Source organism: Billgrantia tianxiuensis, assembly GCF_009834345.1.
In the GTDB taxonomy this organism is placed as follows: domain Bacteria; phylum Pseudomonadota; class Gammaproteobacteria; order Pseudomonadales; family Halomonadaceae; genus Halomonas; species Halomonas tianxiuensis.
This window is the reverse complement of the sequence record NZ_CP035042.1, coordinates 168,598-622,402: the sequence shown is the minus strand read 5'-3', so window position 1 is coordinate 622,402 and position 453,805 is coordinate 168,598. Positions and strand designations below refer to the sequence as shown.

The 453,805-nt window shown below is 64.4% G+C and carries 400 protein-coding genes, 3 tRNA genes, 3 rRNA genes, 31 pseudogenes, 1 CRISPR repeat array and 1 riboswitch (2 of these 439 running past the window's edge); of the genes and pseudogenes, 174 read left to right on the top strand and 263 right to left on the bottom strand.

The annotated features are described in order from the left end of the window. The 3 genes from EKK97_RS02865 to slmA all read left to right on the top strand — a co-directional run. Positions 1-444 carry the 3' portion of a phosphomannomutase/phosphoglucomutase gene (locus EKK97_RS02865; RefSeq protein WP_159548844.1) on the top strand. 954 nt of this gene lie to the left of the window's left edge, so the window shows 444 of its 1,398 coding nt (coding positions 955-1,398); the start codon falls outside the window, past its left edge; it ends in the stop codon at positions 442-444. 31 nt (positions 445-475) lie between these two features. Next, a complete protein-coding gene (argB, locus tag EKK97_RS02860) occupies positions 476-1,396 on the top strand; it encodes an acetylglutamate kinase (RefSeq protein WP_159548841.1) in 921 nt (306 codons plus the stop codon). 72 nt (positions 1,397-1,468) lie between these two features. Next, positions 1,469-2,083 (top strand): nucleoid occlusion factor SlmA, encoded by a 615-nt coding sequence (gene slmA / locus EKK97_RS02855; protein ID WP_159548838.1) that lies wholly within the window; start codon positions 1,469-1,471, stop codon positions 2,081-2,083. 65 nt (positions 2,084-2,148) lie between these two features. On the opposite strand, the gene rpoH is transcribed toward slmA, so the two are convergent. The 4 genes and pseudogenes from rpoH to ftsY form a co-directional block, all read right to left on the bottom strand. Then, positions 2,149-3,015, bottom strand: coding sequence for an RNA polymerase sigma factor RpoH (gene rpoH / locus EKK97_RS02850; protein ID WP_159548835.1), 867 nt, complete (start codon positions 3,013-3,015; stop codon positions 2,149-2,151). Positions 3,016-3,156: 141 nt separating this feature from the next. Continuing rightward, positions 3,157-4,130: pseudogene (gene ftsX / locus EKK97_RS02845) on the bottom strand (permease-like cell division protein FtsX). Continuing rightward, the gene (gene ftsE / locus EKK97_RS02840) at positions 4,127-4,795 is read right to left on the bottom strand and encodes a cell division ATP-binding protein FtsE (RefSeq protein WP_159548832.1); all 669 of its coding nucleotides are present in this window, start codon (positions 4,793-4,795) and stop codon (positions 4,127-4,129) included. Before ftsE ends, ftsX begins: the two are co-directional and overlap by 4 nt. After that, complete coding sequence (gene ftsY, locus EKK97_RS02835) at positions 4,792-6,132, bottom strand: signal recognition particle-docking protein FtsY (protein WP_159548829.1); 1,341 nt, start codon at positions 6,130-6,132, stop codon at positions 4,792-4,794. Before ftsY ends, ftsE begins: the two co-directional genes overlap by 4 nt. 90 nt (positions 6,133-6,222) lie before the next feature. Here ftsY and rsmD point away from each other — a divergent pair, with 90 nt between their 5' ends. Beyond that, entirely contained in the window at positions 6,223-6,855 is a 633-nt protein-coding gene (gene rsmD, locus EKK97_RS02830; RefSeq protein WP_159548826.1) for a 16S rRNA (guanine(966)-N(2))-methyltransferase RsmD, read from the top strand. A 116-nt stretch (positions 6,856-6,971) separates the two neighbouring features. After that, positions 6,972-7,163 (top strand): cell division protein ZapB, encoded by a 192-nt coding sequence (zapB, locus tag EKK97_RS02825; RefSeq protein WP_159548823.1) that lies wholly within the window; start codon positions 6,972-6,974, stop codon positions 7,161-7,163. 99 nt (positions 7,164-7,262) lie between these two features. Here the strand turns inward: zapB and rimI are convergent, their stop codons facing one another. The 8 genes and pseudogenes from rimI to EKK97_RS02785 form a co-directional block, all read right to left on the bottom strand. Beyond that, a complete protein-coding gene (rimI, locus tag EKK97_RS02820) occupies positions 7,263-7,724 on the bottom strand; it encodes a ribosomal protein S18-alanine N-acetyltransferase (RefSeq protein ID WP_159548820.1) in 462 nt (153 codons plus the stop codon). Beyond that, positions 7,717-8,313 carry a hypothetical protein gene (locus EKK97_RS02815; RefSeq protein ID WP_159548817.1) on the bottom strand — a complete coding sequence of 199 codons (597 nt, stop codon included), beginning with the start codon at positions 8,311-8,313 and terminating at the stop codon, positions 7,717-7,719. Before EKK97_RS02815 ends, rimI begins: the two co-directional genes overlap by 8 nt. A gap of 208 nt (positions 8,314-8,521) precedes the next feature. After that, the gene (locus tag EKK97_RS02810) at positions 8,522-8,830 is read right to left on the bottom strand and encodes a BolA family protein (protein ID WP_159548814.1); all 309 of its coding nucleotides are present in this window, start codon (positions 8,828-8,830) and stop codon (positions 8,522-8,524) included. Between the two features lie 27 nt (positions 8,831-8,857). Then, positions 8,858-10,288, bottom strand: a complete 1,431-nt coding sequence (locus EKK97_RS02805) for an MFS transporter (protein WP_159548811.1) — start codon at positions 10,286-10,288, stop codon at positions 8,858-8,860. Positions 10,289-10,366: 78 nt separating this feature from the next. Beyond that, a complete protein-coding gene (locus EKK97_RS02800; RefSeq protein WP_010630199.1) occupies positions 10,367-10,753 on the bottom strand; it encodes a hypothetical protein in 387 nt (128 codons plus the stop codon). A 115-nt stretch (positions 10,754-10,868) separates the two neighbouring features. After that, on the bottom strand, positions 10,869-12,419 hold the full coding sequence (gene lysS, locus EKK97_RS02795) for a lysine--tRNA ligase (RefSeq protein WP_159548808.1): 1,551 nt from the start codon (positions 12,417-12,419) through the stop codon (positions 10,869-10,871). A gap of 84 nt (positions 12,420-12,503) precedes the next feature. Continuing rightward, positions 12,504-13,601 (bottom strand): annotated as a pseudogene (gene prfB / locus EKK97_RS02790) (peptide chain release factor 2). A gap of 231 nt (positions 13,602-13,832) precedes the next feature. After that, a pseudogene (locus EKK97_RS02785) lies at positions 13,833-15,205 on the bottom strand (OmpP1/FadL family transporter). Between the two features lie 335 nt (positions 15,206-15,540). Here EKK97_RS02785 and EKK97_RS02780 point away from each other — a divergent pair. Beyond that, positions 15,541-15,960 (top strand): VOC family protein, encoded by a 420-nt coding sequence (locus EKK97_RS02780; RefSeq protein ID WP_159548805.1) that lies wholly within the window; start codon positions 15,541-15,543, stop codon positions 15,958-15,960. Here EKK97_RS02780 and EKK97_RS02775 read toward each other — a convergent pair. From EKK97_RS02775 to ffh, 11 genes and pseudogenes are all read right to left on the bottom strand, one after another. Next, positions 15,957-16,574: a YitT family protein gene (locus EKK97_RS02775; RefSeq protein WP_159548802.1), complete on the bottom strand. Its 618-nt coding sequence runs from the start codon at positions 16,572-16,574 to the stop codon at positions 15,957-15,959. The two genes, EKK97_RS02780 and EKK97_RS02775, sit on opposite strands and share 4 nt — an antisense overlap. Before the next feature lie 81 nt (positions 16,575-16,655). Further along, positions 16,656-18,476 carry a single-stranded-DNA-specific exonuclease RecJ gene (locus EKK97_RS02770; RefSeq protein WP_159548799.1) on the bottom strand — a complete coding sequence of 607 codons (1,821 nt, stop codon included), beginning with the start codon at positions 18,474-18,476 and terminating at the stop codon, positions 16,656-16,658. Between the two features lie 252 nt (positions 18,477-18,728). Next, on the bottom strand, positions 18,729-20,117 hold the full coding sequence (gene thrC, locus EKK97_RS02765; RefSeq protein WP_159548797.1) for a threonine synthase: 1,389 nt from the start codon (positions 20,115-20,117) through the stop codon (positions 18,729-18,731). Between the two features lie 3 nt (positions 20,118-20,120). Beyond that, complete coding sequence (locus EKK97_RS02760; RefSeq protein WP_159548794.1) at positions 20,121-21,437, bottom strand: homoserine dehydrogenase; 1,317 nt, start codon at positions 21,435-21,437, stop codon at positions 20,121-20,123. A 121-nt stretch (positions 21,438-21,558) separates the two neighbouring features. Then, the gene (locus EKK97_RS02755; RefSeq protein WP_159548791.1) at positions 21,559-22,314 is read right to left on the bottom strand and encodes a DsbC family protein; all 756 of its coding nucleotides are present in this window, start codon (positions 22,312-22,314) and stop codon (positions 21,559-21,561) included. A 3-nt stretch (positions 22,315-22,317) separates the two neighbouring features. Continuing rightward, a complete protein-coding gene (gene xerD / locus EKK97_RS02750) occupies positions 22,318-23,220 on the bottom strand; it encodes a site-specific tyrosine recombinase XerD (RefSeq protein ID WP_422673153.1) in 903 nt (300 codons plus the stop codon). Positions 23,221-23,386: 166 nt separating this feature from the next. After that, positions 23,387-23,743, bottom strand: coding sequence for a 50S ribosomal protein L19 (rplS, locus tag EKK97_RS02745; RefSeq protein WP_111412830.1), 357 nt, complete (start codon positions 23,741-23,743; stop codon positions 23,387-23,389). A 145-nt stretch (positions 23,744-23,888) separates the two neighbouring features. After that, a pseudogene (gene trmD, locus EKK97_RS02740) lies at positions 23,889-24,676 on the bottom strand (tRNA (guanosine(37)-N1)-methyltransferase TrmD). Between the two features lie 38 nt (positions 24,677-24,714). Further along, positions 24,715-25,271 (bottom strand): annotated as a pseudogene (rimM, locus tag EKK97_RS02735) (ribosome maturation factor RimM). 22 nt (positions 25,272-25,293) lie between these two features. Further along, positions 25,294-25,542 carry a 30S ribosomal protein S16 gene (gene rpsP / locus EKK97_RS02730; RefSeq protein ID WP_010630215.1) on the bottom strand — a complete coding sequence of 83 codons (249 nt, stop codon included), beginning with the start codon at positions 25,540-25,542 and terminating at the stop codon, positions 25,294-25,296. A gap of 290 nt (positions 25,543-25,832) precedes the next feature. Then, a pseudogene (gene ffh, locus EKK97_RS02725) lies at positions 25,833-27,286 on the bottom strand (signal recognition particle protein). 268 nt (positions 27,287-27,554) lie between these two features. Here ffh and EKK97_RS02720 point away from each other — a divergent pair. Then, positions 27,555-28,355, top strand: coding sequence for a cytochrome C assembly family protein (locus EKK97_RS02720; RefSeq protein WP_159548788.1), 801 nt, complete (start codon positions 27,555-27,557; stop codon positions 28,353-28,355). 75 nt (positions 28,356-28,430) lie between these two features. Then, a complete protein-coding gene (locus EKK97_RS02715; protein ID WP_159548785.1) occupies positions 28,431-29,717 on the top strand; it encodes an HlyC/CorC family transporter in 1,287 nt (428 codons plus the stop codon). Here the strand turns inward: EKK97_RS02715 and EKK97_RS02710 are convergent, their stop codons facing one another. After that, on the bottom strand, positions 29,718-30,377 hold the full coding sequence (locus EKK97_RS02710; protein ID WP_234286551.1) for a 1-acyl-sn-glycerol-3-phosphate acyltransferase: 660 nt from the start codon (positions 30,375-30,377) through the stop codon (positions 29,718-29,720). It abuts the gene before it with no gap. A 53-nt stretch (positions 30,378-30,430) separates the two neighbouring features. Further along, complete coding sequence (locus EKK97_RS02705) at positions 30,431-31,048, bottom strand: TetR/AcrR family transcriptional regulator (RefSeq protein ID WP_159548779.1); 618 nt, start codon at positions 31,046-31,048, stop codon at positions 30,431-30,433. 160 nt (positions 31,049-31,208) lie between these two features. On the opposite strand from EKK97_RS02705, the gene EKK97_RS02700 reads away from it, so the two are divergent. From EKK97_RS02700 to EKK97_RS26030, 3 genes are read left to right on the top strand one after another with little or no spacing between them, the layout of a single operon-like run. Next, on the top strand, positions 31,209-31,892 hold the full coding sequence (locus tag EKK97_RS02700; RefSeq protein ID WP_159548776.1) for an SOS response-associated peptidase: 684 nt from the start codon (positions 31,209-31,211) through the stop codon (positions 31,890-31,892). Further along, a complete protein-coding gene (locus EKK97_RS26035; RefSeq protein WP_422673148.1) occupies positions 31,892-33,280 on the top strand; it encodes an insulinase family protein in 1,389 nt (462 codons plus the stop codon). Before EKK97_RS02700 ends, EKK97_RS26035 begins: the two co-directional genes overlap by 1 nt. Then, entirely contained in the window at positions 33,256-34,773 is a 1,518-nt protein-coding gene (locus EKK97_RS26030; protein ID WP_422673147.1) for an insulinase family protein, read from the top strand. Before EKK97_RS26035 ends, EKK97_RS26030 begins: the two co-directional genes overlap by 25 nt. A 102-nt stretch (positions 34,774-34,875) precedes the next feature. Here the strand turns inward: EKK97_RS26030 and sbcB are convergent, their stop codons facing one another. The 4 genes and pseudogenes from sbcB to minC all read right to left on the bottom strand — a co-directional run bounded on the left by sbcB (position 34,876) and on the right by minC (position 38,324). Further along, positions 34,876-36,366 carry an exodeoxyribonuclease I gene (sbcB, locus tag EKK97_RS02690; protein ID WP_159548773.1) on the bottom strand — a complete coding sequence of 497 codons (1,491 nt, stop codon included), beginning with the start codon at positions 36,364-36,366 and terminating at the stop codon, positions 34,876-34,878. A gap of 99 nt (positions 36,367-36,465) precedes the next feature. Then, entirely contained in the window at positions 36,466-36,717 is a 252-nt protein-coding gene (minE, locus tag EKK97_RS02685) for a cell division topological specificity factor MinE (RefSeq protein WP_159548771.1), read from the bottom strand. Further along, complete coding sequence (gene minD / locus EKK97_RS02680) at positions 36,714-37,532, bottom strand: septum site-determining protein MinD (RefSeq protein ID WP_159548768.1); 819 nt, start codon at positions 37,530-37,532, stop codon at positions 36,714-36,716. Before minD ends, minE begins: the two co-directional genes overlap by 4 nt. A gap of 55 nt (positions 37,533-37,587) precedes the next feature. Then, positions 37,588-38,324, bottom strand: a pseudogene (gene minC / locus EKK97_RS02675) (septum site-determining protein MinC). 256 nt (positions 38,325-38,580) lie between these two features. Here minC and EKK97_RS02670 point away from each other — a divergent pair. Beyond that, complete coding sequence (locus tag EKK97_RS02670; RefSeq protein WP_159548762.1) at positions 38,581-41,364, top strand: DUF349 domain-containing protein; 2,784 nt, start codon at positions 38,581-38,583, stop codon at positions 41,362-41,364. A gap of 59 nt (positions 41,365-41,423) precedes the next feature. Here the strand turns inward: EKK97_RS02670 and phbB are convergent, their stop codons facing one another. Further along, positions 41,424-42,170 (bottom strand): acetoacetyl-CoA reductase, encoded by a 747-nt coding sequence (gene phbB / locus EKK97_RS02665; RefSeq protein ID WP_159548759.1) that lies wholly within the window; start codon positions 42,168-42,170, stop codon positions 41,424-41,426. Between the two features lie 197 nt (positions 42,171-42,367). Here phbB and EKK97_RS02660 point away from each other — a divergent pair. Beyond that, positions 42,368-42,444, top strand: a tRNA-Met gene (locus EKK97_RS02660). A 70-nt stretch (positions 42,445-42,514) separates the two neighbouring features. On the opposite strand, the gene EKK97_RS02655 is transcribed toward EKK97_RS02660, so the two are convergent. The 6 genes from EKK97_RS02655 to EKK97_RS02630 all read right to left on the bottom strand — a co-directional run bounded on the left by EKK97_RS02655 (position 42,515) and on the right by EKK97_RS02630 (position 47,303). Continuing rightward, on the bottom strand, positions 42,515-43,135 hold the full coding sequence (locus tag EKK97_RS02655) for an SGNH hydrolase domain-containing protein (RefSeq protein ID WP_236551360.1): 621 nt from the start codon (positions 43,133-43,135) through the stop codon (positions 42,515-42,517). Beyond that, on the bottom strand, positions 43,063-43,503 hold the full coding sequence (locus EKK97_RS02650; protein ID WP_159548753.1) for a hypothetical protein: 441 nt from the start codon (positions 43,501-43,503) through the stop codon (positions 43,063-43,065). The genes EKK97_RS02655 and EKK97_RS02650 overlap by 73 nt, the downstream gene beginning before the upstream one ends. Further along, entirely contained in the window at positions 43,500-44,501 is a 1,002-nt protein-coding gene (locus tag EKK97_RS02645; RefSeq protein ID WP_159548750.1) for an acyltransferase family protein, read from the bottom strand. The genes EKK97_RS02650 and EKK97_RS02645 overlap by 4 nt, the downstream gene beginning before the upstream one ends. Before the next feature lie 192 nt (positions 44,502-44,693). Continuing rightward, positions 44,694-45,551, bottom strand: coding sequence for a PP2C family serine/threonine-protein phosphatase (locus tag EKK97_RS02640; protein ID WP_159548747.1), 858 nt, complete (start codon positions 45,549-45,551; stop codon positions 44,694-44,696). Continuing rightward, positions 45,541-46,500, bottom strand: coding sequence for a kinase (locus EKK97_RS02635; RefSeq protein ID WP_236551359.1), 960 nt, complete (start codon positions 46,498-46,500; stop codon positions 45,541-45,543). Before EKK97_RS02635 ends, EKK97_RS02640 begins: the two co-directional genes overlap by 11 nt. 134 nt (positions 46,501-46,634) lie before the next feature. Continuing rightward, the gene (locus EKK97_RS02630; RefSeq protein ID WP_159548741.1) at positions 46,635-47,303 is read right to left on the bottom strand and encodes a vWA domain-containing protein; all 669 of its coding nucleotides are present in this window, start codon (positions 47,301-47,303) and stop codon (positions 46,635-46,637) included. A gap of 196 nt (positions 47,304-47,499) precedes the next feature. Here EKK97_RS02630 and EKK97_RS02625 point away from each other — a divergent pair, with 196 nt between their 5' ends. Then, complete coding sequence (locus tag EKK97_RS02625; RefSeq protein ID WP_159548738.1) at positions 47,500-48,432, top strand: tetratricopeptide repeat protein; 933 nt, start codon at positions 47,500-47,502, stop codon at positions 48,430-48,432. 54 nt (positions 48,433-48,486) lie between these two features. On the opposite strand, the pseudogene EKK97_RS02620 reads toward EKK97_RS02625, so the two are convergent. Further along, positions 48,487-49,664: pseudogene (locus tag EKK97_RS02620) on the bottom strand (MalY/PatB family protein). A gap of 36 nt (positions 49,665-49,700) precedes the next feature. Between EKK97_RS02620 and EKK97_RS02615 the strand changes: the two are divergent. The 8 genes from EKK97_RS02615 to EKK97_RS02580 all read left to right on the top strand — a co-directional run bounded on the left by EKK97_RS02615 (position 49,701) and on the right by EKK97_RS02580 (position 54,455). Next, positions 49,701-50,135, top strand: coding sequence for a hypothetical protein (locus tag EKK97_RS02615; RefSeq protein ID WP_159555660.1), 435 nt, complete (start codon positions 49,701-49,703; stop codon positions 50,133-50,135). Between the two features lie 30 nt (positions 50,136-50,165). Then, complete coding sequence (locus EKK97_RS02610) at positions 50,166-50,981, top strand: hypothetical protein (protein WP_159548735.1); 816 nt, start codon at positions 50,166-50,168, stop codon at positions 50,979-50,981. Between the two features lie 78 nt (positions 50,982-51,059). Next, complete coding sequence (locus EKK97_RS02605; protein WP_234286546.1) at positions 51,060-51,473, top strand: acyl-CoA thioesterase; 414 nt, start codon at positions 51,060-51,062, stop codon at positions 51,471-51,473. Continuing rightward, positions 51,470-51,940: a Cys-tRNA(Pro) deacylase gene (ybaK, locus tag EKK97_RS02600; protein ID WP_159548729.1), complete on the top strand. Its 471-nt coding sequence runs from the start codon at positions 51,470-51,472 to the stop codon at positions 51,938-51,940. Before EKK97_RS02605 ends, ybaK begins: the two co-directional genes overlap by 4 nt. A gap of 87 nt (positions 51,941-52,027) precedes the next feature. Continuing rightward, positions 52,028-52,357: a hypothetical protein gene (locus tag EKK97_RS02595; protein WP_159548726.1), complete on the top strand. Its 330-nt coding sequence runs from the start codon at positions 52,028-52,030 to the stop codon at positions 52,355-52,357. Then, the gene (locus tag EKK97_RS02590; RefSeq protein ID WP_159548724.1) at positions 52,329-52,850 is read left to right on the top strand and encodes a DUF501 domain-containing protein; all 522 of its coding nucleotides are present in this window, start codon (positions 52,329-52,331) and stop codon (positions 52,848-52,850) included. Before EKK97_RS02595 ends, EKK97_RS02590 begins: the two co-directional genes overlap by 29 nt. Positions 52,851-52,916: 66 nt before the next feature. Then, positions 52,917-53,474, top strand: coding sequence for an LOG family protein (locus EKK97_RS02585; RefSeq protein ID WP_159548721.1), 558 nt, complete (start codon positions 52,917-52,919; stop codon positions 53,472-53,474). A gap of 9 nt (positions 53,475-53,483) precedes the next feature. After that, entirely contained in the window at positions 53,484-54,455 is a 972-nt protein-coding gene (locus tag EKK97_RS02580) for an NAD(P)H-quinone oxidoreductase (protein ID WP_159548718.1), read from the top strand. Between the two features lie 9 nt (positions 54,456-54,464). Here the strand turns inward: EKK97_RS02580 and EKK97_RS02575 are convergent, their stop codons facing one another. Both EKK97_RS02575 and EKK97_RS02570 read right to left on the bottom strand, forming a co-directional pair. Continuing rightward, the gene (locus EKK97_RS02575) at positions 54,465-54,959 is read right to left on the bottom strand and encodes a hypothetical protein (RefSeq protein ID WP_159548715.1); all 495 of its coding nucleotides are present in this window, start codon (positions 54,957-54,959) and stop codon (positions 54,465-54,467) included. Positions 54,960-55,014: 55 nt separating this feature from the next. Next, positions 55,015-55,533: a tetratricopeptide repeat protein gene (locus EKK97_RS02570; RefSeq protein WP_159548712.1), complete on the bottom strand. Its 519-nt coding sequence runs from the start codon at positions 55,531-55,533 to the stop codon at positions 55,015-55,017. A gap of 241 nt (positions 55,534-55,774) precedes the next feature. On the opposite strand from EKK97_RS02570, the pseudogene EKK97_RS02565 reads away from it, so the two are divergent. Further along, a pseudogene (locus EKK97_RS02565) lies at positions 55,775-56,805 on the top strand (NADP(H)-dependent aldo-keto reductase). A 123-nt stretch (positions 56,806-56,928) separates the two neighbouring features. Further along, entirely contained in the window at positions 56,929-57,708 is a 780-nt protein-coding gene (yaaA, locus tag EKK97_RS02560; RefSeq protein ID WP_159548709.1) for a peroxide stress protein YaaA, read from the top strand. Between the two features lie 5 nt (positions 57,709-57,713). On the opposite strand, the gene EKK97_RS02555 is transcribed toward yaaA, so the two are convergent. Further along, a complete protein-coding gene (locus EKK97_RS02555) occupies positions 57,714-58,289 on the bottom strand; it encodes an isochorismatase family protein (RefSeq protein WP_159548706.1) in 576 nt (191 codons plus the stop codon). Between the two features lie 100 nt (positions 58,290-58,389). On the opposite strand from EKK97_RS02555, the gene EKK97_RS02550 reads away from it, so the two are divergent. Together EKK97_RS02550 and EKK97_RS02545 are read left to right on the top strand one after the other, a co-directional pair. Beyond that, positions 58,390-59,211 (top strand): Tim44 domain-containing protein, encoded by an 822-nt coding sequence (locus EKK97_RS02550; RefSeq protein WP_159548703.1) that lies wholly within the window; start codon positions 58,390-58,392, stop codon positions 59,209-59,211. A 385-nt stretch (positions 59,212-59,596) separates the two neighbouring features. Further along, positions 59,597-61,300, top strand: a complete 1,704-nt coding sequence (locus tag EKK97_RS02545; RefSeq protein ID WP_159548700.1) for a methyl-accepting chemotaxis protein — start codon at positions 59,597-59,599, stop codon at positions 61,298-61,300. A 49-nt stretch (positions 61,301-61,349) separates the two neighbouring features. Here EKK97_RS02545 and EKK97_RS02540 read toward each other — a convergent pair whose 3' ends face one another. Both EKK97_RS02540 and EKK97_RS02535 read right to left on the bottom strand, forming a co-directional pair. Next, positions 61,350-61,577, bottom strand: coding sequence for a hypothetical protein (locus EKK97_RS02540; protein WP_159548697.1), 228 nt, complete (start codon positions 61,575-61,577; stop codon positions 61,350-61,352). A 138-nt stretch (positions 61,578-61,715) separates the two neighbouring features. Next, positions 61,716-62,882 carry a mandelate racemase/muconate lactonizing enzyme family protein gene (locus EKK97_RS02535; RefSeq protein ID WP_159548694.1) on the bottom strand — a complete coding sequence of 389 codons (1,167 nt, stop codon included), beginning with the start codon at positions 62,880-62,882 and terminating at the stop codon, positions 61,716-61,718. 101 nt (positions 62,883-62,983) lie between these two features. On the opposite strand from EKK97_RS02535, the gene EKK97_RS02530 reads away from it, so the two are divergent. After that, positions 62,984-63,892, top strand: coding sequence for a LysR family transcriptional regulator (locus EKK97_RS02530; RefSeq protein ID WP_159548692.1), 909 nt, complete (start codon positions 62,984-62,986; stop codon positions 63,890-63,892). A gap of 181 nt (positions 63,893-64,073) precedes the next feature. Here EKK97_RS02530 and rrf read toward each other — a convergent pair. From rrf to EKK97_RS02485, 9 genes are all read right to left on the bottom strand, one after another. After that, a 5S ribosomal RNA gene (gene rrf, locus EKK97_RS02525) occupies positions 64,074-64,189 on the bottom strand. Positions 64,190-64,270: 81 nt separating this feature from the next. After that, a 23S ribosomal RNA gene (locus EKK97_RS02520) occupies positions 64,271-67,157 on the bottom strand. Between the two features lie 201 nt (positions 67,158-67,358). After that, positions 67,359-67,434: transfer RNA gene (locus tag EKK97_RS02515), tRNA-Ala, on the bottom strand. Positions 67,435-67,544: 110 nt separating this feature from the next. Further along, positions 67,545-67,621, bottom strand: a tRNA-Ile gene (locus tag EKK97_RS02510). A gap of 209 nt (positions 67,622-67,830) precedes the next feature. Next, a 16S ribosomal RNA gene (locus tag EKK97_RS02505) occupies positions 67,831-69,370 on the bottom strand. The 16S, 23S and 5S rRNA genes sit together here with 2 tRNA genes alongside, the layout of an rRNA operon. 661 nt (positions 69,371-70,031) lie before the next feature. Further along, complete coding sequence (locus EKK97_RS02500) at positions 70,032-72,914, bottom strand: FAD-binding and (Fe-S)-binding domain-containing protein (RefSeq protein ID WP_159548690.1); 2,883 nt, start codon at positions 72,912-72,914, stop codon at positions 70,032-70,034. After that, positions 72,911-73,579, bottom strand: coding sequence for a LutC/YkgG family protein (locus tag EKK97_RS02495; RefSeq protein ID WP_159548688.1), 669 nt, complete (start codon positions 73,577-73,579; stop codon positions 72,911-72,913). Before EKK97_RS02495 ends, EKK97_RS02500 begins: the two co-directional genes overlap by 4 nt. Further along, positions 73,576-75,030 (bottom strand): LutB/LldF family L-lactate oxidation iron-sulfur protein, encoded by a 1,455-nt coding sequence (locus tag EKK97_RS02490; RefSeq protein WP_159548686.1) that lies wholly within the window; start codon positions 75,028-75,030, stop codon positions 73,576-73,578. The genes EKK97_RS02495 and EKK97_RS02490 overlap by 4 nt, the downstream gene beginning before the upstream one ends. Next, positions 75,027-75,782: a (Fe-S)-binding protein gene (locus EKK97_RS02485; protein ID WP_159548684.1), complete on the bottom strand. Its 756-nt coding sequence runs from the start codon at positions 75,780-75,782 to the stop codon at positions 75,027-75,029. The genes EKK97_RS02490 and EKK97_RS02485 overlap by 4 nt, the downstream gene beginning before the upstream one ends. 309 nt (positions 75,783-76,091) lie before the next feature. Between EKK97_RS02485 and EKK97_RS02480 the strand changes: the two are divergent. The 3 genes and pseudogenes from EKK97_RS02480 to EKK97_RS02470 all read left to right on the top strand — a co-directional run bounded on the left by EKK97_RS02480 (position 76,092) and on the right by EKK97_RS02470 (position 80,167). After that, a pseudogene (locus tag EKK97_RS02480) lies at positions 76,092-76,864 on the top strand (GntR family transcriptional regulator). A 12-nt stretch (positions 76,865-76,876) separates the two neighbouring features. Beyond that, positions 76,877-78,793, top strand: a complete 1,917-nt coding sequence (locus EKK97_RS02475; RefSeq protein ID WP_234287193.1) for a sensor histidine kinase — start codon at positions 76,877-76,879, stop codon at positions 78,791-78,793. Beyond that, positions 78,786-80,167, top strand: a pseudogene (locus tag EKK97_RS02470) (sigma-54-dependent transcriptional regulator). The gene EKK97_RS02475 and the pseudogene EKK97_RS02470 overlap by 8 nt, the downstream one beginning before the upstream one ends. On the opposite strand, the gene EKK97_RS02465 reads toward EKK97_RS02470, so the two are convergent. The 3 genes from EKK97_RS02465 to EKK97_RS02455 all read right to left on the bottom strand — a co-directional run bounded on the left by EKK97_RS02465 (position 80,143) and on the right by EKK97_RS02455 (position 82,854). Next, positions 80,143-80,814 carry a metal-dependent hydrolase gene (locus tag EKK97_RS02465; RefSeq protein ID WP_159548680.1) on the bottom strand — a complete coding sequence of 224 codons (672 nt, stop codon included), beginning with the start codon at positions 80,812-80,814 and terminating at the stop codon, positions 80,143-80,145. The pseudogene EKK97_RS02470 and the gene EKK97_RS02465 overlap by 25 nt on opposite strands. Before the next feature lie 108 nt (positions 80,815-80,922). Continuing rightward, on the bottom strand, positions 80,923-81,486 hold the full coding sequence (locus EKK97_RS02460; protein WP_159548678.1) for a gamma carbonic anhydrase family protein: 564 nt from the start codon (positions 81,484-81,486) through the stop codon (positions 80,923-80,925). A 27-nt stretch (positions 81,487-81,513) separates the two neighbouring features. Beyond that, complete coding sequence (locus tag EKK97_RS02455; RefSeq protein ID WP_159548676.1) at positions 81,514-82,854, bottom strand: sodium-dependent transporter; 1,341 nt, start codon at positions 82,852-82,854, stop codon at positions 81,514-81,516. Positions 82,855-82,997: 143 nt separating this feature from the next. Here EKK97_RS02455 and prlC point away from each other — a divergent pair. From prlC to EKK97_RS02430, 5 genes and pseudogenes are all read left to right on the top strand, one after another. Further along, positions 82,998-85,048: pseudogene (gene prlC / locus EKK97_RS02450) on the top strand (oligopeptidase A). 77 nt (positions 85,049-85,125) lie between these two features. Beyond that, entirely contained in the window at positions 85,126-85,371 is a 246-nt protein-coding gene (locus EKK97_RS02445) for a YheV family putative zinc ribbon protein (RefSeq protein ID WP_159548673.1), read from the top strand. Positions 85,372-85,373: 2 nt separating this feature from the next. Beyond that, the gene (locus tag EKK97_RS02440; protein WP_159548670.1) at positions 85,374-87,098 is read left to right on the top strand and encodes a Na/Pi cotransporter family protein; all 1,725 of its coding nucleotides are present in this window, start codon (positions 85,374-85,376) and stop codon (positions 87,096-87,098) included. A 250-nt stretch (positions 87,099-87,348) separates the two neighbouring features. After that, positions 87,349-88,334: pseudogene (locus EKK97_RS02435) on the top strand (TAXI family TRAP transporter solute-binding subunit). Positions 88,335-88,420: 86 nt separating this feature from the next. Then, on the top strand, positions 88,421-90,616 hold the full coding sequence (locus tag EKK97_RS02430) for a TRAP transporter permease (RefSeq protein WP_159548667.1): 2,196 nt from the start codon (positions 88,421-88,423) through the stop codon (positions 90,614-90,616). A 95-nt stretch (positions 90,617-90,711) separates the two neighbouring features. Here EKK97_RS02430 and sodC read toward each other — a convergent pair whose 3' ends face one another. Beyond that, on the bottom strand, positions 90,712-91,248 hold the full coding sequence (sodC, locus tag EKK97_RS02425; protein ID WP_159548664.1) for a superoxide dismutase family protein: 537 nt from the start codon (positions 91,246-91,248) through the stop codon (positions 90,712-90,714). Between the two features lie 78 nt (positions 91,249-91,326). Beyond that, on the bottom strand, positions 91,327-92,163 hold the full coding sequence (metF, locus tag EKK97_RS02420; protein WP_159548661.1) for a methylenetetrahydrofolate reductase [NAD(P)H]: 837 nt from the start codon (positions 92,161-92,163) through the stop codon (positions 91,327-91,329). A gap of 361 nt (positions 92,164-92,524) precedes the next feature. Here metF and EKK97_RS02415 point away from each other — a divergent pair, with 361 nt between their 5' ends. The 5 genes from EKK97_RS02415 to EKK97_RS02395 all read left to right on the top strand — a co-directional run bounded on the left by EKK97_RS02415 (position 92,525) and on the right by EKK97_RS02395 (position 95,098). Next, a complete protein-coding gene (locus EKK97_RS02415; protein WP_159548658.1) occupies positions 92,525-92,836 on the top strand; it encodes a hypothetical protein in 312 nt (103 codons plus the stop codon). A gap of 23 nt (positions 92,837-92,859) precedes the next feature. Further along, positions 92,860-93,189 (top strand): hypothetical protein, encoded by a 330-nt coding sequence (locus EKK97_RS02410; protein WP_159548655.1) that lies wholly within the window; start codon positions 92,860-92,862, stop codon positions 93,187-93,189. A gap of 87 nt (positions 93,190-93,276) precedes the next feature. After that, entirely contained in the window at positions 93,277-94,206 is a 930-nt protein-coding gene (locus EKK97_RS02405) for an AEC family transporter (protein ID WP_159548652.1), read from the top strand. 67 nt (positions 94,207-94,273) lie between these two features. Continuing rightward, a complete protein-coding gene (locus EKK97_RS02400; protein ID WP_159548649.1) occupies positions 94,274-94,624 on the top strand; it encodes a DUF6152 family protein in 351 nt (116 codons plus the stop codon). 9 nt (positions 94,625-94,633) lie between these two features. Beyond that, on the top strand, positions 94,634-95,098 hold the full coding sequence (locus EKK97_RS02395) for a hypothetical protein (protein WP_159548646.1): 465 nt from the start codon (positions 94,634-94,636) through the stop codon (positions 95,096-95,098). A 21-nt stretch (positions 95,099-95,119) separates the two neighbouring features. On the opposite strand, the gene EKK97_RS02390 is transcribed toward EKK97_RS02395, so the two are convergent. The 3 genes from EKK97_RS02390 to metK all read right to left on the bottom strand — a co-directional run bounded on the left by EKK97_RS02390 (position 95,120) and on the right by metK (position 98,439). Next, positions 95,120-95,452, bottom strand: coding sequence for a four-helix bundle copper-binding protein (locus EKK97_RS02390; RefSeq protein ID WP_159548643.1), 333 nt, complete (start codon positions 95,450-95,452; stop codon positions 95,120-95,122). 199 nt (positions 95,453-95,651) lie between these two features. Continuing rightward, a complete protein-coding gene (ahcY, locus tag EKK97_RS02385; RefSeq protein ID WP_159548640.1) occupies positions 95,652-97,061 on the bottom strand; it encodes an adenosylhomocysteinase in 1,410 nt (469 codons plus the stop codon). A 157-nt stretch (positions 97,062-97,218) separates the two neighbouring features. After that, positions 97,219-98,439 (bottom strand): methionine adenosyltransferase, encoded by a 1,221-nt coding sequence (gene metK / locus EKK97_RS02380; RefSeq protein ID WP_159548637.1) that lies wholly within the window; start codon positions 98,437-98,439, stop codon positions 97,219-97,221. A 337-nt stretch (positions 98,440-98,776) separates the two neighbouring features. On the opposite strand from metK, the gene tkt reads away from it, so the two are divergent. Then, on the top strand, positions 98,777-100,768 hold the full coding sequence (gene tkt / locus EKK97_RS02375; RefSeq protein WP_159548633.1) for a transketolase: 1,992 nt from the start codon (positions 98,777-98,779) through the stop codon (positions 100,766-100,768). A gap of 84 nt (positions 100,769-100,852) precedes the next feature. Here the strand turns inward: tkt and EKK97_RS02370 are convergent. The 3 genes and pseudogenes from EKK97_RS02370 to EKK97_RS02360 form a co-directional block, all read right to left on the bottom strand. After that, positions 100,853-101,904, bottom strand: a pseudogene (locus EKK97_RS02370) (class I fructose-bisphosphate aldolase). A gap of 180 nt (positions 101,905-102,084) precedes the next feature. Beyond that, a complete protein-coding gene (locus EKK97_RS02365; protein ID WP_159548630.1) occupies positions 102,085-102,474 on the bottom strand; it encodes an Hsp20/alpha crystallin family protein in 390 nt (129 codons plus the stop codon). A 50-nt stretch (positions 102,475-102,524) separates the two neighbouring features. Continuing rightward, on the bottom strand, positions 102,525-102,986 hold the full coding sequence (locus EKK97_RS02360; RefSeq protein WP_159548627.1) for an Hsp20/alpha crystallin family protein: 462 nt from the start codon (positions 102,984-102,986) through the stop codon (positions 102,525-102,527). Positions 102,987-103,230: 244 nt separating this feature from the next. Between EKK97_RS02360 and EKK97_RS02355 the strand changes: the two genes are divergently transcribed. The 10 genes from EKK97_RS02355 to EKK97_RS02310 all read left to right on the top strand — a co-directional run bounded on the left by EKK97_RS02355 (position 103,231) and on the right by EKK97_RS02310 (position 113,175). Next, positions 103,231-104,271 carry a type I glyceraldehyde-3-phosphate dehydrogenase gene (locus EKK97_RS02355; protein WP_159548624.1) on the top strand — a complete coding sequence of 347 codons (1,041 nt, stop codon included), beginning with the start codon at positions 103,231-103,233 and terminating at the stop codon, positions 104,269-104,271. 39 nt (positions 104,272-104,310) lie between these two features. Continuing rightward, a complete protein-coding gene (locus tag EKK97_RS02350; protein ID WP_159548621.1) occupies positions 104,311-105,477 on the top strand; it encodes a phosphoglycerate kinase in 1,167 nt (388 codons plus the stop codon). 77 nt (positions 105,478-105,554) lie between these two features. Next, positions 105,555-106,619: a class II fructose-bisphosphate aldolase gene (gene fba, locus EKK97_RS02345; protein WP_159548618.1), complete on the top strand. Its 1,065-nt coding sequence runs from the start codon at positions 105,555-105,557 to the stop codon at positions 106,617-106,619. Between the two features lie 167 nt (positions 106,620-106,786). Further along, entirely contained in the window at positions 106,787-107,836 is a 1,050-nt protein-coding gene (locus tag EKK97_RS02340) for a LacI family DNA-binding transcriptional regulator (RefSeq protein ID WP_159548615.1), read from the top strand. 22 nt (positions 107,837-107,858) lie between these two features. Continuing rightward, a complete protein-coding gene (locus EKK97_RS02335; protein WP_159548612.1) occupies positions 107,859-108,842 on the top strand; it encodes a sugar kinase in 984 nt (327 codons plus the stop codon). A 44-nt stretch (positions 108,843-108,886) separates the two neighbouring features. Beyond that, positions 108,887-109,879 (top strand): 2-hydroxyacid dehydrogenase, encoded by a 993-nt coding sequence (locus EKK97_RS02330; protein WP_159548609.1) that lies wholly within the window; start codon positions 108,887-108,889, stop codon positions 109,877-109,879. Positions 109,880-109,918: 39 nt separating this feature from the next. After that, on the top strand, positions 109,919-110,617 hold the full coding sequence (locus tag EKK97_RS02325; RefSeq protein WP_159548606.1) for an HAD family hydrolase: 699 nt from the start codon (positions 109,919-109,921) through the stop codon (positions 110,615-110,617). Positions 110,618-110,695: 78 nt separating this feature from the next. After that, positions 110,696-111,049: a hypothetical protein gene (locus EKK97_RS02320; RefSeq protein WP_234287188.1), complete on the top strand. Its 354-nt coding sequence runs from the start codon at positions 110,696-110,698 to the stop codon at positions 111,047-111,049. Between the two features lie 61 nt (positions 111,050-111,110). Continuing rightward, entirely contained in the window at positions 111,111-111,680 is a 570-nt protein-coding gene (locus EKK97_RS02315; protein WP_159548603.1) for a COG4315 family predicted lipoprotein, read from the top strand. 106 nt (positions 111,681-111,786) lie between these two features. Then, a complete protein-coding gene (locus tag EKK97_RS02310) occupies positions 111,787-113,175 on the top strand; it encodes an SLC13 family permease (RefSeq protein ID WP_159548600.1) in 1,389 nt (462 codons plus the stop codon). 75 nt (positions 113,176-113,250) lie between these two features. Here the strand turns inward: EKK97_RS02310 and EKK97_RS02305 are convergent, their stop codons facing one another. Both EKK97_RS02305 and EKK97_RS02300 read right to left on the bottom strand, forming a co-directional pair. Continuing rightward, positions 113,251-113,574, bottom strand: coding sequence for a hypothetical protein (locus EKK97_RS02305; RefSeq protein WP_159548597.1), 324 nt, complete (start codon positions 113,572-113,574; stop codon positions 113,251-113,253). A 374-nt stretch (positions 113,575-113,948) separates the two neighbouring features. Further along, on the bottom strand, positions 113,949-114,404 hold the full coding sequence (locus EKK97_RS02300) for a hypothetical protein (RefSeq protein ID WP_159548594.1): 456 nt from the start codon (positions 114,402-114,404) through the stop codon (positions 113,949-113,951). A 473-nt stretch (positions 114,405-114,877) separates the two neighbouring features. Here EKK97_RS02300 and EKK97_RS02295 point away from each other — a divergent pair, with 473 nt between their 5' ends. From EKK97_RS02295 to EKK97_RS02285, 3 genes are all read left to right on the top strand, one after another. After that, positions 114,878-115,576 (top strand): HAD family hydrolase, encoded by a 699-nt coding sequence (locus tag EKK97_RS02295; RefSeq protein ID WP_159548591.1) that lies wholly within the window; start codon positions 114,878-114,880, stop codon positions 115,574-115,576. A gap of 107 nt (positions 115,577-115,683) precedes the next feature. Beyond that, entirely contained in the window at positions 115,684-116,061 is a 378-nt protein-coding gene (locus EKK97_RS02290) for a translation initiation factor Sui1 (protein WP_159548588.1), read from the top strand. A gap of 24 nt (positions 116,062-116,085) precedes the next feature. After that, positions 116,086-116,484, top strand: a complete 399-nt coding sequence (locus tag EKK97_RS02285) for a YbaY family lipoprotein (RefSeq protein ID WP_159548585.1) — start codon at positions 116,086-116,088, stop codon at positions 116,482-116,484. On the opposite strand, the gene EKK97_RS02280 is transcribed toward EKK97_RS02285, so the two are convergent. Next, complete coding sequence (locus tag EKK97_RS02280; RefSeq protein WP_159548582.1) at positions 116,456-117,325, bottom strand: NAD-dependent protein deacetylase; 870 nt, start codon at positions 117,323-117,325, stop codon at positions 116,456-116,458. The genes EKK97_RS02285 and EKK97_RS02280 overlap by 29 nt on opposite strands. A 111-nt stretch (positions 117,326-117,436) precedes the next feature. On the opposite strand from EKK97_RS02280, the gene EKK97_RS02275 reads away from it, so the two are divergent. Together EKK97_RS02275 and EKK97_RS02270 are read left to right on the top strand one after the other, a co-directional pair. Further along, positions 117,437-118,351, top strand: a complete 915-nt coding sequence (locus EKK97_RS02275; protein ID WP_159548579.1) for a nuclease-related domain-containing protein — start codon at positions 117,437-117,439, stop codon at positions 118,349-118,351. Positions 118,352-118,493: 142 nt separating this feature from the next. Further along, positions 118,494-119,351 carry an ATP-grasp domain-containing protein gene (locus EKK97_RS02270; RefSeq protein WP_236551358.1) on the top strand — a complete coding sequence of 286 codons (858 nt, stop codon included), beginning with the start codon at positions 118,494-118,496 and terminating at the stop codon, positions 119,349-119,351. Here EKK97_RS02270 and EKK97_RS02265 read toward each other — a convergent pair. Beyond that, complete coding sequence (locus EKK97_RS02265; RefSeq protein WP_159548576.1) at positions 119,300-120,637, bottom strand: deoxyguanosinetriphosphate triphosphohydrolase; 1,338 nt, start codon at positions 120,635-120,637, stop codon at positions 119,300-119,302. The genes EKK97_RS02270 and EKK97_RS02265 overlap by 52 nt on opposite strands. Before the next feature lie 228 nt (positions 120,638-120,865). Here EKK97_RS02265 and EKK97_RS02260 point away from each other — a divergent pair, with 228 nt between their 5' ends. Then, complete coding sequence (locus tag EKK97_RS02260) at positions 120,866-121,045, top strand: hypothetical protein (RefSeq protein ID WP_159548573.1); 180 nt, start codon at positions 120,866-120,868, stop codon at positions 121,043-121,045. 102 nt (positions 121,046-121,147) lie between these two features. Here EKK97_RS02260 and EKK97_RS02255 read toward each other — a convergent pair whose 3' ends face one another. The 19 genes from EKK97_RS02255 to EKK97_RS02165 form a co-directional block, all read right to left on the bottom strand. Then, on the bottom strand, positions 121,148-121,747 hold the full coding sequence (locus EKK97_RS02255; RefSeq protein WP_159548570.1) for a hypothetical protein: 600 nt from the start codon (positions 121,745-121,747) through the stop codon (positions 121,148-121,150). 35 nt (positions 121,748-121,782) lie between these two features. Further along, complete coding sequence (locus EKK97_RS02250) at positions 121,783-122,952, bottom strand: zinc-dependent alcohol dehydrogenase (RefSeq protein WP_159548567.1); 1,170 nt, start codon at positions 122,950-122,952, stop codon at positions 121,783-121,785. Positions 122,953-123,098: 146 nt separating this feature from the next. Then, a complete protein-coding gene (gene phnP / locus EKK97_RS02245; protein ID WP_159548564.1) occupies positions 123,099-123,878 on the bottom strand; it encodes a phosphonate metabolism protein PhnP in 780 nt (259 codons plus the stop codon). Continuing rightward, positions 123,875-124,435: a phosphonate metabolism protein/1,5-bisphosphokinase (PRPP-forming) PhnN gene (gene phnN, locus EKK97_RS02240; protein WP_159548561.1), complete on the bottom strand. Its 561-nt coding sequence runs from the start codon at positions 124,433-124,435 to the stop codon at positions 123,875-123,877. Before phnN ends, phnP begins: the two co-directional genes overlap by 4 nt. Beyond that, positions 124,435-125,577 (bottom strand): alpha-D-ribose 1-methylphosphonate 5-triphosphate diphosphatase, encoded by a 1,143-nt coding sequence (locus EKK97_RS02235; RefSeq protein WP_159548558.1) that lies wholly within the window; start codon positions 125,575-125,577, stop codon positions 124,435-124,437. Before EKK97_RS02235 ends, phnN begins: the two co-directional genes overlap by 1 nt. Next, positions 125,570-126,319: a phosphonate C-P lyase system protein PhnL gene (gene phnL / locus EKK97_RS02230; protein WP_159548555.1), complete on the bottom strand. Its 750-nt coding sequence runs from the start codon at positions 126,317-126,319 to the stop codon at positions 125,570-125,572. The genes EKK97_RS02235 and phnL overlap by 8 nt, the downstream gene beginning before the upstream one ends. A gap of 14 nt (positions 126,320-126,333) precedes the next feature. Beyond that, on the bottom strand, positions 126,334-127,185 hold the full coding sequence (phnK, locus tag EKK97_RS02225; RefSeq protein WP_159548552.1) for a phosphonate C-P lyase system protein PhnK: 852 nt from the start codon (positions 127,183-127,185) through the stop codon (positions 126,334-126,336). Beyond that, positions 127,182-128,015, bottom strand: coding sequence for an alpha-D-ribose 1-methylphosphonate 5-phosphate C-P-lyase PhnJ (locus tag EKK97_RS02220; protein ID WP_159548549.1), 834 nt, complete (start codon positions 128,013-128,015; stop codon positions 127,182-127,184). The genes phnK and EKK97_RS02220 overlap by 4 nt, the downstream gene beginning before the upstream one ends. Next, positions 128,012-129,169 carry a carbon-phosphorus lyase complex subunit gene (locus EKK97_RS02215; protein ID WP_159548546.1) on the bottom strand — a complete coding sequence of 386 codons (1,158 nt, stop codon included), beginning with the start codon at positions 129,167-129,169 and terminating at the stop codon, positions 128,012-128,014. Before EKK97_RS02215 ends, EKK97_RS02220 begins: the two co-directional genes overlap by 4 nt. Further along, positions 129,169-129,765: a phosphonate C-P lyase system protein PhnH gene (gene phnH / locus EKK97_RS02210; RefSeq protein ID WP_159548543.1), complete on the bottom strand. Its 597-nt coding sequence runs from the start codon at positions 129,763-129,765 to the stop codon at positions 129,169-129,171. The genes EKK97_RS02215 and phnH overlap by 1 nt, the downstream gene beginning before the upstream one ends. A 2-nt stretch (positions 129,766-129,767) precedes the next feature. After that, positions 129,768-130,238 carry a phosphonate C-P lyase system protein PhnG gene (gene phnG / locus EKK97_RS02205; protein WP_234287186.1) on the bottom strand — a complete coding sequence of 157 codons (471 nt, stop codon included), beginning with the start codon at positions 130,236-130,238 and terminating at the stop codon, positions 129,768-129,770. Further along, positions 130,235-130,987, bottom strand: a complete 753-nt coding sequence (gene phnF / locus EKK97_RS02200) for a phosphonate metabolism transcriptional regulator PhnF (protein WP_159548540.1) — start codon at positions 130,985-130,987, stop codon at positions 130,235-130,237. Before phnF ends, phnG begins: the two co-directional genes overlap by 4 nt. 65 nt (positions 130,988-131,052) lie before the next feature. Continuing rightward, positions 131,053-131,844 (bottom strand): phosphonate ABC transporter, permease protein PhnE, encoded by a 792-nt coding sequence (gene phnE / locus EKK97_RS02195; protein WP_159548537.1) that lies wholly within the window; start codon positions 131,842-131,844, stop codon positions 131,053-131,055. 68 nt (positions 131,845-131,912) lie between these two features. After that, positions 131,913-132,953, bottom strand: coding sequence for a phosphonate ABC transporter substrate-binding protein (gene phnD, locus EKK97_RS02190; RefSeq protein ID WP_159548534.1), 1,041 nt, complete (start codon positions 132,951-132,953; stop codon positions 131,913-131,915). 32 nt (positions 132,954-132,985) lie between these two features. Then, complete coding sequence (gene phnC, locus EKK97_RS02185) at positions 132,986-133,813, bottom strand: phosphonate ABC transporter ATP-binding protein (protein ID WP_159548531.1); 828 nt, start codon at positions 133,811-133,813, stop codon at positions 132,986-132,988. 218 nt (positions 133,814-134,031) lie between these two features. Beyond that, positions 134,032-135,441: a nitrogen regulation protein NR(I) gene (gene glnG, locus EKK97_RS02180; protein WP_159548528.1), complete on the bottom strand. Its 1,410-nt coding sequence runs from the start codon at positions 135,439-135,441 to the stop codon at positions 134,032-134,034. Further along, entirely contained in the window at positions 135,434-136,480 is a 1,047-nt protein-coding gene (gene glnL / locus EKK97_RS02175) for a nitrogen regulation protein NR(II) (RefSeq protein ID WP_159548525.1), read from the bottom strand. Before glnL ends, glnG begins: the two co-directional genes overlap by 8 nt. Before the next feature lie 436 nt (positions 136,481-136,916). After that, positions 136,917-138,323 carry a glutamate--ammonia ligase gene (gene glnA, locus EKK97_RS02170; protein WP_159548522.1) on the bottom strand — a complete coding sequence of 469 codons (1,407 nt, stop codon included), beginning with the start codon at positions 138,321-138,323 and terminating at the stop codon, positions 136,917-136,919. A 350-nt stretch (positions 138,324-138,673) separates the two neighbouring features. After that, positions 138,674-139,213 carry a glycosyltransferase family protein gene (locus EKK97_RS02165; protein ID WP_159548519.1) on the bottom strand — a complete coding sequence of 180 codons (540 nt, stop codon included), beginning with the start codon at positions 139,211-139,213 and terminating at the stop codon, positions 138,674-138,676. 340 nt (positions 139,214-139,553) lie between these two features. Between EKK97_RS02165 and typA the strand changes: the two genes are divergently transcribed. The 9 genes from typA (at position 139,554) to EKK97_RS02120 (ending at position 150,100) form a co-directional block, all read left to right on the top strand. Then, positions 139,554-141,401 carry a translational GTPase TypA gene (typA, locus tag EKK97_RS02160; RefSeq protein ID WP_159548516.1) on the top strand — a complete coding sequence of 616 codons (1,848 nt, stop codon included), beginning with the start codon at positions 139,554-139,556 and terminating at the stop codon, positions 141,399-141,401. 131 nt (positions 141,402-141,532) lie between these two features. Beyond that, positions 141,533-142,558 (top strand): MerR family transcriptional regulator, encoded by a 1,026-nt coding sequence (locus EKK97_RS02155; protein ID WP_159548513.1) that lies wholly within the window; start codon positions 141,533-141,535, stop codon positions 142,556-142,558. Positions 142,559-142,698: 140 nt separating this feature from the next. Then, on the top strand, positions 142,699-143,970 hold the full coding sequence (locus EKK97_RS02150) for a glutamate carboxypeptidase (RefSeq protein ID WP_159548510.1): 1,272 nt from the start codon (positions 142,699-142,701) through the stop codon (positions 143,968-143,970). A gap of 127 nt (positions 143,971-144,097) precedes the next feature. Beyond that, on the top strand, positions 144,098-144,424 hold the full coding sequence (locus EKK97_RS02145; protein ID WP_159548507.1) for a hypothetical protein: 327 nt from the start codon (positions 144,098-144,100) through the stop codon (positions 144,422-144,424). A 181-nt stretch (positions 144,425-144,605) separates the two neighbouring features. Then, positions 144,606-146,051, top strand: coding sequence for a sodium-dependent transporter (locus EKK97_RS02140; protein ID WP_159548504.1), 1,446 nt, complete (start codon positions 144,606-144,608; stop codon positions 146,049-146,051). A gap of 109 nt (positions 146,052-146,160) precedes the next feature. Next, the gene (locus EKK97_RS02135; protein ID WP_159548501.1) at positions 146,161-146,931 is read left to right on the top strand and encodes an ABC transporter ATP-binding protein; all 771 of its coding nucleotides are present in this window, start codon (positions 146,161-146,163) and stop codon (positions 146,929-146,931) included. A gap of 115 nt (positions 146,932-147,046) precedes the next feature. After that, positions 147,047-147,751 carry an ABC transporter ATP-binding protein gene (locus EKK97_RS02130; RefSeq protein ID WP_159548498.1) on the top strand — a complete coding sequence of 235 codons (705 nt, stop codon included), beginning with the start codon at positions 147,047-147,049 and terminating at the stop codon, positions 147,749-147,751. A 28-nt stretch (positions 147,752-147,779) separates the two neighbouring features. Next, entirely contained in the window at positions 147,780-148,787 is a 1,008-nt protein-coding gene (locus EKK97_RS02125) for a branched-chain amino acid ABC transporter permease (RefSeq protein WP_159548495.1), read from the top strand. Continuing rightward, a complete protein-coding gene (locus tag EKK97_RS02120; protein WP_159548492.1) occupies positions 148,787-150,100 on the top strand; it encodes a branched-chain amino acid ABC transporter permease in 1,314 nt (437 codons plus the stop codon). Before EKK97_RS02125 ends, EKK97_RS02120 begins: the two co-directional genes overlap by 1 nt. A 111-nt stretch (positions 150,101-150,211) precedes the next feature. Here the strand turns inward: EKK97_RS02120 and EKK97_RS02115 are convergent, their stop codons facing one another. After that, a complete protein-coding gene (locus EKK97_RS02115) occupies positions 150,212-151,417 on the bottom strand; it encodes an ABC transporter substrate-binding protein (protein ID WP_159548489.1) in 1,206 nt (401 codons plus the stop codon). 252 nt (positions 151,418-151,669) lie between these two features. On the opposite strand from EKK97_RS02115, the gene EKK97_RS02110 reads away from it, so the two are divergent. The 3 genes and pseudogenes from EKK97_RS02110 to EKK97_RS25285 all read left to right on the top strand — a co-directional run bounded on the left by EKK97_RS02110 (position 151,670) and on the right by EKK97_RS25285 (position 153,509). Beyond that, positions 151,670-152,428, top strand: coding sequence for a dienelactone hydrolase family protein (locus EKK97_RS02110; protein WP_159548486.1), 759 nt, complete (start codon positions 151,670-151,672; stop codon positions 152,426-152,428). Then, positions 152,425-153,036, top strand: a pseudogene (locus EKK97_RS25290) (C45 family autoproteolytic acyltransferase/hydolase); the annotation flags it as partial. The gene EKK97_RS02110 and the pseudogene EKK97_RS25290, both read left to right, overlap by 4 nt. A 77-nt stretch (positions 153,037-153,113) precedes the next feature. Continuing rightward, positions 153,114-153,509 (top strand): carcinine hydrolase/isopenicillin-N N-acyltransferase family protein, encoded by a 396-nt coding sequence (locus tag EKK97_RS25285; protein ID WP_277987333.1) that lies wholly within the window; start codon positions 153,114-153,116, stop codon positions 153,507-153,509. Here the strand turns inward: EKK97_RS25285 and EKK97_RS02100 are convergent. Beyond that, positions 153,496-153,765: a hypothetical protein gene (locus EKK97_RS02100; RefSeq protein ID WP_159548483.1), complete on the bottom strand. Its 270-nt coding sequence runs from the start codon at positions 153,763-153,765 to the stop codon at positions 153,496-153,498. The two genes, EKK97_RS25285 and EKK97_RS02100, sit on opposite strands and share 14 nt — an antisense overlap. Before the next feature lie 188 nt (positions 153,766-153,953). Here EKK97_RS02100 and EKK97_RS02095 point away from each other — a divergent pair, with 188 nt between their 5' ends. Together EKK97_RS02095 and EKK97_RS02090 are read left to right on the top strand one after the other, a co-directional pair. Beyond that, on the top strand, positions 153,954-154,328 hold the full coding sequence (locus tag EKK97_RS02095) for a DUF6746 family protein (protein ID WP_159548480.1): 375 nt from the start codon (positions 153,954-153,956) through the stop codon (positions 154,326-154,328). 218 nt (positions 154,329-154,546) lie between these two features. Then, positions 154,547-157,795, top strand: a complete 3,249-nt coding sequence (locus EKK97_RS02090; protein WP_159548477.1) for an FAD-binding and (Fe-S)-binding domain-containing protein — start codon at positions 154,547-154,549, stop codon at positions 157,793-157,795. A gap of 1 nt (position 157,796) precedes the next feature. Here the strand turns inward: EKK97_RS02090 and EKK97_RS02085 are convergent, their stop codons facing one another. Beyond that, positions 157,797-158,771: a GlxA family transcriptional regulator gene (locus EKK97_RS02085; protein ID WP_234286928.1), complete on the bottom strand. Its 975-nt coding sequence runs from the start codon at positions 158,769-158,771 to the stop codon at positions 157,797-157,799. A 106-nt stretch (positions 158,772-158,877) separates the two neighbouring features. Between EKK97_RS02085 and EKK97_RS02080 the strand changes: the two genes are divergently transcribed. From EKK97_RS02080 to EKK97_RS24215, 3 genes are read left to right on the top strand one after another with little or no spacing between them, the layout of a single operon-like run. Beyond that, complete coding sequence (locus tag EKK97_RS02080; RefSeq protein ID WP_159548474.1) at positions 158,878-159,768, top strand: alpha/beta hydrolase; 891 nt, start codon at positions 158,878-158,880, stop codon at positions 159,766-159,768. Positions 159,769-159,797: 29 nt separating this feature from the next. Further along, entirely contained in the window at positions 159,798-160,559 is a 762-nt protein-coding gene (locus EKK97_RS24220; protein ID WP_340162915.1) for an amidohydrolase family protein, read from the top strand. Next, a complete protein-coding gene (locus tag EKK97_RS24215) occupies positions 160,472-160,669 on the top strand; it encodes an amidohydrolase family protein (protein WP_340162914.1) in 198 nt (65 codons plus the stop codon). The genes EKK97_RS24220 and EKK97_RS24215 overlap by 88 nt, the downstream gene beginning before the upstream one ends. Before the next feature lie 85 nt (positions 160,670-160,754). On the opposite strand, the gene EKK97_RS25280 is transcribed toward EKK97_RS24215, so the two are convergent. The 8 genes from EKK97_RS25280 to EKK97_RS02040 all read right to left on the bottom strand — a co-directional run bounded on the left by EKK97_RS25280 (position 160,755) and on the right by EKK97_RS02040 (position 167,461). Beyond that, positions 160,755-161,156 carry a nitrilase-related carbon-nitrogen hydrolase gene (locus tag EKK97_RS25280; protein ID WP_277987332.1) on the bottom strand — a complete coding sequence of 134 codons (402 nt, stop codon included), beginning with the start codon at positions 161,154-161,156 and terminating at the stop codon, positions 160,755-160,757. Between the two features lie 38 nt (positions 161,157-161,194). Next, complete coding sequence (locus EKK97_RS25275; RefSeq protein WP_277987331.1) at positions 161,195-161,599, bottom strand: nitrilase-related carbon-nitrogen hydrolase; 405 nt, start codon at positions 161,597-161,599, stop codon at positions 161,195-161,197. A gap of 31 nt (positions 161,600-161,630) precedes the next feature. Beyond that, positions 161,631-162,956: an MmgE/PrpD family protein gene (locus tag EKK97_RS02065; RefSeq protein ID WP_159548471.1), complete on the bottom strand. Its 1,326-nt coding sequence runs from the start codon at positions 162,954-162,956 to the stop codon at positions 161,631-161,633. 73 nt (positions 162,957-163,029) lie between these two features. Beyond that, entirely contained in the window at positions 163,030-163,914 is an 885-nt protein-coding gene (locus EKK97_RS02060; RefSeq protein ID WP_159548468.1) for a glycine betaine ABC transporter substrate-binding protein, read from the bottom strand. A gap of 36 nt (positions 163,915-163,950) precedes the next feature. After that, the gene (locus EKK97_RS02055) at positions 163,951-164,694 is read right to left on the bottom strand and encodes an ABC transporter permease (RefSeq protein WP_159548465.1); all 744 of its coding nucleotides are present in this window, start codon (positions 164,692-164,694) and stop codon (positions 163,951-163,953) included. A gap of 4 nt (positions 164,695-164,698) precedes the next feature. Next, positions 164,699-165,859 carry an ABC transporter ATP-binding protein gene (locus EKK97_RS02050; RefSeq protein ID WP_159548462.1) on the bottom strand — a complete coding sequence of 387 codons (1,161 nt, stop codon included), beginning with the start codon at positions 165,857-165,859 and terminating at the stop codon, positions 164,699-164,701. A gap of 46 nt (positions 165,860-165,905) precedes the next feature. Next, on the bottom strand, positions 165,906-166,571 hold the full coding sequence (locus EKK97_RS02045) for an ABC transporter permease (RefSeq protein WP_159548459.1): 666 nt from the start codon (positions 166,569-166,571) through the stop codon (positions 165,906-165,908). 299 nt (positions 166,572-166,870) lie between these two features. After that, the gene (locus EKK97_RS02040; RefSeq protein WP_159548456.1) at positions 166,871-167,461 is read right to left on the bottom strand and encodes a DUF4202 domain-containing protein; all 591 of its coding nucleotides are present in this window, start codon (positions 167,459-167,461) and stop codon (positions 166,871-166,873) included. Between the two features lie 232 nt (positions 167,462-167,693). Between EKK97_RS02040 and EKK97_RS02035 the strand changes: the two are divergent. Next, positions 167,694-168,629: pseudogene (locus EKK97_RS02035) on the top strand (aldo/keto reductase); the annotation flags it as partial. Between the two features lie 10 nt (positions 168,630-168,639). Then, positions 168,640-175,207: a CRISPR direct-repeat array (repeat unit 28 nt; unit sequence TTTCTGAGCTGCGTGTGCGGCAGCTCAC). 129 nt (positions 175,208-175,336) lie between these two features. Here EKK97_RS02035 and cas6f read toward each other — a convergent pair. The 7 genes from cas6f to EKK97_RS02000 all read right to left on the bottom strand — a co-directional run bounded on the left by cas6f (position 175,337) and on the right by EKK97_RS02000 (position 184,353). Beyond that, positions 175,337-175,906: a type I-F CRISPR-associated endoribonuclease Cas6/Csy4 gene (gene cas6f / locus EKK97_RS02030; protein ID WP_159548453.1), complete on the bottom strand. Its 570-nt coding sequence runs from the start codon at positions 175,904-175,906 to the stop codon at positions 175,337-175,339. Between the two features lie 3 nt (positions 175,907-175,909). Continuing rightward, positions 175,910-176,944 carry a type I-F CRISPR-associated protein Csy3 gene (csy3, locus tag EKK97_RS02025; protein ID WP_159548450.1) on the bottom strand — a complete coding sequence of 345 codons (1,035 nt, stop codon included), beginning with the start codon at positions 176,942-176,944 and terminating at the stop codon, positions 175,910-175,912. Between the two features lie 15 nt (positions 176,945-176,959). Further along, positions 176,960-177,937 (bottom strand): type I-F CRISPR-associated protein Csy2, encoded by a 978-nt coding sequence (gene csy2, locus EKK97_RS02020; RefSeq protein WP_159548447.1) that lies wholly within the window; start codon positions 177,935-177,937, stop codon positions 176,960-176,962. After that, positions 177,934-179,283: a type I-F CRISPR-associated protein Csy1 gene (csy1, locus tag EKK97_RS02015; RefSeq protein WP_159548444.1), complete on the bottom strand. Its 1,350-nt coding sequence runs from the start codon at positions 179,281-179,283 to the stop codon at positions 177,934-177,936. Before csy1 ends, csy2 begins: the two co-directional genes overlap by 4 nt. 29 nt (positions 179,284-179,312) lie before the next feature. Continuing rightward, on the bottom strand, positions 179,313-182,654 hold the full coding sequence (cas3f, locus tag EKK97_RS02010; RefSeq protein ID WP_159548441.1) for a type I-F CRISPR-associated helicase Cas3f: 3,342 nt from the start codon (positions 182,652-182,654) through the stop codon (positions 179,313-179,315). After that, positions 182,651-183,625 carry a type I-F CRISPR-associated endonuclease Cas1f gene (cas1f, locus tag EKK97_RS02005; RefSeq protein ID WP_159548438.1) on the bottom strand — a complete coding sequence of 325 codons (975 nt, stop codon included), beginning with the start codon at positions 183,623-183,625 and terminating at the stop codon, positions 182,651-182,653. Before cas1f ends, cas3f begins: the two co-directional genes overlap by 4 nt. A 131-nt stretch (positions 183,626-183,756) precedes the next feature. Beyond that, positions 183,757-184,353, bottom strand: coding sequence for a malonic semialdehyde reductase (locus tag EKK97_RS02000; protein WP_159548435.1), 597 nt, complete (start codon positions 184,351-184,353; stop codon positions 183,757-183,759). 119 nt (positions 184,354-184,472) lie between these two features. Here EKK97_RS02000 and EKK97_RS01995 point away from each other — a divergent pair, with 119 nt between their 5' ends. From EKK97_RS01995 to EKK97_RS01935, 15 genes and pseudogenes are all read left to right on the top strand, one after another. After that, a complete protein-coding gene (locus EKK97_RS01995; protein WP_159548432.1) occupies positions 184,473-185,138 on the top strand; it encodes a hypothetical protein in 666 nt (221 codons plus the stop codon). A gap of 139 nt (positions 185,139-185,277) precedes the next feature. Continuing rightward, entirely contained in the window at positions 185,278-186,177 is a 900-nt protein-coding gene (locus EKK97_RS01990) for a metal ABC transporter permease (RefSeq protein WP_159548429.1), read from the top strand. 140 nt (positions 186,178-186,317) lie between these two features. Continuing rightward, entirely contained in the window at positions 186,318-186,467 is a 150-nt protein-coding gene (locus EKK97_RS23560; RefSeq protein WP_201296996.1) for a hypothetical protein, read from the top strand. Beyond that, positions 186,467-187,201, top strand: a complete 735-nt coding sequence (locus tag EKK97_RS01985) for a metal ABC transporter ATP-binding protein (RefSeq protein WP_159548426.1) — start codon at positions 186,467-186,469, stop codon at positions 187,199-187,201. The genes EKK97_RS23560 and EKK97_RS01985 overlap by 1 nt, the downstream gene beginning before the upstream one ends. Continuing rightward, positions 187,198-188,088 (top strand): metal ABC transporter permease, encoded by an 891-nt coding sequence (locus EKK97_RS01980; protein WP_159548423.1) that lies wholly within the window; start codon positions 187,198-187,200, stop codon positions 188,086-188,088. Before EKK97_RS01985 ends, EKK97_RS01980 begins: the two co-directional genes overlap by 4 nt. Before the next feature lie 37 nt (positions 188,089-188,125). Then, entirely contained in the window at positions 188,126-189,232 is a 1,107-nt protein-coding gene (locus EKK97_RS01975; protein WP_159548420.1) for a metal ABC transporter solute-binding protein, Zn/Mn family, read from the top strand. 175 nt (positions 189,233-189,407) lie between these two features. Next, positions 189,408-190,085, top strand: a pseudogene (locus EKK97_RS25270) (SMP-30/gluconolactonase/LRE family protein); the annotation flags it as partial. 110 nt (positions 190,086-190,195) lie between these two features. Beyond that, a complete protein-coding gene (locus EKK97_RS25265; protein WP_277987330.1) occupies positions 190,196-190,519 on the top strand; it encodes an SMP-30/gluconolactonase/LRE family protein in 324 nt (107 codons plus the stop codon). 505 nt (positions 190,520-191,024) lie between these two features. Further along, the gene (locus EKK97_RS01965; RefSeq protein ID WP_159548417.1) at positions 191,025-192,248 is read left to right on the top strand and encodes an ABC transporter substrate-binding protein; all 1,224 of its coding nucleotides are present in this window, start codon (positions 191,025-191,027) and stop codon (positions 192,246-192,248) included. 14 nt (positions 192,249-192,262) lie between these two features. Then, a complete protein-coding gene (locus tag EKK97_RS01960; RefSeq protein WP_159548414.1) occupies positions 192,263-193,798 on the top strand; it encodes a fatty acyl-CoA synthetase in 1,536 nt (511 codons plus the stop codon). Positions 193,799-193,802: 4 nt separating this feature from the next. Next, entirely contained in the window at positions 193,803-194,960 is a 1,158-nt protein-coding gene (locus EKK97_RS01955) for an acyl-CoA dehydrogenase family protein (RefSeq protein ID WP_159548411.1), read from the top strand. Positions 194,961-194,991: 31 nt separating this feature from the next. Then, entirely contained in the window at positions 194,992-196,182 is a 1,191-nt protein-coding gene (gene bktB / locus EKK97_RS01950) for a beta-ketothiolase BktB (RefSeq protein WP_159548408.1), read from the top strand. 48 nt (positions 196,183-196,230) lie between these two features. Next, on the top strand, positions 196,231-197,883 hold the full coding sequence (locus EKK97_RS01945; protein ID WP_159548405.1) for a fatty acid--CoA ligase: 1,653 nt from the start codon (positions 196,231-196,233) through the stop codon (positions 197,881-197,883). Between the two features lie 177 nt (positions 197,884-198,060). Beyond that, positions 198,061-199,794, top strand: coding sequence for an AMP-binding protein (locus EKK97_RS01940; RefSeq protein WP_159548402.1), 1,734 nt, complete (start codon positions 198,061-198,063; stop codon positions 199,792-199,794). 68 nt (positions 199,795-199,862) lie between these two features. Beyond that, entirely contained in the window at positions 199,863-200,759 is an 897-nt protein-coding gene (locus tag EKK97_RS01935; RefSeq protein WP_159548399.1) for a bile acid:sodium symporter family protein, read from the top strand. Positions 200,760-200,769: 10 nt separating this feature from the next. Here EKK97_RS01935 and EKK97_RS01930 read toward each other — a convergent pair whose 3' ends face one another. Continuing rightward, positions 200,770-201,786: an AraC family transcriptional regulator gene (locus EKK97_RS01930; protein WP_159548396.1), complete on the bottom strand. Its 1,017-nt coding sequence runs from the start codon at positions 201,784-201,786 to the stop codon at positions 200,770-200,772. Positions 201,787-201,909: 123 nt separating this feature from the next. On the opposite strand from EKK97_RS01930, the gene EKK97_RS01925 reads away from it, so the two are divergent. From EKK97_RS01925 to EKK97_RS01900, 6 genes are all read left to right on the top strand, one after another. Next, positions 201,910-202,608, top strand: coding sequence for an ABC transporter ATP-binding protein (locus EKK97_RS01925; protein ID WP_159548393.1), 699 nt, complete (start codon positions 201,910-201,912; stop codon positions 202,606-202,608). Then, positions 202,608-205,106, top strand: a complete 2,499-nt coding sequence (locus tag EKK97_RS01920) for an ABC transporter permease (RefSeq protein ID WP_159548390.1) — start codon at positions 202,608-202,610, stop codon at positions 205,104-205,106. Before EKK97_RS01925 ends, EKK97_RS01920 begins: the two co-directional genes overlap by 1 nt. Next, positions 205,103-206,263 (top strand): lipocalin-like domain-containing protein, encoded by a 1,161-nt coding sequence (locus EKK97_RS01915; RefSeq protein ID WP_159548387.1) that lies wholly within the window; start codon positions 205,103-205,105, stop codon positions 206,261-206,263. The genes EKK97_RS01920 and EKK97_RS01915 overlap by 4 nt, the downstream gene beginning before the upstream one ends. Positions 206,264-206,281: 18 nt before the next feature. Next, positions 206,282-207,196 (top strand): LysR family transcriptional regulator, encoded by a 915-nt coding sequence (locus tag EKK97_RS01910; protein ID WP_159548384.1) that lies wholly within the window; start codon positions 206,282-206,284, stop codon positions 207,194-207,196. Positions 207,197-207,278: 82 nt separating this feature from the next. After that, positions 207,279-207,722 carry a DoxX family protein gene (locus tag EKK97_RS01905; protein WP_159548381.1) on the top strand — a complete coding sequence of 148 codons (444 nt, stop codon included), beginning with the start codon at positions 207,279-207,281 and terminating at the stop codon, positions 207,720-207,722. Positions 207,723-207,801: 79 nt separating this feature from the next. Beyond that, positions 207,802-208,539 (top strand): DODA-type extradiol aromatic ring-opening family dioxygenase, encoded by a 738-nt coding sequence (locus EKK97_RS01900; RefSeq protein WP_159548379.1) that lies wholly within the window; start codon positions 207,802-207,804, stop codon positions 208,537-208,539. Positions 208,540-208,557: 18 nt separating this feature from the next. Here EKK97_RS01900 and gloA read toward each other — a convergent pair whose 3' ends face one another. Beyond that, complete coding sequence (gene gloA, locus EKK97_RS01895; protein ID WP_159548376.1) at positions 208,558-209,091, bottom strand: lactoylglutathione lyase; 534 nt, start codon at positions 209,089-209,091, stop codon at positions 208,558-208,560. A gap of 135 nt (positions 209,092-209,226) precedes the next feature. Here gloA and EKK97_RS01890 point away from each other — a divergent pair, with 135 nt between their 5' ends. Next, complete coding sequence (locus EKK97_RS01890) at positions 209,227-209,751, top strand: C40 family peptidase (protein WP_159548373.1); 525 nt, start codon at positions 209,227-209,229, stop codon at positions 209,749-209,751. Positions 209,752-209,806: 55 nt separating this feature from the next. Continuing rightward, positions 209,807-210,421 carry a thiamine phosphate synthase gene (thiE, locus tag EKK97_RS01885; protein WP_159548370.1) on the top strand — a complete coding sequence of 205 codons (615 nt, stop codon included), beginning with the start codon at positions 209,807-209,809 and terminating at the stop codon, positions 210,419-210,421. Positions 210,422-210,456: 35 nt separating this feature from the next. Here the strand turns inward: thiE and mntR are convergent, their stop codons facing one another. Then, positions 210,457-210,939 carry a manganese-binding transcriptional regulator MntR gene (mntR, locus tag EKK97_RS01880; RefSeq protein WP_159548367.1) on the bottom strand — a complete coding sequence of 161 codons (483 nt, stop codon included), beginning with the start codon at positions 210,937-210,939 and terminating at the stop codon, positions 210,457-210,459. A gap of 164 nt (positions 210,940-211,103) precedes the next feature. Here mntR and EKK97_RS01875 point away from each other — a divergent pair, with 164 nt between their 5' ends. Genes EKK97_RS01875 through EKK97_RS01865 form a run of 3 tightly spaced genes read left to right on the top strand, consistent with a single transcriptional unit; the run spans position 211,104 to position 213,724 of the window. Next, entirely contained in the window at positions 211,104-212,018 is a 915-nt protein-coding gene (locus EKK97_RS01875; RefSeq protein WP_159548365.1) for a metal ABC transporter solute-binding protein, Zn/Mn family, read from the top strand. Then, positions 212,011-212,799, top strand: a complete 789-nt coding sequence (locus EKK97_RS01870; protein WP_159548363.1) for a metal ABC transporter ATP-binding protein — start codon at positions 212,011-212,013, stop codon at positions 212,797-212,799. Before EKK97_RS01875 ends, EKK97_RS01870 begins: the two co-directional genes overlap by 8 nt. 16 nt (positions 212,800-212,815) lie before the next feature. Further along, a complete protein-coding gene (locus EKK97_RS01865) occupies positions 212,816-213,724 on the top strand; it encodes a metal ABC transporter permease (RefSeq protein ID WP_159555656.1) in 909 nt (302 codons plus the stop codon). Positions 213,725-213,887: 163 nt separating this feature from the next. Here EKK97_RS01865 and EKK97_RS01860 read toward each other — a convergent pair. After that, a pseudogene (locus EKK97_RS01860) lies at positions 213,888-214,762 on the bottom strand (DMT family transporter). A gap of 180 nt (positions 214,763-214,942) precedes the next feature. Here EKK97_RS01860 and EKK97_RS01855 point away from each other — a divergent pair. Beyond that, positions 214,943-215,902: an AraC family transcriptional regulator gene (locus EKK97_RS01855; protein WP_159548361.1), complete on the top strand. Its 960-nt coding sequence runs from the start codon at positions 214,943-214,945 to the stop codon at positions 215,900-215,902. Between the two features lie 79 nt (positions 215,903-215,981). On the opposite strand, the gene EKK97_RS01850 is transcribed toward EKK97_RS01855, so the two are convergent. After that, complete coding sequence (locus EKK97_RS01850) at positions 215,982-218,249, bottom strand: xanthine dehydrogenase family protein molybdopterin-binding subunit (RefSeq protein WP_236551356.1); 2,268 nt, start codon at positions 218,247-218,249, stop codon at positions 215,982-215,984. A gap of 11 nt (positions 218,250-218,260) precedes the next feature. Continuing rightward, complete coding sequence (locus EKK97_RS01845; RefSeq protein WP_159548360.1) at positions 218,261-218,719, bottom strand: (2Fe-2S)-binding protein; 459 nt, start codon at positions 218,717-218,719, stop codon at positions 218,261-218,263. Positions 218,720-219,019: 300 nt separating this feature from the next. On the opposite strand from EKK97_RS01845, the gene EKK97_RS01840 reads away from it, so the two are divergent. The 6 genes and pseudogenes from EKK97_RS01840 to EKK97_RS24205 all read left to right on the top strand — a co-directional run bounded on the left by EKK97_RS01840 (position 219,020) and on the right by EKK97_RS24205 (position 224,505). Then, positions 219,020-219,694, top strand: a complete 675-nt coding sequence (locus tag EKK97_RS01840) for a DUF1826 domain-containing protein (RefSeq protein ID WP_159548359.1) — start codon at positions 219,020-219,022, stop codon at positions 219,692-219,694. A 45-nt stretch (positions 219,695-219,739) separates the two neighbouring features. Further along, positions 219,740-221,266, top strand: a complete 1,527-nt coding sequence (locus EKK97_RS01835; RefSeq protein ID WP_159548358.1) for an ABC transporter substrate-binding protein — start codon at positions 219,740-219,742, stop codon at positions 221,264-221,266. Next, positions 221,263-222,246: an ABC transporter permease gene (locus EKK97_RS01830; RefSeq protein WP_159548357.1), complete on the top strand. Its 984-nt coding sequence runs from the start codon at positions 221,263-221,265 to the stop codon at positions 222,244-222,246. Before EKK97_RS01835 ends, EKK97_RS01830 begins: the two co-directional genes overlap by 4 nt. Continuing rightward, positions 222,243-223,070: an ABC transporter permease gene (locus tag EKK97_RS01825; RefSeq protein ID WP_159548356.1), complete on the top strand. Its 828-nt coding sequence runs from the start codon at positions 222,243-222,245 to the stop codon at positions 223,068-223,070. Before EKK97_RS01830 ends, EKK97_RS01825 begins: the two co-directional genes overlap by 4 nt. Beyond that, a pseudogene (locus EKK97_RS24210) lies at positions 223,067-223,492 on the top strand (ATP-binding cassette domain-containing protein); the annotation flags it as partial. The gene EKK97_RS01825 and the pseudogene EKK97_RS24210, both read left to right, overlap by 4 nt. A gap of 125 nt (positions 223,493-223,617) precedes the next feature. Beyond that, on the top strand, positions 223,618-224,505 hold the full coding sequence (locus EKK97_RS24205) for an ATP-binding cassette domain-containing protein (RefSeq protein ID WP_236551355.1): 888 nt from the start codon (positions 223,618-223,620) through the stop codon (positions 224,503-224,505). An 85-nt stretch (positions 224,506-224,590) separates the two neighbouring features. Here the strand turns inward: EKK97_RS24205 and EKK97_RS01815 are convergent, their stop codons facing one another. The 3 genes from EKK97_RS01815 to dksA form a co-directional block, all read right to left on the bottom strand. Beyond that, entirely contained in the window at positions 224,591-225,895 is a 1,305-nt protein-coding gene (locus tag EKK97_RS01815; protein ID WP_201296994.1) for a D-alanyl-D-alanine carboxypeptidase, read from the bottom strand. A 175-nt stretch (positions 225,896-226,070) separates the two neighbouring features. Continuing rightward, the gene (gene zigA / locus EKK97_RS01810; RefSeq protein WP_159548353.1) at positions 226,071-227,306 is read right to left on the bottom strand and encodes a zinc metallochaperone GTPase ZigA; all 1,236 of its coding nucleotides are present in this window, start codon (positions 227,304-227,306) and stop codon (positions 226,071-226,073) included. Continuing rightward, positions 227,306-227,734, bottom strand: coding sequence for an RNA polymerase-binding protein DksA (gene dksA / locus EKK97_RS01805; RefSeq protein ID WP_159548351.1), 429 nt, complete (start codon positions 227,732-227,734; stop codon positions 227,306-227,308). The genes zigA and dksA overlap by 1 nt, the downstream gene beginning before the upstream one ends. Positions 227,735-228,023: 289 nt before the next feature. Here dksA and EKK97_RS01800 point away from each other — a divergent pair, with 289 nt between their 5' ends. Continuing rightward, positions 228,024-228,542 (top strand): Hcp family type VI secretion system effector, encoded by a 519-nt coding sequence (locus tag EKK97_RS01800; RefSeq protein ID WP_159548349.1) that lies wholly within the window; start codon positions 228,024-228,026, stop codon positions 228,540-228,542. A 107-nt stretch (positions 228,543-228,649) separates the two neighbouring features. On the opposite strand, the gene EKK97_RS01795 is transcribed toward EKK97_RS01800, so the two are convergent. From EKK97_RS01795 to EKK97_RS01780, 4 genes are all read right to left on the bottom strand, one after another. Further along, positions 228,650-229,453 (bottom strand): ABC transporter ATP-binding protein, encoded by an 804-nt coding sequence (locus tag EKK97_RS01795; protein WP_159548347.1) that lies wholly within the window; start codon positions 229,451-229,453, stop codon positions 228,650-228,652. Beyond that, positions 229,450-230,586 (bottom strand): FecCD family ABC transporter permease, encoded by a 1,137-nt coding sequence (locus tag EKK97_RS01790; protein WP_159548344.1) that lies wholly within the window; start codon positions 230,584-230,586, stop codon positions 229,450-229,452. The genes EKK97_RS01795 and EKK97_RS01790 overlap by 4 nt, the downstream gene beginning before the upstream one ends. Before the next feature lie 30 nt (positions 230,587-230,616). Continuing rightward, positions 230,617-231,573, bottom strand: a complete 957-nt coding sequence (locus EKK97_RS01785; protein ID WP_159555655.1) for a FecCD family ABC transporter permease — start codon at positions 231,571-231,573, stop codon at positions 230,617-230,619. Between the two features lie 65 nt (positions 231,574-231,638). After that, on the bottom strand, positions 231,639-232,580 hold the full coding sequence (locus EKK97_RS01780; protein WP_201296993.1) for an ABC transporter substrate-binding protein: 942 nt from the start codon (positions 232,578-232,580) through the stop codon (positions 231,639-231,641). Positions 232,581-232,777: 197 nt separating this feature from the next. On the opposite strand from EKK97_RS01780, the gene EKK97_RS01775 reads away from it, so the two are divergent. Together EKK97_RS01775 and EKK97_RS01770 are read left to right on the top strand one after the other, a co-directional pair. Further along, the gene (locus EKK97_RS01775; protein ID WP_159548341.1) at positions 232,778-233,743 is read left to right on the top strand and encodes a LysR family transcriptional regulator; all 966 of its coding nucleotides are present in this window, start codon (positions 232,778-232,780) and stop codon (positions 233,741-233,743) included. Positions 233,744-233,838: 95 nt separating this feature from the next. Then, entirely contained in the window at positions 233,839-236,031 is a 2,193-nt protein-coding gene (locus tag EKK97_RS01770) for a TonB-dependent receptor domain-containing protein (protein WP_159548338.1), read from the top strand. Positions 236,032-236,102: 71 nt separating this feature from the next. On the opposite strand, the gene EKK97_RS01765 is transcribed toward EKK97_RS01770, so the two are convergent. The 7 genes from EKK97_RS01765 to EKK97_RS01735 all read right to left on the bottom strand — a co-directional run bounded on the left by EKK97_RS01765 (position 236,103) and on the right by EKK97_RS01735 (position 243,056). Further along, a complete protein-coding gene (locus tag EKK97_RS01765; RefSeq protein ID WP_159548335.1) occupies positions 236,103-236,531 on the bottom strand; it encodes a hypothetical protein in 429 nt (142 codons plus the stop codon). A 37-nt stretch (positions 236,532-236,568) separates the two neighbouring features. Further along, positions 236,569-237,330, bottom strand: a complete 762-nt coding sequence (locus tag EKK97_RS01760) for a sulfite exporter TauE/SafE family protein (RefSeq protein WP_159548332.1) — start codon at positions 237,328-237,330, stop codon at positions 236,569-236,571. A gap of 13 nt (positions 237,331-237,343) precedes the next feature. Continuing rightward, complete coding sequence (locus tag EKK97_RS01755; protein ID WP_159548329.1) at positions 237,344-238,390, bottom strand: ABC transporter ATP-binding protein; 1,047 nt, start codon at positions 238,388-238,390, stop codon at positions 237,344-237,346. Further along, positions 238,380-239,486 (bottom strand): ABC transporter ATP-binding protein, encoded by a 1,107-nt coding sequence (locus EKK97_RS01750; RefSeq protein ID WP_234286948.1) that lies wholly within the window; start codon positions 239,484-239,486, stop codon positions 238,380-238,382. Before EKK97_RS01750 ends, EKK97_RS01755 begins: the two co-directional genes overlap by 11 nt. After that, a complete protein-coding gene (locus EKK97_RS01745; RefSeq protein WP_159548326.1) occupies positions 239,461-240,429 on the bottom strand; it encodes an ABC transporter permease in 969 nt (322 codons plus the stop codon). Before EKK97_RS01745 ends, EKK97_RS01750 begins: the two co-directional genes overlap by 26 nt. Further along, complete coding sequence (locus EKK97_RS01740) at positions 240,426-241,406, bottom strand: ABC transporter permease (protein ID WP_159548323.1); 981 nt, start codon at positions 241,404-241,406, stop codon at positions 240,426-240,428. Before EKK97_RS01740 ends, EKK97_RS01745 begins: the two co-directional genes overlap by 4 nt. Positions 241,407-241,472: 66 nt before the next feature. Beyond that, positions 241,473-243,056 carry an ABC transporter substrate-binding protein gene (locus EKK97_RS01735; RefSeq protein WP_159548320.1) on the bottom strand — a complete coding sequence of 528 codons (1,584 nt, stop codon included), beginning with the start codon at positions 243,054-243,056 and terminating at the stop codon, positions 241,473-241,475. Positions 243,057-243,278: 222 nt separating this feature from the next. On the opposite strand from EKK97_RS01735, the gene EKK97_RS01730 reads away from it, so the two are divergent. Further along, entirely contained in the window at positions 243,279-243,740 is a 462-nt protein-coding gene (locus tag EKK97_RS01730; RefSeq protein ID WP_159548317.1) for a thioesterase family protein, read from the top strand. Positions 243,741-243,747: 7 nt separating this feature from the next. On the opposite strand, the gene EKK97_RS01725 is transcribed toward EKK97_RS01730, so the two are convergent. Genes EKK97_RS01725 through EKK97_RS01715 form a run of 3 tightly spaced genes read right to left on the bottom strand, consistent with a single transcriptional unit; the run spans position 243,748 to position 246,334 of the window. Continuing rightward, complete coding sequence (locus tag EKK97_RS01725) at positions 243,748-244,686, bottom strand: electron transfer flavoprotein subunit alpha/FixB family protein (protein ID WP_159548314.1); 939 nt, start codon at positions 244,684-244,686, stop codon at positions 243,748-243,750. Between the two features lie 41 nt (positions 244,687-244,727). Beyond that, positions 244,728-245,489, bottom strand: coding sequence for an electron transfer flavoprotein subunit beta/FixA family protein (locus EKK97_RS01720; RefSeq protein ID WP_159548311.1), 762 nt, complete (start codon positions 245,487-245,489; stop codon positions 244,728-244,730). 50 nt (positions 245,490-245,539) lie between these two features. Continuing rightward, the gene (locus EKK97_RS01715; protein ID WP_159548308.1) at positions 245,540-246,334 is read right to left on the bottom strand and encodes a pyrroline-5-carboxylate reductase family protein; all 795 of its coding nucleotides are present in this window, start codon (positions 246,332-246,334) and stop codon (positions 245,540-245,542) included. 176 nt (positions 246,335-246,510) lie between these two features. On the opposite strand from EKK97_RS01715, the gene EKK97_RS01710 reads away from it, so the two are divergent. From EKK97_RS01710 to EKK97_RS25255, 3 genes are all read left to right on the top strand, one after another. Further along, complete coding sequence (locus EKK97_RS01710; RefSeq protein WP_159548305.1) at positions 246,511-248,562, top strand: NADH:flavin oxidoreductase; 2,052 nt, start codon at positions 246,511-246,513, stop codon at positions 248,560-248,562. A 147-nt stretch (positions 248,563-248,709) separates the two neighbouring features. Beyond that, entirely contained in the window at positions 248,710-249,243 is a 534-nt protein-coding gene (locus tag EKK97_RS25260) for a proline racemase family protein (protein ID WP_201296992.1), read from the top strand. Between the two features lie 14 nt (positions 249,244-249,257). Then, entirely contained in the window at positions 249,258-249,710 is a 453-nt protein-coding gene (locus tag EKK97_RS25255; protein WP_201296991.1) for a proline racemase family protein, read from the top strand. Positions 249,711-249,742: 32 nt separating this feature from the next. On the opposite strand, the gene EKK97_RS24195 is transcribed toward EKK97_RS25255, so the two are convergent. The 9 genes and pseudogenes from EKK97_RS24195 to dapA form a co-directional block, all read right to left on the bottom strand. Continuing rightward, positions 249,743-250,237, bottom strand: coding sequence for an Ldh family oxidoreductase (locus EKK97_RS24195; RefSeq protein ID WP_236551354.1), 495 nt, complete (start codon positions 250,235-250,237; stop codon positions 249,743-249,745). Then, a complete protein-coding gene (locus EKK97_RS24190) occupies positions 250,168-250,737 on the bottom strand; it encodes an Ldh family oxidoreductase (RefSeq protein ID WP_236551353.1) in 570 nt (189 codons plus the stop codon). Before EKK97_RS24190 ends, EKK97_RS24195 begins: the two co-directional genes overlap by 70 nt. A gap of 182 nt (positions 250,738-250,919) precedes the next feature. Then, complete coding sequence (locus tag EKK97_RS01695; protein WP_159548302.1) at positions 250,920-252,218, bottom strand: TRAP transporter large permease; 1,299 nt, start codon at positions 252,216-252,218, stop codon at positions 250,920-250,922. Between the two features lie 60 nt (positions 252,219-252,278). After that, positions 252,279-252,785, bottom strand: coding sequence for a TRAP transporter small permease (locus EKK97_RS01690; RefSeq protein WP_159548299.1), 507 nt, complete (start codon positions 252,783-252,785; stop codon positions 252,279-252,281). Positions 252,786-252,865: 80 nt separating this feature from the next. Then, complete coding sequence (dctP, locus tag EKK97_RS01685) at positions 252,866-253,894, bottom strand: TRAP transporter substrate-binding protein DctP (RefSeq protein ID WP_234286956.1); 1,029 nt, start codon at positions 253,892-253,894, stop codon at positions 252,866-252,868. A gap of 241 nt (positions 253,895-254,135) precedes the next feature. Next, a complete protein-coding gene (locus tag EKK97_RS01680; RefSeq protein ID WP_159548297.1) occupies positions 254,136-255,641 on the bottom strand; it encodes an aldehyde dehydrogenase in 1,506 nt (501 codons plus the stop codon). Positions 255,642-255,665: 24 nt separating this feature from the next. Beyond that, on the bottom strand, positions 255,666-256,097 hold the full coding sequence (locus tag EKK97_RS24185; protein WP_236551352.1) for an FAD-dependent oxidoreductase: 432 nt from the start codon (positions 256,095-256,097) through the stop codon (positions 255,666-255,668). Between the two features lie 94 nt (positions 256,098-256,191). Then, on the bottom strand, positions 256,192-256,992 hold the full coding sequence (locus EKK97_RS24180; protein WP_236551351.1) for an NAD(P)/FAD-dependent oxidoreductase: 801 nt from the start codon (positions 256,990-256,992) through the stop codon (positions 256,192-256,194). Between the two features lie 24 nt (positions 256,993-257,016). Continuing rightward, positions 257,017-257,906 (bottom strand): annotated as a pseudogene (dapA, locus tag EKK97_RS01670) (4-hydroxy-tetrahydrodipicolinate synthase). 169 nt (positions 257,907-258,075) lie between these two features. Between dapA and EKK97_RS01665 the strand changes: the two are divergent. Together EKK97_RS01665 and EKK97_RS01660 are read left to right on the top strand one after the other, a co-directional pair. Then, positions 258,076-259,074 (top strand): LysR substrate-binding domain-containing protein, encoded by a 999-nt coding sequence (locus EKK97_RS01665; RefSeq protein ID WP_159548295.1) that lies wholly within the window; start codon positions 258,076-258,078, stop codon positions 259,072-259,074. 195 nt (positions 259,075-259,269) lie between these two features. Next, positions 259,270-259,935: a TetR/AcrR family transcriptional regulator gene (locus EKK97_RS01660; RefSeq protein ID WP_159548293.1), complete on the top strand. Its 666-nt coding sequence runs from the start codon at positions 259,270-259,272 to the stop codon at positions 259,933-259,935. Here the strand turns inward: EKK97_RS01660 and EKK97_RS01655 are convergent. From EKK97_RS01655 to EKK97_RS25250, 25 genes are all read right to left on the bottom strand, one after another. Beyond that, positions 259,929-260,873: an electron transfer flavoprotein subunit alpha/FixB family protein gene (locus EKK97_RS01655; protein WP_159548291.1), complete on the bottom strand. Its 945-nt coding sequence runs from the start codon at positions 260,871-260,873 to the stop codon at positions 259,929-259,931. The two genes, EKK97_RS01660 and EKK97_RS01655, sit on opposite strands and share 7 nt — an antisense overlap. A gap of 42 nt (positions 260,874-260,915) precedes the next feature. Beyond that, positions 260,916-261,677, bottom strand: coding sequence for an electron transfer flavoprotein subunit beta/FixA family protein (locus EKK97_RS01650; RefSeq protein WP_159548289.1), 762 nt, complete (start codon positions 261,675-261,677; stop codon positions 260,916-260,918). 41 nt (positions 261,678-261,718) lie between these two features. Continuing rightward, complete coding sequence (locus EKK97_RS01645; protein WP_159548287.1) at positions 261,719-262,495, bottom strand: ferredoxin--NADP reductase; 777 nt, start codon at positions 262,493-262,495, stop codon at positions 261,719-261,721. Between the two features lie 41 nt (positions 262,496-262,536). Beyond that, the gene (locus EKK97_RS01640) at positions 262,537-263,547 is read right to left on the bottom strand and encodes a YeiH family protein (protein WP_159548285.1); all 1,011 of its coding nucleotides are present in this window, start codon (positions 263,545-263,547) and stop codon (positions 262,537-262,539) included. Then, positions 263,547-263,879, bottom strand: a complete 333-nt coding sequence (locus tag EKK97_RS01635; RefSeq protein WP_159548283.1) for a DUF971 domain-containing protein — start codon at positions 263,877-263,879, stop codon at positions 263,547-263,549. Before EKK97_RS01635 ends, EKK97_RS01640 begins: the two co-directional genes overlap by 1 nt. Positions 263,880-263,895: 16 nt before the next feature. Beyond that, entirely contained in the window at positions 263,896-264,078 is a 183-nt protein-coding gene (locus tag EKK97_RS01630; RefSeq protein WP_159548281.1) for a hypothetical protein, read from the bottom strand. Between the two features lie 3 nt (positions 264,079-264,081). Beyond that, positions 264,082-264,405 (bottom strand): ferredoxin FdxA, encoded by a 324-nt coding sequence (gene fdxA / locus EKK97_RS01625; protein ID WP_159548271.1) that lies wholly within the window; start codon positions 264,403-264,405, stop codon positions 264,082-264,084. A 99-nt stretch (positions 264,406-264,504) separates the two neighbouring features. Further along, positions 264,505-265,464: a HEAT repeat domain-containing protein gene (locus EKK97_RS01620; RefSeq protein WP_159548269.1), complete on the bottom strand. Its 960-nt coding sequence runs from the start codon at positions 265,462-265,464 to the stop codon at positions 264,505-264,507. Between the two features lie 3 nt (positions 265,465-265,467). Next, positions 265,468-265,701, bottom strand: coding sequence for a 4Fe-4S dicluster domain-containing protein (locus EKK97_RS01615; protein ID WP_086509551.1), 234 nt, complete (start codon positions 265,699-265,701; stop codon positions 265,468-265,470). A 55-nt stretch (positions 265,702-265,756) separates the two neighbouring features. After that, the gene (locus tag EKK97_RS01610; protein WP_086509552.1) at positions 265,757-267,493 is read right to left on the bottom strand and encodes a fumarate reductase/succinate dehydrogenase flavoprotein subunit; all 1,737 of its coding nucleotides are present in this window, start codon (positions 267,491-267,493) and stop codon (positions 265,757-265,759) included. Next, positions 267,490-268,248, bottom strand: coding sequence for a GntR family transcriptional regulator (locus tag EKK97_RS01605; RefSeq protein ID WP_086509553.1), 759 nt, complete (start codon positions 268,246-268,248; stop codon positions 267,490-267,492). The genes EKK97_RS01610 and EKK97_RS01605 overlap by 4 nt, the downstream gene beginning before the upstream one ends. Before the next feature lie 65 nt (positions 268,249-268,313). Beyond that, complete coding sequence (locus tag EKK97_RS01600) at positions 268,314-269,180, bottom strand: ABC transporter ATP-binding protein (RefSeq protein ID WP_201296990.1); 867 nt, start codon at positions 269,178-269,180, stop codon at positions 268,314-268,316. Next, a complete protein-coding gene (locus EKK97_RS01595; protein WP_236551350.1) occupies positions 269,177-269,827 on the bottom strand; it encodes an ABC transporter permease in 651 nt (216 codons plus the stop codon). The genes EKK97_RS01600 and EKK97_RS01595 overlap by 4 nt, the downstream gene beginning before the upstream one ends. 720 nt (positions 269,828-270,547) lie before the next feature. Continuing rightward, positions 270,548-271,927 carry an ABC transporter substrate-binding protein gene (locus EKK97_RS01590; protein WP_234286965.1) on the bottom strand — a complete coding sequence of 460 codons (1,380 nt, stop codon included), beginning with the start codon at positions 271,925-271,927 and terminating at the stop codon, positions 270,548-270,550. A 267-nt stretch (positions 271,928-272,194) separates the two neighbouring features. Next, positions 272,195-273,160: a prolyl oligopeptidase family serine peptidase gene (locus EKK97_RS24175; protein WP_236551349.1), complete on the bottom strand. Its 966-nt coding sequence runs from the start codon at positions 273,158-273,160 to the stop codon at positions 272,195-272,197. Further along, positions 273,133-274,257, bottom strand: coding sequence for a prolyl oligopeptidase family protein (locus EKK97_RS24170; RefSeq protein ID WP_236551348.1), 1,125 nt, complete (start codon positions 274,255-274,257; stop codon positions 273,133-273,135). Before EKK97_RS24170 ends, EKK97_RS24175 begins: the two co-directional genes overlap by 28 nt. A 119-nt stretch (positions 274,258-274,376) precedes the next feature. Continuing rightward, entirely contained in the window at positions 274,377-275,243 is an 867-nt protein-coding gene (purU, locus tag EKK97_RS01580) for a formyltetrahydrofolate deformylase (protein ID WP_159548267.1), read from the bottom strand. 85 nt (positions 275,244-275,328) lie between these two features. After that, complete coding sequence (locus tag EKK97_RS01575) at positions 275,329-275,964, bottom strand: sarcosine oxidase subunit gamma (protein ID WP_159548265.1); 636 nt, start codon at positions 275,962-275,964, stop codon at positions 275,329-275,331. Then, a complete protein-coding gene (locus tag EKK97_RS01570) occupies positions 275,957-279,007 on the bottom strand; it encodes a sarcosine oxidase subunit alpha family protein (RefSeq protein WP_159548263.1) in 3,051 nt (1,016 codons plus the stop codon). The genes EKK97_RS01575 and EKK97_RS01570 overlap by 8 nt, the downstream gene beginning before the upstream one ends. Next, entirely contained in the window at positions 279,004-279,396 is a 393-nt protein-coding gene (locus EKK97_RS01565) for a sarcosine oxidase subunit delta (RefSeq protein WP_159548261.1), read from the bottom strand. The genes EKK97_RS01570 and EKK97_RS01565 overlap by 4 nt, the downstream gene beginning before the upstream one ends. Positions 279,397-279,408: 12 nt before the next feature. Further along, complete coding sequence (locus tag EKK97_RS01560) at positions 279,409-280,659, bottom strand: sarcosine oxidase subunit beta family protein (RefSeq protein WP_159548259.1); 1,251 nt, start codon at positions 280,657-280,659, stop codon at positions 279,409-279,411. Between the two features lie 50 nt (positions 280,660-280,709). Next, positions 280,710-282,011 carry a serine hydroxymethyltransferase gene (glyA, locus tag EKK97_RS01555; protein WP_159548257.1) on the bottom strand — a complete coding sequence of 434 codons (1,302 nt, stop codon included), beginning with the start codon at positions 282,009-282,011 and terminating at the stop codon, positions 280,710-280,712. Between the two features lie 294 nt (positions 282,012-282,305). Further along, positions 282,306-283,343 carry a GlxA family transcriptional regulator gene (locus EKK97_RS01550; protein ID WP_159548255.1) on the bottom strand — a complete coding sequence of 346 codons (1,038 nt, stop codon included), beginning with the start codon at positions 283,341-283,343 and terminating at the stop codon, positions 282,306-282,308. Positions 283,344-283,494: 151 nt separating this feature from the next. Then, on the bottom strand, positions 283,495-284,553 hold the full coding sequence (locus EKK97_RS01545; RefSeq protein WP_201296989.1) for a sodium:solute symporter family transporter: 1,059 nt from the start codon (positions 284,551-284,553) through the stop codon (positions 283,495-283,497). Continuing rightward, complete coding sequence (locus EKK97_RS25250; protein ID WP_201296988.1) at positions 284,511-284,801, bottom strand: sodium:solute symporter family transporter; 291 nt, start codon at positions 284,799-284,801, stop codon at positions 284,511-284,513. The genes EKK97_RS01545 and EKK97_RS25250 overlap by 43 nt, the downstream gene beginning before the upstream one ends. A 411-nt stretch (positions 284,802-285,212) precedes the next feature. On the opposite strand from EKK97_RS25250, the gene EKK97_RS01540 reads away from it, so the two are divergent. After that, positions 285,213-286,076 carry a LysR family transcriptional regulator gene (locus EKK97_RS01540; RefSeq protein ID WP_159548253.1) on the top strand — a complete coding sequence of 288 codons (864 nt, stop codon included), beginning with the start codon at positions 285,213-285,215 and terminating at the stop codon, positions 286,074-286,076. 39 nt (positions 286,077-286,115) lie between these two features. Here EKK97_RS01540 and EKK97_RS01535 read toward each other — a convergent pair whose 3' ends face one another. From EKK97_RS01535 to EKK97_RS01470, 15 genes and pseudogenes are all read right to left on the bottom strand, one after another. Further along, positions 286,116-286,874, bottom strand: a complete 759-nt coding sequence (locus EKK97_RS01535; protein WP_159548251.1) for a creatininase — start codon at positions 286,872-286,874, stop codon at positions 286,116-286,118. Next, positions 286,874-288,402: pseudogene (locus EKK97_RS01530) on the bottom strand (BCCT family transporter). The gene EKK97_RS01535 and the pseudogene EKK97_RS01530 overlap by 1 nt, the downstream one beginning before the upstream one ends. Positions 288,403-288,530: 128 nt before the next feature. After that, positions 288,531-289,739, bottom strand: coding sequence for a M24 family metallopeptidase (locus EKK97_RS01525; protein ID WP_159548249.1), 1,209 nt, complete (start codon positions 289,737-289,739; stop codon positions 288,531-288,533). A 21-nt stretch (positions 289,740-289,760) separates the two neighbouring features. Beyond that, positions 289,761-290,072 (bottom strand): hypothetical protein, encoded by a 312-nt coding sequence (locus tag EKK97_RS01520; protein WP_159548247.1) that lies wholly within the window; start codon positions 290,070-290,072, stop codon positions 289,761-289,763. 123 nt (positions 290,073-290,195) lie between these two features. Beyond that, complete coding sequence (gene moaA / locus EKK97_RS01515; RefSeq protein ID WP_236551347.1) at positions 290,196-291,287, bottom strand: GTP 3',8-cyclase MoaA; 1,092 nt, start codon at positions 291,285-291,287, stop codon at positions 290,196-290,198. Further along, positions 291,284-291,691, bottom strand: a complete 408-nt coding sequence (locus EKK97_RS01510) for a putative zinc-binding protein (RefSeq protein WP_159548245.1) — start codon at positions 291,689-291,691, stop codon at positions 291,284-291,286. Before EKK97_RS01510 ends, moaA begins: the two co-directional genes overlap by 4 nt. Positions 291,692-291,734: 43 nt before the next feature. Continuing rightward, positions 291,735-292,478 carry a Crp/Fnr family transcriptional regulator gene (locus EKK97_RS01505; RefSeq protein ID WP_159548243.1) on the bottom strand — a complete coding sequence of 248 codons (744 nt, stop codon included), beginning with the start codon at positions 292,476-292,478 and terminating at the stop codon, positions 291,735-291,737. After that, complete coding sequence (locus EKK97_RS25595; RefSeq protein WP_340162960.1) at positions 292,438-292,743, bottom strand: MoeA family protein; 306 nt, start codon at positions 292,741-292,743, stop codon at positions 292,438-292,440. The genes EKK97_RS01505 and EKK97_RS25595 overlap by 41 nt, the downstream gene beginning before the upstream one ends. Before the next feature lie 24 nt (positions 292,744-292,767). After that, positions 292,768-293,678 (bottom strand): annotated as a pseudogene (locus EKK97_RS25590) (molybdopterin molybdotransferase MoeA); the annotation flags it as partial. Continuing rightward, positions 293,675-294,259 (bottom strand): molybdenum cofactor biosynthesis protein B, encoded by a 585-nt coding sequence (moaB, locus tag EKK97_RS01495; RefSeq protein ID WP_159548241.1) that lies wholly within the window; start codon positions 294,257-294,259, stop codon positions 293,675-293,677. The gene moaB and the pseudogene EKK97_RS25590, both read right to left, overlap by 4 nt. Before the next feature lie 9 nt (positions 294,260-294,268). After that, the gene (locus EKK97_RS01490) at positions 294,269-295,090 is read right to left on the bottom strand and encodes a peptidylprolyl isomerase (RefSeq protein ID WP_159548239.1); all 822 of its coding nucleotides are present in this window, start codon (positions 295,088-295,090) and stop codon (positions 294,269-294,271) included. 323 nt (positions 295,091-295,413) lie between these two features. Continuing rightward, positions 295,414-296,091 (bottom strand): respiratory nitrate reductase subunit gamma, encoded by a 678-nt coding sequence (gene narI, locus EKK97_RS01485; RefSeq protein ID WP_159555649.1) that lies wholly within the window; start codon positions 296,089-296,091, stop codon positions 295,414-295,416. A 24-nt stretch (positions 296,092-296,115) separates the two neighbouring features. Beyond that, complete coding sequence (gene narJ / locus EKK97_RS01480) at positions 296,116-296,904, bottom strand: nitrate reductase molybdenum cofactor assembly chaperone (RefSeq protein ID WP_159548237.1); 789 nt, start codon at positions 296,902-296,904, stop codon at positions 296,116-296,118. After that, a complete protein-coding gene (gene narH, locus EKK97_RS01475) occupies positions 296,897-298,468 on the bottom strand; it encodes a nitrate reductase subunit beta (protein WP_159548235.1) in 1,572 nt (523 codons plus the stop codon). Before narH ends, narJ begins: the two co-directional genes overlap by 8 nt. Next, entirely contained in the window at positions 298,465-302,229 is a 3,765-nt protein-coding gene (locus tag EKK97_RS01470) for a nitrate reductase subunit alpha (protein WP_159548233.1), read from the bottom strand. Before EKK97_RS01470 ends, narH begins: the two co-directional genes overlap by 4 nt. Before the next feature lie 311 nt (positions 302,230-302,540). Between EKK97_RS01470 and EKK97_RS01465 the strand changes: the two are divergent. The 5 genes and pseudogenes from EKK97_RS01465 to EKK97_RS01445 all read left to right on the top strand — a co-directional run bounded on the left by EKK97_RS01465 (position 302,541) and on the right by EKK97_RS01445 (position 307,193). Continuing rightward, positions 302,541-303,460, top strand: a pseudogene (locus tag EKK97_RS01465) (beta-keto acid cleavage family enzyme). Beyond that, positions 303,457-304,412: pseudogene (locus tag EKK97_RS01460) on the top strand (L-carnitine dehydrogenase). The pseudogenes EKK97_RS01465 and EKK97_RS01460 overlap by 4 nt, the downstream one beginning before the upstream one ends. Further along, a complete protein-coding gene (locus EKK97_RS01455) occupies positions 304,412-304,867 on the top strand; it encodes a thioesterase family protein (RefSeq protein WP_159548231.1) in 456 nt (151 codons plus the stop codon). The pseudogene EKK97_RS01460 and the gene EKK97_RS01455 overlap by 1 nt, the downstream one beginning before the upstream one ends. A 4-nt stretch (positions 304,868-304,871) precedes the next feature. After that, positions 304,872-305,699, top strand: a complete 828-nt coding sequence (locus EKK97_RS01450) for an alpha/beta hydrolase (protein ID WP_159548229.1) — start codon at positions 304,872-304,874, stop codon at positions 305,697-305,699. A gap of 108 nt (positions 305,700-305,807) precedes the next feature. Then, entirely contained in the window at positions 305,808-307,193 is a 1,386-nt protein-coding gene (locus EKK97_RS01445) for a BCCT family transporter (RefSeq protein ID WP_159548227.1), read from the top strand. Positions 307,194-307,278: 85 nt separating this feature from the next. Here the strand turns inward: EKK97_RS01445 and EKK97_RS01440 are convergent. Together EKK97_RS01440 and EKK97_RS01435 are read right to left on the bottom strand one after the other, a co-directional pair. Next, positions 307,279-308,234: pseudogene (locus EKK97_RS01440) on the bottom strand (GlxA family transcriptional regulator); the annotation flags it as partial. 128 nt (positions 308,235-308,362) lie between these two features. After that, on the bottom strand, positions 308,363-309,670 hold the full coding sequence (locus EKK97_RS01435) for an MFS transporter (RefSeq protein WP_159548225.1): 1,308 nt from the start codon (positions 309,668-309,670) through the stop codon (positions 308,363-308,365). Between the two features lie 199 nt (positions 309,671-309,869). Here EKK97_RS01435 and EKK97_RS01430 point away from each other — a divergent pair, with 199 nt between their 5' ends. Both EKK97_RS01430 and narL read left to right on the top strand, forming a co-directional pair. After that, positions 309,870-311,762 (top strand): histidine kinase, encoded by a 1,893-nt coding sequence (locus EKK97_RS01430; RefSeq protein ID WP_159548223.1) that lies wholly within the window; start codon positions 309,870-309,872, stop codon positions 311,760-311,762. Positions 311,763-311,767: 5 nt separating this feature from the next. Further along, positions 311,768-312,430, top strand: coding sequence for a two-component system response regulator NarL (narL, locus tag EKK97_RS01425; RefSeq protein ID WP_159548221.1), 663 nt, complete (start codon positions 311,768-311,770; stop codon positions 312,428-312,430). 58 nt (positions 312,431-312,488) lie between these two features. On the opposite strand, the gene EKK97_RS01420 is transcribed toward narL, so the two are convergent. Continuing rightward, positions 312,489-313,424, bottom strand: a complete 936-nt coding sequence (locus tag EKK97_RS01420; RefSeq protein ID WP_159548219.1) for a glutathione S-transferase family protein — start codon at positions 313,422-313,424, stop codon at positions 312,489-312,491. Beyond that, positions 313,417-314,034, bottom strand: coding sequence for an NAD(P)H:quinone oxidoreductase (wrbA, locus tag EKK97_RS01415; protein ID WP_159548217.1), 618 nt, complete (start codon positions 314,032-314,034; stop codon positions 313,417-313,419). Before wrbA ends, EKK97_RS01420 begins: the two co-directional genes overlap by 8 nt. 111 nt (positions 314,035-314,145) lie before the next feature. On the opposite strand from wrbA, the gene EKK97_RS01410 reads away from it, so the two are divergent. The 4 genes from EKK97_RS01410 to EKK97_RS01395 all read left to right on the top strand — a co-directional run bounded on the left by EKK97_RS01410 (position 314,146) and on the right by EKK97_RS01395 (position 319,162). Then, entirely contained in the window at positions 314,146-315,075 is a 930-nt protein-coding gene (locus EKK97_RS01410) for a LysR family transcriptional regulator (RefSeq protein ID WP_159548215.1), read from the top strand. A 367-nt stretch (positions 315,076-315,442) separates the two neighbouring features. After that, complete coding sequence (locus tag EKK97_RS01405; protein ID WP_159548213.1) at positions 315,443-317,074, top strand: MFS transporter; 1,632 nt, start codon at positions 315,443-315,445, stop codon at positions 317,072-317,074. Between the two features lie 69 nt (positions 317,075-317,143). Further along, complete coding sequence (locus EKK97_RS01400; protein WP_159548211.1) at positions 317,144-317,602, top strand: universal stress protein; 459 nt, start codon at positions 317,144-317,146, stop codon at positions 317,600-317,602. Between the two features lie 54 nt (positions 317,603-317,656). After that, positions 317,657-319,162 (top strand): MFS transporter, encoded by a 1,506-nt coding sequence (locus tag EKK97_RS01395; protein WP_159548209.1) that lies wholly within the window; start codon positions 317,657-317,659, stop codon positions 319,160-319,162. 107 nt (positions 319,163-319,269) lie between these two features. Here EKK97_RS01395 and EKK97_RS01390 read toward each other — a convergent pair whose 3' ends face one another. The 10 genes and pseudogenes from EKK97_RS01390 to EKK97_RS01350 all read right to left on the bottom strand — a co-directional run bounded on the left by EKK97_RS01390 (position 319,270) and on the right by EKK97_RS01350 (position 336,254). Further along, on the bottom strand, positions 319,270-319,953 hold the full coding sequence (locus EKK97_RS01390) for a hypothetical protein (protein ID WP_159548207.1): 684 nt from the start codon (positions 319,951-319,953) through the stop codon (positions 319,270-319,272). Between the two features lie 355 nt (positions 319,954-320,308). Then, positions 320,309-320,518 carry a hypothetical protein gene (locus EKK97_RS01385; RefSeq protein WP_159548205.1) on the bottom strand — a complete coding sequence of 70 codons (210 nt, stop codon included), beginning with the start codon at positions 320,516-320,518 and terminating at the stop codon, positions 320,309-320,311. A 425-nt stretch (positions 320,519-320,943) separates the two neighbouring features. Next, positions 320,944-323,268 carry a DUF637 domain-containing protein gene (locus tag EKK97_RS01380; RefSeq protein WP_159548203.1) on the bottom strand — a complete coding sequence of 775 codons (2,325 nt, stop codon included), beginning with the start codon at positions 323,266-323,268 and terminating at the stop codon, positions 320,944-320,946. Further along, entirely contained in the window at positions 323,208-323,411 is a 204-nt protein-coding gene (locus EKK97_RS01375; RefSeq protein WP_159548201.1) for a hypothetical protein, read from the bottom strand. Before EKK97_RS01375 ends, EKK97_RS01380 begins: the two co-directional genes overlap by 61 nt. Positions 323,412-323,668: 257 nt before the next feature. Continuing rightward, the gene (locus EKK97_RS01370; RefSeq protein ID WP_159548199.1) at positions 323,669-323,941 is read right to left on the bottom strand and encodes a hypothetical protein; all 273 of its coding nucleotides are present in this window, start codon (positions 323,939-323,941) and stop codon (positions 323,669-323,671) included. Positions 323,942-323,951: 10 nt separating this feature from the next. Beyond that, the gene (locus EKK97_RS01365; protein ID WP_159548197.1) at positions 323,952-326,789 is read right to left on the bottom strand and encodes a DUF637 domain-containing protein; all 2,838 of its coding nucleotides are present in this window, start codon (positions 326,787-326,789) and stop codon (positions 323,952-323,954) included. Continuing rightward, positions 326,789-328,231: a beta strand repeat-containing protein gene (locus tag EKK97_RS01360; RefSeq protein ID WP_236551345.1), complete on the bottom strand. Its 1,443-nt coding sequence runs from the start codon at positions 328,229-328,231 to the stop codon at positions 326,789-326,791. Before EKK97_RS01360 ends, EKK97_RS01365 begins: the two co-directional genes overlap by 1 nt. Positions 328,232-328,549: 318 nt before the next feature. Further along, positions 328,550-328,717, bottom strand: a pseudogene (locus tag EKK97_RS26025) (hypothetical protein); the annotation flags it as partial. Between the two features lie 128 nt (positions 328,718-328,845). Then, positions 328,846-334,398: a two-partner secretion domain-containing protein gene (locus tag EKK97_RS01355; protein ID WP_159548193.1), complete on the bottom strand. Its 5,553-nt coding sequence runs from the start codon at positions 334,396-334,398 to the stop codon at positions 328,846-328,848. An 89-nt stretch (positions 334,399-334,487) separates the two neighbouring features. Continuing rightward, positions 334,488-336,254, bottom strand: a complete 1,767-nt coding sequence (locus EKK97_RS01350) for a ShlB/FhaC/HecB family hemolysin secretion/activation protein (protein WP_159548191.1) — start codon at positions 336,252-336,254, stop codon at positions 334,488-334,490. A gap of 222 nt (positions 336,255-336,476) precedes the next feature. Between EKK97_RS01350 and fnr the strand changes: the two genes are divergently transcribed. Further along, positions 336,477-337,247, top strand: a complete 771-nt coding sequence (gene fnr, locus EKK97_RS01345; protein WP_159548189.1) for a fumarate/nitrate reduction transcriptional regulator Fnr — start codon at positions 336,477-336,479, stop codon at positions 337,245-337,247. A 206-nt stretch (positions 337,248-337,453) separates the two neighbouring features. Here fnr and EKK97_RS01340 read toward each other — a convergent pair whose 3' ends face one another. Beyond that, positions 337,454-337,957 (bottom strand): Hsp20/alpha crystallin family protein, encoded by a 504-nt coding sequence (locus tag EKK97_RS01340; RefSeq protein WP_159548187.1) that lies wholly within the window; start codon positions 337,955-337,957, stop codon positions 337,454-337,456. Positions 337,958-338,306: 349 nt separating this feature from the next. On the opposite strand from EKK97_RS01340, the gene EKK97_RS01335 reads away from it, so the two are divergent. The 4 genes from EKK97_RS01335 to EKK97_RS01320 are packed head-to-tail and all read left to right on the top strand — an operon-like array spanning position 338,307 to position 340,206. Next, positions 338,307-338,741: a DUF4870 family protein gene (locus tag EKK97_RS01335; protein WP_159548185.1), complete on the top strand. Its 435-nt coding sequence runs from the start codon at positions 338,307-338,309 to the stop codon at positions 338,739-338,741. A 15-nt stretch (positions 338,742-338,756) separates the two neighbouring features. Further along, entirely contained in the window at positions 338,757-339,314 is a 558-nt protein-coding gene (locus EKK97_RS01330; protein ID WP_159548183.1) for a hypothetical protein, read from the top strand. Further along, positions 339,315-339,905, top strand: coding sequence for a cytochrome c oxidase subunit 3 (locus EKK97_RS01325; protein ID WP_159548181.1), 591 nt, complete (start codon positions 339,315-339,317; stop codon positions 339,903-339,905). Positions 339,906-339,909: 4 nt separating this feature from the next. Continuing rightward, entirely contained in the window at positions 339,910-340,206 is a 297-nt protein-coding gene (locus EKK97_RS01320; RefSeq protein ID WP_159548179.1) for a cytochrome C oxidase subunit IV family protein, read from the top strand. A gap of 79 nt (positions 340,207-340,285) precedes the next feature. Here the strand turns inward: EKK97_RS01320 and EKK97_RS01315 are convergent, their stop codons facing one another. The 16 genes and pseudogenes from EKK97_RS01315 to EKK97_RS01245 form a co-directional block, all read right to left on the bottom strand. Continuing rightward, positions 340,286-340,492, bottom strand: coding sequence for a hypothetical protein (locus tag EKK97_RS01315; protein WP_159548177.1), 207 nt, complete (start codon positions 340,490-340,492; stop codon positions 340,286-340,288). A 9-nt stretch (positions 340,493-340,501) separates the two neighbouring features. After that, positions 340,502-342,439, bottom strand: coding sequence for a nitric oxide reductase activation protein NorD (locus EKK97_RS01310; protein ID WP_159548175.1), 1,938 nt, complete (start codon positions 342,437-342,439; stop codon positions 340,502-340,504). Positions 342,440-342,473: 34 nt separating this feature from the next. Next, positions 342,474-343,295 (bottom strand): CbbQ/NirQ/NorQ/GpvN family protein, encoded by an 822-nt coding sequence (locus EKK97_RS01305; protein WP_159548173.1) that lies wholly within the window; start codon positions 343,293-343,295, stop codon positions 342,474-342,476. Between the two features lie 59 nt (positions 343,296-343,354). Further along, positions 343,355-344,710 carry a cbb3-type cytochrome c oxidase subunit I gene (locus tag EKK97_RS01300; protein WP_159548171.1) on the bottom strand — a complete coding sequence of 452 codons (1,356 nt, stop codon included), beginning with the start codon at positions 344,708-344,710 and terminating at the stop codon, positions 343,355-343,357. Positions 344,711-344,740: 30 nt separating this feature from the next. Next, positions 344,741-345,187: a c-type cytochrome gene (locus EKK97_RS01295; protein WP_159548169.1), complete on the bottom strand. Its 447-nt coding sequence runs from the start codon at positions 345,185-345,187 to the stop codon at positions 344,741-344,743. A gap of 233 nt (positions 345,188-345,420) precedes the next feature. Then, on the bottom strand, positions 345,421-345,744 hold the full coding sequence (locus EKK97_RS01290) for a carboxymuconolactone decarboxylase family protein (protein ID WP_159548168.1): 324 nt from the start codon (positions 345,742-345,744) through the stop codon (positions 345,421-345,423). A gap of 76 nt (positions 345,745-345,820) precedes the next feature. Continuing rightward, on the bottom strand, positions 345,821-346,213 hold the full coding sequence (locus EKK97_RS01285; RefSeq protein ID WP_201296987.1) for a SirB2 family protein: 393 nt from the start codon (positions 346,211-346,213) through the stop codon (positions 345,821-345,823). 25 nt (positions 346,214-346,238) lie between these two features. Next, the gene (locus tag EKK97_RS01280) at positions 346,239-347,441 is read right to left on the bottom strand and encodes an NnrS family protein (RefSeq protein ID WP_159548166.1); all 1,203 of its coding nucleotides are present in this window, start codon (positions 347,439-347,441) and stop codon (positions 346,239-346,241) included. Between the two features lie 246 nt (positions 347,442-347,687). After that, on the bottom strand, positions 347,688-349,217 hold the full coding sequence (locus tag EKK97_RS01275) for a nitrite reductase (RefSeq protein ID WP_159548164.1): 1,530 nt from the start codon (positions 349,215-349,217) through the stop codon (positions 347,688-347,690). Then, positions 349,214-350,074 (bottom strand): uroporphyrinogen-III C-methyltransferase, encoded by an 861-nt coding sequence (gene cobA, locus EKK97_RS01270; RefSeq protein ID WP_159548162.1) that lies wholly within the window; start codon positions 350,072-350,074, stop codon positions 349,214-349,216. Before cobA ends, EKK97_RS01275 begins: the two co-directional genes overlap by 4 nt. Before the next feature lie 64 nt (positions 350,075-350,138). After that, entirely contained in the window at positions 350,139-351,353 is a 1,215-nt protein-coding gene (gene nirJ, locus EKK97_RS01265; protein WP_159548160.1) for a heme d1 biosynthesis radical SAM protein NirJ, read from the bottom strand. A gap of 28 nt (positions 351,354-351,381) precedes the next feature. Beyond that, positions 351,382-351,759 (bottom strand): siroheme decarboxylase subunit beta, encoded by a 378-nt coding sequence (gene ahbB / locus EKK97_RS23535; RefSeq protein WP_479688635.1) that lies wholly within the window; start codon positions 351,757-351,759, stop codon positions 351,382-351,384. Continuing rightward, the gene (locus EKK97_RS23530; RefSeq protein WP_201296985.1) at positions 351,726-351,929 is read right to left on the bottom strand and encodes a hypothetical protein; all 204 of its coding nucleotides are present in this window, start codon (positions 351,927-351,929) and stop codon (positions 351,726-351,728) included. Before EKK97_RS23530 ends, ahbB (EKK97_RS23535) begins: the two co-directional genes overlap by 34 nt. A 63-nt stretch (positions 351,930-351,992) precedes the next feature. Continuing rightward, positions 351,993-352,385, bottom strand: coding sequence for an Lrp/AsnC family transcriptional regulator (locus EKK97_RS01255; protein WP_236551344.1), 393 nt, complete (start codon positions 352,383-352,385; stop codon positions 351,993-351,995). 85 nt (positions 352,386-352,470) lie between these two features. Beyond that, a pseudogene (ahbB, locus tag EKK97_RS26020) lies at positions 352,471-352,866 on the bottom strand (siroheme decarboxylase subunit beta); the annotation flags it as partial. 32 nt (positions 352,867-352,898) lie between these two features. Next, positions 352,899-353,372, bottom strand: a complete 474-nt coding sequence (locus EKK97_RS01245) for an AsnC family transcriptional regulator (protein ID WP_159548158.1) — start codon at positions 353,370-353,372, stop codon at positions 352,899-352,901. A gap of 226 nt (positions 353,373-353,598) precedes the next feature. Between EKK97_RS01245 and EKK97_RS01240 the strand changes: the two genes are divergently transcribed. Together EKK97_RS01240 and EKK97_RS01235 are read left to right on the top strand one after the other, a co-directional pair. Further along, a complete protein-coding gene (locus EKK97_RS01240) occupies positions 353,599-353,940 on the top strand; it encodes a c-type cytochrome (protein ID WP_159548156.1) in 342 nt (113 codons plus the stop codon). A 16-nt stretch (positions 353,941-353,956) separates the two neighbouring features. Then, entirely contained in the window at positions 353,957-355,189 is a 1,233-nt protein-coding gene (locus tag EKK97_RS01235; RefSeq protein ID WP_159548154.1) for a cytochrome D1 domain-containing protein, read from the top strand. Positions 355,190-355,229: 40 nt separating this feature from the next. Here the strand turns inward: EKK97_RS01235 and EKK97_RS01230 are convergent, their stop codons facing one another. Both EKK97_RS01230 and EKK97_RS01225 read right to left on the bottom strand, forming a co-directional pair. Next, positions 355,230-356,387, bottom strand: coding sequence for a cytochrome P450 (locus EKK97_RS01230; protein ID WP_159548152.1), 1,158 nt, complete (start codon positions 356,385-356,387; stop codon positions 355,230-355,232). 93 nt (positions 356,388-356,480) lie between these two features. Beyond that, positions 356,481-356,918, bottom strand: coding sequence for a MarR family winged helix-turn-helix transcriptional regulator (locus EKK97_RS01225; protein ID WP_159548150.1), 438 nt, complete (start codon positions 356,916-356,918; stop codon positions 356,481-356,483). Positions 356,919-357,015: 97 nt separating this feature from the next. Here EKK97_RS01225 and EKK97_RS01220 point away from each other — a divergent pair, with 97 nt between their 5' ends. Both EKK97_RS01220 and EKK97_RS01215 read left to right on the top strand, forming a co-directional pair. After that, complete coding sequence (locus tag EKK97_RS01220; protein WP_159548148.1) at positions 357,016-357,579, top strand: Yip1 family protein; 564 nt, start codon at positions 357,016-357,018, stop codon at positions 357,577-357,579. 69 nt (positions 357,580-357,648) lie between these two features. Beyond that, positions 357,649-358,212 (top strand): YIP1 family protein, encoded by a 564-nt coding sequence (locus EKK97_RS01215; protein WP_159548146.1) that lies wholly within the window; start codon positions 357,649-357,651, stop codon positions 358,210-358,212. Between the two features lie 111 nt (positions 358,213-358,323). Here the strand turns inward: EKK97_RS01215 and EKK97_RS01210 are convergent, their stop codons facing one another. Genes EKK97_RS01210 through EKK97_RS01200 form a run of 3 tightly spaced genes read right to left on the bottom strand, consistent with a single transcriptional unit; the run spans position 358,324 to position 359,798 of the window. Next, positions 358,324-358,782, bottom strand: a complete 459-nt coding sequence (locus EKK97_RS01210; RefSeq protein WP_159548144.1) for a 2-hydroxyacyl-CoA dehydratase — start codon at positions 358,780-358,782, stop codon at positions 358,324-358,326. A gap of 42 nt (positions 358,783-358,824) precedes the next feature. After that, positions 358,825-359,532, bottom strand: coding sequence for a succinate dehydrogenase iron-sulfur subunit (locus EKK97_RS01205; RefSeq protein WP_159548142.1), 708 nt, complete (start codon positions 359,530-359,532; stop codon positions 358,825-358,827). A 32-nt stretch (positions 359,533-359,564) separates the two neighbouring features. After that, entirely contained in the window at positions 359,565-359,798 is a 234-nt protein-coding gene (locus tag EKK97_RS01200; RefSeq protein ID WP_159548140.1) for a transmembrane sensor/regulator PpyR, read from the bottom strand. Positions 359,799-360,131: 333 nt separating this feature from the next. Here EKK97_RS01200 and EKK97_RS26015 point away from each other — a divergent pair, with 333 nt between their 5' ends. Beyond that, positions 360,132-360,350 (top strand): PLP-dependent transferase, encoded by a 219-nt coding sequence (locus EKK97_RS26015; RefSeq protein ID WP_197449236.1) that lies wholly within the window; start codon positions 360,132-360,134, stop codon positions 360,348-360,350. Here EKK97_RS26015 and bmt read toward each other — a convergent pair. The 5 genes and pseudogenes from bmt to purU (EKK97_RS01170) form a co-directional block, all read right to left on the bottom strand. Continuing rightward, complete coding sequence (gene bmt / locus EKK97_RS01190) at positions 360,340-361,365, bottom strand: betaine--homocysteine S-methyltransferase (RefSeq protein WP_159548138.1); 1,026 nt, start codon at positions 361,363-361,365, stop codon at positions 360,340-360,342. The genes EKK97_RS26015 and bmt overlap by 11 nt on opposite strands. 210 nt (positions 361,366-361,575) lie before the next feature. Beyond that, complete coding sequence (locus tag EKK97_RS01185; protein WP_159548136.1) at positions 361,576-363,249, bottom strand: BCCT family transporter; 1,674 nt, start codon at positions 363,247-363,249, stop codon at positions 361,576-361,578. Between the two features lie 120 nt (positions 363,250-363,369). Then, a pseudogene (locus EKK97_RS01180) lies at positions 363,370-364,928 on the bottom strand (trimethylamine methyltransferase family protein). 148 nt (positions 364,929-365,076) lie between these two features. Continuing rightward, positions 365,077-365,997 (bottom strand): bifunctional methylenetetrahydrofolate dehydrogenase/methenyltetrahydrofolate cyclohydrolase FolD, encoded by a 921-nt coding sequence (gene folD, locus EKK97_RS01175; protein WP_159548134.1) that lies wholly within the window; start codon positions 365,995-365,997, stop codon positions 365,077-365,079. 23 nt (positions 365,998-366,020) lie between these two features. Then, positions 366,021-366,983, bottom strand: coding sequence for a formyltetrahydrofolate deformylase (gene purU / locus EKK97_RS01170; protein ID WP_340162913.1), 963 nt, complete (start codon positions 366,981-366,983; stop codon positions 366,021-366,023). A 240-nt stretch (positions 366,984-367,223) separates the two neighbouring features. Here purU (EKK97_RS01170) and EKK97_RS01165 point away from each other — a divergent pair, with 240 nt between their 5' ends. The 8 genes from EKK97_RS01165 (at position 367,224) to EKK97_RS01130 (ending at position 375,732) form a co-directional block, all read left to right on the top strand. Continuing rightward, complete coding sequence (locus EKK97_RS01165) at positions 367,224-367,925, top strand: corrinoid protein (RefSeq protein WP_159548132.1); 702 nt, start codon at positions 367,224-367,226, stop codon at positions 367,923-367,925. 19 nt (positions 367,926-367,944) lie between these two features. Beyond that, positions 367,945-368,556 (top strand): DUF1638 domain-containing protein, encoded by a 612-nt coding sequence (locus EKK97_RS01160; RefSeq protein WP_159548130.1) that lies wholly within the window; start codon positions 367,945-367,947, stop codon positions 368,554-368,556. Beyond that, positions 368,553-368,858, top strand: a complete 306-nt coding sequence (locus EKK97_RS01155; protein WP_159548128.1) for a virulence factor — start codon at positions 368,553-368,555, stop codon at positions 368,856-368,858. The genes EKK97_RS01160 and EKK97_RS01155 overlap by 4 nt, the downstream gene beginning before the upstream one ends. Positions 368,859-368,936: 78 nt before the next feature. Beyond that, positions 368,937-369,419 (top strand): methylenetetrahydrofolate reductase C-terminal domain-containing protein, encoded by a 483-nt coding sequence (locus EKK97_RS01150; protein ID WP_159548126.1) that lies wholly within the window; start codon positions 368,937-368,939, stop codon positions 369,417-369,419. Beyond that, positions 369,416-370,480, top strand: a complete 1,065-nt coding sequence (locus EKK97_RS01145) for a methylenetetrahydrofolate reductase (protein ID WP_159548124.1) — start codon at positions 369,416-369,418, stop codon at positions 370,478-370,480. The genes EKK97_RS01150 and EKK97_RS01145 overlap by 4 nt, the downstream gene beginning before the upstream one ends. A gap of 108 nt (positions 370,481-370,588) precedes the next feature. Beyond that, positions 370,589-371,503, top strand: a complete 915-nt coding sequence (locus EKK97_RS01140; RefSeq protein WP_159548122.1) for a dihydropteroate synthase — start codon at positions 370,589-370,591, stop codon at positions 371,501-371,503. A gap of 215 nt (positions 371,504-371,718) precedes the next feature. Next, a complete protein-coding gene (locus EKK97_RS01135) occupies positions 371,719-373,626 on the top strand; it encodes an ASKHA domain-containing protein (protein ID WP_236551343.1) in 1,908 nt (635 codons plus the stop codon). 93 nt (positions 373,627-373,719) lie between these two features. Continuing rightward, positions 373,720-375,732, top strand: coding sequence for a hydantoinase/oxoprolinase N-terminal domain-containing protein (locus tag EKK97_RS01130; protein ID WP_159548120.1), 2,013 nt, complete (start codon positions 373,720-373,722; stop codon positions 375,730-375,732). Between the two features lie 37 nt (positions 375,733-375,769). Here EKK97_RS01130 and EKK97_RS01125 read toward each other — a convergent pair whose 3' ends face one another. The 5 genes and pseudogenes from EKK97_RS01125 to EKK97_RS01105 all read right to left on the bottom strand — a co-directional run bounded on the left by EKK97_RS01125 (position 375,770) and on the right by EKK97_RS01105 (position 381,231). Further along, positions 375,770-376,459, bottom strand: coding sequence for a hypothetical protein (locus EKK97_RS01125; protein ID WP_159548118.1), 690 nt, complete (start codon positions 376,457-376,459; stop codon positions 375,770-375,772). 258 nt (positions 376,460-376,717) lie between these two features. Next, positions 376,718-377,485 carry an ABC transporter ATP-binding protein gene (locus tag EKK97_RS01120; RefSeq protein WP_159548116.1) on the bottom strand — a complete coding sequence of 256 codons (768 nt, stop codon included), beginning with the start codon at positions 377,483-377,485 and terminating at the stop codon, positions 376,718-376,720. After that, entirely contained in the window at positions 377,485-378,408 is a 924-nt protein-coding gene (locus tag EKK97_RS01115; protein WP_159555646.1) for a FecCD family ABC transporter permease, read from the bottom strand. The genes EKK97_RS01120 and EKK97_RS01115 overlap by 1 nt, the downstream gene beginning before the upstream one ends. Before the next feature lie 67 nt (positions 378,409-378,475). Continuing rightward, a complete protein-coding gene (locus EKK97_RS01110; protein ID WP_234286998.1) occupies positions 378,476-379,339 on the bottom strand; it encodes a cobalamin-binding protein in 864 nt (287 codons plus the stop codon). Positions 379,340-379,385: 46 nt separating this feature from the next. Next, positions 379,386-381,231 (bottom strand): annotated as a pseudogene (locus tag EKK97_RS01105) (TonB-dependent receptor domain-containing protein). A gap of 154 nt (positions 381,232-381,385) precedes the next feature. Further along, a riboswitch (cobalamin riboswitch) is annotated at positions 381,386-381,601 on the bottom strand. 525 nt (positions 381,602-382,126) lie between these two features. On the opposite strand from EKK97_RS01105, the gene hmpA reads away from it, so the two are divergent. Beyond that, positions 382,127-383,299, top strand: a complete 1,173-nt coding sequence (hmpA, locus tag EKK97_RS01100) for an NO-inducible flavohemoprotein (RefSeq protein ID WP_159548114.1) — start codon at positions 382,127-382,129, stop codon at positions 383,297-383,299. 199 nt (positions 383,300-383,498) lie between these two features. Here the strand turns inward: hmpA and EKK97_RS01095 are convergent, their stop codons facing one another. From EKK97_RS01095 to EKK97_RS01080, 6 genes are all read right to left on the bottom strand, one after another. Beyond that, positions 383,499-383,849: a hexameric tyrosine-coordinated heme protein gene (locus EKK97_RS01095; RefSeq protein ID WP_201296984.1), complete on the bottom strand. Its 351-nt coding sequence runs from the start codon at positions 383,847-383,849 to the stop codon at positions 383,499-383,501. 111 nt (positions 383,850-383,960) lie between these two features. Further along, on the bottom strand, positions 383,961-384,896 hold the full coding sequence (locus EKK97_RS23525) for an efflux RND transporter permease subunit (RefSeq protein WP_236551439.1): 936 nt from the start codon (positions 384,894-384,896) through the stop codon (positions 383,961-383,963). After that, positions 384,815-385,510: a hypothetical protein gene (locus EKK97_RS24155; protein WP_236551342.1), complete on the bottom strand. Its 696-nt coding sequence runs from the start codon at positions 385,508-385,510 to the stop codon at positions 384,815-384,817. The genes EKK97_RS23525 and EKK97_RS24155 overlap by 82 nt, the downstream gene beginning before the upstream one ends. Beyond that, a complete protein-coding gene (locus EKK97_RS23520; RefSeq protein ID WP_201296982.1) occupies positions 385,504-387,087 on the bottom strand; it encodes an efflux RND transporter permease subunit in 1,584 nt (527 codons plus the stop codon). Before EKK97_RS23520 ends, EKK97_RS24155 begins: the two co-directional genes overlap by 7 nt. 118 nt (positions 387,088-387,205) lie before the next feature. Next, a complete protein-coding gene (locus EKK97_RS01085) occupies positions 387,206-388,423 on the bottom strand; it encodes an efflux RND transporter periplasmic adaptor subunit (protein WP_201296981.1) in 1,218 nt (405 codons plus the stop codon). Continuing rightward, positions 388,420-389,037: a TetR/AcrR family transcriptional regulator gene (locus tag EKK97_RS01080; protein WP_159548112.1), complete on the bottom strand. Its 618-nt coding sequence runs from the start codon at positions 389,035-389,037 to the stop codon at positions 388,420-388,422. The genes EKK97_RS01085 and EKK97_RS01080 overlap by 4 nt, the downstream gene beginning before the upstream one ends. 153 nt (positions 389,038-389,190) lie before the next feature. On the opposite strand from EKK97_RS01080, the gene ubiU reads away from it, so the two are divergent. From ubiU to EKK97_RS01040, 9 genes are all read left to right on the top strand, one after another. Further along, complete coding sequence (ubiU, locus tag EKK97_RS01075; RefSeq protein WP_159548110.1) at positions 389,191-390,186, top strand: ubiquinone anaerobic biosynthesis protein UbiU; 996 nt, start codon at positions 389,191-389,193, stop codon at positions 390,184-390,186. Between the two features lie 8 nt (positions 390,187-390,194). After that, positions 390,195-391,109: a U32 family peptidase gene (locus EKK97_RS01070; RefSeq protein WP_159548108.1), complete on the top strand. Its 915-nt coding sequence runs from the start codon at positions 390,195-390,197 to the stop codon at positions 391,107-391,109. 25 nt (positions 391,110-391,134) lie between these two features. Further along, positions 391,135-391,386 carry a hypothetical protein gene (locus EKK97_RS24150; RefSeq protein ID WP_236551341.1) on the top strand — a complete coding sequence of 84 codons (252 nt, stop codon included), beginning with the start codon at positions 391,135-391,137 and terminating at the stop codon, positions 391,384-391,386. Further along, positions 391,332-391,880: a radical SAM protein gene (locus EKK97_RS01065; RefSeq protein ID WP_236551340.1), complete on the top strand. Its 549-nt coding sequence runs from the start codon at positions 391,332-391,334 to the stop codon at positions 391,878-391,880. The genes EKK97_RS24150 and EKK97_RS01065 overlap by 55 nt, the downstream gene beginning before the upstream one ends. A 30-nt stretch (positions 391,881-391,910) precedes the next feature. Beyond that, on the top strand, positions 391,911-393,044 hold the full coding sequence (locus tag EKK97_RS01060) for an AraC family transcriptional regulator (RefSeq protein WP_236551339.1): 1,134 nt from the start codon (positions 391,911-391,913) through the stop codon (positions 393,042-393,044). Between the two features lie 201 nt (positions 393,045-393,245). Next, positions 393,246-393,845, top strand: a complete 600-nt coding sequence (locus EKK97_RS01055; RefSeq protein WP_159548104.1) for a DUF6448 family protein — start codon at positions 393,246-393,248, stop codon at positions 393,843-393,845. Between the two features lie 257 nt (positions 393,846-394,102). Continuing rightward, complete coding sequence (locus EKK97_RS01050) at positions 394,103-395,833, top strand: ribonucleoside triphosphate reductase (protein ID WP_159548102.1); 1,731 nt, start codon at positions 394,103-394,105, stop codon at positions 395,831-395,833. 46 nt (positions 395,834-395,879) lie between these two features. Beyond that, positions 395,880-396,044: an anaerobic ribonucleoside-triphosphate reductase gene (nrdD, locus tag EKK97_RS01045; RefSeq protein WP_159548100.1), complete on the top strand. Its 165-nt coding sequence runs from the start codon at positions 395,880-395,882 to the stop codon at positions 396,042-396,044. A 58-nt stretch (positions 396,045-396,102) separates the two neighbouring features. After that, positions 396,103-396,852 carry an anaerobic ribonucleoside-triphosphate reductase activating protein gene (locus EKK97_RS01040; RefSeq protein ID WP_159548098.1) on the top strand — a complete coding sequence of 250 codons (750 nt, stop codon included), beginning with the start codon at positions 396,103-396,105 and terminating at the stop codon, positions 396,850-396,852. Here the strand turns inward: EKK97_RS01040 and cdd are convergent. From cdd to EKK97_RS00940, 19 genes and pseudogenes are all read right to left on the bottom strand, one after another. After that, on the bottom strand, positions 396,842-397,252 hold the full coding sequence (gene cdd / locus EKK97_RS01035; RefSeq protein ID WP_159548096.1) for a cytidine deaminase: 411 nt from the start codon (positions 397,250-397,252) through the stop codon (positions 396,842-396,844). The genes EKK97_RS01040 and cdd overlap by 11 nt on opposite strands. Next, a complete protein-coding gene (deoD, locus tag EKK97_RS01030; protein ID WP_159548094.1) occupies positions 397,249-397,977 on the bottom strand; it encodes a purine-nucleoside phosphorylase in 729 nt (242 codons plus the stop codon). Before deoD ends, cdd begins: the two co-directional genes overlap by 4 nt. 10 nt (positions 397,978-397,987) lie before the next feature. Further along, entirely contained in the window at positions 397,988-399,223 is a 1,236-nt protein-coding gene (locus EKK97_RS01025) for a phosphopentomutase (RefSeq protein ID WP_159548092.1), read from the bottom strand. Next, positions 399,220-400,580: pseudogene (gene deoA / locus EKK97_RS01020) on the bottom strand (thymidine phosphorylase). Before deoA ends, EKK97_RS01025 begins: the two are co-directional and overlap by 4 nt. Then, positions 400,580-401,353 (bottom strand): deoxyribose-phosphate aldolase, encoded by a 774-nt coding sequence (gene deoC, locus EKK97_RS01015; protein ID WP_159548090.1) that lies wholly within the window; start codon positions 401,351-401,353, stop codon positions 400,580-400,582. The pseudogene deoA and the gene deoC overlap by 1 nt, the downstream one beginning before the upstream one ends. A 39-nt stretch (positions 401,354-401,392) precedes the next feature. Then, positions 401,393-402,664 (bottom strand): NupC/NupG family nucleoside CNT transporter, encoded by a 1,272-nt coding sequence (locus EKK97_RS01010; RefSeq protein WP_159548088.1) that lies wholly within the window; start codon positions 402,662-402,664, stop codon positions 401,393-401,395. Positions 402,665-402,942: 278 nt separating this feature from the next. Then, positions 402,943-403,404 (bottom strand): adenylyltransferase/cytidyltransferase family protein, encoded by a 462-nt coding sequence (locus tag EKK97_RS01005; RefSeq protein ID WP_159548086.1) that lies wholly within the window; start codon positions 403,402-403,404, stop codon positions 402,943-402,945. Between the two features lie 42 nt (positions 403,405-403,446). After that, entirely contained in the window at positions 403,447-404,355 is a 909-nt protein-coding gene (locus EKK97_RS01000) for a glycosyltransferase family A protein (RefSeq protein ID WP_159548084.1), read from the bottom strand. A 1-nt stretch (position 404,356) separates the two neighbouring features. Continuing rightward, positions 404,357-405,253, bottom strand: a complete 897-nt coding sequence (locus tag EKK97_RS00995) for a hypothetical protein (protein ID WP_159548082.1) — start codon at positions 405,251-405,253, stop codon at positions 404,357-404,359. Positions 405,254-405,387: 134 nt separating this feature from the next. Next, on the bottom strand, positions 405,388-406,089 hold the full coding sequence (locus EKK97_RS00990; protein ID WP_159548080.1) for a hypothetical protein: 702 nt from the start codon (positions 406,087-406,089) through the stop codon (positions 405,388-405,390). Between the two features lie 201 nt (positions 406,090-406,290). Further along, entirely contained in the window at positions 406,291-408,108 is a 1,818-nt protein-coding gene (locus tag EKK97_RS00985) for a hypothetical protein (RefSeq protein WP_159548079.1), read from the bottom strand. Then, positions 408,059-409,027: a ParB N-terminal domain-containing protein gene (locus EKK97_RS00980; RefSeq protein ID WP_159548077.1), complete on the bottom strand. Its 969-nt coding sequence runs from the start codon at positions 409,025-409,027 to the stop codon at positions 408,059-408,061. The genes EKK97_RS00985 and EKK97_RS00980 overlap by 50 nt, the downstream gene beginning before the upstream one ends. 1 nt (position 409,028) lies before the next feature. Further along, positions 409,029-410,978, bottom strand: a complete 1,950-nt coding sequence (locus EKK97_RS00975) for a polysaccharide biosynthesis protein (RefSeq protein ID WP_159548076.1) — start codon at positions 410,976-410,978, stop codon at positions 409,029-409,031. Between the two features lie 30 nt (positions 410,979-411,008). After that, positions 411,009-412,072: pseudogene (locus tag EKK97_RS00970) on the bottom strand (phytase). 29 nt (positions 412,073-412,101) lie between these two features. Then, positions 412,102-413,256, bottom strand: a complete 1,155-nt coding sequence (locus tag EKK97_RS00960) for a hypothetical protein (protein ID WP_159548070.1) — start codon at positions 413,254-413,256, stop codon at positions 412,102-412,104. 20 nt (positions 413,257-413,276) lie between these two features. Further along, positions 413,277-415,079, bottom strand: a complete 1,803-nt coding sequence (locus EKK97_RS00955) for an ABC transporter ATP-binding protein (RefSeq protein WP_159548068.1) — start codon at positions 415,077-415,079, stop codon at positions 413,277-413,279. Between the two features lie 6 nt (positions 415,080-415,085). After that, a complete protein-coding gene (locus EKK97_RS00950) occupies positions 415,086-417,341 on the bottom strand; it encodes a polysaccharide biosynthesis tyrosine autokinase (protein WP_159548066.1) in 2,256 nt (751 codons plus the stop codon). Positions 417,342-417,383: 42 nt separating this feature from the next. Continuing rightward, on the bottom strand, positions 417,384-418,460 hold the full coding sequence (locus EKK97_RS00945; RefSeq protein WP_201297084.1) for a polysaccharide export protein: 1,077 nt from the start codon (positions 418,458-418,460) through the stop codon (positions 417,384-417,386). A 504-nt stretch (positions 418,461-418,964) separates the two neighbouring features. Continuing rightward, complete coding sequence (locus EKK97_RS00940) at positions 418,965-419,402, bottom strand: low molecular weight protein-tyrosine-phosphatase (protein ID WP_159548064.1); 438 nt, start codon at positions 419,400-419,402, stop codon at positions 418,965-418,967. A 330-nt stretch (positions 419,403-419,732) separates the two neighbouring features. On the opposite strand from EKK97_RS00940, the gene EKK97_RS00935 reads away from it, so the two are divergent. Then, on the top strand, positions 419,733-420,488 hold the full coding sequence (locus EKK97_RS00935) for a DeoR/GlpR family DNA-binding transcription regulator (protein ID WP_159548062.1): 756 nt from the start codon (positions 419,733-419,735) through the stop codon (positions 420,486-420,488). An 80-nt stretch (positions 420,489-420,568) separates the two neighbouring features. Here EKK97_RS00935 and EKK97_RS00930 read toward each other — a convergent pair whose 3' ends face one another. From EKK97_RS00930 to norR, 4 genes are all read right to left on the bottom strand, one after another. Continuing rightward, positions 420,569-421,324, bottom strand: coding sequence for a ribonucleoside-diphosphate reductase (locus tag EKK97_RS00930; protein ID WP_159548060.1), 756 nt, complete (start codon positions 421,322-421,324; stop codon positions 420,569-420,571). Between the two features lie 189 nt (positions 421,325-421,513). After that, on the bottom strand, positions 421,514-423,625 hold the full coding sequence (locus tag EKK97_RS00925; protein WP_159548058.1) for an adenosylcobalamin-dependent ribonucleoside-diphosphate reductase: 2,112 nt from the start codon (positions 423,623-423,625) through the stop codon (positions 421,514-421,516). A 37-nt stretch (positions 423,626-423,662) separates the two neighbouring features. Next, positions 423,663-424,145, bottom strand: a complete 483-nt coding sequence (gene ubiT, locus EKK97_RS00920) for a ubiquinone anaerobic biosynthesis accessory factor UbiT (RefSeq protein ID WP_159548056.1) — start codon at positions 424,143-424,145, stop codon at positions 423,663-423,665. Positions 424,146-424,361: 216 nt separating this feature from the next. Next, entirely contained in the window at positions 424,362-425,918 is a 1,557-nt protein-coding gene (gene norR, locus EKK97_RS00915; protein WP_159548054.1) for a nitric oxide reductase transcriptional regulator NorR, read from the bottom strand. 148 nt (positions 425,919-426,066) lie between these two features. Here norR and ytfE point away from each other — a divergent pair, with 148 nt between their 5' ends. Further along, the gene (gene ytfE / locus EKK97_RS00910; RefSeq protein WP_159548052.1) at positions 426,067-426,723 is read left to right on the top strand and encodes an iron-sulfur cluster repair protein YtfE; all 657 of its coding nucleotides are present in this window, start codon (positions 426,067-426,069) and stop codon (positions 426,721-426,723) included. Between the two features lie 64 nt (positions 426,724-426,787). Then, positions 426,788-427,903 carry a methyl-accepting chemotaxis protein gene (locus EKK97_RS25245; RefSeq protein WP_159548050.1) on the top strand — a complete coding sequence of 372 codons (1,116 nt, stop codon included), beginning with the start codon at positions 426,788-426,790 and terminating at the stop codon, positions 427,901-427,903. Between the two features lie 115 nt (positions 427,904-428,018). On the opposite strand, the gene hemN is transcribed toward EKK97_RS25245, so the two are convergent. Both hemN and EKK97_RS00895 read right to left on the bottom strand, forming a co-directional pair. Further along, positions 428,019-429,404, bottom strand: coding sequence for an oxygen-independent coproporphyrinogen III oxidase (hemN, locus tag EKK97_RS00900; RefSeq protein WP_159548048.1), 1,386 nt, complete (start codon positions 429,402-429,404; stop codon positions 428,019-428,021). Between the two features lie 100 nt (positions 429,405-429,504). Continuing rightward, positions 429,505-430,716 (bottom strand): NnrS family protein, encoded by a 1,212-nt coding sequence (locus EKK97_RS00895; protein ID WP_159548046.1) that lies wholly within the window; start codon positions 430,714-430,716, stop codon positions 429,505-429,507. A 76-nt stretch (positions 430,717-430,792) separates the two neighbouring features. On the opposite strand from EKK97_RS00895, the gene EKK97_RS00890 reads away from it, so the two are divergent. From EKK97_RS00890 to EKK97_RS00840, 11 genes are all read left to right on the top strand, one after another. Then, positions 430,793-431,215 carry a YbaN family protein gene (locus tag EKK97_RS00890; RefSeq protein WP_159548044.1) on the top strand — a complete coding sequence of 141 codons (423 nt, stop codon included), beginning with the start codon at positions 430,793-430,795 and terminating at the stop codon, positions 431,213-431,215. Between the two features lie 42 nt (positions 431,216-431,257). Next, positions 431,258-431,704, top strand: a complete 447-nt coding sequence (locus EKK97_RS00885) for an Rrf2 family transcriptional regulator (protein ID WP_159548042.1) — start codon at positions 431,258-431,260, stop codon at positions 431,702-431,704. Between the two features lie 104 nt (positions 431,705-431,808). Further along, positions 431,809-432,120 (top strand): c-type cytochrome, encoded by a 312-nt coding sequence (locus EKK97_RS00880; protein ID WP_159548040.1) that lies wholly within the window; start codon positions 431,809-431,811, stop codon positions 432,118-432,120. A 301-nt stretch (positions 432,121-432,421) separates the two neighbouring features. Continuing rightward, the gene (nosR, locus tag EKK97_RS00875) at positions 432,422-434,563 is read left to right on the top strand and encodes a transcriptional regulator NosR (protein ID WP_159548038.1); all 2,142 of its coding nucleotides are present in this window, start codon (positions 432,422-432,424) and stop codon (positions 434,561-434,563) included. 3 nt (positions 434,564-434,566) lie between these two features. Then, a complete protein-coding gene (gene nosZ, locus EKK97_RS00870; protein WP_159548036.1) occupies positions 434,567-436,462 on the top strand; it encodes a TAT-dependent nitrous-oxide reductase in 1,896 nt (631 codons plus the stop codon). 54 nt (positions 436,463-436,516) lie between these two features. Next, a complete protein-coding gene (locus tag EKK97_RS00865) occupies positions 436,517-437,857 on the top strand; it encodes a nitrous oxide reductase family maturation protein NosD (RefSeq protein ID WP_159548034.1) in 1,341 nt (446 codons plus the stop codon). Then, positions 437,854-438,798: an ABC transporter ATP-binding protein gene (locus EKK97_RS00860; RefSeq protein WP_159548032.1), complete on the top strand. Its 945-nt coding sequence runs from the start codon at positions 437,854-437,856 to the stop codon at positions 438,796-438,798. The genes EKK97_RS00865 and EKK97_RS00860 overlap by 4 nt, the downstream gene beginning before the upstream one ends. Next, complete coding sequence (locus tag EKK97_RS00855) at positions 438,795-439,619, top strand: ABC transporter permease (protein ID WP_159548030.1); 825 nt, start codon at positions 438,795-438,797, stop codon at positions 439,617-439,619. Before EKK97_RS00860 ends, EKK97_RS00855 begins: the two co-directional genes overlap by 4 nt. Positions 439,620-439,641: 22 nt before the next feature. Next, on the top strand, positions 439,642-440,238 hold the full coding sequence (locus EKK97_RS00850) for a nitrous oxide reductase accessory protein NosL (protein WP_159548028.1): 597 nt from the start codon (positions 439,642-439,644) through the stop codon (positions 440,236-440,238). Positions 440,239-440,335: 97 nt separating this feature from the next. Further along, complete coding sequence (locus EKK97_RS00845) at positions 440,336-440,905, top strand: hypothetical protein (RefSeq protein ID WP_159548026.1); 570 nt, start codon at positions 440,336-440,338, stop codon at positions 440,903-440,905. Next, positions 440,905-441,267 (top strand): DUF6164 family protein, encoded by a 363-nt coding sequence (locus tag EKK97_RS00840; protein WP_159548024.1) that lies wholly within the window; start codon positions 440,905-440,907, stop codon positions 441,265-441,267. Before EKK97_RS00845 ends, EKK97_RS00840 begins: the two co-directional genes overlap by 1 nt. Positions 441,268-441,283: 16 nt before the next feature. Here EKK97_RS00840 and EKK97_RS00835 read toward each other — a convergent pair whose 3' ends face one another. From EKK97_RS00835 to EKK97_RS00800, 9 genes are all read right to left on the bottom strand, one after another. Next, entirely contained in the window at positions 441,284-441,841 is a 558-nt protein-coding gene (locus tag EKK97_RS00835) for a hypothetical protein (protein WP_159548022.1), read from the bottom strand. A gap of 18 nt (positions 441,842-441,859) precedes the next feature. Continuing rightward, positions 441,860-443,536 (bottom strand): NapC/NirT family cytochrome c, encoded by a 1,677-nt coding sequence (locus EKK97_RS00830; RefSeq protein ID WP_234287012.1) that lies wholly within the window; start codon positions 443,534-443,536, stop codon positions 441,860-441,862. A 166-nt stretch (positions 443,537-443,702) separates the two neighbouring features. After that, positions 443,703-445,298, bottom strand: coding sequence for a nitrite reductase (locus EKK97_RS00825; RefSeq protein ID WP_234287013.1), 1,596 nt, complete (start codon positions 445,296-445,298; stop codon positions 443,703-443,705). Between the two features lie 294 nt (positions 445,299-445,592). Continuing rightward, on the bottom strand, positions 445,593-446,357 hold the full coding sequence (locus EKK97_RS00820; protein ID WP_159548018.1) for a Crp/Fnr family transcriptional regulator: 765 nt from the start codon (positions 446,355-446,357) through the stop codon (positions 445,593-445,595). Then, entirely contained in the window at positions 446,354-447,271 is a 918-nt protein-coding gene (ccmI, locus tag EKK97_RS00815) for a c-type cytochrome biogenesis protein CcmI (protein WP_159548016.1), read from the bottom strand. Before ccmI ends, EKK97_RS00820 begins: the two co-directional genes overlap by 4 nt. Beyond that, the gene (locus EKK97_RS00810) at positions 447,268-447,768 is read right to left on the bottom strand and encodes a cytochrome c-type biogenesis protein (RefSeq protein ID WP_234287015.1); all 501 of its coding nucleotides are present in this window, start codon (positions 447,766-447,768) and stop codon (positions 447,268-447,270) included. The genes ccmI and EKK97_RS00810 overlap by 4 nt, the downstream gene beginning before the upstream one ends. Continuing rightward, a complete protein-coding gene (locus EKK97_RS23515) occupies positions 447,765-447,905 on the bottom strand; it encodes a hypothetical protein (protein ID WP_201296980.1) in 141 nt (46 codons plus the stop codon). Before EKK97_RS23515 ends, EKK97_RS00810 begins: the two co-directional genes overlap by 4 nt. After that, the gene (locus tag EKK97_RS00805) at positions 447,902-448,342 is read right to left on the bottom strand and encodes a DsbE family thiol:disulfide interchange protein (protein ID WP_201296979.1); all 441 of its coding nucleotides are present in this window, start codon (positions 448,340-448,342) and stop codon (positions 447,902-447,904) included. Before EKK97_RS00805 ends, EKK97_RS23515 begins: the two co-directional genes overlap by 4 nt. Further along, complete coding sequence (locus EKK97_RS00800; protein WP_159548014.1) at positions 448,342-450,339, bottom strand: heme lyase CcmF/NrfE family subunit; 1,998 nt, start codon at positions 450,337-450,339, stop codon at positions 448,342-448,344. The genes EKK97_RS00805 and EKK97_RS00800 overlap by 1 nt, the downstream gene beginning before the upstream one ends. Positions 450,340-450,787: 448 nt before the next feature. Here EKK97_RS00800 and EKK97_RS00795 point away from each other — a divergent pair, with 448 nt between their 5' ends. Continuing rightward, a complete protein-coding gene (locus EKK97_RS00795) occupies positions 450,788-451,309 on the top strand; it encodes a peptidylprolyl isomerase (RefSeq protein ID WP_276574609.1) in 522 nt (173 codons plus the stop codon). A 73-nt stretch (positions 451,310-451,382) separates the two neighbouring features. Here EKK97_RS00795 and EKK97_RS00790 read toward each other — a convergent pair whose 3' ends face one another. Together EKK97_RS00790 and hemE are read right to left on the bottom strand one after the other, a co-directional pair. Continuing rightward, positions 451,383-451,772 carry a VanZ family protein gene (locus EKK97_RS00790; RefSeq protein ID WP_159548012.1) on the bottom strand — a complete coding sequence of 130 codons (390 nt, stop codon included), beginning with the start codon at positions 451,770-451,772 and terminating at the stop codon, positions 451,383-451,385. Continuing rightward, on the bottom strand, positions 451,765-452,847 hold the full coding sequence (gene hemE, locus EKK97_RS00785; RefSeq protein WP_159548010.1) for a uroporphyrinogen decarboxylase: 1,083 nt from the start codon (positions 452,845-452,847) through the stop codon (positions 451,765-451,767). The genes EKK97_RS00790 and hemE overlap by 8 nt, the downstream gene beginning before the upstream one ends. A 168-nt stretch (positions 452,848-453,015) precedes the next feature. Here hemE and ribA point away from each other — a divergent pair, with 168 nt between their 5' ends. Together ribA and trhA are read left to right on the top strand one after the other, a co-directional pair. Beyond that, on the top strand, positions 453,016-453,651 hold the full coding sequence (gene ribA / locus EKK97_RS00780; RefSeq protein ID WP_159548008.1) for a GTP cyclohydrolase II: 636 nt from the start codon (positions 453,016-453,018) through the stop codon (positions 453,649-453,651). A gap of 38 nt (positions 453,652-453,689) precedes the next feature. Continuing rightward, positions 453,690-453,805: the 5' portion of a PAQR family membrane homeostasis protein TrhA gene (gene trhA, locus EKK97_RS00775; RefSeq protein ID WP_159548006.1), read on the top strand. The gene runs 559 nt beyond the window's last position; the window shows 116 of its 675 coding nt (coding positions 1-116); its start codon is at positions 453,690-453,692; the stop codon falls past the right edge of the window.

Sequence of the window (453,805 nt, the reverse complement as noted above, 5' to 3'; positions counted from 1 at the left end):
ACCGGGGCTCAGCTCGCCGGTGAGATGAGCGGACATATCTTCTTCCAAGAGCGCTGGTATGGCTTCGACGACGGCATCTACGGCGCCGCCCGACTGCTGGAGATCCTCTCCAAGCAGGAAGACGATGCCGATACCTTCTTCGCCCGCTACCCGCAGGACCTCGGCACGCCCGAAATCAACGTGCACGTGACCGATGAGAACAAGTTCGAGCTGGTCGACAAGCTGGCCCGCGAGGGCGATTTCGGCGACGAAGGCGTCAAGACCACCCTCGACGGCATTCGCGTCGACTATCCCGATGGCTGGGGCCTGTGCCGCGCCTCCAACACCACGCCCGTGCTGGTGTTGCGCTTCGAAGGCAAGAGCGACGCCGCCCTCGAGCGTATTCGCAACCGTTTCGCCGACGCCCTCAAGCAGGTCGATCCGGCGCTGACGCTGCCCAGCTGACGGCAGCGTTTCGTATCCCTGAGGAAGGACCATGACCGAAACGACTCGTGACCCGCGGCTGGTGGTGGAAGTGCTTTCCGAGGCACTTCCCTACATCCAGCGCTTCTCCGGCAAGACCGTCGTCGTCAAGTACGGCGGCAATGCCATGACCGAAGATGCCTTGATCGACTCCTTCGCCCGCGACATGGTGCTGATGAAAGAGGTCGGCATCAATCCCGTGGTGGTACATGGCGGCGGCCCGCAGATCGGTGAATTGCTGGCCAAGCTCAAGATCGAGTCGCGCTTCGTCAACGGCATGCGGGTCACCGATTCCGAGACCATGGACGTGGTGGAGATGGTGCTCGGCGGACTGGTCAACAAGGAGATCGTCAACCTGATCAATCAGTGCGGCGGCAAGGCGATCGGCCTCACCGGCAAGGACGGCGCCCAGATCCGCGCGCGTCAGCTCAAGGTCGAACACCAGACCCCGGAAATGACCGCTCCCGAGATCATCGACATCGGCCACGTAGGCGAGGTCGAGCATGTCTCCACCGAGCTGATCGAGATGCTCGCCGAGCGCGACTTCATTCCAGTGATCGCACCGATCGGCGTCGACGCCAAGGGCCACAGCTACAACATCAATGCCGACCTGGTGGCCGGCAAGGTGGCCGAGGCACTGGGTGCCGAGAAGCTGATGCTGCTGACCAACGTGGCCGGCCTGATGAACGCGGAGGGCGAGGTGCTTACCGGTCTCACCACGGCTCAGGTGGATACCCTGATCGCCGACGGCACCATTCATGGTGGTATGCTACCGAAGATCCGCTGCGCGCTCGACGCCGTGAAGGGAGGCGTGCGCAGCGCGCATATCATCGACGGCCGCGTGCCCCACGCCACGCTGCTGGAAATTTTCACCAACGCGGGGGTCGGTACCCTGATCACCGATGCCGACCGACAAGGGAACGACAACGCTTGAGGCAACTTCCGCCCAGCGCCTGGCGGTGGGCGGTGCCTCCGGCCATTCAATAACCAGAAGACAAACTCCGACATGACGCAGGCTATACAGAATTCCAGCCGGCGCGAGCAGATCCTGCAGGCGCTCGCCCTGATGCTGGAAGAAGACAGCGGCAAGCGCATCACCATCGCGGCGCTGGCGCGCCAGGTAGGCGTCTCAGAAGCCGCGCTCTACCGACACTTCCCGAGCAAGGCGCGCATGTTCGAGGGGCTGATTTCGTTTATCGAAGAGACCCTGTTCGAGCGCATCTCGCGCATTCTCGACGAGGTCCACGAGGCCGTACCGCGTTGCGGGCAGATCCTCACCCTGCTGCTGGCCTTCGCCGAGAAGAACCCCGGTCTCTCGCGCCTGCTCGAAGGCGACGTGCTGACCGGCGAGACCGCCCGGCTGCGGCTGCGTATCCATCAGCTCTTCGAGCGCCTGGAGACCCAGCTCAAGCAGGTGCTGCGCGAGGCGGAGCTGCGCGAGCGCCGCCGCACAGTGATGCAGGTATCGGCCACGGCCAACCTGCTGATCGCCGTGGCCGAAGGGCGCATCTCGCAGTACGTGCGCAGCGACTTCCAGCGTCGTCCCACCGAGCACTGGGACGACCAGTGGGCGCTGCTCTCGGCACGGCTGATGCGCGAGCCGATCACCCAGATCGCCTGACCCTCCGACATGCAAAAGCCCCGGCCAGGCCGGGGCTTCATCGTTGACGCTACGCTGCCGGCCGGTCAGGCGGCCAGGGTGTCGCCCAACTGCTGGCGGATTTTCTTCATGGCGTTCTTCTCGAGTTGGCGAATGCGCTCGGCGGAGACGCCATAGACATCAGCCAGCTCATGCAGGGTGGCTTTGTCATCGACCAGCCAGCGGCGCTGCAGGATGTCGCGGGAGCGCTCATCCAACGACTCAAGAGCCATCTTCAAGCGACGGCTGGCGTCGTCTTCCCAATCGCTGTCCTCGAGCTGGACCGCGGGGTCTGCGCCAGCATCGTCCAGGTAGTGCACCGGCGCCTGGTAGGCCGCATCCTCGTCCTCACTCGGCGAGACGTCGAAACCAGCGTCGTGTGCCGCCAGGCGCCCCTCCATCTCGCGCACGACCTCGGGCTTGACGTCGAGGTCGCGGGCGATGGCGTCGACCTCGTCGTTATTCAGCCAGGCCAGGCGCTTCTTGGCGCTGCGCAGGTTGAAGAACAGCTTGCGCTGGGCCTTGGTGGTGGCGATCTTGACGATACGCCAGTTGCGCAACACGAATTCGTGTATCTCGGCCTTGATCCAGTGCACGGCAAAGGAGACCAGGCGCACCCCCTGGTTGGGGTCGAAGCGCTTGACGGCCTTCATCAGGCCCACGTTGCCTTCCTGGATCAGGTCGGCCTGCGGCAGGCCGTAGCCGGAATAGCTTCGCGCGATATGGACCACGAAGCGCAGATGCGACAACACCAGACGACGCGCCGCCTCCAGGTCGCCCTCTTCGTGAAGGCGGAAGGCGAGTTCGCGCTCTTCCTCGGCGGTGAGCATGGGAATGCCGTTGACCGCCTGGATGTACCCGTTGAGGTCATGCCCTGGAGAGAGATGACCCACCGGCAGAAGACTGGTGCTCATTGCAGGTTGTCTCCTTGAAAACCTAATATACGGTTCAATCGCCCGTTTAGACGGGCGAAAGTCGATAATGTTCCCTATTCCTGCCGACAGCGTGGCAGATGCTGAGCGCAGTCGCTAGCGCGGCACTTTTCCTGCGGTCTTTTACCGCGGCCGAACCTCCGCGAGGTGGCGGCTCACAGCAATCCAGGCGCCCAGCCAGCCCAATAGTGTACTGCACAATAGTAGCGTTGCCGAGCCCTCCGGCCCCAGGCGGGGCAGGCTGAAGGTGGCGCCGTAGCTGGCCGCCAGCGCGCTGACCGGCAGCGACAACCACTGGTTGCCGAGCCCCAGCAGCCCCAGGCGAGCAGGCCGCCGCCGAGGCCGTACCAGGCACCGCTATAGAGGAACGGACGACGTACGAAAGCATGAGTGGCACCGATCAGCATTACCACTTCGATCTCCTGGCGGCGGCTCTCCACCGACAGACGTATGGTGTTGCCCACCACCAGCAGTACGCCCGAACCGAACAGTACGCCAAGTGCCAGAGCCAGGCGACTGCCCAGCTCGGCCAGGTGCCGCAGCCGCTCGAGCCAGGCCAGGTCGAGGCGCACTTCGTCGACACCGCTCAGCGCCTCGAGCTCGCCAGCGAGCCGGCGCACGCCCTCCGGCGCCGGATCGGTCGGCACTACCACGATGCTGGCCGGCAGCGGATTGTCCTCGAGCCGGCCCAGGGCATCGGCCAGGCCCAATGCCTGCTGGAACTCGGCCATGCCTTCGGCGGCACTGATGAGCCGGGTACGCGCCACGCCATCGTGGGCCGACACCGCCTCGTCGATGCGCCCGGCCTGGGCCTCGTCGACATGATGCTCTAGATAGACAGTGAGCGTGGCACTCTCCTCGAGTTCGGCATCGAGCAGACGCGCACTGTCCAACGCCAACCACAGCGCTGCTGGCAGCACCAGGGCGATGGCGATGGCGAGCATGGTGAGCAGGCTGCCGATGGGGGCTCGCAGCAGCCGCCGTGCGCTGTCCAGGCACATGGCGCGATGGTGACGCAGCCAGCCGCGAAAACGGCTCGAGGAGCGCGTGCGCTGGCTGCGGGCGCCGCGTGGCGGTGCGGCGGGCTGGCGGCTCATGCGGCCTCCTCGTCGGCCACCAACCGCCCCTCGCGCAAGCGCAGTACACGATGCCTGAGGCGGGCGATCAGGGCCAGGTCGTGGCTGGCGATCATCACCGTGGTGCCGATGCGATTGAAGTCCTCGAATAGCGCCATGATGTCGGCGGAGAGCTGTGGGTCGAGATTGCCGGTGGGCTCGTCGGCCAGCAGCAGCGAAGGTTTGTTGACCACCGCCCGGGCGATGCCCACGCGCTGCTGCTCGCCACCGGATAGCTCGATGGGCAACGCCTTCTCACGGTGCAACAGGCCCACCTTGTCGAGCGCCGCCCGCACCCGGCGGGCAGCCTCGCGCGGGTCGACCCCGCGGATCTCCAGCGGCAGCGCCACGTTATGGTAGATGGAGCGATCGAGCAGCAGTTGGTGGTCCTGGAAGACCACACCGATCTGACGCCGGTAGAACGGTACCTGACTGGCGTGCAGGCGACCGATGTCGTGGCCGGCGACCAGTACCCGGCCACGGGTGGGCCGCTCCAGCAACATGATCAGGCGCAGCAGCGAACTCTTGCCGGCCCCCGAGTGGCCGGTGAGAAAGACCATCTCGCCGCGGTGCACGCGGAAGTCGATGTTGGCGAGCGCCTCGAAGCGCCCGCCGTAACGTTTCCCCACATGCTCGAAGAGGATCATGGTGAGGCGGCGGCTCCCTCGTCACCTTGGTCGAAGAGCGCATCGACGAAGTCCCTGGCCTCGAAGGGGCGCAGGTCATCGAGCCCCTCGCCCACACCGATGAAACGGATCGGCGTACCGAGCTGCTTGGCCAAGGCGAAGATAATGCCACCCTTGGCGGTACCGTCGAGCTTGGTCAGGGTGATACCGGTGACCGGCACCGCTTCGTTGAAGGTATTGGCCTGGGAGAGTGCGTTCTGGCCAGTGCCTGCGTCGAGTACCAGCATTACCTCGTGAGGGGCGCTGTCGTCGAGCTTGCCCATCACCCGGTGCACCTTCTTGAGCTCCTCCATGAGATGCCCCTTATTGTGCAACCGTCCGGCGGTGTCGGCGATCAGCACGTCGATCTTGCGCGCCTTGGCCGCCGCCACGGCGTCGTAGATCACCGAGGCGCTGTCGGCTCCGGTGTGCTGGGCGATCACCGGCACCTTGTTGCGCTCACCCCACACCTTGAGCTGCTCCACCGCCGCGGCACGGAAGGTGTCGCCGGCAGCCAGCATCACGCTACGGCCTTCGCGCTGGAAGCGTTGGGTCAACTTGCCAATGGTGGTGGTCTTGCCCACGCCATTGACGCCGACCACCAGGATCACGAAGGGTCCCTCTCCTTTGGCCGGCAGTGCCAGCGGCTTGGCCACGGCGTCCAGCATCGTGGCGAGTTCGTCCTGTAGGGCTCGGTAGAGCGCCTGGGGGTCCTTGAGCTCCTTGCGCGAGACGCGCTCGGTCAAGCGGTCGATGATCTCGGTGGTGGCCTCGATGCCCACGTCGGCCATCAACAGCTGGGTCTCGAGATCCTCGATCAGCTCGTCATCGATCTGCTTCTTGCCCAGGAACAGCCCGGCGACACCCTCGGTGAGGTTGGCTCGGGTCTTGCCCAGACCGGAGCGGATGCGCGCAAACCAGCCCTTCTTCTCGGCGGCCGGTTTCTCTTGCAACGGCGCGTGGGCGGGCTCCGGCTCGGGTTCGGGTTCAGGCTGAGATTCAGGCTCGGAGGCCAGCGCCTCCTCACGCAGCACCTCGTTCTCCTCTTCCCGGCCAACCTCATCGACCGCTTCGGTCCGGTCACGCACCTCATCCGCCGCCGGACCGGCCATGGCGGCCTCCTCGGGGCGCGGGGCATCGACGACGTCCGGCTCGGCGGGCGCCACCTCCCGCTCCGCCTCGGCAGTCGTTTCACTCATCGGCGCACCTTCGTGGGACGCCTCTTCCTCACGCTCCGCATCAGGCTGAGTCGGCTGCCGCTCCTGCTGTTCTTCCTGCTGGGATTCCTGCTGCTTCTTGCGCTTGAAAAAACCGAACATGGGGGAATTCAGCCTCACGGGTGAATGATCGCTACATCCTAACACCGCGCACCATGACTGTGGACACGGCTCCGGGTACAATTCCGCCGCATGACACGTCGCCGCTCGTTCCCTCGTTCACGCTCCCGCCCAGCCGCTCGCCCGTCCAAGGGCAGCGGCCGCCTGCGCATCATCGGCGGCGAATACCGTCGGCGCCTGCTACCGGTACTCGACAGCCCGGGCCTGCGCCCCACGCCTGACCGGGTGCGCGAGACCCTGTTCAATTGGCTGGCGACCGCCACGCCGGGGGCACGGGTACTTGACCTATTCGCCGGCACCGGCGCACTGGGTCTCGAAGCGCTTTCCCGCGGCGCGGCCTCGGCGCTATTCATCGAGCGCGACGCCCAGGTCGCTCGGGCGCTCGCGGACAACCTCCACACCTTGGACGCCACAGAGCGGGGACGGGTACAGGCCGGTGATGCTCTCGCCTTCCTTGCCGCCGGGCCGAGTGACAGTACCGTCTTCAGCCTCGTCTTCCTCGACCCGCCTTTCCGCCAGGACCTGGCGGCGCCCTGCTGTGAGCGGCTGGAACAGGGGTGGCTCACTCCCGAGGCCTGGGTTTACCTGGAAACCGAAACGGCGCTCGACGTGCGTGTGCCAGCCAACTGGTCATTGCATCGCGAAGTGCGCGCCGGCGACAGCACCGGGCGCCTCTATCGGCGCCTCGCTCAGCCCGATGAATAAGCGGGCGTCGCCGTTCGGCTACGCTTGCCGAGCCTTGGCCCTCGGCGTTACGCTGCGCAACGGAATCAGCGCGGGCAGGCGCCCGCCCCGGCAGGATGTCATTTCAGGAGAACACGATGAGCACCGAACTCTTCAACCGGCTCGAACAGAAAGTGGCCAGTGCCGTCGAGGCCCTGGAACTGCTGAAGCTGGAAGCCGAGGAGCTGCGCGAGGAAAACAGCCGCCTGAAGCAGGAGCGCGAGGAGTGGGAGCGCCGTCTGACGGCTCTGTTGGGCAAGTTCGACGAGGTGGAAACCGAGCGAGCCTGAACCCAGCGCTTTCCAGTCATAGAGCGAAGCGCTGCACAAATTGACGAGGCACCGCGTAGCGCAGCGATTCGCTCACGCAGGTATTTGTTGCAGTGTTTCCTAGGGTCGGCGCGACATCAAAACGGCATCCTCCCTGTTCGCGTCGGCCATGTCTTCCAGAGGCGGATAATATCCGCGCCGTCGCCCATCTTCACTGAAGCCTGCCCGACGATAGAGCGCGATGGCCGGCGCGTTGCCCGCCCTCACCTCGAGCAGCAGCCGCTCGCTGCCCCACCGTCGACACTGCTCGATCGTCGCCTCCAGCAGCGCGGCGGCCAGGCCACGGCGTCGCATGGCAGGCTCCACCAGCATGGCTTGCAGCTCCGCCTCGAAGGGCAGCCTGGCCACCACGGCATGCCCGACGAGCCGATCCGCCAGCACCGCCCCCAGCACGCAGCCGTCGGCATCGTTCAAAGCGGCCTCGAGCTGGCGACGTGACCAAGGGCGCGGCTGACAGTTCTCCAGCGCCACCAGGCGCTCCAGGTCGACGATCGTCAAGCGGCGGATGGCGAGTTCAGTCATCGGTCCCGTTGCCTGACTGGGACCAGGCCCGCCGCCACTCCTGCAAGACAGGCCATAGTTCACGCTTGGCCGTGGCACTCTGCGTCAACTCGGCAAGCGATGGCCCCTGCCATCCGGGCAGGTCAAGCAGTTCGAATGCGCCCTGCTGCGAACCGAGCAGCCGATCCAGGGTTTCGTCGCGACCGAACACCAGGATTCGTTCGAGCGCCCAGCCGCGCCGCTGCGTGCCTTCGATAAAGGCCTGCAGGCCTTCGCGCGCTTCTTCCAGCGGTGCCTCGACCGGCAGGTTTTCCATCGGCGGCCAGCGAAAGGTCTCGAATACAGGCAACTGCCCAATGTCGATCGCCACCGCTTGCAGCAGGTTGGCCAGCAGTTGCCCCTGGCTGGCATCCAGCGCGCCCTCCTGCGGCACGACCACCATCCAGCGGCCCGCCAGGCATGCCACCTGCAGGGTAAAGCGCAACGGCTCCTGGGCCGGCCGGGCTTCCTTGGTGGTAGCGTCGTGCCCCGCGTCCTCGGCTTCGTCCACCGGCGCAATCCCCAGCAGCTGTCGGGCACGCTTGGGAACCGCCGTCCGCTCGGGCTCCACCGGGGCGGTGTCTGAACGGGCCTGGGAGATGCGGCTTCCGCCTCGTCGAGCAGGGCGTGCAAGCGCTCGGCGGGGGGCTTGACCGCGGGCCGCTCGGGCAGCTCCCACTCACAGGCCTCGCTCGGCCGCGCGCGGGGCAACTGGTAACGCGCCACCCAGGCCGTCAGTCCCATCGCCTCCAGATATTGCAGGCGCTGCGGTTCGGTGGTCACGTGCCGGCGCCACGACAGTTGGGCGAGTCGGGACGGGCCTCGCCGCGAGCGGCCCACTCCTGCGGTGTGTAGAGATGCAAGGCCAGGGCGTGCACCGGCCCAGCGAGCTCATCGGCCAACAGTGCATAGAGACGCTGGTGGCGCTTCACCGGCATCAACCCCTGGAAGTGCTCGGACACCACCGTGACCTTGAAATGGGTTTCGGAATTGGCCGGCACGGCATGCCGATGGCTCTCGTTCTCCACCGCCACATGGGTGGGCTCGAGGGCCTGCAGCTTCTCTTCGATAACGGCCTGAACGCTCATGAGGGCTCCTCGATCATGGATGTCAGGTCATTGTACTCTCTTGCTCGGTGACTGCACCTGGGGCGGCTGCTCAGCGCTATCGGCCTGAACGGCTCCAACCAGCGGCATCCGCGCCAGGCTGGCCACGAGCGCCAGCAGGCAGGTCAGGCAGCCGATCCACAGCGTGGCCTGTACCGGAGCGCTGGCCGCCATGAAGGCACCGACCAGCGCCACCCCTAGAGATTGGCCCACAGTGCGCGTGGTGCTGAGCACGCCCGAGGCGCTGGTGCTGAGCTCGCGCGGCGCGCTGGTCATCATCTCGCGGTTGTTGGGCGGCTGGAACAGCCCGAAGCCGATGCCGCACAGCGCGGTGCGCCACAAGCTGTCCAGCACGCCGGCATCCTGCGGCAACAGTGCCAGCGAGGCCAGTCCCAGCATCAGCAACACCAGCCCCAGGCTTGCCATCACGCTGGGATTCACCCGATCGGCCAGCCGGCCGGCCAGCGGCCCGACCAGCATGATGGCGAGCGGCCAGGGCGTGAACAGCCAGGCGGTATGCAGCGGCGAGAAGCCCATCTCCTGCTGATAGAGGAACGACAGCGCGACGAAGGCCAACCCCTGGCCGACGAAGGCGAGCCCCGAGGCGGATACCGCCAGGCGGAAGCGGGCCACCTGAAACAGCCGCGGCGGCAGCAGCGGGTGACTCGCCCGGCGCTGGCGACGCAGGAACAGCCCGCCCGCCACCACGCTCAGCGTCAGCCAGGCCAGTGCCTGCCACAGCGGTGCACCGTGGCCCAGGGTATCCATGGCCAGGAAGAAACTGCCCAGCATGACCACCGACCCCAGCGCACCGCGGCCGTCGAAGCCGCCACGCCGCCCTTTCTCGCGCGGCAGCGCACGCCAGGCCAGCCACAGCGAAACAAGCCCCAGAGGCAAATGCAGGGCGAACAGCCAGGGCCAGCTGACGGCCGATAGCACCAGCCCGCCCAGCGCCGGGCCGGCGGCGTAGCCACCCGCCACCACCAGGGCGGAGAGCCCCAGTGCACTGCCCAACAGCCGGGTGGGAAAGATCGAGCGGTAGAGCGACGGGCCGATGGAGAGCGTGGCGGCCGCACCGAGCCCCTGCATCGCACGAAAAACCAGCAGCCATTCCAGGCTGCGAGACAGTGCAGCGCCCAACGAAGCCACCACGAACAGCGCCAGGCCCGCCACGTATAGGCGTCGGCGGCTGATCATCTCGCTGAACGAAGCGCACACCAGCAGGAAGGCGGCGCAGACGATCTGGTAGAGGTTGGTGACCCAAACCGTCCTCGCGGCGGACACCTCCAGGTCACGCGCGATGGAAGGCAGCGCGATATTGACCATGGTGACGTCCACCACGGCCATCAGGGTGCCGAGGATCAGCGCCAGCACCGCCAGGCGTCGCTCGGGGCCCGGCAGGCCGTCGTCGCCGGGCCGGGTCGAAAAGAGTCGGCTCATGCGGTTTCCATCACTGCGGAGTTGCTAACGAGAAAACCGGCCGCAGCCGGTTTTCATGTGATGCTTTCGACAAGGCGGTTAGTCCTGGTCGGTTTCCAGCAATAGTGAATCGTCGACCTCGGAGATCTCCAGCGCCGTCTCGTCGTCCAGGTCGATGGCCAGGTAGCTGTGCTCGACCTGCAGGAAGCGCTGGAACAGCGCCCAGTCGAGAGCCTCGGGCCACTGCCGCTCGTCCTCCTCCCAGGCGCGCAGCTCGGTCTCGAGGATCTCGAGGTAGCGCTCGCGCACGAAGGCTTCCAGCGCCTCCGGGGTGTCCATCTCGGGAATCAGATAGACCGTGCTTTCACGTTCGACGTCCTCCAGGGTGAGGTCGTCCTCCCCCATGGTGGGTTCCAGCGCATTGATCCAGTCCACGAAGTGCCGGGTCGGCCTGACGCTCAGGGCGGAGCGGTTGAGCAGTTTCATCGCGGTCTCCTCGACGTCGAAACGGTGATCATTATGGGCGCTAGCGACGCCGCTTACCAATACTTCCGCCGGGTCGACACCGAGAGGCCCGGGGCTTTACCGGGGGGCAGCCCCTTCAGTCCACCTCAGGACGCATGGCCGGGAACAGCAGCACGTCCCGGATCGAGGCGCTGTCGGTGAACAGCATGACCAGGCGGTCGATGCCGATGCCCTCACCGGCGGTGGGCGGCAAGCCGTACTCCAGCGCGCGCACGTAGTCGGCATCGTAGTACATCGCCTCGAGGTCACCGGCCTCCTTCTCCGCCGCCTGGGCGCGGAAACGCTCGGCCTGGTCCTCGGCATCGTTGAGCTCCGAGAAGCCGTTGGCAATCTCGCGCCCGCCGACGAAGAACTCGAAGCGCTCGGTGACGAACGGGTCGCTGTCCTTGCGCCGCGCCAGCGGGCTCACCTCGGTGGGGTAGTCGGTGATGAAGGTCGGGTCCTTCAGGCGGTGCTCGACGGTCTTCTCGAAGATCTCGATCTGGATCTTGCCCAGGCCCCAGCCATCCTTGACGTCGATGTCCAGGCGCTCGGCGATCTGCCGCGCGGCGGCCTCGTCGGCCAGCGCCTCGGCGTGAATGTCCGGGTTGAACTCGAGGATCGAGTCGAACACGCTGATGCGCTTGAGCGGCTTGCCGAAGTCGTACTCGTAGGTCTCGAGCACTTCGCCCTCGGCGCTGCGCACGGTGTTGACCACCGTGGTGGTACCCAGCACCTTGAGCGCGACGGTGCGCAGCATCTCCTCGGTGAGGTCCATCAGGTCATGGTGGTTGGCATGGGCCTGGTAGAACTCGACCATGGTGAACTCAGGGTTGTGGCGCGTCGAGAGGCCCTCGTTACGGAAGTTGCGGTTGATCTCGAAGACCTTCTCGAAGCCGCCCACCACCAGGCGCTTGAGGTAGAGCTCGGGAGCGATGCGCAGGTACATGTCGATGTCCAGCGCATTGTGGTGGGTGATGAAGGGCCGCGCGGTGGCGCCCCCGGGGATCGGCTGCAGCATGGGGGTCTCGACTTCCATGAAGCCGCGCTCCTCGAAGAAGCGGCGCATGGCGCTGATCACCCCGGCGCGGGTCTCGAATACCCGGCGCGAATCGGGGTTCATGATCAGGTCGACGTAGCGCTGGCGATAGCGTGCCTCCATGTCGGTCAGGCCATGGAACTTGTCCGGCAGCGGGCGCAGGCTCTTGGTCAGCAGCCTCGCCTCTTCCATCATCACGTAGAGGTCACCCTTGCCCGACTTGTGCACCGGGCCGCGGGCCGCGACGATGTCGCCGATGTCCCAGCTCTTGATATCCTCCAGCACCTCTTCCGCCAGCCCCTTCTTGTCGACGTAGAGCTGGATCGTGCCGGAGGGGTCCTGGATCACCAGGAACGGGCCGCGCTTGCGCATGATGCGCCCGGCCACTGCCGCAGGACGATTCAGCGACTCCAGCTCGTCCTTCTCCTTCTCACCCAGCTCGGCCACGAGGTCGGCCGCCAGGCTGTCGCGGCGAAAATCGTTGGGGAAGGCGCTGCCGCCGGTGGCATCGGCGCGCTGGCGGCGCGCCGCCAGCTTGGCCCGACGCTCGGCAATCAAGCGGTTCTCGTCGGTCTGGAGCGTATCCGGGGAAGAGCTCTGGTTGGCCATGTCGTTACCTGTTAAGAATTCGCTACGGGCGGCGAGCCACGAGCGCAAGCGGATTGGCTACCGCTCGCGGCTCGTGGCCCAAGGCTACAAACCTTGCTTCAAGCTGGCTTCGATGAAGGCGTCCAGATCGCCATCCAGCACCCGGTCGCAGTTGCTGGTCTGCACGCCGGTTCGCAGGTCCTTGATGCGCTGGTCGTCGAGCACGTAGGAGCGGATCTGGCTACCCCAGCCGATATCGGCCTTGGAGTCTTCCGCCTCCTGCTTGGCGGCATTGCGCTTCTCCATCTCGTGCTCCCACAGCTTCGCCTTGAGCTGCTTCATGGCGAAGTCACGGTTGGCGTGCTGGCTGCGCTGGCTCTGGCAGGCCACCACGATGCCGGTGGGCTCGTGGGTGATACGCACCGCAGAATCGGTGGTGTTGACGTGCTGACCGCCCGCGCCGCTGGAGCGGTAGGTGTCGACGCGCAGATCCGCCGGGTTGATCTCGACCTCGAAGCTGTCGTCGATCTCCGGCGACAGGAACACCGAGGCGAATGACGTGTGGCGACGGCCGCCGGAGTCGAACGGGCTCTTGCGCACCAGGCGGTGCACGCCGGTCTCGGTACGCAGCCAGCCGAAGGCGTGGTCGCCCTGCACGTGAATCGTGGCCGACTTGATACCCGCCACCTCACCGGCAGAAAGCTCGGTGATCTCGGTCTTGAAGCCGTGGTGCTCGCACCAGCGCAGATACATGCGCAGCAGCATGTTGGCCCAGTCCTGAGCCTCGGTGCCGCCGGAACCGGCCTGGATGTCGAGATAGGCGTTGTTGGCGTCCATCTCGCCCGAGAACATGCGCCGGAACTCGAGCTTCGCCAGGCTCTCCTGGAGCCCATCGAGCTCCTTCTTCACCTCGGCGACAGTGTCTTCGTCCTCTTCCATCTCGGCCAGCTCGAGCAGGTCGCGGCTGTCCGCCAGACCCTGGTCGAGTTCGTCGATGGTCTCGACGATGGCCTCGAGGGAGGCACGTTCCTTACCCAGCTTCTGGGCGTACTCGGGATCGTTCCACACGCCCGGATCTTCCAGCTCGCGGAGACTTCCTCTAGCCGATCCTTGCGTTCGGCATAGTCAAAGATACCCCCTCAGGACGTCTGTCCGTTCGGACAGGTCCTTGATGAGGTTGTGAATGGGGTTGGTTTCCAGCATGGGCTCGCTCGCCTGATTCGCATAGAGGACGGCTGCCGGGGCAGGCCATGGACCCGCCCCGGCAGCGCGGAAAAGGCAACTATTGTAGCCAACTCGGCGATGGGACGCATCCTTGCCGACGAGGGGCGCCTATCTCGAGATGCCTGCCCAGGCGGGGCGGAAAAGCACAAAGCCCGGCATATGCCGGGCTTGGAACGAACGCTTGATCTGTACCAAACGTATGATTGCCGATCAGAAGCGATAGGTCAGCTGGGCACCGAAGCCATGGGCCTCGTTCTTGTAGTCGGCGCTATAAGACGAAGTCACTTGTGAAACAACCCCTGGCTGCAATTCACGGGTGTCCGTCTTGGTCTGATCAACGTGAGTACCGCGCTCAGTCAGGTAGGAATAGGCAACGTCAAGCGTCAGGTTTTCCATAGGCGTCCAACCTGCACCAATCGAGAAAATACGGCGATCATCCGACGGAATCCGCACGCTACGGGTGGCGTCGTTGGTCGGCGTGTTATCGATGGTTACGCCCGCACGCAAGGCAAGCTGAGGATTAAGCTGGTATTCCCCCCCACAGCAAACGCCCAAGCATTGGAATAGTTCTGTTGCTCAAGAGTGATCGGATCCTCGGAGGTCTCGCCCTCGACCAAGATACGCTCAAAGCGGCTCCAGCGCGTCCAAGAAGCACCCGCCATCAGCTTGAGGTTGTCGCTCATCTGCTGGGTGACGGAGAAGTTGACTGTCTCAGGAGTTGTCAGGTCGAGGCTAGCATTGTCCTCTCTGACCACTGTTCCTTCAGGTACGCCTAGTGAAGCGTCCGTGGCGGTCGCCCGGAAATCGCCAGTCAGCGTATAACTCACTTTGGAACGATAAGTCAGTCCTAACGTAGTTTCTGGCACCGGCTGAAAAATCACACCCAGGTTATAGCCCCAGTTATCGTCATCACCTTCGACCCGAGCATCCAGTTCTGTGATATTGGCTCCCCCCATGCCATCCGGGAGGGCAACGGGAACTTGACGCTGGAGTTCACCATTGACGCGATTGTAGGTAATACCTGCACCAACAGCCCATTGGTCGTTGAACCTATAGGAAACAGTGGGCTGGGCGCTTATCACCCGAACCTCAGTGTAATTGCCCTGATTTCGCCCCTCGAATCCACCTTCGTAATCGGTCTTGGAGCCGAACGGCGCATAGACCCCGAAGCCAAAGGCGAGACGCTCATTGACCGGCTGAGCATAAAATGCAAAAGGAATCAGGGTACCAGGCACCATATCGCCGTCATTGGTACCGTCAACTGATTCCGAAGTCGCACCAATGGGCACTCCACCCATCGTTACTACCCCGGTACGCTCGGACTCAACGTTGCGAATCCGGCTATTGACGTTCAAATAGGTGCCGCCCGCGGTCAGCTGCGCCCGATCGAGGAACGACATACCCGCCGGGTTGCCGAATACGATGGTGGCGTCGTTGACGTTGGAGCTCCGCCCGGCGTGGCCATAGCCCTGGCCACTGACGCTCTGCTCGTTGATCTGGTAACCGCCGGCGTTGGCCTGACTGGCGAAGGCGGCAGCGGCAATGGCCACAGCCCAGGTGATCCTGTTGAACTTGTTCTGCATGTTTCGACGTCCTCTTCCAGATACGAGCTGGCGCTGGTTGTTGTCCCGCCCTCGGCGGAGCGGTGCTCTACGAAGCCAGTTTTCGCCAAACATCCGTTCGGATCAAGGGCAAACGTTCGTTTTAATGCAAGAAAGTCTCATTCTTTAGTCTTATTCAGGCGTAAGCCGTTGAACTTTTTCCTGGGCAACTCAACACACGCGTCACTGCAGACAGACTTACCTGGCCCGACGGTAGTTTGCTGCATGAGGCTTTCCTTTCCGGCACCTTTGCCAGGCCGCCGGAAGACGACTAGTACCTGCTAAGCTGAATACATATGGCAGATGGAGAGACAGCCATGCCCAGGCTCAACGGCGTTCTCGAGACCGCGCTCTACGTTGACGACATGGATCGGGCGCGGGTCTTCTTCGAAGGCGTGATGGGGCTCGAGCCCTTCAATGCCGACCACCGCTTCACCGCCTACGATGCCGGCGCCAACACGGTGCTGTTGTTGTTCCGCCAGGGCGAGACGCTGGAAACCGTAGTGCTGCCCAACGACATGGGTACCATCCCGCCCCACGACGGTAAGGGGCGGGTACACCTCGCCTTCGCCATCGACGCGCGCGAGCTGGCCGCCTGGGAGCGACAACTCAGCGATCACGGCGTGGTCATCGAAGGGCGCACCCACTGGCCCCGCGGCGGTGAAAGCCTCTACTTCCGCGACCCCGACGGACACCTGATCGAGCTGGCCACGCCGGGTGTCTGGCCCAACTACTAGGAAACCCCCATATAGCGGCCGGGCTTGTGATTCAAGGCAATGATCAGATTGAGCGCCACGGCGCCGAGTACCGAGAGCCCCACCCGTTCCGGAGGCAGCACGAGAAAGGCGGCGAGCATGATCAGCCCGTCGATGCCGAGCTGCACGTAGCCGGCACGCAGGCCATAGCGACCCTGCAGATAGAGTGCGAGGATATTGATGCCGCCGAGACTGGTGCGGTGACGAAACAGCACCAGCATACCGATGCCGATCAGGCTGCCACCCATCAGCGAGGCATAGAGCGGGTTCAATGTATCGAAGGCGATCCATTTGCCGGTCAGCTCGGAGAACAACGACACCAGGGCGATGGCGACGAAGGTACGCAGGGTGAACGACCAGCCCATGCGCTTCACGGCCAGGTAGTAGAACGGCAGGTTGATCAGGAAGAACCACACCCCGAAGCGCCAGCCGCTGGCGTATTGCAACAGGAAAGCCATGCCGGCGGTACTGCCGGTGAGCAGTAGCGCCTGGGTATAGAAGGTGACGCCTAGGGCGACGAACAGCGTGCCCACCAGCATCGCCATCACATCCTCGTAGGGGCGATGAGGATCGGTGGGAAGATCTTGTGGATCCATTCACGATTCCTTGGGATGGCGGGACTAGTCCCGAACGGCCCGGATTCTAGCGGGTCGAGCCAGGGAAATCATTGATCTCGCTTAGGTTGCGCGGTGCTTCGCTGCCAGCGGCTCGGCATATTCGATCATGAGCTGCAGCGACTCCTGCCCCCGCCAGCGGTTGCGACTGAGCCGATAGGCGCAGCGCAGCGTGTCACCCAAGCTAAAGGCCGGCAGCTCTCCCGGCGTCAGTGCACGAAACCAGATCGCCTTGAGGCTCGCCGCACCGGCCGACAGTGTCATCGACAGATGAGTGCCGTCAGCCCCCACCGAACGCAGCGATTCCACCAGGAACTCCCCTTCAAACAGCGGCGCATCGAATTCCCTCCCGTAGGGGCCCAGCGCCTCCAGCTCGAGCAGCGTGGCCAGTTGGAACTGCCCGGGAGCCAGCGTCCCGTCGGTGAACACATGGGGAAACAGCTCGAGACCGCCCAACTGCTCCTTCACCGCCTGCAGGAAAGCGGAGCGGAAAGCCTTGAGCCGCTCCATCGGCACACCGACCCCGGCCGCACCGCGATGCCCGCCAAAGCGCGGTAGTGCCTCGGGCGCCAGCTCATGGACGCGCTGCAGGGCGTCGCGCAGGTGCAGCGCTTCGATGGAGCGCCCCGAGCCGGTGAGCATGTTGGGCGCCGCGGCCGGTGTCAGCACCAGCGCGGGACGTCCGAAGGCCTGCACCAGGCGCGAGGCGACGATGCCCTGCACGCCGGGATGGCCGCTTTCGAGATAGACCACCAAGGCAGGCAGGTCGGCCTCGAGCTGGGGCAAGGCCAGGGCGCGCGCCTCTTCGACCATTTCCGCCTCGATCGCCTTGCGTGACTGATTGTCCTCGTCCAGCGTCTGCAAATGGCGTATCGCGGTGGCGTCGTCCCCCGCCAGCATGAAGTGCAATGCCGCGTAGGGGTCGTCGAGGCGAGAACGGGCATTGATGCGCGGCCCCATCTGGAAGGCTAGCGTCTCGGCGGAGAACGGTACGCTGTCCTCGCCCAGGCGCGCCGCCATGGCGCGCCAGCAGGCGGCCTCCATGCGGTTGATCAGTGCCAGACCATGGCTGACCACGGCGCGATTGGCTGGGCTAGCACCCAGCGACACACAGTCGGCCACGGTGCCCAGCGCCACGTAGGAGAGCCAGGCGGAGAGCTTGGGTGTCGCCTCGGGCAGCACACCCCACTCGATCAACACGCTGCGCGTGAGCGACATGACCAGCCAGGCGACCATGCAACCGGCGATGGTACGGTCAGGATACTGGCAGTCGCTGCGTGTCGGGTTCACCACGGCATGGGCCGAGGGTGGAGGTCCCTCGATAGGCAACGCGTGGTGGTCGCTCACTACCACGTCGATGCCTTCCGCCTTGAGCCGGGCGATGCGCGGCTCGTCGGAGCTGCCGCAGTCGGCGGTGATCACCAGTGTCGGCCGCGGCGAGAGCCCGAGCGTGCGCTCCACCAGCGGCAGGCTGATGCCGTAGCCGTCGTGGATGCGATGGCCGATCAGGCTGTGCAGGCGCGATTCCGGCACGCCGAAGAGTTCCACCAGGGTGCGCCGGATCACCACATGGGAGGTGATGCCGTCGACGTCGTAGTCGGTGAGAATGCCGATATGCTCGCCCTCGGCCACGGCGGTGGCGATGCGTTCGGCGGCACGGCGGCCGTCGGCCAGGCGCTCCGGGTGCTCCAGGTAGCGCAGGCTGGGCTGGGTCAGCGGGGCCAGCTCGCCTTCGTAGTTGGCCAAGCGACCGGCCAGCACGCGGGCCTGCAGCTCGCTCAGCCCCTCGGCGCGGGCTCGGGCATAGAGTGCCTCGTTGCGTGGGCGCGGCAGCAGCCGCGGCTTGAGTCGTGCGTGCAGGTCGGGCGGCGCGATCACGTCCAAGCGTGGCTCCTCTGGTTCGCATCCGATGGTACACGGCGATGGAAACGGCGTGCCGAGCGAAGGGCGCCGGGGACAGGCCGAAGAGGGGGTCTTTTGCCATGGATGGCAAAAGTAGCGCCCAGGGAAGGGTTCACAGCGCCCCCTCGTAGGCCTGTCGCCGGATCAGCCCTGAGCGGGCATTTGGCGCCAGCGGCATCGAGACTTCCCGAGGCCTTTCCCCGGCGCCCTCGCTACAGGCTCCGGCATTCAGCTTTAGCGACGATTTTCGGCCACGAATGTCTGCACCTTCGCCAGCTCCGCCGGCAGCACGGTGTAGCGCTCCTCACGTTCGAGCAGGTCGTCCATGTGCGGCGGCAGCGGCACGCCGGGGAAGCCCGCCTTGACCACCGCCTCGGCGAACTTGGCCGGGTGGGCCGTGGCCAGGGTGATCATCGGCGTCTCGGCGTCGGCCCGGGCGCGCTCGGCGGCGCGGTAGCCGGTGGCGGTGTGCGGGTCGAGTACTTCCTTGGTGCGATGGTGCGCCTCGCGAATCACCTCGAGGATGGTGGCATCGTCGACGCTATGGCTGGCAAACAGCTCGCGCAACCGGGCCAGGGGGGCGTCCGCCAGCGCCGTGGGCTCGGCCTGGAAACGCTCGAGCAGCGCGGCCACGGCGGCACCGTCACGCTCATAAGCCTCGAACAGCAGGCGCTCGAAGTTGGACGACACCACGATGTCCATGGAGGGTGCCAGGGTCGCCTTGAGCTCCTGCTTGGAGAAGTCGTTGGCGGCGATGGTCCGGTGCAGGATGTCGTTGGCATTGGTGGCGATGATGAACTGCTTGACCGGCAGCCCCATGCGATAGGCCATGTAGCCGGCGAAGACGTTACCGAAGTTGGCCGAAGGCACGCAGAAGCTGACCTGACGGTGCGACGCCCCCAGCGCCACGCCGGCGGCCACGTAGTAGACGATCTGGGCCATGATGCGCGCCCAGTTGATCGAGTTCACCGCCACCAGGCGGGTACCGTCGAGGAAGCCCTGGTCGGCGAAGCTGGCCTTGACCATCGCCTGTGCGTCGTCGAAGTTGCCTTCGATGGCGATGTTGAAGACGTTGTCGGCCAGCACCGAGGTCATCTGGCGACGCTGCACCTCGGAGACCCGGTTATGTGGGTGGAGGATGAAGATGTCGAGGTTGTCACAGTGGCGACAGCCTTCGATCGCCGCCGAGCCGGTGTCGCCCGAGGTCGCTCCCATGATCACCGCGCGCTCGCCGCGCTTGGCCAGGAAGTGGTCGAGGATACGCCCGAGCAGTTGTAGCGCGACATCCTTGAACGCCAGCGTGGGGCCGTGGAAAAGCTCCAGCAGGAAGTGGTTGGCGTCGAGCTGGTTGAGCGGCACCACGGCGTCGTGGCTGAAGGTGGCGTAGGCCTCGCGCACGATACCGCGGAAGGTCTCGTCGCCGATCTCGCCGTTGACGTAGGGCTTCATTACGCGGAAGGCGATCTCGGCGTAGGAGAGCCCGGCCATGCCGGCGAGCTCTTCACGGGAGAGCTGCGGGATGGTCTCCGGCACGTAGAGTCCGCCGTCGCTGGCCATGCCGGTCAGCACGACTTCTTCGAAAGAAAGCGTAGGCGCCTGCCCACGAGTACTGATATAGCGCATGATTTATTCCTGCTCGTCCAGCGACTCAACGCGAATGCGTGTTACCGGTCCGGCGATGTCGGCCATCGACTCGATCTGGCGGATCGCCTCGTTCATCTGCTTTTCGCGGCAGCTGTGGGTCAGCAGGATGATCGGCACCAGCTCACCTTCGGTCGCCTCCTTCTGCACCAGCGCCTCGATGGAGATGCCCTGCTCGGAAAGAATGGTCGCAACTCGCGCCAGCACACCAGGACGATCCACCGCCAACAGCCTCAGGTAATAAGCCGTGACGATGTCCTCCATGGGCAGGATCGGCAGGCCGCCGTCGTCCTCGCCGATGCCGCTGAAGGCCAGGTAAGGCACGCGGTAGTGGTGGTCGGTAGCGATGTCGCGGGCGACGTCGAGCAGGTCGGCCACCACCGCCGAGGCGGTGGGCTCCGAGCCGGCACCGGCGCCGTAGTAGAGCGTCGGCCCCACGGCGTCGCCCATGATGGCGATGGCGTTCTTGACGCCGTGCACATTGGCCAGCAGTCGCTCCTTGGGGATCAGGGTCGGATGCACGCGCAGCTCGAGCCCCGCATCGGTGCGCTTGGAGATGCCCAGATGCTTGATGGTGTAACCCAAGTTGTCGGCCTGCTCGACGTCCTCGGCGGTGACCCGGGAGATGCCCTCGGTGTAGGCCTTCTCGAACTGCAGCGGCACACCGTAGGCGATGGAGGCCAGGATGGTCAGCTTGTGGGCGGCATCGATGCCTTCGACGTCGAAAGTGGGATCGGCTTCGGCGTAGCCCAGCGCCTGGGCTTCGGCGAGCACGTCCTCGAAGGCGCGGCCTTCGCTGCGCATGTGGGTGAGGATGTAGTTGCCGGTGCCATTGATGATGCCGGCCACCCATTCGATGCGGTTGGCGCCAAGGCCCTCGCGCAGCGACTTGATCACCGGGATGCCACCGGCCACGGCGGCTTCGAAAGCCACGATCACGCCCTGTTCGTGGGCCGCCTGGAAGATCTCGTTGCCGTGCACGGCAATCAGTGCCTTGTTGGCGGTGACCACATGCTTGCCGTTGGCAATGGCGGTGAGCACCAGCTCGCGGGCCAGGTCATAGCCACCGACCAGCTCGACCAGAACGTCGACATCGGGATTGCGGGCCACCTCGAACACGTCGTTGGTGGTCTTGATACCGGTGAGGTCGCACTCCGGGTTGGGGCTGCGCAGCGCCACCTGCTCGATCACGATAGGGCGGCCGGCCCGCCGCGCAATTTCATCGGCATTGCGCGTCAGTACGTTGAAGGTACCGCCGCCGACGGTACCCAGACCACAGATTCCCACTCTCACCGGTTTCAATGTCCTGCTCCCCTGATGATGTCAATGTCCAGCGTTCTGATTGCGGCCGGCAGTACTTGAGCTGCCGCCGCTTGTGACTCTGCCTGTTACTCGTCCGTTGCTTGGCTAGCGGCTTGGCCGGTTACTCTGCCAGGCCGAGCATGTCGGCCAGGCGTTCGGCGGGCACGTAGCCCGGCACCAGTCGACCATCGGGCAGTACGATGGCCGGCGTCCCTTGTACGCCCACGGCCATGCCCAGATGATACTGATCCTCGACCGGATTGTCGCAGTCGCTGCCGCCCGACAGCGTCTCCTGCCGCTTGCCTGCGTTCATTGCCTCGCTGCGGTTGTCGGCGCACCAGATCTGCTCGAGGATACGCGCCCCTTGGGAGTTCATGCCGGCCCGGGGAAACGCCAGATAGTGTACCTCGATCCCTCTCTCGTTGAGCGCCGATACCTCCTCGTGGAATTGGCGGCAGTAAGGACAGGTGGTATCGGTGAACACGACGATTTCGGCCCGGCTGTCACCAGTGCCACGGAAGACCACGCGCTCACTCTCCGGCACCTGGGCAAGCTGTTCGGCACGCTCGACGTTACGCGCCTGCTCGGTCAAGTTGGTTAGCCCACCGCTGCCATTCTCGTAGAGATCGCCCACTAGGAAGTATTTTCCTTCGGCGTCACTGTAAAAAGCTTCGCCGGTTTCCAGGCGCACCTGGAAGAAGTCAGGCAGCGGTGTCTCGTGAACGCTGGCCACGGGCATCGGCTGGCCGTTCACCTTCAGGCGCTCAGCCAGCCGCTCGGCCGCGTCGGCCTGGGCGACATTGGGCAGCAACAGCGCTGCGACAGGAAGGGTCAGCGCAAACAGAGTGCTGGCGATACGATCGGATAACGCAGTCATGTGTCAGCCTCGAGGATGATGTTCGGCATGCAGGGCTTCGAGTCGCGCCTGCGCAACATGGGTATAGATCTGGGTGGTCGACAGGTCGCTGTGACCGAGCAGCAACTGTACGACACGCAGGTTGGCCCCATGATTCAAAAGATGTGTGGCGAAAGCATGCCGCAACGTATGCGGTGACAACGGTCGGGTGATACCAGCCGTACGTGCGTGCGCCTTGATCCGGTGCCAAAAAGTCTGACGGGTCATGGTATTGTCGCCACGCCCGGGAAACAGGGCCGGCCGCGTCGCATCGCTCATCAGCGCCCCACGGGCACTGCGCATGTAGCGTGTCAGCCAGTGTACGGCCTCCTCCCCCAACGGGACCAGCCGATCCTTGTCGCCCTTGCCGCGCACCCGCACCACACCCTGACGCAGGTTGACGGCATCCACGCTGAGCCCCACCAGCTCCGATACCCGCAGGCCGCAGCCATACAGCACCTCGAGCATGGCACGATCACGCAGGCCGAGATCGGTGGCCAGGTCCGGCGCCGCCAGCAGGCGCTCCACCTCGTCCTCTTCCAGGGTATCCGGCAGGTTGGGGCGTACCCGTGGTAAACGCACCTCGGCCAGCGGATCGCGCTCGATGCGCCCCTCGGCCAGCGCCCAGCGGTAGAAGCCGCGCAGGCTGGAGAGCAGCCGGGCGTTGCTGCGCAGTTGATAACCAGCCCGGCGTCGTTCATCGAGCCAGGCCGGCAGCAGCGCCTCATCCGGCGTGAGCAGATCGCCGCCTGCCTCCACCAGTCGGGCCGCCCAGGCCTCCAGGTCACGCCGATAGGCCGAGAGCGTGTGCTCGCTCGCCCCACGCTCGAGCCACAGGGCATCGAGGAAGGACTCGATCAGGACCAAGGATCGGGCGTCAGGGAGCATGCCCTACTCTCCATACGCAGAGCCGGCACCCATGCACGGGCCTGAGCCCCATGCGCAGGCACGGCCTGAAACGACGAAGCCCCGCCCCGCGTGAGCGGTGGCGGGGCTTGCGGCACAACGAAACCACGAGCGGGCCGGACTCGGACACGACCCGCGCACGCTTTCGTTACGACAGCTTTTCCTTGATACGAGCCGACTTACCACTGCGCTCGCGCAGGTAGTACAGCTTGGCCTGGCGCACGTCGCCGCGACGCTTGACTTCGATGGAGTCAACCAGCGGGCTGTAGGTCTGGAAGGTACGCTCGACGCCAACGCCGTGGGAAATCTTGCGCACGGTGAAAGCGGAGTTCAGACCGCGGTTACGCTTGCCGATCACCACGCCTTCGAAAGCCTGGAGACGCTCGCGGTTGCCTTCCTTGACCTTGACCTGCACAACGACGGTGTCGCCCGGGGCGAATTCCGGCACCTGCTTGCTCATCTGCTCGGCTTCGAGCGCCTGGATCACCTTGTTCTTGCTGCTCATGACAATGTCTCCTCGTATTCGGCACCGCCGCTCCTCACAAGGTCAACGGCGGCGCGTGATCCCGGCGCCCGAGTCTGGCTCGAGAGCGCGGGAGATGATGGGTGACGCAGGTCCGCAGCATGGGGAGCCCCAAAGGGGCATAGCCTCAGCGTCTCGCGTCCTGCACCTCCGCCCTGTCACCTGACAGGGCGTATTCTTCGATGAACTCCTCGAGCAGCTTCTGCTGCTCGGCGCTCAACATCCTGCCTTCCAGCAGGTCGGGGCGCCTCAGCCAAGTCCGCCCCAGCGACTGCTTGAGCCGCCAACGTCGGATCTCGCCGTGATGGCCGCTGAGCAGTACCTCCGGCACCCGCCGCCCGTCGATCTCTTCGGGGCGCGTATAGTGCGGGCAGTCCAGCAGCCCTCGTTGAAGGAGTCCTCGACCGCGGAGTCCTGATGCCCCAGCACGCCGGGAACCAGTCTTGCCGCGGCGTCGATCAGTACCATGGCCGGCAGCTCACCGCCGCTGAGCACATAGTCGCCGATCGACCACTCTTCATCGATGTCGCTCTCCACGATACGCTCATCGATGCCTTCGTAGCGCCCGGCCACCACCACTATTGGGGGACCGGAAGCCAGTTCGCGCACGCCCTGCTGATCGAGCCTGCGCCCCTGGGGCGACAGGTAGATGACCCTGGGCTGCTGGCCGGTAGCCTCGCTTGCCCGCTCGCGAGCGGCGTGGATGGCGGCGCGCAGTGTGTCGACCTTCATCAGCATGCCGGGGCCGCCACCATAGGGCCGGTCGTCCACGGTGCGATGCCTGTCGGTGGCGTAATCGCGCGGGTTCCAGAACTCCAGCGCAATTCGCCCCTGGCTGACCGCCCTCCCGGTGACGCCGTGCCGGGCGATGGCCTCGAACATCTCGGGAAACAGCGACACGACGCCGACCCACATGTCCGGTGCTGCGCTCGCCCCGGCCTCTGTCTCGAGGCTCAAAAGTCCGGGTCCCAGTCGACGGTCATGGTGCCGCCCGCCAGATCCACCTCGACGATCACCTCGTCGGCAGGAAAGGCAGCAGACGCTCACGATCATCGATAGCCGGCGGCTCCCCCTGCGGGTCGCCCTTGACCACTAGCACGTCGTTGGCGCCGGTTTCGAACAGATAAGCGACACGCCCCAGCACCGTGCCCTCGCGAGTCACGACCGTGAGCCCTTCGAGCTGGTGCCAGTAATATTCGTCGCCTTCGAGCTGGGGCAGCTCCGTCTTGGGCAGCAGGATCTCGGCACCGGCCACGCGCTCGGCGGCCTCGCGCGAATCGACGCCTTCCAGCAGGGCCACCAGGCCCTTGCCGTGACGCCGCCCCTGCAGCAGACGATGGCGACTCAGGATGCCACCTTGGCGCAGCACCCACTCGGAATACTCGAGGATGCCGTCCATCGGGCCGGTATGGGAGTAAACCTTGAGCCAGCCCTTGACACCGTAGGGGCTGGTCAACTTGCCCAGCACCACATGGTCGTCGCGTTCGCTGCGTGCGGCCTGCTCGCTCATGACGTCACCGAACTGCACAGGCTCAGGCCTGCTTGCGGGCTTCCTTGACCAGCTCGGCCACGCGGTCGGACATCTGTGCACCCTGGTCCTGCCAGTGAGCAACGCGGTCCAGATCGACGCGCAGACGCTCTTCCTGACCGCGAGCGATCGGGTTGAAGAAGCCCAGACGCTCGATGAAACGGCCGTCGCGGGAGTTGCGTGAATCGGTCACGGTCAGGTGGTAGAAGGGACGCTTCTTGGCGCCACCACGTGCCAGACGAATGGTAACCATGGCGTTGACTATCCTTCGGTTGAGGTTACGTTTAATACCGATGCGCCGGACCCGGCGAACGGCCGGGGTTCTCGGCATCTGCCAGGAAAGCGGGTCCATGGACCCGCTTTCGCGTCATTCGGTCACTTTCTTTACAAGCGTGCAGCCGGGCAGAGCCACGGTCCTGCCATGAAGACGCAGCATTCTACGGAAATCAGCCCCGCTTTGAAACCCTTTTCTCGAGCCTCGCCAACACAGCTCCTCTCCTACGCAACGCAGCGCGCCCTCTCCTCTGCGCAGCCATTCCATGGTTATCGCCAGGGGAAGCCGCCAGGGCCGCCCATGCCACCCATCCCACCGGGACCGCCCGGACCGCCCGGACCGCCCGGACCGCCCGGACCGCCCGGACCGCCCGGACCGCCGCCGCCCATCATACCGGACATGCCGCGCATCATCTTCTGCATGCCACCCTTCTTGCCCGCCTTCTTCATCATCTTCTGCATCTGCTTGTGCTGCTTGAGCAGACGGTTGAGGTCGGGCACCTGCAGGCCGGCACCGGCGGCGATGCGGCGCTTGCGCGAACCGTTGATGATCTCGGGCTTACGTCGCTCCTGGGGCGTCATCGAGTTGATCAGCGCCTCGAGCTTGCCCAGTTCCTTCTCCGGCCCCGGCCCCTGGGCCAGCTCGGCCATCTGACCCATGCCCGGCAGCTTGCCGAGCAGGCCGCCCATGCCGCCCATCTTCTTGAGCTGCTGGAGCTGGTCGCGGAAATCCTCGAGATCGAAGCCCTCGCCCTTCTTGACCTTCTTGGCCAGCTGCTCGGCCTTCTTCTTGTCGACGGTGCGCTCGGCCTCCTCGATCAGCGACAACACGTCGCCCATGCCGAGGATGCGCGAGGCCACCCGGTCCGGGTGGAAAGGTTCCAGGGCGTCGACTTTCTCGCCCACCCCCATGAACTTGATCGGCTTGCCGGTGATGTGACGCACCGACAGCGCGGCACCGCCGCGGGCGTCGCCGTCGGCCTTGGTCAGGATCACCCCGGTCAGCGGCAGCGCCTCGTGGAACGCCTTGGCCGTATTAGCGGCGTCCTGGCCGGTCATGGCATCGACCACGAACAGGGTTTCCTGCGGCTGGCAGGCCCGGTGCAGCTCGGCGATCTCGGCCATCATGGCCTCATCGATGGCCAGGCGACCGGCGGTATCGACGAGTACCACGTCGTGGAACTGGATCTTGGCGTGCCTGATCGCCGCCTCGGCGATGGCCACCGGCTTCTGGTCGCTTTGCGAGGGAAGAAGTCGACGCCCACTTCACCGGCCAGCGTCTCGAGCTGGTCGATGGCCGCCGGACGATAGATATCGGCGGAAACCACCAGCACTTTCTTCTTCTCACGCTCCTTCAAGTAACGCGCCAACTTGGCCACGGAGGTGGTCTTGCCCGCGCCCTGCAGGCCGGCCATCAGCACTACCGCGGGCGAGCCCTTGAGCGAGAGGCCCTCGTTGGCCTCGCCCATGGTCGCCTCGAGTTCCTGCTGGACGATCTTGACGAACTGCTGGCCGGGCGAGAGGCTCTTCGATACCTCCTGCCCCACGGCGCGCTCGCGCACCCGCTCGATGAAGTCCTTGACCACCGGCAGGGCGACGTCGGCCTCGAGCAGCGCGCGGCGCACTTCGCGCAGCGTGTCCTTGATGTTGTCCTCGGTCAGGCGCGCCTGGCCCTTGATGGACTTGAGCGTCTGGGAGAGCCGCTCGCTGAGGTTCTGGAACATAAGCCACTCCGGCTGACAGGCTGTCGGGTTACCGCATCGAGCAAGGCCGCGACGAAGCGCCACACTCATCGCGAGGCGAGGAAACAGCCTGGATAAAGCGGTTGAAGGATCTGGGCGCCATTATACGCCCTGTGGCGAGCAGTCTCCATGCATGCGACCGCCGCCACGGCTGTGCGGCGCAGCGAGGATTGGGTATAGTGGCCTCGGCAGACTCTATCCACCCGAGATGCACTGGCGCCGGCCACGGCGCAGGGACGGACGACAACAGATGCAGGCGCTTCCTCTAGCCATCATGGCCTTTATCCTCTACCTGGGCGCTGCCTCATGGCAGGGGCTCACGCTGCTTCGCCGCGTGCCGCAGCGTCCCGCCCTGGTCCGCGTGCTAGGCCTGATGGGGTTGCTGTTCCATCTTCCCGTCGCCATCAAGCTGATCGACCAGAGCCCCGGCCTGATGCCCGGTCTCTCGACCAGCGCCGTGGTGCTGACCGCCGTCATGGTAATCCTGCTGCTCGTCGTCAGCCTGGCCAAGCCGGTACTGAGCGTGGCCGTGGCGCTTTTTCCCGTGTCGGGCCTCGCCCTGCTGCTGGCAGTAGGCCTGCCGAGCCCAGAGCGCACCGGCGGCATGACGCCGGGCATCGCCCTGCACGCCATGAGTTCGGCGCTGGCCTTCGGCGTCTTGTTCATCGCCGCCTGCCAGGCGGTGCTGCTCGGCCTGCAGAACCAGGCCCTGCGCCACCACCATACCCGCGGCATGGTACAGGTGCTGCCGCCGCTGACCACCATGGAGCGGGTACTGTTCGAGCTGATCTGGGCCGGCATGGCGCTACTTACCCTGTCGGTCGTCAGCGGCTTCATCTTCGTCGAGAGCATGTTCGCCCAGCATCTGGCCCACAAGACCATTCTGTCACTGGCCGCCTGGGTAATCTTCGCCATCCTGCTGATTAGCCATCACAGGCTGGGCTGGCGCGGCATGCGCGCCGTGCGCTGGACGCTGGGCGGCTGCGCCGTGCTGCTACTGGCTTATTTCGGCAGCAAGTTCGTACTCGAGATCATTCTCAACCGTACCTGAACCAGAAGTCGCCTTGACACTGCCGAACCGAATACCTACAAACGGGGCTGACATGCCAGCGAGGATCCAACGACCTTGAGCGACGACTTCCCTTTGGGATTGCTGTTCGGCCTGCTTTTTCTGCTCATCTGCCTTTCTGCATTCTTCTCGAGCTCCGAGACCGGCATGATGTCGATCAACCGCTACCGGCTGAACCACGAGGCCAGCAGCGGCGATAGCCGGGCTCGCCGGGTCCTGCGGCTGCTGGCACGCCCGGATCGCCTGATCGGCGTGATTCTGATCGGCAACAACCTGGTCAACAACCTGGCGGCCGCCATCGCCACCGTGCTCGCCATCCATTTCTTCGGCGAAGTCACCGGCCCCGCGGTCGCCCCGCTGATCCTGACCATCGTGATCCTCATCTTCGCCGAGGTCAGCCCCAAGACCTACGCGGCGATCAAGCCCGAGCGCATCGCCTACCCCTCATCACTGGTGCTGGAGCCGCTGCTCAAGCTGCTCTATCCGCTGGTGTGGCTGGTCAACGCGCTCTCCAACGGCCTGCTCCGACTGATCGGAATCAAGAGCATCGAAGGCGGCGCGGACAGCCTGACGCGCGACGAACTGCGCACCGTAGTGCATGAGGCAGGCACGCTGATCCCCCATCGTCACCAGGCCATGCTGCTGTCGATCCTCGATCTGGAGAACGTCACGGTCAACGACATCATGGTGCCGCGCCACGAGGTGGTAGGAATCGACCTCGATGACGAGCTAGATGCCATCCTGACCCAGATCCGCACCAGCCAGCACACCCGCCTGCCGGTGTTCAAGGGCGACATCAACAACATCATCGGCATGCTGCATCTGCGCAATGCGGCACGCTTCCTGTCGCGCGACGAAGTCACTAAGGCCTCCATCGTGCAGGAGGCGCGTGAGCCCTACTTCATCCCCGAATCGACACCGCTGCACACCCAACTGCTCAACTTCCAGAAGCAGAAGCGGCGCATCGGCATCGTGGTGGACGAGTATGGCGACGTAGAGGGGCTGGTCACACTGGAGGACATCCTCGAGGAGATCGTCGGTGAATTCACCACCGACGTGGCGGGTCAGGACCAGGAGATTCATCGCCAGGATGACGGCAGCCATGTGATCGACGGCACCGCCAACATCCGCGACATCAATCGGGCACTGGGCTGGAAACTTCCCACCGACGGCCCCAAGACCCTCAACGGCTTGATCCTGGAGCATCTGGAAGCCTTCCCCGACGGCCCCGCGTGTTTGCAGATCGGCAACGTTCGCATGGAAATTCTCGAAGTCCGCGACAACCTGATCACCTCAGCCCGCTGCTGGCAGGCCGGTCGAGCCGGGCGCCAGCGTCAGGCGTGATCAGCGTGGCGCCGCAATGTCGTGCCGACAGGCCCAGCCGTCGGCTTCGGCCTTGAGCGCCCTCACCCGCATCTCGAGGCGATCGCGCCGCGCCAGCCTTGGAGGAATCGGCTCGCCGAAGTAGAGAGCGACCCGGGCGCGGAAGCGACGCGGCCGCTTGGTCAGGGCTCGCCCTCCTCGGTGCGAGGTCCACGACCCCCACAGCCCGGCCAGGCCGGCAGGGATCACCGGTACCGGATCCCGTGCCAGGATCGTCTCGAGCCCACGGCGAAAGGTATGCACCTCGCCATCCGGGGTCAGTCTTCCTTCGGGAAAAAGCATCACCACCTCACCGCTGCGCAGTGCTCGGCTGACCTCCTCCAGGGCACGCCGTACGCTGCCGGGGTCGCGCCTGTCGGACTCCACGGGGATCGCACCCACCAGGCGAAACAGCCAGTTGAGCCAAGGCGACTCGTAGATCGGCCGGTCCATCAGAAAGCGCAGCGGGCGCGGACTGGCGCCCCCCATGACCAGGGCATCCATGAAGCTGACATGATTGCACACCACCACTGCAGGCCCCTTGGCCGGAATATGGTGACGACCGCGCAGCCGCAGCCGATAGCAGCAGTGCACCAGCAGAAAGATGAGAAAACGAATCAACGGGCGCGGCTTTCGAGCCACGCGCCAACTCCCCGCCAGGAAAAGGGAGCCGAGCAATCCGTAGAGAACTAACGTCACGCGATATCGGGCCTGTGCCTGAGGCCGGCAAGAATGGTGGAAAGCAGTTGTTCGAGCAGCTCGGGCACTTCGAGTTGCTGACCCTGCCAATAACCTAGACGCTCGTTGAGCCCCAGTTGCACCAGACCGTGCACGCTGCCCCACAGGGTGCGGCCGAGACGTCTGGCCTCGAGGTCGCCAAGCGCCGGCTGGTACTCCTTGAGACTCGTCTCGACGCGCAGGAACAGTGCCTCGATCATGTCCGACTGGCGCTGATCGAGCTCACCCTCCTGGGCCAGCGGGTAATCGAACAGCAGCTGCCAGCGGAACGGCTCGCGCTGGGCAAACTGCCAATAGGCCAGCGCCAGGGCGCGAAGCTGACGCTCGGGCAAGGTGCCTTCGGTCAATGGCTCGATGACCATGCGCAAGCGTGCCAAGGTCTCGATATTCACATGCTGGAGCAGATTGCCGAAACTGCCATAGAGCTTGAGCAGCGTACTCGGCGCACAGCCTACCTCGCGCGCCAATGAACGCAGCGAGAGCGCATGGACGGGGTTGCCCTGAAGCCAGTCATCGCATGCGGCCATGACTTGGGCATGGAGCGCTTCGGGCGCATGCTGTCGGGGACGAGCCATCGGGATCCTCGCAGGAGGTTGCACATCTCGGGGCGGCGATGCTTCGCCCGGTAGCTTAGAATAGCGCACATCGAACACTGTTTTCGACCACTGTGCGTCAACCCTTTTCAGTTTTCTTCGACTTGGCTACCCTGACGCCACTTCGCCACCCGGAGACTTCATGGCCGGCCGCCTGTACATTCCTTCACTCGATATGGCTCGACTGTTGCCCGAGCTGCGTCATGAGGCCCCTCTGCTGACCGCAACCAACCTTGCCCCCAGGCGCCCGGTTTCGCATGTCAAGCTGGAGGCGGGCGCGGCCTGCTTGACCCGTGTGTTCTGGGGACTGACACCTTCCTGGCTGAAGGTGCTCGACCATGCGCCTCACTGCGCCAGGGCCGAATCCCTCGATGCCCGCCCAATGTTTCGCGACGCCTTCAACGGTCGCCGCAGTCTGGTACCGGTTGGAGGCGTCTATGTGTGGAAGTCGCAACCGCGCTTCAAGCAACCATTTTTAGTGACTCGTGTCGATCGCGGCCCCATGCTGCTGGCGGGGATCTGGTGTCGCTACCACACCGACCTAACTGAGTACGCCGACTCGATGGCGCTGGTCACGGTGCCGACCAACGGTTTCCTGGCCCCGCTCAGCGACAGGCTGCCGGCGCTGATCGACGCCGCCGATGCCATGCGCTGGCTCGACCCGGAAACTCCCCATGAGACCGCCCAGGCACTGCTGCATCCCGCCCCACGGGAACTGTTGGGCGCCTTTCCGGTATCAAGAAGGGTGAACGACCCCGCCAATCAGGATCCCGCCTGCGCCCACCCTACGGGCCCCATGTTGCGCTGGAACGAACAGGAGAAATGATGTCCAAGCCCCGCCTGCCCTTGCACTGTCTGCCCGGTCGGCACCCGCTGCCCTGGCTGGCGAGCCTGCTGCTCGGCTTCCTGTTGCCGGCTCTCGCCCTGGCACAGCTGCCGAATGATGCCGACAGCTCCACCGAAGAGGCGGTCGAGGAAGTCGTGCACCCGCGCGTCAGCCCACACGACAGCCGCGATTATCGTGTGCTGCGGCTCGACAATGGCCTCACTGCGCTACTGGTCAGCGACCCCGAAGCCGACCAGGCAGCAGCCTCGATGAACGTCGGCGTGGGCAGCGCCCAGGACCCCGAGGATCTGGCCGGGCTGGCACATTTCCTTGAGCACATGCTGTTCCTCGGTACCGAGCCGTTCCCCGAGGCCAACGCCTACCAGGGCTATCTGCGCCGCCACGGCGGTAGCCATAACGCCTTCACTGCGCCTCAGGACACCAACTATTTCTTCGATGTGGAGCCCGAGGCACTGCCGGGCGCCCTGGATCGCTTCAGCCAGTTTTTCCTCTCCCCGCTGTTCAACCCCGATCAGCTGGAAAGCGAGCGCAACATCGTGCACTCGGAATACATGGCACGGATACGCGACGACGGCCGGCGCGAGAACGACGTGCTCAATCAGGTGCTCAATCCCGACAACCCCACCACCGGCTTCTCGGTGGGCAGTCGCGAGACGCTGGCAGACCGCCCCGTGAACGAGCCCTCGCTGCGCGAGCGCGTGATCGAGTTCTACGAACGCTACTACGACGCCAACGTGATGCACCTGTCCCTGGTAGCACCGCAATCGCTGGACGAGTTGGAGGAGATGGTGACCGAACGCTTCGCCGGTATCGCCGACCGCGGCCTGGAGCGCCCCGTCATCGAGCAACCGCTGGTGCTGGAAGACAGTCTGCCGCGCTATGTGGAGCTGCAATCGATGCGCGACAGCCGCCAGGTGAGTTTCATGTTTCCGGTGCCCGACCCCATCCAACACTATCGACACAAGCCCGCCGACCTGCTTGCCCACCTGCTGGGACACGAGGGCGAAGGCAGCCTGTTCGCGGTACTGCGCGAGGCCGGGCTTGCCGACGGACTCGCCGCCGGCGTGGGACGCGGCGATGAGCGACATGCACTGTTCACGATCAGCGTCAGCCTGACGCCGGCCGGCGCCGAGCGTATCGACGAGATAGAGGCCACGCTGTTCGACGCCATCGAGCAGATTCGCGAGCAGGGCCTGGAGGCGTGGCGCTACGAGGAGCAAGCTCGACTTGCCGAGCAGGAGTTCCGCTTCCAGCAGCACGGCTCGACGCTGCAGAGCGCCATGCGCCTGGCCATGAACCTGGCCCGCTTCCCGATGGAGGACGTGCAATACGCCCCTATCGCATGGATGGCTTCGAACCCGAGCTGACCGAAATCTATCTTGATGCGCTACGCCCCGAGATGCTGCTACGCGTCTACAGCGGCCCCGAGGTGGAAGGCGAACGCACCTCGCCCTGGTTCGACACTCCCTGGCGCGAAACCTCGCCTCCGGCTAGCGACACCCAGCCACTGGCGGGGCTTGCCCTGCCGGCTCCCAACCCCTTCATCGCCGAGGACGTAGCCCTGCTCGAGGAGCAGCACGAGCGCCCATCGCAGTTGCTGGAAGCGCCCGGCTTCGAGCTGTGGCACATGGCGGATGCCAGCTTCAACACACCCAAGGTAGAGTGGCGCTTCAGCCTTCAGAACCCCGACGCCAGCAGCGATCCGCGCCATGCCGTGCTGGCCAACCTGTTGGCCGGATGGCTCGAAGACAGCCTCAACGAGGAATTCTATGCGGCCCGCCTGGCCGGGCACGATGCCGAGGCCTATGCCCACGCCCGCGGCATCACGCTGGCCTTCTCGGGCTGGCGAGACCGCCAGGACCGGGTCATGCGACGTACTCTCGAGCAGCTTCTCGAGGGCGACATCGATGAAGCGAGCTTCGAGCGCGTACGCTATCGGCTGCAACGCGAATGGCGCAACGCCCCTCAGGCGGCGCTGTTCCGCCAGGGGCACCGCACCCTGGCCGAAGCCCTGATGCGCCCCCATTGGTCAACTCAGAGCCTGCTGGACGCCAGTCGCGAGCTGACGGTGGTTGATTTGCGTGATTTCCGCGAACGCTTCCTCGGCGAACTACGCCTGCAGGCACTGGCAGTCGGCAACCTCGATGCCGAGCTGGCCCGGCGCGAAGGCAGGCTCGTAGCAGAGATGCTCGCTCCCACGTTGTCGCGTGAGGCCATTCCCGATCTGACCCCGCTGCGCGCCGACGACGAGCTGCCCACCCTGCACCCCTTGACCACCCGCGAGGAGTCGCTGGTGTTGCGCTACCTGCAGGGCAACGACCGATCGCTCGAGACCCAGGCACGCCTCGCGGTGCTGGGACAGGTGATCGACACGCCCTTCTATCAGCGCCTGCGCACCGAGGAGCAGTTGGGTTACGTGGTCAGCGCCGGCTACTCTCCCCTGCTCGACGCGCCGGGCCTGAGCCTGCTGGTGCAGTCGCCCGATGCCACCAGCGGCGAGATCCAGGCGCACATCGACGCCTTCCTGGCTGACTTCGGCCAACGCCTGGCAGCGATGGACGATGCCGACCTGGCCCCCTACCGCCAAGCCGTGCACGACAGCCTGCTGCAGCGGGACACCAGTCTCTCGGGACTCACCAACCGGCTGTGGCGTGCGCTGTCATTCGGCGATACCGGGTTCGACCGCCGCGAGCGCCTGGCCCAGCGTGTGCTGGCGGTAACCGCCGACGACCTGCGCCAGACCTGGCCGGGGCTGCTCGAGACGGCCATCGCCACGGTAGCCTACGATCCTGGCGACGAGCCCAGCGACGTCACCGCCCTGGCCCGACACCTGGAGCCGTTGCCCGAAGCCGACGACTAGGCTGCGGCGAGCCACTCAAGCACAGCGCCCGGCCAATGACCGGGCGCTGTCACGTCAGTCCGGAAGCGGAAGCGCTGCAGGTATAACCGGGCGATGCCTTCCTCAGCCGAAGGCCTGGGCCGGCATCATCGCTTCCACATGCATGACGAGCTCCTCGAGGATCAGACGGTCGCGGTCGCTCAAGGCGACCTGATTGAGCCGCTCGATCTCGCGGGCAAAATCCTTCAACGTGAAACCGGCCACGGCCGCATCGTTCATGCGCTCCCAGCGGTAGGCTTCCCAGCGCGCCTGCTCCTCGCTGCTCAGCGTGTCGGGGTAGCTGCGTGCCCGGTAGCGGAACAGCATCTCCTCCAGGCGAGGATCTTGGAAAGCAAACCTGGCATCCACCAGGTCCCACGGTGCCGCCTCGCGCACTCGCAGCATCTGCTGGCGGTCGGCCGGCGAGAAGAAGCCGCCGCTGTAGAGCATCAGGTCAGGATCGTGCGGACCGTCGGGCGGCGCTTGGGCGAACACCTCGCTCACCTTTCGCGCCACCTCGGGACTGGTCGCGAGACGCTTCCAATTGGCGCGACACGCCGCCAGGTCAAGCCCCAGGCGCTCGACGATCTCACCATATTCGCCCTTGCGCGGTCCTTCCACGTCCTTGAGCGCAGCGGCCGGCAGCACCACCGGGCTGCGATTGACGTGGATGACCTTGAGCGGAATGCGCGTCTCGCCTTCGGCCAGGTCGTCGCTGCTGACGAAGACACGCTGGCGAATCTGCTCGGCGTCCAGCTCGAGTAGGGCACCGGGGTCCACGGAAAGATCGTAGACGATCACCCCGTTGGGGTTGGTGGGATGCTCGGCCAGCGGCATCACCAGTGCGCTGCAGGCCCGGCTAGCCGGGTATCGGCGCGACACGTGGAGCACCGGCTTGCGCCCCGGGATATCGAGGTACTTGGCCACCTCACGCTTGTTGCGCAGTTGCAACAGGTGGTCGAAGAGACGCGCATTGCGCTGCCTGAGCAGCCGCGCCAGCGCGATGGTGGCGCGCACGTCGGCCACCGCGTCGTGGGCACCCTCATGGGCGATACCATTGGCGGCAGTCAGGTCCTCGAGGCGAAAGCTGGGCGAACCGTCCTCGCGCTTCGGCCATTCGATGCCGGCGGGACGCAGGGCGTGAAAGGCGCGCACCGCATCGATCAGGTCCCAGCGCGAATTGCCGTTCTGCCACTCTCGCGAATAGGGATCGAGAAGATTGCGGTAGAACAGGCAACGGCTCACTTCGTCGTCGAAGCGCAGCGAGTTGTAGCCCAGCGCGCAGGTCCCGGGCTCGCTCATGAGAGCGTGGATGCGCCCGGCGAACTCGGCCTCGGGCAGCCCACGGCGGCGCGCCTGCTGCGGCGTGATCCCGGTGATCAGGCACGCCTGGGGATGCGGCAGGTAGTCGTCCGCCGGCTTGCAGAAGAGTTCGACCGGCTCGCCGATCTCGTTGAAGTCGCTGTCGGTGCGAATCGCGGCGAACTGCGAGGGCCGATCACGACGGGGATCGGCGCCGAAGGTTTCATAGTCGTGCCACAGGAAAGTCATCGGGGCGGCATCTGGCTTCGCCATGGGCACGGTATCTCCTGGCTGCGTCGCGAAAAGGCACAGACTAACACAGCCTCGCGGATGGCTCAGCCGAGGAAGCGCCGCAAGCGATCGTGCCTATTTCTAGGTGCGCGGCAGGGTCACGTTCAGCTCCAGCACCGAGCAGTTGTCCTCGCTGTCCAGGCTGATGTTAATGGCATCGTCATCCACCTGGACGTAGCGCCGGATCACCTCCAGCAGCTCCTTCTCCAGCATCGGCATGTAGTCGGGCTGGCCACGCTGGCTCCGCTGGTGCGCCACGATGATCTGTAGCCGCTCCTTGGCCACCGAGGCGGACTTCTTGCGTTCACGCTTCAGGAATTCCAGCAACTTCACCGGCGACCTCCTCCGAACATACGGCTCAGCAGGCTCTTTTTCTGGAGTTCGTGGAAGCGCAGCGGCACTTCCTCTCCGAGCAGACGCGAAACGGTATCCATGTAGGCCTGCCCCGCATCGCTATCGTCGTCATGGGTCACGGGCACGCCCTGGTTGGAAGCACGCAGCACCGCTTCGGATTCGGGAATGAGACCGATCAGATCGATGGCCAGTATCTCGCGAATATCCTCGAGGTTGAGCATATCGCCGTGATCGACACGCGACGCATTGTAGCGGGTGATCAGCAGATGCTCCTTGACAGGGTCCTCGCCACGCTCGGCACGTCGCGTCTTCGAGGCAAGCAGCCCCAGGATGCGATCAGAGTCGCGAACGGAGGAGACCTCGGGATTGGTCACCACGATCGCCTCGTCGGCGTAGTACATGGCCAACTGCGCGCCACGCTCGATGCCGGCGGGCGAGTCGCAGAGGATGTAATCAAAATCCTTGCCCAGTGTGTCGAGGATCTTCTCGACGCCCTCGGACGTGAGGGCATCCTTGTCACGGGTCTGCGAGGCCGGCAGGATGTGCAGGTTGTCGACCCGCTTGTCGCGAATCAACGCCTGGTTGAGACCGGCCTCGCCCTGGATCACATTGACTAGGTCGTACACCACGCGGCGCTCGCAGCCCATGATCAGATCCAGGTTGCGCAGCCCCACGTCAAAGTCGATGACTACGGTCTTGTTGCCTCGCAGCGCCAGCCCGGTGGCGATGGCCGCTGCACTGGTCGTCTTGCCGACCCCACCCTTGCCTGAGGTCACTACGATGATCTTGGCCAAGTTGCACGTTCCTTTGGATAGACGAAAAAAGACGAAGTAGAGTGTAAACGGTTGTCTAGTCCAGGGTGGTAATCCCCAGCTGGGCATCGCGCAGGGCGACCTGGACCGAGGAGCCCAACAGATGCGGATCGATGTCCTCGAGACGCTTGTAATTGCCCGCTACCGAGAGCAGCTCAGCGCGCAGTTCGCGGCAGAAGATGCCGGCGTCGGTATCGCCATGGATCCCGGCCAGAGCACGCCCGCGCAGCGCGCCATATACGTGGATGCTACCCGCCGCCAGTACCTCCGCCCCGGCATTGACCGCCCCGATGACCACCAGGTCGCCGTCGGGAGCGCTCACTTGCTGTCCTGAGCGTACCGTGCCCCGATAGATGCGTCCGCCACTCGCCGCCGAGGCTGCCGCCTCAGGTGTGCTGGCCGCTGGCACCTCAACGGGCGGAACCTCTTCGAGCGAGCGGGTACGCGCCCCGTCGGTGGGCGGAAACCAGCCCAGGCCCAACGCCCAAGCCGACTGCTTCACTGGATCGGCGCCACCGCGCACCGCCACCGGCAGCAGCTTATGGGTGCGACATACGGCACAGATCCGCTCCAGGGCCAGATGAGGCTCGTCGAGCTTCTCGACGCTGAGAACCACGGGGGTATGCTGAAAGAAGGCGGGAGATTGGCTAAGCTTGCCCGAGAGCTGTTCACGGATCTGCTCCGGATCGGCGCTCGCCAATTCCATGACCGTCATGGGCAGCATGCCCCCTTGAAGGTGAATGCCATGTCTGCCCTGTCCACTTTGAGGCTCATTGCCGGACTCCACTCGGGTGTTGTCGGGTCGTGGGACTAAAGCTAAGCGACTCCCATCCCCCTGCAACTGATGATACGGCCAGCCAAGCCTCGGCTGCCATTGTCGCCACTCGCCTACACGCTCCTGTTCCGACAGGCTTTTCCACAATCGCAGCGCGTGCTTAGATAACATACCTTAGACGAAAGACGCCGACTCGACACAACAATGCGACTTGCGCAGCAGCGCTGATTTGCGCCTCTTACTTCAGGATGTCTCATGCTCGGATTCCTCCGCCGCTTTCTTGCCCCGCGCTGGCAGCACCCCGATGCCCAGGTTCGACGCCTGGCCGCCAGCCGGCTTGACCCCGCGCACCCCGAACAGCGCCAAGCCCTGGAAGCACTGTGCCTCGATTCGGATGTCGGCGTTCGCCAGGCAGCTCTGGAGCGAATCGATGCAGTCGAGATGTTGCTCACGTTGCACGGTCGTCACCCCGAGCAGGTCGAGGTTCTCCAGCGTCTGGTCGTCCTGCTCTCCGGCCAGAGCGGCGGCCTAGACCTGGCCCAACGCCTGCGCACCGTCGAGGGGCTCGACGATAGAGAGCTGTTGACCCGCGTGGCACTGGAGGGCGACAACCAGCAGCTGCGCCTGGCAGCCGTAGCGCGCCTGAAAGAGGAAGAAGACCTCATCGCGCAAGCCTGCGACAACGGCATCGCCGCCGTGCGACATGCCGCAGCGGTTCGGGTGACCAGCGAAGCCGGCCTGCAGCGTCTGGTCCAGCAGGCACGCCGCGACCGCCAGGTCATGCGCCAGGCGCGCGAGCGTCTGAGCCGTCTGCGCAACGACGCGGCCTCCCTGGCCGCGGCACGAGCACAGCGCGAAGAGCTGTTGGTAAAGCTGGAGACCCATGCCAGGGCCCCCTGGGAGCCGCTCTATGCCGGCCGATTCCGCCATTTGGTGCGTGAGTGGGACGCGCTCGCGGATCTGCCCGAGGAGGATCAGGAGCGCCGCTACCAGGATGCCTGCCTGCACTGCCGCAAGGCCATTTCCGACCATGAGGCTCGGGAACATGCCATTGCCGAGACGGACCGACGCCGCGAACAGGCAGCCGAAGCCCGTGAGGCGCTGCTCGTGGCATTGGAAGAGAGCCTCGCCAGCCTGCCTCGCGGCGACCGGCTGACCGGGCAGGACATTGCCAGTCTGCGTTCGCAGAAAGTGCTGTTGGCCAACCGCTGGCAGGCACTCTCCGATCTCCACGTGACCGACCAGGCGCTGCGCGAACGCTACGACGCCGTGCTGGCGGATTATGATCGTGTTCTGGACGCCTGGGAGCGCCTCGAGACGCATACCGACGAAATCAGGCAGGCGCTGAAGGAGAAGGAGCTCGGGCGATTGCAGGCCGCTGTCGCTGCCTGCCGCTGGCCCGACACGCTGCCACCGACGCCGCTCCTTGCCCGCGCCTGGCAAATCCAGGTAGGGCAAGGTCAGGCGCGGGAAGAAGACATCGAGGTCCGTCTCGAACGTTTCGCCGAGGATCTCGCCCAGTTGGAGACGTTGCTCGATCGCGGCGCCTTCAAGGGCGCCAGCCGGCTCCACCAGAGTCTCAAGCACCGGTCCGACTCACTACCGGCGGCCAGCCTGCGCCCCCATCAGGCCACACTCAAGCGCCTTGGCGCTCGGCTGGCGGAGCTACGCGACTGGCGCGGTTTCGTCGCCGGCCCCAAGCGCGAGCAGCTGTGCCAGGCCATCGAGGAACTCGCCAGCGATATCGGTATCACCGATACCGAGCTCGATCGGCGTCATCGCCAGTTCGTACGCGATTGGAAGGGGCTCGGCGACGCCGCCGCCAGCCGTGAACTCTCCGAACGCTTTCGCAGTGCCTCTGACCGCATCCATGAACGGCTGGCCCCTTGGCGCGAACGTCAAGCCAGCGAGCGCACCCGCAACCTCGAGGCACGTACCGCCCTCTGCGACCAGCTCGATGCACTGCTCGAAGCCCCCTCCAGCGAGGCCGATCCGGATGCGCTGCGACGGATTCGCGATCAGGCGCGCGAAGAGTGGCGTCACCACTCTCCGGTGCCACGCGACCAAGCCCAGGCCATCGGGCGACGCTTCGGGCGCATTCTCTCCGCCCTGCAGAGCCTCATCGACCAACGTGCCCAGGAAGTCGCCGACGCCAAGCGCCAGCTCATCGACGAGGCCCAGGCCCTGCTCGAAAAGGCGCTGCCTCCCGATGCGCGGGCAGAGCACGCCAAGACCCTGCAACAGCGCTGGCGCGAGCTGGGGCGCGCCCCGCGTGGAGAAGAGCAGACCCTGTGGCGCGAGTTCCGTGCTGTCTGCGACCAAATCTTCGCCATGCGCGAGGCTCAGCGCGATGACCGTGCCCAGCGGGCACGCCAGCGCCTCGAGGAGATGCAGGCTCTGATCGACCGACTGGACGCCTGGCAACCGGCTCACCACACCGACGCCCAGGTGCTGGAGCAGGCCATCGACCAGGCGGCAGCCCTCGAGCCACTGCCCTCGGGACGGCGCACGGAGGGCATGCGGCGTCGCTGGAGCGGCATCGTGCGTACCCGTCGCGAACGGCTGGCACGCTTGGCAGTAGTAGAGGAGGTGCAACGCTGGCAGGCTTGTCGTCCGCTGCTCGACTCTCACCTGGCGGCGGATGCCAGATGCCTCGAGGAGAACGCCTGCGAGGAAGTTACCCTCGACCGCGAACTCGACCTGCCCGAGGACATGCGCGGTGCCCATGAACAGCGCAACGCCGCGCGACAGAACCCGCCCGCGCCCGAGGAAGTCAGGGAGCGATTGGCCCGCCTGCGCGTGCACCTGTCGCTGCTTGCCATGGGCCGAGTCAGCCAGCACGATGAGCCCCTGCGGCTTGCCATCCAGGTCGAACGGCTCAACGAGGGCCTTGGCCGCGAGCTAAGTCGTGCCGAAGAGGTTCGCATCGTACTGCGCAACCTGCTGGCTACGGGACCGGTTTCACCCGAGCAGTGGCAACAGGAAGTCGGCGAGTTCGATGCGCTTCTCACGCGCCTGACCCGCCTGCCACCACCCTGATGTCGCCCCAAACGAGAAGCGGGAGGCATGCGCCTCCCGCCGATCAGGTGATGCGATGATCAACCCATGAACTGCCCGCCGTTGATATCGACATTGGCCCCGGTGATGAAGCCGGACTCCTTGTCGGCCAGGAATACCACCAGCCGAGCGATCTCTTCCGGCGTGCCATAGCGCTTGACCGGAATGGTCTCACGGATCGCCTCGCGCACGTTCTCGGGAATCTTCATGATCATGTCGGTGGCAATATAGCCAGGCGATACGGTATTGACGGTGATGCCCTTGGTAGCGGTCTCCTGGGCCAACGCCATGGTCAGGCCGTGCATGCCGGCCTTGGCGGCCGAATAGTTGACCTGACCGAACTGGCCCTTGCGTCCGTTGATCGAGGAGATGTTGATGATGCGCCCATACTTCTGCTCGAGCATGCTCTCGATGACGCTGCGGCAGGTGTTGAAAACCGTGTTGAGGTTGGTGTCGATGACTTCGTGCCACTGCTCGGGAGTCATCTTCTTCATCGTACCGTCGCGGGTGATCCCGGCACAGTTGACCAGTACGCCGATCGGCCCGTGAGCCGCTTCGATCTCCTTCACACCGGCTTCGCATGCCTGATAGTCGGTCAGGTCGATACCTGACAGGGAGATATTGTCGAATCCGTCGGCCTTCTGAGTCTCGAGCCAGGTTTTGGCCTTTTCCGGGTTATGGTAACCCGCTACTACATGGTAACCCGCAGCGGCGAGCGCACGACAGATCGCCGAGCCGATCCCTCCGGTTCCTCCGGTTACCCATGCAACGGATGCTGTTTGGGTCATAGTCCACCTCCCTGATCATGACACTTGTAGTTGCATTGCTCGACCTGGCACAGCAGGCCAGCCGTAACAGGATGCTGACTGAAGGGCTTGCCTTCAAGCTTCCCCTCCTGATTATGGACACAAGCGCAGCGCTTGCACGAGGATTGCTGCCCACCTTGACACAGCGCAGAAAAAGCGTAGAATGCTCAGCACGTTGATGCGGGGTGGAGCAGTCTGGTAGCTCGTCGGGCTCATAACCCGAAGGTCGTCGGTTCAAATCCGGCCCCCGCTACCAAATATGAAGGCCGAGGCCAGAAGCCTCGGTTTTTTGTTGCCGCTCGACACCGAACCGACGGCCGTCGGTTTTACAGGAGCCATTCGATATCGTTGCGCGCGTAGGGAGAAAGCTCCCTGGCGGCGCGAGTCGTGAGATGGTGCTCGTCCCGATACACCACGGTGTCTCCCAGCAGGGAATGGCATTTCCCGCCCGGACACAGCTGAGCATGGAAGTCGACGACTCTGACGCCCGGCTCCTCCTCGGCGATATCGTGCATGACGGAAAGTATGGCCTCCCTGCGTTTTTCCAGCCGCCGCTGGTAGGTGCTGCATGACGCCACGGTTCGCCTGGCCAGACAGTCCGTCATGGGTACGCTGAACACAGGCGTGGGCGCTACGACAACCACCCTCAGCCCATGCTCGAGCAGAAGATCGACGGTATTCCTGAGCCCCTTTTCCGCCAGCGACAGGTGGCTCTCGCTGCTCGCTCGTCCCAGCCAACTGGCACTCAACACGACCCCCGACAGCCCCCTCTGAGTCAACTCAGCGAGTTCATCGGTCAGAGCCTCCTTGAACAGCTCACAGTTCCGATCGTTCTCCCGGGGATGGCCCTGAGAATAACCGTGGGAATAGCCTATCAATGGCGGACAAGTACTGAAGGATCTCTGCAGGAAAGAAAACTGCAGGACTCCGGATAGCTCCTCCAGCATCGGGGAATAGTGGTCCGCGTGGGAGTCCCCCAGAGCAGCAGATCCGGCGCGCCCATATCGGAACGATTCACACAATTGGATGCATCCGGCAGCCCCTGGAAGGGGGTGCTCAAATGGCACTCTCCTCGAAGCTCAGGCACATCTTCCGCCGCCCGGTCCAGTTGTCGATAGAAGCCCGTGCTCTTCTGCTGGTTGGCATGGCTCATCAACCCGAACGCGGCGAGGGCGAGCAGGAGAGACGCCAATCCGCCCAGCTTGACGAGCTGCTTGTGGGATACGGATCGCCTCGTAAAGAAGCACGCGGCAGGGATTTCCACCAGGCGATAGGTTAGGAATGCGAGAAAGAACGAGAGAGATGCCAGCATCACGTCACGCTCCAGATCACCCTCACCCAGGTGATAGGCGCGGGACATGGCCAGTAAGGGCCAGTGCCAGAGATACCAGGGGTAGGATATCTTTCCACGAAGACGAAGGGCCGCGTGGCGAGCAACCGGGACAAGGGGTTCGAAGCTCGGCCGAACCCGGCCACGATCAATGCCACCGCCGAGAGAACGGGCAGCATTCCCATCCAGCCGGGATACGCGTGGGAGCCCTCGATGACGAACGTCGCTGCCAGCAGCAGCGCCGCTGCGAGCGCAGCCAGGGTAGACCGGGCGGCGTTCGAAGCCTGCGGAAGCAGCCCGCGCCCCAACACACACGCCAGCAGTGAGCCCGCCAACAACTGCCAGCCACGGGAGAGAACCGAGAAATAAGCCGCATTCGGATTGGCGCTGGAAAGCCACCACCCGTAGCAAAAAGAGGCACCGATTCCTAACGCGGCAAGTGTCGAAAAGACGATCCACGGCCGTTTTCCATGGCGCCTGGCGAATGACAGGCTCGCGATAAGGAGGATTGGCCAGATGGCGTAGAATTGCTCTTCCACCGACAGGGACCACATGTGCAGCAATGGCACCTGGTCGGTGGGGCCATCGAAATAGCCGCCTGTCGTCGCGATGAAATAATAGTTGGCGAAGAATGCGATGGAGGCGATAGCCGATTCAGACAGATTCTGCTGCTGTCCCACAGGGGTGAGGAGGAGGTAGCCAAGGACAAGGGAGGACAGGATCACGACGACCATGGCCGGCATCAGCCGCCGGACACGGCGACCGTAAAAGGCGAGCAGGCTTATGTCGCCGGTGCGCTCCAGCTCCCTTATCAGCAAACTCGTGATCAGGTAGCCGGAGATGACGAAGAAGACATCTACGCCGATGAACCCGAAGTCAAATCCTGGGATCTCGGCATGATAAGCGACCACCAGGATGACGGCTATCGCCCTCAGGCCATCGATGTCCGGCCTGTACTGCGGCTTCTGCATCGCTTCCTCCATCCTTGGGCACTTCCTGTGCAGCGGCAGTCGCATCGTCTGCCTACGCATCGCCGATGGAGAGCTATACCTGGCATCGCGGCGAGTCGACAGCTGCTGGAGCCTCTATGGCAAAGCATAGCCTACGGCGTGCACGACTCTTGCCAGTCCCCGCGTCCACGCTGGAGGTCGCGTCCCTTCATGGCCATCGACGCCTCACAGCGCTTCCAGTTCCCTGGCCAGCAGGGCGATGCTGCGGTCATCGCCGCTGGTGCCGTGGCAAAAACTCTCGCTATAGAAGCGTCGCACCAGGTCACGTTGGCGCAGCCGCCCGCGGCGCAGGTCGTCGAGCCAGTGGCTGATCTGCCCCGAGACTTGTGTACCATCGAACGAAACCAGCTTCTCGGCCGCTCCGTCGCTCATCAACGCAATACCGGTCAGGGTCGTCACCGGCTCACAGCCGTACTGGACCTGCTCGAAGGTCAGGCGCTCGTCGACGAAAACCGTCTGGTTGGCAAACTCTCCCTTGCCGCGCTCGCCCAGGGTCGAGAGGTGCGGCGCCAGCTCGGCTTCACCGCCCTCCTCGGGCTCGATGGGTACTGCCCGCTCCAGCACGAGCTCGCCATCGCCCACCTTGAGCCACAGCAGCCTTTCGCGCCCGACCAGCGCCAGCAGCAGCGTACAGCGCAGGTCGCGCACCGGCCTTTGCTGCTCGGCAGCCCGGTCAGCCAGGGTGCCACTGGCATGGCGCACCAACAGCTCAGCGAACTGGCGCGCAGCCTCGCGCCCTGGCTCCTCGCGACCATCGAGCAGCCAGGCCAACTGGGCGTCCAGCGTATCGGCCAGGCGCCGCATGGCGCTGACCAGCGTACGCGCCCCAAGCTCCGAGGCCGGCGAGCTGCCGGCGCCGTCGGCTACCACCAATACGGGGCGCGGCTCCGTCGCGACACCCGCAGCATCCTGGCAAGGCAGCGGAGGCTCGCTCTCCAGATGAGCCAACCCGGCCGTGGCAACGGCCAGGGCCGACCAGGCAGGCACCGCAACGCTCTCGATCCGGTCGGTTTCAACGGGCATACAGCACCTGCGAACGCTGGGGCCGGCCCGGCGTGGCAAGCTGCACCGCGTGCTCGCCGGCCGCCATCGCCTCGCGATATTCACTCAGCGCAACATGCCACTGGGACAGCGTGGCACGCTGGATGGGCGCATCGGCCCCAACCGTGAAAGTGGTCACGAACATGTCGCGAATGGTCTCGGGCAGCTCGCGCCAGAGTTCGTACCATACGCCCTGGGGCACATCGCGCTGGCCGCGGCCATAGGCGAAGTTGCCACGGCGAAGGTTGCGCACCGGGTCGTCACCGCCAACGATATCGTAGGGATGCCGCCCCAGCATCAGGCATTTGAACAGTACGATGGCCAGCGAAAAGGCTTCGCTTCGAGGCGTGCGTACGACATGGCGGAAGGAGACGCCTTGATGTTCCTTGGGCGTCATGTCAGGGCTGCCCACGGGGCAGGGATAGAAGGTGCCGCCAACCCTCAACTGATAGCTGTCGCAATCGATCAGCGTCACCTGGTCGGACGACGGCACGCAGAAGACGTTGTTGAGGTTGTAGTCGCCGATGCAGACCCCGGCATCGTGAAGTTGCTGGACGATCTCGACGAAGCGAATCAGGTAGCCGACGACACGGCGCCGGTCGAGACCGGGAAAATAACGTTGATAGAGCAGGGCATGAGCCAGGAAGCTCATCTTCACCCCACGCGCCCGGTACATGGCGAAGCCGATCCAGCGCTGTTGCTGGTCGAAGACCCGGATCAACGGCCAGCACACGTCGCGCGTCATGTGTGCGTCACGCAGACCGCGCATGGCTTCTACCTTGCGATGCAGCTCCTCGCCACGCTTGTCGAGCACCTCGGGGTAGTACCACTTGACGATCACATCGGGACGGTCGCGCAGCGCATAGATCTCTCCCTCGCCCCCGCGTTCCAGGCGCTTGCCGAGCTGGCGCTCCTTGCCCTGCGAATCCATGACTACTCGTCCGCGTGTCACCACTCGACCTCCTCCAATGCCGCTCCTCGCACCCATTATCATATCTCGTGCCGCAGGCACGGCTGGCATCGCGTACCGCATGCTTCCGGTTCCGTCCTGGTGACGTCGCCCGCTTAGATGCTGTCCCAGCTATCCGTCGGCGGCAACTTGACCTGATCGGTGGTCGACGAGGATGCCGAAACGCGGCTCATGCTGGCCGAGAGCCAGAGGAAGAATTCACGGAACTTCAGCCCGTCGAGACGCTTGGCCGGCCGGGTGGAAAAAGCACTCAGGGCATCGAGATCCGCCTCCTCGACGCCCACCGGCATCACCACCAGCTTGCGCTGCTGAGCCAGGGTTCGTGCCCTCACCGAAGCCGCCTGCCACTGGTCGGTCGGCACGCCATCACTGATCACCACGAGCCACGGCTGGTAGTAGGCGACCCCCGCCTTGCGATAAGCGGCGGTGCGCTCCTCGAGGCGATCCAGCGCCAGCTCCATGGCGCTGCCCAGCGGGGTCAGGCCAGAGGCGGTGAACTGGCGGCACTGGGATATGTTCATGGCCGTGGTGAAGGGCAGCTGTTCGGTCACCTTGCCGCCGGCGGTGATCACGCCCAGCTCGACCGAGCAGGCGGCCATGTCGTCCTCCTGAATGGCCGATATGAAAGCCTGCACGCCAGCGTTCAATTCACGGATCGGCTGCCCGAACATCGACGCGGAGGTATCCAGCACCAGCATGCAGGCGCATCTCGGTGAAGGGTTGTCGATAAGGTCGCTGTCGCGATTCAGTCGGTACGTTGCCATCCCACGGTCCTCATATCTGGACGCCCGGCCCCGTCGGGGCGAACGAACACGAGACTACCACAGCCCCCGCACGGTTGCCGCGCTCACCACCCCACTCCAGCCAACGCGACGTGCGACAAGCCCCTTGCCCCTTGAATCCCGCCACCTTTACCCGCATCTTTCGAACAAACTCATCCCTTTGCCCAAGGCCTTACCCATGTCCATCGTCGACCCTCGCAGTGGTGCCCCGCTGACGGCACCCCAGGAACCCTCCTCCCCTTCACGGGACACGGCACCCAGCGACGAGCAGCTCATCGTCGACGTCGATCACAACAACATCCAGCAGCTGCTGGAACTCTCCATGCAGGTGCCGGTGCTGCTCGACTGCTGGGCTCCTTGGTGCCAGCCATGCAAGGCACTGATGCCAATCTTGGAGAAGCTGACGCGCGAATATCGCGGCGCCTTCATCCTGGCCAAGCTCAACATCGAGGATAATCAGGAGATCGCCGCCCAGCTCGGCGTACGCTCGGTGCCAGACGTCAAGCTGATCAGCCAGGGCGGCCTGGTGGATCACTTCCAGGGGGCACTGCCGGAGAAGGAGGTTCGCGAATGGCTGGGGCGTTATTTCCCCGCTCCTGAGGATGCCCCGGCAAGCCCCGAGGAGCAGGCCGCCGAAGCCTTGGCCCAGGGTGACGCTGCTACGGCACGCGCCCTCTACGAGCAGCTCGTGCAGCAAAATCCCGATCATGCTCCCTATCAGGTGGAGCTGGCCCGGGCTCTGGTGGCGGAGAGCCGCAGCGAGGAGGCCCTGGCGCTGCTCGACAATCTGCCACCGGAGGAGCGCGATGCCGCCCCGGCACGCGGCGTGCGCGCCAGTATCGAATTCCGCGAGGAGGCGCCTGGCGACGACGAGCTGGCCGCGCTGGCCGGTCGCGACGACAGCGAGGCGCGTTACAAGCGCGCCCTGCGCCAAGTGGCCGACGGCGACTACGAGAGCGGACTGGAAGGGCTGCTCGAGGTCATGCGCCGTGATCGCGGCTATGGCGACGATGTGGCGCGCAAGACCTTGCTGCGGGTCTTCGACGCCCTGGGCGCCGACCATCCCCTGACCGTCACCTATCGTCGCCGGCTGTTCACCCTGCTCTATTGACCCGCCTTGCCGAGAGAAAGGCAGGTGGCCCGGCGGGCCACCTGCTGCTTCGGCTTACGTTCTCAGCACCGTATCCAGGCGCAGCAGGGCTTCGTCCAGCTGCGCTGCCGTGGTACCGAAGTTGAGCCGCACGAAGCCCGGCCAACCGAAATCTGCACCATCGGAGAGCGCTACTCCCGCTTCCTGCATCAGAATGCGCTGCGGCGAGCCCTGCCGACCTGCCAGCCCCTCGGCACGGCGCAGGTCGAGCCAGGCCAGATAGGTCGATTGCGGTACGCTCATGCTCGCGCCCGGCCACATGGCGGCGCGCTCGCTGAGCGTCTGGCGGTTACCGCGGAGCGTCTCGAGCAGGGCCTGGCGCCATGTATTGCATTGGCCATAGGCGACCTCGGCGGCCACCAATCCCAATACGTTGACGTCCGGCAGCAATCCTCGCATGGCGGCGGCGAAACGCTGACGCAGCGAGGCATCGGAAATCACCGCGCAGGCCGTGGTGAGACCGGCAAGATTGAAGGTCTTGGAGGGCGCCCACAGCGTGATGATACGTGCCGCCAGGGACGGAAAGGCAGCGGCCAGAGGTCGATGCACGGCGCCATCCTCCAGCAATAGGTCGCAGTGCAGTTCGTCGGACACCACCAGCAGGTCGTACCGTTCGATCAACGCCGCCAGCCCGGCCAGTTCCTCATGCCGCCAGACCCGGCCGGTGGGATTGTGGGGATGGCACCAGAGCAGCAGTCGCGTCTCGGGCGTTATCGCCGCCTCCAGCGCTTCCAGGTCGAGCCGCCACGGCTCACCGGGAGCCGCTGGCTCGCCCAGTGGAGCCAGCTGGGCCAGGCGCCCGGTACGCTCGGCCACCTTCAGGAACGGCGGGTAGATCGGTGTGCTGGTCAGCACCCCCTCGCCCGGCTCGGTCAGGGCCAGGCTGGCCAGGTGCAGGGCCGGCACCACGCCGGGCAGCCACAGCTGCCACTCCGGCTCGATCGGCCAGTCGTACTCCCGGGCACTCCACTCGCAGAGGGTGCGCTCGAGGCTGTCGGGCACCACGCCATAGCCGAAGACACCGTGATCGACCCGTGCCCGCAGCGCTTCAATCACCTGCGGGGGGAGCGAAAATCCATGTCGGCCACCCATAGCGGCAGGATGCTGGCATCATAGCGGTGCCACTTCTGCGACGGCCACTCGCCCCCGGCGGGGTGGCGACGCTCGACGGGCGTGGCAAAATCGAACTCCATGTTCTCTCCTCGGGAAACAGCTGTATGAGCAAAACCATGCCGCAAAGCGGCTTCTATGCCAAGGTTCGTCGGGGCATGCCGGCGCTGATCGGCCAGTGGCTCGAGCTCGGCCAGGGCGATCCCGACCGCCTCGCGCTGATCCTGGCCGAGACGGCCCGGGTGGCCCGCGTGGGCGAGCCCGATGCCACGCCCGATGGTGCCACCCTGGCGGAGTGGAGCCAGGACGAGGCGGGGGACCGTATTCCGCTGTGGGCGGCACGCACCGCCACCTTCCTGCTGGTCCAGATGCCGGCACGCCCGGTACCGAAGGATGATGACGAGGCCTGCGCCTGGGCTTATTGCTGGCTGCGCAACCGCGAGTTTGCCAATGTCGACGAGGCACGTGCCGCCCTGCCGGCTCACCTGCAGGACATGCTGACCCACGCGGTGGGCGCCGCCTGGGCCGATCGCCAGGGCCTGCGCCTCGTCTAGTTGCGCTGTTCTCACCTCAAGGAATAAGTCATGGATGTACCCCTGAGCTGGCAGCTGGCCAAGCTGCTGGTTTCGATCGGTATCGTGCTCGGTCTGTCGATCGTTGCCGAGCGCGTCAGTACCCGCGTGGCCGGCCTGCTTTCCGGCTACCCCCTGGGCACTGCCATCGCGCTGTTCTTCATCGGCCTGGAGATTTCACCCGGCTTCGCCGCCGAGAGCGCCGTGTTCAGCCTGGCTGGCTTCACCGCCACCATGGCGTTGGGCGGCGGCTACCTGCTGTGCGGTCGTCGCGACGGCCTTCGCGGTGTGCTGAGTGGCACCGCCGGCGGCCTCGCCGCCTGGTGGCTGACCAGTCTGGTGCTGACACGCTTCGATTTCGATCGCTTGAGCGGCACCCTGGTGACGCTGGTTGCCATCTTTGCCTTCACCTGGCTCTATCGGCACGTGCCGGAAACCCGGGTCAGGGTGCGTCATGACAGCTCACGCTGGAGACCGCTTGTGCTTCGCGCCGGGCTTGCCACCGCCATCGTCTTCCTGGTCACCGGCCTGGCTCACGTGCTGCCGGCTTCCTGGGCCGGGATGCTGGCAGCGTTTCCGATTTCGATGTATCCGCTATTGGTGATCCTGCACCTCACCCACGGCGCGGCACCGGCCGCCACGGTGATCAAGCATTATCCGGCCGGCCTGGGTGCGCTGCTCTGCTACGCCCTTTGCATCTCGCTCACCTATGCCACGCTGGGCCTGCTGTGGGGCACTCTGGCGGGATTCGCGGTCGCTACCCTGTGGCTGCTGGGCTGGATGCGGCTGCAGGCATGGCATGGCGAGAGGCAGTCCGCCGGCACTTGACCTAGCGTTTGCTCGGGGCAATGCTGTCCTACTGACACCGGCATGCCCCAAGACCGCAAACAGCAAAGGGACTCTCACATGTTCGTGCGCACCATCGAACCCGCCTTCTACGACACCGATGCCCTCGGCCACGTCAACAATACCCGGCTGCCCGCCTGGTTCGAGCTGGCACGCAACGATCTGTTTCGTCTGTTCACGCCGGACCTGGACCCACGCAAGTGGCGGCTAATCATGGCGCGCATGGAGATCGACTATCGTGCCGAGTTGCACTACGGCAGCGACATCGAAATCCGTACCTACGTTTCGCGGCTGGGTAACAGCTCCTTCACCGTGACCCAGGAGGCCTGGCAGAAAGGGGAGTTGACCAACCTTGGGCATACCGTGATGGTACACTTCGACCACGACCTGAAACGTGCCGTCCCTGTCTCGGGTAAGCTACGCACCGCACTCGAGGCCCACCTGCAGCCGCTCGAGGAGACAAGCGACGCATGACCCCGGCCGTCAAGGCGCTGGAGCGCGACGGCGCCGCCTTCGAACTGCTCAGCTACGAACACGACCCCCGCTCGCCAGCCTACGGCGAGGAGGCGGTACGCGCCTTGGGGCTCGCCCCCCAGAGCGTGTTCAAGACCCTGGTTGCCCGCCTCGGCGATGGCCGCCTGGCGGTGGGCATCGTGCCGGTCACCGGCCAGCTCGACCTCAAGGCGCTAGCCAAGGCAGCCGGTGCCCGGCGTGCGAGCATGGCCGAGGCGGCCGAGGCCGAACGCGCCACCGGCTACGTGCTGGGCGGCATCAGTCCGCTGGGCCAGAAGAAACGATTGCCCACTTTTCTCGATGCCAGCGTCGAGGGCCTCGAGCGGATACACGTCAGTGGCGGACGGCGCGGCCTCGAGATCGCCCTGGCCCCCGCCGACCTGATTCGCCTGTGCCAGGCTCGCCTGGCATGCCTGGCCCGAACCTGAATCTGCATGAGCCGATTCCGGCATCATGTGGTCAAAGCTCCATGACCCGCAGCAATACGGGCCATTCATCGCCGCCAGGAGTCCATCATGGCCATCCGCTACAACCTCTGGCTCGACCCCGATAACGTTGCCCAACACCGTGCCGTCGAGGCCGACCTGGAGCGCTATTTCATGGAGCGTTTTGCCGACTACCCCCATATCCGCTTGTTCGGGGCCGACCCCTACGATTATGATGCGCCGTTCAATCGCCTCTACGACGTGCTGATGGCGCGGGCCAACGAGTATTGCGAACGCCAGTGGCGCGGCTACGTGCCCACGCCCGAGCAGCTCAACCGGACCTTCTTTCGCGCCGTGGGCCGCTCCAACAAGTTCGTACGGGACCGCAACGATGGTGATCCAGACCGACCAGACGCCTGACGCCCGCCAGCTGACCATCATCGCCGAGCAGTTGGGGCGAGCCCCACGCGGCATCGAGGCGGTTGCCGCCACCGATGGCGAAGGCACTCCCCTGGTGCTGCGCATGGCCCCCATCGTCGATGGCAAGCCCTTTCCCACGCTCTATTGGCTCTGCTCCGAGCGACTCAAGATCGACATCTCCCGCATCGAAGCCAGCGGTGTGATCAAGCAGCTCGAGGCAAGGCTGAAGGACGATGCCGATTTTCTCGCCGCCTACCATGCCAGCCATCACGATTATGTCGAGACCCGCTGGCGCTACATGAGCGCAGCGCAGCGTAGCGAAGTCGAACGCCTCGGCTATGAGGCGGTGTTGCGCGAGCGCGGCATCGGCGGCATCGCCAACTGGGACCAGGTGCGCTGCCTGCATACCCAGTACGCCCACCATCTCTGCGGCTCCAATGTCATCGGCCAATGGCTCGACGCCGAATTCGCCGTGGCCGACGCGCTCCCCTAAGACCACAACCAGCCTTTCGAAGCCTCTCCCGGCCGGCTAGGATAAGGGCTTGCCAAGGAGATGCGCATGTCGAGATTCTGTGTTTACCTGGGCTCCCGCGACGGTCGGGATCCCGCCTTTCTGGAAGCAACCCGGGCCCTGGGACGTGAACTGGCCGCACGTGGCCACTGCCTGGTCTATGGCGGCGCCCGCATCGGCCTTATGGGCGCGTTGGCCAACGCCGTGCTGGAAGGCGGCGGTGACGTCATTGGGGTGATGCCCGATCATCTGGTGGAGCGGGAACAGGCGCACCAAGGGCTGCCCACGCTGATTCGCGTGAACAACATGCACGAGCGCAAGGCCAGCATGGCGGCTCACGCCGATGCATTCATCGCCTTGCCCGGTGGCATCGGTACCCTGGAAGAGCTATTCGAGGCCTGGACCTGGCAGTACCTGGGGCTGCACGACAAGCCCATCGGCGTACTCGATACCGCCGGCTTCTATTCCCCACTGCTGACTTTCCTCGACAGTACCGTGGAGCACGGCTTCCTCAACGCCCGTACCCGATCCTGCCTTATTGATGCCGAGGAGCCCGCCGCCCTGCTGGATGCCCTGGAAGCCCGCCTCGCCGAGACCGCAACCTAGGAGATCGCCATGCATGCCATTGCCGTCGATGAAGATCGCCTGCTCTGGCTCGAGCACCCCGGCGTGCCCGGCCCCGCCGCCGGAGAAGTGCGCATCAAGGTCGCCTGGGCCGGCGTCAACCGTGCCGACTTGATGCAGCGAGCCGGTCATTACCCGCCGCCGCCAGGAGTCAGCGATATTCTTGGCCTCGAGATCAGCGGCACGGTGGTCGAGGTCGGCCCCGGCGTCGACAGTCTGCGTCCTGGGGATCGGGTCTGCGCCCTGCTGGCGGGCGGCGGCTATGCCGAGGAAGTCGTGGTCGATGCACGGCAGGTGCTGCCACTGCCAGAGGGCTTTGGCCTGCGTGAGGCGGCAGCGCTGCCCGAGGTGTTCGCCACCGCCTGGCTCAATCTGTTCATGGAGGGCCAGTTGGCGGCCGGTGAACACGTTCTGCTGCATGCCGGTGCCAGCGGTGTCGGCACCGCGGCGATCCAGCTCTGCCGAGCCTTCGGTCACCCCTGCTTCGTCACCGCGGGTAGCGATGACAAGCTTGCCGCCTGCCGTGAGCTGGGTGCCGGCGGTGTGTTCAACCGTCATCAGGGCAGTTTCGTGGAAGCCGTGAAGCAATGGGGCGGCGCCGACCTGATCCTCGACCCCGTGGGCGGCGCTTATCTGGCGGACAATCAGCGTGTGCTCAATGCCGACGGACGCTTGGTGCTGATCGGACTCATGGGAGGGCGCCGCGCCGAGCTCGACCTGGGCCGTATGCTGATGAAACGCCAGCGGCTGATCGGCTCGACGCTGCGCGCCAAGCCACCAGCGGCCAAGGGAGCCATACTCGACGCGCTGCTGGCCCATGTCTGGCCGCGCCTGGCAAGCGGCGAGTTTCGGCCCTTGATCGATCGAACCTGGTCAATCGACGAGGCCGAAGCCGCCCACGCTCATGTGCAGCGGGACGCCAACATCGGCAAGGTACTGCTCGCGGTAAGCGGCGAGGGCTGAAGATGGCTATCAGCCGGCCTGCTCGAGCGTTCGCTGATAAGTGAGCTGCAGCAACCGTGCATCCTCACCGGCACGGTGCCGGCGTATCCCCAGCTCCTTGACCAGCGCTTCCCGGGTACGGTGCCACAGGGCCAGCTGATGCTCGCTGAGCAGAATACGCAGCGCTTCGAGGCGAAAGGCAGGCAGCATGCCAGCATGATGGAACAGCAACGACAGCCAGGTATTGTCATAGCCCCAGCTATCGCTGTAGGCCATGCCGATCTCGCTCAGCTCATCATTGAGCCAGCGAGCCACCTGGGCCACGGGCAGCCCTTCGCGCAGCAGCCGCGCCCGGGAGATACCATGCAGCAGCTCGGCCTTGGGGTCCCAATGGGTCCACTCATCCAGGGGTTGGATGAGAAAGGCACAGCAGCTTCCATCGGCCCGTGCCAGGCCGATCTCGATAGGGTAGCTACCGCGCCCGAATCCGGACGCCTCGATATCCAGCAATGTCGGAAGCGTCACGAATGGGCGTGTCCTCGAGAGTAGGGCCGGCTGGCGGAAGCCGTTAAGGGAAAGGTCAGTGTCGGGCCTGGACGTCGTCGCTGTCCAGCTCGTCACCTTCCAGGCCCGCATGGCGGTCGGCAAGAGCCTGCCAATGAGCGGCCTGGACGCTATCCACCGGCAACCCGAGCTCGCCCAGGCGGTAGGCCTTGGCCAGGCGTGCGGCAGCAAGCGGATGCCCGGCCTCGCCGGCACGGGCATACCAGGTCACGGCACGTTCCTCACGGCGAGGGTACTGGGCGCAGCCGTGCTCGAGAATCCTTCCGGCCTGGTATTGAGCCTTGAGGTTGCCGGCCTGCGCCGCCTCGAGAACGTAACGGGCGCCGCGCGCCTTGTCCTGGGGACTGATGCCACGGTGAAAGAGCACGTGCCCATAGAGCGAGAGCGCGCCAGGGTGACCGGCGTCGGCGCAACGCTCGAAGAGATGCATGGTCAAGCGCTGAGTTCGCGGCGAGCGCGGCAACCAGCGCGTATGGAACAGCTGTTCTGCAAGACGGTATTCGAGTCGGGTGAACAGTGATGATGCCTGCGTCATGTGCAAACAACCTTGCGTTCGTCTTGAAGCCGCATGACGGATCCACACCACCCTGTGGTCTGCGTCATGGCCAGTCTTGAGGCTACCACGGGACTCCGCCGGGGCCGCTGAGGGTCGCCAGCATACGCTCGCCTCGGCGGTGACTCAACCCCTATGATTTGCTGCCTTGGTAGGCCTCGGCTAGCATGGCGTTGGATGCGCAATAAGAACGCTACCGATCCCATCTTCTACAGGAGCGACGATGCAGACGCGACCGCTTGGTGACACGGGCATCGAAGTCAGCCGCCTGTGCCTGGGCACCATGACTTTCGGCGAGCAGAACAGCGAAGCCGAAGCACACGAGCAGCTCGACCGCGCCGTAGCCTTCGGCATCAACTTCATCGATGCGGCCGAAATGTATCCAGTACCTCCCGCGCCGAGACACAGGGACGTACCGAAGCCTATATCGGCAGTTGGCTCAAGCGGCGCGACAGTCGCGATGACGTCATCATCGCCACCAAGGTGACCGGCCCCGGCCTCGAGCATATCCGTGGTGGTCCACGCCTCGATCGTCAGCACATCCACCAGGCCATCGATGCCAGCCTTGCCCGGCTGCAAACCGATTATGTCGACCTCTACCAGTTGCACTGGCCCGAACGCTCGACCAACTATTTCGGCCGCCTGGGCTATGAGCACGACGAAGAGGAAGAAGCCATCCCGCTGGAAGAGACCCTGGGCGTACTCAAGGAACTGGTCGATGCCGGCAAGGTTCGCGCCATCGGCCTTTCCAACGAAACGCCATGGGGTGTGATGAAGGCCCTGCAATTGGCCGAACGACTCGACCTGCCGCGGGTGGCCTCGATCCAGAATCCTTACAATCTGCTCAACCGGTCTTTCGAAGTCGGCCTGGCCGAGATCGCTCATCGCGAGAACGTGGGCCTGTTGGCCTATTCGCCGCTCGGCTTCGGCGTACTGTCCGGCAAGTATCTGGCTGGTGCGCGCCCCGAAAACGCTCGCCTGACGCTGTTCGAGCGCTTCAAACGCTATACCTCACCGCTCGCCGAGCAGGCTACCCGCGCCTATGTCGATATCGCCCGGGAAAACGAACTGGATCCGGCCCAGATGGCGCTGGCCTTCGTCAATTCGCGCAGTTTCCTCACTAGCAACATAATTGGCGCCACCACGATGGAACAGCTCGAGAGCAACTTGGCCAGTGAGGCGCTCAAGCTCGAACAGAGCGTGCTCGACGCCATTGATGAGGTACACCGACAGATTCCGAACCCTTGCCCTTGAAGGTGCCTTCTTCGCCAACTCTCTCATGCTCCAGGGCTATCGTTGCGATAGCCCCGTGATCATCTCGTGGCTGATATACTCGGGCCATTCCCGATTCGCCACTTCCAGGTACAGGAGTGCCCCATGCTGAGCGTGATCTCGCCAGCGAAGACGCTGGATTTCGAGACCCCTGCCACGACGGCCATCCACTCGCAGCCGGACTTTCTCGACCATAGCCAGCGACTCGTTTCCATCCTCCGTGACTACTCGCCACAGCAGCTGAGTGAGCTGATGGGCATCAGCGACAAGCTAGCCGGGCTCAACGCCGCCCGTTTCGCCGAATGGCAGCCCCGCTTCACGCCCGAAAACGCCAAGCCGGCAGCCCAAGCCTTTCAGGGCGACGTTTACGTGGGCCTCGAGGCGAGCACTTTCAGCGACGACGACAACGAATTCGCCCAGCGACACCTGCGTATCCTCTCAGGATTGTATGGTCTGCTGCGCCCGCTCGATCTGATCCAGCCCTACCGCCTCGAGATGGGGACTCGGCTACCCAACCCTGCCGGCAAGGATCTTTACGCGTACTGGCAAGACATCCTGACCGGAGCGCTCAATGAAGCCATTGCCGCAAGCGGCTCGAAGGTGCTGGTCAACCTGGCCTCCAACGAGTATTTCAAGGCCGTCGATACCAAGCGGCTGGATGCCCGTGTGATCACACCAGTGTTCAAGGACGAGAAGAACGGCAAGTTCAAGATCATCAGCTTCTATGCCAAGAAAGCGCGCGGCCTCATGGCTGCCTGGATGATTCATCAGCGTCTGAATGCCCCTGAGGATCTCAAGGCGTTCGATGTGGCGGGTTATGCCTTCAACCCCGCCATGTCGGAAGGCGATACCCTGGTCTTCACTCGCCGCGAGGACCAGAGCTGAGCGGATCAGAAGAAACGTAGCGGACGCGCCGAACGTGGCTTGAGATAACGCCTGTGGACTTGGCGGAAAGGCTCCTCGTCACAGCGCTCGAGCCACTCGTAGGCCACCATGTCGGCACTCACCGGGGTCGCGCCCGCACGTATCATGCGCTCGCGGGCGAGCCTTGCCTCCTCCGCGCGCCGGCTGACCGTCGCCTCGCTGAGCCAATACACCTCGTAGCCCGCTTCCAGCAGCCCCAGGCCAGTCTGCAACACGCAAATATGCGCTTCGCTGCCGCACAACACGATCTGTCGCTTGCCGCTCGCCTCGAGCGCAGCGGCAAAATCCGGCTCGGCATGGGCATTGAAGTGCACCTTACGCCACAGTCGATGGCCGGGTAGCGCTTCCAGCAGCCGCGGCTCGCTGCCACCCAGGCCTTGGGGATACTGCTCCGTGACCCAGACCGGTACGCCCAGGGTGCCGGCGATTCCTCCCAGCCACGCCGCCTCAGCCACGGCCTGGTCACCACCATTGATGACCGGCAGCAGGCCGGCCTGAAGGTCCACGATCAGCAGCAGACTCTGTTTGCTTGTCACGCGCATGATTTCTTCCCATTTTTTGTCATCACGGCCTCAGCATACCCGTTAGAATGGGACTCCCAAATTCGACTTTACCTCCATTCCTTGCAGAGAGAACCCTTCGATGCGTCACTTCCTCGTCATGCTGATGGTCGCTGTGCTGGGCTTTGGCCTGGCCGTCGAACATGCCGAAGCCCGCCGCATGGGCGGCGGCGGTAATGTTGGCAGCTTCTCGCGCTCGGCCGACCGGCCAGCCGCAGCTCCCAGCCAGGCCACTCCGGCACGCCAGGCACAACCGAACCAGGCCACCGGCTCACGCATGCCCGGCATGCTGGGGGGCATGCTCGCCGGCGGGCTGCTGGCGGCGCTGTTCTTTGGTGGCGCCTTCGACGAACTTCGGCTGATGGACATCCTGCTGATCGCCGGCCTTGGTTTCTTGCTGTTCCGACTGTTGGCACGCCGCCGCACCGTCGCTGCCGCCGGCCCCCAGCAAACGGCCGAGCGCCAGTCGCCGATCGAGCCCCAGACCTTCCAGTCGATGCCTGGCGCTCCGATGGGCGGTGCCACCTTCGGCAGCCTACCGGCCTGGTTCGACCGCGAACGCTTTCTATCCGGCGCCAAGGAGCATTTCATGACCCTACAGCGCGCCTGGGACAATAACGATTTCACGGGTATCCAGGAGTACGTCACGCCCGAGCTCTACAACTTGCTGCGTGAAGAGCGCAGCAAGCAACCGGCCAACAATCGCACGGACATCGTTCGTTTGTTCGCAGAGCTCGGCGACGTACACGAGACCGGCGGCAGGGCCGAGGCCACGGTGATCTTTCACGGTATTCTCGATGAGAACGGTGAGCAGACCGAGTTCAACGAGACCTGGCACCTGGTCCGCGAGGTGCGCGATGGAGAACCCTGGTATTTACAGGGTATAGAGCAGAACGCTGGATAGGCCTTGACATGTTGCGAGGCAGGCCGGCGCACGCCGGCCTTTTTTATGTCTATTTTTTATAACGAGACTCATTCAAAATGATTTTTTCCAACCGGTATCATTCTTTTCATAGTTTCTTCTTATAGTAAGCTTCATGCTTTTGACGTAAGTCTATGTTAATTGCTAACTACTTTATTTTCCTTAATTAAACATTAAGTCAACTTAAACGAACAGCACTTCAACCTTTCCTACCGTGTGCCGATAGAACGTTTAGGCGCGTGGCCACAACCTCATAACTTCCTCCTGCGCTGCCCTTGTATGAACTAGGCATCGCAATGCCAAAGAACGTCACTCACCCACTCGCATACCGTGGTGACGCAATCCCCCACAGCAGGAGGTTTTCCTGATGAACCGCATTCTGCGCAATCTATCGGTCAAGGCCAGCCTGACGATCTCGCTGGCCTTGCTGACCCTATTCATTCTCGTCGTCGCTGGCATGGGCATCTTCATGAGCCAGAACGGTGAACGGGCACTGCGTCAGCTCGATGAGGTCAACGTGACCCAGCTGAACAGCATGTCGCTGACCCGCGCCCACCTTGGCGATATGCAGCTCTACCTGCAACGGGCGGCAGCCGCACTGGAAGATGGCGACAGTTCCCGCACGGCGGCTCAGTTGGAGGGATATGAGATAGCGCGGCAACGGGCGGAGCAGCGCTTCACCGATTACCTCGGCTCGCCCAAGGACGAGCTGGGCAGCACGTTCGAGACGACCCTCAAGACGGCCTATGCCACTCTTGTCGAGGGATTGGCTCAGCAGCAGCAGGCTCTCGCTCAGGGCAATGCTGCAACTTTTGAATCGCTGCTCCCGAGGGTCGAGGAGAGCAAGGATGCCTTCCGGGGCGAGAGTCAGCGCTTCTTCGACTTCGCCCATGAGCAAGGAGACGCCATCATCGACGATTACGAATCCCAAGTCGCTCTCATGGATATCCTGGAAATCATCGTTCTCGTACTCGCCACGCTGACCGTCATCCTGGTGCGCATGGCAATGGTCCGGATCGTCGTGCTGCCATTGCAGGAAGCTGTCCACCACTTCGAGCGCATCGCCAAGGGTGACCTGTCGCAGGCCATCGTCGACCGTGGTCGCAACGAGATCGGCCAGCTCTTCTCCGCCATGCAACACATGCAGGCCGGCCTTAGTCAGACTGTCTCCACCGTGCGCTCGAGCAGCGGCTCCATCCATGTGGGGGCGAAGGAGATCGCGTTGGGCAACTCCGATCTCTCATCACGTACCGAAGAGCAAGCCGCCTCGCTGCAGGAAACCGCCGCCAGCATGGACCAGCTCACCGCGACCGTAAGACAGAATGCCGACAATGCCCAACAGGCGAGCACCCTAGCCAATGAGGCGTCCAGTACTGCCGGTCGCGGCGGCGAAGCCGTGGAGGAAGTGATCCAGACCATGCATGGAATCTCCGACAGCTCCCGGCGTATCGTCGACATCATCGGTGTCATCGACTCTATCGCCTTCCAGACCAACATTCTGGCACTCAATGCTTCTGTCGAGGCGGCCCGTGCCGGCGAACAAGGACGCGGCTTCGCCGTCGTGGCAGGCGAAGTTCGCAGCCTTGCCAGCCGCAGCGCCGACGCTGCCAAGGAGATCAAGACATTGATCGAGGCATCATCCGATCAAGTGAAGAAAGGCTCGACCCTGGTCGAGAATGCAGGTGCCACCATGCGGGAGGTCGTCGAGTCGGTTCGTCGCGTGACCGACATCATGGACGAAATCTCCGCTGCCTCTCAGGAGCAGAGCAGCGGCATCGAACAGGTGAATCTGGCAGTCTCCCAGATGGATCAGGTCACCCAGCAGAATGCCGCCCTGGTGGAAGAAGCCTCGGCGGCTGCGGCTTCGCTGGAAGAGCAGGCCGCCCAGCTCGAGGCCGCCGTGGCGACATTCCGCCTGTCAGGCGACGCCGCAGGTACAAAGAATGTGATTGAAGCTCATGCCATTCAAAGACCTGCCGCGCCGCAGCCGCGCCCAGTACGTCAAGCGGCTGCTCCCGCGCCAAGGCCCCAGTTGGCCAGCAGCACTACATCGGACTGGGAAGAGTTTTAACGATCTCCCTCTAAATCGGCCCGGCCTGGCGCCGGGCCTCTCATTGATATCATGGCTCTTCGGCAGCATCCTCTTCTATCTCATCTCCTACCCCTTCCAGCCGCTCTCCCAAATCCTTCATGGCACGGTCGATGTTCCGTTCCACTTTCTCTCCTGAACTGGGATCATCACAGCCGGCAAGGCCACCCAGTGAGGCAACCATCAGCAAGGCGGACAGCATGGCTCTCATTGGCGCATCATCCTTGGCTATGTCGCAGCGGATATGGCCGCGACTCACCCTAGCGACTCCTGATAATCACCAACGTTCCCACGCTCTACGAGAAAAAACGCAAATACATCATGTAATTACCTCCGATCAACTGAGGTAAAGCGAGACATGGCGGATTGGCACCGAATGCCATGATTCAGCGGCAGGCTACGCCGACAGAACTGCCATTTCCCGATAGAGATCCGCCTTACCCTCGAAGCCGATTCCCGGCAGATCGGGCAGCGTCACGAAGCCGTTCTCGACCCTCACGCCATCGGGAAAGCCACCGTATGGCTGGAAGAGATCGGGGTAAGATTCGTTACCGCCCAGGCCCAAGCCGGCTGCGATATTCAAGGACATCTGGTGACCGCCATGCGGAATACAGCGGCTGGCCGACCAACCATGCTCCGTGAGCATGTCGAGTGTGCGGAGATACTCGACCAGGCCATAGCTCAATGCACAATCGAACTGGAGCCAGTCGCGATCGGGCCGCATCCCACCGTAGCGAATCAGGTTACGCGCGTCCTGCATCGAAAAGAGGTTTTCGCCGGTCGCCATGGGGTTCGTGTAGAAACTGCGCAATACGGACTGCAGTTCGAAATCCAGCGGATCGCCCGGCTCTTCGTACCAGAACAGGTCGTACTGCGACAGCGCCTTTGCATAGGCGATCGCGGTCTCCAGGTCGAAGCGACCGTTGGCGTCCACGCAGAGTTTCTGGCCGTCCTGCAGTACTTCCATGATGGCATCGATGCGACGCAGGTCCTCTTCCAGCGAAGCTCCTCCAATCTTCTTCTTGACCACCGTATAGCCACGATCGATATAGCTGCGCATCTCATCCTGCAGCTTCTTGTAGTCCTGGCCCGGATAGTAGTAACCACCAGCAGCGTACACGAAGACCTTGCGATTCGGCTTGCCGATTCCATAGCGTTCTGCCAATAACTGGAACAGCGGCTTGCCTTCGATCTTGGCAACTGTGTCCCAGATGGCCATGTCGATGGTTCCAATGGCTACCGAGCGCTCGCCATGGCCACCAGGCTTCTCATTGGTCAGCATGGTATCCCAGACCCTGTGCGGATCGAGGTTACTTCCGGTCTCGTCGACCAACGAGTCGGGCTCGGCCTCCAGCAAACGCGGAATGAAGCGTTCGCGCATGAGCGTACCTTGGCCATAGCGACCATTTGAGTTGAAGCCGTAACCCACGACGGGCTTGCCGTCACGCATCACATCGGTGATGACCGCCACCAGGCTCAAGGTCATTTTGCTGAAATCGATATACGCATTACGTATGGAAGAGCTGATGGGCACGGTCTTTTCGCGGATCTCGACGATCTTCATACTTGGCTCCAAACAGTGTCATGGAGTCGTTATGATCGATATCCTCGAGCCTTTCAGCCAATGTTCAATTTCTCTCGCCTCATGCACTGGACGAACCGGCCGTGAATTTCATCTGGCTTGAAGACTTCCTTGCCCTGGCCGATACGGGCAACTTTTCGCGGGCAGCAGAGCAGAGACACAGCTCGCAGCCTGCCTTCAGCCGCCGTATCCGCGCCTTGGAAGAGTGGATCGGGGTGGATCTGCTCGACAGAAGCACCCAGCCTGCCAGGCTGACAGAGACGGGAGAGTGGTTCCGCGGGGTAGCGCAGGAAATGCTGGCACGGGTTTCACGGATACCTGGCGATGCCAGGCGGGTGGCAGAAGCCAGCTCGGTGACACTGCGGCTGGCCTCCACCCACGCCTTGTCCTTCACATTCCTGCCACGCTGGCTACGCAGCCTGGAGTCGGGTACGGCACTCGGTCCATTGCAGCTGATGTCAGACGTTCTGCAACGCTGCGAAGGGCTCATGCAGCAAGGAAAAGTGCAGTTCGTCGTAAGCCATGCACACCCTCAAGCCCGAGGTATCCTAGACTCGGATACCTATCTTTCTGCCCGAGTTGGCAGTGACAGGCTGATTCCTGTATCCATTCCGGATGCCAAGGGCGGGCCACGCTTCTCTCTGCCTGTGGCGGCAGATAGCGAGGTGCCGATGCTTCGATACAGCGAGGAGTCGGGGCTTGAGCGCATCCTTCGTGCGGTGTTTAGCCACCTCCTGGAGACATCCGCCTTGCAGCCGGCCTTTACCGCACACCTCGCCTCGGTACTTCGCACCATGGCGCTTGATGGCCGTGGCCTCGCTTGGCTACCCCAATCCTTGGTGGAAGACGATCTGGACGAGAGCCTGCTGGTGGCGGCAGCAGGAGAGGAGTGGTGCATTCCTCTCACCATCAAGCTCTACAGAGAGCGCGAATTCGCGGGAAAGGCAGCAGAAGAGTTCTGGCGTTCCGTCGTCGAATCGTCGCCAACGTAACCGCGACAGTTAGCCATTTGCTTCGGTCACGCTGCCTTTAGGCATGAAAAAACCCCGACCAGTTGGCCGGGGTTGCTGAAAAGATGCCTGACGATGTCCAGGGCGGCTCCCCGCGACTCTCCATGGGAGGCCCCTAAACGGCGAAACCCAGCCTCTTGCGAAGCTGGGTTTCTGAAAAGATGCCTGACGATGACCTACTCTCGCATGGGGAGGCCCCACACTACCATCGGCGCTGAGCGGTTTCACTGCTGAGTTCGGCATGGGATCAGGTGGTTCCCACTCGCTATGGTCGTCAGGCGAAAACGGTTGGAATCATGCCGACGCTACGTCTCGTCGTATCCGTCAATTGCGCGCGATGCGCAGACCCCTTGGGGTTATATGGTCAAGCCTCACGGGCCATTAGTACCGGTTAGCTCAACGCCTTGCAGCGCTTCCACACCCGGCCTATCAACCAGCTGGTCTCGCTGGGCCCTTCAGGAGGCTCGAGGCCTCGGGGATGTCTCATCTTGAAGGGGGCTTCCCGCTTAGATGCCTTCAGCGGTTATCCCGTCCGCACGTAGCTACCCGGCAATGCCACTGGCGTGACAACCGGAACACCAGAGGTGCGTCCACTCCGGTCCTCTCGTACTAGGAGCAGCTCTTCTCAAACATCCAACGCCCACGGCAGATAGGGACCGAACTGTCTCACGACGTTCTAAACCCAGCTCGCGTACCACTTTAAATGGCGAACAGCCATACCCTTGGGACCGACTTCAGCCCCAGGATGTGATGAGCCGACATCGAGGTGCCAAACACCGCCGTCGATGTGAACTCTTGGGCGGTATCAGCCTGTTATCCCCGGAGTACCTTTTATCCGTTGAGCGATGGCCCTTCCATACAGAACCACCGGATCACTAGAACCTACTTTCGTACCTGCTCGACGTGTCTGTCTCGCAGTCAAGCACCCTTATGCTCTTGCACTCACTGCACGATTTCCGACCGTGCTGAGGGTACCTTCGTGCTCCTCCGTTACGCTTTGGGAGGAGACCGCCCCAGTCAAACTACCCACCACACACTGTCCTCGATCCGGATCACGGACCTGAGTTAGAACGCCAATGATGCCAGGCTGGTATTTCAAGATTGGCTCCGCCCGAACTGGCGTCCGGGGTTCCTAGCCTCCCAGCTATCCTACACAAGCAACATCAGCGTCCAGTGTGAAGCTATAGTAAAGGTTCACGGGGTCTTTCCGTCTAGCCGCGGGTACACAGCATCTTCACTGCGATTTCAATTTCACTGAGTCTCGGGTGGAGACAGCGTGGCCATCATTACGCCATTCGTGCAGGTCGGAACTTACCCGACAAGGAATTTCGCTACCTTAGGACCGTTATAGTTACGGCCGCCGTTTACCGGGGCTTCGATCAAGAGCTTCGCCCGAGGGCTAACACCATCACTTAACCTTCCGGCACCGGGCAGGCGTCACACCCTATACGTCCGCTTGCGCGTTTGCAGAGTGCTGTGTTTTTAATAAACAGTTGCAGCCACCTGGTATCTTCGACCGCCTCGTGCTCCAGCCGCGAGGGCCTTCACACTAACGCGGCGTGCCTTCTCCCGAAGTTACGGCACCATTTTGCCTAGTTCCTTCACCCGAGTTCTCTCAAGCGCCTGGGTATTCTCTACCTGACCACCTGTGTCGGTTTGGGGTACGGTCCCACTGTATCTGAAGCTTAGAGGCTTTTCCTGGAAGCGTGGCATCGATGACTTCGGCACCGTAGTGCCTTCGTCTCGCCTCTCGGCCTTGGGATCCCGGATTTGCCTAAGATCCCAGCCTACTGGCTTTCACCAGGACAACCAACGCCTGGCCCACCTAGCCTTCTTCGTCCCCCATCGCAATACAGTGAGGTACGGGAATATTGACCCGTTTCCCATCGACTACGCCTTTCGGCCTCGCCTTAGGGGCCGACTCACTCTGCTCCGATTAGCGTCGAACAGAAACCCTTGGTCTTCCGGCGGGGGAGTTTTTCACTCCCCTTGTCGTTACTCATGTCAGCATTCGCACTCGTGATACCTCCAGCAGACTTCTCAATCCACCTTCATCGGCGTACACGACGCTCCTCTACCGCTCGTCATTCGACGAACCCGTAGCTTCGGTACCTGGTTTAGCCCCGTTACATCTTCCGCGCAGGCCGACTCGACTAGTGAGCTATTACGCTTTCTTTAAAGGATGGCTGCTTCTAAGCCAACCTCCTAGCTGTCTGAGCCTTCCCACATCGTTTCCCACTTAACCAGGATTTCGGGACCTTAGCTGACGGTCTGGGTTGTTTCCCTTTTCACGACGGACGTTAGCACCCGCCGTGTGTCTCCCACGCTGCACTCACCGGTATTCGGAGTTTGCCTCGGGTTGGTAAGCCGGGATGGCCCCCTAGCCGAAACAGTGCTCTACCCCCGGCGGTGATACGTGAGGCGCTACCTAAATAGCTTTCGAGGAGAACCAGCTATCTCCGAGCTTGATTAGCCTTTCACTCCGATCCACAAGTCATCCAAACCTTTTTCAACAGGTCCTGGTTCGGTCCTCCAGTTGATGTTACTCAACCTTCAACCTGCTCATGGATAGATCGCCCGGTTTCGGGTCTATTCCCAGCGACTGGTCGCCCAGTTAAGACTCGGTTTCCCTACGCCTCCCCTATTCGGTTAAGCTCGCCACTGAAAATAAGTCGCTGACCCATTATACAAAAGGTACGCGGTCACCCCACGAAGGGGCTCCCACTGCTTGTACGCATACGGTTTCAGGATCTATTTCACTCCCCTCTCCGGGGTTCTTTTCGCCTTTCCCTCACGGTACTGGTTCACTATCGGTCAGCCAGGAGTATTTAGCCTTGGAGGATGGTCCCCCCATGTTCAGTCAAGGTTTCACGTGCCCCGACCTACTCGATTTCACATGCTCAGGTTTTCGGCTACGGGACTATCACCCCCTATGGTCGAGCTTCCCAGCTCGTTCGCCTAACCAGTCACATGCTTAAGGGCTACTCCCCGTTCGCTCGCCGCTACTGGGGAATCTCGGTTGATTTCTTTTCCTCGGGGTACTTAGATGTTTCAGTTCCCCCGGTTCGCCTCCCAACACCTATGGATTCAGTGTGGGATACCCTGCTTGTGCAGGGTGGGTTTCCCCATTCGGAAATGCCCGGGTCACAGGTCGTTTGCCACCTCACCGAGCCTTATCGCAGGCTACCACGTCCTTCATCGCCTCTGGCTGCCAAGGCATCCACCGTATGCGCTTAATCGCTTGACCATATAACCCGAAGGGGTCTGGTCTGCGATCACGTACGACAATTGCCGGATACGCTTGAGACGTATCTCTTGCGTTTTCTCCTTGCGGAGAAAACTTGTCAGCATGATTCACATTGTTAAAGAGCAGACTGTTCAGAGAACAGTGATAAGCACACCTTGCGCTTATCACTGGTCACGAAACATGAGACTGAGGGGAGAAGTTTGGTGGAGCCAAGCGGGATCGAACCGCTGACCTCCTGCGTGCAAGGCAGGCGCTCTCCCAGCTGAGCTATGGCCCCACTGATCATCGCGTTGCAACTGGCGATGAATTTCGTCGGAGACAAGGCGCTTTGGGCCGACGCATAGCTCGCTATGCGAGGTTCAAAGCAACGCCGTATCCGGCGAAATTTGGTGGGTCTGGGCAGATTTGAACTGCCGACCTCACCCTTATCAGGGGTGCGCTCTAACCAACTGAGCTACAGACCCGGCACTGTACGGTTGCAAGCTTGCTAGCCGTCGGCTGGCCGACCTCACCCTTCTTTCCACAAAGGTCAGGGGGTGCGCTCTAGCCAACTGAGCTACAGACCCGGCTTGCTACCGATGCATCGGCGATCGCTCGCCGACCCAAACAGTCTTTGCTCTGGCCGATCAGGTAATTCATTGTGAGCACTTGCCGCGAGGCGTGATTCGTCGTTTAAGGAGGTGATCCAGCCGCAGGTTCCCCTACGGCTACCTTGTTACGACTTCACCCCAGTCATGAACCACACCGTGGTGATCGCCCTCCCGAAGGTTAGGCTAACCACTTCTGGTGCAGTCCACTCCCATGGTGTGACGGGCGGTGTGTACAAGGCCCGGGAACGTATTCACCGTGACATTCTGATTCACGATTACTAGCGATTCCGACTTCACGGAGTCGAGTTGCAGACTCCGATCCGGACTGAGATCAGCTTTCTGGGATTGGCTCACTCTCGCAAGTTCGCAACCCTTTGTACTGACCATTGTAGCACGTGTGTAGCCCTACCCGTAAGGGCCATGATGACTTGACGTCGTCCCCACCTTCCTCCGGTTTGTCACCGGCAGTCTCCCTAGAGTTCCCGACCGAATCGCTGGCAAATAGGGACAAGGGTTGCGCTCGTTACGGGACTTAACCCAACATTTCACAACACGAGCTGACGACAGCCATGCAGCACCTGTCTCTGCGTTCCCGAAGGCACCCCTTCGTCTCCGAAGGGTTCGCAGGATGTCAAGGGTAGGTAAGGTTCTTCGCGTTGCATCGAATTAAACCACATGCTCCACCGCTTGTGCGGGCCCCCGTCAATTCATTTGAGTTTTAACCTTGCGGCCGTACTCCCCAGGCGGTCGACTTATCGCGTTAACTGCGCCACAAAGTCCGCGAAGGACCCAACGGCTAGTCGACATCGTTTACGGCGTGGACTACCAGGGTATCTAATCCTGTTTGCTACCCACGCTTTCGCACCTCAGCGTCAGTGTCAGTCCAGAAGGCCGCCTTCGCCACTGGTATTCCTCCCGATCTCTACGCATTTCACCGCTACACCGGGAATTCTACCTTCCTCTCCTGCACTCTAGCCTGACAGTTCCGGATGCCGTTCCCAGGTTGAGCCCGGGGCTTTCACAACCGGCTTATCAAGCCGCCTACGCGCGCTTTACGCCCAGTAATTCCGATTAACGCTCGCACCCTCCGTATTACCGCGGCTGCTGGCACGGAGTTAGCCGGTGCTTCTTCTGTGGGTGATGTCCCTCCTCCCGGGTATTAACCGGAAGGCTTTCTTCCCCACTGAAAGTGCTTTACAACCCGAGGGCCTTCTTCACACACGCGGCATGGCTGGATCAGGCTTGCGCCCATTGTCCAATATTCCCCACTGCTGCCTCCCGTAGGAGTTCGGGCCGTGTCTCAGTCCCGATGTGGCTGATCATCCTCTCAGACCAGCTACGGATCGTCGCCTTGGTGAGCCATTACCTCACCAACCAGCTAATCCGACATAGGCTCATCCGATAGCGCAAGGCCCGAAGGTCCCCTGCTTTCTCCCGTAGGACGTATGCGGTATTAGCCTGGGTTTCCCCAGGTTATCCCCCACTACCGGGCAGATTCCTATGCATTACTCACCCGTCCGCCGCTCGCCACCAGGGAGCAAGCTCCCCGTGCTGCCGCTCGACTTGCATGTGTTAGGCCTGCCGCCAGCGTTCAATCTGAGCCATGATCAAACTCTTCAGTTTAAGATCGTGCGGTTCTTGCTCGCCCCTTCCCGAAGAAACGGACGAAAGCGAACCAAACTCGGCTCAAGGTCAAAGCTTCTCAAAAGACCCGAAGGTCTCGACGAGTCGCTTGCCTTGAAATGGTGTGACTTCTCACCACCTCATCGACAAGCGCCCACATGAATTACCTGATCGATTGTTAAAGAGCGGCTCCGGGCTCTATGAAGAGTGGAGCGTCTCGCTTGCTGTCGCGGCCGTCGATCCGGTGACCGAGGGGCCTCGCCAGCGCCCTGCGAGGAAGGCGTATTCTACTGAAGCGCCGGAGTTTGTCAACTCTCTTCGAGGCCGTCACCGAGGTGACCCTGACCGCGAAGACCAGCCGGAGCCGGCGACCGCAAGCCCGTTGCCGGACTTGCTTTCGAGTGGGGCGCATTCTACCGAATCCGCCGTGGGCGTCAAGTGCGAATCTTGCGAAGCGAATCGAAAAATTCAAATCATGACAACCACTTACCACCCTATCCACCGCCTGCAACGTTGCCCGTCGCCGGCAGCGGATGCGTACTTTACGGTTTTCCCCCGAGCCCCGCAAGGGGCGGCGGTAAAAATATTTCAGGGACGCAACACAAGGGCTTATCCACAGCCGCTCGCAGGCGAGCGGCTGTGGATGACTCATGTAAAGGGTTCAGGCTGTCTCGCCCGCTTCCTTGCGCTTGCGGCTGGCACGGTCGAGCAGCGACAGGATCGAACGATACGGGATGCCGCCATGCAGTGACAGGCCGATTTCGCAGGTGCGCGAGTTGGAATACCCCGCATCGCATCCCCTTACCTGCTCGGCCAACCCCTTCAGAGCCGAGGCATTAAGCTCCGGCGTGATCAGCCCCTTGTCGCCGGCGAAGCCGCAGCAGGTGATCTCGGCCGGTACCACCACCTCGCGGGCGCAGGCCCTTGCCAGTGCCACCATGCGCTCGCCCAGGCCCATGTGCGTGCTCGAGCAGGTTACGTGCACGGCCACGCGCTCGTCGAGCGGAGTGATATCGAGCCGCGGCAGCAGGTGGTCGTGGGCAAAGGCCACCGGCTCCTGCACCGTTAACCGCTCGTCCAACCGCCCCTGCATATGCAGCACGCAGGGACTGGTGTCACTGAGGATCGGGTAACGGCCATTCTGGCTCGCCACCAGCAGCTCGCGATTGAGTTCGCGCGCCTTGTGCGTCGCCTCCTCGAACTGCCCCTTGGACTGGAAGGCCATTCCACAGCAGAGATGCCCCGGCATCTCGGGTACGATCACCTCGAAGCCGGCCTTCTCCAGCAGCGAAAGGGTGATCTCCATGATCGAGCGGTTCTCGCTGTCGCCATGCCCGGCGCCGAAGACGCGAGTGGCGCAGGAAGGGAAGTAGACCACCTTGTCATGCACGCCATTGGCCGCAGGTTTCCGTTTGAGCACGCGAATCGATGCTGCCTTGGGCAGGGTGGGAATCCACTGGGGCACCTTGCCGCCACTGACCTGGGTGATGGCCCCACTCACCTTGGAGAGTCCTTTTTCACCCAGCACGGCGCGCCCGGCGCCGGCCAGGTTGAGCATGCCCCGTGCCAGCCGAGTGGTACCGGAAAAGTGGCGCCCCACCCGGCGCGCCATGTCAGCATGCGGCGCCAGCCGCTCGCGGCGCATCTCACGGATCAGCTCGCCGGTATTGATACCCACCGGACACTGGGTAGCGCACAGGCCATCGACGGCGCAGGTCTCATCGCCGGCGTAGCGGTAGTCCCTGCGCAGCCGCTCGAGGCGTTCGGCCTCTTCGCCAGCGAGGCTTGCGCCCAGCGCCTCGAGCCTAGCCATTTCGCGAGCGGCGACGATGCGCTGCCGCGGCGTCAGGGTGAGATCCCGCGAAGGGCAGACGTGCTCGCAGAAGCCGCACTCGATGCACTTGTCGACGATGGGATCGGCCGCCGGCAGCGGCTTGAGATTTTCCAGGTGCAGGGTCGGGTTGCGACTGAGGATGACATCGGGGTTGAGCAGATTTTCCGGGTCGAACAGCGCCTTGATCCGCCACATCAGCGCGTAAGCTTCGGGGCCCCATTCAAGCTCCACGTAAGGGGCCATGTTGCGTCCGGTGCCGTGCTCAGCCTTGAGCGAACCGCCGTACTCGACGCCGACCAGCTGCGCCACCTCGTCCATCAACGCCTGGTAGCGCTCCACCTCGCCGGGCTTCTCGAAGCCTTGCGGGAAGACGAAGTGCAGGTTGCCCTCCAGGGCGTGGCCGAACAAGATCGCCTCCGGGTAGCCGTGACGATGGAAGGCCTCGGTCAGCGCCAGCACACCCTCGTCGAGGCGCTCGATGGGGAAGGCGACGTCCTCGATGATCACCGTGGTGCCGGTGTCGCGCACCGCCCCCACGGCGGGGAAGAGGCCCTTGCGGATCTTCCAGTAGAGTTCGTAGAGGCTCTTTTCTTGAGTGAAGGTGACCGGCTCCAGGGTGTGGATGCCCTCGAAGATGGCCTGTACCGCCTCGAGCCGCGCCTGAAGCTCCGCCTCGCCGTTGCCGCGCACGTCGATCAGCAGTGCCGCCGCCCCTTCGGGCAGGCGCTTGAGCCCCTCGGGCATGCCCGGCTTGTTCTCCACCGAGCGCAGCGCGGCGCGATCCATCAGCTCCACCGCCGAGACCGGCGCTGGCTTGAGCGCGATGGTGGCGCGGCAGGTGGTGGCCATGTCGGGCAGGAAGACCAGCGCGGCGGCCTTGTGCGGCTCGTCGATAACGGTGTCGTAGGTGATGGTGCTAATGAAGCCGAGGGTACCCTCGGAGCCGATCATCAGGTGCTTGAGGATCTCGATGCCGTCGTCGAAGTCGACCAGGCTGTTGAGCGCGTAGCCGGTGGTGTTCTTGAGCCGGTACTTGTGGCGGATCTTCTCCGCCAGCGCCGAGTTGGCCCGGGTCTCGGCGGAGAGACGCTCGAGTCCTTCGACGAGCTCGGCATGGCTGCGCCGGAACGCCGCGCAACTGGCCGGGTCGGCGGTGTCCAGGCGGGTGCCATCGGCCAGGATCACGCGCATGTCGCGCACCGTGCGGTAGCTGTTCTGCGCCGTGCCGCAGCACATGCCCGAGGCGTTGTTGGCGGCGATCCCGCCCACCATGCAGCTGTTGATGGAGGCCGGATCGGGGCCGATCTTGCGCCCGAAGGGGGCCAGCAGCTGGTTGGCCCGCGCGCCGATCACCCCGGGCTGCAGGCGAATGCCCCGGCCATTGTCGAGGATCTCGTGGCCGCGCCAGCCCTCGCGCAGCTGGATCAGCACCGAGTCGGTCACCGCCTGGCCCGAGAGCGAGGTGCCGGCGGCGCGGAAGGTGACCGGAAGGCCGCGCTGGCGGCAGCCGGCCAGCACCGCCATCAGCTCGTCCTCGTCGGCGGGGCGCACCACCAGCTTGGGAATGAGCCGGTAGAAGCTGGCGTCGGTGCCGTAGGTCAGGGTGCGCAGCGGGTCGTCGATCAGCCGCTCGGCGGGCATGATCGCGAGCAGCTCCTGTTTGAGCGCCTGCCAGGCATCGGCGGCAGGTGCCGTCGTCGCAGCGCTCATGGTCGCTCCTCGGCATGACGCAACAGCACCACCAGCTCGCGCGGCCCGTGCACGCCATAGGCCAGGGTCTGCTCGATGTCGGCGGTCTTGCTCGGCCCCGAGATCAGCAGCGCGTTGGTGGGCATGCCGCCGGCCCAGCCGTGGGCTTCGACCACGTCGAAGAAGGTGTCTTCGATGGTGTCGGCATCGAGTACGGCGATATGGATTGGCGGCACCAGGCTCAGCAGGCGCGGCTCATCGGGGGTCGGCCACAGCCACAGGCTGCCGGTCTCGGCGATGGCGCCGCGGGTGGAGGTCAGGCCGGCATCGGTGTCGTGGAACTGCTCGTGCCGCCAGGTCTCGATATCGCGGTCGGCATCGACCAGGGAGACGTCGCCTTCGGCCAGGGCGGCGCGCGCCTCGGCGGCCACGGGGTGCTCCCGCCCCAGGGCCAGGCGGCGAATGCCCTTGGCCTTGAGCAGCTCGGCAAGTGCCTTGGTCCAGTCATCGCGAGACGTGTGGATCACCTCGCCATGCACCGAGGTGATCCAGCGCTCGAAGCGCGCCAGCCGCTCCTGCTGGCTCCAGCCGCGCCCGCTGACCACGGCGAAATCGCTCTGCGGCGCCGTCAGCGGGCCGTCGGTACGCTCACGTAGGCGTTTGAGAATGTTGTCGCGGGCACTCATGAACGCTTCCCCCCATCCTCATCGGATTTGCCTGCCTGATGGCGTTTGACCATTGCATGCAGTGAAACCTTGGCCGGCTTGGGCGCAGTGCGGTATTCCGTCCATGGCCCCAGCTTCGAGGGCATCAGCGCCTGCAGCTTGCCGGCGATGGCCGTACTGCTGCGCCAGGCGCCGGGGTGCGTGGCCAGCCACTGGAACCCTTTCCACGCTGCCACTTCCTTCTTCGTCCGCTTGACGCCGGCACCGGGCACGTTGCCGCGCCCCTCGCCCACCGCCTCGCGACGCAGGCGCACCAGCAGGTCGGGAATCGGAATCTTGACCGGGCACACCTCGCCGCAGGCGCCGCACAGGCTCGAGGCGGTGGGCAGATCCTTGGTCGCCTCCAGGCCCATCATGTGAGGCATCAGGATGCTGCCGATGGGGCCGGGATAAGTAGTGCCATAAGTATGCCCACCGACACGGGTATAGACCGGACAGTGGTTCATGCAGGCGCCGCAGCGGATGCAGCGCAGGGTGTCGAGCAGCTCGTCGTCCTGATAGATGTTGGAGCGACCGCTGTCGACCAGCACCAGATGGACCTCATTCGGTCCATCGTGCTCGCCGGGCTTGCGCGGCGAGCTGATCATGTTGAAGTAGGTGGTGACGTGCTGGCCGGTGGCCGAACGGGTCAGCAGCGCATAGAGCGGCGGCACATCGCGCAGATGCTCGACCACCTTTTCGATGCCGGTCACAGCGATGTGCACCGGCGGTACGGCAGTGGTCATGCGGCCGTTGCCCTCGTTCTCCACCAGGCACAGGGTGCCAGTCTCGGCCACGGCGAAGTTGACCCCAGAGACACCCACGTCGGCGGCCATGAAGCGCTCGCGCAACTGAGCCCGCGCGGCTGCGGTCATATAGTCCACGTCACGGGTCCGCTCGGTACCGGTCCTGGTGTGCATGATGTCGGAGATCTCATCGGTATTGAGATGGATCGCCGGCATGATGATATGAGAGGGCGTCTGCTCGTTGAGCTGCACCAGGTATTCGCCGAGATCGGACTCCAGCGCCTCGATGCCCGCCGCTTCCAGATGGGCATTGAGGTGCATCTCCTCGGAGACCATCGACTTGCCCTTGATCACCGCCTTGGCGCCATGGCGCTCGCAGATTCCACGAATGATGCGGCACGCCTCGTCGCCGTTCTCGGCCCAGTGCACCTGAATCCCATTGGCCTGACAGTTGGCCTCGAGCCGCTCGAGCAGGTCAGGCAGCTTGGCCAGCGCGCGCAGGCGGATATTGGCACCGAGCTCGCGTAGCGTCTCGAGATCCCAATCGCTGAAGACGTCGCGGCGCTTGGCCATAAGGCCATCCATCGCCTTGCGAAAATTGGCACGTATCTGGGGATTGCCCAGGGCATCGTGAGCCTGGCGATGGAACTCGCGGGGCGTGAACGTCTGTACTTCGGAAGCGCTCATGAGGTCCTCCGCCACAGGTAGCTGGCGATGTGCTCGCCCTCGACCGCCTTGCCCTGATGTTCGAAACGACCGGCGATGTTCATCAGGCAGCCGCAATCGGAAGTCACGAAACGCATCGCCCCGGTGGCCTCGATGGCCTGGGTCTTGTCCTCGACCATGGCGGCGGAAACTTCAGGGTGGCGCACGGCAAAGGTGCCGCCGAAGCCGCAGCACTCGGCGGCGCGGGCCTGCTCCACCAGTTCGACCTGGCCCATGCGGGCGAGCAGCGCCGGACCGGTCTCGGCCAGGCCCATCTCGCGACGGGCACTGCAGGACGTGTGCATGGCCACTTTTTCCGGCTGCCCACGATCCTCGAGCCTGAGCTGGCAGACATGCAGCAGGAACTCGGTCAGCTCGTAGATCCGCCCCGCCACCTCGTTGGCGCGCGCCTCATGCTCGGTGCCGGCAAAGAGCTGAGGGTAATGGGTGCGCATCATGCCGCCACAGGAGCCTGAGGGCACGACGATCGGCCAGGGCTCGGGAAAGAGATCGAGCTGCGCCGCCGCCACCGCCCGCGCCTCGTCGTGATAGCCGGAGGTATAGGCTGGCTGACCACAGCAGGTCTGCGCCTGAGGGTAAACCACCTCGATCCCCTCGCGCTCCAACAGGCGGATGCCATCCATTCCCGCTTCAGGATAAAAGAGGTCGATCAGACAGGTGCCGAAGAAGTAGACCTTCTCCGGCTTGGGTGGGTACAGCTTGACTGGGGTCATGAGGCTCCCTCACTGTCGGCCCGTGGGCAGTCGCGGTCTCGTTTATTGTCGAAATCTTCTTGGTAAATTGGTAAAACCAATTTACCCAAAAATGTCGTTGAACCTTAGGGCTCCCTCCGAAGAGTGTCAAACACCGAGGCAGGTTTTGGCGCTTTTCCAGCATAGACTTTGGTCTATCTACCAGAATATGGCTGCAATATTGGGTGTGTTTCTTGTCGAGAAATCTTCGTTTCTCGATTGCACCAGGCCGCATTTCGGGCCAATATTGGTAAGACCAATTAAGCCGATTGCGTCTCAGGGAAGTTCTGCATGACCTACCAGAACGTACGCCAGCCCCGCCTGGCCGATGTCATCACCGAGCGCCTCGAGGCAATGATACTCGAGGGGAGCCTCAAACCCGGACAGCGCCTGCCACCGGAGAGAGAGCTGGCCGAGCGTTTCGGCGTTTCGCGTCCCTCGCTGCGCGAGGCGATACAAAAGCTGGCGACCCGCGGCCTGCTCACCAGCCGCCAGGGGGCGGCACCTTCGTGACCCGCGAACTCAACAGCGGCTACAGCGATCCGCTGCTGGACATGCTGGCCAGGCATCAGGAGTTCCACCTGGACCTGCTCGAATTCCGCGACGCCATGGAAGGGATCTCGGCCTACTATGCCGCCCTGCGTTCCACCCCGGCCGATCGCGCCATGCTGATCAAGCGCTTCGAGGAACTGGAAGCCTGCTTCGCCGGCCGCGATCCGGAACTGGAAGCCAAGGCGGACGCCGCCTTTCACCTGGCCATTGCCGAAGCAGCGCACAACGTCTTGCTCCTGCATACCATTCGCGGCATTTTTCATCTGCTCGAGAAGAGCATCGTCGATAACCTGGCACACCTGTTCGAGAAACCTCAGTCGCGTCCCATATTGATGAAACAGCACCGAGCCCTGCTGGATGCCATTCTCGAGGGCCGCGCCGAAGATGCCCGCGCGCGCGCTCATGAACACCTGGTGTTCGTCGAAGAGGGGCTACTGGAAATGGAACGCGCCGAAACTCGTGCCCAGCGCGCCCTGCGTCGCGCCCAGGCATTGCCGGAAATCCAGCTGTAAGGAATGCCCTCCGTGAAAGGCCCGCATCGCCCGCCTCGCCTGTCGCAGCCCCTGCGCTGGCTGCTACTGCTACTGTTGCCGCTGGGGCTGGTGGCGATCATGTGGCAGGCCGCGCAAGTGGCGCGAGAGCAGGCGCTGCAGACCCTGGTACGCGAGGCCGAAAATGAGCTGCGCCTTTCTGCCGCCGGCCTCGAGGGTCATCTGACACGCCATGACTACCTGCCGCAGTTGTTGGCCTCGCGCGAGATGGTTCAGCGCTTCCTGCTCAACCAGGGACAGCAGGACCCGATGCCGCTCAACCTGCTGCTCGATCAGTTCCGCGCCACGGCCGACGTTTCCGACGTCTATCTACTGGATGCCGACGCCAATACGCTGGCGGCCAGTAACTGGCACCGGCCCAATACTTTTATCGGTCAGAACTATGCTTTTCGCAGCTACTACCAGGACGCCATCGAAGGAGGGCGTGGCCGCTTCTATGGCCTGGGAGTACAGTCTCTGGAGCGCGGCTACTATTTTTCGGCCCCTGTGTGGCTCGACGACACGGCTCCCGATGCCCGCCCCAGCGGCGTCATGGTGATCAAGATTCTGCTGGACGCAGTCGAGGAGAGCTGGGCGGAGCAAGATGCCGTACTGCTGGTCACTGACAAGGACGACATCGTGTTCATGGCCAGTCATCCCGAGCTGCGCATGAGCGCACTGCACCCCCTCTCCGAAGAGGAGCGCCAGGCACTGCTGGCCACCCGCCGCTATGCCGACGAACCGCTTTCCCCATCGGGCATCGAAATCTACGAACAGCGCCCCGACGGCAGTCGCCTGGTCAGGTTCGACCAGGGTCCGCTGACCGAGGGTAATCACCTGGCGCTGACTCGCCATATGGACGCCTACGGCTGGGATATGCATATCCTCAAGCCACTCGGCTCTGTCTACCAGGCGCAATGGCTGGCCGCCGCGTTGGCCGGCGGCCTGTACAGCGTGGTCGTACTGGCTGGCGGCGTCGGCTGGCAGCGCCTGCGCCTGCGCCGGGAGCGGGAGCTATTCGCCGAACGCGAGCGCCAGACTCTCGCCAGCGCACGGGACGAGCTGGAGCGTAACGTCCAACTGCGCACCCGCGACCTACTGGAGACCAACCGCCTGCTCTCCGACGAGATCGAGGAGCGCCGCCGGGCCGAAGAAAACCTGCGCCAGACTCGCGACGAGCTGATCCAGGCGGCCAAGCTAGCCGTGCTCGGTCAACTGGCCGCGGGCATCAACCATGAACTCAACCAGCCATTGGCCGCGATTCGCGCTTATGCTGAGAACGCTCGCGCCTTCCTCGAGCGTCAGCGCATCGATGCCGTCGACGCCAACCTGGCCCAGGTAGTGGAACTGACCGAGCGCATGGCCGAGATCAGCGCCCAATTGCGCCAGTTTTCACGCAAGAGCGATAGTTCTTTGACAGCGGTATCGGTGCAGGCATGCTTCGACTACGCACTGCGGCTCTACCAGAATCGGCTTCGTGACGTAGAGGTCGAACGCTGTTGGGAGGAAGAAGTGTGGGTATATGCCGATCTGGTGCGGCTCGAACAGGTGTTGGTCAACCTGATCGGCAACGCACTGCAGGCAATGGCGGAAACCCAAGCGCCCAGACTCGTTCTACGTGTCGAGACCGAAGCGGGAGAAGTGCGGATCAGCGTTGCCGATACCGGCCCAGGCATTCCAGAAACGCATCTGTCGCGTATTTTCGAGCCCTTCTTCACGACCAAGTCGCCCGGCAGTGGGCTGGGGCTGGGGCTGTCGATCTCGGCACGCATCATCAATGATCTGGGAGGCAGCATCGAGGCAACCAACCTGGCTGGCGCTGGCGCCCGCTTCACCATTACCCTGCCCCAGGAAAAACGTCCTGACGGCTCCCAGCCTTCGCCAACCGAGGAGCAGCGCTCACATGCATGACCCGGCGGCCATCCCGGTACTGATCATCGATGACGAACCCCACCTGCGCATCACCGCCGGCCAGACCCTCGAACTGGCCGGCTACCAGCCTCAGCCCCACGCCAGTGCCGAGAGCGCCTTGGCAAGCCTCACGCCCGATTTTCCCGGCGTAGTCGTCAGCGATATCCGCATGCCCGGCATGGATGGCATGGCGCTGCTGCGCGAGGTACGCCTGCGCGACCCGGACCTGCCGGTGATCCTGATCACCGGCCACGGCGATATCTCCACCGCGGTGGAAGCCATGCGCGAGGGCGCCTGGGACTTCCTCGAGAAACCCTTTGCCGGCGAGCGCCTGGTGGAAATGGTCCGTCGCGGCGTCGACAAGCGCCGGTTGAGCCTGGAGAACCGCCAGCTCAAGGCCGAGCTGGAAGCACAGCAGGCTGCCCCCGGCCCGCGCCTGGTGGGCCGCACCCCGGCCATTCAGCGCCTGGCCTCGATGGTCCAGCGCATCGCCCAGGTGGAAACCGACGTGCTGCTGTTCGGCGAGACCGGTACCGGCAAGGACCTGGTGGCCCGTGCCATCCACGAGCGCAGCCCGCGCGGGGGCATCCCTTCGTCGCGATCAACTGCGGCGCGGTGCCCGAGAGCATCATCGAATCGGAGCTGTTCGGCCACGAAAAGGGCGCTTTCACCGGCGCCGTGGAACGGCGTATCGGCAAGTTCGAACACGCCAACGGCGGTACCGTGTTCCTCGACGAGATCGAATCGATGCCTTTGGCGCTGCAGGTCAAGCTACTACGCGTGCTGCAGGAGCGCTGCGTCGAACGGCTCGGCGCCAACGAGGCGGTGCCGCTTGATATCCGCGTGATCGCCGCCACCAAGATCGACCTGAAGCTCGCCGCGGAAGCCGGTGAGTTCCGCGAGGACCTCTACTACCGACTCAACGTCGTCACGCTACCGATCCCCGCCCTGCGCGAGCGGCGCGAGGACATCCCGCTGCTGTTCCAGCATTTCGCCGTGGTGGCTGCCAACCGTAGCGGACTGGAAGCCCCTCCCCTGGCCACCGGGGGCATTTCCACACTGATGGCGCATGATTGGCCCGGCAACGTACGCGAGCTGCGCAACCTGGCCGAACGCTACGTGCTGCTGGGCTCGGCCTTCGACTACCGCATCGATGTATTGCTGGAAGGGGTCGAGGCGGACAGCGCCGAGCTGGCCCTGCCGCAGCAGGTGGAACTTTTCGAGAAGAGCCTGATCAGCCAGTCGCTGGTCAGCCACCGTGGCCGGATCACGGAGGTGTGCGAGCACCTCGGCCTGCCGCGCAAGACACTCTACGACAAACTCAGGAAGTACGGCCTGAGGCCAGAGGACTATCGCCAGAAAATGGCGCCCTGAGCCAGCAGGCTCATGAGTGCGTGCCAGGGCGGCATCCACGGAAGCATCGCGGCAACCAGCAGCAGCATCAAAGCGGAGTTGAGCGGCTCGCGGTAGTCGAACAGCTTGAGCGCCGTGCCGAAGGAACGCTTGAGGCGCACGCCGGTGAGATCCACGCTGAAGAGTTCGTCGAGTAGCAGATGGATGCCATAACCCAGCAGCAGCGCCAGCCCCTGGGCCCAGGCCAGCCAAGCCGGCTGGCCAAGCCACTGGTAGCCGGCCACGCTGGTCGCCAACCCGCACAGCACGGCGGCCAGCAGTGAGTGCCAGATCCCGCGATGCACGGAGAAGCGCTTGAAGATCGGGCTCAGCACGAAGCGCACCCCAAGATAGAGGCCGCCGCAGACCATCAGTAGCGCCCCCGGCTCGAGTCGAGCATGCAGCAACAGCACCCCCACCACCACCGCCAGCACGGCCATGGTATTGAAAATCAGGCGCACCGCGTGGGAGTGATCGGCATCGATATCGGGCAGGATGCCGCCGAAGGCGGTCAGAGCTGCCAGCGGCAGCGCCTCTCCCGGCGTCCATAGATCCCCCTGCCATCCGACGAAGGCCAGGAGGGTGCCGCCACCCACGGCAGCACTGAGATGGGTGCGAAAATCGGCCATGCCGAGGCAAGCCCTCAAAAAACTGGATAAATATCCATATTATCGCTCACAACACCGATAATGAACAATGGTTTAGAGGGCCAATGGAAGGGGGATCGGAGCGAAACGTCACTCCGCCGACGCTGCGCCCTGTTCCGCCAGGTACTGGTCTTTCAATTTGACGTAGTTTCCAGCGGTATAGGGGAAAAAGGCGCGCTCCTTGTCCTTCAGTGGACGCAGCGCCTTGGCCGGATTGCCGGCATAGACGAAGCCGCTCTCGAGACGCTTGCCCGGAGTGACGACGGCCCCGGCGGCAATGATCACCTCATCCTCGACCACGGCACCATCCATGACGATGGCCCCCATGCCCACCAGGATACGGTTACCCAGCGTGCAGCCATGCAGGATCGCCTTGTGGCCGATGGTGACGTCATCGCCGATGGTCAGCGGAAAACCGTCGGGGTTGAAGTCGCTGGCGTGGGTGATGTGCAGCACGCTGCCATCCTGCACACTGGTGCGCGCACCGATGCGGATTCGATGCATGTCGCCACGGATCACCGCCATCGGCCATACCGAGCAGTCGTCGCCCAGCACCACCTCGCCGAGCACCACGCTGGCGGGGTCGACGTAGACTCGTGCCCCCAGAGCAGGGCGCGTGCCCTGCCAGCTACGAATGGGATCGTTCGAACTCATGAAGCCTCCAGGCCGGTCGTCTCAGGGTTACAGCAATCCTGCGGCCAGCACCAGGGCCGCCAGGGGAATCGAGACCCAGCGTACCACCGCTTGCCATAGACGGAAGCCCGGCTCGCCGACACCCATGGCCGCCTGGGCGACCTGGCGGGGCATGACCCAGGCGGCGAAGACGGCAATCAGCAGGCCGCCCACCGGCAGAAAGATTTCCGTGGGAATGGTGGTCACCAGGTCGAAGGCGTTCATGCCGAACAGCGGCCGCCACTCGGCAAGGGCGGAGAAGGACAGCACCGACAGCAGGCCCACCAGCCACACGGCGATGCCGACCACCGCGGCGGCCTTGCCGCGGCCGAGTCCCATGCCCTGGAGCGTGGCTACCATGGGTTCGGCCAGGTTGATCGAAGAGGTCCAGGTGGCCAGCAACAGCAGCAGGAAGAATACGCTGAGCCACAGCGCTCCCCAGGGCAGCTCGGCAAAGGCGATGGGTAGGGTGACGAACATCAGCCCCGGCCCTTCGCCGGGGTCCATGCCCTGGGAGAACACCACCGAGAAGATAGCGATCCCGGCCAGCAGCGCCACGCTGACGTCGAGTACCGCCACGGCACCGGCGGCACGCGGCAAGCTTTGCCGCTCGGGCATGTAGGCGCCATAGGCCATTAGCGCGCAGGCACCGACCGCCAGGGTGAAGAAGGCGTGCCCCATGGCATGCATGACGACCATGGGAGTGATCGCAGAAAAGTTGGGCCGGAACAGCCAGGTCAGTGCGGTACCGAAGCCATCGGTGGTCGCGGCGTAACCGGCGAGCAGGATCAGCAGCAGGTAGAGCAGTGGCATCAGCAAGTTGTTGAGCCGCTCCAGCCCCTTGGCCACGCCTGCCGCCACCACGGTCATGGTCATGAACAGGAACAGCGTGTGGTTGAAGGTCATTCGACGCGGATCGGCGAGGAAGCCCTCGAAGCCGGCAGCGACCTCAGCCGCACCGAGGCCGCTGAAGCCGCCATTGACTGCAGTGACAAGGAACTCGATGGACCAGCCCGAGACCACGGAGTAGAACGACAGGATGCAAAAGACGGTAAAGGCACCGAACAAGCCCAGCAGCCGCCAATGACGACTGGCTCCGGCCTGCCCGGCCAGGTATCCCAGGGACTGCATCGGTGAGCGACGACCGGCACGCCCGATCAGTATCTCCGCCATCATCACCGGCAGTCCGAGCAACAGCACGAAAGCGACGTAGAGCACCAGGAAAGCGGCGCCACCGTTCTCACCGGTGATGTAGGGAAAACGCCAGATATTGCCAAGCCCCACCGCGGCGCCGGTTACCGCCAGGATAAAGGCTCGCCGCGTGCTCCAGCGCTCCAGGGTTGCATTCATGCCCTAACCTCGACTTTAGTGGAGGCGCAAGCCTATCAGGCCGGCCCTCCGCGACCAATCCCCACGGCGGGATTGAAACCTGCCCATGTTGGCCGCATCTAACGCCTATTCGCTTCCCCGCCGACTGCAAACCCGAGGTGCGCATGCCCCACAACCCGCTGCTCGAGCCGCATGAACTGCCACCCTTCGCCGAGATCCGGCCGGAGCACGTGGTTCCCGCCATCGATGAACTGCTCGCCGACAATCGTGTGGGCGTCGAGGCACTGGTCGAACGAGCACAGCGAGAGGCACCCACCTGGAGAGTCTCGCCGCTCCGCTCGAAGCCCTCAACGACCGTCTCTCCCGCGCCTGGTCGCCGGTGTCGCACCTCAACGGCACCATGAATTCGCCCGCCCTGCGCGAAGCCTACCAGGCCTGCCTGGGCAAGCTCTCCGACTACAGCACCTGGCTGGGACAGCATGAGCCGTTGTTCCGTGCCTGGCAGGCGCTCAAGGAGGGGCCGGCCTGGGCCGAGCTGGACGAAGCCCAGCGGCGCAGCGTCGACAACACTCTGCGCGACTTTCGTCTTGCCGGCGTCGACCTGCCGGCCGAGAAGAAGCGCCGCTACGGCGAGATCAAGGCGCGCCTGTCGGAGCTCTCCAACACCTTCTCCAATCAGCTGCTCGACGCCACCCAGGCATGGCACAAGGACATCGACGATGCGGACAGGCTGGCCGGGCTGCCGGAAAGCGCGCTGGCGACGCTGGCCGCCAACGCCGAGGCAAAAGGTGTGAAGGGTTATCGCATCACCCTGGACTTCCCCAGCTTCTACCCCGTGCTGACCTTCGCCGAGGATCGCGAGCTGCGCCGCGAAGTCTATACCGCCTTCGTCACTCGCGCTTCGGACCAAGGCCCCAACGCCGGCGAATACGACAACGCACCGGTCATCGAGGAGACCCTGCGCCTGCGTCGCGAGCTGGCCGAGCTGCTCGGCTTCTCCAGCTATGCCGACCTGTCGCTTGCTACCAAGATGGCCGAATCCCCGCGCCAGGTCCTCGATTTCCTCGAGGACCTGGCACGCCGTGCGGTGCCCCAGGCACGCGAGGAGTTCGCAGAACTCGAAGCCTATGCCCGCGACAACCTCGACTTGCCCGAACTCGCCCCTTGGGACGTGGGCTATGCCAGCGAGAAACTGCGCGAGGCTCGCCACGCCATCTCACAGGAACAACTACGCCCCTATTTCCCCGCGCCGCGAGTGGTCGATGGCCTGTTCCGGGTAGTAGAGCGCCTGTATGGCGTCACTTTCGAGGAAGACGGTCAGGCCCCCCGCTACCATCCCGAAGTGCGCTACTTCCGCATTCTCGAGCATGGCGAGCCGATTGCCGGCTTCTACCTCGACCTCTACGCACGCGAAGGCAAGCGCGGCGGCGCCTGGATGGACGAGTGCCGGGTGCGCCGTTGCCGCGAGGATGGCGGACTGCAGCTACCGGTGGCCTACCTGACCTGTAACTTCACCCGTCCGGTCGGTGATCGCCCGGCGCTATTGACCCACGATGAGGTTACCACCCTGTTCCACGAGTTCGGCCATGGACTGCACCACATGCTGACCCGGCAGACCATTGCCGAGGTGTCCGGCATCAATGGTGTGGCCTGGGATGCCGTGGAGCTGCCCAGCCAGTTCATGGAGAACTACTGCTGGGAGCGCGAAGGGCTCGACCTGATTGCCGGTCATGTCGACAGCGGCGAGGCCTTGCCGGCCGAATTGCTCGAGCGTCTGCAGGCGGCCAAGAACTTCCAATCTGCCATGGGCCTGGTGCGCCAGTTGGAGTTCTCGCTGTTCGACTTACGCCTGCACCATGAACTGGCCGCCCCCACGGCGAGCGAGGTGCAGGCGCTGCTCGACGAGGTGCGCCTGGCCGTGTCCGTCGTACCGAAGGCCGACTTCAATCGCTTCCAGAACGGCTTCAGCCATATTTTTGCCGGCGGCTATGCCGCAGGCTACTACAGCTACAAGTGGGCTGAGGTGCTCTCCGCCGATGCCTGGAGCGCTTTCGAGGAAGCCGGTATCTTCGATCCCGAGACCGGCCGGCGCTTCCGCAGCGAGATTCTCGAGCAAGGTGGTGCCCGTGATGCCGCGGAGCTGTTCCGTGCCTTCCGCGGCCGCGAGCCCAGCGTCGAGCCGCTGTTGCGCCACAGCGGCATTCGCGCCGCCTGACAACACCGGTACGGCGCGCTATCGTAGCCACACCGCCGCCGGAGTTCTCTTCGGCAGCTATTCCTCATGGAGGCATCATGGCCGTTCAGAAACGCTTCATTGCCGGTGCCGTTTGCCCCCGCTGTGCCGAGATGGACCGCATCCGCGCCTGGGAGCAGAACGGCGTGCGCTATCGCGACTGCGTCAACTGCGACTTCTTCGAGCAGGCGCCGATCGAGGAGGAAGCGGCCACCGAGCTGGAGACACGCGTCAACCGCGAGCGCGAAGAGCAGCGTAAAAACACCATCCAGACCGTGAGAATCCTCGACCCCAGGAGCCGCTGAACGTGACGGGCACGGCCCCCGGTAGCATCGGCCAGCGCAGACGCCGCCAACTGGAGCTGTTCGGGCTTGTCGTCGTCGCGCTGCTGCTACTGTCACGCCCCGATCTGGCCACACTGGCCGCCGGGCTGGGCCTGTTCCTGTGGGGCATGTCCCACCTCGAAGAAGCCATCAAGCGCCTCTCGGGCGGAACGCTCGATCACTGGTTGAGCGCGGCCACGAGTCATCCGGGGCGTGCCATCGGCGTCGGCGCCCTGGCCACCGCCCTGGTCCAGTCCAGCTCGTTAATCACCCTGCTGGCAATGTCTTTCGTCAGCGCCGGCCTGATCACGCTGCCAGGTGCCATTGCGCTACTCTTCGGCGCCAACCTGGGCACCACCACCGGCGCCTGGCTGATCGCCTCGTTCGGCCTGCGTTTCGATCTGGCCCAGTACGCCATGCCATTGCTCGCTCTCGGCCTGCTCGGCCGCTACCGCTTGCGCGATGGCGCCCTGGCCGGCATCGCCGGACTGTTGCTTGGCATCGGCCTGCTGTTCCTCGGTATCGACTTCATGAAGCTGGGCTTCGAGGCCTGGCAGGATGGATTCCGCCTCGATGGCTGGATCGGCGACCAGCCCTGGCACTGGCCGCTGTTCGTGCTGGCCGGGGTCATCGCCACCGTGGTCATGCAATCGAGCCATGCCACGCTGCTGCTCACCCTGGCCGCCCTGGCCTCGGGCCAGTTGCCCTACCTCCCTGCCCTGGCCATTGCCATCGGCGCCAATGTCGGTACTACGGTCACCGCTGTGCTCGGCGCGCTCTCGGCCGGCGTGGCCGCCCGGCGCCTGGCTGGCGCCCATGTCATTTTCAATCTGGCTACCGCAGCGGTTGCCCTGGTCCTGCTGATGCCGCTGGCCTGGCTGGTCGATGTCCTTGCCGAACTGGCAGGGCTGGCCGAGACCGCCTGGCCACTCAAACTGGCGCTGTTCCACACCCTGTTCAACCTGCTCGGCATCGTTCTGCTGCTGCCCTGGATACCGCGCCTGGCCCGCTGGCTCGAGCACCGCTTTCCTGAACCGGCGCGACTGCTGCCGACACAGGCGCGCTACCTCGATCCGGCCGCGCTGCAACATGCCGACACCGCTGTCGCGGCCATGGAACAGGAGTGCCGACGTCTCAACCGGCGCGCCTATCACCTGCTATGTACGGCAATTCTGCTGCCCAGCGCCGAGGTGATCGGACACCCGCCCGGACGTGAAGCCGTGGAAAGGCAAATCGTCCCGGAGGCATGGCTACCGGTGAACGCTCGCTACCATGAGCGCATCAAGCCGCTGCTGACCGAGATCCTTGCCTTTCAGGCACGCATCGACGTGCCACTGACCGAGGCTCAGCAGGAACGGCTGGAAATCTTGCAGGCACGCACGCTGCGCATGGTGGAGGCCGTACGCTTCGGTGAGGTACTGCAACGCAGCTTGCTGCGACACTCCGCCCCCATGAGCCCCCTACGCGAAGCTCACGACGACCTGCGTCTGGCCGTCGCCACAGGCCTCAACCGGCTAGCCGAAGAGGAGCAGGGCCTGGCGATCGCCGCTCCCATCGAGGAAGTCCGCCGCCACTGGCAGCATGAACTGGCCGAGCGCCTGCGCGAACATCGCCTCGACCCGTGGCTTGCCTCATCGTTGATGAACGACCTGCATCAGGCCAGCCGGCTAATTGCCATATTGGCCGAACCAGGACTAACGTATTCTTGAGAGGTGTGCGTCTTTCCACACATAAGATTGAAGTAAAGTGCGGAAACTCAGACGCACCATCTCGCCCATGATTCGACCTTTGTCTAAGTAAAAATTCACAATAAATTGATTTCAATAACAAAACTGCATCACGGCACAACGGTTGCTAACTCAATAAGCTAGTCAACGTTATCAGCGCTGCGACAGGCCTTTCTGTTGCGGCGCGCCACTGGCGCTGACGCCATAACCACAATCGCAACGGAGAAACGCCATGCGCAACGTCACCAACCTCGCGCTCACCGGCAGCCTGGCCGCCGCCATGCTGGTCGCCGCTACCACCGCTCACGCCGACCGTGAGGGTTGGCCGTCGAACTTCACCGTCGGCACTGCCAGCCAGGGCGGCACCTACTTCGTATACGGCTCCGGCTGGGCCAACCTGATCGCCGACGAGCTGGGCGACATTTCCGGTGGTGGTGAGGTGACTGGCGGCCCGACTCAGAACCTGGCCCTGGTTCACAGTGGCGACATCGCCTTCGGTCTGACCACCATGGGTCCGGCTGCCGATGCCGTGAAGGGCGAAAGCCCGCTGGCCCCGGGTGTGCCGATGGACAACGTCTGTGCACTGTTCCCGATGTACGAGACCCCGTTCTCTATCGCGGCGCTGTCCAGCTCAGGAATCACCAGCATTTCCGAGATCCCCGACGGCGCCCGCATCGGCTTCGGTCCGGCGGCTTCTACTTCTGACACCTACTTCCCGGCCATCCTCGAGACCCTGGGCGTCAACTTCGAGCGTCGCAACGGCGGCTGGTCCGACCTCGGCGGCCAGCTTCAGGACGGCCTGCTCGACGTCATTGCCTTCGCTGCCGGCATCCCGATCCCGGCGGTCAGCCAGCTCGAGGTGCAGACCGACGTCAACATCATCGAATTCACCGAGGAAGAACAGGCCACCGTGCTCGAGGCCTTCCCCGTCTCCGAGTTCACGATTCCGGCCAGCACCTACACCACGCTGGAAGAGGACGCCCGTGCCGTCTCCATGTGGAACTTCGCCATCGCCCGTTGTGACCTGCCGGAAGACTTCGTCTACGAAGTGACCCGCATCACCATGGAAAACAACGACAAGATGCGCAACGTCCACCGCAGTGCGGAAACCACCATCCCGAGAATGTCGTGCATAACAATGTGCTGCCGTTCCACCCGGGTGCCGCTCGCTGGTACCAGGAAAACGGCTATGAAATCGATGAGTCGCTGATCAAGTAAGCACTCGATCCCACTTCCCCGTACCGGCCCTCCGGTACGGGGAACATCACGACCCCTGCAGCACCACACCCGAGGGTGATAACCCCATGAGCAATTCTCCCGATACCCATCCCGGGGCGTCCGAGGAGGCCATCGACAAGGCACCCGAGTCCATTGCCGAAGGCGTCGACGAGGAAGTCGTCGAATCCAACCGGCGACTCTTCAGCGGTTGGCAGTTTTTGCTGCTCGCCGCCATGGCCATCGCCTACTCCAGCTTCCATCTGATCACGCTCAATGCCATTCCGATGGAAACCTGGTCGTTTCGTATCGTGCATATCGCCGGCGCATTGATTCTCGGCTACTCCTTCTATGCAGGCTGCCGCTTTGCCGGTGAGGCCGGTACCCAGCGCTCACCCGCCTGGCTTGCCTGGGCCAGCTACGCGCTGTTGATTCCCGCTATCTATTCGCTGGTTCAGGTGTTCCTGATGAACCAGGCGATCAACGCCGGGGCCATGCGTATCGACCCGCAGGTCGAGACCTGGCATTACGGTTATCCGCTGCTTTTCGCCACCATCGGCGCCATCCTGCTCTCCTGGTGTTATCGCCAGGTACGCGAGAAACTCTCGCCGGCCGACCTGGTCCTGATGGTTTGCGCATTGGCCAGCGCCGGTTACCTGCTGGTGATGTTCAATACTCCGCTGCGCGCCGCGACCGGCACAGCCTTCGCTCCGATCGGCATCTCCTGGGCGGCCCTTTCCGGCTCGCTGCTGATCCTCGAGCTGACCCGCCGCGTAGCCGGCCTGGCACTGGTGGTCATCTCGGCCATCTTCCTGGCCTATGTGTGGGCTGGCCCTTATCTGCCGGGCTTCCTCGGCTATCCGGGGCTGTCGTTCAACCGTTTCTTCAGCCAGGTCTACACCGACACCGGCATTCTCGGCCCAACCACTGCGGTGTCCTCGACCTACATCATTCTGTTCATCATCTTCGCCGCCTTCCTGCAGGCCTCAAAGGTAGGTGACTACTTCGTCAACTTCGCCTTCGCCGCCGCAGGACGCGCCCGTGGCGGCCCGGCCAAGGTCTCGATCTTCGCTTCGGGCCTGATGGGCATGATCAACGGCACCAGCGCCGGCAACGTGGTCTCCACCGGTTCGCTGACCATTCCGCTGATGAAAAAGGTCGGCTATCCGGGCCGTAGCGCGGGTGCTATCGAGGCTGCCGCCTCTACCGGCGGCCAGATCATGCCGCCGATCATGGGAGCCGGCGCCTTCATCATGGCCGAGATCACCGGCATTCCCTACACGGAAATCGCTATTGCAGCGCTGATTCCGGCCATTCTCTATTTTGCCTCCGTCTATTTCATGGTGGACTTCGAGGCCGCCCGCAAGGGCATGCGTGGCATGCGCAAGGAGGAGATCCCTCAGTTCCGCCGCCTCGTCAAGCAAATCTACCTGTTCGCTCCTATCATCATTCTGGTCGCCGCGCTGTTCATGGGCTACTCGGTGATCCGCGCCGGCACCCTGGCCACCGCCTCGGCCGCCGTGGTGAGCTGGATCTCGCCCAACAAGATGGGGCCCGCCGCCATTCTCAAGGCGCTACAGCTGGCCGGCACCATGTCGATCCAGATCATCGCCGTGTGCGCCTGTGCCGGCCTTATCGTCGGCGTGATATCGCTGACCGGCGTCGGTGCGCGCTTCTCCTCGCTGCTGCTCGGCCTGGCCGGTTTCAGCCAGTTGCTCGCACTGTTCTTCGCCATGTGTATCAGCATTCTGCTGGGCATGGGCATGCCAACCACGGCCGCCTATGCGGTAGCGGCTTCGGTAGTGGCACCCGGCCTGATCAACATCGGCATCCAGCCGCTGGTAGCGCACTTCTTCGTGTTCTACTTCGCGGTGGTCTCGGCGATCACGCCGCCTGTGGCATTGGCTTCGTACGCCGCGGCAGGCATCTCGGGCGACAACGCCATGGCCACCTCGGTGACCTCGTTCAAGATCGGCCTGGCAGCATTCATCGTGCCCTTCATGTTCTTCTACAGCCCGGCCATGCTGATGGAAGGCACCTGGCTGCAAATCCTGCGCGTCGGCGTGACCGCCACGCTGGGTATCGTGCTGCTGGCTGCCACCGTTCAGGCATGGTTCTTCGGGCCAGTGAAGATCTGGATGCGACTGGTGATGCTGATCGGTGCCCTGTGCATGATCTACGGCGGGATCTATACCGATATCGCTGGGCTCGCCATCGGCGGGGCGCTATTCATGCTTCAGCGCGGCGCGCATGGCGGAGGCGCCAAGCCCATCGCCTCGAGCTGACACTACGACGCCATCAACACAGAGGCCCTGCCACCGGCAGGGCCTCTGCCTTTCTGGTCCGCCATTTTCATCAGGACCGGTTGTATCGGAACCGATCAGGACTCGATCACACCGCAGGCCATGCGGTCGCCGCCCCCTCCAAGTTCCGGCTCGTCGGAATAGGTGTCGCCACCCTCGTGGATCATCAGACTGCGATCCTGGAGGTCTTCGACACTCAGACGCGGCGCCAGCACCGGCAGCGTCGCCTCGCCATCCTCGTTGACGATCAGCACCGGCAGGTCGCCGAGGTGTCCGTCACCGTAGGGGCCTTGGTGAGTGCCGGTATCCTCCGGGTCATAGTGTCCTCCTGCCTCACCGGCGGCAGTCATCTCGCCGTCCTCGTTCTCGCCAGGCTCGCAGTTGGGGTTTTCGTGCACATGGAAGCCGTAGACACCGGGGGGCAACCCGCTCAGCTCGGGGGTAAGCAATAAACCGTGATCGGTGTCTTCGAGGGTGATGGTTCCGATGGAGTCCTCGACCCCATCGGTACTCACCAGATTCATCTCGACCTCATGGCCCTCCTGGGCCTGGGCCACCCCGGCGGCGAGCAGCAGGGAGGCTGCGGTGACTCCTGTCAGTTTTGCATGGCGCATCTAGCGTCCTCCTGTTCCTGGTTCCATGGACATGCAGAATCAGGCTAGACCGAGATGCAGAGTGGCGCCAAGGCAACGTCAGGCAAGGTTGTCGAGGATGCGCAGGCAGGGGCCGGCCTGGTTGAGGGTGTAGAAGTGCAGGCCCGGCGCTCCGCCATCCAGCAGGCGCTGGCACAGCCGCGACACCACCTCGGTGCCAAACTTGACGATAGCCTCGCTGTCGTCGCCATAGGCCTCGAGCTGCTTGCGGATCCAGCGTGGGATCTCAGCACCGCAGGCATCCGAGAAGCGAGCCAGCTTGGTGTAATTGGTGATCGGCATGATGCCGGGAACGATGGGCGCCTCGACGCCGAGTGCGCGAGCACGCTCGACGAAGTGGAAATAGGCATCGGCCGAGAAGAAGTACTGCGTAATGGCCAGATTGGCTCCAGCCTTCACCTTGCGTGCGAAATTCTCGAGATCGCGCTCGAAGCTGGGTGCCTGAGGATGGGACTCCGGATAGGCGGCTACCGCGATCTCGAAATGGTCGCCGGTTTCCTCGCGGATGAACTCCACCAGCTCATTGGCATAGCGCAGCTCGCCGATACCGCCCATACCCGAAGGCAGGTCGCCACGCAGGGCGACGAGGCTGTCGATGCCCTCTTCCCGATATTGAGCGAGAAGATCGCGCAACTGCGCCTTCTCGCTGCCGATGCAGGAGAGATGCGGCGCCGTGGTAATGCCCGCTTCGCGAATGCTTCTTACCGTAGCCAGGGTGCGTCCTTGGGTCGAGCCGCCGGCGCCATAGGTCACGGAGAAGAAGCGAGGATGCCGCTCAGCCAGGGCGTCGCGCACCCCGATCAGCTTCTCGCGCCCCGCATCGGTGCTGGGGGGGAAGAATTCGAAACTGATGCCCAGCGGGTACGACGTACTCATGAGAACCTCTCTACTGTGTCAGGCGCCAACGACACCATGCTGTCGCTGTGAAGTGGCAGCCTGCCAAAAGCCTGATCATTGGATAGAGGTATTCTGCCGCCCCGCCAGATCGCTGACCAATGAAAAGTTTCACGCTGCCACATGAATATCGGTCATAAAGAATCATCCCGATTAGAACGACCCGGCCTAACCGATGCGTTCGGCCGCGAATGAGCCGATGGCTGCAAAGCGTCAAACTTCGCTAACAAAAATTCGCCTCAGCCACGTTGACCCATGTCGAAGTGACGACGACGCTGACAAGTGTGTCGTCACTGCTCGGCAAGGAGCGATCGGGCAATTCAACCAGACGAGGAGGGTCGCCATGATGCAGGATCTCATTACCGGCACCGCCATCTTCGATGACGCGGGCAAGCAGGTCGGCAAAGTGGCCGATGCGAGTGACGCCGAGAAGGTCGGTATCATCACCGAGACGGGAAGCCGCTTCTGGGTGCCAAAGCAACTGCTCGCCTACCGCGACCAGCGTTGGATGCTGGAACCCGGCTATACCGAGATAACCCCCTCCGAGGCCGGGGCACAGCAGGAGGAACGCGAACTGGACGAGACGAATGCCGATACCTTTCCGGCCAGCGATCCTCCCTCCTTCACCATGGGCGACGAGGGCAAAGGTAGCTGATCAGCCGAGACGAGGAGAGTCACATGGATCGTTCACGCCACGATCGGAAGGATACACAAGCCAAGGATGAGCGCGAGACGCTGCGTGAAGGAGCACGCCGGCTGACCGAACGCGACACCCCTGACGAGCCAGCGGGACACAAGGGGGGACGAGACTCCCCCGCCCAGGATGACGTCTATCGCCCCGATGCCAATGTCGATGACCAGAAGCACAGCGCCAAGCGACCCGGCATCGACACCCGACGCGAAACGACACCGGTGGGAGGCGCCCAGGTGGCACGGGACAAGAGCGCGCACAAGGAGAATATCGACGACAAGGCCGAACAGGCCAGGTCGAATCGTCGTAACGGCTGATCCCCGCCTTCCGGGGTCGATGATCGACGCTGACAGCCGTGCCGACAACAGGCATCATATCGGCTTTCGGCGATGGATTGACGAGCGATGATCGACCCTGGTTCCTTGTTGGCTCCTCTTTGGACGCTGCTGGCCTTCGTCGGCCTGGGCTGGCTTGCCGCTCGTCGGCTAGCCATCGACCCTCGCCCAATTGCCACGCTACTGATCTACCTGATCGCCCCGGTCACCTTCTTCCGCGGCCTGCTGCTGGGCGGCCCCACTCCCTACTACCTGCTGCTGACCCTGGCGCTGTTCCTGCTGGCGAGCCTGGTCGCCATCGCCATCAACCCCCTGGCCAAACGCTTCCTGTCGCCACAGGAGGGCGCGGTGCTGGCATTCTCCTCCGGCACCGGCAACACCGGCTATTTCGGCCTGCCCATCGCCATGATCCTGCTGCCTCCGGAAGGCGTGACGCTGTACCTGTTCTGCCTGCTCGGCGTGACGCTCTACGAGTTCACGGTGGGCTTCTATCTCAGTGCGCGCGGGCAGTTCTCGGTGCGCCAGAGCCTGGTCAAGATCTTGCGGCTGCCCTTGATCTACGCCTTCCTGGCCGCGCTGCTGGTCAGTGGCCTCGGCATGATGCCACCCACTGCACTGATGGACAGCCTGGCGGTGTTTCCCGCCACTTACACCCTGCTGGGCATGATGATCATCGGCATGACCCTGGGCCGGGTCACGTTCCGCGAGATCGACCTGCGCTTCATGGTCGGCTGCGTGGCGGTGCGCTACGGCCTGTGGCCGCTGCTGGCACTGGCACTCGTGCTGCTGCTGCAGGCCATGCTGCCACTGCCCGCCGAGCTGGCCATGGCCCTGCTGCTGATCGGCGTGGTGCCGATGGCCGCCAACGTGGTGGTCGTGGCCATGGAACTCGGCATCAAGCCGGAGAAGGGCGCCCTGGCGGTGCTGGTCACCACCCTGGCCGCCCCGCTGCTGATACCGGCCTACCTGCCGCTGCTGATGCACCTGGCCGGGCTATAAGGATCGACCTTGCAGCCCATGCCGGCGGAGCTAGCCTGAAAGGAGACCGCATCAGGAGGAGCCGAACATGCGCCGCCAGGCAAAGTGGCTATTAGCCCTCGTCATACTGTTGTTCCTCGTACCGGCCCAGGCCCACCATGGCTGGGTGGGTGGCGAAACCATCGAGATAGAAGGCACCATCACTCAGGTACGACTGGGCAACCCTCACGGCGAGGTGCAACTCGACGTGGATGGCGAGACTTGGACCGTGGAAGTCGGCCAGCCTTGGCGCAACGAGCGAGCAGGGCTGGCGGAGGGTGATCTCGCCGAGGGCGTGGAGCTGCGGGTCTCCGGCGAACATGCCGGGGAACGGCTGCTGAAGGCCGAGCAGCTGTGGATCGGCGAGGAGCGCTATGTCCTCTACCCCGGCAGGATCTGACCGAGCATCGTGGACACCCTGCTGGCCTGGCTCGCGGACACTACTCTCGCCGAGTGGGTGCGGCTTTCGCGCTGGGGCTATGCGACGGTCAATGCCCTGCATGTGCTGGGAATTGCCCTGTTGATCGGCGCCATCGTCGCGCTCGACCTGCGCCTGCTGGGCTGGCGCAAACGCTTGCCATCACGGGAGCTGGGCCGGCTGCTGCAACCAGTGGCGGTGGTTGGGCTACTGCTGGCCATGACGACCGGGGGAATGCTGTTTCTCGCCGACCCCAGCGGCTACGCGGCCATGCCGCTGTTTCGCCTCAAGCTGGCATTGATCGCACTGGCCCTCGCCAATGCCCTGCTGCTCAACCTGGGGCCGGGGCTGGCAAACGCCACGCCCCGGCAGTTGCTCGTGGGCGGCATCCTGTCGCTGTTGCTGTGGCCGGCCGTGTTGCTGGCGGGCCGCTTCCTCGCTTTCGTCAACGACTGATACGTGCCGCGGCGGGTGCCCTTACTGTGTCGCCATGGCGGTGCACTCCTCGGCACAGCGATGGCACGCCTTGGCACACTCCTGACAATGCTCGGCCTCGTGCTTGGCACACTCATCGCCACAGGCTTTGCAGATGTCGGCGCATAGGCGACACAGCTGCTTGGCATATTCGCTGCCCTGGGCCATGAAGGAGGCCGCCAGCCGGCAGATCTGCGCACACTGCATATCGAGGCGGACACACTCCGCCATCATCTTGACGTCATCCTCCTGCAGGCATGAAGTAGCGCAGCGGTCGCAGTAAGCGGCACAGACATGGCAGGCTTCGATGCACGACTTGTAGTGACCAAAATCCATCTCGTTCACTCCTATGGTCGTTCGCTGGGACTCGAAGGCGCGCTGTCACAGCGGCGCTCCGAGTACCCAAAAGCTAGCCAAGGGTCCCCTTCCTCACAAGCGACGCTACATAACGTCACCTACCGCACGACGAACGCCGCCCACAGGGCGGCGTTCGAGAGGCTGGTCAACGGCGGCAATGACGCCGTACGCGGCCCTGTCAGTAGCGGTAGGCGTCCGGCTTGTAGGGGCCTTCGACCGGTACCCCGGTGTATTCCGCCTGTTGTTCGGTCATGCGCGTGAGCACCCCACCGAAGCCCTCGACCATGTAGCGCGCCACCTCTTCGTCGAGATGGCGCGGCAGCACGGTCACCGCCAGGCCGCCCTGCTTGTCGGCCGGCGGCAAGTCGGCGAATCGCTGCTGGTAGAGATGGATCTGCGCCAGCACCTGGTTGGCGAAGGAGCCATCCATGACCCGCGACGGGTGTCCAGTGGCATTGCCCAGGTTGACCAAGCGACCTTCGGAGAGCAGCAGCAGGTAATCGCTGCTGGCAGGGTCGTAGTGGCCCGGCGTGCTGTCGCGGTAGACCTTGTGCACCTGTGGCTTGACCTCCTCCCAGTGCCAGTGGCGACGCATGTAAGCGGTGTCGATCTCGTTGTCGAAGTGGCCGATGTTGCACACCACCGCACCGGGCTTGAGCGCCTCGAGCATGGCCGCGTCGCAGGCCTGGATGTTGCCGGTACAGGTCACCACCAGGTCGATGCGCGAGAGCAGCTCACGGTTGACGCTCTCCTGGCCGCGGTTGATGCCATTGGCATAGGGCGAGACCACTTCATAGCCATCCATGCACGCCTGCATGGCGCAGATCGGATCGATTTCGGCGATCTTGACGATCATGCCTTCCTGGCGCAGCGACGCCGCCGAGCCCTTGCCCACATCGCCGTAGCCCACCACCAGCGCCTGCTTGCCCGCCAGCAGGTGATCGAGACCACGCTTGATGGCGTCGTTGAGCGAGTGACGACAGCCGTACTTGTTGTCGTTCTTCGACTTGGTCACGGCATCGTTGACATTGATCGCCGGCACCTTGAGCGTCCGATCGCGCAGCATCTCCTGCAGGCGATGCACCCCGGTGGTGGTCTCCTCGGAAATGCCGTGGATGGCATCGAGCAGCTCGGGACGCTTGTCGTGCAGCAGCGCGGTGAGATCGCCGCCGTCGTCGAGCACCATGTTGGGCGTCCAGCCGTCGGGCCCCTCCACGGTCTGCTCGATGCACCACCAGAACTCCTCCTCGGTCTCGCCCTTCCAGGCGAACACCGGGATGCCGGCGGCGGCGATGGCAGCGGCGGCGTGATCCTGGGTCGAGAAGATGTTGCACGAGGACCAGCGCACCGAGGCGCCCAGATCGATCAGCGTCTCGATCAGCACCGCCGTCTGGATGGTCATGTGGATACAGCCGGCGATACGAGCGCCGGCCAGCGGCTGCTCGTCGCGATACTTGGCACGAATCTTCATCAGCGCCGGCATTTCGGTCTCGGCGATGCGGATCTCGCGCCGCCCCCAATCGGCCAGGCTGATATCGGCAACCTTGAAGTCCTGCGCGGTCGCGGCGGAAACGGCGGGCTGGTTCATGCGTCACCTCTCTCGAGCGAAAACGGTGACACCTACTATAGGCCTATGCGCCCCTCGCTTGCCAAGCCGATCTCATTCACGCAGCTTCTCAGGCGCCTGAAATGACAGCGCCCGATGCCATTGCTGGCATCGGGCGCTGTGGGCTCCAGCCCGAGAATTACAGGCCCGCGGCCTGACGCAGCGCCGCGGCGCGGTCGGTGCGCTCCCAGGGGAAAGCGGTGAAGGTCTCGGTGTGCTCCTGACCGTTGGTATCGGTCCAGTGATAACTGGCCTCGAAGGGGTCACGGCCGAAATGACCGTAGGCTGCCGTGAGCTGGTACATCGGGTGCAGCAGGTCGAGCATGCGGGTAATGGCGAAGGGGCGCAGGTCGAAGTGCTCGCGCACCAGTTCGATGATGCGCGTCTCGTCCACCTTGCCGGTACCGAAGGTGTTGATCGACACCGACGTCGGCTCGGCGACGCCGATGGCGTAGGAGACCTGGATTTCGCAGCGATCGGCAAGCCCCGCGGCAACGATGTTCTTGGCCACGTAGCGTCCGGCATAGGCCGCGCTGCGGTCGACCTTGGAGGGGTCCTTGCCGGAGAAGGCACCACCGCCGTGGCGCGCCATGCCGCCGTAGGTGTCGACGATGATCTTGCGCCCGGTGAGGCCGCAGTCGCCCACCGGACCGCCGATGACGAACTTGCCGGTGGGATTGATGTGGAACTTGGTCGACTCGGAAAGCCACTCGGCGGGGATCACCTCTTCGATGATCTCGCGCTTGACCATCCGCCGCAGCTCCTCCTGGTCGATCTCCGGCGCGTGCTGGGTAGACAGCACCACCGCCTCGACGCCGCAGGGCTGACCCGCCTCATCGTAGCGGAAGGTGATCTGGCTCTTGGCATCCGGACGCAGCCACGGCAGCAAGCCATGCTTGCGCAGCTCGGCCTGGCGCTCCACCAGGCGATGGGCGTAGTGGATCGGCGCCGGCATGAACGAGTCGGTCTCGTTGGTGGCGTAGCCGAACATCAGCCCCTGGTCGCCCGCGCCCTGGTCCTCCGGCTTGCTGCGATCCACGCCCTGAGCGATGTCCACGCTCTGCTTGCCGATCAGGTTGAGCACGCCGCAGGTCTCGCCGTCGAACCCCACCTCCGAGGAGGTGTAGCCGATGTCGATGATCACCTTGCGCACCAGCTCTTCCAGGTCGACCCAGGCCGAGGTGGTAATCTCGCCGGCGACAATGGCCACACCGGTCTTGACCAGCGTCTCGCAGGCCACCCGGGCGTGCTTGTCACGGGCAATGATGGCGTCCAGCACCGCATCGGAGATCTGGTCGGCAATCTTGTCCGGATGCCCTTCGGACACGGATTCGGAGGTGAACAGGGAGTATTCGCTCATGCGTGTCGACCCTTCTGTGTATCGGCAGGCGTTAGTATCTGCAAGCGCTAGTATCGGCAAGGCGCAGCGGCACCGTCGAACCGGAAATGACGGACCTCGAGCTGCGTACTCCCCAGCTTCCTGCCGGGCGGGCACACAGCACCATGGGGACCAGAGTTTACATGCTGCCACCCGGGAGGCACCCGTCATTTGATGCACGGCGGCAAGTCGGCGACAATAGGCGGCCGAATTCGACCGCGCCGTACCTTCCTGCGGCGCCCAGCCAGAACGCTACCGGCAGGCCAGGCAGGCCGCCGATGACTTGCCCCATTCTGCCGCAGGCGAGGAGCTAACCCAAATGCCGTCCCGTTTCGAACTGGCCAATGCCATTCGCGCCCTGTCCATGGATGCCGTACAGAAGGCCAAGTCCGGCCATCCCGGCGCCCCGATGGGCATGGCCGACATCGCCGAAGTGCTGTGGAACGACTACCTCAAGCACAACCCCAACGACCCGAAATGGCCCGACCGCGACCGCTTCGTGCTGTCAAACGGCCACGGCTCGATGCTGCTCTATTCCCTGCTGCACCTGACCGGCTACGAGCTGGAGCTCGAGCAACTGCGCAACTTCCGCCAGCTGCACTCCAAGACCGCCGGCCACCCTGAGTTCGGCTACGCGCCCGGCGTCGAAACCACTACCGGTCCGCTGGGGCAGGGCCTGGCCAACGCCGTGGGCATGGCCATCGCCGAGAAGACCCTAGCCGCGCAGTTCAACCGCCCGGGGCACACCATCGTCGATCACAACACGTATTGCTTTGTCGGCGATGGCTGCATGATGGAAGGCATCTCCCATGAGGTGTGCTCGCTGGCCGGCACCCTGGGGTTGGGCAAGCTCACGGTGTTCTACGACGACAACGGCATTTCCATCGACGGCGAGGTCGAGGGCTGGTTCACCGACGACACCGCCAAGCGCTTCGAGGCCTATGGCTGGCACGTGGTGCCCAACGTCGACGGCCACGACCCCGAGCAGATCAAGGCCGCCATCGAGCTGGCACGCAGCCACGAAGAGAAGCCGAGCCTGATCGTCTGCAAGACCATCATCGGCTTCGGTGCACCCAACAAGCAGGGCAAGGAGGAGTGTCACGGCGCTCCGCTGGGCGACGAGGAAGTGGCCGCCGCGCGCAAGCAGCTCGACTGGCCCCACGCGCCTTTCCACGTGCCCGAGCCCGTCTACCAGGGTTGGGATGCTCGCGAGCGCGGCAAGTCGCAGCAGGACGAGTGGCAGACGCGCTTCGATCGCTACCGCGACGAACACCCCGAGCTTGCCAAGGAATTCAGCCGCCGCACCCAGTGCAAGCTGCCGGCGGAGATCACCAGTGAGGCCTTCATCGAGAAGATGCAGCAGCAGGGCGAGACCATCGCCACGCGCAAGGCATCGCTGCTGTGCCTCAACGAACTCGGCCCGCAGCTGCCCGAGCTGCTCGGCGGCAGCGCCGACCTGGCGCCCTCCAACCTGACCTTCTGGAGCGGCGCCAAGCCGATCTCGCGGGAGAATCCGGGCGGCAACTACCTGCACTACGGCGTGCGCGAGTTCGGCATGGGCGCGATCATGAACGGCATCGTGCTGCATGGCGGTTTTATTCCCTACGGCGCCACTTTCCTGATCTTCATGGAGTACATGCGCAACTCGGTGCGCATGGCGGCGCTGATGGGCAAGCGCGCCATCTACGTCTTCACCCACGACTCAATCGGCCTGGGCGAGGATGGCCCCACCCACCAGCCGATCGAGCAGCTGACCAACCTGCGCAGCACGCCCAACCTGTGCACCTGGCGCCCCTGCGACGCGGTGGAGACCGCTGCCGCCTGGGACGCGGCAATCAAGCGCAACTCCGGCCCCACCGCGCTGGTGCTGTCGCGCCAGAACCTGCCGCACCAGGAGCGCAGCAAGCAGCAGCTGGCCGAGATCCAGCGCGGTGCTTACGTCCTGAAGGAGTGCCAGGGCACCCCCGAGCTGATCCTGATCGCCACCGGCTCCGAGGTGGCGCTGGCCATGGAAGCCGCGGCCGAACTGGAGAGCCAGGGGCGCGCGGTGCGCGTGGTCTCGATGCCCTCGGCCTACCGCTTCGACGGCCAGGACGCCGAGTATCGTGAAAAGGTACTGCCGCGCGCGGTCACCAAGCGCATCGCCATCGAAGCCGGCCATGCCGACTACTGGTACAAGTACGTGGGCCTCGACGGTCGCGTGATCGGCATGACCACCTACGGTGAATCGGCCCCGGCGGGCGACCTGTTCAAGCACTTCGGCTTCACCAAGGAGAACCTGCTCGCGCAGGCCCGGGAGCTGCTGGGCTGACAGGCTCTCCATGAGCCAAATGAAGAAAGGGCACGACCTGGCGGCCGTGCCCTTTTCCTTATTGGCTGGCTTGCCTGATGGTGTTCAGGCCACCGTCACGCTCTTATCCAGGTACACGTCCTGGATGGCATGGAGCAGCTCGACGCCCTCGGTCATGGGCTTCTGGAACGCCTTGCGCCCCGAGATCAGGCCCATGCCGCCGGCACGCTTGTTGATCACCGCGGTGCGCACCGCCTCGCCCATGTCCGAGTGGCCCTTGGAGCCGCCACCGGAGTTGATCAGCCCGGCGCGGCCCATGTAGCAGCAGGCCACCTGATAGCGGGCCAGATCGATGGGATGCTCCGAGGTCAGCTCGCTGTAGACCTTGGCGTGGGTGTGACCGAAGCCGATGTCCTGATAGCCGCCGTTGGTCTCGGGCAGCTTCTGCTTGACGATGTCGGCCTTGATGGTCGAGGCGAGATGGTTGGCCTGGCCGGTGAGATCGGCCGCCACGTGGTAATCCTTGCCCTCGTGCTTGAAGGCGGGATTGCGCAGGTAGGCCCACAGCACCGTGGCCATGCCCAGCTGATGGGCGCGTTCGAAGGCCTCGCTGATCTCCATGATCTGGCGGCGGCTCTCGGGCGAACCGAAGTAGATGGTCGCACCCACCGCCACGCAGCCCATATCGTGGGCCTGTTCCACCTCGGCGAACAGGGTCTGGTCGTATAGCGCCGGGTAGCTCAGCGTCTCGTTGTGGTTGAGCTTGAGCATCATCGGAATGCGGTGGGCATAGCGGCGCGCCACCGAGGAGAGCACGCCCAGGGTGGAGGCCACCCCGTTGCAACCGCCCTCGATGGCCAGCTCGACGATGTTGGCCGGGTCGAAGTAGCGCGGGTTGGGGGCAAAGGAGGCGCCAGCGGAGTGCTCGATGCCCTGGTCCACCGGCAGCAGGCTGAGGTAGCCGGTGCCGGCCAGGCGGCCATGGTCGAACAGCGCCTGCAGGCTGCGCATCACCGCCGGGCTGCGGTCGCTGTCGGCCACCACCCGGTCGACGAAATCCGGCCCCGGCAGGTGCAACTGTTCGCGGGAAAGCCACGGCAACGGTGATCGAGCAGGTATTCGGCGTCGTCACCCAGCAATTGGGGTATGTCAGTCATATCTTCCTCTCCATGGTGTCGTGAATCGCTATTCCCAGCGTAGTGAAAACCGTACCGAGCGTTGCCCTTGCTTGCAAACGGAAGCGCCCTTTCACAGGGAAAGGGCGCTTCGAGATGAGTACACGAAGCGACGAGCGAGATGAAGCGCAACGCAGCGATTCACTCGTGCAGTCATTCGTGCTATGCCGCTTTGATCTCGATCCGCCGGCTTCTATGCTTCTCCTTCTTCGGCAACCGCAGCTGGAGCACGCCGTTCTCCAGACGCGCCTCGATAGCGGCGGTGTCGATCTCGTGGCTGAGCGTGAAGCGCCGCGCATAGCGCTGGGCCTGAACCTCCGCGTAGGTCGCGGTGATGCCTTCGGGCATGTCGATGCGAATCTCACCCTCGATGCTCAGCAGGTTGCCATCGACCTCCACGTTCAGGCCATCGCGCGCGACACCGGGCATATCGGCAACCACGAACAGGGCATTGTCCTCCTCGTAGATATCCACGGGCGGCCGCATCGCCAAGCCACGCCGCTCGCGTCCCGGCACGCCGGCCTGCGTCTCATGACGAGTGACTTCGTTCATGCTCATCACCTCCCATGCACTGACTTGTCTCAATCATATGTCGATGCGACTCATGCCGCCTGGATCTCGATGCGACGCGGCTTGAGTTCCTCACGCTTGGGCAGATGGATCTCGAATACGCCGTTGCGGCAACGCGCCTCGGCGCGTTCGACGTCGATGCCATCGGGCAGGCCGATGGAGCGCACGAACTCGCCGTCGAAGCGCTCGCGACGGAAGCTGGGCCGCTTGTGATCGCTGTCGTCGTCGCGCGGCAGGGCGTCACGCCGTCCCCGCAGGGTCAGCACGTTGTCCTGCACACTGATCTCCAGATCCTCGTTGGACAGGCCGGCCGCGAGGACGTAGACACGAACGGCGTCATCGGTGCGCCCGACGTTGATCAACGGGAAGCTGCCGCGCGGCACCGAGCGGATGTCCGCTGCACCCTCCTCTGAAAAGAGCTCGTCGAGCCACTGGCGGAACCAGTCCGCCCCCGGCGAGACGCCGGTATCGAAACGCTTGAGATCTCCGAACATTTCGAACACCTCCTACGCTAATCAGGCTTTTGAATATTGCGGGTCAACCCGAACCGCGACACCGAGAGCATGAACCTGCCGGTGCCGTAATCCTTCTATAGGGATGCTGCGGTATTTTTCAAGACTCAAAAACGCTGGCCATCACGCTCTTTTGCAATACGGCCTTGCTCACGCCCCACGTGGGCAAATGCAGCGAAAATGCGCTAGAATCGCCGCTTTCCGCCGGCAGGAGAGCCCGCCCACCATGGCCCAGCGAATCGCCATCAACGGTTACGGTCGTATCGGCCAGTGCGTGTTGCGCGCACTGCTGGAGCGCCAGTCGAATCGCGCCGGCGAACCGGCACTGGAAGTGGTGGCAATCAATGAGCTCTCCGACCTCGACACCATCGCCTACCTGACCCGCTACGACACTACCCATGGTCGTTTCCCGGGCCACGTGGCCACCGCCGAAGGCCGTCTGATCGTCGATGGCCAACCCATCGAGATACTGACCGAGACGGAACCTAGCCACTTGCCCTGGGGTGAGCTCGGCATCGATCTGGTGCTGGAGTGCTCGGGCAGCTTCAAGGACCGCGCCACCGCCGAACGTCACCTGGATGCCGGCGCCGGCCGCCTGCTGTTCTCCCAGCCCGCCGAAAGCGACGTCGACGCCACCATCGTCTGCGGCATCAACGACGACGAGCTGCGCAGCGGACACCGTATCGTCTCGGCGGCATCGTGCACCACCAACTGTCTAGTGCCGGTGCTCACCGTGCTCGACGAGGCGCTGGGCATCGAACACGGTGTGACCACCACCATCCACTCGGCAATGAACGACCAGCCGGTGATCGATGCCTACCACCAGACCGACCTGCGCCTGACGCGCTCGGCGATGCACTCCATCGTGCCCGTCGACACCAGCCTGGCGCGCGGCATCAACCGCCTGATGCCGCACCTGGCCGGGCGCTTCGAGTGCCTGCACGTGCGGGTGCCGACGATCAACGTCTCGGCCATGGACATGGCGATCTGCGTACGCCGCGACACCTCGGTCGCCGAGGTCAACGCACTGCTGCGCGAGGCCTGTGAGGGCCCGCTGGCGGGCCTGCTCGGCTACACCGAGGAACCCATGGCCTCGGTCGACTTCAACCACGACCCCCGCTCGGGTATCGTTGACGCCACTCAGACCCGGGTGGCGGGAGAACGCCTGATCAAGCTGCTGTGCTGGTTCGACAACGAGTGGGGCTTCGCCAACCGCATGCTCGATGTCGCCCAGCGCCTGGCGGCCCTGCCCGCGGTCTCCCGCTGACGCCCGGCAACGCTTTCCCCCTAGAAAGGAAGACGCCTGATGAACGTGCTCAAGATGACCGACCTCGACCTGCGCGGCAAGCGTGTGCTGATCCGCGAGGACCTGAACGTACCCGTCAAGCACGGCAAGGTGAGCAGCGACGCCCGCCTGCGGGCCAGCCTGCCGACCATCCAGGCCGCCATGGAGGCCGGCGCCAAGGTGATGCTGATGAGCCACCTGGGGCGCCCGACCGAAGGCGAACCGGCCACGGAGTTCTCGCTGGCCCCGGTGGCCGAGCGCCTCGGCGAACTGCTCGGTCGCCCGGTGCGGCTGGTCGAGCAGTACCTCGACACCGCCCAGGACCTGGCCGACGGCGAGGTGGTGCTGCTCGAGAACGTGCGCTTCAACCAGGGCGAGAAGAAGGACGACGAAACCCTCGCCCAGCAGTACGCCGCGTTGTGCGACATCTACGTGATGGACGCCTTCGGCACCGCCCACCGCGCCCAGGCCTCGACCCACGGCGTGGCGCGCTTCGCTCCCCAGGCCTGCGCCGGTCCGCTGCTGGCCGCCGAACTCGACGCCCTGGAGAAGGCCCTGGCCACGCCCAAGCGGCCGATGGTCGCCATCGTCGGCGGCTCCAAGGTCTCGACCAAGCTCGAGGTGCTCAACGCTCTCTCCGACAAGTGCGACCAGCTCATCGTCGGTGGCGGCATCGCCAACACCTTCATCGCCGCAGCGGGCCACAACGTCGGCAAGTCGCTGTATGAGGCCGACCTAGTCGAGCAGGCCAAGGCGCTGATGGCCAAGGTGGCGATCCCGCTGCCCACCGACGTAGTGGTGGCCACCGAGTTCTCCGAGTCGGCCGAGGCCGTGGTCAAGCCGGTCGACCAGGTGAATGATGACGAAATGATCCTCGACATCGGCCCCGACACCGCCGGGCGGCTCGCCGGCCTGCTCAAGGACGCCGGCACCATCCTGTGGAACGGTCCGGTGGGCGTGTTCGAGATCGACCAGTTCGGCCACGGCACCGAGGCGCTGTCGCGCGCCATCGCCGAGAGCAACGGCTTCTCCATCGCCGGCGGCGGCGACACCCTGGCCGCCATCGACAAGTACGACATTGCGGAGCAGGTCTCCTACATCTCCACCGGCGGCGGCGCCTTCCTCGAGTACGTCGAGGGCAAGGTGCTGCCGGCCGTGAAGGCCCTGGAGGACGCCGCCGCACGCTGACCCGACCCGCTGCCGCCCGGCCAGGCCGGGCGGCGCCCTACTGCCCCCAGACAGATCGAAAGAGAACAGGTGAGTTCATGGCACTGATCAGCATGCGCCAGATGCTGGACCACGCCGCCGAGCGCGGCTACGGCATTCCGGCATTCAACGTCAACAACCTCGAGCAGATGCGCGCCATCATGGAAGCGGCCGACGCAACCGATTCACCGGTCATCGTCCAGGCCTCTGCCGGTGCGCGCAAGTACGCTGGCGCGCCCTTCCTTCGCCATCTCATCCTGGCCGCGGTGGAGGAGTTTCCCCACATTCCGGTGGTCATGCACCAGGATCACGGCACCTCGCCGGCAGTGTGCCAGCGCTCGATCCAGCTCGGCTTCTCCTCAGTAATGATGGACGGCTCGCTGGGCGAGGACGGCAAGACCCCGATGGACTACGACTACAACGTCGACGTCACCCGCCGCACCGTCGAGATGGCCCATGCCTGCGGCGTCTCGGTGGAGGGCGAACTGGGCTGCCTGGGCAGCCTGGAGACCGGCATGGCCGGTGAAGAGGACGGTATCGGCGCCGAAGGCGTGCTCTCCCACGACCAACTGCTGACCGATCCGGAAGAGGCCGCCGAATTCGTCAAGGCGACCCAGGTCGACGCCCTGGCCATCGCCATCGGCACCAGCCACGGCGCCTACAAGTTCACCAAGCCGCCCACCGGCGACACGCTGTCGATTCAGCGTATCAAGGAGATCCACGCGCGCATCCCCGACACCCACCTGGTAATGCACGGCTCCTCCTCGGTGCCCCAGGAGTGGCTCGCCGTCATCAACGAGTTCGGCGGCGAAATTCCCGAAACCTACGGCGTGCCGGTCGAGGAGATCGTCGAGGGCATCAAGCACGGCGTGCGCAAGGTCAACATCGATACCGACCTGCGCCTGGCCTCCACCGGTGCGGTGCGCCGCTTCCTGGCCAAGAACCCCAGCGAGTTCGACCCGCGCAAGTACCTCAAGGAAACCGTGACCGCGATGCGCGACGTCTGTATCGCCCGCTACGAGGCCTTCGGCACCGCCGGCAACGCTAGCCGCATCAAGCCGATCAGCCTCGAAGCAATGTACGAGCGCTACGCCCGCGGCGAGCTGGACCCCAAGGTGAAGTAAGCCTTGGAAGCAGGTTCCTTGGATGGATCAACGGGGCGGCCACTTGGTCGCCCCGTTGCATTACGGCCCGTCTCAGCCACTAGCCTCCTCCCCATCTAAAATGGCGGCACTTGCACGATGCATGGCTTCGCGCCTAGGATGGGAACGTTCCCATCAAGAGAAACACCATGCCTGCTCGACCTAGCCGGCACGCCACCATTCTCGAAGTGGCACGCGAGGCCGGCGCCTCCAAGACCAGTGTGTCGCGCTACTTCGGCGGCGAGCGTGAGCGGCTCTCTCCAGCACTGCGCCAGCGCATCGGCGAGGCCGCACGCCGGCTCGGCTATCGCCCCAACCAGATCGCCCGAGGTCTCAAGGGCGGCCGCTCGCGGCTGCTCGGCATGCTGGTGGCCGATATCCGCAACCCCTATTCGATTGCGGTGATGCATGGCGTCGAGCAGGCCTGCCGCGAGCATGGCTATTCGCTGCTGGTGGCCAATACCGACAACGACCCAGTGCAGGAGCGCACTCACCTGTCGTTGCTCGCCTCCTACCGGGTCGAGGGGCTGGTGATCAACGCCGCAGGCCGCCCCACCCGTGAGCTTCAGGCCATGGCCGAGCAGGGCCTGCCGCTGGTCCTGCTCGACCGCTGGCTGGAATCATTCGGGGCGGACGGGGTCGGGCTCGACAACGCACTCGCCATCGACATGGCGGTCGATCACCTGAGCGAGCAGGGCTATCGTCACCTGCTCTTTCTCAGCGAGCCGGTCGGGCTGGCCAGCCCTCGCCAGCAGCGCTGGCAGCGTTTCGAGCAGCGCCTGTCCGAAGAGCCGGTCCTCCACGGCGAACGTCATGACCCGACACTCGACGGCACCGCAGTGAGTGCGATCATCTCAGCGTTCCTTGCCCGAGCCGGCCGGCCCGCCGCAGTGCTGTGCGCCAACGGCAACGTGACCCTGGCCGCGACCCGCGCCCTGCAGGCACTGGGGATACGCCTGGGCGAGGTCGGCCTGCTGGGGATCGACGAACTCGACTGGTGCAGCCTCGTGCCGCCCGGCATCACCACCCTGGCCCAGCCCACCGAGGCCATTGGCCGTGTAGCCGTTCAGCAACTGCTGGCGCGGCTCGATGGCAGCGGGCCGACATCGCCGCCACGCCACGTCCTGTTCCCGCCGACACTGATCGAGCGCGGCTCGACCCGCTTCGCGGCTTGCGACATCGACAATGCCAACATCTGACCGACAACGACAGGAAGACGCCATGAAGGACGCGACACTGCCACCGGAAATCCTCGCCTTCGGCGAAGCCATGGCGCTATTCGTGGCCGAACATCCCGGCGCGATGGAGGAAGTGGAGTGCTTTCGCCGCGGCATCGCCGGAGCCGACACAAACGTCGCCATCGGCCTGGCCCGGCTCGGCTTCCGGGTCGGCTGGCTCAGCCGCGTCGGCAACGATGGCTTCGGCCGCTATATCCGCACGACGCTCGAGGCCGAGGGGCTCGACTGCCGCTATCTGACCACGGATCCCGACCACGCCACGGGCCTGGTGTTCAAGGAGCGCGCCGAGGGCGGCGCCGATCCTCGGGTGGAGTACTTCCGCCGTGGCAGTGCGGCCAGCCATCTGTCGCCTGAAGATGCCACTCAGGTAGACTTCGCCGCCGCCCGCCACCTGCACGCCACCGGCATCCCCCCGGCACTCTCCGACAGCTGCCGCGAGCTGACCCTGAACATGCTCGAGCGCGCCCGGGCGCAGGGCGTGAGCATGTCCTTCGACCCCAACCTGCGCCCCAGTCTATGGCCCAGCGAGACCGCAATGCGCGAAACGCTGAACGCGCTGGCGGCAAAAGCCAACTGGGTGCTGCCGGGCCTGGCCGAGGGTCGCCTGCTGACCGGGCTCGACACGCCCCGTGACATCGCCGCCTTCTATCTCGAGCGTGGTGCCAAGGCCGTGTTCCTCAAGCTCGGCCCCGAGGGGGCCTACTACCGCGGCATCCTGGAAGGCCACGAGACGGAAGCCACGGTAGCCGGCTTCCCGGTCGAGCGCGTGGTGGATACCGTGGGCGCCGGAGACGGCTTCGCCGTGGGCGTGATCAGCGCCCTGCTCGATGGCCTCTCGCCACAGGCCGCCGCCCGTCGCGGCAACCTGATCGGCGCCCAGGCCGTGCAGGTGCAGGGCGACATGGAGGGCCTGCCGAGCCGCACGCACCTGACCGAACTCGAGCGTCATCTGCCAGACTTGGCGTGACGGCCAGACCCAACGACGGCCCGACCCAATAACGGAGCGAGACAATGACAAAACGCATCGTCGCCTACAGCCGCCTCAAGCCGAAGCATCTCGATCAGCTCAGCCAACGTTTTCATGTCGACTATTTCGAAGCCCTGAAGGACACCGACGATCCTGACTTTCGCAAAGCGCTGAGCGAGGCCCATGGCATCGTCGGTTCGAGCCTGCTCATTACGCCCGAGCTGCTCGATGCAGCCCCACAGTTGGAAGCCATCGCCAGCATCTCGGTGGGCTACGACAACTACCCTGTCGAGGAACTGACCCAGCGAGGCATTCTGCTGTGCAACACCCCCGACGTGCTTACCGAGACCACTGCCGACACCGGCTTTCTGCTGATCATGGCCACGGCCAGGCGCGCTATCGAGCTGGCCGAATTCGTCAAGCGCGGCGATTGGCGCGAGAGCATCGGCGAGGCCCACTTCGGCAGCGATGTACACGGCAAGACACTGGGCATGATCGGCTTCGGCCGCATCGGTGCCGCTATTGCCCGCCGCGGCGCGCTAGGCTTCGGCATGCAGGTGCTCTATTCGAATGCCTCGCCCAAGCCCGAACTGGAGCGGGAGCTGGGAGCCACTCGCTGCGAGTTGGAAGAGCTGCTGGCACAGAGCGACTTCGTCTGCGTGAGCGTGCCGCTCTCGGCAGAGACGACCCACCTGATCGGCAGACGCGAGTTCGGCCTGATGAAGCCCTCGGCTATCTTCGTCAACATCGCCCGCGGCAAGGTAGTCGACGAGGCGGCACTGATCGGCGCGCTGGAGAACGGCGAGATCCGTGCTGCCGGGCTCGACGTGTTCGAGCAGGAACCGCTGTCGCCGGAATCGCCGCTGCCGCACATGACCAACGTAGTGGCCCTGCCCCATATCGGCTCGGCGACCCACGAGACCCGTGAGGCCATGACCCAGCGTGCGGTGGACAACATTACGCTCGCTCTCGAAGGCAAGCGGCCGATCAGTCTGGTCAACGAAGCGGCCTTCCTTCAGCGCACCACTGCACATTAGGCACAACGCCGCCTAACACTCTCACCGCGAGGAACCTCCATGCCCGCACCGCTCTGCCTGCTCTTCGACTCCGATGGTACCCTGGTCGACAGCGAAATCCTGCTCGCCGAGGTCATGGCCGAGGTTCTGCCCCGCCATGGCCTGCCCTTCACGGCCGCGCAGTACATGGAGGAGTTCCGTGGCGTTCGCTTCCTGACCATCGTGCTCGAGCTGGAGCATCGCCATCGTGCGCTGGGCGAAGCACAGCGCCAGGCCATGGAGGACGAGATGCGTGCGCTGATGGAAGCACGCATGCGCGAGCAACTGATGCCGATCGCCGGCATGGCCGACGCCTTGGCGGCACTGCACAGTCACCCTCGCGCGGTGGTCTCCAACGGCCCGGAACGCAAGATCCGCTGCGCCATGGAGTGCGTGGGTTTCAGCCATCACTTCAGTCACCTGTTCAGTGCCTACAGCCTGGGCGTCTGGAAGCCGGACCCTGCGCTTTACCTCAAGGCGGCCGACGCCATGGGCCACCCACCGGAGCGCTGCGTGGTAATCGACGACGCCGCCGTGGGTGTGGCCGCCGGCATGGCGGCCGGCATGCAGGTGATCCACCTCAACCGCTTCCCCGATCAGGAGGCGACGCCTGCCGGAGCCACGGCCATTCACCACGCCAGCGAGCTGCCAGCCGCCATCGAGCGCCTGTCACGGCAGACCCAGGCTGCGCCTTTCACGTTGCAGCGCAGCATTAAGTGACCTAAACATAAAGTGACCCAAACGTCGCATGACGTACTGATCGAATCAGGTTCCCGCCATCAATGACAAGGAGTCACGATGAAAACGCATTTCTCTGGCCTCGTGCCGCATACGCCAGTCGCCATGATGGACATATGGAAGCTGGGCATCATGGCATTCGAACTCTGGACGACCTCGTTGGCCACCATCACCATGCGGCATGGCCTGTGGCACACCCAATCGCCTACCAGCGCCCGAATGCTCAGGGAAAATCAGCGCATGGTCACCGAAAAGCTCGAGGCAGGCATGGAAACCGGCTTCGAGATGCAGAAGGCCATGCTCCAGATGGCCTTCGGCCAAGCCACGCCCTGGTGGATCACCAGCCGGCGCACCATGACGCCCTACCATCGCCGTAGCAGCGCCAACTCCCGGCGGTTGTCCCGCCGCCGCTGACTTGCACCCTTGCCGAGGCGCTACCTACAGTGAAAAGGCACCTTGCCAAGGAGAGGTCGAAATGAAGCCAAGCGCGCTCGCGTGCAGCCTGCTGGTAGCGGCCTTCACCGTCGCACCGGCACTCGCCGCGCCGGAAACCGCCGAGACCGAGAGCGACGACGCCTCCCAAGTGGAAGGCATGAGTCCCGAGGAGTCGGAGCAACAGCTGGAGCCCACCAACGAGCCCACCGACCAGGCTCGCGTCGAGACCCGGGAGGAGGCCTTCGGCCGCTACCTGACCAACCAGGATGGCAAGAGTCTCTACGTATTCATGCAGGACGAGCAGGGTAGCGAGCACAGCACCTGCGACGAAAGCTGCGCCATCGCCTGGCCGCCTTATACCACCGAGGAAAAACCGGCCGCCGGCGAGCAGGTCGATGGCGATCGCCTGGGCATGATCGAGCGAGAAGACGGCACCCTGCAGGTCACCTACGACGGCTGGCCGCTCTACTTCTTTGCCCGCGACGTCTATCCTGGCGACGCCCTGGGCCAGGGTCTCGATCACATGGGCGGCCCCTGGTACCTGATCTCACCCGAAGGAGAAATTATCGAAGACGCCCCGGCGGAACAGGCCGAGCCAGCAGAGTCCTGAGCCACCCGGGCAAGGGCCATGACGGAGCCATGGCGGACGTCCAGGCGGCTGACCACCATTACTTCGCCTGCTAAACTCTGCGATTCCGCTCACGCCCGGAGTCCGCATGCCTGCCGCCGCCAAGTCGCTGCCCACGCCTCGTCAGTGGATCTCTCTTGCCGCCACCATCGCGGTCACGCTGTTTCTGCTGCTGACGCCAGGCGCACCACTGCTGGTTCGGGCGGGGGCCGTCATCGGCCTGTGCATCGGCCTGTGGGCTACCGGCTGGCTGCCGCAATGGCTCACGGCGCTGGTGTTCTTCACGCTGTGCACGGTGGCAGGTGTGGCACCGGCCGATATCGTCTTCGCCGGCTTCGGCTCGGCGGCGACCTGGCTGGTCTTCTCGGGTCTAATCATCGGGGCGGCGATACAGTACACCGGGCTCGGCACCAGCCTGGCCCAGGGTGTCGGCCCGTGGCTGGAAGGTTCCTACCGTCGTGCGCTGATCGGGGTGATCCTGCTGGGCCTGGCAATGGCCTTCTTCATGCCCTCCGGCATGGGGCGCATCCTGCTGATGGTGCCGATCCTCACCACCCTGGCCGACCATTTGGGCTACGAGCCCGGCGAGCGGGGGCGTACCGGGCTGATTCTCGGCGGCATGATGGGCACCTTCCTGCCCACCTATGCCATTCTGCCGGCCAACGTGCCCAACAACGTGCTGATGGGGGCCGCCGAAGCAGTGCTGGGCACGCCGCCCAACTACAGCGATTACCTGCTGCTGCACTTTCCCGTGCTGGGGTTGCTCAAGACTCTGCTGCTTATCGCCGTCATGCTGTGGCTCTACCCGGCACATCCACCGCGCCAGACGACCACCACTCTGGACGCACCTTCCCGGCTCTCCCGGCCCGAGCTCGGCCTGGCTGGCCTGCTGTCGGTGGCGGTCCTGCTATGGATGAGCGACGCCTGGCACGGCATATCGCCGGCCTGGATAGGCATGCTGGTGGCGCTGGTGTGCCTGTTTCCGGGCAGTCGCCTGATGGGCCAGAACCCATTGCAGTCCATCAGCTTCGACTCGTTTCTCTATGTGGCCGGTATCGTCAGCCTCGGCGCCCTGGCCTTTCATAGCGGTCTGGGCGAGCGCGTGGCAGGTAGCCTGCTCAGCGTGCTGCCACTGCACGAGGCTGCAGACGCCGCGGCCTTCGGCATGCTTTCCGGGCTCGCCATGCTGCTTGGCACGTTGGTCACACTGCCCGGCATCCCTGCCATTCTCACACCCATGGCACCCGGGCTTGCCAACATCACCGGCTGGACCCCGGAAGCGGTCTACATGACCCAGGTGGTCGGGTTCTCCACGGTGCTGCTGCCTTACCAGGCGCCACCGTTGATCGTCGGGATTCTGGCCGCGCGGATCTCGCTGCGCGAGACGGCCAGGCTCTGTCTGGTCACGGCCCTGCTCAGCGTGCTGCTGCTATGGCCGCTGAACTACCTCTGGTGGGAATGGCTCGGCTGGCTGTGAGAGGACAATAGACAGAAAAAATCGCCCCCGGCTAGCCGGGGGCGATCGAGTGGGGAGGCTAGCAGGCCTTGGCCATTACCAATCCTGCTCGGCGTCACCTTCCTCTTCCCACTCTTCCTCTTCATTCTCTTCTTCCCACTCGTCGGTTTCCCACTCTTCCTCTTCGTTCTCCTCTTCCCACTCGTCGGTTTCCCACTCTTCCTCTTCGTTCTCATACTCGATGGTATCGAAGTCAGTACCGCCCTGAGCGTTGCCGTTGGTTTCCGGAGCGGTCTCTTCCGGGTAGGTTTCCTGATCCTCTTCCTCGTCATGGAAATCGGCCAGGGCCAGCGGGCTGGCAGTCAGGCCAAAAGTGATGCCGACGACACCGAGCTTCTTGAGGAATTCCTTGGACATCATGTTCGTACCTCCAATGAAGTGTGAACTTCTTGCTGGATGTATTTACCGAAATCGCAGGTCAGGATTCCGACATGATTGGTAGAGCGAAATGCAGGCCAACCCAGCACAATTCCTCAAAAAACTATATATAAAACATGCCTTTGGGATTACGTCAGGATTAAAAAGGTACCCTTAGGAAGCGCCCGGGAAGTGGTGAAAAATGTCACATGAGCACAATATGACCGTGCCGCTTGCCTGAGCCTAAGCAGCACTTGCCTATCAACGAGAACCGCCCCGGCAAGGCCGGGGGCGGGTCCGAGGCGGTTGATCATATCAACCTCAGATGACATCGCCATCTTCCCTGACAACGACTGCCCATCCTTGGGCGTCAGAATTTACCAATCCTGGTCGTCATCCTGATCCTCTTCCCACTCTTCCTCTTCGTTCTCTTCTTCCCACTCATCGTCGGCGTCGAAGCCGGTGTCGCCTTCAGCTTCAGCGCCAGCACCGGCGCCCACGTCAGCATCAGCACCTGCACCGGTACCCATGTCAGTCTCGGGGTCATTACCCAAGGCGCCATCTGCTTCCGCGCCTGCACCGGTACCCATATCCGTATCGGCATCAGTGCCTAAGCCGCTATCGCCCGTTTCGGCGCCAGCATCGATACCGGTGTCGGCTCCAGCACCAGCGCCTGCGCCTGCACCAGCGTCCTCACCCGGGACAGTCTCTTGAGGCACGGCACCCTGCTCATCCTCTTCATCATGGAAATCGGCAAGTGCCAGCGGGCTAGCGGTCAGGCCGAAAGTAATACCGACAACGCCGAGTTTCTTGAGAAATTCCTTGGACATCATGTTCGCACCTCCAGAGGAGTTGAACGTGAGTTTCCTTGTGAAGCCGAGGCTTCGCTCGTCATGCGGTGAACTAGCGGAGAGGTTGGCGCTATATGCTCACCGGCATGTCCTACTCCTCCTGAAGAGTGCAGGTGCCGGGCCAATACGGCCAAATTTTATTTAAAATTCCTATGAAATCAATAATTTGCTATAGCACTGCATCTACTGAAGAAGAGCCAATAACAATGCCTGGGCGTGGTGACATCTGGCACATGGGACGGTTCTAGGCAGAATCGTCGGCCTGAGCCAGGCAGATTTGCGCTCACGTTGCAGTAGGCGACGCAATGTTACCTGCGACTTGAACACCTCGCGCTTACGCGCAATACTTAGGAAACAGCGTTCGCAAAACCATGCGGGCCTAAACTTCACGGCCCGCATGCCGATACAAGAGGTAGGTACTACTCGACAGTCCTGGACTGCGAAGGAATCTAGGTATGATCCGCCCCCTATGCCTGCTCTTCGATTGTGATGGCACGCTGGTCGACAGCGAGCCCCTGCTGGCCGCCGAAATGGCAGTCAGCCTGACCCGGCTGGGGCTACCCTTCCAGGCCAGCGATTATGTCGGTGAATTCCGCGGCAGTCGCTTCCGCAACATCGTGGCAACGCTCGAGGAGCGCTACGGCAGCGTCGATCCACTGCATCTGGCCGAAACCGAAACCGAGATGCGCAGCAATCTGAATCGCCGACTCGAAACCGAGCTCTCGGCGATAACGGGCGCGCGCGAGGCGCTCCTGGCGCTGGTCGACTACCCATGCGGCGTGGTATCCAACGGTCCCGAGAACAAGATTCGCACCTCTCTCAAGGCCATCGGCTTCGCCGATTTCTTCGGCACACACCTCTATAGCGGCTACACCGCCAACTACTGGAAGCCCGACCCGCGCCTCTACCTGCATGCCGCCAGCATGATGGGCTTCGACGCCGAAGACTGCATTGCCATCGACGATGCCCTGGTAGGCGTCAAGGCCGCTCTGGATGCCGGCATGACGGTGGTGCACCTGAACCGCTACCCCGACGCCGAAGGAACCCCCGAAGGGGCAATCATGATCAGCAGCATGTACCAGTTGCCCACGGTGATAGAGAACCTGGCGCACGCCAGGGCCATGGACAATCGGCAGGTCGTCCACGCTCGCTGAACCCGCTTGTCCGAAAACTGGCCTAGTCCCTCCATATCGGCCCGATGGCCCGATGCGTTATCATTCGGCTTACCCTCGCCTGCCTCTGCGACGCCAGGAGCTTTACGATGGCCTCACTGCAAGACCAACTGCGCGGCCTGGTCTACTCCACCGAACACGGCGATATCTGCCCGGGTTGCCGCCAGCCACAAGACGACTGCCGCTGCGCCGAACTGGCCGAACAGGAGCGTATCGCAGCGCTCGACGGCATCGTGCGCATACGCCGTGAAACCAGTGGGCGCAAGGGCAAGGGAGTGACAACGGTCAGCGGCCTCCCCTTGTCCAAGGCAGAACTCAAGACGCTGGCCAAGTCGCTCAAGAAGCGCTGCGGCACGGGAGGCTCGGTCAGTGACGATGGCGTGATCGAAATCCAGGGGGATCACCGCGAACCGCTCAAGGCCGAACTCGAGCGCCAGGGTTACACCGTCAAGCTCGCGGGTGGTTGACTCGCGAAGGATCAGGGAGGAGACATGGCTTTTCGTCTGTCCGCTATAGACAGGATGCGCTTCACGATCGGTATGCTGGCTCTCCTGGCGCTAGCCGGGTGTGCCAGCGCTCCCGACTTCACCGAACTCACCGCTCAGGTCGAGCCCCCCGCGGGGCTGGAGCCTACCGCAGACGCCGAATTGCAGGTGCAGTTGCGGGATGCCGAAGGCACTCTGGCAGCAACCCATATCACACCGCGCGGCAGTGGCCCCTGGCCGGTCGTGCTGCGCTTCGACCGTCGCACTCTCGAGGCGGCCCGCTCGCCGCAGCTGGCGGCCGAGCTGCGCCAGGGCGGCAGCTTGACCCATGTCACGGCGGAGCCCGTCGCCGTACCGGGTAGCGGCGCGAGTCCCGTCAGCTTGCCGCTCGCCCCGCGCCCGTGAACCCAGCGGTCACGGCCGCCAGTACGGCTCCCACCGGCACCTCGAGCTTGAGCGCGTAGAGCGCATCGGCGCGGGTGCGCCCCAGGTTGAGACAGGCGATGGGCTTACCGGCGCCGGCGGCCTGGCGCGCGAAACGGTAGCCGGAATAGACCATCAGCGAAGAGCCCACCACCAACAGGGCATCGGCTTCGTCGACCATGGCCTGGGAGCGGACCACCCGCTGTCGCGGTACGCTGTCGCCGAAGAACACCACGTCGGGCTTCCAGATACCCTGGTCGCAGCGCCGACAGCCGGGCACTTTGAAAGCGGAGAAATCGGCCTCGATGGCGGCATCTCCATCCGGCCGCATGTCAGCCTCCATGCTCGACCAGTCGGGGTTGCATTCGGCCAGCTCCGCATGCAGATCGTGACGCATGCGCAGGGCACCGCAGCTCATGCAGCGCACCTGCTCGGCCCGGCCATGCAAGTCGATCACCCGCCGCGAGCCGGCTTTCTGGTGCAGGCCATCGACGTTCTGGGTAATGATGCCATGGACGATCCCCGCGTCCTCCAGCCGGGCCAATGCCCGATGGGCATCGCCCGGACGCGCGCGATGCAGGGCACGAAACCCCACCAGCGCCCGCGCCCAGTAGCGCTGTCTGGCGGCATGGCTGGTCATGAACTGCTGGTGCTGCATGGGCGGGGCACACTTCCAGGCCCCCGCGGCATCGCGGTAGTCGGGTATGCCGCTGTCGGTGCTGACCCCGGCACCGGTGAGCACGGCGAGGCGCGGATGGCGCTCAATGAAATCCCGCAGACGCTCAACCGCTTCTGTCACGGCGGGCTGTCGTGTATCGTTCATCGTCTATCCATCATGCTGCGGTGCATTCTCTGGCACGGGACGTGGCCCTTTGCGCCTCAGGTTGTCTAGAATGTAATGCTTATGTGACTCTCACCGGCAAGGACGATGCCCATGGCCTGGCTGGAATATCTGCTGCCCCTCATTTTCCTGTTCCCGCTTGGGGCCATGGCCGTCATCGTCATTGCCTTGCGTAACCTGCATGATGCCCGGGTACGCTCGCCATTCAATGCCCGCCCCCTGCGCGAACCGGGCCAGGCCCTGCGCAACCGACTCGACCGTGCCTTTGCCACGCTGTTTCTCAACGGCGCACTGGGGCCCATCGTCACCCTGGCCCCGCTGGTCTACGGCATGGGCCGCATGCTCTTCGCCAGCCGCCAGAACTGGATCGAGTGGGCACTCTATGGCGCGTTGAGCACGGTCCTGGTACTGGTCTATTGTTTCCTGCTGATTCGCGACTTCCAGCATATTCGGCGCATCAAGCTGGGGCTGGCCTGCGAGCTGGCCGTGGGCCAGGAGCTGGAGCGTCTGGTCAGCCCCGAGGCCCACCCCTATTACGTGTTACACGACGTTCCCACCGATAGCGACATCATCGATCATGTGGCCATTACCCCGCACGGCGTGTTCGTGGTTGAGACACGCGCCCGGACGCGGCCGTTCACCGCGGACGGGCGCGAAATCAACGTGGTGACCGTCGAGCCCGAACGCCTGCGCTTCCCCGGCTGGAGCGAGCACCGCCCGCTGATCAAGACGCTGCGCGCCTCGCACTGGCTCGCCGCCTGGCTCGAGCGACACTGCGGCCAGCCGGTGCCGGTGATGGGCGTGCTCGCACTGCCGGGCTGGGACATCACCTGTGCCGGAACGCCTGATGGGCTGATGGTCGTCAGCGGCGAGTCGCTTGCCGACAAGTTGCAAGCACGTCATCTGGGCACACTCGACGACGCCTTGCACGACAAGGTCATTGAGGCCCTGGTCGAGCGCGCTGCGGAACTGGACCGCAACCCGGCGCTCTACGAGCCCTCGATCTGACCTGTCTCACTGACGCCAAAGCCACGGCTGGCGGGGCTTTCAGCAGATCGCGAAAAATTTTTTCGGGGCTCTTGCGCCACCGCCCGAGCGGCCCAATAATCCGCGCTTTCCACCCTGCTTGTGCGACACGCTTCCCCACTCCATGAAACTGATTACCTTCGATGCCTTTCGCACCCTGGGTATTCCTGGCGTGCGTTATATCAAGCCCGAGCGCATGTACGATCATCTCGACGAGATCCGTGGCGCCGACTGGCTGCTGTTCCCCGAATACTGGCAGCTCAACACGCTGATCCACGGTCTCAAGGCGCGTATCTTTCCCAGCCTGGCGAGCTATCAGCTCGGCCATGACAAGGTGGAACAAACCCGGGCCTTCCAGGCGCTGTTTCCCGAGCACGTACCTCCCACCGAGATCCTCGGCGCCTCGCCCCGAGCCATCGAGCGGGTCGAGGAGCGCTTCGGCTATCCGTTCATCGCCAAGCGCATCAAGAGCAGCATGGGCGAGGGCGTGAACCTGATCGACTCGCGCCCGGCCCTCGAGGCCTACCTGGCCACCGAACCGGTGCTCTATGCGCAGCTGCAGCTGCCCATCGATCGCGATCTACGCATCGTGCTGGTCGGCGGCGAGCTGCTCGCGGCCTACTGGCGCATCACCCCGCCGGGCGGCTACCGCTCCAACGTCAGCCAGGGCGGCAGCATCGATCATCGCGACATTCCCCCGCGGCCGTCACCCTGGCCCGACAGCTGGCCGAGGCCTTCCACATCAACCATGCCGGCTTCGACATCGCCATGGTGGACGGCCACCCCCTGGTATTCGAATTCAACCGGTTGTTCGGCAACCAGGGCATCGCCGACAGCGGCAAACGCATCGGCGCCGCCATCCTGCGCTGCCTGGAACGCGACGGCAACCTCGGCCCCGACGACCAGCCGCCGTTCGCCATGGCGGGCTGATCAGTCGCCGCGCAGCCGCCCGCCCATCTCCTGGGCCAGATCGACGGCATAGTGATCGGTCATGCCACCGATGAAGTCGAGCATGCGCCGATAGCTGGCGTAGAGCGACCAGGAGGGGCGCGGCGTGTTCTCGCCGATCAGCGCCAGCACGCGCTGATGCTTGAACGTCGAATGGCCGGTGAAGTGCAGCTCATGGGCGGCGCCGATGAAGGCCTCGAGCAGGATGCCCAGGGTGGTATAGGCACCGATCTCGAGCTTGGCCTTGCGTTCGTTCTGGAAGATACGCTCACGGGCCAACTGCTTGGCTGCCGCCACGCCCCAGCCCAGATCCGGATGGCAGAGCTCGAGCAGGTCGCTGGTGAGCGTGCCATTGAGCAGCGCCGTCTCGTGCTCGACAAACACGGCGCCCACGTCGTTGACGGCTCGCTCCATGGCGGCACCGCGTAGCGCGGCGATACGCCGCCGCTGGGAGACGCCGTCGCGGGCCATGCGCGGATAGTCCGGCGGCGCATCGCCGGCGATCTGCAACAGCACGTCGGCGACCTCGTCGAAGCGCAGAATGCCCATTTCCAGGCCATCCTCGAGATCCAACAACGCGTAGCAGATGTCATCGGCGGCCTCCACCAGCCACGCCAACGGGTGCCGGCACCAACGCCCCTCCCCGCGCGGCAGCAGGCCCAGGCAGCGAGTCACATCCTCGAGCAGCGACTTTTCCGACTGGTAGCAGCCGAACTTGCCGGCGCTGCCGCCATGCTCCACCGTCCAGGGATACTTCAGCAGGGTGCCCAGGGTCGCCGCAGTCAGGCGCATGCCGCCGCGAAACTGGTTGTATTCGATCTGGGTGACGATGCGAAACCCCTGGGCATTACCCTCGTAGGTCAGCAGGTCGGCCCGCTCATGCTCGGTCAAGCCTTCGAGCAGGCCGCTGCCTTCCGCTTCGGCGCGCTTGAACCAGTCGCGAATGGCGTACTCGCCGGCGTGGCCGAAGGGCGGGTTGCCAATGTCGTGCCCCAGGCAGGCAGCCTGCACGATCACGCCGAGGTCAGCGGGTGTGATCCATTGCGGCAACCGCTCGCGCAGCAGTTCGCCCACGATCATGCCCAGGCTGCGCCCCACGCAGCCCACCTCCAGCGAGTGGGTCAGGCGCGTGTGGATATGGTCGTTGTCGGTCAAGGGGTGGACCTGGGTCTTGCGACCCAGCCGCCGGAACGAGCCGGAGAAGACGATACGGTCGTGATCCTTGTGGAACGGGCTGCGGCCGATTTCATCACGCCCGCTGGTGGGCTTTCCATGCAGCCGCGAAGGGTCGAGCAATTGCTGCCAATGCATCTGCGTCATGGGCTTCCTCCTGAAGCCTTCATTCTGGCACTGCCATGGGTGACATGACCATCATCGTCGTCGCCGTCTCGCTTGTGGCCTGCCACGGGACTTGCCTAACTTGTCAGGGCGTACTCCGCAAAGGGCTTTCTCTGCAAAGGGCTCTCTCCGCAAAGAGTCACTTCCCACAGAGAGGCCACGCAATCGAGGCCACACGATCGAGGCCACACGATCGGCAAGGAGGCAGATATGGCACGCAAACCCGATGCGACCCGGCCCGAGCAGCCGGGCGACGAAGCACCTCCCGGTACGCCCGGCACCGGCGAGAACGTATGCCCGAAGTGCAAGGGCGAGGGCCGAATCAGCGACGGCACCTGTCCCGAGTGCGGCGGCTCCGGCTACGTCATCGAAGGAATAGGCGGTGGCTGAATGTTCCGCCGCGCTGGCGCCCTTCACGGCAGAAGGCCGAACCTGCACGGTTCGGCCTTCTGCTTGTCGTTCGATATGTTTGGTTTCGATACGCCTCGCGGCTCAGTAGTCGTAATCGCTGCCCTTGGCGTAGCCGCTGGTATCGCGGCGATAGGATGCCGTTGACTGCAGCCGCGGCCCCGGCGAACGCGCCGGTGACGGCAGGGCAGCGGGACGTGAAGGCAGCCCACCACTGCGCGCCGCGGCTCCACGGGCACGCTCCACGCCCTGGGGGAAGCCGCTGCGTGTGCTGTAGTCGGGTGTACGCCCAGCCTGATAAGCGTGACGCCGGGTTTGATCCTGGGCGCAATATAGGCTCACTGCGGTACATGCCCCCACTCCGACCAAGGCCAGCTTGACGCTGCCCCGCCTGGGATGATCGCGATCGGCGAGCAAGGCCAGCAGGGCCGCCAGATCCAGGATATCGCCGGCACTACGCGCCCATAGTGCGGGTTTGGGATTGACCGTGAGCGCGCCAAAACCGGTCGCGACACCACGCGCTCCGCAGGTACGCACCAAGGCTTCGGCCCCTTCGACCCCGAGCGCACGGGTCACGCTGCGCGGCGCCAGCAGTTGATACAGCCCCAACCCGATGCCGAGCCAGCCGAGCCCCCGTGCCAGCCGGTCACTGGGCTTTAGTGAATGGCGACGATCGATGTTCATGCTCACCTCCTTGTCATTTGCCTGCTACCCGCCGATCAGGGCTTGAGCACCACCTTCACGCAGCCGTCCTGCTTGTCGCGGAAGGTGTTGTACATGTCCGGCCCCTGCTCGAGCCCGGCACTATGGGTGACCACGAAGGAGGGGTCGATCTGCCCCTCGTCGATCAGGCTAAGCAGCTCGTCGGTCCAGCGCTTGACGTGGGTCTGCCCGGTGCGCACGGTCAGGCCCTTGTTCATCAACGGCCCCATGGGCACCTTGTCGATCAGACCGCCATAGACGCCGGGAATCGACAGAATGCCCCCCGGGCGACAGACGTAGATCATCTCACGCAGCACGTGGGCGCGGTCGTTCTCCAGCATCATCGCCTGCTTGAAGCGGTCGTAGATCGAGTCGAGGGAGCGCGGCACGTGGGACTCCAGCCCCACCGCATCGATGCACTTCTCCGGCCCCTTGCCGTGGGTCAACTCCTGCAGGCGGGCGAGCACGCTCTCTTCATCGAAGTTGATCGTGATTGCCCCGCCGGCCTCGGCCATGGCCAAGCGCTCCGGCACGTTGTCGATCACCACGACCTGCTCTGCCCCCAGTAGTACGGCGCTACGCACGCAGAACTGGCCGACCGGGCCGGCGCCCCATACGGCCACGGTGTCGGTGGGCTCGATGTCGCATTGCACCGCGGCCTGCCAGCCGGTGGGGAAGATGTCGCCGAGGAACAGTACCTGCTCGTCGGTTAGGCTGTCGGGTACCTTGACGTGGGTGTTGTCGGCGAAGGGTACGCGCACGTATTCCGCCTGACCGCCGGCATAGCCGCCGGTGAGATGCGAGTAGCCGAACAAGCCGGCGCCGGCATGTCCGAAAACCTTGTCGGCCAGCGCCTTGTTACGGTTGGAGCGCTCGCAGAGGGAAAAATTGCCGCGCCGACACTGCTCGCAATCGCCGCAGGTGATGGTGAAGGGCACCACGACGCGGTCGCCAACCTTGAGGTCGCGGGTCTCGGCGCCGACTTCCATCACCTCGCCCATGAACTCGTGCCCCACCACGTCGCCCGACTCCATGGCCGGAATGAAGTGGTGAAAGAGATGAAGGTCGGAGCCGCAGATGGCGCAGCTGCTCACGTTGATGATGGCGTCACGGGGATCCTCGATGCGAGGGTCGGGAACCGTTTCGTAGCGAATGTCGTTCTTGCCGTGCCAACACAGCGCTTTCATTGACTCTCTCCCTGTCTGTCCGCGTAAGCGAATGTCCTGACCTCACCATAGTGCAGGCCCGGCAAGCAGCAGGTAAGGGAGTTTGGTTCCTCGGTTACGGCTCTTTGCCAAGCTCGGCTTGCCTGTCCAACAAGCCAAACTCAAACCTAGGCAGTCCATGCCTGGGCTGCGCAAAGATCGGCCTCGAGGCCATCCTGGGCTAGTGCCACATTGGGTGGCAATGCCAGGGTCACGCTCATTAGCTCGGCATCCACCTCATGTCCCAGGTGCGTCAGCCACGCCTGGCGCGGGGCCAGTCGCTCGAGGATCTCCAACGCCATGGGTACCGTGTTGTGGTTACGCGGCTCCGCATGGCTACCCGGATACGTGGCGTCGAGCACGACCACATCGGGCCGCCAGTCTCGCAGAAAGCGATCGGTCTCGACCGGCAGGCCGCAGGTATCGGTGAGATAGGCCAGACGCGTACCGCCGTCATCCAGGCAGAACCCCAGTGTCGGCTTGCTGTGGGTGAGCGGTACCGGAATCACCTCGCACCCGACCAGGCGCAGCGGCCGGAACGGCTTGAGCCCGGGCTGGAAATCCAACACGCCGGAATGCTTGAAGAGATCGGCACAGCCGTGGGCATCCTTGGGCCCGTAGACGGGGATCGGCTCGCCGGTACCCCAGCGCAGGTGAAAGAGCCCCTGGACATGGTCGGCATGGTAGTGAGTCAGCAAGATCGCCGCCGGACGCTCGCGCTCACAGCTTTCCGCCAGGTCCATGCGGCCGGCATCGAGCAGGTAGCGGTGGCCATCCACCCTCACCTCGGCGCAACAGGGCCCGCGTCGGTGGCAGCTCAACACCCGGGCGCGCTCGCACGCCGCGCAATCACAACCGAAGCGCGGCACCTGGGCACTGTCGCCTGTGCCGACGAAGCGCAGCCTCATGACATGCACTCCTCGGTCAGCCAGGCATCGAGCGCCGCCACGGTGGTCGCCAAGGCCCCGCTGTTGTCGAGCCGATGCACCCCGAGGCAGGCCTGGTCCAGACGACGATGGCGGGCCAGCCGCGCCTCGATCTCGGTGGAGTTCTCGCGACCGCGGGACATCAACCGCTCGTAGAGCACCTCGGGGCGCGCAGAGACTAGCACCGGGCGCAGTTGCCGGCTGAAACGCGCCTCGGCCCTTGCCAGCGCATGGCGGCTGCCGTTCACCAGCACCGTCATGCCCCGTTCGAGCCAGGCTTCCACCTCGATGCCCAAGGCATAATCCAGGCCATGTGCCTGCCAGTCGAGGCAGAACAGGCCCGCCTGGCGGCGCCAAGTGAATTCTTCTCGGCTGAGGCTCACGCAGTCCTCACTAGCCTCGCTCTTCCGGGTGATGTAGCGATGAGCCACCGGCCACTGCGGATGACGGCGCCGGGCAGCACGCAGCAGGCTGTCCTTGCCCACCCCACTGGCCCCCATCACGTAAACCAGTCGTCCCGCCTCGCCAAGGCCGGCCATCAGTGCACCTGCCGGCCAGCCGACCAGACTCGCTCGACCAGAGGGTGATCGTCGCACAGCCTGGCCCGGATCAGGTCCGCACGCGCTCCCGCGGCGAGCCGCCCACGGTCGGTCAGGCCCACGGCCTCGGCCGGTATCCGCGAAGCGGTGGCCACCGCACGGGGGAGTGAATAGCCGCCCTCCATTCGCGCGATGCGGAACACGGCATCGAGCAGCGCCGCGGGGTAATAGTCGGAAGAGAGCACGTCCAGCACGCCACGCGCTACCAGGTCGGCTGCGGCAATGTTGCCGGAGTGCGAACCGCCGCGCACCACGTTGGGCGCGCCCATCATGACGGCCATGCCGGCGCGGTGCGAGGCCTCGGCCGCCTCCAGGGTTGTCGGAAATTCGGCGACCCGGGTGCCGTATTCGCGGCTCTCGGCGACGTGCTCCAGGGTGGCGTCGTCATGGCTGGCCAGCGCCAGGCCGCGAGAATGGCACTCGGCAGCAATGGCGCGTCGATGCTGGGCGCTGTAGCGGGCACTGCTGGCACGCTGCTGGGTGACGAAGGTCTCCAGCTCGCTGTCGCTCAGCCCGTACTTGCCCTGGTAATAGGTGCTGTAAGCCTCGAAGGAAACGAACTGGCGCTGCCCGGGGGTATGGTCCATCAGCGACACCAGGCCCAGCCGCGGCAGATCGGCGAGTTCGCGGAAGCGCTCCAGCGTTTCGGCCTGGCTGACCTCACAGCGCAAGTGCAGACGGTGATCGACCCGCGCCAGCCCACCGTCGACGATATCGTCGATCGCCCGGCACATCTCGGCGAGCGCCTGGTGGCGCATGCTCTGCTTGTTGACGTCGCCGATGGCCACGGCATCGAATACCGTGGTGATGCCGCTCGCCGCCATCTGGGCGTCGTGGGCCAGCGCCGCCTGGCGCGCCGGCCAGGCCACCTTGGGGCGCGGCTGAAAATACTTCTCCATGTTGTCGGTATGCAGCTCGACCAGCCCCGGCAGCAGATAGTCGCCGTCGCAGTCGATCGCCGCCGGATGCCGGCTCGGGGCGATATCGAGCCCGGCGATGCGTCCGTCGCGTATCACCAGACTGCCCGTCACGACCTCGTCGTCGAGTACCAGCCGAGCGTTGCTGAGGATCTGTTCACGCATGGTCGTTCTCCTGGAGAAGCTGGCTGGCATCGATCCGCGCACGGCTCGGGTCGTCCATGTAGTTCTCGAGCGGCAGCAGGCGATCGGCCACGCGCTCGCGTACGTCCTCGTCGTGAAAGATGCCGAGCATGGCGGCACCGCGAGCCTTGGCCTCGCGAATCAGCTCGATCACCACCGCGCGGTTGGCGGCATCCAGTGAGGCCGTGGGTTCGTCGAGCAGCAGCAAGGGATGCTCGCCGATAAAGCCGCGGGCAATGTTGACGCGCTGCTGCTCGCCTCCGGAGAAAGTCCCGGGCGGCAGCGACCACAGCCGCTCGGGGAGGTTGAGCCGGGCCAGCAGCGTCTCGGCGCGATACCTGCTCTCGACGGCATCGGCTCCGCGTGCCAGCAGTGGCTCCATCACCACTTCGCAGGTCGAGACCCGCGGCACCACGCGCAGGAACTGGCTGACGTAGCCGATCACGTCGCGGCGCAGGGCGTGCCAGGCATGGGCCGGCAACTTGCCGAGCTCCATCGGGCCGTCACTGAAGTGCAGCCGAATACGTCCCTCCCCAGCCAGATAGTTGCCGTAGAGGATCTTCAGCAGCGTGCTCTTGCCGATGCCGCTGGGCCCAGCCAGCACCAGGCACTCGCCGCGCCGGAGATCGAGCGCGAGATCGCGCATGACCGTGAGCGCGAGCCCGCCCTGGCCGTGCAGCACGAAGCCCTTGCCCAGGCCTTCGACGGTGAGAATCGGGGTCATTGTCGTCTCCTCGGTCAGGGTGTCAGCACCGACGACACCAGCAACTGGGTGTAGGCGTGCTGCGGGTCGTCGAGTATCTGGTCGGTGAGTCCCGCCTCCACCACCCGACCACGGCGCATCACCAACAGGCGGTGGGCCAGCAGGCGGGCCACGGCGAGGTCGTGGGTCACCAGCACCATCGAGAGCCCTAGCTGGCGCACCAGGGTGCGCAGCATGTCGAGCAGGCGCGCCTGCACCGAGACGTCGAGCCCGCCGGTGGGCTCGTCCATGAACACCAGCCGCGGCCGGGTGACCAGGGTGCGGGCGATCTGCAGGCGCTGCTGCATGCCGCCGGAGAAGGTGCGCGGGGCGTCGTCGATGCGCGCGGGATCGAGTTCCACCTGGGTCATCCAGTCCTGCCCGGCGGCACGCAGCCGGCCATAGTGGCGCTGGCCCAGCGCCATCAGGCGCTCGCCGACGTTGGCCCCGGCCGAGACACCCATGCGCAGGCCGTCGCGCGGGTTCTGGTGAACCAGGCCCCACTCCAGACGCAGCAGCGCGCGGCGGCGCGCCTCCCCAATGGCGTAGAGGTCGGTCTCGAGGCTGTCTCCCGGGCGGTGATAGACCACCCGGCCGGCATCCGGCGCTTCCAGGCCGGCAAGCACGCGCAGCAGGGTCGACTTGCCGGAGCCGGACTCGCCGACGATGCCGAGCACCTCGCCCACATGTAGACGAAAGTCGACCGCCTCGCAGCCCTTGCCGGGTCCGTAGAGCCGCGTGACCTCCTGTACGTCAAGCAGGACGGGGCGAGCCAGGTCGGGGCGACGGAGCGCTGAACCAGGCTCTGCTTCAGGACATTGGGAACCAGGAAGATCGGGACGGCTCATGCGCTCTCCTCGCGGCGGCGTTCGCAGTAGTCGGTATCGGAGCAGACGAACATGCGTCCGCCGGCATCGTCGGTGATCACTTCGTCGAGGAAGCTCTCGGCGCTGTCGCACAGTGCGCAGCGCTCGTCCCAGCGCTGGATCTCGAAGGGGTGATCCTCGAAGTCGAGACTCTCGACCCGGGTATGCGGCGGTATGGCGTAGAGCCGCTTCTCCCGGCCGGCGCCGAACAGCAGCAGCGCGGGGCTCATGTCGAGCTTGGGATTGTCGAACTTGGGGATCGGCGAAGGATCCATGACGTAGCGGCCATCGACCTTGACCGGATAGGCGTAGGTGGTGGCGATATGCCCATGCCGGGCGATGTCCTCGTAGAGCTTCACGTGCATCACCCCATACTCCTCCAGGGCGTGCATCAGCCGGGTCTCCCGCTCGCTGGGCTCGATGAAGCGCAGCGGTTCGGGTATGGGCACCTGGAACACCAGGATCTGGCCCGGCTCGAGCGGCGTCTCGGGAATACGGTGGCGGGTCTGGATCACGCTCGCCGCCCGCGTCGCGGTTGTCGTCTCGACGCCGGCCACCCGCTTGAAGAAGGCGCGAATACTGACCGCATTGGTGGTGTCGTCGGCACCCTGGTCGATCACCTTGAGCACGTCGTCGGCGCCGAGAATGCTGGCGGTAAGCTGCATGCCACCGGTACCCCAGCCATACGGCATGGGCATCTCGCGGCCGCCGAAGGGCACCTGGTAGCCGGGAATGGCCACCGCCTTCAGCAGGGCGCGGCGGATCATGCGCTTGGTCTGCTCGTCGAGGTAGGCGAAGTTGTAGCCGTTCATACAGTGCTCCCGAGAGTCGCGGCGTCTGCTGTGCTTGCCTGAGGTTCGCCTTGGGACGGTCCGTCTTCGGTGGCCTCGGCGCGGTCAGGGGACTTCGCCTCGTATTCCCGTCGCAGGCGGCGCAGCAGTTCCAGCTCCGACTGGAAATCGACGTAGTGCGGCAGCTTGAGATGCGAGACGAAGCCCGAGGCCTCGACGCTGTCGGCGTGGGCCAATACGAACTCGGCCTGCTGGGCAGGGCCCTGGACCTCCTCGCCGAGCTCCTCGGCGCGCAGCGCGCGATCGACCAGCGCCATGGCCAGGGTCTTGCGCTCGCTATGACCGAAGGCCAACCCGTAGCCCCGGGTGAACTGCGGTGCGGCCTCCCGGGAGCCGCCGAACTGGTTGATCATCTGGCACTCGCTCAACGCGATCTCGCCGACGCACACCGCCTCGCCCCACTCCTCGACGAAAATCTCTACCTCCACCTGGCCCAGGCGGATCTCACCGGCAAAGGGGTGGTTGCGCCCATAGCCACGCTGGGTGGAGTAGCCCAGTGCCAGCAGGTAGCCCTCGTCGCCACGCGCCAGCATCTGCAGCCGCGTGGCGCGGTCGACCGGATAGTCGGGCGGCTCGCGGGTGATGTCGCCGGGCTCGGCACCGTCGTCGCGCTCGCGCTCGATCAGCCCTTCGGCATCGAGCAGTTCGAGGATCTGGGGGCAAGGCTCCAGGGGCTGCTCGCTACGCTCGGGTGCCGGCGTATCGCCCTCGGCGAGCAGCAGGAAATCGAGCAGGCGGTGGGTGTAGTCGTAGGTCGGCCCGAGCACCTGGCCGCCGGGAATGTCCTTGTAGGTGGCACTGATGCGCCGCTCGATGCGCATGCTGCCGGTGTCCAGCGGCTCGCTCACGGCCAGGCGCGGCAGCGTGGTGCGGTAGGCGCGCAGCAGGAAGACCGCCTCGATCATGTCGCCGCTGGCCTGCTTGATGGCAAGCGCGGCGAGCTCGGGATCGTAGAGCGAAGCCTCGGCCATGACACGGTCGACGGCCAGGCGCAGCTGGTCCTGGATCTGCCCGACCTCGAGTTCGGCCCGCTCGCGCTTGCCGCGGCGCCGGTCAGCCAGCAGGCGGTGGGCGTTGGCGATGGCGCGCTCGCCTCCTTTCACGGCTACGTACATCAGGCGATCTCCTCGATGCGGGTGGTACGTGGCAACGCGGCGAGCCGCTCGCCACAGGTGAGAATGGCGTCGAGCCCACAAGGGAAGGACTGGCGATTGGCGGCGAGCCGCAGCATCAGGGGCCGAGCGCGCTCTTCCACACGAAGCGTGCGTTGGGCCGGTATGCCCGGCCCGCTCAGCTGCCAGGTGCCGCTTCCGGTGTCGCCGCTATCGAGGAGCTCGAGGGCGACCAGCAGCGTGGTACTGCGATCGGGGTACTCGTCGCTACCCAGCGCGAAATCCGGCGCCTCGCACAGCGCTGCCGGCGTCACCAGCGCGAAATCCGCCGACACCGGCTCGTCGGTCAGGCGGCAGCCGGTATGGAAGGGCAGCGCCTCGCGCAGTGCCGGCGTATCCAGTGCGGGGGCGAGCCATACACGGACATCGAGATCGCACAGCGTCAGCAGCGTGCCCCACAGCGCAGAACCGATGGTTGCTTGCGGTGGCGCCGGAGCCGCCAGGGTGTGCAGGGTGCCGGGCTCGCTCATTGCCGCCAGCACTTGGCGGAACAGCCGCTGGCTGTCGTGGACAGGGTCGTTCAGGGTCGGCCAGGGCATGTTCACTCCCCTCTCACCAGGGTGAAGAAATCGACTCGGGTGGCCGCCGTGTCGCGTGCCGCCTCGCCACGACGCGCCTCGAGCGCATCTTCCAGCGGCGCAATCAGTTCACTGTCGATGTGCCGGGCCCAAGCCTCATGCTGGGCACAGGCGTCGATCAGTGCGATGAGTTCGGCATGGCGACGGTCGCGCCCGCGCACCCAACCGTGGCCGAGGGCGCCGGCAACAGGCGATGCCTCGTCGAGCACCACACTCGCCCGGGTCAGCGTCATTTCGCCAAGGTTGAAGGCACGGCCGGTACCGCCCATACGACCTCGCAGCATGGCCATGCCGGTCTCGGGGCCGCGTACGCAGCGATGGGCGATACGAATGCCGAGCGTGGTCCAGCGGGTCTCGATCTGCTGCCGTGGCGACAGCGCCAGCACCCGCTGGCGTCGCGCCTGCGACATGCGCCGGTCTTGCAGGGAAGTCATGAGGGCACCTCGTCGGTCGGGGCGAAGTCGATGTGGTAGGCGAGCCGGTCTGCCCGGGCGCGACTGATCGAGACCTCGACCAGCGTGCCGTCATGGTCGACGTTGTCACTCGCGAGCTGCAGCAGTGGTGCATTGAGAGGGCATTGCAAGCGGCGCGAGTCGTCGCGGGTGGCGCTGATGCCTTCGATACGCACGCGACGGCGGAAGAGCTGCAGGCCGTAGTGCTGGTCGAGCAAGGCGCGGGTGGAGCCGCCGCGGTAACGACGCTCCCAGCCCGGTACCCGCTCGGGGTCGAACCAATGGCGCAGCAGCATCAGCGGCGCACCGTCGACGCTGCGCAGGGTGTCGACGCACAACAGGGCTTCACCTGGGCCATAGCCGAAGCGCTGGGCAATGGCCTCGGGAGGCACCTGCAGTCCCTGCGCCAAGCATTCGGTCTGGGTGGCAATCCCCAGCGCGGCCAGGTTGTGGGTCACTTTGCTGGCGGCATTGACGGCGTAGTCGAGGCGGCGATCGACGATCTGGGTGCCGCGTCCCTGATGGCGGGTCACCATCCCCGCCGCCACCAGCTCGTCGAGCGCACGCCGCACTGTATGACGATTGACGCCAAAGCGCCGAGCCAAGGCCACTTCGGCGGGCAGCAGCTCTCCGGGGGCATAGTCGCTGCGAATCTCGCGAGCCAACGTATCGGCCAGCTTGCGATAGCGCGGGGCTTCGTCGAGCGGCTCCTTGGCCAGTTGTCTAGACATGTTTGCTCCGGCAAAAACGAATTTTCGAAGAGAAGAGGCCGCTGGCACGGCCGGTTTGCTCTCTCTTAGATGAAGCGCTTGCGTACCGCCTGCGAGGCCATGTCGAGCACGGTGACCGCAACGATGATCACCAGCATGATCGTGGCGGTCTCGGCGTACTGGAAACCGCGCATGGTTTCCCATAGCGCCACGCCGATCCCGCCCCCACCGACCATTCCCAGCACAGTGGCCGAACGGATATTCGACTCGAAGCGGTAGAGGCTCACCGAGATCCACAGCGGCAGCACCTGGGGAATCAGGCCAAAGACGATCTCCTCGATGCGCCCGGCACCGGTGACGCGGATACCCTCCATGGGGCCGGCCTCGCTGGCTTCGACGGCCTCGGAAAAGAGCTTGGCAAGCACACCGGTAGTGTGGACGAACAGCGCCAGGGTGCCGGCGAAGGGGCCGAGCCCCACGGCGACCACGAACAGCATGGCGAAAACCAGTTCGTTGATGGCGCGACAGGCATCCATCAGGCGGCGCATGGGCTGGTAAACCCACCAGGGCACCAGGTTCTCGGACGACAGCAGGCTGCACGGGATGGCCAGCACGATCGCCAGTAGCGTGCCCCAGATGGCGATCTGAATGGTCACCAGCATCTGGTCGATGTAACGCCCAAGGTTGCCGAATGCCGGCGGATAGAAATCGGCGGCGAGTTCGGCCATGTTGCCGGCGTTGCTGACCAGCGCGCCGGGATTCATCTCGGTGCCTTGCCAGGCCCAGGCCAGCACACCCAGGGCGATGGCCCAGCCGAGCAGGCTGATCCAACTGCGCTTGGCCGAGGCATCGGCGAGCGTCGGATTCGTTACGGTCATGGAGTGTTCTCCGGAGAGGGGCCGTTTCAGCCCCTCGGACTCGGTTGCCGTTTCGGGGCGAAGTTCGGTCACTGGGCCATGGCGGTGGTCAGGCCCGCTTCGCCCTGCTCGGCCCTGGCGGCTTCGCGCGCCTTGAGGCGCTCGTCCAGGTCATCCAGCCGGGCGTCCAGTTCGGCCAGTTGATGCTGCTTGTCGGCTTCATTGAGCGAATCGTCGGCGGCGAGCTGGGCGCGCTGCTTGAACAGTTCCAACTGACGAATGGGCAGCAGTTGGTCGTTGTCGGAGGCATCGAAGCGCGCCCACTGCAGAGGCTCGATCTTCTCGCGCTGCTCCTCGGTCTCGCCGTAGCTGAGGATGAAGTCGCGCAGTCGGGTCTTCATCGACTCAGGCAGGTTCTCGCGCCATACCAGCGGATCGGAGGGAATCAGCGGCGACTGCCAGATCACCTTGAGCTGTGCCGCCTTGTCGGGGTGCGCCAGCTCCAGGCGATCCATGCTCTCGGTATTGAAGGTGGCCACGTCGACCTGACGGTTGGCCACCGACAGCGCATTGGTCTCGTGGTTGGAGTTGAGAGTGCGCTTGAAGATGTCGGTGGCCTCGACGCCGTTCTGGGCAAAGACGTAGTAGCCCGGCACCAGGAAGCCCGAGGTGGAGTTGGGGTCGCCGTTGCCGAAGGTAAGCTGCGAGGCGTTGGCGAGAATGTCCTCGACGTTCTCGTAGGGGCTGTCCTGGTGCACGATCAGCAGGCTCCAGTAGCCAGGCTCGCCGTTCTCTGGCACGGTTTGGGCGAAGATCTCACCGCCGGCACGATCCACCGCCTCCATGGCCGACTTGTTGCCGTACCAGGCGAGGTCGATCTTGTCGAAGCGCATGGCCTGGATCACCGCGGCGTAATCGTTGGCGAAGAACGGCTCCACCTCGACGCCGAGGGTCTCGGCCATGTCGTCGAGGAACGGCCGCCACAGCGGCTCCTGGTTCTGGCTGGCCTCGGTGGAGATGATGCCGAAGCGCAAGGTGTCGATTTGCTCCTCGGCGACGGCGAGCTGGCTGCCCAGCAGGCCAAGGCCGGCGATCAGCGGCAGGGCGAGACGGCGATGTTTCGTGCTCATGGCGAAAACCTCTTGGTGGCGGTTGGCGATGATCAACTGGCGGCGCCCAGGGCGACGTTGGCAGCAATGGGAGCGGGAGGCTGGCGCGGCTCGTCGAAACCGGCGTTCTCGTAGAGCGCCTGGAGCCGTGCTTCGGTAAGGCCTTCGGTCGGGCCGTCGTAGTAGAGATGCCCCCTCTTCAGGGCGATGGCCCGCGAGCAGTAGCGGCGGGCATAGTCGACCTGATGCAGCGAGACGAGCACGGTACGGCCATCCTCGAGGTTGATGCGCTGGAGGATGTCCATGACCTCGCGTGCACTGCGCGGGTCGAGGGAGGCGATGGGTTCATCGGCGAAGATCACCTCGGCGTCCTGCATCAACACACGGGCGATCGCCACGCGCTGCATCTGTCCGCCGGAGAGGGTATTGGCGCGCTGTTCGGCCAGCTCAGCAAGGCCAACGCGGGCCAGTGCCTGGCGCGCCCGGATGCGCTCCTCCTCGCTGAAGCGTCCAAGCAATGCCCGCCAGCGCGGCATCGAGCCCAGCCGGCCGATCAGTACATTGGTCAGCACGCTGAGGCGGCCGACGAGATTGAACTGCTGGAAGATATAGCCGCAGCGGCAGCGCTGGGCACGCGAGCCCCGCAGCAGCCGGCCGTCACGCTGGACCTCGCGGTCCATGAGGTGAACACGACTGCCGCTGTGGCGATTGGCGGAGGTGAGCCCCACCAGATGGCGTAGCAACGTGGACTTGCCCGAGCCGGACGGCCCGATGAGGGCCACCATTTCGCCGGCTTCAATCTCGAAGCCGACCTCACTCAGTACGTGGATCTGGCCGAAGCTCTTGCTGAGTCGTTCGACAGCGATGCGGGTGATCGACATGATGCCCTCCTCTATGCGGATGGCATCAGTGTCACGGCGGGAGATGAAACGCAGTTGTCTAGACAATAACGATTGCGTGACATCGGCACGGCCGAAAATCACGCCACCGGCGGACCTTGCGGGCTGCTGCGACGACGCAACAATGCCTTAGCGCCATTCGTCATCGCAGGGTCATGCCAGTGTCATCGCGACGTCATGCTGCGCACCGGCAGCTCGGATCAATCCTCCGCCAGCGAGGGCAGCAGTGTCTTGAGCTTGCGCGTCAGCGTATTGCGCCCCCAGCCGAGCAGTTCGGCGGCCTCGCCCTTGCGCCCGCCGGTGTGCTTGAGCGCGGTCTCGATCAGGATGCGTTCGAAGTCGGGCACGGCCTCCTCCAGCAGGTGGGTGTGTCCGGCGGCCAGGGCGCGATCGGCCCAATCGCGGAAGGCGGCGCGCCAATCGCCGCTGGGCGCTTCGCCGCTCTCGCCGTGGCGCAATTCCGGCGGCAGGTCCTCGACCAGGATCTCGCGTCCCGAGGCCATCACCGTCAGCCAGCGGCAGGTATTCTCCAGCTGGCGCACGTTGCCCGGCCAGGGCAGGCGGGTGAGGTGCGCCTCGGCGTCCTTGGTCAGCACCTTGACGTCGGTGGCGAGTTCCTTGGCCGCCTCGGCCAGGAAGTGCCGCGCCAGCCGCGGAATGTCCTCGCGCCGCTCTGCCAGCTTGGGCAGGTGAACGCGGATCACGTTGAGACGGTGGAACAGGTCCTCGCGGAAGCGGCCGTCCTCCACCAGCCGCTCCAGGTTCTGGTGAGTGGCGGCAATGATGCGCACGTCCACCTTCACCGGCGTGTGGCCACCCACGCGGTAGAACTCGCCGTCGGCCAGCACCCGCAGCAGCCGGGTCTGGGTCTCGGCGGGCATGTCGCCGATCTCGTCGAGGAACAGGGTGCCACCGTTGGCCTGCTCGAAGCGTCCCTGGCGGCTGGCGGTGGCGCCGGTGAAGGCGCCCTTCTCGTGGCCGAACAGCTCGGACTCGATCAGGTCGCGGGGTATCGCCGCCATGTTGAGGGCAATGAACGGCTGGCCGGAACGCGGGCTGTGCTGGTGCAGGGCGCGGGCCACGCGCTCCTTACCGGTTCCCGACTCGCCATTGATCAGCACCGTGATGTGCGAGTGCGACAGCCGGCCGATGGCGCGAAACACCTCCTGCATGGCCGGCGCCTCGCCGATGATCTCGGCGCTGAGCCCTTCCGGCACGCTGACCGGCCGCTTGCGCTCGCGGGCGTGGGCCACGGCGCGGCGCACCAGGGCCAGCGCCTCGTCGACGTCGAAGGGTTTGGGCAGGTATTCGAAGGCGCCGCCCTGGTAGGACGCCACGGCACTGTCCAGGTCGGAGTGGGCAGTCATCACGATCACCGGCAGCTCGGGATGGACCTCGCGTATCCGTGACATCAGGTCCAGGCCGTCGATACCGGGCATGCGGATGTCGGTCACCAGCACATCGGGAGGGTCATCCAGCAGGCGGCTGAGCGCCACGTCGGCCCGGTCGATACACTCGACCTCGAGGTCGGGCTGGGCCAGGGCGCGCTCCAGCACCCAGCGAATGGCGCGGTCGTCGTCGACCACCGCGACACGTGCGACATCAGTCATGGCGCCTCTCCAAAGGAATAAGCAGACGAAATTCGGTGTGTCCGGGCCGGGACTCGCATTCGATCAGTCCCTGATGCTGATGCAGGATGCCCTGGGCGATGGACAACCCCAGCCCGCTGCCGTCGGCACGCCCCGAGACCATGGGATAGAACAGGGTCTCCTGCAGGCTCTCGGGGATGCCGGGGCCGTTGTCGATCAATGCCACCTCGCAGACCAGGCGGTGGCGCTCGGCGCCCAGGGTGAACTGACGCCGCGCCCGGGTGCGCAGCAGCAGGCTCGGTGCTTCGGTGCCGGCCTCGGTCATTGCTTCCACGGCGTTGCGCGCTACGTTGAGCACCGCCTGGATCATCTGGGCCTCGTCGCCGGGGAAGTCCGGCAGGCTGGGATCATAGTCACGCTCGATCGTCACGCTCGGCGTTTCCGCCATCAGCAGTGCGCGCACCCGCTCCAGGACCTTGTGAACGTTGAGCGGCTCGTGGCGCAGCAGCTTGTTCGGCCCCAGCATGCTGTCGACCAGGTCGCGCAGCCGGTCGACCTCCTCGACGATGATGCGGGTGAATTCCTTCAGGGTAGGGTCGTCGAGGTCGCGTTCGAGCAGTTGGGCAGCGCCACGAATCCCGCCCAGCGGGTTCTTGACCTCGTGGGCCAGGCCGCGAGACAGCACCTTGATCGCTTCCTGACGGTTGAGCAGGGCTTCCTCGCGGGAGATGCGCAGCAGACGGTCGCGCGGCTCCATTTCCACCAGCAGTTCGGACATCGACAGCGGCGTGACCGTGTAATCCACGGTGACCGCCGTACCGCCGAGCAGTGCCAGCCTGACCTCGCGCTGGGTAAAGGGATGCTGGTCGTCGCGCGCCTTGGCCAGCACGTCTCCCATGCCGTCGTCCTCGGTCAACAGCGCTGCCAGGCTGAGCCCCTGCACCCGGCCCAGGCTGACCGCCAGCAGAGCCTCGGCCGCCGGGTTCATCCAGCTCAACCGCAGCTCGTCATCCAGCAGCAGCACTGCCGTGGTGAGGTGTTCCATCAGGCGTCGATACATTTACGACCTTCCCTCGGTGAATGCAGGAGTGCATAGCGCGGCGCTTGCATCGTCATGGCGCATCGGCAGGAAGCGCTCGATTGCCGACACGATGCCCGGCAGCACCCAAGGCTTAACATTCCTAGCAAGAAGTGCGCCAACCCCTATTGGCGCGGCATGGCGCCGTTTCAGAGCGAAAAGCGCGACTCCATATGCACCATAATGGTGCATCGATGGCAAAACTGCCAGAACAGGAGGCATGGTTTGTCTGTCTTGGTGCATCCGGCTTGGTGCATCGGAGCACAGGAATGGCAAACCAAGGAGGATCGGGGTAACCAGCGTGGGGCAACGTAACTCGGCACGCCATCTGTAGAGCGAGACCGCCGAAACGAAAAAGGGCTCCGCGATGCGGAGCCCCTGATGGCAGACCGGCTGTCTAACTGCCGGACGCAGTTGCTTAGCAGCTGTAGTACATGTCGAACTCGATCGGGTGCGTGGTCATGCGAATACGCTCGACGTCTTCCATCTTCAGCTCGATGTAGGCATCGATCATGTCGTCGGTGAACACGCCGCCTTCGGTGAGGAAGGCACGATCCTTATCCAGGGCTTCCAGGGCCTGATCGAGGCTATGCGCCACGGTCGGCACCTTCTTGCCTTCTTCCGGCGGCAGGTCATAGAGGTTCTTGTCCATGGCGTCGCCGGGGTGGATCTTATTCTTGATGCCGTCGATACCGGCCATCAGCATGGCGGCGAAAGCCAGGTAGGGGTTGGCGGTCGGGTCCGGGAAGCGGGCCTCGATACGCTTGCCCTTGGGGCTCGCGGTGTACGGAATACGGATCGATGCAGAGCGGTTGCGCGCGCTGTAGGCGAGCATGACCGGCGCTTCGAAGCCCGGCACCAGGCGCTTGTAGGAGTTAGTGGAAGCGTTGGTGAAGGCGTTCAGGGCACGGGCGTGCTTGATGATACCGCCGATGTAGTACAGCGCCATTTCGGACAGACCAGCGTACTGGTCGCCGGCAAACTGGTTTTGACCATCCTTCCAGAACGACTGGTGCACGTGCATGCCGCTGCCGTTGTCGCCGACCAGCGGCTTGGGCATGAAGGTGGCGGTCTTGCCGTAGGCGTGAGCCACGTTGTGGATCACGTACTTCAGTTCCTGGACTTCGTCGGCCTTCTTCACCAGGGTGTTGAACTTCACGCCGATCTCGTTCTGGCCGGCGTTGGACACCTCGTGGTGATGCACCTCGACGCTCTGGCCGATGGCTTCCAGGGTGTTGCACATGGCGCCGCGAATGTCATGGAAGCTGTCGACCGGAGGCACCGGGAAGTAGCCACCCTTGACGCGCGGACGGTGGCCCAGGTTGCCGCCTTCGACCTGACGGTCGGTGGACCAGGCACCCTCTTCGGAGGTGATCTTGTACATGGCGCCTTCGATGTCGGCCTTCCAGTGAACCTCATCGAAGATGAAGAACTCGGGCTCCGGGCCGAAGAAAGCGGTGTCGCCCAGGCCGGTGGACTGCAGGTAGGCCTCGGCGCGCTTGGCGATGGAACGCGGATCGCGCTCATAGCCCTGCATGGTGGCCGGCTCGATGATGTCGCAGCGCAGCACCAGGGTGGCATCCTCGGTGAACGGGTCGAGGAAGGCGGTACCGTCTTCCGGACGCAGGATCATGTCGGATTCGTTGATGCCCTTCCAGCCGGAAATGGAGGAGCCATCGAACATCTGGCCGTTCTCGAAGAACTCCTCGTTCACGTCACGGGCCGGAATGGTGACGTGCTGTTCCTTGCCCCGCGTGTCGGTGAAGCGCAGGTCTACCCACTTCACATCGTGTTCTTCGATCAGGGCGAGAGTCTTGGCTGACATTTGTGTCCTCCGTTTGAGCTGTGGCTCGATTCGATTGGCTGAAGTCCACTGGTGCTGTTTCGTTGCAGCACCCGTTGTAGCACGCTGTGGGCCAGCTGCCCACGTTCGCCATGCACAAGCATGGCGAGCTGCCCATGGCAATGCAGGAGCTGTGCCAATCATGCACCACGCCTAAACGGAAATATGTTAACCATCTGTTTCGGAAGAAAAATAAATTGCACCGCGCTGTATCAGCCTGCACCAAGCCTGCCCGCCCTCTCCATTTAGGCGCCGCTGGGATCGGATTTGTGCACCATGGTGGCGCAAACAAATCGCTAATGCACCATAATCGCGCACCGACTGCGCTTTTCTCATGCAGTCTCGATCGATACCCGCGCCTGACAGGCCCGCAAGCGTTCGAGCAGATCGGGCAGCGCGTCGCTGCCCAACTGCGGGTCGAAACCGCCGATGCGCTCGAACCAGGCTCGCACCACCCAGAAGGTGTCCAATGGTGATGGACGCTGCAGCAGCCACCAGCGCCGCAGCCAACCATGGCGGCGCACCGGCAGCACGGCCGCATCCCACTGGCCGCTCGGCTCGACCTCGACCAACCGATGGCTGAGCCAGTTCACGGCACGGCGGTCTCCCAACCCGGGGAACAGCAATAGCTCTCCTCGGCTGGCACTTACGGCGGCATTGAGCCGACCTCCCAGAGGCGTGGAGCCGCACGAGAGCAGGACAGCCCGGTAGCGTTGCGCCAGGGCCGGTAAGCGGCGGTCTCCGGTATCGTCCACCAGCAACAGTTCATAGCTCCCCTGCCACCGCTTGGCTGCCTTTTCGAAAGCGATCAAGTTGCGTGGCAGTTTCGCGCCGGCACTGCGAGCATCGAGAATGACACTGGAAAGAGGCATGGCTCAGGGCTCCACCGAGAATGGGAGGGCCGCTCGCAACGCAGCTGCGTTACAGAGTGTGTAAATAAGTGTAGAAAAGTAGCGACAAAGTTCCCTTACTGAATTTCTTCCCACCGCGCTCTCCCAATCATGCCCGCCATGACGGAACGATGACATGGCTCGGACCGCCCCAGGCGGATGGGGAAGCGCCACGTCCCGGGCTGATGGTCTCCATATTGCGAGGTTGTGCTATTCCCCTCCCCCGCTTACCTGTACAATGCGCCTCCACTCCCTACCCCGCGCCTAGGGTACGTCCTTCCGATGTGTACATAGGTGCGCCCCTGTTGATGAGTCACACCCTATGAACACAGCTGTAACCCCCTCTCGCATCGAGAGTTTGCGCAATATTGCCATCATCGCTCACGTCGACCACGGCAAGACCACCCTGGTCGACAAGCTGCTGCAGCAGTCCGGCACCCTGGATCGCAAGGCCGAGGGGCAGGAGCGGATCATGGATTCCAATGACCAGGAAAAGGAGCGCGGCATCACCATCCTGGCCAAGAACACTGCGATTCGCTGGCAGGACGGCAATGGCCGCGACTTTCACATCAACATCGTCGACACTCCCGGACACGCCGACTTCGGCGGCGAGGTAGAGCGCGTGATGTCGATGGTCGACTCGGTGCTGCTGCTGGTCGACGCCGTCGACGGCCCCATGCCGCAAACCCGCTTCGTCACCCAGAAGGCCTTCGCCCAGGGCCTCAAGCCGATCGTGGTGGTCAACAAGATCGACCGCCCCGGTGCGCGCCCCGACTGGGTCATCGACCAGATCTTCGATCTGTTCGACAACCTCGGCGCCACCGACGAGCAGCTCGACTTCCCGATCGTCTACTGCTCGGCGCTCAACGGCATCGCCGGCATGGATCCGGAATCGCTGGCCGAGGACATGTCGCCCATGTTCCAGGCCATCGTCGACATCGTCGAACCGCCGGCGGTGGAACTCGACGGCCCGTTCCAGATGCAGATCTCGGCGCTGGACTACTCCAGCTACGTGGGCGTCATCGGCCTTGGCCGCATCAAGCGCGGCTCGGTCAAGCCCAACCAGCAGATCGTGGTGATCGGTACCGACGGCAAGACCCGCAAGGGCAAGGTCGGCCAGGTGATGACCCACATGGGCCTCGAGCGCGTGCAGACCGAACTCGCCACCGCCGGCGACATCGTCTGTATCACCGGTATCGATGAACTCTCCATCTCCGATACCCTGTGCGACCCGACCGCCGTCGAGGCGCTGCCGCCGCTGTCGGTGGACGAGCCCACCGTCTCCATGACTTTCCAGGTCAACGACTCGCCGTTCGCCGGCCGCGACGGCAAGTACGTTACCAGCCGCAACATCAAGGATCGCCTCGACCAGGAGCTGATCCACAACGTGGCGCTGCGTGTCGAACAGGGCGAGAGCCCGGAAAAGTTCAAGGTCTCCGGCCGCGGCGAGCTGCACCTCTCGGTGCTGATCGAGACTATGCGCCGCGAAGGCTTCGAGCTGGCGGTGGGCCGCCCCGAGGTGATCATCAAGGAGATCGACGGCGTCAAGCAGGAGCCGTACGAAGAGGTGATCATCGACTGCGAGGAGCAGCACCAGGGCGCCATCATGGAGGAGCTCGGCTACCGCAAGGGCGAGCTGACCAACATGAACCCCGACGGCAAGGGGCGCGTTCGCCTGGACTTCATCATCCCCGCGCGCGGGCTGATCGGCTTCCGCGGCCAGTTCCTGACCCTGACCTCGGGCACCGGCATCCTCACCAGCCGCTTCGACCACTACGGTGCGCTCAAGCCCGACGCCGCCATCGAGCGTCGCAACGGCGTGCTGGTGTCGATGGTCGACGGCAAGGCGCTGGCCTACGCGCTGTACGCCCTGCAGGAGCGCGGCAAGCTGATCATCGATCACGGCACCGAAGTCTACGAAGGCATGCTGGTGGGCATCCACAACCGTGCCAATGACCTGGTGGTGAACCCCACCAAGGGCAAGAAGCTCGACAACATGCGCGCCTCGGGCAACGACGAGAACATCGTGCTGACCCCGCCGGTGAAGTTCTCGCTCGAGCAGGCCATCGAGTTCCTCGACGACGACGAACTGGTGGAGATCACCCCCAACCACATCCGCCTGCGCAAGAAGTTTCTCAAGGAGCACGAGCGCAAGCGCGCCAAGAAGTAAGCCTCGCTCGCTTCTCAACGACACCCGCCACTCGGCGGGTGTCGTCGTTTTGCGGTAAAAAAACCTTCTTGACCCTCACGCAACGTGAGCCTCCAAGCTTCAGCCCACGCATGGACGAGAGGAGACGAAGCATGCTGTTACGAGTCGGTGAATTGGCCAAGCGCACGGGCCTGACCGTGCGAACGCTGCATCACTACGACGAAATCGGCCTGCTCGTGCCTTCCATGCGTTCCGACGCCGGCTATCGGCTCTATCGATGCCAGGACGTCGCTCGCCTGCACCACATCCAGGCGCTGCGCTCCCTGGGCATGTCGCTGGCCGATATCGGCACCTTGCTCGATCGTTCCTCGCCCTCCCTGGCCGTCGTGATCGAACGCCAGATACAGCTACTGGAACGCAAGATCGCCGACCAGACCCAGTTGCGAGACCGCCTCGTGGCGCTGCATCGCCAGTTCGAGAATGGCGACGAGCCGGAGATGGACGACTGGCTGAAGACACTGGAGATGATGACCATGTACGACCGCTACTTTACCCCGCAGGAGCTCGACCGCCTGCCGCTCTATCAAGCCGACGACGCGCGCCAGGCCGAATGGAGAGCCCTGATCGGCGAGGCCGAAGAACTGATCCGCCGGGACGTGCCCGCCGCCGATACAGCCGCCCAGGAGCTGGCTCAGCGCTGGATGGCGACGCTCGAGCGCGATACCGCCGGCGACCCGACGCTGCTCGACAAGCTCAACGCCATGTATGCCAACGAGCCGGAAGCGCAGGCTCAACTGGGTATTTCCAAACGGGTCTCGGAGTATGTGATCCAGGCGCTCGCCGAGCACAAGCTGGCCATCTATCGGCGCTATCTCTCGCCGGATGAGTTCGCCCACATGCGCCGGCACTATCCGCAGCGCATGCAAGAATGGCCCAGTCTGATGGCCAGGCTACGCCAACAACTCGAACGGAATGCATCGCCGGAAGACCCTGCCGTCCAGGCGCTGGCTCAGCAATGGCTCGACATGCTGCACAGCTTCGCCGGCAACGACCCGGCCACCCACGGAAAAATCCAGCAGGCCAACGAGCAAGAGCCTGAACTCCAAGCCAGCGTGTGGATGACCGAACCCATGAAAGAGTTCCTGGGCAAGGCCATCGCCCACCTGACGGAGCGTTGAGCCCTTCCTCCCGCCACCATCCCAGGGTGGTGGCGGGACAATGGAATGGCGTTCGTGGTCACCTGGCCTAGACTCTACCCAGCGCCTCGCATCTGCGTGGCCGAGCCACCGATAGCCAAGAACACCACAGGGACACTGCCATGAATGGACTCCCCCTCAAGCCGCTGTGCTGCGGCGCGGCCCTGGCCGTCATGTTCGCTGCCGCTTCCGTCAACGCCGAGCCTGTTGCCACCGAAGCCGACCAGGCGGTACTCGATGCCGCCGAGCGCCACGAGGAGCCGTTGCTCGAAACGCTCGAAACCCTGGTCAACATCGATTCCGGTACCACTTACGAGCCGGGGCTGGCCGAGGTCGAGGCGATCCTCGAAGAGCGCCTGCGCGAGCGGGGGGCCGAGGTCGAGACCCACCCCTCCGAAGAACTCGGCGGCAACACCCTGGTCGGCACCCTCCAGGGCAGCGGCGAGCGCGACATCATGCTGATGATCCACTACGACACCGTGTTCGGTGAAGGCACCGCGTCCGAGCGGCCGTATCGCGTCGAAGACGGCCGCGCCTTCGGCCCCGGCGTGGGCGATGCCAAGGGCGGCGTGGCACTCATCCTGCACAGCCTGGCAATTCTCGAGGAGCTGGAGTACGACGGCTATGGTACGTTGACGGTGGTGTTCAACCCCGACGAGGAGCGCGGCTCGCTGGGCTCCCGCGACCTCATCCAGCAGCTCGCCGCCGAGCAGGACGCGGTGCTGGTGTTCGAACCCACCCTGGGGGAAGACGGCATGGATGCGGTCACCACCGTGACCAAGGGCATCAACTACGCCTTTCTCGAAGTGACCGGCCGCGCCTCGCATGCCGGCAGCGCCCCGGAGGAGGGGCGCAACGCGGTGATGGAACTCTCCCATCAGTTGCTCCAGCTCAGCGAGCTTGGCGACCCCGACAAGGAAACCACCCTCAACTGGACGGTGGTCGAGGGCGGCGGCACCCGTAACATCATTCCCGAGCACGCCCGGGCCGAGGGCGACATGCGCTACTTCGAAGCCGACGAGTACGAGCGCGTGAGCGAGGAAGCCAACGAGATCATCGCCAGCCGCCTGATCGAGGATACCGACGTGGAGTTCCGCCTGGAGCGCGGTCGCCCGCCGCTGCCGGAGAATCCGCAAACCCAGGAGCTGGCCGAGACAGCCAAGGCCATCTATGCCGAACTGGGCCTGGAACTCGGCGCGGTGGAAATCGGCGGTGGCACCGATGCCGCCTACGCCTACCAGCCCGATGCCGAGCGCCCGGCCGTGCTCGAGTCACTCGGCCTGGTGGGAGGCCGCTACCACAGCAGCGACGAGTACGTCGAACTGCACAGCGTGGTGCCGCGCCTCTACCTGGCCACACGAATGATCATGGCACTGTCCGAAGAGACGCCCTGACTGCCCGAAGAGACGCCTTGAAGAGCGGCGTCGACCCGGCCCGCCTCGAGGCGGGCCTTTTCTTGCCATGCCCGTCAGCGGCTACGCTTCTCCCTAGGAGATCGAAATCGACCGTACAGGAGGCCGTATGCACAAGCACGTGGAATGGGACGACCCCGGCGCCGACAGCGTAATGCACCATTACGAACGCTCCCCCCAGGGCTACTCGGAACCGGGGCCTGGCGACATCCTCTCGGCCCGCTACCAGGGCGTAGTGGTGCGGATCAAGGTCGAGGCCTACGTCGACGGCACCAGCATCGGCAGCGTGGCGGCCTTGATCGAGCCGCACAGCGGCAAGCGGCGCCAGCTGTTCGGCAAGCTCGCCGTAGGCGACACGGTGCGCCTGCCGGACGCCAGCCGCGCCTTCGAACCGCGCCCGAGCGACATCTCGAAGGAGGACGAGGAGCCGCAATGACTTCCACGAACCCGTGCCCCGGTCATCTGTCGTTTCCAACGTAGACTTAACGTTCGTCTACTGGCCATGGCGCGGGTTCTGTCGCACAGTGTACGCGCTCATCGAACGCCCCTATCCGACCGGCGCTCGGTGGTGCCACACTCAGGCCCACAAGGCCGCAGGACGACGCTTCGGAAACATAATGAGCACGCACAACGTCTGGACACACAAGGGCACCTTCCTGCTCGCCGCGGTCGGCTCGGCAGTGGGGCTCGGCAACCTGTGGCGCTTTCCCTACCTGACCGGCGAGAACGGCGGCGGCGCCTTCATCCTGATCTACGCCCTGACTATCTTCGCCGTCGGCATTCCGATCCTGATCGCCGAGACCATGCTCGGCCGCGCCAGCCGCAGAAGCCCAATCATGGGCATGCGCTTCCTGACCCGCACTCATGACACCTCCCGCGCCTGGGAATCGATCGGCTGGCTGGGAGCCGCCGCGGCCTTCCTGATCCTGAGCTTCTATTCGGTGATCGCCGGCTGGGCGATTCATTACACCTGGCAGATGCTCACCGGCTCGCTGGTCGGCGCCGATGCCGCCACCATCGGCGCCGGCTTCGATGCACTGCTGGCCTCGCCGGGCCTGCTCACGCTCTACCACACACTATTCATCATCGCCTCGGGGCTGATCGTGGGCATGGGCATCCACAAGGGTATCGAGAGTGGCCTGCGCATCATGATGCCGGCACTGTTCGTGATCCTTCTGGTGGTACTCGCCTATGGCATCACCAATGGCGACTTCGGCGCCGCGGCAAGCTTCCTGTTCACCTTCAATGTCGGCGACCTAAGCCTCGAAGGGTGGCTGCAGGCCATGGGCCAGTCGTTCTTCACCCTGAGCCTCGGCATGGGGGCGATCATGGCCTACGGCGCCTACATGGCCAGCGAGGCCTCGCTGAGCCGTACCGCCTTCGCCGTCGCCTTCATCGATACCGCCGTCGCCATGGTGGCGGGGCTGGCGATCTTCTCGCTGGTATTCGGCGCCGGCCTCGACGCCGCCGCCGGGCCGGGACTGATGTTCGTCACCCTGCCGCTGGCCTTCGCCGAGATGCCCTTCGGCGGGCTGATCGGCGGGGTGTTCTTCATTCTCGTGCTGGGAGCGGCGATCAGCTCCTCGATCTCGTTGATCGAGCCGGTGGCCGCCTTTCTGGTGGAGCGCTTCGACCTCACCCGCCCCCAGGCAGTGTTCGTCATGGTGGTGGCCAGCTGGGCCCTGGGCCTGCTCACGGTGGTCAGCTTCAACCTGTGGGCCGAGGCGAGCCCCTTCCACACCTTGTTCGGCCGCAGCGCCTTCGATTTCATCGAGCTGCTGACCAACATCTTCATGCCGCTGGGCGGCATGCTCATCGCGCTGTTCGCCGGCTGGGCGCTGACCCACTCCGAGGTGATGAAGGAGATGCGCACCAGCGAGACCTGGTTCCGGACCTGGCGCTTCCTGGTACGCTTCGTGGCGCCCGCCGCGGTCGCCTTCGTGTTCCTGCGCACCATTCCGCAGGTAGAAGGCTATCTGGTGCCGGCCATCGGCGCCCTGATCATCGTCGGCGCCTTCGCCGCCGGCCGTACCTTCCTGGCCGAGAAGCGCCAGGACCGGTAACAAGAAAAACTGTCGCCGCCTGCGGGCGGCGGCTCGATATACGCCACCCGGCCTCGCACCAAGCGGAGAAGCCGGGCGCATAACAACGATATAAAGTGCAGGAACCAACATGCCATCCATCATCGACGTCAGGCACGTCTACAAGGCCTTCGGTGGTCTGAAGGTCATCAACGACTGCTCCATCCAGGTCGAAGAAGGCTCGATCACCGGGCTGATCGGCCCCAACGGGGCAGGCAAGTCCACCCTGTTCAACATTATCGCCGGCGCCCTGCCGCTCGACAGCGGCCAGGTCCTGCTCGATGGCGAGGACATCACCAATCGCCCCGCCAACGAGCTGTTCCACAAGGGCCTGTTGCGCACCTTCCAGATCGCCCACGAGTTCTCCCAAATGACCGCGCTGGAGAACCTGATGATGGTGCCGCCGCAGCAGGCCGGCGAGAGCCTGTTCGACGCCTGGCTCAAGCCGGGCCTGGTACGCCAGCAGGAGGCCGAGGTACGCCGGAAGGCGCTCGAGGTGATCGACTTCATCGGCCTGCACCACGTGCGCAACGAGCTGGCCGGCAACCTCTCCGGCGGCCAGAAGAAGCTGCTCGAACTCGGTCGCACCATGATGACCGATGCCCGCGTGGTGCTGCTCGACGAGATCGCCGCTGGGGTCAACCGCACCCTGCTGGGCGACCTGGTCGACAACATCGAACGGCTCAACCGCGAGATGGGCTACACCTTCCTGGTCATTGAGCACGACATGGACATGATCGCGCGCCTGTGCGACCCGGTGATCGTGCTGGCCCAGGGCAGCGTGATGGTGGAAGGCAGCATCGAGGAGATCCGTAACAATCCTCAGGTGATCGAGGCATACTTTGGCTCGAACGTAGCCTGAGGGGTTCGAACATAGCCTGAGGGGTTCGAACGTAGCCTGAGGGCTCCACCACCGCCTGAGTCCAGGCGCACAGACCCGACAAGAAGAACAGCAACGATAGCGCAGAGAATCCACGATGCCATTACTCGAAGCACGCGACGTGCACGGCGGCTACGGCGGCATGAACATCCTCAACGGGGTGAACATGTCGATCGAGGCCGACGAGGTCGGTGTGATCGTCGGCCCCAATGGCGCCGGCAAGTCCACCATGCTCAAGGCCATCTTCGGCCTACTCACCGTCAGCCAGGGCGAGATCCTGCTGCGCGGCGAGCCGATCCACAACCTGCCGCCCAACAAACTGGTACAGAAGGGCATGGGTTTCGTGCCCCAGGAGAAGAACGTCTTCCCCAGCCTCACGGTGAAAGAGAACCTGGAGATGGGCGCCTTCCTCAAGCCGGGCAACGTCAAGCGCATGCTCAAGCAGGTCTACGACTTCTTTCCTCCGCTCTACGACAAGCGCCACCAACCCGCCGGCGAACTCTCCGGTGGCCAGCGCCAGATGGTTGCCATGGGCCGCGCGCTGATGGCCGAGCCCGACGTGCTGCTGCTCGACGAACCCACTGCCGGCCTCTCGCCGCTCTACATGAACGAGATCTTCGAGCGGGTGAAGGAGATCAATGCCGCCGGCGTGGGCATCCTCATGGTCGAGCAGAATGCCAAGCAGGCCCTGGCCATCGCCGACAAGGGCTTCGTGCTGGCCGCTGGCAAGAACCGTTTCACCGATACCGGCGCCGCCTTGCTCGCCGACCCGGAAGTGGCCAAGAGCTTCCTCGGCGGTTGAGCCCCGAGCCCGTACTGGAGAGTGAGTCGTGAACGAACTGGTTTTCTTCTTCAACAACGTGATCGTCGCCGGCAGCGTGACCGGCTCGATCTACGCCATTGGCGCCATCGGCGTGACGCTGGTCTTCAGCATCATGCGCTTCGCCCACTTCGCCCATGCCGACATGATGACGTTCGGGGCCTTCATGGTGCTGCTGCTGACCATGGCATTTCCCGGCGTGGGCGCAGCGGTGGGCCTGCCCACCCCCATCGTCATGCTGCCGCTGGCCATGGTGCTTACCGCCCTGCTCGCGGTCGGCGTCGACAAGGCGTTCTACAAGCCGCTGCGCGCCCATGGCGTCAAGCCCATCGTCATGGTGATCGCCTCGCTGGGCGTGACCCTGATGCTGCAGGGGCTGATTCGCCTGTTCGCCGGCACCGGCGCCCAGAACCTGTACCTGGCCGGTGAGCGCAAGGAGATCTACCGCCTCGAGATGCCGTTCGAGCTGGCCACACGGCCGATCATCGTCACCGAGCCGCAGATCATCCTGTTCCTCCTGACCATCGTCTGCGTGGTCGGGCTGCACCTGTTCCTCAACCGCACCCGGCTGGGCAAGGCGATGCGCGCCATGTCCGACAATCCCGACCTGGCACGGGCTTCGGGCATCAATACCAACCACATCGTGGCGGTGACCTGGGTGATCGCCGGCGGCCTCGCCGCCATCGCGGGTACCCTGCTCTCGCTCGACGTGACCTTCAAGCCCGACCTGAGCTTCTTCCTGCTGCTGCCGATCTTCGCCGCAGCCATCGTCGGCGGGGTGGGCCACCCCTACGGGGCCATCGCCGGCGGCTTCGTGGTGGGCTTCGCCGAAACGCTGGCGGTGTTCAACTGGACGGTGCTGCTGCGTCCCATCGCACACCTATTCCCCGAATGGGTCGAGATCCCGCGCAACCTCGCCTTCGTCGGCACCGAATACAAGATCGTGGTGCCCTTCTTCATCCTGGTGGCGATCCTGGTGTGGCGCCCCACCGGCATCTTCAAGGGTAAGGTGATCTGATGAACGCTCAACGTACCGAACGCCGCGAAGACACCGTGGCCGCACCGTCACGCTTCCCGCTGCGGGAAGTCATCCTCTTCGGCGCCCTGCTGGTGGCGGTTCTTGGCGTCTATGCCATCATGGGAACCGCCTACAGCACGCGCATGCTGGTGGAAGCCTCCTGCTACGCCATCCTGGCCCTGGGGCTGACCATCCAATGGGGCTATGCCGGCCAGTTCAATGCCGGTGTGATGGGCTTCGTCGCGCTGGGCGCCTTTGCCACCATGTTCCTCAGCGTGCCGGTCAACGACGCCTTCTGGGGTACCGAACTGCCTGGTGAACTCGGCCGCGTGCTGCTCTACGGTGCCGCTGCGGCGATGCTGGTCTATGGCGCCACCAAGCTCGACCGTATCGGCGTACCGAAGAAGCTGCGCACGCTGATCGCCATCGTCCTCGCCGTGGTGCTCTACCTGGTGGTGATCAGCATGCTGCGCGGCGTCACCGGCGAGATACAGTCCCGAGCCGGCTTCATCGGTGGCCTGGGCCTGCCGGCCTGGAGCGGCTGGATCGTCGGCGGCGCGCTGGCCGGCGCCATCGGCTACTTCATCGGCCATATCTGCCTGGGGCTGCGCAGCGATTATCTGGCCATTGCCACCCTCGGCATCGCCGAGATCATCAAGGCCTTCCTCAAGAATTCCGACTGGCTGACCCGCGGCACCGCCACCGTCTCGCCGCTGCCCTGGCCCACGCCGGGCCCCAGCGAGCTGGGCTTCACCCTGGCCCGGGCATTGTACCTGTCGGTCACGGCGGCCATGATCGCGGTGATCTTCTTCCTGCTGCACCGCGCCTACCACGCCCCCTGGGGCCGCATGATCCGCGCCATCCGCGACAACGAAATCTCCGCTTCGGCGATGGGCAAGGACATCAACAAGCGCCGCCTGGAGATCTTCGTGCTGGGCTGCATCCTGATGGGCATCGGCGGCGGCGCGCTGGCTTCGTTCAACAGCATCTTCGACCCCAACGGCTTCCTGCCGCTGAACCACACCTTCCTGGTACTGGTGATGGTGATCCTGGGCGGGCCCGGCAACAACCTGGGCACCATCTTCGGCGCCGTAGCGGTCTATATCATCTGGCTGATGTCCGAGCCGTTGGCGCTGTTCGTGATGCATGGGGCCGCTGCCATCGGCGAGGGTTGGTTCGGCTGGGAACCGCCGGGCAACCTCGACAGCCGCGCGCTGCAGGCCCGGGTGTTCGTGATCGGCCTGCTCATTACCCTGGTGCTGCGCTTCGCTCCACAAGGACTGCTACCCGAAAAAGTCAAACACCACGGGTAGAGGGGGCTGATTTATTGCTGCGCTCTAAAATCTACGTTCAATAAGAAAGGCCCCGGCGGGCATTCCCGCCGGGGCCTTTGCTTTCACTTGCTGCTTCAGTTCAGACCTAGATTAGTCCTGGAGCAGGCCCTTGCCGACGAAGGCACCGCCTTCCACCGCCATTTCCAGCACCACGCCCGGCACGTCGCCGTTCTCGTCGAACTCATGGCTGCCGGAGGCACCCTCGTAGTTGATCTCCTCGCCCGCTGCGATCAGTTGCACTGCCTTCTCCCACTCGCCGGGCAGGATCACTTCACCGGGAGCGGAGGCGACGCTGCGCAGCGCCTGGGAAAGCCCCTCACGCTCGGCGCTACCGTTCTGCTCGATGGCCAGCGCCAGCAGGAAAGCGGCGTCATAGGCCTGGGCGGCGAATACCGCGCTGGGGTCGAAGCCCGCCTCCTGGGCCGCCTGGTTGAAGATCTCGGTACCCGGCAGTTCGGGGCTGCCCGGGCGAGTGGCGATCATGCCCTCGAGGGCATCCGCGCCCACCGCCTCGACCAGCGACGAGCCGACCATGCCGTCGGCACCGGCATACTGGGTGAATGCACCACCCTCATAGGCCTGGCGCAGGATGGTCTGGCCCGAGCCATCGGCATAGGCGAGCACCACCAGCGTCTCGGCACCGCTGGCGGAAAGCGAGCCCAGCTCGGAACGGTAGTCGGCGCGGCCGTCCTCATGGGCCAGGTTTACGGCTATCGTGCCACCGCCCGCCTCGAAGCCTGCGGTGAAGGCATCCGCCAGGCCACGGCCGTAGTCGTTGTTGACGTAGGTGACGGCCACTTCGTCGAAGCCTTTCTCGAGCATCAGCTTGGCCAGGATCTGGCCCTGGTAGGCATCCGAAGGCACGGTACGGAACACCAGATCGTTGTCGTCCAGCTCGGTCACCGCCGGCGCCGTGGAGGCCGGCGACACCATTACCACCCCACCGGGAACCGCCGCGCTGTTGGCCGCAGCCACGGTTGCCCCGGTACACAGCGCACCGACAATGGCGGTGACGTTCTCGGTGTTGACCATGCGGTCGGCCGCGTTGGAAGCCGCCGAGGCATCGCTACAGGTAGTGTCGGCATTCGGCATGACCAGCGTCTGGCCGCCGAGGATGCCGCCCTGCTCGTTGATCTGCGCCACCGCCAACCGCGCGCCATCGAAGATCGGAGGAGTCAGGCTCTCGATCGGACCGGTGAAGCCGCCGATGAAACCGATCTTGACCTCTGCCTGCGCCGCTCCGGCAAGCGCCACGCCGGATGCCGCGATTGCCATCGCCAATAGGCTCTTCTTCATTTGTTCTTCTCACTCTGGTTGAGGACGTCGATACGTCTGGTTACAGAAGGCACCCTCTAAATCTGGAAGGCTCCGCAGTAAAACACAAGCCCCCCATACCAACGTTTACCCCCCGACCCGCGTCGCCAACTCCTTATGAGCAATGGAAAACCCTGACAAGCACCGCCCCCGGCGTTCAACGCTGCCGGTCGCGCCTCGCCGACCTTTGCCTATACTGATGCCCGCATGCCACGAAACCGACAGGAGCCCGCCATGCGCTCTGCCTCTCTCCCCCTTGCGCTGTTGACCGCGCTCGGTCTCACCGCCCATGCCCACGCCTTCTCACCCGCCGGTAACGACATCGTCTACGAAGTCGGCGACGAAGCCTTCGAGGGCTACTTCAGCCCGGCCGGAGAAGAAGCGCGCGGCACGGTGCTGATCGTGCACGACTGGGACGGCGTGGATGACTACGAGCGCCAGCGCGCCGATATGCTGGCCGAGCAGGGCTTCGATGCCTTCGCTATCGACCTGTTCGGCCAGGGCAACCGCCCCGAAGCCATCGAGGCCCGCCAGGAGGCCACCCGGGCGCTCTACTCCAACCGCGAACGCATGCGTGAGCTGACCCTGGCCGGGCTGGCCGAGGCTCGCGAACAGGGCGCCGCCGACAGCGTGGTGATCATGGGCTATTGCTTCGGCGGCGCCGTGGCGCTGGAGATCGCCCGATCCGGCGAAGCCGATAACATAGCCGGCTACACCAGCTTCCACGGCGGCCTCGCCACGCCGGAGGGCCAGGAGTGGCCCGAAGAAGTGCCGCCGCTGCTGATCGCCCATGGCGGCGCCGACACCAGCGTGACCATGGAAGACGTCAGCGGCCTGGTGGAGGAACTCGAAGCCATCGAGGCAACCTACACGGTGGAGATCTACTCGGGCGCCCCGCACGGCTTCACGGAGTTCGACAGCGACCGCTATCAGGAGCGCGCCGACGAAAAATCCTGGGCCGCCTTCCTGGCCTTCCTCGAGGAGGTGCTATGACCCGGCCGTCGAGTCCCCTGGCCGTGACCGAACTGACGGGGAGTCATCATGAGGTCGGTGCGGAGCACGGCCGTATTCACCGGCACCTGATCGAGCGCAGCATCGCGGTCTACGGGCAACTGTTCCACGATTTCGTGGGCATTCGCTGGGAAGAGGCCCGTGACCGGGCCTGCCACTTCGAGGCCCAGATCGCGCAGGGCTTTCCCGAAATTCTCGAGGAGATGAACGGCATCGCCTGGGGTGCGGGGGTCGATTTCATCGATATCCTGACGTTGAACTGTCGCAGCGAGATCGCCCTGACCCAGGCCAACGGCGGCTGCTCGGCCTTCTCGTTGCAGCGCCACGGGCAACAGTGGCTGGCGCAGAACTGGGACTGGCGCCACGACCAGCTCGACAACGTGGTAGCCCTGCACATCCGGGGCGATGGCCGGCCCGAACTGGTGAGCGTCGGCGAAGCCGGCATGGTCGGCAAGATCGGCATGAATGCCCGCGGTATCGGCGTGTGCCTCAACGCCATTCGCTCGCAGACCTGCGGCGCCGGGCTGCCGATCCATATCGCCCTGCGCAAGATCCTCGAGAGCCCCGACTACGACAGTGCGCTCGCCGTGGCCACCCACGACCGGGTCTGTTCACCCGCGCACTTCCTGCTCGCCAGCGCTCAGGTCGGTAACGAGGGGGCCAGGCCGTGGGCCTCGAGGTCCAACCCGGTGAGCCCGGACGCATCGCACCGCGCGACGGTATCGTCACCCACACCAACCATTTCTATGCGGATAACACCCCCTGCCCGGTGCAGGACTTCCCACGCATCGACTCCCACCCACGCCTGTGTCGGCTCGATGCGCTGCTGCATGACGAGCTGGCCCCGGATGCGCGCCTCGATGAGGCCAGCCTGTTCGACATCCTCAGCGACCATCAGGGGGCGCCGCTGTCGATCTGCCGCCACTTCAACCCGGACCAGCCCGCCGAGGAGCGCATGGAGACCCTGTTCTCGGTGGTGATGAACCTGAGCGAACGACGCCTGACCCTGCGCCACGGCAAGCCCTGTGAAAGCGATGACAGCCTGAGCGTCACCTTGAGCTGAAACGCCCCAGCCCTTCGCCGTTCAGGCCGGACTCGGGCAGCTCGCCTTTCAGATAACGCTCCGAAGTGAGCAGGAACGAGCGCCGGAACAGGTCATGACGGGCCTCTTCCCGATACAGCTGAAGCAGCTCGAACTCCTCCTGAGAGAGAGTGGTGTCGTGGCGAGGATATTCCCGGGCCAGCCGCACCGACCCCGAAGTAGCATCGCAGATCTGCAGTGTAGGACGGGAACTGGCGGTGTTGGTGCGATACGTCATGGCGGCCTCCCTTGGCGCGTCAATGATAACAATTATCATTAACCGCTAAAAATCTAGTCCTCGCTCTGATCTCTGTCAATTCTCAAGAAGAAAAATCATTCTCATCGGGTGCAGCACTTGCCGCCGTGACGTGTGGCTGTTATACAGCCTAACGCTTATCATTCTCATTTGACGCGGAGACAAGCCCCATGAAGAAACTGCTGCTTCCCGCCCTGCTGTGCGGACTGATGATCGCTGCCACCACCCAGGCCAGCTCCCCCACCACCTCCCACTTCAAGGGCGAGCCCGCCGAGACCCTGAGCCAGGCCGTGGTCAACTTCTCCGAGTACAATCAGCGCCTGGCCGAGCTGCTCGCCCAGGACGAGCTGAGCCTCACCGACCTCGGCACCGTGCACGAGCTGACCTACACCCTGGAGAACGCACTGGAGAAGATTCAGGAAGAAGTCGCCACCATGGCCGAAACCTTGGAAGAAGTGCACCTGGGCTCTGAGACGGGAGACTTCGAACGCGTGCAGAGCAACGGCACCGCCTACCTGGAAGCCGCCCAGACGCTGGTGAACTGAGCGCCGCATGGCAACGCACCGGCTGGCATATCGGCCGGTGCAAGACAGACGCCACCTGGCGCTTCAGTCCGTGTCATCGGCCGATCGATTTCTCCATCTGACCAACACGCATCGAAACCCGACAAGATGTCGTCATCTTGTTCTGTAGTGACGACATCTTGTTCTCCTCCTCCACCTGCGCATGCTTCGATAGAGATCCCCCAAAGCATGTGCCTACCATGATCGTACGCCTGGACACCACCGAATCGAGTGCCACCGCCGCCCTCGGCGCTCACTACCTGCGTTTTCTCGAGGCGCTGAAAGACTCGGGCTTCGAGGGCGAGATTGCCCCGGACTATGCCGACCGCACGGTGCTGGCCACCGACAACTCGATCTACCAGCGCCTGCCCCAGGCGGCACTGTTCCCGCGCCACGCCGAGGATCTCGAACGCATCGCCCGGCTCGCCGCCGAGCCCAAGCATCGCCAGGTGGTGCTCACGCCCCGCGGCGGCGGCACCGGTACCAACGGCCAGTCGCTCACCGATGGCCTGGTGGTGGATGTCTCCCGCCATATGAACCGGATACTGGAGATCGACGTCGAGCAGCGCCGGGTGCGCGTGCAGGCCGGCGTGGTCAAGGATCAGCTCAACGCGGCATTGAAGCCTCATGGGCTGTTCTTCGCCCCTGACCTCTCCACCTCCAATCGCGCCACCATCGGCGGCATGATCTCCACCGATGCCAGCGGCCAGGGCAGCTGCGAGTATGGCAAGACCCGCAATCATGTAATCGAGCTCGACACCGTGCTACTTGGCGGCGAGCGGCTGCTCAGTCGCCCGGTGGACGACGCCGAGCTGGAGACGCTGTGTCACCACAGCGGCGTGATCGGCGACGCTTACCGTACCGCCCGCGAGATCATCGACACCCAGCGCGAGCTGATCGAGGCCAAGTTTCCGCCGCTCAACCGCTGCCTGACCGGCTACGATCTGGCGCATCTCAGGGACGCACAAGGACGTCTCGACCTCAACAGCCTGCTGTGTGGCTCCGAGGGTTCACTCGGGTTCCTCAACGAGGCCGTGCTCAACGTGCTGCCGATCCCCAAGCACTCGACCCTGGTCAACGTGCGCTATGCCGGCTTCATGGACGCCCTGCGCGACGCCAAGGCACTGATGGCTTCCGCCGCCAGACCCACCTCCATCGAGACGGTGGACGACAGGGTACTGCTGCTGGCCATGGAAGATTTCGTCTGGGACAGCGTGGCGGAGTTCTTCCCCAGCGAGGCGTCTGCCACCGCTGCCGTGGGCGATACCGCCACAGCCGAACGGCAGGCGGTGGCCATACGCGGCATCAACCTGATCGAGTTCAACGACGACGATCCCGAGCGGCTCGCCGAGCGGGTGGCTGCCTTCGGTCGTCATCTGGAAACGGATGAGAGCGTACCTCGCCTTGGCTACACCCTGGCCCAGGGGCGCGCCCAGATCCAGCAGGTCTACGGCATGCGCAAGCGCGCCGTGGGTCTGCTGGGCAATGCCAAGGTCGACGAGAAGGGCGAGAAGCGGCCGATCCCCTTCGTCGAGGACACCGCCGTACCGCCGGAGCAGCTGGCCGACTTCATCGCCGAATTCCGCGCCGCGCTGGACGCCCGCGGGCTCAGCTACGGCATGTTCGGCCATGTCGATGCCGGCGTGCTGCACGTGCGCCCCGCCATCGACATGAAGGATCCGGAACAGGAGCGGCTGATCCGCGAGGTTTCCGACGAAGTGGCCGAGCTGACCCACAAGTACGGCGGCCTGCTGTGGGGCGAGCATGGCAAGGGGGTGCGTTCCGAGTATGCCCCCAAGTTCTTCGGCGAACTCTACCCCAGCCTGCAGCGGGTCAAGGCCGCCTTCGATCCGCACAACCAGTTGAATCCGGGAAAAATCGCTACTCCCATCATCCTGCCCGAAGCCGCGGGGCTCTCTATCCCGCCCGAAGCCGCGGGTAAGGCGTCTACCGCCAGTGCCACACCTCAAGCGGAGGCGGTAAGACTGGTCGATCCGGGCCTGCTGACCATTGACGGCGTGCCCACCCGCGGCCAGCTCGACCGCCAGATCGACGAGCGCGCCTGGCAGGCCCACGCCGCCACGGTGTACTGCAACGGCAACGGCGCCTGCTACAACTACGACCCCGACGACGCCATGTGTCCCTCGTGGAAGGCGACACGCGATCGCATCCACTCGCCCAAGGGCCGCGCCAGCCTCGTCCGCGAGTGGCTGCGCCTGCAGGGCAATGCCGGGATAGATCTGGTGGAAGAGGCGCGCCGGCAACGCCACGAGGGAGCCTGGGGCTTTTTCAAGCGCCTGCCGGCTCGGGTGCGTAACACCTGGCGCCGCCGGGAAGAGGCCGACTTCTCCCATGAAGTCTACGACGCCATGGCGGGATGCCTGGCTTGCAAGTCCTGCGCCGGCCAGTGCCCGATCAAGGTCAACGTACCAGACTCGCGCTCGCAGTTCCTCGAGGTCTACCATGGCCGCTACCTGCGCCCGGTGCGGGACTACCTGATCGGCGGCATGGAGTTCTTCGTGCCCTATCTCGCCCACGCCGCGCCATTGTACAACGCCGCGCTGAAGCAACGCCTGGTGGACCGGCTGCTGTCGCAGCACATCGGCTTGGTCGACAGCCCACGCCTCTCTCGCGCACGGCTGACCAAGCAGCTGCGCACCTGGGGCGTCGCCGAGGCTACACCGACCTCATTGGGCCTGCTCAGCGAGGCGCAGAAAGCCAGGAGCGTGGTCATCGTGCAGGATGCCTTCACCAGCCACTTCGAGGCAGAACTGGTGATGGACATCGTCGAGCTGCTCTCGCGCCTGGACATCAAGGTGTTCGTCGCCCCCTACTCAGCCAACGGCAAGCCGCTGCACGTGCAGGGCTTCCTTGGCGCATTCGAGCGCACGGCAGCGAAACAGGCCCGACGGCTGCGCGCCCTGGCCGAGTTCGGCGTGCCGCTGGTGGGCATCGACCCGGCCATGACCCTCACCTACCGCCAGGAGTACGTGAAAGCACTGGGGCCCGATGCCGTGCCCGAGGTGCTGATGCTGCAGGAGTGGCTGGTGGCTCAGGGCAAGCGCCTGGTGCCGCCGGCCCTGGCCCGGGAGCTCGAGAAACTCGACGACCCGAGCTTCCGGCTGCTCTCCCACTGCACCGAGAAGACCAACGCCCCGGGTAGCCCCAAGGCGTGGCAGCAGGTATTCGCCGCCTTCGGCTTCGAGCTCGAACTCGTCGCCACCGGCTGCTGCGGGATGTCCGGTACCTACGGCCACGAGGCGCGCAACCTGGAAACCTCGAAGACCATCTACGCCCAGTCGTGGCAGCCAGTGGTCGAGGATGAGGCCAACCGGAGCCGCCTGCTGGCCACCGGCTACTCCTGCCGCAGCCAGGCCAAGCGGCTCTCCGGCCAGGCTCTGCCGCATCCGCTGCAGGGGCTGCTGGCTGAGATCAAGCAGCACGGTTGAGTCAAGTCTTGCGCCGCTCTTTGGGAGAGATACCGAAGAACTTGCGATAGCACTTGCTGAAATGGGAGGTAGAAGAAAAACCGGTTGCTGTGGCGATATCTATGATGGGCATCGACGTGTACCTCAGCAAGCGATCGCCGTGTTCCAATCGAAAATTCAGGTAGTAGTTTGCTGGCGTGATCCCGAAATGCTGCTTGAAGAGTCGCTGCATCTGACGGTGAGAGACATCCACCAGCATCGCGATGCTCTCACAACTCAAGGGGTCTTCAATGTGAGATTCCATGATTTTAATGGCAGCTATGAGCGTGGAGTTGTGAACCCCAAGTCTGGCTTCGTGGCTCATCCGCTGCTTCTCATGAGCCGAGCGAATGTTCGGATGGATACACTGTTCAGCAATCTGCTTGGCCAACTCACTACCGTGCTGCCTCTCGATCAAGGAAAGCATCATATCCAAGCCAGCGGTACCTCCTGAGCAGGTCATGATACCTTGATCGATCTCAAAGAGCTCATTGGAGACTATTATTTCCGGGTATTCCTCCTGAAGGCTGGCTTGATTTTCCCAATGAATGGTGCAGTGCTTTCGATCAAGCAAGCCCGCCTTAGCCAGTAGAAAACTGCCAGTCGAGGTTGAGCCTAGCAAGCGGCGACTTCGCCCAACCTTTCTCAACCAATGAAAAAGCCTCTCATCGGCGATCAGGTTGGTACCCAAACCAGCGACCAGAATGAGGGCATCGAGTTCTTGCCAGTCCTCCATCGCTAGAGTTGGCATGAACGGGAGACCATTACTAGCTTCCAAAGCTCGGTCGTCCAGGCTCATAAGATGCCAGCAATAAAGTGATTTCCCGCTCATGCGATTAGCAATACGCAGCGGCTCAATTACGGAGCTGAACGACAGCATGGCGAACTGCGGAAAAAGGAGAAAACCCACCATAAAGGGAGAGTCGTCGTCTCGGAAAGGCTGATTATGGCGTGTCACGATCCTACCCACACATGTCGCTTTTGAACCTTAAACTCTGATTGGACTGCCGCAAGATGTCAATACTGCTCGGACAAGCATTAGTTTCATAACAGGAGATGAAAAAATGAATTCCGAAAGTATTTCAATCATTAGCGATGGTCTCAGGCTGGACGGCTCTTTCTACTGGGAGGAGTCGTCTCTCAAGAAGGACACTCCCCTGGTGATTGTCTGCTCCGGCTTCACCGGCTTGAAGCGGATTCACCCGGAGCGCTTTGCGCGTTTTCTCACTAAGCAGGGCTTCATGACGTTTGGCTTCGACTATCGCGGATTCGGCGATAGTGAAGGAGAGCGTGGCAAGGTTCTGCTCGAAGAACAGGTGCGCGATATTGCCAATGTAGTGGCATTGGTCAGCAACCGCGCCAAGAATGAGGGGCGCAAGCTGGTGCTGGCCGGCTGGGGAATGGGCGGAGGGCTGGTGCTGGATGCCTATCAACATGCCGAGGAACTCATCGATGGCCTAATTTCCATGAATGGCTTCTTCGATGCGGTACGCGTTCAGAAAGCATTGCGAGGTGAACTCGGGTGGAAACAGTTCCGGGCCTTCATGAACGAGGAGCGTCGCTATCTGGCCCAGGGTGGCGAGCCGCGCAAGATCGATCCCTTTGATATCTATCCGCTGGATGAGATTTCCCGGGGGTACGTGGACGAGGTGCTGCGCAAGACGCCGGGCTATGGCCTGACCTCGGTTCTGGACTTTGCCGACTCGCTGATTGCCTTCTGTCCGGAGGCACACATCGACGAGCGTTATGCCAATACGCCGCTGCTGATCGCCCACGGTGCCGAGAACGACCTGCACCCAGTCAGCGAGGCGCGGTCGCTGTATGCCATCTATCCGGGTCCCAAGTCGCTCTACCTGCTCCCCGAAGGGGGCCATACCGAGTGGATGCTCGACGACGACCCCAAATTCCAGACCTTCGCTGGCCACGTCGCCGACTGGCTGCAGCGTGAATTCTGAGCCAAGCATGGCATGAGGAGAATGCGCCGATGATTCCCCTATGTGCAGCTGCCGATCCTGCTCCGCGTATGCCTGGCTTCACCGTCCCTTCGGGGGCGGTGGACTGTCACGCCCATGTGTTCGGCCCGGAGGGTCGCTACCCCTATCACCCCGAACGAACCTATACCCCACCCGACGCGAGTCTGGGGGACTATCTGACCCTGCACCGCACCCTGGGAATAGAGCGCGGCGTGCTGGTGCAGCCCAGCGTTTATGGCCTCGACAACAGGGCAACCCGTGATGCGCTACGGTCCCTGCGTCGGTGCGGGCTGGATTACCGGGGCGTGGCCGTCGTGGATGGCAGCGTCGAGGAAGGCGAGCTGAATGCGTTGCAGCAAGACGGCTTCTGCGGGGTTCGTCTCAACCTGCTGTTCAAGGGCGGCATCGACTGGCAGGACGTGGAAGCGCTGGCGGGGCGGCTGGCGGAGCGAGACTGGCACCTGCAGTTCCTGGTGGATGTCTCAACCTTCGAAGACCTGGGGACGCGGGTGCGGCGACTGCCGGTGCCCGTCGTCGTCGACCACATGGGGCACATGCCCTGTGCGAAGGGGGTGAACCATTCAGGCTTCTTGGCCTTGTGCCGGCTGCTGGAAACCGGCAATGCCTGGGTCAAGCTATCCGGTGCCTATCGCATCACCGATGGCCAATCCCCCCCTACGAAGATGTGCTGCCTTTCGCCAGGCAACTGCTTTCTGCCAATGAGGAGCGTTGCGTCTGGGGTTCGGACTGGCCACATCCCCATATTCCGGTAGCCATGCCCAATGATGGTGATCTTCTGAGCGAGCTGGCACGTTGGGCTCCTGATGAGCGCTTGCGCCAACGCATCCTGGTGGACAACCCTGAGTGCCTCTACTTCAGTTGAGCCAACACGACTCCTTCCTTTCGCACGACTCGACAGCGCCAGATGCTGCCGAGTCGTTACGTATTGGGCTGGGTCATGACGGGGGTCAGGAAAGCTGAGCGGCCAGCAGTTGCTGGATCAGGGGGGTGTCGGCATCGCGATGAGTTGGCAGCTCGAAACGTGCCTTGGCAATCTCGCACCGCGACAGCGACGCAGTGATCAGCGCCTCGGCGTCCTCTGCCGTGATGAGAGTCTCGCCACGCGGCCCGAGGATGCACGAGCCACCCCAAAAATGGCTTGTTCCCTCGGGGCCGAAGCGGTTGGCCATGATGACTGGAGTGCCGTAAGTCATGGCATAGAAGCGAACGTTGAGCAGCCAGTTACGCTCGTTGGAAAACTCCTCGCTGACGATGCCCGAAGCCGAGTTGATCGGCGCACACAGTACCGTCGGACGTGAGAGCAGAGCCGCATGCACCAGCGCCGGATTCCACAGGTCGGCACAGATCAACGACGTAGTGGTCCAGCCGGGGCAGACGTCCGCATAGGTCAGCCGCGCACCCTGACAGAACCATTTGCCCTCTTCGAGCCCCCATAAGTCGGCAGGTTTAACTTGCGGTGAACGGCCACGACGCGACCGTGCTGCAGCACGCCGAGGGCATTGTAATACTCCCCGGGGCCGGCCTCCTCCACGAAGCCCACGATGGTCTGCATCGCTTCGGCGGCCTCGGCCAGGGCGACAAGGCGTGGATCCTGAGCCGGCATGGCCACCTCCATCACCCGAGGGCCGAGCGCGTAGCCGGTCAGTGACAGTTCGGGGAAGACCAGCAGCTCGAGCTTCTGACGGCGAGCCTCGGCAATGTACTCCTTGTGGCGGGCAAGGTTGTGGTCCACGTCGCCCAGATCCGCATTGAACTGTACGGCGCCGACCAGCAGGGTGTCTTGATGGTGCATGGTGACCTCGAAAGAGTGGAGGACTCGAGCCTCAGGCAACGGTAGCGGGGTCAGGGGCGCGCAGGCAATGCAGCAGAGCCGCGGCGGGCAGTTGTTCGAGCCGCGATACCACCTCGAGCAACCGCCGGGCATCGGCACCGAGCACCGGTTCGGCCAGAGACAGGAACTTGGCGTGTAACTCCTTATCAGACAAGGGAGAATGCGGATCGCCTCGGGCTTCCCTCGGCTCACTCTCTACGACACGGCCGTCGGCCAGATGGACTCTGGCGATAGCCCAGCGCTCGCGCGGAAAGCGACGATTGAAAAGCTCGCTCTCCTGAATATCGACCCGAGCGGCCAGCGCCGTCAGCCTGGCATCGTCCAGGGCTGTCGTCACAGACTCGACATCTATACCGCCTGAAAGCAGGGCGCAGGCCACCGCCCAGGGTAGGCTGTACTGGGCCTCCTCCGTGGTGCGGGGGCGCACCGTATGCAGGCGCTTCGCCTCATGAAAGGTGACGATCTCGATGCGCCTGATCCGGGCCGGATCCCCTACCGCACCGCGCAGTGAGCGTACCGCCTCGACGGCGGGCTGGGCCCAGCGGCAAACAGGATAGGGCTTGAAATACTGTTCGTGGAGGTACCAGCGCGCTCCGAGATCTGCCCACAAATGGGCCACCTCCGGAGCGCTGACGCAGAGCGCCGGAGCGCCAGTGAAACCGTCCTGTGCCAGCAGGGCGGACGAAATCCCTGCCAGCGCTCCCCACCCCGATCCGTCCTTGAGCATGGTGGGCGAATCGATGCAGCGCATCATCTGGCTGCGCGGTCCATAGAATTCGGCGATACCCAGGGCGTGATGGAGTCGCGGCGCATCAAGGCGTAGCAGGCGTGATGCCACTGCGGAAACGCCCATAGCGTTCCAGGCGCCCGACGTATGGTAATCCGGGCTAGTGGCATGGAGCGCAATGCCTGCTCGGGTCGCCACCTCGTAACCCATTGCCAGCAGCCCCAGCCACTCGCGCCCGGAGAGCGTTTCGGCCTCGGGCAGGGCGAGCAATCCGGGAAGAAGCGCAACCCCAGCGTGGCCCTTGGTCAGGGCCTGACCATCATGGGCATCGAGGGCATCGATTAGCCAGGCACCATGCAGGGCGGCACCGCAGGGTGAGGCCCGCCCCTCGGAGAACAGGAGGGGGCGAGTGCCCGGATATTGGCTAAGAGTGAAGCGTCTCGCCTTGTTCGCCAGCGGCGTTCGGGTGGCGGCGGCGGCCACGCCGAGCAGATCGAGCAGGCAGCGCTTGGCCTGCGCCAGATGAGCATCAGCCAGCCGCCCTGGATCCTGGCCGATCAGCCAGGCCAGCAGTGCAGGAGCGGGGGTCATCTCACTGTCTCCCGGTTCGCCCTATGCGTATCGAAGACCGGGGCCATCCGGTGGAGGCCCCGGCCGGTGGAGGTCAGAGCAAGCCATGCTCCTCGAGAAAGGTTTTCGCCACTTCCTCGACTGACATGCGGCGCACGTCGACCTGAGCGTTAAGATCGGCCATGACATCATCGTCGAGCAGGGACGACAGGTCGTTCATCTGGTCTTCCAGCTCCGGGAAAGCCTCGAGGGTCTCCTGGCGTACCACCGGGGTCAGGGCATAGGCAGGAAAGAAGTTTTGGTCGTCTTCCAGCACCTTGAAGGCGAACGCGGGGATGCGACCATCGGTGGCAAAGACTAGGCCGACATCAACTTGTCCGTCACGCAGTGCCTGATAGACGAGACCGGAATCCATACGGTTCACATCGCGCCGGCCCACCTGGAAGCCATAAGCCTCTTGAAGTGGACGCCAGCCATCGTCTCGGGCATAGAACTCGGCATTGAGAGCAAAGCTCAGCGGCTCACCGTCATTGACGGCCCGGGCCAGATCGGAGAGAGAGTGAATGCCTCGCTCTTCGGCCACCCCAATGCGCATGGCCAAGGCGTAAGTATTGTTGGCAGCAGAGGGGTTCAACCATACGAGGCCCTTCTCTGCATCCAGCTCCTGCACGGTGGCGTAGGTCTCCTCCGGGCCAAGTCTCTCACTGATGCCGTTGAAGCTGATCAGCGAAGTGCCGGTGTACTCCCAGTAAAGGTCAATCTGACCGTTCTCCTGTGCCTGGCGCAGTACCGCCGAGCCCATGCCAGCCCGAGTATCCACTTGATAGCCAAGGCTTTCCAGGTACTGGCCGGTCATGCTGGCAATGATCTGCTGCTCGGTGAAGTTCTTGCCACCTACCACCAAATCGGAGGCGTGGGTGATGGAGAGAACGCCGGCCAGAGCCAGCCCGATGAGAGAGGGGGGAAATTTACTGCGCATGGTGGTGTTCCTTGAGTTGTTTGTTGTGGATGTCGCTCAAGCATGTGCTGCTGCACGAGCGGGGTTAACACCGCGAGGCACCACCAAAAAGGCGATGGCGGCAACTAGGGCATCGACGCAGATGGCCAGCAGCGCGGTGGGAATGGCACCGGCCAGCATCATGACGGGGTCATAGAGATCGATGCCGGTGAAGATCAGCTCCCCAAGGCCGCCAGCGCCGATCAGGAAGGCCAGAGGAACCGTCCCGACGTTGATAGCCAGCGCCGTGCGGATACCGGCGAAGATGACGTAGAGCGCATTGGGCAGCTCGACACGAAGCAGGCGCTGAGTAGGCGACATTCCGATGCCAGCCGCCGCCTCCTTGAGGGCCGGCGAGACTCCCTTGAGGCCGGCGTAGGTATTGCGCGTAATCGGCAGCAAGGTGGCGACGAACAAGCCGAAAATAGCGGGCACCACACCAATCCCCAGAAGGCTCATGGAGAGTGCCAGCACTGCCAGGGTCGGAATGGTAGTGCCAACATTGAGTATCTGCATCGCCGATTCAGCCCAGCGTGCCATGCTGGGACGCGACAGCAGCACGCCCAGTGGGATGGCGACTAAAATGGCCAGGCTGCCAGAGACAGCGGTCAGCCAAAGGTGCTCAGCCGCCAGGAACTGAATGTCAGGCAGATAGAACAGGACATCATCGATCAGGCCGCTGGCATGGCTCCATGCGCCGGTGAAGAAGATGGCCAGCAGGAGCAGAGCGCGCAGTGCCCCTTTCAGGGTCTGGATGGGCATCGGCTCACCCCTCCGTCAACAGGCTGGTCGGCTGTGAGGCATCCTGCTGAGAGCGAAAGCGGGCACCCAGGTGATGCGTCATGTCGCGCTGCGTGATCTGCCCGCAGAGCCTCCCCGCGTCATCGGTGCAAGGGAGCCAGGTCATATCGTTGGCCAGCATCAGCGATACTGCCTTGCGGAGGTCATCACCGACATGCACGGTGGCCGGTACTTGCTGCGCATGATCATGGCAGATGCCCCGGCTGGCTTGAGCCACCGAGCGGGGAATGATGCCAATGGGCTGGCGTTTTTCGTTGACCATGACGATGGCGTGCTGGTAGCCATAGTCATCGAGCCGCTTGAGTGCGGTCTCCAGGCTATCGCTGGGCGTCACGGTGGCAAATTCCCCACCGATCACTTCCTGAACCTTGACGAGATTCAGACGCTTCAACGCCCGATCCTCACCGAGGAAAGACTCCACGAAGGCATCCTTGGGCGCCGCCAGCAGCTCGTCCGGTGGGGCGTACTGGACCAAGTGGCCTTCACGAAAGATAGCGATGCGATCACCCATCTTGATCGCCTCGTCGATATCATGACTGACGAACATGATGGTCTTCTTGAGTTCCTGCTGCATTTTGAGGAACTCGTCCTGTATTACGGCCCGGTTGATCGGATCGATGGCGCCGAACGGCTCATCCATCAGCATAACCGGCGGGTCGGCCGCCAGTGCCCGAGCCACACCGATTCGCTGCTGCTGCCCTCCGGAAAGCTCGTTCGGGTAACGCCTCAGGAAGGCATCCGGCTCCAGTGCGATCATTGCCATCAGCTCCCGGGCGCGCTCCCGATACCTGGATTTGTCCCAGCCGAGCAGCCGAGGCACTACGGTAATGTTCTCCTCGATCGTCATGTTGGGAAACAAGCCAATCTGCTGGATCACATAGCCGATATTGCGGCGCAGCGTCTGGGTATCCATGCCGGTGGTATCCTCACCGTCGATGAATACCTTGCCGGAGGTCGGCCTGATGATGCGGTTGATCATCTTCAGCGTGGTCGTCTTCCCGCAGCCCGAAGGCCCCAGCAGAATACAGACCTCTCCGCTAGACACTTCCATGTTGATATGGTCAGCGGCCACCACCGCACCCTCAGGGGTATCGAAGACCTTGGTCAAGTTGTCCAGTCGAATCATTTCAGTATTCCTTATTATTGGATGGAGGTGTCAGGAGAAGTGAACATCAGGTCCCAGCGGGAACTCCCTCCATCCCTTTTGGCGTCAAGTATTTCTGCAGACAAAGCAAAGCAAAATCGACAATGATAGCCAACAGACTGACGGCCACAGCACCGACTATTAACTGACGGGGGTCGGACTGAGAAATACCACGACTGATGAAAGTTCCAAGACCTCCAGCGCCGATATAGGCGGCAATTGCCATGACGCCAATATTGAGCACCACGGCGGTTCGAACACCCGCCATGATGACCGGAACGGCTAGTGGAATTTCCACCATGCGCAAGCGCTGATTGGGGCTCATGCCAACACCCCGTGCCGCCTCGCGCAATGCCGGACTTACATTATTGATCGCTGTATAGGTATTACGGATGATAGGAAGCTGCGAGTAGAGCAGGACAGCAATGATGGCAGGCACATAGCCAATTCCATGCCCGACAACCGAGAGCAGCGGAATCATTAGGCCGAAAAGTGCAATGGAGGGAATGGTCACAATGATAGACGCAACATAGAGCACATGCTTAGCCAAGCGCTCACTCTTGGTGATGACAATACCGATCGGCACTCCAGTCAGTGTGGCGATGCCCACTGCTATCCCGACAAGTACAACATGCTCGATAGTGCGTGACACGAGCAGATCGAGATTAGCAATTGTAAAATGCATCAGCTCCATGACGTAGCCTCTTATTAGATTTGCTGGGTGCAGGCTAGACTCTATCCTAGTGCCATGAAGCAACACAGACTAACCAAAAGGCGACACAAAGGAACATAATCCTGTCATTGGCAGCGCAGCAGGAGGTTAGAACAACTCCTGGGCTGCCCGAGCAGAGACAAGAGTTCATGGATTGGCTCGCCTTCAGTATCGGCAGCTGCACCCACCTCCTTCAGGTAGGGCCTGCATCACGCGATGCAGTACCTTGAAATGGAGCGAGTGCGCGAGGGGAACGATCCAAGGCGCTTTTGGGGAATCAGCTACCCCGCCAGCGCCTCCTCCACCACGGCGCGCGCCTCGTCGCTCATGGGTAGCGTCAGCGCGAGTTCATGGGCGCGCGGCGACATCTTCTTCCAGGTCATCTGCACGATGCGCACCAGGTGGTCGTGCTCCACCTGCTTGGAGAAATCGGCGAAGTAGTTCTCGAGGAACACCAGGCAGGCGCAATCCTCCACCGCCTGGGTGCCCGGATCGCGACCCAGGCCCTGCTTGCGGATCATGCGGGAGACCTCGGCGGCCTCCTCGGCCGGGTAGCCGGCCGCTTCCATCATCCGCGCCGTGGTGTCACCGGCCCGCTTGCCCTGATCGCGGCGCCAGGTGAGATAACCCACCCGCCCTTCGGGATATTCATTTCGCGGCACCTGCCAGCGCTGCAGATGCTGCGCCCGCACGGCGATCTGGATCAGCTCGCTCGGCGCCGCCATCACCCGCTTCAGCCAGGCGCTCATGCGCCCCGCATGCCACAACTCCAGGGGCAAGGATTCACCCTCGACCTCCACACGGCGCGGGTCCTCAGCGTGCAGGGCATCGAGTTCGGCCATGGCACGCTGGAAGGGTGTTTGATCAGACATGGATGGATCCTCGCAAGCCTCTATTGCTACAGCATACCGCACCCGGCTCACGGCATCAGCGCACCAGCCTGTGTGGCAACATCTTCGCCCATTGTGCCGGGCGCAGCGCCTCACTTGCGAGCCCGCAGCCCGGCTCGGCATGATAAGGGGCCCTGTCCCCCGACCCGGAGCCTGCATGACGATCTTCTCACGCCTCAAGGAAGTGGCCTCGCCCACCATCGGCCTGGGCTGCATGAACCTCTCCCACGGCTACGGCAACCCCGTTCCCGAGTCCGAGGCGCTGCGCGCCCTCGAAGAAGCCTTCGAGATGGGCTATCGCCACTTCGACACCGCCACCCTCTACGGTGCCACTGCCAACGAGCAGGTGGTAGGCAAAGCGCTGGCTGGCAAGCGCGATCGAATCTTCCTTGCCAGCAAGTGCGGCATGGCTATGGACCCCGAACTCGGCAGGAAAGTGATCGACGGCCGCCCCGAGACGATTCGACGCCAGTGCGAGGCGAGCCTCCAGCGGCTGCGCACCGACCACCTCGACCTCTACTACCTGCACCGCCTGGACCGCCAGGTGCCCATCGAAGAGAGCGTCGGCACCCTGGCAAGGCTGGTGGAAGACGGCAAGATAGGCGCCATCGGGCTCTCGGAAATCTCCGCCGCCACCCTGCGCCGCGCCAGAACCGAACATCCCATTGCCGCCGTGCAATCCGAATACTCGCTGTGGACCCGCAACCCCGAGATCGCCCTGCTCGACGCCTGCCGCGAAGCCGACACCGCACTGGTCGCCTTCAGCCCGTTGGGGCGCGGCTTCCTGGCCGGCGCCGTGACCGACGCCAACCAGCTCACTGAGAACGACGTGCGCCACGGCATGCCGCGCTTCAGCACCGACAACCTGCCGCAGAACCTGCGCCAGCTGGAAAAACTCCAGGCCATCGCCAGCGAACGGGAAGTCACCACCGGCCAGCTCGCCCTCGCCTGGCTCACGGCCCAGAGCGACGACGTACTCCCCATCCCCGGCACCCGCTCCATCGCCCACATGCGCGAAAACCTCGCCGCCGAAGACCTGCGCCTGGACGCCACCACCCTGGAAAGACTCAGCGCCATCCTGACACCGGACCAGGTCGCTGGCGCCCGCTACGGCGAAGCGCTGCAGGCGGAGATCGATACGGAGGAGTTTGATAGCAATACTGCTTAGCTGCCTGTGCGGCAGCTCACCGAAAGCCCCTGAGCGGCCTAGCTTCCGCGCGTGCCTTTCTGAGCTGCTTGTGCGGCAGCTCACACCATAACCCTACGTACGCAGGGCAGCCCGCGATTTCTGAGCTGCGTATGCGGCAGCTCACTTCCCCTCGCTATGCCGTTTCGCTGCTGCCCTTTTCTGAGCTGCTTGTGCGGCAGCTCACGCCGTGGCCCCGGTGCTGTGCGACACCCTGGATTTCTGAGCTGCGTATGCGGCAGCTCACGCTGCACCAGTCCTCCTCTTCGGTTGGCTTGTTTTCTGAGCTGCGTGTGCGGCAGCTCACGTTCGCGCGGCTGGCGGTGCCGGAAATTTCTGAGCTGCGTGTGCGGCAGCTCACTTCATCACCGCAGAAACCGCTGAGCAGCTTCTTTTTCTGAGCTGCGTGTGCGGCAGCTCACGCTCGCCGGTGGCCGGGTCGGTGACAAGTCGTTTTCTGAGCTGCGTGTGCGGCAGCTCACCTCTGGGCCAGCCCCACCTCGGGGCTGAACACTTTCTGAGCTGCGTGTGCGGCAGCTCACCTGTTGATGCCGAGCTTTTCCTTGAACCAGTTTTTCTGAGCTGCGTGTGCGGCAGCTCACTGAACCGGACGCGGTTGCCGCCGCGTTGATCCTTTCTGAGCTGCGTGTGCGGCAGCTCACCTTCCCGGCCTACGGGCCGGGCTTATTCCCAGTTTCTGAGCTGCGTGTGCGGCAGCTCACTAACGCCAGTTGCTCTTCGCCAATGCATTCCATTTCTGAGCTGCGTGTGCGGCAGCTCACGTCGGCGAATACCTGGCTCAAGCTGTCGCCATTTTCTGAGCTGCGTGTGCGGCAGCTCACAGATCCGGGCGCGGTTGCCGCCGCGTGGTCCCTTTCTGAGCTGCGTGTGCGGCAGCTCACGAGGCGATACGGCTAATGGCGTTGCCGCATGTTTTCTGAGCTGCGTGTGCGGCAGCTCACCTGACCGGCTCGCCTTGGGCGAACTCGGCAATTTTCTGAGCTGCGTGTGCGGCAGCTCACGGTATTCCACCATCACCTCCTCGAATTTGCGTTTTCTGAGCTGCGTGTGCGGCAGCTCACTCCTCGGCGTAGAACAGCACCTCGTCCTCGGCTTTCTGAGCTGCGTGTGCGGCAGCTCACTGGAAGAGGCTGGCACGCCGCTGGCCCATCCATTTCTGAGCTGCGTGTGCGGCAGCTCACGAGGAGCGCCGGCAGCTGCTCATGCGGCTGATTTTCTGAGCTGCGTGTGCGGCAGCTCACACGTAGCGCAGGTCCTCGGCACGCCGCTCCAGTTTCTGAGCTGCGTGTGCGGCAGCTCACCTCCCGGACGGCAGTACGGCGCAGTTTCTCAATTTCTGAGCTGCGTGTGCGGCAGCTCACGTCAGCACGGAAGACCAGGATTTAGAACGACATTTCTGAGCTGCGTGTGCGGCAGCTCACGCCGCGTGTAACCGTAACCGCCTTCATCGGTATTTCTGAGCTGCGTGTGCGGCAGCTCACCTCATCGACGATGTAAGTGCCTCGATCGATAATTTCTGAGCTGCGTGTGCGGCAGCTCACGTCAACTCTTCCAACCTACGAGCGGCCTCTCTTTTCTGAGCTGCGTGTGCGGCAGCTCACCCGCCGCCAGTGAGGCCATTGTTGGCGTTTATTTTCTGAGCTGCGTGTGCGGCAGCTCACGCCACGCTGCGCCCGATCGTCATCCAGATGACTTTCTGAGCTGCGTGTGCGGCAGCTCACCGCTCCGGTAACAGGCTGGCAGCTTCGCCGCTTTTCTGAGCTGCGTGTGCGGCAGCTCACGACGGAACCAAGGTGCGCGCCATGATTACCGATTTCTGAGCTGCGTGTGCGGCAGCTCACCTCATGATGCGCAAGCGCCGACTCGATCATCTTTTCTGAGCTGCGTGTGCGGCAGCTCACAAGGCTATCGGGGGCGTCGGTCAGCTCTTCCGTTTCTGAGCTGCGTGTGCGGCAGCTCACGCCTAACGGCATAAGTTCGCCAGGCAATACGTTTTCTGAGCTGCGTGTGCGGCAGCTCACGGCGAAGGGGTTCATGATTCGCCTCGGGCTTTTTTCTGAGCTGCGTGTGCGGCAGCTCACAAGGAGCTGCGTGTGGCCATGCCCGCCCGCGTTTTCTGAGCTGCGTGTGCGGCAGCTCACGTGGAGGAACTTACTCTGGCTCAGGTGGCAATTTTCTGAGCTGCGTGTGCGGCAGCTCACGTCCAGCTTCTCGCTGAAGCTCGCATCGGCCATTTCTGAGCTGCGTGTGCGGCAGCTCACTGCTTGAGCGCCTGATAGCCGACCTTTCCCAGTTTCTGAGCTGCGTGTGCGGCAGCTCACCTCGAGCACCAGCTCCTCGGCCAGCGGGTGGCTTTCTGAGCTGCGTGTGCGGCAGCTCACGGCGGCGGCGACTGGACGGCAGGCGTCAAGATTTTCTGAGCTGCGTGTGCGGCAGCTCACTCATAGCGGTTGACGACATACCGTCCCACGTTTTTCTGAGCTGCGTGTGCGGCAGCTCACGATTGCATCAGATCGCCTCCATCGCCGAGCGTTTTCTGAGCTGCGTGTGCGGCAGCTCACTCCCGCTTCAGCTCGTCGCTGGCGCTCCACCATTTCTGAGCTGCGTGTGCGGCAGCTCACGCTGGCATGCTCGACGGGTCGGTTCGGGTCGCTTTCTGAGCTGCGTGTGCGGCAGCTCACCGTGCGTCATGCGCACGTGACTTGGCAGAACTTTTCTGAGCTGCGTGTGCGGCAGCTCACATGCAGGTATGGTTCTGCACTCAGCAGGGCGATTTCTGAGCTGCGTGTGCGGCAGCTCACACTGCTGTACCGCTGCGTCCACAAGGTCGGGTTTTCTGAGCTGCGTGTGCGGCAGCTCACTAGGGCCAGATGCGCCCAAGAACACGAAGGCATTTCTGAGCTGCGTGTGCGGCAGCTCACTTTTCTCAGCCCCTATCTCATTTAGTAAGACATTTCTGAGCTGCGTGTGCGGCAGCTCACGAGAAGATGGACCGCATCAGCCGCCTACCACTTTTCTGAGCTGCGTGTGCGGCAGCTCACCACCACTTCCGTTGCAGCTTGTTCTGCTCGATTTTCTGAGCTGCGTGTGCGGCAGCTCACGATAAAGCCCTTGCTGATCGAGATGGCGACGATTTCTGAGCTGCGTGTGCGGCAGCTCACGCCCTCGATACGGCCCAGGCCATGGCGCTTGATTTCTGAGCTGCGTGTGCGGCAGCTCACTGCATTGTCTTGCATGAGGAGCATGGCGAAGTTTTCTGAGCTGCGTGTGCGGCAGCTCACCTTGCGATGGCAGTCGATCCGGTTTTCTCCATTTTCTGAGCTGCGTGTGCGGCAGCTCACTGACTGCTCGATGAGTCGCGCATGTTTTAGCATTTCTGAGCTGCGTGTGCGGCAGCTCACAACCCCTGGTGCCCCGAGGTCATGCACAAGCATTTCTGAGCTGCGTGTGCGGCAGCTCACAGGGTGATGTTCGCCTCGGCACGAATGCCCAATTTCTGAGCTGCGTGTGCGGCAGCTCACACGACGAGTACGTCTGCGCTGACTGCCGTGAATTTCTGAGCTGCGTGTGCGGCAGCTCACCGGATCGAGGCGCTGATTCTTGACATGAACCGTTTCTGAGCTGCGTGTGCGGCAGCTCACCGGCGTGAAGAATGCACTGGCGTTCGCGTAACTTTCTGAGCTGCGTGTGCGGCAGCTCACTTCGACGCTCTGGCCGAACAGGTGAAGACCCTTTTCTGAGCTGCGTGTGCGGCAGCTCACGAGCCTCCGCCCATGCTCTCCACATAGTCAATTTTCTGAGCTGCGTGTGCGGCAGCTCACCCGCGTTGCGGCCGGCGTGTCCGATCCCATCATTTCTGAGCTGCGTGTGCGGCAGCTCACGCAGGGACAGCAGTTCGACCCGCTGGGACCGGTTTCTGAGCTGCGTGTGCGGCAGCTCACGGCCAGCCACTCCATGTGCTTGGGGTACTTGTTTTCTGAGCTGCGTGTGCGGCAGCTCACACGATCCTCAAGCAGTCATGGCGAGGCGGGAATTTCTGAGCTGCGTGTGCGGCAGCTCACGGCACCGACGATTGACCCCGAGCGCCTGGCCATTTCTGAGCTGCGTGTGCGGCAGCTCACCTCACCTTCACGCCGCTCAGCGGCCTCTCCGATTTCTGAGCTGCGTGTGCGGCAGCTCACTCGTGCGCGGCGGCGGCCTGGCGGGCCTTATATTTCTGAGCTGCGTGTGCGGCAGCTCACGCCTGGCAGCGCCGCACCTGATGCCATTACAGTTTCTGAGCTGCGTGTGCGGCAGCTCACCAGCCCGAGATCGCGCGGGCCAAGCTGGCGCATTTCTGAGCTGCGTGTGCGGCAGCTCACGGCATGGCTGACATGCTCGAGCGCATCGCAAATTTCTGAGCTGCGTGTGCGGCAGCTCACGCGGTAGTGCCGCTTGCGGGCCGCGTCCACCATTTCTGAGCTGCGTGTGCGGCAGCTCACGTGGCAGAGCTTCGCGACAGTAACGGCGAGTTTTTCTGAGCTGCGTGTGCGGCAGCTCACTGATGCGTCACGTTGGAAAAGTCATGCCGAATTTTCTGAGCTGCGTGTGCGGCAGCTCACAGCCTAAGTCCATCGATTACATTGCGAGTAAATTTCTGAGCTGCGTGTGCGGCAGCTCACTCACTGACGAAAGCCAAGCGGTGGTGCTGGCCTTTCTGAGCTGCGTGTGCGGCAGCTCACGTTGTACCAATCGCTTGATTAGTGTCGGGTTATTTCTGAGCTGCGTGTGCGGCAGCTCACGCGGTACCCTGGGCACGCATCTCACGCAGGACTTTCTGAGCTGCGTGTGCGGCAGCTCACCTTCTCGCGGAGCGCCGCGGCCGAGGAGATCTTTTCTGAGCTGCGTGTGCGGCAGCTCACCATAGGTGGCAGCGACCGCCTTGATGCCCCCATTTCTGAGCTGCGTGTGCGGCAGCTCACGTGGTCACGCGTGAGGCCGCCGGATACTACGATTTCTGAGCTGCGTGTGCGGCAGCTCACCGCCCCGGCCTCGATGTTCTGCACCTGCTCGATTTCTGAGCTGCGTGTGCGGCAGCTCACGCCGGCATCGAGTCCGACCGCCTGCACCTGACTTTCTGAGCTGCGTGTGCGGCAGCTCACTCGAGAACGCCCCGTATCGGATCGCCAACATGTTTCTGAGCTGCGTGTGCGGCAGCTCACGCTGCGACAGTTTAGAGTGGCTGGTGGCCTGTTTTCTGAGCTGCGTGTGCGGCAGCTCACACGGCGACCTCGGATGCGGTGGCCTCGTTCGATTTCTGAGCTGCGTGTGCGGCAGCTCACTGGGCGGCGATGATCAAGCGGCAGAAGTGGGATTTCTGAGCTGCGTGTGCGGCAGCTCACAGATGGCCAAGAACTTCGATCCGAAGAAATACTTTCTGAGCTGCGTGTGCGGCAGCTCACAATACGTGCCACTCGCCACCCCTGCCAGTACATTTCTGAGCTGCGTGTGCGGCAGCTCACAGTGCCGCCAGCGTTCGTTGCTTTCAGAACTTTTTCTGAGCTGCGTGTGCGGCAGCTCACATGCCGTCAATGTGACCTAGCGATGTTCCATATTTCTGAGCTGCGTGTGCGGCAGCTCACTGTTCGCTCTCTTGACCGCAAGGTCGAGTCAATTTCTGAGCTGCGTGTGCGGCAGCTCACTTGAGCAAGCGTGAGCACTACCTGCTCGGCGATTTCTGAGCTGCGTGTGCGGCAGCTCACCATCTGAGCATCGGCAGCCGCATTGATCGTCATTTCTGAGCTGCGTGTGCGGCAGCTCACCTGATCCGCATCGGCGGCAAGTTCGGGCTGATTTTCTGAGCTGCGTGTGCGGCAGCTCACTGCAGGAGCTGGCCCAGCTCGAGGCCGAAAACTTTCTGAGCTGCGTGTGCGGCAGCTCACATCGAGCGCGTGCAGCAGGATGCCGAGTGGCTTTTCTGAGCTGCGTGTGCGGCAGCTCACCTCGCCCTCGCTCAGCACGTACACCAGGTGCATTTCTGAGCTGCGTGTGCGGCAGCTCACCTGGCAAGACGGCAAGACGAGGAGAGGCAGATTTTCTGAGCTGCGTGTGCGGCAGCTCACTCCGACGTGGTAGCCATTGGCCTCGAGATGCCTTTCTGAGCTGCGTGTGCGGCAGCTCACGCCATCCGTGGCCAGGGAGCATCCTTACTTAATTTCTGAGCTGCGTGTGCGGCAGCTCACATGTCAGGCAAGCAGCAAACGGAAATGCTCGATTTCTGAGCTGCGTGTGCGGCAGCTCACCAGACGCTGTGCTTTGGCCGAGAGGCCGAGCATTTCTGAGCTGCGTGTGCGGCAGCTCACACCGATGCCCCCTCTCTGATCATCCGCCGCAATTTCTGAGCTGCGTGTGCGGCAGCTCACGTCGTCGTCGCGCTGCAGCTCACGCCACAGCATTTCTGAGCTGCGTGTGCGGCAGCTCACTGCAGGTAGACGCGCCCGCCCGGGATGATCTCTTTCTGAGCTGCGTGTGCGGCAGCTCACTAGAACAGTTTCAAGTTAAGCGATTGATTGTTAAAGAGCAATGCTTCCAAAGAGCAACGCCTCCCTTTTCAGAGAGGCGCTTCTAACAAACTGATTTTCCTGGAACTAAGAATCCTCTCTAGAAAAGGGTCAAAACCAGGGCACCGTAGCCTCGCTGCTCAGTCCGTAATGATTAAAGCTGCCTGCGACAGGCTGAGACTGCGGCTGGCCATGCTCGATGAATAGCGCAAACCGCTGACCACTTGAGCGGCTGCTGACCTGCACGAAAGGCAGGGCGATCTGCCGGGCGGCAGGTGCCTCCATCAAGCGCTGCGCCTCTTGAAATTCGATGCCGTGACGTTGTGCATACCGCCTGGCTCGGCTGGGGCCTCCGGTGTTGAACTGTCGGCGCCGCACGACCCGGTGCTTTGCATCGGCAGGCACAGCTTGAATAGATGCCAGCGTGATGTGATCACGCATGCCAGTGAGCCACGAGATCACCATCAGTTGCTCTAATCGCGACTGCTCAGCATGCAATCGCAGCCGGTCTCCCGGCGTACGGGCACGCACGCCGAGTTTGTAATCCGGAAAGCTGACGCCGATGTCATTGGCCTCTAGATCGAAAAGGGCACGATGCAACTTGCTGTATAGCGCCCCCATCAGCATCGCAGCTGGAAAGTCCGGATCGGGCCGCAAGCGGATATCGATATAGTGATCCATGGCTTACCCCGCATCGCCGAATACGCCGCCACGGATAAGGGTTGCCATAACGAAGTGCTGCTGTTCGGCGGGTGGCACTTGGTCCTTGAGCAACCAGTTATCGAGCAGGTTGTAGAAGTCCATTTTCTGCTTCGGCTGACGGTAGGCACTTCCCTGAGTGGTCACCGAGCCGTAGGGCTCCACGGCGATTGGGCCAAGGTCACTGCCATCTTCCGGCGCCGGATACCAAGTGTCGATGGTGCGCAGGGCGTTGCCCAATTTCTGGGAGTGGATGGCGGCAGTTTTGTCGTCTCCAATGCTGTAGAGCGTCTTGCTCTTGTCTCCCCGGCTGCGATCCAGAATCAGCTCTTGAGAGGGGAAGACTTCCTGTCCTGCTCCAACCCGGGCAAAGGCCACCACATCCAATAGCAGATAACGCTCACCGGACAGCGCCTCATTAATGAGTTCGCCTAGCTCCCGAGTCTTTTTGCTGCCTTCAAAGCTTCGCAGAGAGTGATCGAGCGCATCGAAGGTCCACTGCTTCTCCGCTTGGCCATCTTTCATCTGGCTAACGATGACTTCAATTTCTTCGGCACCGACACGATTGCGCCACAAGAACCGGCCATTGGCGAGATTGCAGGCATAGCGGTGAGCAAGCTCTCCAAAGCCATGCTCGTTGACATAACCCGTTACCGTCTGTGCCAGTTTCTTCTGGTATTCAGCGTTGTTGCAGGCGGAAGGCGTACCAGCTCCGGCCAGCACGCGCAGCGTGAAATGCACGGCCAAGGTATCGGCATCGTGCGGCAGCGCTGCGACGTCGACAGTCTGCAAATTAGGGTTTTCAATGGCGGCATCCAGCTTGGCCGGATCTTGATCCTTGGCCTTCAGCCGGTTGGAAATGGTGCCACGAACTGATTTCTCGCGTACGGGGATGCCGCTCCACTTCGCATGCTGAGTGCGGTCTTTCCAGCTGCCAGCACTGAACAGTGCATCGGACGGATCGAGCTTGCGCTCGAAGGCGAGGACGGAAGCGGTTTTGAGTGTGTCGTTCTTGGCCATGTGAGATTTCCTGCGTCAGTCGTTGTTCAAGGTATCGGTGTAGGCGTTGCTCAAGCGATAGAGACCACGTTCGAGATCGTTCTCCACGAACCACATCAAGGCTTCGGGATGCTTGATTCGGTGAGGGCTTACCCATTCGCCGATCGAGTAGAGACTTTCGACGAACTGGAACGGCACTTCAGGGTCTCGGGCATTAGCCACCGTGCCCGGATCGAACAGATCGGAAATGGCGCCGTAGCCCACGGGGATCGGCACTAACCAGCCGGGGTACGGGCGGCGAACCTCCCAGCTGACCTGCTCCTTGCCGTTATCGTCTTCGCCCTTGGTGATCCGGCACTCGTGGTTGAGCCGTGACAGGTCGAGCCAAGCGTCCAGCGGTGTAGCACTCTCGTCATGTGCTTTCAGTGTGGCGGTATGCTCAGTGAGCCGATCCTCCCGGAGTACCAGTGCAAATCCCGGCAACAGCTTGCGCTTGAGCCGACGCCATTGCTGCGCTCCTTTTTCCTCATCGGCATCGAAGCTGGTCAGCTCCGGCCGGTAGCGCCGCTCACCGGGACGGGGCGGCATCACACTGCCACCCGCAATGCGCATGCCCTGAACTTGCTGATAAAGCCGTTTAGCGATCTCTTGGCGGCGCTCGGCGCTTTTCAGGTCGTCCCCCCCGTCTGCCTCGAGACCAATCAGTAGCGTGACTTCCAGATGAGCCCGGCCCTCCTCGACGATGGCCGCCGTGCTGCCAGTCTTGTCCACAGGATTGCGGGTGAGGTGAAAGGCACGAGTGAAGCCTCCCGATGTGACTTGAGGGTCGAGGCGATGACACACCACCCCGATTTCATTGAAGACCAGCTTGATATCATCCGGCAGGTTGCGCTCCAGCGCCTGCATCAGCCCCATGAAGGCGCTCATGGCAGGAAAGCCCCAGGTCATTGGGCTGGAGATAGCATTGGCGTTCTGGATGCGCAGCCGGGGAAGCAGAAGAAGATGCTGGATCATGCTGCGTCTCCTTGGTCATCATCTTCATCGCGTAACGCTTCTTGCAGATCGTCGAGCTGACGTCGGAACTCGGTCACGATGCCCTCAAACTGGCGTTTCCAATGGTGGTGTTCCGCATCGCCGAAGCCGAGAGGGCTGTTGTAGCTCAGCTCACGATTAAGCCAGTTGGCCGCACGTGAGCTGATGAATTCGTTCCAGTTCGATTGTCGGCGCGCCTCGGCAAACTCGCTATCCTCATCGGCTCGACCTGGATCCAGCCAATACTGCTCTTCCAAAGCAAGCTGGCACTTCTCATCAGCCGTCCAGCCAGGCGCCAAGGAGTGAATGTCGAAGGTGAACAGCATCAGCTCGTCGATCAGCATGGCGGTGAGGTCGTCACGCAGGTCACGAGTGTGCATGTTCTTGGCGGGATCGGTTTCGAGAAAGCGCTTGAGCTCATCCATGATGCGCCAAACGTTCGGGCGCCTTTTGAATGCGCGGAAGGCGTCTCGCATCGGTGCATACACCTCGCGTGACGCCCAGTTTGGCGGTAGCGATGCCAGCAGATAGTTCTGGCCACCTCGTTCGCTATTGAGCTGCGAGATATTCTGCGGCTTGGTGCCACCGAGCTTCTGGACGGCCAGATTGGGGTAACTGGTATAGCCGTCCTCGAACGGTGCCTTGTCCTTCAACGCCTTACGTGCTGCCTTGTTGTGATCGCCAAAGAACCAGGTATTGGGACTGACCTGCGCATAGAAGCGGTGAGTAAGCGCAGTGGCATAGAGCGGTGCCAGCAGACGGTAGCTTTTATCATCGGAAGGATCATCGCCGACCAGCCAGTAGAGCTGTTTACCCATCACATGGGAGCTAGGCGTCCCCTTGGACTCGGTGATGCTAGCGAAGGCGCGTACCCAGCTTTCAGCTTCCTCGCGATCTTGGCTCAAGGCATCGATCAGTGCTTCGTCGAAATCGAGTGCCCGCTCCAGCAGCGTACGCCCTTGCCACTCCAGTTTCAGGAACTTGTAGACATCAAGCGCTGCCGCGTTGCCAACGACGTCGCCCTGAAAATCGGCAGGCAGGCAGTGGCTGCCGACCAGGTCACCTTGACTTAGCTGGCCGGGCTCGACGTAGAGGTTCGTGCCCTTGGCATCCGGATGGATTGCCTTCAGGGAGTGAGTGACTACCTGAAGCTGGCCGACACGGCGGGCCGCATCGGCCAGCCAGGCTTGCGGATCGAACTGCTGCTGGAGTTCGAGATACTTGGGATCGTCTGCTGGGAGTTTTTCCGTCTTGGTCGCGAATCGATCATGGATAAAGCCATGTATTAAAGCTTGGATCGTGGGTGGACTATGAGTGTGTTCAGGCATAGAAATCCCCGCTGCGTGTTGTCTCTTCTTTATCGTTTCTTCACAAACCCCAGCGCCGGATGAAAATGCCAACCCTGCGGGGCGTGGTTCGTTTTCAGGCGGATGCGGCCAAAGCGCTGGGCGCATCGCTCTAGCTCCACGTCCATGGCCTCGGCTTGATCCGCCAATGCGGCCATGTAGTCGGGTTCGTTCCAGGGGGCGATGCGTGGTTGGTGGAAAACATCCTCCGGTATCCGGCCCAGCTCGGTCTCCACGCGTGTCAGCCTCTCCTCCCTGCCGTCCTGCTCCACTCGCCAGAAGCCGTAGTCTTCCTCTGTCTCATCCGGGAGCAGTACGAATTCGCACTCCGGTTCGCTGTCCTCCCGGAAAGGATGGTGCTGTATCGGTAGCGCCCCGAGGGTCATCGATGCAGGGCGATAGAAGAGATAGGCACCGAGATGAATCTGCGCCGACTCACCGCGACGCCTGCGCCGCTGGCGCCCAGGAGCAGCATCGGCACCCTCGATCATGAGCGCGGCAAGTCGCGCATGCTCGAGATCGACCAGCTTCTGAGCCGGCTCTAGCACCTCGCCCGGTAGCAGGCGTGGGCGAGAGTCGATATGGTCGATCTCAGCCTCTCTCAGAAGCTCCGCCAACTGGTGCGACCTCAGCGGCCAGTCCCGCTCGGTCTCGAAACCTGGCCGGCTGAAGGCCGGCGTGACCCGTTTCAGGTGCCGAACGTTGGTCCCAAGCAGTGCAATGTTGGGGGCATGGACGGGGGCAGGACGGTGGCGGCGCACGCGACCGGCAAGCTGAATGATTGAGCGCATCGATGAGGGCTCGACCACGGCCCAGTCATAATCGTGGTCCCTACCAACCTCGGTGACCGGCGACCCAAGCACGATAAAAAGCTGATCTTGAGCGGAGCAGCCGCCGATCCGCGCACGAATGTCGGCGAGATCGAAAACGGCATCCTCGCTGCGTCGGTCGAGCGTTCGGTCCAGGCGTGCTTCCAGGCGTGAGCGCAGCAGCAGCGGAAACTGGGAGTGGTAGACGCAAAGGTGAATTTGCCAACCTTCCGGAATTTCCGACCGGTAGAGCGCCTGGGCAACGGCGACCAGCGGCTCAATATTAGCCATCCGCACCAGGCCGAAGCTGACTCGCTTGTCGCTATGGGGATCGACCGAGTGGTGCTGCTCGTGGAGTGAGTAAGCTTCGGTGAGTATCGTCTGGGCGACCGCTGCATGAACGGCGTCCGGATGGGCGGTGGGAGCAGACAATGGTACGAGGTAGCCACGGCGGGCCGGCGCCTGCTCACCGAGCCGAACGGCGCGCTGCTGAGCGAACTGCTTATGAGCGGCATCGAACTGCTCACCCTCGGCACACTGCTGTTGGGCGCAGCCATATTCGTCGAACCAGGCACAACAGGGATTCACGGGAGTGCCTGGAACGCCGCGATGATGCTGATACTCTGCGCGACCGGCACGATAGGCCTCGAACAGCCCACGCACCAAGGCGGGTGGCAGCGTGGCCGAGGAGAGTAGTACCCGCGAGCCGAGCAGCCCTGCCCAGTACACCAGGCGCGTCAGGCCGGGTAGATCGCTGATGTCGAAGTCATCCGGCTCATCGAGCACGAGGTCGCTGCTCATCAGCCGCAGCATGGGGGCGATCTGATGACCACCGCGCAGGCTCTCCGTGGCCGGTATGAGGTGATCGATGGTACATACCAACACCGGCGCACCGATCAGCGCTCGGGCATGCGGGTCATTCGCGGCTCGCGACAGCAGCGGATGTTCATCGACCTGACCTTCGAAATGGACATGGCTCTGCTCATCCAGCAATGCGGCGCGGGACTCCGAGCCACCGCTCTCACGCTGCTGGTGCTCGAAGAGCACACAGCTGGCACTGCCACCCACTCGGATGGCCAAATCGTCGCTACCCAGCCCAAGTCTCTCGCGATAGACCTGCCCGGTTTGCAGGGTGAGCGTTCTCAGGCCAAGGGCTATCGAGAAGCGAGCGCCTTCCTCGGGATCGCTCAAGGCGTACATGATTCGGCCGTTGGCAATGGTCTTGCCACAGCCGGTAGAGGCCATGTTGATGCCGAAGAAGCCATGCTCGCGAGCCTTGTCACGCAAGCCTGTCGCTAGATCGAAGGCTTTGTCCTGCCAGCGAAAGCGAGGGTCGCTGCTACGCTGGCGAAAGCCCTTGTGCCGCGCAATCCGAGGCAGGGCTTTAGACATGTCCGGCAAGCGGTGAACGATTTCACCCGCCGCCCGGGTTACACCCAGCAGGTGCTCCTCCAACGGCTGGCATAGCTGACGCTTACCATTCAGCACAGCGGTATTGGCGTATAGCGCGGTTGTCCAAGCACCAGGAAGCCGCCCAGTGCCGGTCAGGCTCGAATAGTGGTGATCCGCCAGCATCAATGCCAAACGCGCCAGATGCATGACGTAGGGAGACTCCAGGGGTGGTGTCGACACCCTAACTTCTTTTAGCTGCCGCACCAGCCGCCGACTGCGCTGCCGCCATGCGTCAGTCGTGACAGGCAGGCCATGGGGAAATTCCCAGTACGGCCTGACGTCCTGTATCTCGGCCAATTCGACACATTCGTTCCAAGCCGCCGTGATGGCGTTGGGGAGCGTAGGTAGGTTGGCTGCGTTCATATCGGCACGAGCCCCGACCCATTTTTGCCGCCCGTTGTCATCGTAGGCCGGCAACGCCGGCAGGCGATGGTGGCTGAGCACCAGCCAGCCTATCGCTGCGGCAAGTGGCGGCAATTTGATGAAAGGCGCTTTCTCCTCTTCGGCGGCATCAGTCACTCCATCGCTTTTGAGGTAGTCCAGCCAGCGTTCATCGTCGTCCGGCGTGGGCTGTTCGAGGCGAGAAAGCCAGGTTTCATCATCGTCTTCGCCCACGAAGGCTTCCAGCAAACGCAGCGACACCCATTCGTGCCGGTAACGGTTACGCCCCTCCAAACGGCCATGGAGCCGGTCCTGGAATGCGCGGCTGGCCTTACCGAGGTCATGAAACAGGGCGGCCATGGAAGCCAGCAGATGGATCAGGCGGCCGCTGTGCCAATCATTCTCATCCTCGGCGCGCAGGATATTGCGGCAGGTGGTGTTGGTCGGTGACGCCCCTTTCGCATTGAACTGAGCGGCATTGCCGACAATCCACAACAGCTCGCTGTGGTCCCGCCCGCGAATCCAGTGGCAGGCCACGGCGGTGTTCTTGCGCGCCGTCTTGCGCAGCAGCTTTCTCAGCGTATCGAGCCCCACCTGGGTAATCGGCGTCTGCCAGGTACGATCACCACGTCGCTCAGCGAACTGATCGAGGATGCGCCGCGTCTCCTTGAGCGCGTTCTTGCTGCACTGGGAGACCAGCAGGACATTCATGGCTCCGTCGCTCCTAGATCTCCGGCGACCGCCTTCAGGGTATCGATCATGAAGTCCAGAGACTCGGTTCTGGTCAGCCGTTCGATGCACGCCTGGCGAAACTCCTGCTCCTCATCGCCCTGCATGGCGGAGAGAAACGCCTGGGGCAGTATGACCGCGTCCTTGACCAGATCGGCCACATCGAACACCAAGCCTCCGCGGCGTGTCTTTCCGTGCAGCACCGCCAAACCATGGGGAATGCCGAGAACCCAGGTAGCCGTAGCCGCCAAGCCATAGGCCAGGTAGTTACCGTGGTCGAGGAAACGGTTGGCAGGATCGGCACCGCTGCCCCGCTTGGCGCGGGTGAATTCCCCGTAGCCCACGGCCTGGGTAGCGAGTTTGAAAAGCAATTTGGTCAGGCGCGCTTCAAGAGTGAGGAGATCGGTGGTACTGGGTGACTTCTCGATGGCTTCGCGATGCGTCGCCAAGGCCTGGTGAAGCGCATCCGCCGAAAACGAAAAACCGGCCTCCTTGAGCGAATGGCCGGTCCATAGTGATTCGATTCTGTCGAGACGCGCGAGCTGGAAGGCTTTTGCCGCCGCCAGCCGCTTCTCATCATCGAACCAGAAGCGCACCCAGTACTGAAGATACTCGGTGGGTCGGTATTCGCTCTGGGGAGTCAGCCAGGCGACATCGACATCCACCTCGTTGGCGGCAAATAGCGGCGTACCGCCACCACCGCAGAAGCCAACCAACACACCGGCCTTGGCCAGCTCACGCATGGCCGCCTGTGTAATGGACGTACCCGTGCCGAGCAATAGCGAGGTCGTATTGGCAATGGGGATATTCCAGTACCGCGAGCGGCTTCCCTCGTCGGTGACGTACTCGACACGACCGCCATTGACCAGCACGCGACAGTGCTGCAGGTAGTAAAGATTTGCGCGTTTCGAGTGCAGGATCGTTTTTAGATCCGAAGGCGAAAGGTCATCCATGAGTTCCCTGTCGTACTTTTTTATATGTATCTGTTTAGTAATCTATATAAGCATTCCTTGCTAAGCGATGCCACCCGCATACGAAGGGATAGCCTTCTTTCATTCAGAAACTTGATGCTCGTCACCTCGCCTCAAACCACCTCCGCCACTTCCTCAAACGCCAGCCTCGTCCCCCTCGGGCGCTGGCTCGCGGGTTCTCCCACACCGAGGTTGACCAGGAAGTTGCTCTTGTAGCGGCCGTCGGGGAAGAACTCCTCGTCGACCATGGCGTTGTCGAAGCCACTCATGGGGCCGACGTCGAGCCCTAGCATGCGTGCGGCCACGATGAGGTAGGCGCCCTGCAGGGTGCCGTTGCGCCAGGCGGTGTCGCTGGCCTTGTCGGGGTTTTCGGCGAAGCGCTCGCGGGCGTTGGGCGAGCTGGGGAATATGCGAGGCATGAATTCGTAGAAGCGGGTGTCGACGGCAACGATCACGGTGGCCGGGGCTTCGTGTACCTTGTCGCGGTTGCCTTCGGAGAGCGCCGGCATCAGGCGCGACTTGCCCTCGTCGCTCACCACGAAGACGTAACGCGCCGGCTGGCAGTTCATCGAGGTGGGGCCCCACTTGAGCAGGTCGTAGAGTGCGCGCAGGGTGGCCTCGTCGATAGGCGCCGGCTTGAAGCCGTAGTGGGTGTGCGCTTCGCGAAAGACGGTGTCGAGCGCGGTGTCGTCGAGGGACTGACGAGGCATGAAACTCTCCAAATCGCGTTATGCTCATTTCACTTTACGCGTTCGTTACCGGCCGGTCACGGCCGATGCTACTCTCTTTACGACGCTACGCTTAGACATACGCCATTTTGGAGATCGCCATGCCGAGGCTTCTTTCGTTCGCCGGGCTCACTCTATTGCTGGGCATCACCTTTGCGCCCTTCACCTTCGCCCAGCAGCCCACACAGGAGTACCAGGCCTACGAGGACGCACTGGCCCGCGGCGAGCGCCACGCCAACGTGTGGCAGTACGGCTGGGCGGGTGTATACGCCACCACCCTGGCGGTGAACGCCTATCAGGCCAGCGAGGCGAATGACCGTGACGATCGCTACGACGCGCGGGTGGGCGTGGTGAAGTCGGCCCTGGCGCTGGCCGGCACGCTGATGGATCGCCAACCGCACCCGGCGGCCTACCGCGAGCTGCGCGAGGGCGATGGCGATATCGCGAGCGCCCGGCGATTGCTGCACGCAGTGGCCGAGGAAGAACGCCAGCGCCGCAGCCTGGAGGCACGCCTCGGCTCGCTGTTGGTGAATACGGCCTCGGGGCTGCTGATCGGGGTGGGCGACGGTCGTGGTCGCGACGGGGCAATCAACTTCGCCACTGGCATGCTGGTCAGCGAGCTGCAGCTACAGACCCAGCCGCGCCAGGCTTCGGTGGCCATCAACCGCTTCAAGCCGGCGCGGGTATCACTAGGGGATATCCATCTGGAGGGCGAATACGCGCTCTTGGTGACGCCGAACCAGGTAGGCGTGGCTCTGCGTTATTGAAGGCCGGGCTGGCTGCCGCCCGCCCCTTCCGAAGCACGCCCCTGGCGAATGGGGCGCCAGGCTGACACCTGAGTGAGGTAAACCCATCACCAATATGGTTATGATATAACATATCTGAAAAACGACTCTTGGCCTCCCAATGCTCGATACGTTGCTCTGGTGGCTCACGTCACCTTTCGATTACGTCTTCATGCGCCGCGCCCTGGCAGCCTGCCTGGCGCTCTCCTTCACGGCGCCGATACTCGGTGTACTGCTGACGCTGCGCGGCATGAGCCTGATGGGCGAGGCACTGTCGCACGCCATCATGCCGGGAGTAGCCATTGCTTTCATGCTGGCGGGCTTTTCCCTGCCGCTGATGATGTTCGGGGGCGTGCTGGCAGGCCTGGTCACCGTGGCGCTTGCCGGTGGCGTCACGCAGTTCAGCGGCCTCAAGGAGGATGCCGCCATGGCCAGCCTGTTCCTGATTGCCATGGCCAGCGGAGTGACCATCGTCAGCCTTTCGGGCAGCGCCCTGGATCTCGGCCATGTGCTGTTCGGCAGTATATTGGCGGTGGATGGCCGCACGCTGTGGCTGGTGGCACTTGGCAGCAGTGTCATTCTGGTTGGCCTGGCCATCTCCTTTCGTGCCTTGGTGGTCGAGTGCCTCGACCCGCTGTTCCTGACGCTTCAAGGGCGCCACGCCGGCTGGACGCACGCGCTGTTCATGGTCCTGGTCGTAGTCAGTCTGGTGATGGGATTTCAAACGCTGGGAACTTTGATGGCGGCTGGGCTGATGCTGCTGCCTGCTGCTGCGGCGCGCTACTGGAGCCAGCGGCTCGAGGGTATGATCGCCATTGCCGTCGGCATCGCACTGGCTTCCAGCGTGGCGGGGCTGCTGGTGTCCTACCACGCTGGCTTGCCTTCCGGCCCTTCCATTATCCTGCTGGCGGGGCTGGGGTATGGCGTGTCGTTGGTTCTGGGGCCCTACCGGGGGTTGAGGACGGGCACCACCAGGCCGAAGCGCGTCATACCGTCGCGGCAGGCAGGGCAGTTGCGTTGAACGGTTCCCTTCCGCGCCAAATCCTGGATACTGCCGCCCTTGGAACGACCGATTTCAGACGCCACCTGTCGTAATGAGACTGCCACTTTGCCGGCTATCTTGTTATGTTATATCTTAATTGGTTTTTGCGAGGGCCACTCATGGCACACCGCACGCATCGGCATCGCCCCGAGGGGCCGTGCCATTTTTCGTTGATGTCGCTTTCCGCCACACGCCGCCTGCTGCTGGCCGCCGCGCCGCTGGGCGTCCTCTGGCTCGCCGTCTCCTGGGCGGCAGGGTGGTTGGGCTGATGGCCGAGTCGCCCCCTTCACGCCTGGAGCTTCACGACCTGCAGCTGGCCCAGGCCAACCGCACCGTGCTCGAGCATGTGAGCGGCCGCTTTCGCGACGGCGCGATCACCGCGCTTGTCGGTGCCAACGGCGCCGGCAAGAGCACCCTGATTCAGGGCATCATGGGCATGCTGCGCCCGGTGGCGGGCAGGGTGGTCTGCTCGGTGCCCAAGGAGCGCCGTGCCTGGCTGCCCCAGCAGTTGGCGCTGGATCTCACCTTTCCCATGAGCGTGGAAGAGCTGGTGATGACCGGCAGCTGGCCGAGCCACGGCGCGCTCACCGGTTACTGCGCCCGTCACTACCGACGCGGCCGCGAGGTGATGGCGCGCCTGGGGATTTCACACCTGGCCCATCGCCCGCTAGGCGAACTTTCCGGCGGCCAGCGCCAGCGCGCACTGATCGGTCGTACCCTGATGCAGGAAGCCGAGCTGCTGCTGCTCGACGAACCCTTTGCCAACGTCGATGCGGAAACCGTCGAAGTACTGATGACGGTATTGCGCGACATGGCGGCCGAGGGCGCCACCATCATCGTGGTATTGCACGACATGGAGCAGTTGGCCCGCCTGGCGGAGGAAGTCGTGGTGCTGACGGGCGGCCATGCCCGGTGGACCACCGCCCAAGCCCTTCTCCAGAGCCAGCCTGCCCACCTCGGTTCGGCACGGCTGGCCCTGGGCATTCCGGGGATCGACGCATGATGGAGCTGCTTTATGAGTGGCTGATCGCCCCCTTCGACTACGGTTTCATGCGCCGCGCCGCGGTGGCCGGCCTGGCTCTCTCGCTGGCGGCCCCGCCCATGGGTGTGTTCCTGATGCTGCGCGGCATGAGCCTGATCGGCGATGCCATGGCACACGCCATTTTGCCCGGCGTGGCGCTGGGCTTCCTCCTGGCGGGCTTCTCGCTGCCGGCCATGAGCCTGGGTGGCGTGCTGTCGGGATTGTTGATCGCGGTACTGGCCGGCAGCGTGTCGCAAATGACGGGACACCGGGAGGACTCGGCCATGGCCAGCTTCTTCCTGATCTCGCTGGCAGCCGGCGTCATGCTGGTCTCGCTGGGTGGCAGCAGCGTCGATCTCACCCATGTGCTGTTCGGCTCGATCCTGGCGGTGAACTCCACTGCGCTGGTGCTGATCGCGGCCATCAGCAGCGTGATCGTGATCACCCTGGCGCTGATCTTTCGCGCCTTGGTGGTCGAGTGCCTCGATCCGCTGTTCCTGCGTGGCCAGGGCAGGCAGGGCGGCCTGGTGCATGGCGTCTTCCTCGGCCTGGTGGTGCTCAACCTCACCGCCGGGTTCCAGACCCTGGGAACCTTGATGGCCGTGGGCCTGATGATGCTGCCGGCTACCACCGCACGCTTCTGGAGCAAACGCCTGGAGGGATTGATCACCATCGCCATTGTGCTGGCCGTTTTCGCCAGCCTCGGCGGGCTACTGCTCTCCTACCATCTCAGCGTTCCTTCGGGGCCGGCCATCATCCTGCTGGCTGGCGTTGGCTACGTGCTCTCCGCCCTGCTCGGCCGCCATCACAGCCTAAGGGCGAAGCTGCGGCGCCATGCCGTACCGCTAGGTACACCAGAACCGCACTGAAGATACCTAAAACACCAATTCCTTGAGGAGGCTTTCCATGCGACACGCTACACCCGCCGCCCTGATGCTGGGCGCCTCGGCCATGCTGGCTCTGCCTGCCGCCATTGCCGCCGAACGCGTCCAGGTCGTCACCAGCTTCAGCATCCTGGCCGACATGGTGCAGAACGTGGGGGGCGAGCACGTGGAGGTCACCTCGCTGGTCGGACCCGACAGCGACACTCACGTCTTTTCTCCCAGCCCGCGCGATGCGCGCTCGCTGGCCGATGCCGACCTGGTGGTGTTCAACGGCCTGCTGTTCGAAGGCTGGATGGAACGCTTGATCGACTCCAGCGACTACAGCGGACCGCTGGTGACGGCCACCGATGGCATCGAGAGGCTCGACTACCAAGGCCATGACCATGAGCATGCGCATGGTCACGATGACCATGACGATCACGACCACGACGACCATGGGCATGGCCACGACGATCACGACCACGACGACCATGGACATGACCACGATGATCACGGCCACGACGACCACGATGATCACGGCCACGACGATCACGACCATGCACATGGCGACTACGACCCCCATGCCTGGCAGGACCTGGCCATGGGCAAGGTCTATGTGGGCAATATCCGTGATGGCCTGATCGAGGCGGACCCGGACAACGAAGCCGCCTACCGCGAGAACGCCGAGCGCTACATCAACGAGTTGGAAGCCACCGACGCCGAGATTCGCGAGCTGCTGGGCGAGATTCCGGCCTCCACCAGCGTGATCACCGGCCACGACTCCTTCGGCTATTTCTCCAACGCCTACGGCATTCGTTTTCTCTCACCGGTCGGCCTCTCCACCGAAGCCGAGCCCAGTGCTGCCGACATGGCCCGGCTGATCGACGTGATTCGCGAGCAGAACGTACGCGCCCTGTTCCACGAGAACATGACCAGCCCGGCAGTGATCAACCAGCTCGCCGAAGAGACCGGCCTGCCCATCGCCGGTACGCTCTATGCCGATGCTCTCTCTGCAGAAGGTGAAGCCAGCACCTATCTGGGCATGATGCGCCACAACGCCCAGGTGCTGCACGACGCCCTGGCCGAGCCCGGCCATGACGATCATGGGCATGGCCACGATCACGACCATGATCACGGCCATACACACTAGACGTACCCCGGCATGACGCAAGAGGCGCCACACGCAAGGTGGCGCCTCTTGCGTTTCTCGAGTCGGTAACGGCCCTTCATGCGCAAACACCGGGAAGCGCGACTAAGCTGGTAGGCCTCTCATCGCAATCAACGCCCTGAACCCTGACACAACAAGACAGAGGGGAGGTTGAAGCATGCATGACGATGCCCAACACGAACGTGGGGAGAGGTTCCCTGCGCCACTTTCCCGCCGCACCTTTCTCGGTGTGGCCGCTGCCGCAGGCGCCACGGCGGTACTCAAGCCTGGCGAACTGCTCGCCCGGCAGCGCCCCTGGGATGGTTCACTCGTTTCCTATCCCGACCCGGCCATCGAGGTCGTCGACGAGCGTTTCGGCGCCTACCGTCTGGCCAATGCCGCGGTCGAACGCCTGGCCACCGGGTTTCGCTGGTCGGAGGGGCCAGTCTACTTCGGTGACGGCGGCTATCTCGTCTGGAGCGACATTCCCAACAATCGGCAGATGCGCTGGCTCGAGGAAACCGGTGAGGTAAGCGTCTTCCGCCAGTCATCCAACTACTCCAATGGCAACACCCGCGACCGCGAGGGACGACTGCTGACCTGTGAGCATGATACGCGCCGGGTGACCCGAACCGAGCACGACGGCAGCATTACCGTGCTGGCCGACGAGTTCGAGGGCAAGCCGCTCAATGCCCCCAACGACATCATCGTGCATCCCGACGGCGGCATCTGGTTCACCGACCCGGGCTACGGCATCCTGATGCACTACGAGGGGCATATCGCCGATTTCGAACTCCCTGAGGCCGTCTATCGAATCGACCCTGGCAGTGGCCGGCTGGAAAAGATGGCCGAGGTCGCCAAGCCCAACGGTATCGCCTTTTCCCCGGACTACTCCCGTCTCTACGTCTCCGATACGGGCGGCACCCACACCCCCGACCACCCCATCAGATTCTGGCCTGGGACGTCGTGGATGACGGCACCCGCCTGGCCAACGAGCGCCAGTTCGCCGAGGTCGGGCCGGGCTTCATCGATGGCCTGGCCGTGGATGTGGACGGCAATCTCTGGTGTGGAGCGATCTTCGGCGGTCTGTTCGGTGCCGAGGACCACGACGGAGTGCATGTCTACGCCGATGACGGCACGCTGATCGGCAAGATTCATCTACCTGAGCCCTGCGCCAACGTCTGCTTCGGTGGTACCAGGCGCAACCGCCTGTTCATGACCGCCAGCCAGTCGCTCTATTCCGTCTACGTCGAAACCCAAGGCGTAGCGGTGTGGGCAGGCAGAGCATAATTTCCCGACAGGTTAGCCGAACCGCAGCGGAGGTGGTTCAGCCCCTCCGCCTTTTGGCTTCTTTCGTCTATCCGTGGCGTTGCGCGCTCGTTCCCGACTCATGACCGGCCGCCATTCGGCATGCCTCCCTCTCTTAGGCCCTGGCACGTTCTGCCATCTTCATCTGCTCGCGCTCACTTGGCCAATTTTCGAAGAAAAACTAACCAATTGATTTTTATAATCAATAACACCTTTTCCAAGTGCTTTTTATTTCTCCTCCGTTAAGCCTGCAGAGTTTCGCAAATGTTGTTGCAGCCGAAATGGCACGAAATGCAAACATTGTGGCGCGATGCGTAAACCTGGCCACTCGCTTTCTTCCTACCATGAACGGGGCGTGCATCGGGAAGTAGCCGACTCGACCGTCAGCTCACACCCTTTGCACAAAAGTTCACCAAATTATGCACAGGCTTATCCACAGCCTGCCGCATCGACCCGCAGCCTCTTACAACAACGACAAGGGCAGACAATGACAACGACACGCCGCTTCACCCTGGGAGCGCTCGCCGCCTCCATCATGCTCGCCGGCCACACCGCACACGCCGAGATCACCGACAACGAGATTCGCATCGGCTACCTCGCCGACATGTCGGGCCCCTATCGCGATCCCATTGGCCCCATGGGACAGGACGCCATCCAGATGGCTATCGACGATGTCGGCGGCAGCGTTGCCGGCGCCAACGTCGTGGTGTTCAGCGCCGATGATCGCAACAGCCCCGACGTGGGCTCGAGCATCGTTCGCGAGTGGATCGACGAGCGCAACGTCGACATGGTCACCGGCCTGGTGGCCTCTTCCGTCACTCTGGCCGCCGTTCGCCTGCTGGAGGAGGAGAATCGCCTGGGCCTGGTCAACGGCGCCGTCTCTTCCGGCGTCACCAACGAGAGCTGTTCGCCCAACCACATTCACTGGGTCTACGACACCTGGGCCATGTCCAACGGCACCGCCAAGGCGATCACTCAGGAGGGCCACCACAACTGGTACCTGCTCAGCGCCGACTACTCCTTCGGCCACGCCCTGGAAGGCGACGTGGAGCGCGTGGTACTCGAAAACGGCGGCAGCGTCGTGGGCAAGGCACGCCACCCCTTCCCCAGTAGCGATTTCTCCTCGTTCCTGCTGCAGGCCCAGGCCTCCGGTGCCGACGTGATCGCCCTCAACAATGCCGGCTCCGACACCATCAATGCCATCACCACGGCTGGCGAATTCGGCATCACCCAGGCCGGGCAAGTGCTGGCCGGCATGGTGCTGTTCAGCACCGACGTGCGCAGCATCGGCCTCGATGCCGCCCAGGGGCTGCAGTTCACCAAGGCCTGGTATTACGACCTCAACGACGAGACCCGCGCCTGGGCCGAGCGTTTCCGCGAGCGTACCGGCAGCATGCCGACCATGGTTCACGCCGGGCTCTACTCCAGCACGCTGCACTACCTGCAGGCCGTCGACGCCATCGGTACCGACGAGGCCCAAGCCGTACGCCAGCAAATGGCGGCCACGCCGATCAACGACATCTTTGCCACCGGCGGCTACATCCGCGAAGACGGCCGCATGGTGCATGACATGTATCTGGTGGAAGTGAAGACCCCGGAAGAATCGCAGAACGAGGATGACCTGTTCCGCGTGGTGCGCACCATTCCCGCCGAAGAGGCCTTCCGCCCGCTTTCCGAAAGCCAGTGCCGGCTGGTCGCCAACGGCGCCTGAGCCAGGAGGAAGAGATGAGGATTCAGCAGAACACCATCGGCGCTGCGCTGAGTCGCAGCGCGCGCAAGCACGGCGACAAGCTGGCGCTGGCCTTCGAGAGCCGGCGCTGGAGTTACGCCGAGCTGAACCGGGCGGTGAACCGGGTCGCCAACCGCCTGCTGGCATCGGGCCTGGCCCCGGGCGACCGCCTGGCCGCCTACGGCAAGAACTCCGATGCCTACGTGATCGCCTGGCTGGCCGCCACCCGCGCCGGCCTGGTGCACGTGCCGATCAACTTCGCGCTGAGCGCCGATGAGCTGCGCTACATTCTCGAGCAATCCGGCGCGAGTGCGCTGCTCAGCGACCTGAGCCTGGCCGACAACGTGGCCAAGGCGAGCGAAGGGCTCGGCCTCTCGCTTTCCGGTACCCTGCACGCCGAGGTCGAGACGGGCTTCGACGTGCTGCAGGTAGCCCTCGACAAGGAGAGCGGCAACGACAGCGAGCCGGATGTCGCGATCGACAGCGCCAGCCTGGCTCAACTGCTCTACACCTCGGGCACCACGGCGGCCCCCAAAGCGGCGATGATGACGCACCAGGCGCTGCTCGCCGAGTACATGGCCTGCATGGTGGAGCTCGACATCAAGGGCGACGAGCCGATGCTGGCCGCCCTGCCGCTCTACCACTCGGCGCAGATGCACGTATTCCTGATGCCGGGGCTGCTGCTCGGCGCCCCGGTCCACCTGCGCATGGCGCCACTGCCCGATGACTGCCTGGCGCAGATCGCCGGCGAGGGCATCGCCTCGTTCTTCGCCCCGCCCACGGTGTGGATCAGCCTACTGCGTCATCCCGATTTCGACACGTTCGACCTCACGACGCTGAAGAAAGCCTATTACGGCGCCTCGATCATGCCGGTGCCGGTGCTCGAGGAGCTGCAGCAGCGCCTGCCCGGTGTGGGGCTCTACAACTGCTACGGCCAGAGCGAGATCGCCCCGCTGGCCACGGTGCTGCGCCCCGAGGAGCACGCCGAGCGCCCGGCATCGGCGGGCCGCCCCATCCTCACCGTGGAAACCCGCGTGGTCGACCTGGAGATGAACGACGTGCCGCCCGGCGAGCATGGCGAGATCGTGCATCGCTCACCGCAGTTGCTGACCGGCTACTGGGATAAGCCCGAGATGAGCGAGGAGGCCTTCGCCGGCGGCTGGTTCCACTCCGGTGACGTGGGCTACTTCGACGAGGCGGGCTACCTCTACATCGTCGACCGCATCAAGGACGTGATCAATACCGGCGGCGTGGTGGTGGCCAGCCGCGAGGTGGAAGAGGGGCTGTTCAAGCACCCAGCCGTCTCCGAGGTGGCTGTGGTGGGCCTGCCCGACGCGAAGTGGATCGAGGCAATCACCGCCGTGGTGGTCACCAAGGAAGGAGCCGAAGTGAGCGAAGAGGAGCTGATCGCTCATGCCAAGGACCACATGGCGCCCTACAAAGTGCCCAAGCGCATCCTGTTCGCCGATGCCCTGCCCAAGAGCACCGCCGGCAAGATTCTCAAACGCCACCTGCGCAAGGAGCTCGGCTGATCCCATGAGCGCACCGCAAGACGACCTGACGCCGCTGTTCCACGACACCATCCGCCGCTTCCTCGAGCAGGAAGTGGCGCCCCACTACGAAGCGTGGGAAGAAGCCGGCGAGATGCCGCGCTCGCTGTGGCAGCAGCTCGGCGAAGCCGGCCTGCTGGGCATCGACCTGCCGGAGGCGCTGGGCGGCAGCGGCGCCGACTTCGCCATCGTTCAGCTGGCGCTGGAGGAGATCTCGCGGCAGGGCTTCGGCGGGCTGGCCAGCGCCTATAACATCCACGCCAACATCGTCATGCCCTACCTGCTGCACATCGGCACGCCGGCCCACCGCGAGCGCTGGCTGCCGGCCATGGCCAGCGGCGAGATCATCGGTGCCATCGCCATGACCGAGCCCGGGGCGGGCAGCGATCTGGCGGCGATGAAGACCCGCGCCAGCCGCACCGAGTCGGGCTGGCGGCTCGACGGCAGCAAGCTGTTCATCACCAACGGCCAAGTGGCCGACCTGGTGATCGTCTGCGCCAAGACCGATCCATCCGCCGGCGCCCGCGGCGTCTCGCTGTTCCTGGTCGACACCACGCTTGCCGGCTTCTCCCGCGGCCAGCCGATCAAGAAGATCGGCCAGCACGCCAGCGACACCGCCGAGCTGTTCTTCGACGACCTGCGCCTGCCGGAAGAGGCCCTGCTCGGCGAGGCCGGCGCCGGCTTTGCCTACCTGATGCAGGAGCTGCCCCGCGAGCGCCTCGGCGTGGCGGCTCAGGCCTTGGGCGCCATGGAGGGTGCGCTGGCGCTGACCCTCGACTACGTGCGCGAGCGCCGCGCCTTCGGTCGCGCCGTGGGCGAGTTCCAGAACACCCGCTTCACCCTGGCCGAGGTGCGCGCCCAGATCGACATGGGCCGCGCCTACTTCGAGCAGTGCGTGGCCAAGTACCGCCAGGGGGAGATGAACGGCACCGATGCCGCCATCCTCAAGCTCCAGCTCAGCGAGATGCAGTGCCGCACCATCGATGCCTGCCTGCAGCTGTTCGGCGGCTACGGTTATACCCGGGAGTACCCGATTTCACGCTTCTACCTGGATGCCCGCGTGCAGACCCTCTACGCCGGTACCTCGGAAATCATGAAGGAAGTGATCGCTCGCTCGCTGCTCGGCAAGAGCGACGCGCCCTGATCGCTCACAAGATCCAAGACAGGAGAATCTCATGCGGCTCGATTCCGTCGTCATTCTCGGCAGCGCCCGCACCGCCATCGGCAGCTTCGGCGGCAGCCTGGCCGGGCTCGCTCCCCATGAGCTGGGCACCGTCACCGCCCGCGAGGCGCTGGCTCGCGCCGGCCTCGAAGCCGGCGCCATCGACCATGCCGTCTACGGCCACATCATCACCACCGGACCGCAGGACGCCTACCTGGCGCGCCACATCGCCCTGGAAGCCGGCGTGCCCGAGGGCGCAGCGGCATTCAACGTCAATCGCCTGTGCGGCTCCGGCGTGCAGGCGATCCTCTCGGCGGCACAGCAGATCGTGCTCGGCGACAGCCGCCTGGCACTGGCCGGCGGCGCCGAGTCGATGAGTCGCGGCGCCTACCTGCTGCCGCCCCAGGCGCGCAACGGCCTGCGCATGGGCCACGCCAGCGTCACCGACCTGACCCTGGGCGTGCTCAGCGACCCCTTCGGCAGCGGCCACATGGGCGTGACCGCCGAGAACATCGCCAAGCGCTGCGGGCTCGAGCGCGAGGCCATCGACCGCTTCGCCCTGGAGAGCCACCGGAAGGCCGCCCGTGCCATCGCCGAGGGCCGCTTCGACGGGCAGATCGTGCCGGTCACGGTGCGCGAGGGTAAGAACGAGCGCCAGTTCGCGCGTGACGAGCACGTGCGCGACGGCGTCACGCTTGAGGACCTCGCCCGGCTCAAGCCCGCCTTCGCCAAGGAGGGGGTGGTCACCGCCGGCAACGCCTCGGGCATCAACGACGGCGCCGCCAGCCTGGTGCTGGCCTATGCCGACGAGGCCAGCAGGCGCGGTCTTGCGCCGCGTGCACGGCTGATCTGTGCCAGCACCGCCGGGGTCGAACCCGGCCTGATGGGCCTGGGGCCGATTCCTGCCGTGCGCCGCTGCCTCGACGAGGCGGGCCTCACCATCGCCGACATCGACGTGATCGAGTCCAACGAGGCCTTCGCCGCCCAGGCCATGGCGGTGGCGCAGGAACTCGACTTCCCCGCCGAGCGGCTCAATCCCAACGGCGGTGCCGTGGGGTTGGGGCATCCCGTCGGCGCCACCGGCGCCATTCTGACCATCAAGGCGCTGGCCGAACTGGAGCGCACCGGCGGTCGCTACGGGCTGATCACGCTGTGCATCGGCGGCGGCCAGGGCATCGCGCTGCTCATCGAACGCTGCGCCTGATCGAGGCGCAACCTGCCGCAGAGTGAAAACAAATACAAGGAGACGTAGATGAACACCGTCACGCCGAAGATTCTGCCCGCCACGCCCTCCGCCACCAACCCACCGCTGCTGATCGGCGAGCTGCTCGACTCCGGCGTGCGCATGGCCGGCGACAACCAGATCGTCTATCGCGACCTGAGCCGCCACGGCTACCGCCGCTTCCGCGAGCGGGTCCATCAGCTTGCCCATGCGCTCAGCGCCCAGGGCGTCAAGGCCGGTGACGTGGTGGCGGTGCTCGACTGGGACAGCCACCGCTACCTGGAGGCGTTCTTCGCCATTCCCATGCTGGGCGCAGTGCTGCACACCGTGAACGTGCGCCTGTCGCCGGAGCAGATCCACTACACCATGGAGCACGCCGAGGACGATTTCGTACTAGTGCATGAGGACTTCGTGCCGCTGCTCGAGCCCTTGGCAACGCGTCTGCCGCGCATTCGTGGCTACCTGCTGTGCCAGGACGCGCCAGCCGAGGTTCAGAGTTCGTTGAACCTGGTGGGCGAATACGAGGCGCTGCTGACCACACAGCCTAGCCATTACGATTTCCCCACCTTCGACGAGAACGCGGTGGCCACGCTGTTCTACACCACCGGCACCACCGGCAACCCGAAGGGGGTGTTCTTCACTCATCGCCAGTTGGTCCTGCACACCCTGGGCGAGGCCAACGCCTTCCAGACCCCGGGCTTCGAGCTGCTCAACCGCGACAAGGTGTACATGCCGATCACGCCGATGTTCCACGTGCATGCGTGGGGCGTGCCCTACACCGCCACGCTGATGGGCGCCACCCAGGTCTACCCCGGGCGCTACGAGCCCGACATGCTGGTCAAGCTGCTGGTGGGCGAGAAGGTCGACTTCTCCCACTGCGTGCCGACCCTGCTCAACATGGTGGTAAGCGCCGAGGCGATCGCTTCCGGCAAGGTCGGTCTCTCCGGCTGGAAGGTACTGGTGGGCGGCAGCGCCCTGACTCAGCCGCTGGCGCAGAAAGCCTGGGAGCTGGGCATCGATACTCGCAGCGCCTACGGCATGTCCGAAACCTGTCCGCTGCTCACCGCCGACATCCTGCCCCGGGACATCAACGAGGCCGACTTCGCGACCCAACTGCCGTGGCGCTGCAAGGCCGGCGTGCCCGTACCCTTGGTGCATCTCCAGGTGGTCGACGAGAGCGGCACCCCACTGCCCCACGATGGAGAAAGCGTGGGCGAGGTGCGCGTGCGCGCCCCCTGGCTGACCCAGGGCTACTACAAGGAGGAGACCCGCAGCGAGGAGCTGTGGCGCGACGGCTGGCTGCATACCGGCGACGTGGCGGTACTCGACGAGCGCGGTTTCCTGCAGATCCGCGACCGCATCAAGGACGTGATCAAGACCGGCGGTGAGTGGATTTCCTCGCTGGAGCTGGAGAACCTGATCGGCCAGTGCCCGGGTATCTCTGAGGTGGCGGTGATCGGCGTACCCGACGAGAAGTGGGGCGAGCGCCCCGCAGCGCTGGCAGTGCCCAGCGATCTCAACTACCCGCCCCAGGCGGAGGAGGTCCAGGCCTTCCTGCAGCGCTTCGTCGACGAGGGCCGCATCAACCGTTGGGCGATCCCGTCGTTCGTTCGCTTCGTCGATGAGATTCCCAAGACCAGCGTGGGCAAGCTCGACAAGAAGCGCATTCGCCAGGAGGTGTGAATCAGACAGCGGAGGGAGCAAGGGCCGCCCGGGCGGCCCTTTCATTATTGCTGTTCAACTGTCGTTCAACCGCAGAGCTGGTTACTGTAAGAAGATAATAAAAAGGTCTGAGTCGCTGCACTCAGAGCAGGAGCGACCACCCTGCGCAGCAGCCAGACCACCCACGAGAGGCCATTCATGTCGAACGTTCAGTATTACGATAACAAACCCTGGATGAGCCATTACCTCGCCGTCCGACCTGAAACCGGTGAAGCCACTGCCAGTCACCACCTGCACGATAACCTGCCGGCACTCATTCAGGCTGCCGGACAGAACTACAGCCAGCAGCTCGCCTTCACCACCTGCATGCCCAACGGCATGAACGGCCGCCTGACCTACGCCGAAGTGGAAGAGATGTCGGATGCCTTCGCCGTTTACCTGCGCGAATGTCTCCAATTGGAAGCCGGCACCCGCGTGGCCGTGCAGATGCCCAACTGCTTGACGCTGCCCGTGGTGGCCTTCGGTATTCTCAAGGCCGGCTGCATCCTGGTGAACGTCAATCCGCTCTACACCAAGCGGGAGATGGCGCACCAATTCAACGACAGCGGCGCCCAGGCCCTGGTCATCGTCGACATGTTCGTCGACAAGCTGGAGGCCATCATCGAGCAGACGGGCATCAGACAGGTGGTGGTCACCTCCGTTGCCCAATGGTTCCCACCCGTGGTGAAAGGGGTCTTGCAGCTAGTGCTCAAGTATTGGAACCGAGTGATTCCCAGGCATCGGCTGGACGTTCACACCATCGATCAGGCCCTGGCAAAAGGACGGCAGGCGAAGGCCGCCGGTATCGACGTCCACCAGTACTGGCAGCATCTGACCCGTTCGGATACCGCCTTGCTGCAGTACACGGGGGGCACCACCGGGGTCAGCAAGGGCGCCGAGCTGACCCACGGCAACCTGATCAGCAACCTGGAGCAGGTCGATTCGGTGGCCGGCAGTCACATCGAGCCCGGCAAGGAGTGCATCCTGACGGCGCTGCCGATCTACCACATCTTTGCCTTCACCGTGAACCTGCTGGCCTTTTACCACAAGGGCGCGCACAACGTTCTGGTGCCCAATCCGCGGCCGATCCAGAACTGCCAGCGCGCCTTCGACAACTACGACATCTCCTGGATCTCGGGCGTCAACACGCTTTACAACGCCCTGCTGAACGAAGAGTGGTTCACCGTCTACCCGCCCCGCTCCATGAAGGTGGCGCTGGCCGGCGGCACCGCGCTGCACAAGGCGGTCGCCGAGCGTTGGCGCAGCGTGGTGGGCAGCCCCATCGTCGAAGGCTACGGCCTGACGGAAACCTCCCCCGTGATCTGCTTCAACCCCATCGGCCAGGAGCGCCCGGATTCCATCGGCATACCCGCTCCGGATACCGATGTGCGCATCGTCGACGATCAGGACGAGCCGGTAGCGGTCGGTGAACCGGGTGAAATCATCGTGCGCGGGCCGCAGGTGATGAAGGGCTACTGGAACCGCCCCGAGGAAACCGCCAACGCCCTCAAGGATGGCTGGTTCTACACCGGCGACATCGCCATGATGAGCGAGGACGGCCACTTCCGCATCGTCGACCGCAAGAAGGACATGATTCTGGTCAGTGGCTTCAACGTCTACCCCAACGAGGTCGAAGACTGCATCGCCCGTATCCCTCAGGTGCAGGAGTCGGCGGTGATCGGGGTCGCCGATGCCCAGACCGGAGAGGCCGTGCATGCCTATGTGGTGCTGCGCGAAGAAGGCATCAGCGAGAAGGACGTCATCGCGCATTGCAAACAGGAACTGGCGGCCTACAAGGTGCCGAAAAAGGTGGTGTTCTGGGACGAGCTGCCCAAGACCCCCGTCGGCAAGGTACTGCGCAAGGAAGTGCGAGCCGCAGCCACTGGCGGTTGACTCTCATGGGTTGCGTAGCAGAGCCGATAACAACGACTCAATAACAACGAGACGCTGGAGCATAACGAATGCTGAGCCCATTGGAAGAGACCCTGCTCTCCCTCATGATGGTGATCATCATGTTCGGCATGGGGTCGTCGCTGACCTTCAAGGACTTCAGGCTGGCCCTGCGCCACCCGCAGGCCGTCGGTGTGGGGTTCGCCTCCCAGTACATGCTGATGCCGTTGATCGCCTTCGTCCTGTCGCGGATTCTGAATCTGACTCCTGAGCAAACGGTGGGCCTGATACTGGTGGGCTGCATGCCGGGCGGTACCACGTCCAACATCTTCGCCTACTTCTCGAAAAGCCTGCTCAGCCTGAGCATCATGATGACCATCTGCTCCACCCTGGCCGGTTTCATCATGGTGCCCCTGCTGATGGAGCTGTACACCCAGGGAATCGACGATGCCTTCCGCATTCCGCCGGATCAGATCGCCCGGCTGCTCTTCGTGCTGCTGATCCCTACCCTCATCGGCATGTGGCTGCGGCGCAGGAACTCCAACGTCGGCGCTGTCATCGAGCTGATGGGGGGCATCCTCGGTGCCATCGTCATCCTCTTCCTGGTGGTCACCTGGGTGCCCAGGAACTGGCGTCTGCTGGTGGAGACCGGCTGGGAGGTCTATGCCGCGGTCATTCTGGTGGGCCTGATCGGCTTCGCCTTCGGCTACCTGTTCTCCCGCGCGCTGCGGCTGAACCCACAGAAGGCGAGAACGGTATCGCTGGAGACCGGCATTCAGAACGGTCCGCTGGCGGCGCTGATCGTGATCATGACCTTCGCCGACGAAACCCAGCAGCTGATCCTGCTGATGCCGGTGATGTACTCGCTGTTCATCGTCATCAACTCCACCATTGCCACGCTCTTCTACCGCCGCATGACCCGGCACGAGGAACTGGCACGGGACCAGGCCAAGGTCGAGCCGGCCTGACGGCGCGGATTCAGGCGCTCTGGAGCAGGGACGCGCTCGCCCGCCGGTAGGCGGCGGGCGAGTTTCCCGTCCACCCCTTGAAGGCACGGCTGAAGCAGGCCAGGTCCTGAAAGCCCAGCTCGTCGGCGATGGCCAGCAGCGGTCGCTCGCTGCGGGTCAGGGCCTGAATGGCGAAATCGCGCCGAAACTCGTCCTTCACCGCCTGGAAGTGAGTGCCCTCGGCGGCCAGCCGCCGCGACAGGGTGCGCACCGACATGTGCAGCGCCCGGGCCACGTCATGCACCGAGCCCGAGGTAGCCAGATGGCGCGAAAGGTGCTCGCGTACGCGGTGCGACACCAGACGGTCTTCGAAGGAAACGTAGAACCAGTCGGCTGGTGCCCGGCGCAGGAAAGCGCCCAGGTGCTTCTTGGTCTGCCGGATCGGCTGCTCTAGCAGGGCGGCATCGAAGTAGATGGCGGTCTGCTCGCGCTCGAAGCTCACCTTGCCCGGATAGAAGTAGAGATAGTCGGCGCTGTGGGATGGCTGCGCGTAGGCGCACTCCATCATCACCGGAGGGATCTTGCGTGCGACCATCCACGAAGCGATACCGTGGAACAGCTTGAGCATCAGCTCGTGCACCAGGATACGGCTGCCCGCCGGCGGCCGATGCTCCACCAGCGCCACCCGCGCCAGCCCGTCCTCGACGCGATACTCATAGCCGAAGTCGTCCAGCACGATGCGGAAGAACAGCGTATAGCGATGCAGCGCCACCTTCAGCGTGGGCGCCTCCAGCACGCTCAGGCACAGCAGCTTGAGCGTGCCGCTGCGCAGCGGCCGGGCGAAGAAGCCCGGCGTCTCGTCGTCGTACGCGTTGACCAGCAGCCGGTAGAGCGTGGCGAACTGCTCCACGGTCACTCGCCCGTGGGGCGCAGTGAGCAGGAACGGCGAGATGCCCGCACGAGCGAGATAGCCCTCGCGGGCCGCCTCGCTCTCGGGCACCCCGCGGAACAGCTCGTTGACGAAATGCATGGATACCGTGACGGTCACGCTCGCCTCCCTCCGGCTTCGGCCTGGCGACATCGGGCCGCGAGCTCATGGTAAGTTACTCGCTGCCTTGGTTGGATACTCTGCAACCCTGGCATCATCGCTGCAATGTCGACGGGAGCCGCCATGCTCGAATTTCGCCAGGTTTACAAGACCTACGCCACGCCCCAGGGTCCGCTTGCGGTGCTGGAGGGCGTCGACCTCGAGTTGCGCGGCGGTGAGAGTCTGGCGCTGATGGGCGAGTCCGGCAGCGGCAAGTCGACCCTGCTGCACCTGGCGGCGGGGCTCGACTTGCCGGACAGCGGCGAGGTACTCCTTGCCGACCGCTCGATCTCCGCGCTGGACGAACCGGCCCGCGCCCGCCTGCGCCGCGATACCCTGGGCCTGGTGTTCCAGCAGTTCCACCTGGTGCCGAGCCTGAACGTGCTCGACAACCTGCGCCTGCAGGCACGGCTGGCCGGGCGCGAAACGCCCGAGTGGTCGGCGCACTTGATGCAACGACTGGGACTTGCCGGCCTGGAACGGCGCTACCCCGAGCAGCTCTCCGGCGGCCAACAGCAGCGCCTGGCCATCGGCCGGGCGCTGGCGCCGCGTCCCGCCCTGCTGCTGGCTGACGAACCCACCGGCAACCTCGACGAGACCACCGCCGGCGAGGTGCTGGCCCTGCTGCTGGAACTTGTACGCGAGGCCGGCAGCGCCCTGCTGATGGTGACCCACAGCGCCCAGGTGGCGGCACCGCTGGACCGCTGCCTGCGCCTCACCCACGGCCGGCTGGGCGCTCTCACGGAATCGGGGCTCACGCAACCGGAGCCGAGCCGCCGCTGATGCTGACCGCCTTCGCCACCCTGCTCTCCCACTACAAGCGTCACCCCGGCCAGCTCGCCATGCTGCTGCTGGGGCTGTGGGTGGCCAGCGCGCTGTGGAGCGGCGTGCAGGCGATCAACGCCTCGGCCCGCGACAGCTACGCCCGCGCCGAGGCGCTGTTCACTACCGGACTCGACCGCCTGGAGCGCCGCGACGGCGAGCCGCTGACCCGCGACGACTACCTGCGCCTGCGCCGCGCCGGCCTGCCCGTCTCGCCGCTGCTGGAAGGCAGCATCGAAGCCCCCGACGGCACCCAACTGACGGTGATCGGCATCGAGCCCTTCACCCTGCCCGGCGACAACGCCTTTGCCGCCGCCTCGAGCCAGGGCGAGCTGACCGATTTTCTCACCCCGCCATGGCAGACCCGCGTCGCCCCGGACACGTTGCCGGCGCTGGGAGTGAGCCACCGCGAGGCCCCCGGCGCCGCGCCGCGCCTGGCCGAGGCCCGGCTGCCGCCGCTGATCCTGGCCCCCAGGCTGCCTCCCGACACCCTGGTGATGGACATCGCCGCCGCCGCGACGCTGCTCGACAGCGGCGAGCGCATCACCCGCCTGGTCACCGCCCCCGACGCGCTCGAACAGGCCCCGGCAGGACTGGTACTGACCCGGGCGGCCACGCTGGTCTCGCCCGGCCAGTTGACCGAGAGCTTCCATCTCAACCTCACCGCCATGGCGCTGCTGGCGCTGGTCGTGGGGCTGTTCATCGTACAGGCGGCGCTGGGCTTGGCCCTGGAACAGCGCCTGGGGCTCTTGCGTACGCTACGCGCCCTGGGTGTGTCGGGGCGCGGGCTGGTCGGGCTGCTCGCCCTGGAGCTGTTGCTGCTGGGTGTCGTCGGTGCCCTGGCCGGCATCGTCAGCGGCGTGTGGCTGGCCCGGGCGCTGCAGCCCGATGTGGCGGCCACCCTGGGCAGCCTCTACGGCGCCGACGTGGCGGTCACCCTCAACCTGCCCTGGCACTACTGGTTCGGTGGTCTCGCCGTGACCCTGGGCGGACTACTGCTGGCCGGCAGCGGCGTGCTGTGGCGAGCGGCCCGCTTGAGCGTGCTGGGGCTGGGCCAGGCCCAGGCCTGGCGCAGCGGCTTTCAGCGTCAGCTCAAGCTGATGAGCGCGGCGGGCGGCGCCGTGGCCCTCGGCGGTCTGGCCCTGTGGCTGTGGCTCGCCTGGCAGCCGCCGAGCGAGGGACTGCTGGCCGGCTTCGGTCTGGTCGCCGCGCTGCTGCTGGCCAGCGCGCTGTGGCTGCCGCCGCTTATCGCCCTGCTGCTGGCCGGGCTCGGCCGCCTGCTGCGCCGCCGCCCCTTGGCCCAGTGGGCGCTGGCCGACCTGCAGCTGCAACTGCCGCGACTGGCCCTGGCGATGATGGCGCTGCTGATCGCGCTCTCCGCCAACCTGGGCGTGAGCAGCATGGTCGGCGGCTTTCGCCTGACCTTCCTCGACTGGCTCGACCAGCGCCTGGTGGCGGACTTCTACCTGCGCCCGCCCGTCGAGCAGCACGACGACATCCACGCCTGGCTGGCCAAGCACAGTGAGGTCGAAGAGCTGCTGCCCACCCGCCGCAGCGAGGGTACCTTGATTGCCGTGGAGCGCGACGCTGACACGCGCGAACTGGCCCTGCCGGTGGGCGTCTACGGCATCACCCCCGGCGCGGCGCTGTTGCCGAGCTGGCCGCTGCTGGCGACCCGGGCCGGCCGCGACGAAGCCTGGCAGGCCTTCGCCGCGGGCGAGGCGGCCTTCGTCAACGAGCAGCTCGCCATCGCCGAGGGGGTCGCCCCGGGCGACCGCATCGGCCTGACGGCGCCGGGTGGGGAAGCGGTTCTGCCGGTCGCCGCCGTCTACCCCGACTACGGCAACACCCGCGGCGAAGTGCTGCTGGCCACGCCGGAGCTCGCCCGCCGCTTCGCCGCCCCGCCGGGCTCCATCGGCATCGTGCTGGCGCCGGGCGGCGACGGGGCCGCGCTGAGAACGGGCTTGCGCCAGCACTTCGCTATCGGCGGCGACGAGTTGGTGGATCAGCGCGAGGTGAAGCGTATCGCCACCGGCATCTTCGAGCGTACCTTCACCATCACCCGGGCACTCTCTGCGCTGACCCTGGGGGTGGCCGCCCTGGCGCTGCTGGCGAGCCTGCTGGCCCAGGCCCGGGAGCGCCGCCTTCAGCTGGCGCCGCTGTGGGCACTGGGGGTGCCGCGCCAGCGGCTGGTGACGGTGCAGCTGGCCCAGCTCGGCGGCGCGTCCTTCGTGGTCGGCGCCCTGGCGCTGCCGCTGGGCATGCTGTTGGCGCTGGGGCTGGTGGCGGTGATCAATGTGGCGGCCTTCGGCTGGCGCCTGCCGCTGTACGTCTTCCCCGGTGAGATGGCCCTCACGCTGGCCACCGCGGTAGGCGTGGCGCTGGCTGCCGCCGCGCTGCCGGCAACGAAACTGTGGCGCACGCCGCCCCGCGCCCTGCTGGCGGAGGAGGCCACATGAGGCGTATCGCCATCTTGGCCGCGCTGCTGGCGGCGCTCTGGCTGGCGGGCTGCGGCGAAGAATCGCCACCCACCGAGACCGCCGGCTTCGCCGGGCTGGGCCAGGAGGCTGGCGACTTCGTCCAGGCCCACGAGGACATCCGCCTGAGTTTCCCCGAGGACCACGCCGCCCACCCGGACTACCGCATCGAGTGGTGGTACCTCACCGCCAATCTCGAGGACGAACGCGGCGAGCCGCTGGGCCTGCAGTGGACTCTGTTCCGCCAGGCGCTGACTGAACCAAGAGAGCCACTGGACGAACGCCCCGAACCCTCCCCTTGGGCCGCCGATCAGCTGTGGATGGCGCACATGGCGGTCTCCCGCGGCGAGACCCACCGCGTGGCGGAGCGCTTCGCCCGCAGCCATTCCGGGCAGGACGACGGCCAGGCGGGCGCGGTGGCCGAGCCCTTCCGCGCCTGGATCGATCACTGGCAGCTGGCCACTCGCGTCGATACCTCAGACGAGCCGGGCGGCACCTTCACCGAGCTCACGCTGACGGCTCACCAGGATGACGCGCACGGCGGCTTCGGCTATGACCTGACCCTTGTCGCCGAGGGGCCGCTGGTGCTGCACGGCGTGGGGGGCTTCAGCCAGAAATCCGCTGACGGTCAAGGTTCCATGTACTACAGCCAGCCGTTCTGGCGCGTGGAAGGCGAGGTCACCCTGGACGGCGAAACCCGCGCGGTGAGCGGGCGCGGCTGGCTCGACCGCGAGTGGAGCAGCCAACTGCTGGGCCCCGAGCAGCAGGGCTGGGACTGGTTCTCGCTGCACCTGGAGAGCGGCCACAAGCTGATGGCCTTCCAACTGCGCGGTGGCGGCGCCGACGGCGGCGACTACCGTTCGGGCACCTGGATCGACCCCGAGGGCGAGCCCACCGCGCTGGCCCCGGACGAGATCGGCATGACGCCGCTGGCCACCCAGCGCGTGGCAGGGCGCGAGGTGCCGACCCGCTGGCGCCTGGAGATTCCCCGCGCCGGGCTCGATATGATCGTCGAGGCGCCTCACGCCGAGCGCTGGATGGACACCAGCGTGGCCTACTGGGAGGGAGAGGTGATCGCCCGCGACGCCGAGAGCGGCGACAATCTGGGCATCGGCTATCTGGAAATGACCGGCTATTGAGGTGCGCGAGGAGATCCCATGAACCTGCTGGATGCCATGACCGCCTTCGTGCGGGTCGCCGAACTCGGCAGCTACACCCGGGCGGCGGAAACGCTGGACCTGTCGCGTACGCGCATCTCGCGTCTGATCATGGAGCTCGAGAGCCACCTGGGGGTGCGCCTGTTGCAGCGAACCACCCGGCGCCTGCACCTCACCGAGGCCGGCGAGAGCTACCTGGCCAGCGCCCAGGGCATCCTGCAAGCGCTGGATGAGGCCGAGGCCGAGCTGGGCGCCGGCAGCACCGAGGTGTGCGGACGGCTGCGGGTCAACGGCCCGATGTCCTTCGGCATGCGCTTTCTCTCGCCGCTGATCACGCGCTTCATGGTCGAGCATCCTGCGCTGGAGGTACGCCTCGACCTCAACGACCGCCGGGTGGATCTGCTGGAAGAGGGCTACGACCTGGCCATCCGCATCGGCAGCCTGCCCGACTCCACTCTGGTGGCACGGCGGCTGGCGCGCTGCCGCATGATAGCGTGCGCCTCGCCCGAGTACCTGGCCCGCTACGGCGAGCCGCGCAGCCTGGCGGAGCTGACCGAGCACCGCTGCCTGCGCTATCGCACCACCGGCGGCAGCGAGTGGCAGTTCGGCGGGCAGCGCCTCACGGTTCACGGGCCGCTGGAGAGCAACAACGGCGATGTGCTGACCCATGCCGCCGAAGCCGGGCTGGGCATCGCCCATCAGCCGAGCTTTCTGATCACCGAGAGCATTTGCCAGGGGCGCCTGGTACCGCTGCTGCAAAACGAGGAGCCGATCACCCTGGGGATCTACGGCGTCTACCCGGCGCGACGCCACCTGCCGGCCAAGGTCGAGCGGCTGCTCGACTATCTCGCCGAGGCCTGGGGCGATCCCCCCGAGTGGGAGCGCGAGATGGGATTGTCGCCCATTGCGCAATAAAGTTGTTCACCTGGAGAGGATTATCCCGAGTCAAGTGCGGCGTAGAGTGAAGGCATCCCTGACAACAACGGAGTTCTTTCCCATGCAAACCACCGCTACCCCGCTTGCCGCTGCACCTGCTCAAGCTCAGATCCAGTCTCAAAACCAGGCCCATGCCACCGCCCTGCTGCGTGTGTCGCTCGGCATCATGGCCCTGGCCCACGGCCTGCTCAAGGTGTTCGTCTTCACCGTGCCCGGCACCGTAGGCTTCTTCGAGTCGCTCGGCCTGCCCGCCTTCATCGCCTACCTGACCATTCTGGCCGAAGTCGGCGGCGGCCTGGCGCTGGTGCTCGGCATCTACACTCGCTGGGTGAGCCTGGCCCTGGTGCCCATCCTGCTCGGCGCCGCCTGGGCTCATGCCGGCAACGGCTGGGTCTTCTCCAACCCGGGCGGCGGCTGGGAGTACCCGGTGTTCTGGGCCATCGCCCTGCTGGTCCAGGCCGGCCTCGGCAGCGGCAGCTTCGTCGTCAGCCGCCGCTTCGCCTGACCTCTCTGCCTGAACTGGCCCACTGCCTGGCGCCGCCCGCGGCGCCAGCCTTCGAGGAGCTTTTGCAAGGAGCTATGCCATGTTGCCCAGCCTGTTCATTTCCCACGGCTCGCCCATGCTGGCCCTCACCCCGGGGCCGGCCCATGATTTCCTGCGTGAACTCGGCGCCGGGATGTCACCCAAGGCCATCGTGGTGGTCTCGGCCCACTGGGCCAGCGAGTGCCTGCTGGTAAGCGTCAGCCAGCGACCCGAGACCATCCACGACTTCGGCGGCTTTCCCCGCGAACTCTACGAGTGCCAGTACCCGGTGCCGGGCGACCCCGAGCTGGCGCTGCGCCTGGCACGCACGCTCAACGCCGTGCCGGTGGAACGGGGCCTGGACCACGGCGCCTGGGTGCCGCTGTCGCTGATGTTTCCCGCCGCCGAGGTGCCGGTGGTATCGCTGTCGCTGCCGGTGAGCTGGTCGAATCAGGCGCTGGTCGATATCGGCACAACACTGGCAGTGTTGCGCTCAGAGGGCGTGCTGATAGTCGGCTCGGGCAGCCTGACCCACAACCTCAGCGAGATGCAGGTGCAGGGCGCACCGACGCCGGCCTGGGTCGGCGAGTTCGCCGACTGGGTGCACGAGAGATTGACGAACGGCGAGCGCGACGCGCTGCTGGCGTGGGAAGCCGCGCCCCAGGCGCGGCGCAACCACCCCACGCCGGAGCACTTCCAGCCGCTGCTGGTAGCGCTGGGCGCGGGCGGCGAAGCCAGCCGGCTGCACCACAGCGTGGAGCACGGGGTGCTGGCGATGGATGTCTACGCCTTCGCCTGAGGGCGGCCCGGGATCGGATCAATCCCCCAGGGCAGTCAGGCGGTCGGCCTGGACCACCTCGATCCAGTAGCCGTCCACGTCCTTGACGAACACGACGTCCTTCATCTTGCCTTGGTCCGAGCGCTTCACGAATTCCACCTCGTTGGCATCGAACCACGCCTCGGCGGCCTCGAGATCCGGTACCGAGAAGCAGATATGGCCAAAGCCCTGGGGCTGGGCGTTGCCGTCGTGATAGGCGAAGTCGTCCTGGCTCTCGGTACCCCAGTTGTGGGTCAGCTCGAGCAGGCCTTTCTGGCGGAAGGTCCACACCGTGCGTTCGCCTTTTTCTTCGGGTATCTGCTCGTTTTCGTCCAGCTTGGCCAGGAAATAGAGCGAGAACCCCATCTCTTCGAAATCGAGGCGGCGCATGACCTGCATGCCGAACACCCGCGTGTAGAAGGCCAGCGACTTCTCTGGATCCTTGATCCGCAGCATCGTGTGGTTGAGGCGAAAGCCCTGCGAATCCGCCGTGGGCGCCTGCACACCGGGATGCTGCTCTCCCTTGAAGCTCATGCTTCTCTCCTTAGGCTGTGGCATGGGCTCTCGATGATGCGGGTCGCTTCGACGTTTTTCCAGCCGCCAGCCGCTGCAATACGCCCCCGGTTCACGCTAAAGTAGGAAAAGTACCGCTGCGTAGAGCGACTGACGATGCCGACCTCATCCCCGCCAACCCCGCTTACGTCGAGGCTGTTCAGTCACCACGCTGGACGCCTTTTCCGCCATCTGGCCTGCCTGCTGGCGTTGGCCCTGCTGGCCGGCTGTGCCAGCCGCGACCTGGCCACCCATGACCCGCGCAGCGACGCTCTTTCCATCGAACGCGCCCTGATACTCGCCACCGCCAAGAATGCCTTGGGCACGCCTTACCGTCTGGGCGGCAATTCGCCGGAGGGACTCGACTGCTCCGGACTGGTGGAAATGGCCTATCGTTCGGCCGGCATCCAGGTTCCGCGCACCGCCGACGAGCAGTACCGGGCGCTGCCGGCCGTCGATCGCGCACAGCCCGGCGACCTGTTGTTCTTTGGCGACCGGCGCAAGGCCACCCATGTCGGCATCTATCGCGGTAACGGCCAAATGATTCACGCTCCGGGCAGCGGGCGTAAGGTCACCAGCGTGCCGCTGCATATCGATTACTGGCAGGATCGATTTTTGGGTGCCGCCGGCCCGGCCCCCTGACCCAGGGGCTCAGCGGAGGTAAGATGAGGGGCTTCCCAATCATATCGGTGCTGCCATGCCACTCGACCTTTCCCTCTATCTGGTAACCGACCCCGAGCTCTGCGCCCGTCATGGCCTGGTGGAGACCGTGGTCGCCGCGGTGCGTGGTGGGGTCACCGTCGTGCAGCTGCGCGACAAGCGGGCCAGCGATGGCGAAATGATCGATCAGGCGCGCCGTCTCAAGGCCGCATTGGCCGGCAGCGGCGTGCCGCTGATCATCAACGATCGCCTGGCGGTAGCGATGGAGAGCGGCGCCGACGGCCTGCACATGGGTCAGGACGACGGCGACGTGGCGGCGGCCCGCAGCGCCTTGGGCGAAGAGGCGATTCTCGGCCTCTCGGTGCAGAACCATACGCAGCTTGCCCACATCGACCCGGTTGCGCTCGACTACCTCGGTTTCGGCCCGGTCTTCGCCACCTCGACCAAACGTGACCACGCCACACCGCTGGGCTTCGATGGCCTGGCCGCGCTGGTGGCGGCAAGCCCACTACCGGCGGTGGCCATTGGCGGACTCAAGGCAGAGCATGCCAGGCAGGTATGGGGGGCAGGCGCAAAGGGGCCGGCGGTGGTGTCGGCGATCTGCGGCCAGCCCGACCCCGAGGCTGCCGCCCGGGCGTTCTTCGACGATTGAAAGCATGGTGAGTGACGGGCAGCCACGGCATCGACTCAGGAGCCGCGGCGCTCCTGCTCGCGAGTGAAGCGCTGCATGATGTCCAGGGTCTCCTGGCTGACGTGGTGCTCCATGCCTTCGGCATCGATACGCGCGGTGCGATCGCTGACCCCGAGGGCACGCAGGAACTGCAGCACGATGGCATGTCGCTGGTGCGACATCACCGCCATCGCCTCCCCTTTTTCGGTCAGGAACAGCGAGCGGTAGGGCTTGCTGGAGACCAGCCCCAGCGCCTTGAGCCGGGTCACCGTCTTCGACACCGTGGCCTGGCTGACTCCCATACGGGCAGCGATATCCGTCGCGCGCGCCTCACCCTGATGCTCCAGCAGATCGGCGATCAGCTCTACGTAATCTTCGAGAAGCTCGGTTTCATGGGCGTTGCGCACGGCAACGTACTGCTGCGCATGCTGGTCGCTGGGCGGCAGGGCATCCGCCTTGCAAAGGCGATCCGGCGTCACATCGTTCGGGGAGTCGGTCATCGCGCCAATATAGCCAAAGTCCTGATAGGGCAGCAACTGGCGCCCGATAGAGATTTCCTACTACCCTACAACTTAACCTTGGCTAAAATATTAGCCATGCACTTAGAAACTCACTGAAATGAAACAACCATGCTTCAACGACCTGCGCTAAAGGAGATCGATCGATGCCCCTTCCCAAGGGAGTGAAGCTGCTCAGCGTCCTTGCGCTATCCCTGCCGTTCATGACGACCCATGCCGGAGAGGCCCCGCTCAGAGTGGCGGCCACCTTTTCCGTGCTGGGCGACTTGGTGCGCGAGGTAGCGGGCGATGCTGCCGAGGTGGCGGTATTGACCCCGGTCGGCGCAGAAGTGCACGAGTGGGAACTGGTGCCGAGCAACTTCATCGCCCTCGAGAAGGCCGAAGTCGTGTTCTACAACGGCTATGGCCTCGAGCAGTGGATCGGCCAGGTCGAGGCCACCGTGGGCGACGGCGTGCCGCTGGTCGCCCTGGCAGAGGAGAGCGGCTATGCCACCCTGCCGATCGCCACTGGAGAACTCGCCGGCGAAACCGATCCGCACATGTGGATGGATCCGCGCGCCGTCGCCGAATACGCCCGGGTGATCGCCGAGGCCCTGGCCGAGGCCAGGCCCGCCGCTGCCGAGGCCTTCCACGCGCGTGCCGACGCGCTGGGCGAGTCGCTGCATGCCCTGCACGAGGAGCTGACCGACGCCCTCGCCGCGCTACCCGAGGAGCGGCGCCTGCTCATTACCAGCGAGGCGGCCTTCGTCTACTTTGCCGATGCCTTCGGCTTCGAGCACGACGGCATCTGGGGCACCAATGCCGAGGAAGAAGGCTCGCCGCGACAGATCATGCGTATCGTCGACAAGATAGAAGAGCGGAAACCGGCTGCCATCTTCTGGGAGAGCACCATTTCCGACCGCCACGTGCGCAGCGTGGCCAACGAAACCGAGGTGCAGATCGCCGGCCCCCTCTACGTCGACTCGCTCAGCGAGCCGGACGGCGAGGCGCCGAACTACCCTGCCATGCTGCGCCACAATGTGGCGCTGCTGATCGAAGCCCTGGGAGGCGGACATGACTGATTCGGTCCCCGCACTCGAAGCACGACGGCTGTGGGCGGCCTACCACCAGCAGCCCGTGCTCGAAGACATTTCCCTCTCGCTGCCCCAAGGGCAGTGGACGGCTATCGTCGGTCCCAACGGCGCGGGCAAGTCGAGCCTGCTCAACCTGATGATCGGCAGCCTCGCGCCGCTGCGCGGCGAGCTGAAGATACTGGGTCAGAGTGCGGCCTCGCAGCGCAGGGCCGGCAGCATCGCCTACATGGCCCAACAGGAGCGCATGGAGTGGGACTTTCCCATTTCGGTGCGCGACACGGTGCTGACCGGTCGCTACGGCCTGATGCGCCATGATTCCTTATGGCAGCGGCTGCTACCGAGGCAGTGGGCCAACCCCAGCCACCGCCAGGCCGTGGAGGCCGCGCTGGAAGCCGTCGATATGGCCGACCATGCCGCACGTCCCATCGGCGAGCTTTCCGGCGGACAGAAGAAGCGGGTGATGCTGGCACGCGCCCTGGCACAGCAGGCCAGGATTCTGCTGCTCGACGAGCCGCTGGCGGGGGTGGACCCTCCCAGCGAAACGCTGATACTGAACACGCTCGAGCGCGAGCGAAGCATCGGGCGTACGATCATCATGGTGACTCATGACATGCCCAGCGCCCGCTTGTATGCCGACAACGTCCTGCTGATCAATCGCACCCTGGTCGGCATGGGCACGCCGGACGAGATGCTCAGCGATGCCATGCTGGCGCGCCTGGCGGTGGGTGCCCGCGAAGCGTTGCCCGGAGGTGAGCGTGTTGCCGCTTGAAAGCCTGGCGCTTGGCATGATCGACGCCCTGACCGCTCTGTTGATGATGGTAGTGAACCTGCTGCCCGAGAACCTGGCCGCGCCCTTCGAATACCGCTTCATGCAGCGCGCCCTGCTTACCTCGGTGCTGGTGGGAGCGATTTGCGGCCTGCTCTCCTGCTACGTGGTGCTCAAGCGCTGGTCGCTGCTGGGCGACGCCATCTCCCATGCCGTGCTGCCCGGCGTGGCCATCGCCTACCTGCTGGGCTGGCCGTTCTTCATCGGCGCCTTCGTCACCGGGGCGTTGACCTCGCTGGGCATCGGCGCCATCGAGCGCCACACCCGCATCAAGTCGGATGCGGCGATGGGACTGATGTTCACCGCCGCCTTTGCGTTGGGCATCGTGATCATCAGCAAGATCGCCACCAGCACACACCTGATGCACATCCTCTTCGGCAACGTGCTGGGCGTGCAGACCTCGGCACTGATCCTCACGCTGGTGGCCAGCCTGGTAGCGCTGCTGGTCGTCTGGCTGGCCTATCGCCCGCTGCTGCTCTATACCTTCGATCCGCAGCAGGCCCAGGCGCTGGGCTTCAACACCAGCGTCATCCACTACGGCCTGATCCTGCTGCTGACGCTGACCATCGTCGCCAGCCTGGAAACCGTCGGTATCATTCTGGTGGTGGCGATGCTGATCACCCCCGGCGCCACGGCCCACCTGCTCACCGATCGTTTCACCACCATGCTGGCGATTTCGGTCGGCGTCGGCGTGATCTCAGCCGTGGTGGGACTGGTGCTCTCGGTCAGGCTGGACGTCGCCTCGGGCGGCGCCATCGTACTGGTCGCCTCGGGGCTCTTCCTCGTCGCCCTGCTCGCCGCGCCCAAGCATGGCCTGGTGGCCCGTCACTGGCGGCGCTGGAGGCTCAACCAGACCAGCCAGACGTAGACTAGAGGATCGGGCACTTAGGGAAGCACTGAACAAATCGACGAGCGAGATGAAGCGCAAGGCGCACGGAGCACAGGAACCGGAGCATATGGGGTATATGTGAGGATTCCGCGCACCGCGCAACGCAGCGATTCGCTCGCGCAGGCATTTGTGCTGTGCTTCCTCACGAGGTGGGGCGACGCTTCAGCGTGGTCCGGCGATCATGATAAGCGATCCCCAGCCCGCTTCCGATGATCAAGGCGCTGCCGACGAAAACCCACACATCGGGCATCTCGCCCCAGAACCACCACCCCAGCAGTACCGCCCACAGCATGGCGGTATAGTCGAACGGTGCGGCGATGGCCGCCGGGGCGAAGCGAAAGGCCATGGTGATGCAGGCCGTGGCACCCACCCCGATGACCCCGGCACCGAGGAATCCCAGCCAATGCCAGGGATGGGGCGTCTGCCAGACCCATGGCAGGGTGACGGAGGAGACCACCAGCGGCACCAGGGTGATGTAGAACACCATCGCCCAAAGATGCTCGCGGCCACCGTAGCGTCGTGAGGTGATCATCAGCAACGCATAGAAAACCGCCGCGGCCAGCATGACCAACGCACCGGGATGGAAGCCCTCGCCCCCGGCCGCACCACCACCATCACACCGGCAAAGCCCAGCAGCGAAGCCGCCACGACCTGGTAATCGACCCGCTCGCCGAGCAACGGCACCGAGAGCAGCGTGACGAACAGCGGTGCAGCAAAGGCAATGGCCGTAGCCTCGGCCAGCGGCAGCATGGTCAACCCCAGTACGAAGAAGCCCATGGTGCCGGTGTAGATCAGGCCGCGCACCAGGTGAACCCCGGGCCGACGAGTGCGTAGCTTGGTCAATCCGCCACCGAAGTGTGCCAGCACGGCGATCAGCGGCAGCGAGACCAGAGTGCGAAAGAAGATGATCTGCAACGGCGAGTGCACCTCGCCCAGCCACTTGGCAATGGCATCGCCAATGGCCAGGCAGAGCACGCCGGCACACATGAAAAGAATTCCCTTCAATGACGGCGACATGCCCCCTCCCCGTTGGACTGCCCCTTATTGGTGCAAGAATCGACACCCTAACATAGCCGACCTCGCAGCCCCGGGCGATGCCAATAACGCACCCGCGGAGCTTCAGGAGCGACTGGCATTGGGCCTGGCACATGGTTTAATGAAAAGCAGCAGGTGAACCGTGCCTAGGGGGAGACGAACATGATGGACCATTCCGCTCACGACCTGGAGACCGGCCCGACCGCACATTCGCGTCAGTCTGAATTGACCCGCAGAGTGCTACGCCTGACGCACGAGGATGGCATCTTCCGCTCTACCATCGCTCCGCTCTCGTTGATCCGCATCAGCAATACGACCGAACGCATGCCGTGCGTCGCCGAGCCCAGCCTGTTCGTGGCGATACAGGGCCGCAAGCGCATGGAGCTGTCCGGTCAGCCGTTCATCTACGACCCGCTCCATTACCTGGTCGTTTCCCTCGCCTTACCGGTTACCGGCCAGGTGATCGAAGCCAGCCCTCAGACGCCCTATCTGTGCGCGCGGCTCGACATCGACCTCGCCATGCTCAGTGAACTGCTCCTCGAGTACGATCCGGGAGAGCCGACAAACGACAGCGATGGGCGGCGCGGCCTGTTCATCGCGCGCATGTCCGATTCGCTGATCGATGCGGTGCTCCGCCTGGTGCGTCTGCTGGATACGCCGCACGACATTCCGGCGCTGGCGCCGTTGATACTGCGCGAGATTCATTATCGGGTGCTGTGTGGCGAATTGGGATACCGCTTGCGCGATCTTGCCGGCATCAATGGGCAGAGCAAATCCATCGTCGAAGTGATACAGCTGCTCAAGTCGCGTTACGCCGAGCCGCTGCGCATCGAGGATCTGGCTGCGGCGGTGCATATGAGCCCATCCACGCTCCATCACCGCTTCAAGGACCTGACGTCGATGTCGCCGCTACAGTTCCAGAAGCAGTTGCGCCTGCACGAGGCACGCCGGCTAATGCTGAACGAGGGGGTGAACGCCTCGACGGCCAGCTATCGGGTCGGCTACAACAGTCCATCTCAATTCAGCCGTGAGTATCGCCGCCTGTTCGGAACGCCGCCCTATCAGGAAATCGCGCAGCAGCGAGAAGCGACCACGGGAAATCTGCTGGCCGGCCAGGTATAGCCCTGCTCAGAACCGCTGTCGCGACAGCCATGTTAGATGCGACGGCCGGGCTTGCCTGGGGCGATGGCCCGGCCGTCGGTTACGCCTTGCGCCTAGACCGGGAGCCGCTGGGCGAACGGCATCCTGCGCAAGCGCTCGCCGCTTGCATCGAAGAGGGCGTTGGCCACAGCCGGGGCAATTGGCGGCACGCCCGGCTCGCCGACCCCGGTAGGGGCTTCGGTCGACGGTACGATGTGCACCTCCACCGCCGGCATCTCGTTGATACGCAATACCTCGTAGTCATGGAAATTGGATTGCTGCACGACCCCTCCTCCAGGGTGATCTCGCCGTGCAGCGCGGCCGCCAGGCCGAAGCCGATCCCGCCTTCCATCTGCGCCTTGATCACGTCCGGGTTGACGGCAACCCCGCAATCCACGGCACATACGACCCGGTCGACGCGATAGCTGCCATCTTCCTCCACCGTGACCTCGGCCACCTGCGCCACGAAGGAATTGAAGGACTCGTGTACGGCGACTCCCCGGCCGCGCCGCTGCCCATCGCTACCGGGCGCGAGCGGCTGCTCCCAGCCGGCCTTCTCCGCCACCAGATCCAGTACGCCGCGGTGGCGGGGATGCTGGCTCAGCAACGCGCGACGAAACGCCACCGGATCCTGTTCGGCAGCGACCGCCGCCTCATCGATCAGGCACTCCGTCGAAAACGCGGTATGCGTGTGCCCCACGGCCCGCCACCATTGCACCGGCACCCCGATATCCTCCGGCGTATGCAGCTCGACCTGCAGATTGGGCACGTCGTAGGCCAGGTTCGCGGCGCCTTCGACCGAGGTCGCGTCGATACCATCCTGCACCAGGAAGGATTCCAGCGCCGTTCCCTGCAGGATCGACTGGCCAACCAGGCGTTGATGCCAGGCGATCAGCTGACCGTCGGCATCGAGCGCCAGGCGCCCACGATGGAAATTCATCGGCCGATAGTAGCCACCACGGGTATCGTCCTCGCGCATCCAGACCAGCTTGACGGGGGCCTCGATCCCCTGCTCACGCGCAGCCATGGCGATCGAGACCGCCTCCAGCACGAAATCCGAATAGGGGTTGGCACGCCGACCGAAGCTGCCCCCGGCATACAGCTGCGTCAGGCTGACATTCTCCGGGGCAATGCCCAGCAGCTCCGCCACCAACTGCTGGTCCATCGTTTGCCACTGCTCACCGTTCCAGATATCGCAACGCTCGTCGCCCAGCTCGACCAGGCAGTTCATCGGCTCCATGGCCGCATGGGCGAGGTAGGGAAACTCATAATCGGCCTCGATCAGGGTCGCCGGCTCGGACAGCGCCGAGACCACGTCGCCATGTCGCGCCGCTATCGCCCCTTCCTCCTCGGCCAGTTCACGGTAGCGCGCCATGATCTCCTCGCTGCCCAACGAGAAGGCCTGGCTGTCGTCCCATTCGATCTCCAGCGCATTGCGCCCTTGGCTCGCCGCCCAGGTGTTCTCCGCCAGCACTGCCACGCCCTCGAAGCGGTGGGGACCGCCGGCAAATGGCACGACCTCGACAACGCCGGGCACCTCCCTGGCCTTGGTGTCGTCGAAGCTCGCGACACGGGCACCGAAGCGGCGCGGGTGTGCGGCTACCGCGATCAGCATGCCCGGCAACTTCATGTCCTGAGTAAACATGGCGCTGCCGTCGGTCTTGCCGGCGCTGTCCGTGCGTGGTGTGTTCAGCGTCCCGATCAGGGTGAAGTCCTCGGGATCCTTGAGCGTCACCTCCTGCGGTACCGGCAGCTCGGCGGCGGCTTCGGCAAGCTCGCCGAACCCTGCCTCGCGCCCTGATTCCCGGTGCCGCACCACTCCCTGGCTGACGCTGATGCTCTCGGCGGCGACACCCCAGCGCTCGGCGGCAGCCGCCACCAGCATGGCACGGGCCGTGGCGCCGGCCGTACGCATCTGTTCGTAGGAGTTGGCGATGGCCGTGCTTCCCCCGGTGCCTTGCAGACCAAAGGCCAGGTTCTTGTAGCGCTCGGCATCCGCAGGGGCGCCTTCCACTCTCACCCGGCTCCAGTCCGCATCCAGCTCCTCGGCCACCAGGGTGGCGAGTCCGGTATAGGTGCCCTGCCCCATCTCCAGATGCTTGGCCAGGACTATGACGGTGCCGTCGGCGGTAATCCGCACGAAGGCATTGGGCTCGAAGTCGGCCTCCGCGCCTTCTTCCGCTTCAGCCCGGCTGCCATTCAAGGTTAATGGCGCCAGGTAAAGACCCAGCACCAGGCCGGTGGAGCCCTGCAGAAAACGGCGCCTGCTGATGTTGACGACACCCACGGCTTCCGGCTTGGGCGCTGATACATGCTTGAGAATTCCCATCACAACACTCCTTAGGCCAGTTGCTCGGCGGCGTCATGGATCGCGGCACGAATACGGACGTAAGTGGCGCAGCGGCAGATGTTGCCGTTCATGGCGGAATCGATGTCGTCGTCGCTGGGGTCGGCGTTGTCGCGTAACAGTGCCACGGCCGCCATGATCTGGCCGGATTGGCAATACCCGCACTGCACCACGTCATGCTGGCGCCATGCCTCCTGCACGGCCTTGCCGATGCGATCCCTGTCGATTGCTTCGATGGTCGTCACCTCTTTGCCAGCGGCAGCGGAAATGGGCGTGGTACAGGAGCGAATCGCTTCTCCATCGAGGTGCACGGTGCAGGCCCCGCAAAGGGACATGCCGCACCCGTATTTGGTGCCGGTCAGGTTTGCGACATCCCGAAGGACCCAGAGCAGTGGCATGTCGTCGGGAACGTCGAGCTGATGGGATTCACCATTGATGGTCAGTGTCGCCATGGGATTCCTCATGCTTTTCTGGTTATGGGAAAGGCGCTGGATGGCCTATGTCAGGGGAGAGAAGTGGGACAGGAAAGGCGCCGGGCGGAGCTTCGACCGGCTCGGTAATCGAGACTACGGCGGAGTATAGGAAGGAAGCCTTTTCAAGGATTAGCTCATTACTGGCGGATCATTGCCTGATCCTGTCGTTGAACTGACCAACTCCTTCACGGCGCATCGGGGGATGTTTGCCAAGCCCTACTTGCGTTATGTTATATAGTCTCTTTTCAACGCCACGCCGCCTCACCAAAGGTTGCCCCCATGCCAGCCCTCTCGACTCCCCATTCCCAGGTAATCACGCCGCTTGGCGTGCCCTCATCTGCCCACTGGGCATTCAGCCAGGACATCGAGGTGCTCCCTCGTATCTTCGACGACCACATCACCCTGGCCGTGATGGAGCGCCGGCTCGACGTGGCCCTCACGCTGGCCGTGCGCAGCCAGCTCGCCTGCCAGCGCGGGGTCGAATGGCATTGGCGTGGCGCGCCTGGCCTGGCCATGCAAGAGGACCTGGCACGCCGGCTACCCGCCCCCGAGGCCGGTGATGCGCTGGTGGAAGACATCGGCAACATCGCCGAAGCCATGGCCTACCTGTTCTCGACCGCCACCATCGGCATTCGCCTGCGCACGCTGGAAGGCGCCATGTGCCCGCGCTTTCACGTCGATAACCTGGCGGTACGCCTCGTGACCACATACGCCGGCCCGGCCAGTGAGTGGCTGCCGGAGCATGCCGTCAACCGCGCCGGGCTTGGCGCCCCACATCCGGACAAGCCCGACATCGTCGCCGACCCTGCCGCCATTCGGCAGCTCGCCATAGGCGATCTGGCCCTGCTGAAAGGCTGTGGTTGGGTCAGCAACGAAGAACGCGGCCTGGTGCATCGCAGCCCTCAGCCGGCGCCTGGTGAGCGCCGCCTGCTGCTGGCACTGGATCCAGGTTGATAGCAAAAGCCCCCCAACCTCAACTTCATGCAAGGAAGACCCGCAATGCCACTGCCCCCTCGTTCATTGCTCCTCGGCCTGGCCCTGCTGCCCCTGGCCGCTCTCGCCGACCGCCCGCTGGCGGTCGTCGCTCCCTGGGAGATCACCGGGGTCGATCCCTCGACCTCGGGCTATGTCTTCGCCCGCATGCGCGTCGCCGAGACCCTGGTCGACACCGATGCCAGCGGTCAGCCCGCCCCTGGCCTGGCCAGCGCCTGGGAGGTCACCGACGATGGCCTGACCTGGCGCTTCGCGCTGCGCGAAGGGGTCGTCTTTCACGATGGCAGCCCGCTGACGGCGCAGGCCGCAGCGGCAAGCCTCGAGCATGCCCTGGCCAAGCCGGGTATCCTCGATCCCGCTCCCATTACCGCCATCGAAGCCGACGGCAACGAGGTGGTGATCCGGCTCGAGAGCGCTTTTGCCCCGCTGCCCGCTCTGCTCGCCCACTCCACCACCCTGATCCTCGCCCCGGATGCCTATGACGACGAGGGCAGGGTCGTCCAGGTGATCGGCACCGGCCCCTATCGGGCGGCAACGGTAACACCGCCGCAGCGGCTCGATGTGGAGCGCTTCGACGATTACTGGGGCGAGGCACCCGCCATCGGCACCGCCAGCTACCTGGCGGTGGGCCGCGGCGAGACGCGTGCCGTGATGGCCGAGAGCGGCGATGCCGACGTGGTATTCACCCTCGACCCGGCCAGCCGCGCGCGGCTGGCGCGTCATGACCGCCTGGCCCTGCATGCCGAACCGCTGCCGCGCACCATCGTGTTCAAGGTTAATGCCGAGCACCCCCTCCTTGAGGACGAGCGCGCCCGTCGGGCGCTGAGCCTGGCCATCGACCGCGAGGGCATCGCCGCCGGCCTGCTGCGCGATCCCGAAGCCGCCGCCGCCGAGCTGTTCCCGGCAAGCCTCGGCCCCTGGCACCTCGGCCTCGACGCAGGCGATGCCCAGGACATGGAGCGGGCCCGCGAGCTGCTCGCCGAGCTGGGCTGGCAGGCCAACGGCAACGGTATGCTCGAGCGCGACGGCGAACCGTTCCAACTGACCCTGCGCACCTTCTCCGACCGCCCCGAACTGCCGCTGGTGGCGACAGCCCTGCAGGACCAGTGGCGCGAGATCGGCGTGGCGCTGGAAGTCGCCGTGGGCAACGCCAGCGAGATTCCCTCCGGTCATCGCGACGGCAGCCTGGAACTGGGCATGATGGCGCGTAACTACGGGCTGGTGCCCGACCCGCTCGGCACTTTGCTTGACGACTTTGGTACCGATCCCGAAGCGATGGGCGGCGATTGGGGGGCCATGGGCTGGCGCGACGACGACCTGGCCAGTTGGCTCGACACCCTGCGCCAGGTGGCCGACATGGAAACCCGCAGCGAGCTGGCGGAGCAGGTGGCACGCCGTCTGAACGAGGCGATGCCGGTCGTGCCCGTGGCCTGGTATCAGCAGACGGCTGCGGTCAACGCCGAACTGGAAGGCTTCTCCATCGACCCGCTGGAGCGCAGCTATCGCATCGACGAACTGAGGTGGAGTGAATGAGCGTGACCCTGGCATCACGAACGACACCGCGCTGGACGGCAGGCCTTGGCAGCCTGCTGCTGCAGCGCCTGTTCCAGGCCGGGCTGGTGGCGTGGATGGTCGGCACCCTCACCTTCGTGCTGACTCGCTCATTGCCCGGCGACATGGCCTACCGCATCGCCGCCGGACGCTACGGGCACGACATGGTCAACACCAGTGCCGCCGAGGCGGTACGTGCCGAGCTGGCACTGGACCAGCCGGCGCTCGGCGCCTACTTCGGCTGGCTGTGGGACCTGCTGCAACTCGACCTGGGGCGCTCGCTGGTCAGCGGCGAGCCGGTGATGACCGAGCTTTGGCATCAGCTCGGCCATTCCCTGGGACTGGCCTTCCTGGCCGTGCTGCTCTCGCTGCTGCTGGGCCCGCCGCTTGGCCTGCTCGCCGGACTCAAGCCCAACGGTGCACTGGACCGCGTAAGCGAAGTGGCCGCCAGCGTGCTGCGCGCCCTGCCCCCCTTCGCCGTCGGTCTGGTGCTGATCCTGATCTTCTCGGTCACCCTGGGCTGGCTGCCAGCCGCCGGCCATGGCCGCTTCGCGCACGGGATACTCCCGGCGCTAACCCTGGCGCTGGCCCTGGCCGCCATCTCCAGCCGGGTGGCGCGCAATGCCATGTCCGACGTCTCGCAATCGGCCTATTACGCCTTTTCGCGTACCAAGGGCCTGGGCGAGCGTCTGAGCTTCCTGCGCCACGGCCTGCGCAACGCCGCGGTACCGGTGATCGCCTATCTCGGCGTGCAGTTCGTCTACCTGATCGAGGGCGTGGTAGTGGTCGAGACCCTGTTTGCCTGGCCCGGCATCGGCCATGCCCTGGTACATGCCATCGTTGCCCGCGACGTGCCGATGATCCAGGGCACCGCGCTGGTGATGGGACTAATGTTCGTCGCCCTCAATACCGTGGTGGACCTGCTCTGCCACTGGCTCGACCCCAGGAGGCGCAGCGCATGAATGTCTCAACCCTGGCGCCTTCCCGCCGCCTTGCCCTGCCGACGCTGAACGGCCGTCAGCGGCTCGGCGCCGCGCTGCTGGCGCTGCTGCTCGCCTTCGCCTGGCTGGTGCCCTGGCTGTTCGATGCCGATCCCGCTCGCCAGCAGCTCACACGCATCCTGCAACTGCCGACGCTGGCCGAGCCGCTCGGCACCGACCACCTGGGGCGCAGCCTGCTGGCGCGCCTGGCCAGTGCCGTGCGCCTGTCGCTGGGCATGGCCCTGCTCAGCGTGGCCAGTGCTGCGATACCGGGCGTGATTCTCGGCGTGATGGCCGGCTGGCGCGGCGGCTGGCTCGACCGCGTACTGGGCAGCCTGGCCGACGCCTGCCTGGCGCTGCCGGGCCTGCTGCTGGTACTGCTGCTCGTCGCCATCGCCCCGGGTAACTTCTGGGCGCTGTACGTCGGCATTTCGCTGGTGCTGTGGATCGAGTACTTCCGTGTGGTACGGGCCCGCACCCGAATCCTGGTCGCCTCGCCGCAGCTCGAGGCGAGCCGCCTGCTCGGCTTCGGTCCACTCTACCTGTTCCGCCGCCACCTGTGGCCGGAGCTAGCCCCGCAGGTGCTGACCCTGGCCGCCTTCGGCGCCGCCAGCGCGATCCTCGCCATGGCCGCGCTGGGCTTCGTCAGCGTCGGCCTGCGCCCGCCCACCGCCGAACTGGGGCTGTTGATGATCGAGCTGCTGCCCTACTACCACGAGGCACCCTGGGCCATGGCCCAGCCGATCGTGGTGTTGTTCGTGCTGGTGCTGAGCCTCAACCTGCTGGCCGGAAGGGATCCACGATGAGTGCGTACTTACTTCAAGCCGAAGACATCACGATCCAGGGTGAGGGCGTCACCATCGCCCCCTTCTCCTGCGCTCTCGCGGCGGGCGGCCGCCTGACCCTGCTCGGCGAGACCGGCTCGGGCAAGAGCCTGATCGCCCAGGCGATCATGGGCACGCTGCCTCGTGGTCTTGCCGCCCAGGGGCGGCTCGTCATCGATGGCGAGACGTTCGATGCCGCCGACGGCACGTCGCGCCGTACCCTGTGGGGCCGGCGCCTGGCACTGCTGCCCCAGGAGCCGTGGCATGCCCTGGACCCGACCATGCGCGCCGTTGCCCAGGTCGCCGAAAGCCATCGCCACGTGGCCGGGCGCGACCGCCGAGCGTCGCTTCAGGCCGCCTGGGCCGACCTGACCGAGCTGGGCCTGCCGGAGGCCGGCGGCAAGCTGCCCGGCGAACTTTCCGGCGGCATGGCACAACGAGTGGCCTTCGCCGCCGCCAGTGCCGGCGGTGCCCCATCGTCATCGCCGACGAGCCGACCAAGGGGCTCGATGCGCCCAGGCGAGATGCGGTGGTCGAGCTGCTGGCCCGTACGCCCGAACGCGGCGGCGCCCTGGTCACCATTACCCACGACATCGACGTGGCCCGCCGCCTCGGCGGCGAAGTGGTCATTCTGCGCCAGGGCCAGGTGGTCGAGCGCGGCCCGGCCCAGCAAGTGCTCACTCACCCACAGAGCGAGTATGGCCGACGCCTGCTGGATGCCGAACCCAGCCGCTGGCCACGCCCGACACCGCTGGGCGAGCGACAGGCGGCGGTGGTGAGCGCCAGTGGTTTGGTCAAGGCGCGTGGTGGACGCCAACTGTTCCACGATCTCTCGCTCTCGGTCAGTCCCGGTGAGATCGTCGGCGTGGTCGGCCCTTCCGGCTGCGGCAAGAGTACTCTGGGCGACATGCTGCTGGGCGTGACGCATGCCGACGATGGTGAGGTTCATCGGGCGCCGGGGTATCCGCTCGGCTTCCAGAAGCTCTATCAGGATCCGCCGGCGGCCTTCTCTCCCCACTGGCAGCTCTCGCGTCTGCTCGACGACCTGGTGCGACGCCATCGCCTGGATCGTAGTGCCATCGCCCCGCTGATGACACGCCTGGGACTCGACGAGCGGCTGCTGGCCCGGCGTCCCGGTGAAATATCGGGCGGCGAGCTGCAGCGTTTCGCCATCCTGCGCGTGCTGTTGCTCGAACCGTGCTTCCTGTTTGCCGACGAGCCAACGTCGCGTCTCGACCCCATCACCCAGCGCCAAACGTTGGCGCTGCTGGTCGAGTTGGCCCGCGAGCGGCGCTGTGGGGTGATACTGGTGAGCCATGACCCGGCCCTGGTCGAGCGCATCTGCGACCGGCGGATCGCACTCGGCAACGGCAGCCGGCGCGAAGTGGAGCCGGAGTTCGATTCGGCCCTGGCCTGAGCGACTCATGAGAAAAACGACATCGCCCCGCTCATGCGGGGCGATGTCGTCATGGCATTGTCGCAATGGACGTTGAAGCGCTGCTTCAGTAGTGAGCCACCACCATGCAGTCCATGCCTTGGGCGCGCAGGCTGTTGCAGGCGGAGTGAGCATCGCTCTCTTGCAGATCGACCAACCGGGCGCGGAAGACGCGCTGCTCCCCTCCCGACTCGGCCACCGAGACACGAACTTCGCTGAGCAGGCTGGCCAGCTGGTCGGCTGCACGAGAGGCGAGGTAGCGGGCCTGATCGGGATCGTTGAAGGCTCCGACCTGTACCGCCCAGTTGCCGCCGGCGCGTTGTTGCGGCGCATCGGCCTGAGCGATCAGGGCACGGATCGGATCGTCGGCGGAGCCCATCTCGACGCCCATCTCCGATTGGAAGGAGTAGCGCCGCTCCGATTCGGAGCTGGCCGGCTGAGGTTGCGGCTCCGGGGCAGCCGCCAACTGCTGAGCCGAAGCGGAAGAGCTATCCGGCAATTCCATGCGATCGCCCAGCACATCGGCCCGGGCGATCCAGTCGCCCCGCTGTAGCATGGAGAGCCGAGCGAAACCACGGTCGAGCAGATCGGCCATGTGGGTGTCGCGCGAGGCGGCGGTGAAACCGCCCATCACCACCGAGACGATACGGCGATTGTCGCGTACCGCCGAGGTCGCCACATTGAAACCCGAAGCGCGGATGAAACCGGTCTTGAGGCCATCGGCGCCGGCATAGTTGCGTAGTAGCCGATTATGGCTGGTGTGGGTTGTGCCGCGGTAGGTGAAGCTCTGGGTCGAGAAATAGTGGTAGTACTGCGGGAAGTCCTGCATCACACGAATCGACAGGGTGGCCATGTCACGCGCCGTGGTGACCTGGGCGTTGTCCGGCAGGCCCGAGGCGTTGCGGAACACGGTGTCGGCCATGCCGAGTTCGTTGGCCCGCTGGGTCATCATGCGCGCGAAGCTGGACTCCGTGCCGCCCAGCGCCTCGGCCACCACCACGGCAACGTCGTTGGCGGAGCGCACCACCAGCGCCTTGATGGCCTCTTCCGCGGTGATGGAACTACCCGCCGCGAGCCACAGCTTTGAGGCCGGCATCGAGGCAGCATGGGACGATACCGACAGCGGCTGGTCGAGACGCACACTGCCGTTCTCGAGCGCTTCGAACAGCATGTAGAGCGTCATCATCTTGGTCAGTGAAGCGGGATAGCGGCTGGCATCGGCGTTGGCTGCATGCAGCACGTCGCCACTCTCGACATCGATCACGATGGCCGCATAGCGGGGGTTGGCCTGCGCCGTACTGACTGTCAACAGTTGAAAACAAAGAATAAAAAAGATGGCCACACCGAGGTAGTGTCGGTTGTAGGAGTGCATGACGAACACCTCTGGTTCCCTTGTGATTCCCCTGTAGTCCGTTTCTAAAGCGGACCTAGCCTCAGTATGGCGGTTAACGAAACGCTTTACAGCCGGAATAGCAAGTTTTTTTGCATATATTCCGGCGGCTTCCATCAAAGATCGGTTTATTAATCAACCGGAATAACATGCTGCCTTACCCGATGCTGCCAGGGTGCTCCCAGGCCGGAAAGGGATCGGGCAGAGAGGCCCAGCCCGCAGGACCATCCGCCAGTTCGGCAGAACCGATCAGGCAGTCGTCCAGCGCCTGGCGTATCCTGGCCTCATCGAGGTTCTGCCCGATGAAGACCAGTTCCTGCCGCATGTCGCCGAAAGGCTCTTCCCACTGCTCCATGATATAAGCCCGGCTTTCCGCATCCTTGGGCCAGCGCGATTTGGGCACCGCTTTCCAGAACATGCCGGCAAAGCCGTAGTGGGCGATACCGCCCGCCTGGCTCCATTGCCCGGCGAACTGCGGCCGTGTGGCAAGCCAGAAGAACCCCTTTGACCGCAGCAGCTTGCCGCCGAACCAGTCGCCATGCAAGAGGTCATGAAACTTCTGTGGATGAAAGGGCCGCCTGGCACGGTAGACGAAGCTCGAGATACCGTACTCCTGGGTTTCGGGCACGTGTTCGCCACGCAGCTCCTTGAGCCAGCCCGGTGCCAGTTGGGCCCGCTCGAAACTGAAGCGGCCAGTATCGAGCACCTTGTCGAGCGGCACCTGCCCATTGGCCATGGCGATCAGCTCGGCGTCGGGGTTGAGCGAGCGCAGTACGGCCTTCACCTCTGCCAGCCGTGCTTCGTCGATCAGGTCGGTCTTGCTGATCAGCAGCACGTCGCAGAACTCGATTTGATCGACCAACAGGTCAGCCACGTTGCGCTCGTCGCCTTCGCCGAGACTCTCACCCGCCTCGGCCAGGGATTTCGCCGCGTAGTACTGCTCGAGGAAGTTGGCGCCATCGACCACCGTAACCAGGGTGTCCAACCGCGCAACGCTGGAGAGGCTCTGCCCCTGCTCATCTTCAAAGGTGAAGGTCTCCGCCACCGGCAACGGCTCGGAGATGCCTGTCGATTCGATGACCAGGTAGTCGAAGCGGCCTTCCCGCGCCAGACGACTCACCTCCACCAATAGATCCTCACGCAGCGTGCAGCAGATGCAGCCATTGCTCATCTCGACCAGGCGCTCCTCGGCTCGATTGAGAGCGACCTCACCTTCCTTCTCACCAGGGCCACCTCGCACCAGGGCGGCATCGATGTTGACCTCGCTCATGTCATTGACGATCACCGCCACGCGGCGCCCTTCCCGGTTGGCCAGGATATGGTTGAGCAAAGTGGTCTTGCCGGCACCGAGGAAGCCGGACAGCACGGTCACGGGCAACAGGGCACTCGTCATCATTGGTCTCCTCGCGATTTGCTGTAGTGATGCTCACGCTGCTCCTGGCGCTCCTTGGCCTCCAGGCATAGCTCTGCCGTCGGCCTCAGCAGCAGGCGCGGCAGACCGATGGGCTGGCCGGTTTCGGCACAGTAGCCGTAGTCGCCTTCCTCGATGCGTCGCAGCGCCTGGCGGATCTTGCGCAACAGTCGCGTCTCGCGATCGGCCTGGCGCAACAGCAGGCGCAGCTCCTCCTCAACCGCGGCGCGATCGAGTTCGTCACCGCTGCGCTCGTTGTCGCCAATAGCCTTGCGCACCTCCTCCAGATGCCCTTCCACCTCGGCCTGTTCGGCCAGGAGCCGACGTCGGAAGTAGTCGAGCTGGGCGGCGTTCATATACGCCTCTTCCGGCATTGCCAGCAGTTGCTGCGCCTCGGGGTCGGCCTGCATGGGTCTCTCTCCCAAAAAGCAGATGTTATAACATATCAATTCACCCAACACATATACCACTTCCTCATTCATCCGCCCCAACCAATTTAATTTTAATCAGGCAACTTATTGCCCGGCCGGGCAAGATCTTGCCCGCTCTGGGCAACTTGTTGCCTAATTCTATTTAGGCCTGGTAGTGCAAAATCCCTGATCGCTTTGTTTTTTCTTGTGTTTCTCATATCCGGCACGCTTCCTGCCCCTTATGCACCGTCCATCGGGACATTTCATTCACATCGTCAAGGAGCAGACCATGCCGACTCCCTGCTATATCAGCATCGAAGGCCAGACCCAGGGCAACATCACCGCCGGTGCCTTCACCCCGGACTCCGTGGGCAACATCTACGTGGAAGGCCACGAGGACGAGATGCTGGTCCAGGAGTTCAAGCACGTCGTGACCGTGCCCACCGACCCGCAGTCCGGCCAGCCTTCCGGCCAGCGCGCCCACAAGCCGTTCGTCTTCACCGTGGCCCTGAACAAGGCCGTGCCGCTGATGTACAACGCCCTAGCCTCCGGCGAGATGCTGCCCAACGTGGAACTGAAGTGGTACCGCACCTCCGTCGAGGGCAAGCAGGAGCACTTCTTCACCACCACCCTGACCGACGCCACCATCGTCGACATCAACCTGCGCATGCCGCACGCCCAGGACGCCACCAAGGCCGAGTTCACTCAGCTGATGGACGTCTCCCTGGCCTACCGCAAGATCGACTGGGAACACACCGTCGCCGGCACCTCCGGTTCCGACGACTGGCGCGCCCCGATCGAGTCCTGATCGCTTCGTTCTCGCTCCCGCTAGCCGGGTGGGGGCGACGGTTCGCACACGACGCCAGCGCTCGAAGGGAGCGCTGGCGTCGTGGTGTCTTAAGGATGGTCGAGCGTTCAGACGCCTACGCACTGCCGCGCCCGCCTCACGTTGGCCAACAGCAAGCTGCCGGTGGCGGGGTCGGGGATCAATGTGCAGTCGATGTCGTAGAGCCGGCGTACCAGCTCAGTGGTGACGACCTCGCTCGGCGGGCCCGCGGCCACCAGTTGGCCGTTGTGCAGCGCCAGCAGGTGGTCGGCGTAGCGGCAGGCGCTGGCCAGGTCGTGCAGCACCATCACCACGGTGCGCCCCTCGGCGGCAAGGCGCCGCACCAGTTCGAAGACTTCGATCTGGTGGCCGAGATCGAGCGCCGAGGTGGGCTCATCGAGCAGCAGCAGCGGTGTCTGCTGGGCGATGGTCATGGCGATCCAAGCGCGCTGACGTTGACCGCCCGAGAGGGTGTCCAAGGACCGATCCGCTAGCTCGCTCACATCAGCCGCAGCCAGCGCCTTGCCCACCATCCGTTGATCCTCCGCCGACCACTGGCGCAGCCAGCCCTGGTGAGGCTGGCGGCCGAAGCGCACCAGCTCGGCCACGGTCAGCCCCTCCGGGGCGATGGCCTCCTGGGGCAGCAGCGCCAACCGCCGCGCCAGTTCCCGCGCCGGCAGCTGCTGGATATTCCTGCCATCGAGCAGCACGGCCCCTTGCTTGGGCGCGTGCAGCCGCGAGAGGCCGGCCAGCAGGGTGGACTTGCCGCAGCCGTTGGGCCCGACGATGGCGGTGACCTTTCCCGCCGGCAGGGAGAGCGCCAGGCGGTCGATGATGGTCGTATGGCCGTGGCACAGGGTCAGGTCGCGGGTGGCGAGTTCGTGTCGGGTCATGCCAGGTTCCTCGAAGCCGGTCGCAGTAGTATCCACAGCAGCCAGGGGCCGCCCACCACGGCGGTGACGATGCCCACAGGGATCTCGAGGGGCGAGAGCAGCACCCGCCCCGCCAGGTCGGCCAGCACCATCACCAGCGCGCCCGCCAGCGCCGAGGCCACGACCGGCACTCCTCGCGGCGAGGAGAACGAACGGGCGATCTCGGGGCCGATCAGGCCGATCAAACCCACCGGGCCGGCTACGGCGACGGCAAGTCCGGTGAGCAGCACCGAAACCGCCAGTACCTGCCAACGCCGTTGTGAGACGCGCAGGCCGAGAGCGGACGCTACGGCGTCCGAGAAACGCATCAGGCTGAGTGCACGGGTGAGCCAGAGGGCAGCGCCCAAGCCGAGTGGCAAGCCGACGGCGAGCAGCGTGACGGCCCCTGCCGGTCGGGCGTTGAGCGAGCCGACTGTCCAGGGATAGGCGGCGTTGGCGGTATCGATGTGCACCTTGGCCATCAGCAGTTGGGTGATGGCACCGAACACGGCGCCAACTCCAATGCCGGCGACAATGAATCGGTAGCCCTGGGTACCGCCCCCGGCAGCCAGGCCGAAGGTCAGGGCAGCCGCTGTGGTCGCCCCCACCAGGGCCATGGCCGGTGGCGCCAGGGAGACCCCCAGGCCGATCACCGAGGCCACGGCGAAGGCGGTGGCCCCGTTGTCGATACCGATGATGCCGGGGGTGGCCAGGCGGTTGCGAGCCAGGGTCTGCATCAGACAGCCGGCCACGCCGAAGGCGGCGCCGGTAAGGCAGGCAGCGGCCAGTCGCGGCAAGCGCAGTTCCTGCACCAGGAACACGGCCATCATGTCGCCGAGCCCCACCAGTGCCGCCAGCACTGCCTGTGGCGGTAGCGGGCTGCTGCCCATGGCCAAGTAGCCGAACGATGCCATCAGCAGCGCCAACAGCAGGATCAGGGCGGCCACGAAGGCACGTCGATCGATCAACAGGCTATACGGGGCACTGCCGTCAGCCGCCTGCCACGCCAGATGCCAGTGCCCCGGTGGGGCGACGACATCGGTTGCGCCCCCCTCGCATCGTTCTGTATCGGGCCACTGTCGCGCCTGGTTATGGGCTGATGCATCACGGCACATGGAGACTCTTTCCCTTCCCATACTCATCACTCAGAGGGTCGGCATGCGGCGTGCTCGCACCACGGCCACCAGCACCGGGGCGCCACACAAGGCAGTGAGCACTCCCAGCGGCATTTCCGAAGGCGCGACCAGCAACCGCGAGACGATGTCGGCCGCAATCACCATCAGCGGCCCCAGCGGCAGACAGAACCACAGGGTACGGCGAATGTCGGGGCCGGCCAGCGCCCGGGCGGCGAACGGTACGACCAGGCCGATGAAGGCGATGGGGCCGGCCGTGGCGGTGGCCGCTCCTACCAGCAGCGCCACGGCCACGATAACCAGCAGCCGGATCAGCCCCGGGCGGTGCCCAAGGCCACTCGCGATCCGTTCGCCAAGCGCCATTGCCGCCAAGGGACGGGCCACGGCAAGTACCAACCCGCCGGCCAGCAACAGGCTAGGCAGGATGGCAACGAGATGCTCGAGGCGCCGGCCAGCCAGGCTGCCGACGATCCAGAAGCGGATCTCGTCGGCGGCGCGCTGATCGAACAACAGCAATAGTGAAGTGAGCGAGAGCAGTAGGCCCGTCAGCGCAGCGCCAGCCAACACCAGCCGCACCGGATCATTGCCGGCTCCACTTACCCGGGCCACACCCAGTACGCAGAGACAGCCCGCCATGGCGCCGAGCTGGGCCACGCCGACCCGCATCGTCGTTGCCGTAGCACCCAATAGCAGCGCCAGCGCGACGGCGAAAGCCGCACCCGCGCTGACACCCAGTAGTCCCGGCTCGGCCAGCGGGTTACGTGTGACCGCCTGCAGCAGAGCGCCAGCCACGCCAAGCGACAACCCCACCACCAGTCCGATCAGGGTACGCGGCAAACGCAGCGAGCCGAGAACGAACCTGGCTTCGGCATCGCCCTGCCCCATCAATACGGCAAGCGCCCGGGCCGGGCCGACATCACCGGCCCCCAACAGCAGGCTGGCCAGGCAAACCAGGGCTAGTAACACTATCAGGCCCGCCAGCCTCAGGGTGAGGCGGCGGGCCGCAAGAGCGCCCGTGCGGGAAACCGCGTCCATCAAGGCGACAGCGCGGTGTCTAGCTCGTCAAGGATCGCCAGTGCCGCCAGCGGGCCGGTGGCACTCGTCCACAGCTGGCCATCGACCGGTACGACCTGATCGCGAGCCACCACGTCGAGTCGGGAGAAGGCCGGCGACGCCCTGGCGGCCTCGAGTGCGTCGCGTCCTTCCTCGTTGAGGGTGGCCAGGAACAGCCAGTCGGCATCGACGCGAGAAAGGTTCTCCAGGCTCAGGGTATCGCTGTGCGGTTTGCTCTCTTCCACCAGGCCGGCATCGTGGATCTCTACGCCGGCGGCACGTACCAGTCCAGCGGTAAACAGGTCGGCGGACAAGACCATGGGACCTTGCGGCATCCAACGTACCAACACAGCACTGGGCGCCTCATCGGCCACGATGCGCTCGGCAATCTCGGCGGCCCTGGCATCGACCTGTTCGAGCAACGCTTCGACTTCCGCCCCGCGCCCCAAGGCCTGGGCATGCAGACGCGCCTCATCCCGCCACAGCTCGGGGTCAAGCCCTTCGGACAGCGGCACCACGGTAGGGGCCATGCGCGAGAGCAGCCGGTACTGTGCCTCCGATAGCTGTGGCGGGGCCAGGATCAGGTCCGGCCCCAGCCTCAATACGGCCTCTAGATTGATCTCGCGCACCACGCCGACAATAGTCGGGCGCTCGCCGTCGAGATGAGCCTCGATGTAGCGGGCCACACCGTCGCCGCCACGGGTGGTCACGGCACCCAAGGGCATGATGCCGACCGCCAGGGCGGTATCGAGAGCGCCCTCGTGAAGGGTAACCACCCGCTGTGGAGCATCGGGCACGACTACCTCGCCAAAGGCCGTTTCCACGCTTCTCTCGGCCCAGACCATCGTGGGCGTCAGCGCCAGCATTACCGCAGCCAGCCAGAACCAGCACTTCGCCCTTTCACCGATTCGCCCACGGTTCATTGTCGTTCCCCATGCCAAAAGAAAAATATGTAATGCGAATTATTATCACAATCAAGCCGCGTGGTCGCCATGGAACGAGACGTTGCCGATTGCGCAACGGCCTTGCTCGCCTCACTAACAATAATGGTTTTTATTTGCATATGCGTAGAGTACACTGTTCGGCCATATGCAACGCAAACCTGGCGCTGGAGACCTAGATGTACGATCTCGACGAGCTTCTCGCCTTTGACCATGTCATGCGCTCCGGCAGTCTGACTCGCAGTGCCCGCGCCCTGAACCTGGCCAAGTCGACATTGAGCCGGCGCATCTCCCAGCTAGAACGCCAATTGGGCCAGTCGCTGCTGCGCCGTCAGTCCAATCGCCTGCTACCCACCGAGGCCGGCCAGCTGTTCCACGCCTACTGCCGGCAAATTCTCGAGCTTGCCGAACAAAGCCATCAGGCCTTGGAGGAACTGAGCGAAGAGGTCAGCGGCGAGCTGCATGTGGCTACGCATAACGCTCTGGCGCGTAGCTGGCTGGCTTCTAGCCTGGCGCAGTTCATGAGCCTTCATCCCGCCGTGCGTCTGACCCTGCAGACCTGTCCCACGCCGCCCCTGTCTGCCGAGAGTCAAATCGTGACTCTCTGGCTGGGGGAGGTCCACGGCAGCGAATTGCGCCAGGAAACGCTGGGCTGGCTTGGTCGGAGCCTATACGGTCACCCCGATTACTTCGTCCAGCGCGGTCATCCGCAGCATCCTCGCGAGCTCACTCAGCACGCCTGGATCGATCTGCTCGGCGAAGCCGAGCATGGGCTGATCCTTACCCATCCACAGCAAGGTGAGTTTCGTTTCACACCCCCTGAATCGCGCTTTCGCGTCGACCAGCAGATGCTGCATGGCGATACCATCGCCCGCGGTCATGGGCTGGGAATCATGCCTGACTGGATGGCAGCGGCACGCGAGCGAGCCCATCCCGGTACGCTTGAGCGCTGTTTGCCGGAATGGAGCCTTGCCCCTACGCCTGTAACGCTGCTCTATCCCTACGGCCCGCGTCCTCGGCGCTTGAGTGCCTTGCTCACCTTCTTGCGCCAAGCCACGCCTGCCGAGTGGGAACCGAGCCTTGGTGAGCCAGGCACTGTTCACGGTATGGCCCACCCGGCAGTCGTTGCACGGCACGCAACGTAATGTTGCCCGGCTTCCTCCTGAGCAAAGGGAACTTTTCGCATTAGAATCACCTGCGTTTGATAATCAATATCATTTCACGCAAAGCAGGTGATCTCATGCTCCACTCTCGCCGCACCGCGCTGGTCGTCGCGATTGCCAGTGCGCCAATTGCCTTTGCCGCTCAGGCTGAGGACGCCAAGCGCCTCGATAGCATCGTCGTGACCGCCGCCGGCTTCGAACAGGCACTCAACGACGCCCCTGCCAGCATCTCGGTGATTCCCCGCGAAGAACTGGAGCGCAAGCGCTACTCGAACATTGCTGAGGCCATCGCCGATGTGCCCGGCGTCGACGTCCGTTCAGGCATGGGCAAGACAGGCGGGTTGAACGTGAGTATTCGCGGGATGCCGAGCAACTATACGTTGATCCTGATCGACGGCCGCCGGCAAAACGCCTCGGGCGACGTGACGCCCAACGGTTTCGGCGAAACCGCCACCAGCTTCATGCCGCCACTGTCTGCCATCGAACGTATCGAAGTCATTCGTGGCCCCATGTCGACCCTGTACGGCTCCGATGCCATGGGTGGCGTCATCAATGTCATTACCCGCCCCGTCAGCGACACCTGGGCAGGCAGTGTCACACTGGACACCACCTTCCAGCAGGACCGGGATGCGGGCAACTCCCAAGGTATCAGCTTCTACACCTCGGGCCCGCTGATCGACGATGTGTTGGGTCTTCAACTGCGCGGTCGTCTATTCGATCGCGATGCTTCCGAGCGCCTGATTCCCGACAGCGCCGGACGCGATCCTCGCGCCACCGAAGCACGGATCTACTCGCTGGGCGGTCGGCTGACACTACGCGCCGATGACAGCAACTCCGTCTGGTTGGACGCGGAGCGCGCTCGTCAGAGCTACTCCAACGACGACTGCCGCCTGGGTACGCTGGACGGCACCAATCGCGCCACTTGCGAGCCCCAGCCAGGCCAGTTCTGGGGCTATGAGGACGAGCTGCGCTTCAACCGCGACCAGATAGCCATCGGCCATACCGGACGCTTCGAAGCCGGTACGCTGGAGAGCAGCCTCACTCACAACACGACCGAAACCCTGGGTCGCACCCTGCCGGCAGGCAGCGCACCAGAGTACGGCTACGAGGCGCAGGGAGGCGAGCCACGGCTGCTGGAGAACCGGGATATCGTCTTCGATACCAAGTTCACCATGCCATTCGATACTCACATGCTCACCATGGGCGGCCAGTACATCGACGCCCGCCTCGAAGACGGCGCGGCTGGCGATCAAGCCTTCGAACAGCAAAGCTGGGCGCTGTTCGCCGAAGACGAATGGTGGCTACGCGACGACCTGGCGCTCACACTGGGCGGTCGCTACGAGCATCATGATGCCTTCGGCGGTCACTTCAGTCCGCGCGGCTATCTGGTCTGGAACACCACCGACCATTGGACGCTCAAGGGCGGCGTCAGCCGGGGCTACAAGACACCGACACTCAACCAGCTGCATGACGGCATTACCGGCTTCGGCAATCAGGGGCAAACGGTCACCATCGGCTCGCCCGATCTCGAGCCTGAGAAAAGCACCAACTACGAGCTGGGCGCTATTTACGACAACCTGGGCGGTCTGACGGTCAGCGGTACGGCCTTCTATAACCGCTTTACCGACCGCATTGCCGAAGGCGCGGAGATCCCCAACTGCCTGCACCCGGACGGCAATGTTCCCGGCTGCATCAGCGTGGGCAACTTCTCCCAACAGACCGGCTTCACCCAGCTGCTCAACATCGATGAGGCAAGAACCCGGGGCATCGAGCTGGAGGCGCGCTACCGTTTTGCTCCCGCTTGGGAGGTTCGTGGCGGCTATACCTATACCGACACCGAGATCACTTCGGGCGAGGAAGAGGGCATGCTGCTCACCAACGCACCCAAGCACAAGCTGACCGCCAGCCTGGGCTGGGACGTGACGGAAAGGCTCAATACCACTCTCGAAGGCGAGTACTACTCCTCACGCGAACGGTTCAGCGACGGCATTCCGACGGGTGGTCAAGACCTGGCGCTATACGAGCAAGTGGGCAACAGGCTGGATGGCTACGAACTGTTCCACCTGCGTACCACGTACCGCTTCTCCGACCGGGTGCGCCTGACCGGCACGATCTACAACCTGCTCGACAAGGACTTCGGCAAGTCGGACAGCTACGAGTGGCAGGGTGATACGTATCAAGCCTACCGTTACACCCAAACCGGTCGCTCCACCGACGGCGTCGCCCTGGATGGCCGCAGTTTCTGGCTCTCCGCGACCTATGAGTTCTGACCGTCTCACTGTGCGGTTTTCGATCGTACCTGCCCCGGCCTGCCGCCGGGGCTTTTCTGTATCCGCCACCTTCAGCGATTCCTGTCGATCCTCAGCGTCACCGAATAACGGTAGTCGCGCTCCATCGTTCCGAAGGAGCTGGGGCTGGCATGGGGAGTGGTCACCCGCAGGTACCAGACGCCCGGCTCGAGCTGGCGCTCGATCCGGAAGTTACCGTTGCGGCCGCTGTTCCAGTCACGCTCCACCACCTGTCCGTTGGCATCGAGTAGCTGTCCTGCAGGTTCCACCAGCCCGGTATCGCCTGGGAAGGTGTGGCTCTCCAGCACCACGCGGGCGGGAGCATCCAGGGTAAAGGTGAAGTAACGCTGCCCCGCGGTCATGGCCTCGTAGGACCGACCGGGTACCAGCTCGGTCGCGCTATCCCGCGGGTCCCAGGTGCCGGCACAGCCGGTCAACAGCAGCAGGGAGCCGAGCAGCAGAGCAGACAAGATACGGTTCATTGGCAGACTCCTTTCCGATTAGGCCAGCCCTTCACGTTCAGCCTAAACCCAACAGCCGTGCCACGCCCAGCCAGATCAGGCGCAGCGCCAGCAGGGTCAGCGTCCACTTGAAGAAAAAGTCGAAGCGGTGATCGGTCACCCGGTTCAGCAGGCGCAGGCCCAGCCAGGTTCCGACGAACCCTGCCACCACCATCGCCAGCATCAGCCCCAGCCAGTCACGAAAGACGAAGCCGGCAAAGCCGAAGATGAACGCCTTGGTGGTGTGCTGGAGCGTCATGCAGGTGGCGAAAGTGGCCACCCGTGGCAGCCGCTCGCTCATGCCGAGCTTGATGAACGAGGCCACCATGGGGCCGCTGGCGCCGACGAAACTGGAGAGCAGGGTGGTAAGCGCACCGGCGATCACGGTGCCGGTGCGTCCCACCGCCCGCTGGGGCAGGCCCGGCCCCCAGCAGGAGTAGAGCACGAAGGCGGCGATACACAGCTCCAGCACGCCGTAAGGCAGGCGAATCAGCAACCAGGCTGCCACCACGGCGCCAACGATCACCCCGGGAAGGAAGGCCGCGACGATGTCGCGGCGCACGTGACGCCAGGTCATCGCCGCGCGACCGCCGTTGGAGCCGAGCTGGACCATGCCGTGCACCGGGATCAGTGCCGTGGCCGGCATCACCTGGGCCATGGCGATGATCAGCAGCGTGCCCCCACCGATGCCGGCCGCCGCAGAGAGCGCCGAAGTCGCCACGGAAAGCAGCACCAGGGCCAGGTTGACCCCGGCCGCCAGCGGCGAGAGCAGTTCCAGCATCAGGCCGTGCGCCTCATGGCAACCTGCCCTCCTCGACGCCGTGGCACGCCACCTCGCTGCCGTCGCTGCGCGCGATCAGCCGCGGCACCTCGGCCTGGCAGCGGGCGTTGGCGTGAGGGCAGCGCGGATGGAAGGCGCAGCCGGAGGGTGGATGCACCGGGTTGGGCACCTCGCCCTGGATCACGCTGCGCTCCTTGCCCACGCCCTCCAGCGACGGCACCGCGGCCAGCAGCATCTTCGAGTAGGGATGGTGGGGGTTCTCGAAGAGCTGGTCGGCCGGGGCGATCTCGGCGATGCGCCCCAGGTACATCACTGCGATGCGGTCCGACATGTGCTTGACCACCGCCATGTCGTGGCTGATGAACAGGTACGTCAGGCCGTATTCGTCCTGCAGGTCGCGCATCAGGTTGAGGATCTGCGCCTGCACCGAGACGTCCAGCGCCGAGGTGGGCTCGTCGCAGATCATGAACTCCGGCTCGTTGGCGAGTGCCCGGGCGATGGAGATACGCTGACGCTGGCCGCCGGAGAACTCGTGCGGGTAGCGGTTGGCATCCATGGCCGACATCCCCACCTGCTCGAGCAGCTCGCCCACCCGGCGGCGGCGGTCGGTGGCGCTCATCTCGGGGCGGAAGAAGCGCAGTGGCTCGCCGATGATGGTGCCCACCCGCCACAGCGGGTTGAGGCTGGCGTAGGGGTCCTGGAAGATCATCTGGAAACGCTTGCGCACGCTGGCGGCCTGGCGCCCGGTACGGCTGGCCAGGTCGCTGATGTCCTCGCCGTCGAACACCAGCCTGCCGCGGGTGAGCCCGTAGAGCCCCACCACCAGCCGCGCCACGGTGGACTTGCCGCAGCCCGACTCGCCCACCAGCGAGAGGGTCTCGCCGCGGCGAATGGAGAAGCCCACACCGTCCACCGCCTTGAGCGTGAGCCGTTCGCTGCGCTCGATGACCCGGTTGAGCCAAGGCTTGGAAACGTCGAAATAGCGCGCCAGGTCCTGGGCTTCGAGCAGGATCTCGCCCTGCGCCGCCGTGGTCTTTTTCACTGCCGTATCAGCGCACATGGCTCACCTCCCGTCCCTCTGCATCCTGCCGCGGCGGCAGCGGGTCGACCGGGTCGTGCAGCCAGCAGGCCGCCCGGCTGCCCTCTGCCGGCATTAGGTCCGGCCTCTCGTCACGACAGCGCTGCTGGGCATGAGGGCAGCGCGGGTTGAAGGCGCAGCCCGAAGGAATCGCCGCCAGCCGCGGCATGGAACCCTCGATCTGGTAGAGGCGCTCGAGTTTCTTTGTAATGCCGGGAATCGAGGCCATCAGCCCCTTGGTGTAGGGGTGCTGCGGGTTGCGCACCACCTCGTCGACCGGGCCGATCTCGATCAGCCGGCCGGCGTACATCACCGCCACCCGGTCGGCAGTCTCGGCGATCACGCCCATGTCGTGGGTGACCAGCATCACCGCGGTGCCATGGTCGGCACACAGGCGCTTGAGCAGGGCGAGAATCTGCGCCTGCACCGAGACGTCCAGCGCCGTGGTGGGTTCGTCGGCGATGATGAACTCGGGGCGCGCCGCCAGCGCCAGGGCGATCACCACGCGCTGGCGCATACCGCCGGAGAACTGGTGCGGGTAGCTGTCTAGCCGGTTCTCGGGAGCGGGAATGCCCACTTCACGCAGCAGCTTGAGCGCCTCTTCGCGAGCCTGGCGCTCGCTCATCGGCAGGTGCGCGCGGATGGTCTCCACCAGTTGGTCGCCAATCGAAAACAGCGGGTTGAGGCTGGTCAGCGGGTCCTGGAAGATCATGCCGATATGACGGCCGCGCAGCGGCACGAATTCGTCTTCCGGCAGGTGATCGATGCGCTTGCCCGAGAGGTGAATCTCCCCCGAGGCGATGCGCCCGGGCGGCTCGAGCAGCCGGATCACGGCGTTGCCGGTCATCGACTTGCCGGCCCCGGACTCGCCTACCACGCCCAGCACTTCGCCGGGAGCGATGTCGAAGGAGACGTCATCGAGCGCCACCAGAGTGCCATGGCGGGTCGGGAACTCCACCCGCAGATGGCGTACGGAAAGGACCGGCTCCTGCCCTGCGGTGTCGGGCTCGTGACCCGCCTCCGGAGCAGCGCTGCGCTGAGCCAGGCGTTGATTATCGGAGCTTGGGGTTGAGGACATCACGCAACCAGTCTCCCAGCAAGTTGACGGAGAGCGCCAGCATCAGCAGCGCCGCCCCGGGGAAGAGCAGGATCCACCACTCTCCCGAGAACATGTAATCCTGGCCCACCCGGATAAGGGTGCCCAGGCTCGGCTGGGTGGCCGGCATGCCGACCCCCAGGAATGACAGCGTGGCCTCGGCGATGATGGCCAGCGCCAGCCCGATGGTGCCGATCACCAGCACCGGCCGCAGCACGTTGGGCAGGATGTGCTGGAACAGGATCTTGCGCGCCGGCAGCCCGATCACCCGCGCTGCCTGCACGTACTCCTTGCTCTTCTCCACCATGGTGGCGCCGCGCACCGCACGGGCATACTGCACCCAGTCGGAGAGCCCGATGGCAATGATCAGCACGATAATCGCCACCTCGGCGTGCATCGAGCGCGGCAGGAAGCCGCGAATGACGCCGAAGATCAACAGCGCCATCAGGATCGACGGGAAGGTGAGCTGTACGTCGGCGATGCGCATGATCAGCGCGTCGCGCCAGCCTCCGCGGAAGCCCGCCAACAGGCCCAGGGCGGTGCCCATCACCAGGGCGAAGATCACCGCGGCGAAGCCCACCAGCAGCGAGATGCGCGAGCCGTAGAGAATCGCCGAGAAGACGTCGCGGCCCTGGCTGTCGCTGCCCAGCAGGTAGAAGTTGCCGGTGAAGTCAGAGGTCGTCAGCGGCGGCGTGAAGGCATCGATCAGCTCAAGCTGACGCGGATCGAAGGGGTTCTGCGGCGCGATCCACGGCGCGAACAGGGCCGCCGCGAACATGGTCAGCGTCACCAGGGTGGCGAGTATTACCACCGGCTGGCGCTTCCATGAGTAGACGACATCGCTGTCGAGGAAGGTACGCCACTTGCTCGGCTTGGGGGGAACCACCGGCGCGGCACTCTCCCGGGTCTGGATATCCTGGCTCATTTGCCACCTCCCTGGGCCCGCAGCCGTGGGTCGACGGCGTAGTAGAGCAGATCCACCACCAGATTGATGACCACGAACACCAGCGCGATCATCATCAGGTAAGCGGCCATGACCGGCACGTCGACGAAACGCACGGCGGTGATGAACAGGGCTCCCACGCCGGGCCACTGGAAGACCGTCTCGGTGATTATCGCAAAAGCGATGATGGTGCCGAGCTGCAGGCCGATGATGGTAATGACCGGGATCATGGTGTTCTTCAGCGCGTGGCGCAGATGTACCACTCGCTTCGACAGCCCCCGCGCCCGCGCGAACTTGATGTAGTCGGTGCTCAGCACCTCGAGCATCTCGGCGCGCACCAGGCGCATGATCAGCGTGAGCTGGAACAGCCCCAGGGTGATCGCCGGAAGGATCAGCGAGCGCAGGCCGCTTGCCGTCAGTAGCCCGGTGGACCACCAGTTGCCGATGCGCACCGTCTCGCCGCGGCCGAAGGCCGGCAGTATGCCGAGCTCCACGGCGAATATGTAGATCAGCAGCACGCCGATCAGGAAGGTGGGCAGCGACACGCCGATCAGCGAGGCGGTCATGATGAAGTTGGCCAGCCAGCTGCGCCGGCGTAGCGCCGTATAGATGCCCAGCACGATGCCCATGACCACGGCGAAGATCGCCGAGATGATGGCCAGCTCCAGGGTGGCGGGCAGCCGTTCGAGGATCAGGTCGGTGACCGGACGGGCCGAGCGGTAGGAGATGCCGAACTCGAACTGAGCGGCATTGACAATGAAATTCCAGAACTGCACCACCACCGGCTGGTCGAGACCGAGCTGTGCCCGCAGTGCGGCGCGGTCGGCTTCGGTGGCTTCCTGCCCGAGCATGTTGAGCACCGGGTCGCCGACGTAGTGGAACAGCGAGAACGAGATGAGCGCGACCACGAACATCACGAAGATGGCCTGCAGCACGCGCTGGATCAGAAACGCTAGCATGGGATCACCAAATACGACGATGCCCCCGGCGGCTTGTGGCCACCGGGGGCGCGTCTCGAGAGACGTTTACTTGTTGAACTTCAGGTATTTGAAGTGCGGCGTATTCTCGCTCTGCACCTTGAAGTCGATATCGTCACGCATCGACCAGGTCAGCATCTGGTGGTGGATCGGGATGTAGAGGATCTCATCATGCACGATCTCCCATGCCTCGCGGATCATCTCGTTGCGCGCTTCCTCATCCGTCTCCTGGCCCATGGCCACGGTCAGCTCGTCCACCCGCTCGTCGGAGTAGCCGGTGAAGTTCCAGGTGCCGTGGTTCCCATCCTTGGTGTGGTAGAGGTAATTGAAGATGTACTCGGAGTCCATGGTGGGCACGCCCCATCCCAGCAGGTAGAAGTCGTACTCCTCGCGGGCCAGCTCGGCAAAGTGCAGCGAGCGGGTCTGCGCCACCAGGTCCACGGTGATGCCGATGCGCGCCAGCATGCTGACCACCGCCTGGCAGATCTGCTCGTCGTTGACGTAACGATCGTTGGGGCAGTGCAGGGTGACGCGGAAGCCGTCGCCGTAGCCGGCCTCCTCCATCAGCTCCCGGGCACGGTCGACGTCGGCCGGCAATACCTCGTCCATCTCCTCGCTGTAACCGTTGACGAAGGGCGGCGCGATCATGCCGGCCGGCTGGGAGTTGCCGCGCATCACCGCGCGCTGGATGGTGGTGGCATCCACCGCCAGGTTGATCGCCTCGCGCACGCGGCGGTCGGCGAAAGGATTGTCGTCGGTATCGGCGGTGCGCAGCTGGGCCGAGCCCACGTCCATGCCGAGGAAGATGGTGCGGTTCTCGGCACCCTGCTCGTTCTTGATACCGTCGGCATTGGCCAGGCGCTCGATGTCCTGAACCGGGGTCTCCTGCAGGAAGTCGACCTCGCCGGAGAGCAGCGCCGCCACGCGGGTGGAGGCCGACTCGATGGGCGTGAATACCAGGCGGCTGATCTCCATCGGGTAGTGATCGATACCCCAGTAGTCGTCGTTACGTACGAACACGGTGCGCACGTCGGGCTCGCGGCTCTCGACGCGGAACGGGCCGGTACCGTTGGCATTACGCACCGCGTAGGTTTCCTCGCCGGCAGAGTAATTCTGCGCCTCTTCCACCCCGTGCTCCTCGGCCCACTCGCGGCTCATGATGAACAGGTTGGTGAAGTTGTTGGGCAGCAGCGGGTTGGGCTCGTGGGTCTCGATCTCGACGGTGTAGTCATCCACGGCACGCACCTCGGAAATCGAGGTAAGCAGGCCGCGCATGTCCGCGGGCTCGCGACGGGCGCGGTCGATGGAGAACACCACGTCGTCGGCGGTCAGCGACTGGCCTTCATGGAAGGTCACGCCCTCGCGGATCTTGAAGACCCAGACGGTGGGTTCGTCTTCCTTCACGTGCCACTCGGTGGCCAGGCCAGGCTGGTACTCGACGTCCATGTCCTGATAGACGAGGGTATCGAAGATCTGATGGTTGACCGAGTGGGTCGGCCCCTCGTTCTGGGAGTGGGGGTCCATGGTCAGGCTGTCCGCGGAGCGGGTCCAGCGCAGGGTTTCAGCATTCGCGGTAGTAGCCAGCATGGCGCCGATCACGGCGGTGGCCAGAAGAGTCTTGTTAGGTAGCATCTTGTTATTTCCTCAATCAAGCGTTTGATGGGCATGCGCCCTGGAGAGGTTTCTCCCATACCTTAGCCAAGAAAGCCAGAATTAACTTAGGAATGCTTTTCAGCGCTGTTTCGACTATTGGCAGTTGCATTTGCCGTATCGAGGCCGATTCTTGGGAAACTGCTCGGTTGGTTCCGCTTCGCCGACAAAAGACGAAAATACTGAATCAAGGGGAAACCCATCATGACGCTACTGCTGACGACTCGAGTCCCACCGGAGTGGGTCGACTACAACGGCCACATGAACGATGCCGAATACGCCAGGGTGTTCTCGCTGGCGGTGGATACGCTAATGGAACGGACCGGCCTCGATGCCGAGGGGCGCGAGCGTCTCGCCTACACCCTCTTCACCTTGGAGACCCACCTCTGCTACCGGCGCGAGGCCCACCAGGGGCAGGCGCTGGCTGTCGAGGTGCTGCTGCTCGACCGCGACGCCAAGCGCCTGCACGTCTTCTTCACCATGAGCGACGAAGCCGGCGAGACCCTCGCCACCAGCGAACAGATGCTGATGGGCATCGACACGAGCAGCCACCGCCCCGCGCCCTTTCCGCCGGAGATAGCCGAGCAGATCGACACCCTGCCCCAGGCCGAGCCCGCCGCCTGGCCTGCGGCGGCCGGGCGACGGATCGGTATCCCGCGGCGTTGAGGAGGGATTACAGCTTGCGTTCCAACTCCGGCAGCACCTCGAACAGGTCGCCAACCAGGCCGTAATCGGCCACTTGGAAGATCGGTGCCTCCTCGTCCTTGTTGATCGCCACGATCACCTTGGAGTCCTTCATGCCGGCCAGGTGCTGGATGGCTCCCGAGATGCCCACGGCGATGTAGAGCTCCGGCGCGACGATCTTGCCGGTCTGGCCCACCTGCATGTCGTTGGGCACGAAGCCGGCGTCCACCGCCGCCCGTGAGGCGCCAATGGCGGCCCCCAGCTTGTCGGCGATACCTTCGAGCAGCTTGAAGTTCTCGCCGCTGCCCATGCCGCGCCCGCCGGAGATGACCACCCGCGCACCGCCCAGCTCGGGGCGATCGCTCTGGGCCAGTTCCTGCTTGATGAAGGTGGACTGGGTGTTCTCGGCCACGACCTCGACGCTCTCGACGCTGGCGCTACCGCCGGCTGACACCGCATCGAACGCCGTGGTGCGCACGGTGATCACCTTGAGGCTGTCGGCACTCTTGACCGTGGCGATGGCGTTGCCGGCATAGATCGGGCGCTTGAAGGTGTCGGCATCGACCACTTCAACGATCTCGGAGAGCTGGCTGACGTCCTTCAATGCGGCGACGCGCGGCAGCACGTTCTTGCCGGTGGTGGAGGCAGCAGCGAGGAGATGGGAATAGTCACCGGCCAGCTCGACCAGCAGCGCACCCAGGGGTTCGGCCAGCTGGTGGGCGTAGGCGGCGTTGTCGGCCACCCGCACCTTGCTCACGCCGTCGAGCTTGGCAGCGGCCTCGGCCACGGCGGAGACGTTCTCGCCAGCGACCAGGATGTCGATGTCGCCGCCAATGGTCTCTTTCACTTTCTGGGCCGCCGCGACCACGTGGGCGGTGGCGCCGGCGAGCTGGCCGTCGTGATGTTCGGCGAGTACCAGAATGCTCATGAATGTCTCTCCTTTCTAAGCTCGGTGTTCAAAGAACGGGGTTACAGCACTTTGGCTTCGTTCTTGAGTTTGTCGATCAGCTCATCGACGGAGCCCACCTTGATGCCGCCCTTGCGCTCGGCCGGCGATTCGACCTTGAGCAGCGTGAGCTTGCTGGCCACCTCGACGCCGTAATCGGCCGGGCTCTTGACGTCGAGCGGCTTCTTCTTGGCCTTCATGATGTCGGGCAGCTTGGCGTAGCGCGGCTCGTTGAGGCGAAGGTCGGTGGTGATCACCGCCGGCAGGGTCAGCTCGACGGTCTGCAGGCCGCCGTCCACCTCACGGGTCACCTGGACCTTGCCACCGTCCACCTTCACCTCGGAGGCGAAGGTACCCTGGGGCAGGCCGGCCAGGGCGGCGAGCATCTGGCCGGTCTGGTTGTTGTCGGTATCGATGGCCTGCTTGCCGAGAATGACGAGACCGGGCTGCTCCTCTTCCACCACCTTGGCCAGCAGCTTGGCCGCGGCCAGCGACTCGACGCGCTCTTCGGTCTCGGCTGACGTATCGATATGCACGGCCCGGTCGGCGCCCAGCGCCAGCGCGGTGCGCAGCTGCTCCTGGGCGGCCTTGGGGCCGATGGTCACGGCGACCACTTCCGTCGCCACCCCGCGCTCCTTCAGCCGCACCGCCTCTTCCACGGCGATCTCGCAGAAGGGGTTCATGGCCATCTTGACGTTGGTGAGGTCGACGTCGGAGTGATCCGGCTTGACGCGGATCTTGACGTTGTAGTCGATGACGCGTTTGACCGCGACGAGGATCTTCATTGCATACTCTCCAGACTCTTGATCGATTGTTTTCTTTTCGGGTGCGAAGCCTATCGTGAACCTGTCGCGGCCCGATGCGCAGCATCGAGGCCACGATGAATCGCCTGGCCGATGCCCTCATCCACCATCGTTCTCAGCCCCTTGGCCGTGGTGCCGTCATAGCCAATCAGCCGCTCCACCATGTCGCCAGGGTCGGTACCCAACTTCTCCAGCAGCAGGCTGCCACCCACCAGGGTCTGCATGACGGCCTCGCGGGCGATCTCGTCGGAGAGTCCCGCGCTCCTGGCGTGCTCCAGCATCGATTGGGCCAACAAGGCGGGATAAGCCGGCCCGGCACCGCTCAAGGCCGTCAGGTAGTCGAGATCGCCCTCGCGGGGAAGCTCACGCGCCGTGCCACAGCTCGCCAACAGCGCCTGGACGAGCCGCTTGTCGTCATCGGAGACCTGCGGTGAGGCAAACCACGGAAGGTAAGCTCGACGGATCTCCGCCGCGGCGTTCGGCATGGCGCGCACCACCCGATCGCTGCCCACCTGACTTGCGACCTCCTGCAAGGAGGCCATCGCCAGCAGTGAGATGACTAGCTTGTCACCGGTTTCGATGTCGAGGCCGGCGAGATCCGCCGGACGCACGGAGAGCACGATGATGTCCGCCAGGGCGACCAGCTCACGGCTGTCCTTGACACAACGCACTTCTGGCCAATCACGGTAGGCCTCGCCACGGCCGGAGCGCGAGGAGATCACCAGTCGGTCTGGAGACAGCACCTTCTGCTCCAGCAGAGCCACACCCAGTGAATGCCCCATCCACCCCTGCCCACCGATGATGCCGATAACAGCGTCTTGCGGCATGGTTTCACCTCCTATTGTGCAGACCTACATCCCGCCCCAGGCGTTTCTTGTCTCTTCATGATGAGCTAACACGCTCAGGGTCTTTTCTACTCATGTACACTGGTGTACATTCAGGTGACGAGTGTGTACATCCGTGGCTGACAATGTCAAGCACACAACAAAAGGGAGACCCGACCATGGCCAACGACCCGCTGTTGCAGCCCTTCCAGCTCAAGCATCTCACCCTGAAAAACCGGCTCATGATGACCTCCCACGAGCCTGCCTACCCCGAGGACGGGATGCCCAAGGCGCTCTATCGTGCCTATCACGTCGAGCGGGCCAAGGCCGGCATCGGCCTGACCATGACCGCCGGGTCCGCGGCGGTGGCCAAGGACAGCCCGCCGGTGTTCAACAACATCCTGGCCTACAAGGATGAGGTGGTGCCGTGGATGAAGGAACTCACCGACGCCTGCCATGAGCATGGCACGGCGGTAATGATCCAGCTGACTCACCTGGGCCGGCGCACCCGTTGGGACAAGGGCGACTGGCTGCCGGCGGTATCCCCCTCTCATCGTCGTGAAGCGTCCCACCGCGCCTACCCCAAGCAGGTCGAGGACTGGGATATCGAGCGCCTGATCAGCGATTACGCCGACGCCGCCGAACGCATGCACGCTGCCGGCCTCGACGGCATCGAGCTGATGGCCTATGGCCACCTGATGGACCAGTTCTGGTCGCCGCTGACCAACACTCTTGAGGCCCCGTATGGGGGCGATCTCGACAACCGCCTGCGCTTCACCTTCGACGTGCTGCGTGCCATTCGCCAGCGGGTCGGTGAGGAATTCATCGTCGGTATGCGCTATACCGGCGACGAGATGCTGGAAGGCGGGCTCACGGCCAGCGACGGCATGGCGATCTCGCAGCGCCTGAAGGACAGCGGCTTGGTCGATTTCCTCAACGTGGTGCGCGGGCATATCGACACCGACCCGGGACTCACCGACGTGATTCCCATCCAGGGCATGCCCAGCGCCCCGCACCTCGACTTCGCCGGGGAGATCAAGCGCCAGGTCGATTTCCCCACCTTCCACGGCGCCAAGATTCAGGACGTCGCCACCGCCCGCCATGCCATCGCCTCGGGCAAGGTCGACATGGTCGGCATGACCCGTGCCCACATGGCCGATCCGCACATCGTGCGCAAGATCGTCGAGGGCCGCGAGGAGGAGATCCGCCCCTGCGTCGGCGCTAATTACTGTCTCGACCGCATCTACCAGGGCGGCGCCGCCTACTGCATTCACAACGCCGCCACCGGGCGCGAGACCACCATGCCCCACACCATCCCCAAGGCAGCGAACAAGCGCCGGGTGGTGATCATCGGTGCTGGCCCCGCAGGGCTGGAGGCTGCCCGTGTCGCCGGCGAACGGGGCCATGAGGTAGTGGTGCTGGAGGCCGCCAGCAATGCCGGCGGACAGGTGCGCCTCACGGCGCAGAGCGAGCGGCGCCGCGAGATGATGGGCATCATCGACTGGCGCCTGGAGCGCTGTGAGGCACTCGGCGTCGAGATCCGCTACAACGTCTGGGCCGAGGTCGAGGACGTGCTCGCCGAAAAGCCGGACGTGGTGATCGTGGCCACCGGCGGCTACCCCATGGAAGACCAGCCCACTGTCGGACACGACCTGGTGGTCAACACCTGGGATATCCTGTCGGGCCACGTGCCGCCGGGCAGCCGGGTACTCCTTTTCGACGATGCCGGCGATCATGCCGCCATGCAGGCCGCGGAGATCATTGCCGCCACCGGGGCCGAGCTCGAGATCATGACACCGGACCGCACCTTCTCGGCAGAAATCATGGCCATGAACCTGGTGCCGTACATGCGCTCCCTGCAGCGGCCCAACGTCACCTTCACGCCTACTTATCGGCTGAAATCCGTGGAGCGGGACGGCGGCGAGCTGCTCGCCAGGATCACCAGCGACTACGTCCCCGCAGGCAAGCAGGACCTGAACTACGAGCGGCGTATCGACCAGGTGGTAGTCAACTATGGCATCACGCCGATGGCCGACGTCTATTTCGAGCTGAAGCCGCACTCCAGCAACGGCGGCGAGGTCAACTACGAGGACTTGATCGTCGGCCGGCCCCAGGCCGTCGTTCGCCATTCCGGCGATGGTTTCCAGCTGTTCCGGATCGGCGATGCGGTGTCGTCCCGCAATACCCACGCGGCGATCTACGACGCCCTGCGGCTGGTGAAGGAATTGTGATGCGCAAAGGCTGGAAAATAAGTATGTAGGCTCAAAGCTGGGTTGCTTGAAACTACAAGCGTCATACCACTACCGACAAGTCCAAAGGGGGCAGTAATGGCATTCAAGAGAACCATACACGCCATAGATACGCATGCAGGCGAACCTATGCGCGTCGTCACTGGTGGCATTCCCAACATACCCGGCAAGACGGTGCATGAGAAAATGGTATGGTTGCGGGAAAATGATGACCAACTGCGCAAGTTAATGCTCCGTGAGCCCCGTGGCTACCCACCTCTCTGCTGCAATGTCATTGTGCCCCCATGCCATCCCGAAGCCGATGCTGGCTACGTCATCATGGAGCAGATCGAATATCCGGTCATGTCTGGTGGCAACACTATTTCCGTGGCAACGGTACTGCTCGAGATGGGGATGTTGCCGATGCAGGAGCCCGTTACGGAACTCGTTCTCGAGGCACCGGCCGGGCTCATTCGCATCAGGGCAGAATGCAAGGATGGCAAGGTAAAGAACGTCACTTTCAGGAATGTACCTGCTTTTGCCGCCTATCTCGACACGGAAATAGACGTTCCCCATCTGGGCAAGGTGACTGTAGACGTAGGATGGGGAGGTATGTTCTATGTCATTGCCGATGTCCGCCAGTTCCCTTGGATAGAACTTACCCCGAGCATGGCGCGGAAATAACACGGGTTTCGGCCATGATCAGGCAGGCAGCCATTGAACAATTGCCCGTCGAACATCCTGACTATCCAAGGATTGGCATTACGATCTCGCAGCTTTCCGGGCCGGCAAGTAGTCCAGACGCAGACTGGAAGAATGTCGTGACAGTGGCGTCTGGTGATTTCGATTGGGATAAGCCCAGCACCTGGACAGGTGCCATCGACCGCTGCCCATGCGGGACGGGAACATGCGCAAAAATGGCAGTCCTTCATGCCAAGGGCGAGCTACCGTTGAATCAAGACTTTCGCCACCAGGGAATCCTGGGCAATGTGTTTACGGGTCGGCTGATCGAGGAAACGGAAGTTGGTGCGCGAAAAGCGGTCATTCCTACCATTTCAGGAACGAGCTGGATTTACGGTATCAATACGTACGTACTGGATAACGACGACCCTTTCACAGAAGGATTCTGTGTGCAGGACATCTGGGCCTGAGTGAAAGGAGCCGCCGTCTAACCATCCGCCGCTTACAAGAAGCGGCGGATTTTCTCAAGCACTACCGCGTCGATGTTAATGCGCCCCTCATCCGAACTACTGCTTCGTACTGGGCGGCGGTTGGGCGCGTAGGTACCGCCACGTTCGGCGATTCGGTCAAGATGCTGGGTCAGGCGGGTGGAAAAACGGTCGTCAATAGCGGTGGGTTGAATCGCAATGATCGTCAAACCAGCGTCGATCACCTGATCCCCATTCTGGAAATCCGGCATGTCGAGTGACCATGAGGCACCGGATAGTCCCGCAGCAAGGCACTCGACCATCAGCGCCACATTAGCACCTTTCGTACCGCCAAATGCCAAGAGTGCGCCACGCAGTCCGGCTGCTGCATCGGTGGTCACATTGCCTGTTTCGTCGATCGCCCAGCCTTCGGGAATCTTTCGACCCTCTTCCGCCGCTTTTACCAGGTTGACGAAGGCCGTTGCACTGGATGCCTGGTCAATGACCAGCGGTGCATCAACATCGGCCAAGGGGCGGCAAACGCCATCGGGTTGGTACCGAAAATGACTTTGCCACTGGGGGAGCCTACCACCACGGCCGGACTGTTGGACACGGCAAGAGCGATCACGCCCTCCAGGGCAAGACGGCGAACATAGTAGCCCAATTCACCGGTGGTATAGCTGTTGCCTTGGGTGAAAATCGTAACGCCCAGTTTCTTGGTGTTCTCGACAAGCGACGGCATGGCCAAATCGAAGCCGAGTTGCGCAATGCCCCCATTCGCATCCGAGTGGATGATGGCAGGCAGGGGTGAAGTAATTTTCGGCTCTGCTTCCGTGTTAATGCGTCCTTCACGAAAACCGGAAAGGTAATCCAGCAGATGAGGAAATCCGACGCCAGGATGTCCGAAAAGTGCCGCTGAAACTGTCGCCTTCGCCAAGGAACTTGCTGCGGCCGGGTTGGCGCCTACAGCGAGACAGGCCTGCTCAACCAACGCCTCGGCATCATGGGTGGAAAGTGTTTGCTGGCTCAAGGAAAGATACTCCACATATTCTTAAATGTTGGCTTTTCGGAACCGCCCCAGAAGGTGAACTTAATTACAATTCCTAGACGGCTCACCGTATGAAGCGCCCCGAACGTTGGGCACTAAATCCCAACATTCGGGGTACAGTACAAAGGAGCGATAATTAATACTGACACGCCCACAGTAACCGGTTAACTCACGTACCCAAACAGCCTTGGCAGAAAGAGTGACAGTGCCGGCCAGTAGGTGGTGATCAGCATCACAGGCAGGGCAGCCAGCAGCATGAAGCTGAAGGCGGGCCGTATGACCTGTGACATCCCGACCCGGCCAATTCGGCAACTCATGAACAGAATGGGAGCCATGGGAGGGCTATTGCAGCCAATGACGACACTGGTACCCACGATGGCAGCAAAATGCACTGGATGAACACCGATACTCTCCATGACCGGCAGCAGCAACGGGCTGAGGATGGCCACGACACTCACGTCATCCATGATCATTCCCATCAGGATCAGGAAAATATTGACCATGAGCAGAATCATCAACTTGTCCTTGAACAATTCTAGAAGCAGTTCCGTTAGTTGCTGTGGCACTCGCTCGAAGGTGAAGATTCGACTGGCCACGAAGGAAAAGAGCAGGATTATCATGATGACGCCAGTCGTCGTGGCGGCCTGGATAAAGCACCGCGCGAGAGTCTTCATGTCGAGGTCACGATAGACGAACATACCGACGGGAATGGCATAGACGACAGCGATCGCTGCCGCTTCAGTGGGCGTGAAGATGCCACCGTAAATCCCACCCAGGATGATGACCGGAAGCATCAGGGCGGGAAGGGCTTTCCAACCTGTACTGCCAATATGACGAAAACGGTCACTCAAGGCGAGTGTTTGAGGGGTATAGGTAGGATTATTACGCATCTTGATGGCGTTGATTATACATAGAAATATAATCAGCAAAATGCCCGGACCGATGGTAGCCAGGAATACGGCCGCAACGGACTGCCGAGTCACCACAGCGTATAGAATCATGGTGATGCTGGGCGGAATCAGCAGACCAAGCAGCGAAGAGATCCCGACCAGGGCAGTGGAATAGGGTCGGCTGTAGCCGTGCTTCTCCATTGGATCGATCATGATGGTGCCAATCGAGGCTACTGCCGCCGACGCTGTCCCAGATATGGCACCGAAGATACCACACGCCATCACCATTGAGGTTCCCATACCACTGCGGGATGAGCCGACGATTGCCTCGACGAAACGTAAAAGCCTGGCTGCAATGCCACCTGACTGCATCAAGTACCCCGTCATGATGAACAACGGAAGAGCCAGCAATATAATGGAATTGATAGACCAAAAACCCGTTGTCATTAATGATGATATATTGACATCATAGGCAAACGAAAGAACGAGAGTCATGGCGGCGAACGAAAACACGACCGGCACGCCTATTACCATTAATAATATGACCGCACCTATCGCTAACAAGGCACCCATAGGTTTCTCCGATTATTGTCAGGCAGTCTCTTCAGGAGGGACGCCTTTGTGGGCTATAAATCAGGCTTTCCTGAACATCTTGCTGACATCATGAACGAAGTCTCGAAGCACGTAGAGCAACAGTAGCACGCTCGCGACAAGGAGGCTTACCTGTGAAAAATATTGTGGGATACCGAACACAGGTGTGACCTGCCCTTTCTCGAACCCCCAGGAAAAAAGGCTATAGCTCCAGTTAACGAAAAACACCGCCATGACCAACGACAGGCCTGTGGCGATAAGTCTCATTACATCGTGCAGAACTTCATTATCGGAAAAGGCCTGAAAGAAATCAGCACTGAGATGAGATCTTTCCCGCGATGCCAAGGCTGCCCCAAGCATGTATAACCACATGGCGGCCATTAGCACCAGCTCTTCAAGGCCAAATACCTGTATGCCAAGCAGCGCCCTAAATACAATGCCACCCACCATGGAAAACGCAATAAAAAAACCCAACACCGTAACGGCCACGTTTATAACAGCCGCCAGTGCATTGTCGATACGGGAACATAACTCTATGATAGCTTTCATTGTATTACCCCAAAGGTATCGAACATGGAGTGGCCCTCACCAGCAGAAGCCACTCCATGTCACCCGGCAGGTATTATTTTTTAATTGGGTTCTGAGGCATGCTCGCGGACGGCGGCCATGACATCCTCTCCCAAAGACTTCTCCGCCTCGACCCATACGGTCTCGCGAACACGTTCGACCCAAGCGGCCATCTCTTCATCGGAGGGCACGATATACTCCATGCCATCTTCCTGGGCCTTCTGGATCCACTTTTCGTCCTCGGCCCTGGCGTTCGTGAACTGCTCATTGGCGACGATTTCCACGGCATTCGCGATGATACCGCGATCTTCTTCGTCGAGCTCATTCCAGGAATCCTGGTTCATCAGGAAAGTATAGAATGAGAAGTTATGCTTGGAATGGACGAAGTAGTCGAGCAGGTCATTGAAGTAGGTATAATCCCAGTAAATGACATTACTGGAATCACCATCGACGACTCCTGTCTGAATGGAGGTGTAGACCTCGGACCAGTCGATGGGAACGGCCTGGAACCCCATGGCCTGGATGGTTTGAGGCAGCGGGAAGATGGGCTGCGAACGGAGTTTGATTCCCCGTGCGTCTTCATAGCTGGTCGCATAAGTATTTCTGGTGGCAATGCCACCGAAACCTTCCGGGAATGGCCCCAGGTACTCCAGGCCGATGTCCGAAAGGATGGGTCCGATGACCTCCGATACCCAACCATCCTTGCCATAGGCTTCCAGCGCTTCTTCCCAGCCCAAGGTCAAGTAGGGCAGCTGCAGTACGCCAAGCCGCTCATCGTAGGAAGTTTGCGGCCAGCCAAGGAAGAGGTCGATATTCCCCATGACCAGCTGATCGAAGAGTTCCTGCGGACCACCGATCTCTCCCTGATAGAAGACATTGATGGTAATCCTGCCATCAGACTGTTCCGCGACGAGATCGGAGATCCTTTTGACCGCCATGCCTTGAGGCGATTCCCGGTCACCCGACTCAGTGACCATATTAAGCTTTAACTCCTGATCGCTTGCCCAAGTAGAAGCGGAAAAACCAAGAGCGGCGATAACAGAGACTGCAGCCATGCTCGTGAAAATTTTCTTTGAGCATTTTACTTTCATCACACATCTCCAGCGATATTTTATAGTTGGGATTCATCTCTTACTTGGTCAATCGATCACGACCAAGCATTTTTTCAAGCTATAGCTGTAGCAAAGGTAATGGAAACGACTTTTCCTCCGTACAAAGCAAAACCTGAAGTTATGGTTGATGCACACCGTCGTGCACGGCTCCGAGCAATCGTCATCCGCTAGGCGCGAAGGACGATTGCCGTTCAGGATCCGCTAGTTGGCTAGCCTTGGATCAGGACAGCTGGATCCAGGTCGTCTTGAGCTCGCAGTACTGGTCGTGGGCGTAGACCGACTTGTCCCGGCCACCGAAGCCAGACTGCTTGTAACCGCCGAAGGGTGTGGTGATGTCTCCCTCCGAGAAGCAGTTGACGGAGACGGTGCCGGCCCGAATCGCCCCGGCCATGCGATGCACCGTGTTGAGATCATCGCTCCACAGCGAGGCTGCCAGGCCATAGCAGGTGTCGTTGGCGATGGCGACGGCCTCTTCCTCGGTATCGAAGGGAATCACCGCCAGCACCGGCCCGAAGATCTCCTCCTTGGCCACCGCGGCATCCCGAGGCACCTCGTCGAAGACGGTTGGGGCGACAAAATAACCGCCGCTCTCCTCGCGCATGCGCATCCCTCCGGTCACCAGGGTCAGCCCATCGGCCTTGGCACGCTCGATGTGACCCAGAACCTTGTCCATGTGGTCCTTTTCGATCAACGCACCGAGATTGACCTCGGGATCCAACGGATCGCCGGTGGCCCATTCCTCCTCGAGCTGGCGCTGCATCTCGTCGATCAGCGCATCCTTCACCGACCGGTGCACGATCAGGCGCGAACCCGCCGAGCAGTTCTCGCCCATGTTCCAGAACGCAGCCGCCAGGACATTGCTCGCCACCGTCTTGATGTCGCTCACGTCAGGCATGACCACCTGCGGATTCTTGCCCCCGCACTCCAGCACGATCCGCTTGAGGTTGCTGGCCGCCGAGTATTCGAGGAAGCGACGGCCGATTTCGGTGGAACCGGTGAATGCAACCAGGTCGATATCCGGGTGCAAGCCAATGGCCTTGCCGGCCACATGACCAAGCCCCGGCACGACGTTCAACACGCCGGCCGGAATGCCGGCCTCATGCGCTAGCTCGGCTAGCCGCAGGGTGCTGAGGGAGGTCAGCTCGGCAGGCTTGAGCACTACGCTGTTACCCGTGGCCAGGGCCGGCCCCAGTTTCCAGCCCGCCATCATGGCGGGGAAGTTCCACGGCAGCACTGCACCCACTACACCGATCGGCTCGCGGGTGACCGTGGCCACCACGCCTTTGGCGGTAGGCGCGACGGCGTCATAGAGCTTGTCGACGGCTTCGGCATGCCAGCGAATGGTGTTGGCGGTATCGGGAATATCGACGTTGAAGCACTCACTGATCGGCTTGCCCGCCTCGAGGGATTCGAGAACGGCCAGTTCTAGGCAGTGCTCCTCGATCAAGTCGGCGAAGCGCTGCATGGTGGCCTTGCGCTCGGCGGGTGCGAGGCCCGACCAGACGCCGGCCTCGAAGGCACGACGGGCAGCCTGGACCGCGAGGTCCACATCGGCGGAATCGCAGGCGGCGACTCGCGTCAAGCACTCCCCGGTGGCTGGATTGAGTGTCTCGAGTGTTTCGCCGGAACTCGCGGGAACGAAGCGGCCGTCGATGAAGGCCAGGTTGCGGTACTCGAGTCGCTCGACCTGGCTCTTGATGGCCTCCCGCGTCAGGTTCTCGGACATTGTTGTTCTCCTCGTGTGGGTGGGTCAGAGTTCGGTTCCGGCTTGCCACTCCTTCCAGGCAAGGGTTGAACGCACCCCTATACCGAGCAGTGGCTCGGGGGGGTTTGACTGTGGCTTGGGCTGCTCCAGCATGATGTCGAGCAGTTCGCTCTCGATCCCGAGTGCGTACTCGGCGATCAATTTTCCGGAGATCGTGCCGCGCGTCAGGCCCAGTCCGTTCTGGCAAACGGCACTGTAGACGCCAGGGGCGATCTCGCCGAACGGCGTGCCTCCATTGCGGGTCAGGCACAGCGCGCCTCCCCAGGTGTATTCCATCTCGACGTTCGGCAGCATGGGGAAGCGTCTTTCGAAGGAACGGCGATGGATGGCACGCACTCGTGCCAGCCGGTTTTCACTGGTGCTGACACTGGGGTTGTAGGTAAAGCAATTGCGGATGCAGATGCGCCCGTCGCCCATGCGCCGCACCGTCGTGCCCATTGGGTCGGCCGGTATCAGGCCCCAGCACGCCTCGCCCCCAGTGCCGCCAGCTCTTGCGCATTGAGAGGGCGGGTCAGGCTGCCGTAGGTGTAGACGGGCAGAAGCCGGCCCTTGAGCCCGAGCTGACCGAACTGGGCGGCATAGGCGTTATTGGCCAGCACCAATCGGGGGCCTTTAGCCTGCCCTTGTCGGTCACCAGCTTATGGGGCCGGCCCACCTCGATCTCGCGGACGGGGCTGTCTTCGTAGAGGCGTACGTTCTCCGGCAGGCTGGCCCCGAGTCCGCGAACCAGCGCAGCCGGCTGCACCAGCACGGCGCCGGGGGCGTGCACTCCGGCACGATAGAAGTCGGTGCCGGTTATTGCCTTCATCTCGCGGGTGTCGAGTTCGCGATAGGGCTCGCCGAGAGCTGACAAGCCCTTGGCGAACGTCTCCAGGGCCTGTACCGCGCGACCCTCTACCGCGCCGTGCAGCTTGCCCTGCTCGCGCCAGTCGCACTCGATGGCATGCTGCTGCACGATCGAACGCATGAAATCTATCGCCCCACGATTGAGCCGGATGAGCTTGCGATCGGCGGACTGATCCCCGGTGTAGTTGTGCGAGTTCAGATCGTGCGGCAAATCCACCATGAAACCGGAATTCCGCCCGGCGGCCCCGAAACCGACACGCCGCGCATCCACGATGGCGATGGCAGCGTTCGGCTGCAGCTCGGCCAGCCGGCGTGCAGCGGCCAGACCGGCCAACCCTGCCCCCAGCACCACCCAGTCGGCCTTGACCTCGCCCCTGAGCGGCGTCGATGCAGGCGGCGGCGGCAGCAGTTCATACCAACCGCAACGCCCGTCATTCTGTGGCAGGAAACGACATTTCAGCTGCATGGATCGAATCTCCGGCGCCCGTTATCAGCCGCGGTGTTGCACCAGGGCGTCATAGGTACGCTGGAAGCTGGCCTTCTCGGCTTCGTTCAGCGGCATCAGCGGTGAGCGCGCAGCCCCTACGGGCAGCCCGGCCAGCTCGCAGCCATACTTGATGTACTGGCAGAACTTGCCCCCCTGCTCGAGCAGGTTCAGCATCGGCAGCAGGCGAGCAGCGAGTTCACGTCCGGTGACGAAGTCCTGGTCGACGACACAGGCCTGGTACAACGCCACATGTTCCGGCGCCAGGAAGTTGGAGGCACCCCGACCCAACTGCGCGCGCCCCAGACGAAGAATTCCAGTACCTGATCGTCCATGCCACAGCTCAGTTGGAGCAGGTCGGAAAACTCGTTGGCCAGGGCATGCATGCGCTCGACCGAACCGGTGCTCTCCTTGATGGCTTGAAAATTCGGGCGGTCGCGCAGGGCCTCGATGAACTCGAAGCTCATGGGGGTGCCGGTGCGGTCGGGGAAGTTGTAGAGCATGGTCGGCATGTCGAGGGCATCGTCGATACGCTGGACATGCGTCAGTAGCTCCTCCTGAGTCGGCTGGCAATAATAGGGAGCCGCCACCAGGATGGCATCGAAACCGGCCGCCTTGGCATGTTGCCCGAGTTCGAGACTCTCTTCAGTGGTCGTGGCATTGATGCCTGCCATGATCGGAATACGCCCCTTGGCATGCCCTGCGACGAAATCGAGGACTCGCTTGCGCTCATCCCTGCTCAACGCATAATACTCGCCGGTCGTACCGCCAATGATCAGGCCATGCACCCCCTGGTCTATCAAGGTGTCGATTACCTTGCCCAACGTTTCGAGCTGGATGGCACCCTCTTGGGTGAAGGGCGTTACGACGGGGGTCCAGATACCATCGAAGTTCATATAAGCACCTTTATGATTATTCAGGGGAAAGGAACGGACGTTAGAAATGATGGTACGCGGGCGACTCTTCCCCGAAGAAGCAACATTTAATCCAGGCAAAGCATGACTAGATGTTATGCTCATACCTTCGTAGCAAGGCGGCATACGGCACCGACAGGTCAACCGGCATATGACGACACATACCGATCCCGATCAGAAGCTCCTCAAGATGCCATCGCTGCGCGCGGTGAGGTCCTTCGTGGCGGCAGCTAAATACCAAAACTTCACCCGCGCTGCCGAGGCACTATGCGTTACCCAGGCGGCCATCAGCCGGCAGATCCGTGAACTCGAAAGCCACCTGGGCACGCCCCTGTTCAAGCGAGCCGGTCGCTCGGTCGAATTGACCCATGCCGGTTCAATTTTCTTCGATGCAGCACAATTATCCTTCATTAATATTGCCCAGGCCGCAGAACGTATTCAGAAGGACCATGGCAGCAGTGCCAGGCGCACCCTCACGCTATGTTGTTCCCCAGCCTTTTCGGCGCTGTGGATGTCACATCGGCTGCCCAGCTTCTTCAGTGACAATCCAGACATTGACCTCAATCTGGTCACGACCCAGAACTTCCTGACCATGGAACCGGGGGTCAATCCAGACATCTTCATCACCAAGATGTCGCGGGTACGGAATGGCTATATCAGCATTCCGTTGTTTCATGACCGGATATATCCTGTGTGCACGCCGTGTTACCTCGAGGCTCATCCAGAGATCCGTAACCTCGAGGGACTACGAGATGGCGTGCTGCTCAACCTGAGTCCATATGGCCGCTCCCAGGTGGCCGAGCACGTGGACTGGGGGGTATGGCTCGCCATTCATCATCTGGACATTGAGGATCGTCTGTCCCAAGGACCCCATTATTTCAACGCCAACGATTACAATTTGCTGATCCAGATGGTGCTCAATGGACAAGGCGTCGCTTTGGGCTGGCACCATCTCGTCGGCCCGCTGATTGACCAAGGCCTCTTGATCAGGCCCGTCGAGCAAGAGGTCGTGCTGGAAGAGACGCACCATTACATGGCCTACCGTGAGGACAAGGGAGACGAAGAGGCCATGACTCGCTTCCGGAAATGGTTCCTGCAGCAGAGCGGGGTGACACAGGAACCCGACTCTGCGCCAAAACGGACCTGCTAAGGCCACTCGGACTGGCTTGGCTCAATCAAGATCAGGCTCTTCGGCTCCGGCAAACCTTCTGACCTGAGCGCATCACGCGCTCGAAGCCAGAGCCAGGTGGCTACGTGTACATTAACCAGACACCGGTGTACACTTCATCCTTTCGCTGGCGCCTACCTGCTGCGCTGCGCCCCGGATGAGGGAGAAACCATCTCGATGCCGCCTGGCAGTGATAGCAACACTAAATGGAAAGGCTCCCGCGATGCCTGGCTCGACGCCGCCTTCGAGCTGCTGCTCGACTCCGGTGTGGATAGCGTGCGTATCCTGCCGCTGGCCAAGCGGCTCGATGTCTCGCGCACCAGTTTCTACTGGTTCTTCAAGGATCGCGAAGCGCTGCTCGACGCCCTGATCGAGCGCTGGCGGGAGAAGAACACCCAGGGCCTGGTGCGCCAGACCGAAGCCTATGCCGAGAGCATTACCGAGGCGATTCTCAACGTCTTCGACTGCTGGCTGGACCCCAAGCTGTTCGATTCCCCGCTGGAGTTCGCCATGCGCAGCTGGGCGCTGCAGTCGGATGAGGTGGCCAAGGAAATCGACATGGCCGACGAGGCGCGCATCGAGGCACTGACGCAAATGTTCGAGCGCTACGGCTTCGAGCCGCTGGCGGCCAACGTGCGCGGCCGCACCATCTACCTGACCCAGATCGGCTACATCTCAATGAAGACCCAGGAAACGCTCGAGGTCCGCATGCAGCGTATTCCCGCCTATGTCGAGATCTTCACCGGGCAGGCGCCGCAACCCCGCGAGCTGCAGCGCTTCCAGGCCCGGCATGGTCGTGCGATGGAAGACGCACAAGCGGCATCAGGCACTGCCGGTCACTGATCCAGCCGCTCCTCGAATGCCGGCAGAATCTCGAACAGGTCGCCCACCAGGCCGTAATCCGCCACCTGGAAGATCGGCGCCTCTTCGTCCTTGTTGATCGCCACGATCACCTTGGAGTCCTTCATGCCGGCCAGGTGCTGGATGGCACCGGAAATACCCACGGCAATGTAGAGCTCCGGCGCGACGATCTTGCCGGTCTGGCCCACCTGCATGTCGTTGGGCACGAAGCCGGCGTCCACCGCCGCCCGCGAGGCCCCGATAGCGGCACCCAGCTTGTCGGCGATGCCGTCGAGCAGCTTGAAGTTCTCGCCGCTGCCCATGCCGCGCCCGCCGGAGATGACCACCTTGGCCGCGGCCAGTTCGGGACGGTCGCTCTGCGCCAGCTCCTGCTTGATGAAGGTGGACTGGGTGTTCTCGGCCACGACCTCGACGCTCTCGATGGCGGCACTATTCCCTTCGCCCACGGCATCGAAGCCGGTGCTGCGCACGGTGATCACCTTGAGGCTGTCGGCACTCTTGACCGTGGCGATGGCGTTGCCGGCGTAGATCGGCCGCTTGAAGGTGTCGGCGTCGACCACCTCGACGATTTCGGAGAGCTGGCTGACGTCCTTCAGCGCGGCAACCCGCGGCAGCACGTTCTTGCCGGTGGTGGTGGCGGCAGCCAGCACGTGACTGTAGCCATCGGCCAGCTCGGCCAGCAGCGCGCCCATGGGCTCGACCAACTGGTGGGCGTAGACGGCGTTGTCGGCCACGCGGACCTTGCTCACGCCGTCGAGCTTGGCAGCGGCCTCGGCCACGGCGCCGACGTTCTCGCCGGCGACCAGCACGTCGATGTCGCCGCCGATGGACGCTTTCAACTTCTCGGCAGCCGCCACCACGTGGGCGGTGGCGCCAACGAGCTGGCCGTCGTGATGGTCGGCGAGTACCAGGATGCTCATGCGATCGGCTCCCCTCAAATCCCTATTTTCAAAGAACGGTTCTCAAAGAACCTTGGCTTCGTTCTTGAGTTTGTCCACGAGCTCGTCGACGGAGCCCACCTTGATGCCGCCCTTGCGCTCGGCCGGTGACTCGACCTTGAGCAGCGTGAGCCGGCTGGCCACCTCGACGCCGTAATCGGCCGGACTCTTGACGTCGAGCGGCTTCTTCTTGGCCTTCATGATGTCGGGCAGCTTGGCGTAGCGCGGCTCGTTCAAGCGCAGGTCGGTGGTGACGATGGCCGGCAGGGTCAGCTCGACGGTCTGCAGGCCGCCGTCGATCTCGCGGGTCACCTGGACCTTGCCACCGTCCACCTTCACCTCGGAGGCGAAGGTACCCTGGGGCAGGCCGGCCAGGGCGGCGAGCATCTGGCCGGTCTGGTTGTTGTCGGTATCGATGGCCTGCTTGCCGAGAATGACGAGACCGGGCTGCTCCTCTTCCACCACCTTGGCCAGCAGCTTGGCCGCGGCCAGCGACTCGACGCGCTCCTCGGTCTCGGCTGACGTATCGATATGCACGGCACGATCGGCACCCAGCGCCAGCGCGGTGCGCAGCTGCTCCTGGGCGGCCTTGGGGCCGATGGTCACGGCGACCACTTCCGTCGCCACCCCGCGCTCCTTCAGCCGCACCGCCTCTTCCACGGCGATCTCGCAGAAGGGGTTCATGGCCATCTTGACGTTGGTGAGGTCGACGTCGGAGTGATCCGGCTTGACGCGGATCTTGACGTTGTAGTCGATGACGCGTTTGACCGCGACGAGGATCTTCATGGTTCTCTCCTGGCTTCTGGCTCCTGGCTCCCGACTGCTGCTTACTTCTCGACGAAGGCACGCTCGATGACATAGTCACCCGGCTCGCCCTGCTGCGGGCTGGCCTGGAAGCCCAGGTCGTCGAGCATGGCGGTAAGATCCGAGAGCATGGCGGGGCTGCCGCACAGCATGACCCGATCGGTCTCGGGGTTGAGCGGCGGCCGACCGATGTCGGCGCACAGCTTGCCGCTCTCGATCAGCGTGGTGATACGGCCCTGGTTGCGGAACGGCTCGCGAGTCACGGTGGGGTAGTAGATCAGCTTGTCGCGAATCTCCTCACCGAGGAATTCGTGCTCAGGCAGTTCGTCGACGATGTGGTCGTGGTAGGCCAGCTCGCTGACGTAGCGCACGCAGTGCACAAGCACGACTTTCTCGAAGCGCTCGTAGACCTCCGGGTCCTTGATGATGCTCATGAACGGCGCCAGCCCCGTGCCGGTACTCAGCAGGTAGAGATGCCGGGCCGGGGTCAGGTCATGGACGACCAGGGTGCCCACCGGCTTGCGGCTGACCATGATCTGATCGCCCACCTTGAGGTGCTGCAGGCGCGAGGTGAGCGGTCCGTCGGGCACCTTGATGCTGAGAAACTCGAGATAGTCGTCATGATTGGCACTGACGATGCTGTAGGCACGCATCAGCGGCTTGCCACCCACTTCGAGCCCGATCATCACGAAGTGACCGTTCTCGAAGCGCAGCGACTGGTCGCGGGTGGTGCGGAAGCTGAACAGGGTGTCGTTCCAGTGGTGGACGCTCAGTACGTCGGCGGTTCCGATAGCAGCCATGAGGATTACCTCCAGTCGTCTTGCATCGCAAGCGATGCGGTTCAGGCCACCGGCAGCAGCGCCAGCAGGCCCATCACGGTGAGTACCAGCGCTGCGCTCAGGGCGCAGAGCAGCGACAGCGGACGCCAGCCCTGGGCCAGCAGGTCGCGCAGCGAAGTTCGCATGCCCAGCGCCGCCATGGTCACCAGCAGGCACCACTGGGAAGCGCTGACGAGCAGGTCACGCAGCCCCTGGGGCAGCAGCCCCAGGCTGTTGGCGGCGAACAGCGCGACGAAGCCGAGCAGGAACCAGGGGAATTCGCCGGCACCGCTCTGACCGCGACGCAGCAGCAGGCCGATCATCAGCACCAGCGGTACCAGCAACGCCACGCGCAGCAGCTTGGTCAGCGTGGCCACGTCGCCGGCAGCGTCGGAGACGAGATATCCCGCCCCGGCGGCCTGGGCCACGTCATGGATGGTGGCGCCGAGGAACAGCCCGCTGACGATGTCGCCGTAGCCGAGCAGTGCGGTGAGCGGTGGCAGGCCGAGCATGGCAAGCGTGCCCAGCGCAGTGATGCACACCACCACGCCCAGCAGGCGGCGCTCCTCGAGGCGGCCGGCAGGCAGCACGGCGGCCACCGCCACCGCCGCCGACACGCCGCAGATCGCCACCGCCGCCCCGGCCACCAGGCTGTGCGGCGCCGGCAAGCCCAGGCAGCGCCCCAGCCACAGCGCCGCGGCGAGGATCAGCGGCACGCTGGTAAGCACCACTGCGAGCGGCAGCCAGCCGATCTCCTGTAGTTGTGTCAGGCCGATGCGTGCGCCGAGCAGGGCCACGCCGATTCGCAGCACCCGCCTAGCACAGAAGCCGACACCGGCCTGCAGGCGCGCCTCACCGGCCTGGCTGGCGAACCCGAAGCCCAGCAGCAGTGCGAGCAGCAGCGCCGGAGCGCCGTAGTGCTCGGCCAGGAAGCTGCCGGCCAGGGCCAGCACGAGGCACAGCGAAACCCCGGGATAGAGGCGCTTGAGCGCGGCCCAGGGCGGCGCCACGGCAAGCGGCATGGGCGAGTTCATCACGCCGTCTCGCCCAGTTCACGCAGATAGCCCCAGGGAAACACGCCCCGGCTGTGGCCATCGGAGAAGAACAGCTGCAAGCCGCTGACGCCGAAGGGCTTGGCGTCGACCACGGTGATGTCGGCGTCGTACAGCGCCAGCCGCCCGCTGCGCTTGGCATGCAGGCAGCTCGAGCAGGCGCAGGCGGCCCGCAGCGCCAGGCAGGAGAGCGTGTCTGTGCGGCCGTCGGGCCAGCGGATCTCCACCTCCCGCTTGCGGCGATTGAGGTGCACGCCGTCGGGCGGGGCAATGGTATGGCGCAGATGTTCCGGAACATCGGCGATAGCCGTCATGACAACCTCCTGACGATCAGATTGGTGAAACGGGTGACGGTCGATCACGCAGGCACAGCATGGGCACCTCCGCGGGCGGCGCGGGCGCGACCACCTCGACCATCGGCCGGGCGCTGTCGCTGACGCTGACGCTGGCTCCCAGCACGATGACGAGCAGCGCGACGCGCGCGCGGCAACTCGTCATGACAAGTTGGCGCACGCGTCAGCGCTCCAGGTACTGCAGCTTCTCGCCCCGATCGACCCAGAGATCGGCCTCGCCCAGCGGCAGCCGGGCCTCGGCGATCACCGGCCACACCTGGGCGAGTTCGGCATTGAGATCGAGGAAGTGCGCCTGGTCGGGCGGCAGCTCGTCGGCGGCGTAGATCGCATCCGCCGGGCACTCGGGAGCGCACAGCGAGCAGTCGATGCACTCCACGGGATCGATGACGAGGAAGTTGGGGCCCTCGTGGAAGCAGTCCACCGGGCACACTTCCACGCAGTCGGTGTACTTGCAGCGGATACAGTTCTCGGTCACGACATAGGTCATTGTCACGTCTCCTCAGGAATGCAGAGGGAGCAGGCCAGGCAGGCGTACCGCCTGGCCAATACGCGTAGTGCGTCATTCCCTTTCCGGGCGAAAGATGGTTCAGGCGGCGTTGTCGAGCTGCGACTGCGCCCAGCGCGCCAGCTTGCGCACGTCCGGATCGGGGTCGTCGAGGGCCCGCTCGATGTATGGCCGGCACTCCGGCTCGGCGATGGTGCCCAGGGCACTGATGGCCGCCTTGCGCAGATTGCTCATCGCATCCCGAGCGCACTCGCCCAGCGCCGGTACGGCGGCCACGCCACCCAGCTTGCCCAGCGCTTCGGCGGCCTTTTCGCGTACCTGCCAGGTCCCATCGCGGCTGGCCGCGATCAGCGGCTCGAGCCCGGCCTGATAGTCGAGCTTGCCGATGCCGAGAGCGGCCTCGCAGCGCACCTGCCAGTGCGGGTCTGCGAGGATCGCCACCAGCGGCGGCCCCACCCGCTCGGCAGAGGCGTAGACCAGAGCGCCGGCGGCAGCACGCCGCACCTCGGGGTCGGCATCGCTCCTGGCGCGGTCGATCAGCGCCGGCAGGTTCTCCACGGCCTTGAGCCACCCGAGCACGCCCACCGCCTCACGCCGCACGCGGGCATCGTCGTCGCTCAAACGCGTGAGCGCCGGGGTCTGTGCCGCGGCCACCCGCAGCGGCTTGAGCGCGCGCAGAATGCCGGCCACAACGAAGGGGTCGTCGCTGCGCTCCAGGGCAGCCAGCAGCGGCGGCGCGACACTGGGATCCTTGAGGTCGGCCAGGGCGTGGGCGGCGGCATTGCGCACTACCTCATCGCCGTCGCTCAGCGCCGCCAGCAGCGAGTCGGCGATATCCTCGGCATCGAACTCATCGACCACCTTGGCCGCCTCCTGGCGAACCGCCGGGTCCTCGTCCTTGAGCGCCTGGATCAGCAGCTCGGCGGCCTCGGGCTCGCCCGAGTCGACCAGCGCCAGCACCGCCACACGGCGAATGCCGGGGTCCGGGTCGGCGAGCTTCTCGGCAATCTCCTGCAGCTCGGGATCGTCGTACTGTTTCATGGCTCACCTCAGCAGGTAGGGGATTTCGACCTTGACGGCATCGGTTGGGCAGTCGGCCTCGCAGGGCATGCAGTACCAGCACTCGTCGTAGCGCATGTGCGCCTTGCCGGTGGCCGGATTGATCCACAGCACGTCGAGCGGGCAGACGTCGATGCACACGGTGCAGCCCTTGTCGGCGATACACTTGTCCTCGTCGACGATCACCGGGACGCTGGTGCGTTGCGTTGCAGTCGGCATGGTTTCTCTCCTCGAATTCTGTTGTTCGCGCGCCTCTCGTCGCTTGCCTGGGGGCTCAGGCGTTGGCGGCCTTCTGCACACGCAGCTTCTGGTAGGCGTCCTTCTCCTCGCCGAGTTCGACGAGATAGGGCGCCACAGGTCGCTTGCCATGGGCCATGTTGCCGTTGTCGTCCTTGTACAGGCGGGTATGGCAGAACCACTCGGCGTCGTTCTGTTCGGGACAATCGACCCGGTAGTGATAGAGCCCCCAGCGCGACTCGGTGCGATAGAGCGAGGCGCGGGCGGCCATCTCGGCGCAGTCGATGATCGATTGCACCTCCATCGCGCGCAGGAGCTCGTGGGGGTCGGTGGCCTGCAAGCGGGGCAGGTCCTCGCGCACCGCGAGGATGCGCTGCAGGCCGATCTCCATCTTTCGGGTCACCTTGGGCGGCTGCAGGTAGTCGTTGACCAGGCGGCGCACCTTGTACTCCATCTGCGCCGGGGGGATGCCGTCGGTCACCTTGAGCGGCGCCTGGATGCGCTCCAGCTCGGCGGCGATGAAGGCCTCGTCGAGGGTCGGCATGCCGCTGCGCGCCTTGGCGAAGGCGGCCGCGCTCTCGCCGCAGATCTGGCCGTAGACGAAGGCGCCGAGCATGTAGGAGTGAGCTACCGAGGCCATGTCACCGGCACCATACAGGCCCGGCACGGTGGTGGCACCGGTCTCGTCCACCCACACGCCCGAGGCGGAGTGGCCCGAGCAGAAGCCGACCTCGGAGATGTGCATCTCGACCATGTGCTGGCGATAGTCGGTCTCGCGGCCGTCGTGGAAGCGCCCGCGCGAGGGACGTTCGTTGGTGTGCAGGACGGTCTCGATCTCCTGGATGGTTTCTTCGGCCAGGTGGTCGAGCTTGAGGAACACCGGGCCGTTGCCGCCCTCCAGCTCCTTGAAGAACTCCAGCATCATCTGGCCCGACCAGTAGTCGCACTCGATGAAGCGCTCGCCCTGGGAGTTGGCGGTGAAGCCGCCGAGTGGGCCGGTGACGTAGGCGCAGGCCGGGCCGTTGTAGTCCTTGAGCAGCGGGTTGATCTGGAAGCACTCGAGGTTCGCCAGGTCGGCCCCCACGTGATAGGCCATGGCATGGCCGTCGCCGTTGTTGGAGGGGTTCTCGTAGGTGCCAAACAGGTAGCCCGACGTCGGCAGGCCGATGCGCCCGGCGGCCCCGGTGGCCATGATCACGGCCTTGGCGCGGATGATGATCGGCTCGGCGGTGCGCGTGTTCACTCCGATCATGCCGGCAATCCTGCCGTCGCCATCCTTGAGCAGGCGGGTGGCTTGGTAGCGGTTCTCGATCTGCACCCGGTGGCGGCGCAGGCGGCGATAGAGGATCTTCTTGACGTTGTGGCCCTCCGGCATCGGCAGCACGTAGGTGCCGAGGTGGTGGACCTTCTTCATGTCGTAGTCGCCGGTCTCGTCCTTCTGGAAGTGCACGCCCCAGGAGTCGAGCTTCTCGATCATCGGGAAGGAGCGCTGGGCATAGGCCATCAGCGCCGGCTGGTGGACGATGCCGTCGTTGGCAATGGTGATCTCCTTGACGTACTGCTCGGGCGTCGAGTGGCCGGGCACGATGGCGTTGTTGAGTCCGTCCATGCCCATGGAGATGGCGCCGGAGCGCTTGACGTTGGCCTTCTCCAGCAGCATCACCTTGAGATTCGGATCCTGCTCCTTGGCGGTCACGGCCGCCATGGGGCCGGCGGTGCCGCCGCCGATGACCAGCACGTCGACATCGATGACGGGAATGTCGCTTGCGTTCATGATTCCTCCGATTTCCGATCCACTCGGAATTGGTATTTGAAGGCGTCCCCGCGGAAGCAGAGGTACTCGAAGTCGACCGGCCGACCCGTGCGGTCGTAGGTCAATCGCTCGACGCGCAGAATGGGCTCGCCCATCCTGAGGTTGAGGTGGTGCTGGGTTTCCTCGTCGCAGAGGGTGGAATCGATGGCGATGTCCGCCGCACCGAGCGGAATCGAGAAGCGGTTCTCCAGCATCGGAAAGATGTCGCCGGAGAGCTCCTGACCGAACAGCCGCCGGCCGATGTCCATGGGGAAGTAGCTGCTCTCCAGCGAGACCGGCTCGCGGTTGAGGTAGCGCACCCGCTTGACCTCCACCACGGCGTCGCCGGAGCGCAGCCCGAGCGCGGCGGCCACCGCCTTGCCCGGCTTGCACTCCTGGATCGACAGCAGCCGCGCCGTGGCCTCGTACCCCTGCGCTGCCATGGCCTCGCCGAAGCCCTGCAAGCGCTGCACGTTCTGCACCGCCTTGGGCTTGCTGACGAAGGTGCCCTTGCCCTGGGCGCTGAACACCAGCCCCTCGTTGTGCAGGTCGCGCAGGGCCTGGCGGATGGTGATTCGGCTCACGCCGAAGCTCTTCATCAGGGTGTTCTCCGACGGCAGCCGCTCGTGGGGCGAGTAGCCGCCCTCGAGAATGTTGCGCCGCAGGGTGTCGCGGATCTGCACGTAGAGCGGCTGCGGCGAGTCGCCCGGCTGCAGCTTGAGTTCCTGGCTTTTCATGGTCGTTGCCTCTTGTCATGACATGTCATGTCGACTCGAGCGCCGAATGTGCCTGCCATCCCGGCTCAGCCCGCCTGGTTCTGCTGTTCGAAGGCGCGCAGCGTCTGCTCGCGAATCAGGGCGAGACTCTCGCGCTTGATCGCCATGAAGTCGGGCGTGGTGAGCAGCTCCTGGGTGCGCGGGCGCGGCAGCCGCACCGGGATGTCGGCGATGATGCGGCCGGGGCTGGCGCTCATGACCACGATGCGGTCGGAGAGGAACACCGCCTCGTCGATGTCGTGGGTGACGAACAGCACCGTGTTCTTGAACTCGCCCCAGATCTCCAGCAGGTTCTCCTGCATCATGCTGCGGGTCTGGGCATCCAGGGCGCCGAAGGGCTCGTCCATCAGCAGCACGCTGGGGTAGTTGGCCAGCGCCCGGGCGATACCCACGCGCTGCTGCATGCCGCCGGAGAGCGTGGTGGGAAAGGCGTTGGCGTAGCGCGACAGTCCCACCAGCGCGAGAAAGGTATTGGCCACGCTCTCGGCCTCGCGCGCCCCCGCGCCGGCCATCAGCGGGCCGAAGGCGACGTTCTGTTTCACCGTCTTCCACGGAAACAGCGAATGCTGCTGGAACACCATGCCGCGGTCGGGGCCAGGCTTGACGATGCTGTGGCCGTCGAGCAGCACCTCGCCCCGGGTCGGCTTGACGAAGCCGGCCACGCTGTTCATCAGGGTCGACTTGCCGCAGCCGGAGGGGCCCAGCAGCGAGACGAACTCGCCCGGCTGGATGTCGAGACTGGCGGAGGCCACGGCACGCTGAGGGCCGCTGCCGGTGGCAAAGACGATATCGAGGTCGCGCACGCTGATCCGTCCCTTGCCGCCGGCGCTGCGCGGACGGAAGCTGTGGGGATGCTCGACCACGGCGGCACGAGTGAGTTGGCTCGGCATCATGACTTGGCCCCCTCGGTCTGCCAGCGCAGCAGCGGCGAGCAGGCCTTGCGTACCAGCAGGGTGCACAGCGAGCCCAGCCCGCCGATGACCAGCATGCCGATGATGATCTTGGGGTACTCGACCAGGGTATAGGCCGACCAGGTGAAGTAACCGATCCCGTACTGACCGCTGATGATCTCGCCTGCCAGCAGCGAGAACCACGCCACCCCCATGCCGATGGCAAGCCCCGCGACGATGCTCGGCAGCGCGCCGGGCAGCACCACGTGCCAGAGAATCGCGGCGTTGCTCGCCCCCAGGCTGCGGGCGGCGCGCACCAGCACCTTGGGAGTCTGCTCGACGCCGTGCACGGTGTTGATCACGATGGGAAACAGCGCGCCGAGGAAGGTGATGAAGACGATGCTCGACTGTTCAGTGGGCATCATCAGAATCGCCAGCGGGATCCAGGCCACCGCCGGGATCGGCCGCAGGATCTCGATGTAGGGCAGTATCACATCCTCGGCAAAGCGCGAGCGGCCCATCATTACCCCGAGTACCACGCCGATCACCACGGCAAGACCGTACGCCATGGCGATACGCTGCATGCTATGGAGAATATGAACGTAGAACTCCTGGCTCGAGGCCTGGGCCAGGAACTCCGCCCCCACCACCAGCGGCCCGGCACGTTGTCGAAGCGAACGAAAAAGTCGAAGCCGTAGGTCGAGGCGAGATGCCAGCCTAGCGCTGCCACCAGCAGGGCCCCGATGCGGACCAGGTAGCGGTCCCAGTTCACGGGCAAAAGTCGCCGGTAGCCAACCACGCCATCGACGGCTGGCTGCGCCTCGGCAGGTGCCGGCTTGGCGGCAGAGCGCTCTACGCTCTCGAACGGGCCTGACGCAACGGCCTCGGACAGTGGTGGGCGAGGACTGGGGTTCAAGCTCATGAGGTCACCTCTCGTCACGGGAGCGCTGTCTGCGCAACGCTGTGGGTAGTGAAACCGGCGCTTGTTGTGTCGTTGTTGCCGGGGGCGAAGCTTGTACTATCAGGTCATATCGTTTACCCAGTAAGTTGCATCAGCCGTGCCAACACTTCGCTTATCGATGCCAAGGATTTAATCCAAAAGGTGTTTTTTGTTTTTCACTCAATCGAAGAGGCAGTTTCTCCGCAATTGGCCTGCGCGCCCGCGTGGTGCATATCGGAATTGACAGGCATCAGACTGATGCATTTACCCTGATCCCCACCCCCTTTATTCAATACAAGTAGGACAACCAACAACGCCAAAAAGGCTGACAACACGTATATCTATCGGCAATAAAAAAGGGCACGGAAATTTCCGCACCCTCCTCCTTAACATTCTAACCAGGGAAGAAATCTTTCTGAATTAACTTCATTTACTTCATGACGAGGGACTCATCACCTGAAGCGGTCAGGGCAATCATTCTTCCACCGTTATCGGCAACGTATGCCTGCGAGTCGTCCCGCTTCATGAAGGCTGCCACCTCACCATCGGGCGTTTCGGCAAGAAAGGCGGCCTTGCCGAACATCTTGATCCCGCTGTCGTGATCGTAGACATAGGTGGCGTAGACCTCTCGCCCTTCGGTGTCCGCTGTACGAAAGGCTGCCACCATGTCGGCCACGCTCTCGTACTCGACGAAGCCTTCGTCGGCGAACCATACCTGGGCCGGGCTGAGATCCGGATTCTGCGCCATGGGCGTGACCATGCGCTTCAGGTCGGCGGCATAATCCAGCCCGGACGCCGCATAGGCGCGCTGGATATAGCTGTCGTCGATCCAAGCGCTAAAATCGAGATCGGGTATGTTGCGCTCTTCCTGTAGCAGGGCGTGATCGTACTGCAGCGCCTCGATCCACTCAGGCTTGATGGTGGCATCCAGGGTGCTGATTCCCCCCTCGCTGAGGTAGAGATAGAGCACTTCCTTGGCCACGCCGGTCCATTCACTGAGTTGAGTGGCGGCACGCACCGGATCCTCCTTGATCCACTGCTGCGCCTCGAGGGTCGCCTGCAGCACGGCCTCGACCACCTCAGGATAGCGATCGGCGAACGCCTTGCGTACTACAATGCCGTGAAAGGTCGGCACGCCGGCCTCGCTGCCATCGAAGATCTTGCGTCCGGTACCGCGGAACTCCATCACCTCCGACCAGGGCCCGAAGTCGGCGTGGGCATCGATCCGGTTGCCGGCGATATTGGCCACGCCCACCGGCGGGCTCTGGTCGACGATGTCGATCTGTCCATCGAGATCTGCATCGCGCAGAGCCTTGAGCGTCATGCCCCAGGCAGCGCTACCCACCGGCATGGAGATGCGCTTGCCCATCAGTTCCTCGAGGGAGTGTACGTCGGAGGCTACCGGTACCACGATGGCGTTGCCGGTCCCCTGACGGTTGTATCCGGTCACGGCAATGAAACGGGTTTCATGTCGGCCAGTGGCCTGGAAGTTGGCCCCGTTGACGATCAGCGGATAGTCGCCCATCACGCCGAATTCCAGGTTGCCTGCCATCATCTGGTTGGTGATGGGTGGGCCTGAATCATAGTCGCGAAAGATGATTTCGTACTCGGCATCGGCGTAATCCCCGTCCGTGGGAAGATATTTTTCTATGAGGCCAAGCTTCTCCAGGACGATACCGCCCGCAACGGTATTGGTCACCATGCTCTGGTGGCCAATACCGATGGTGATGCGCTCCGCCAATGCAGGGTTACTCAGCAGAAAGAGTGTTCCCAACAAACAGCAGCCGATGAGTCGCTTCCGGTTCTTCATGTCCAGTCACCTCCGGTCAGGGTGGGTTGTACTTGTACTATCCGGTCATTACCTTCACTCATTGATCTGCAGCGCGCGTGCCACCCAGCGCGAATTTCCGTCCATCTGCATGATTCGAATAAGGGAAAGGGCAGCCCGAACTGGATAAACCACTCGACCACCAGCCACTCGTTGCGCACGCATAGTGCGCAACGAGTGGCTTTCGGCATCATCATGGCGCAGCCATTCAGATGCCGAACAGGACAACTAGAACAAATCAGTTACAGGCTAAGAGCCAGAAGTCTTCTCTATTAAAGTCTGACTCAGAAAAGTGAACGCCAGTGCCTGCATATGGGCGCGCTGGCGGTTGTCGGCCGCGCCGCCGTGGCCGCCTTCGACGTTCTCGTAGTAGAGCGCCCGATGTCCCTGCTCGACCATGCGCGCCATCATCTTGCGCGCGTGGCCGGGGTGGACGCGGTCATCGCGGGTGCTGGTCATCAGCAGTATGGGCGGGTACTGGGCCTCGGGATCGAGATTGTGGTAGGGCGAGAAGTCGCTCAGGAATGACCAGTCGTCGCTCTCGGGGTCGCCGTACTCGGCCATCCACGAGGCGCCAGCCAGCAGCAAATGGTAGCGGCGCATGTCGAGCAGCGGCACCTGGCACACCACGGCGCCGAGCAGCTGCGGGTAGCGGGTGAGCATGTTGCCCACCAGCAGGCCGCCGTTGGAGCCGCCCTGGATGCCCAGCCGCTGCGGCGAGGTGACGCCACGCTCGATCAGGTGTTCGGCCACGGCGGCGAAGTCCTCGAAGGCCTTGTGGCGCTTCTCGCGCAGCGCCGCCTGGTGCCAGCGCGGGCCGTACTCGCCGCCGCCGCGGATGTTGGCCACCACGTAGACGCCGCCCTGGCTGAGCCAGGCGCGCCCCACCCCGGGGCTATAGCCGGGCAGCAGCGGCACCTCGAAGCCGCCGTAGCCGTAGAGCAGGGTCGGATGATCGCCGCTGGGCTCGAGATCGCGCTCCGCCACCTGGAAGTAGGGAATCGGCGTGCCGTCGCGGCTGGTGGCGAAGTGCTGGGTCACCTCGAGCCCCTCGGCGTCGAACAGCGCCGGCGCCTGCTTGAGCGTCTCGAGCGCCTCGCCGACCCGGCCGTGCAGCAGAGTGGTCGGCGTGAGGTAGTCGCTGACGATGACGAACACCTCGTCGCTCTCCTCGTCGTCCACCGCGCTCACGCTGACGCTGCCCAGCGTCGGCACGCCCGCCAGCGGCTCGGGCTGCCACTGGCCTTCGCTCGGGTGAGCACGTAGAGCCGGTGCTTGACGTCGTCGAGCACGTTGAGGATCAGGTGGCGGCGGGTCCAGGTGACATCGGAGAGCGAGGTGCGTTCGGTGGGGGTGAACAGTACGCGCAGCTCGCGTTCGCCGCCCATGAAGGCGTCGAAGTCGGCGAGCAGCAGCGCGCCGGCGGGATGGGTGGTGCCCGCCACCTCCCAGGGCTCGCGCAGCTCGACCATCAGCCACTCGCGGTGCACCTGCTTGTGGGCCGAATTGGGCACCTCGATACGGGTGAGGCTGCCGTCGGCCTGACGCAGATAGAGCTCGTTGTCGTAGAAGGCCCGGGCGCGGCTGACGAAGTCGCGCTCGAAGCCGGGGGTGGAGTCGTGCGCGGCGCCTACGGCCATGTCGTCGAGCTCGGCCTCGAACACCGTCTCGGCGTCGGCCATCGGCGTGCCGCGCCGCCACTGCTTGACGATGCGCGGGTAGCCGGAGCGGGTCATCGAGCCTTCGCCGAAGTCGGTCTGGACATAGACCGTGTCACGGTCGATCCAGCCCAGGCCGCCCTTGGCCTCGGGACGGAAGAAACCCGGCTCGACCCAGCGCTTTTCCACCAGGTCGAACTCGCGGGTGACGTCGGCATCGGCACCGCCGCGGGAGAGCGACACCAGGCAGTGGCGCCAGGGCGCGTCGGGCGATTCGGGGCGCAGGCAGTGGGCGCCGTGCCATACCCAGTTCTCGCCCTCCTCGGCGTTGAGCGCGTCGAGGTCGATCAGCACCTCCCACTCGGGCCGCGCCTTGCGGTACTCCTCAAGCGTGGTGCGACGCCACAACCCGCGGGGGTGGTCGCGGTCCTGCCAGAAGTTGTAGAAGTGCTCGCCGCGCTTGACCACGAAGGGAATGCGGTCGTCGGCCTCGAGAATCGCCTGGAGATCGTCACGCAGGGACGCGAAGCCCGGCGTATCGGCAAGCCTGGCCTGGCTCTCGGCATTGCGCTGCTCGACCCAGGTCAGGGCGCGTTCGCCCTCGATTTCTTCCAGCCACAGGTAGGGGTCGTGCTCGTCGAAGGGGGCAGCCATGCGGATCTCCTGGTGGGCAGTCGTTTTGCCCACCAAGCTAGCCCGCTATGGCCAGGGACTCAATGCGCACAAGGCCTTGTCTGAAAAGTCGGCGAGCGAAGGCAGTTTTCAGGCATCGCCTAGCGCTGGAACACCACCGTACGGTTCCTATTCAGAAACACGCGACGCTCCACGTGCAGTGCCACCGCCCGGGCCAGGGTAAGGCACTCGATGTCGCGGCCCTTGGCAACCAGATCCTCCGGATAGTCGGCATGGCTGACCGGCTCGACCCCCTGGGTGATGATCGGCCCCTCGTCGAGATCGTCGTTGATGTAGTGGGCGGTGGCACCGACCAGCTTGACGCCCTTGTCGTAGGCCTGGTGGTAGGGGCGCGCGCCCTTGAAGCCGGGCAACAGCGAGTGGTGAATGTTGATCGCACGGCCCGAGAGCCGGGTGCACATCTCGCTCGACAGTACCTGCATGTAGCGCGCCAGAATGACCAGCTCGGCGCCGCTCTCCTCGATCACCCGCCATACCTGGGCCTCCTGTTCGGGCTTGGTCTCGGCGGTGATCGGGAAGTGGTGATAGGGAATGCCATGCCACTCCGACAGCGACGCCAGGTCGGGGTGGTTGGAAACGATGGCACGTATGTCGATGGGCAACTGACCGGTACGGTAGCGATAGAGCAGGTCATTGAGGCAGTGATCGGCCTTGGAGACCATGATCACCACCGGCATCAGCCGCCCAGGCGGCGTCAGCTCGGAGCTCATCTCGAACTCGGCGGCCCGCTCGGCGAAGCCCGCCTGGAAGGTGTCGGCATCGAAGCCGGCCTCTTCGGGGCGGAATTCGGTGCGAATGAAGAATTGGCCGCTCAAGCGGTCGTCGAAGGATTGCTGCTCGGTGATATAGCAGCGCCGCTCCTTGAGGAAACGGGTTACTACATCCACGGTGCCCAGGCGGCTGGGGCACTGCGCGGCCATGATCCAGATATCATCGTGTCGCTTCATGCTGTTCCCTCCGGCGCTTTGGCGGCAAGTGGAAAAAGGGCCGGGGCAACCCCGGCCAAACGCGCCTGGCAAACGAGACGCCGAGTCACTTCTCCACGCCGATGGCGTACTCCTCGCCGGCATCCAGCAGCCAGCGGTAGCAGTAATCGGCGAAGCTGCGGCGCAGCACCAGTTCCCAACGGGTTTCCGTGGGGCGGCGCAGGATCAGGTTGGCCTTGGCGAACACTGCGGTCACGCCCTTGCCCACCGGGAAGGCATCGGGGTGCACATCGCTGGGCGTCGATTTCATCAGCAGCTCACGCGCCTTCTCGCCCGAGAGTTCAATCAGCGTCTGGCCGCCGCTGACGTTGACGATGGCGTAGTGGGCATCGCCCAGGGCATTGCGCAGCTCACCCTCCAGCTCGAACTCTTCGCCACCGGGGACGATCAGCAGCCACTCGTCGGGCGAGAGCCACTGGATCGAACGCGCGCCATCCTCGCTATGGCTGAGGGTGTTGGGGCGCGCCGGCAGGCCGAAACCCAGCACCGCGCGCACCGCTTCGTCGAGCACGATGGCACCGCCGCGCAGCACCAGATGACCGAGGAAGGGCCGCTCGCGCAACACCACTCGGCTCTTGGCGCTGGGGACCGGAGCCCCCGAACGCTGGTAGGAATAGGCCAGCGGCGATTCCACCGGGATATTGGCTTCGGTACGAGTATCGAAAGTAGCGGCGTTAGACATTCTGGCGCTCTCCCTTGGGATCGACGAAGATCGGGCTGACGATTTCGGCCTCATGGACCTGGCCGTCGGCCATGGGCAGGTAGACGGTCTCACCCATCTTCTGCTGACCGCCCTTGACCACGGCCAGGGCGAAGCCTGAGTCCAGGGTCGGGCTGTAGTAGCTCGAGGTCACGTGGCCCGCCATCGGCATGGGAATGGCGTGCTTCGGGTCGAAGACGATCTGCGCGCCCTCCTCCAGCACCACCTTCGGGTCCTTGGGCTTGAGGCCGACCAGCTGCTTGCGGTCCGTGCGGCGGGTGTCGCTGCGCGACAGCGCACGCTTGCCGATCCACGAGTACGGCTTGTCGTAGCCCACGCACCACTGCATGCCCAGGTCTTCCGGCGTCACCGAGCCGTCGGTGTCCTGGCCGACGATGATGAAGCCCTTCTCCGCCCGCAGCACGTGCATGGTCTCGGTGCCGTAGGGGGTCAGGCCGTACTTGTTGCCATGCTCGAACAGGGTCTTCCACACGTGCATGGCGTAGTTGGCCTGGACGTTGATCTCGTAGGTCAATTCGCCGGTGAAGGAGATCCGGAACACCCGCGCCGGTACCCCGGCCACCTTGCCAGCCCGCCAGTCCATGAACTTGAAGGCATCGCGGTCGAGATCGATGTCGGTGATCTCGGCCAGCAGGTTGCGCGCCTCGGGTCCGGTGATCGTCATGGTCGCCCAGTGATCGGTCACCGAGGTGAAGGTCACGTTGAGCTCGGGCCACTCGGTCTGATGCCACAGCTCCAGCCACTCCAGCACCGCGGCGGCGCCGCCGGTGGTGGTGGTCATCAGGAAGTGGTTGTCGGCCAGGCAGCTGGTCACGCCGTCATCGGTGACCATGCCGTCGTCCTTGCACATCAGCCCGTAGCGGCACTTGCCGACGGCCAGCTTTTCCCACTTGTTGGTGTAGGCGCGGCCCAGGAACTCACGAGCGTCGGGGCCCTGGATGTCGATCTTGCCCAGGGTCGAGGCATCGAGGATACCGACCTTCTCACGCACCGCCCGGCACTCGCGGGCTACCGCCTCGTGCATGGTCTCCTTCTTGCCGTTGACCGTCTGCGGGAAGTACCAGGGGCGCTTCCACTGGCCGACGTCCTCGAACTCGGCGCCATTCTCCACGTGCCACTGGTGCAGTGCGGTGTAGCGCTCGGGGTCGAACAGGTCGCGGCAGTGGCGACCGGCGATGGCCCCGAAGGTGACCGGCGTGTAGTTGGGGCGGAACACCGTGGTGCCCACTTCGGGAATCGATTTGCCCAAGCAGCGCGCGGCAATGGCCATGCCGTTGATGTTGCCGAGCTTGCCCTGGTCGGTACCGAAGCCCATGGCGGTGTAGCGCTTGACGTGCTCGATGGACTCGAAGCCTTCGCGCGTTGCCAGCTCGATGCCCCCGGCGGTGACGTCGTTCTGCAGATCGACGAACTGCTTGGGCGCACGCAGGGTCGGCTTCTCGTGAGGCACCTGGTAGAGCGCACAGGCCGGCCCTTCGCGGCGGGCGTCGACCTGCGGCAGCTCGACCGCCTTGGCCGATTGCCCCAGTGCTTCCAGCGCCTGGGCAGCCATGGCCACGCCGTCAGCCAGGCCTGCGGCCAGGTCGTGGACGCCACGAGCGCTGCCGGCAGCATGCACGCCCTTGACCAGGCTGGGGACGAAACCAAGGATCTCCTCGTTCCAGGTCGGCCGCGCGCCGGTGTGCGAGGCCAGGTGGATCACCGGGCTGTAGCCGCCAGAACTGGCGATGGTGTCGCAGGCCAGGGTCTCGGCCTGGCTGGTGATCTTGAAGGCGCCGAGGTCGATCTTGGCCACGCGGGCCGCGCTGACGCGCTTCTCGCCCTTGGCCTCGATCACCGCGCTGCCGGTGATGATACGAATGCCCTTGGCCTTGGCGGCGTCGATCCAGTCGCCCTGCGGATTGGCACGGGCATCGACGATGGCCACGACCTCACGGCCAGCTTCGACCCAGTCGAGCGCGGCGCGATAGGCGTGATCGTTGCTGGTGGTGAGCACCAGCTTGTTGCCCGGTACCACGCCGTAACGGCGGATGTAGGTGGATACCGCGCCGGCCAGCAGGTTGCCCGGCACGTCGTTGTTGGCATAGACCAGCGGCCGCTCGTGGGCGCCGGTGGCCAGCAGCACCTGACCGGCACGCACGCGGTGCATGCGCGAACGCACGCCGCGATGGCCGTCGACCAGCGGTGCCGTCTCGCCCAGGTGCTCCGTGCGCCGCTCGTGCAGCGTGACGAAATGGTGGTCGTGGTAGCCGTTGGCGGTGGTGCGGGGCAGCAGCGTGACGTTGTCCAGCCCGGCGAGCTCCGCCAGCACGCGCTCCGCCCACTTGGCCGCCGGCTGCTGGTCGAGCAGCTCGCGGCTGTCGAGCAGCGAGCCACCCATCTCTTCCTGCTCGTCGGCCAGGATCACCCGGGCGCCGCTGCGGGCTGCGGTCAGCGCCGCCGCCAGGCCGGCGGGGCCGGCACCGATCACCAGCAGGTCGCAGTGCTGGTTGAGGTGGTCGTAGTTGTCCGGATCGGCTTCCATGGGACTGCGGCCCAGGCCTGCGCCCTTGCGGATGTACTTCTCATAAGTCATCCACATGGAGGCCGGTGCCATGAAGGTCTTGTAGTAGAAGCCCGGCGGCATGAAGCGCCCGCCCAGCTTGCCCACCAGACTCATGACATCGCGCTGCACGTTCGGCCAGCCGTTGGTGCTGCGCGCGACGAGGCCGTCGAACAGCGCCTGCTGGGTGGCACGCACGTTGGGCACCTGGGCGGCTTCGGTGCTGCCCAGCTGGACCAGCGCGTTGGGCTCCTCGGCGCCGGCAGCGACGATGCCGCGCGGGCGCGAGTACTTGAAGCTGCGGTTGACGATATCCACCCCGTTGGCCAGCAGCGCCGAGGCCAGGGTATCGCCGGCATGGCCCTGATAGTGCTGGCCGTTGAAGGTGAAGCCGAGCTTGCGCGAGCGGTCGATACGCCCGCCCTCTTTGAGACGATTCGGCTGTGTCACGGACTTGCTCATGCCTGCTCCCCCTTGACCGATGCCACTGCAGCATTGCTGGCGCCCACGGTCTGTTGTCCGCCGCCAGCCACCTGCACGTTGCCCTGGGTTTCGCCACCCGCCAGGCTCTCGGCGGTAATGCGGGGCTGCTCGCCCATCTTGTAGGTTTCGAGAATTTCGTAGGTCACGGTATTGCGCGTGACGTTGAAGAACTTGCGACAGCCGACGGCGTGCACCCACAGCTCATGGTGGATGCCGCGCGGGTTGTCACGGAAGAACAGGTAGTCGCCCCACTCCTCGTCGCTGCAGGCTTCCGGGTCCTTGGGGCGCAGGATATGGGCCTGGCCCTTGGGACGGAACTCCTCTTCCTCGCGATGCTCCTCGCAGTAGGGGCAGTAGATCAGAAACATGGGAATGCCTCCTTAGTGAGCAACGCCGGCCGCACCGTGCTCGTCGACGAGAGCACCGGTATGGAAACGGTCGATGGAGAACGGGGCCGCAAGCGGGTGAGCCTGGTTCTTGGCCAGGGTCCAGGCGAATACGTGACCCGAGCCCGGCGTGGCCTTGAAGCCACCGGTGCCCCAGCCACAGTTGAAGAATAGGCCCTTCACCGGCGTGGCCGAGAGAATCGGGCAGGCGTCCGGGCAGGTGTCGACGATGCCGCCCCACTGGCGGTTCATGCGCACCCGCGAGAAGATCGGGAACATCTCGACGATGGCCTGCAGGGTGTGCTCGATGGTGGGGTAGCTGCCGCGCTGGCCATAGCCGTTGTAGCCGTCGATGCCCGCACCGATGACCAGGTCGCCCTTATCGGTCTGGCTGATATAGCCGTGCACGTGGTTGGACATCACCACGGTGTCGAGCACCGGCTTGAGCGGCTCGGATACCAGCGCCTGCAGCGGATGCGACTCCAGCGGCAGGCGGAAGCCGGCCATTTTCGCCAGCACGCCCGAGTTGCCCGCCGCCACGCAGCCGACGGTCTTGGCTTCGATGTCGCCGCGGTTGGTGTGCACGCCGTAGACGCGGCCATCACGAATCTTGAAGCCGGTAACCTCGGTGTTCTGCAGCAGGTCGACGCCCAGCGCATCGGCGGCGCGGGCAAAGCCCCAGGCCACGGCGTCATGACGCGCCACACCGGCGCGCGGCTGCCAGGAGGCACCGAGGATTGGATAGCGGGCGTTCTTCGAGCAATCCATGATCGGCACGATCTCCTGGATCTGCTCGGGAGTGAGCACTTCACCATCGATACCGTTCAGGCGGTTGGCGTTGACCCGGCGCTGGATGTCGCGCATGTCCTGCAGGGTGTGCCCCAGGTTCATTACGCCGCGCTGGGAGAACATCACGTTGTAGTTGAGGTCCTGGGAGAGCCCCTCCCACAGCTTCATGGCGTGCTCGTAGAGCGCCGCGGCCTCGTCCCACAGGTAGTTGGAGCGCACGATGGTGGTGTTGCGCGCGGTGTTGCCGCCGCCCAGCCAGCCCTTCTCCAGCACCGCCACGTTCTTGATGCCGTGTTCCTTGGCCAGGTAGTAGGCAGTGGCCAGGCCGTGGCCGCCGCCGCCGACGATGATCACGTCGTACTGCTTCTTGGGGGTGGGGTTGCGCCACTGGCGCTCCCAGTTCTCGTGGTGGCTCAGGGCGTGCTTGGCCAGCCCGAATCCTGAATAGCGTTGCATCTTCTCTCTCCTCGACCGGCCCCGCCGAGCGGGGCCAATCCCATACGGGTTCAGGCGGTGGCGGTGTCGTGTGCCGCGGCCGGAGCGGCAGCGCCGTAGACCGGGTGCCGCTCGCACAGCTCGGCGACCTTCGCGCGCACCTCGGCCTCCACGGCGTCGGTGCTGCCCTGCTCGGCCAGCACGTCGAGGATGTCGCAAATCCAGCCGGCCAGCGCTTCACAGTCGGCCACGTCGAAGCCACGCGAGGTCACCGCCGGGGTGCCGATGCGCAGGCCGGACGTCACGAACGGGCTCTGCGGATCGTTGGGCACGGCGTTCTTGTTGACGGTGATGTGGGCCCGACCCAGCGCCGCATCGGCGTCCTTGCCGGTAACGCCCTGGCGGATCAGCGAGACCAGGAAGAGGTGGTCGTCGGTGCCGCCGGACACCACGTCGTAGCCGCGGTCGATGAACACCGTGGCCATGGCCTGGGCGTTGTCGATCACGCGCTGCTGGTACTGCACGAAGGCCTGGCTCATGGCCTCCTTGAAGGCCACCGCCTTGGCCGCAATAACGTGCATCAGCGGGCCGCCCTGCTGGCCGGGGAACACCGCGCCGTTGAGCTTCTTGTACAGCTCCGCATCGCCATGAGCAGAGAGAATCAGGCCGCCGCGCGGGCCGCGCAGGGTCTTGTGGGTGGTAGTGGTGACCACGTGGGCATGGGGCACCGGGCTCGGGTAGAGGCCGGCGGCGACCAGACCCGCCACGTGGGCCATGTCGACCATCAGCCAGGCGCCGATTTCATCGGCGATGTTGCGGAAACGGCGCCAGTCGACCACGCGGGAATAGGCGGAGAAGCCGGCAATGATCAGCTTGGGCTTGTGGCTGCGCGCCAGCCGCTCGACTTCCTCGTAGTCGATCTCGCCGGTTTCGGGGTTCAGGCCATACTGCACTGCGTGGTAGTGCTTGCCGGAGAAGTTGGGTGCCGCACCGTGGGTCAGGTGACCGCCGTGGGCCAGGCTCATGCCGAGCACGGTGTCACCGGGGCTGACCAGCGCCATGAAGACGGCGGCGTTGGCCTGGGCGCCGGAGTGGGGCTGGACGTTGGCGTAGTCGGCGCCGAACAGGTTGCAGGCACGCTCGATGGCGAGCTTCTCGACCACGTCGACATGCTCGCAGCCGCCGTAGTAGCGCTTGCCCGGGTAGCCTTCGGCGTATTTGTTGGTCAGTTGGGTGCCCTGGGCTTCCATCACCGCACGGCTGGCGTAGTTCTCGGAAGCGATCAGCTCGACGTGGGCTTCCTGGCGCGCCACCTCCGCTTCGATGGCGGCAGCAATCTGGGTATCGAATGAAGCGAGTCCGGCTTGGTTCATGACTGACTCCGTTTGTTATGGATGTTGGTTCAGGGCTGGGTGCGTTCTAGCAATCTATCGGCAACCCGGCGGCGCGAAAATTTGAAATCCTTATGTTTGGATAACCGCCACGCAGGACGGCCTGCCTACCCTGCGATTAATAGCGGAGGCGTCGAACGAAAGATTGAACGAATGCGACAGCTTTACTGAATGCCAAGCGTGACGGCGATCAGAACGACACGCTTTTCAGCCGGCGTTAGCCATAGCACTCACTCGCCTGGAGCGCGCGTGATCCGGGCGAAAGCGGTGCCCTCATCAAAGGCTGGGATTGGATTCGATATGTAGGAAGAACGGATCGACCCGGTCGCTTCCTGGATCTGTAGCACGTTTGCGCATTTCCGACGGCGTCATGCCGAAGGCGCTGCGAAAATGGCGTGAAAAATGTGCCGTATCGGCAAAGCCGCAGCGCTCGCCGATCTCGGTGACACTCTTGCCGGTGTAGTGCAGCAGCCACAGCCCGTAGCGCAGGCGAAGATCCCGCGCGAACTTCTGGGGCGCGACGCCGAGCGTCTCGCGGAAGCGGCGCTCCAGATTGCGGCGTGAGGTCCCCACTCGCTCGGCCAGCGTATCCATGGAGATCGGCTCGCCCAGGTGCTGCTCGAGCACGGCGATGGAGCGGCGCACCAGGCGATCCTCGATCTTGCCGAACACCACCGGCTGCGGCTGGGGATGGGCACCGGTACGGGCCTCCTCCAGCAGCATGATGCGCAGGCTCTTCATCGCCCACGCCTTGCCCAGATGGCGCTCGATCAGATAGGCGGCCAGGTCCGCTCCCGCCGCACCACCGGCGCAGGTGAGCCGGTCGCCGTCGTCGATGAACAGCCGGTCGGCCACCGGCTCGATGGTAGGAAAGCGCTGGATCATGTCGCGGTGGTGATACCAGCTCACGCAGCACCGCCGCCCGCTCATGAGGCCGGCCTGAATCAAGGCGAAGACCCCGGTACACAGCCCGACCAGCGGCACCTCGGCCGCCGCCGCCCGCCGCAGGTAGGCCAACGCCGCGGTATCGACCCGATCAGCATCGTCCAGCACGCCACCGATCACCACGATGTAATCGAACTCCTCGGGGGCCCGGAAGGGAGCACAGGGCGCGATAGTGGCCCCGCAGCTGGAGGTGGCCGGTTCGCCCGTGCTGTTCATGAAGGTCCAGTGACAGCGCAGCTGACGGCTGCGGTCGCCCTCGTCGGCGGCCAGGCGCAGGCAATCGACGAAGGCCGCGAACGGCAGCAGGGTGAAGCGGTGCAGCAGGACGAAGCCGACCGAGAGGGGCTCGCCCCTGAGAGGAGGATTCATGGCGGCTCCTGCGTCGCGAAGGGTGCTACCGGGCGAACGAGGCCCATCGCCTCGACTCTATCGGATTCTGCGAGCCTGTAAACTGCTGAAGCGAGGTATTCCCCCCTCCCCTGCCGTCTCCGGGGCTATACCGGAGACGGCATCCTGTATTTCAGGAGTGCCTCTGGCTGAATTCCATCGGCCTCATTATCAGCGACACCCCCACATAACAGGCCGAAGAGACGGCACAACCGGTCAGCGGTCCGATCAGCCACCCCACGTCGGCAAATAGCATCATGTAGCCACTGGTGAAGAACCCCACCAGCATGGCAGTGAGTGCCCCCCAGGCGGTGCCTTGCCAGAACGTCGAGATGAAGACTGGCCCGATCATGCTGGCGAGCAGCGTGCCGGAACCCAGGATCCCCAGCCAGGAAAGCATGAACGGAGGTGCATAGAGCATCATCAGCAGTGCTACGATGCCGAGCAACACCACGGCCGCGCGATTGATCCTCAGCGCCATGCGCTCACTGGAGACAGGACCGAACAGAGATAGCCGAAGATCATGCGAGGTCGCCGAAGCCACGGTATGCAGCAGCGAGTTTGCCGTGGATTTCATGGCGAAGATTATGAAGAGCGTGATGACGCCTTGGATGGCCGGATGCATGAACTGCTCGAGGTAGATCGGCATTGCCATGTCGGGATCGGCGAGGTCGGGCATGTGCATACGCACATAGAGGCCGACAATAGGGATCAAGCTCAGCAGCGCGCCGAGTATCGCCACGTAGAGCCCCACCTTGTGCAGCTTGACGTCCGGCTTCATGGCCAGGAACCGGATGGCCATGTAGGGCAGCACGGCGGCAAACAGGAAGGCGTAAGGCAGCACCAGGAAGACGGTGCCGATGGAGTCGCCGTAGTGCGCCCCGGTGGTGGGGTTGAGCAGCTCGGGGTCAATGGCGTTGAGGGACGCCTCCCAGTTGCCGAGATCCACCGAGGTGAAGATCTGCACCATGATGATGACCGCCGCCAGAGCCATCCCACAGACCATCACGGTGTCGGTCCAGGCGACCGCGGCGAGACCGCCCAGCATGGTATAGATAATGATCACCGCGACCATCAGGAAGGCGCTCTGGTTTAACTCGATCCCCAGCCAACTGGCCCCCAGCAGCCCCACTGCCTTGATCTGGCTGGTCAGGAAGACCAAGAGCAGCAGGATGGTGATGAAGGCTGCCACCCCTGGAGCACTCGCCCCATGGCGCCGCTGCCATGGCTCTGTGCGATATACTCAGGGATAGTGTTGCTGCCCATCTCGAGCGCCCGTCGCTGCAGAAAGCGTGCGAAGTAGAGGACGGCGATCATCATGGCGGGGGCAAAGAAGAAATTGCCGAGCACCTCGATGGCACCAAACTGGTAAGTCACACCGGGAGAGCCCATGAAACCCCAGCCGCTGAAGCCGGTGGCCACGATGGTACCAGCCGCCACGAAGGCGCCCAAGGATCGCCCGCGACCAGAAAACCTCCCTCATCGTTCTTGTTCATATATTTCGAGGAGAGATAGCCGAGATAAATCAACAAACCGAAGGTCAGAATCAATAGCCCCAGTTGAACAACTTGTAGGCATCCATGATCACCTCCTCATCGAACCATCAGCGGAATTTCGCTTCAGCTCTCTGCGAAGGTAAACAGCTCCAGAGTGGATCAGCATGTAGCAAGTCAGTACAAGAAACGTTACCAATACCCAGGAATTCATCTACACATCCTCTTGTTCTTGGCTTCACTAATTTTGTGGGTGATATTGTTTGTTGGATCCAGCGTCATCAAGGTATTTTACGCCCCTCCTCCCCGCCAATTTGTAAGCAAAATGCCTTCATAAAATATCGAAATGGCTTGAATTATGACCAACATACCGACTGATCTTCTGCGCACCTTCGTCACCATCAAAGACCTCGGTGGCTTCACCAGTGCCGGCGAGCTGCTGGGCCGCTCGCAGCCGGCGATCAGCCTTCAGGTCAAGAAACTCGAGGAGTTGTTGAACACCAAGATCTTCCTGCGCGGCTCCAGCCTGGAGCTGACAGAAGATGGCGAATATCTCTACGAGGCCGCACGCCAGATGCTGGAAATCAACGATCAGATCATCGCCAAGGTCAGGGGTGACAACGTTTCCGGCAAGGTCAGGCTCGGTATTCCCAACGATTTCGAGCTGGCGTTTCTGCCCAAGGCGCTGCGGAATCTCTCGCGCGTCTACCCCAACATCGTGGTCGAGGTCGACTGCGAGATCAGCAAGGTCATCCTGCAGCGCTATCAGAAGGGGCATTATGATCTTGCCCTGGCCATGGAGTACGCCAAGGAGGACGAGGACCGGGACGCGCGCGACTACCGGCTGGAAGGCCTGGAGTGGGTCTACAAGGACAGCCGGCTCATCGATGGCGATGACGACCCCATTCCGCTGATCGCCTACCCTCAGGGCTGCGTCTATCGCTCCCTGATGGAGGAGGCCCTGCAATCGCAGCAGCACCCTTTCCGCTTCATGTACACGAGCACCAGCCTGCTCGGCATCTTCTCGGCGGTGGAAGAGGGGCTGGGTATCACCGCGATGGCGAGATCGGTGATACCCGAGCACTTGAAGCATACCGTCCGATCCGGGAGCCTTCCCGAGCTCGGCAAAGTCTGTATCGGCCTGTACTACAAGCAGCGGGAGCTCAATGTCGCCTCTCGCCACGTACTCGACTTCCTTCGCTCAGGACTGGCCAACATGTAGCCGAGGCATCGCCCGCTGCGCCGGCGGCCAATGGCCCATTCAGCCGAAGGTGCGAGCGATCCCCGCGATGCATTCGTCGAGAATCCACTCGCCTTTCTCGGCGGTGGCCTGCGCCGGGGAAGAGAGCGTCCCCGAACTCGGCACCCAGCTCGGATCCGGCGGGAAGACGTCGTAGGGCGGGAATTCCGCCGGCGGGATATCGACCGCCTTCGCCATGTCCACCAGCTCGGGATGAATCTTCAGCATGATCGAGGTCTCCAGCACGCCGCCGTGTTCAACCGCCCAGCCCGAGAAACCGTCCGGGAAGACCTTCTCGATGGTGGCCTCGCTGATGAAGTCCCAGTAGGAGAGCAGCACAACCCGTATCTCCTTGCCGGACAATCTGGCGTGCTTCACGGCTCGATCGGCCGCCTCGACCAGGAACATCGAGTTCTCGAAGTGGCCGTTGATCAGCACGAACTCCCGGTTGCCATGCGCCGCGTAGGCGAGGATCACGTCATAGGCGTACTCCTCCAGAGCGCGACCGCCGACGCAGGTGGTACCAGGGAAGAAGTTGCCGCCCCCCGACTTCACCTGCGACTTGTAGCCGTAGGCAATGGGCGGCGCGACCAGCATGTTGCCGCTGCGCTCTGCCACGCGGCAGGCGATGTATTCCGGTATCAGCACGTCCGGGTTCAACGACATGTGCGGCCCATGCTGCTCGATGGCCCCCACCGGCAGCAGGATTCGGCAGCCGCCATCCTGCACCCGGTCGCGGTAGGTCATCCAGTCCAGCTCCGCCAGCTTGACGCTATTCATCAGGTTTTTCCCTCCATCATGGTCTTCAGCGAGTATTCGCGTCGAAAGGCACTATCCTGCTGTACGGCACGCACGATGGAGAAGGCCATCAGCACCATGATCAGGGAGAAGGGCAGCGCCGAGAGAATGGCGGCCGTCTGCAGCGTCGACAGCGCCCAGGCCCCGCCCACCAGCAGCAGCACCGCCGCGACGGCCCCCTCCATGACGCCCCAGAAGACGCGATGCCGGGAGAGCGGATGCGGATCGCCCTCGCTGAGAATGGTGGTGATGACCAGGGTTCCCGAATCCGAGGAAGTGATGAAATAGGTCGCCACCAGCACGGTACCGAAGAACCCGGCCAGTACGCCGATGACGCCGACGTCCATGGCGGAGAAGGTGGCATAGAGCGCCAGGGAGACGTCCTTGGATACCGCCTCGGAGATGCCGCCACTGCCGAACAGCTCCTCGTACAGCGCGGTGCCGCCATAGGCGGAGAGCCAGACGAAGGAGAGCAGCGAGGAGACGCCCACTACGCCGAAGATGAACTCGCGGATGGTACGCCCCCGGGAGACCCGGGCCACGAAGACCCCACGAACGGAGCCCACGACATCCACCAGCCCCAGTAGAAGACGGTCCACCAGCCCTGCCAGGAGTCCTGCCATGACGCGGCACCGTTGGCCGCCGTCGCGTTGCTGCCCGTGTAGAAACTCAGCGGAATCACCGAGCGTAGGTAATCGCCCGTCGACTCAAGCAGCCCGCCGATGATGTAGCGCGTCGGCCCGAAGGCGAAGAAGAAGGCAAGCAGCAGGAAGGTCAGCCACATGTTGGCTTGTGAAAGATACTTGATGCCGCGCTTGAGCCCGGTCAGCACCGAGATCAGGGCGAGTACGGTGATCACGCCGATCAGCGCCACCTGTACCAGGCTATTGACAGGCACGTCCCAAAGATAATTAAGGCCGGAATTGATTTGCTGAACGCCCAGGCCCAGGGAAGTGGCGATACCAAAGAGGGTGGCAAAGACAGCAATGATATCGATGAGATTACCAATCCAGCCATTGACCTTCTCCCCCAGCAAGGGATAGAGCGTATAGCGGATGCTCAACGGCTTGCCGTAGCGGTAGGCCATCAGGGCGAGGCCGAGGGCGACGATGCAGTAGATGGCCCAGGCGTTCAGGCCCCAGTGGAAATAGGCCAGCCGCATGGCGATGTCGGCGGCTTCGGCGTTGCCTACCGCCGAGGAGAAGGGGGTCCCCTGGGAGAGGTGCATGATCGGCTCGGCGATCGACCAGAAGATGATGCCGATGCCCTGGCCGGCGGCATAGAGCATGGCAAACCAGGTGAAGTAGCCGAACTCCGGCTTTTCGTGCTCCTCCCCCAGCTTCAGGCGTCCGTACTTGCTGAACGCCAGTGCCAGCAGAAAGATGAGGAAGCTCGCCGCCAGGCCGACATACCACCAGTTGAAGTAGAAGGTCACGAAGGTCCTTCCCTGGTCGATCAGCGCCGTGGTGGCTTGCGGGAAGAGAATGGCCAGCGCGATGAACGCCGCCATGACGATGACCGATACCAGGGTCACCAGTGGGTTCACCCCTTTGAAGGGGCCCGAGTGCAGGACCATGGTCGTCCTCCTCTGCTGTTTGTTCTTATAGGCGGAAAGGGGGCGTAGCGCCCCCTCGATACTTACTTGACGATGTTGTGCTCCGGCCCGTACGGGAAGCCGGTGATGTTCTCGGCGCCGTGTTCGTTCACGACGAGTATGTCGTGCTCACGGTAGCCGCCCGCCCCCGGGCGCCCTTCCGGCACCATGATCATCGGCTCCATGGAGACCACCATGTTGGGCTCGAGCACGGTCTCGATGTCCTCGCGCAGCTCGAGGCCCGCCTCGCGGCCGTAGTAGTGGCTGAGGGTGCCGAAGGAGTGGCCGTAGCCGAAGGTGCGGTACTGCAGCAGGTCATGCTTGGCGAAGATCTCGTTGAGCTCGTGGGCGATGTCGCAGCAGCGTACCCCGGGCTTGATCAGCTCCTGGCCGCGGCGATGCACCTCGCAGTTCACCTCCCACAGGCGCAGATGCTCGTCGGAGGCGTGCTCGCAGAACAGGGTGCGCTCCAGCGCGGTGTAGTAGCCCGAGATCATCGGGAAGGTGTTGAGGCTCAGGATATCGCCGGGCTGCACGCGGCGGCTGGTTACCGGGTTATGGGCGCCGTCGGTGTTGATGCCCGACTGGAACCAGACCCAGGTGTCCATCAGCTCGCCGTGCGGGTAGGTCTTGGCGATCTCGCGAACCATGGCGGCTTGGCCGGCCAGGGCCACCTCGTACTCCGGCACGCCTGCCTTGATCGCATCGCGCACGGCCACGCCACCCACGTCGGCGATGCGCGCGCCCTGGCGGATCAGGGCGATCTCCTCGGCCGACTTGATCATGCGCATCTTCATGGTCGGCACGCCGATGTCGGTGAGCTCCACCTCGCCGAGTGCGGAGAGCAGCTTCTCCCGGTTCTGCAGCGTGAGGTGGTCGAACTCGACGCCCACGCGCTGCTTGCCCTCGCACAGCTGCTTGACCGCCTTGAAGAAGTTGTCCTTCTGCCAGTCGGTGTAGACGATGTTGTCGCCCAGGCGATTGCGCCGATAGGGCTGGCCGCCGTCGATATTGGCGGTGACGGTGGTAAAACGATCCTGGGTCACGACCAGGCCGTAATCGCGCCCGAACTTGCAGTAAACGAAGTCACTGAAGTAGTTGATATTGTGGTACGAGGTCAGCACGACGGCGTCGACGTCATTGGCCGCCATGTACTCCCGAAGCCGCTTCAGACGCCCGTGCATCTCGGCATCGGAAAACGTCGGCACGACCTTGTCGCCATTGGGAATTTCGATCAGCGATGGAAGCTTCATGTTGTTGTCTCCTTCGTCTCTTCACGCGACACATGTCGCAGGTTTAGAACCGACCTTTACTGTCACACCAGGCTCATTGGCTGCATCGAGCTCGCTGAACTGCATGATGGAAAGTCGGTATCTGGATTCCAGTATCTTCACCAGACTCATGATGTGATTGAACTCTTCGTCTTCCGCCAGGAAGTCGATGCCGAACATGTCGATGCCGAGGCAGGCCACTTCGTAGGTTTTTTCCACGCGCAGGAAGGCGGTGACATTGCGCCTCAATTCACCGGCGTCATGTAACACCTTCGAGTCGGAAGCCACTCTCAGCACCAGTCGCCAATGTTTCATTTCCGCGTTCTCCAGCCGTCTGGAAAGACTATGGCCAGCGCCGATCGGCAACACCAATGACTAGTGCAAATAGGGGCATTGGCATCGGCAATGCCACGCAGAGGGGGCCGCGCCATGCCGGATTCAGGCGTGAGCGCAAGCAGGGCAGGCGGGCAGACGGGCAGACAGGCAGGCGCAGCAGCCTGGCGGCCGCCGCGTCAGCGAGAGACGAGGGAGAGCGGAGCTGGGGTCAGCCCCGGTCATGTTCATGAAGCGCACCACCTGCACGTCGCCATCGGTGGTGAAGTGGTGGCGTTCGGGTTTCTTCTGCATGGCAGCGACGATGGCGGCCTTGAGCCGCTCGAGGTCGCCGGGGTGGCGACGCATCACCGCTCGCAGGTCGACGGAGTGCTCGTTGCCCAGGCACAGCAGCAGGCGGCCCTCGGCGGTGACGCGCACGCGGTTGCAGGCGGCACAGAAGTTGTGGCTGTGGGGCGAGATAAAGCCGACCCGGATGTCCGAGTCAATCATCCGAAAATAGCGCGACGGCCCCAGGGAGGTTTCGGTGGTGGGCAGCAGCGCGTGGCGCGCCTCGATGGCGGCACGCACCGTATCGCTTCCGCAGAAGGTCTCGCCGCGGTCGTGGCTCATGTTCTGGCCCAGCGGCATCTCCTCGATGAAGCTGATGTCCACCTGCTCCGCTCGCGCGAATTCCACCAGGTCGAGCACTTCGTCGTCGTTGCGCCCCTTGAGGATCACCGCGTTGAGCTTGATGCGCCCGAAACCGGCTTCGCGAGCGGCGCGGATGCCGTCGATGACTCGCGCCAGGTCGCCGGTGCGGGTCAGGGCGCGGAAGCGCTCGGGGTCGAGCGAGTCGAGGCTGACGTTGAGCCGCTTGAGGCCGCCCCGGTAGAGGGCGCGGGCGTGCTTGACGAGCCCGGCGCCGTTGGTGGTCATGCCGAAGTCGCGCAGCCCCGGCAGCGCGCCGAGTTCGGCCACCAGCTCCGCGATGCCGCGGCGCACCAGGGGCTCGCCGCCGGTGAGGCGGATCTTCTCCACGCCCAGCTCGACGAAGGCCCGCGACAGGGTGGCAATCTCCTCCAGGGTCAGCAGCCTGGCCCGGGGCAGGAAGGTCATCTCCTCGGCCATGCAGTAGACGCAGCGAAAGTCGCAGCGGTCGGTGACCGACAGGCGGACGTAGCGCACGGTGCGGCCGAAGCCGTCGGTCAGGCTCATGGGGTCTTCTCCGCGTGGGCCACGGCGTTCATTGGTAGACGGGCGATCAGCTCACCGACCTGTTCGGCCACCTCGTTGACGGTTTCGTCGTCGTAGCGCTGGCCACGCCGCTTGCGAAAGCCCTGCTCGTAGAGCTTGACGTGTTCGGTGGCGCTCACTCCGGCCCGGGCCAGACAGTGGGTGACGCAGTGCATTTGGCAGCCGTCGATGGCAACGATGGGCCGCCCGGAGCGGGCAATGCGCACCAGGCCCGGAACGCCGCCGCCGACACCGGAGATGCACGACATCTCGGCCACGCCGGTGTGGTCGAGCCGCACGGCCACGTCGTTGGCCAACTGCGCCACATCGGAGCAGCCGGAGCAGGAGTAGACCAGGGTGCGAGGTTTGTTCGCGGTTCGGGACATGAACCCTCCCTTCATTGCAACGCGCGGCCCCGCGCCGACGACCTCAGTCGTCGGCCAGCATGGCGTCGCGCAGCTTCTGCTCGTCGAGTACCGTCAGGCGCTGGCGGTCGATGCCGATCACGCCGCCGTCGCGCAGTTTGGCCAAGAGCCGCGACAAGGTCTCCGGCGTCATGGCCAACTGGGCGGCCAGCCAGCGCTTGGGGATCGACAGCCGCACCACCCGCGGGCTCTTGCTGCGCCCCGGCGGCAACTGGCGCAGGATGTAGCTGACCAGCCGCGACATGGCGTCGGCCTGGGTCAGCAGCGCCAGGTCCTCGAGACGTTCGGTGAGTTCCAGCGCCAGCCGGCTCATGAACTCGGCGCGACAGGCCGGCTGGCGATCCATGATCTCGCGACAGCGCTGGGCGGGAATCGCCAGCACATGAGTACGCCGCAGCGCTTCGGCGGAGTAGAGATAGACGCCGGCGCTGGAGACCATGCTCAGCTCACCCAGGGTGCCGCCGCGCTCGACGCTGCGGATGGTGGCCAGGCGACCGTCACCCGCGCTGCGCGCCAGCCGCACCGCGCCATTGATGACGATGTAGAGCCAATGCGCCGGCGCATCCTGACGGAACAGCCATTCGCGGGTCTTGAGCGTCTTGAGCTCGGTGTCCTCGAGCAGCGCGGTGACTTCATCCTCTTCCAGTTCACCCAGCCACGGCACGCCCTGCACCAGCTCGCGCAGCTGCTTGGGCTTGAACAGCAGGTCAGTCGACGAACTGTCCGGCGGGTAGATAGGGGTATTCATGACCTTCCTCCACGTCGGTATCGGCGGCCATCATCAGATAACCGTGCGCCTGGCTGGCGGCATGCAGCATGTGGGAGCCCTGCCCGCCCGCCAGCAATGCCAGCGGGCCCTCGCCCTGCCAGTCGAGCGTGACCCGCAGCAGCTCGCGCCGTCCCGGACTGCCCCGCCGCGAGAAGCCGGCACGGACGCGGTACTGCTGCAGCGCCTCGACGGTGCGCCCCTGGCACCCCTGAACGAAGGGCCGAGCCAGCAGATGCCAGCCCACCAGCGAGGCCACGGGATTGCCCGGCAGCCCGATCAGCGGCACGCCTTCGGGCGAGCCGTTGTCGAGGTAGCCGAAGGCGAACGGCTTGCCCGGCTTGATCGCCACGCCATGGAACCAGAGCCCGCCGAGCTCCTCCAGCACTGGCCTGACGTGGTCCTCCTCGCCGACCGAGACACCGCCGGTGCAGACCACCAGGTCGGCGCCGTCGCGGGCGGCGACGAACGCCTTCCGCAGCGCCGCGGGTCATCGGCGATCACGCCCAGGTCGAGCACGACACAGTCGGCCTGCTCCAGTAGCGCCTTGAGCATGACCCGATTGCTGTCGTACACCCGCCCGGGGGCGAACGGCTCGCCCGGCTCGATCAGCTCGTCGCCGGTGGAGATCAGCGCCACCCTGAACCGCGGCAGTACCGGCACCTCGGCGATGCCCTGGCTCGCCAGCAGCGCCAACGCCGCCGCGTTGAGCGTGCAGCCCGCCGCCAGCAGGGGGTCGCCCTCACGGTACTCCTCGCCGCGCCGGCGGATGTTGGCACCGAGCTTGGCTTCGCCGACGACGTGCACCCGCCCCGCTTCGTCCAGGCGAACCCGCTCCTGGGGCACCACGCAGTCGGCGCCTTCGGGCACCGGTGCGCCGGTGAAGATGCGTGCGCAGCCGCCCTCGGGCAGTGTTTCCACGCCGGCCCCGGCCGGTACCCGCAGCACCACCGGCAGGCCGGCATCGCTCAGTTCTGCGGCGCGCAGGGCATAGCCGTCCATCGCGCTGTTATCGATGCCGGGCATGTCGAGCCGCGCGCGCAGGTCGCGGGCTAGCACCCGGCCGGCCGCCTGCTCGAGTGCCACGAGCTCCTCGCCCTGGACCGGCTCGGCAGCGGCGATCAGGCGCGCCCGGGCCACCTCCAGGTCGAGCAGGCCCTTGGCCAGGGTGCCACAGCTCATGCACTCACTCCTTGACCCTGGTCACACATTGCCTGCGCTTCGCGCGAAACGCAGGCCTGCTGCTCGGGCATGACCATGGCGACGAAGTTGCACGGCCGGGTGCGTGCGTCAAGCTGGCTCTCGAGGATACCATCCCAGGCGGTGGCACAGGCCTTGGGCGAGCCCGGCATGGCGAAGATCAGGGTACGGTTGGCCACCCCGCCCACCGCCCGCGACTGCACGGTGGAGGTGCCGATGCTGTCGAAGGAGAGCTGGCGGAACAGCTCGCCGTAGCCGTCGATGGCGCGATCGAACAGCGGGGCGAGCGCCTCGGGCGTGGTATCGCGCAGAGTGAAGCCGGTACCGCCGTTGACCAGGATCACCTGGATGTCGTCGCGCACCACCCACTTCGAGACCACCGCACGGATGCGGTAGATGTCGTCGGGCACGATGCGTCGCTCGACCAGCGCGTGGCCGGCCTCGGAGAGGCGCTCGCTGAGCAGGTCGCCGCTGCCGTCGCGGTCGAAGCCGCGGGTATCGGAGACGGTCAGCACACTGATGCCGAGCGGCACGAAGCGGGCGTTGGCGTGAACGTGGGACATGGACTCCTCCTATTGCATCAGGCTGCCGGCGGCGTTGTCGTCGAGCTCCACCCCTTCCACGCCGATCTCTTCTTCCAGCGCCAGCAGGTAGTGGCGCAGGGCGCGGCGCGTGGCCTGCTCGCGCAGGGTGTGGCGAACGCGCTCGGCGACCTGCTCGAAGGGCAGGCGCTGGCCGCCTTGGCGCTCGTCGATGCTGACCAGGTGCCAGCCGTAGCGCGAGGCCAGCGGACGGTCATGCAGCCCTTGGGGCAGGTGCTGCAGGGCGCGGTCGAGCTCGGCCACGGTCTGCCCCTGGGCCAACCAGCCCAGCTCGCCGCCCTCGCTCTTCGACGGACAGGCGGAGTGGCGCATGGCGAACTCGGTGAAACGCTCGGGGATCGCCCGGAGTTCCTCGAGCAGCGTTTCGCCCAGGCGGTACTGGGCGTCGCGCGTCTCGGCGTCGTCGGGGGCGGCAGCCAGCAGGATATGGCGCACTTTGAGCCGGGTCGGTGTGCTGAAGCGCTCGGGGTCGGCGTCGAAGAAGCGGCGGCAGGCCTCCTCCTCGGGCTCCGGGACGTCCAGCTCCCGTTCCAGCAGGGCGGCGATGGCGGCATCGTGCACGCCTTCGTCACGGGAGTCCGCGCTCAGCAGACCGAGTTCGACGGCGCGCTGGCGCAGCAGCTCGCGAACCACCAGGGCGCGGGCGGCCGAGAGCTGCGCCTCGGAAGCGGTCGCCGCCGGGTGGTACTGCATCTCGCGGGCGATGCTCTCTTCGTCGATCGCCTTGCCGCCGACCTTGACGGGCGGCGGAGCGTAGCGACCCGGCAGCTGTGCGATCTCGATCATTTGCATGGTGCTAATCCTCAAACTTCATGACTCGGCCGGCTTAGTGAGCGGGGGCTGTTCCGGCGGCAGGCCGGCGAGGAGGCGCTGTGAACCCATCCCTGGGCGCTACTTTTGCCATCCATGGCAAAAGACCTCCTCTTCGGCCTGCCCCGGCGCCCCCAGCCCTGCCTCCGGCGTCCCAAAACTTTGTTGCTCCGAGGCATGCGAAGCTGAGCGAGCGATGGCCAGACTAGGCGGAGATCGACGAAAAAGCGGAGTTTACGTGTTTGTAAATGAGCATTTTAAGTCGATCTCCAACAACGTCTGGCCGAGCGCAGCCAGCTTTTACCTCAAGCCCGGCGGCGGACGATTTGGTAACGCCTGGTCACATAGCCCATCGGCGCGCTCCACACGTGAACCAGACGGGTGAAGGGGAACACCAGCACGATCGTCAGGCCGACCAGGATGTGCAGCTTGTAGATCCAGCTCACGCCTTCCAGGTGAGCAGCAGCCCCGCCCTGGAAGTAGACGATCGACTGCGCCCAGCCGGAGAACTGCAGCATCTTGCTACCGTCCAGGTGGCCCAGGGTGGGCAGGATGGTGAGCAGGCCGAGCGCCACCTGAAGCACCAGCAGGCCGATGATCACGGTGTCCATGGTGCTGGAGGAGGCGCGCACCCGCGGGTTGGTCAGGCGGCGATAGAACAGCATGGCGCCGCCCACCAGGCACATCACGCCGGCGATGCCGCCAACCACCACGGCCAGTACCTGCTTGGTGCCGGCACTGATGAAGGGGCCGTAGAGCCAGTGCGGCGTCAGCAGGCCGACCAGGTGGCCGAAGAAGATAGTGATGATGCCGATATGGAACAGGTTGCTGGCCAGGCGCATGTTCTTCGACGACAGCATCTGGCTCGAGCCGGTCTTCCAGGTGTACTGGCCATGGTCGTAGCGCATCAGGCTGCCGATCAGGAAGACGCTGCCGGCGAGGTAGGGGTAGAGCCCGAACAGCAGGGAATCGAGGTAGTTCATGAATGAGCTCATGACAGGTCTCCGTTAATGTTTCTTGGCGGCATCGACGGGGTCGAGGATACGAATCGCCTCGCCCTGCACCTGCCGCTTGCGCTCGGCCAAGCGCCGGCCTTCGGCGGACTGCAGCGCGCAGTCCTCGTCGGACTTGGCGGAGAAGCGCACCGCCTCCTCCTCCCACACCGCATCCAGCGCTTCGGGGGTGTCGTCGCGCTTCTCGCTGGCCACCGCCTGACGGCTTGCCTCGATGTCGTCCTCGGCGTCGATCAGCGCCAGCAGCGCGCGGGTGACCAGGGCCTGGTCGGCGCCGCGCTCTTCCAGGCGTGCGGTGAGCAACGCCAGGATGTGACGGATCTCGCCCAGCCAGCGGCCGATCTCCTCGTCGCTGCGAGTGGAGAGGTACTCCAGGAACAGCGGCAGGTAGTCGGGCAACTCGCGGGCGTCGAGCTCGAAGCCGGCGGCCTTGTACTCGTCGATCAGGTCGACCATGGCCTGGCCGCGGTCGCGGGATTCGCCGTGCACGTGTTCGAACAGCAGCAGCGAGTGGGCGCGGCCCTTGTCGAACAATGCGACGTACTCGGACTGCAGCTCGAGCAGGTCGGCATCAAAGATACGTTGGCACCAGCTCATCAGGTCGCCGCGCAGCACCGCCGGCAGGCGGCGCTCGGCGTCGAGCGCCTCGATCAGCTCGCCCACCGCGCCCTGCAGCGCCTCGGTGGGGTAGTCCAGCAGGCGGGCCAGCACGCGCAGGCTGCGCATGCCGAACTCCGGCTGAATCATCGCCTCTTGGGGCATCTGGAGTGCTGCATCAGCCATGGTGAGTCTCCTTGGCGCCGGTTTTCGGGTCGAACACGGTGGCCGGCTTGACCAGCGCGCTGGTCTGCTTGCGGCCGTTGAACAGGCTCGGCTTGCTCTCGCCGTGGCAGCCGTCGCCGAAGCTGAAGCCGCACCCGCCGCGCTCGGGGAACGCTTCGGTGGCCATCTCGCGGTGGCTGGTGGGGATCACGAAGCGATCCTCGTAGTTGGCGATGGCCAGGTAGCGGTACATCTCCTCCACCTGGGCCTCGCTGAGGTCGACGGCGTCGAGCACGGCGGTATCGACCTTGCCTTCGACGTGCTTGTTACGCATGTAGACGCGCATCGCCATCAGCCGCTTGAGCGCCAGCACCACGGGCTCTTCCTCACCGGCGGTGAGCATGTTGGCCAGGTAGCGCACCGGGATGCGCAGCGACTCGATCTTGGGCAGCACGCCGTCATACTTGTCTCTCTCAAGGTCGCCGGCCTCGAAGGCCGACTGGATCGGCGAGAGCGGTGGTACGTACCAGACCATCGGCAGGGTGCGGTACTCGGGGTGCAGCGGCAGCGCCAGCCCCCAGTCCATGGCCATCTTGTAGACCGGGCTCTCCTGAGCGGCCTTGATCACGTTGTCCGGAATGCCGTCCTTCCTGGCCTGCTCGATCACCTCGGGGTCGTGGGGGTCGAGAAAGATCTCGCACTGGCGGCGGTAGAGGTCGCGTACGTCCGGCGAGCTGGCCACTTCCTCGATGCGATCGGCATCGTAGAGCAGCACGCCGAGGTAGCGGATACGGCCCACGCAGGTCTCGGAGCACACGGTCGGCATGCCCGCCTCGATGCGCGGGTAGCAGAAGATGCACTTCTCGGACTTGCCGGTCTTCCAGTTGTAGTAGATCTTCTTGTACGGGCAGCCGGAGATGCACATCCGCCAGCCGCGGCACTTGTCCTGGTCGATCAGGACGATGCCGTCCTCCTCACGCTTGTAGATCGCGCCGCTCGGGCACGAGGCCACGCACGCCGGGTTGAGGCAGTGCTCGCACAGGCGCGGCAGGTACATCATGAAGGTGTTCTCGAACTGGCCGTAGATGTCGGCCTGCACCTGCTCGAAGTTCTTGTCGCGGCGGCGCTTGGCGAACTCGGTGCCGAGGATCTCCTCCCAGTTCGGGCCCCATTCGATCTTCTTCATGCGCTCGCCGGAGACCAGCGAACGGGGACGCGCCACCGGCTGATGATCGCCCTGCTTGGCGGTATGCAGGTGCTGGTAGTCGAAGTCGAACGGCTCGTAGTAATCGTCGATCTCGGGCAGGTCGGGGTTGGCGAAGATGTTCGCCAGCACCCGCCACTTGCCGCCGATGCGCGGCTCGATCTTGCCGTCGCGGCGACGCATCCAGCCGCCCTTCCACTTGTCCTGGTTCTCCCACTCCTTGGGATAGCCGATACCGGGCTTGGTCTCGACGTTGTTGAACCAGGCATATTCCATGCCTTCACGGCTGGTCCAGACGTTCTTGCAGGTGACCGAGCAGGTGTGACAGCCGATGCACTTGTCGAGGTTGAGGACCATGCCTACCTGGGAACGAATCTTCATTTCACGGTCTCCTGCACGCTGTCGTTGCCTTCGCCATCCAGCCAGTCGACGTTCTTCATCTTGCGGATGAGGACGAATTCATCGCGGTTGGAGCCAACGGTGCCGTAGTAGTTGAAGCTGTAAGAGAGCTGCGCGTAGCCGCCGATCATGTGGGTCGGCTTCGGGCACACCCGGGTCACGGAGTTGTGCATGCCGCCGCGGGTCTTGGTGACCTCGGAGCCCGGCACGTTCACCTGGCGCTCCTGGGCGTGGTACATCATCACCATGCCGGCCTTGACCCGCTGGCTGACGATGGCTCGCGCGGTGATCGCGCCGTTGGCGTTGAACAGCTCGATCCAGTCGTTGTCCTCGATGCCGATCTCCTGGGCGTCGGTCTCCGACATCCACACCACCGGACCGCCACGGTTGAGGGTCAGCATCAGCAGGTTGTCGCTGTAGGTGGAGTGGATGCCCCACTTCTGGTGCGGGGTGATCCAGTTCAGCGCCTTGGTCGGGTTGCCGTTATCCTCGGGCATCTGGAATCCCGTCACCGTCTTGGTGTTGATCGGCGGGCGGTAGACCAGCAGGCTCTCGCCGAAGGCGCGCATCCAGGGGTGATCCTGGTAGAACTGCTGGCGGCCGCTGACGGTACGCCACGGGATCAGCTCGTGCACGTTGGTATAGCCGGCGTTGTAGGAGACGTGCTCGTCCTCCAGGCCGGACCAGGTCGGACTCGAGATGATCTTGCGCGGCTGGGCCACGATGTCGCGGAAGCGGATCTTCTCCTCGTGCTTGGGCGTGGCCAGGTGGGTGTGGTCGCGTCCGGTGATCTTGGACAGCGCATCCCACGCCTTGACCGCCACGTTGCCGTTGGTTTCCGGCGCCAGGGTCAGGATCATCTCGGCGGCATCGATCGCGGTCTCGATCTTCGGCCGGCCCTTGGCGGGACCTTCGCTCTTGCGGTAGTTGAGCTTGCCGAGCAGCTCGACCTCGGATTCGGTGTTCCAGGCGATGCCCTTGCCGCCGTTGCCGATGGTCTCGAGCAGCGGACCCACGGAGGTGAAGCGCTCATAGGTCTCGGGGTAGTTGCGCTTGACCTCGATCAGCGCCGGCATGGTCTTGCCGGGGATCGGCTCGCACTCGCCCTTCTTCCAGTCCTTCACTTCGGGCTGGGCCAGCTCGGCCGGGGAGTCGTGCTGGTGCGGCAGGGTGACCAGGTCGGTCTCCTCGCCCAGATGGCCCACGCACACTTCGGAGAAGGCCTTGGCGATGCCCTTGTAGATGTCCCAGTCGCTGCGCGACTCCCACGCCGGGTCGGTGGCCGCGGTCAGCGGGTGGATGAACGGGTGCATGTCCGAGGTGTTGAGGTCGTTCTTCTCGTACCAGGTGGCCGTCGGCAGCACCACGTCGGAGTAGAGACAGGTGGAGGACATGCGGAAGTCGAGCGTGACCACTAGGTCGAGCTTGCCCTCCGGCGCCTCGTCGTGCCACTTCACCTCTTGCGGCTTCTGGCCGCCCATTTCGCCCAGGTCCTTGCCCTGGATACCGTGACGGGTACCCAGCAGGTACTTGAGCATGTACTCGTGGCCCTTGCCCGAGCTGCCCAGCAGGTTGGAACGCCACACGAACAGGTTGCGCGGGAAATTCTGCGGGCTGTCCGGATCCTCGGCGGCGAACGCCAGCTCGCCGCTCTTGAGCTGCTGTACGGCATAGTCCTTGGTCGACATGCCCGCTTCGGCGGCCGGCTTGGCCAGGCGCAGCGGGTTGGTGCCGAGCTGCGGCGCGGAGGGCAGCCAGCCCATGCGCTCGGAGCGCACGTTGAAGTCGATCAGGCTGCCGCTGTACTGGCTGGCATCGGCCAGCGGCGAGAGGATCTCCTTGACCTCGAGCTTCTCGTAGCGCCACTGGGAGGAGTGGTTGTAGAAGAACGAGGTGGAGTTCATGTGGCGCGGCGGGCGCTGCCAGTCGAGGCCGAAGGCCAGCGGGGTCCAGCCGGTCTGCGGGCGCAGCTTCTCCTGACCCACGTAGTGGGCCCAGCCGCCGCCGCTCTGGCCGATACAGCCGCACATGACCAGCATGTTGATCAGGCCGCGGTAGTTCATGTCCATGTGGTACCAGTGGTTCATCGCGGCACCCACGATGACCATGGAGCGGCCCCGGGTCTTGTCGGCGTTATCGGCGAACTCACGGGCGATACGGGCGACCTGCTCGGCGGGCACGCCAGTGATCTTCTCCTGCCAGGCCGGGGTGTAGGGGCGAATCTGGTCGTAGGAGGTGGCGCCGTCGTCTTCGCCCTCTTTGCCGAAGCCGCGGTCGATGCCGTAGTTGGCGCACATCAGGTCGAACACGGTGACGGCGAGAATGTCAGCGCCGTCGGCCTTGGTCAGGCGCTTGGCGGGCAGGCTGTGGAACAGCAGTTCGTTGCCGGCCACGTGATCGAAGTGCTCGTGGGCGATGCCGCCGAAGTAGGGGAACGCCACCTTGGCCACGTCGTCGTGGTTCTCGGCCAGGGTCAGCAGCGGCTTGATCTCGGCGCCGCTGGCATCGCGCTCCTCGAGGTTCCACTTGCCCTGGTTCTCCTCCTTCTCGCCCCAGCGGAAGCCGATGGAACCGTTGGGCACGACGAGGCGGTCGGACAGCTCGTCCCAGGCCACGGTCTTCCATTCGGGGTTGTTGTCCTGGCCCATGGCGCCTTCGAAGTCGCTGGCGCGCAGCTGCTTGCCGGGCACGAAGCTACCGTCCTCGCGAGCCTCGAGCTCGACCAGGAAGGGCATGTCGGAGTACTTGCGCACGTACTCGGTGAAGTAGGCGCTGGGCTTGTCGAGGTGGAACTCCTTGAGGATCACGTGGCCCATGGCCATGCCCAGCGCGGCGTCGGTGCCCTGCTTGACCGACAGCCACTCGTCGGTGAGCTTGGAGACCTCGGCGTAGTCCGGGGTGATGGAGACGGTCTTGGTGCCCTTGTAGCGCACCTCGGTGAAGAAGTGGGCGTCGGGGGTGCGGGTCTGGGGTACGTTGGACCCCCAGGCGATGATGTAGCCGGAGTTGTACCAGTCGGCCGACTCGGGCACGTCGGTCTGCTCGCCCCAGGTCTGGGGGCTCGCCGGCGGCAGGTCACAGTACCAGTCGTAGAAGCTCATGCACACGCCGCCGATCAACGACAGGTAGCGGCTGCCCGCAGCGTAGCTGACCATCGACATGGCGGGAATCGGCGAGAAGCCGATGATGCGGTCGGGGCCGTACTGCTTGGCGGTGTAGACGTTGGACGCGGCGATCAGCTCGTTGAGCTCGTCCCAGTTGGCACGCACGAAGCCGCCCATGCCGCGAGCGCGCTTGTACTGCTTGGTCTTGGCCGGGTCGGAAACGATGGAAGCCCAGGCGTCGACCGGGTCGCCGTGCTGCTGCTTGGCCTCGCGCCACAGCTTGAGCAGCGGCTTGCGGATCAGCGGGTACTTGAGGCGGTTGGCACTGTACATGTACCAGGAGTAGCTGGCACCGCGCGGGCAGCCCCGCGGCTCATGGTTGGGCAGGTCCGGGCGGGTGCGCGGGTAGTCGGTCTGCTGGGTTTCCCAGGTGACCAGTCCGTTCTTGACGTAGATCTTCCAGCTGCAGGAGCCGGTGCAGTTCACGCCATGAGTGGAGCGCACGATCTTGTCGTGCTGCCAGCGCTGGCGGTAACCGTCCTCCCAGCCACGGGACTCCTCACGGGTCTCGCCATGGTCGTTGGCGAAAGGCTCGCGCGCCTTGCGGAAGAAATTCAGCCGATCTAAGAAGTGACTCATGGTCGATCTCCAGGCTTCTTGAAGTGTTGCGTGGCACCCGGGCCACCCCGCCTGCCGTGTCGTGCGACGTGATCCACACGACCGCCGGGGCAGGTTCTTGAAGCGAAGTCTGGAGCATCGAAAAGCGGATTACTGCCAGGTTACCTCCATATACACCCCCTCTACCCACAAGGTGATAGACCGCCCGGTCAAAGGGGGTTAGTCCGCCTGGCGGGGCGACTCGCGACAACTCCGCGGCGCTCGGCGTCAACTCCCGTCCTTCCCGCCGCGCCACACTGCTCCTCGTCGATCCCCCGTGCGAGGAGCCCCCCATGAACCGCAACGTCATCCTGACCTGTGCCATCACCGGCGCCGGCGACACCGTCGCCAAGAGCCCCCATGTGCCCGTCACCCCCAAGCAGATCGCCGAGGCCGCCATCGAGGCCGCCAAGGCCGGCGCCAGCGTGGCGCACCTGCATGTGCGCGACCCCGAGACCGGCGCCATCAGCCACTCCCTGGACCACTTCCGCGAGGTCGTGGAGCGCATCCGTGAGGCGGACACCGATATCGTCATCAACCTCACCGCCGGCGGCGGCGGCGATTGGGTCCCCGATGCTGCCGACCCCACCCGCGGCGGCCCAGGCACCGACATCCAGACCCCGGCCGAGCGACACGCCCCGGTGGGCGAGCTCTTGCCCGAGCTGTGCACCCTGGACTGCGGCAGCCTCAACTTCGGCGATATGGTCTATGTGAACCCCGCCGACTGGCTGCGCGAACACGCCCGCCTGGTGCAGGCCGCCGGGGTCAAGCCGGAGCTGGAGTGCTTCGATCTGGGCCATGTGTGGTTCGCCCGCCAGTTGCAGCAGGAGGGACTGCTCGACGGCGACCCGCTGTTCCAACTCTGCCTGGGTATTCCCTGGGGCGCCGAGGCGGATACCGAGACCATGCTGGCCATGCGCAGCAAGCTGCCGGCGAACGCCAACTGGGCGGCCTTCGGCATCGGCCGCCAGCAGATGCCCATGGTGGCCCAGGCGGTGCTGCTGGGCGGCCATGCCCGGGTCGGCCTGGAGGACAACCTCTATCTGGAGAAGGGGTGCTGGCCACCAACGGCCAACTGGTGGAGCGCGCCCGCACCCTGATCAAGAACCTCGGCGCCCGGGTGATGACGCCTGCCGAGACCCGCGCCCATCTGGGACTGCGCGATCCGCATAGCGGCCGCATCGTTGAGAAAGTTGCGGGGGGTGTCGCATGAGTCAGCGTCTCGCCGTGATCGGCACCGGAGTGATCGGCAACGGCTGGATCGCCCGCGCCCTGGCCCAAGGGTGGGAGGTGGTGGCCTTCGACCCGGCCCCCGATGCCCCGCGCGCACCCGGGCCTTCGTCGACAACGCCTGGCCAGCCCTCGAACGCCTGGGCCTGGCCAAGGGCGCCAGCCCCGCGCGGCTCTCCTTCGCGGAGAGCCTGGAGATCGCCGTCGAAGGCGCCACCCTGATCCAGGAAAACGTCCCCGAGCGCCTCGAGCTCAAGCGCGAGATCCTCGCCGCCCTGGACGCCGCGGCGGCGCCCGAGGTGCTGATCGGTTCATCGACGTCCGGCTTCAAGCCCAGCGACCTGCAGCGTGACTGCACCCGAGCCCCGGGACGGGTGATCGTCGCCCACCCCTTCAACCCGGTCTACCTGCTGCCGCTGGTGGAACTGGTGGGCGGCGCAGCCACCGAGCCCGAGCAGCTCGATGCGGCCCGGAGGCTCTATCGGGAACTCGAGATGCGCCCGCTGGTGGTGCGCCGCGAGATCGAGGGGCACCTCGCCGACCGCCTGATGGAGGCGCTGTGGCGCGAGGCGCTGCACCTGGTCAACGACGGCGTGGCCACCACCGAGGAGGTAGACGCCGCCGTGGTCTACGGCTGCGGCCTGCGCTGGTCGCTGATGGGCACCTTCCTCACCTTCCACCTGGCCGGCGGCGAAGCCGGCATGCGCCATATGCTCGAGCAGTTCGGCCCGGCCCTGAAGCTGCCCTGGACCAAGCTCGAGGCCCCCGAGCTCAGCGACGAGCTGATCGACAAGGTGGTCGAAGGCTGCGAGTACCAGGCCGCCGGCCGCCCGGTGAGCGAACTCGACCGTCGCCGCGACGACTTCCTGGTGGAACTGCTCAGCCTGGTGCAGAAATACTGGCCGGAAGCCGAAGGCCTGGAGGGGCGCATCTGATGCAGATTCTGGAAACCCGCGTCGCCCCGGCGTGGGTCGACTACAACGGCCATATGAACGATGCCGAATACGCCAGGGTCTTGTCCCTGGCGGTGGAGGCGCTGATGGATCATATCGGCCTGGACGCCGCCGGCCGCGATCGCCACCGCTATACGCTCTACACCCTGGAAACCCATCTCTGCTATCGCCGCGAGGCCCACGAAGGCCAGCCGCTGCGGGTCACGCTGACCCTGCTCGACCGCGACGCCAAGCGGCTGCATGTCTTCTTCGAGATGCAGGACGCCGAAGGCAACCTGCTGGCCACCAGCGAGCAGATGCTGATGGGCGTGAGCCGCGAGAGCAGCCGCCCCGACGCTTTCCCTCCCGCCGTGGCCGAGACCATCGCCGCGCTGCCCCAGGCCAAGCCCGGTGCCTGGCCGGCGCTCGCCGGGCGCACCATCAGCATAAGGCGCTGAGCGGATGGATATCGAGGCCTTTATCCGGCGCTTCGCCGCAGGATTGAGCGATCTGGAGGGCGTGCCCCTGGCAGTGGCGCGCCCGCGCTACGAGGCCCTCTGCGCCAGCTTCGCCCCACCCGATCCAGCGGGAATGCGGGTCGAGGACAGCGCCTGCGGCGGCGTGGTGGTGCGTCGTTTTCTGCCCGATAGCGCCAAGCCCGGTACGGTACTCTTCGTGCATGGCGGCGGCTTTACCCTCGGCTCGGTGACGAGCCACCACGGGGTAGCGGCAAGCCTCGCCCAATCCCTGGGCCGCAAGGTGGTCAGCGTCGACTATCGCCTGGCCCCGGAGGCCGACTACGCGGCCATGCTCGCCGACTGCCGGGCGGTGGCCAAAGCCATCGCCCCCATCGCCCTGGTGGGCGATAGTGCCGGCGGCCGGCTGGTACTGGACCTGGCCGGGACTTGGACCCAGACCCGGGCGGACACCGTGCCGCCCCTGGGACTGATCTATCCCCCACTGGGCGCCCCCGATGCGGCCGAGCCGGGCCCGGATGCCCCGTTGCTGTCCCGGGCCGAGGTCCTCCAGTTGGGCCAGTGGGTGGCCCCCCTGCCACTCTCCCCGGCCATGCCCCCGGCGTCCCTGGTCGAGGTGCTGGCGGTGGAGCACGACCCCCTGACCCGTCCCCTCGAAGCCGCCGTGGCCGCCTGGCGCCGCCAGGGCGCCCGAGTCGGCTATCGCTGCGCGCCCGGCATGGTGCACGCCGCCCTCCACGCTCAGGCCCACCTCCCCGCCATGGGCAAGGCCTGGCAGGCGTTCTGTCGGGCCCTGGCCGGCCATCTGGCATAAGTGCCTCAGACCTGCGGCTCGTGGCGATTTCGCTTCGCCTGGTGACAAGTCTGGCGGCTCAGGCCCCCATAAGCTGAAGCGACAACAACAGCAAACACGGGCCCTGCCATGAAACACGATTATCTGACCACCCTCGCCTCGGTACTCACCGTCGGCGCCCTGCTCGGCGCCATCACCCTCTTCCCCGCCCAGTTCGAGGTCGGCCTAGAGCTGGCCAAGACCCAGGTGATCGGCAACTTCGGCTTCCTCTTCACCTACCCGGCCTTCGCCGCCTCGCTGTTCTTCCTGGTGGCCGCCGTCACTCCCCTGGGCCGCCTGCGCTTCGGCGAGGGGCCTCCGGAGTTCTCCACCCCCAGTTGGCTGGGCATGCTGTTCTCCACCGGCATGGGCATCGCCCTGCTCACCTGGGGCGTCAGCGAGCCGCGCTACCACGTCGAGGCGGGCATGAGTTCCCACGAGGCGCTGCTCACCGCCTTCAACCACTGGGGCCTCCTGGCCTGGGTCGGCTACCTGGGGGTGGGGGTGATGTTCGCTCACGCGCTCTACAACCTGAATATCACCAAGCCCGCCGAGCGCCTGCTGGGGAATGGCTTCCTCAGCCACCTCAACCTGGTGAGCCTGGTGGTGGCCACGGTGATCGGCCTGTCGCTGACCTTCTCCTACGCCAGCACGCCGCTGCGCCAGGCGCTGGCCGACGGGCTCGGCCTGGAGGTGAGCAACGCCGCCATGATCCTGACCCTGGCCGCCTTCGCCATCCTCTCCTCGGTCTCGGGGCTCCAGCGCGGCATCAAGTGGCTGAGCAACTACAACAGCGTCTTCGCCCTGACACTGATGCTGGCGGTCTTCGTGCTCACCTTCCCCGCGGAGATCCTCAAGCAGTTCACCCTGCTGCTGCCGGAGTACCTGGTGCGCTATCCGGCCATGGCCACCGATATCGGCCTCGGCGACCCCGAGCGCAAGGCCTGGCTGGCCGACTGGCTTTACGCCTTCGAGGCCTCCTGGTACGGCTGGTTCATCTTCACCGGGGTCTTCATCGCGCGCATCTCCAAGGGCCGCACCCTGCGCGAGCTGGTGCTGGGCATCCTGATCGTGCCCACCCTGCTGACCTGCTTCTGGTTCGTCACCTTCGGCCTGGCCGGGCTCGAGGCCGACGTCGAGGACGTCTTCCAACTGGTGCGCGGCCTCGACACCAGCGGGATCCTGTCGCTGGTGCTACTGCTCAATATCCTGCTGTTCTTCGTTACCAGCGCCGACTCGGCGGGCCTGGTGTGCGAGATGCTCACCGCCAAGCGCACGCGAATCTTCTGGATCCTGGCCATGGCCACCCTGGCCATCGTCATCGGCTGGCTGGGCGGCGACGTCTACCGGGTGATCCTGACCCTGATCTCGGTCACTGCCATTCCGGTGGCAATCGGCATCTTCGCCCTCACCTTCGGCTTCCTGCGCCGCGTGCTGCCGCGGCGCGCGGCCGGCCTCGAGCAGTCGCGGGACTAGTCGTGGGCGGGCCTGCTAGCCAGGACCTGCCACAAGAAGGTGGCCGAGACGCGCAGCGACCGCCGAGCTCCAACCTACCCGCCGCCCGCCGCGCCTGGCGCGGCGAGTGCCCATACTGAACGCGAAAAGCGCGGGAGAAGCTGGAGCCGGAGGTGAAGCCGCAGGCCAGGCCCACCGTGAGCACGTCCATATCGGTCTCGGTGAGCAGGTGCCGGGCCCGCTCCAGGCGCAGCTGCAGGTACCACTGGCGGGGCGAGGTACCGAGCTGCTGCTCGAAGAGCCGCTGCAGCTGGCGCGGCGAGACGCCGCTACGGCGGGCCACCTCGGCGAGCGATAGCGGCTCTTCCAGATGCCGCTCCATCAGTGCCACCGCCTCCACCAGGCGACGGTTATGGGTGCCGAGGCGGCGCGCCAAGGTCATGCGCTGCTGGTCGCGGCGGCTGCGCAGTCGTTCATGGATCAATTGCTCGGAGACGTCGATGGCCAGCCGTGCGCCATGGCGCCGGGAGATCACCTCCAGGGACAGGTCCATGGCCGCCGCGCCGCCGGCGCAGGAGAAGCGGCGCTCACGGATCTCGAACAGCTCGTCGGTGGTCTCGATGGTGGGGAAGCGCTCGCGGAAGGCGGGCAGGCTCTCCCAGTGCAAAGTCACCCGCTCACCCTCCAAGAGGCCCGCTGCGGCCAGCAGGAAGCAGCCGGTGTCGAGCCCCCCAGGGCACAGCCGGCCTGGTCGAGGCGGTGCAACCAGGCCATCAGCGGCCGGCTCAGGTGCGCCTCCGGCTCGAAACCGCTACACACCGCCAGGGCGGGCAGCCGCTTCACCTCGGCGATGGCCTGGTCGGCGAGCAAGGTCATGCCGTTAGAGGCGGTGACCGGCCCGCCGTCCTCGCTGATCAGAGTCCAGTCGAACAGCGGCCGGCCGCTGATGCGATTGGCGATGCGCAGCGGCTCCACCGCCGAGAAGAAAGCCATCATCGAGAAGCGGGGCAGCAGCAGGAAGCCGACGCTCTCGGGCAACGGCCCGCGATAGTCCAGGCGCATGGGCGACTCCTCTCGGCGCGCTTTTCCCGGCAGCATCGCCTGGCGGCGAGGCGCTGACTATGCGCAATACGTCATACTTTGTGGATAAGCCGCCAGACCTGAGGCGATAGAAGGCCCGTTGAAGGGGGTTAGTCCGCCTGGCGGGGGCGAGCCTTGCCCTTACCGGCATTGGCATCCCACAGCATCAGCAGCATGCACACCGCCAGCGCGGCGTAGAGGAACATGAAGCCGGCGGTACGGATGCCGATCCATTCGTTGCCGAGCACGAACATCAACGGCAGCACAGCGGCGAACAACCCGCCCAGGGTCAGCGCCAGCCCGCCGGCGTGGGCCATGTCGTCGCCGTGGTCGCGATGCAGCAGGCGCATCAGGCTGCCCTTGCCGACCCCCATGGCCAGCCCCATGACCGCGAGCAGCGCGGTGAAGCCACCCAGCGGCATGGAAAAGGCGAGCGCGATATCGCCGTGCACGCCGTGGATCTGCATGCTGAAGTCCGGATAGGAGAGCAGGAATAGGCACACCATCACGCAGGCGCTGACCCACCAGCGCAGGTCGCGGAAGTCGCGCCGATCGGCCAGCGCCCCGCCGACGATCTGACCGACGCCGCCCGGCAGGGTGAAGGCCAGCGCCCACAGTGCGGCCAGCTTGAGCGAAAGCTGATACTGCGCCGCCAGATACCCCGGCAACCACAGCGCCAGCGCCACGAAGGCGCCGTAGAAGAAGCTGTAGTAGAGCGCCAGGCGGCACACTGCCGGCGAAGGTAGCCATCGTCGCAGCGCTAGGGCGCGTTCGGGCCTGGGCTCGAATCCGACGAGATAGTCGGGCACGGCGGGCAGCGCCGCGCTCGGCGCATCCTCGGCGAATACCCACAGCAGCAGGGCCACCAGTAGCATCGGCATGAGGTAAAGCTTGGGTGCCATGGGCCAGCCGTAGGCCTGGCTGATCAAGGGCAGCAGGAAGTAGGTGAGCCCCGCCCCCAGCATGCCGGCACCGTAGAGCCCCAGCGCCAATCCAGCGTGGCGCCGCGGGCACAGCGAGGCGACGTAGACCAGGCCGGCAGCCAGCGAACCGGCACCCAGCCCCAGCCCGGCACCGGCCAGCAGGAACTCCAGGTAGACATCCGAATGGGCAATGCCCCACAGCAACGGGCAAATCAGCAGCAGACAGCCGATCATCACTCGCCGGCCGCCCACACGACGCGCCAGCAGCGCCATCGGCAGCGAAGCCAGCGCACCGGTGAACATCGGCATGGCCAGCAACATGGCGAACTGCACTTCGCCGAACAGCAGCACGCGCTTCAGCTCGACGCCCAGCACGGCGAAGATGGTCCAGCTGGCGAACACCAGCGCAAAGGCCAGCGGCGAGAGCAGCACGACCACCAGCGAGCGATAGTCGACATGCTGCCCCGGCGCCTGGAGCTTCCCAACATGGGTCATGAACGGTGGGTCTCGTGGTGTGGTCAGAGTGATTCTCGTTAACCCCGCCCTGTCGGGTCAAAAGGGCATACGAGGTACCTCTTTGGTGGCAGCCCGTCGGAACTCCCGGTAGGATGCCTCACCGTCCTTTGGGGTATCGCGTCGACATGGGGTTATAGTATCGACATGCCCCGCGCCTTTCTGGAGACGCCCGCCGTCAATGAAACTGCTGCAACGTTCCCTCGTGGCCCGCATCGTCGCCTCACTGCTGGCGATCAGCGCCATGGCTCTTATCAGCATCGTGGTGACCATGGCCGTTGCCGGCGGCAGCCGGGGCGATGCCGCGGCGATCAACGTCGCCGGCTCGCTGCGCATGAACACTTATCAGATCGTGGCCGCCCTGCAGCGTTACGAGCGGACTCCCTCCATGGAGCACCAGGCGGCGGTACACGTGCTCAAGCGCCGCTTCGAGGAGCGCCTGGCCAGCGATGAATTGACCAGCGCCATCCCTGTCTCCGAGGCTCACGAACTGCGTCGCCAATACCGCCTGGTACTGGCAAGCTGGCACAACGAACTGGCCCCGGAGGTCAACGAAGCCGTCGACAGCCGCACGGTGAACATCGAATCGCTCAATCGCACCCTGGACGGGCTGGTGAACGAGATCGACCTGATGGTCTCCCAGCTCGAGCAGAACAGCGAGGCCAAGATCCGCCTGCTCAGCGCCCTGCAGATCCTGTTCCTCGGCCTGACGGCGGTAGTCGTGGCCATCGCGCTGTATGATATCCGCCACAACCTGGTAACCCCGCTGCGCCAGTTGATGGTACTGGCGCGAGAAGCCGCGCAGCGCAACTTCTCCCTGCGCACCCAGCTCAAGGGCAGCGACGAACTGGCCATGCTCGGCCATACCTTCGACACCATGTCCGAGGAGCTGGGCGCGAGCTACGCCGACCTCGAGGCACGGGTGAAACGCAAGACCCAGGAGCTGGAGCGCAGCAGCAAGGTCATGCAGACGCTCCACGACGGCAGCCGCTCACTCTACGGCGGCGGCAACGACCTGTGCGCCAGCGCCGCACCCATGCTGCGCCAAGTGGCGGAACTCCTCGATATCGGCCCCATCCGGCTGTCGCTCAACGATCCGCACGACAATCGCCAGATTCCCGTCCTCGCCACTCACGCCGCGCGACGCCCGGACTTTTGCCGTGACCACGACTGCCACGCCTGCCTGATCTCCCCACGCCCTCTGCGTCTCTCTGACACCGAAGAGGGCGACTGCGTGCTGCTACCGGTCAGCGTGGGCGACGAGATGCTGGGTACCCTGGAGGTGTGGCATCCCAAGGAGCAGCGCCTCTCCGACAGCGTGCGTCGGCTGCTCAACGCCTTGGCCGACCAGCTGGCCACGGCAGTCTACCTGCAGCGACGCATCGAGGAGGAGCAGCAGGTCTCGCTGATGAACGAGCGCACCATCATTGCCCGCGAGCTGCACGACTCCCTGGCCCAGTCGCTCTCCTACCTGAAGATGCAGGTGGCAAGGCTGGAGCGCATGCAGGCCAAGGATGCCCCCAAGGAGATGCAGGCGGCGGTGTTCGACGAGCTGCGCACCGGGCTCAACAGCGCCTACCGCCAGCTACGCGAGCTGCTCACCACCTTCCGCCTCAAGCTCGAGGGGCCCGGACTTCAGACCGCCCTGCTGCAGACCACCGAAGAGTTCTCCGAGCGCATGGGCGCGCCGGTGGAGCTGCACTTCGACGTGCCGCCCCATCTGCTCAACCCCAATGAAGAGATCCACATGCTGCAGATCGCCCGAGAGGCGCTGAGCAACATTCACAAGCACGCCCAGGCGCACTGGGCCGCCGTCAGCGTAAAGTTCCACGAAGCCCGCATCCTGCTACGCATCGAGGACGACGGTGTGGGCCTGGAGAACGACGACTCGCCGCCCATGCACTATGGCCTCGTCATCATGCGCGACCGGGCCCACACTCTGAGCGGCGAGCTGAAGCTCTCCAACCGCACCGAGGGCGGCACTTGCGTGGAAGTGGTCTTCACGCCCCAGACGGCGCGCCTGATCACCCGCCAGCCGGCTGCCGAATCCACCCTTCACGACCAAGGAAACTGAGACCCATGGGCCAGTCAGTGAGCGAGACCCCCGCCAGTATCCTGATCATCGACGACCACCCGCTGCTGCGCCGTGGCGTCGCCCAACTGCTCGAACTGGAAGACGATCTCGAGCTGGTCGGCGACACCGGCGAGCCGGCTCAAGGCGTGCGCCTGGCCGCCGAGCTCGACCCCGACATGATCCTGCTCGACCTCAACATGCCGGGCATGGACGGTATCCAGACGCTCAAGGCGCTGCGCGAGGCGGGCTACGCCGGACGCATCGTGATGTTCACCGTCTCCGACCACGAGGATGACCTGGTGGCGGCCCTGCGCGGCGGCGCCGACGGCTACCTGCTCAAGGACATGGAGCCCGAGGAGATGGTGCGCCAGCTGCGCCAGGCCGCGCTGGGTCGCATGGTGGTGAGCGAAAGCCTTACCGCCCTGCTCGCCGAGGCGCTGCGCAACCAGCGCTCGGCGCCGACCACCCCGGACATCCACAGCCTGACCCAGCGCGAACGGGAGATCCTGCGCGAGCTGGCCGCCGGCCTCTCCAACAAACTCATTGCGCGCAAGCTCGACATCTCCGAGGGCACGGTGAAGGTGCACGTGAAACACCTGCTGAAGAAGCTAAATCTGCGCTCGCGGGTCGAGGCCGCGGTATGGGCCGTGCAGGAGGGGCTGGAATAAGGCTGAAATACCCCCTCATAGCAAGAGTGCGCGTCGATGTGATTCAACACTCAGGACGTCAATACGCAGACAGGCTCAGCCGGCCGATCACGTCAGGGCCTTTCGGCACGATACCGGCAGGATTGATGGCCTGATGGCTGAGATAGTAGTGGCTGACGATGTCGTCCATGCGAACCGTCTCGGCGACCCCCGGCAACGAATAGAAGCGTCGGGCAAAGGACCACAGCCGTGGATACTCGTAGGCATGACGCCAATTGCATTTGAAGTGCGTGTAATAGACCGCATCGAAGCGAATCAGCGTGACGAAGAGGCGTGCATCGACTTCCGTCAGTTGGCTTCCCAGTAGCCAGTCTTCATCCGGAAATGTCGCCTCCAGAATATCCAGTGCCTCGAAGAGCTCTGCAACGGCTCGATCATAATCCCACTGTCCTGCTGCGAAACCGGCACGATAGACGCTGTGATTGACGCTCTCTCGGATGAAGGCGCTGACCGTGTCGATTTCCTCGGCAAGCTCAGGAGGACGAAGCTGCGGGACGCCCCGGGTCAGGCCCTTGAATGCTGAATCCAGCATTCGGAAGATATCGCCCGAATCATTGCTGACGATCGTCTCTGAGAGCTTGTCCCATAGAACGGGCACCGTCACCTTGCCACTGTAAGCCGGGTCAGCACGCAAGTAGATATCCGCAAGGGTTTCGGCCTGCGATACCGGGTCCGGGGGGTCGAACCGCCAACCTCGCTCATCCTGATGAGGGGCGACACGGCTCACCGACACGATGCCCTGAAGTCGCTTCAGGGCACGTGCGATCAATACGTAGTGCGAGAAAGGACACGCATGGGAGACGAACAGGTGATAACGGCTCCGCTCCGGGGGAAAGGCCGCCCCATCCTGCTTCGATATCGAGTGGCGAAATTCACTCGCTGCCACCACCTGCCGCCCCTGCGACTCCGTCCGGGTTGCTCTGGCACTGAGGATCCGAGTGAGTCGGTCATTCATTCGATCCTCCTTCGCTCGCCAGCTTCGTGGCAATGCTTGCCACATGCCGTCCTTGAAACCTCGCGCCCTCCAACTCGGTAGCCGAAGGCTGGCGGCCATCATCCGCCCCCGAAATGGTGGCAGCGCCATAGGGAGAGCCGCCGAGAATCTCATCCATGCCCATCTGTCCCTCGAAGCTGTATGGCAGCCCGACGATCACCATTCCCAGATGTAGCAGTACCGTTTGAAAGGTGAGAATCGTCGATTCCTGGCCGCCGTGCTGGGAACCGGAGGAGGTAAAAACCGACCCGACCTTGCCGATGAACTTCCCCGCAAACCACAACGCCCCCGTCTGATCGAGGAAATTTTTCATTTGCGCCGTCATGTTTCCGTATCGGGTCGGTGTACCGAAAATGATGGCATCGTAGTCCGCAAGCTCCTCGACCGATGCAATCGGCGCCGCCTGGTCGAGCTTGTATTCCGCCGAGCGCGCCACTTCCAGCGGCACCAGCTCGGGAACGCGCTTGATCGTGACCTGGCTGCCGGCTTCTCGAACCCCCTCCGCGACGGCATATGCCATCGTTTCGATGTGCCCGTAGGAGGAATAGTAAAGCACCAGAACATTGGCCATTTGAAAACTCCCGCTATCAGCTTTGCTGTTGATACGGGAACCAGTGTAGTGTTGCTTGAAAAATCGGAAACAGCACGCAATGAATAACGGTGTTGACCAGAGGACAACACGATGCAGCCCGACTTCAATGCTCTCCTCACCTTTGCTCTGGTCGTGGAAACCGGCAATTTCACGAGAGCCGCCGAGCGGCTTGGTGTATCGAAATCGGTGGTGACTCGCCGCATTTCGGCACTGGAAGCCAGCCTCAACGTACGCCTGTTCAACCGCACGACGCACCACGTCATGCCGACCGATATCGCCGTTGCCTTTCATGAACGGGCCCGTCGCGTACTCGACGACCTCGACGAAGCCGTCGAGGCCGTCACCATGGCCTCCGACGCGCCGCGCGGGCTGGTACGCATCGCGGCTCCCCTCGCCTTTACCACCATGCACTTGATGCCGGCGATAGAGGAACTACTCGAACAGTATCCCCGGTTCGAAGTACAGATCGAGCAGGATGATCGCTACCTGGATCTCGTCGCCGAAGGCTTCGACATGGCCGTTCGCATCGGTGAACTCAAGGATTCGTCGCTGATTGCCCGACGTCTCGCCCCCATCCGTCGACTGGTCGTCTGCAGCCCCGAATACGCACGCCGACATGGCACTCCTGCCACGCCAAGGGACCTTCTCGACCACGATTGCCTTATCTATACCAACGCCACGCCGGCAGAGCAGTGGCGCTTTCTGATCGACGGCAAGTGGGAGTCGATCCGCGCCACGGGGCGGTTCAAGGGTAACAACGCCAGGATGCTGTGTGATGCTGCTCTTCGAGGGTTTGGTCTGGCGGCCCTACCCACCTTTGTGGCGGGGAAGGAAATCGATCGGGGGAATCTCGAGGCAGTGCTGCTGGACTATCCCCTGAGGGAGTCGACCCTCTATGCGGTCTACCCACCGACACGACGCCTGGCAGCCAAGGTGCGCACCGTGGTCGATTTCCTCGCCGAACGCTTCTCCGATCAGCCGTACTGGGAACCGCAACTCGCTAATCCGAATGAAACTTGATGGGTGACCTCACACATGGTCCACCGAAGAAGCTCGATCTGCGCTCGCGGGTGGAGGCTGCGGTGTGGGCTGTGCAGGAAGGCATCGATCGATAGGGGGTGGTTCTGTGTGGATACCTCCAAAGACTTCAAGGCGCCGGCAAGGCGCCATTTTCTTGCCGCGGCGTTTTTCACTTCATCGGAGAAACAATGACTTAGCCAAATACCCCTGCTACCTCTCAAGAGGTATTTTCCTGATTTTCCTGCGTTTTCGTCCGGTTTCGCCGTGTCATTGCCGGGCGTATCTTTGCCTCAACCGAACCTGAATTGATCCCGGTCAGGACGGATGTCGCAAGGCGGGATCAGCGAAACCTCAAGGGGAAAACGTCATGGCTAAATCGAGCGCCGATATCGGCAAGCTCGGTGCCGGCAGGCCAAAGAATGCCGACATCGAGCACTGGGATATCGAAAACGAGCAGTTCTGGGAGCAGGAAGGCAAGAAAGTCGCCTCCCGCAACCTGTGGATCTCCATCCCCAGCCTGCTGATGGGCTTCGCAGTGTGGATGATGTGGGGAATGATCACCACCCAGATGCAGAACCTGGGCTTCCCCTTCGCCGTCGACCAGCTCTTCATGCTGACCGCCATCGCCGGCCTCGCCGGTGCCACCCTGCGCATACCCGCCTCGTTCATGATCCGCATCGCCGGCGGGCGCAACACCGTGTTCCTGACCACTGCGCTACTAATGATCCCGGCCTTCGGCACCGGGGTCGCGCTGATGAACCCAGACACGCCGTTCTGGGTGTTCCAGACCCTGGCGCTGCTCTCGGGCATCGGCGGCGGCAACTTCGCCGCCTCGATGAGCAACATCTCGACCTTCTTCCCCAAGAAGCAGCAGGGCTATGCACTGGGCATGAACGCCGGCTTGGGTAACTTCGGCGTCACCACCATGCAGATCCTGATCCCGCTGGTGATGACCGTGGGCATCTTCGGTGCCATTGCCGGCGGCTCCATGGAACTCACCAGCGCCAGCGGCACACTGATCGGCCGCATCGAGGCGGGCACGCCGACCTGGATCCAGAACGCCGGCTTCATCTGGCTGGTGTTCCTGGTGCCGCTGGCCTTCCTCGGCTGGTTCGGCATGAACAACCTGCGCCCCATCACGCCCAACCCGGGCACGCCGCTGCAGGCCTTCGGCAAGATCCTCGGCCTCTACGGCGTGGGTGTCATCGCCACCGTGGTGGGTATCGTCACCCTGCAGTGGCTGGGCATGTGGGTCGCCCTGCCGGTCACCATCCTGCTGACCCTGGCGCTGATGCGCCTGATCCCCGGTGAGATCAAGCCCAACATCCAGAAGCAGTTCGCCATCTTCTCGAACAAGCACACCTGGTCGATGACGGTGCTCTACATCCTTACCTTCGGCTCGTTCATCGGCTTCTCCGCAGCGCTGCCGCTCTCGATCAACGTCATCTTCGGCAACATGATGGAAGTCGCCGCCGACGGCAGCGTAGCCCGCGTAGTCAACCCCAACGGCCCCAGCGCCCTGACCTGGGCCTGGATCGGCCCCTTCGTCGGCGCCCTGATTCGCCCCATCGGCGGCTGGATCTCCGACAAGGTGGGCGGCTCCATCGTCACCCAGGTGATCTCGGTGGTCATGGTGGTGGCCTCGGCGGTGACCGGCTACGTGATGATGCTGGCCTACAACTCCACCGATCCCAACAGCTACTTCGCCCTGTTCATGCTGCTGTTCGTGATCCTGTTCGCCGCCAGTGGCATCGGCAACGGCTCCACCTTCCGCAGCATCGGCGTGATCTTCGATGCCCAGCAGAAGGGCCCGGTGCTGGGCTGGACCTCCGCCGTGGCCGCCTACGGCGCCTTCATCGCCCCGGTGGTGATGGGCGGACAGATCCGCGCCGGCACCCCGGAGCTCGCCATGTACGGCTTCGCGATCTTCTACGCGGTGTGCCTGGTGATCAACTGGTGGTTCTACCTGCGCCCCAACGCCTACGTCAAAAACCCCTGATGCGGTCATCGGTGCTCTGGCCTGGGGCCAGAGCACACCCCACTACCTTGCCTTCTTCGGAGGGATGTCATGAAAGTCATGATCGCTTATGACGGCTCGCGCAACGCCAAACTGGCCCTGGCCCAGACCGTCAGCCTGTTTCGCTGCAACGCCCCCACGCTGATCCTGGTCGGCGTGGCGGAGAACCCCGGCGACGCCACCGATGCCAACGAGGAACTGTTCCAGCAGGAGTACGAGGAGTTGAAGGCGGCGCTGAAGGAAGGGGCCGACTTCGCCCATCAGGAGGGTTTCGAGGTCGACTGGGTGCTGGCCGAGGGTGACGCCCGCAAGATGCTGCTGCACGCCACCCAGAAACACCAGCCGGACGTATTGGTCATCGCCCGCCACAGCAGCAAGCCCGACGGCGGCATCATCGCCCAGTCACTGAGCTATTTCGTCGACGAACTCGACTACATGACCTTCGGCAAGGTCAGCTCTTTCCTGGCCCGGCGCGTCGAATGTCCGCTCCTGATCCTGCCGAGCCCCTGACGGCGATCCCGCCAAGCGTGGCCATACGAGTTCTTACTTCAGGATGATACGACCATGAAAGTGTCCGCCGTCTTCAAGTTCCGCAGCCCGGAGATCAGGGCCCTGCACCTGACCTGGATCGCGTTCTTCATCACCTTCTACGTGTGGTTCAACATGGCGCCCTTGGCATCGAGCATGCTCAAGAGCGTCGACTGGCTGACCCGCGACGACATCCGCCTGTTCGCCATCGTCAACGTGGCGCTGACCATCCCGGCACGCATCATCGTCGGCATGGCACTGGACCGCTTCGGCCCGCGCCGGGTGTTCTCGGTGCTGATGGTCGCCATGGCCGTTCCGGCGCTGGTGTTCGCCTTCGGCAATACCATGTCGCAGCTGTTGATCTCGCGCCTGGTGCTAAGCTCCATCGGCGCCAGCTTCGTGGTCGGCATCCACATGACCGCGCTGTGGTTCAAGCCCAAGGACATCGGCTTCGCCGAGGGCTTCTACGCCGGCTGGGGCAACTTCGGCTCCGCCGCCGCTGCCATGACGCTGCCCACCATTGCCTTGACCATGTTCGGCGGTGCCGACGGCTGGCGCTACGCCATCGGCATGAGCGCCATCGTGATGGCCGCCTACGGCGTGTTCTACTGGTTCGCCATCACCGACGGCCCCGACGCCCGCGCCCACCGCAAGCCGCGCAAGGCACTGGCAATGGAAGTGAGTTCCTGGGGCGACATGATCAAGCTGATCCTGTGGACCATTCCGCTGGTGGGCTGCCTGGCGATCCTGGTGTGGCGCATCGAAGGCATGGGCTATCTCTCCAGCACCGGCGCGCTGATCTGCTACGTGGTGATCGCCGCGGTGGTGATCTACCAGATCGTGCAGATCCTGCGGGTCAACGTGCCGATCCTCAAGAAGGGCGTGCCGGAGGATGACAAGTACTCCTTCAGCAGCGTGGCCGCGCTCAACAGCACCTACTTCGCCAACTTCGGCGCCGAGCTGGCGGTGGTCTCGATGCTGCCGATGTTCTTCGAGGAGACCTGGGGGCTGACCGCCGCCGCCGCCGGCCTGATCGCCGCCTCCTTCGCCTTCGTCAACCTGGTGGCGCGCCCCATGGGCGGCCTGGTCTCCGACCGCATGGGCAACCGCCGCTTCGTCATGCTCAGCTACATGTTCGGCATCGGTATCGGCTTCGTGCTGATGGGCATGCTCAACTCCAACTGGCCGCTGATCATCGCCATCGCCATCACCATCTTCACCTCCTTCTTCGTACAGGGGGCGGAGGGCGCCACCTTCGGCATCATTCCCTCGATCAAGCGCCGCATCACCGGCCAGATCTCGGGCATGGCCGGCGCCTACGGCAACGTGGGAGCGGTGGTCTACCTGACCATCTTCACCTTCGTCACCCCAACCCAGTTCTTCTACATCATCGCCGGCGGCGCCTTCCTCAGCTGGCTGATCTGCCTGATCTGGCTGAAGGAACCGGAAGGTGCGTTCGACGAGGAGTACTACGTCTCCTCGGTGGACCGCATGATCGAAGAGCAGGAACTGGCCGCGGCACAGGCGCAGGCCAAGTCATGACGGCGGGTTGATCGAGCCTGTAGGGCTCACCCAAGCGGCGACTTCGGTTGCCGCTTTTTTTGGCACCGAAACGGCAGCCGATGTAATACACCGGCTACCAAAGCAGGTCAGGCTTCGCTAAGCATCTGCTGATTTCGTGGGAATATTTTGTTCTCGAATTCTCGCAGGCAAGAATCCGCAGCAGCCATGAGTTCCTGCTTGAGTCGCTCAGCACCGTTTTCCAATAGCTCGGCATGGCTCGGTGAGTCATCGGTTTTACTTGGCCGTCTATTACAATAAGCTTCGGCTACAGCCTGCATCGACCGTGTATCGATCACTTTGAGCCTTGCGGAATATGCAACGTCATAGGTTCTCATGGCGGAAGGATAGTAGGAAAAGCCCCAACCCAGGGTTTCAACATCCACCAGCAAGTCGCTGGCCGCATAGTATCTTGACAGCCCTGCCACCCCCGTTTCCTTGGTCATGAAGTCGTTTTCGTCCACTTGCTCTATCCCAAACCGCTCGGCAAGTGATGCCGCCAACCCACTGCTTATATAGCCAGCCGGATCCTCGATCTCGTTCTCTTCAACGATGTTGTTCCCTGCTATCATCATCGCTGCAGCGCCTACCAGCCCGCCCACCATGGCTTTTCCGGCTGTCATGGCAAGAAAACTAGGTTTCTCTCGACTGGATGTCGTAATAGAGCTGGGAGAGGTCTGCTCTACCTGAGCGGTATCCATGGGTACTGTGTTGGTGCTGACGCAACCGACCAACATGAAACCCAAGAAAAGTGTTGTGATCCCTTTGTACATCTTACCACCCTTTTATAAAAATGTTTTTCACACCCTAATCCGGGTGTAGCAAGGAGTGCCGAAGGCACCCAATCCTGCCGGCCTCTGGAAGTTCCCCTCCATGGCGACATGTTCTAAAGATGACATGGGCCGGCCCTCCGCACAGCGGAAGGCATGCTGCTAGCGCTAGTGGTTCATATAGGCGCCCCTGCTTGGCTTACGTTAGTCTTCTTTTCGGCCATGGCGATGAAAACTTTAACGATTTAGCCAAAAAACAGGACCATAGGTTCGATTCAGAATTGTGATGGCTCACCTGAGATATAAACGGATAAATTTATGCAACCCCTCCCCACCTCAGCTGTCCCTTACCGATTTATTAGCCATAAAAATAAAATACCAAATAGCCAAAAACGGAAAAAACCAGAGCAATATTTCTAGCCACCACTCCATCTTTCATATAGGCACCTCCTGGACCTATGACCATATTCTTGTCATAAAGGTATGCCCACACCGACTGGCCAAATAAAAACTGGACAGCCAGAATGGCAAAGAACTCCACCCACCCCCCAAAAACGGAAAACAGCATTAAAAACAGCCCCTCCCACCATTAGACATACTACATAAAGACGCAACTTATTCCTTAACCCCACCCACCCAACCACCTCTTTTCCTCTATTACTCATCTTCACCCCTTAGGATACTGACTCCAGGGTAGATACCTCAGAAAAAATAAAAAAACATTGTAATATATCCTGCCACAGCAAACGCCACCACCCCCCTCGAATAGCTTTACCATCTTCTGGAGCAGCTCCTCCAGGCCATATTGTTTTATCATACAAACAAGCCACTATTGCTTGCCAAAACAACCAATGCCCCGCTAAAGCACCAAAAAAAATCGTCCACTCGCCCCAATAATGCCATATCGAATATACGACAGGCACTATAGCCAAAGCCCACACCACGAAAACTCTGTATCGGTTTCTGATTCTCAACCAGGCTGAGTCAGTGGCATTATTGCTCATCAATCGATCTCATTAAGTTTGCTCCATTTTCTATAACAGCATCCCACCTTCCCGTTAGATCTATCGCTGCAGCCATTCTCCTTGCCGCAGACGCAGGCAGCCCTCTTGCCTCGGCATATTTCTCAAAACCAGCGACCAGTGCCTCTTTAGAAGCTGCATGAGCAGCTTCTTCTCTTAGAAAGCCTTCATATAAGCTAAGGCCTGTAGAGCCGACCGATAAACCCAACCCTACTGGCGCCGAAGCTACTACGACACCAACTGTTGCCAATCGGCCTGCGTCACTCACTGTCTTGGCATCCAGCGCCCTCGCCCATGCCTGGGCCCCCGGATCGCTGTAATCGACGTTGGCACCCTGCGCATTACATTCCGCATTTCCACATGGGAAATGCGGGACATGGTAGATCTTTCCATCCACGACATAGCTGACCGTGTAGCGGCCCTCTTCGTCAAGTGGCCGCCCCGTCAAGCGATCCCGAGGTTGGCCTGGCGCGGCCTCTTCTGCCGGGAGTTGGTAGACAGGCGCACGATAGGGTGAGTTTTCCCCACCGGTCTGCTCGATGATATAGGCGATCAGCTCCGGCGGGGTATCGGTCGGTACTTGCTGGAACAGATAGCGAGTCGTGCCGTCCGGACCGGGTAGAGCGCGCCAGTCTCCGCCAAAGTCGAAATAGTTGGTATCTATGTCGGCAAGGTCGTGCAGATCAACGATGGTATTGGCGCCCCGGCCTTCGCCCAAGCCATCGTTATGCATGCCACGCATCGCCTGCTCAATCTCTTCCAGGGTAAAGCGCCCCTCGCTCAGATCCGCCAGATCCCTTGCCAGCTTGCGTTCTTCGGAGTGCAGTTGGCGGTTGTAGCTCTCCACCTGGCCGGCGATGAAGGCGCCGTCGTTGGCGTCGCCGCCGCTGAGCTCGGCCGCGACGATGCCCACCAGTTGAGCGATGGTGTTGCTCAGTTCCGGATTGGCGCGACCGTTCTCTACGAGGTGATGAACGAGCGCTTCGCTGGCGCCCGCGGCCAGGGCGCCGGTACGGAAGTCGCCGCCCATGGCTTCGGCAGTCAAGCCCCCAACCAAGGCATGCAGGGCGATCTTTTGCGGACTGCCCTCGTCCCAGCGGTTGTCGAAGGCACGGTCGCCCACGGCATTGAACAGCACACCGCTGGCGACATGGTGCACGGCGCTTTCGAGGCTGTCGCCGAAGTGATTGCGGTAGCTGCCTCCTTCTACGGCGCTGCGAATCCCCGCATCGATGACGGCCTGGCTGGCACGCTGCCCGGCGAAGCGGGCGATATCGCTCCCTTGGCCGAAGCTGAGGTTGAGGTTGTTAGTGGCACCGGTGATGGGGTTGGTCTGCGTTCCCCACACCTGATCGGTCATGCCGCGGGTGGCACCGGCCGTCACGCCGGCGATGGCGGCATTGCGCAGGCTGCCGGAGGAGAAGGTGTCACTGAAGGTGGCGCCAAGGTCGCCGCGGTTGTTGATGACACTCACCGCAGCGGTACCGGCCAGCGAGCCGGCGGCCGCGCTCGCCCCCACGGCCACTGCGCCGGCGCTCGCACCGCCCAAGGCCCCCAGGGCGTAGTACTGACCGGTAGCCGAGGCAACGATGGCCACCACCAGCGCCGCGCCTGCTCCTAGCCCGGATTGTTCGTAGTCCCAGCTGTCGTGAAAGGCCTTGACCTGCCGCCAGTCGATGTCGCCACGCTCTTCCATCTCCTGCAGCCAGGCGAGGTCGGGGTTGGCGGCGACCATGGCGTCGATGGTCTGGCTGACGCTGCGACGGTCGATCTTCTCCACGTCGATCTGGAGGCCTTCGGCGGCCTGGATGATGAGCTCGCCCTGGGCCACCAGTTCGCTGTGGCGCAGCGTCTCGCGGGTGAAGCCTTCGCCGGAGGCGGATTGCCAAGCGAAGCTGCTCTTGCTGCGCTCGTGGGATTCGGTGTGCACGTCGCTGGCGGTTTCGAAGCGGATGCTGCCGCCGCTTTGCAGGGTGATGTCGCCATCGGCTTCCAGGCGGGCGGCCCGGTAGGTCTGGTCCTGCCCGCTGGCGATCAGCAGGTCGCCGCCGGTGGTGACTTGGCTGCCGATGGCGCGGGTGTGGCTGACTTCGTCGCGCTGGGTGCGGCTGCCGCCGAACGTGCCACGGCGGCGCGATTCGTAGAGGGAGTAGCCATGCTCCTGGGCGGTGAGGAGTTCGATGTCGCCACCGGCCAGCAGCGAGGCCTCGTTACCTGCCTGCAGACGGCTGGCGGTCAGGCGATGGCGCCGCCGTTCAGGCGGGTACGACCATCGATGTCGACCTGGTAGCCGCAATCGCCGGTGAAGATACCGCTCTGCTCGATGACACTGGCGTAGCTGGCGTCGACCCGCTGGTCGCTCAGGTTCAGGCTAACATTGCAAGTTGTGTTTAGCGAGTCGATAGTGGCTTGTGTCAGGTGAACACCATCACTGTACACATTTCAGCATCGCGGCAAGCATTTTATCGGGCGGCCTCAGCCTACCCGACAAGATGCAATAAACTCGGTTGTTAAAGATCGCGACACGATAGCAATTGCAGTGCGTCATGAGAAAAACAACTGATGAACCAAGCGTAACACCAAACATTGAGACTGTCATACTTTGATGAAATCCACCAGCCCCAACAAAGCCCACTTAATTTCCAGCCCTCCTATCAGAGGCCAATAAACTTCTTTGAGCAGCGTATCTTCAAAATTCAAAGAAGACCCAATTTCTCCCGTATCTCCGCCTCGCTCATTCCATAATTTTCTTTCGCATATTGGTAACCGACCTCAACTTCTACAGTTTCAGCACTTCCCCATCTGTCAGCCTCAAAACCTTGACGTAGCTCCATCAATGACCCACAGATCTTGCACCCTACAAGACTATAGGATGCAGTCCCATCATCTGGATATTCAGGACTTGGCTTTTCTGCCAAGTATTTTATATTTTTAAGCTTGCACTTAGGCTCACATTTCTTCGATTCCACAACCAATTCCTCAGTCAAATTCCTTGAGCGCTCTTAACCGCCAGTTCACGATATCATCACTTGTTATCCCAGGAAAATTAAATTCCCTCTGCCCACTCAGCGTTTTTCCTCCGACACGGAACAACGGATCATCGAACTGCAACAAATTTTGCAACCTGGAAGTATCTTTGAGCTGAAATTCAAGGATGAAATCTGGCTCGTAACGAATGTCTAAAGCTTTTTGGAGGTCTCTTGCGTTCGTGAACCTGTAAAGCTCTTCCGCCGAGCCAAGGAAGCCAGCGCCATCAGGGAAGCCATCCACAGGGCGACCTCCAAAGCTAATGGGAAGGTCCTCTTGCATTTTTAACGCGTCTCTAAGAGTAATGGTGCGGGAGAAATAACCATCACTTGGGAGGCCATATTCACCCCAGAGAGAGATGTCATAGCTCAGCGGTACAGTATTAGAGGAAGAAGCCCAGTACTCAAGATTGTTGTTTGGAACGCCCGCCCTATCCTGCACCCGGCTCCCAGAAAAGTCACCTCCGCCCGCCATGCCTGACCGGCTGGTGACAACACTCTTGGCCAGCCTCGGCAGACTTGCCACCAGTCCAGCGGTGCCCAGCAGTAGCGACTCGTTTTCTAGCGCGACACGTACTCTCAGCCTGTCGGCTTCATCCAGCCGCCCTGCCTGCTCCAGCGCATCGGCCTGGGCCAGCTGTTCGTGGGCACTCTCGGTAATGTAGTTCGCCGGATTGGTGAATAAGGCCTTTATCTCTTGGCCCATCTCCCGCAGTAGCGCTTGAGATTCTTCGTCACCCAGCAGCGCTTGCCCGACCAGCTGTCCCACTATGGCGGGTGCGTTGATAGAGTCTACCACCATCTCCGTGAGGGCTTCGGCACCAATACGCTCCATGCGCTGCTGCTGGTGCTGGCCATACTGGCTCGCCGTATGGAGGTACTCGGCAAAGACCGTGTCTCGGTCCTCTCGACCCAGTGTCACGTCCTGCCAGCTATTCATGGCAACCTGCAGCAAGGCCCGTTCGTAGCTGCAGGCTTGTGCCGAGCCGCCTTGGCCACAGGCTTCCTCCAGCGCACGGTCACGCGACTGGCTGAGTGTTTGAATCGCCAGACGTTCCTCCTCCAGAGCTTGGCGCTGTGCCGCTGTGAGGTTGTCGTCTTCCAGTAGGCGATTCAGTTCTTGTAGCCGCTTGGCTTCCGGGTGCGCCAGGTAGTTATACCGCGTCGCCTGCGCGGCGATCTCGGCTCCCTGGTGCACGTCGCCGTTTACCAGCTCGGCGGCGACGATACCCACCAGCTGCGAGGCGGTGGTCAAGAAGAGGGTTCGCGTTTCGGGGTCGCTGCCCAGTTGGCTGTCCAGGTACTCCACCAGGGCTTCATTGGCGCCAGCGGCCATGGCGCCGGTCTTGAAGTCGCCGCCCATGGCTTCTGCCACCATCCCACCCGTCAACGCATGTAGGGCAATTTTTTCGGGGCTGCCGTTAGCGTAACGGCCATGGCTGAAGTCGCCCACGGCGTTGAACAGTACGCCACTGGCGACGTGGTGCACGGCGCTTTCGAGGCTGTCGCCGAGGTGATTGCGGTAGCTGCCGCCTTCCACGGCGCTGCGAATCCCCGCATCGATGACGGCCTGGCTGGCACGCTGCCCGGCGAAGCGGGCGATATCGCTCCCTTGGCCAAAGCTGAGGTTGAGGTTGTTGGTGGCACCGGTGGTGGGGTTGGTCTGCGTTCCCCACACCTGATCGGTCATGCCGCGGGTGGCACCGGCCGTCAAGGCGGCGGTGGCGGCGCTGCGCAGGCTACCACTGGAGAAAGTATCGCCAAGGGCGGTACCCAGGTCGCCGCGATTGTTGACCAGGCTGACCGCGCCGGTACCGGCCAGCGAGCCGGCACCGGCCGTCACCATGCTGGCGGCCAGGCCGCCTTCGGCCAGCCCCAGCAAGCCGGAGGCCGCCGGGCCGGCCCAGGCAGCGGCGACGATGGCAATGGCCAGCGCCGCGCCTGCTCCAAGCCCGGACTGTTCATAGTCCCAGCTGTCGTGGAAGGCCTTGACCCGGCGCCAGTCGATGTCGCCGCGCTGCTCCATCTCCTTCAGCCAGGCGAGGTCGGGGTTGGCCGCGACCATGGCGTCGATGGTCTGGCTGACGCTGCGCCGGTCGATCTGCTCCACGTCGATCTGGAGGCCGTCGGCGGCCTGGATGATGAGCTCGCCCTGGGCCACCAGTTCGCTGTGGCGCAGCGTCTCGCGGGTGAAGCCTTCGCCGGAGGCGGATTGCCAAGCGAAGCTGCTCTTGCTGCGCTCGTGGGATTCGGTGTGCACGTCGCTGGCGGTTTCGAAGCGGATGCTGCCGCCGCTTTGCAGTTCGATGTCGCCATCGGCTTCCAGGCGGGCGGCCTGGTAGGTCTGGTCCTGCCCGCTGGCGATCAGCAGGTCGCCGCCGGTGGTGACTTGGCTGCCGATGGCGCGGGTCTTGCTGACTTCGTCGCGCTGGGTGCGGCTGCCGCCGAACGTGCCGCGGCGGCGCGATTCGTAGAGGGAGTAGTCGTGCTCCTGGGCGGTGAGGAGTTCGATGTCACCCCCGGCCAGCAGGGCGGCGCTCTCGCCGGCCTGCAGGCGGCTGGCGGTCAGGCGCAGGTCTTCGCCCGCGGTGAGGCTGAGGTTGCCCCCCGCGGCGAAGTCGCTACCCTGCACGCGGCTCTGGCTGTCAATGGTGTGGGTTCGGCGGGTGCGCCGCTCTTCGTACTGGCTGGACTGTCCCGCCTCGATCTCGATGTTGCGCCCGGCGATGACGCCCAGGTCGCCTTCGGCGCTGACGTCGGCGGCGCGGGCGTAGAGGTCCTGGCCGGCCATCAGGCTGAGGTCGTTGCCGATGGCGAGCGTGGTGCCGGCCTCCTGCTGGTGGCTGCGCTGGAGGCGGGGTTGCCGCGCAGGTCGCTGCCCGTGGCCAGGGTGGCCAAGGCCAGGTCGCGGCCGGCGGCGATCAGGCCGTTGCCGCCGGCGCTGACGTCGACCGCGGCGAGGCTGAGGTCGCGCCCGGCGTTGAGGAGCAGGTCCTGGCCGGCGGTCAGCGTGGCCTGGTGGTCGATGTCGGCCGTCTTGAGGGTCACTCTGCCGTAGCGGTTGGACTGAGTGTCGAGGATGCTGGCGATGTTCAGGTCGCGACCGGCGCCCAGCGCCAGGCTGCCGGCCGAGTCGAGGGCGGCGCCGGCGATGGTGAGGTCGCGTCCGGCACCGGCTTGCAGCAGGCCGTCGCGATCCGTGACCGTGAGCGTGGTCTGCCGCCCCGCCTGGCTGGTCAGCGCGAGGTCGCGGCCGGCCTGCAGGGTCAGTTCACGCTCGGCGCTCACACCGCCCCCTTGCAGGGCGAGGTCGCGGCCGGCGAACAGCGTGACGGCGCGGCCGTCGATGTCGCCGCCCCGGTTGAGCAGGTCGCTGGCGGCGGTCAGCGTGACGTCGTCGCCTGAGATGCGTCCGTTGAGGTTGGCGATACGATCGGCAGAGACGGTCACGCCCTGGCGGCCGGCCAGCGCGCCGGAGTTGATCAGCTCGCCGGCCACGTTGAGGTCCAGGGCGCTGCCGGCGATCAGGGTGCCGTCGCCGCGCAGGTCGCCGTCGCGCACCCGGGCGTAGACCTGGGGCACCAGCACCTTGACCGTGCTGCCGTCCGCCAGGGTCACCGTCTGCTCCACCAGCCACACGATGTCGCTGGTCAACTGGGCCATCTGCTCGGCGGTGAGGGCCACGCCGGGGCGCAGGCCGTGCGCCTTGGCGAAGGTCGCGGCGTTGTTCATCAGCGCGGCGTACTGCGCCTCGTCGTCGGCATAGCCTTCGAGGAAGCGCTGCCCGGTCAGCTGGGTGACCTGCTCGCGGATCAGGCGCTGCTCATAGAAACCGTCGCCCAGGCGCTTCTGGGTCATGGCCGGGTCGGGATGCAGGGCCGAGAGCAGGTAGTCGGAGCTGAGCCACTGGCGCTGGTTGGTGAAGCGCGGATCGGTCTCGACCAGCGGCCGGATGCCGGTGGGCTTGAGCTGGAACAGGCTGTTGCTGGGCAGCTGGAGCTGGGGCGTCAGGGTGCGGATGACGTCGCCGGCACCGCTCATGGCCTGGCGGTCGATGGCCAACTCGCCAGCCTGATGCGATGACGCACTGCCCGCCTGGCGCTCGATCAGCTGTGCCTCGGCCGATTGCCGATTCGCCTGAGCCTGGCTGCCGACTGCCGAGGTATCGACCAGGTGCAGGTCACCGGAGCGCGACGTGATAGCGGCGGGCACGCGTGCCGGCACTTCGATCATGCCTCCGCCCACATTGACGTTACCGGCACCTGACGTGATGGTGCCGGTGCTGGAGGCGGAGCCGTTGATGGTGACGTTATGTTGTGCGGCGTTGAGTTGGGTGCCGGTGCCGGCCAGGTTGCGGTTGCCTCCGAAATCGCCTGCGTTTAAATTAATCGTAGTCGTACTTGAGCCGCCGCTATAGTTTTCCCACTCAGTCCAATAGCGAGTTATATCGCCAGTATTATTTTCTTGATGAAATTGCTCCCAGTAGCTCCACCTAACCTTTCCTGACTCCTGTACCCTTCGCTCTCCAAGTGCCTCGACGTTATTAAGGCTAGTCAAATAAGTCGCAAGCACCCCTCCTGACAGCACCTTACTTTTATCATTGACGAGTGAACCACCTGAGATTGCTAGATTACCACCAGACAGTATTTCTCCCGGCAAAGAGGCTATTACTCTACTCGTATACTCAATGCGTTCCAGCTCGTACTCCCACCAATGCATCACCTCTTGGCCGGTAGCTTCATGAACATAAGCGAGAACACAACTCCTTGAACGCCTATGACAACCCGTAGTTGCATAAAATTCGTCTAGAGGCCTTTTATCTGACCATCCAGAAGGCTTCAGATAAGTCACCTGCCTCGGCCCGCCCCCACCAACTCGAGTCTTGTCTCGAAATACTCATTGGTATTGTTTATCGCCTCCGCAGCAATACTCATATCGCCCAGCGATTCGATGGTGGCGCTGTTATTGTCGATGCGGCGCGCCTGGCCGGTGGCATTGCCGGCGGCGTTGAGCCTGCCCGCGATGGCCATGTCGCCGGCGCTGAAGATTAGCGCTTCGTCGCGGTTGGTCAGGTTACGTACGCCGAGATCGAGCCGTTCGCGGGCGGCGATGACCGGGGAAATGCCGCCCGCACGCTGGTTGGTCAGGGTGGTGGCCTGGATGCCGAGCCGGTCGCCGTAGATGCGTCCGGTGCCGAGGTTGTCGAGGGTGGTGGCGTCGATGCGAGTGGTCACGCCGTCGATCAGCCCGCGGTTGGTGAGCAGGCCGGCCTGGAGCCGGGTGGTCGCGCCCGAGAGCTCGCCAGTGGCGGCGTTGACGAGGGTGCTGGCTTCAAGTTCCAAGGTGGCGCCGGCCTGCAGGGTGCCGCGATTGGTCAGGGCACCGGTGGTGGCCAGCTGCAGGTCGCCGGCCGCCTTGAGTTCGGCGCCCTGGTTCAGGGTGAAGTCGCTGGCGAGCTGCAGCGCCAGGTCGCCCAGCGACAGCAGCCGGCCGTTGCCGAGCAGGCGGGCCAGCGCCAGGGCCAGGCGCTGGTTGGCGATCAGGGTGCCGCCCTGGTTGTCGAGGTCGTCGGCCCGCACGGCGAGGGTGTGCCGCGAGGAGAGCAGACCATCGCGGTTGTCGATGCCGTTGGCCGAGTCGAGGTCGAGCCGTTCGTCGGCACGCATCGCACCCTGCCGGTTGTGGATCTCGTCGGCGACGATGCTCACGTTGCGCCCTTCGAGCCCTTGCTCGTCGCCCAGCGTGGTGCCGTTGAGCAGGCGTCGGGCGGCGATGTCGAGTAGGCCCAGGGAGCGCACCAGGCCGCCCTGGTTGCGCAGCGCATCAGCTAGGGCGAGGCGCAGGTCGCCCAGCGCCAGGAGTTCGCCGCTGCGGTTGTCGAGGTCGGTGGCCGCCAGGGTCAGCTCGCCCCGGCTGAACAGGGTGCCGTTGCGGTTGGTGACGCCTGTCGCCTCGATCTCCAGTGCCCCGACGCCGATCAGGCCGCCGCTGTTGTCGAGCTGGCCGCTGCGCAGGACCAGGGCGCCGTTGGCCAGGATGCCACCGCTCCCGGCGTTGTCGAGATTGAGCAGGTTACGGCCCTGGGTATCGAGGGCAAGGTCACCGCCGGAGCGCAGCGTGCCGCCGGTGTTGTCCAGCACGCCGCTGACGATGGTCAGGACGTCGCGGGCGGCGATCTGGCCCGCGGTATTGTCCAGCCGCCGCCCGGCGGTATTCAGCGTGACGCGCTCGCCGAGCAGGGTGCCGCCCTGGTTGTTCAGCTCCCGGCCGCGAATGTGAAGCTCGTCACCTGCCTCCAGCGAGCCATTGGCGTTGTCGAGCGTGCCGCCGAGGGTGAGGGTGAGATCGTCCTCCACCGTGCCGATCGCGCCCTGCGTATTGGTGAGGCTCGCCGCTTGCAGGTCGAACGAGCGCTGGGCCAGCAGCTGGCCCTGGGCGTTGTCGACCTGGCCCTCGACCGTCACGCCCAGCGCACCGCCGGAGAGCAGTTCACCCTGGCGGTTGTCGAGCGATGCGGCGTTCACGTAGGCATCACCCGCCGCTTGCAATGTGCCCCCACGGTTGGCCACGCTGCCGGCCTGCAGAGCAAGATCGCCATTCGCGGCGACAAAGCCATTGGTATTCGCCAGGCTTGCGCTGGAGAGCTGCAGTTCGCCCGCGCCAAGCTGCATGATGCTGCCACGCAGGTTGGCCAGCGCCCCCTCCACCGTGAGCACGACATTGCCCACCGCTTCCATCTGCCCCTGGGTATTGTCGAGTGCCGTCGAGTCGATGCTCAAGCCATCGCGAGCGGCACTGACGAGTCCCTCACGGTTCACCAGCGTGCCTGCGGTGAGATGAATGGCATCCGCCAGCAGTTGGCCCTGGCTATTGTCGAGTTCATCCTGAACGTCGAGCTCCAGCGAGTCGCCCGCGACGATCTCCCCGGCGTGGTTATCCAGTCCATTCACGGAAAGCGAGGCATTGCCCGCGGCCTGAACGGTGCCCTCCCGGTTGGTCAGCTCGCCGGTACGCAGCGTCAGGTCGGCGTTGCTGGCGATCAGGCCGGCGCTGTTGTCTAGCGCCTGGGTCACGTCGAGGGTCAGGGGAGCGTCGCCGCCGAGGTGGAGCAGCTCGCCGCCGCGGTGTTGGAGGCTAGCCGCCTGCAGGGCGATGCGCTGGGCCTGGGTGCGGGCGCTGTCGAGCACGATGTCACTTGCCGCCAGCACCAGACCGCCCTGGCTGAGCATCAGGCCGTCGCTGCCGTGCAGGGTCGTGGCGTCGATTTGGAGTTCAGCCCCGTCACTCAGTTGGACGATCTCGCCGGCTTCGTTGGTCAGGGTGTCGGCCACGTCGAGGCGCAGGCCATCGGCAGCTTCGATGCGGCCCTGGGTGTTGTCGAGAGATTGGGCATTGGCATTGAGCGCCCCCTGTACCGCGCCGATCAGGCCCTGGGCATTGCTCAGCCGATCCGCGTTGAGACGAATGTCGTTCTCGGCGACCAACTGCCCTTGGCTGTTGTCGAGTTCATCCTGAACGTCGAGCTCCAGCGTGCCACCCGCGACGACTTCTCCGGCGTGGTTATCCAGCTCATTCAGTGAAAGCAGGGCATCGCCCGCCGCCTGAACGGTACCCTCCCGGTTGATCAGTTCGCCGGTACGCAGCGTCAGGTCGGCGTTGCTGGCGATCAGACCCTGGGTGTTATCCAGCGCCTGGGTGACGTCGAGGCTCAAGGGGCTGTCGCTGCCGAGGTGGAGCAGTTCGCCGCCGCGATGGCTCAGGCTATCGGCCTGCAGAACGATGCGCTGGGCCTGGGTGCGGGCGCCGTCGAGTACGACCTCGCGGCCCTCGAGGGTGAGAGCCCCCTGGCTGAGCATCAGGCCGTCGCTGCCGTGCAGGGTCGTGGCGTCGATTTGGAGTTCGGCCCCGTCACTCAGTTGGACGATCTCGCCGGCTTCGTTGGTCAGGGTGTCGGCCACGTCGAGGCGCAGGCCGTTGGCGGCCTCGATGCGGCCTTGGGTGTTGTCGACGGTGTCGGCGGCAACCTCGAGCGAGCCCTGCACCGCCCCCATTAAACCTTGAGTGTTATCCAACCGATTGGCACTAACGCTCAGGTCGCTCTCGGCCACCAGTTGGCCTTGGCTGTTGTCGAGTTCATCCTGAACGTCGAGCTCCAGCGAGTCGCCCGCAACAACCTCGCCGGCGAGGTTATCCAGCCTATTCAGGGTGAGCCGGGCATCCCCCGCCGCCTGAACGGTGCCCTCCCGGTTGCTCAATTCGCCGGCCTGGAGCCTCAGGTCGGCGTTGCTGGCGATCAGGCCGGCAGTGTTGTCCAGCGCCTGGGTCACGTCGAGGGTCAGGGGAGCCTCCGTGCCGAGGTGCAGTAGCTCTCCCTCACGGTGGCTGAGGCTGTCGGCCTGTAGGGCGATGCGCTGGGCCTGGGTGCGGGCGCTGTCGAGTACGACCTCGCTGCCTTGCAGCGTGAGCCCGCCCCGGCTGAGGAGCAAGCCATCACTGCCCTGCAGGGTCGTAGTGGCGATCTGGAGTTCGGCCCCATCGCTCAGTTGGACGATTTCGCCGGCCGTGTTGGTCAGGCTGTCGGCCGCGTCGAGGCGCAGGCCATCGGCGGCTTCGATGCGGCCTTGGGTGTTGTCGACGGTGTCGGCGGCAATGTCGAGCGCGCCCTGTACCGCGCTCATCAGGCCCTGGGTATTGGTCAGTTGATCCGCGCTGACACGCAGGTCGTTCTCGGCGACCAGCTGGCCTTGGCGGTTGTCGAGGGTCTCGGACTCGACGTCGAGTGTGCCACCGGCTCTTACGGTACCGGCGGCGTTATCCAGTTCATCGGCCCGGATGGCGATGTCGGCGTTGGCGGCCACGCGTCCGCCGCGGTTGTCCAGCGTGCCGGTGGCCAGGTGCAGGGTGTCGTTGCCGGCCTGGATGAGTTCGCCGTCGCGGTTGGAAATGTCCGCGGCGCTGAGGTCGAGCCGCTCGGCCTGCACGCTGGCGTCGTCGGTGCGCAGCGTGGCCCCGGCGCTGGCGGTGAGGGTGTCGCGGGCGGTGAGCGTGGCGCCGCTGGCATTGATATCGCCGCGGCGGGCGGTGACGGCGATATCGCGGGCCTGGGTCTCGCTGTCGGCCAGCGAGACGGTATCAGCTTCGGCCAGGAAGCCGGCGCCGGCCAGGTGTTGGCCTTGGGCGGCAATGGTTCGGCTTGCGCTCAAGGTGAGCTGGCCGTTGTCGCCGAGGGTCAGGGTGTTGGCGTCGACGCCGGCGGCCAGGGTGGCGCCGCTGGCGTTGCGAATGCTGCCTTGTGCCCCGCTGGCGCTGAGGGTCAGGTCGCCCTGGGCCAGGAGGGCACCGGTGCCGAGGTTGTCGATGCGCGTCTGGCTGGTGAGCTGGATGTCGCCTTCGGCGGTGATCGCGCCACGGTTGACGATACGCCCGTCGGCGGTGAGGACCACGTCGCCCACGCCGCCGGCCTGGGTGGCCGTGAGGCTGCCGGCGTTGTTGACCCCGACGCCGGCTTCGGTGGCGACCAGGGTGATCTTGCCGGCGTACATGCCGCCGAGATGGGCGACGTCGATGGCGACCTGCGGCGCGTCGCCCTGGGGGGTGAGGCGTTCGATCACCTGGCCGTCGGTGCCGATGCGGTTGGCCCCGGCCACCACGTCGAGGTCGTTGGCCCACACGCCGCCCTGGACCTCGACGGCGCGCGCCAGGATCGCGGTGTAGTCGGTGCCGCTGGCGTCCAGCCCGGCGCCGGAAATGGTCACCGTGCCCTGCTGCACGCGGTAGCCGGTCAGCTCGCCGTTGCGCAGTTCGGGGGTGCCGGTGGTGAGGGTGGCGCGGCTGGCGTTGATGAAGCCGGCGCCATTGACGTCGATGCCCGCCGGGTTGGCGATGACCACTTCGGCCCGCGAGCCGGCCACTTCCAGGTAGCCGCGCAGCTGGCTGGGGTGGCGCGAGTTGACTTCGTTGAGGATGACCCGGGCTTCGCCGTTGGTGAGGTTGGGGTTGCCCTGCACCCAGCCGCTCAGCTGGGTCTGGGTGTTGCGGCGCGAGTTATTGAGGATCGCGCCCTTGGAAGAGACGTCGAACTGGCGGTAGCTGTTGCGTGAGACACCGGCGGCGCTGGGGGTCTGGATGTTGACCTGGGGCACGCCGTTGGCGGTTTCCAGCACGGTGGGGCGCTGATTGCCGGGGGCGTTGGGGTCGCTGGCAATGCCGGCCTGGGCCACCGGGCTGCCGAGCAGCAGGGCCGCGAGCGTAGCGGCAATGGCCGGTTGGCGCCGCGCGCGGCGGCGCCCGGCCCGGCCGCCTTCCGCCGGCGACTTGCCGGAGGCCATGGCCAGTTCCGAGGTGGCGACGAGCTGGCCCTTGGCCTGACTGAAAACGAGGCGGTAGCACTGCCGATTCATAAGAGCGTCCCTGCTTGGCTTATGTCAGTTTTTGCTTATGTCAACTTTTTCTTTTTCGGCCGTGACGCCGAAAGCTTTAGCGATTCAGTTCAGAACGAGAGGTAGAAGCTGAAGCCGGCGACGCGATGGTCGGTACGAAAGCCATCGGGTTTCATCACCGGCGTGGCAATGAAGGCGTCGTAGCTCACATGGTCCAGCAGCGAGCCGCGCAGGCCCAGCGTGGCGCCGGCAAGCTCGTTACCGAGCAGCCACTCGCTGCTGGGACCGCTCACCCGGCCGTAGTCGAGCCCCGCATAGAGCGTTTGGCCACTGTCCCCCAGCGCCAGCCCGAGGTCGTTGCGTATCAGCCAGCCCCGCTCCGCCGCCAGGCTCGCTTCGTTGAAGCCGCGCACCGTGTAGCGGCTGCCGATGGAGAAGCGGTCGAGCGGGGTGAGCGGCGTCAGGTTGTTCTGCATGCGCCAGCGGCCGCGGTACTCCAGCGCCTGGCTGCCCACCTGGAAGGGCAGCGTGAGCCCGGCATGGGTGGAAACGAGTTGGAAACGCGAGGTGCCTTCGCCGAACGCCTCCTCGGGCGCCGCCAGGGTGCCGAAGGCGCCGGTGCCACGCTTGTAGGCGGTACCGAGGTCGAGGGTGGCGCGGCCGATGTACTCGCGGTGCTCGATGCCGGCCTCCCAGCCGCCCACCACCCGACGCTGGATCTCGATCTCGATGTCGTCGATGTAGTTGCGCGAGCGGCGCTGGAAGCCACCCAGCGACACCGTGGTCTTGCGGGTGGCATCGCGATAGACCAGGCGCGACAGGGTCGCCCCGATCTGCTGGCTGGTGCCGCTGTAAACGTATTCCTGAAAGGCACCGGCGATGGTCTGGTAGTACTCGTGGTCGCTGTAGTCGAGCGCCAGGCTCCAATAGCCCCAAGGCACCGAGTAGTGCAGGCTGTGGCTACGGCTGCCCCGCGGCCCGGCCGCGCCGCCGCCAAGGTCCCGCCCCAGATGGATGTGGAAGAGGTCGTTGATGCCCAGGGGGTTGTCGAAGGAGATGCCGACTCCGCCCATGTACTGGCCCGTGGCGTCGCTGCCACTATCGTCGGCCGACCATGAGGAGCGCAGGCGCCAGTCCTGCTGGTAGTCGATGACGAGGTCGCTGGCACCCGGCTCTTCTGCCGGCGCTATCTGGATATCGGCCTCGACGGAGGGCAGCCGCTGGAAGTTTTCCAACGCTTGCTCGATGTCACGCAGGTTGAGCACATCGCCCGGCCGGGCGGGCATGGCATTGCGCAGCGAGGCATGGAAGCGGCTGGGGTCGGTAACGCGAATGGCGGCGATGCGCCCGGGCAAGAGACTGAGGGTGAGCGTCCCGTCGCTGAGGTCCTGGGCTTCCAGCAGGACTCGGCTGGTGATGAAGCCACGCTCGATCATGGCGTTCTGGGCCCGCTTCATGACCAGGTTGATGCCTTCGGTACCCAGGCACCGCCCGATGGGCGAGTCCTCGCCCCGCTCTCCCGCGGTGGCATCCAGCACCCAGGCAAAGCGCTGCGCTTCCTCGCCTTGCAAGGCGAGCTCGTCGATGACGAAACAGGGCGCTTCCTGCTCCGGTAATCGATCGAGCTCCTCCACGGGAACCGACAGGCGAACGTCTGCCTGGGGGAGTTCGCGCTCCTGGATGGCCTGCTCTCGCTCCTGCTGACGGCGCAGCGCCTCGTCCGGCGTCACGTCCTGCGCCAGAAGCAGAGCCGGCCACGCCAAGGCCAGCCAAGCGGGGTTGAAGTAATGGCGGGTAACCCTGCGTTCCCTGCCGACGGTTTCGCTGCCGGCTGCCTGCGAAAGGCGGCCGGCGATTCCCTGTCGTACGGCGTCCATTGCACCACTTTTCTATATCGTTTGAGTTTTATGTGGGAAAAGTTATCGGCAGGCTGAGCGCAAACTTTAGCTATCGCAGTAACTCTTGACCCACCATGACGGATATTTCAGGCGAAGTACGACAATGATAAGACCAAGGGTGGATATGCCTCTCTCACCCTTTTCGTTTCACTCAAGTTGATTATTCTTAGTAAATGGAAATATGAGGCATGAGGTGTTGCCATGGGGGAGGGCAGCAACGCTAGCCAATTGATTCGACTCCATGAAATTCGCAAGGCGTGCAGCTCCTGCAGCCTGCGCGAACTCTGCTTGCCGGTTGCGCTGGACCGTAAGGATACCGACGAGCTGGATCGTATCGTCGAGCGTAACCGTCCCCTGAGGAAGAGTGAGAAGCTGTGCCGTCCGGGCCAGCCATTCAGCGCCATCTATGCCGTGCTCAGCGGCTGCCTCAAGAGCAGCCTGATGGGCCACGATGGAGAGAGCCAGGTCATTGCTTTCCACCTGCCGGGCGAGCTGGTCGGGCTGGATGCCATCGGCAGCGGGAGCCATCCCACCACCATCGAGGCGCTGGAAACCACCAGCGTATGTAGAATTCCTTTCTCTCAATTGGAAGCCCTTTCACGCAAAATTCCCGGGCTGCAGCACCAGCTGCTGAGGGTCATGAGCAAGGAGATATTTTGTGAGCATGAACTATTACAAGTGGTGTCGCGGCGAACTGCCGAGCAGCGCCTGGCCATCATGCTGATCAACCTGAGCCAGCGCTTCGGTCGACGCGGCCTGTCGCGAACGCGATTCCGTTTGCCCATGTCCCGTCTCGACCTGGGCAACTACCTCGGGCTCGCTCCGGAAACGACGAGCCGAACGTTTCGGCGCTTCATCGACCAGGGCCTGCTCAAGGTCACCGGCAAGGAAGTCGAACTGCTGGATTTGAGCGCGCTACAGGAACTCACCGACGGCATGAGCACACCGTTCCACAGCAGAAAGCAGCGCTGAGGCAATCGGCCAACGAGCCACACTCCCAGCCGGCAGGTTTTTGGCTCATGCAGTCGCCCGGGCAGATGCGCGCGAATCTCCTCGGCACTCAGGCTGGCCAGTTCCTTGTCCAGGGTATGGGGAAACCCATGCTTTCATGCCCACCTTCTGTGTAGTCAATAGGCGAGCCGAGCATCTCGGCCCGCCGTCTCGTCATCATCTGGAAATCACTTGATATCGAGCTTGCGCCGAGGTACTTCCTTGACCTTCGGCAGCGTGAGTTCCAGCAGCCCGTTGTTGAATCTGGCCTCGGCCTTTTCGGCATCGACTTCGCAAGGCAGGGCAACCGTTCGTTCCACACGGCCATGGGAGATTTCACAGCGATAGTACTCCCCGCTTTCTTCCTTGGACTCCTTGTGGCTCTCTCCCTTGATCGTCACGGTGCTGTCGGTGACCGAGACATCCAGATCCTCACGCGCCATACCGGGAAGCTCGGCACGTATCACGACCTCCGCATCCCGGTTGACGACATCGACCTTGGGCATTCGGCTCCCGGCGGCAAGCCGCTCGAAAACCGGCAGGTCCCAGCGCAGCGGATGTCCCCATCCTCGCTCGAGAAAACGATCGAACATGCGATCCAGCTCGCGAAACGGGCTCGCTTCCTGTCGAGGCGTCTCTGACGGCACTTCACTGACGGTGGGTCTGATTTCCTTCACGCTCTTCTTGGACATGGCACTGGCTCCTGTTGGCGAATCCAAACGCCGTGTAGCGGTCGGACTCATGTGCATGCTTGCCATTGAGAAAGCTAGGACGGATCCGGCCCAGGCGAGTTGATGCAAATCAAGTCAGCGACTTTCTCGCCTGTAGCCAAGAGGAGCGGATCTGATCCCGAGTCAGGCAAGTCAGGATCAAGCTGGCCACAGCGGGGAGGTAGCTCGACACCCCGCCCCACCACTCCTCCGAGCCGAAACGGTCCGGCATTGACCCAAGACAAGGACAACCACAGGCATAGCAGGCATAGTTCCGATAACAGGCATTAAAAATACCTGTTTCTTATCGACACACCCACGGGAGGGAGCGATGTCCACCGTCTCGTATTCCAACACCCAGCCCGATGCACTCGATACTCGCGGCCGCGGCCTGGCGGCAATCGTCTACGTGCTCTATCTGGGCAGCGTGATGGCAGTGATCACCGCCCCCATCGGCGTGCTGATCGCCCACTGGCGTCGTCGTCACGCCGCCGATTGGGTAGCGAGCCACCTGCAGTTCCAGATCCGAACTTTCTGGCTGGGTGCACTGGGCGGCGCCGCTGCGCTTGGAGCCTGGAACCTCCTGGGGCTGATCGGGGCCCCGGCCTGGGCTTCCTGGGTGCTAGGCTACGGCTTCTTTACCGCCTGCCTGGCCTGGACCATGGGCCGCTGCGGCGTAGGCATCCATCGTCTGCTGCACGACCGTGCCATCGACGCCCCGCGCAGCCTGCTGTTCGGCGGCGCCAGGGTGTCGCTGGAAGGCTGACCACAGGAGCCCACCATGAACACCACGATCCCGAACATGCCGCCGTCACGTTCCGGCGCCGTCAGCGGTCTCGCCTGGAGCTTCATCGGCTTCTCTGCACTGACTGTCGCCCTGCTCACCCTGCCGCTGCTGCCCGGCGAGGCACTGGTCGCCTCGCTTGGCGTCGAAGCCGGCAGCGGCGGGCTCACCGGCGGCGTGGCCTGGCTGATCGAGCGCAGCAATACAGTGGCCGGCCTGCTAATGGTAGGGGCCGCCGTAACCCTGGTGCTCTCCGTGGCGCTGTTGCAGCGCCGCCGTTGGGCCAGGCCCAGCTTCATCGGCCTGATGAGCGCCGGCTTCGTCGGCGTGCTGGGCGGCGCCGCGCTGACGCCGCTGACCTTCGGCTTCATGGCCGATGCGGCGGGCAACGCGACCAGCCCCGATGACCCGGTGGCGGGGCTGATCGGCGCCCTGGCGGTGCTGATCCTGTTCGCCACGCTGCTGGTGGTGCTGTTCGCCTGGGCCATCTGGAAGCTCACCACGCCGGCGGTTCGCGCCGAATTCGAGCGCACGCCCGTCGCCGCGGTGGGATGAATGACGGAGCGTCACGAGCTGTCTCAGCCGCGGCCGCTGCCCAATCCGGGCTGGGGGCCGCTGGCGGCGCTGCCGGGCAACCCGCTGATGTGGGTGCTGATCCTCAGCGAGATGGTGGTGTTCGCCGCCTTCTTCGGCCTGTTCGCCTGGCTGCGGGCCGGCGAGCGCGAGGTGTTTGACGCCTCCCAGCAATTGCTCGACCCGGTGGCCGGCGGCATCAACACCCTGGTGCTGCTGACCAGCGGGCTGTTCGCCGCCCTGGCGGTGCAGTCGATCGTCCGCGGTGACAGACGCCGCTGCCGCCGGTGGCTCGGGGCGGCCTTCGCCCTGGGCGTGGTGTTCTGCGTGGTCAAGGTGGTGGAGTATGCCGACAAGCTCGGCCAGGGGCTAATGCCCGAGACCAACACCTTCTTCACCTTCTACTACCTGCTGACCGGCTTCCACTTCGCCCACGTGCTGTTCGGCCTGGGGCTGATCGCCCTGGTGGCGTGGCGCCTCTCGCATGCCAACGTGGAGACCGCCGCCGCCTTCTGGCACCTGGTCGATCTGATCTGGATCCTGCTCTACCCGATCCTCTACCTGCTGAGGTGAGCCCATGACTGACACGTCGAATGCCACCCGCCGGCTGCTGATCACCTGGTCACTGCTGATGGGACTGACGCTGGTCACCATGCTCTCCGCCCGGCTCGGCGGCGATGCCCGCCTGGCCGCGCTGCCGCTGTGGTCGGCGGGCCTACTGCTGGCCACTACTTTCTTCAAGGCGCACCGGGTGCTGATGGTGTACCTGGGCCTGGCCGACGCTTCGCCGGCCTGGCGCGGCGCCTTCGTCGGCCTGGTGCTGGCCACGCTGGTGCTGGTGGGGTCGGGCTATCTCGCCGCCCAGTTAGCCTAGCCTTCGTCTTCGAGAGTGCTTAACGAAAACGCGCCCAGCCGAAGTTGGGCGCGTTTGCTGTGGCACGGGTTCAATAAGTTCAATAAGAAGGCGGTGGTGGTCCGACGCCGGCCCACTCCGCCAGCCGCCGGCCCAGGCGGATCAGGCCGTAGACGGCGAAGGGGGCGACGAACATCATCAGGATGCCCCAGTCCAGGGTATTGATCACCCAGACCAGCGGCGTGATCACCGCGAAAGCGGCCAGCAGGCCGAGGCATAGGGCAATGGCGGGGCGACGTGAAGTCATAGAGCCTCCTCAGTTCCCGATGATCTGGCGATATATACCCGGCAGTGCGAGAGAGAGATGCTCCGGCCGGTTGACGATGGCGTAGCTGCCGCGGCCGAACAGGTGCGACACGTACTGGTGCGCCTCGCTGTCGATGGTCACGCCGAACACGCGCACCTCGTGCTGGCGCGCCTCGAGCACCGCCCGGCGGGTGTCCTCGATGCCGTAGCGGCCCTCGTAGTAGTCGGTGTCGTTGGGCTTGCCGTCGGTGAGCAGCAGCAGCAGCCGGTGCCGGTTGGGCCGTTCGGAGAGCTCCTTGGTTACGTGGCGGATCGCCGGCCCCATGCGGGTGTAGTGGCCGGGCTTGAGCGCCGAGATGCGTCTTGCCACCCGTTCGTTCATGGCCTCGTCGAAGGTCTTGAGCGTGTTGACCCACACCTTGTGGCGCCGATGCGAGGTGAAGCAGTGGATGGCATAGTCGTCGCCGCAGCCGGCCAGGCCGTGGCCCAGCACCAGCAGCGCCTCCTTGGCCACGTCGAGCACCCGGCGATCCTCCAGCCAGGCGTCGGTGGAGAGCGAGACGTCGACCAGGATCGACACCGCCAGGTCGCGGGCCTGCTGGCGGGTGGCCTGATAGAGCCGGTCGCTGGCCTCGCCGGTGGCGGCCAGGTCGCAGCGCGAGCGGATCACCGCGTCCATGTCTAGCTCGCTGCCGTCGTACTGCCCGCGCAGGGTCTCGCGGCGCGGTCGCAGCGCCTCGAACTCGCGCCGTACACGGCGGATGCGGCGATTCGTGGCGGCATCGGGCTGCCACTGCTCGCCTTCCTCGCTCGCAAGCTCGGTGTGCACCAGGCAGTGCTCGGGCAGGTAGCTCTGCTTGCGGTAGTTCCATTCGGGGTAGGTGTGCTTGCCGCGCAGGCGCTCGCCCAGCGCCTCGTCCGGCGGCAGGTCGAGGTCGACCTTGATGCGCGTCGCCGCCCGCTGCTTGTGCGGGCTGAGGATGATCTCCTCCATCTGCTCGGCGGCACGCTTGGCCTCCTCGTCTTCGTTGTCTTCGACCAGGCGATTGAGGTTCACCATCTCGGTCCAGGAGAGCATCTTCTCGAAGCGATTGGCGATCAGCGGGTCGTCGCGCTCGGTCTGATCCTGGCGCTTGCGCTCGGCTTTGCGCTTGCCGTCGCTCACCGTCTGGGCGCTGTTGGTCTCGCCCTCTTCCGGATCTTCCCGGCTCTCGTCGCGGCCGGCCCCGGTGCCGAGGGCCACCACCTGGCCCCACAGCGGCACCGGCAGCGGCGGGCGGTAGCCGCGCGGCGCATGAATCCCTTCCAGCGAGAGTGACGGGTCAAGCACGGCGCGGTGCATGGCCGCCGCCCAGCCTTCCAGTTCCAGCTCCTCGCCGAGCAGTGTGCGCAGGGTCTGCTCCAGCGCCAGCTCCATGGCAGGCAGGCGCTTGCGGGCAGGGCGCACCAGCAGCAGAGCCTGGCACAACCGGCGATAGCGCTCGGCCAGCCCGGGGAAGCGCTCGAGCGCGGCATCGCGGGTGCGAACCGCCTCGCGCAGGCGGACCAGGTCGGCGCGCAGCGGGTCGCGCTGCGGCTCGGTCTGACGTGCGACCGCCAGATAGGCCACCAGCCAGAAGTAGAGATCGCGATTGAGCCCGGCATCGGGGAACAGCTCGATGCGCGGCGGCAGCAGCAGGTTCTCCTCGTCGCGGCGGGCCTGGTCGATGGCCTCGTCATCGAAGCCGAGCTTTTGACGCAGCGACAGGCGGTGGTTCGAACTGCGCGCGACGATGGCCGAGACCTCCACCCCCGCCTCGCCGCCGCTGGCACGGAAGAACACGCCGAGCACATGGCGCATCTGCTCCATGGAGACGGCCGCTTCCGGATAGCGCTGGTAGCTGGCCGCGCTGGAGGCCCAGCGATGCCAGTGGCGACCGACGAACTCTTCGAGCTCGAGAAATTGCATGGTCATTCTCCTGGAAGGGGCGCGGTGGAATGCTTCAACCAAAGGTTGCGCGGATCGACTCCAGCAACCCTTCCTGCACGTCCAGGTCGTCGGTAAGCGGCTCGACCAGAGTGGCGCGGGTGGCTTCGAGGATAGGCATGCCGGCCTTGATCAGCGTGGCGCAGTAGACCAGCAGGCGTGTGGAGACGCCCTCCTCCAGGTCCTGCCCCTTGAGCTCGCGCAGGCGCCCGGCAAGGTTGACCAGCGCGGCGCAGCGCTCGTGTGAAAGACCGCTCTCGCGGGCGACGATATCGCACTCCACCCGGGGCGGCGGGAAGTCGAACGACATCGCCACGAAGCGTTGGCGGGTGCTCGGCTTGAGCGACTTGAGAATGTGCTGGTAGCCGGGGTTATAGGAGACCACCAGCATGAAATCGTCCGGCGCCTCGAGCAGCTCGCCGGTGCGTTCCAGCGGCAGCAATCGACGGTCGTCGGTGAGCGGGTGCAGCACCACGGTGACGTCCTTGCGCGCCTCGACCACCTCGTCGAGGTAGCAGATGCCGCCTTCGCGCACGGCGCGGGTCAGCGGACCGTCGACCCAGCGGGTCTCGCCGCCCTGCAGCAGGTAGCGGCCGGTGAGATCGGCGGCTGTGAGGTCATCGTGGCAGGAAACGGTGAACAGCGGGCGCCCTAGCTTGGCCGCCATGTGGCTGACGAAGCGGGTCTTGCCGCAGCCAGTCGGCCCCTTGAGCAGCAGCGGCAGGCGCTGCCGGTACGCCTGCTCGAACAGCGCGCACTCGTTGCCAACCGGTTCGTAGTAGGGCAGGTCCCGCGTGAAGGCGGAAGCGGCCTTGGTAGCAGTAGCGGTATGGGACATGGCGAAATCTCCAGGGGAAGGCAGGCACGGACGGGGCGGCAGGCCGCCCCGTCGTCGGCTCACTCGGCAGCCGCGATGGCGGGCTGCTGCTTGACGGAGGCAGAGGCCTGTTCACGCGCCGGTGCGAACACCGAGTAGATGAACATCAGCGCAGCGATGCCGACGAAGATGCCGGTACCGAAGCGCATCATGTAGAACAGGTCGAGCTGCGCCTGCACCTGCATGAAATTCATGCCCAGCACCCGCTGCAGGTGAGTCTGGACGACGCCGGCAAAAGTCAGGGTGAAGGTCATGAACCACATCGCCGAGGTCATGATCCAGAACGCCCACATGTTGAGCACCTGGTTGTAGGGCTGCACGCGGCGGATCTGCGGCATGGCATAGGTGATGATGCCCAGTACCAGCATCACGTAGGCGCCGTAGAAGGCCAGGTGGCCGTGGGCGGCGGTGACCTGGGTACCGTGGGTGTAGTAGTTGATCCACGACAGGGTGTGCATGAAGCCCCACACGCCGGCGCCGAAGAAGGCCACGGCGGCACAGCCCAGGGTCCACAGCATGGCGGCCTTGTTGGGGTGGTTGCGGCTACCCTTCCAGAACATGTAGAAGGCGAACACCACCATGGCGAAGAACGGAATCACCTCCAGGGTGGAGAAGATACTGCCGATCGGCTGCCAGTAGCCGGGAGTGCCGATCCAGTAGTAGTGATGGCCGGTACCCAGCAGGCCGGAGAACAGCGCCAGGCCGACGATCACGTAGAGCCACTTCTCGATGATCTCGCGGTCGACGCCGGTCATCTTGATCAGCAGGTAGCCGAGCAGCGAGGCCATGATCAGCTCCCACACGCCCTCGACCCAGATGTGCACGATCCACCACCACCACAGCTTGTCGAGTGCCAGGTTGTCGGGGTTGTAGAAGGCGAACAGCCAGAACACCGCGGCCAGCCACAGGCCCAGCATCAGCACCATGTTGATGGCGGTCTTGCGGCCCTTGAGCATGGTCATGCTGGTATTGAACAGGAACATCAGGAAGGAGATGGTGATCAGCAGCTTCGACCACAGCGGCTGCTCGAGGTAGTGGCGCCCCTCGTGGATGCCGAACTGGTAGCTGATCAGCGCGCCGGCACCGGCAATGGCGAACAGCAGCAGCTGGAAGTAGGCCAGCTTGGGGCTGTAGATCTCGTTCTCGGCCTCTTCCGGCATCAGGTAGTAGGTGCTACCCATGAAGCCGATCAGCAACCACACGATCAGCAGGTTGGTATGACTGGTACGGGAGATGTTGAAGGGCATCGCCTCGGACAGGAAGTGCGGCCACACGTAGGCCGCCGCTGCGACAAGCCCGAAGACGATCTGTAGCGCGAACAGCGCCATGGCCAGCATGAAGAAGGGCAGCGCCACCTTCTGCGTTTCGTATTTCATCGTTCGACTCCTTGGTTCCTGGAAGGCGGATCAGCCTGCCGGGTGCGGCGGCCAGTCCTGGGTATTGATGGAATCGGTCCACTCCAGGAAATCGATCAGCGCCTGCATCTCTTCGTCATTGATGTCGTGGGCCGGCATCTGGCGACGGCCGGGAGCGCCGGTGGGCTGGGCGTTCATCCATGCCTTGAGCGCCATGCGCGCGCCCTCGGGGTTGTTGTGGCCGCCGAAGCGGGTCCAGACGTTGCCGATCTCGGGCGCGAAGTAGGAGCCTTCGCCGAGAATGGTGTGGCAGTTGATGCAGTTGTGCTTCTCCCACACGTGCTTGCCCAGGCGCACGGAGTCCGACATGGGCTGGGTCGAGGTGTTGACGATGTAGAAATGGCTGTGAGCCGTCAGCGCGGCAAACAGCAGGAAGAAGAACAGCGAGCCGCCGTAGAAGATATTACGGGCCGCCGCCTTGGTGAGGCCTTCGGTCATGGGCCTTTCCCCCTCGCTCTTGTGGCACATTCGGGACCCGCGACCGAAGTCGTCCAGCCCCACCCTTATAACAAGCATTTTCAATGCATGTTTAGAGTAGCCCCAGCGCCACTACGAGACATTGACCTTCGTCAAAGAGGAGGGGAAGAAGCGCGTCGACGGCGAAACGGCGGCGTTCATGCGGCTGCGGCGGAGTGACGCAGGCGGGCCGAAGCGGCCCGCCGCGCAGTCGTTTATCTCCTGGCGTCAGTGATGTCTTCGATCCAGGTCATAGCCGCCACCCCCGCCGGCAACCCCAGGGTGGGAATCGCCAGCATGGCCACCTGCTTCAAGGCCTCCGGATCGATGCCCTCGTCCATGGCCCGTCGCATGTGCGAGTGCACGGCTCCCTCGGAACCGCCGCCCACCGCCAGCGCCAGCTTGACCAGGCGCCGCGTACGGGCGTCCAGCGGTCCCGCCTCGGCGCATGCCTTGCCCAGCGAAGCGAAGGCGCGCCACACCTCGGGATAGTCGTCGGCCACCTTGCCGGCACCGGAAGGAAGATCTTGATTGGCCATGCGGTTTTCCTCGTCTTGTCGTGAATGTCTCGGCAGGTTTCAGTATAGAAGCCCGCTCCGACGAGGAAAGCACCCCTCAAACAGGCACGAAGAACAGCGGATCCTTGGTCATGGCCGTGCCCATGATATAGAAGAAGACGACAATCGCGGCCAATGCCGCCAGCCCCCGCGTCATCGGCGTTCGCCCGCGCTTGATCGCCACGGTACCCAGCAGGATGTAACCAAGCAGCCCCAATAACTTGGCGGCAAGCCATGGATGATGCTGCGGCCACATGGAGAGCATCGTCATCAGCGTAATGCCCAGCACCAGCAGCAGGGTGTCGTTGACGTGGGGCAGGATCCTGACCCAGCGCCGCTGCAACAGCGTGACCTCGCGCACCGACCACCAGGCACGCACGATGAAGAAGGTAATGCTAAGCACTGCCGTGGTCATGTGCAGGTGCTTGATCAGGGAGTAGTACTCCAGCATCGATTCATCCTTTTCCGCATGTCGGTCAGCCCTCCTTGCCGTCCACCCGGGCCGACAGCAACGGCACGCTGTAGTGGAACAGGAAGATCAGGTAGGCGATACACCAGAACAGGATACTCAAGTTGTAGGTCCAGTGGGTGACCTGCGGGAACATTGCCAACACCGTCGAACGCAGCAAGGCGCCACCGAACAGCAGCGCCAGCCCCACGCCAATGCCCGGCAGGGTGCGGATCGCACGCCCGGTGTGCCCTAGCGAGACCCGTGCCATCATCGCCAGCATCATGGCGCCGATGCCGCCGATGGCCAGCGCGTGCACAGCCAGTTCGACACGGAAAGCGCCCAGTAGCGCCATCGCCCACATCGCCAGGCCCACCGAGACGAAGGCGTAGCTCAGGTGCAGCCCCCACAGCAGCGGCTCACGCAGGGTGAGATGGCCCTCCCAGCGCCCCAGACGAATCAGGCTGGCTGCCGCCGCGACCAACATCACCGTTGCCCGCAGCACGCCCGGCACCGCCACGCCGAGCAGAACGACGAGCTGCAACAACACCACCGCCAGCACCGAGCCCAGGGTCAGTTTCTCCAGCAACGGGATCGGTGCCGGCTGCGGCCGCCCCAGCTTGCGCGAGGTGAAGAAGGGAATCACCCGTCCGCCAAGCAGCACCATCAGCACCGCGATCAGCAGCACGGCGAGGTAGGCGCCCTCGCGAATCAGCGCCAGCTTGCCCTGGGCCACGCCCAGGTGCATGGCCAGGTTGGCCGTGGCCAGCAGCAGCAATACCGGCACGAACATCAGGTTGCGCCACAGCTTCACCGCCACCACCAGGCGCGCCATCACCAGCGCCGCCAGCGGCAGGAAGGCCAGGTCGACGCTCGCCAGCAGCCAGGCCGGCAGCCCCATGGGAAATGCCAGCAGCAGCCGCGCCGCCAGCCATAGCGCCACCAGGCCGAGCAGCGGGGCGCCGCTCAGGCTCGGCCGTCCGGTCCAGTTCTGCACTGCGGTGAGCAGAAAGCCGACCACCACGGCTACGCCGAAGCCGAAGATCATCTCGTGCTGGTGCCACCACATCAGCCCGCCGTGGGGACGCAGCAGGATGTCGCCGTGCCAGAACGCGAACCACACCACCATGGCCAGCACACTGAACAGCGACGCCAGCAGGAAGAACGGACGAAACGCCAGCCGCGCCAAGGGCAGGCGCGGCTGGTGGGGAGCGGGGGAAGCGGTGTTCATGGCGGCATACCCGACTTGAATGCTTGGATGAATCCATTATGGCGATTCGCGTCGGGCGGCTTCATGACGAGTATCAAGAATGCTTCTTTTTAATCGCCACGCAGCCAATCATTGAGCGAGCGGGATGAAGCGCGAGGCGCACGATGCACAAGAACCGGAGCATATGGGGTATATGTGAGGATTCTGACCGGGCTGGCGCACCAGCAATCGTGCAACAAAGCGAATCGCCCGCGCAGCCAATGATTACTAATGGCTGGTGCCTTCTTCGTATTGGGTCTTGTTCCACACATTGTACTTGCCCGATGGCCGCTTCATCGGCATGCGCCCCAACTCCTCCAGGGTGTTGGCGTCGAGCCACAGCAGGTAGCCGTCGTCGTCCCAGATGCTCAGCAGCAGGGTCTCGCCGCGGCGGTCGAACTCGACGTGGGCGGCGGTCTTGCCCGGCTCGGGGATCAGCGTCTCGACGATCTCCAGGCTCTGCTTGTCGATCACGTGGATGCGGTCGTGGTTGGGGCCGAAGAAGACGTCGACCCAGGCGTAGGGCGAGCTCTCGTGGCTGCGCATGAAGAAGCCGGGGCCATCGGTCTCGATCTGGGTCACCAGCGACCAGTCGCTCATGTCGAACACCGAGACCTGCCCCTTGTCGATGTGGGGGATCGCCATCACCCGACGGCCGTCAAGCTCCCAGGTAATGCCGGCACCCAGGTGCGGCATGCCTTCCAGCGGCAGGTCGGCGACCTTGATCTCCTCGTCCATGTCGAACACCTGCCCGCCCTTGCCGCCGCGGGCGGCGCCGACCAGGTAGCGGTACTCCATGTCGAAGAAGAAGTCGTCGAGGTAATCCGGCGCTTCCATGCGATGCAGGGCGAAGTCGCCGACCAGCGCCTCGTCGCCGGCGGCACGCTCCTCGGGCCAGCGGATCTCCCACACCTCGGGGATGTCGCGCAGGGCGGCGACGAAGCTGTTGCGCGGCGGCGCGGTGTAGACGGCGCTGACCCGCGACGTCTCGCCGTTGAGCCCTTCCACCGGAATGCTGGCGATCAGCTCGAGGTTGCGCGCGTCCAGCAGCACCAGGGTGTGGGGCAGGTAGTTTCCGGCCAACACGTAGCGTCCGTCGGCGGAGACGGCGATATTGCGCATGTTGATGCCGGCGCGCACCTCGGCGGTGACCTCGAGGTTGTAGATGTCGTACTTGGTCACCCAGCCATCGCGGGAGCCGAAGTAGACGTAGCGGCCGTCGGGCGAATACTTGGGCCCGCCGTGCAGCGCGTAACGACTGGGGAAGCGGGCAATGCGCTCGAAGCGGTCGCCGTCGAGCAGGCTGACATGATGGTCCCCGATCTCCACCACGATGAACAGGTTCTTGAGATCCTCCACCTCGAACACCGGCTCGTCGGGCAGCGTGCCGTAAGCATGGTTGACGATGTGGCTGGCCAGGATGTCCGCGTCGCTCCAGCTCGGCTCGACCTCGGGCCGCTCGTAGATCCATTCCGCCAGGGCGGCGATCTCGGCTTCGCCGAGCAGTTCGCCGTAGGCTGGCATCTGTGTGGCCGGGCGGCCGTCGCGGATCACTTCGACGGCCTCGGCGTGCTTGAGCCGCGAGAGGTTGTCCGGCAACAGCGCGGGGCCGATTCCGCCCAGGCGGCTGACGCCGTGGCACACCGAGCAGTGCTGGTTGTAGAGCATATGCGGGTCGGGCGCATCCCCCTGCGCCAGCGACGCAACAGGCAGTGCCAGGCCCAGCAGGGCACCAATGAGCTGCGTGGGAGCCTTCACAATGCGACCCTCCGCATGGCGGCAGGCGGTGCGATCTCGGCATCCGCGCGGGTCAGCCGGGTCATGCCGGGCGCCAGGGTATCGGCCAGGCGCACCACTTCGCCCACCACGATCAGTGTCGGCGGCTTGAGCGCCTCGCGCTCGATTGCCTCCACCAGATCGCCCAGGGTGGTCAGCACGTGGCGCTGCTCGGGGGTGGTGCCGCGCTCCACCAGCGCCACCGGGTGGTCCGCCGGCAGGCCGTGACGCTGCAGCTCGGAGCTGATCAGCGCGGCGTTGGCCAGGCCCATGTAGAACACCGCGGTGTGGTGCGGCACTGCCAGGGCGGCCCAGTCCAGCGCCAGCTCACCGTCGGCCTTGGCGTGGCCGGTAACGAAGGTCACGCTCTGGGCATGATCGCGGTGGGTGAGCGGGAAACCGGCGTAGCTGGAGCAGCCCGAGGCCGAGGTGATGCCCGGCACCACGCGAAAGCCGACGCCGCACTCGACCAGGTACTCGGCCTCCTCGCCGCCGCGACCGAAGATGTAGGGATCGCCCCCCTTGAGCCGCAGCACCCGCTTGCCCTCACGAGCCAGCTTGACCAGCAGGGCATTGGTCTCCTCCTGGGGCAGCGAGTGATGGCTCGAGGCCTTGCCCACGTAGTAGCGCTGTGCCTCGGGGCGGGCCAGTGCCAATACCTCCTCGGACACCAGGCGGTCGAACACCAGGCAGTCGGCCTGCTGCAGCAGCGACAGCGCGCGCAGAGTGAGCAAGCCTGGATCGCCCGGTCCGGCGCCGACGATGGCGACTTCGCCGGGCGCCAGCGGTGCCTCGTCGAGGGCGAAACTCAGGTGTCGCGAATGGCGGTGTGCGGTCATTGTCGGCCTCTCCCCGAAGCGTCAAACGGTCTTTTTTTCGTGTTCCGATTTCGTGTCCCGAGGCCTACAGCTCGATGGCCTGAATCGTGTCGAAGGGGGCGGCTACACGGCGCTGCCGGCTCGGCTCGACGCCGATCTCCTCATTGCTGAGGTAGCAGCCGGGATCCTCCTCCCAGGGGTCCCCGGTGACCTTCCATGCCCTCACCCGGGTATTGCCGTTGCAGATCGAAAGAAAGCGACACTCGGCGCAGCGTCCCTTGAGCGGCCGCGGACGCTGACGGAAGCCCTGCATCAGCTCGTCCTGGCTGTCGCGCCAGATCTCGGAGAAAGGCCGCTGGCGTACGTTGCCGATGGCGTGGTCCCACCAGAAGGTGTCCGGGTGCACGGTGCCCAGGTTGTCGATATTGGCGATGTACTCCCCCGAGGCGTTGCCGCCCCAGTGGACCAGGCGCCGCTCCAGCGCCTCGACCCGGTCGGGGAAATGCTCGCGCGCCCACATCAGCAGGAAGGGACCGTCGGCGTCGTTGTTGCCGGTGACGTACTCGCGCTCGACGCCACGTTCGAGTTCCGCCCGGCAGTGGTCGAACAGTCGGGTCATGGCGTCGCGGGTCATCCGGTACCAGGCGTCCTGCTTGCGGTGGCGATGGCCGCGCCCGCCATAGTTGAGGTGCGAGAGGTAGAACTTGTCGACGTCGTGCTCCTCGATCAGCGCCAGGATGGCGTCGAGCTGCTCGTAGTTATGCTGGGTCAGGGTGAAGCGCAGCCCCACCTTGATGCCGTGCTGCTTGCACAGCTTCACCGCATGCATCGACTCGCGAAACGCCCCCTGGCGGCGGCGGAACTCGTCGTGGGTGGCCTCGAGACCGTCGATGCTGATGCCCACGTAGTCGTAGCCGCACTCGGCGATCTGCGCGATGTTGCTCTCGTCGATGAGGGTGCCGTTGGTGGAGAGCCCGGTATAGATGCCGAGTTCCTTGGTGCGCCGGGAGATCTCGAAGATGTCGGGCCGCATCAGCGGCTCGCCGCCGGAGAGGATCAGCGCCGGTACGCGGAAGCGCTTGAGGTCGTCGAGCACGCCGAAGACCTCGTCGGTGGAAAGCTCGCCTGTGAAGTCGATGTCCGCCGAGACGGTATAGCAGTGCTTGCAGGTCAGGTTGCAGCGCCGGATCAGGTTCCAGATCACCACCGGGCCGGAGGGCTTGGGCGGCGCGGCACCGATACCGACACCTTGGAGCGTGGGCTCGAGCAGCGATTTGACGTAGCGGGTGACGCGGAACATGGAAACCTCCTCTGGCGCGGTACAGGCCTCAGCGCGGCGGGCCGGGCCGGCGCGCGAGGCGCAGACCGGTCTTCTTGAGAATGCGTGAGCTGTACAGGATGCGGTGGTCGCGGCAGGCCTCGCCGAGCCGCTCGCGCAGCGCCTCGGCCTGACGCTCGACCTCCTCGCGCGTGCGCCCGTGCAGCATCACGAACAGGTTGTAGGGCCACTCGGGCAGGTGGCGCGGGCGACGGTAGCAGTGGCTCACGCCGGGTATGGCCGCCACTTCGCGCCCCAGCCGCTCGATATGGGCATCGTCCACGTCCCACACGCTCATGCCGTTGGCCACGTAGCCCAAACGGTAGTGGTTGGGCACCGCCGCGATGCGACGGATCATCCCGTTCGCCTGCATGCGTCGCAGGCGCACCAGCACCTCGTTGCCGGCCAGGCCCAGCGGCTTGCCCACCGCCCCCAAGGGTCCGGTACCAGCGGCAGCCCGGCCTGGGTGGACAGCACGATGGCCCGGTCGAGTTCGTCCAGTCCGCTCGCCGGTGAGGCGGCGTTCGACGACTCAGACGGGCAGGTGGAGACGGACATGGAATTCCTCCTGCTTGGGCATGTTGAACACCGCAAGACCGGTAGCGGCCTCGATCGCCGCGATCACTTCGTCGATGCGCTCGGGGTCTCAGTGGCCAGCACGAACCACATGTTGAGGCGATGCTCGCGACGGTAGTTGTGGGCCACTTCAGGGAAGGCGTTGACCGCCGCGGTGACTCGCTCGTAATCGGCTTCCGGCACTTCCAGCGCCGCCAGGGTCAGCCCGCCGCCCAGCCGTTCGGCGTGGTACATGGGGCCGAAGCGGCTCAGCACCCCGGCTTCGAGCAGCCGCTCGAGGCGGTAGAGCAGCTCCCCTTCGGAGATCGAAAGTTCGGCTGCCACCGCGGCATAGGGCGACGCCACCAGCGGCAACCCATCCTGCAGGCGGTTGACGATGCGCCGGTCGGCAGCGTCGAGTTCGACCGGCTCGGGGCGGCGGGCAGGCTCGGGTGTCATGACCGTTCCTCGCAGGTATAACGGCCACCGCACTGCTTGTAGGCCTTGCGGCTGAACAGCACTCGGCGGGGATGCCCTGCAAGCCGTGGCGCTGGACGATCTCATCGAGTGCCGCCAACACCCGCTCGCGCCGGGTGCCGTGGATCATGCAGAACAGGTTATAGGGCCATACCGGAGGACACCGCCGACGGCGGTAGCAGAGCGTCACCGCGGGCTCCGCCGCCAGCCGCCGGCCTATCTCGGCCACGGCGGCGTTGGGCAGGTCCCACACCACCATGGCGTTGGCGCGAATGCCCAGGGCGTGGTGCCTGACCACCAGCCCCAGGCGCTTGATCAGCCCCTCCCGCTGCCAGCGCTCGACCCAGGCCAGCACCTCGCCTTCGCTCATGCCGCACTGCTCGGCCAGCGCCCGCCACGGGCGCTCGGTCAGCGGCAGGCCCGCTTCGAGCAACGAACGCAGGCGCTGGGGAGATGCACTCATGCGGGGAGCAGTGGCGGTCGAGGTCAGGTCGTTCATGGCGCCTCCAGTTCGTCCCAGGGGATCGGGAAGCCGAGATCGATGTGGTACCCCTCGACCATCGGCAGGCGCAGCAGCGGCCAGCCCAGCTCCTCCTCCAGTGCCTCCAGGCGAGCCTCGAGCTGGTTCTCGTCGGCCGCGGTCATCACGAACCAGAGGTTGTAGCGATGCTCACGGGCATAGTTGTGATTGACCCCGGGGGAGCGGTTGATCGCCGCCGCCACCGCGTCACGCTCGGCCTCGGGCACGGAAACGGCCGCCAGCAGGCTGGCCCCGGCGCGAGCATGGTCGAATACCGGCCCTACCCGGCTCAGAACCTGGCCCTGCTGCAACAGCTGGAGCCGCTCGATCACCTGTGCCTCGCTCACACCCAAGCGCTCGGCCATGGCGGCGAAGGGCCGTTCGCAGAGTGGCAGGCCGCGCTGATAGGTATCGATGAGGCGTCGGTCGAGTGCGTCGAGTTCAGCCATGGGCAGGTACCAGGCAGGACGATGGAGGCATGATCTTAAGCGGTATCTTACATGCCACATCAGCCCTGGAAGCCGCCATCAGACGTGCCGTTGACGCAAGTCAAAAGTCCCGAGCGACTTGCCATGCGCTTGATGACGGTCAAGGCGAGCCTTTTCTCCGAGCGGGACACTGCGGCGACGGCTCGCTCTCGCGATGCCGATTGACAAGCTGCCGCCGAGGTCTTCGATGAAGCTGCCGGCCCTGTTACCGCTGTTCTGTGCCGCCCTGGCTCTGCCGGCCATGGCAAGCGGCGACGAGCTTGGCCCCGAACGCCGAGCCGAACTGGAGACGCTGCTCTATCAGGACTGCGGCTCCTGCCACGGCATGACCCTGCGTGGCGGGCTTGGCCCGGCCTTGCCCCGCGACCGCATGCAGGGCTTCAGCCCCGAGGCACTCGCCCACATCATCCAGCACGGCATTCCCGGCAGTGCCATGCCGGGCTGGAAGGCCCTACTCAGCGACGCCGAAGCACGCTGGCTGGCCGATCACCTGCGTACCGACAACCGCCTGGAAACCCTGGCCGACTGATCCCGAGGAGACCGAGATGCCGCTGCCCCGCCCCCTCAAGCCCCTGGCCGCCATCGGTGCCCTGGCCCTGCTGCTCACCGGACAAGTCCTGGCCGAGGCACCTGGCCTGAACGGGGAGCTACGAGGTACCGGCGACCTCGGCGTGGTGATCGAGCGCGCCAGTGGTAGCGTGGCGCTGGTCGACACTACCCGCCGCGAGGTGCTGCGCCACATCGAGGGCTTCGGCGATCTCTCCCACGCCTCGGTGAAGTTCACCCGCGATGCGCGTTACGCCTTCGTCTTCGGCCGCGACGGCGGCCTGACCAAGCTCGACCTGCTCACCGGCGAAATCGCCGAGCGTATTCTCCAGGGCGGCAACAGCATCGGCGGCGCCATCTCTCAGGACGGCCGCTTCGTGGCGGTGGGCAACTACGAACCGGGCGGGGTGAAGGTATTCGACACCGAGACCATGGAACTCGTCATCGACGTGCCGGCTACCTATCAGCGCCCGGACGGCAGCACGGCCCAAGCCAAGGTAGTGGGGGTCGTGGACGTGCCTGGCAACGTGTTCGTCTTCAGCCTGTTCGAGGCCGGTGAAATATGGACCCTGGACATGTCGCGGGACGAGCCCGAGCTGACCAAGCACCGCGATGTGGGCAGCATGCCCTACGACGCCCTGATCACCCCCAACGGCCGCTACTACATCGCCGGGCTGTTCGGCGAGGACGGCATGGCCTTGCTCGACTTGTGGCATCCGGAGAACGGCGTGCAGCGCATCCTGCCCGACTATGGCCAGAACGACTATGGCCAGGGCGAGCAGCGCCTGCCGGTGTACAAGATGCCCCACCTGGAGGGCTGGGCCATGGCCGGTAACCGCGCCTTCTTTCCCGCCGTGGGGCGCAGCGAGGTGCTGGTGGCCGACACCCGCGACTGGTCGCTCACCAACCGCATCGCGGTGCACGGCCAGCCAATCTTCGTCATGAGCCGCCCCGATGAGCGCCAGGTGTGGGTCACCTTCGCTCACCCGCTCAACGACAAGGTCCAGGTGATCGACACCCAGACCCTGGAGGTGATCGCGACCCTCGAACCCGGCGATTCGATCCTGCACAAGGAGTTCACTCCCCGCGGCGAGCACATCTGGATCTCGGCGCGGGACAGCAACCAGGTGGTGGTCTACGACACCCGCACCTTCGAGGAGCTGGCCAGACTGCCGGCCGAATCACCCAGCGGGATCTTCTTTACCCATCGGGCCCACCAGATCGGGCTATGAACGATGCCGATCGGCCGGCCACAGAGGACCGGCCGATGATTCAGCGCGTCACCCTGATGGGCACCGATGAGTAACCACCAGCGGGAAATCTGGCCCGAACCGCCGGTTTGTCGGCTATCAAGGCCAGGTGGAGGGTACCGGCGAGAAGCGCCTCCATGATCAGGCGCAGTTCCATACGTGCCAGCGGCGCGCCGGGGCAGACATGGATGCCGGCACCGTAGAGCAGGTTGGTCTGGGGGTCCCGATCCAACCGAAGCTCATCCGGATCGCCAAAGACCGCCTCGTCTCTGTTCGCCGAGCCCCACAGAATCGTCAGTCGCTCCCCGGCGGGTATCTGCCGCCCGCCAATCTCTACCGGCTGCCTGGTCACGCGCCGATTGGATATCAGCGGTGCATCCAACCTTAAGATCTCGTCGATGGCCGTCGGTAACAGCTCCGGCTCTCCGCGCAGCCTGGCCTGCAACGTTGAATGCTCAGCCAGGTAGCGCACCAGTATTCCCACACTTGCAGCGATTGTACCCAACTCACCCACCGTCCAGTTGCGAATGATACTGACGATCTCTTCATCAGCGAGCGGTCGGCCCTGTACCGTCTCGTTCATGATGCATGAGGTGACATCATCCGGCGCAGCCTCACCGGCCGTCCGACGCTCAGCCAGCAGGTCGCGAATCACGCTATCGAACTCCAACGCCAACTCACCCAGAGCCTGGCGATCACCTGCCAGGGTTGCCGCTTGCTGGCGCTCCACCCAGTCACGCAATGGTTCATGCAGGCTCTCGGGCCAACCCATGTAGGCACACTGGATCTCCAAGGCGAAGTTCTGCCCCAGCTCGGCCATTGCCTCGATCTCACCCGTTTGCGGCAGCCGTGCCACCACGCGCTTGGCGATTTCTCGACAGTGCGGCTCGAACGCCGCCATCGCCTCAGGGAGAAAATAAGGCTCGATGAGCTGCCGAAAATGCGTGTGCTCGGGCGGGTCCATGGCATTGGGCACGGAGAGATGGTGACTGGCAGCGTTGCTGAAGGTTTCGTGATCCAAGAGCACTCGCATTACATCTTCGTGGCGAAACAGCGACCACTGCAGGTAATCGCTGTAGGCCACCGGGCAGCGGCGGCGCATGCTATCGTAGGCGGTTATTTGATCTTCAAGCACTGACTCGGCGCGGGGGTCCCAATCCTGACGTTGGCTGTCATTCATACTCTCTCCTCAATACAAGCAACGGACCATGTACCGGTATCGTCAGCACGCTCTGCGGCACATGAAAACGAAACGTGATTTCAGCACGATGCCCTAAACTGACTCCGACCAGCCGGGCAGTTGGAACTCCTCCTGCAAGTGACGCAACTCCGGCTGATGCTCGCTGGCAACCTGTTCGACGATCAGCGCCCCCTTCGGCAGCAGGTGCACTTCGCTGCGCCGCCGGTCGTTGCGTCCGGGGCTTCGCTGCACCAGGCCGAGCTGCTCGCAGCGATCGACCAGCATCACGGTGCCGTGATGCTTGGCCTGGAGCCGTTCGGCGAGCTCCCCCACCGTGGCCCACTCCCGCCCCGTAAACCCCTTCAGGTGCAGCAGCAGCTGATACTGCAGCGAGGTGAGGCCATGCTGCTGGCAAATATCTTCGCTGACCCGCAAGAAACAGCGCAGCTGGTGGCGAAAGTGGGAAAGCCGCTCGAAATCCTGCTTGGTCAAAGGGCTGGATACCGCTTCAGATGAATCATGCTCGGACATCGAGCCGCTCTCCTGACAGGTGAGTCTTGACATATTGCGATTTGGCGCATAAACAATATCATAGCATGATATAAAAATCTCGACTGGGGTGTCCGCCATGAATCTCGCGATAATTCTGCAGCTCCCCTTCACCCGCGCAGGCGGCTGGCAGCAACTGCGTCAAGGACGCCCCTCCATTCCGAAGTTGGTCTGGCTGGTGGTATTGCCCATGTCACTGCTTCCCCCCGTGCTGCTCTATTACGCCGGCACGCACTATGGTGACACCTTCATTGCTGGGTTCGGTGAGCGTCCATGGCGTTACATCACCACGATCCTGTTTCTCGCCGAGCTGCTCACTTTCTTCGTAATGGGATGGCTGATTCATGCGGTGGTCAATAGCGATGACATGTCAATCGATTACCACGACGCTTACTTGCTTGCGGCCCTGGCGCCGTTGCCGCTGTGGTCCGCCTCGCTGGCCCTGCTGATTCCTAGCGTGCTGCTCAACACGCTGGTGGCAATCGTGGCCCTGGGGATTTCCTGCAGCCTGATTTACCACGGCCTGCAGGCCCTGTGCCATCGCGAGGATAGCGATGTCGTGGCAATGTCTGCGACCTATACCGTCATGGCTGGCGGTGTTCTGGCCTGGGGACTGCTGATGGCCATAGTCTGGGCGTACTGATTCCTCTTCAGCGAATGAGCAGCACTGCATGTAACAACGACACGGCATAACACTGGCAAAGGCAAAACCATGAACATTTCCCTGATTCTGCAGCTTCCCTTCACGCAAGAGGGAGGCTGGCAGCAACTGCGACGCGAGCGCCCTTCTCTCAATGCCTTGATCCTGCGCGTGGTACTGCCGCTGTCGCTGCTGCCGCCGGTCATGCTGCACTACGCCATCTACCGGCATGGCGATGCCCTGCTGCCCGGCCTGGCCGATCGCCCCTGGGCAATTATCGCGCCGGCCCTCTTCACCGCCGAGCTGCTCACCTTCCTGGTGATGGGCTGGCTGATCCACGGCGTGGCGCGCGCCCACCGCCTGCGGCTGAGCCACCGCGCCGCCTACTTCCTCGCCGCCATGGCGCCGCTGCCGCTGTGGTTCTCCTCGCTGACGCTGTTCGTCCCCGACATGGTGTTCATCGTCTGTGGCGTGCTGCTGGCGATGATGCTGTCGTGCGGGCTGGTCTACCACGGCCTGCAGGCGCTCGCCGAGCGCGAGGAGGACGATGTCATGGTGATGTCGGCCACCTACACGGTGATGGCCTTCGGGCTGATGGCGTGGGGAATACTGTTGGCGCTGGTCTGGGCGCTGTAGCTTGCCCATGCTGGACACGCCGTGGGTGGCCAGCTCTGGGCTCGGACGTCATGCGGCTCTCGTTCTGCGGCCTATCTGGGCCACATCAGGCCCACTGCGAGTGCTCTGGCTTCAGTACATCTCGAGGCGTGCGAAGTCACGTGTTTGCAGGCGGGCTTCTGCATCCTGCTGCTCGGCCAGCTGTTCGAACAGCTCAGCTTCCTCAGGTATGGAAGCCAATTCGGCACGCAACCGGTACATGTCCTTGAGCGTCTGGTGGGCGGTCATCACGTTAGCGAGGAGGTCGTGGGTATCGCGACAGCCCAGGCAGCGAGGTATCCGCTCCAGCACGTCAGGATGACCGAATTCCTGGCTGTCGATTAGCCAGGTCGTGAGCAATCCTTCGCGGCCATCCTCAAGATAGGCCAACATGCCACTCGACATGCGCTTCTCACGATCTGCAAGGAACGCAAGTGCCATCCTCATCCGCTCATCCTGTTGTACTTCAGCCAGTTGGGCGTACTGCTCCCCCAGCCGAGCATGAAAATCGCGTATCCAGACGAGCAGATCCTTGACTTGGCGAAAAGCCATGAGAATTGCCTCCTGCCACAGTTTGCGGCGCATTAAGGAGTGTCAGGTTCCATGTTTCAGCAGCATGGCCTTGATGTGACCGATCGCCTTCAACGGGTTTAGCCCCTTGGGGCACACCCAGGTGCAGTTGGCGATCTGTCGACAGCGGAACACGCTGAAGGGGTCATCGAGGTCGGCCAGGCGATCGCTGGTTGCGGTATCTCGGCTATCGATCAGAAAGCGGTAGGCTTGCAACAACCCCGCAGGACCGATGTACTTATCCGGGTTCCACCACCAGGACGGACAGGCCGAGCTGCAACAGGCGCAGAGAATGCATTCATAGAGCCCGTCGAGTTTCTCGCGCTCCTCGGGGCTCTGCAGGCGTTCCCGGGCGATGGGTGGCTCGTCGTTGATCAACCAGGGGCGAATCTTCTCGAACTGGCGCATGAACTGTGCTTGATCGACTACCAGGTCGCGGATGACCGGCATACCGGGCAAGGGACGCAAGATCAGGATATCGGTGCCGTTCAGTGCCTCGGCGACCGGCGTAATACAGGCCAGGCCATTCTTGCCGTTGATGTTCATGCCATCCGAGCCGCACACCCCCTCACGACAGGAGCGTCGATAGGTCAGAGTCGTGTCCTGATGCTTCAGGTATTCGAGCACATCAAGCACCATCGCTAAGCGGAATCGCTCCTCGACCTCATAGGTTTCCATACGCGGCGCCGCGTCGTGTTCGGGATGGTAGCGATAGAGCCGGACGCTAAACATGGCGGTTTTCCCTGCCGACAGGTGGACGCATCTCAATAGGTGAGATGTAGGCGATGTCGGGCATTGATGCGCAGTATGTACCCGAGCTTCACCAGTGTAGGTCCGAGAATGATCAGTACGTGAGCCAGAACTTGAGCGATCAGCGACAGGCGGCCGTCGATGAGGTAGCCTCCCGTCACACCGACACCCAGCAATACCAGCCCTAGAAGCAGTAAAGCATTCCCCAGGGCATGGGCACATTGGGGGTCATCAAAGTATCGCCGCATATCACTCCTCCTCGTTCCTCTTCCAGGCGTCAACCTTCACACCCCTTACGAACAAAAGAAGCATCTCACATACTCCTTATAGCATAGCCGCCACGCCTCGTCGAATAACCCGGCAAGAGTATTCCCAGTGTCGCCAGCCGAAGCGGCAAGAGCACGTAAAACCTCATGATATTGATGACCGCCTGTGGCCTTAGCGGTAGGGATCAAGTTCGAAAACCTCCCGGATCTCTTGGCATCACTGCCCTGATCGTGATCAAAGTTTGGGGTGAAGCGTCTGTAAAGCCTTGCTGGAGGTAGTCGAAGGGCGTCGCCAGGGGCCGCTCTACACGCGTTATGCCAGAATCCACCCTATACGCTCTGGAGGAGACGCTAGCTGCTCTGGAGGATGCCGAGGCAGCCTGGTCGTTCTCTTCGGGCATGAGAGCCATCAGCGACCTGCTGTTGACTCATGGGCAGCGCGGCATCGTCTGCCTCGGCGAGGTCTATGGAGGCACCTTGCCGGGTGCATTGACTGCGACATCAGCCGGTTACAGCTCCTTGATCACTTGTTAAATTTACTTCGGCGATTTCGACGATTAGGTCCTTCCCGGGATTTACCATGGTCATCACTGACCGAGGAGAATTCACCCAGCACATTGCGAATCTGCTCCAAAGTGGGTCGTTCACCTCGCGGCCTTTCTTCAAGCGCTGCGCGCATCCTAGCGAGATGCTCCGGAGTCGTACCACAGCAGCCACCAATTATTTTGGCTCCCGCGTCCCGCGCCAGAACCGCATAATCGGCCATGAGCTCAGGAGTCCCACTATAGCGAATATGTCCATCGAAATATTCCGGTATGCCAGCATTTCCTTTAGCAATAATTGGGACTGCATTACCTTGAGACGTAAAGTTCAGGACCGTGCGCATCAAATCCGATGCCCCAACGCCGCAGTTCGCTCCAAACGCTACTGGCATGTTAGGCATCTGACCAACCGTCTCCATCGCGCTCTGAGCGGTCACACCCATCATGGTTCTCCCAGCCGTATCAAAGCTCATCGTCCCACACCAAGGCATACTGGCCAGTTTAAAGGCATCGCTCGCAGCCTGAAGTTCTTCAATTGATGACATGGTCTCCAGCCACAGTACGTCGGCACCACCTTCCTTGAGGCCTTCAGCCTGCTCATGAAAGATCTCCACTGCCAACTCATGAGTTAGCGAGCCCAAGGGAGACATTATTTCACCCGTTGGCCCCACAGAACCTGCAACAACGATGGGGCGCGGATAGCGGTCTGCTACATCTCGTGCGATGGCGGCGGACAGTCGAGATAATTCGCGAGCTCGGTGTTGTGACCCATGTAGCCTAAGCCGTGCGGCATTACTACCAAAAGAATTAGTCAGAAAAATATCGCTGCCGGCTTCCAAGGCTAGAGTATACATTCGAGCAATTCTCCGAGGGTAGAGCTCATTCCACAATTCCGGTGCTTCGCCAGACGTCAAACCCATGTCGAACAGGTTGGTCCCCGTAGCCCCATCTGCCAGCAACCAATCGCGAGACGTCAAAATTTGCTCGAGCTTATTACAGCTATCCATATCAATCTTTCCCTTAGCTTAGATCCACCAACAACGCTGTAGAAGCGCTTCTTAATGCATGCACCTCTGCACATATTTCGTATCGTAATTCACGCACTGGCACTACCAAGAAAGTCAGATACCACTCCCTTAATGAATCGACAAATCGATAAATAAGCTGGCTAGGCGGACTCCAAGTCCGCCTAGCCGGCTTTCTCTATCACAACTCAATTATGTGATCGATGTTTTTCTATACTTGGGATTAATCAAGCGATGCTCACTCAGCAGACCTTTAACGATTGCAAAACAACCTGCGAGAAGCACCAATGTGAATGGCAAGCCCGTGGAGACAGCCATGGCCTGCAGCGCGACCAACCCGCCACCGAGCAGCAGAGCAATCGCAATCAGGCCTTCGATCACCGCCCAAAACACGCGCTGCGGCTTGGGGGCGTCGACCTTGCCGCCGGCCGTGATGGTATCGATCACCAGCGAGCCGGAATCTGAGGAAGTGACGAAGAAGACCACGACCAGCACGATGCCGACGAAGGAGGTGATGGCGGTCAGCGGCAGTTCGCCGAGCATCACGAACAATTGCAGCTCCAGGGCCGCATCCTGGACACCCTCGAAACCAGTGGTCACCAACTGGTTGACGGCGGTGCCGCCGAAGGCGGTCATCCACACTACCGAAACCAGCGAGGGAATCAGCAGTACGGCGATGATGAATTCGCGCACGCTGCGCCCGCGTGATACCCGGGCGATGAACATGCCGACGAAGGGCGACCAGGAGATCCACCAGGCCCAGTAGAAGGCCGTCCATCCCTGGCTGAAGTTGGCATCCTCGCGACCGAACGGCGCCGAGAGCGCCGGCAGGTGGGTGATGTAGGCGACCAGATTGTCCAGTACGCCGGTGAAGATCACCAGGGTCGGGCCCACGACGATCACGAACGCCAGCAGCAGGAAAGCCAGCACCATGTTGATCTCTGACAGCCGGCGCACGCCCTTGTCGACGCCAGCCACGATGGAGAGGATAGCGATCAGCGTGATGCCGATGATCAGCAGCACCATGGTGGTATCCCCACCGGGCGTGCCGAACAGGTAACCCAGCCCCGCCGTGGCCTGGGAGGCACCCAATCCCAGCGAGGTGGCCAGGCCGAACAGCGTTGCGAAGACCGCCAGGATGTCGATGGCATGGCCTGGCCAGCCCCAGATGCGCTCACCCAGCATGGGGTAGAAGATCGAGCGCATGGTCAGCGGCAGGCCCTTGTTGTAGGAGAAGATCGCCAGGGCCAGTGCCACCACGGCGTAGATCGCCCAGGGATGCAGGCCCCAGTGGAAGATGCTGGCCGCCATGCCCAGCCGCGCCGCCGCCTCGGGGTTGCCGGCGGCGGCGCCCAGGGGTGCCCAGTCGCTGCGCATGCCACCGTCCAGGCTGGTACCGCCGAGAGAGGAGGCGAAGTGCGACATGGGCTCCGAGACGCCGTAGAACATCAGGCCAATGCCCATGCCGGCGGCGAACAGCATCGAGAACCAGGCCGAATAGGAGAAGTCGGGCCTGGCGTTGGCACCACCGATGCGCACCTTGCCCAATGGCGAGACGACCAGCACCAGGCAGAGCACCACGAAGATATTGGCGGAGAGCAGGAAGAACCAGGTGAGGTGGCTGGTCAGCCAGTTGCGCAGCCCGGTGAACAGCGGCTCCACTTCGCTGTGCAGGGCCAGGGTTAGAATGACGAAGAACAGCGTGACCAGGGCCGAGATGGCGAATACCTTGCCGTGGATGTCCAGGTTCAGCTTGAACTCGCCGATGATGTTGTCCTGCCCGATCACGTAATCGGTATCGATCAGGTCGGCTGGGCCCTCGGTGGCTGGAACTCCATCGGAGGGTGGTGAGATGGGTTCTTTCATCTACAGATTCCTCAAGTTGTTGTTATCTCGTTGCGGTGATGATCGCCAATGCTTCGGCTCCTCCAGTCGGGACGCCAGCCGGCTTGGCGGGACCGGTTGGCATCGTGGTTTAGCTGGCGGCTAAATATTGGAATCGGGGAAGGCTGCCTTGCGGGTTGCCATGTAGTTGAGCAGAGCCTCGTCAATCGCCGGATCCAAGGGCGGCGCCTCGTATTCGGCGAGTAGTTTCTTCCACCGGGCGTTGGCGCGCTGGGCCATGTCCAGCCGGCCGTCGGCATCCCACTGCTCGAAGCTGTTGTTGTCGGCGATCGGTGAGAGGTAAAAAGCGTCCTTGAAGTTGGCCTGGGTATGCGCACAGCCCAGGAAATGCTTGCCGGGGCCGACCTCGCGAATGGCGTCCATGGCCTGGCCGTTCTCCGACAGATCGACACCCTTGAGCAGCGTCTGCATCATGCCGGTCTGGTCGGCATCCATGATGAACTTCTCGTAACCCATGGCCAGCCCCCTTCCAGCCAACCCGCCGAATGCAGCGCGAAGTTGACGCCGCCCAGGGTGGTGGGCAGCAGGGTGTTGGCACTCTCGCTGGCGGCCTGGGCGTCAGGCAACTTGGAGGCGGTGAACGAGCCGCCGGAACGAAAGGGTACTCCGAGGCGGCGGGCCAGGCTCGCCATGACGTAGAGCACCAGCGCCGGCTCCGGCGTACCAAAGGTGGGGGCGCCGGACTGCATCGACATGGAGCTGGCGAAGCTCCCCAGCACCACCGGGGCGCCCGGGTTCACCAGCTGTATGAAGGCCATACCGGCCATGGCCTCGGCCAGGGTCTGGGCGGCGGTGCCGGCCACGGTCACCGGTGACATGGCGCCTGCCAAGATGAAGGGGGTCACGATGCAGGCCTGGTTGGCTCGCGCATAGACCTTTGCGGCACCCAGCATGGTGTCATCAAAGGTCATCGGCGAGTTGGCGTTGATCAAGCTGATCACACAGGTGCGCGGCTTGCCGGTGTCGGGATCGATCCAGCGTTCGCCGAACAGGATCTTGGCCATCTCGACCGTGTCCCGGGCGCGATCTGGGTGGGTCACCGAGCCCATGAAGCACTTGTCAGAGTACTTCATGTGGCTGTAGATCATGTCGAAGTGACGCTTGTTGACCGGCAGGTCGACTGGCTCACAAATGGTACCGCCGGAGTGATGGAGGCTCGGTGACAGGTAGGCGAGCTTGACGAAGTTCTGGAAGTCTTCGAGCGTGCCATAGCGCCTTCCACGGTCGATGTCGTGCACGAAGGGGCAGCCGTAGGCAGGCACGTAGACGGTGTGCGGCCCGCCGATCTCCACGTTGCGTGCAGGATTTCGCGCGTGCTGGGTAAACTGGCGAGGCGCGCTATCCTGGATCAGCCGCCGGCACAGGCCACGCGGCATGCGTACGCGCTCCCCCTGCACGTCGGCACCGGCATCACGCCAGATCTGCAGGGCTTCCTCATCGTCGCGAAAATCGATGCCAATCTCCTCGAGGATGGTGTCGGCATTCTCCTCAAGGAGGGAGAGCCCCGCGTGATCGAGGATTTCGAAGTGAGGGATTTGGCGTGTGGCGTAGGGCTGGACCGAGACGGCGGTGGCCCCTCTACCGGCGCGGCGGGCGTTTCCAGCGGTGCGGGTACGGCGGCGAGATGAGGTGGAATCCATGGCGTTCTCCGGCTTTGTTTTGCAGAAAGTATGTTGGAGAGAGGGCAACATGCGGAGCACCGACAGGCTGGCATTGCTCATCCAGCGACCCGCATATACCGACTGGTCTACCGCTGTGCAGCGCCATCGCCATAGGCGATGACGGTTATTAGGCCATCTCGGCCGACGTGCTCCCCCAAGCCAGCGACATGATGTCGTCGGGGAAGGGAATGTCATGCTGTCGGCAGGTGGCTTCCAAGGTGTTGAGTAACAGGCAGGCGATGGTCATGGGGCCGACGCCACCGGGGACCGGTGTAAGGGCGCCGGCAACCTTGCGGGCACCTTCGAAGTCCACGTCTCCAACCAGCCGCGTCCGTCCATCGGCCTCGATGCGATTGATGCCTACGTCGATCACCGTGGCCCCGGGCTTGATCCAGTCCTCCTTGACCAGGCACGGCCGGCCTACCGCAGCCACCAAGATGTCTGCCTGACGGCACACCTCCTCGAGTTGCCGTGTGCGTGAGTGCGCGACGGTCACGGTGCAGTGCTCCTTCAGCAGCAGGCTGGCCATCGGCTTGCCAACGATGTTGGAGCGCCCCAGCACTACGGCACGCTTGCCACTCAGATCACCCAGTTGAAATTTGAGCAGCGTCAGGCAGCCGAGCGGCGTGCAGGGCACCATCCCGTATCCCCCCGTGGCGATGTTGCCCACGTTGATCGGATGGAAGCCATCAATGTCCTTGGCTGGACAGATGGCCTGGATTACACGTGCCTCATCGACCTGAGGCGGTAGCGGCAGCTGGACCAGGATGCCGTGCACTTCCGGATCGCAGTTGAGCCGCTCGATCAGGTCGAGTAACTGGATTTGGGGCACGCTGTCAGCCAGGCGGTATTCGAACGAGGACATGCCAGCTTCCCGGGCCTGGGTCGCCTTGTTGCGCACATAGACTTGACTGGCTGGATCCTCGCCGACGAGGATCACGGCCAGGCCGGGTGTGATCAGGTCGTGCTGACGCAGTCTGCCTACTTGACGGCCGATCTCTTCGCGAAGCCGAGCGGCGTGGGCCTTGCCATCGATCAGGATGGACATGGTCTTTCCTCCTGTCGGGCGCCTCAGCGGAAGACGACGGTCTTGTTGCCATTGGGGAAGACGCGATGCTCCAGGTGGTAACGGACCGCCCGCGACAGCGCCATGTTCTCGGCATCGCGTCCCACGGCTGCCAATTGGGCAGGACTGTAGGTGTGGTCGACCCGTTCGACGACTTGTTCGATGATCGGCCCTTCGTCCAGGTCGGTTGTAACGTAGTGGGCGGTGGCGCCGATCAGCTTGACGCCCCGCTCAAAGGCCTGGTGATAGGGCTTGGCGCCTTTGAAGCCCGGAAGGAAAGAGTGGTGGATATTGATGGCGCGACCAGCCAGTTCCTCGCATAGGTTGGAGGAAAGGATTTGCATGTAACGCGCAAGGACGACCAGCTCGGCCCCCGTTTCCTCAATGAGGTCGAGTACCTGGCGCTCCTGTTCCTGCTTGGTCTCCGGTGTAATGGGTAGGTGATAGAAAGGAATCTCATACCAGTCGGCGAGGCGCTTTAGGTCGGGGTGATTGGAGACGATGGCCGGAATCTCCATCTTGATCTCGCCAGTCCGCTGTCGATACAAAAGATCATCGAGGCAATGATCGTACTTCGACACCATGATCAGCACCTTGGGCAGGGCCAGGGTGTCGTGCATCTCCCACTCCATGCCGTCGCGCTCGGCAACGCCCTGGCCGAATTCGGTCCTGAGTTCCTCCAACTTGGGAGTGATGCCAGGTGTGGTGGAAAAAACGCAGCGGACATAAAAATTACCGGTTTCAATTTCATCAAACTGGGCCAGCTCCATGATGTAGCAGTGACGCTGGGCAAGGTAGGTAGTAAGTCGGGAAACGGTACCGATGGCCCCCTTGCAGTTGGCCTTCAGCAAGTAAATATTCTTCCCTTCGATCATAGCGGACATGGCTAACCTCGGCGTCACTTGGCTGTTGTTGTTGAAGTTGTTCAGGCATGCGTCGCAATTTACTCCGGTGGCATCGGCGCGCATGTCTGCAGGCGACGCGAAACGTTGTCGCAGCGACCATGAGGGAAAAGTTTGAAAATCGTAAAAATTGACTTAAATCAATAAACTGCAAGATATTTTAAAAACGCCAGAAGGAGCGAGGCGCATGGCGCTTTTCGACATGAAGGCGTCGCTTGCATGGATATGTTCCCTAAGGCGAGCGCATACGCTGCATTCGCAACCATACCCGTAATTTGGGTATGGAATGACCAGGAGCGGAGCGCCATGACAGAACAGTACAATGAAAACGAAGACTTCGACCTAAACGACCTACCCGATGACGAGCTCGTCGAGCAAATACACGACGATCTCTACAATGGGCTACGCGACGAAGTGGTCGAAGGCACCGAGATCCTGCTCGAGCGTGGCTGGAGCGCCAACAAAGTGCTCGACGAAGCACTGGTGGGCGGCATGGCCATCGTTGGTGTCGATTTTCGTGACGGCATCCTCTTCGTCCCCGAAGTATTGATGGCAGCCAATGCCATGAAGGGGGGCATGGAAGTGCTGCGCCCCCTGCTGGCAGCTTCCGGCTCCGAGACCATCGGAAAGATCGTGATCGGTACCGTCAAGGGCGACATTCACGACATCGGCAAAAACCTGGTGTCGATGATGATGGAAGGTGCCGGCTTTGAGGTGATCGACATCGGTATCAATATCCCAGTGGAAGCCTACATCGAAGCGCTGGAAGAGCACAGGCCAGACATCCTTGGCATGTCGGCGCTGCTAACCACCACCATGCCCTACATGAAAGTCGTCATCGATACGCTGGTCGAGAAGGGGCTGCGTGACGATGTCATCGTCATGGTCGGTGGCGCCCCGCTCAACGAAGAGTTCGGCCAGGCCATCGGTGCCGATGCCTACTGCCGCGATGCCGGGGTGGCGGTCGATATGGCCAAGGAACTCATCGCGACGCGTCGCGCCGCCTGAGCCGAGGAGGTCCGCCGTCATGTCATCCACGCTCATCATTGCCTGCGGTGCGTTGGCTAGGGAGATCATGGCCCTGATCGACGCCAATGACTGGCATGATGTGCGCCTGGAATGCCTGCCAGCGGACCTGCACAATCGGCCGGATCGGATACCCGAGGCCGTGGGCAGGAAACTGCGGGAAGCATCGCGGTACTCGCGCATTTTCGTAGCCTACGCCGACTGCGGTACGGGCGGATTGCTGGACGAAGTGCTGGCCGAGCATGGCGCCGAACGGTTGCCGGGGGCACACTGCTATGACGTCTATGCCGGGGAGTCGGTGATCGCGGCGCTCAGCGAACAAGAGTTGGGCACCTTTTATCTGACCGATTTTCTCGTGCGCCACTTCGACCGGCTGGTCATCCAGGAGCTCGGCATCGAGCACCACCCCCAACTCGCAAGTCTCTATTTCGGCCAGTATCGCCGGCTCGTCTACTTGTCGCAGCGTGACGATCCCGCTCTTCAGGCGGCGGCCCAGCGTGCCGCCGCACGACTCGGACTCTCCTTCGAATACCGGCATACCGGCTACGGCGAGCTGGCGACCTCCCTGGTCCGCTTGGTCTCAGAGCCGGTCGCTGTAGAGCGAGCAACATGACAACTCTGACCATCGTCAGCTGGCGGGATATTCCCGCTCAGGTAATCACCAAGCAGGGGCGCAAGAGTGCCAAGGTGCTACTGTCGCCGCGCTTCCAGCACGCCATCGACCGGGCGGCCATGCGGGCTGGCAAGGGCGGCTCGGAGGCGTACATGGCCGACTGGCAGCGCAGCGTCCCGCGCGAGTGCAGCGACAACCTGCAGGCGGAGGCCGAAGCCGAGGCGGCACGCCTCGAGGCAAGCTTCGATGACGAGGCACTCAAGCAGTTGGTGCGCCAGAAGGGGCTGGCCCTGCCCGCCTGAGAGCGCCCGCGACGACGACAAAAACAATGACCATGGCCGCGGTCCCCGATCTCGGGGGCGGAGGCAAGGAGGGAGAGGATGTACAAGGTGAGGCGCTGGGTGGTCCGTCACGCCCGGCTGTTCGAATGGGTGTATCGAGGCTTCGAGCCGCTGCTGGTCAAGCTGCATCCGCTATGGCGGCGAATCGGCTATGAACGCGTCGAGGCCCCGGTCAAGGCTATCGAGAAGGGCGTCAAGGGCCTGTTGTTCGATTGCCAGATGTGCGGACTGTGTGCGCTCTCCGCCACCGGCATGTCCTGCCCCATGAATTGCCCCAAGAACCTGCGCAACGGCCCCTGCGGCGGGGTGCGTGCCAACGGCCACTGTGAGGTCAAGCCGGAGATGCGCTGCGTGTGGGTCGAGGCCTGGGAAGGCAGCCGCCGGATGAAGTATGGCGATCGCATCCAGGTGGTGCAGCAGCCGGTCGACTTCCGCCTGAAGGATTCCTCGTCCTGGCTGCGCGTGGTGCGCAAGCTGGCCGATCCAACCCGCGAGCGCGCGGATAGCGGAGCCGTGAAATGAAGTTCGACGACGAGCCCGTACCGGGCTACTCCCTGCCGATCCTGCCGGGCCACGTCTCGCCCGGGCGCCTGGAGCGCGTGCTGCGCGCCGGCAAGTTTGCCATCACCAGCGAGATCGACCCGCCGGACTCCGCCGACCCCGCCGAGGTGCTCAAGCGTGCGGCGATCTTCGACGGTTACGTGGATGCCATCAACGCCACCGACGGCTCCGGTGCGCACTGCCACATGTCCAGCGTCGGGGTCTGCTCGCTGCTCACCCGAGTGGGTTATGCCACCATTCTGCAGATCTCATGCCGCGACCGGAACCGCATCGCCATACAGGGCGAGATCCTGGGGGCCGCGGCCATGGGCGCCTGCAACCTACTGTGCCTGTCCGGCGACGGCGTCCAGGCCGGCGACCATCCCCAAGCCAAGCCAGTGTTCGATCTCGACTCCATGTCGCTCTTGGAGATCGCCCGTGGTATGCGCGACGAGTGTCGCTTCCAGAGCGGGCGCAAGATCGACGTGCCACCGCGGATCTTCCTCGGCGCGGCCGAGAACCCTTTTGTGCCACCCCTGGAGTGGCGCCCGCACCGGTTGGCCAAGAAGGTCGCTGCCGGGGCGCAGTTCATCCAGACCCAGTACTGCTTCGACATCCCCCGGCTGCGTGACTTCATGCTCAAGGTGAACGACCTGGGGCTGCTCGAGGGGCCGGACCGCGTATTCATCCTGCCCGGCGTCGGGCCGCTCGCCTCGGCGCGCAGTGCACGCTGGATCCGCGACAACGTGCCCGGCGTGCACATCCCCGATGCTGTGATCGCGCGCCTCGAGGGCGCCCAGAACCAGAAAGAGGAGGGCAAGCGGCTGTGCATGGACCTACTTCACCAGATCCGCGAGATCCCTGGGGTCAGCGGTGCCCACATCATGGCCTACCGCCAGGAGCATACCGTGGCCGAGATCATCGAAGGCACCGGCGTGCTGGAGGGCCGCGTGCCCTGGTACCCGGGGCGTGACAACCCGGCCGAACTCAATCCGGAGTCGCCCGACGCGCTGGCGGAAGAGTTCGAGCCTGTGTCGGGATGACCCATCCTTATCCGACCGCCAGCTTGGAGCCGCAACGCCACAGTTAACGACAACGCCTTCCGCAGGCACCCAATAGCAACGACAAGACACCATCACTGAGGAAGCATCATGACCGATACTGTCATCAGCTCGCACAAGAAGGAAGTCGTGATCGGCTTCGAGCGGCCCTTCGTGGTCATCGGCGAGCGCATCAACCCCACTGGCCGCAAGCAGCTGGCTGCGGAAATGGCCGCCGGCGACTTCTCCCGCGTGGTCAAGGACGTGGAAGATCAACTGGCGCACGGCGCGCACATGCTGGACGTCAATGCCGGCATCCCGCTAGCCGACGAACCGGCGATCCTGGCCCAGACCGTCGAGCTGGTGCAGTCGCTGACCGACGTGCCGCTGTGCATCGACTCCTCGGTCATCAAGGCACTCGAGGCGGGCCTGGCGGTTTATAAGGGCAAGGCGCTGGTCAACTCGGTGACCGGCGAGGACGAGAGCCTCGAGGCGGTGCTGCCGCTGGTGAAGAAATATGGGGCGGCGGTGGTGGCGATCAGCAACGATGAAACCGGCATCTCCCACGACCCCGACGTGCGCTTCGCCGTCGCCAAGAAGATCGTCGAGCGCGCCGCCGACCACGGCATCCCTGCCTGCGACGTGGTGGTCGATCCGCTGGTGATGCCGATCGGCGCGGTGAACTCGGCGGGCCGCCAGGTATTTGCCCTGTGCCACCGCCTGCAGCAGGAGCTCAAGGTCAATACTACCTGCGGGGCCTCCAACGTCAGCTTCGGCCTGCCCAACCGCAACGGCATTAATGCGGCGTTCATGAGCATGGCCATCGCCTCGGGGATGACCTCGGCGATCACCAACCCGCTGCACACCGAGATCATGACCGCGATCATGGGCGCCGACGTGATGTTGGGGCACGACCCCGATTGTATGCGCTGGATCCAGAAATTCCGTGAGCCACCGGCCGTCGGTGCGGACGGGGCCGAAGGGCGCGGGCGGCGGCAGACGCGCCGACGCCGCGCCGTGACCTGAGCGCGAATAGTTGCCAGACCACTATAACAACGAACAACGCAAGCGCCTCGCCTGAGGCGCTTCGCTCTCCTGAACGACCCCCTGTGGACGGAGGTTCCCATGTCCGATGCTCACGAAGCGCTCGTCGTCTTCACCCCTTCCGGGCGCCGCGGACGCTTCCCGGTCGGCACCCCGGTGCTGGAGGCTGCTCGCGCGCTGGGGTCGACATCGATTCGGTGTGCGGCGGGCGCGGCCTGTGCGGCCGCTGCCAGGTCGACCTCTGCGAGGGGCGCTTCGCTAAGCACGGGGTCTCGTCATGGCCGGATCACCTCTCCGCCAAGAGCGACACCGAGCAGGCCTGGGAGAAGCGTCGCGGGCCGCTGCGCGACGGCCGTCGGCTGAGCTGCTCGACCCTCCTGCTCGGCGACGCCGTGATCGATGTGCCGCCTGCCAGCCAGGTGCACCGTCAGATCGTGCGCAAGCGGGCCGAGGTGCTCGACATCGCGCTCGACCCCATCGTGCGCCTCTACTACGTGGAGGTGCAGGAGCCGGACATGCACGTTCCGGCCTCGGACATACGCCGCCTCAAGGAGGCCCTGGCCCACGAGTGGCGGCTGACCGGGCTGGAAACCGACATCCGCGTCGTCCAGCAACTGCAGCAGGCCCTGCGCCGGGGCGGCTGGGGCGTGACGGTGGCGGTCCACGACGACCGCCGCCTCATCGCCGTCTGGCCGGGCTTCCAGGCGCAGGCCTACGGCCTAGCCGTGGACGTGGGCTCGACGACCATCGCCGCCCACCTGTGCCATCTGCAGACCGGCGAGGTGGTCGCCTCCACCGGGCGCATGAACCCGCAGATCCGCTACGGCGAGGACCTGATGAGTCGGGTCTCCTATATCATGATGCACCCCGGCGGCGATCAGGCCATGACGCGCTCGGTGCGCGACGCCCTGAACGAGCTGACGGTGGAACTGGCCACCGAGGCTGACGTGCCGCTGGACGCCATCCTCGAGGCGACCTTCGTCGGCAACCCGATCATGCAGAGCCTGGTGTTCGGCATCAACCCGGTGGAGCTGGGCGGTGCGCCCTTTGCGCTGGCCACCGACGAGGCCATCGACGGGCTGTGGGCCACCGAGATGGACCTGGCCATCCACCCCAACGCCCGGGTCTATGGCCTGCCCTGCATCGCCGGGCACGTGGGGGCCGACACCGCCGGGATGATCCTCTCCGAGTCGCCCTACCTGGGCGAGGAACTGATGCTGCTGGTCGACGTGGGCACCAATGCCGAGATCGTGCTGGGCAACCGCCACCGGCTGCTGGCCTGCTCCAGCCCCACCGGGCCGGCCTTCGAGGGCGCCCAGATCAGCGGCGGGCAGCGTGCGGCTGCCGGTGCCATTGAGCGGGTGCGCATCGACCCCCTGACGCTGGAGCCGCGCTTCAAGGTCATCGGTGGCGAGCTGTGGTCCGACGAGCCGGGCTTCGACGCGGCGATGGCGTCCCACGGTATCACGGGCATCTGCGGCTCGGGCATCATCGAGGTCGTCGCCGAGATGTACCTGGCCGGCGTCATCACTCGGGACGGCATCGTGCAGGGCGGCCTGGCGGCGCGCAGCGAACGGATCGTGGCCGACGGGCGCACCTTCGCCTACGTGCTGCATCGCGACGCGACGCGGACCATTGCCATCACCCAGGCCGACATCCGCGCCATCCAGCTGGCCAAGGCCGCGCTCTACGCGGGCATCCGCCTGCTGATGGAGCACTTCGGCACCGACCGCGTCGATCGCATCCGCCTCGCCGGGGCCTTCGGCGCTCACATCGACGTCAAGTACGCCATGACCCTGGGGTTGATCCCCGACTGTGATCTGGCGCACGTCACCTCGGCGGGCAACGCCGCTGGCACGGGCGCGCGCATCGCCCTATTGAGCCGCAAGGCGCGCCGCGAAATCGAGGAGGTGGTGCGCCGCGTGGAAAAGGTGGAGACCGCCACCGAGCCGCGTTTCCAGGAGCACTTCGTGGCCGCCATGGCGATCCCTCATCGCCACGATCCCTTCCCGCAACTGAGCGCCCACGTGACCCTGCCGGCGGTGACGGAGGATGCCAGCGCCACAGCGCGCGGCGGCCGGCGCCGGCGCCGGCAGCGCGCCTGAAGGGGCGACTCTCTAACGCTCTGTCAATGTGGCTGCACAGAATGACACCAAGGGTGGTCGGCAAAACACCCAAGTACATGAGGAGAGGCCCCAATGGGTTATCGGCTGGGCATCGATACGGGCGGTACCTTTACCGACGCGGTCCTCCTGGACGAGGCCGACCAGGTGGTGGCGATGGCCAAGCGTCTGACGACGCGCCTGGACCTTCAGCAGGGCATCGCCGATGCCTTGAGGGCGCTGCCCGCCGACTTGCTGTCCCGGGTCGACCTGGTGTCACTGTCGTCGACGCTGACGACCAACTCGGCGGTAGAGGGCAAGGGAGCACCGATCTGTGTACTACTGATTGGGTATGACGAGCGACAGGTCAAGGCGACCGGACTGGTCTCACTCCTTGGCGCCAACAGTCTGATTATGCTGGGCGGCGGCCATGACGCGGAAGGTCGCGAACTCGCGCCCCTGGATGAGCAAGCCCTACGCAGAACAATCCTGGCCTGGCGGGAGCGGGTATCGGCCTTTGCCGTCTCGGCCTCCTTCAGTGTCCGCAACCCGGCTCACGAGCAGCGCACGGCGGAACTCGTGCATGAGCTGACAGGCAAACCGGTGACCTGCGGCCATGAGCTGGCGGCTTCTCTGGGGGCGCCGCGCCGTGCCATGACCGCAGCGCTGAATGCCCGCATGATCGCCTATGTTGCTCGTCTCATTGAGGCGGTCCAAGGGCTGTTGCACCGCCACCGTATTTTGGCACCGCTGATGATCGTGAAGGGCGACGGTTCACTGATTTCCGCTGACAGCGCCATCCTGCAGCCCATCACCACGGTGCTGTCCGGGCCAGCGGCCAGTGTCAACGGCGCCATGATGCTTAGCGGCCGCCGTAACCTGATCGTCGCCGACATGGGGGGAACCACGACGGATATTGCCGTGGTGCGAGACGGTTTGCCGACGCTCTCCTTCGACGGCGCCCGGGTGGGGGACTGGCGTCCCATGGTAGAGGCGATCAAGCTCTATTCCATCGGCCTTGGCGGCGATAGTGAAGTCACCTTCGCGCCTGGTCGAGGCCTTGCCATCGGACCTCGCCGCGTGTTGCCCATGAGCCTGTTGGTCAGTCAGCATCCCGAGCTACACGAGGCCCTGCTGCGGCAGCTCAACCTTCCTCCGGGCAGCAACCATAATCGCTTCGCCATGCGCCTACAACACGACGAAGCGCTTATGGGCCAGCTCAGCGTCGATGAGCATGAGGCCTGGGCGCAGTTGGGCGACGGACCAGTGGAAATGCTGAGTGCGGTGGAAGAGAAACGCTGGCTGGCCCGTGCACTAACCAGCCTGGAACGTCGTGGCCTGGTGATCTTCAGCGGTTTCACACCCACCGATGCCGCCCATGTCCTGGGTATCTCACGCCACTGGGATGTCGAGGCCGCCCGCCTGGCAGCGATCATCTGGGCCAAGCGCATGCGCCGCCAATACGGGCTTGGACGCTGGCCGGAAGGCGATGCGGAAGCGCCATCACGCGAGATCTATGGCCGAGTGGTCGAGGCCATCTCTACCAAACTGATCGAGGCGGGGCTGCATGATGCCGATGTCGATAGCCAGCAAGGGCGGCTGGCGGCCTCCTTGGCGGCATTGATCCTGCGTGGGAAGTCCCGTGTCGCCGTGGCCCCATCGGTCTTCACGCTGAAATTCGCGCCGACATCCCCTGTGGTCGCGGTGGGCGGGCCGGCAGCAAGCTACTATCCGGCGGTTGGCGAGGCGCTGGGCGCCGAAGTTGTGTTGCCTTCCCACGGCGAGGTGGCTAACGCCGTGGGCACGCTGCTCGGCCAAGTGGTTCAGCGGGTTCATGTCTCTGTTCTGCAGCCAGTACAAGGCCGCTTTAGGGTCTTCCTGCCCAATGGCCCCTGCGACCACGTCACACTCGAGGCAGCCTATGCGATGGCGCGGCAAACGGCCGCCGAGCGCGCTGAAGCCTTGGCTTGGCAGGCCGGTGCGGCCGAGGTGGAGGTGCGCTTCGAGATTGAGGAAAACCGTGTCGATAACGACATCGACGGGGAAGTCTTCTTCGAGGCGAGGGTAACGGCCTTGGCCATCGGACCACCGCGCCGTACTCGAACATGACAAGCCATACGCCCCGGCCATGGCCGGAATCATGTAGCTATTCGGATGATCGAGCGAAAACGAAGGCCTGCATGTGGAATGCCGCATGTTGCGAGTCGTAGCGTGATGGGGCACCGACCAGACAGGCACGTCGCGCCGCGCAGCCCAGCCGCATGCAGGCGCCGTCGGGCATGTCGCGCAGGTGCTGTGCGCAAGCTCCGATCCGATACTCGGAACCGGTGAAGGCATCGACCGGACAGGCGTCGAGACAGGCACGCTCGGCGCATCCCAGGCACGGCGACTCGTGTTCGGCCATTGGCGCGAGATCGTCCGGCACGTGGTCAAGCGCGAGCGCGAAGCGGTAGGCGTGCCACGAGCCGTATTCGGCGTGTATGACCAGGCCGAGCGGAGATGGGTGTACCGACTCGGCACGCGACGCCCAGCGCTGAAAGGGATAATGCGGCGGCCCGCCGAACGGATAGAGCGCACGCGCACCGTAGCGGGCAGCAAGCGCCTCTCCAATGCGTTGGCTCCAGCGGTCCAGCGGATCGCGTCTTCCGTCACAATATTCGGGCGAAGCAGCGAATTGGGGCCACAGCGACGAACCGACATTACCCACTAGCACCAGTGCTGCGGCCGGGATGGCGTGGGCAATCGGGGGCACATGATCCTCCGGCTCCACCTCGAAGGCTCCGCGCAAAACGAGCCCATGCGCCTCGAGTTCATGTTTCAGCTGAAACAGTCTCATCGGGGGAGTGCCACCTTCATTTCGCTGATCTGCGCATCAGTTTGCGCTATCCGCCGTGGTTGTACGCGATTGGCTGTGGCCGCTCGGCGGCCATGCGATTGGCATGGCGGGCATGGGTCCTTAGCGTTGTCGCGCATGACGAACGCCTGGTATGGCATCAGGTCCACGGCGACTGGCCGTGGAAGAGCGCGGCCACCTGTCCGGGGGGAGGGAAAGTCCCTGTGGAACTCGCCGCGTATCGGGGTCGAGCGGTGCATATCACCTCACGGAAACGAAGACTGGGGCGCCACCCACCATGGCGGTGGCCAATCGCTGGCCGTAGAGGCGCTCAAGGGCTGCAGGTACCAGCATGGCATCGCGCGACCCCCAACACGCTTCACCGTCGGGGTAGAGCAGCAGCAGATGGTCGCACCAGCGAGCGGCGAGGTTGAGGTCGTGCAGGCACAGCATAACCGCCCTGCCGGCCTGGGCCTCGCCAGCGAGCAGCGCCATCACCGCGGTCTGGTGATGCAGGTCAAGATGGTTGGTTGGCTCGTCGGCGAGCCAGATGGCCGGCGCCTGGGTCAGCACCGTGGCGATGGCCAGGCGCTGCCTTTCACCGCCCGAGAGCGTGCTGACTAGCCGCTCGGCCAAGTGGTCGACATCGAGCCGCTCGAGCGCAGCCTCGGCCAACTGTAGATCCTCGCCGCCCTCCATCTGCCAGGGCGACAGCCAGGGATGGCGCCCGATCAATGCCGTCTCGCGCACCGTGGCGGGAAAGCCGTCCTGGCGCTCCTGGAAGACCAGGCCCAGGGCGCGGGCGACCCGGCGGCGCGGCAGCGAGGCGAGCGCGCCCCCGTCGAGACGCACGCTGCCGGCCCGCGGTGCTCGCAGCCCCGCCAGGGTATGCAGCAAGGTGGTTTTGCCGGCCCCGTTGGGGCCGAGCACGCCCCACACCTGCCCGGGCTCCAGGTCCAGGTTCAGCGCCCGACCGTCGCGACGGCCCGGTACGTCGATGACCAGATTTCGCGCCTCGAGTCGGCTCATCAGCGGCTCCGGTAGAGCAGGTAGAGGAAGGTCGGTACGCCGAGCAGCGCCGTGATCACCCCCACCGGAAGCTGTTCCGGAGCGATGATGGTGCGCGCCAGGGTGTCGGCGAGCACCAGCAGGGTGCCGCCAGCCAGGGCACAAGCAGGCAGGATCAGACGTTGGTCGTTGCCCAGCATCAGGCGCAGCATGTGCGGTACCACCAGGCCGACGAAGCCGATGCTGCCGGCCGTGGTCACCGCCATGGCGGTGAGCAGGCTAGCCGTGATGTAGATCGTCCACTCCAGCGGACGCACCACCACGCCCAGGGCCGCGGCCTGCAGCGCCCCGCGGGCCAACACGTTGAGGCTGCGCCCCAGCGGGAAGGCGAGCAGGCACACCCCCAGCAGCACGACGAGCGGATAGCCGGGTGTGTGGGCGTAGGATAGATCGCCCATCAGCCAGTAGAGCATGCCGGGAAGACGCTCAACGGGGCTCACCGCCAGCATCAACGTGACCACCGCGCCCCACCCGGCCGCCACCACCACGCCGGTGAGCAGCAGGCGGGAAGGCGTCCAACTGCCGGTGCCATGGGCCAGGCCAAAAACCAGCAGTGTCGAGAGAAAGGCCCCGGCGAAAGCCGAGCCGCTGATCACCGCGCCGCCCAACCCGGCAAGCATCGCCGCCAGCGCTCCCACTGCGGCACCGCCCGAGAGGCCCAGCACGTAGGGGTCCGCCAAGGGATTGCGCAGCAATACCTGCATCAGCGCACCGGCCAATGCCAGCAGGCCACCGGTGGCAAATGCCGAGAGGGCCCGCGGCACACGCAGCTCCAACACCAAGGTGCGCGCCAGGGCGTCGCCGCGCCCCAGGGCCACCTCCCACAGCGCGGCGGGGGTGATGTTGACGCTGCCGACCGACACCGCCAACGCCATGGCGGCCATCGCCGCCAGCGCCAGCAGGCCCAGCGGGAAGGCCAGCCCTCCGTGCCTGACAGCGACCAGTGAGTACCTAGCGGCGTGCACGGGCTGCCTCCAGTTTCTCGCAGAACAGCCGGCTGCCCTCGAGCAGGCGCGGCGTGGGGCGCTGGATCAGCGACGGCGGCACGAAGAAGAGGTTGCCCTCCGCCACCGCCGTGAGGTTCGTGTACTGCTCCCAGTGGGTGAGCCATTCACGGCTCTCCTCGCCCATGCCGCCGGCCAATATCGCCTCGGGGTCGGCGTCGAGCACCGACTCGTCGCCGATGCGCGGCACCAGGCGCTCAAGGTCGCCGAAAACGTTGACGCCACCGCAGGCGGTCAGCACCGAGCCGATCAGGTGCGCGTCGTTGACGGTCATCAGCGGCTCGTCCCACACCTGATAGAAGACGCGCACCGGTGCTCGCCCGGCATAGCGTTCTCGAAGCTCGATCATGCCGTCGCGAAAGCGCCTCGCCTCGCGATCCGCGGCATCGGCTGTGCCGGCCAGGCGTCCCAGGCGCTCGATGGCGCTGGCCACGCCCTCGAAGGACCGCGGCTCGAGGTAGAACACCGGCAGGCCGAGCGCCTCCAGCATCTCCAGCTGCTCGGAGGGATTGCCGGTCACCCAGCCGATCACCAGTGTGGGCCGCAGGGCGACGAGGCGCTCCATGTCGATGCGCGTATGGCTGCCCAGCGAAGGCACCGCCTGGGCCTGCGGCGGGTAGTCGCTGAAGTCCACTACGGCCACTACCTGGTCACCGGCCCCGGCGGCATAGACCAGCTCGGTCGCACCGGGCGACAGCGCGGCGATGCGACCGGCGGGCACCGGCAGACACACCTCGCGGTCGCGGTCGTCGGTGGCGCAGAGCGAATCGGCATACGCCTCGCCGGCCGCCGGCCCCGACAGGGCCAGCAAGGCGCTGAAACCTACGGCGGGGCCAACGGCCCCGCCGAACCGGCCGCTACTGGCCAAAGTGGACACTGACGAAGGCCGCACGACCGGCGTTGAGGTAGTCATCGCCATCGAAGAAACGTGTCGTGACATACTCTTTATCAATGGCATTCTCCACAGTCAGTCGAGCCGACCACAGCGGTGCAAACTGCCAGCCGGCACGCAGATTGACCAGCCCGAAGCCACCGATTCGATCCGTGTTGGCGGCATCTTCGTAGCGATAGCCCTGCAGAACCCAGGAGCCCCCAGGAACCACTCGCCCAGCTCACGATCCACGTCGAAGCGGGCGCTCTGACTGGAACGGCGCCTAAGACGATTTCCGGTAGCCCGATCTTCAGGGTCGGTGTAGGTCGCGGCGGCAGCTAACGTCCAATCATCTACCTCAGCGCCCACGGAGAGTTCGACGCCACGGATACGCGTAGTGGGTACGTTCGTTGTCGGCTGCCCCATTTGCTGCCAGACGATCAGGTTGTCAATATCGGTCTGATAGATTGCGGCATCCCAGAACCAGCGCACATATTGGCCACGTACTCCGAGCTCCACCGTTTTGGATGTTTCCGCTTCTAACTCGGGATTGCCAAACCCCGGCCAATAAAGGTCGTTGAAAGTTGGCGCCTTGAAGGCGGTGCCATAGCTGGCTCGCAGGGTATGGTGGGAATTGATGTCATACCCCAGCGCCAGGCTACCGGTAATCTCGTCACCGTAGGCTTCGTTATCGTCATAACGCAGGCTGGCTTGAACGGCTAACGGTTCGAAATCGAGTAGCGCCTGGCCGAAAACGGCCTTGTTATCACGCTCCTCGATGTCATAAGGACCATCCCATGGCATATTCCCCGTGACACTACCGGCCACGCTATCGTTCATATACTCCGCACCGATAATCAACTCATGCCCCCTGAAGTCAGCGTGTTCTCCCAGCGGGCCGTGCGTGTCTGCGTATCAAGGATAGACCCCCAGAAGTGGTTGACGCTTTCATCGCGCGCTTCGCTCAGCGTCAAGCGACTACTCCAGCTGTCAGTTACCGGCAGTTCTCCATAAATTCCCGCCACCTGCTGCATATAATCAGTCGTGGCCATGGAGCCGCTCTCGTCATACTCCGTGGTACCGCGGGCTCTCAGCGCCAGAAATCCCACTTCTGCGCCGCTATCGAAGGTGTGCGACATTCGCGCCAGCGCAGAGGTGTTGTCGTACCCCATATCCTCACCACCACGACGCACCGGCGTGCCATCGGTGGTGAAGTGGCTGCCGGCAAAGCTGTAGCGGGTACCGCCGCTACTGCCGGAGAGTCCTGCACTGTATCGCTGGGTATCGAAGGAGCCGCCGCCTGCAGAGATGCGCGGGTGCGGGCCGCCCTCCTGAGCGTCATGGGTGAAGAGCTGCACCACGCCGCCTACCGCGTCGGCGCCGTAGAGGCTGCCCCGCGGGCCGCGCACGATCTCGGCGCGCTGGAACATGCGCGGGTCGAGGTACTGCCACGCAGGGCCGCCATCCGTAGCGGAGCGCAGGCGAATGCCGTCGATCATCAGCAGACTCTGGTTATTCGAGGTGCCGCGAATCGACACGCTGCTCTGTTTGCCGAAGCTGCCGTTGGAGCTGACGTCCACCCCGGGCTGGCCGCGCAGCAGATCGGTGACGCCGGTGGGGTCCTGGCGGCGTAGGGTCGTCTCGTCGAGCAGCGTAACGGAGGCCAGCGATTCGTCGGCGGTACGCGGCGCTAAGGTGGCGGTGATTACCAAGGGGTTGAGGTCGACGGCGATATCATCGCTGTCGGCTTCGGATTGGGCGTGAAGGCCCAGAGGAATGAGGGCCAGACCAAAGGCGGCCAGGCCACGGGAAGCGTTTCTGGTAGTGTTCATCAGTGTCCCTTGCTCGCCGTACCTGCCCGCACGGCAGTCGTGGTGCAATCACCGGGTTAGCAAGGAACGAGAAAGGGAGAACGACAGCAATAGCGCCAGCCCTGCCTCGGAGTCGCCCACCGCAACCCGGCATGAGGGAAACGCTGTCATACAGCATTTCCTGCACTCTCTGGCCGGTCTCCGGGCTGACGAGTGGACAATTAGCGTCCCAGAAGGCCACCTTCCCGTGTCAGGGCACAGTGGTGTAAGGCTTTCCTTGACTCGATTACCGTTGCGGGGGCAGCGTCGGAATGGCACGAGGCGCACCGACTTCTCGTTTCACCCCGGCGCGTCTGCGCGCGCCTAGGGCACCTGAGAGTGTCGCTAAGCTAGCAATCCGACCCCGCACGGTCAACGACAGCGGCGTGCCGGAATGCGACATGCCCTGCCATATCAAGCGGTTGACGAGCCCATGGCAGCCGAACGCCTCGTGGTCGTAACCAGCCAGCTTGATCCACAAGCACTCACGGGCTCGGTCGGGGTGCTGAGCTTCACGTTCCGAGAGACCGTGCGTTCGACCACCGACCGGGCGGCTCTGATGACGCATTCATCTGCAGCCTCCCGGAAATTGCCGGCGCCATCGAGAACAAAAAGTTGCAGGCCATGCGGGGGAGGCCGAGCTGAAGCGTGCATCAGAAGCGCTAGATATACTAAAAAAGCCACCGTGTACTAAGGGCTGACGTTCCCCGGCCCCCTGCAGGAGTGCCTTTGTAGCAGCCCTTCTTGCTTTTCGATCCTTTGCGCCCCCACGTTATGATGGGTTTGCTTTGCTCTGCGACAATTCGCCTCAGGTTCGCGCACCAAATAACAAGTATTTTACATGATTATTATAATTTCCCCGACGAAGGAGACCCTCATGCTCACCTCACAGCAGGAGCAGCTCATCGAGGCCACCGCCCCGGTGGTAGCAGAGCACCTCGATGCCATTACCCAGCGTTTCTATCCGTTGATGTTCAAGCGCTACCCCGACGTGGCCTCGCTGTTCAATGAGGCGCACCAGCAGAGCGGTGCCCAGCAACGGGCCCTGGCCGGTGCCGTATTGGCCTACGTGCAGCTGCGCCAGGATCCCGCCAGGGCGAGAGGAGTGCTGGCCACAGTGGTAGAGAAACACGTGTCGCTGGGCATTCAGCCCGACCAGTACCCCATTGTCGGCGAGTGCCTGATGGCCGCCATCGGCGAGGAGCTGGGTGACGCTCTGACGCCAGAGATCGCCGAAGCGTGGGCAGCGCTCTATGAAGAGCTGGCCGGCCTGTTGATTGAGCTGGAAGATCGTCGGTACCAGGCTTTCGCTCTGAAACCCGGTGGCTGGCGCGGTTTACGTCGATTCCGCATCGCCGCGACTCGGCAAGAAAGCGCGATGATTCGCTCCTTCGTCCTCGAGCCGGAGGACGAAGGCCCGGTAGCAGATCATGAGCCCGGCCAGTACATCGGCGTGCGACTCGGTATCGAGGGCGAGACGCTCTATCGCCACTACAGCCTCTCGGACCTGCCAAATGGCCGCACCTATCGGATCTCGATCAAGCGTGAGCCCGAGGGTCGAGCCAGCCGCTACTTTCACGACGTGCTCAACGTTGGCGACAGCGTAGACCTTCTGCCTCCGGCCGGGGAGCTTACGCTACAGGGAGGCAATGAACCGCTGCTGTTGATCAGTGGTGGAGTGGGCCAGACACCTATTCTGCCGCTGGCTCGCCAGGCGCTGGCCGAGGGTAGGCAGGTAGTCTATCTTCATGCCGCCATCGACGCCGAGCATCACGCCTTCCGGCAGGAGGTCGCCGCGATGCGCGAAGTGCATCCCTCTAAGCTCAAGGTCGTCGCCATACACGAATACGGCGACGATGCCGACCACTGCGGCCGCCTCGATCGCGAGCTACTGAGACACTACCTGCCCGCATCCAACCCGCGCTGCTACTTCGTTGGCCCCCAGGGTTTCATGAGTGCGGTGAACCAGGCCTTGGCAGAGCTCGGCGTTGAAGAGGATCGACGCCACTTTGAGCACTTCGGCCCGTCCCGCCCTATTGAAGCTGCCTGATACTCTCGCTACTAGCCCCGTCAAAGGCACAGGCCATCTTTGGCGGGGTCGAGCATTTCGCCCCATGACCCATCAGCGCCTACCGCGCTGAACACTGCATCGAGGCATCTGATGCCGTGCGCGAACAGCGCCAAGCAGAAATAGCATCCGAGCCAGATCATTCGGCTTGGAGTTAGCGATAGTGTCTTAACTGGACCGGTCACTCGCGCCAGTAGTCGTTAGCCGCAGCCACCGTCTGGAAATGGGTCGCAATGACATGCGAAATGGCAATAAGGCTGTTGGGATCTGCTGCGTACTCCGGTCGTAGCTCTTTTCGCACTTCGGCATCGGTCTGTGTCGTGGCGACACCCTTCTGCGATAGTTTCACGGCCAGGGCAAACCCCTCCCGAGGAGTTTCCGTCATGAGACTGGGCAACCACGAATCGGAGGCTGCCTGCCCCTCGTGTTCGTCCGCCGATAGGACGGCCGCACCCATCAGTAGCCCTAGGAGGCTTACGATAGCAATGCTTGCGTACCTGGTCGCGGAGGACTTCGGCGCAATGATCGTCATGGCTGGCTCCTGTTGTTTTCGTTGTGCCTTGCCGGGAGGACACTTTATAAGAAGCATTCAATCTACCTTTTCAAGACTAGAGTCTATTCCGGCCCCGTCAAGGGAAGGATTTCAGTCCTTGCTCAACTGATCCGGGAGCGGCTCCATCTCCGTTGCCTTGCCTAGCCACCCCCAGTCGTCGAACAGCACGTAGAGTGCCGGGATCACCAACAGTACGAGCACAGTAGCGCTGAGCAGGCCAAACACCACCGAGATCACCAGTGGCTTGATGGCCGCCGCCTGGGTACTGGTTTCTGCCAGCAGTGGCAGCAGCCCGGCGATGGTAGTGGTGGACGAGATCAGGATGGCGCGCAGCCGGTCGCGGCTAGCCTGGCCGGCGGCTGCAACGGCATCCAACCCACGCTCGCGATGGGTCTTGATGAAGTGGATCAGCAGGATGGCGTTGTTGACCACAATACCGGCCAGCGACGCCGCACCAATCAGCGAGGGCATGGAGAGGTAGTAGCCCATGAGCACATGGCCCCAGATGGCGCCGATGAAGGCCAGCGGGATCGAGAGCATGACGATTAGCGGCTCCACGTAACTGCGAAACTGGAAGGAGAGGATCACGAAGATCCCCACCAGGCCGATCAACAGCCCGCGGCCGATGGAGCCGCCGGTCTCGGCGGAGCTGGCCACCTGCCCCTCGAAGGAGATCGCCACATTGGGGTGGCGGGTAAGGAAAACCTCCAGCCAGCCGCTACCGGTGAGGTCATCGACGATAGCCTGGCCGCTGGCTTGGCGTGCATCCACGTTGGCTTCCACGGTGACGGTACGCCGCCCGTCGATACGGGTGATGCGCGCCCATTCGCGTCGCTCCTCGGCGTTGGCCACCACCTCCAGAGGCACCCGGAGCCCACCCGGCAGGGCGATGGTAAGGTCCGCCAGATCATCAAGGGAGCTTCTGTCCCCCTCGGCTAGGCGGATCAGCACTTCGATCTCCTGGTCGCCGATGCGCTGGGTATCGGCAATCTCACCCAGCAGCGCCGCGCGCAGTTGGCCGGCCACCTCCTCGGCGGAAAGCCCCAGGCCGTGGGCACCCTCGGCCATGGAGAAGGCCAGCTGGGTCTTGCCCAGACGCAGGTCATCCATGACGTTGTGGACGGCCGCGTAGCCCTCGAGATGGCCCCCAGCTCCAGCGCCGCCGCCTTCATGGCTTCTAGGTTCTCCCCGGCCAGTCGCACTTCTACCGGCACCCCGGCGGGGCCGAAGCCGGGTTCCTGGATGATAAGCCGCTGCAGGCCCTCGATCTTGCCGATAGCCTCCCGCCATGCCTCGGTCAGCGTATCGAGAGTGACACTACGTCGCTCGGCGGTGAGCAGGTCGACGCTGACGGTGGCCACATGGGGGCCCGCCTCTCGGGCGCTGAGGTTGTGGTTGAAGCGCACCTGTATCGCCTCGACCAGGGAGGCGCCCTCCGGCTGTTCGGGTGAGTAGCGCGCGTCCAGGTCACGCATCGCCGCCTCGACCCGCTCGGCCACCGCCTCGGTGCGCGCCAGGGGCGTACCCTGGGGCATCAGAATGCGCGCCTCCAGCACGTCGCCATCGATATCCGGCATCGCCTCACTACCCACGTGCCCCCCGGCAATGAAGCCGGCGGAGGCCAGGGTCACCGTCAGCAACAGGCCCAGCACCGCATGCCGAAAGCGGATCGCCCGGTCGGCCAGCCCCCGACGGCCTCACGAAAATTTGCGAAACGTCGCTCGAAGGCGGCCCGGAAGCGGGAGTCGTGACCATCGCCCAGGCTCCCCACGCTGCCTTTGAGGTGGTGAGGGAGGATCCAGAACGCCTCGATGAGGCTCGCCATTAGCGCTGCGATCAGCACTACTGGCAGCACCTCCAGCACTGCACCCAACTCCCCGGCAAGGAAGGAGAGCGGGGTGAACACCGCTACCGTGGTAAGAAATGACGAAAGCACCCCGGGCAGCACCTGGCGGGTTCCCTCGACCACTGCCTCCAGCGGCGACTTCCGGTGCAAGGCATGAGAGGCGATGTTGTCGGTGATAACGATGGCATCATCCATGACGATACCGATGGCCATCAACAGCGCCACCAGAGTGATCATGTTGAGCGACAGCCCGGCGAACGCCATCACCGCGAAAGCGCCCATGAAGGCAACCGGCAGACCCAGCACCGCCCACAGCGCCAGACGGGGGCGGAAGAACAGGCTCATCACCAGCACTACCAGTACCAGGCCCATCAAGCCGTTATCCACCAGCATCCGCAAGCGGTCGCGGACAATGCTTGTCGCATCCTGGGTCAAAGTCAGCGATATGCCGCCGTCGAAGCGGTGACACTCGTCCTCGAGCAGCGCCTCGAGCCGCTCCTTGACCGTCAGGGCATCTTCACGCAGCGCCTTGCTAACCTCCAGCACCAGCGCCGGCTCGCTATTGAAGCGAAGCGTCTCTTCCGCGCGCTCACCGGCCTCAGTGAAGGTGGCCAGCTCACCAAGAGTAAGTTCACCACCTCCGGCGTCGGAAACTACCACCAGCTCGGCCAGTTCGGCCATGGAGCGGCGCTGGTCGGTAAAGCGCAGCAAAATATCGCGATCGGCCGTTTCCAGAGTGCCCAGCGGCAGGTCCAGGCTCTGAGCGGAGATGCGTTGCGCCAGCTCCTGAGCCGAGAGGCCATGCTGGCCGAGCACCTCGCGGGGCACCTCGACCTGCCATTGGCGCTGCGACATGCCATGGATTGCCACGTCCGCCACGCCGGGCAGCGCCATGATGCGCTCCTCCAGGCGCAGGGCGTACTCCTCGAGCTGGCGAATGGGCATGTCGGCTGTTACTGCGACCGCGGCGACCAGATCGCTGCGGTGCAGTTCGCGAACTACTGGGAGCTCGGCCCGTGCCGGTAGCTCAGTGATGGCACCGACTTCGGTATCGATCTCGCTCATGAAGCGTATGGCATCGCCGCCGGCCTCCATGGTGGCGGTGGCGCTGGCCAGGTTGTCCTGAGCCACGCAGACAAACTCATCGAGGAATTCCACGCCTTTAACGGCATCGAACAGGCGCCGGCAGATTGCATCCTCGACGTCGGCGGCGCTGGCCCCGCGGTAGGCCACCTCCACGGACACCTCAACCGGGCGATAGTCGGGGAAAGTCTCGCGCTTGAGGCTGGGGGCGGCGAACAATCCGGCGGCCAGCAGCAGGATCAGCAGCAGGTTGGCAGCGGTGGGATGCCCGGCGAACCAGCGAATCATGGCCGCTCTCCCGACGATGCTTCGCCCCGGGCCAGGGCGGCCAGGCGTGCCTCGGCAGCATCGTCTCGACGCACGGAGAGCGCCATTCCATCGATGGCCGGCTGCAGGTCATCGAGGATTACGCGCTCCCCGGGACCAAGCCCGCCTCGATCACCGCCAGCCCCCCCTGCTTGAATGCCACGGAGACCGGGCGTCGCACCAGGCGCCCCTGCTCGTCAGCCAGATAAAGCTCACCCTGATGGAGCGCCGACGATGGCACTACCATTGAGGCCTCGGGGCCGGGGGCCGTGAGCCGCACCCGGGTATACATATCGCGCTGCAGCGGCGGTCGATCGGGAGGCCGTGCACCGCGCCAAGGATGGTCGACCCTGACGACTATTCGAACGGCGCGGGTGGCCGGGTCGAGGCCGCTGGCCACGCGCACCACCCGGCCCGTCCAGCCCACACCGGACGCCCCGACCAGCTCCAGCTCCGCATCGATTGCATCAAGGTCGATGCGCTCGCTCAGATCCAGGGAGCCGGGCTCGAGTTCGGCCGGCGCCACACTACCCAGCAGGCGTCGCACCACGCTGAAGGGAAGCCTCGCCTCCACTTCGGCAGCCGCCAGGCTATCCGCCTCGAATAGGCTCTGGCCCACACTGACGAACTGGTGAAGCTCTACCTCTACCTCACCCAAGCGCAAGTCATAGGGCGCCACGAAACGGGTATCCGCCAGGTCACGACGCGCCTGGGCCAGGCGCACCGATGCTCGCTCGCGCTGGGCTGGCAGCAAGGCCAAGGCATTCTCCAACGTGGCCACCGCCTGGCGTTGCGCTACAGTGCTGCGACGCTGAGCATCACGTTGAGAAGTGGAAACAGAACCGGTAGACGCCAGGCGCTCGATGCGTGAAAGCTCCTGCTCGGCGAGATCGAGTGCCTGGCGCTCCAGGCCCAGCAAACGCCGAGTATTGGCCTCCTCTGCCTCTAGTTGAGTCAATTCCGCCTCGGCTTCGGCGATGGCCAGCTCATAGCGACTCGGGTCTAGCGCCAGCAGCAGGGTGCCTGCACGCAGTAGTGTGCCGCTCTCCAGCGCCGGATGGCGCTCCACCACCCTGCCCGAGACATTGGCCACCGCCTGCCAGGTCTCGGCGGGGCGCGCCACGCCGTGGCCGCGCGCCTCGAGGCGAAACGGCAGGGGCCGGGCCTCGATCACCGCCACCGCCTTGGGGGCAGGCGGTGAGTCACTGTGCTCCGGTGTCTGACGGTTGACCACAAACATCACCAGAAGCACCACGCCGACGGCCAGGCCAATGACAACCGCCAGTACACGCCCCAGACGTTGAGCCAGGACTGTCATGGGTGCGTCCCTCGCTCCTGCTGGATGCCGTGACAGTAAAGATCGAACGCTCCTTGGGCCTGCTCGGCTATATGGTTCATGCTACCGATCATCAGCGATTGCATGACCAGGCCCTGGATGGTGCCGATGAACTGCGTGGCAGCCGCCTCGATATTCAGCTCTCGGCGCAGATCGCCGGCTTCCTGTGCCTCGATCAGCAATTTCTCGATCCGCTCACGGTAGAGAAACAGCAGTGAGCGAACCATACGGCGGGCCGGGGTCGGCCGAGCGTGCTGCAGTTGCCCCATCATCAGCCGAGGCACACCAGGGTGCTCGACAATGAAGGCGATATGGGCATGAAACATTGCTTCCAGCGCAGCCAAAGGACTATCTGCCGAGGCAGCGGCTCTATCCAGCCGCTTGATTATACGCTCGGCTATTCGGCCGATGACCGCCTCCCAGACCGCGTCCTTACTCGGAAAGTGGCGGAACAGTGCTCCTTGAGTAACCCGCATGTGTTTGGCGATGCTGCCGGTAGTGATATTGGCGGGATCATCCCGTGCGCTCAATTCAATGACCGTATCGACAGTTCGTTCCCGGCGCTCTGCAGCGGTTAGATTGCGTTTTCCTGACATACCCGACCCCATAAGATAGTGACTAGTTACTATCTTATGGCGAGAATACTCACCGCGCCAGCGCTATCCCGCTTCGCCATGACCCTCATCAAAAGCGGCCCTCGCGTAGTCGACTAGCATGGTCGGGTTTACCCAGACTGCGAGGAGAGCGACATGGAGCTCGTCTGCCCGGCCGGCAACCTGCCGGCCCTGAAGCGGGCGGTGGATGAAGGCGCCGATGCCGTCTACTTCGGCTTCCAGAACGCCACCAACGCCCGGCAGTTCGCCGGCCTGAACTTCACCGACAAGCGCGCCCGCGAAGGCATCGACTACGCCCATGCCCGCGGCAAGCGGGTGTTCTGCGCCATCAACACCTATCCGCAGCCCGACGGCTGGGCCCAGTGGACCCGCGCCGTGGACCAGGCCGCCGAGCTCGGCGTCGACGCCCTGATCATGGCCGACATGGGCCTGCTCGACTATGCCGCCCGTCGCTATCCGGAGCTCCCTCGCCACCTCTCGGTGCAGGGGTCGGCCACCAGCCATGAGGCGCTGCGCTTCTACCACGACCAGTTCGGCATCAAGCGCGCCGTGCTGCCGCGGGTGCTCTCCATCACCCAGGTGCGGGATCTGGCCAAGCAGAGCCCAGTGGAGCTCGAGGTGTTCGCCTTCGGCAGCCTGTGCATCATGGCCGAGGGGCGCTGCTACCTGTCGTCGTACCTCACAGGCGAGTCGCCCAATACCCGCGGGGTCTGCTCGCCGGCGGCCCACGTACGCTGGGAGGAGACCCCGCAAGGACTCGAGTCGCGGCTCAACGGCGTGCTGATCGACCGCTACGGCGAGGGCGAGCGGGCCGGCTACCCCACCCTGTGCAAGGGGCGCTTCGAGGTCGGCGGCGAGACCTACCACGCTATCGAGGAGCCCACCAGCCTCAACACCCTGGAGCTGCTGCCGGAGCTCGCCGAACTCGGCATCAGCGCGGTGAAGATCGAGGGCCGCCAGCGCAGCCCGGCCTACGTGTCGAAGGTGGCCGGGATCTGGCGCCAGGCGCTGGACCGCCTGGAGCGCGCGCCCGAGCGCTTCCACCCCGACCCCGCCTGGATGGCCGGCCTCGGCGAGGTCTCCGAGGGCGCCACCACTACCCTGGGCGCCTACGAACGCCGCTGGAAATAGGAGGTTTCATGTCATCCGATTCCCTGCAGCTCGCCCTGGGCCCGGTGCTGTTCTACTGGACCCGCGAGCGCTACGCCGACTTCTACCGTGAAGCCGCCGACTGGCCGGTGGAGATCGTCACCCTGGGCGAATCCGTCTGCTCTCGCCGCCGCGACATGAAGCTCGACGACTGGCTCGGCATCGGCCGCGAGCTGGCCCAGAGCGGCAAGCAGGTGGTGCTGGCGAGCCAGACCCTGATCGAGTCCGAGGCCGACCTGCGCGACCTGCGCAAGCTGTGCGACAACGGCGAGTTCATGGTCGAGGCCAACGACCAGAGCGCCCTGCAACGCCTGGCCGCCGCCGGCCTGCCCTTCGTTGCCGGGGCGGCGCTGAATCTCTACAACCCGGCTTCCATCGGCGTGATGGCGCGGGCCGGCATGCAGCGCTGGCAGGCGCCGGTGGAGATGTCGCGCGACGACCTCGCCCGGCTGCTCGCCGACTGCACCGCCGAGGGGCTCGATGCGCCCTGCGAGGTGTTCGCCTACGGTCACCTGCCGCTGGCCTGGTCGTCACGCTGCTTCACCGCACGGCGCCACCAGAAGCCCAAGGACCGCTGCATGTTCGTGTGCCAGAAGTACCCCGAGGGCCTGGCGCTGCGCTCCCAGGAATCCAAGGAAGTGTTCACCCTGAACGGCATCCAGACCCTCTCCGGCGCCTGCCAGGACCTACGCCACGAGATCAAAGACATGACCGCGATGGGCGTGAGCGTGGCGCGCCTGAGCCCCCGCGCCGAGGGCATGGCCGAGGTGGTCGCCGCCTTCGACGCCGCCCGCCGCGGCGAGCTGCCCGCCGCTGATCCACTCAGCCTGGTCGAGGCCGAGGTGTGCGACGGCTACTGGCACGGCCGCCCGGGCATGGACAACACCCGTCTGCCCGCCGGCTGATCAACCACGTGCAAGGGAGAACGCCATGCCGCTGATTGCCATAGACGGGGTATCGACACCTCTCGACGGCATTCGCCTGCCGGTGGCGGGCATGAACCAGTTAACGACACTGGACTACCCCGACCACTTGGCCTGCGTAGTGTTCCTGCAGGGCTGCCCGCTGCGCTGCGGCTACTGCGACAATAGCCAGCGGATGACGCCGCGACGCGGTGACGAGAGCGAGTGGCAGGCGGTACGGGAGTTCCTGGAGCACCGCCGGGGCTGCTCGAGGCGGTAGTCTTCAGCGGCGGGGAGCCAACGCTGCACAACGCTCTGCCAATCGCCATTCGCGAGGTGAAAGCAATGGGCTTCAAGGTGGGCTTGCACACCGCCGGCCCCTACCCCGCACGACTTACACGCCTGCTGCCGCACCTCGACTGGGTGGGGCTCGATGTGAAGGGTCGCGGGCGCGACTTCGATCGAATCTGCGGGCGGCCGGGCATCTGGCAGCGCAACAGCCAGAGCCTGATGGCGCTGCTCGAAAGCGGGATCGACTTCGAGTGCCGTACCACCGTCCATTGGCGCGACTTTGATCTGGCCGACGTGGAGCGTCTGGCACTGACCCTGGCTGACTGTGGCGTGCGCCGCTACGCCATTCAGGTGGCCCGCACCCGCGACTGCCTCGACCCGACCTACTGCCAGCCGGTCGCAGGCGCCCCGCCCCGGGCCATGCTCGCCGGGCTGGTCAAGCGCCTGGCGCCAAACTTCGAACGCATAGAGCTGCGCGAGTAGGCTGGCCGGAGTGACACGATGTACTTGAGCGTGGCGGACATCCTGCTATTGACTAGCATCCTGCAATCGCTGGTGCTCGCCGGTTTCCTGCTAATGCCAGACAACATCCATCTACTCAGCAACCGCCTGCTGTTGGCGACAGTGCTTGCCTTTGCTGCAGGCCTGGCCGAAGTCTTCTTGTACAGCACGGGGCTGGCGCAGCGTTTCCTCAACCTGGCCTACCTGGGCACGCTGGTCGGCCTACTGCAGGCCGGCCTGTTGTTTCTTTATGCCAAATCCCTGATGTATCAGGACTTTCGCCTGACTCCAGGGCACTGGATCCATACCCTTCTATTCTGGATAGTCGGCGCCATCTTCCTGGTCGAGTACTATCTTCAACCGGACGAACTGAAGCGCCTGATCCTGATGGAGCGCGATCATCCGGGGGTATTGACCTCACCGCTCCTGGCAGCTGCGATCCACCTGGTCTTTCTCGGCTATCTGATCGCCACCATTCGCGAGATCACGGTTTTTGGCACGGATTTGAGGCAAATATTCTCCAACATCGAGAACAAGCAGCTGGCCTGGCTACGTGTGCTGTTGCTGGGCTATACGGTCGTGTGGAGTGTCAGTCTGGTCTACTGCCTGTCGGCGCACGTGTTCAAGAGCAGCGCCAGCGTATGGTGGGTATCGACAGTGGGCGGGGTGACGGGCTTCCTGTTCATCAACTACTTGCTCCTTCACGCTCTGCGACAGCCCATCGTGTTCTCGGGCCTCAGTGCTGAGGAGTCCCGTTTGCTAACCAGCAGCAAGGATACAACAACGGACCAGCCAGCCAATGCCGTCCTGCTGATGCGGCTCGAGGATCATATGCGGCGCACCGCTCCCCACCTCGACGCCAATCTGACCGTTCAACAGCTCGCTCGACAGCTCAATGTGCCCACCCGGGAGCTGTCGCGCGCCATCAACCAGGGGCTGGGGAAGAACTTCTTCGAATTCGTCAGCGATTACCGTGTCGCCGAGGCGCGCAGGCGTCTGACTGCCGACACCCACCAGACCATACTGCAAGTGATGTACGACTCCGGCTTCAACTCGAAGTCGGTCTTCAATACGGCATTCAAGAGAGCGACCGGCATGACGCCCCGCGAGTATCGTGCACGACAATTGGCTGCTGACGGCGAGTGACCGGACCGCCCGGCACAGAAGGAAGTTCGACTTCTTGCCGCCCCAGAACAGAACCCGCAAGAATTTGATTTAACAAAACTTCTTCAGTTTTCCGACAGCGTTCGAGATCGCCTTGGCGAACGATTCGAATCCCCAGTCTCCATAGCATGAAGGACAGCCGAAACACGTAAACGGCTGCAACCTTGAACCAAGGAGACCATCATGACCTACCTTCGCCTACCCCTACGCAAGACGCTGCTCGCCCTTGCCGCTTCCTCCGCCTTGACCCTGGCTCTTGCTGCCCCCGCGATGGCCCATTGCGATGCCCTTGATGGCCCGGTGATTTCTGAGGCACGAATCGCCCTGGAATCAGGAGATGTCACCCCGGTCCTGAAGTGGGTTCCAGCCGCGGACGAGGCTCGAATCTCGTCGACGTTCGAGAAAGCGCGCGAGGTTCGCCAGAACGGCGGCAGCGCCCAAGAGTTGGCCGACCAGCAGTTCTTCGCGGAGCTGGTGGAAAGCCATCGCGCTTCGGAAGGCGCTCCCTTCACCGGCATCAAGCCGGCCGGAAAAATCGACCCGGTCGTGCAGCTCGCCGATAAGGCGCTAGAAGAGGGCGAGATCAATGCCTTTCTGGCGCGCATCGTAGAGAAGTTCGAACACAATGCCCGCTCTGCCTTCGAGGCCACGCTGGCCGCCAAGCAGCAAGCGGACAACGATCCCGAGCGGGGCCGGGTGTTCGTCGACCATTATGTGCACTACGTTCACTATCTGGAGGACGTGCACAACGTCATTGCCGGCAATAGTGGGCATGGCCACTAAGGAAGCTACTGGCGGCTAGCAGCAGCTAACCGACGCTACCGGAAGCCCATGGATCGCCATCTTCGACGCCGCCCGTGATCAGCATCTTTGCAACCGTTTTCGAGCCCCGCCAGCCGGCGGGGTTCGTCGTTCCCCGAGCTTACAATTGGTCTTTTTCTGACCTGGGTCATGTTCTCCCGCCGCCGAAGGCACTAGCCTTCACATACCATATGTTGTGCATCAACACATCTAACGGCAGCACATATAGGGAGATAACGGTGAACGCCCCCATACGCCAAGCCGGCCCGCGCCGCATCGACGTCGCCTCGACCGTCGACGAATACCTCGACCGCGCCGACTGGCGCGTGCACGCCAACGCCAACCAGGGCTACTCCTTGGGCGGGCTGATCCTCAACGTCTCGGGCAAGCTGATCGCCAACTACTGGCTCGACGAGGTCTACCCGGCCGAGGTCGGCGCCGCCCACCGCGAGGGCGACCTGCACATCCACGATCTCGACATGCTGTGCGGCTACTGCGCCGGCTGGTCGCTGCGCCAGCTGCTGATCGAGGGCTTCAACGGCGTGCCCGGGCGCGCCGAGAGCGGCCCGCCGCGCCACCTCTCCAGCGCCCTGGGGCAGATGGTCAACTTCCTCGGCACGCTGCAGAACGAGTGGGCTGGCGCCCAGGCCTTCAGCTCCTTCGATACCTATCTCGCCCCCTACGTGCGCAGGGACGGACTCGACTATGCCGCGGTGAAGCAGGCGATCCAGGAGTTCATCTACAACCTCAACGTGCCGTCGCGCTGGGGCAGCCAGACTCCCTTCACCAACCTCACCTTCGACTGGGTGTGCCCGGCGGACCTGCGCGATCAGGTACCGATCGTCGGCGGCGAGGAGCAGCCCTTCACCTACGGCGAGCTGCAGGCGGAGATGGACCTGCTCAACCGCGCCTACCTGGAGGTGATGGAGGCCGGCGACCGCCAGGGACGGGTGTTCACCTTCCCTATCCCCACCTACAACATCACCCCCGATTTCGACTGGGAGGGCGACAACGCCGAGCGGCTGTTCGCACTGACCGCCAAGTACGGCCTGCCCTACTTCCAGAACTTCCTCAACTCCGACCTGGAGCCGCACATGGTGCGCTCCATGTGCTGCCGCCTGCAGCTCGACCTCTCTGAGCTGCTCAAGCGCGGCAACGGCCTGTTCGGCAGCGCCGAGCAGACCGGCTCGCTGGGCGTGGTGACGCTCAACTGCGCGCGGCTGGGCTACCGCTTCGCCGGCGACCGGGCGGGGCTGTTCACCGAGTTCGACCGCCTGCTGGCGCTGGGCCGCGACAGCCTGGAGCTCAAGCGCGAGCGCATCCAGCAGTGGATGGACGAAGGGCTCTACCCCTATACCCAGCGCTACCTGGGCACCCTGCGCAACCACTTCTCCACCCTGGGCGTGAACGGGCTCAACGAGATGGTGCGCAACTTCTGCGACGACCGCTACGACATCACCGCCCCCGAGGGGCGCCAACTCGCCCTGGAAGTGCTCGACCACGTGCGCGCCAGGATGCAGGAGTTCCAGGCCGAGACCGGCCACCTCTACAACCTGGAGGCGACCCCGGCGGAGGGCACCACCTATCGCTTCGCCCGCGCCGACGCCGAGCACTTCCCGGGCATTCTGCAGGCGGGCACGCCAGAGGCGCCCTACTACACCAACTCGAGCCAGCTGCCGGTGGGGCATACCGACGACCCCTTCGAGGCGCTGATCCACCAGGACCCGCTGCAGACCCGCTACACCGGCGGCACCGTGCTGCACCTCTACATGCGCGAGCGGCTCTCCAGCGCCACCGCCTGCCGCAAGCTGGTGCACACTGCGCTGTCGCGCTTCCGCCTGCCCTACATCACCGTGACGCCGACCTTCTCGATCTGCCCGGTGCACGGCTACCTGGCCGGCGAACACGAGTTCTGCCCGAAGTGCGACGAGGCACTGCTGGCAAGACGCGCCGCGGCCGTACCGGCCTGAGCGTTTTTTTAACCGCTGTCATCAACCCCTTGGAAGGAGCCAAACCATGACGAACATCGACACCCTGCCCACCGAACAACGCCAGCGCTGCGAGGTCTGGACCCGCGTGATGGGCTACCACCGCCCGGTCAGCCAGTTCAACGTCGGCAAGCGCGCCGAGCACCGCGAGCGCCGTCACTTCACCGAGCGGGCCGCCGACCTGACGCCCTGACTGCCTGACCTGCCGGGCCCTGTGCCCGGCATTCACGCCCCAAGCCGAGGAGCCTCTCATGATCGCCACCGACCTCGACCCGCCCGCCCTCGCGCCTCTCGACGGCATCCGCCTCCCCATTGCCGGCCTGACCCAGATGACCACCCTGGACTATCCGGATCACCTGGCCTGCGTGGTGTTCCTGCAGGGCTGTCCGCTGCGCTGCGGCTACTGCCACAACGGCCACATGATGCCGCCGCGCCGCGGCGACGAGAGCGAGTGGCAGGCGGTACGGGAGTTCCTGGAGAGCCGCCGGGGCCTGCTCGAGGCGGTGGTGTTCAGCGGCGGCGAGCCGACGCTGCACAACGCCCTGCCGGCGGCGGTACGCGAGGTGAAGGCGATGGGCTTCAAGGTCGGCTTGCACACCGCCGGCCCCTACCCGGCGCGGCTCTCGCGGCTGCTGCCGTGGCTCGACTGGGTGGGGCTCGACGTGAAGGGACGCGGGGGCGACTTCGACCGCATCTGCGGGCGCCCCGGCATCTGGCAGCGCAACAGCCAGAGCCTGATGGCGCTGCTCGACGGCGGCGTCGACTTCGAATGCCGCACCACCGTGCACTGGCGCGACTTCTCGCTGGCCGAGGTGGAGCGTCTGGCACTGACCCTGGCCGACTGCGGCGTACGCCGCTACGCCATCCAGGTGGCCCGCACCCGCCAGTGCCTCGACCCGGCCTACTGCCAGCCGGTGGAGAACGCTCCGCCACGGGCGATGCTGGCCGGGCTGGTCAGGCGCCTGGGGCCGCACTTCGAACGCATCGAGTTCAGGGAGTGAGTTCCAGATTCTCCGGTCCGAAGGCATCGGGCAGGAGCTGTTCCATGGTGTAGCGCTTGAGCAGCCGGCCCTCGGCGTCGACCACGTGGATACGGGTCTCGGCGTCGGCGAACTCGCGGATGCGCTGGCGGCAGTCGCCGCAGGGCGAACACAGGTGCTCACCGGGGCCGATCACGTAGACGTGACGCAGGCGCCGCTCGCCGGCGCTGACCATGGCGGCGATGGCCGAGGCTTCCGCGCACACTCCCTTGTAGTGGGCCACCTCGACGTTGGCGCCGAAGTAACGCGCGCCGCTCTCGCTCTCCACCATGGCGCCCACCGGATGCCGCGAATAGGGCGCGTAGGCGTTGCCGCGCGCCGCGATCAGCGCGCCGACGACGCTCGGATCGATGTCGCTCATGCCGCCCCCGCCGCGTCGTCGCGCAGCACTGCATCTAGGGCCACCTCGACCATCTCGTTGAAGCTGCGCTCGCGGGCCTCGCTGGGCAGCGACTCGCCCTTGAGGATGTGGTCCGAGACCGTGCAGATGGTCATTGCCCGGCCGCCGAACTCCGCCGCTACGCCGTAGAGTCCCGCCGCCTCCATCTCCACGCCGACGATGCCGTAGCGCTTCATCAGCGTGAACAGCTCCGCCTGGGGGTTGTAGAACAGGTCGGCCGAGAACAGGTTGCCCACCTTGACCGGCACGCCCTGGGCCGCGGCGGCGTCCACCGCGTGTCGGGTCAGTTCGAAGTCGGCGATGGCGGCGAAGTCATGGCCCATGAAGCGGGTGCGGTTGACCGCCGAATCGGTGCTCGCGCCGAGGCCGATCACCACGTCGCGCACTGCCACGTCGTCGCGCACCGCGCCGCAGGAGCCGACCCGGATGAGGCGCTTCACGCCATAGTCGGTGATCAGCTCCTTGGCGTAGATGGAGACCGAGGGGATGCCCATGCCGTGGCCCATCACCGAGATCTCACGGCCGCGGTAGCGGCCGGTGAAGCCGAGCATGTTGCGCACGCTGGTGACCTCGCGCGCATCCTCGAGGAAGGTCTCGGCGATATGCTTGGCACGCAGCGGGTCGCCGGGCATCAGCATGGTGTCGGCGAAGATGCCGCGTTCGCCCTGGATATGGGGAGTCGCCATGTCGAGGCTCCTATGCAGCGATTGGCTTGGGGAGAAAACTCGTGCCGTCGTTCATGGGCGAAAGGCCCAGGTGCGACGCCAGGCTCTGGCCGATGTCAGCGAAGGTCTCCCGCGCGCCCAGCGAGCCGGGGGTGAGCCCCGCCCCCAGCGCCAGCACCGGCACCCGTTCGCGGGTATGGTCGCTGCCGTGCCAGGTGGGGTCGCAGCCGTGGTCGGCGGTGATCACCAGCAGGTCGTCGTCGCGCAGCCTGGCCAGCAGCTCGGGCAGGCGCGCGTCGAAGGCCTCCAGCGCGGCGGCGTAACCGGCCACGTTGCGGCGGTGACCGTAGAGGGTGTCGAAGTCGACGAAGTTGGTCATCACCAGCGAGCGCTCGCCGGCCTCGTCCAGGGCGCCCAGGGTGGTGTCCATCAGCGCATCGTGGCCGCTGGCCTTGAGCGTGCGCGTGACACCGCAGTGGGCGTAGATGTCGGCGATCTTGCCGATGGCGATCACCTCGCCGCCGTCGCTCTCGAGCTTCTGCAATACCGTGGGCGTCGGCGGTTCGACGCTGTAGTCGCGACGGTTGGCGGTACGGGTGAAGTCCGCCGCACTCGCACCGACGAAGGGCCGCGCGATCACCCGGCCGATGTTGTAGGGCTCGAGCAGGCGCCGGGCGGTCTCGCACAGGGCGTAGAGCCGCTCGAGGCCGAAGGCCTCCTCGTGGGCAGCGATCTGGAACACCGAGTCGCCCGAGGTGTAGACGATGGGCTTGCCGCTGGCCATGTGTTCCTCACCGAGGCGGGCGATGATCTCGGTGCCCGAGGCATGGCAGTTGCCCAGCACGCCGGGCAGTCCCGCTTCGTGCTCGAGCGCCTGGAGCAGCTCCGGCGGGAAGCTATCCTCGAGGTCGAAGAAGTAGCCCCAGTCGAAACGCACCGGCACACCGGCGATCTCCCAGTGTCCCGAGGGGGTGTCCTTGCCGGAGGAGATCTCCCGGGCGTGACCGTAGGCGCCGATCACCTCGGCTGGCACCTCGACGCCCTTGGCCCAGTTGCCGGTGCCTTCGCGGTGGGCGTGGAACAGCCCCAGCCGTGCCAGGTTGGGCAACGCGAGCGGGCCCTCCCGAGCCGCACCGTCACATTCACCGCGAGCACAGGCGGCGGCGATATGGCCCAGGGTATCGGCCCCGGCGTCGCCGAAGTCCACCGCATCGGGTGCCGCGCCGATGCCGAAGGAGTCGAGTACCAGCACGATGGCGCGGGTCATGGTGCCTCCCGACGAATCACGTCCTGAATGAGTGTAGGCCGTGTGACGCCGCCGGGCGCGACGTCGTTCACTTCGATGGCGGCGAGCAGCCGAGCGGCCGCGCGCTCGGCCGCCGCCTCGCTTGCCGCATGCGCCCAGGCCAGCGGGCGTTCTCCGTCGACAGCCTCGCCGATGGCGGCGATGCCGGTCAGGCCAACGGAATGATCGATGGCATCGTCAGGCGATCGGCGCCCGCCTCCCAGCTCGACCACGGCAAGCCCTACGGCGCGAGTGTCCATGCGCGTCACGCGACCACTGCGCTCGGCATGCACGGGGCGCACGATGGACGCCCGGGGCAGGTAGCGTTCGTGACGCTCGAGCAGGTCGGTGGGACCGCCCAGGCCCGCCACCATACGGGCAAAGCGTTCAGCGGCGGCGCCCGAGGCGAGCCGTTCGTCGAGCAGGGCCAGGGCTGCTTCCCGGTCGTGGGCCAGCTTTCCGGCCAACAGCAGCTCGGCGGCAAGCGTGCGGGTCACCTCCAGCAAACGTCCGCCCGGCTTCTCGCCAGTCAGCAGCGCGATCGCCTCGCGCACCTCGACGGCGTTGCCGGCACAGGGCGCCAGCGGCTGGCTCATGTCGGTGAGCAGCGCGGTGGTCGGCGTACCGGCGCGGCTGGCCACCTCGGCGATGGTCTGCGCCAGCTCCCGCGATTTCTCAGGGGTGGGCATGAAAGCGCCGCTGCCGGTCTTGACGTCCATCACCAGGGCGTCGAGGCCGCAGGCCAGCTTTTTCCCCAGGATCGAGCTGACGATCAGCGGCAGCGACTCCACCGTGGCGGTGACGTCGCGGATGGCGTAGAGCCGCCGGTCGGCCGGGGCCAGCTCGGCGGTCTGACCGACGATGGCCACGCCCGTCTCGCGCACCAGGGTGCGGAAGCGATCCGCGAGGGGGCGATGTCGTAGCCGGGAATCGCCTCGAGCTTGTCCAGGGTGCCGCCGGTGTGGCCCAGGCCGCGACCGGAGACCATCGGCACGTAGCCGCCGCAGGCGGCGATCCACGGCCCCAGCACCAGCGAGACGAGATCGCCCACCCCACCGGTGGAGTGCTTGTCGAGCACCGGTCCCGGCAGGTCCAATTCCGGGCCCAGGCCGCGCCACGCCAGCACCTCGCCGGAGTCGCGTACGGCTTCGGTCAGCGCCACCGTCTCGGCGGCATTCATGCCGTTGAGGTAGATCGCCATGGCCAGCGCGCCGACCTGGGCGTCGGAGAGGCTGCCGTCGCTGATGCCGCTTACCAGTTCGCGAATGGCATCCGCATCGAGCACCTCGCCGTCGCGCTTGGCGCGAATCAGCTCTTGAGGTAGTGCACGTGCAGGCATCAGTAACCCTCCGTGGGCCCCTCGCCCTCAGCAACGCCAAGGGTTTCGAGCAGGTTGCCGAGCAGCCCCGAGGCACCGAAGCGGAAGTGCGCCGGGGTGATCCAATCCGCCCCCATTACCTGCTCGGCGAGGCGCAGGTAGGCGGCGGCATCCTCGACGGTGCGCACGCCGCCGGCGGCCTTGAAGCCGACGTCACGGCCGCTCGCCTTGATCGCGGTGAGCAGGATCTTGGCGGCGTCCAGGGTGGCATTGACGGCCACCTTGCCGGTGGAGGTCTTGAGGAAGTCGGCGCCGCCGTCGATGGCCAGCATGCCGGCGCGGTCGATCAGCCCGGCCTCCTTCAATTCGCCGGTTTCCAGGATCACCTTGAGCACGGCATCGCCGCACTCGCGCTTGCAGGCGGCAACCAGCGCACGGCCGACCTCGGCGTCGCCCGCCATCAGCGCGCGGTAGGGGAAGACCACGTCGACCTCGTCGGCGCCGGACGCGACGGCCGCTCGGGTCTCGGCCGCGGCGCGTTCGATATCCGCCTCGCCGTGAGGGAAGTTGGTCACCGTGGCCACCTTCACCTTGCCGGCCAGGCCCTGCTCGGTCAGCGCCTCGCGGGCGGTTGGCACGAAGGCGGGATAGACGCACACCGCCGCCGGGTGGCCCGCCGGCGTGTTGGCGCGGGCACACAGTTCGCGGATGACGGCGTCGCTGTCGTCCTCGTTGAGGCTGGTGAGGTCCATCAGCGCCAGCGCCTGGCGCGCGGCCTGCTGCAGTTCGGTCATGACGTTACCTGTCGATACGGAATGGATTTGCGGTAGCCATCAGATCACCCCGCCTATGGAGAGGAAGAAGCCGGCAATGGCCGCCGACATCAGGTTGGAGAGCGTGCCGGCCAGCACCGCCTTGATCCCGAAGCGGGCGATGTCGTGGCGCCGGCTGGGGGCGATGCTGCCCAGGCCGCCGAGCAGGATGGCGATCGATGAGAGGTTGGCGAAGCCGCACAGGGCGAAGGAGAGGATGGCCACGGTATGGCCGCTCATGGCCTGGCCGGTATTGACCACCATCGACGTACCCTCGACGTAGGGCGACAGGTTGATGAAGGCGACGAACTCGTTGACCACCAGCTTCTGGCCGATGAAGGAGCCGGCCAGGGTCGCCTCCTCCCAGGGCACACCGAGCACGAAGGCGAGCGGCGCGAACAGCCAGCCGAGGATCAGTTCCAGGCTCAGTTGCTCGACGCCGATCCAGCCGCCCACCCCGCCGAGCATGCCGTTGATCAACGCGATCAGGCCGATGAAAGCGAGCAACATGGCGCCGACGTTGGCTGCCAGGCGTAGCCCCGCCGTGGCCCCGGCCGCCGCCGCGTCGAGCACGTTGACCGGCTTGTCCTCCTCCTCGATGACCTCGTTGGCCTCCTCGACGTCGTCCACCGGTGTCTCGGTCTCGGGCATGATCAGCTTGGCGAACAGCAGCCCGCCGGGGGCGGCCATGAACGAGGCCGCCACCAGGTACTCCATGGGGATGCCCAGCGCCGCGTAGCCGGCCAGCACCGAGCCCGCCACCGAGGCCAGCCCGCCGCACATCACCGCGAACAGCTGGGAGGGGGTCATGCGAGCGATGAAGGGACGCACCACCAGCGGCGCCTCGGTCTGGCCGACGAAGATGTTGGCGGTGGCCGAGAGCGATTCGGTGCGCGAGGTGCCCAGCGCCTTCTGCAGCGCGCCGCCGAGGAGGCGAATCACCCACTGCATGATGCCGAGGTAGTAGAGCACGGCGATCAGCGAGGAGAAGAAGATGATCACCGGCAGCACCCGAATGGCGAACACGAAGCCGATGTTGTCGACGTCGGCCAGGCCGCCGAACAGGAAGTCGATGCCGTCGTTGGCGTAGAGCACCACCTGGCTGACGCCGGCGGAAATGGTCTGCAGCACCGCCTGGCCGAACGGCACGTAGAGCACGAAGGCGCCGATGCCGGCCTGGATGGCGAAGGCGCCGCCCACGGTTCGCAGGCGGATGTCGCGCCGGTTGGTAGAAAAGACGAGGGCGATGGCGATCAGCGTCGCCATGCCGACCAGGCTCATGATGGCGGTCATGTGAGGGTCCTTCCGTTCGTGCTGGGTGGCCGCGGCGGGGGCACACCGGGTTGACGCACTTGGTTATAGTAGGAAGCGTACGGGGCTAACGCGAAGACCATGCGAAGATCATGCGAAGATCCTGCGAAGGTCGTGCGAAGATCCTGCGAAATGTTAAAAATATAACATTTAGTGTGACATCGCCAACACCGAGCACCCGAAAACGACGAGACCGCGACGCTGGGCGTCGCGGTCTCGTCGATAGCCTCGGGCTTATCGGCGCCCGGTGCGAGAAGTCGTCAGCCGAAGTCCTTGCGCAGCGCCTCGAGCACGTCGAAGGCGCGCAGCAGGTCCTCGCGGGATACGCTGCAGAAGCGATTCAGGGAACGCTTCAGGTCAGTGGTCGAAACCCCCTCGGTACGCGGCAGGTAGACTACCTCGCAGTAGGGCGTCAGAAAATCGAAGTGGCCACGCCAGTCATCGCCGATGGCGAAGGTGCTCACGTCGTAGCGTTGGACGTCCTCGATCTTCTGCTCCCAATTGGTTTCGGGAATGACTTCGTCCACATAGCGAATGGAGCGCACGATCTCGGCGCGCTGCTCGAAGGGGATCAGGGTTCGCTTGCCCTTGCCGGCATTGAACTCGTCGGTGGAGACCGCCACGATCAGGCGGTTTCCCATGCCGGCCAGCCGGCGCAGCAAATTGAGATGGCCGATATGAAACATGTCGAAGGTGCCATAGGTAATGACGGTCCCACCCATTTCACTCTCCTCCCGGTTGGCACAGTGATGTCTTCGCTTCACTCACTTCCTCAATCGCTCGTAGTAAGGTGAGGGAAGCAGCAGGCTGGCGGCATCGAGTGCGTGCCTCAGCTCCATTCCTCTAAGCGAAAGGGCGGACAGCTCGCCCTTCACCGAATGGCCAAGCCGCTTCTTTTCCATCGCCCAGGCAAGTACCTTGCGGTTGACCGCTGCGTGCAGGTAGCGAGCCTCCCGCCACGACAGTCGCCCCGTGTAGTCGGCCAGCAGTTGGGCGGCGGGATGGACCTGCGCCAGACGCTCTTCCCGGGCAACGCTATCGCTATCGAGCAGCAGCAGGCTGGTGACCGTGTCGTCGTAGTGGATTCGCTCGAGTTCACACAGCGACTTGAGCCAGAACCAGGCATCGCCATCGCAGCGCTGGCGGTCGGCCGGAAAGCCGCCCAGCGCCAGGAAGCGCTCCCGGCTCATGCAGACGCCGCTCAGGTGGATGAAGTCGAAGCGGGAAAAGGTCTTGAGCGCCTCGCGGCGCGTCAACACTCCGGTGGGCCCGCTCTCCTGCCTGGGCAGCTGCTGCTGGCCTTCCATCATCTGGCAGGCATGGACGAACAGCTCGACATTGGAATGAGTGGCGATGGCTTCGGCAAAACGGGACAGGTGGTCGAAGAGCAGCATGTTGCCGGCCTCGAAGAAGACCAGCCACGACGCCTCGGCCTGTGAGGCCCCTTGGTTGCAAGCGGCGTAGTCGCCGGGATCGGGCTCGCTACACTGGAGCAGCCGCAGCCGCCCTTTTTGCTCATGTCGCTCGAGCAGCTCGCGGGAACCGTTGGTCGAGCCCTCATCCACCGCCACGACCTCGAAATCGCGAAAGGTCTGCTGGAACAGACTGGAGAGCGAAGCCGACAGCGCGTCTACCTTGTCACGGACAGGCATCACAACCGAAAAGAACGCCATGTCAGTGGCTCCGACGGCGACGCCAACGATGATAGAACGCTACCGCCTGCTCGCCGACCCACGGACGTACCAGACGATGCAGCCAACGCAGGAAGCAGCGGTACCCCAGGTCGAGTTCGTAGAGGCTGCGATGCCAGAGCCACGCCAGGCGACTGCCCGTCTCCAGTGCCCGCATCATACCCAGGTCCTGGCGATCCCCGAAGGTGCCGCGCGAGCGCTTGAAGCTTGCGATCTGGCTGAACGAGACACAGCGCAGCTCGCCCAGGCGGAAGTGATAGCGGGAGTCGTCGAGCATTTCCCGCAGCGTGGCGCCGTGATGCTCGCGGTGGCGGTCGTTGCGCTTTATCCGCGGCCGAGGCGTCAGTTGGGTAGTCAAGGCCAGATAGTCGATGTTCTCGGCCTTGCGCAGCCCGTATAGCTCGAGGACCAGGCTCGCCTCCAGCAGCACCTCGTCAGGCCGGAAATGGTTGTTGGCCATGAAGGAGCGAAAATAAGAGAGCCGGGCCGAGGTGACAGCGAAGCGTCCGAGGCGGGCAAAACGCAGGAAATGCGCGGCGCTGTCTTCGAGCAGCCAGCGTCCCATGCCCACTGCCTCCTCGCCCGCCAGAATCAGCCACTCACCGCGCTTGTCCACCGCCTGGCTGCCGGCCGACGACCACTGGCGATAGACCAGCAGTTCGAGCACGGACGCCTGGCCCGGAAAGATGACGCCGGTCAGCCGCTCCAGATTGACTCTGGCGCGGGGCGTGAGCCGTATGCTCTCACGGTAGCCGACCTCTCCCGTGGCAAACGGCAATGCTCTCGACCTGGCACGTATTCTTCCGCCGCCGGGTCGCATCGCCAGCCGCCAGGCTGAGTCAGCCGACGCCAGGGCTTGCAGGGCGGAGCTTCGCGTCATCGGGTTGGTTGGCAACTCCAGGCCTGCATACGTCGCGCTCATCGCCCACCCCCACTCAGTCAGGCTATGTCCGGAAAGTGCCTGCGCTCGTCGACTTTTCGTACCCGGCCCAGGGCCGACACGCGGTTTTGCCATCAGCCGAAGAAGTGCTCGCCAATCCACTCATTTCGTTTCGATAGTCGCTTCAGAGTGTCCGGGTCGGGCCGCCAGCCCAGCCCGGAGAGGAATGCATCGAGTCGTTCGAGGGTCATGTCCAGCGCCGTGGAGGCATGGCTCGACTGGCCATGAAGATTTTCGAGAATGCCTCGGTAGTCGTGGTCCTGCGGCACCACCACCTTGGTATTGCGCATGCGATGTTCGGATGGGATACCCGACAGGTACCCCTTGTGATAGATGGCGTGATAGCTCAGCGACAGGAAGTGCTCGTCGACGGAGGGCACCCGCACGAGACCGTTCATCCAGACGGCGTGCTCCAGCATCTGACGGGCCTTGTCCGGCGGGTAGTAGCTGCCGTCGCGATGGCTCGTACCGGGCAGGCCGCTGACGCTGTAGATGTCGCAGGCGATGTCCTGGCTCCTGCGGTTCACGCTCACGCAGTCGACGATTCTGGCGGCATCTTCATCGGCGACGAGGATGTCGACGTCCTCTCCCGGCGAGATGTCGGGCAGGGTGTCGAACCAGCGCAGCACGACGTAATCGACGCGCTTCGCCTTCAGGGTATCGAGAAACGCCGTCATACCGGCCTTGCCATCGATGTAACGCCGATGCGTCAGCGGTCGCCGCAGCAGGCTCGCGTAGCGTTGTCGGCCATATCGCTTCAGTTTCTTGAGCAACATTCCGCCCTCCGTGTATCGCAGCGTTCCGGCACCGGCGCTAGGCGCGGCCCGGTGTACAGGTACGATCAGCAACGATCAGCAGGTTGCAAGGCATCGGTCAGGCCGCCGGACGCTGGCCAATACCGGCGGGTTCCTTCCGTCGCCCCGTTGCGGGAGAGCCTCCCCGGAACATGCGCCTGAGACGCCGCCAACCCACCCGCCTCATTCCGAGAGCGACATGGCCACCAGCGTGACGTGGCGCACGGCGACCAGCAGCGGCCTCGGAAAGGGGTACAGGCACATGAAGCGCGGCAGGCCGGTATAGGGCAGCCAGCGGCGAAAGTAGGGGCGATACTGGGTCGTGGGCGGGATGTCGCCGGGGAAGGTATCCGGCACCGGATACCAGGCGTAGTTGCCCTTCAACGAGTCCCGTACCTGGCTACCGGGCTGAAGGTACTCGAAATCGATGACCTTGAGCCCTTGGCAGGGGTCGTAGATCACATTGTGCGGATTGAAGTCGATGCACTCGTACCCCAGCCGCCGATAGTGCAGGATCAGCGTGCGCAGGCGCTCGATGGCCCAGATCGGCAGCAGCCCGTGGGGATAAAACAGCGGCTTCGGGGCGAGAATGCTCGGTAGGCTGTCCTCGTACCATTCGAACACCAGGTAGGAAGGGCCGATCTCCAGGATTCGTGAGACTTCCGGCAGCGAACTGCCGAGCTCCCGCGCCTTGACTTCACGCTCCAGGAAACGCTCCCGGCCCGGGCGGAAGGTCTTGCAGATCGCCCGCCGACCATGGAAGTCGATCAGCTCCACCTTGGCCCGGCGCGCATGCTTGCTGAGGTCGGCCAGCACCGGATAGGGCGTGGCAAAGGCAGCGTTGCGCCGCCTGGCGCTCGCCACCATCTCCGCCACCTTCTCGGGCGCCACCACGGCGAGATATTCCATCGCCTGCATGGCGTTATCGGAGGAGTGAACCGGGTTGCAGTGCTGGGCAGCGGGACGCCCGCGGTTCACCTGCCGGCGCATCTGCTCCTTCACCGCAAAGACCCGCGCATTGTCCACCATCTCGGAAGCGCCAGATGCCTTCGAGGGTGAGCGGTCCGGGTAGACGTCATGAGTCACGAGCAGGTAGGAAGGCAAGCCACCGCTGCATGGGAACGGGCCGCGTCCCCAGTTGCCGCCGCGGATCTGGTCGGCCACTTCGTCGCGATGCGCTCCGTCGATCGGCATCTCGTAGAGCACGTCGAAGCCATGGCGGGCGAGGATTCCCCGCAGGGCATCGAGATGGGGCAGCCCACGTTCACGGATCAGGTAGACGGCGAGGCCCGGCACTGCGTCCCGGCCATGGCCCTGCAGACGCGTCTTGAGCCACGGGTTGACGCCCGACAACTTGAACAGGGTATCCGTGAGCGGCGCCCACCCCGCCTGGGTGAGCCGTGCCTCCAGCTCCTCCAGGCCGAAACGGTGCGGTAGCGACCACAGTCCACAGCGTTCATCCAGCGCCACAATGGCCCTGCCATGGGCTGAGGCCAAAGGCGAGGCTGAGTCGCCCTCGCCGGCGGTTGCGGCAGTTGGCAGGCTGCTGGCAAGACCAAGGTGGTAGACCGCCTCCGCACTGACTGCCAATAGCCGCTGGGCATCGTTGGCTCGCCGGGGCGCCGGCCGGCCGCGCATGCTGGCAAGCAGTTCGCGCGCTCGGCGCACCGGCAGATAGGCCACGCGGTTGCGGTCGCTACCCGGCAGGCCTCCCACGCTGTAAAGTGTACAGCGCAGGTCACCCGGCCGCGCCGCGGGACGCATCAGTGCCGTCGCCTGCGGCACACCTTCGTCGGCCACCAGCAGCACGATCTCCTCCCCGCCGGGCCAGGCCACCTCGGCACCCGGCCAATGCAGGAAGAGATGATCGATATCGCGCTCGGCCAAGGCCGCGGCCAACGCTTCGAATCCGGCCAGCCCGGCAACATGGTACTGCCGCTGGCCACGCCGCTTACTGCGCCAGCCCCGGGTCAAACCTTTTCGTATCTGCTTCCACTTCATGCTGAGCCCCCTCTCGGTTCCGATATGGCAGGCACGGCTCCGTCAGCGCCAGAACGGGTTGCATCACGCGTTCGCTGAAGCAGTCGTCGAATACCTTCAGCGCCGCCGACGGCTTGAACAGGCCGGACGCCACGCCCGGCCAGAGCAGCACATCCTCGCGGCGCACGAAGTGCTCCACCCGGATGGGGATGCGGGGCTCGCCTAGGGCACTGATCACGGCGTAGCGATGCTGGCCTGCCAGCACCTGCCAGCGCCAGCGCCCATCGGGATGACTCAGCACGATGGCGCGAATGTCGCCATCGGTGCCGTCGTGGCGGCGAATCCCATGGATGCGCACCGACTCCAGCACCCGCGCCAGGCGCTCTACCTCGACGTGCAGCTTGAGTTCGCTCACCGGTCCGCAGAATTTCCAGCCCGCCTCGACGCCAAGCGGCCGGCCCAGCACCCTGGCGTTCTCGCGCCCCTCCGTACGCCGCCGCTGGGCGCGCTTCTGCTCCAGCGTGAGCGGGTCCCAGGGCCAGGGCGAGAGCCACGTCGGCAGCGCAGCCAGCTCTCCGGCCTCGTCCTCGTCGAGACCGAAGAACTCAGCCGCCGTACGGGGCTGCCAGTCACGGTAGAAGTGCGTCAGCGCCTCTCGAATCAGCGCACGCTCCTGGCCAGGACTGGACAGGGCCCGCTGCATCACGGCAGCGAGCGGGCGCGGTCGGTCGAAGGGGAAGTTGAGCAGGCCGAAGCCCCAGGCCACGGGTGCGTTCAGCAGCAGGCGGCGCCCCGGGTGGCGATAGCTGAGCAGTAGCGGGTTGCCCTCGTGACTGCGCGCATCCACGGGCCGGAAGCGCTTCATCGACTGGAGATGGTAGCCGGCGGCCTCCACCTTGCGGATGAACCAGAGCCTGATCAGCTGTAGCTCGATTCGCATCTCAGCCTCCCTTGACCATCGGACTCAATACGGTGTCGAGCCGGACGCTCGACTGCCGGGCCTGGCGCGCTTCCCAGATCAGGTCGGCCAGGCCGTCGCTCGGACGGTAATCCAGCGGTGCCGCCAGCAGCAGCTGACGAACGGTGGCGTGGTCGGAAGCGGCCAGCGCCCGCTCGAGCCGGCGCAGGAAGGCTTCGAGCAGCGACCACTCCCAGTAGCGCTCGGAGCTGGTCATGATCCGATCGTGGCACGTGCGTGCCGCCGCATCGCCGATCAGCAGCTCCTCGAACAGCTTCTCGCCCGGCCGCAGCCCCGTATAGACGATTTCGATGTCCCCCTCGGGGTGCCGCTCGTCCCTCACCGACAGGCCGGAGAGACGGATCATGTTCACCGCCAGGTCGTGAATGCGTACCGGCTCTCCCATGTCGAGCACGAACACTTCCCCTCCGCTGCCCATGGCTCCGGCCTGGATGACGAGCTGTGCCGCCTCGGGAATGGTCATGAAGTAACGGGTGATATCGGGGTGAGTGACCTCGACCGGGCCGCCCCGCTCGATCTGCTGGCGGAATCGCGGCACTACCGAGCCGCTCGAGCCGAGCACGTTACCGAAGCGCACCATGCAGAACCGGGTCTGGCTGCCGGCATGTGCGAACGCCTGGCAGATCAGTTCGGCCAAGCGCTTGGAGGCGCCCATGGCGTTGGTGGGCCTCACTGCCTTGTCGGTGGACACCATGACGAAGGTAGACACGCCGCCCTGGATCGCCGCCTGGGCCAGCGCCAGGGTGCCGAAGACGTTGTTGCGCACCCCCTCGACCAGGTTGTACTCGACCATCGGCACGTGCTTGTAGGCAGCGGCATGGTAGACGGTATTCACCTCGAAGGTGTCGAAGAGCGTGGCCAGCGCATCGCCGCTCTGAACCGACACCAGCAGCGGCTTGAGCTCGACGCCTGCCGCCACGGCGGGGTGTCGCGACAACTCCTGCTCGATCGCATAGAGAGCGAACTCGCACTTGTCGAGCAGCAGCAGGCGCACCGGCCGCTGTGCCAGGATCTGCCGGCACAGCTCGCTGCCAATGGAGCCGCCCGCGCCGGTCACCATCACCGTCTTGCCGCGAATATCGGCGTCCATCAGGTCGGGAAAGGGCGGCACCGGCTCCCGGCCCAGCAAATCCTCCAGCGCCACGTCGCGCACCTCCGAGATGCTCGCGCGACCGGCGATGACGTCGGCGCTGCCGGGAATGGTCTTGACGGGTACCGACAGGGCCGAGAGGCGCTGCAGGATCTCCCGGCGCCTGCAGCGCGGGGCACTGGGAATGGCCAGTAGCACCATGGCGGCCTTGTACTCCTCGATCAGCGCCGCCAAGGCCACCGGCTGGTGCACGCGCAAGCCTTCGACCAAGGCACCGTTGAGACCACGCCAATCGTCGACGAAGGCCACCGGCTCGTACTCACGGCCATGGCGCAGGGCCGACACCAGCTCGCTCCCGGCCGCCCCGGCCCCGTAGATCACTACCGGGCGCCGCTTGCGCCGTTGGCTGTGGAGATAGAGTTCGCGCAGCAGAAACCGTACGCTACCGATGCCCAGCAGCAACAGCAGGGCGTAGGTCACCACGATGGGCATCACCAGTCCCGTGCCCATCCACTGCCCGACCAGTTCCGCCACCAGTGCCGAGAGCAGTACCGCCGCACCAACGATGGGCACCGTGGTATGGCTCATGTAGCGGATCACCATCCGATAGAGCCCGAGCCAGTGAAACAGCACCAGGCTGGCCAGGGCCACGACGATGCTGGTTCTCCATAGCCCCAGCTCGGCGAACGGCGCCAGACTTTCACGATGCAGCGCAGCGGCAACGTGCAGGCTGGCCACCATCAGCGCAGCATCGGTCATCACCAACACACGCCGCTTGACGCAGCGTGGCAACACCAGCAGTGGCTGCAAGGGAATCTGCATGGCCTCTTCCTCTGAATTGCCTGACGCCGGTCACTCCTGACCGGGAAGCTCCAGGGCCGCAGCGATCTGCGCCCAGTCGAGATACTTGAAGTTCTGGTTTTGCGAGGCATTTCTACCGCTCTGCACCACGACCAGCCCGGTAGCAAAGCGCTCGCCGAAGTTCAGCGCGCTGACCTCGATCCCGTCGGTCTCACGCACGCTGCCAATGCCGTTCTCGCTGTCTTCGTCGATACGGAAGATGCCCAGCAAACGATAGGGCGGCGAGGCTTCGAGCACGGCGAAGCGATGGTTGCCCTGGCTGGAGACGATCAGGTACCGGTCGGCGTACAGCGCCAGCCCCTCGATATCGGGCTCCAGCGGCGTCTTCGCCTCGATCACCACCTCGCGGCTCGTTCCCGCCTCCGGCGATGCCTGCATGACCCAGACACCGAACTCCTCCTCGCCGACGAACAGCAGCGAGCGGGCATCGTCCACCACGCAACCCTCGGGCCGGGTTTCCAGCCGGAAATAGCGCAGCAGCTCGGCGCGGGGTTCGCCCTGGACGATCTCCAGGCGATGCTGGAGGTAATTACCATCCTTGGCATTGGTGAAGACGTGCAGCTCCTCGCCGTGGCGATAAAGGCAGATGCCGTAGATACCCTCCAAATCGGTGGGGACCAGTCCGATCAGGCTCACCTCCCCGTTCGCATCGATCTCGAATACCGCCAGGCTCTCCTCCTCACGATGAGTCGCCACGGCGACGTCCATGCGCCGCCCGTCGAGCAGCACGTCCTGGCGCAGATCGACGTTGTTGAGTGGTCCCACCGGCAGGGACTGCACACGTTCCCCTGCAGGTCGTAGACTTCCAGGCCACGCTTCTTGTCGGTTCCCAGCACCAGGCTGCGCTCCGGAGCATCGGCGTTGTACCAGATGGCCGGGTCGTCGGCGGCATCGCCGCGGCTCGCCACCGGTACCGTTTCCCCCTGGGCACTGATGACGGCCAAGGGGAAGGCGGCAGCCGGCGCGGACGACGAGCCGGACCAAAGCAGCACCTGGATGACCCCAAGCGTCGCCGCGATTCCCAGCAGCGATCGATAAAAGCGGTTGTTTGGCATGAAGTGCATCGGCCTTGCCCCCTTTATCATCAACGTTCGAGTTCCGGAATGTCCGGTGCCGCAGCCACCGTGTCCCGCAGCCTCACCCAACCCTGTCGATAGAGGTGCCAGCAGATCGCCAGCATCATCCAGAACAGCGTCGAGCGGAGCCCATTGTGGGTGAGCGAATAGACTAGCGGCCCCGCCACCCCCATCCAGACGTAGACCGGCGCATTGCGCAGCGCGAGGAAGATCACGGCCAGGAACAGCCCAAACCCGGGGATGCCATAGGCGAACAGCATGTTGCCGTAGGAGGAGTGGATTTCGCTGTTGTGATAGGGAGCGAAGCGACGACGCTCGCCCTCCGCCGCCCCCAGAATGGCGTATTCCGGGAAGTTGGCCAGCCGGTCGTACTTGCGCTCCTCGTAGGCGTTCTCCACCTTGTCCGGGGCGCGATCCATGCGCGACTGCAGATTGCTCTGCACCTGGCCATCCGAACTCAGGTTCACCACCACCACCACCACCAGAATCAGCGGCACCACCAGCAACAGCCTGGCGAAACGGTGCAGTCGATCCAGATTGGCCACCACCCAGCCCAAGCCGACCAGCACCGCACCGCCCATGGCCCCCAGGGATGAAGCCGCGAGAATGCTGATCACGGCCGCCACCAATCCAGCCAGCATCAGCGGACGCAGCGGCGGGCGAAAATCATCCAGCAGCATGAGCACGACGATGCCACACAGCGAGAAGTAGGCCAGCTGGTTGGGGTTGTTGAAACTCCCCGTGGTACGGTTCGCCCCCGCTCCGAGTTGCAGCAGCACCTGGCTCGCCGCCACCAGCAGCGCGATGGAGAGCCCGTTGCGCACCAGGCTGCGCCCCATCTCGCCGGATAGGCTGAGAAAACGCAGCAATGCCATGCCCACCAGGAAGTTGAAGAGATAGAAGGCGGGGTAGATGAAAAACGCCGTACTCTCCATGACCAGCGCCCAGCCCAGGCAGACCAGCAGTACCCACAGCACCATCAGCGCCCAGCAGAGGGCAAAGGAGGATGCCGCAAGCCGTTTGTCGCCCAGTGCCAGCAGCGACATCAGCCCCGCGAAGCCAAGCAACAGGAAATCGGCGGGCTGGGGCAACCCGCTGGGGAAGACGTAGAGACTCGCCAGGCTAAGGCCGAAGAACAGCAGCACCGCAGCAATCAGGTTCATGGCGATAGGCTCCGGGCGAGCTAGAGATTGGCCATCATGCGGAACGCGACATTGCGCGCGACCAGTTCGTCGTAGGTACCGCTGTCGGTGACCCGCCCCTGGTCGACCATATGGATCACATCGCAATCCTTCACCGTGGTCAGGCGGTGCGCGATCATCACCAGAGTCTTGCCACCGGCGATAGCCGCAATGTCGGCCATCACGCGCTGTTCGGTGATGCCGTCAAGGGCGCTGGTGGCCTCGTCGAGCACTAGCACTTGGGCGTTGCGGTAAAGTGCCCGGGCGATCCCGATACGCTGGCGCTGCCCGCCGGAGAGCTGTACGCCACGTTCGCCGACATAGGTTTCGAGCCCGTCGGGCAAGGAAGCGAGCAGTTCGTCGAGCTGGGCCATGCGCACCGCCTCTTCGACCTGCCCTGCATCGATCTCCTCGCGCGGCACGCCAAAGGCGACGTTCTCGAGAATGGTGGCATCGGCCAGGAAGATGTGCTGAGGCACGAAACCGATGCAGGCTTGCCAGCGTGGCAGGGTCTCCTCGGTCAGCGGCCTCTCGTCCACCAGAATCCGGCCCTGCTGCGGCTGGATCAGTCCCAGCAGCAAGTCCACGGCAGTGGACTTGCCGGAACCGGACGCCCCCACCAGCCCCACCCGGGCTCCAACGGGAATGGTCAGGTTCAGGCCGTTGAGTGCCGCCACGCGCTTGCCCGGGTAGTGAAAGTGCACCTCCTCGAGCCGAATGCTTCTCTGCGGCACCAGCGGAAGTACCTTGTCGTGGGTTCCCACCAGCTCTGCCTCGGCATGCGCCTGACTGGCGATCAGATCCTCGCGAATCGATTCGTAGGCCGCCAGGTTGCCGCGGATATGCGAGATGGCGCCGTACATCTTCTGATAGGCCGGCAGCATCTTGAAACCCGCCAGTGCATAGATCGACAGCGCCGGCAGGATCGTGCCCAGGTTGCCCTGGTGGGAATTCAGCAAATAGAGCACCAGCAGGATCACCGAGCCAAAGGCAACCATCTCGATGGCATAGCGGGGCGCCTCGCTCAGGCCCTGGGTCACCCCCTGGCCGCGCGCCACCTGCTGGCTGGCCCGGTCGAACTGAGTGGTGAAGGTGGCCTGGCGACGCAGCAACAGCAGATCCTTGATCCCGCCGAACCCCTCCGTCATCAGCTTGAAGCGCTTGGCCTGTGAGCGTGATACCCGCCGGCCATTGGAGATCAGAAAGCGCCGAACCGTCTTGTACAGCAATAGGTAGGAGGCAATGAAGATCAGGATGCCGCTGGCCGCCACGACCGGGTTGTAGAGGAAGATGGTGAGCGACATGCAGGTCACCATGACCAGCTTGGCATTGAGCTGCATGAAGGGGTTGATCACCCGGTTGGTGACTCGCTGGACTTCCTGTGAAGCACGGTTGATCAGCCGACTGCTGCTGCCACCGGCATGGAACAGCCAGGGCTGATGCAGGTAGTAGCGATAGAGCCGGCTGGAGAGCTCCGCACCGACCTGGGCGCCATAGAGCGACAGTCGCCAGGTGGTGTACATGGAGAACATTGCCGCCACCAGCAGTACCGCGAGCACGCTGACGCCCAGCAGCGAGAGAAAGCGCTCGGGGCTGTCGAAGCCGCTCAATCGGTAGGCCTGGGCCAGCCAGCCCTCGCCCTGAAGCCGGCTCATGTCGCCCACCACCGCCATGAAGGGTCCGATGGCGATGACGCTGGCTATCTCGGCGAAGGCCATGACGATGATAAGGCCCTGCAACCGCAGCAGGCGTCGCCGCTGTCCCGGAGACAGCAAGGAGTAAAGCTCGCGCAGTTGGGTCACCATGCGCTGTCACCGGTAGGCATAGATGTAGTTGCCATAATGGCCATAGCGGTTGCTGGTCGGCTTTTCCAGACCGTTGAGGATTGCGCCCTTCAGCCGCACCCCGGCACTCTCCAACCGGCGCTTGGCCGCCTTGATCTCGGCTGGCGGATTGACACCGAAGCGCACCACCAGCAGGCTGGTGCCGGCCAACTTGCCGACGACGGCCGCATCGGTGACCGCCAGTACCGGCGGCGTGTCGATCACCACCAGGTCGTAGACGCCGCTCATGGCCTGGAGAAAGTCATGGAAGCTGCGCTGCATCAGCAGCTCGGAAGGATTGGGTGGCACCGTGCCCCGGGTCACGAAGTCCAGACCCTCCACCTCACTGGCTCGAATCGCCTCGTCACGCTCGATTCGCTGAGCCAGCAGCTCCGAGAGGCCCGGTACACCCTTGACGTGAAAGGCATGGTGCAGACGACCGCGCCGCATGTCGGCATCGATCAGCAGCACGCGCTGGCCGGCCTGGGCGCACACCACCGCGAGATTGGCCGCCACGAAGCTCTTGCCCACCCCCGGCCCCGCCCCGGCAATCATCAGGCGGTTGTTGCCCGCCTCCAGCATGGCGAAGTAGAGGCTGGTACGCAGGCTGCGCAGCGCCTCGACGGAAAGTTCTGCGGGCTCTTCCACTGCCAGCAGGCCGCGGAAGACATCCTGCTGCTGCTTCGCTCCGGCCAGCCGCATGCGTCGCGTGAGCCGGCCCTGTCCCGCCGAGTCAGGCAGCGTGGCATACACCGGCAGCCCGATCTCCTCGAGCTGGTCGGGGCTCTTGACCGCCTGGCTCAGCAACAGCCGCAGGATGACGCCCAACGCTGCCAGCAGCGCACCGATCAAGCCACTGATGAGCGTAGTGAGCGGAACCCGTGGCGAGATGATACCCGGCTGCATTTCGGCATTGTCGAGAATACGCACGTTGCCCACCGTGCCGGCCTTGAGCAGGCGCATCTCCTGACGCTGGTTGAGCAGTTGCACGTAGACCTGCTGGTTGACCTGGGTATCCCGGGTCAGCCGCAGTACCTCCTGCTGGGTTTCGGGTAGCTCGCCGACCAAAGCATTGATTCTCTCGCGCTCCGCCTGCAGCTGTGAACGCTGCCGTAGCAGCGCTTGATAGTTGGGATGCGTCGGCCGGAAGCGCTCGGCCAGATCCGCTTCGGCCAAGGCCAGTTCGGTGAGCTGATTCTCGACCGCTACCAGCCGGGTGAGCAGGTTCTGGGTTTCGAAGGTGAGATCGACGGAATCGCGCTGGGAACGATAGCTGTTCAGTTGATTTTCCGCTTCCGTCAACAGCTCGTTGACCTGGGGAATCTGCTCGTCGAGGAAGGCGAGCTGTTTCTCGGCTTCCTCCGACTGGCGTTGCACGTTCTGGGTCAGGAATACCCCGGTGATGGTATCCAGCGTCTGCTGGGTCAGGATCCGATCCGGCCCGTTCAGGAATACCTGGTAGACGCCCGAGTCCTTGCCGCGCGGCATGATCATGAAGCGCCGCTGGAGCTGACCGATGGCACTGAGCCGGGACATGCGCCGGACGTGGAACTCGGCCCCCGCATGGGCGTCCAGTTGGCTGACGAATATGCGATAGCCCTGTTCGTTGGAGACCGTCTCGCCGGCTCGGCCGCTCAGCAGGAGCGTCTCGTCCAGCCACAGCTCGTAGGTGTCTTCACCCGTGACCCTCAGAGTGTGCTGCCAGCCTTCGTTCTCTACCGGCGTTTCGAAGCGGGAGAGCCGTAGCGTCTCTCCCGCCCAGACATAAGGCGATCCCAACGACGCCTTGGCACCCGGCAAACGCTGGAGCAGGAACTCGGGTACGAGACGTTCCAACCAGGCGTACTGGACGCCATGGTTGACCAGGAAGTCGCCTACCCATGGCATTCGGCGCGGCTCGATGTTAAGCGTCAGGTCGAGCCGATCGACGGTTTCCCCCATGACCATGCGCGACTGAAGTATCTCGAGCTCGGCCGCGGTCGGGTTGCCGAGCTGCTCACCCCCGGCCAGCGAATCGAGAAGGCTCAATATCGCGGCCCGGTTCTCGACCTGGATCAGCGCATCGGATTGATAGATACGTGGCTGGGAACTCGAATAAAAATACCCCGCCAGCATGAATGCCAGGATGCTGCCAAGTAGGAGAAATTTCCTGCCGTTCAGCGCGTCGACCAGCTTCCTCAGGCTTATGTCGCTGCTCTCGGAAGGTGCCGGAGGAGATCCTGGCGGGTTGGAAAAAATCGTCATGTCGATGCCTCTTTACTCGTGATTTAACGAGACAAGCAAGCCTTACAGTTCACCGACGTTATCCACCGACCTGGCAACATCACCCGGCAGTGTCACCGAAGGAATCAGCAGCGAGATGACATTGTTCCAACGTGCCAGCGGCGCTGAGGTCACATAGACGACATCTTGGGGATTCAGGGGGAATCTGGTGCCCAGCATCAGGCGTGTTGCATCGCTGATATCCAGCTGATAGACCGTTGCCAATTTCTCGCTTTCCGGCGGATTTCCGCGTACTACAAAGATACCGGAGGGTTGCGCCCGGCTCTCATTGACGCCGCCGGCCCGGGCCAGAGCATCCGTCAGCGACAGGCGCTCGTTGCCCAGCGCAATGGCTCCAGGCTTCAATACCTGACCAAGCACCACCACGTTCTGGTTCTCGGAGGTGGGTACGTGCAACAGATCGCCGTCACGCAGCAGACGGTTCTGTGTCAGATCGCCCTGGCGCAGCATGGCGAACAAGGAGATGCGCTCCTCACGCCCGTCGCGGTTGAGCAGCACGTTGTGCCAGTCGGCATCGTTGCGCGCACCGCCCGCTTCGCTGATGGCGTCCAGAACGGTCAACGGCACGATGGTCAGAGGCTGCACTCCCGGGCGTTCCACGGCTCCGCTCACATAGATCTTCTGCGAGCGGAACGCGGCGATGCCAACCTCCACCTGCGGGTTGGTGATGACCTCGGAAAGCCGGCGGGTGATCAGTCCACGCAATTCCTCGAGCGTCATTCCCGCCACCTGCACCCGGCCGACATAGGGATAGAACATAGTCCCGTCGGGGCGCACCCGATTGCCGGTTTCCGACGCCGCGCGCTCGCTACCGGCCGGTATGGTCAATTCCGGGTGGTCGTAGACGATGACGCTGACGACGTCACCGGGCCCAAGACGATACTCATATTGTTCGAGTTCACGCTGCAGTTCGGCGGGAAGCGGCCTCGAAGCCGGCTCGACAATCCTCATGCCCATGACCAGTTCTGGCGTTATTGGCTGTATGTCGACCCTCGCATCGAGCGCTTCGTCAAGCCGCCTTTCATCGATATGGCCACCCGGCGAGTATGCGCAACCAGCCAGGAAAATCAGCACGATCATCAGCGTCAACGCAGCTAGAAATCTCGCTTTGCTCGCTGCCCGGGAGCGGCCATTCGAACTGTCAAGAGCCCAAATGCCTTCTCTGTTCGCTAACGTCATCATTGTTCCGTCTCCCCTGCGGGATCCCATCGACACGCTACCGCCCCGGATTCACTGGCAGCCATCCGAAGCCATTCTTTTCTTCTTGTCCGGCTTCGTTGCGGCACCGACCTGGTAGTTACATTTCGTAACTTCGCAGATGCAAAAAACATGACGCCTTGATGAAGCCAAAGATACATTCAGGTTACATTGGCGTTTCAACGGCACCAGATGGTTTTTGGGTCAGCCGTGGGCTGAAAATGGGGAATAAAAAAACGCTAAGAAAAGCATGGAAGGACAGGAAAAAACGTATGAGGAAAAATCAGCAGGAAAAGTGAGCCAAAGCGATCCTTGGCAAGAGCCACGATACCTACTGCGAAGGAACATCAAGCAGTTGGACGTCAGTCCTTGAGCACGGCCCTGGCGCTACAGTCGCCTGATCCACTCTCGGGCGGCGTCGCCCAGGAGCTGGTGCGTCTGCCGAAACGTCTCCACAGAGCGACGATAAGGGTCGGGAATATCGCACCCCTGGCCCTGGGCAAGCCAGTGCCCCAGACGCATGACCTTACCCATCGCCTGGGGCCAGCGCTCGGTGATCTCTCGCCGCTGCTCTTCGCTCATCACCAGTACCAGGTCTGCCTCCATCAGATGCTGCGCTTCGAGCTGCCGGGCCGCATGGCGGGACACGTCGAGCCCCTCGGCTTCGGCAAGCGCTCGCGCACTGGGCTCGACGCCTCGATCGGTCAAGGCGGCCAACCCGGCCGAACTCACGCGGCAGCGGGGCAACTGGCGCTGGAGCATCGCCGCCGCTACGGGACTGCGACAGATATTGCCGCGACAGACCACTAGGATGGAGTGGATCATGAACGTAGTACTCTCAAGAAACGTAGTACTCTCAAGAAAAGAGTTCTTTCCGATTATCGCTGCGTCCAGCCCATGATGAGTGGAAAAACATTGGCATCTGGCTCAGCATAGGACCAGCCGAAGCGATCTTCGAGCGAGGGACATTGAGGATACTGACAAACGTAGCGAGCGATGGCCAGGCAAGGCGAAAACCTTTGAAAGAGCGCAGTTTACTGGCTGTAAATGAGCATCTTGAAAAGGTTTTCAACGCCGCATGGGCGAGCGCAGTAGTTTGTCGGCATTCTCATTGAGTGAGGCTTTCGAAGCAGTGACCAAGGTGGGGAGCAGGGAATGAAAGACCGCAGCGCCATGCGCCTGGCCCGTCTACAGCAGGCGCTTGCCGGTGGCGGTACCATCCATCTCCGCGAGGCCGCCCGCCTCTGCGGTGTCTCGGAAATGACCATTCGCCGCGACTTGGCCGCAAGCGATGGCGCCATGACCCTGCTCGGCGGACGCCTGGTGATGGCCAACCATCCGCACTATGCCCCGGTCTACGACGTCGACGTGCAGAAGGACAGCCATGCCCTGGCCAAGCGTCGTCTCTGCGAACGCGCCGCCGGTTTCATTGCCGATGGCGACACCCTGTTCATCGACTGCGGCACCACCCTGCTCCCCCTGGTGAGCCAGCTCGCCACCCGCGAACGCCTCACCGTGGTGACCTACGCCCTCAACGTGGCCAACGCGGTCAGCCTGATGTCCGAGGTGCGCCTGGTACTTTTGGGTGGCCTCTACCATGCCAGCTCTCAGTCCTTCGGCAGCGACGACATGAGCGCGGCGATCAAGCGCCTGGGCATCAACCGCGCCTTCATTTCCGCCGCCGGCGTGCACGCCGAACGCGGCGTCAGCTGCTTCCACTTCCACGAGGTCGCTCCCAAGCAGGCCGCCATCGCCTGCGCCGAGCAACGCCTGCTGGTGGTAGACGAGAGCAAGATCGGCCAGGTGCGCCCTGCCTACTTCGCCCGCCTCGACGACTTCGACGTGGTCATCACCGACGGCGACATGGCACTGCCGCAGACCAACGGCGGCCCCAGGATCGTCGCCGCCTGACCCCGGACACGACGAAGCCGGAACACGTCCGGCTTCTGGAGTGGTGGTAATGGCCGAGCGCAGCCAGTTTTCGTCCAAGCCTACCCGCACTTGGACCAGCCACAGCCCGCATAGCACGTCGGACACCCATCCATCATGATCAGCTCGCCGCGGCACTCCGGGCAGTGACCGACCACGGTGGGGCCATCGCCTTTCTCTTCGGCGACTGCCGCCTTGGCCTGCTGCTCGGCCTGCGCTTCCTCTTCCGGCGTGGGCGGCTGCCAGGGGTGGCCGTGGGTCAGGCGGTGGGCGTAGCGGCGCACCAGCTCCTCCACCGGCACCTGGTTGCCGTCCTGGTCGAGGAAGCCGCGGCGGTAGAGGATCTGCTGGATCGACCAGGCGATGGCCGCCACCTCGGAGTCGTGGAACATCGGCTTGCCCCAGCGGTTCATGCCGCAGCGCACCAGGCCCTTGTCCCACGCCACCTTGCGCAGGTCGGCCACCGCCTGGGTGACGTAGCCGCCGCGGGCGGCCAGCGACAGGCTGCGCATGGTGGCGGTGATCCACTGGTGTTCGCTGGAGAGCTGGCCGGAGGGGAAGAAGAACTCCACCGGACGCTCGATCACCACGCGCTTGCCGTCGAGCACGCCCTCCACCGGCATGAAGGAGACCAACAGGTAGACCTTCTTGCGGCCCTCGGCGCCGACGTAGGAGATCTTCTCTGAAACGGCCTCGAGGGTGCCCTCGGGACGCGAGGGGATACGTACCGTGAGTGGGTTCTCGTCGGCCAGCGGCGGCGCTTCCACCGCCTTCTTGACGCTGTAGGAAACGATCTTGGACTTGATTTCGACGGCCATCACGGGGCTCCTGCGGAAAGGAATTCAAAGACGCGCAGCTTCGCTCGCTCGGGGCTGATCCGGCGACACGTCTGCGAGGAGGCGCTGTGAATACTTCCCTGTACGCTACCGATACCATCCATGGTGTCGGACCTCCTCTTCGACGTGTCCCCGGCGCCCCTCGCTACCGGCCGTTGGAAGGGCACAGACTTACCATTTGCCATAAGTGCCTTCCTTCAGCGCGTCATACAGGTTCGCTGCGTTGTGCTCCTCGCCGTCGTAGATCACCTTCTCGTCGCCCTTGAGCTCCAGCGTCTCGCCATTCTCCAGCTCGAACACGTAGGTGGTGTTCTTGAGATCGTCCTCGCGCACCAGCACGCCCTGGAACGCCTCGGGGTTGAAGCGGAAGGTGGTGCAGCCCTTGAGCTTGCTCTCGTAGGCGTCAAGGTAGAGATCCTTGAACTGCTCGAAGGGAAACTCGGTGGGCACGTTGACCGTCTTGGAGATGGCCGAGTCGACCCACACCTGGGCCGCCGCCTGTACCGCCACGTGCTGCTTGGGGCTGACCGCGTCGGCGGTGATGAAATAATCCGGCAGGTCGCTCTCCACCGCGTCGCTGGCGATGAAGTGGCGGTAGGCCGCCAGTTCGAAGGAGACCACTTCCACCTGCTCCTTGGTCTTCTTGCCCGACTGGATCACGTTGCGGAAGTAGCGGTGCGAGAACGACGGCTCGATGCCGTTGGAGGCGTTGTTGCCCAGCGACAGCGAGATGGTGCCGGTCGGTGCGATGGAACTGTGGTGGGTGAAACGCGCGCCGTGCTCGGCCAGCGCCGCGACCAGCTCCGGCTCCACCTCGGCGACCTTCTGCATGTAGCGGCTGTAGCGGGCGTGCAGGATGCGCCCCGGCACCTTATCACCGATCTCATAGCCGTCCTTCGCCAACTCCGGGCGCTCGCGCATCATCTTCGGCGTGATCTCGAAGTCCTCGGCCAGTATCGGCGCCATGCCCTTCTCGCGGGAGAGTTCCAGCGCCTGCTTCCAGCCCTCGAGGGCCAGGTTGCGGCTCACTTCCTCGGTGAAGGCCAGCGACTCGGCGGAGCCATAGGGGATCTTGAGCATGGTCAGGGTCGAGCCGAGGCCGAGGAAGCCCATGCCGTGACGGCGCTTGGCCTCGATCTCGCGGCGCTGGCCCTCAAGGGGCAGACCGCTGATCTCGACCACGTTGTCGAGCATACGGGTGAAGATCGCCACCACCTGGCGGTAGCGCTCCCAGTCGAAGCGCGGCTTCTTGCCGAAGGGGTCGATGACGAAGCGGGTCAGGTTGACCGAACCGAGCAGGCAGGCACCTTCCGGCGGCAGGGGCTGCTCGCCGCAGGGGTTGGTGGCGCGGATCTCCTCGCAGAACCAGTTGTTATTCATGCGGTTGACCTGGTCGATCAGGATGAAGCCCGGCTCGGCGAAGTCGTAGGTGGAACGCATGATGGTGTCCCACAGCTCGCGGGCCTTGATCACCTCGACGATACGGCAGGCCACGCGGCCTTCGGCGTCAACGCTGTAACCCTCCTCGATCACCGGCCAGTCGCGGTAGATCAGGTCCTCGGGCTTGACGTCCTCCTTCTCGCCGGCGTGCAGCGGGAAGGCCAGCGGCCAGTCGGCGTCGTTCTTCACCGCTTCCATGAACTCGTCGGTGATCAGCAGCGAGAGGTTGAACTGGCGCAGCCGGCCGGCTTCGCGCTTGGCCTCGATGAAGCTGCGCACGTCGGGGTGGCCGACGTCGAAGGTGCCCATCTGGGCGCCGCGGCGACCGCCCGCCGAGGCCACCGTGAAGCACATCTTGTCGTAGATATCCATGAACGCCAGCGGGCCGTTGGTGCCGGCGCCGGCGCCGAACACGAAGGCGCCCTTGTGACGCAGGGTGGAGAACTCGTAGCCGATGCCGCAGCCCGCCTTGAGGGTCATGCCGGCATCCACTACCGAGGAGAGGATGTCATGCATGGAGTCGCGGATGGTGCGCGAGACGGTGCAGTTGATCAGGCTCACCGCCGGCTTGTAGTCCTCGGCGCCGGCGTTGGACATGATGCGTCCGGCGGGAATGGCGCCGTTCTCCAGCGCCCAGCGGAACTTGGGCAGCCACTCCTCGGCCTTGTCGCCTTCCACCGCGGCCAGGGCACGCGCAACGCGATCCCAGGTCGCCGCCACGTCCTTGTCGACGGGCCGGCCATGACGATCCTTGAGCCGATACTTGGAGTCCCAGATATCGCGTGAGGGCGCTTGCATAGGCACCTCGTGGGATGTCTTGACGGCCTTGGTGGAAGTACTCATGCAGGGATCTCCAGTCAGGGTCAAAAGTTCAAATCGTTCAACGTTCCTGGCGCGCCATGCGCTCGAAGCGTGCCAGCCATTCCCCGAGCCGGCCCTGGGCCAGGCCCTCCTCGCGGCTGTCGAGCAGGTTCTTGACCATCAGGCCGAGCTCGGTATCGCCCTCGATCACCAGCCGGCGCTGGAAGAACAGCGCGTCGGGATCCTCGCGCCGGGTCGCCAGGCACAGGAACTCGCGCCAGCCGCCGCGGATGGTGGCTTCGCCCGCCTCCGGGCTGAGCCGGAAGCGCTCCGCATCGAGGGTCAGCGTCAGCGCCACGCCCAGGTCCTCGATGTGCAGCGAGATGCGCCGCCCTTCGAGCACATCGAACTCGCCCTCTGCCAGAGGCTCGGCGAAGGTACGGTTGAGCAGCGGCTCGATCAGTTGACGCTTCACCGCAAGCGGCACGCGGGGATCGATGGCACGAATCAGTCGAGTCGGGGCCGGGGGGCGTGGCAAGCGCGACAGAGAAAGAGGAAGCATAGCGACTCTCCGGTGAAGCGAACCCATGGATTCGGTGCGGCCAGGTGGCCATGAAACCGATCATCCTAAGCTCGACGCCGCCTGCCTGCACTGATATGCGTCAAGCCTGTGCCAATGCCCCCAACCGGGGCCTTGGCTACCATATATAGCCAAGTCTAGGGGATCAAGCACCATATCTGGGTTTTATTTTTAACGCTAACGCTTGCAATCCGATAACTACTTGATCCCCAAGCGACGTGCCAACTTGTGAAGGTTGCTGGGGTCAACGGCAAGCCTCCGGGCGGCATTCGCCCAGTTGTCGCCGCTCGCCGCCAAGGCCTGGCGAATCGCCCGCCGCTGCGCGGATTCGACCTGGCTGCGCAGCGGCTCGATGTCGTTCGTTGCCACACTCGGCTCCACACCAGGGACAGCGGATTCGTCGCGACTGGCTTTCAACGTTTCGCCCTTCAACGTTTCGCCATAAGACAGGTCGAGCCACTCCGGCTCGAGGGTAACGATATCGTCGCGCCGGGCGCCATGCCCCAGCGCCTTGATCGCCGCCCGGCTGATGACGTGCTCGAGTTCACGCACGTTGCCCGGCCAGGCGTAGGCCAGCAGCGCCGCCTCGGCCGCCGGCGCCAGGCGCAGGCTGCGCACGCCGAGCCGGGCACGGTTGATCTCGAGAAAGTGACCGGCCAGCACCAGCACGTCACTGTCGCGCTCGCGCAGCGGTGGGATCGCCACCGGATAGACCGACAACCGGTGATAGAGATCGGCACGAAAGTGGCCTTCGCGCACGCCGTCGGCCAGCCGGCGGTTGGTGGCGGCAATGATGCGCACATCGACCCGGCGCGGGGTATCCTCGCCCAGGCGCTGCACCTCGCCGTTCTGCAGCGCACGCAGCAGCTTGGCCTGGATTGCCAGCGGCAGCTCGCCCACCTCGTCGAGGAACAGGGTGCCACCGTCGGCGGCCTCGAAGCGGCCCGCACGATCCGCCGTGGCACCGGAGAAGGCCCCTTTCACGTGGCCAAACAGCTCACTCTCGGCCAGGGTCTCGGGCAGTGCCGCACAGTTGACCTGCACCAATGGCTGCTCGCGCCGTGGCGAGCGCTGGTGCAGACGCCGGGCGAACAGCTCCTTGCCCACCCCGGTCTCGCCCATCAGCAGCACCGGCAGGTCGGATTCCGCCACCACGTCGAGTTCGTTCAGCAGGCGCTGCAGCCCGGTGCTATGGCCGAGAATTTCGCCACCCTCGCCCGGCTCGGCATGCGGGATCACGCCGTGGTTCGCCATGCGCAGCGCGCGCACTTCCTGTTCCAGGCGCGAGACGCGTACCGCAGCCTCGACCAGCAGTGCGTAGCGCTCCAGCGCCGTGCGTGCAGCCTCGTCAAAGGTACCTGCCACCAGGGCGTCCAGGGTCAGCACGCCCCACGGCTCCCCTTCGACGTGCAGGCTGATACCCATGCAATCGTGCACGTGCAGCGGCTCTCCCGGCTGCTGCTCGACCAGGCCGTCGTAGGGGTCGGGCAGGCTGGAGTCCGGCGGGAACAGGGTCGAGCGGCGGCTCGTGAGAATGGCGGCAAGACGCGGATGACGGGCCACCTCGAAGCGTCGCCCCAACGCTTCGCGCACCAGCCCCTCCACCGCCACCGGCGCCAGCACGTCATCCTGCAACCGCAGCAGGCACACCGCGCCGCAGCGGAAGCCCTCACGCAGGGTACGTACCAGACGCTGCAGGCGCACGACACTGGGCAGGTCGGCGGTGAGGTCGGCGAGGAGAGAATCGTCCAGCATGGTAAAAAACACCTTACAAGGTAGAAATCACCTTAACCGAGCAAGGTGAAATTTACCATCCAAACAGCAACCCATTGATAAAAAAGGAGTGAAAAAGTGGCATGGCGATTGCTCTGTCAGAGTGTCATCCATCATCGAGGTATGCCGCATGAACCTGCTGGAACAGACCGTTGGCCGCATCGCCCTGTCGCTTCCCGGTGCCACCCGCATCTTCCATAGCCACCATATCGACTTCTGCTGCGGTGGGCGCATCAGCCTGCGCCAGGCCGCCGAGCGCGCCGGCCTGCATGTCGACAAGCTGGTCGCTGAACTCGAGGCGCTGCCGGCCGCCAGCAGCGAGCAGCACGACTGGCGCGAGGCCAGCAACGCCGAGCTGATCGACCATATCCTGACCCGCTACCACGACGTGCACCGCCAGCAGTTGCCCGAGCTGATCCGCATGGCGCGCCGGGTGGAGCAGGTTCATGGCGATCGCGACACCTGCCCCAACGGGCTGGCCGACCTGCTGATGGTCATTCACCAGGAAATGGAGAGCCACATGCAGAAGGAGGAGCAGATCCTGTTCCCCATGCTGCGCAACGGCATGGCCGCCCAGGCCCAGGGGCCGATCGCGGTGATGCGCCACGAGCACGACGATCACGGCGAGAACCTGGAGCAGGTAATGCGGCTCACCGACGACATCACCCCGCCCAAGGGCGCCTGCACCACCTGGCGCGCCCTCTACACCGGCCTGCGCGAATTCCGCGAGGACCTGATGGAGCACATCCACCTGGAGAACAACCTGCTGTTCGAACGGGCCGGTTGAACCCTGCCTTGTTGCCCGCGCCCGCCCCGGCGGGCGCCAGACCTTCCTGACGACAGGAGACGCCATGCGACTATGGAAAAAGGCCCAACCCAAGGCGAGCGACAGCGAAGCGCTGCGTGAGGAGCGGGACCGGCTGCAAGCTCGACTCCTGGAGCTCGAGGCCGAGCGCCAAGTTCATCGACACCTCTTCGCCAACCTCACCGGCTTCGGCGACTCCCTGGCCGCGTTGCGTGAATCCTTCTCCGAACTCTCTGGACTGCTTGTCGATAACCGGCGCGTGGCCGACCACACCACAGGCGAATCGCAGCAGAGCCAGGAGGCCCTGGATGCCATGGTCGAGGAGCTGAGCAGCCTAAACCAGCGTATCGGCCAGGCGGCGGTGCAGGTCACCTCTCTGCGCGGCGACGCTGACAGCATCGGCAACTTCGTTCACCTGATCGAAGAGATTTCGCTTCAGACCACGCTGCTGGCCTTCAATGCCAGCATCGAAGCCGCACGGGCCGGCGATGCCGGGCGCGGCTTCGCCGTGGTGGCAACCGAGGTACGCGAACTTGCCACCCGTACCGGAGCAGCCACCGAGGAGATCAGTAGCCTTACCGGCAGCATTCTCGCCCAGACCGGCACGGTGGATGCCGCCATGCATCGCAATGCGTGTGAAACCGAGCGGCTAAGCGCCGCGGCCAGCCAGGTGATGCAACGCACCGAACGGCTGCTGACACTGAGCCGGGAAAGCAGTCAGGCGCTGACCTTCTCTGCCATGCTGAGCGAAGTGGAGCTGGCCAATCTGGAGGAGCTCGAGGTGAAGCTGGAGGTGTACCGAATCCTCATGGGGCTCTCCTCCACCACCGCCGACGAGCTGCCCGATGAAACCCAGTGCGCGCTTGGCCGCTGGTACTATGCCGCAGCCGGCGACATGCACTTTGGCGACGACGAGGACTTTCGCGCCCTGGAACTCCCACATCGCGAGGTGCACCGTCAGGCCATTGCAGCCGTACGCATGTACCAGGCTGGCGAGATGGACGAGGCGATGCAGGCCCTGGCCAGGATGGAGTCAGCCAACCTCAACGTGATGAAGCGACTACGCCATATCATGCGCAAGTACCGCCCCCAGACTGTCGAAGCCAGCCAGACAGCGCTACCTGTCCCTGCCAGGCTGGCCGCCAAGCCCCTACCGGCGTGAAGCCGAGAAGGCCACAGCTCACCTCGGCGCCCTATCCCGAGGCCCACTTGCGAGGGCTCGAACCGCAGGAAGCGGCGTTCACTGGACGCCGCTCGTTCGACTCCTCTCGGCAGACCTATACCGTACGCGAGAAGCGCCCCTCGTTGGGTGTGAGATAGGCATCAAAGGCCATGGCCATGTTGCGCATCATCAGGCGCCCGGCGGGCAGCACCTCGATGGCGGCGGCGTCAATCGACAGCAGGCCGTCGGCCTGCATCTCCTCGAGCTGGCCCAGGGCATCGGCGAAATAGTCGCGGAAGACGATGTCGTGGCGCACCTCGATGTCAGCGAAGTCGATGCGCCCGTGGCACATCAGGGCATTGATCACGTCGCGGCGCAGGCGGTCGTCATCGTTGAGCCGATAGCCGCGCATCACCGGCAGCCGCCCCGCCTCGAGCCGCGCCTGGTACTGGGCGGTCTCCTTGACGTTCTGGCTGTAGCTGTCGCCGACCTTGCCGATGGAGGTGATGCCCAGCCCGATCATGTCGCAGTCGGCATGGGTGGAGTAGCCCTGGAAGTTGCGCTGCAGGGTGCCGTTCTCCTTGGCCAGGGTCAGCTCGTCGTCGGGCAGGGCAAAGTGATCCATGCCGATGTAGACGTAGCCGGCCGCGGTCAGGCGGCGAATGGTCAGTTCCAACAGCTCCAGCTTGCGCTCCGGCGGCGGCATGTCCTCGGGGCGGATCAGCCGCTGGGCCTTGAACAGCTCCGGCAGGTGGGCATAGCTGTAGGCGGCGATACGATCCGGGCGCAGGGCGATGATCTTCGCCAGGGTGGCGTCGAAGCTTGCCACCGTCTGCAATGGCAGGCCGTAGATCAGGTCGACGCTGACCGACTGGAAGCCGGCCTCACGGGCGGCCGCCACCAGCTCGATGACCTGCTCCTCGCTCTGCACGCGGTTGACCGCCTTCTGCACGTCGGGGTCGAAATCCTGTACGCCAAAGCTCAGCCGGTTGAAGCCGAGGTCGTGCAGCTCGTGGATCTGGCTTGGCGTGACCGTGCGTGGATCGACTTCCAGCGAGAACTCGCGCGCCGCAGGCTCGGCGAAGTGGAAGGCCTCGTCGAGGGCCGCCATCAGCTCGCCGAGTTGGGCGTTGCTCAGGTAGGTGGGGGTACCGCCGCCCAGGTGCAGTTGGGTCATGCGCCGATTCTCGTCGAACAGCGCGCCCTGCACACGGATCTCGTGCTTCAGCCAGTCGAGATACTCCGCCGCACGCTCGGTGTTGTGGGTGATGATCTTGTTGCAGGCGCAGTAGTAGCACAGGCTCTTGCAGAACGGGATATGCACGTAGACCGACAGCGGCTTGGGCGAGGCGACCCGGTTGCTGCGCTCCGCTGCGGCGCGATAGTCGTCCTCGGCGAAGGCCGCATGGAACTGCGGCGCCGTCGGATAGGAGGTGTAGCGGGGCCCCGGGCGGTCGTACTTTTCCACCAGTGGGCGATTGAACAGTTGATCGTCTTGCATGAGCGGAACAGCCTCTTGAAACCTCGGCATGGAGCGCGCCATGCCCTGTTGCCGGTGAGTATGACATCGGCTATCGGTGTCGTCTCGACAGCTCGCCGCTCTATTGTCCCGGGTCAAGTTTGCCGATGTGCGCAGTGGACACCCTCCGGTCCGCACGCCTTTCCACCTGCCTTGCCACACGCCCCGACCACACCCGCAATCGCCAGGCCACCATCAGCCAACCCAGACTCCAGGACAGGGCCGAGGCCCATAACAGCAGCAGCCAGTGGGAGCCTGCCTCGATCGCCCACAGGCGCAGCACGGCCGCCACGGCGAACAGGCCGGCCAGCGGTAGCAGTGCTGCCTCTTCCTCCGGGCCTCGCTTGGCACGCAGGATCACGTGACGCAGCATGATCGCACTGGCCAGGGTGCCAAGCGCACCGACGGTGAAGGCGTGCAAGGCGGTACTGGCATGCTGCGGCGCCCACCAGCTGCGTGCCAGCAGCAGCAGGCCGATGGCGATCCAGGCGTAGCCCAGCATCAGCACCTGCAAATCCGGGCGCTCCTGACAGCGTAGCGGCTCCCAGCGCCAGATACGCGCCAGCACCAGCAGGCCCGCCGTCAGCACCATCAGAGCCGCCAGCGGACGTAGCGTGACCCATAGCATCAGGAACGGGGCCACTCCCAGCAGCACGATCAATGCCGCCTCGAGACGTGGCTGCACGCCGGTGCCGGCAGCGCGGAAGCGCTTCATCAGGTAGCCATTGACCGCCGGGGCGATGACGCGCCCGCCCATGAAGGACATCAGCAGTACCAGCCACAATACGCTCTGGTGCATCAGCGGCGCCGTGGTCGGCATATCTCCGAGGTAGCGCCAGGTGAGGGTCACCACGGCCAACAGGCAGAGCATGCCCAGCAGCGGCGAGAGCAGTCGGTTACGCCATTTCTTCGCGGCGATGAAGCGCGGCACCAGGCGCGAGGCCACCCACAGGGCGAAGGCGCCATCGGCCAGCGAAGCGATAGCCGCACCCGACCAGTCCAGCACGCCCAGCCGGCCTACCAGCCACAGCGTCACCAGCAGACCCAGTTGCCGACGCGGCATGGGGCCCAGCAGGTAGCCGGCGATCACCGCCAGGGCAAAACCGAACAGCATTTCCCGCGCATGGGCGGCCGGCGTCGCCAGTTGCACCGGTGTCCAGCCGTGGTAGAGCGCCAGCAGAGAGAGCGGCACCATCGCGGCGGCATGCAACGCCGCCAGCGGAAACAGCCAGCGCCAGGCGGGTAAGCGAGGAGCGGTAGTGTCGATACCGGACTTGGCAGCGTCTATAAACATGTATATAAAATACTACTTAGTAACACCGCTGGAAACCATGTCGCGGCACCAGTCACAAGAGCAGAGCGAGGTTGCCATGAGAGACCCTTTGGTACGCCTTGGTTGGCAAGCGCTGGCTTACAGCTGCATCGGACTGGGAACCGCCGGGCTGGTGGTGCCGCTGCTGCCGACCACGCCATTCCTGCTGCTCGCCGCCTGGGCGGCACCCAAGGGCTCGCCGCGACTGGCGCGCTGGTTGTGGCACCACCCTCGGCTGGGCCCGCCGCTGCGCGCCTGGCAACGGCAGCGGGCCATCGCCAGGCCAGCCAAGCGTCTTGCCACGGTACTGCTGTTCCTGAGCTGGCTGGTATTATGGCTGGGCGGCGCACCTGTCCCGGTACTAGGCGTAACAGCGACCCTGTTCTGCTGTGTGGCCCTTTTCGTCTGGACGCGACCCGATGCCACACCTTTGGGCAGCGAACGCCACGCCAAGCGTACTGCTATGATAAGAAGGATTTAGCGTACATAAATTGTTGCTTATCCAGCCAACGCCGGACTTGCCATGCACCTGACTCGCTACACCGACTATGCGCTGCGCGTGCTGATCTACCTCGCCGTCAAGGGCGAGGAGCGCGCCACCATCCACGAGATTGCGGAAAGCTTCGGCGTGTCGCGCAACCATCTGATGAAAGTGGTGCAGGACCTCAGCCACCGAGGCTATATCACCACCATTCGCGGCAAGAACGGCGGCATGCTGCTCAACCGCTCCCCGCAGGAGATCACCCTGGGCGCATTGGTACGCGACACCGAGCACGAACTCGGCCTGGTCGAGTGTCTCCGCGACAGCAACGAGTGCATCATCACGCCTGCCTGCCGGCTCAAGCCGATTTTCAACGAGGCACTCGGCGCCTTCCTGGCGGTACTGGACCAATACACCCTGGCCGACATGCTCGGCAGGCGACAGCCACAGCTCGCCCGCTTGATGCAGATCGCCACCAGCCCTGCCTGACTGTGCCAAAATCCATTTTTGGCTTTTGACAGAAGCCTGGCGTACAGCGCGGGGCAACCCGCTTCGACAGGCTTCGCCGTGACCGTAAGCAACCGGAGAAAACCATGAAGAAAATCACCGCCGCCCTGCTCGCCGGCACCGCCGCCTTGGCGTTCACCGCTTCCGTCCAGGCGGAGCCCGATGGCGAAGCGATCTACAACCAGGCCTGCATGGCCTGCCACATGACCGGTGCCGCCGGCGCTCCGATCAAGGGCGACGCCGATGCCTGGGCGCCGCGCCTGGAGCAGGATATGGAAACGCTCTACGCCCACGCCATCGAGGGCATTGGCGCCATGCCGCCCAAGGGTGGGCATATGAACCTGAGCGATGACGAGGTGAAGGCCGCCGTCGACTTCATGCTCGAGCCGGTGCTCTAACCTCCCACGGTTTCGCTGACCAGACCCTCCTAAGGCGGGGCATCGAGCCGACTTCAGGCGAGATGCCCCGCCCCTGCTTTCCCCCTCCCCGGTGCTGCCGCACCGCGGCACCCCAAAGCGACTACCTCGTTGGGGTTACTCCCTCGAACTTGATACACGTCACACCGCCCATGACCCAAGTCAATTAAGGACTGGCAGTCAGCTGGCATGATGGCAGCAGGTAACAAAGATTCATTTCATATACCTGTAATACCTGTCGTCTCTCACGTTCACTGCGACGGGTACGCGATAAGGAACGCCCATGCCCATCCGGCGCAGCCCGCTCTCTTCTCTAGCCCTGATTTGGCTGTTCGGCATGCTGATGCTGCTCGGCCTGCCCACGCAGGCCTTCGAACTGTCACAGGTGCAAGTGGGATTCCCCAGCGCCACGCGCCTGGCCGACACCGACGGCGGGCTTCCCGCCAAGGCGGTCTACGCCGACGAGACACTGCTGGGCTACGCCTTCGAGACCCAGGACATCACGCCCATCCCGGCCTATTCCGGCAAACCGATCAACATGCTGGTGGGAGTCGACCGCGAGGCGCGCATCACCCAGGCCACCATTCTCGGCCACGAGGAGCCGATCATGCTGGTGGGCATCCCAGAGCAGCGCCTGGTGGACTACGCCGCCGCTCACACCCCTCATCACGTCAACCAGCGCCTGCGCGTGGGCGAGAACCTCGATGCCATCTCCGGTGCCACGGTGACGGTGGTGGTGCTCACCGAGACGGTGATGCGCGCCGCCCGTCGGGTCGCCGCCGCGCAGGGGCTGATCGATGACCCGCTGGCCACCCCACCGGCCCAGGTGCGCCATGACGTGTTCGAGCCGGCCGACTGGGAAACCCTGGCAGGCGACGGCAGCGTGCGCCGCCTGCACCTGACCCATGGCGAGGTCGATGCCGCATTCGTCGGCACCGCCGCCGAGACCTACGCCAGCGGCGAGGATCCCGACAGCACCTTCATCGACCTCTACGTGACCTATCTCAACGCGCCCACCATCGGTCGCAACCTGCTCGGCGACGTGGTGTACGAGCAGTTGATGGAGCGCCTGGAGGAGGGCGAGCACGCCATCGGCGTGATGGCCCGGGGCGACTACTCCTTCAAGGGCTCGGGCTACGTGCGCGGCGGCATCTTCGACCGCATCGAGGCCAGCCAGGGCAATACCAACATCGCCTTCCACGACCGCGACCACCGCCGCATCGTGCGGCTGGCCATCGATGGCGCCCCGGCGCTGACCGAGCGCGACATCTTCATCGTGCGCGGCGATGCCGCTTTCGACCCCGGCGAGCCCTGGGAACTCGGCCTGCTGGTACGCCGCGCCGCCGGGCCGCTGGAAACCGAGTTCGTGCGCTTCAACGCCCACTACAGTATCCCCGAAGCCTACGTCGAGCGCGCGGAACCGGCCGTCGAGGAAGCGCTGTGGGTGCAGGTATGGCGCGACAAGACCTTCCAGATCGCGGTGCTGGGCGTGGGGCTCACCGTGCTGACCGCGATCATGCTGTTCCAGGACGTGCTGGTGCGCTATCCACGCGTGCTCGCCCCGCTGCGCGTCGGCTTCCTGGTCTACACCGTGGTGTTCATCGGCTGGTACTCGCTGGCCCAGCTCTCGGTGGTCAACATCCTCACCTTCGTGCACTCGCTGATGGGCGGCTTCAGCTGGGAATCGTTCCTGATCGACCCGATGATGTTCATCCTCTGGTCGTTCGTGGCGGTGACACTGCTGATGTGGGGCCGCGGCGTGTTCTGCGGCTGGCTGTGTCCCTTCGGCGCCATGCAGGAATTGATCAACAAGGCGGCGCGCAAGCTCAAGGTACCGCAGCTCGAAGTGCCCTTCGCGGTGCACGAGCGCCTGTGGGCCATCAAGTACATCATCCTGCTGGCGCTGTTCGCCGTCTCGCTGCATTCGCTGGGCCAGGCCGAACGCTACGCCGAGGTGGAGCCGTTCAAGACCGCCGTGACCCTGCGCTTCCAGCGCGACTGGGCCTTCCTGCTCTACGCCGTGGGCCTGCTCGTCATCTCGGCGTTCACCCACAAGGCTTACTGCCGCTACGTCTGCCCGCTGGGCGCGGGGCTCGCCATCCCCGCCCGCCTGCGCCTGTTCGACTGGCTCAAGCGTCATCGCGGCAGCTGCGGCACCCCCTGCCAGATCTGCGCCAACGAGTGCGAAGTGGCCGCCATCCATCCCGACGGCCGCATCAATGCCAACGAGTGCCACTACTGCCTGGATTGCCAAGTGACCTACCACGACGACCGGCGCTGTCCGCCGATGGTCAAGCGCCGCAAACGCTTCGAGAAGGCCGCTCGCGCCTCCTCCGGCGGCGGTGCCGCGGGAACCCTTCCGGCCGACGCTGCGCAGGGCAGCCAGGCCAATCTGCAGCGCATCCCCACTCTTCAGGAGGAGTGAACCATGAGCGACAAGAAAGACCACATCAAGGACCTCAGCCGGCGGCACTTCCTGCGCAATAGCGCGGTGACCGGCGTGGCCGGGGCCAGCCTGGCCGGAGGCTTCGGCGCAGGCGCCCTGGTACGCAGCGGATCCGCCAAGGCCGCCGCGGGCAACGAACACGAGGTCCCGCCGGGCGAGCTCGACGAGTACTACGGCTTCTGGAGCGGTGGCCACTCCGGCGAGGTGCGCATCCTCGGCGTGCCTTCCATGCGCGAGCTGCTGCGCATCCCGGTGTTCAACGTCGACAGCGCCACCGGCTGGGGCATCACCAACGAGTCCAAGCGCGTACTGGGGCCGAACGCCCCGCTCAACGGCGACACCCACCACCCCAAGGTGAGCTATACCGACGCCCGCTACGACGGTCGCTACTGCTTCATCAATGACAAGGCCAACACCCGGGTGGCGCGTATCCGCCTTGATATCATGCGCGCCGACAAGATCGTCACCATCCCCAATGTCCAGGCCATTCACGGACTCACCCTGCAGCGGGTGCCGAAGACCGAGGATGTCTTCGCAGTCGGCGAGATGATCATTCCGCTGAACAACGATGGCCAGAACATGGATGACACGTCCGATTACTGGACCATGATGACCTGCCTCGATGCCGATACCATGGAGATCAAATGGCAGGCGATCGTCGACGGCAACCTGGACAACTGCGACACCGACTATACCGGCCGCTTCGTCGCCGCCTCCTGCTACAACTCGGCGCGCGGCATGACCCTGCCGGAAATGATGGGACCGGAGCGTGACTGGACGGTGTTCTTCGACGTGCCGGCCATCGAGAAGGCGGTCGCAGAGGGCAACTACACCACCCTGGGCGACTCCCAAGTACCGGTGGTCGACGCTCGCGAGCAGGCCCATGAGGGCCGCAACCCCTTCGCCCTCTACGTGCCGACCCCGCGCAGCCCGCACGGCGTCAACACCATGCCGCCGGAAGGCAAGTACTGCGTGGTCAGCGGCAAGCTCTCGCCGACCTGCACCGTGGTCGAGTGGTCCCGCGTGGCCGAGTGGTTCGACGGCGGCCTGTCCGACCCGCGCGACACCGTGGTGGCCGAGCCGGAAGTGGGCCTGGGGCCGCTGCACACCACCTACGACAACCGCGGCAACGCCTACACCTCGTTGTTCCTCGACAGCCAGGTGGTGAAGTGGAACGTGGAGGACGCCATCCGCGCCTACAACGGCGAAGAGGTGAACTACATTCGCGACCGCATCGACGTGCACTACAACATCGGCCACATCAAGGCCTCGCTGGCCTGTAGCCGTGACGTCGATGGCAAGTACCTCTCCGCGCTGTGCAAGTTCTCCAAGGACCGTTTCCTGCCGGTGGGTCCGATGCACGCCGAGAACGACCAGTTGATCGATATCTCCGGCGAGCAGATGAAGCTCATCCACGACGGTCCGACCTACGCCGAGCCCCACGATGCGCTGATGATTCGCGCCGACCAGCTCAACCCGAAGGCGATATACGACCGCAACGATCCGTACTTCGCCGAGACCGTGGCCATGGCCCAGGCCGACGGCGTCACCCTGGAGCGGGACAACAAGGTGATCCGCGACGGCAACAAGGTGCGCGTCTACATGACCTCCGTGGCACCTAGCTTCGGTACCACCGAGTTCCGCGTGAAGCAGGGCGACGAGGTGACCATCGTGGTGACCAACATGGACACCATCGAAGACGTCAGCCACGGCTTCGCCCTGGTCAACCACGGCATCAACATGGAGATCCATCCGCAGCAGACCTCTTCGGTGACCTTCATCGCCGACAAGCCTGGGGTCCACTGGTACTACTGCAGCTGGTTCTGCCACGCCCTGCACATGGAAATGTCGGGTCGGATGCTTGTAGAACCTGCGTGAGGTAACCCGGCCGGCCCTGCGGGGCCGGCCACTGTCCTATTCGAGGTGACCGTGGTGAAACGTCTTTTTTCTCTCCTGGGTGGCTGCGGCCTGCTGCTGTTGGCGAGCCTCGCCTTCGGCGGGCTGCGCATCGCGCCCGGCGACGGTCCTCTCCAGACGCACATCGATGCGGCCGCATCCGGCAGCGAGCTGACGCTTGCCCCCGGCGTGTATACCGGCAGCATCCAGATCGACAAGCCCCTGACCCTGCGCGGCGAGCCAGGTGCCATCCTCGACGGCGAGGGCAGCGGCGACGTGATTCGCGTGCGCGCCCCCGACGTGCGCATCGAAGGGCTGACCCTGCGCAACTCCGGCTTCAACCTGACCGACATGAACGCCGCCATCCACGCCGAGCGTGGCGCCCACCGCCTCCACGTCGAAGACAACGCCATGCACAACGTGGCCTTCGGCGTCTGGCTGTGGCACCTGGAGGCGCCCAGCGTGATCGGCAACCGCTACGCTGGCAGCACCGCGGTGCGCTCGCAGGATCGTGGCGACGCCATCCGCCTCTACAACATCGACGGCGGGCTGATCGCCGGCAACGACGTGCGCGACGCCCGTGACGCCATCTACGTCGATACCAGCCGCGACCTGGAATTCCGCGACAACCGCCTGCGCGACTCACGCTTCGGCATTCACTACATGTTCACCCACGGCGGCAGGATCGTCGGCAACCACACCAGCGGCACCCGCGCCGGCTATGCGCTGATGATGTCGCGCGACCTCCAGGTGGTGAACAACCGCTCCGAGCGCGACATGAACTACGGCATCCTGATGAACTACGTGAACTACAGCACCATCGCCGACAACGACATCCGCGGCATTACCGCCTGGCACGGTCCCGCTGGCGGCGAGCACGGCGTGACCCTGGGTGCCGAGGGCAAGGCGCTGTTCATCTACAACTCCCAGAGCAACGAGATTCACGGCAACCGCCTGGCCGACAGCGAACTCGGCATCCACCTCACCGCCGGCTCCGAGAACAACCGCATTCACGGCAACGCCTTCATCGACAACCGTCAGCAGGTGATGTACGTGGCCACGCGCACCCAGGAGTGGTCGCAGGACGGCCAGGGCAACTACTGGAGCGACTACCTGGGCTGGGACCTGGCCGGCGACGGCATCGGCGACACCCCCTACGAGCCCAACGACGCCGTCGACCGCCTGCTGTGGCGCCATCCCGAGGCGCGCCTGTTGCTGCACAGCCCTGCGGTGGTGGCGCTGCGCTGGGTACAGCGCCAGTTCCCCATCTTCCGTGCCCAAGGGGTGCAGGACAGCGCGCCGCTGATGCACGCCCCTATCCCCGGGGGAGCCCATAGCCCTGGAAAAGCCCCTATCCCTGGAGAGGCCCAATCATGAACGCGGTCATCGAATGCCATTGGCTGACCAAGCGCCACGGCGACCTCACCCGCCTCGACGCCCTCGACCTCACGGTCAAGGAGGGCGAGGTATTGGCCCTGCTGGGCCACAACGGCGCCGGCAAGACCACCACCATGAAGCTCATCCTGGGCCTGATCTCGCCCAGCGCCGGCACGCTCAGCGTGCTCGGCAGTGCCCCCGACGGTCCCCACGCCGAGACGCTGCGCCGCCACCTGGGCTACCTGCCCGAGAACGTCAGCTTCTACGAACAGCTCACCGGCCGCGAGGTACTCGCCTACTTCGCCCGCCTCAAGCGGGTTGATCGTCGTCAGGTCGATAAGCTGCTCGAGCGGGTAGGCCTGGGTGACGCCGCCAGGCGCCGGGTCAAGACCTATTCCAAGGGCATGCGCCAGCGCCTCGGCCTGGCCCAGGCGCTGCTCGGCGAGCCGCGCCTGCTGCTGCTCGACGAGCCCACCACCGGGCTCGACCCCGCCGCCACCCGCGACTTCTACGAGACCGTACGCGAGCTGCGCGAGCGCGGCTGCACCGTGCTGCTCTCCTCCCACGTGCTGCCTGGCGTGGAGCCCTATATCGACCGCGCACTGATCCTCGGCGGCGGCCGCCGCCTGGCGCTGGGCAGCCTCGACGAGCTGCGCCGCGAGGCCTCGCTGCCGCTGACCATTCGCGCCAGGGGCCGCTGGCCCGGCGTCGACTGGTCGGAAGGCTGGGAAGACACCCGTATCTCACCGCGCCATCTCAACGGCTCCGCGCTGGAGCTGGGTGTGCATCCCTCGGCCAAGATGAGCGCCCTGCGTCGGCTGACCGGCACACCGGGCGTCGAGGATATCGACGTGCTGCCGCCGACGCTGGAGCACCTCTACGGCCACTTCTCGGCGCCGGTTACCGCGGCCTCCTCTACTTCCAAGGGAGACGCCCCATGAACACTGCTTTAATCGTCGCCCGCAAGGAGTTCCAGGACGGCCTGCGCAACCGCTGGGTGCTGGCCATCGCCCTGATCCTGGCCGCGCTGGCGGTCGGCATCGCCTGGTTCGGTGCCGCCGCCAGCGGCGGCATGGGCTTCACGTCGCTAGCCACCACGGTGGTCAGTCTGTCGACGCTGGCGGTGTTCCTGATTCCGCTGATCGCCCTGCTGCTGGCCTACGACGCCGTGGTAGGCGAACAGGAGGCGGGTACCCTGCTGCTGTTGCTCACCTACCCGCTCAGCCGCACCTCGCTGCTGCTGGGCAAGTTCCTCGGCCACGGCCTGATCCTGGGTGCCGCCACGGCGCTGGGCTTCGGCATTGCCGGCACGGTGATCGCCCTGGCCGCCGAGGGCGTGGTACTGGGCGAGCTGGTCGCGAGCCTGGGCCTGCTGATCCTCAGCAGCGTGCTGCTGGGCTGGGTGTTCATCGCCTTCGCCTACCTGATCAGCGTGTGGGTCAGCGAGAAGGCCCGCGCCGCCGGGCTGGCACTGGGCGTGTGGTTCCTGTTCGTGCTGGTGTTCGATCTCGGCCTGCTGGCACTGCTGGTGAGTGTGCAGAGCGGCGGCGACTGGCTGCCGTGGCTGCTGCTGCTCAATCCCACCGACGGCTTCCGCCTGATCAACATGGTCGGCTTCGACTCCTCCCAGGCCTACACCGGCGTGACCGCCATCGCCCAGGGCAGCGCCTTCCACGTCGGTTGGCTGCTGCTGATCCTGGTCGGCTGGATCGTCGCCCCGCTGGGGCTGGCGGTGCTGCGCTTCCGCCGACACTCCCTTTGAGACGCCAACGAGAGGCCTGTCAATGACTCGCATGACCCTTACCGCCCTGCTTCTCGCCGTACTGCTGGCGGGCTGTCGCAGCGACGCCGACACCGCCTTGGCGTCGGCCCAGCCGATCACCGACGGCGACAGCTGCCACGTGTGCGGCATGCTGATCGCGGAGCTGCCCGGCCCCAAGGGGCAGGCCTACCTGAACCGCGACGAGACGGTGCGCAAGTTCTGCTCCACCGCCGACATGTTCGCCTTCCTGCTGCAGCCGGAGAACGAGCAGCGCCTCAGCCACGCCTGGGTTCACGACGTGGCGGTGACGCCCTGGAGCCGTCCGGCCGACGACGCCTTCGTCCTCGCCAGCGAGGCCTGGTACGTGGCGGGCCACGACCGGCGCGGCGCCATGGGCCATACCCTGGCCTCGTTCAAGGAGCGCCATCATGCCGAGGCCTTCCGCGACACCCACGGTGGCGAGGTGCTGGCCTTCGGCGACATCGACCTGGCGCTGCTGACCGAGCTGGCCCGCACCGATGCCAGCATGCAGCACGGCGGCGGCATGCCGGGACATGCCGGCCACGACAATTCCATGCCAAGCCATGGCGAGCATGGCAATGTCATGCCCGGCCACTGACTGATCGCTACGCCCCGACGCCGCTCCGGCAGGGGCGGAGTCGGCTGACGCAGCACAGCGTGCTACCATCCTGGGCTCGTCGTTCAGGAAACCGGCCATGCCCTCGACTTCCTCTACCCGCTCCCCCGTCTGCTCACGCCTTGCCTGGTGGCTGCTGGCAGGTCTCGCCGCTGCACCGCTGGCCAGCGCCACCAATTACAACGTCAGCGACGCCGAACAGCACGACAGCTGGCATTCCGTGGCCCTCACGCTGGGCGAGGAGCGCCATTTCCGCGCCCTGGAACAGACCAGCTACAGCGATACCATCCTGAGCGTCAACTACACCGCCGGCGTGTGCGACCTGCCGTGGCTGGAAATGCGCGTCGAACTCGAGGAGCACCAGCCGCAAAGCCGCGTCGCCAACCTGGTGCCCGGCGACCTGCGGGTGGATCACGAGACCATCCACAGCGGCATGGCGGAGTTCATCACCCAGCGCGGCGACCGCGGCTTCTACGTCAACTTCTACCTCGACGAACTGGCACTGCTGCTGGACGAGATGCGCGGCGGCGAGACGCTGCGGATGCGCATCGATCGCGGCAACGAGGACTACTGGTTCATGAGCTTCGAGCTGGCTGGCGCCGACGCGGCCATCTCGCGTGCCGAGCGACTGTGCGAGGCCGCCGGCTGATGGCGACGTTGCTGTTCCGGCTGGCCAACGTCACCGAGGAGGAGGCGTGGGAGGTGCGCCGGCTGCTCGACGAGCACGGCTTCGACACCTACGAGACCCACGCCGGCTTCTGGCGCCTGGGCGTGGATGCCATCTGGCTGCGCGATGCCTCGCAGCTGGACGCGGCCCGCGAGGTGCTCGAGCGCTACCAGGCCGAACGCCAACAGCGGGTCCAACGGGAGCACGCCGATCGGGTCGAGCGCGGCCAGGCTCCCACGCTATGGCGGCGCCTGCGTCACCATCCCATCCAGATGCTGCTGGTGGCGCTGGCGGTACTGGCCATGCTGGCCCTGACGCTGGTGCCCTTTCTCGGCCTGATCTGACGCAAAGCCGACGGGTTCAGCGCAGCAGCCGGGTATCGAGATACTCCACCGAGAGATAATCCTCGAACGACCATAGCCGCACCAGGCGGCCGCGCTCGCGCCCCTCGCCGCCATCACCGCCATCACCGCCCCACATGGTCAGGCTGTTCGGCTCCTGGGGCATGCCCGCCTTGAGCTGCTCGAACCACCATTCGGTCATCTCCGCCTCCCACGGCTGGCCGTACTGGGCCTCGAGCCGCTCCCTGACGAGCGGATAGTCCGTCACGTCGGGGTGGAAGGCCACTACCAGGGCCAGCTGGTCGCCGCCCGCCGGAAACACATAGCGCAGGTCGGTCTCGGGTTCGTCCGGCGCCTGCAGCTCGGCGTCGATGAGCCGGTCGGCCTCCTCGGTCTCGAAGGCCTCCAGGTTGATCACGGCGGCATCGCTTTCCAGCTCGGCCATCACCTGGTCATAGCTCATGCCCAGCTCGGCACCGCGGTAGCCCTTCGGCTCCTCGGCCGCCACGGCGTGGCTCAGTGCCAGTGCCGCAGCGCAGCTGGCGAGGCCGGCCATCATATGAAGGTATCGTCCCATTGGTGCTCCTCCCGCGCGTCACCGGGTGACGCGCGTCGCGTTGATCTCCACCCTGTCCTCGCCAAAGGCCTCGTCGGGATTCTCGACGCCGAAGGCGAGGCCGTATTGGAAGGAGACATGGTGGAAGCGTGAATCGGCATGGTCGTCGTGCAACGCCACGTTGAAGCTGTAGAGGCGCTCCGGGTCGAGCGGCTTGTCGCCTTCCGTGCCGGTCTTGAGCGCGCGGGTCAGATAGGCGGTCCATACCCCGTCCTGCTCCTCGGCGCTGAAGGCAATGGCCTGGCTGTCGCTGAAGTGACGCTCGTCGAGGATGTAGCCGGACTCGACGGAGCCATCGCCGCTGTTGTAGCGCGCCAGGTCGACATAGACCCCAGCGTTCAGCAGCTCCTCGATTTCCGCATCCTCCCGGAGCTTGTCCCAGCCGCCGCGGGCGGCACCGCGGCGTCCGCGAATCTCGATCTCGGTGCGGCTCTCGGCAAGATACTTGGTGACGCCGCCCGCGCTCATCAGGTCGAGCCGCTCGGCGAGTTCGCTGGCCGCCAGTGCTTCGGCCTCCGGAGCATCCGGCATGTAAGCGGAATCGTGGTGACAGCTCGCCCAGCAGCCCGCCCGCTCGGCCATGTCGACGCGCTCGTCGGAGAGGCTCACGGTCAGCTTGAAGGGGTTGTCCGGGTCCATCACGCCACCTTCGATGAACGGCAGCGGGGCGTGCTCGCCGGCTTCCCACTGGAACTGCATGTAGAGGTAGTCGTCGTCGAAGGCGGCCCTGACACTCATCGGCACGTGGCCGCGCTTGTCGCCCAGGTCATAGGTCTCGATCTTTTCGCCGGCGACGGCCAGCGCACCGATGTCCGCCTCTTCACCCTGATGGCACCACAGGCAGCGGTCGCCGAAGCCGAAGGCGCGTCCGCCGCCGTGAGAGCTGCCGTCCTGGATCCACTCGATGGAGGCCTGGCCGGGCAGGAACAGCGTCAAGTCGATGGCTGGCACATCGCTCCAGTCGAGCGAGGCGGCAACGTTGGCCTCGACCGAGGCCGCCTCGCCCAGGTCCTCGGCATCGCGCGGCGCGGCCGGCCGGTCTGCGGCGTCGCCGGCTTCGGCATCGACCTCGAAGCGGCCCGCCCAGACCGGCGATTCGTCCCAGGCTTCGGGCAACTGGTGGGCAATGCCCTGGTGGCATTCGATGCAGGTCATGCCCTGCTCGAAGGCGCGGGCGTGCTCACGCGAGGCGCGAGCGGCCTGCTGCTCCAGGTCCATGGCCGACCAGTCGTGACAGTTACGGCATTCTCGCGAGTCGGTCCTGAGCATCGAGCGCCACACGTTCTCGGCCAGGTGGATGCGCTTGGCCTCGAACTTCTCCTCGGTGTCGATCGTGCCCAGCATCCAATGCCACACCTCGCGGCTGGCCTGGATCTTGCGCACCATCTTGGGCCCCCAGGCGTCCGGCACGTGGCAGTCGGAGCAGATCGCACCCACTCCGGTGGCGTTCTGGTAGTGCGGGCGCTCCTTGTACTCCTCGTAGACCCAATTCATCTCATGGCAGGCGCCGGTACAGAACTTGTAGCTGTTGGTGGCTTCCATCACGGTGTTGAAGCCACCCCAGAAGATGATGCCGGCTACGAAGAAGATCATGGCGGCGCCCAGCGACGCCCCCATGATTGTGATCCTGCGCCAGTTGCGTAGACGCTTCACCATGATGTCACTCTCCCCGATATGTCATGACGCCAGTCGCTGCCATGCCGCCCTGTCGCGTATCTCTGGCCCCTTGCCCAGCCGCTCCAGATGACCTCATGCGGAACGTGGAGCGGCTGGAGAAAGGGCCGGGGCACCCATGGGCGCCCCGGCGCTACGGCCGTTTCGATCAGCCAATGTGCTTCTTGCGGTTGTAGACGTTGAACTTGCCGGTCGGCGTGTTGAGGCCTTCGACCACCGCCTTCACTTCCAGGGTCTTGTCGTCGTAGACCACGATGGCGCCATCGTTCTGGTGGCCGTCGCCACGCGCCCAGATGGAGACCCACACCTCGCTGCCGGTCTGGTCGTACTCCATGTGCACGGCCACCGCATCTTGCTCCGCGGGACGGTCGGCAACGTGGATCGGGGTCAGCTCGCGGGTCTCCTTGTTCATGACCATGACCCACTGGTTGACGTCGGCCTCGGGGTGCATGGTCTGGTCGATCCATACGTGCGGCGAGTCGGGGTGGGTGCGCACGAACAGGCCGGGACCGTCGGTCTCGATCCGATCGCAGATCTGCCAGGCCTGGTCGGGATGCCCTTCGGGATCGTTGCCCCAGAAAGTCAGCAGGCCCTCGCCCAGGTGGGTGGTGCCGGCCACCGGACCGCATTCGGGATCGATCCAGTTGGCGCCCGGGCCCGGGTGCGGCTTGACCCCGGTCTCCAGCATGCTGATCAACTTGCGCGTCTCGGTGTCGATGAACACCATCTTGTCGCTCATGTTGGCAGCGATCTGGAAGTAGCGGCCGGTGGGATCGAAGAAGCCGTCGTGGAGGTACTCGGCGGTCTCCATCTGGTCGATGCGCAGGTTGTCGATATCGCTGTAATCGACCTGCCAGACCTGGCCGGACTCCTTGACGTTGACCAGGAAGGTCGGCGCATGCGGGGTGTTGTAGAGCGCCGCGACGCGGGCCTCGTTGCGGAAGTTGCCCTGGGTGTCGTAGCTGCGGGTGGAGACCACCTTGAGCGGCTCCATGGTCTCGGCATCGGCAATCACGAAGTGCGGCGGCCAGTAGGAGCCGCCGATGACGTACTTGTCCTTCCACTCACCGTAGTGGGACACCGCCACGTCGCGGGCGTCATAGCCGATGAACACCTCGGCGGTAACCTGGGGCGGATCCATCCACAGGTCGATCTTGGAAAGACGGCCGTCGCGCCCCTGGACGTACCAGAAGCGGCCGTCGGAACTCTCCTTGGCCACATGCACCGCATAGCCGGTCTCGACCTCGGTGACCAGTTCCTTGGTGTCGGCGTCGATGATGCCCATGGCGCCGCGGTCACGCAGGATGGTGACCATGAAGTTTTCCCAGTTGAGATCGTGCTGGGGCTCGGTGGGCAGGTCTTCCGGGGCGACGAAGACCTGCCAGCGCTCCTTCATGTCGGCCAGCGACATTTCCGGTGGCTCGACCGGGTCGTGCTGGATGTATTGCGAGATCAGCGTGATGTCATCCGCGGAGAGGATGCCATCGAAGTTGTTCATGCCGCCCTCGGTACCCAGCGTGATGATGCTCTCCAGACGCCGCTGACCCAGTTCCTGGGTGGTCTTCGGCAACAGGTTCGGACCGGTGGCACCGTTGCGCGTGGTGCCGTGACAGCCGGCGCAGCGCTGGAAGTAGATGGTGTTGGCGCGCTCCATCTCCTCGGCGGACAGCTCCGGTGCCGCGGCCTGGGCGGTACCGATCATGGCGGCCAGTGGGAAGCTGAGGGCGAAGATCCCCTTGCTCAATGCTCTCGTATGCATAACGTGCCTCGCTTGGTTTCCCCTTCGGTTAGTGGCTGGCGGGTGCCCGGCATGACCTTTTCTTCTCCCGCTCAGCGTCCAGGTCCTTCAGCCACCCCCACCTGTCGCCATTAGTAGCAACTTTCCCTCACGCCTCACTTGACCACTGTCAATTGATGCATTCTGGAGTTGACTTATGTCAGAAGAGTGGGAAATTCATGCCCACTAGGGGCAAAGCCCGCTGGGCGGGCCGTATCGAGAGGGCTGCCGCGAAAGCGGCGAGAGGCGTTGGGCAGGAAACTAGCGACAGGGACGCAGCACGTTTCTCCGCGAGGCATTAATCGTCGCGCCCGGCAGCGGTGCGGAAAGTGCCTCCTCGGCGGTGTTGGCGAAGCGCCGCAGGGCGGCGATGTCCCCGACATGCACGCAGTTTCGCTCGCAGCTGACACCGACCTCCTTCAGCCGTGCCATGGCCCGGGAAAAACTCTCCGGCTTCATGCCCAACCGCCCGGCGATCAGCAACTTGTCGCAGGGCAGGCAGACACTGGCCGGGCCCTCCTCGTCGGGACACAGCGAGACGATGAAGGCCGCCAGGCGCTGGTAGGTGGGCTGCAGCGTGAGCTGGTCGAGCTGGCGTACCAGCGAGCGCAGCATGCCGGAGAGGTTGGCGAGCATGTTGAGTGCCAGGCCGTGGTTGCGCTCCAAGGTAGTGAGGAAGTGCTCGGCAGGGAAGAGCAGCAGCCGGGCATCCTCGGCCACCGCCGCATTGACCGGAAAGCCCAGGCGGTCGAACATCGCCGCCTCGGCGAAGGATTCGCCGCGGGTGAACAGCCCCACCATGCACTCGTTGCCGTCAGGGCTCTCGCGGAACAGCTTGATCCAGCCGCCGACCACCACGTAGAAGCGATCCGCCGGCTCGCCCTTGCTGAACAGCAGCGTGCCGCGACGATAGCAGCGCTCCAGGGCGCCCTCGGTCAGCAGCGCCAGGGTTTCTGTTTCCAGCCCCGAGAACAGGGGTACCTGGCGAACGGCCTGCAGGGCTTCATGGCTCAGCGGCGATTTCATGGGTTACCTCCTTGGTCTGCTCGTGTCACTCGGCTCTCGTCGTCGCGCGACAGCTGCATCAGATTGCCGCGGATCACCTCGGCTTCGGGCGTGCCCTCCGGCAGCACGCTGAAGAGACGCTCCCAGTAGTGGCGAGCTTCCTCATTCGCGCCCTCCACGTAGGCCCGCGAACCGGCCAGCCACAACCCCTGGACGTGATCGGGGTCGATGGCCAGGGCGCGCTCGATCAAGCGCTGGGGCTCGCCGCTCAGGCTGCCCTGGCGCTCGGCCAGGAGATCCGCATAGCGGGTCAGCAGGTCGGGATCGCGCTCGCCGCCATGGACCATGGCCTCGCGGAAGGCGCGCTCGGCGGCTTCCAGGTCGTTCAGGAATACCAGGGTGCGGCCCAGCAGGACCCAGCTCTCCAGGTCGGCCGGATCCTGCGCCAGGCGCCCCTGCAGCTGCCGGGCCAGATGCTGGAACTCACGCTGCAGATCGGCCTCCGAGGGCGGCTCGGCCTCGACGCTCGCCCCCGCCGGGGCCTGAGTGGCGAAGACCTCCTCCGCGTGGCCCACCGCGAGGTAGAGCCCGATCGCCATGAACGGCAGCAGCGCCACGCTGATACCGGCGGCCACCAGCGGCACGCGCCGAGGGCCGTGGTTTTCGTCACTCGGGCGCTCGTCGGCATCGACGGCGCCGCTGTCGAGCAGCTCACGCTCCAGATCGGTCAGGGCAGCGTCGTACTGGACCTGGGTCAGCGTGCCCGCGGCCAGATCCTGGTCCAGATCGCTCACCCGATCGCGGTGCACGGCCAGGTTGATTGCCCGCCGCGACTCGCTGTGCTCTCCGCGGGGAGCGCGCAGCAGGGGGAACACCACGAAGCCCAGTGCCACGCTGCACAGGCTCATGGCCAGCAACAGGAAGAGTCCGTTCATGGTGTTCTCCCGGTGTCTTCGGCCTGGCGCAGCCGGTCGAGCATGGCGCGCTCCTGGGCGGTGAAATCGGGGCGCTCGGCCATGCTTCGCCTGCCGACGACGATGCGCCACCACACCAGGACGCCGCCGAGCATGAGCAGGAAGGGGCTCGCCCACAGCAGCCAGGTGTTGGCCTGCAGCGGCGGCCGGTAGCGCACGTAGTCGCCGTAGCGCTGCACCATGAACGCAACGATGGCGTCGGCATCGTGCCCGGCCAGGGTCATGTCGTAGACCCGCCGACGCATGTCGGCGGCGAGTTCGGCATTGGATTCGTGGATGGTCTCGCTCTGGCAAACGGTGCAGCGTAGCTCGCGTACCAGGGTGTCGTACTGGCGCTTCTGGGCCTCGCTGGCGAACTCCAGCGGCTGGCCGATGGCCAGTGCCATGGCAAGTCCGGCGGGCAGCAGCCAGGCGAACAGCAGCCAGGCGAACCGTAGATAGAACATGCGCGGGATCATGATTGCGCCCCCCTCCTCGCCTCGTTCCTGTGCTGCTCTTCACGCAGCGTTTCCGCTCTTAGCTGCTCCACCAGCGGCAGCACTTCGTCGAGCAACAGCTGCCGCGTAAGCGGGCCGATGCGCTTGTAGCGAATCACCCCTCGGCATCGAGCACGTAGGTTTCCGGCGTGGCATAGACGCCCCAATCGATGCCGGCATCGCCCTTGGGGTCGTAGGCGATGGTGCGGTAGGGGTTGTCGCTGACGCTGAGATAGCGCAGCGCCGCCTCGCGCTCGTCGCGATAGTTGAAGGCGTGGATGGGAATGCCGCCGCGCGCCAGCTCCATCAGCAGCGGCTTCTCCGAGCGGCAGGTGCCGCACCAGGTGGCCCAGACGTTGACCAGCGCCACCTCGCCGATGAAGTCCTGCTCCGTGAGGAAGCGCTCGGCGTCTTCCAGGGATTCCAGCGTGAATGGCGGTGCCGGCTTGCCCACCAGCGGCGAGGGCAGGTCGCGGGAGTTCATGCCCAGGCCCACGAACAGCAGCCCCAGCAGGGCGGCCGTGGCCGCCAGCGGAATCAACATACGCAGTTTCATCAGCCTGCCACCTCCCGGGGCTGAGTGGCCGCAGGCTCGCGCTGCGGGCGGGTAACGCGGTGTCTGGCCAGGCGGTAACGCTTGTCGCACGCCGCCAGCAGCCCGCCCAGCGCCAGCAGGATGGCGCCGAACCACATCCAGGCCATGTAGGGCTTGTAGTAGAGCCGGAAGCTCCAGGCATCGCCCACCAGCCGTTCGCCCAGCGAGACGTAGACGTCGCGGGTGGCGGCACGGTGCAGCGAAGCCTGGTTCATCGGCATCTGGGCGTGTGTGGCGTAGTAGCGCCGCTGAGGCAGCAGCGTCGCCACCGCGCGGCCGGCGCGAGTCACCTGCACCACCGCCTGGTCGGCCTCCCAGTTGGGGCCGCGCACGGTTTCCATGCGCAGCAGGGTGAAATCGAAGCCCGCCGCCGAGGCGCTCTGGCCCGGCTCCAGGCGCACGTCACGCTCGACCTCGTAGGTGTTGACCATGGCGATCGCTACCACCACCAGCGCCAGCCCCACGTGGGCCAGGTGCATGCCGAGGAAGCTCGGCCGCATGACCTTGCGCAGCCGTGCGGGCAGCGGCTGTCGCGCCGAGCCCATGCGCTTCTTGATATCCAGCAGCGCGGTGAGCACGATCCAAGTGGCCAACATCAGCGCCAGCGCCGTCATCGGGCGCCAGGCGCCCAGGGTGAGCGGCCACAGCCCGCCCGCCAGCACGCTGACCGCCAGCACCCAGCGCAGCTGGCGGAGGGTTGCGCCGGGATCGGCCTGCTTCCACATCACCGCTGGGCCGAGGCCGACCAGCAGCAGCAGCGGCAACATCAGCGGAGCGAAGACGGCATCGAAGTAGGGCGGGCCCACCGAGATCTTGCCCAGGCCGAAGGCATCCAGGGCCAGCGGGTAGAGCGTGCCGATGAACACCGCCGCACAGGCCACCGTCAGCAGCACGTTGTTGGCCAGCAGCAGCGACTCGCGCGAGTACCAGGCGAAGGCACCGCCGAGGCCCACCCGTGGGGCTCGCCAGGCATAGAGCGTCAGCGAGCCGAGCAGGGTGATGCTGAGCATGCCCAGAATGAATACGCCGCGCTCCGGGTCAGTGGCGAAGGCATGCACCGAGGTGATCACCCCCGAGCGCACGATGAAGGCGCCGAGCACGGTCAGGGCGAAGGTGACGATCGCCAGCATCAGGGTCCATACCTTGAAGCCGCCGCGCTTCTCGGTCACCGCCAGGGAGTGCATCAGCGCGGTGGCGGTGAGCCACGGCAGGAAGGAGGCGTTCTCCACCGGATCCCAGAACCACCAGCCGCCCCAGCCCAGCTCGTAGTAGGCCCACCAGGCGCCCACCGCGATGCCCAGGGTGAGAAATACCCAGGCTACGGTTGTCCACGGGCGCGACCAACGCGCCCAGGCAGCATCGAGCCGGCCGCCGAGCAGCGCGGCCATGGCAAAGGCAAAGACTACCGCGGTGCCCACGTAACCCATGTAGAGCAGCGGTGGATGCAGGATCATACCCGGGTCCTGCAATAGCGGATTCATGCCGCGGCCGTCCATGGGACCCGGCACGATGCGCTCGAAGGGATTGGAGGTGAACAGCGTGAAGGCGATGAAGCCCACGCCGACCATGCCCAGCACGGCCAGTATTCGGGCCAGCATCTCGCGTGGCAGCGAGTGGCTGAAGCAGGCCACGGCCGCTCCCCAGGCTGCCAGGGTGAACACCCACAGCAGCAGCGAGCCCTCGTGTCCGCCCCACACCGCCGTGATCCTGTAGATCAGCGGCTGGCCCAGGCTCGAGTGGCTGGCCACGTAGCGTACCGTGAAATCGCTGGCGACGAAGGCCCAGGTCAGTACGGCAAACGAGAGCGAGAGAAAGACGAACTGGCCGGCGGCGAGGAAGCGTCCGCTGCGCATCAGCCGGATGTCGCCGAGCCGGGCGCCTACCAGCGGCAGCAGGCTCTGGGCCAGCGCCAGGCACAGCGCCAGGACCAAGGCAAAGTTTCCGAGTTCCGCCACCATGGGCTGGCACCTCCCGCCTCGCCGGCTGCGGCGCAGGCGCCTGCCGGTCACTGTGTCAGGTCGTGGCCGGGGCGAACGGGTCGGAGAGATGAGAAACGAGGCTGCCTCGGCCGGCATGGATGCATCGTCCGACCAACGCGGTTAAATATCCATACCCGATACTTCTTTTCCCAGGCGGGTTGTGATCCACGTCAAAGTATCCGGCGTGGCGGGATGTCGCGCCCCGGATCGCGCGACGAAAGCCTGACAGCGAGTGCGTCTGGACGTAAGCTAGCAGCCTGTCGAACTTCACACTGATCTGCTACGAAACCCGACTTTCTCGCGACGATCGGTCAAGCCCGACAGGCTGCTAGGCACCCATTTTCCTCGCCGCACACCATCACGAACAACAGGAGCTCCCGTGCTGAAGCGAACCCTGATCTCCCTGCTCGCCGCCGCCAGCCTGCCGCTGGCCGCCGCCCATGCCAACGCCGCCGACGTGGTGCTTCACACCAACCACGGCCCCATCGCCATCGAGCTGTTCCACGAGCAGGCCCCCAAGAGCGTAGAGAACTTCCTCACCTACGTGCAGGAAGGCCACTACGACGGCACCCTGTTCCATCGCGTGATCGACGGCTTCATGATCCAGGGCGGCGGCTTCGATCAGGACTTCCGCCAGAAGCCGACCCGGGCGCCGATCAGCAACGAGGCCGACAACGGCCTGCGCAACGAGCGTGGCACCCTGGCCATGGCGCGTACCGGCGACCCGCACTCGGCCACCGCGCAGTTCTTCATCAACGTCAACGACAACGGCTTCCTCAACCATCAGGGCACCCACTCCGGCCAGGCCTGGGGCTATGCGGTGTTCGGACGCGTAGTGGAAGGCATGAACGTGGTCGACGCCATCAAGCGGGTGCCCACCGGCAGCCGCGGCCCGTTCCAGGACGTGCCGCGCGAGGCGGTGATCATCGAGCGCGCGGAAGTGCAGTAGGCAACCCCCTCCCAGACACGACGACGCCCGCCATCGGTCGATGGCGGGCGTCGTCGTATGGGCGTTCGGTGCCCTACGGCCGCAGCCAATAGCGCCTGATACCAGCCAGCACCAGCACCGCTGTCGCCGCGCCCAGGGTATTGGCCAGGATATCGGCCCAGTCGCCGCCGCTGCGCCCCGGCACGGGAATCTGCAGGTATTCGATGCAGATGCCGTAGAGCGCCACCGCGATGAAGGCCCGCACCAGCGGCAGCCCGGCCAAGCCGGCCAGACCCGCCAGGCCGGCGTAGCCGACGAAGTGGTTGAACTTGTCCCACGGCAGGTTGGTGGGCATCTCGCTGCCGGGAGTCAGGCTACCGATGGCGATGACCACGGCCGCCAGCACGGCCAGCGCCGCCCATAAGCGCTGGCGCTTTCTCCCCTCACTCCAGGCCAACCGCCGCAGCCAGCGAGCCTCAGGCATTCTGATGCTGGATGGCACGGTGATAACGCGGGCTCAGCTCGTGCAGCGCCTCCATGAAGGCGGTAACGTTGTCCGGGTTGGTGAACTGGCTGATGCCATGACCCAGGTTGAACACGTGCCCCGGCCCGTGGCCGTAGCTGTCGAGAATGCGGCCCACCTCGGCGCGAATGGCCGCCGGCCGCGCAAACAGCACGTTGGGATCGAGGTTGCCCTGCAGCGCCACCTTGTGGCCCACCCGAGCACGGGCGTCGGACAGCTCGGTGGTCCAGTCGATGCCCACCGCATCCGGCCCTGCCAGAGCGATGTCTTCGAGCCACTGGCCGCCGTTCTTGGTGAACAGGATGACCGGCACGCGACGCCCATCGTGCTCGTGGATCAGCCCGGCGACGATCTGCTCCATGTAGCGCAGCGAGAACTCCAGGTAGGCCGGCGTGGAGAGCGCACCGCCCCAGGTGTCGAAGATCTGCACCGCCTGGGCGCCGGCACGTATCTGGGCGTTCAGGTAGTCGGTCACCGCGCTGGCCAGCGTATCGAGCAGGTCGTGCATCACGCTGGGCGTGTCGTAGAGCATGGTCTTCACATGCCGGAAGTCCTTGCTCGAGCCGCCTTCCACCATGTAGGTGGCCAGAGTCCAGGGGCTGCCCGAGAAGCCGATCAGCGGAACGCGACCGTTAAGCTCGCGACGAATGGTCGCAACCGCGCGCATCACGTAGTCCAGGTCGCGCTCGGCATTGGGCACCGTGAGCGCCGCGACCTCTTCGGCCGTACGCACCGGCTTGCGGAACTTGGGCCCCTCGCCGGTCTCGAAGTAGAGCCCCAGCCCCATCGCGTCGGGAATGGTGAGGATATCGGAGAACAGGATCGCGGCATCCAGCGGATAGCGCTCCAGCGGCTGCAGCGTCACCTCGCAGGCCAGCTCGTGGTTGCGGCACAGGTCCATGAAATTGCCGGCTTCGGCACGGCTGGCGCGGTACTCGGGCAGGTAGCGGCCGGCCTGTCGCATCATCCATACCGGGGTGCGATCCACCGGCTGACGCATCAGGGCACGCAGGAAGCGATCGTTCTTGAGATCCATGCAGGCAGTCTTCCACAGGAAATGTCGGTCCATTGTAGCGCAACATGTTTCGCGCGGCTTGACCCGGGCCAAGTTCGGTAACGCCGTACATTCGTGAGCCAGGCCTGCGTTCCTGCTAGAATGCGGGATTCACTTCCGGCATCGCCGTGGTCTTGACCGAGGTACCCCGTGACCATTCGATTCATCGCCGCCTCCCGGCTGCCCACTCCCTGGGCCACCTTCACCATGCATGGTTTCGAGGACGAAGCCACCGGCAAGGATCACATCGCCCTGACGCTGGGCGACGTGGCCGACGGCGAGCCGGTACTCGGCCGGGTGCATTCGGAGTGCCTGACCGGTGATGCGCTGTTCTCGATGCGCTGCGATTGCGGCTACCAGCTTCAGGAAGCCCTCAAGCGCATCGCCGACGAAGGGCGCGGCGTACTGCTCTACCTGCGCCAGGAAGGCCGCGGCATCGGCCTGCTCAATAAGATCCGCGCCTACCACCTGCAGGATCAGGGCGCCGACACCGTGGAAGCCAACGAACGGCTCGGCTTTGGCGCCGACCTGCGCCGCTACGACCTCTGCGTGCCGATGCTCGAGCATCTGGGCATCAACGGCCTGCGCCTGATGACCAACAATCCGCGCAAGGTCGACGCCCTGACCCAGGCCGGCGTCACCATTGCGGAACGCGTGCCGCTGACCACGGGTCTCAATCCTCATAACGAGCACTATCTCTCCACCAAGGCCGGCAAGCTTGGTCACATGATGGCGCTGGGCGACTTCACCCAGGCCGGCGACGTGGATATCGAACGCAAGCCCTGAGCGTAAAGGCATCGGGGCGCCCTGACGGACACGACCCCATGCCACCCATACGATACCCAGTCGGCCAGCGTCATCACCTCATCGAGGAGTTGCTCAACAGCATCAGCCACGGCATCGGCGCGGCGCTGAGTCTGGCCGGTGTGGTCGTACTGCT

What these genes read in the sequence shown, in the direction of transcription:
- argB (WP_159548841.1), top strand. Translation starts at nt 476, where the DNA reads ATGACCGAAACGACTCGTGACCCGCGGCTGGTGGTGGAAGTGCTTTCC.
- slmA (WP_159548838.1), top strand. Translation starts at nt 1,469, where the DNA reads ATGACGCAGGCTATACAGAATTCCAGCCGGCGCGAGCAGATCCTGCAG.
- rpoH (WP_159548835.1), bottom strand. Translation starts at nt 3,015, where the DNA reads ATGAGCACCAGTCTTCTGCCGGTGGGTCATCTCTCTCCAGGGCATGAC.
- ftsE (WP_159548832.1), bottom strand. Translation starts at nt 4,795, where the DNA reads ATGATCCTCTTCGAGCATGTGGGGAAACGTTACGGCGGGCGCTTCGAG.
- ftsY (WP_159548829.1), bottom strand. Translation starts at nt 6,132, where the DNA reads ATGTTCGGTTTTTTCAAGCGCAAGAAGCAGCAGGAATCCCAGCAGGAA.
- rsmD (WP_159548826.1), top strand. Translation starts at nt 6,223, where the DNA reads ATGACACGTCGCCGCTCGTTCCCTCGTTCACGCTCCCGCCCAGCCGCT.
- zapB (WP_159548823.1), top strand. Translation starts at nt 6,972, where the DNA reads ATGAGCACCGAACTCTTCAACCGGCTCGAACAGAAAGTGGCCAGTGCC.
- rimI (WP_159548820.1), bottom strand. Translation starts at nt 7,724, where the DNA reads ATGACTGAACTCGCCATCCGCCGCTTGACGATCGTCGACCTGGAGCGC.
- EKK97_RS02810 (WP_159548814.1), bottom strand. Translation starts at nt 8,830, where the DNA reads ATGAGCGTTCAGGCCGTTATCGAAGAGAAGCTGCAGGCCCTCGAGCCC.
- EKK97_RS02805 (WP_159548811.1), bottom strand. Translation starts at nt 10,288, where the DNA reads ATGAGCCGACTCTTTTCGACCCGGCCCGGCGACGACGGCCTGCCGGGC.
- EKK97_RS02800 (WP_010630199.1), bottom strand. Translation starts at nt 10,753, where the DNA reads ATGAAACTGCTCAACCGCTCCGCCCTGAGCGTCAGGCCGACCCGGCAC.
- lysS (WP_159548808.1), bottom strand. Translation starts at nt 12,419, where the DNA reads ATGGCCAACCAGAGCTCTTCCCCGGATACGCTCCAGACCGACGAGAAC.
- EKK97_RS02780 (WP_159548805.1), top strand. Translation starts at nt 15,541, where the DNA reads ATGCCCAGGCTCAACGGCGTTCTCGAGACCGCGCTCTACGTTGACGAC.
- EKK97_RS02775 (WP_159548802.1), bottom strand. Translation starts at nt 16,574, where the DNA reads ATGGATCCACAAGATCTTCCCACCGATCCTCATCGCCCCTACGAGGAT.
- thrC (WP_159548797.1), bottom strand. Translation starts at nt 20,117, where the DNA reads ATGCGCTATATCAGTACTCGTGGGCAGGCGCCTACGCTTTCTTTCGAA.
- EKK97_RS02755 (WP_159548791.1), bottom strand. Translation starts at nt 22,314, where the DNA reads ATGACTGCGTTATCCGATCGTATCGCCAGCACTCTGTTTGCGCTGACC.
- xerD (WP_422673153.1), bottom strand. Translation starts at nt 23,220, where the DNA reads ATGCTCCCTGACGCCCGATCCTTGGTCCTGATCGAGTCCTTCCTCGAT.
- rplS (WP_111412830.1), bottom strand. Translation starts at nt 23,743, where the DNA reads ATGAGCAGCAAGAACAAGGTGATCCAGGCGCTCGAAGCCGAGCAGATG.
- rpsP (WP_010630215.1), bottom strand. Translation starts at nt 25,542, where the DNA reads ATGGTTACCATTCGTCTGGCACGTGGTGGCGCCAAGAAGCGTCCCTTC.
- EKK97_RS02720 (WP_159548788.1), top strand. Translation starts at nt 27,555, where the DNA reads ATGCAGGCGCTTCCTCTAGCCATCATGGCCTTTATCCTCTACCTGGGC.
- EKK97_RS02705 (WP_159548779.1), bottom strand. Translation starts at nt 31,048, where the DNA reads ATGGCTCGTCCCCGACAGCATGCGCCCGAAGCGCTCCATGCCCAAGTC.
- EKK97_RS02700 (WP_159548776.1), top strand. Translation starts at nt 31,209, where the DNA reads ATGGCCGGCCGCCTGTACATTCCTTCACTCGATATGGCTCGACTGTTG.
- EKK97_RS26035 (WP_422673148.1), top strand. Translation starts at nt 31,892, where the DNA reads ATGTCCAAGCCCCGCCTGCCCTTGCACTGTCTGCCCGGTCGGCACCCG.
- EKK97_RS26030 (WP_422673147.1), top strand. Translation starts at nt 33,256, where the DNA reads ATGGATGGCTTCGAACCCGAGCTGACCGAAATCTATCTTGATGCGCTA.
- sbcB (WP_159548773.1), bottom strand. Translation starts at nt 36,366, where the DNA reads ATGGCGAAGCCAGATGCCGCCCCGATGACTTTCCTGTGGCACGACTAT.
- EKK97_RS02670 (WP_159548762.1), top strand. Translation starts at nt 38,581, where the DNA reads ATGCTCGGATTCCTCCGCCGCTTTCTTGCCCCGCGCTGGCAGCACCCC.
- phbB (WP_159548759.1), bottom strand. Translation starts at nt 42,170, where the DNA reads ATGACCCAAACAGCATCCGTTGCATGGGTAACCGGAGGAACCGGAGGG.
- EKK97_RS02655 (WP_236551360.1), bottom strand. Translation starts at nt 43,135, where the DNA reads ATGCTGGAGGAGCTATCCGGAGTCCTGCAGTTTTCTTTCCTGCAGAGA.
- EKK97_RS02645 (WP_159548750.1), bottom strand. Translation starts at nt 44,501, where the DNA reads ATGGAGGAAGCGATGCAGAAGCCGCAGTACAGGCCGGACATCGATGGC.
- EKK97_RS02640 (WP_159548747.1), bottom strand. Translation starts at nt 45,551, where the DNA reads ATGCCCGTTGAAACCGACCGGATCGAGAGCGTTGCGGTGCCTGCCTGG.
- EKK97_RS02635 (WP_236551359.1), bottom strand. Translation starts at nt 46,500, where the DNA reads ATGGATTCGCAGGGCAAGGAGCGCCAGCTCGGCAAGCGCCTGGAACGC.
- EKK97_RS02630 (WP_159548741.1), bottom strand. Translation starts at nt 47,303, where the DNA reads ATGGCAACGTACCGACTGAATCGCGACAGCGACCTTATCGACAACCCT.
- EKK97_RS02625 (WP_159548738.1), top strand. Translation starts at nt 47,500, where the DNA reads ATGTCCATCGTCGACCCTCGCAGTGGTGCCCCGCTGACGGCACCCCAG.
- EKK97_RS02615 (WP_159555660.1), top strand. Translation starts at nt 49,701, where the DNA reads ATGCCGCAAAGCGGCTTCTATGCCAAGGTTCGTCGGGGCATGCCGGCG.
- EKK97_RS02610 (WP_159548735.1), top strand. Translation starts at nt 50,166, where the DNA reads ATGGATGTACCCCTGAGCTGGCAGCTGGCCAAGCTGCTGGTTTCGATC.
- EKK97_RS02605 (WP_234286546.1), top strand. Translation starts at nt 51,060, where the DNA reads ATGTTCGTGCGCACCATCGAACCCGCCTTCTACGACACCGATGCCCTC.
- ybaK (WP_159548729.1), top strand. Translation starts at nt 51,470, where the DNA reads ATGACCCCGGCCGTCAAGGCGCTGGAGCGCGACGGCGCCGCCTTCGAA.
- EKK97_RS02595 (WP_159548726.1), top strand. Translation starts at nt 52,028, where the DNA reads ATGGCCATCCGCTACAACCTCTGGCTCGACCCCGATAACGTTGCCCAA.
- EKK97_RS02590 (WP_159548724.1), top strand. Translation starts at nt 52,329, where the DNA reads ATGGTGATCCAGACCGACCAGACGCCTGACGCCCGCCAGCTGACCATC.
- EKK97_RS02585 (WP_159548721.1), top strand. Translation starts at nt 52,917, where the DNA reads ATGTCGAGATTCTGTGTTTACCTGGGCTCCCGCGACGGTCGGGATCCC.
- EKK97_RS02580 (WP_159548718.1), top strand. Translation starts at nt 53,484, where the DNA reads ATGCATGCCATTGCCGTCGATGAAGATCGCCTGCTCTGGCTCGAGCAC.
- EKK97_RS02570 (WP_159548712.1), bottom strand. Translation starts at nt 55,533, where the DNA reads ATGACGCAGGCATCATCACTGTTCACCCGACTCGAATACCGTCTTGCA.
- yaaA (WP_159548709.1), top strand. Translation starts at nt 56,929, where the DNA reads ATGCTGAGCGTGATCTCGCCAGCGAAGACGCTGGATTTCGAGACCCCT.
- EKK97_RS02555 (WP_159548706.1), bottom strand. Translation starts at nt 58,289, where the DNA reads ATGCGCGTGACAAGCAAACAGAGTCTGCTGCTGATCGTGGACCTTCAG.
- EKK97_RS02550 (WP_159548703.1), top strand. Translation starts at nt 58,390, where the DNA reads ATGCGTCACTTCCTCGTCATGCTGATGGTCGCTGTGCTGGGCTTTGGC.
- EKK97_RS02545 (WP_159548700.1), top strand. Translation starts at nt 59,597, where the DNA reads ATGAACCGCATTCTGCGCAATCTATCGGTCAAGGCCAGCCTGACGATC.
- EKK97_RS02535 (WP_159548694.1), bottom strand. Translation starts at nt 62,882, where the DNA reads ATGAAGATCGTCGAGATCCGCGAAAAGACCGTGCCCATCAGCTCTTCC.
- EKK97_RS02500 (WP_159548690.1), bottom strand. Translation starts at nt 72,914, where the DNA reads ATGAGCGCTGCGACGACGGCACCTGCCGCCGATGCCTGGCAGGCGCTC.
- EKK97_RS02495 (WP_159548688.1), bottom strand. Translation starts at nt 73,579, where the DNA reads ATGAGTGCCCGCGACAACATTCTCAAACGCCTACGTGAGCGTACCGAC.
- EKK97_RS02490 (WP_159548686.1), bottom strand. Translation starts at nt 75,030, where the DNA reads ATGAGCGCTTCCGAAGTACAGACGTTCACGCCCCGCGAGTTCCATCGC.
- EKK97_RS02485 (WP_159548684.1), bottom strand. Translation starts at nt 75,782, where the DNA reads ATGACCCCAGTCAAGCTGTACCCACCCAAGCCGGAGAAGGTCTACTTC.
- EKK97_RS02465 (WP_159548680.1), bottom strand. Translation starts at nt 80,814, where the DNA reads ATGGCCGATTTTCGCACCCATCTCAGTGCTGCCGTGGGTGGCGGCACC.
- EKK97_RS02460 (WP_159548678.1), bottom strand. Translation starts at nt 81,486, where the DNA reads ATGAGTTCGAACGATCCCATTCGTAGCTGGCAGGGCACGCGCCCTGCT.
- EKK97_RS02455 (WP_159548676.1), bottom strand. Translation starts at nt 82,854, where the DNA reads ATGAATGCAACCCTGGAGCGCTGGAGCACGCGGCGAGCCTTTATCCTG.
- EKK97_RS02445 (WP_159548673.1), top strand. Translation starts at nt 85,126, where the DNA reads ATGGCCGTTCAGAAACGCTTCATTGCCGGTGCCGTTTGCCCCCGCTGT.
- EKK97_RS02430 (WP_159548667.1), top strand. Translation starts at nt 88,421, where the DNA reads ATGAGCAATTCTCCCGATACCCATCCCGGGGCGTCCGAGGAGGCCATC.
- sodC (WP_159548664.1), bottom strand. Translation starts at nt 91,248, where the DNA reads ATGCGCCATGCAAAACTGACAGGAGTCACCGCAGCCTCCCTGCTGCTC.
- metF (WP_159548661.1), bottom strand. Translation starts at nt 92,163, where the DNA reads ATGAGTACGTCGTACCCGCTGGGCATCAGTTTCGAATTCTTCCCCCCC.
- EKK97_RS02415 (WP_159548658.1), top strand. Translation starts at nt 92,525, where the DNA reads ATGATGCAGGATCTCATTACCGGCACCGCCATCTTCGATGACGCGGGC.
- EKK97_RS02410 (WP_159548655.1), top strand. Translation starts at nt 92,860, where the DNA reads ATGGATCGTTCACGCCACGATCGGAAGGATACACAAGCCAAGGATGAG.
- EKK97_RS02405 (WP_159548652.1), top strand. Translation starts at nt 93,277, where the DNA reads ATGATCGACCCTGGTTCCTTGTTGGCTCCTCTTTGGACGCTGCTGGCC.
- EKK97_RS02400 (WP_159548649.1), top strand. Translation starts at nt 94,274, where the DNA reads ATGCGCCGCCAGGCAAAGTGGCTATTAGCCCTCGTCATACTGTTGTTC.
- EKK97_RS02390 (WP_159548643.1), bottom strand. Translation starts at nt 95,452, where the DNA reads ATGGATTTTGGTCACTACAAGTCGTGCATCGAAGCCTGCCATGTCTGT.
- ahcY (WP_159548640.1), bottom strand. Translation starts at nt 97,061, where the DNA reads ATGAACCAGCCCGCCGTTTCCGCCGCGACCGCGCAGGACTTCAAGGTT.
- metK (WP_159548637.1), bottom strand. Translation starts at nt 98,439, where the DNA reads ATGAGCGAATACTCCCTGTTCACCTCCGAATCCGTGTCCGAAGGGCAT.
- tkt (WP_159548633.1), top strand. Translation starts at nt 98,777, where the DNA reads ATGCCGTCCCGTTTCGAACTGGCCAATGCCATTCGCGCCCTGTCCATG.
- EKK97_RS02365 (WP_159548630.1), bottom strand. Translation starts at nt 102,474, where the DNA reads ATGAACGAAGTCACTCGTCATGAGACGCAGGCCGGCGTGCCGGGACGC.
- EKK97_RS02360 (WP_159548627.1), bottom strand. Translation starts at nt 102,986, where the DNA reads ATGTTCGGAGATCTCAAGCGTTTCGATACCGGCGTCTCGCCGGGGGCG.
- EKK97_RS02355 (WP_159548624.1), top strand. Translation starts at nt 103,231, where the DNA reads ATGGCCCAGCGAATCGCCATCAACGGTTACGGTCGTATCGGCCAGTGC.
- EKK97_RS02350 (WP_159548621.1), top strand. Translation starts at nt 104,311, where the DNA reads ATGAACGTGCTCAAGATGACCGACCTCGACCTGCGCGGCAAGCGTGTG.
- fba (WP_159548618.1), top strand. Translation starts at nt 105,555, where the DNA reads ATGGCACTGATCAGCATGCGCCAGATGCTGGACCACGCCGCCGAGCGC.
- EKK97_RS02340 (WP_159548615.1), top strand. Translation starts at nt 106,787, where the DNA reads ATGCCTGCTCGACCTAGCCGGCACGCCACCATTCTCGAAGTGGCACGC.
- EKK97_RS02335 (WP_159548612.1), top strand. Translation starts at nt 107,859, where the DNA reads ATGAAGGACGCGACACTGCCACCGGAAATCCTCGCCTTCGGCGAAGCC.
- EKK97_RS02330 (WP_159548609.1), top strand. Translation starts at nt 108,887, where the DNA reads ATGACAAAACGCATCGTCGCCTACAGCCGCCTCAAGCCGAAGCATCTC.
- EKK97_RS02325 (WP_159548606.1), top strand. Translation starts at nt 109,919, where the DNA reads ATGCCCGCACCGCTCTGCCTGCTCTTCGACTCCGATGGTACCCTGGTC.
- EKK97_RS02320 (WP_234287188.1), top strand. Translation starts at nt 110,696, where the DNA reads ATGAAAACGCATTTCTCTGGCCTCGTGCCGCATACGCCAGTCGCCATG.
- EKK97_RS02315 (WP_159548603.1), top strand. Translation starts at nt 111,111, where the DNA reads ATGAAGCCAAGCGCGCTCGCGTGCAGCCTGCTGGTAGCGGCCTTCACC.
- EKK97_RS02310 (WP_159548600.1), top strand. Translation starts at nt 111,787, where the DNA reads ATGCCTGCCGCCGCCAAGTCGCTGCCCACGCCTCGTCAGTGGATCTCT.
- EKK97_RS02305 (WP_159548597.1), bottom strand. Translation starts at nt 113,574, where the DNA reads ATGATGTCCAAGGAATTCCTCAAGAAGCTCGGTGTCGTCGGCATCACT.
- EKK97_RS02300 (WP_159548594.1), bottom strand. Translation starts at nt 114,404, where the DNA reads ATGATGTCCAAGGAATTTCTCAAGAAACTCGGCGTTGTCGGTATTACT.
- EKK97_RS02295 (WP_159548591.1), top strand. Translation starts at nt 114,878, where the DNA reads ATGATCCGCCCCCTATGCCTGCTCTTCGATTGTGATGGCACGCTGGTC.
- EKK97_RS02290 (WP_159548588.1), top strand. Translation starts at nt 115,684, where the DNA reads ATGGCCTCACTGCAAGACCAACTGCGCGGCCTGGTCTACTCCACCGAA.
- EKK97_RS02285 (WP_159548585.1), top strand. Translation starts at nt 116,086, where the DNA reads ATGGCTTTTCGTCTGTCCGCTATAGACAGGATGCGCTTCACGATCGGT.
- EKK97_RS02280 (WP_159548582.1), bottom strand. Translation starts at nt 117,325, where the DNA reads ATGAACGATACACGACAGCCCGCCGTGACAGAAGCGGTTGAGCGTCTG.
- EKK97_RS02275 (WP_159548579.1), top strand. Translation starts at nt 117,437, where the DNA reads ATGGCCTGGCTGGAATATCTGCTGCCCCTCATTTTCCTGTTCCCGCTT.
- EKK97_RS02270 (WP_236551358.1), top strand. Translation starts at nt 118,494, where the DNA reads ATGAAACTGATTACCTTCGATGCCTTTCGCACCCTGGGTATTCCTGGC.
- EKK97_RS02265 (WP_159548576.1), bottom strand. Translation starts at nt 120,637, where the DNA reads ATGACGCAGATGCATTGGCAGCAATTGCTCGACCCTTCGCGGCTGCAT.
- EKK97_RS02260 (WP_159548573.1), top strand. Translation starts at nt 120,866, where the DNA reads ATGGCACGCAAACCCGATGCGACCCGGCCCGAGCAGCCGGGCGACGAA.
- EKK97_RS02255 (WP_159548570.1), bottom strand. Translation starts at nt 121,747, where the DNA reads ATGAACATCGATCGTCGCCATTCACTAAAGCCCAGTGACCGGCTGGCA.
- EKK97_RS02250 (WP_159548567.1), bottom strand. Translation starts at nt 122,952, where the DNA reads ATGAAAGCGCTGTGTTGGCACGGCAAGAACGACATTCGCTACGAAACG.
- phnP (WP_159548564.1), bottom strand. Translation starts at nt 123,878, where the DNA reads ATGAGGCTGCGCTTCGTCGGCACAGGCGACAGTGCCCAGGTGCCGCGC.
- phnN (WP_159548561.1), bottom strand. Translation starts at nt 124,435, where the DNA reads ATGGCCGGCCTTGGCGAGGCGGGACGACTGGTTTACGTGATGGGGGCC.
- EKK97_RS02235 (WP_159548558.1), bottom strand. Translation starts at nt 125,577, where the DNA reads ATGCGTGAACAGATCCTCAGCAACGCTCGGCTGGTACTCGACGACGAG.
- phnL (WP_159548555.1), bottom strand. Translation starts at nt 126,319, where the DNA reads ATGACCCCGATTCTCACCGTCGAAGGCCTGGGCAAGGGCTTCGTGCTG.
- phnK (WP_159548552.1), bottom strand. Translation starts at nt 127,185, where the DNA reads ATGAGCCGTCCCGATCTTCCTGGTTCCCAATGTCCTGAAGCAGAGCCT.
- EKK97_RS02220 (WP_159548549.1), bottom strand. Translation starts at nt 128,015, where the DNA reads ATGAACGGCTACAACTTCGCCTACCTCGACGAGCAGACCAAGCGCATG.
- EKK97_RS02215 (WP_159548546.1), bottom strand. Translation starts at nt 129,169, where the DNA reads ATGTACGTAGCCGTGAAAGGAGGCGAGCGCGCCATCGCCAACGCCCAC.
- phnH (WP_159548543.1), bottom strand. Translation starts at nt 129,765, where the DNA reads ATGCCCTGGCCGACCCTGAACGACCCTGTCCACGACAGCCAGCGGCTG.
- phnG (WP_234287186.1), bottom strand. Translation starts at nt 130,238, where the DNA reads ATGACTTCCCTGCAAGACCGGCGCATGTCGCAGGCGCGACGCCAGCGG.
- phnF (WP_159548540.1), bottom strand. Translation starts at nt 130,987, where the DNA reads ATGTCTAGACAACTGGCCAAGGAGCCGCTCGACGAAGCCCCGCGCTAT.
- phnE (WP_159548537.1), bottom strand. Translation starts at nt 131,844, where the DNA reads ATGACCGTAACGAATCCGACGCTCGCCGATGCCTCGGCCAAGCGCAGT.
- phnD (WP_159548534.1), bottom strand. Translation starts at nt 132,953, where the DNA reads ATGAGCACGAAACATCGCCGTCTCGCCCTGCCGCTGATCGCCGGCCTT.
- phnC (WP_159548531.1), bottom strand. Translation starts at nt 133,813, where the DNA reads ATGTCGATCACCCGCATCGCTGTCGAACGACTCAGCAAGAGCTTCGGC.
- glnG (WP_159548528.1), bottom strand. Translation starts at nt 135,441, where the DNA reads ATGACTGATGTCGCACGTGTCGCGGTGGTCGACGACGACCGCGCCATT.
- glnL (WP_159548525.1), bottom strand. Translation starts at nt 136,480, where the DNA reads ATGTATCGACGCCTGATGGAACACCTCACCACGGCAGTGCTGCTGCTG.
- glnA (WP_159548522.1), bottom strand. Translation starts at nt 138,323, where the DNA reads ATGTCAGCCAAGACTCTCGCCCTGATCGAAGAACACGATGTGAAGTGG.
- EKK97_RS02165 (WP_159548519.1), bottom strand. Translation starts at nt 139,213, where the DNA reads ATGCCTCTTTCCAGTGTCATTCTCGATGCTCGCAGTGCCGGCGCGAAA.
- typA (WP_159548516.1), top strand. Translation starts at nt 139,554, where the DNA reads ATGAACACAGCTGTAACCCCCTCTCGCATCGAGAGTTTGCGCAATATT.
- EKK97_RS02155 (WP_159548513.1), top strand. Translation starts at nt 141,533, where the DNA reads ATGCTGTTACGAGTCGGTGAATTGGCCAAGCGCACGGGCCTGACCGTG.
- EKK97_RS02150 (WP_159548510.1), top strand. Translation starts at nt 142,699, where the DNA reads ATGAATGGACTCCCCCTCAAGCCGCTGTGCTGCGGCGCGGCCCTGGCC.
- EKK97_RS02145 (WP_159548507.1), top strand. Translation starts at nt 144,098, where the DNA reads ATGCACAAGCACGTGGAATGGGACGACCCCGGCGCCGACAGCGTAATG.
- EKK97_RS02140 (WP_159548504.1), top strand. Translation starts at nt 144,606, where the DNA reads ATGAGCACGCACAACGTCTGGACACACAAGGGCACCTTCCTGCTCGCC.
- EKK97_RS02135 (WP_159548501.1), top strand. Translation starts at nt 146,161, where the DNA reads ATGCCATCCATCATCGACGTCAGGCACGTCTACAAGGCCTTCGGTGGT.
- EKK97_RS02130 (WP_159548498.1), top strand. Translation starts at nt 147,047, where the DNA reads ATGCCATTACTCGAAGCACGCGACGTGCACGGCGGCTACGGCGGCATG.
- EKK97_RS02120 (WP_159548492.1), top strand. Translation starts at nt 148,787, where the DNA reads ATGAACGCTCAACGTACCGAACGCCGCGAAGACACCGTGGCCGCACCG.
- EKK97_RS02115 (WP_159548489.1), bottom strand. Translation starts at nt 151,417, where the DNA reads ATGAAGAAGAGCCTATTGGCGATGGCAATCGCGGCATCCGGCGTGGCG.
- EKK97_RS02110 (WP_159548486.1), top strand. Translation starts at nt 151,670, where the DNA reads ATGCGCTCTGCCTCTCTCCCCCTTGCGCTGTTGACCGCGCTCGGTCTC.
- EKK97_RS02100 (WP_159548483.1), bottom strand. Translation starts at nt 153,765, where the DNA reads ATGACGTATCGCACCAACACCGCCAGTTCCCGTCCTACACTGCAGATC.
- EKK97_RS02095 (WP_159548480.1), top strand. Translation starts at nt 153,954, where the DNA reads ATGAAGAAACTGCTGCTTCCCGCCCTGCTGTGCGGACTGATGATCGCT.
- EKK97_RS02090 (WP_159548477.1), top strand. Translation starts at nt 154,547, where the DNA reads ATGATCGTACGCCTGGACACCACCGAATCGAGTGCCACCGCCGCCCTC.
- EKK97_RS02080 (WP_159548474.1), top strand. Translation starts at nt 158,878, where the DNA reads ATGAATTCCGAAAGTATTTCAATCATTAGCGATGGTCTCAGGCTGGAC.
- EKK97_RS24220 (WP_340162915.1), top strand. Translation starts at nt 159,798, where the DNA reads ATGATTCCCCTATGTGCAGCTGCCGATCCTGCTCCGCGTATGCCTGGC.
- EKK97_RS25275 (WP_277987331.1), bottom strand. Translation starts at nt 161,599, where the DNA reads ATGCACCATCAAGACACCCTGCTGGTCGGCGCCGTACAGTTCAATGCG.
- EKK97_RS02065 (WP_159548471.1), bottom strand. Translation starts at nt 162,956, where the DNA reads ATGACCCCCGCTCCTGCACTGCTGGCCTGGCTGATCGGCCAGGATCCA.
- EKK97_RS02060 (WP_159548468.1), bottom strand. Translation starts at nt 163,914, where the DNA reads ATGCGCAGTAAATTTCCCCCCTCTCTCATCGGGCTGGCTCTGGCCGGC.
- EKK97_RS02055 (WP_159548465.1), bottom strand. Translation starts at nt 164,694, where the DNA reads ATGCCCATCCAGACCCTGAAAGGGGCACTGCGCGCTCTGCTCCTGCTG.
- EKK97_RS02050 (WP_159548462.1), bottom strand. Translation starts at nt 165,859, where the DNA reads ATGATTCGACTGGACAACTTGACCAAGGTCTTCGATACCCCTGAGGGT.
- EKK97_RS02045 (WP_159548459.1), bottom strand. Translation starts at nt 166,571, where the DNA reads ATGGAGCTGATGCATTTTACAATTGCTAATCTCGATCTGCTCGTGTCA.
- EKK97_RS02040 (WP_159548456.1), bottom strand. Translation starts at nt 167,461, where the DNA reads ATGTCTGATCAAACACCCTTCCAGCGTGCCATGGCCGAACTCGATGCC.
- cas6f (WP_159548453.1), bottom strand. Translation starts at nt 175,906, where the DNA reads ATGGATCACTATATCGATATCCGCTTGCGGCCCGATCCGGACTTTCCA.
- csy3 (WP_159548450.1), bottom strand. Translation starts at nt 176,944, where the DNA reads ATGGCCAAGAACGACACACTCAAAACCGCTTCCGTCCTCGCCTTCGAG.
- csy2 (WP_159548447.1), bottom strand. Translation starts at nt 177,937, where the DNA reads ATGATCCAGCATCTTCTTCTGCTTCCCCGGCTGCGCATCCAGAACGCC.
- csy1 (WP_159548444.1), bottom strand. Translation starts at nt 179,283, where the DNA reads ATGCCTGAACACACTCATAGTCCACCCACGATCCAAGCTTTAATACAT.
- cas3f (WP_159548441.1), bottom strand. Translation starts at nt 182,654, where the DNA reads ATGAATGTCCTGCTGGTCTCCCAGTGCAGCAAGAACGCGCTCAAGGAG.
- cas1f (WP_159548438.1), bottom strand. Translation starts at nt 183,625, where the DNA reads ATGGATGACCTTTCGCCTTCGGATCTAAAAACGATCCTGCACTCGAAA.
- EKK97_RS02000 (WP_159548435.1), bottom strand. Translation starts at nt 184,353, where the DNA reads ATGCCTCGTCAGTCCCTCGACGACACCGCGCTCGACACCGTCTTTCGC.
- EKK97_RS01995 (WP_159548432.1), top strand. Translation starts at nt 184,473, where the DNA reads ATGCCGAGGCTTCTTTCGTTCGCCGGGCTCACTCTATTGCTGGGCATC.
- EKK97_RS01990 (WP_159548429.1), top strand. Translation starts at nt 185,278, where the DNA reads ATGCTCGATACGTTGCTCTGGTGGCTCACGTCACCTTTCGATTACGTC.
- EKK97_RS23560 (WP_201296996.1), top strand. Translation starts at nt 186,318, where the DNA reads ATGGCACACCGCACGCATCGGCATCGCCCCGAGGGGCCGTGCCATTTT.
- EKK97_RS01985 (WP_159548426.1), top strand. Translation starts at nt 186,467, where the DNA reads ATGGCCGAGTCGCCCCCTTCACGCCTGGAGCTTCACGACCTGCAGCTG.
- EKK97_RS01980 (WP_159548423.1), top strand. Translation starts at nt 187,198, where the DNA reads ATGATGGAGCTGCTTTATGAGTGGCTGATCGCCCCCTTCGACTACGGT.
- EKK97_RS01975 (WP_159548420.1), top strand. Translation starts at nt 188,126, where the DNA reads ATGCGACACGCTACACCCGCCGCCCTGATGCTGGGCGCCTCGGCCATG.
- EKK97_RS01965 (WP_159548417.1), top strand. Translation starts at nt 191,025, where the DNA reads ATGACAACGACACGCCGCTTCACCCTGGGAGCGCTCGCCGCCTCCATC.
- EKK97_RS01960 (WP_159548414.1), top strand. Translation starts at nt 192,263, where the DNA reads ATGAGGATTCAGCAGAACACCATCGGCGCTGCGCTGAGTCGCAGCGCG.
- EKK97_RS01955 (WP_159548411.1), top strand. Translation starts at nt 193,803, where the DNA reads ATGAGCGCACCGCAAGACGACCTGACGCCGCTGTTCCACGACACCATC.
- bktB (WP_159548408.1), top strand. Translation starts at nt 194,992, where the DNA reads ATGCGGCTCGATTCCGTCGTCATTCTCGGCAGCGCCCGCACCGCCATC.
- EKK97_RS01945 (WP_159548405.1), top strand. Translation starts at nt 196,231, where the DNA reads ATGAACACCGTCACGCCGAAGATTCTGCCCGCCACGCCCTCCGCCACC.
- EKK97_RS01940 (WP_159548402.1), top strand. Translation starts at nt 198,061, where the DNA reads ATGTCGAACGTTCAGTATTACGATAACAAACCCTGGATGAGCCATTAC.
- EKK97_RS01935 (WP_159548399.1), top strand. Translation starts at nt 199,863, where the DNA reads ATGCTGAGCCCATTGGAAGAGACCCTGCTCTCCCTCATGATGGTGATC.
- EKK97_RS01925 (WP_159548393.1), top strand. Translation starts at nt 201,910, where the DNA reads ATGCTCGAATTTCGCCAGGTTTACAAGACCTACGCCACGCCCCAGGGT.
- EKK97_RS01920 (WP_159548390.1), top strand. Translation starts at nt 202,608, where the DNA reads ATGCTGACCGCCTTCGCCACCCTGCTCTCCCACTACAAGCGTCACCCC.
- EKK97_RS01915 (WP_159548387.1), top strand. Translation starts at nt 205,103, where the DNA reads ATGAGGCGTATCGCCATCTTGGCCGCGCTGCTGGCGGCGCTCTGGCTG.
- EKK97_RS01910 (WP_159548384.1), top strand. Translation starts at nt 206,282, where the DNA reads ATGAACCTGCTGGATGCCATGACCGCCTTCGTGCGGGTCGCCGAACTC.
- EKK97_RS01905 (WP_159548381.1), top strand. Translation starts at nt 207,279, where the DNA reads ATGCAAACCACCGCTACCCCGCTTGCCGCTGCACCTGCTCAAGCTCAG.
- EKK97_RS01900 (WP_159548379.1), top strand. Translation starts at nt 207,802, where the DNA reads ATGTTGCCCAGCCTGTTCATTTCCCACGGCTCGCCCATGCTGGCCCTC.
- gloA (WP_159548376.1), bottom strand. Translation starts at nt 209,091, where the DNA reads ATGAGCTTCAAGGGAGAGCAGCATCCCGGTGTGCAGGCGCCCACGGCG.
- EKK97_RS01890 (WP_159548373.1), top strand. Translation starts at nt 209,227, where the DNA reads ATGCCGACCTCATCCCCGCCAACCCCGCTTACGTCGAGGCTGTTCAGT.
- thiE (WP_159548370.1), top strand. Translation starts at nt 209,807, where the DNA reads ATGCCACTCGACCTTTCCCTCTATCTGGTAACCGACCCCGAGCTCTGC.
- mntR (WP_159548367.1), bottom strand. Translation starts at nt 210,939, where the DNA reads ATGACCGACTCCCCGAACGATGTGACGCCGGATCGCCTTTGCAAGGCG.
- EKK97_RS01875 (WP_159548365.1), top strand. Translation starts at nt 211,104, where the DNA reads ATGCCCCTTCCCAAGGGAGTGAAGCTGCTCAGCGTCCTTGCGCTATCC.
- EKK97_RS01870 (WP_159548363.1), top strand. Translation starts at nt 212,011, where the DNA reads ATGACTGATTCGGTCCCCGCACTCGAAGCACGACGGCTGTGGGCGGCC.
- EKK97_RS01865 (WP_159555656.1), top strand. Translation starts at nt 212,816, where the DNA reads ATGATCGACGCCCTGACCGCTCTGTTGATGATGGTAGTGAACCTGCTG.
- EKK97_RS01855 (WP_159548361.1), top strand. Translation starts at nt 214,943, where the DNA reads ATGATGGACCATTCCGCTCACGACCTGGAGACCGGCCCGACCGCACAT.
- EKK97_RS01850 (WP_236551356.1), bottom strand. Translation starts at nt 218,249, where the DNA reads ATGGGAATTCTCAAGCATGTATCAGCGCCCAAGCCGGAAGCCGTGGGT.
- EKK97_RS01845 (WP_159548360.1), bottom strand. Translation starts at nt 218,719, where the DNA reads ATGGCGACACTGACCATCAATGGTGAATCCCATCAGCTCGACGTTCCC.
- EKK97_RS01840 (WP_159548359.1), top strand. Translation starts at nt 219,020, where the DNA reads ATGCCAGCCCTCTCGACTCCCCATTCCCAGGTAATCACGCCGCTTGGC.
- EKK97_RS01835 (WP_159548358.1), top strand. Translation starts at nt 219,740, where the DNA reads ATGCCACTGCCCCCTCGTTCATTGCTCCTCGGCCTGGCCCTGCTGCCC.
- EKK97_RS01830 (WP_159548357.1), top strand. Translation starts at nt 221,263, where the DNA reads ATGAGCGTGACCCTGGCATCACGAACGACACCGCGCTGGACGGCAGGC.
- EKK97_RS01825 (WP_159548356.1), top strand. Translation starts at nt 222,243, where the DNA reads ATGAATGTCTCAACCCTGGCGCCTTCCCGCCGCCTTGCCCTGCCGACG.
- EKK97_RS01815 (WP_201296994.1), bottom strand. Translation starts at nt 225,895, where the DNA reads ATGCACTCCTACAACCGACACTACCTCGGTGTGGCCATCTTTTTTATT.
- zigA (WP_159548353.1), bottom strand. Translation starts at nt 227,306, where the DNA reads ATGACGAGTGCCCTGTTGCCCGTGACCGTGCTGTCCGGCTTCCTCGGT.
- dksA (WP_159548351.1), bottom strand. Translation starts at nt 227,734, where the DNA reads ATGCAGGCCGACCCCGAGGCGCAGCAACTGCTGGCAATGCCGGAAGAG.
- EKK97_RS01800 (WP_159548349.1), top strand. Translation starts at nt 228,024, where the DNA reads ATGCCGACTCCCTGCTATATCAGCATCGAAGGCCAGACCCAGGGCAAC.
- EKK97_RS01795 (WP_159548347.1), bottom strand. Translation starts at nt 229,453, where the DNA reads ATGACCCGACACGAACTCGCCACCCGCGACCTGACCCTGTGCCACGGC.
- EKK97_RS01790 (WP_159548344.1), bottom strand. Translation starts at nt 230,586, where the DNA reads ATGTGCCGTGATGCATCAGCCCATAACCAGGCGCGACAGTGGCCCGAT.
- EKK97_RS01780 (WP_201296993.1), bottom strand. Translation starts at nt 232,580, where the DNA reads ATGAACCGTGGGCGAATCGGTGAAAGGGCGAAGTGCTGGTTCTGGCTG.
- EKK97_RS01775 (WP_159548341.1), top strand. Translation starts at nt 232,778, where the DNA reads ATGTACGATCTCGACGAGCTTCTCGCCTTTGACCATGTCATGCGCTCC.
- EKK97_RS01770 (WP_159548338.1), top strand. Translation starts at nt 233,839, where the DNA reads ATGCTCCACTCTCGCCGCACCGCGCTGGTCGTCGCGATTGCCAGTGCG.
- EKK97_RS01765 (WP_159548335.1), bottom strand. Translation starts at nt 236,531, where the DNA reads ATGAACCGTATCTTGTCTGCTCTGCTGCTCGGCTCCCTGCTGCTGTTG.
- EKK97_RS01760 (WP_159548332.1), bottom strand. Translation starts at nt 237,330, where the DNA reads ATGCTGGAACTGCTCTCGCCGCTGGCGGCCGGGGTCAACCTGGCCCTG.
- EKK97_RS01755 (WP_159548329.1), bottom strand. Translation starts at nt 238,390, where the DNA reads ATGTGCGCTGATACGGCAGTGAAAAAGACCACGGCGGCGCAGGGCGAG.
- EKK97_RS01750 (WP_234286948.1), bottom strand. Translation starts at nt 239,486, where the DNA reads ATGTCCTCAACCCCAAGCTCCGATAATCAACGCCTGGCTCAGCGCAGC.
- EKK97_RS01745 (WP_159548326.1), bottom strand. Translation starts at nt 240,429, where the DNA reads ATGAGCCAGGATATCCAGACCCGGGAGAGTGCCGCGCCGGTGGTTCCC.
- EKK97_RS01740 (WP_159548323.1), bottom strand. Translation starts at nt 241,406, where the DNA reads ATGCTAGCGTTTCTGATCCAGCGCGTGCTGCAGGCCATCTTCGTGATG.
- EKK97_RS01735 (WP_159548320.1), bottom strand. Translation starts at nt 243,056, where the DNA reads ATGCTACCTAACAAGACTCTTCTGGCCACCGCCGTGATCGGCGCCATG.
- EKK97_RS01730 (WP_159548317.1), top strand. Translation starts at nt 243,279, where the DNA reads ATGACGCTACTGCTGACGACTCGAGTCCCACCGGAGTGGGTCGACTAC.
- EKK97_RS01725 (WP_159548314.1), bottom strand. Translation starts at nt 244,686, where the DNA reads ATGAGCATTCTGGTACTCGCCGAACATCACGACGGCCAGCTCGCCGGC.
- EKK97_RS01720 (WP_159548311.1), bottom strand. Translation starts at nt 245,489, where the DNA reads ATGAAGATCCTCGTCGCGGTCAAACGCGTCATCGACTACAACGTCAAG.
- EKK97_RS01715 (WP_159548308.1), bottom strand. Translation starts at nt 246,334, where the DNA reads ATGCCGCAAGACGCTGTTATCGGCATCATCGGTGGGCAGGGGTGGATG.
- EKK97_RS01710 (WP_159548305.1), top strand. Translation starts at nt 246,511, where the DNA reads ATGGCCAACGACCCGCTGTTGCAGCCCTTCCAGCTCAAGCATCTCACC.
- EKK97_RS25260 (WP_201296992.1), top strand. Translation starts at nt 248,710, where the DNA reads ATGCGCGTCGTCACTGGTGGCATTCCCAACATACCCGGCAAGACGGTG.
- EKK97_RS25255 (WP_201296991.1), top strand. Translation starts at nt 249,258, where the DNA reads ATGATCAGGCAGGCAGCCATTGAACAATTGCCCGTCGAACATCCTGAC.
- EKK97_RS01695 (WP_159548302.1), bottom strand. Translation starts at nt 252,218, where the DNA reads ATGGGTGCCTTGTTAGCGATAGGTGCGGTCATATTATTAATGGTAATA.
- EKK97_RS01690 (WP_159548299.1), bottom strand. Translation starts at nt 252,785, where the DNA reads ATGAAAGCTATCATAGAGTTATGTTCCCGTATCGACAATGCACTGGCG.
- dctP (WP_234286956.1), bottom strand. Translation starts at nt 253,894, where the DNA reads ATGAAAGTAAAATGCTCAAAGAAAATTTTCACGAGCATGGCTGCAGTC.
- EKK97_RS01680 (WP_159548297.1), bottom strand. Translation starts at nt 255,641, where the DNA reads ATGTCCGAGAACCTGACGCGGGAGGCCATCAAGAGCCAGGTCGAGCGA.
- EKK97_RS24185 (WP_236551352.1), bottom strand. Translation starts at nt 256,097, where the DNA reads ATGGGCGACGGGCGCATCTGCATCCGCAATTGCTTTACCTACAACCCC.
- EKK97_RS24180 (WP_236551351.1), bottom strand. Translation starts at nt 256,992, where the DNA reads ATGCAGCTGAAATGTCGTTTCCTGCCACAGAATGACGGGCGTTGCGGT.
- EKK97_RS01665 (WP_159548295.1), top strand. Translation starts at nt 258,076, where the DNA reads ATGACGACACATACCGATCCCGATCAGAAGCTCCTCAAGATGCCATCG.
- EKK97_RS01660 (WP_159548293.1), top strand. Translation starts at nt 259,270, where the DNA reads ATGCCGCCTGGCAGTGATAGCAACACTAAATGGAAAGGCTCCCGCGAT.
- EKK97_RS01655 (WP_159548291.1), bottom strand. Translation starts at nt 260,873, where the DNA reads ATGAGCATCCTGGTACTCGCCGACCATCACGACGGCCAGCTCGTTGGC.
- EKK97_RS01650 (WP_159548289.1), bottom strand. Translation starts at nt 261,677, where the DNA reads ATGAAGATCCTCGTCGCGGTCAAACGCGTCATCGACTACAACGTCAAG.
- EKK97_RS01645 (WP_159548287.1), bottom strand. Translation starts at nt 262,495, where the DNA reads ATGGCTGCTATCGGAACCGCCGACGTACTGAGCGTCCACCACTGGAAC.
- EKK97_RS01640 (WP_159548285.1), bottom strand. Translation starts at nt 263,547, where the DNA reads ATGAACTCGCCCATGCCGCTTGCCGTGGCGCCGCCCTGGGCCGCGCTC.
- EKK97_RS01635 (WP_159548283.1), bottom strand. Translation starts at nt 263,879, where the DNA reads ATGACGGCTATCGCCGATGTTCCGGAACATCTGCGCCATACCATTGCC.
- fdxA (WP_159548271.1), bottom strand. Translation starts at nt 264,405, where the DNA reads ATGACCTATGTCGTGACCGAGAACTGTATCCGCTGCAAGTACACCGAC.
- EKK97_RS01620 (WP_159548269.1), bottom strand. Translation starts at nt 265,464, where the DNA reads ATGAAACAGTACGACGATCCCGAGCTGCAGGAGATTGCCGAGAAGCTC.
- EKK97_RS01615 (WP_086509551.1), bottom strand. Translation starts at nt 265,701, where the DNA reads ATGCCGACTGCAACGCAACGCACCAGCGTCCCGGTGATCGTCGACGAG.
- EKK97_RS01610 (WP_086509552.1), bottom strand. Translation starts at nt 267,493, where the DNA reads ATGAACGCAAGCGACATTCCCGTCATCGATGTCGACGTGCTGGTCATC.
- EKK97_RS01605 (WP_086509553.1), bottom strand. Translation starts at nt 268,248, where the DNA reads ATGAAAAGCCAGGAACTCAAGCTGCAGCCGGGCGACTCGCCGCAGCCG.
- EKK97_RS01600 (WP_201296990.1), bottom strand. Translation starts at nt 269,180, where the DNA reads ATGATGCCGAGCCAACTCACTCGTGCCGCCGTGGTCGAGCATCCCCAC.
- EKK97_RS01590 (WP_234286965.1), bottom strand. Translation starts at nt 271,927, where the DNA reads ATGAAGAACCGGAAGCGACTCATCGGCTGCTGTTTGTTGGGAACACTC.
- EKK97_RS24170 (WP_236551348.1), bottom strand. Translation starts at nt 274,257, where the DNA reads ATGGCTGCCCCCTTCGACGAGCACGACCCCTACCTGTGGCTGGAAGAA.
- purU (WP_159548267.1), bottom strand. Translation starts at nt 275,243, where the DNA reads ATGAAGCGACACGATGATATCTGGATCATGGCCGCGCAGTGCCCCAGC.
- EKK97_RS01575 (WP_159548265.1), bottom strand. Translation starts at nt 275,964, where the DNA reads ATGTCTAACGCCGCTACTTTCGATACTCGTACCGAAGCCAATATCCCG.
- EKK97_RS01570 (WP_159548263.1), bottom strand. Translation starts at nt 279,007, where the DNA reads ATGAGCAAGTCCGTGACACAGCCGAATCGTCTCAAAGAGGGCGGGCGT.
- EKK97_RS01565 (WP_159548261.1), bottom strand. Translation starts at nt 279,396, where the DNA reads ATGTTTCTGATCTACTGCCCCTACTGCGAGGAGCATCGCGAGGAAGAG.
- EKK97_RS01560 (WP_159548259.1), bottom strand. Translation starts at nt 280,659, where the DNA reads ATGCAACGCTATTCAGGATTCGGGCTGGCCAAGCACGCCCTGAGCCAC.
- glyA (WP_159548257.1), bottom strand. Translation starts at nt 282,011, where the DNA reads ATGAACCAAGCCGGACTCGCTTCATTCGATACCCAGATTGCTGCCGCC.
- EKK97_RS01550 (WP_159548255.1), bottom strand. Translation starts at nt 283,343, where the DNA reads ATGAATCCTCCTCTCAGGGGCGAGCCCCTCTCGGTCGGCTTCGTCCTG.
- EKK97_RS01540 (WP_159548253.1), top strand. Translation starts at nt 285,213, where the DNA reads ATGACCAACATACCGACTGATCTTCTGCGCACCTTCGTCACCATCAAA.
- EKK97_RS01535 (WP_159548251.1), bottom strand. Translation starts at nt 286,874, where the DNA reads ATGAATAGCGTCAAGCTGGCGGAGCTGGACTGGATGACCTACCGCGAC.
- EKK97_RS01525 (WP_159548249.1), bottom strand. Translation starts at nt 289,739, where the DNA reads ATGAAGCTTCCATCGCTGATCGAAATTCCCAATGGCGACAAGGTCGTG.
- EKK97_RS01520 (WP_159548247.1), bottom strand. Translation starts at nt 290,072, where the DNA reads ATGAAACATTGGCGACTGGTGCTGAGAGTGGCTTCCGACTCGAAGGTG.
- moaA (WP_236551347.1), bottom strand. Translation starts at nt 291,287, where the DNA reads ATGAGCCTGACCGACGGCTTCGGCCGCACCGTGCGCTACGTCCGCCTG.
- EKK97_RS01510 (WP_159548245.1), bottom strand. Translation starts at nt 291,691, where the DNA reads ATGTCCCGAACCGCGAACAAACCTCGCACCCTGGTCTACTCCTGCTCC.
- EKK97_RS01505 (WP_159548243.1), bottom strand. Translation starts at nt 292,478, where the DNA reads ATGAATACCCCTATCTACCCGCCGGACAGTTCGTCGACTGACCTGCTG.
- moaB (WP_159548241.1), bottom strand. Translation starts at nt 294,259, where the DNA reads ATGTCCCACGTTCACGCCAACGCCCGCTTCGTGCCGCTCGGCATCAGT.
- EKK97_RS01490 (WP_159548239.1), bottom strand. Translation starts at nt 295,090, where the DNA reads ATGCAAATGATCGAGATCGCACAGCTGCCGGGTCGCTACGCTCCGCCG.
- narI (WP_159555649.1), bottom strand. Translation starts at nt 296,091, where the DNA reads ATGAACTACCTCGATTCCCTGCTGTTCGGGCTCTACCCCTACCTCGCC.
- narJ (WP_159548237.1), bottom strand. Translation starts at nt 296,904, where the DNA reads ATGGCTGATGCAGCACTCCAGATGCCCCAAGAGGCGATGATTCAGCCG.
- narH (WP_159548235.1), bottom strand. Translation starts at nt 298,468, where the DNA reads ATGAAGATTCGTTCCCAGGTAGGCATGGTCCTCAACCTCGACAAGTGC.
- EKK97_RS01470 (WP_159548233.1), bottom strand. Translation starts at nt 302,229, where the DNA reads ATGAGTCACTTCTTAGATCGGCTGAATTTCTTCCGCAAGGCGCGCGAG.
- EKK97_RS01455 (WP_159548231.1), top strand. Translation starts at nt 304,412, where the DNA reads ATGCAGATTCTGGAAACCCGCGTCGCCCCGGCGTGGGTCGACTACAAC.
- EKK97_RS01450 (WP_159548229.1), top strand. Translation starts at nt 304,872, where the DNA reads ATGGATATCGAGGCCTTTATCCGGCGCTTCGCCGCAGGATTGAGCGAT.
- EKK97_RS01445 (WP_159548227.1), top strand. Translation starts at nt 305,808, where the DNA reads ATGAAACACGATTATCTGACCACCCTCGCCTCGGTACTCACCGTCGGC.
- EKK97_RS01435 (WP_159548225.1), bottom strand. Translation starts at nt 309,670, where the DNA reads ATGACCCATGTTGGGAAGCTCCAGGCGCCGGGGCAGCATGTCGACTAT.
- EKK97_RS01430 (WP_159548223.1), top strand. Translation starts at nt 309,870, where the DNA reads ATGAAACTGCTGCAACGTTCCCTCGTGGCCCGCATCGTCGCCTCACTG.
- narL (WP_159548221.1), top strand. Translation starts at nt 311,768, where the DNA reads ATGGGCCAGTCAGTGAGCGAGACCCCCGCCAGTATCCTGATCATCGAC.
- EKK97_RS01420 (WP_159548219.1), bottom strand. Translation starts at nt 313,424, where the DNA reads ATGAATGACCGACTCACTCGGATCCTCAGTGCCAGAGCAACCCGGACG.
- wrbA (WP_159548217.1), bottom strand. Translation starts at nt 314,034, where the DNA reads ATGGCCAATGTTCTGGTGCTTTACTATTCCTCCTACGGGCACATCGAA.
- EKK97_RS01410 (WP_159548215.1), top strand. Translation starts at nt 314,146, where the DNA reads ATGCAGCCCGACTTCAATGCTCTCCTCACCTTTGCTCTGGTCGTGGAA.
- EKK97_RS01405 (WP_159548213.1), top strand. Translation starts at nt 315,443, where the DNA reads ATGGCTAAATCGAGCGCCGATATCGGCAAGCTCGGTGCCGGCAGGCCA.
- EKK97_RS01400 (WP_159548211.1), top strand. Translation starts at nt 317,144, where the DNA reads ATGAAAGTCATGATCGCTTATGACGGCTCGCGCAACGCCAAACTGGCC.
- EKK97_RS01395 (WP_159548209.1), top strand. Translation starts at nt 317,657, where the DNA reads ATGAAAGTGTCCGCCGTCTTCAAGTTCCGCAGCCCGGAGATCAGGGCC.
- EKK97_RS01390 (WP_159548207.1), bottom strand. Translation starts at nt 319,953, where the DNA reads ATGTACAAAGGGATCACAACACTTTTCTTGGGTTTCATGTTGGTCGGT.
- EKK97_RS01385 (WP_159548205.1), bottom strand. Translation starts at nt 320,518, where the DNA reads ATGCTGTTTTCCGTTTTTGGGGGGTGGGTGGAGTTCTTTGCCATTCTG.
- EKK97_RS01365 (WP_159548197.1), bottom strand. Translation starts at nt 326,789, where the DNA reads ATGGCCGGCCAGGACCTCTACGCCCGCGCCGCCGACGTCAGCGCCGAA.
- EKK97_RS01360 (WP_236551345.1), bottom strand. Translation starts at nt 328,231, where the DNA reads ATGATCGAAGTGCCGGCACGCGTGCCCGCCGCTATCACGTCGCGCTCC.
- EKK97_RS01355 (WP_159548193.1), bottom strand. Translation starts at nt 334,398, where the DNA reads ATGAATCGGCAGTGCTACCGCCTCGTTTTCAGTCAGGCCAAGGGCCAG.
- EKK97_RS01350 (WP_159548191.1), bottom strand. Translation starts at nt 336,254, where the DNA reads ATGGACGCCGTACGACAGGGAATCGCCGGCCGCCTTTCGCAGGCAGCC.
- fnr (WP_159548189.1), top strand. Translation starts at nt 336,477, where the DNA reads ATGGGGGAGGGCAGCAACGCTAGCCAATTGATTCGACTCCATGAAATT.
- EKK97_RS01340 (WP_159548187.1), bottom strand. Translation starts at nt 337,957, where the DNA reads ATGTCCAAGAAGAGCGTGAAGGAAATCAGACCCACCGTCAGTGAAGTG.
- EKK97_RS01335 (WP_159548185.1), top strand. Translation starts at nt 338,307, where the DNA reads ATGTCCACCGTCTCGTATTCCAACACCCAGCCCGATGCACTCGATACT.
- EKK97_RS01330 (WP_159548183.1), top strand. Translation starts at nt 338,757, where the DNA reads ATGAACACCACGATCCCGAACATGCCGCCGTCACGTTCCGGCGCCGTC.
- EKK97_RS01325 (WP_159548181.1), top strand. Translation starts at nt 339,315, where the DNA reads ATGACGGAGCGTCACGAGCTGTCTCAGCCGCGGCCGCTGCCCAATCCG.
- EKK97_RS01320 (WP_159548179.1), top strand. Translation starts at nt 339,910, where the DNA reads ATGACTGACACGTCGAATGCCACCCGCCGGCTGCTGATCACCTGGTCA.
- EKK97_RS01315 (WP_159548177.1), bottom strand. Translation starts at nt 340,492, where the DNA reads ATGACTTCACGTCGCCCCGCCATTGCCCTATGCCTCGGCCTGCTGGCC.
- EKK97_RS01310 (WP_159548175.1), bottom strand. Translation starts at nt 342,439, where the DNA reads ATGCAATTTCTCGAGCTCGAAGAGTTCGTCGGTCGCCACTGGCATCGC.
- EKK97_RS01305 (WP_159548173.1), bottom strand. Translation starts at nt 343,295, where the DNA reads ATGTCCCATACCGCTACTGCTACCAAGGCCGCTTCCGCCTTCACGCGG.
- EKK97_RS01300 (WP_159548171.1), bottom strand. Translation starts at nt 344,710, where the DNA reads ATGAAATACGAAACGCAGAAGGTGGCGCTGCCCTTCTTCATGCTGGCC.
- EKK97_RS01295 (WP_159548169.1), bottom strand. Translation starts at nt 345,187, where the DNA reads ATGACCGAAGGCCTCACCAAGGCGGCGGCCCGTAATATCTTCTACGGC.
- EKK97_RS01290 (WP_159548168.1), bottom strand. Translation starts at nt 345,744, where the DNA reads ATGGCCAATCAAGATCTTCCTTCCGGTGCCGGCAAGGTGGCCGACGAC.
- EKK97_RS01285 (WP_201296987.1), bottom strand. Translation starts at nt 346,213, where the DNA reads ATGCTGGAGTACTACTCCCTGATCAAGCACCTGCACATGACCACGGCA.
- EKK97_RS01280 (WP_159548166.1), bottom strand. Translation starts at nt 347,441, where the DNA reads ATGAACACCGCTTCCCCCGCTCCCCACCAGCCGCGCCTGCCCTTGGCG.
- cobA (WP_159548162.1), bottom strand. Translation starts at nt 350,074, where the DNA reads ATGACCGCACACCGCCATTCGCGACACCTGAGTTTCGCCCTCGACGAG.
- nirJ (WP_159548160.1), bottom strand. Translation starts at nt 351,353, where the DNA reads ATGTTCCGCGTCACCCGCTACGTCAAATCGCTGCTCGAGCCCACGCTC.
- EKK97_RS23530 (WP_201296985.1), bottom strand. Translation starts at nt 351,929, where the DNA reads ATGTCCGTCTCCACCTGCCCGTCTGAGTCGTCGAACGCCGCCTCACCG.
- EKK97_RS01255 (WP_236551344.1), bottom strand. Translation starts at nt 352,385, where the DNA reads ATGACACCCGAGCCTGCCCGCCGCCCCGAGCCGGTCGAACTCGACGCT.
- EKK97_RS01245 (WP_159548158.1), bottom strand. Translation starts at nt 353,372, where the DNA reads ATGGCTGAACTCGACGCACTCGACCGACGCCTCATCGATACCTATCAG.
- EKK97_RS01240 (WP_159548156.1), top strand. Translation starts at nt 353,599, where the DNA reads ATGAAGCTGCCGGCCCTGTTACCGCTGTTCTGTGCCGCCCTGGCTCTG.
- EKK97_RS01235 (WP_159548154.1), top strand. Translation starts at nt 353,957, where the DNA reads ATGCCGCTGCCCCGCCCCCTCAAGCCCCTGGCCGCCATCGGTGCCCTG.
- EKK97_RS01230 (WP_159548152.1), bottom strand. Translation starts at nt 356,387, where the DNA reads ATGAATGACAGCCAACGTCAGGATTGGGACCCCCGCGCCGAGTCAGTG.
- EKK97_RS01225 (WP_159548150.1), bottom strand. Translation starts at nt 356,918, where the DNA reads ATGTCCGAGCATGATTCATCTGAAGCGGTATCCAGCCCTTTGACCAAG.
- EKK97_RS01220 (WP_159548148.1), top strand. Translation starts at nt 357,016, where the DNA reads ATGAATCTCGCGATAATTCTGCAGCTCCCCTTCACCCGCGCAGGCGGC.
- EKK97_RS01215 (WP_159548146.1), top strand. Translation starts at nt 357,649, where the DNA reads ATGAACATTTCCCTGATTCTGCAGCTTCCCTTCACGCAAGAGGGAGGC.
- EKK97_RS01210 (WP_159548144.1), bottom strand. Translation starts at nt 358,782, where the DNA reads ATGGCTTTTCGCCAAGTCAAGGATCTGCTCGTCTGGATACGCGATTTT.
- EKK97_RS01205 (WP_159548142.1), bottom strand. Translation starts at nt 359,532, where the DNA reads ATGTTTAGCGTCCGGCTCTATCGCTACCATCCCGAACACGACGCGGCG.
- EKK97_RS01200 (WP_159548140.1), bottom strand. Translation starts at nt 359,798, where the DNA reads ATGCGGCGATACTTTGATGACCCCCAATGTGCCCATGCCCTGGGGAAT.
- EKK97_RS26015 (WP_197449236.1), top strand. Translation starts at nt 360,132, where the DNA reads ATGCCAGAATCCACCCTATACGCTCTGGAGGAGACGCTAGCTGCTCTG.
- bmt (WP_159548138.1), bottom strand. Translation starts at nt 361,365, where the DNA reads ATGGATAGCTGTAATAAGCTCGAGCAAATTTTGACGTCTCGCGATTGG.
- EKK97_RS01185 (WP_159548136.1), bottom strand. Translation starts at nt 363,249, where the DNA reads ATGAAAGAACCCATCTCACCACCCTCCGATGGAGTTCCAGCCACCGAG.
- folD (WP_159548134.1), bottom strand. Translation starts at nt 365,997, where the DNA reads ATGTCCATCCTGATCGATGGCAAGGCCCACGCCGCTCGGCTTCGCGAA.
- purU (WP_340162913.1), bottom strand. Translation starts at nt 366,983, where the DNA reads ATGCGCGCCGATGCCACCGGAGTAAATTGCGACGCATGCCTGAACAAC.
- EKK97_RS01165 (WP_159548132.1), top strand. Translation starts at nt 367,224, where the DNA reads ATGACAGAACAGTACAATGAAAACGAAGACTTCGACCTAAACGACCTA.
- EKK97_RS01160 (WP_159548130.1), top strand. Translation starts at nt 367,945, where the DNA reads ATGTCATCCACGCTCATCATTGCCTGCGGTGCGTTGGCTAGGGAGATC.
- EKK97_RS01155 (WP_159548128.1), top strand. Translation starts at nt 368,553, where the DNA reads ATGACAACTCTGACCATCGTCAGCTGGCGGGATATTCCCGCTCAGGTA.
- EKK97_RS01150 (WP_159548126.1), top strand. Translation starts at nt 368,937, where the DNA reads ATGTACAAGGTGAGGCGCTGGGTGGTCCGTCACGCCCGGCTGTTCGAA.
- EKK97_RS01145 (WP_159548124.1), top strand. Translation starts at nt 369,416, where the DNA reads ATGAAGTTCGACGACGAGCCCGTACCGGGCTACTCCCTGCCGATCCTG.
- EKK97_RS01140 (WP_159548122.1), top strand. Translation starts at nt 370,589, where the DNA reads ATGACCGATACTGTCATCAGCTCGCACAAGAAGGAAGTCGTGATCGGC.
- EKK97_RS01130 (WP_159548120.1), top strand. Translation starts at nt 373,720, where the DNA reads ATGGGTTATCGGCTGGGCATCGATACGGGCGGTACCTTTACCGACGCG.
- EKK97_RS01125 (WP_159548118.1), bottom strand. Translation starts at nt 376,459, where the DNA reads ATGAGACTGTTTCAGCTGAAACATGAACTCGAGGCGCATGGGCTCGTT.
- EKK97_RS01120 (WP_159548116.1), bottom strand. Translation starts at nt 377,485, where the DNA reads ATGAGCCGACTCGAGGCGCGAAATCTGGTCATCGACGTACCGGGCCGT.
- EKK97_RS01115 (WP_159555646.1), bottom strand. Translation starts at nt 378,408, where the DNA reads ATGGCCGCCATGGCGTTGGCGGTGTCGGTCGGCAGCGTCAACATCACC.
- hmpA (WP_159548114.1), top strand. Translation starts at nt 382,127, where the DNA reads ATGCTCACCTCACAGCAGGAGCAGCTCATCGAGGCCACCGCCCCGGTG.
- EKK97_RS01095 (WP_201296984.1), bottom strand. Translation starts at nt 383,849, where the DNA reads ATGACGATCATTGCGCCGAAGTCCTCCGCGACCAGGTACGCAAGCATT.
- EKK97_RS23520 (WP_201296982.1), bottom strand. Translation starts at nt 387,087, where the DNA reads ATGATTCGCTGGTTCGCCGGGCATCCCACCGCTGCCAACCTGCTGCTG.
- EKK97_RS01085 (WP_201296981.1), bottom strand. Translation starts at nt 388,423, where the DNA reads ATGACAGTCCTGGCTCAACGTCTGGGGCGTGTACTGGCGGTTGTCATT.
- EKK97_RS01080 (WP_159548112.1), bottom strand. Translation starts at nt 389,037, where the DNA reads ATGTCAGGAAAACGCAATCTAACCGCTGCAGAGCGCCGGGAACGAACT.
- ubiU (WP_159548110.1), top strand. Translation starts at nt 389,191, where the DNA reads ATGGAGCTCGTCTGCCCGGCCGGCAACCTGCCGGCCCTGAAGCGGGCG.
- EKK97_RS01070 (WP_159548108.1), top strand. Translation starts at nt 390,195, where the DNA reads ATGTCATCCGATTCCCTGCAGCTCGCCCTGGGCCCGGTGCTGTTCTAC.
- EKK97_RS24150 (WP_236551341.1), top strand. Translation starts at nt 391,135, where the DNA reads ATGCCGCTGATTGCCATAGACGGGGTATCGACACCTCTCGACGGCATT.
- EKK97_RS01055 (WP_159548104.1), top strand. Translation starts at nt 393,246, where the DNA reads ATGACCTACCTTCGCCTACCCCTACGCAAGACGCTGCTCGCCCTTGCC.
- nrdD (WP_159548100.1), top strand. Translation starts at nt 395,880, where the DNA reads ATGACGAACATCGACACCCTGCCCACCGAACAACGCCAGCGCTGCGAG.
- EKK97_RS01040 (WP_159548098.1), top strand. Translation starts at nt 396,103, where the DNA reads ATGATCGCCACCGACCTCGACCCGCCCGCCCTCGCGCCTCTCGACGGC.
- cdd (WP_159548096.1), bottom strand. Translation starts at nt 397,252, where the DNA reads ATGAGCGACATCGATCCGAGCGTCGTCGGCGCGCTGATCGCGGCGCGC.
- deoD (WP_159548094.1), bottom strand. Translation starts at nt 397,977, where the DNA reads ATGGCGACTCCCCATATCCAGGGCGAACGCGGCATCTTCGCCGACACC.
- EKK97_RS01025 (WP_159548092.1), bottom strand. Translation starts at nt 399,223, where the DNA reads ATGACCCGCGCCATCGTGCTGGTACTCGACTCCTTCGGCATCGGCGCG.
- deoC (WP_159548090.1), bottom strand. Translation starts at nt 401,353, where the DNA reads ATGACCGAACTGCAGCAGGCCGCGCGCCAGGCGCTGGCGCTGATGGAC.
- EKK97_RS01010 (WP_159548088.1), bottom strand. Translation starts at nt 402,664, where the DNA reads ATGACCGCCATCATGAGCCTGGTCGGCATGGCGACGCTGATCGCCATC.
- EKK97_RS01005 (WP_159548086.1), bottom strand. Translation starts at nt 403,404, where the DNA reads ATGGGTGGGACCGTCATTACCTATGGCACCTTCGACATGTTTCATATC.
- EKK97_RS01000 (WP_159548084.1), bottom strand. Translation starts at nt 404,355, where the DNA reads ATGGCGTTCTTTTCGGTTGTGATGCCTGTCCGTGACAAGGTAGACGCG.
- EKK97_RS00995 (WP_159548082.1), bottom strand. Translation starts at nt 405,253, where the DNA reads ATGACGCGAAGCTCCGCCCTGCAAGCCCTGGCGTCGGCTGACTCAGCC.
- EKK97_RS00990 (WP_159548080.1), bottom strand. Translation starts at nt 406,089, where the DNA reads ATGTTGCTCAAGAAACTGAAGCGATATGGCCGACAACGCTACGCGAGC.
- EKK97_RS00985 (WP_159548079.1), bottom strand. Translation starts at nt 408,108, where the DNA reads ATGAAGTGGAAGCAGATACGAAAAGGTTTGACCCGGGGCTGGCGCAGT.
- EKK97_RS00980 (WP_159548077.1), bottom strand. Translation starts at nt 409,027, where the DNA reads ATGCGAATCGAGCTACAGCTGATCAGGCTCTGGTTCATCCGCAAGGTG.
- EKK97_RS00975 (WP_159548076.1), bottom strand. Translation starts at nt 410,978, where the DNA reads ATGCAGATTCCCTTGCAGCCACTGCTGGTGTTGCCACGCTGCGTCAAG.
- EKK97_RS00960 (WP_159548070.1), bottom strand. Translation starts at nt 413,256, where the DNA reads ATGAACCTGATTGCTGCGGTGCTGCTGTTCTTCGGCCTTAGCCTGGCG.
- EKK97_RS00955 (WP_159548068.1), bottom strand. Translation starts at nt 415,079, where the DNA reads ATGGTGACCCAACTGCGCGAGCTTTACTCCTTGCTGTCTCCGGGACAG.
- EKK97_RS00950 (WP_159548066.1), bottom strand. Translation starts at nt 417,341, where the DNA reads ATGACGATTTTTTCCAACCCGCCAGGATCTCCTCCGGCACCTTCCGAG.
- EKK97_RS00945 (WP_201297084.1), bottom strand. Translation starts at nt 418,460, where the DNA reads ATGATCGTGCTGATTTTCCTGGCTGGTTGCGCATACTCGCCGGGTGGC.
- EKK97_RS00940 (WP_159548064.1), bottom strand. Translation starts at nt 419,402, where the DNA reads ATGATCCACTCCATCCTAGTGGTCTGTCGCGGCAATATCTGTCGCAGT.
- EKK97_RS00935 (WP_159548062.1), top strand. Translation starts at nt 419,733, where the DNA reads ATGAAAGACCGCAGCGCCATGCGCCTGGCCCGTCTACAGCAGGCGCTT.
- EKK97_RS00930 (WP_159548060.1), bottom strand. Translation starts at nt 421,324, where the DNA reads ATGGCCGTCGAAATCAAGTCCAAGATCGTTTCCTACAGCGTCAAGAAG.
- EKK97_RS00925 (WP_159548058.1), bottom strand. Translation starts at nt 423,625, where the DNA reads ATGAGTACTTCCACCAAGGCCGTCAAGACATCCCACGAGGTGCCTATG.
- ubiT (WP_159548056.1), bottom strand. Translation starts at nt 424,145, where the DNA reads ATGCTTCCTCTTTCTCTGTCGCGCTTGCCACGCCCCCCGGCCCCGACT.
- norR (WP_159548054.1), bottom strand. Translation starts at nt 425,918, where the DNA reads ATGCTGGACGATTCTCTCCTCGCCGACCTCACCGCCGACCTGCCCAGT.
- ytfE (WP_159548052.1), top strand. Translation starts at nt 426,067, where the DNA reads ATGAACCTGCTGGAACAGACCGTTGGCCGCATCGCCCTGTCGCTTCCC.
- EKK97_RS25245 (WP_159548050.1), top strand. Translation starts at nt 426,788, where the DNA reads ATGCGACTATGGAAAAAGGCCCAACCCAAGGCGAGCGACAGCGAAGCG.
- hemN (WP_159548048.1), bottom strand. Translation starts at nt 429,404, where the DNA reads ATGCAAGACGATCAACTGTTCAATCGCCCACTGGTGGAAAAGTACGAC.
- EKK97_RS00895 (WP_159548046.1), bottom strand. Translation starts at nt 430,716, where the DNA reads ATGTTTATAGACGCTGCCAAGTCCGGTATCGACACTACCGCTCCTCGC.
- EKK97_RS00890 (WP_159548044.1), top strand. Translation starts at nt 430,793, where the DNA reads ATGAGAGACCCTTTGGTACGCCTTGGTTGGCAAGCGCTGGCTTACAGC.
- EKK97_RS00885 (WP_159548042.1), top strand. Translation starts at nt 431,258, where the DNA reads ATGCACCTGACTCGCTACACCGACTATGCGCTGCGCGTGCTGATCTAC.
- EKK97_RS00880 (WP_159548040.1), top strand. Translation starts at nt 431,809, where the DNA reads ATGAAGAAAATCACCGCCGCCCTGCTCGCCGGCACCGCCGCCTTGGCG.
- nosR (WP_159548038.1), top strand. Translation starts at nt 432,422, where the DNA reads ATGCCCATCCGGCGCAGCCCGCTCTCTTCTCTAGCCCTGATTTGGCTG.
- nosZ (WP_159548036.1), top strand. Translation starts at nt 434,567, where the DNA reads ATGAGCGACAAGAAAGACCACATCAAGGACCTCAGCCGGCGGCACTTC.
- EKK97_RS00860 (WP_159548032.1), top strand. Translation starts at nt 437,854, where the DNA reads ATGAACGCGGTCATCGAATGCCATTGGCTGACCAAGCGCCACGGCGAC.
- EKK97_RS00855 (WP_159548030.1), top strand. Translation starts at nt 438,795, where the DNA reads ATGAACACTGCTTTAATCGTCGCCCGCAAGGAGTTCCAGGACGGCCTG.
- EKK97_RS00850 (WP_159548028.1), top strand. Translation starts at nt 439,642, where the DNA reads ATGACTCGCATGACCCTTACCGCCCTGCTTCTCGCCGTACTGCTGGCG.
- EKK97_RS00845 (WP_159548026.1), top strand. Translation starts at nt 440,336, where the DNA reads ATGCCCTCGACTTCCTCTACCCGCTCCCCCGTCTGCTCACGCCTTGCC.
- EKK97_RS00840 (WP_159548024.1), top strand. Translation starts at nt 440,905, where the DNA reads ATGGCGACGTTGCTGTTCCGGCTGGCCAACGTCACCGAGGAGGAGGCG.
- EKK97_RS00835 (WP_159548022.1), bottom strand. Translation starts at nt 441,841, where the DNA reads ATGGGACGATACCTTCATATGATGGCCGGCCTCGCCAGCTGCGCTGCG.
- EKK97_RS00830 (WP_234287012.1), bottom strand. Translation starts at nt 443,536, where the DNA reads ATGGTGAAGCGTCTACGCAACTGGCGCAGGATCACAATCATGGGGGCG.
- EKK97_RS00820 (WP_159548018.1), bottom strand. Translation starts at nt 446,357, where the DNA reads ATGAAATCGCCGCTGAGCCATGAAGCCCTGCAGGCCGTTCGCCAGGTA.
- ccmI (WP_159548016.1), bottom strand. Translation starts at nt 447,271, where the DNA reads ATGAACGGACTCTTCCTGTTGCTGGCCATGAGCCTGTGCAGCGTGGCA.
- EKK97_RS00810 (WP_234287015.1), bottom strand. Translation starts at nt 447,768, where the DNA reads ATGATCCCGCGCATGTTCTATCTACGGTTCGCCTGGCTGCTGTTCGCC.
- EKK97_RS00805 (WP_201296979.1), bottom strand. Translation starts at nt 448,342, where the DNA reads ATGAAACTGCGTATGTTGATTCCGCTGGCGGCCACGGCCGCCCTGCTG.
- EKK97_RS00800 (WP_159548014.1), bottom strand. Translation starts at nt 450,339, where the DNA reads ATGGTGGCGGAACTCGGAAACTTTGCCTTGGTCCTGGCGCTGTGCCTG.
- EKK97_RS00790 (WP_159548012.1), bottom strand. Translation starts at nt 451,772, where the DNA reads ATGCCTGAGGCTCGCTGGCTGCGGCGGTTGGCCTGGAGTGAGGGGAGA.
- hemE (WP_159548010.1), bottom strand. Translation starts at nt 452,847, where the DNA reads ATGGATCTCAAGAACGATCGCTTCCTGCGTGCCCTGATGCGTCAGCCG.